Origin of the sequence: Dactylosporangium sp. CA-152071, assembly GCF_050936335.1 — a bacterium.
Taxonomy (GTDB): domain Bacteria; phylum Actinomycetota; class Actinomycetes; order Mycobacteriales; family Micromonosporaceae; genus Dactylosporangium; species Dactylosporangium maewongense.
This window is the reverse complement of the sequence record NZ_JBNJMZ010000002.1, coordinates 1,300,694-1,762,066: the sequence shown is the minus strand read 5'-3', so window position 1 is coordinate 1,762,066 and position 461,373 is coordinate 1,300,694. Positions and strand designations below refer to the sequence as shown.

At 72.3% G+C, this 461,373-nt stretch carries 350 protein-coding genes and 4 pseudogenes (2 of these 354 only partly in view); 217 read left to right on the top strand and 137 right to left on the bottom strand.

The window, feature by feature from the left end:
- Positions 1 to 61 carry the end of a LysR family transcriptional regulator gene (locus ACQEVZ_RS47745; RefSeq protein WP_344500353.1) on the top strand. The gene continues 848 nt to the left of window position 1, outside the view, so the window shows 61 of its 909 coding nt (coding positions 849-909); the start codon falls outside the window, past its left edge; it ends in the stop codon at positions 59 to 61.
- 154 nt (positions 62 to 215) lie between these two features.
- On the top strand, positions 216 to 2,564 hold the full coding sequence (locus ACQEVZ_RS47740) for an Hsp70 family protein (protein WP_433381048.1): 2,349 nt from the start codon (positions 216 to 218) through the stop codon (positions 2,562 to 2,564).
- Positions 2,565 to 2,964: 400 nt separating this feature from the next.
- Here ACQEVZ_RS47740 and ACQEVZ_RS47735 read toward each other — a convergent pair whose 3' ends face one another.
- On the bottom strand, positions 2,965 to 4,236 hold the full coding sequence (locus ACQEVZ_RS47735) for a glycosyltransferase 87 family protein (protein ID WP_433381045.1): 1,272 nt from the start codon (positions 4,234 to 4,236) through the stop codon (positions 2,965 to 2,967).
- Positions 4,237 to 4,302: 66 nt separating this feature from the next.
- Positions 4,303 to 5,766 (bottom strand): aldehyde dehydrogenase family protein, encoded by a 1,464-nt coding sequence (locus ACQEVZ_RS47730; protein ID WP_433381042.1) that lies wholly within the window; start codon positions 5,764 to 5,766, stop codon positions 4,303 to 4,305.
- Positions 5,767 to 5,984: 218 nt separating this feature from the next.
- Here ACQEVZ_RS47730 and ACQEVZ_RS47725 point away from each other — a divergent pair, with 218 nt between their 5' ends.
- The 18 genes from ACQEVZ_RS47725 (at position 5,985) to ACQEVZ_RS47640 (ending at position 25,677) form a co-directional block, all read left to right on the top strand.
- On the top strand, positions 5,985 to 7,559 hold the full coding sequence (locus tag ACQEVZ_RS47725) for an ABC transporter substrate-binding protein (RefSeq protein WP_344500362.1): 1,575 nt from the start codon (positions 5,985 to 5,987) through the stop codon (positions 7,557 to 7,559).
- A gap of 133 nt (positions 7,560 to 7,692) precedes the next feature.
- Positions 7,693 to 8,490: an ABC transporter ATP-binding protein gene (locus tag ACQEVZ_RS47720; protein ID WP_433381037.1), complete on the top strand. Its 798-nt coding sequence runs from the start codon at positions 7,693 to 7,695 to the stop codon at positions 8,488 to 8,490.
- A complete protein-coding gene (locus tag ACQEVZ_RS47715) occupies positions 8,487 to 9,497 on the top strand; it encodes an ABC transporter permease (RefSeq protein ID WP_433381034.1) in 1,011 nt (336 codons plus the stop codon). Before ACQEVZ_RS47720 ends, ACQEVZ_RS47715 begins: the two co-directional genes overlap by 4 nt.
- Positions 9,497 to 10,408 carry an ABC transporter permease gene (locus ACQEVZ_RS47710; RefSeq protein WP_344500368.1) on the top strand — a complete coding sequence of 304 codons (912 nt, stop codon included), beginning with the start codon at positions 9,497 to 9,499 and terminating at the stop codon, positions 10,406 to 10,408. The genes ACQEVZ_RS47715 and ACQEVZ_RS47710 overlap by 1 nt, the downstream gene beginning before the upstream one ends.
- Positions 10,405 to 11,268 (top strand): ABC transporter ATP-binding protein, encoded by an 864-nt coding sequence (locus tag ACQEVZ_RS47705; protein WP_433381030.1) that lies wholly within the window; start codon positions 10,405 to 10,407, stop codon positions 11,266 to 11,268. The genes ACQEVZ_RS47710 and ACQEVZ_RS47705 overlap by 4 nt, the downstream gene beginning before the upstream one ends.
- A 4-nt stretch (positions 11,269 to 11,272) precedes the next feature.
- Positions 11,273 to 12,844 (top strand): GMC family oxidoreductase, encoded by a 1,572-nt coding sequence (locus ACQEVZ_RS47700; RefSeq protein ID WP_433381027.1) that lies wholly within the window; start codon positions 11,273 to 11,275, stop codon positions 12,842 to 12,844.
- On the top strand, positions 12,841 to 12,999 hold the full coding sequence (locus ACQEVZ_RS47695) for a hypothetical protein (protein ID WP_433381024.1): 159 nt from the start codon (positions 12,841 to 12,843) through the stop codon (positions 12,997 to 12,999). The genes ACQEVZ_RS47700 and ACQEVZ_RS47695 overlap by 4 nt, the downstream gene beginning before the upstream one ends.
- 22 nt (positions 13,000 to 13,021) lie before the next feature.
- Entirely contained in the window at positions 13,022 to 14,179 is a 1,158-nt protein-coding gene (locus tag ACQEVZ_RS47690) for an acyl-CoA dehydrogenase family protein (RefSeq protein ID WP_344500376.1), read from the top strand.
- A 203-nt stretch (positions 14,180 to 14,382) separates the two neighbouring features.
- Positions 14,383 to 15,099, top strand: coding sequence for an isochorismatase family protein (locus ACQEVZ_RS47685; RefSeq protein ID WP_433381019.1), 717 nt, complete (start codon positions 14,383 to 14,385; stop codon positions 15,097 to 15,099).
- Positions 15,086 to 15,973, top strand: coding sequence for a polysaccharide deacetylase family protein (locus ACQEVZ_RS47680; RefSeq protein ID WP_433381016.1), 888 nt, complete (start codon positions 15,086 to 15,088; stop codon positions 15,971 to 15,973). The genes ACQEVZ_RS47685 and ACQEVZ_RS47680 overlap by 14 nt, the downstream gene beginning before the upstream one ends.
- An 85-nt stretch (positions 15,974 to 16,058) precedes the next feature.
- On the top strand, positions 16,059 to 17,801 hold the full coding sequence (locus ACQEVZ_RS47675) for a thiamine pyrophosphate-binding protein (RefSeq protein WP_433381013.1): 1,743 nt from the start codon (positions 16,059 to 16,061) through the stop codon (positions 17,799 to 17,801).
- Positions 17,802 to 17,808: 7 nt separating this feature from the next.
- Positions 17,809 to 19,890, top strand: coding sequence for an acetate--CoA ligase family protein (locus ACQEVZ_RS47670; protein ID WP_433381010.1), 2,082 nt, complete (start codon positions 17,809 to 17,811; stop codon positions 19,888 to 19,890).
- Complete coding sequence (locus ACQEVZ_RS47665; RefSeq protein WP_433381007.1) at positions 19,887 to 20,936, top strand: LLM class flavin-dependent oxidoreductase; 1,050 nt, start codon at positions 19,887 to 19,889, stop codon at positions 20,934 to 20,936. The genes ACQEVZ_RS47670 and ACQEVZ_RS47665 overlap by 4 nt, the downstream gene beginning before the upstream one ends.
- The gene (locus ACQEVZ_RS47660) at positions 20,923 to 21,726 is read left to right on the top strand and encodes an amidohydrolase family protein (RefSeq protein ID WP_433381004.1); all 804 of its coding nucleotides are present in this window, start codon (positions 20,923 to 20,925) and stop codon (positions 21,724 to 21,726) included. The genes ACQEVZ_RS47665 and ACQEVZ_RS47660 overlap by 14 nt, the downstream gene beginning before the upstream one ends.
- A gap of 17 nt (positions 21,727 to 21,743) precedes the next feature.
- Positions 21,744 to 22,895, top strand: a complete 1,152-nt coding sequence (locus ACQEVZ_RS47655) for an acyl-CoA dehydrogenase family protein (RefSeq protein WP_433381001.1) — start codon at positions 21,744 to 21,746, stop codon at positions 22,893 to 22,895.
- Positions 22,892 to 23,761 (top strand): acyl-CoA dehydrogenase family protein, encoded by an 870-nt coding sequence (locus ACQEVZ_RS47650; RefSeq protein ID WP_433380998.1) that lies wholly within the window; start codon positions 22,892 to 22,894, stop codon positions 23,759 to 23,761. The genes ACQEVZ_RS47655 and ACQEVZ_RS47650 overlap by 4 nt, the downstream gene beginning before the upstream one ends.
- 85 nt (positions 23,762 to 23,846) lie before the next feature.
- Complete coding sequence (locus ACQEVZ_RS47645) at positions 23,847 to 24,680, top strand: enoyl-CoA hydratase/isomerase family protein (RefSeq protein WP_344500395.1); 834 nt, start codon at positions 23,847 to 23,849, stop codon at positions 24,678 to 24,680.
- Between the two features lie 76 nt (positions 24,681 to 24,756).
- Positions 24,757 to 25,677 carry an SDR family NAD(P)-dependent oxidoreductase gene (locus ACQEVZ_RS47640; protein ID WP_433380994.1) on the top strand — a complete coding sequence of 307 codons (921 nt, stop codon included), beginning with the start codon at positions 24,757 to 24,759 and terminating at the stop codon, positions 25,675 to 25,677.
- A 4-nt stretch (positions 25,678 to 25,681) separates the two neighbouring features.
- On the opposite strand, the gene ACQEVZ_RS47635 is transcribed toward ACQEVZ_RS47640, so the two are convergent.
- Genes ACQEVZ_RS47635 through ACQEVZ_RS47625 form a run of 3 tightly spaced genes read right to left on the bottom strand, consistent with a single transcriptional unit; the run spans position 25,682 to position 28,921 of the window.
- Positions 25,682 to 26,485, bottom strand: coding sequence for an enoyl-CoA hydratase/isomerase family protein (locus ACQEVZ_RS47635; RefSeq protein ID WP_433380991.1), 804 nt, complete (start codon positions 26,483 to 26,485; stop codon positions 25,682 to 25,684).
- The gene (locus ACQEVZ_RS47630; protein WP_433380988.1) at positions 26,482 to 27,693 is read right to left on the bottom strand and encodes an acetyl-CoA C-acetyltransferase; all 1,212 of its coding nucleotides are present in this window, start codon (positions 27,691 to 27,693) and stop codon (positions 26,482 to 26,484) included. Before ACQEVZ_RS47630 ends, ACQEVZ_RS47635 begins: the two co-directional genes overlap by 4 nt.
- Positions 27,694 to 27,721: 28 nt before the next feature.
- Positions 27,722 to 28,921 carry a CoA transferase gene (locus ACQEVZ_RS47625; RefSeq protein WP_433380985.1) on the bottom strand — a complete coding sequence of 400 codons (1,200 nt, stop codon included), beginning with the start codon at positions 28,919 to 28,921 and terminating at the stop codon, positions 27,722 to 27,724.
- A gap of 97 nt (positions 28,922 to 29,018) precedes the next feature.
- On the opposite strand from ACQEVZ_RS47625, the gene ACQEVZ_RS47620 reads away from it, so the two are divergent.
- The 5 genes from ACQEVZ_RS47620 to ACQEVZ_RS47600 are packed head-to-tail and all read left to right on the top strand — an operon-like array spanning position 29,019 to position 34,375.
- Positions 29,019 to 29,579, top strand: a complete 561-nt coding sequence (locus ACQEVZ_RS47620) for a flavin reductase family protein (protein ID WP_433386109.1) — start codon at positions 29,019 to 29,021, stop codon at positions 29,577 to 29,579.
- Positions 29,576 to 31,087 (top strand): 4-hydroxyphenylacetate 3-hydroxylase family protein, encoded by a 1,512-nt coding sequence (locus tag ACQEVZ_RS47615; protein ID WP_433380982.1) that lies wholly within the window; start codon positions 29,576 to 29,578, stop codon positions 31,085 to 31,087. The genes ACQEVZ_RS47620 and ACQEVZ_RS47615 overlap by 4 nt, the downstream gene beginning before the upstream one ends.
- On the top strand, positions 31,084 to 32,454 hold the full coding sequence (locus ACQEVZ_RS47610) for a UbiD family decarboxylase (RefSeq protein WP_433380979.1): 1,371 nt from the start codon (positions 31,084 to 31,086) through the stop codon (positions 32,452 to 32,454). Before ACQEVZ_RS47615 ends, ACQEVZ_RS47610 begins: the two co-directional genes overlap by 4 nt.
- Positions 32,451 to 33,908: an aldehyde dehydrogenase family protein gene (locus tag ACQEVZ_RS47605; RefSeq protein ID WP_433380976.1), complete on the top strand. Its 1,458-nt coding sequence runs from the start codon at positions 32,451 to 32,453 to the stop codon at positions 33,906 to 33,908. The genes ACQEVZ_RS47610 and ACQEVZ_RS47605 overlap by 4 nt, the downstream gene beginning before the upstream one ends.
- Complete coding sequence (locus ACQEVZ_RS47600) at positions 33,905 to 34,375, top strand: hypothetical protein (RefSeq protein ID WP_344500411.1); 471 nt, start codon at positions 33,905 to 33,907, stop codon at positions 34,373 to 34,375. Before ACQEVZ_RS47605 ends, ACQEVZ_RS47600 begins: the two co-directional genes overlap by 4 nt.
- An 83-nt stretch (positions 34,376 to 34,458) precedes the next feature.
- Here ACQEVZ_RS47600 and ACQEVZ_RS47595 read toward each other — a convergent pair whose 3' ends face one another.
- Complete coding sequence (locus ACQEVZ_RS47595) at positions 34,459 to 35,202, bottom strand: maleate cis-trans isomerase family protein (protein WP_433380972.1); 744 nt, start codon at positions 35,200 to 35,202, stop codon at positions 34,459 to 34,461.
- Positions 35,203 to 35,282: 80 nt separating this feature from the next.
- On the opposite strand from ACQEVZ_RS47595, the gene ACQEVZ_RS47590 reads away from it, so the two are divergent.
- From ACQEVZ_RS47590 to ACQEVZ_RS47555, 8 genes are all read left to right on the top strand, one after another.
- Complete coding sequence (locus ACQEVZ_RS47590) at positions 35,283 to 35,873, top strand: MarR family winged helix-turn-helix transcriptional regulator (RefSeq protein WP_344500415.1); 591 nt, start codon at positions 35,283 to 35,285, stop codon at positions 35,871 to 35,873.
- A 101-nt stretch (positions 35,874 to 35,974) separates the two neighbouring features.
- Positions 35,975 to 38,062, top strand: a complete 2,088-nt coding sequence (locus tag ACQEVZ_RS47585) for an MmgE/PrpD family protein (protein ID WP_433380967.1) — start codon at positions 35,975 to 35,977, stop codon at positions 38,060 to 38,062.
- The gene (locus ACQEVZ_RS47580) at positions 38,059 to 38,706 is read left to right on the top strand and encodes a cysteine hydrolase family protein (RefSeq protein ID WP_344500419.1); all 648 of its coding nucleotides are present in this window, start codon (positions 38,059 to 38,061) and stop codon (positions 38,704 to 38,706) included. Before ACQEVZ_RS47585 ends, ACQEVZ_RS47580 begins: the two co-directional genes overlap by 4 nt.
- A complete protein-coding gene (locus ACQEVZ_RS47575; protein ID WP_433380963.1) occupies positions 38,706 to 39,485 on the top strand; it encodes an SDR family NAD(P)-dependent oxidoreductase in 780 nt (259 codons plus the stop codon). The genes ACQEVZ_RS47580 and ACQEVZ_RS47575 overlap by 1 nt, the downstream gene beginning before the upstream one ends.
- 13 nt (positions 39,486 to 39,498) lie before the next feature.
- The gene (locus tag ACQEVZ_RS47570) at positions 39,499 to 40,404 is read left to right on the top strand and encodes a hypothetical protein (RefSeq protein WP_433380960.1); all 906 of its coding nucleotides are present in this window, start codon (positions 39,499 to 39,501) and stop codon (positions 40,402 to 40,404) included.
- A complete protein-coding gene (locus ACQEVZ_RS47565; RefSeq protein WP_433380957.1) occupies positions 40,401 to 41,231 on the top strand; it encodes an HpcH/HpaI aldolase/citrate lyase family protein in 831 nt (276 codons plus the stop codon). The genes ACQEVZ_RS47570 and ACQEVZ_RS47565 overlap by 4 nt, the downstream gene beginning before the upstream one ends.
- Entirely contained in the window at positions 41,224 to 42,048 is an 825-nt protein-coding gene (locus ACQEVZ_RS47560) for a hypothetical protein (protein WP_433380954.1), read from the top strand. Before ACQEVZ_RS47565 ends, ACQEVZ_RS47560 begins: the two co-directional genes overlap by 8 nt.
- 151 nt (positions 42,049 to 42,199) lie before the next feature.
- Positions 42,200 to 43,453, top strand: a complete 1,254-nt coding sequence (locus ACQEVZ_RS47555) for a sugar efflux transporter (RefSeq protein WP_433380951.1) — start codon at positions 42,200 to 42,202, stop codon at positions 43,451 to 43,453.
- Here ACQEVZ_RS47555 and ACQEVZ_RS47550 read toward each other — a convergent pair.
- Together ACQEVZ_RS47550 and ACQEVZ_RS47545 are read right to left on the bottom strand one after the other, a co-directional pair.
- The gene (locus ACQEVZ_RS47550; protein ID WP_344500431.1) at positions 43,431 to 43,724 is read right to left on the bottom strand and encodes a winged helix-turn-helix domain-containing protein; all 294 of its coding nucleotides are present in this window, start codon (positions 43,722 to 43,724) and stop codon (positions 43,431 to 43,433) included. The two genes, ACQEVZ_RS47555 and ACQEVZ_RS47550, sit on opposite strands and share 23 nt — an antisense overlap.
- Complete coding sequence (locus ACQEVZ_RS47545) at positions 43,721 to 44,185, bottom strand: hypothetical protein (RefSeq protein WP_433380947.1); 465 nt, start codon at positions 44,183 to 44,185, stop codon at positions 43,721 to 43,723. Before ACQEVZ_RS47545 ends, ACQEVZ_RS47550 begins: the two co-directional genes overlap by 4 nt.
- Positions 44,186 to 44,319: 134 nt before the next feature.
- Between ACQEVZ_RS47545 and ACQEVZ_RS47540 the strand changes: the two genes are divergently transcribed.
- Both ACQEVZ_RS47540 and ACQEVZ_RS47535 read left to right on the top strand, forming a co-directional pair.
- The gene (locus ACQEVZ_RS47540) at positions 44,320 to 45,132 is read left to right on the top strand and encodes an SAM-dependent methyltransferase (RefSeq protein ID WP_433380944.1); all 813 of its coding nucleotides are present in this window, start codon (positions 44,320 to 44,322) and stop codon (positions 45,130 to 45,132) included.
- A gap of 243 nt (positions 45,133 to 45,375) precedes the next feature.
- Positions 45,376 to 47,160, top strand: a complete 1,785-nt coding sequence (locus tag ACQEVZ_RS47535) for an EAL domain-containing protein (protein ID WP_433380941.1) — start codon at positions 45,376 to 45,378, stop codon at positions 47,158 to 47,160.
- 247 nt (positions 47,161 to 47,407) lie between these two features.
- Here the strand turns inward: ACQEVZ_RS47535 and ACQEVZ_RS47530 are convergent, their stop codons facing one another.
- The 3 genes from ACQEVZ_RS47530 to ACQEVZ_RS47520 all read right to left on the bottom strand — a co-directional run bounded on the left by ACQEVZ_RS47530 (position 47,408) and on the right by ACQEVZ_RS47520 (position 50,555).
- Positions 47,408 to 48,154 (bottom strand): ABC transporter permease, encoded by a 747-nt coding sequence (locus tag ACQEVZ_RS47530; protein WP_433380938.1) that lies wholly within the window; start codon positions 48,152 to 48,154, stop codon positions 47,408 to 47,410.
- Positions 48,155 to 48,278: 124 nt separating this feature from the next.
- The gene (locus tag ACQEVZ_RS47525; protein WP_433380935.1) at positions 48,279 to 49,142 is read right to left on the bottom strand and encodes a tripartite tricarboxylate transporter substrate binding protein; all 864 of its coding nucleotides are present in this window, start codon (positions 49,140 to 49,142) and stop codon (positions 48,279 to 48,281) included.
- 450 nt (positions 49,143 to 49,592) lie between these two features.
- Complete coding sequence (locus tag ACQEVZ_RS47520; RefSeq protein ID WP_433380932.1) at positions 49,593 to 50,555, bottom strand: LysR substrate-binding domain-containing protein; 963 nt, start codon at positions 50,553 to 50,555, stop codon at positions 49,593 to 49,595.
- A 125-nt stretch (positions 50,556 to 50,680) separates the two neighbouring features.
- Here ACQEVZ_RS47520 and ACQEVZ_RS47515 point away from each other — a divergent pair, with 125 nt between their 5' ends.
- From ACQEVZ_RS47515 to ACQEVZ_RS47495, 5 genes are all read left to right on the top strand, one after another.
- Positions 50,681 to 51,682 (top strand): ABC transporter permease, encoded by a 1,002-nt coding sequence (locus ACQEVZ_RS47515; RefSeq protein WP_433380929.1) that lies wholly within the window; start codon positions 50,681 to 50,683, stop codon positions 51,680 to 51,682.
- Positions 51,683 to 51,815: 133 nt separating this feature from the next.
- Positions 51,816 to 53,570, top strand: a complete 1,755-nt coding sequence (locus ACQEVZ_RS47510) for an ABC transporter substrate-binding protein (protein ID WP_433380926.1) — start codon at positions 51,816 to 51,818, stop codon at positions 53,568 to 53,570.
- Between the two features lie 75 nt (positions 53,571 to 53,645).
- Positions 53,646 to 54,623, top strand: coding sequence for an ABC transporter permease (locus ACQEVZ_RS47505; RefSeq protein ID WP_354904013.1), 978 nt, complete (start codon positions 53,646 to 53,648; stop codon positions 54,621 to 54,623).
- Complete coding sequence (locus tag ACQEVZ_RS47500; protein ID WP_433380922.1) at positions 54,620 to 55,648, top strand: ABC transporter ATP-binding protein; 1,029 nt, start codon at positions 54,620 to 54,622, stop codon at positions 55,646 to 55,648. Before ACQEVZ_RS47505 ends, ACQEVZ_RS47500 begins: the two co-directional genes overlap by 4 nt.
- Before the next feature lie 104 nt (positions 55,649 to 55,752).
- Entirely contained in the window at positions 55,753 to 56,640 is an 888-nt protein-coding gene (locus tag ACQEVZ_RS47495; protein ID WP_433380919.1) for an ABC transporter ATP-binding protein, read from the top strand.
- Here ACQEVZ_RS47495 and ACQEVZ_RS47490 read toward each other — a convergent pair.
- Entirely contained in the window at positions 56,628 to 57,344 is a 717-nt protein-coding gene (locus ACQEVZ_RS47490; protein WP_433380916.1) for a response regulator transcription factor, read from the bottom strand. The genes ACQEVZ_RS47495 and ACQEVZ_RS47490 overlap by 13 nt on opposite strands.
- Before the next feature lie 292 nt (positions 57,345 to 57,636).
- Between ACQEVZ_RS47490 and ACQEVZ_RS47485 the strand changes: the two genes are divergently transcribed.
- A complete protein-coding gene (locus tag ACQEVZ_RS47485; RefSeq protein WP_433380913.1) occupies positions 57,637 to 60,198 on the top strand; it encodes a collagenase in 2,562 nt (853 codons plus the stop codon).
- Between the two features lie 65 nt (positions 60,199 to 60,263).
- On the opposite strand, the gene ACQEVZ_RS47480 is transcribed toward ACQEVZ_RS47485, so the two are convergent.
- Entirely contained in the window at positions 60,264 to 62,078 is a 1,815-nt protein-coding gene (locus tag ACQEVZ_RS47480; protein ID WP_433380910.1) for an ABC transporter substrate-binding protein, read from the bottom strand.
- Between the two features lie 365 nt (positions 62,079 to 62,443).
- Here ACQEVZ_RS47480 and ACQEVZ_RS47475 point away from each other — a divergent pair, with 365 nt between their 5' ends.
- The 3 genes from ACQEVZ_RS47475 (at position 62,444) to ACQEVZ_RS47465 (ending at position 66,330) form a co-directional block, all read left to right on the top strand.
- The gene (locus ACQEVZ_RS47475; protein WP_433380907.1) at positions 62,444 to 63,790 is read left to right on the top strand and encodes an aminopeptidase P family protein; all 1,347 of its coding nucleotides are present in this window, start codon (positions 62,444 to 62,446) and stop codon (positions 63,788 to 63,790) included.
- A gap of 177 nt (positions 63,791 to 63,967) precedes the next feature.
- Complete coding sequence (locus ACQEVZ_RS47470) at positions 63,968 to 64,969, top strand: proline racemase family protein (protein WP_433380904.1); 1,002 nt, start codon at positions 63,968 to 63,970, stop codon at positions 64,967 to 64,969.
- Between the two features lie 5 nt (positions 64,970 to 64,974).
- Positions 64,975 to 66,330, top strand: coding sequence for an aldehyde dehydrogenase family protein (locus ACQEVZ_RS47465; RefSeq protein ID WP_433380901.1), 1,356 nt, complete (start codon positions 64,975 to 64,977; stop codon positions 66,328 to 66,330).
- A gap of 19 nt (positions 66,331 to 66,349) precedes the next feature.
- On the opposite strand, the gene ACQEVZ_RS47460 is transcribed toward ACQEVZ_RS47465, so the two are convergent.
- The 4 genes from ACQEVZ_RS47460 to ACQEVZ_RS47445 all read right to left on the bottom strand — a co-directional run bounded on the left by ACQEVZ_RS47460 (position 66,350) and on the right by ACQEVZ_RS47445 (position 71,055).
- On the bottom strand, positions 66,350 to 67,285 hold the full coding sequence (locus tag ACQEVZ_RS47460) for a proline dehydrogenase family protein (protein WP_433380898.1): 936 nt from the start codon (positions 67,283 to 67,285) through the stop codon (positions 66,350 to 66,352).
- Positions 67,286 to 67,373: 88 nt separating this feature from the next.
- Positions 67,374 to 68,525 carry a PucR family transcriptional regulator gene (locus ACQEVZ_RS47455; RefSeq protein ID WP_433380895.1) on the bottom strand — a complete coding sequence of 384 codons (1,152 nt, stop codon included), beginning with the start codon at positions 68,523 to 68,525 and terminating at the stop codon, positions 67,374 to 67,376.
- Between the two features lie 142 nt (positions 68,526 to 68,667).
- Positions 68,668 to 70,185, bottom strand: coding sequence for a diguanylate cyclase domain-containing protein (locus ACQEVZ_RS47450; protein WP_433380892.1), 1,518 nt, complete (start codon positions 70,183 to 70,185; stop codon positions 68,668 to 68,670).
- A 198-nt stretch (positions 70,186 to 70,383) separates the two neighbouring features.
- Positions 70,384 to 71,055 (bottom strand): GntR family transcriptional regulator, encoded by a 672-nt coding sequence (locus ACQEVZ_RS47445; RefSeq protein ID WP_433380889.1) that lies wholly within the window; start codon positions 71,053 to 71,055, stop codon positions 70,384 to 70,386.
- 249 nt (positions 71,056 to 71,304) lie between these two features.
- On the opposite strand from ACQEVZ_RS47445, the gene ACQEVZ_RS47440 reads away from it, so the two are divergent.
- From ACQEVZ_RS47440 to ACQEVZ_RS47425, 4 genes are read left to right on the top strand one after another with little or no spacing between them, the layout of a single operon-like run.
- Complete coding sequence (locus ACQEVZ_RS47440) at positions 71,305 to 72,477, top strand: NAD(P)/FAD-dependent oxidoreductase (RefSeq protein ID WP_433380886.1); 1,173 nt, start codon at positions 71,305 to 71,307, stop codon at positions 72,475 to 72,477.
- Positions 72,474 to 72,770, top strand: a complete 297-nt coding sequence (locus ACQEVZ_RS47435; protein ID WP_433380884.1) for a (2Fe-2S)-binding protein — start codon at positions 72,474 to 72,476, stop codon at positions 72,768 to 72,770. The genes ACQEVZ_RS47440 and ACQEVZ_RS47435 overlap by 4 nt, the downstream gene beginning before the upstream one ends.
- On the top strand, positions 72,770 to 74,200 hold the full coding sequence (locus ACQEVZ_RS47430; protein WP_433380881.1) for an FAD-dependent oxidoreductase: 1,431 nt from the start codon (positions 72,770 to 72,772) through the stop codon (positions 74,198 to 74,200). The genes ACQEVZ_RS47435 and ACQEVZ_RS47430 overlap by 1 nt, the downstream gene beginning before the upstream one ends.
- A gap of 10 nt (positions 74,201 to 74,210) precedes the next feature.
- Positions 74,211 to 75,101 carry a dihydrodipicolinate synthase family protein gene (locus ACQEVZ_RS47425; RefSeq protein WP_344500483.1) on the top strand — a complete coding sequence of 297 codons (891 nt, stop codon included), beginning with the start codon at positions 74,211 to 74,213 and terminating at the stop codon, positions 75,099 to 75,101.
- Positions 75,102 to 75,122: 21 nt separating this feature from the next.
- Here ACQEVZ_RS47425 and ACQEVZ_RS47420 read toward each other — a convergent pair whose 3' ends face one another.
- Positions 75,123 to 76,409 (bottom strand): YibE/F family protein, encoded by a 1,287-nt coding sequence (locus ACQEVZ_RS47420; protein ID WP_433380878.1) that lies wholly within the window; start codon positions 76,407 to 76,409, stop codon positions 75,123 to 75,125.
- Positions 76,410 to 76,468: 59 nt separating this feature from the next.
- Positions 76,469 to 76,819, bottom strand: a complete 351-nt coding sequence (locus ACQEVZ_RS47415; RefSeq protein ID WP_344500487.1) for a hypothetical protein — start codon at positions 76,817 to 76,819, stop codon at positions 76,469 to 76,471.
- Positions 76,820 to 76,932: 113 nt separating this feature from the next.
- Between ACQEVZ_RS47415 and ACQEVZ_RS47410 the strand changes: the two genes are divergently transcribed.
- The 5 genes from ACQEVZ_RS47410 to ACQEVZ_RS47390 are packed head-to-tail and all read left to right on the top strand — an operon-like array spanning position 76,933 to position 83,514.
- Positions 76,933 to 79,536, top strand: coding sequence for an AMP-binding protein (locus ACQEVZ_RS47410; RefSeq protein WP_433380875.1), 2,604 nt, complete (start codon positions 76,933 to 76,935; stop codon positions 79,534 to 79,536).
- Positions 79,515 to 80,540, top strand: coding sequence for an iron ABC transporter substrate-binding protein (locus tag ACQEVZ_RS47405; protein WP_433380872.1), 1,026 nt, complete (start codon positions 79,515 to 79,517; stop codon positions 80,538 to 80,540). Before ACQEVZ_RS47410 ends, ACQEVZ_RS47405 begins: the two co-directional genes overlap by 22 nt.
- Positions 80,524 to 82,125: an ABC transporter permease gene (locus ACQEVZ_RS47400; protein ID WP_433380869.1), complete on the top strand. Its 1,602-nt coding sequence runs from the start codon at positions 80,524 to 80,526 to the stop codon at positions 82,123 to 82,125. Before ACQEVZ_RS47405 ends, ACQEVZ_RS47400 begins: the two co-directional genes overlap by 17 nt.
- Positions 82,122 to 83,156: an ABC transporter ATP-binding protein gene (locus ACQEVZ_RS47395; RefSeq protein ID WP_344500495.1), complete on the top strand. Its 1,035-nt coding sequence runs from the start codon at positions 82,122 to 82,124 to the stop codon at positions 83,154 to 83,156. The genes ACQEVZ_RS47400 and ACQEVZ_RS47395 overlap by 4 nt, the downstream gene beginning before the upstream one ends.
- A gap of 19 nt (positions 83,157 to 83,175) precedes the next feature.
- Positions 83,176 to 83,514, top strand: coding sequence for a hypothetical protein (locus ACQEVZ_RS47390; protein ID WP_433380865.1), 339 nt, complete (start codon positions 83,176 to 83,178; stop codon positions 83,512 to 83,514).
- Here ACQEVZ_RS47390 and ACQEVZ_RS47385 read toward each other — a convergent pair.
- A complete protein-coding gene (locus tag ACQEVZ_RS47385) occupies positions 83,511 to 84,704 on the bottom strand; it encodes an oxygenase MpaB family protein (RefSeq protein ID WP_344500499.1) in 1,194 nt (397 codons plus the stop codon). The two genes, ACQEVZ_RS47390 and ACQEVZ_RS47385, sit on opposite strands and share 4 nt — an antisense overlap.
- A 313-nt stretch (positions 84,705 to 85,017) precedes the next feature.
- Here ACQEVZ_RS47385 and ACQEVZ_RS47380 point away from each other — a divergent pair, with 313 nt between their 5' ends.
- Positions 85,018 to 86,184 carry a TetR/AcrR family transcriptional regulator gene (locus tag ACQEVZ_RS47380; protein WP_433380861.1) on the top strand — a complete coding sequence of 389 codons (1,167 nt, stop codon included), beginning with the start codon at positions 85,018 to 85,020 and terminating at the stop codon, positions 86,182 to 86,184.
- 68 nt (positions 86,185 to 86,252) lie between these two features.
- On the opposite strand, the gene ACQEVZ_RS47375 is transcribed toward ACQEVZ_RS47380, so the two are convergent.
- Positions 86,253 to 87,242, bottom strand: coding sequence for an LPXTG cell wall anchor domain-containing protein (locus tag ACQEVZ_RS47375; RefSeq protein ID WP_433380858.1), 990 nt, complete (start codon positions 87,240 to 87,242; stop codon positions 86,253 to 86,255).
- Between the two features lie 172 nt (positions 87,243 to 87,414).
- Here ACQEVZ_RS47375 and ACQEVZ_RS47370 point away from each other — a divergent pair, with 172 nt between their 5' ends.
- From ACQEVZ_RS47370 to fumC, 3 genes are all read left to right on the top strand, one after another.
- A complete protein-coding gene (locus ACQEVZ_RS47370; RefSeq protein WP_433380855.1) occupies positions 87,415 to 89,460 on the top strand; it encodes a hypothetical protein in 2,046 nt (681 codons plus the stop codon).
- An 86-nt stretch (positions 89,461 to 89,546) separates the two neighbouring features.
- Positions 89,547 to 91,262 (top strand): NAD-dependent malic enzyme, encoded by a 1,716-nt coding sequence (locus ACQEVZ_RS47365; RefSeq protein WP_433380852.1) that lies wholly within the window; start codon positions 89,547 to 89,549, stop codon positions 91,260 to 91,262.
- 4 nt (positions 91,263 to 91,266) lie between these two features.
- A complete protein-coding gene (gene fumC, locus ACQEVZ_RS47360; RefSeq protein WP_433380849.1) occupies positions 91,267 to 92,721 on the top strand; it encodes a class II fumarate hydratase in 1,455 nt (484 codons plus the stop codon).
- Positions 92,722 to 92,791: 70 nt separating this feature from the next.
- On the opposite strand, the gene ACQEVZ_RS47355 is transcribed toward fumC, so the two are convergent.
- Positions 92,792 to 94,981 carry an Hsp70 family protein gene (locus tag ACQEVZ_RS47355; protein ID WP_433380846.1) on the bottom strand — a complete coding sequence of 730 codons (2,190 nt, stop codon included), beginning with the start codon at positions 94,979 to 94,981 and terminating at the stop codon, positions 92,792 to 92,794.
- Positions 94,982 to 95,135: 154 nt separating this feature from the next.
- On the opposite strand from ACQEVZ_RS47355, the gene ACQEVZ_RS47350 reads away from it, so the two are divergent.
- The 4 genes from ACQEVZ_RS47350 (at position 95,136) to ACQEVZ_RS47335 (ending at position 102,678) form a co-directional block, all read left to right on the top strand.
- The gene (locus ACQEVZ_RS47350) at positions 95,136 to 96,686 is read left to right on the top strand and encodes a hypothetical protein (RefSeq protein WP_433380843.1); all 1,551 of its coding nucleotides are present in this window, start codon (positions 95,136 to 95,138) and stop codon (positions 96,684 to 96,686) included.
- 225 nt (positions 96,687 to 96,911) lie between these two features.
- The gene (locus ACQEVZ_RS47345) at positions 96,912 to 97,940 is read left to right on the top strand and encodes a tetratricopeptide repeat protein (RefSeq protein WP_433380840.1); all 1,029 of its coding nucleotides are present in this window, start codon (positions 96,912 to 96,914) and stop codon (positions 97,938 to 97,940) included.
- A gap of 212 nt (positions 97,941 to 98,152) precedes the next feature.
- Positions 98,153 to 98,473, top strand: coding sequence for a hypothetical protein (locus ACQEVZ_RS47340; protein ID WP_433380837.1), 321 nt, complete (start codon positions 98,153 to 98,155; stop codon positions 98,471 to 98,473).
- Positions 98,470 to 102,678: a hypothetical protein gene (locus ACQEVZ_RS47335; protein WP_433380834.1), complete on the top strand. Its 4,209-nt coding sequence runs from the start codon at positions 98,470 to 98,472 to the stop codon at positions 102,676 to 102,678. Before ACQEVZ_RS47340 ends, ACQEVZ_RS47335 begins: the two co-directional genes overlap by 4 nt.
- Before the next feature lie 16 nt (positions 102,679 to 102,694).
- Here the strand turns inward: ACQEVZ_RS47335 and ACQEVZ_RS47330 are convergent, their stop codons facing one another.
- Entirely contained in the window at positions 102,695 to 103,183 is a 489-nt protein-coding gene (locus ACQEVZ_RS47330; RefSeq protein WP_433380831.1) for a hypothetical protein, read from the bottom strand.
- 301 nt (positions 103,184 to 103,484) lie between these two features.
- Here ACQEVZ_RS47330 and ACQEVZ_RS47325 point away from each other — a divergent pair, with 301 nt between their 5' ends.
- Together ACQEVZ_RS47325 and ACQEVZ_RS47320 are read left to right on the top strand one after the other, a co-directional pair.
- Positions 103,485 to 103,742, top strand: a complete 258-nt coding sequence (locus tag ACQEVZ_RS47325; protein WP_433380828.1) for a hypothetical protein — start codon at positions 103,485 to 103,487, stop codon at positions 103,740 to 103,742.
- A gap of 135 nt (positions 103,743 to 103,877) precedes the next feature.
- Positions 103,878 to 104,993 (top strand): ABC transporter permease, encoded by a 1,116-nt coding sequence (locus ACQEVZ_RS47320; RefSeq protein ID WP_433380825.1) that lies wholly within the window; start codon positions 103,878 to 103,880, stop codon positions 104,991 to 104,993.
- Between the two features lie 20 nt (positions 104,994 to 105,013).
- Here ACQEVZ_RS47320 and ACQEVZ_RS47315 read toward each other — a convergent pair whose 3' ends face one another.
- Positions 105,014 to 105,976: a DUF4261 domain-containing protein gene (locus ACQEVZ_RS47315; RefSeq protein ID WP_433380822.1), complete on the bottom strand. Its 963-nt coding sequence runs from the start codon at positions 105,974 to 105,976 to the stop codon at positions 105,014 to 105,016.
- Between the two features lie 98 nt (positions 105,977 to 106,074).
- On the opposite strand from ACQEVZ_RS47315, the gene ACQEVZ_RS47310 reads away from it, so the two are divergent.
- The 3 genes from ACQEVZ_RS47310 to ACQEVZ_RS47300 all read left to right on the top strand — a co-directional run bounded on the left by ACQEVZ_RS47310 (position 106,075) and on the right by ACQEVZ_RS47300 (position 108,567).
- Entirely contained in the window at positions 106,075 to 106,914 is an 840-nt protein-coding gene (locus tag ACQEVZ_RS47310; protein WP_433380819.1) for a helix-turn-helix domain-containing protein, read from the top strand.
- 66 nt (positions 106,915 to 106,980) lie between these two features.
- Complete coding sequence (locus ACQEVZ_RS47305) at positions 106,981 to 107,562, top strand: dihydrofolate reductase family protein (RefSeq protein ID WP_433380816.1); 582 nt, start codon at positions 106,981 to 106,983, stop codon at positions 107,560 to 107,562.
- Between the two features lie 105 nt (positions 107,563 to 107,667).
- Entirely contained in the window at positions 107,668 to 108,567 is a 900-nt protein-coding gene (locus ACQEVZ_RS47300; protein ID WP_433380813.1) for an FAD-dependent monooxygenase, read from the top strand.
- Here the strand turns inward: ACQEVZ_RS47300 and ACQEVZ_RS47295 are convergent.
- Positions 108,501 to 108,698 carry a hypothetical protein gene (locus tag ACQEVZ_RS47295; RefSeq protein ID WP_354898168.1) on the bottom strand — a complete coding sequence of 66 codons (198 nt, stop codon included), beginning with the start codon at positions 108,696 to 108,698 and terminating at the stop codon, positions 108,501 to 108,503. The genes ACQEVZ_RS47300 and ACQEVZ_RS47295 overlap by 67 nt on opposite strands.
- Before the next feature lie 93 nt (positions 108,699 to 108,791).
- Between ACQEVZ_RS47295 and ACQEVZ_RS47290 the strand changes: the two genes are divergently transcribed.
- Complete coding sequence (locus ACQEVZ_RS47290) at positions 108,792 to 109,805, top strand: LacI family DNA-binding transcriptional regulator (protein ID WP_433380810.1); 1,014 nt, start codon at positions 108,792 to 108,794, stop codon at positions 109,803 to 109,805.
- A 7-nt stretch (positions 109,806 to 109,812) separates the two neighbouring features.
- Here the strand turns inward: ACQEVZ_RS47290 and bglS are convergent, their stop codons facing one another.
- On the bottom strand, positions 109,813 to 110,568 hold the full coding sequence (gene bglS / locus ACQEVZ_RS47285) for a beta-glucanase (RefSeq protein ID WP_433380807.1): 756 nt from the start codon (positions 110,566 to 110,568) through the stop codon (positions 109,813 to 109,815).
- Positions 110,569 to 110,859: 291 nt separating this feature from the next.
- Here bglS and ACQEVZ_RS47280 point away from each other — a divergent pair, with 291 nt between their 5' ends.
- Together ACQEVZ_RS47280 and ACQEVZ_RS47275 are read left to right on the top strand one after the other, a co-directional pair.
- On the top strand, positions 110,860 to 111,891 hold the full coding sequence (locus ACQEVZ_RS47280; RefSeq protein WP_433380804.1) for a glycoside hydrolase family 26 protein: 1,032 nt from the start codon (positions 110,860 to 110,862) through the stop codon (positions 111,889 to 111,891).
- A gap of 121 nt (positions 111,892 to 112,012) precedes the next feature.
- A complete protein-coding gene (locus ACQEVZ_RS47275) occupies positions 112,013 to 114,544 on the top strand; it encodes a glycoside hydrolase family 5 protein (protein WP_433380801.1) in 2,532 nt (843 codons plus the stop codon).
- A 78-nt stretch (positions 114,545 to 114,622) separates the two neighbouring features.
- On the opposite strand, the gene ACQEVZ_RS47270 is transcribed toward ACQEVZ_RS47275, so the two are convergent.
- A complete protein-coding gene (locus ACQEVZ_RS47270; RefSeq protein WP_433380798.1) occupies positions 114,623 to 116,461 on the bottom strand; it encodes a DUF4118 domain-containing protein in 1,839 nt (612 codons plus the stop codon).
- A 415-nt stretch (positions 116,462 to 116,876) separates the two neighbouring features.
- Between ACQEVZ_RS47270 and ACQEVZ_RS47265 the strand changes: the two genes are divergently transcribed.
- Positions 116,877 to 118,010 (top strand): hypothetical protein, encoded by a 1,134-nt coding sequence (locus ACQEVZ_RS47265; RefSeq protein WP_433380795.1) that lies wholly within the window; start codon positions 116,877 to 116,879, stop codon positions 118,008 to 118,010.
- 93 nt (positions 118,011 to 118,103) lie between these two features.
- Here ACQEVZ_RS47265 and ACQEVZ_RS47260 read toward each other — a convergent pair whose 3' ends face one another.
- The 3 genes from ACQEVZ_RS47260 to ACQEVZ_RS47250 all read right to left on the bottom strand — a co-directional run bounded on the left by ACQEVZ_RS47260 (position 118,104) and on the right by ACQEVZ_RS47250 (position 121,992).
- Positions 118,104 to 120,074 carry a DUF4118 domain-containing protein gene (locus tag ACQEVZ_RS47260; RefSeq protein ID WP_433380792.1) on the bottom strand — a complete coding sequence of 657 codons (1,971 nt, stop codon included), beginning with the start codon at positions 120,072 to 120,074 and terminating at the stop codon, positions 118,104 to 118,106.
- A 60-nt stretch (positions 120,075 to 120,134) separates the two neighbouring features.
- Entirely contained in the window at positions 120,135 to 120,653 is a 519-nt protein-coding gene (locus ACQEVZ_RS47255) for a GAF domain-containing protein (RefSeq protein ID WP_433380789.1), read from the bottom strand.
- A 178-nt stretch (positions 120,654 to 120,831) separates the two neighbouring features.
- Entirely contained in the window at positions 120,832 to 121,992 is a 1,161-nt protein-coding gene (locus ACQEVZ_RS47250) for an alkaline phosphatase PhoX (protein ID WP_433380786.1), read from the bottom strand.
- A 248-nt stretch (positions 121,993 to 122,240) separates the two neighbouring features.
- On the opposite strand from ACQEVZ_RS47250, the gene ACQEVZ_RS47245 reads away from it, so the two are divergent.
- The gene (locus tag ACQEVZ_RS47245; RefSeq protein WP_433380783.1) at positions 122,241 to 122,981 is read left to right on the top strand and encodes a methyltransferase domain-containing protein; all 741 of its coding nucleotides are present in this window, start codon (positions 122,241 to 122,243) and stop codon (positions 122,979 to 122,981) included.
- A 57-nt stretch (positions 122,982 to 123,038) separates the two neighbouring features.
- Positions 123,039 to 124,424, top strand: a complete 1,386-nt coding sequence (locus tag ACQEVZ_RS47240; protein WP_433380780.1) for a sensor histidine kinase — start codon at positions 123,039 to 123,041, stop codon at positions 124,422 to 124,424.
- A gap of 203 nt (positions 124,425 to 124,627) precedes the next feature.
- Here the strand turns inward: ACQEVZ_RS47240 and ACQEVZ_RS47235 are convergent, their stop codons facing one another.
- Genes ACQEVZ_RS47235 through ACQEVZ_RS47205 form a run of 7 tightly spaced genes read right to left on the bottom strand, consistent with a single transcriptional unit; the run spans position 124,628 to position 129,294 of the window.
- Positions 124,628 to 125,536 (bottom strand): M48 family metalloprotease, encoded by a 909-nt coding sequence (locus ACQEVZ_RS47235; protein ID WP_433380777.1) that lies wholly within the window; start codon positions 125,534 to 125,536, stop codon positions 124,628 to 124,630.
- Entirely contained in the window at positions 125,533 to 125,910 is a 378-nt protein-coding gene (locus ACQEVZ_RS47230) for a BlaI/MecI/CopY family transcriptional regulator (RefSeq protein WP_344500552.1), read from the bottom strand. The genes ACQEVZ_RS47235 and ACQEVZ_RS47230 overlap by 4 nt, the downstream gene beginning before the upstream one ends.
- Before the next feature lie 40 nt (positions 125,911 to 125,950).
- Positions 125,951 to 126,940 carry a UDP-glucose 4-epimerase GalE gene (gene galE, locus ACQEVZ_RS47225; protein ID WP_433380773.1) on the bottom strand — a complete coding sequence of 330 codons (990 nt, stop codon included), beginning with the start codon at positions 126,938 to 126,940 and terminating at the stop codon, positions 125,951 to 125,953.
- On the bottom strand, positions 126,937 to 127,278 hold the full coding sequence (locus ACQEVZ_RS47220; protein WP_433380770.1) for a hypothetical protein: 342 nt from the start codon (positions 127,276 to 127,278) through the stop codon (positions 126,937 to 126,939). Before ACQEVZ_RS47220 ends, galE begins: the two co-directional genes overlap by 4 nt.
- Positions 127,194 to 127,955 carry a phosphatase PAP2 family protein gene (locus ACQEVZ_RS47215; RefSeq protein ID WP_433380767.1) on the bottom strand — a complete coding sequence of 254 codons (762 nt, stop codon included), beginning with the start codon at positions 127,953 to 127,955 and terminating at the stop codon, positions 127,194 to 127,196. Before ACQEVZ_RS47215 ends, ACQEVZ_RS47220 begins: the two co-directional genes overlap by 85 nt.
- Positions 127,955 to 128,641, bottom strand: coding sequence for a response regulator transcription factor (locus tag ACQEVZ_RS47210; RefSeq protein ID WP_344500560.1), 687 nt, complete (start codon positions 128,639 to 128,641; stop codon positions 127,955 to 127,957). Before ACQEVZ_RS47210 ends, ACQEVZ_RS47215 begins: the two co-directional genes overlap by 1 nt.
- A gap of 8 nt (positions 128,642 to 128,649) precedes the next feature.
- On the bottom strand, positions 128,650 to 129,294 hold the full coding sequence (locus ACQEVZ_RS47205; RefSeq protein ID WP_433380763.1) for a hypothetical protein: 645 nt from the start codon (positions 129,292 to 129,294) through the stop codon (positions 128,650 to 128,652).
- Positions 129,295 to 129,620: 326 nt separating this feature from the next.
- Here ACQEVZ_RS47205 and ACQEVZ_RS47200 point away from each other — a divergent pair, with 326 nt between their 5' ends.
- The 3 genes from ACQEVZ_RS47200 (at position 129,621) to ACQEVZ_RS47190 (ending at position 131,403) form a co-directional block, all read left to right on the top strand.
- Positions 129,621 to 130,025, top strand: a complete 405-nt coding sequence (locus ACQEVZ_RS47200; protein ID WP_433380760.1) for a hypothetical protein — start codon at positions 129,621 to 129,623, stop codon at positions 130,023 to 130,025.
- A gap of 251 nt (positions 130,026 to 130,276) precedes the next feature.
- Complete coding sequence (locus ACQEVZ_RS47195; protein WP_433380757.1) at positions 130,277 to 130,801, top strand: phosphatase PAP2 family protein; 525 nt, start codon at positions 130,277 to 130,279, stop codon at positions 130,799 to 130,801.
- Positions 130,802 to 130,839: 38 nt separating this feature from the next.
- A complete protein-coding gene (locus ACQEVZ_RS47190) occupies positions 130,840 to 131,403 on the top strand; it encodes a DedA family protein (protein ID WP_433386107.1) in 564 nt (187 codons plus the stop codon).
- A gap of 46 nt (positions 131,404 to 131,449) precedes the next feature.
- Here the strand turns inward: ACQEVZ_RS47190 and ACQEVZ_RS47185 are convergent, their stop codons facing one another.
- The 4 genes from ACQEVZ_RS47185 to ACQEVZ_RS47170 form a co-directional block, all read right to left on the bottom strand.
- Positions 131,450 to 131,707, bottom strand: coding sequence for a hypothetical protein (locus tag ACQEVZ_RS47185; protein ID WP_433380754.1), 258 nt, complete (start codon positions 131,705 to 131,707; stop codon positions 131,450 to 131,452).
- 188 nt (positions 131,708 to 131,895) lie between these two features.
- Positions 131,896 to 132,471 (bottom strand): TerD family protein, encoded by a 576-nt coding sequence (locus ACQEVZ_RS47180; RefSeq protein ID WP_344500570.1) that lies wholly within the window; start codon positions 132,469 to 132,471, stop codon positions 131,896 to 131,898.
- A gap of 218 nt (positions 132,472 to 132,689) precedes the next feature.
- Positions 132,690 to 132,959: a hypothetical protein gene (locus ACQEVZ_RS47175; protein ID WP_433380750.1), complete on the bottom strand. Its 270-nt coding sequence runs from the start codon at positions 132,957 to 132,959 to the stop codon at positions 132,690 to 132,692.
- A gap of 25 nt (positions 132,960 to 132,984) precedes the next feature.
- A complete protein-coding gene (locus ACQEVZ_RS47170; protein ID WP_433380747.1) occupies positions 132,985 to 133,788 on the bottom strand; it encodes a helix-turn-helix transcriptional regulator in 804 nt (267 codons plus the stop codon).
- 142 nt (positions 133,789 to 133,930) lie between these two features.
- Between ACQEVZ_RS47170 and ACQEVZ_RS47165 the strand changes: the two genes are divergently transcribed.
- Complete coding sequence (locus ACQEVZ_RS47165) at positions 133,931 to 134,845, top strand: SDR family NAD(P)-dependent oxidoreductase (protein WP_433380744.1); 915 nt, start codon at positions 133,931 to 133,933, stop codon at positions 134,843 to 134,845.
- 24 nt (positions 134,846 to 134,869) lie between these two features.
- Here ACQEVZ_RS47165 and ACQEVZ_RS47160 read toward each other — a convergent pair whose 3' ends face one another.
- Positions 134,870 to 136,357 carry an arabinofuranosidase catalytic domain-containing protein gene (locus tag ACQEVZ_RS47160; RefSeq protein ID WP_433380742.1) on the bottom strand — a complete coding sequence of 496 codons (1,488 nt, stop codon included), beginning with the start codon at positions 136,355 to 136,357 and terminating at the stop codon, positions 134,870 to 134,872.
- 262 nt (positions 136,358 to 136,619) lie between these two features.
- On the opposite strand from ACQEVZ_RS47160, the gene ACQEVZ_RS47155 reads away from it, so the two are divergent.
- The 4 genes from ACQEVZ_RS47155 to ACQEVZ_RS47140 all read left to right on the top strand — a co-directional run bounded on the left by ACQEVZ_RS47155 (position 136,620) and on the right by ACQEVZ_RS47140 (position 139,411).
- Positions 136,620 to 137,039 carry a hypothetical protein gene (locus ACQEVZ_RS47155; RefSeq protein ID WP_433380739.1) on the top strand — a complete coding sequence of 140 codons (420 nt, stop codon included), beginning with the start codon at positions 136,620 to 136,622 and terminating at the stop codon, positions 137,037 to 137,039.
- A gap of 2 nt (positions 137,040 to 137,041) precedes the next feature.
- Positions 137,042 to 137,266, top strand: coding sequence for a helix-turn-helix transcriptional regulator (locus tag ACQEVZ_RS47150; protein WP_433380736.1), 225 nt, complete (start codon positions 137,042 to 137,044; stop codon positions 137,264 to 137,266).
- A gap of 97 nt (positions 137,267 to 137,363) precedes the next feature.
- Positions 137,364 to 138,071 (top strand): DUF4386 domain-containing protein, encoded by a 708-nt coding sequence (locus ACQEVZ_RS47145; RefSeq protein WP_433380733.1) that lies wholly within the window; start codon positions 137,364 to 137,366, stop codon positions 138,069 to 138,071.
- Positions 138,072 to 138,568: 497 nt separating this feature from the next.
- Positions 138,569 to 139,411 (top strand): SCO6745 family protein, encoded by an 843-nt coding sequence (locus ACQEVZ_RS47140; protein ID WP_433380730.1) that lies wholly within the window; start codon positions 138,569 to 138,571, stop codon positions 139,409 to 139,411.
- Positions 139,412 to 139,423: 12 nt separating this feature from the next.
- Here the strand turns inward: ACQEVZ_RS47140 and ACQEVZ_RS47135 are convergent, their stop codons facing one another.
- Entirely contained in the window at positions 139,424 to 139,963 is a 540-nt protein-coding gene (locus ACQEVZ_RS47135) for a TetR/AcrR family transcriptional regulator (protein WP_433380727.1), read from the bottom strand.
- On the opposite strand from ACQEVZ_RS47135, the gene ACQEVZ_RS47130 reads away from it, so the two are divergent.
- Positions 139,892 to 140,149, top strand: coding sequence for a nuclear transport factor 2 family protein (locus ACQEVZ_RS47130; RefSeq protein ID WP_433380724.1), 258 nt, complete (start codon positions 139,892 to 139,894; stop codon positions 140,147 to 140,149). The two genes, ACQEVZ_RS47135 and ACQEVZ_RS47130, sit on opposite strands and share 72 nt — an antisense overlap.
- Before the next feature lie 241 nt (positions 140,150 to 140,390).
- Here the strand turns inward: ACQEVZ_RS47130 and ACQEVZ_RS47125 are convergent, their stop codons facing one another.
- Together ACQEVZ_RS47125 and ACQEVZ_RS47120 are read right to left on the bottom strand one after the other, a co-directional pair.
- A complete protein-coding gene (locus ACQEVZ_RS47125) occupies positions 140,391 to 141,242 on the bottom strand; it encodes a hypothetical protein (RefSeq protein ID WP_433380721.1) in 852 nt (283 codons plus the stop codon).
- Positions 141,239 to 141,553, bottom strand: a complete 315-nt coding sequence (locus ACQEVZ_RS47120) for a PadR family transcriptional regulator (protein ID WP_433380718.1) — start codon at positions 141,551 to 141,553, stop codon at positions 141,239 to 141,241. Before ACQEVZ_RS47120 ends, ACQEVZ_RS47125 begins: the two co-directional genes overlap by 4 nt.
- Positions 141,554 to 141,678: 125 nt before the next feature.
- Between ACQEVZ_RS47120 and ACQEVZ_RS47115 the strand changes: the two genes are divergently transcribed.
- The 3 genes from ACQEVZ_RS47115 (at position 141,679) to ACQEVZ_RS47105 (ending at position 147,077) form a co-directional block, all read left to right on the top strand.
- The gene (locus ACQEVZ_RS47115; protein WP_433380715.1) at positions 141,679 to 143,241 is read left to right on the top strand and encodes a DUF2079 domain-containing protein; all 1,563 of its coding nucleotides are present in this window, start codon (positions 141,679 to 141,681) and stop codon (positions 143,239 to 143,241) included.
- The gene (locus ACQEVZ_RS47110) at positions 143,238 to 144,809 is read left to right on the top strand and encodes a hypothetical protein (RefSeq protein WP_433380712.1); all 1,572 of its coding nucleotides are present in this window, start codon (positions 143,238 to 143,240) and stop codon (positions 144,807 to 144,809) included. The genes ACQEVZ_RS47115 and ACQEVZ_RS47110 overlap by 4 nt, the downstream gene beginning before the upstream one ends.
- Before the next feature lie 114 nt (positions 144,810 to 144,923).
- Positions 144,924 to 147,077, top strand: coding sequence for a hypothetical protein (locus tag ACQEVZ_RS47105; RefSeq protein WP_433380710.1), 2,154 nt, complete (start codon positions 144,924 to 144,926; stop codon positions 147,075 to 147,077).
- 19 nt (positions 147,078 to 147,096) lie between these two features.
- On the opposite strand, the gene ACQEVZ_RS47100 is transcribed toward ACQEVZ_RS47105, so the two are convergent.
- Positions 147,097 to 148,095 (bottom strand): lysylphosphatidylglycerol synthase domain-containing protein, encoded by a 999-nt coding sequence (locus ACQEVZ_RS47100; RefSeq protein WP_433380707.1) that lies wholly within the window; start codon positions 148,093 to 148,095, stop codon positions 147,097 to 147,099.
- Positions 148,096 to 148,189: 94 nt separating this feature from the next.
- On the opposite strand from ACQEVZ_RS47100, the gene ACQEVZ_RS47095 reads away from it, so the two are divergent.
- The 11 genes from ACQEVZ_RS47095 to ACQEVZ_RS47045 all read left to right on the top strand — a co-directional run bounded on the left by ACQEVZ_RS47095 (position 148,190) and on the right by ACQEVZ_RS47045 (position 168,013).
- Positions 148,190 to 149,350, top strand: a complete 1,161-nt coding sequence (locus ACQEVZ_RS47095; protein ID WP_433380704.1) for a glycosyltransferase — start codon at positions 148,190 to 148,192, stop codon at positions 149,348 to 149,350.
- Entirely contained in the window at positions 149,347 to 150,147 is an 801-nt protein-coding gene (locus ACQEVZ_RS47090) for a methyltransferase (protein ID WP_433380701.1), read from the top strand. The genes ACQEVZ_RS47095 and ACQEVZ_RS47090 overlap by 4 nt, the downstream gene beginning before the upstream one ends.
- 191 nt (positions 150,148 to 150,338) lie before the next feature.
- A complete protein-coding gene (locus ACQEVZ_RS47085) occupies positions 150,339 to 151,289 on the top strand; it encodes a glycosyltransferase family 2 protein (protein ID WP_433380698.1) in 951 nt (316 codons plus the stop codon).
- A gap of 161 nt (positions 151,290 to 151,450) precedes the next feature.
- Positions 151,451 to 152,560 (top strand): SPFH domain-containing protein, encoded by a 1,110-nt coding sequence (locus ACQEVZ_RS47080; RefSeq protein WP_433380695.1) that lies wholly within the window; start codon positions 151,451 to 151,453, stop codon positions 152,558 to 152,560.
- A 3-nt stretch (positions 152,561 to 152,563) separates the two neighbouring features.
- Positions 152,564 to 153,631: a hypothetical protein gene (locus ACQEVZ_RS47075; RefSeq protein ID WP_433380692.1), complete on the top strand. Its 1,068-nt coding sequence runs from the start codon at positions 152,564 to 152,566 to the stop codon at positions 153,629 to 153,631.
- A 448-nt stretch (positions 153,632 to 154,079) separates the two neighbouring features.
- Entirely contained in the window at positions 154,080 to 160,991 is a 6,912-nt protein-coding gene (locus ACQEVZ_RS47070) for a polymorphic toxin-type HINT domain-containing protein (RefSeq protein ID WP_433380689.1), read from the top strand.
- 22 nt (positions 160,992 to 161,013) lie between these two features.
- Positions 161,014 to 162,042 carry a hypothetical protein gene (locus ACQEVZ_RS47065; RefSeq protein WP_433380686.1) on the top strand — a complete coding sequence of 343 codons (1,029 nt, stop codon included), beginning with the start codon at positions 161,014 to 161,016 and terminating at the stop codon, positions 162,040 to 162,042.
- Between the two features lie 334 nt (positions 162,043 to 162,376).
- Positions 162,377 to 162,643, top strand: a complete 267-nt coding sequence (locus ACQEVZ_RS47060; RefSeq protein WP_433380683.1) for a hypothetical protein — start codon at positions 162,377 to 162,379, stop codon at positions 162,641 to 162,643.
- Between the two features lie 122 nt (positions 162,644 to 162,765).
- Positions 162,766 to 163,860 (top strand): tetratricopeptide repeat protein, encoded by a 1,095-nt coding sequence (locus ACQEVZ_RS47055; protein WP_433380680.1) that lies wholly within the window; start codon positions 162,766 to 162,768, stop codon positions 163,858 to 163,860.
- A 2-nt stretch (positions 163,861 to 163,862) separates the two neighbouring features.
- Complete coding sequence (locus ACQEVZ_RS47050) at positions 163,863 to 166,505, top strand: cysteine peptidase family C39 domain-containing protein (protein ID WP_433380677.1); 2,643 nt, start codon at positions 163,863 to 163,865, stop codon at positions 166,503 to 166,505.
- The gene (locus ACQEVZ_RS47045) at positions 166,502 to 168,013 is read left to right on the top strand and encodes an ATP-binding cassette domain-containing protein (RefSeq protein ID WP_433380674.1); all 1,512 of its coding nucleotides are present in this window, start codon (positions 166,502 to 166,504) and stop codon (positions 168,011 to 168,013) included. Before ACQEVZ_RS47050 ends, ACQEVZ_RS47045 begins: the two co-directional genes overlap by 4 nt.
- A gap of 7 nt (positions 168,014 to 168,020) precedes the next feature.
- On the opposite strand, the gene ACQEVZ_RS47040 is transcribed toward ACQEVZ_RS47045, so the two are convergent.
- Positions 168,021 to 169,133 (bottom strand): hypothetical protein, encoded by a 1,113-nt coding sequence (locus ACQEVZ_RS47040; RefSeq protein WP_433380671.1) that lies wholly within the window; start codon positions 169,131 to 169,133, stop codon positions 168,021 to 168,023.
- A 75-nt stretch (positions 169,134 to 169,208) separates the two neighbouring features.
- Between ACQEVZ_RS47040 and ACQEVZ_RS47035 the strand changes: the two genes are divergently transcribed.
- Positions 169,209 to 169,910, top strand: a complete 702-nt coding sequence (locus ACQEVZ_RS47035) for a Clp protease N-terminal domain-containing protein (protein WP_433380668.1) — start codon at positions 169,209 to 169,211, stop codon at positions 169,908 to 169,910.
- A gap of 33 nt (positions 169,911 to 169,943) precedes the next feature.
- Here the strand turns inward: ACQEVZ_RS47035 and ACQEVZ_RS47030 are convergent, their stop codons facing one another.
- Complete coding sequence (locus ACQEVZ_RS47030; protein WP_433380665.1) at positions 169,944 to 170,366, bottom strand: hypothetical protein; 423 nt, start codon at positions 170,364 to 170,366, stop codon at positions 169,944 to 169,946.
- A gap of 85 nt (positions 170,367 to 170,451) precedes the next feature.
- Here ACQEVZ_RS47030 and ACQEVZ_RS47025 point away from each other — a divergent pair, with 85 nt between their 5' ends.
- The gene (locus ACQEVZ_RS47025; RefSeq protein WP_433380662.1) at positions 170,452 to 171,219 is read left to right on the top strand and encodes a helix-turn-helix domain-containing protein; all 768 of its coding nucleotides are present in this window, start codon (positions 170,452 to 170,454) and stop codon (positions 171,217 to 171,219) included.
- A gap of 8 nt (positions 171,220 to 171,227) precedes the next feature.
- Here the strand turns inward: ACQEVZ_RS47025 and ACQEVZ_RS47020 are convergent, their stop codons facing one another.
- From ACQEVZ_RS47020 to ACQEVZ_RS47010, 3 genes are read right to left on the bottom strand one after another with little or no spacing between them, the layout of a single operon-like run.
- Entirely contained in the window at positions 171,228 to 171,797 is a 570-nt protein-coding gene (locus ACQEVZ_RS47020; protein WP_433380659.1) for a hypothetical protein, read from the bottom strand.
- A gap of 47 nt (positions 171,798 to 171,844) precedes the next feature.
- Positions 171,845 to 172,495: a response regulator transcription factor gene (locus tag ACQEVZ_RS47015; RefSeq protein ID WP_360571103.1), complete on the bottom strand. Its 651-nt coding sequence runs from the start codon at positions 172,493 to 172,495 to the stop codon at positions 171,845 to 171,847.
- On the bottom strand, positions 172,447 to 173,730 hold the full coding sequence (locus ACQEVZ_RS47010) for a sensor histidine kinase (RefSeq protein WP_433380656.1): 1,284 nt from the start codon (positions 173,728 to 173,730) through the stop codon (positions 172,447 to 172,449). The genes ACQEVZ_RS47015 and ACQEVZ_RS47010 overlap by 49 nt, the downstream gene beginning before the upstream one ends.
- 134 nt (positions 173,731 to 173,864) lie before the next feature.
- Here ACQEVZ_RS47010 and ACQEVZ_RS47005 point away from each other — a divergent pair, with 134 nt between their 5' ends.
- From ACQEVZ_RS47005 to ACQEVZ_RS46990, 4 genes are all read left to right on the top strand, one after another.
- Complete coding sequence (locus tag ACQEVZ_RS47005; protein ID WP_433380653.1) at positions 173,865 to 175,973, top strand: MMPL family transporter; 2,109 nt, start codon at positions 173,865 to 173,867, stop codon at positions 175,971 to 175,973.
- Between the two features lie 98 nt (positions 175,974 to 176,071).
- The gene (locus ACQEVZ_RS47000) at positions 176,072 to 176,716 is read left to right on the top strand and encodes a hypothetical protein (RefSeq protein ID WP_433380650.1); all 645 of its coding nucleotides are present in this window, start codon (positions 176,072 to 176,074) and stop codon (positions 176,714 to 176,716) included.
- Between the two features lie 17 nt (positions 176,717 to 176,733).
- The gene (locus ACQEVZ_RS46995; protein WP_433380647.1) at positions 176,734 to 177,588 is read left to right on the top strand and encodes a DUF4253 domain-containing protein; all 855 of its coding nucleotides are present in this window, start codon (positions 176,734 to 176,736) and stop codon (positions 177,586 to 177,588) included.
- Positions 177,589 to 177,750: 162 nt separating this feature from the next.
- On the top strand, positions 177,751 to 179,010 hold the full coding sequence (locus ACQEVZ_RS46990) for an MFS transporter (RefSeq protein WP_433380644.1): 1,260 nt from the start codon (positions 177,751 to 177,753) through the stop codon (positions 179,008 to 179,010).
- 47 nt (positions 179,011 to 179,057) lie between these two features.
- On the opposite strand, the pseudogene ACQEVZ_RS46985 reads toward ACQEVZ_RS46990, so the two are convergent.
- A pseudogene (locus ACQEVZ_RS46985) lies at positions 179,058 to 179,375 on the bottom strand (N-acetyltransferase family protein); the annotation flags it as partial.
- A 367-nt stretch (positions 179,376 to 179,742) separates the two neighbouring features.
- On the opposite strand from ACQEVZ_RS46985, the gene ACQEVZ_RS46980 reads away from it, so the two are divergent.
- A complete protein-coding gene (locus ACQEVZ_RS46980; protein ID WP_433380641.1) occupies positions 179,743 to 180,369 on the top strand; it encodes a putative immunity protein in 627 nt (208 codons plus the stop codon).
- Here ACQEVZ_RS46980 and ACQEVZ_RS46975 read toward each other — a convergent pair.
- Positions 180,357 to 180,632 carry a hypothetical protein gene (locus ACQEVZ_RS46975; protein ID WP_433380638.1) on the bottom strand — a complete coding sequence of 92 codons (276 nt, stop codon included), beginning with the start codon at positions 180,630 to 180,632 and terminating at the stop codon, positions 180,357 to 180,359. The two genes, ACQEVZ_RS46980 and ACQEVZ_RS46975, sit on opposite strands and share 13 nt — an antisense overlap.
- A gap of 219 nt (positions 180,633 to 180,851) precedes the next feature.
- On the opposite strand from ACQEVZ_RS46975, the gene ACQEVZ_RS46970 reads away from it, so the two are divergent.
- On the top strand, positions 180,852 to 181,673 hold the full coding sequence (locus tag ACQEVZ_RS46970; protein WP_433380635.1) for a hypothetical protein: 822 nt from the start codon (positions 180,852 to 180,854) through the stop codon (positions 181,671 to 181,673).
- Positions 181,673 to 182,476, top strand: a complete 804-nt coding sequence (locus tag ACQEVZ_RS46965) for a hypothetical protein (RefSeq protein ID WP_433380632.1) — start codon at positions 181,673 to 181,675, stop codon at positions 182,474 to 182,476. The genes ACQEVZ_RS46970 and ACQEVZ_RS46965 overlap by 1 nt, the downstream gene beginning before the upstream one ends.
- A 69-nt stretch (positions 182,477 to 182,545) precedes the next feature.
- Here ACQEVZ_RS46965 and ACQEVZ_RS46960 read toward each other — a convergent pair whose 3' ends face one another.
- On the bottom strand, positions 182,546 to 182,899 hold the full coding sequence (locus ACQEVZ_RS46960; RefSeq protein ID WP_433380629.1) for a DUF7668 domain-containing protein: 354 nt from the start codon (positions 182,897 to 182,899) through the stop codon (positions 182,546 to 182,548).
- Between the two features lie 102 nt (positions 182,900 to 183,001).
- Here ACQEVZ_RS46960 and ACQEVZ_RS46955 point away from each other — a divergent pair, with 102 nt between their 5' ends.
- On the top strand, positions 183,002 to 183,901 hold the full coding sequence (locus ACQEVZ_RS46955; RefSeq protein WP_433380626.1) for a septum formation family protein: 900 nt from the start codon (positions 183,002 to 183,004) through the stop codon (positions 183,899 to 183,901).
- Positions 183,902 to 183,955: 54 nt separating this feature from the next.
- Positions 183,956 to 185,215 (top strand): hypothetical protein, encoded by a 1,260-nt coding sequence (locus tag ACQEVZ_RS46950; protein WP_433380623.1) that lies wholly within the window; start codon positions 183,956 to 183,958, stop codon positions 185,213 to 185,215.
- A 32-nt stretch (positions 185,216 to 185,247) separates the two neighbouring features.
- Here ACQEVZ_RS46950 and ACQEVZ_RS46945 read toward each other — a convergent pair whose 3' ends face one another.
- From ACQEVZ_RS46945 to ACQEVZ_RS46935, 3 genes are all read right to left on the bottom strand, one after another.
- Positions 185,248 to 185,919 carry a GOLPH3/VPS74 family protein gene (locus tag ACQEVZ_RS46945; protein WP_433380620.1) on the bottom strand — a complete coding sequence of 224 codons (672 nt, stop codon included), beginning with the start codon at positions 185,917 to 185,919 and terminating at the stop codon, positions 185,248 to 185,250.
- Positions 185,920 to 185,969: 50 nt separating this feature from the next.
- Positions 185,970 to 186,104 (bottom strand): hypothetical protein, encoded by a 135-nt coding sequence (locus ACQEVZ_RS46940; protein ID WP_433380617.1) that lies wholly within the window; start codon positions 186,102 to 186,104, stop codon positions 185,970 to 185,972.
- A 63-nt stretch (positions 186,105 to 186,167) separates the two neighbouring features.
- Positions 186,168 to 187,217, bottom strand: a complete 1,050-nt coding sequence (locus ACQEVZ_RS46935) for an aldo/keto reductase (protein WP_433380614.1) — start codon at positions 187,215 to 187,217, stop codon at positions 186,168 to 186,170.
- A 237-nt stretch (positions 187,218 to 187,454) separates the two neighbouring features.
- Here ACQEVZ_RS46935 and ACQEVZ_RS46930 point away from each other — a divergent pair, with 237 nt between their 5' ends.
- Both ACQEVZ_RS46930 and ACQEVZ_RS46925 read left to right on the top strand, forming a co-directional pair.
- Positions 187,455 to 191,504: a hypothetical protein gene (locus ACQEVZ_RS46930; protein ID WP_433380611.1), complete on the top strand. Its 4,050-nt coding sequence runs from the start codon at positions 187,455 to 187,457 to the stop codon at positions 191,502 to 191,504.
- A 6-nt stretch (positions 191,505 to 191,510) separates the two neighbouring features.
- Positions 191,511 to 192,110: a sugar O-acetyltransferase gene (locus tag ACQEVZ_RS46925; protein WP_433380608.1), complete on the top strand. Its 600-nt coding sequence runs from the start codon at positions 191,511 to 191,513 to the stop codon at positions 192,108 to 192,110.
- A gap of 25 nt (positions 192,111 to 192,135) precedes the next feature.
- On the opposite strand, the gene ACQEVZ_RS46920 is transcribed toward ACQEVZ_RS46925, so the two are convergent.
- Entirely contained in the window at positions 192,136 to 192,789 is a 654-nt protein-coding gene (locus tag ACQEVZ_RS46920; protein WP_433380605.1) for a TetR/AcrR family transcriptional regulator, read from the bottom strand.
- A 58-nt stretch (positions 192,790 to 192,847) separates the two neighbouring features.
- Between ACQEVZ_RS46920 and ACQEVZ_RS46915 the strand changes: the two genes are divergently transcribed.
- From ACQEVZ_RS46915 to ACQEVZ_RS46900, 4 genes are all read left to right on the top strand, one after another.
- On the top strand, positions 192,848 to 193,339 hold the full coding sequence (locus ACQEVZ_RS46915) for a quercetin 2,3-dioxygenase (RefSeq protein WP_433380602.1): 492 nt from the start codon (positions 192,848 to 192,850) through the stop codon (positions 193,337 to 193,339).
- Positions 193,340 to 193,421: 82 nt separating this feature from the next.
- Positions 193,422 to 195,674, top strand: coding sequence for a catalase (locus ACQEVZ_RS46910; protein ID WP_433380599.1), 2,253 nt, complete (start codon positions 193,422 to 193,424; stop codon positions 195,672 to 195,674).
- A gap of 47 nt (positions 195,675 to 195,721) precedes the next feature.
- Positions 195,722 to 195,934, top strand: coding sequence for a hypothetical protein (locus ACQEVZ_RS46905; RefSeq protein WP_433380596.1), 213 nt, complete (start codon positions 195,722 to 195,724; stop codon positions 195,932 to 195,934).
- A 55-nt stretch (positions 195,935 to 195,989) separates the two neighbouring features.
- Positions 195,990 to 196,958, top strand: coding sequence for a hypothetical protein (locus tag ACQEVZ_RS46900; protein ID WP_433380593.1), 969 nt, complete (start codon positions 195,990 to 195,992; stop codon positions 196,956 to 196,958).
- A gap of 3 nt (positions 196,959 to 196,961) precedes the next feature.
- On the opposite strand, the gene ACQEVZ_RS46895 is transcribed toward ACQEVZ_RS46900, so the two are convergent.
- Complete coding sequence (locus tag ACQEVZ_RS46895) at positions 196,962 to 197,543, bottom strand: dihydrofolate reductase family protein (protein ID WP_433380590.1); 582 nt, start codon at positions 197,541 to 197,543, stop codon at positions 196,962 to 196,964.
- Between the two features lie 188 nt (positions 197,544 to 197,731).
- On the opposite strand from ACQEVZ_RS46895, the gene ACQEVZ_RS46890 reads away from it, so the two are divergent.
- Entirely contained in the window at positions 197,732 to 198,472 is a 741-nt protein-coding gene (locus ACQEVZ_RS46890) for a hypothetical protein (RefSeq protein WP_344509807.1), read from the top strand.
- Here ACQEVZ_RS46890 and ACQEVZ_RS46885 read toward each other — a convergent pair.
- Positions 198,469 to 199,911, bottom strand: coding sequence for a hypothetical protein (locus ACQEVZ_RS46885; protein WP_433380587.1), 1,443 nt, complete (start codon positions 199,909 to 199,911; stop codon positions 198,469 to 198,471). The two genes, ACQEVZ_RS46890 and ACQEVZ_RS46885, sit on opposite strands and share 4 nt — an antisense overlap.
- A gap of 94 nt (positions 199,912 to 200,005) precedes the next feature.
- Here ACQEVZ_RS46885 and ACQEVZ_RS46880 point away from each other — a divergent pair, with 94 nt between their 5' ends.
- Positions 200,006 to 200,452, top strand: coding sequence for an N-acetyltransferase family protein (locus ACQEVZ_RS46880; protein ID WP_433380584.1), 447 nt, complete (start codon positions 200,006 to 200,008; stop codon positions 200,450 to 200,452).
- A 28-nt stretch (positions 200,453 to 200,480) separates the two neighbouring features.
- Here the strand turns inward: ACQEVZ_RS46880 and ACQEVZ_RS46875 are convergent, their stop codons facing one another.
- The 5 genes from ACQEVZ_RS46875 to ACQEVZ_RS46855 form a co-directional block, all read right to left on the bottom strand.
- Positions 200,481 to 200,645, bottom strand: a complete 165-nt coding sequence (locus tag ACQEVZ_RS46875) for an ADP-ribosylglycohydrolase family protein (RefSeq protein ID WP_433380581.1) — start codon at positions 200,643 to 200,645, stop codon at positions 200,481 to 200,483.
- 52 nt (positions 200,646 to 200,697) lie between these two features.
- Entirely contained in the window at positions 200,698 to 200,967 is a 270-nt protein-coding gene (locus ACQEVZ_RS46870; protein ID WP_433380578.1) for a DUF2283 domain-containing protein, read from the bottom strand.
- 240 nt (positions 200,968 to 201,207) lie between these two features.
- A complete protein-coding gene (locus ACQEVZ_RS46865) occupies positions 201,208 to 201,897 on the bottom strand; it encodes a hypothetical protein (protein ID WP_433380575.1) in 690 nt (229 codons plus the stop codon).
- A 50-nt stretch (positions 201,898 to 201,947) separates the two neighbouring features.
- Positions 201,948 to 202,598: a DUF1963 domain-containing protein gene (locus ACQEVZ_RS46860; protein ID WP_433380572.1), complete on the bottom strand. Its 651-nt coding sequence runs from the start codon at positions 202,596 to 202,598 to the stop codon at positions 201,948 to 201,950.
- A gap of 139 nt (positions 202,599 to 202,737) precedes the next feature.
- Positions 202,738 to 203,652, bottom strand: coding sequence for an AraC family transcriptional regulator (locus ACQEVZ_RS46855; protein ID WP_433380569.1), 915 nt, complete (start codon positions 203,650 to 203,652; stop codon positions 202,738 to 202,740).
- Between the two features lie 138 nt (positions 203,653 to 203,790).
- Between ACQEVZ_RS46855 and ACQEVZ_RS46850 the strand changes: the two genes are divergently transcribed.
- The 3 genes from ACQEVZ_RS46850 to ACQEVZ_RS46840 all read left to right on the top strand — a co-directional run bounded on the left by ACQEVZ_RS46850 (position 203,791) and on the right by ACQEVZ_RS46840 (position 206,215).
- Positions 203,791 to 204,201 carry an organic hydroperoxide resistance protein gene (locus ACQEVZ_RS46850; RefSeq protein ID WP_344509819.1) on the top strand — a complete coding sequence of 137 codons (411 nt, stop codon included), beginning with the start codon at positions 203,791 to 203,793 and terminating at the stop codon, positions 204,199 to 204,201.
- A gap of 119 nt (positions 204,202 to 204,320) precedes the next feature.
- Positions 204,321 to 205,052 carry a class I SAM-dependent methyltransferase gene (locus tag ACQEVZ_RS46845; protein WP_433380565.1) on the top strand — a complete coding sequence of 244 codons (732 nt, stop codon included), beginning with the start codon at positions 204,321 to 204,323 and terminating at the stop codon, positions 205,050 to 205,052.
- A gap of 296 nt (positions 205,053 to 205,348) precedes the next feature.
- Positions 205,349 to 206,215, top strand: a complete 867-nt coding sequence (locus ACQEVZ_RS46840) for a S41 family peptidase (protein WP_433380562.1) — start codon at positions 205,349 to 205,351, stop codon at positions 206,213 to 206,215.
- Positions 206,216 to 206,283: 68 nt separating this feature from the next.
- Here ACQEVZ_RS46840 and ACQEVZ_RS46835 read toward each other — a convergent pair whose 3' ends face one another.
- Positions 206,284 to 207,300 (bottom strand): endonuclease/exonuclease/phosphatase family protein, encoded by a 1,017-nt coding sequence (locus ACQEVZ_RS46835; protein ID WP_433380559.1) that lies wholly within the window; start codon positions 207,298 to 207,300, stop codon positions 206,284 to 206,286.
- Positions 207,301 to 207,556: 256 nt separating this feature from the next.
- Between ACQEVZ_RS46835 and ACQEVZ_RS46830 the strand changes: the two genes are divergently transcribed.
- Positions 207,557 to 208,315: an SMI1/KNR4 family protein gene (locus ACQEVZ_RS46830; protein WP_433380556.1), complete on the top strand. Its 759-nt coding sequence runs from the start codon at positions 207,557 to 207,559 to the stop codon at positions 208,313 to 208,315.
- Between the two features lie 81 nt (positions 208,316 to 208,396).
- On the opposite strand, the gene ACQEVZ_RS46825 is transcribed toward ACQEVZ_RS46830, so the two are convergent.
- The 6 genes from ACQEVZ_RS46825 to ACQEVZ_RS46800 form a co-directional block, all read right to left on the bottom strand.
- Positions 208,397 to 209,137 carry an SDR family NAD(P)-dependent oxidoreductase gene (locus ACQEVZ_RS46825; RefSeq protein ID WP_433380553.1) on the bottom strand — a complete coding sequence of 247 codons (741 nt, stop codon included), beginning with the start codon at positions 209,135 to 209,137 and terminating at the stop codon, positions 208,397 to 208,399.
- Complete coding sequence (locus ACQEVZ_RS46820) at positions 209,134 to 209,799, bottom strand: type 1 glutamine amidotransferase domain-containing protein (protein WP_344509833.1); 666 nt, start codon at positions 209,797 to 209,799, stop codon at positions 209,134 to 209,136. The genes ACQEVZ_RS46825 and ACQEVZ_RS46820 overlap by 4 nt, the downstream gene beginning before the upstream one ends.
- A gap of 11 nt (positions 209,800 to 209,810) precedes the next feature.
- The gene (locus ACQEVZ_RS46815) at positions 209,811 to 210,851 is read right to left on the bottom strand and encodes a phosphotriesterase family protein (RefSeq protein WP_344509835.1); all 1,041 of its coding nucleotides are present in this window, start codon (positions 210,849 to 210,851) and stop codon (positions 209,811 to 209,813) included.
- A gap of 33 nt (positions 210,852 to 210,884) precedes the next feature.
- On the bottom strand, positions 210,885 to 211,313 hold the full coding sequence (locus ACQEVZ_RS46810; protein ID WP_344509837.1) for a DJ-1/PfpI family protein: 429 nt from the start codon (positions 211,311 to 211,313) through the stop codon (positions 210,885 to 210,887).
- A gap of 106 nt (positions 211,314 to 211,419) precedes the next feature.
- A complete protein-coding gene (locus ACQEVZ_RS46805; protein ID WP_433380548.1) occupies positions 211,420 to 212,376 on the bottom strand; it encodes an ROK family protein in 957 nt (318 codons plus the stop codon).
- Entirely contained in the window at positions 212,369 to 213,217 is an 849-nt protein-coding gene (locus tag ACQEVZ_RS46800; RefSeq protein ID WP_360572164.1) for a cupin domain-containing protein, read from the bottom strand. The genes ACQEVZ_RS46805 and ACQEVZ_RS46800 overlap by 8 nt, the downstream gene beginning before the upstream one ends.
- A 114-nt stretch (positions 213,218 to 213,331) precedes the next feature.
- Between ACQEVZ_RS46800 and ACQEVZ_RS46795 the strand changes: the two genes are divergently transcribed.
- A complete protein-coding gene (locus tag ACQEVZ_RS46795; RefSeq protein WP_433380544.1) occupies positions 213,332 to 214,087 on the top strand; it encodes a GntR family transcriptional regulator in 756 nt (251 codons plus the stop codon).
- Here the strand turns inward: ACQEVZ_RS46795 and ACQEVZ_RS46790 are convergent.
- Genes ACQEVZ_RS46790 through ACQEVZ_RS46780 form a run of 3 tightly spaced genes read right to left on the bottom strand, consistent with a single transcriptional unit; the run spans position 214,084 to position 216,993 of the window.
- Complete coding sequence (locus ACQEVZ_RS46790; RefSeq protein WP_344509856.1) at positions 214,084 to 214,908, bottom strand: carbohydrate ABC transporter permease; 825 nt, start codon at positions 214,906 to 214,908, stop codon at positions 214,084 to 214,086. The two genes, ACQEVZ_RS46795 and ACQEVZ_RS46790, sit on opposite strands and share 4 nt — an antisense overlap.
- Positions 214,905 to 215,864 (bottom strand): carbohydrate ABC transporter permease, encoded by a 960-nt coding sequence (locus ACQEVZ_RS46785; RefSeq protein WP_433380540.1) that lies wholly within the window; start codon positions 215,862 to 215,864, stop codon positions 214,905 to 214,907. The genes ACQEVZ_RS46790 and ACQEVZ_RS46785 overlap by 4 nt, the downstream gene beginning before the upstream one ends.
- A 4-nt stretch (positions 215,865 to 215,868) precedes the next feature.
- A complete protein-coding gene (locus ACQEVZ_RS46780; RefSeq protein ID WP_433380537.1) occupies positions 215,869 to 216,993 on the bottom strand; it encodes an extracellular solute-binding protein in 1,125 nt (374 codons plus the stop codon).
- 517 nt (positions 216,994 to 217,510) lie between these two features.
- On the opposite strand from ACQEVZ_RS46780, the gene ACQEVZ_RS46775 reads away from it, so the two are divergent.
- The gene (locus ACQEVZ_RS46775; protein ID WP_433380534.1) at positions 217,511 to 219,115 is read left to right on the top strand and encodes an IS1634 family transposase; all 1,605 of its coding nucleotides are present in this window, start codon (positions 217,511 to 217,513) and stop codon (positions 219,113 to 219,115) included.
- Here the strand turns inward: ACQEVZ_RS46775 and ACQEVZ_RS46770 are convergent.
- Positions 219,066 to 220,010, bottom strand: coding sequence for an amidohydrolase family protein (locus ACQEVZ_RS46770; RefSeq protein WP_354898402.1), 945 nt, complete (start codon positions 220,008 to 220,010; stop codon positions 219,066 to 219,068). The two genes, ACQEVZ_RS46775 and ACQEVZ_RS46770, sit on opposite strands and share 50 nt — an antisense overlap.
- The gene (locus tag ACQEVZ_RS46765) at positions 220,007 to 220,969 is read right to left on the bottom strand and encodes an acetylxylan esterase (RefSeq protein ID WP_433380531.1); all 963 of its coding nucleotides are present in this window, start codon (positions 220,967 to 220,969) and stop codon (positions 220,007 to 220,009) included. Before ACQEVZ_RS46765 ends, ACQEVZ_RS46770 begins: the two co-directional genes overlap by 4 nt.
- 132 nt (positions 220,970 to 221,101) lie before the next feature.
- Here ACQEVZ_RS46765 and ACQEVZ_RS46760 point away from each other — a divergent pair, with 132 nt between their 5' ends.
- Both ACQEVZ_RS46760 and ACQEVZ_RS46755 read left to right on the top strand, forming a co-directional pair.
- A complete protein-coding gene (locus ACQEVZ_RS46760; protein WP_354898408.1) occupies positions 221,102 to 222,214 on the top strand; it encodes a C45 family peptidase in 1,113 nt (370 codons plus the stop codon).
- 43 nt (positions 222,215 to 222,257) lie between these two features.
- Positions 222,258 to 222,935: a FadR/GntR family transcriptional regulator gene (locus tag ACQEVZ_RS46755; RefSeq protein ID WP_344509870.1), complete on the top strand. Its 678-nt coding sequence runs from the start codon at positions 222,258 to 222,260 to the stop codon at positions 222,933 to 222,935.
- Positions 222,936 to 223,056: 121 nt separating this feature from the next.
- On the opposite strand, the gene ACQEVZ_RS46750 is transcribed toward ACQEVZ_RS46755, so the two are convergent.
- Positions 223,057 to 223,644: an SMI1/KNR4 family protein gene (locus tag ACQEVZ_RS46750; protein WP_433380526.1), complete on the bottom strand. Its 588-nt coding sequence runs from the start codon at positions 223,642 to 223,644 to the stop codon at positions 223,057 to 223,059.
- 132 nt (positions 223,645 to 223,776) lie between these two features.
- Here ACQEVZ_RS46750 and ACQEVZ_RS46745 point away from each other — a divergent pair, with 132 nt between their 5' ends.
- Together ACQEVZ_RS46745 and ACQEVZ_RS46740 are read left to right on the top strand one after the other, a co-directional pair.
- Positions 223,777 to 224,175: a hypothetical protein gene (locus ACQEVZ_RS46745; protein WP_433380523.1), complete on the top strand. Its 399-nt coding sequence runs from the start codon at positions 223,777 to 223,779 to the stop codon at positions 224,173 to 224,175.
- 312 nt (positions 224,176 to 224,487) lie between these two features.
- Complete coding sequence (locus ACQEVZ_RS46740) at positions 224,488 to 225,180, top strand: uridylate kinase (protein WP_433380520.1); 693 nt, start codon at positions 224,488 to 224,490, stop codon at positions 225,178 to 225,180.
- 9 nt (positions 225,181 to 225,189) lie between these two features.
- Here the strand turns inward: ACQEVZ_RS46740 and ACQEVZ_RS46735 are convergent, their stop codons facing one another.
- Positions 225,190 to 225,654, bottom strand: coding sequence for a DinB family protein (locus ACQEVZ_RS46735; RefSeq protein WP_344509876.1), 465 nt, complete (start codon positions 225,652 to 225,654; stop codon positions 225,190 to 225,192).
- Between the two features lie 28 nt (positions 225,655 to 225,682).
- Positions 225,683 to 226,345 carry a TetR/AcrR family transcriptional regulator C-terminal domain-containing protein gene (locus ACQEVZ_RS46730; protein WP_433380516.1) on the bottom strand — a complete coding sequence of 221 codons (663 nt, stop codon included), beginning with the start codon at positions 226,343 to 226,345 and terminating at the stop codon, positions 225,683 to 225,685.
- Positions 226,346 to 226,414: 69 nt separating this feature from the next.
- On the opposite strand from ACQEVZ_RS46730, the gene ACQEVZ_RS46725 reads away from it, so the two are divergent.
- From ACQEVZ_RS46725 to ACQEVZ_RS46705, 5 genes are all read left to right on the top strand, one after another.
- Complete coding sequence (locus ACQEVZ_RS46725) at positions 226,415 to 226,888, top strand: hypothetical protein (protein ID WP_433380513.1); 474 nt, start codon at positions 226,415 to 226,417, stop codon at positions 226,886 to 226,888.
- Between the two features lie 21 nt (positions 226,889 to 226,909).
- Positions 226,910 to 227,347 (top strand): hydroxyphenylacetyl-CoA thioesterase PaaI, encoded by a 438-nt coding sequence (gene paaI, locus ACQEVZ_RS46720; RefSeq protein ID WP_433380510.1) that lies wholly within the window; start codon positions 226,910 to 226,912, stop codon positions 227,345 to 227,347.
- Positions 227,344 to 228,651 carry a phenylacetate--CoA ligase PaaK gene (paaK, locus tag ACQEVZ_RS46715; RefSeq protein WP_433380507.1) on the top strand — a complete coding sequence of 436 codons (1,308 nt, stop codon included), beginning with the start codon at positions 227,344 to 227,346 and terminating at the stop codon, positions 228,649 to 228,651. Before paaI ends, paaK begins: the two co-directional genes overlap by 4 nt.
- A complete protein-coding gene (locus tag ACQEVZ_RS46710; RefSeq protein WP_433380504.1) occupies positions 228,648 to 229,313 on the top strand; it encodes an alpha/beta hydrolase in 666 nt (221 codons plus the stop codon). Before paaK ends, ACQEVZ_RS46710 begins: the two co-directional genes overlap by 4 nt.
- A 129-nt stretch (positions 229,314 to 229,442) precedes the next feature.
- A complete protein-coding gene (locus ACQEVZ_RS46705) occupies positions 229,443 to 231,656 on the top strand; it encodes an MMPL family transporter (protein ID WP_433380501.1) in 2,214 nt (737 codons plus the stop codon).
- On the opposite strand, the gene ACQEVZ_RS46700 is transcribed toward ACQEVZ_RS46705, so the two are convergent.
- The gene (locus ACQEVZ_RS46700; RefSeq protein WP_433380498.1) at positions 231,619 to 233,034 is read right to left on the bottom strand and encodes a beta-N-acetylhexosaminidase; all 1,416 of its coding nucleotides are present in this window, start codon (positions 233,032 to 233,034) and stop codon (positions 231,619 to 231,621) included. The genes ACQEVZ_RS46705 and ACQEVZ_RS46700 overlap by 38 nt on opposite strands.
- A gap of 21 nt (positions 233,035 to 233,055) precedes the next feature.
- Positions 233,056 to 234,465 (bottom strand): lectin, encoded by a 1,410-nt coding sequence (locus ACQEVZ_RS46695; protein ID WP_433380495.1) that lies wholly within the window; start codon positions 234,463 to 234,465, stop codon positions 233,056 to 233,058.
- An 85-nt stretch (positions 234,466 to 234,550) separates the two neighbouring features.
- Between ACQEVZ_RS46695 and ACQEVZ_RS46690 the strand changes: the two genes are divergently transcribed.
- Positions 234,551 to 235,372, top strand: a complete 822-nt coding sequence (locus ACQEVZ_RS46690; RefSeq protein ID WP_433380492.1) for a hypothetical protein — start codon at positions 234,551 to 234,553, stop codon at positions 235,370 to 235,372.
- Between the two features lie 31 nt (positions 235,373 to 235,403).
- Here ACQEVZ_RS46690 and ACQEVZ_RS46685 read toward each other — a convergent pair whose 3' ends face one another.
- A complete protein-coding gene (locus ACQEVZ_RS46685; RefSeq protein WP_433380489.1) occupies positions 235,404 to 236,036 on the bottom strand; it encodes an SGNH/GDSL hydrolase family protein in 633 nt (210 codons plus the stop codon).
- A gap of 66 nt (positions 236,037 to 236,102) precedes the next feature.
- Here ACQEVZ_RS46685 and ACQEVZ_RS46680 point away from each other — a divergent pair, with 66 nt between their 5' ends.
- The 11 genes from ACQEVZ_RS46680 to ACQEVZ_RS46630 all read left to right on the top strand — a co-directional run bounded on the left by ACQEVZ_RS46680 (position 236,103) and on the right by ACQEVZ_RS46630 (position 246,484).
- The gene (locus ACQEVZ_RS46680; RefSeq protein ID WP_433380486.1) at positions 236,103 to 236,495 is read left to right on the top strand and encodes a hypothetical protein; all 393 of its coding nucleotides are present in this window, start codon (positions 236,103 to 236,105) and stop codon (positions 236,493 to 236,495) included.
- Between the two features lie 81 nt (positions 236,496 to 236,576).
- The gene (locus ACQEVZ_RS46675; RefSeq protein WP_433380483.1) at positions 236,577 to 237,260 is read left to right on the top strand and encodes a DUF6766 family protein; all 684 of its coding nucleotides are present in this window, start codon (positions 236,577 to 236,579) and stop codon (positions 237,258 to 237,260) included.
- Positions 237,261 to 237,298: 38 nt separating this feature from the next.
- Positions 237,299 to 237,523, top strand: a complete 225-nt coding sequence (locus tag ACQEVZ_RS46670) for a hypothetical protein (protein WP_433380480.1) — start codon at positions 237,299 to 237,301, stop codon at positions 237,521 to 237,523.
- 318 nt (positions 237,524 to 237,841) lie between these two features.
- The gene (locus ACQEVZ_RS46665) at positions 237,842 to 238,690 is read left to right on the top strand and encodes an ABC transporter ATP-binding protein (RefSeq protein WP_433380477.1); all 849 of its coding nucleotides are present in this window, start codon (positions 237,842 to 237,844) and stop codon (positions 238,688 to 238,690) included.
- Positions 238,687 to 239,484, top strand: a complete 798-nt coding sequence (locus ACQEVZ_RS46660) for an ABC transporter permease (RefSeq protein ID WP_433380474.1) — start codon at positions 238,687 to 238,689, stop codon at positions 239,482 to 239,484. Before ACQEVZ_RS46665 ends, ACQEVZ_RS46660 begins: the two co-directional genes overlap by 4 nt.
- Positions 239,485 to 239,489: 5 nt before the next feature.
- Positions 239,490 to 240,695 (top strand): sensor histidine kinase, encoded by a 1,206-nt coding sequence (locus ACQEVZ_RS46655; RefSeq protein ID WP_433386104.1) that lies wholly within the window; start codon positions 239,490 to 239,492, stop codon positions 240,693 to 240,695.
- The gene (locus ACQEVZ_RS46650) at positions 240,692 to 241,324 is read left to right on the top strand and encodes a response regulator transcription factor (RefSeq protein WP_344509962.1); all 633 of its coding nucleotides are present in this window, start codon (positions 240,692 to 240,694) and stop codon (positions 241,322 to 241,324) included. Before ACQEVZ_RS46655 ends, ACQEVZ_RS46650 begins: the two co-directional genes overlap by 4 nt.
- Before the next feature lie 53 nt (positions 241,325 to 241,377).
- A complete protein-coding gene (locus ACQEVZ_RS46645; protein ID WP_433380471.1) occupies positions 241,378 to 241,713 on the top strand; it encodes a hypothetical protein in 336 nt (111 codons plus the stop codon).
- The gene (locus ACQEVZ_RS46640) at positions 241,710 to 242,852 is read left to right on the top strand and encodes an SMI1/KNR4 family protein (RefSeq protein ID WP_433380468.1); all 1,143 of its coding nucleotides are present in this window, start codon (positions 241,710 to 241,712) and stop codon (positions 242,850 to 242,852) included. Before ACQEVZ_RS46645 ends, ACQEVZ_RS46640 begins: the two co-directional genes overlap by 4 nt.
- 322 nt (positions 242,853 to 243,174) lie before the next feature.
- On the top strand, positions 243,175 to 244,479 hold the full coding sequence (locus ACQEVZ_RS46635) for a delta-60 repeat domain-containing protein (RefSeq protein ID WP_433380465.1): 1,305 nt from the start codon (positions 243,175 to 243,177) through the stop codon (positions 244,477 to 244,479).
- Positions 244,480 to 244,825: 346 nt separating this feature from the next.
- Positions 244,826 to 246,484: an APC family permease gene (locus ACQEVZ_RS46630; protein ID WP_433380462.1), complete on the top strand. Its 1,659-nt coding sequence runs from the start codon at positions 244,826 to 244,828 to the stop codon at positions 246,482 to 246,484.
- 20 nt (positions 246,485 to 246,504) lie between these two features.
- Here the strand turns inward: ACQEVZ_RS46630 and ACQEVZ_RS46625 are convergent, their stop codons facing one another.
- Positions 246,505 to 247,710, bottom strand: a complete 1,206-nt coding sequence (locus ACQEVZ_RS46625) for a rhomboid-like protein (protein ID WP_433380459.1) — start codon at positions 247,708 to 247,710, stop codon at positions 246,505 to 246,507.
- 196 nt (positions 247,711 to 247,906) lie between these two features.
- Between ACQEVZ_RS46625 and ACQEVZ_RS46620 the strand changes: the two genes are divergently transcribed.
- Positions 247,907 to 248,446, top strand: a complete 540-nt coding sequence (locus ACQEVZ_RS46620; protein ID WP_433380456.1) for an ATP/GTP-binding protein — start codon at positions 247,907 to 247,909, stop codon at positions 248,444 to 248,446.
- 105 nt (positions 248,447 to 248,551) lie between these two features.
- Positions 248,552 to 249,475, top strand: a complete 924-nt coding sequence (locus ACQEVZ_RS46615; protein WP_433380453.1) for a L,D-transpeptidase — start codon at positions 248,552 to 248,554, stop codon at positions 249,473 to 249,475.
- A 719-nt stretch (positions 249,476 to 250,194) separates the two neighbouring features.
- Here ACQEVZ_RS46615 and ACQEVZ_RS46610 read toward each other — a convergent pair.
- The gene (locus ACQEVZ_RS46610; RefSeq protein WP_433380451.1) at positions 250,195 to 251,211 is read right to left on the bottom strand and encodes a hypothetical protein; all 1,017 of its coding nucleotides are present in this window, start codon (positions 251,209 to 251,211) and stop codon (positions 250,195 to 250,197) included.
- A gap of 901 nt (positions 251,212 to 252,112) precedes the next feature.
- Between ACQEVZ_RS46610 and ACQEVZ_RS46605 the strand changes: the two genes are divergently transcribed.
- Positions 252,113 to 252,619: a hypothetical protein gene (locus tag ACQEVZ_RS46605; RefSeq protein WP_433380448.1), complete on the top strand. Its 507-nt coding sequence runs from the start codon at positions 252,113 to 252,115 to the stop codon at positions 252,617 to 252,619.
- 789 nt (positions 252,620 to 253,408) lie between these two features.
- Here the strand turns inward: ACQEVZ_RS46605 and ACQEVZ_RS46600 are convergent.
- Both ACQEVZ_RS46600 and ACQEVZ_RS46595 read right to left on the bottom strand, forming a co-directional pair.
- Positions 253,409 to 253,957, bottom strand: a complete 549-nt coding sequence (locus ACQEVZ_RS46600) for a hypothetical protein (protein WP_433380445.1) — start codon at positions 253,955 to 253,957, stop codon at positions 253,409 to 253,411.
- Between the two features lie 49 nt (positions 253,958 to 254,006).
- On the bottom strand, positions 254,007 to 254,810 hold the full coding sequence (locus ACQEVZ_RS46595; protein WP_433380442.1) for a maleylpyruvate isomerase family mycothiol-dependent enzyme: 804 nt from the start codon (positions 254,808 to 254,810) through the stop codon (positions 254,007 to 254,009).
- 255 nt (positions 254,811 to 255,065) lie between these two features.
- On the opposite strand from ACQEVZ_RS46595, the gene ACQEVZ_RS46590 reads away from it, so the two are divergent.
- Positions 255,066 to 256,553, top strand: coding sequence for an ATP-binding protein (locus tag ACQEVZ_RS46590; protein WP_433380439.1), 1,488 nt, complete (start codon positions 255,066 to 255,068; stop codon positions 256,551 to 256,553).
- 8 nt (positions 256,554 to 256,561) lie between these two features.
- Here ACQEVZ_RS46590 and ACQEVZ_RS46585 read toward each other — a convergent pair whose 3' ends face one another.
- Positions 256,562 to 256,834: a hypothetical protein gene (locus ACQEVZ_RS46585; protein ID WP_433380436.1), complete on the bottom strand. Its 273-nt coding sequence runs from the start codon at positions 256,832 to 256,834 to the stop codon at positions 256,562 to 256,564.
- Between the two features lie 357 nt (positions 256,835 to 257,191).
- On the opposite strand from ACQEVZ_RS46585, the gene ACQEVZ_RS46580 reads away from it, so the two are divergent.
- The 3 genes from ACQEVZ_RS46580 to ACQEVZ_RS46570 all read left to right on the top strand — a co-directional run bounded on the left by ACQEVZ_RS46580 (position 257,192) and on the right by ACQEVZ_RS46570 (position 258,492).
- Positions 257,192 to 257,611, top strand: a complete 420-nt coding sequence (locus tag ACQEVZ_RS46580) for a hypothetical protein (RefSeq protein WP_433380433.1) — start codon at positions 257,192 to 257,194, stop codon at positions 257,609 to 257,611.
- Positions 257,612 to 257,837: 226 nt separating this feature from the next.
- Positions 257,838 to 258,047: a hypothetical protein gene (locus ACQEVZ_RS46575; RefSeq protein WP_433380430.1), complete on the top strand. Its 210-nt coding sequence runs from the start codon at positions 257,838 to 257,840 to the stop codon at positions 258,045 to 258,047.
- 28 nt (positions 258,048 to 258,075) lie between these two features.
- Positions 258,076 to 258,492: a hypothetical protein gene (locus tag ACQEVZ_RS46570; RefSeq protein WP_433380427.1), complete on the top strand. Its 417-nt coding sequence runs from the start codon at positions 258,076 to 258,078 to the stop codon at positions 258,490 to 258,492.
- Here the strand turns inward: ACQEVZ_RS46570 and ACQEVZ_RS46565 are convergent.
- Positions 258,464 to 259,222: a class I SAM-dependent methyltransferase gene (locus ACQEVZ_RS46565; RefSeq protein ID WP_433380424.1), complete on the bottom strand. Its 759-nt coding sequence runs from the start codon at positions 259,220 to 259,222 to the stop codon at positions 258,464 to 258,466. The two genes, ACQEVZ_RS46570 and ACQEVZ_RS46565, sit on opposite strands and share 29 nt — an antisense overlap.
- A 40-nt stretch (positions 259,223 to 259,262) precedes the next feature.
- Between ACQEVZ_RS46565 and ACQEVZ_RS46560 the strand changes: the two genes are divergently transcribed.
- Positions 259,263 to 259,880: a hypothetical protein gene (locus ACQEVZ_RS46560; RefSeq protein WP_433380421.1), complete on the top strand. Its 618-nt coding sequence runs from the start codon at positions 259,263 to 259,265 to the stop codon at positions 259,878 to 259,880.
- 1 nt (position 259,881) lies between these two features.
- On the opposite strand, the gene ACQEVZ_RS46555 is transcribed toward ACQEVZ_RS46560, so the two are convergent.
- A complete protein-coding gene (locus ACQEVZ_RS46555) occupies positions 259,882 to 261,840 on the bottom strand; it encodes a GTP-binding protein (RefSeq protein ID WP_433380418.1) in 1,959 nt (652 codons plus the stop codon).
- 134 nt (positions 261,841 to 261,974) lie between these two features.
- Complete coding sequence (locus tag ACQEVZ_RS46550; RefSeq protein ID WP_433380415.1) at positions 261,975 to 262,649, bottom strand: DUF6891 domain-containing protein; 675 nt, start codon at positions 262,647 to 262,649, stop codon at positions 261,975 to 261,977.
- A gap of 110 nt (positions 262,650 to 262,759) precedes the next feature.
- On the opposite strand from ACQEVZ_RS46550, the gene ACQEVZ_RS46545 reads away from it, so the two are divergent.
- Positions 262,760 to 263,068, top strand: coding sequence for a hypothetical protein (locus ACQEVZ_RS46545; RefSeq protein ID WP_344509997.1), 309 nt, complete (start codon positions 262,760 to 262,762; stop codon positions 263,066 to 263,068).
- 1 nt (position 263,069) lies between these two features.
- On the opposite strand, the gene ACQEVZ_RS46540 is transcribed toward ACQEVZ_RS46545, so the two are convergent.
- Both ACQEVZ_RS46540 and ACQEVZ_RS46535 read right to left on the bottom strand, forming a co-directional pair.
- A complete protein-coding gene (locus ACQEVZ_RS46540) occupies positions 263,070 to 263,462 on the bottom strand; it encodes a PPOX class F420-dependent oxidoreductase (RefSeq protein WP_433380412.1) in 393 nt (130 codons plus the stop codon).
- Entirely contained in the window at positions 263,455 to 264,138 is a 684-nt protein-coding gene (locus ACQEVZ_RS46535) for a DUF899 domain-containing protein (RefSeq protein ID WP_433380409.1), read from the bottom strand. Before ACQEVZ_RS46535 ends, ACQEVZ_RS46540 begins: the two co-directional genes overlap by 8 nt.
- 74 nt (positions 264,139 to 264,212) lie before the next feature.
- On the opposite strand from ACQEVZ_RS46535, the gene ACQEVZ_RS46530 reads away from it, so the two are divergent.
- Positions 264,213 to 264,668 carry a winged helix-turn-helix transcriptional regulator gene (locus ACQEVZ_RS46530; protein ID WP_344510003.1) on the top strand — a complete coding sequence of 152 codons (456 nt, stop codon included), beginning with the start codon at positions 264,213 to 264,215 and terminating at the stop codon, positions 264,666 to 264,668.
- An 18-nt stretch (positions 264,669 to 264,686) separates the two neighbouring features.
- On the opposite strand, the gene ACQEVZ_RS46525 is transcribed toward ACQEVZ_RS46530, so the two are convergent.
- Positions 264,687 to 265,082 (bottom strand): hypothetical protein, encoded by a 396-nt coding sequence (locus tag ACQEVZ_RS46525; RefSeq protein ID WP_433380405.1) that lies wholly within the window; start codon positions 265,080 to 265,082, stop codon positions 264,687 to 264,689.
- 44 nt (positions 265,083 to 265,126) lie between these two features.
- Complete coding sequence (locus ACQEVZ_RS46520; protein WP_344510008.1) at positions 265,127 to 265,333, bottom strand: DUF7489 domain-containing protein; 207 nt, start codon at positions 265,331 to 265,333, stop codon at positions 265,127 to 265,129.
- Between the two features lie 170 nt (positions 265,334 to 265,503).
- Here ACQEVZ_RS46520 and ACQEVZ_RS46515 point away from each other — a divergent pair, with 170 nt between their 5' ends.
- From ACQEVZ_RS46515 to ACQEVZ_RS46495, 5 genes are all read left to right on the top strand, one after another.
- Positions 265,504 to 266,613, top strand: coding sequence for a sensor histidine kinase (locus ACQEVZ_RS46515; protein ID WP_433380402.1), 1,110 nt, complete (start codon positions 265,504 to 265,506; stop codon positions 266,611 to 266,613).
- 24 nt (positions 266,614 to 266,637) lie between these two features.
- Positions 266,638 to 267,303, top strand: a complete 666-nt coding sequence (locus tag ACQEVZ_RS46510) for a response regulator transcription factor (protein WP_354896972.1) — start codon at positions 266,638 to 266,640, stop codon at positions 267,301 to 267,303.
- Positions 267,304 to 267,370: 67 nt separating this feature from the next.
- Positions 267,371 to 268,774 carry a hypothetical protein gene (locus ACQEVZ_RS46505; protein ID WP_433380399.1) on the top strand — a complete coding sequence of 468 codons (1,404 nt, stop codon included), beginning with the start codon at positions 267,371 to 267,373 and terminating at the stop codon, positions 268,772 to 268,774.
- Positions 268,775 to 268,816: 42 nt separating this feature from the next.
- Entirely contained in the window at positions 268,817 to 269,182 is a 366-nt protein-coding gene (locus ACQEVZ_RS46500) for a DUF4288 domain-containing protein (protein ID WP_433380396.1), read from the top strand.
- Positions 269,183 to 269,220: 38 nt separating this feature from the next.
- Positions 269,221 to 270,171: a hypothetical protein gene (locus ACQEVZ_RS46495; protein ID WP_433380393.1), complete on the top strand. Its 951-nt coding sequence runs from the start codon at positions 269,221 to 269,223 to the stop codon at positions 270,169 to 270,171.
- Between the two features lie 81 nt (positions 270,172 to 270,252).
- Here ACQEVZ_RS46495 and ACQEVZ_RS46490 read toward each other — a convergent pair whose 3' ends face one another.
- Positions 270,253 to 270,624 (bottom strand): hypothetical protein, encoded by a 372-nt coding sequence (locus ACQEVZ_RS46490; RefSeq protein ID WP_344510020.1) that lies wholly within the window; start codon positions 270,622 to 270,624, stop codon positions 270,253 to 270,255.
- 146 nt (positions 270,625 to 270,770) lie between these two features.
- Here ACQEVZ_RS46490 and ACQEVZ_RS46485 point away from each other — a divergent pair, with 146 nt between their 5' ends.
- Together ACQEVZ_RS46485 and ACQEVZ_RS46480 are read left to right on the top strand one after the other, a co-directional pair.
- Positions 270,771 to 271,262: an NUDIX hydrolase gene (locus ACQEVZ_RS46485; RefSeq protein ID WP_433380390.1), complete on the top strand. Its 492-nt coding sequence runs from the start codon at positions 270,771 to 270,773 to the stop codon at positions 271,260 to 271,262.
- A gap of 101 nt (positions 271,263 to 271,363) precedes the next feature.
- A complete protein-coding gene (locus ACQEVZ_RS46480; RefSeq protein WP_433380387.1) occupies positions 271,364 to 271,807 on the top strand; it encodes a hypothetical protein in 444 nt (147 codons plus the stop codon).
- 112 nt (positions 271,808 to 271,919) lie between these two features.
- Here ACQEVZ_RS46480 and ACQEVZ_RS46475 read toward each other — a convergent pair.
- Together ACQEVZ_RS46475 and ACQEVZ_RS46470 are read right to left on the bottom strand one after the other, a co-directional pair.
- Positions 271,920 to 272,009 (bottom strand): annotated as a pseudogene (locus ACQEVZ_RS46475) (sigma factor-like helix-turn-helix DNA-binding protein); the annotation flags it as partial.
- A 37-nt stretch (positions 272,010 to 272,046) separates the two neighbouring features.
- Entirely contained in the window at positions 272,047 to 272,493 is a 447-nt protein-coding gene (locus ACQEVZ_RS46470) for a GNAT family N-acetyltransferase (protein WP_344510025.1), read from the bottom strand.
- Positions 272,494 to 272,678: 185 nt separating this feature from the next.
- On the opposite strand from ACQEVZ_RS46470, the gene ACQEVZ_RS46465 reads away from it, so the two are divergent.
- Together ACQEVZ_RS46465 and ACQEVZ_RS46460 are read left to right on the top strand one after the other, a co-directional pair.
- The gene (locus ACQEVZ_RS46465; protein ID WP_433380384.1) at positions 272,679 to 273,122 is read left to right on the top strand and encodes a CBS domain-containing protein; all 444 of its coding nucleotides are present in this window, start codon (positions 272,679 to 272,681) and stop codon (positions 273,120 to 273,122) included.
- Positions 273,123 to 273,171: 49 nt separating this feature from the next.
- Positions 273,172 to 276,891, top strand: coding sequence for an FHA domain-containing protein (locus tag ACQEVZ_RS46460; RefSeq protein WP_433380381.1), 3,720 nt, complete (start codon positions 273,172 to 273,174; stop codon positions 276,889 to 276,891).
- A gap of 103 nt (positions 276,892 to 276,994) precedes the next feature.
- On the opposite strand, the gene ACQEVZ_RS46455 is transcribed toward ACQEVZ_RS46460, so the two are convergent.
- The 8 genes from ACQEVZ_RS46455 to ACQEVZ_RS46420 all read right to left on the bottom strand — a co-directional run bounded on the left by ACQEVZ_RS46455 (position 276,995) and on the right by ACQEVZ_RS46420 (position 284,785).
- Positions 276,995 to 277,624, bottom strand: coding sequence for a hypothetical protein (locus ACQEVZ_RS46455; protein WP_433380378.1), 630 nt, complete (start codon positions 277,622 to 277,624; stop codon positions 276,995 to 276,997).
- Positions 277,621 to 278,190 carry an RNA polymerase sigma factor gene (locus tag ACQEVZ_RS46450; protein WP_344510030.1) on the bottom strand — a complete coding sequence of 190 codons (570 nt, stop codon included), beginning with the start codon at positions 278,188 to 278,190 and terminating at the stop codon, positions 277,621 to 277,623. Before ACQEVZ_RS46450 ends, ACQEVZ_RS46455 begins: the two co-directional genes overlap by 4 nt.
- A gap of 351 nt (positions 278,191 to 278,541) precedes the next feature.
- Entirely contained in the window at positions 278,542 to 279,258 is a 717-nt protein-coding gene (locus tag ACQEVZ_RS46445; protein ID WP_433380375.1) for a GntR family transcriptional regulator, read from the bottom strand.
- 60 nt (positions 279,259 to 279,318) lie between these two features.
- Positions 279,319 to 281,025 carry an IlvD/Edd family dehydratase gene (locus tag ACQEVZ_RS46440; protein WP_433380372.1) on the bottom strand — a complete coding sequence of 569 codons (1,707 nt, stop codon included), beginning with the start codon at positions 281,023 to 281,025 and terminating at the stop codon, positions 279,319 to 279,321.
- An 11-nt stretch (positions 281,026 to 281,036) separates the two neighbouring features.
- Positions 281,037 to 281,720: an RraA family protein gene (locus ACQEVZ_RS46435; protein WP_433380369.1), complete on the bottom strand. Its 684-nt coding sequence runs from the start codon at positions 281,718 to 281,720 to the stop codon at positions 281,037 to 281,039.
- A gap of 3 nt (positions 281,721 to 281,723) precedes the next feature.
- Positions 281,724 to 282,581 carry a carbohydrate ABC transporter permease gene (locus ACQEVZ_RS46430; protein ID WP_433380366.1) on the bottom strand — a complete coding sequence of 286 codons (858 nt, stop codon included), beginning with the start codon at positions 282,579 to 282,581 and terminating at the stop codon, positions 281,724 to 281,726.
- Entirely contained in the window at positions 282,578 to 283,486 is a 909-nt protein-coding gene (locus tag ACQEVZ_RS46425) for a carbohydrate ABC transporter permease (RefSeq protein ID WP_433380363.1), read from the bottom strand. The genes ACQEVZ_RS46430 and ACQEVZ_RS46425 overlap by 4 nt, the downstream gene beginning before the upstream one ends.
- Before the next feature lie 30 nt (positions 283,487 to 283,516).
- The gene (locus ACQEVZ_RS46420; protein WP_433380360.1) at positions 283,517 to 284,785 is read right to left on the bottom strand and encodes an ABC transporter substrate-binding protein; all 1,269 of its coding nucleotides are present in this window, start codon (positions 284,783 to 284,785) and stop codon (positions 283,517 to 283,519) included.
- Between the two features lie 113 nt (positions 284,786 to 284,898).
- Here ACQEVZ_RS46420 and ACQEVZ_RS46415 point away from each other — a divergent pair, with 113 nt between their 5' ends.
- From ACQEVZ_RS46415 to ACQEVZ_RS46400, 4 genes are all read left to right on the top strand, one after another.
- Positions 284,899 to 286,263, top strand: a complete 1,365-nt coding sequence (locus tag ACQEVZ_RS46415) for an alpha-amylase family glycosyl hydrolase (protein WP_433380357.1) — start codon at positions 284,899 to 284,901, stop codon at positions 286,261 to 286,263.
- Complete coding sequence (locus tag ACQEVZ_RS46410; RefSeq protein ID WP_433380354.1) at positions 286,260 to 287,330, top strand: Gfo/Idh/MocA family oxidoreductase; 1,071 nt, start codon at positions 286,260 to 286,262, stop codon at positions 287,328 to 287,330. Before ACQEVZ_RS46415 ends, ACQEVZ_RS46410 begins: the two co-directional genes overlap by 4 nt.
- 105 nt (positions 287,331 to 287,435) lie before the next feature.
- Positions 287,436 to 288,314: a hypothetical protein gene (locus tag ACQEVZ_RS46405; RefSeq protein ID WP_433380351.1), complete on the top strand. Its 879-nt coding sequence runs from the start codon at positions 287,436 to 287,438 to the stop codon at positions 288,312 to 288,314.
- Positions 288,315 to 288,472: 158 nt separating this feature from the next.
- A complete protein-coding gene (locus tag ACQEVZ_RS46400) occupies positions 288,473 to 292,084 on the top strand; it encodes a discoidin domain-containing protein (RefSeq protein ID WP_433380348.1) in 3,612 nt (1,203 codons plus the stop codon).
- Here ACQEVZ_RS46400 and ACQEVZ_RS46395 read toward each other — a convergent pair.
- Positions 292,053 to 293,108 (bottom strand): RNA repair domain-containing protein, encoded by a 1,056-nt coding sequence (locus ACQEVZ_RS46395; protein ID WP_433380345.1) that lies wholly within the window; start codon positions 293,106 to 293,108, stop codon positions 292,053 to 292,055. The genes ACQEVZ_RS46400 and ACQEVZ_RS46395 overlap by 32 nt on opposite strands.
- A 219-nt stretch (positions 293,109 to 293,327) precedes the next feature.
- Between ACQEVZ_RS46395 and ACQEVZ_RS46390 the strand changes: the two genes are divergently transcribed.
- Positions 293,328 to 294,383, top strand: coding sequence for a glycoside hydrolase family 43 protein (locus ACQEVZ_RS46390; RefSeq protein ID WP_433380342.1), 1,056 nt, complete (start codon positions 293,328 to 293,330; stop codon positions 294,381 to 294,383).
- 109 nt (positions 294,384 to 294,492) lie between these two features.
- Here ACQEVZ_RS46390 and ACQEVZ_RS46385 read toward each other — a convergent pair whose 3' ends face one another.
- Positions 294,493 to 294,672: a hypothetical protein gene (locus tag ACQEVZ_RS46385; RefSeq protein WP_433380339.1), complete on the bottom strand. Its 180-nt coding sequence runs from the start codon at positions 294,670 to 294,672 to the stop codon at positions 294,493 to 294,495.
- A gap of 307 nt (positions 294,673 to 294,979) precedes the next feature.
- Here ACQEVZ_RS46385 and ACQEVZ_RS46380 point away from each other — a divergent pair, with 307 nt between their 5' ends.
- The 24 genes and pseudogenes from ACQEVZ_RS46380 to ACQEVZ_RS46265 all read left to right on the top strand — a co-directional run bounded on the left by ACQEVZ_RS46380 (position 294,980) and on the right by ACQEVZ_RS46265 (position 379,853).
- A complete protein-coding gene (locus ACQEVZ_RS46380; RefSeq protein WP_433380336.1) occupies positions 294,980 to 295,261 on the top strand; it encodes a DUF5988 family protein in 282 nt (93 codons plus the stop codon).
- Between the two features lie 70 nt (positions 295,262 to 295,331).
- Positions 295,332 to 295,664, top strand: coding sequence for a VOC family protein (locus ACQEVZ_RS46375; RefSeq protein WP_433380333.1), 333 nt, complete (start codon positions 295,332 to 295,334; stop codon positions 295,662 to 295,664).
- 122 nt (positions 295,665 to 295,786) lie between these two features.
- Complete coding sequence (locus tag ACQEVZ_RS46370) at positions 295,787 to 296,614, top strand: shikimate dehydrogenase family protein (protein ID WP_433380330.1); 828 nt, start codon at positions 295,787 to 295,789, stop codon at positions 296,612 to 296,614.
- Positions 296,598 to 297,938, top strand: a complete 1,341-nt coding sequence (gene ccrA / locus ACQEVZ_RS46365) for a crotonyl-CoA carboxylase/reductase (RefSeq protein WP_433380327.1) — start codon at positions 296,598 to 296,600, stop codon at positions 297,936 to 297,938. The genes ACQEVZ_RS46370 and ccrA overlap by 17 nt, the downstream gene beginning before the upstream one ends.
- A gap of 5 nt (positions 297,939 to 297,943) precedes the next feature.
- Positions 297,944 to 298,957 (top strand): 3-oxoacyl-ACP synthase III family protein, encoded by a 1,014-nt coding sequence (locus ACQEVZ_RS46360; RefSeq protein ID WP_433380324.1) that lies wholly within the window; start codon positions 297,944 to 297,946, stop codon positions 298,955 to 298,957.
- Positions 298,954 to 299,817: a 3-hydroxybutyryl-CoA dehydrogenase gene (locus ACQEVZ_RS46355; protein ID WP_433380321.1), complete on the top strand. Its 864-nt coding sequence runs from the start codon at positions 298,954 to 298,956 to the stop codon at positions 299,815 to 299,817. The genes ACQEVZ_RS46360 and ACQEVZ_RS46355 overlap by 4 nt, the downstream gene beginning before the upstream one ends.
- Positions 299,818 to 299,857: 40 nt before the next feature.
- A complete protein-coding gene (locus ACQEVZ_RS46350) occupies positions 299,858 to 315,295 on the top strand; it encodes an SDR family NAD(P)-dependent oxidoreductase (protein WP_433380318.1) in 15,438 nt (5,145 codons plus the stop codon).
- A complete protein-coding gene (locus tag ACQEVZ_RS46345; protein ID WP_433380315.1) occupies positions 315,296 to 326,032 on the top strand; it encodes an SDR family NAD(P)-dependent oxidoreductase in 10,737 nt (3,578 codons plus the stop codon).
- A gap of 8 nt (positions 326,033 to 326,040) precedes the next feature.
- Positions 326,041 to 342,588, top strand: coding sequence for an SDR family NAD(P)-dependent oxidoreductase (locus ACQEVZ_RS46340; protein ID WP_433380312.1), 16,548 nt, complete (start codon positions 326,041 to 326,043; stop codon positions 342,586 to 342,588).
- Between the two features lie 24 nt (positions 342,589 to 342,612).
- Positions 342,613 to 342,690: pseudogene (locus ACQEVZ_RS46335) on the top strand (polyketide synthase docking domain-containing protein); the annotation flags it as partial.
- Entirely contained in the window at positions 342,682 to 352,668 is a 9,987-nt protein-coding gene (locus ACQEVZ_RS46330; protein ID WP_433386101.1) for a type I polyketide synthase, read from the top strand. The pseudogene ACQEVZ_RS46335 and the gene ACQEVZ_RS46330, both read left to right, overlap by 9 nt.
- 28 nt (positions 352,669 to 352,696) lie before the next feature.
- Complete coding sequence (locus tag ACQEVZ_RS46325; RefSeq protein WP_433380309.1) at positions 352,697 to 364,954, top strand: SDR family NAD(P)-dependent oxidoreductase; 12,258 nt, start codon at positions 352,697 to 352,699, stop codon at positions 364,952 to 364,954.
- Positions 364,951 to 366,168 (top strand): FAD-dependent monooxygenase, encoded by a 1,218-nt coding sequence (locus tag ACQEVZ_RS46320; protein ID WP_433380306.1) that lies wholly within the window; start codon positions 364,951 to 364,953, stop codon positions 366,166 to 366,168. Before ACQEVZ_RS46325 ends, ACQEVZ_RS46320 begins: the two co-directional genes overlap by 4 nt.
- Before the next feature lie 92 nt (positions 366,169 to 366,260).
- On the top strand, positions 366,261 to 367,307 hold the full coding sequence (locus ACQEVZ_RS46315) for a methyltransferase (protein WP_433380303.1): 1,047 nt from the start codon (positions 366,261 to 366,263) through the stop codon (positions 367,305 to 367,307).
- The gene (locus tag ACQEVZ_RS46310) at positions 367,304 to 368,203 is read left to right on the top strand and encodes an ROK family protein (RefSeq protein ID WP_433380300.1); all 900 of its coding nucleotides are present in this window, start codon (positions 367,304 to 367,306) and stop codon (positions 368,201 to 368,203) included. Before ACQEVZ_RS46315 ends, ACQEVZ_RS46310 begins: the two co-directional genes overlap by 4 nt.
- 223 nt (positions 368,204 to 368,426) lie before the next feature.
- Positions 368,427 to 369,599 carry a DegT/DnrJ/EryC1/StrS family aminotransferase gene (locus ACQEVZ_RS46305; protein WP_433380297.1) on the top strand — a complete coding sequence of 391 codons (1,173 nt, stop codon included), beginning with the start codon at positions 368,427 to 368,429 and terminating at the stop codon, positions 369,597 to 369,599.
- Between the two features lie 8 nt (positions 369,600 to 369,607).
- Positions 369,608 to 370,756 (top strand): Gfo/Idh/MocA family protein, encoded by a 1,149-nt coding sequence (locus tag ACQEVZ_RS46300; RefSeq protein ID WP_433380294.1) that lies wholly within the window; start codon positions 369,608 to 369,610, stop codon positions 370,754 to 370,756.
- 19 nt (positions 370,757 to 370,775) lie between these two features.
- A complete protein-coding gene (locus tag ACQEVZ_RS46295; protein ID WP_433386098.1) occupies positions 370,776 to 371,474 on the top strand; it encodes an HAD-IA family hydrolase in 699 nt (232 codons plus the stop codon).
- A 289-nt stretch (positions 371,475 to 371,763) separates the two neighbouring features.
- On the top strand, positions 371,764 to 374,556 hold the full coding sequence (locus tag ACQEVZ_RS46290) for a helix-turn-helix transcriptional regulator (protein WP_433380291.1): 2,793 nt from the start codon (positions 371,764 to 371,766) through the stop codon (positions 374,554 to 374,556).
- Complete coding sequence (locus tag ACQEVZ_RS46285; RefSeq protein ID WP_433380288.1) at positions 374,553 to 375,602, top strand: 3-dehydroquinate synthase family protein; 1,050 nt, start codon at positions 374,553 to 374,555, stop codon at positions 375,600 to 375,602. Before ACQEVZ_RS46290 ends, ACQEVZ_RS46285 begins: the two co-directional genes overlap by 4 nt.
- Before the next feature lie 64 nt (positions 375,603 to 375,666).
- Positions 375,667 to 376,590, top strand: a complete 924-nt coding sequence (locus tag ACQEVZ_RS46280) for a MerR family transcriptional regulator (RefSeq protein ID WP_433380285.1) — start codon at positions 375,667 to 375,669, stop codon at positions 376,588 to 376,590.
- 35 nt (positions 376,591 to 376,625) lie between these two features.
- Positions 376,626 to 377,264 (top strand): FMN-dependent NADH-azoreductase, encoded by a 639-nt coding sequence (locus tag ACQEVZ_RS46275; protein ID WP_433380282.1) that lies wholly within the window; start codon positions 376,626 to 376,628, stop codon positions 377,262 to 377,264.
- A gap of 104 nt (positions 377,265 to 377,368) precedes the next feature.
- Positions 377,369 to 378,595 carry a 3-deoxy-7-phosphoheptulonate synthase gene (locus tag ACQEVZ_RS46270; RefSeq protein ID WP_433386095.1) on the top strand — a complete coding sequence of 409 codons (1,227 nt, stop codon included), beginning with the start codon at positions 377,369 to 377,371 and terminating at the stop codon, positions 378,593 to 378,595.
- Positions 378,596 to 378,668: 73 nt separating this feature from the next.
- Positions 378,669 to 379,853 carry a cytochrome P450 gene (locus ACQEVZ_RS46265; protein ID WP_433380279.1) on the top strand — a complete coding sequence of 395 codons (1,185 nt, stop codon included), beginning with the start codon at positions 378,669 to 378,671 and terminating at the stop codon, positions 379,851 to 379,853.
- A gap of 57 nt (positions 379,854 to 379,910) precedes the next feature.
- Here the strand turns inward: ACQEVZ_RS46265 and ACQEVZ_RS46260 are convergent, their stop codons facing one another.
- Positions 379,911 to 381,431 carry an alpha/beta hydrolase gene (locus ACQEVZ_RS46260; RefSeq protein ID WP_433380276.1) on the bottom strand — a complete coding sequence of 507 codons (1,521 nt, stop codon included), beginning with the start codon at positions 381,429 to 381,431 and terminating at the stop codon, positions 379,911 to 379,913.
- A gap of 324 nt (positions 381,432 to 381,755) precedes the next feature.
- Between ACQEVZ_RS46260 and ACQEVZ_RS46255 the strand changes: the two genes are divergently transcribed.
- A complete protein-coding gene (locus ACQEVZ_RS46255; RefSeq protein WP_433380273.1) occupies positions 381,756 to 382,544 on the top strand; it encodes a thioesterase II family protein in 789 nt (262 codons plus the stop codon).
- Between the two features lie 57 nt (positions 382,545 to 382,601).
- Positions 382,602 to 383,021, top strand: a complete 420-nt coding sequence (locus ACQEVZ_RS46250) for a cold-shock protein (RefSeq protein WP_433386092.1) — start codon at positions 382,602 to 382,604, stop codon at positions 383,019 to 383,021.
- 224 nt (positions 383,022 to 383,245) lie between these two features.
- Here ACQEVZ_RS46250 and ACQEVZ_RS46245 read toward each other — a convergent pair whose 3' ends face one another.
- Positions 383,246 to 385,654 carry a family 20 glycosylhydrolase gene (locus ACQEVZ_RS46245; protein ID WP_433380270.1) on the bottom strand — a complete coding sequence of 803 codons (2,409 nt, stop codon included), beginning with the start codon at positions 385,652 to 385,654 and terminating at the stop codon, positions 383,246 to 383,248.
- A 331-nt stretch (positions 385,655 to 385,985) separates the two neighbouring features.
- Between ACQEVZ_RS46245 and ACQEVZ_RS46240 the strand changes: the two genes are divergently transcribed.
- Complete coding sequence (locus ACQEVZ_RS46240; protein ID WP_433380267.1) at positions 385,986 to 386,957, top strand: alpha/beta fold hydrolase; 972 nt, start codon at positions 385,986 to 385,988, stop codon at positions 386,955 to 386,957.
- Here the strand turns inward: ACQEVZ_RS46240 and ACQEVZ_RS46235 are convergent.
- The 3 genes from ACQEVZ_RS46235 to ACQEVZ_RS46225 all read right to left on the bottom strand — a co-directional run bounded on the left by ACQEVZ_RS46235 (position 386,938) and on the right by ACQEVZ_RS46225 (position 393,478).
- The gene (locus tag ACQEVZ_RS46235; RefSeq protein ID WP_433380264.1) at positions 386,938 to 389,766 is read right to left on the bottom strand and encodes a BTAD domain-containing putative transcriptional regulator; all 2,829 of its coding nucleotides are present in this window, start codon (positions 389,764 to 389,766) and stop codon (positions 386,938 to 386,940) included. The genes ACQEVZ_RS46240 and ACQEVZ_RS46235 overlap by 20 nt on opposite strands.
- A 95-nt stretch (positions 389,767 to 389,861) precedes the next feature.
- The gene (locus ACQEVZ_RS46230) at positions 389,862 to 390,617 is read right to left on the bottom strand and encodes an alpha/beta fold hydrolase (RefSeq protein ID WP_433380261.1); all 756 of its coding nucleotides are present in this window, start codon (positions 390,615 to 390,617) and stop codon (positions 389,862 to 389,864) included.
- Positions 390,618 to 390,733: 116 nt separating this feature from the next.
- Complete coding sequence (locus ACQEVZ_RS46225) at positions 390,734 to 393,478, bottom strand: ATP-binding protein (RefSeq protein ID WP_433380258.1); 2,745 nt, start codon at positions 393,476 to 393,478, stop codon at positions 390,734 to 390,736.
- Between the two features lie 156 nt (positions 393,479 to 393,634).
- Here ACQEVZ_RS46225 and ACQEVZ_RS46220 point away from each other — a divergent pair.
- Together ACQEVZ_RS46220 and ACQEVZ_RS46215 are read left to right on the top strand one after the other, a co-directional pair.
- Positions 393,635 to 393,880: pseudogene (locus tag ACQEVZ_RS46220) on the top strand (ATP-binding protein); the annotation flags it as partial.
- A 104-nt stretch (positions 393,881 to 393,984) separates the two neighbouring features.
- Positions 393,985 to 396,384 (top strand): LuxR C-terminal-related transcriptional regulator, encoded by a 2,400-nt coding sequence (locus ACQEVZ_RS46215; protein ID WP_433380255.1) that lies wholly within the window; start codon positions 393,985 to 393,987, stop codon positions 396,382 to 396,384.
- A 15-nt stretch (positions 396,385 to 396,399) separates the two neighbouring features.
- Here ACQEVZ_RS46215 and ACQEVZ_RS46210 read toward each other — a convergent pair whose 3' ends face one another.
- Together ACQEVZ_RS46210 and ACQEVZ_RS46205 are read right to left on the bottom strand one after the other, a co-directional pair.
- Complete coding sequence (locus tag ACQEVZ_RS46210; protein ID WP_433380252.1) at positions 396,400 to 397,191, bottom strand: oxidoreductase; 792 nt, start codon at positions 397,189 to 397,191, stop codon at positions 396,400 to 396,402.
- 77 nt (positions 397,192 to 397,268) lie between these two features.
- Positions 397,269 to 398,060, bottom strand: a complete 792-nt coding sequence (locus ACQEVZ_RS46205) for an alpha/beta hydrolase (protein WP_433380249.1) — start codon at positions 398,058 to 398,060, stop codon at positions 397,269 to 397,271.
- A 319-nt stretch (positions 398,061 to 398,379) separates the two neighbouring features.
- On the opposite strand from ACQEVZ_RS46205, the gene ACQEVZ_RS46200 reads away from it, so the two are divergent.
- From ACQEVZ_RS46200 to ACQEVZ_RS46190, 3 genes are all read left to right on the top strand, one after another.
- Positions 398,380 to 399,849, top strand: coding sequence for a DUF1996 domain-containing protein (locus ACQEVZ_RS46200; RefSeq protein ID WP_433380246.1), 1,470 nt, complete (start codon positions 398,380 to 398,382; stop codon positions 399,847 to 399,849).
- Between the two features lie 65 nt (positions 399,850 to 399,914).
- Positions 399,915 to 400,457, top strand: a complete 543-nt coding sequence (locus ACQEVZ_RS46195) for a ferric reductase-like transmembrane domain-containing protein (RefSeq protein ID WP_433380243.1) — start codon at positions 399,915 to 399,917, stop codon at positions 400,455 to 400,457.
- A complete protein-coding gene (locus ACQEVZ_RS46190; RefSeq protein ID WP_433380240.1) occupies positions 400,403 to 401,605 on the top strand; it encodes a diguanylate cyclase domain-containing protein in 1,203 nt (400 codons plus the stop codon). Before ACQEVZ_RS46195 ends, ACQEVZ_RS46190 begins: the two co-directional genes overlap by 55 nt.
- Positions 401,606 to 401,900: 295 nt before the next feature.
- On the opposite strand, the gene ACQEVZ_RS46185 is transcribed toward ACQEVZ_RS46190, so the two are convergent.
- The 7 genes from ACQEVZ_RS46185 to ACQEVZ_RS46155 all read right to left on the bottom strand — a co-directional run bounded on the left by ACQEVZ_RS46185 (position 401,901) and on the right by ACQEVZ_RS46155 (position 408,827).
- The gene (locus ACQEVZ_RS46185; RefSeq protein WP_433380237.1) at positions 401,901 to 403,214 is read right to left on the bottom strand and encodes a hypothetical protein; all 1,314 of its coding nucleotides are present in this window, start codon (positions 403,212 to 403,214) and stop codon (positions 401,901 to 401,903) included.
- The gene (locus ACQEVZ_RS46180) at positions 403,199 to 403,963 is read right to left on the bottom strand and encodes a hypothetical protein (RefSeq protein WP_433380234.1); all 765 of its coding nucleotides are present in this window, start codon (positions 403,961 to 403,963) and stop codon (positions 403,199 to 403,201) included. Before ACQEVZ_RS46180 ends, ACQEVZ_RS46185 begins: the two co-directional genes overlap by 16 nt.
- Positions 403,960 to 404,256, bottom strand: coding sequence for a hypothetical protein (locus ACQEVZ_RS46175; RefSeq protein WP_433380231.1), 297 nt, complete (start codon positions 404,254 to 404,256; stop codon positions 403,960 to 403,962). The genes ACQEVZ_RS46180 and ACQEVZ_RS46175 overlap by 4 nt, the downstream gene beginning before the upstream one ends.
- A gap of 1 nt (position 404,257) precedes the next feature.
- On the bottom strand, positions 404,258 to 405,004 hold the full coding sequence (locus tag ACQEVZ_RS46170; protein ID WP_433380228.1) for a hypothetical protein: 747 nt from the start codon (positions 405,002 to 405,004) through the stop codon (positions 404,258 to 404,260).
- A complete protein-coding gene (locus ACQEVZ_RS46165) occupies positions 405,001 to 405,999 on the bottom strand; it encodes a hypothetical protein (RefSeq protein WP_433380225.1) in 999 nt (332 codons plus the stop codon). The genes ACQEVZ_RS46170 and ACQEVZ_RS46165 overlap by 4 nt, the downstream gene beginning before the upstream one ends.
- On the bottom strand, positions 405,996 to 406,307 hold the full coding sequence (locus ACQEVZ_RS46160; RefSeq protein ID WP_344510103.1) for a hypothetical protein: 312 nt from the start codon (positions 406,305 to 406,307) through the stop codon (positions 405,996 to 405,998). The genes ACQEVZ_RS46165 and ACQEVZ_RS46160 overlap by 4 nt, the downstream gene beginning before the upstream one ends.
- 72 nt (positions 406,308 to 406,379) lie before the next feature.
- Complete coding sequence (locus ACQEVZ_RS46155; protein ID WP_433380222.1) at positions 406,380 to 408,827, bottom strand: PASTA domain-containing protein; 2,448 nt, start codon at positions 408,825 to 408,827, stop codon at positions 406,380 to 406,382.
- Between the two features lie 122 nt (positions 408,828 to 408,949).
- Between ACQEVZ_RS46155 and ACQEVZ_RS46150 the strand changes: the two genes are divergently transcribed.
- The 7 genes from ACQEVZ_RS46150 to ACQEVZ_RS46120 all read left to right on the top strand — a co-directional run bounded on the left by ACQEVZ_RS46150 (position 408,950) and on the right by ACQEVZ_RS46120 (position 420,120).
- Entirely contained in the window at positions 408,950 to 409,585 is a 636-nt protein-coding gene (locus tag ACQEVZ_RS46150) for an FHA domain-containing protein (RefSeq protein ID WP_433380219.1), read from the top strand.
- 104 nt (positions 409,586 to 409,689) lie between these two features.
- On the top strand, positions 409,690 to 409,953 hold the full coding sequence (locus ACQEVZ_RS46145; protein WP_344510109.1) for a WXG100 family type VII secretion target: 264 nt from the start codon (positions 409,690 to 409,692) through the stop codon (positions 409,951 to 409,953).
- 24 nt (positions 409,954 to 409,977) lie between these two features.
- Positions 409,978 to 414,297 carry an FtsK/SpoIIIE domain-containing protein gene (locus tag ACQEVZ_RS46140; RefSeq protein WP_433380215.1) on the top strand — a complete coding sequence of 1,440 codons (4,320 nt, stop codon included), beginning with the start codon at positions 409,978 to 409,980 and terminating at the stop codon, positions 414,295 to 414,297.
- Between the two features lie 80 nt (positions 414,298 to 414,377).
- Positions 414,378 to 415,865, top strand: a complete 1,488-nt coding sequence (locus tag ACQEVZ_RS46135; protein ID WP_433380212.1) for a serine/threonine-protein kinase — start codon at positions 414,378 to 414,380, stop codon at positions 415,863 to 415,865.
- 12 nt (positions 415,866 to 415,877) lie between these two features.
- Positions 415,878 to 416,855: an AAA family ATPase gene (locus ACQEVZ_RS46130; protein ID WP_433380209.1), complete on the top strand. Its 978-nt coding sequence runs from the start codon at positions 415,878 to 415,880 to the stop codon at positions 416,853 to 416,855.
- Positions 416,852 to 417,970: a DUF58 domain-containing protein gene (locus tag ACQEVZ_RS46125; RefSeq protein WP_433380206.1), complete on the top strand. Its 1,119-nt coding sequence runs from the start codon at positions 416,852 to 416,854 to the stop codon at positions 417,968 to 417,970. The genes ACQEVZ_RS46130 and ACQEVZ_RS46125 overlap by 4 nt, the downstream gene beginning before the upstream one ends.
- Entirely contained in the window at positions 417,967 to 420,120 is a 2,154-nt protein-coding gene (locus ACQEVZ_RS46120; protein WP_433380203.1) for a DUF3488 and transglutaminase-like domain-containing protein, read from the top strand. Before ACQEVZ_RS46125 ends, ACQEVZ_RS46120 begins: the two co-directional genes overlap by 4 nt.
- Here ACQEVZ_RS46120 and ACQEVZ_RS46115 read toward each other — a convergent pair.
- Positions 420,114 to 420,476 (bottom strand): DsrE family protein, encoded by a 363-nt coding sequence (locus ACQEVZ_RS46115; protein ID WP_433380200.1) that lies wholly within the window; start codon positions 420,474 to 420,476, stop codon positions 420,114 to 420,116. The two genes, ACQEVZ_RS46120 and ACQEVZ_RS46115, sit on opposite strands and share 7 nt — an antisense overlap.
- A 335-nt stretch (positions 420,477 to 420,811) precedes the next feature.
- On the opposite strand from ACQEVZ_RS46115, the gene ACQEVZ_RS46110 reads away from it, so the two are divergent.
- Together ACQEVZ_RS46110 and ACQEVZ_RS46105 are read left to right on the top strand one after the other, a co-directional pair.
- Positions 420,812 to 421,786 (top strand): helix-turn-helix domain-containing protein, encoded by a 975-nt coding sequence (locus tag ACQEVZ_RS46110; protein ID WP_433380197.1) that lies wholly within the window; start codon positions 420,812 to 420,814, stop codon positions 421,784 to 421,786.
- A 701-nt stretch (positions 421,787 to 422,487) separates the two neighbouring features.
- Entirely contained in the window at positions 422,488 to 428,661 is a 6,174-nt protein-coding gene (locus ACQEVZ_RS46105) for an RHS repeat-associated core domain-containing protein (RefSeq protein ID WP_433380194.1), read from the top strand.
- A 742-nt stretch (positions 428,662 to 429,403) separates the two neighbouring features.
- Here the strand turns inward: ACQEVZ_RS46105 and ACQEVZ_RS46100 are convergent.
- A complete protein-coding gene (locus ACQEVZ_RS46100; RefSeq protein WP_433380191.1) occupies positions 429,404 to 430,261 on the bottom strand; it encodes a methyl-accepting chemotaxis protein in 858 nt (285 codons plus the stop codon).
- Between the two features lie 511 nt (positions 430,262 to 430,772).
- Here ACQEVZ_RS46100 and ACQEVZ_RS46095 point away from each other — a divergent pair.
- The 3 genes from ACQEVZ_RS46095 (at position 430,773) to ACQEVZ_RS46085 (ending at position 434,927) form a co-directional block, all read left to right on the top strand.
- Positions 430,773 to 432,104, top strand: a complete 1,332-nt coding sequence (locus ACQEVZ_RS46095; RefSeq protein ID WP_433380188.1) for a lipase family protein — start codon at positions 430,773 to 430,775, stop codon at positions 432,102 to 432,104.
- 236 nt (positions 432,105 to 432,340) lie between these two features.
- Positions 432,341 to 433,660 carry a discoidin domain-containing protein gene (locus ACQEVZ_RS46090; protein WP_433380185.1) on the top strand — a complete coding sequence of 440 codons (1,320 nt, stop codon included), beginning with the start codon at positions 432,341 to 432,343 and terminating at the stop codon, positions 433,658 to 433,660.
- 49 nt (positions 433,661 to 433,709) lie between these two features.
- Complete coding sequence (locus tag ACQEVZ_RS46085; RefSeq protein WP_433380182.1) at positions 433,710 to 434,927, top strand: heparin lyase I family protein; 1,218 nt, start codon at positions 433,710 to 433,712, stop codon at positions 434,925 to 434,927.
- 22 nt (positions 434,928 to 434,949) lie between these two features.
- Here the strand turns inward: ACQEVZ_RS46085 and ACQEVZ_RS46080 are convergent, their stop codons facing one another.
- Positions 434,950 to 437,523 carry a LuxR C-terminal-related transcriptional regulator gene (locus tag ACQEVZ_RS46080; RefSeq protein WP_433380179.1) on the bottom strand — a complete coding sequence of 858 codons (2,574 nt, stop codon included), beginning with the start codon at positions 437,521 to 437,523 and terminating at the stop codon, positions 434,950 to 434,952.
- Positions 437,524 to 437,732: 209 nt separating this feature from the next.
- Here ACQEVZ_RS46080 and ACQEVZ_RS46075 point away from each other — a divergent pair, with 209 nt between their 5' ends.
- Entirely contained in the window at positions 437,733 to 439,001 is a 1,269-nt protein-coding gene (locus ACQEVZ_RS46075) for a discoidin domain-containing protein (protein WP_344510127.1), read from the top strand.
- 26 nt (positions 439,002 to 439,027) lie between these two features.
- Here the strand turns inward: ACQEVZ_RS46075 and ACQEVZ_RS46070 are convergent, their stop codons facing one another.
- The 5 genes from ACQEVZ_RS46070 to ACQEVZ_RS46050 all read right to left on the bottom strand — a co-directional run bounded on the left by ACQEVZ_RS46070 (position 439,028) and on the right by ACQEVZ_RS46050 (position 445,127).
- Entirely contained in the window at positions 439,028 to 441,640 is a 2,613-nt protein-coding gene (locus tag ACQEVZ_RS46070) for a LuxR C-terminal-related transcriptional regulator (protein ID WP_433380175.1), read from the bottom strand.
- A 330-nt stretch (positions 441,641 to 441,970) separates the two neighbouring features.
- The gene (locus ACQEVZ_RS46065; RefSeq protein ID WP_433380172.1) at positions 441,971 to 442,255 is read right to left on the bottom strand and encodes a hypothetical protein; all 285 of its coding nucleotides are present in this window, start codon (positions 442,253 to 442,255) and stop codon (positions 441,971 to 441,973) included.
- Positions 442,256 to 442,496: 241 nt separating this feature from the next.
- On the bottom strand, positions 442,497 to 442,703 hold the full coding sequence (locus ACQEVZ_RS46060; RefSeq protein ID WP_344510133.1) for a hypothetical protein: 207 nt from the start codon (positions 442,701 to 442,703) through the stop codon (positions 442,497 to 442,499).
- Between the two features lie 293 nt (positions 442,704 to 442,996).
- The gene (locus ACQEVZ_RS46055) at positions 442,997 to 444,331 is read right to left on the bottom strand and encodes a ricin-type beta-trefoil lectin domain protein (protein WP_433380169.1); all 1,335 of its coding nucleotides are present in this window, start codon (positions 444,329 to 444,331) and stop codon (positions 442,997 to 442,999) included.
- A gap of 178 nt (positions 444,332 to 444,509) precedes the next feature.
- On the bottom strand, positions 444,510 to 445,127 hold the full coding sequence (locus ACQEVZ_RS46050; RefSeq protein ID WP_433380166.1) for a 3-keto-disaccharide hydrolase: 618 nt from the start codon (positions 445,125 to 445,127) through the stop codon (positions 444,510 to 444,512).
- On the opposite strand from ACQEVZ_RS46050, the gene ACQEVZ_RS46045 reads away from it, so the two are divergent.
- Entirely contained in the window at positions 445,117 to 446,115 is a 999-nt protein-coding gene (locus tag ACQEVZ_RS46045; protein WP_433380163.1) for an Ig and FN3 domain-containing protein, read from the top strand. The genes ACQEVZ_RS46050 and ACQEVZ_RS46045 overlap by 11 nt on opposite strands.
- 112 nt (positions 446,116 to 446,227) lie before the next feature.
- On the opposite strand, the gene ACQEVZ_RS46040 is transcribed toward ACQEVZ_RS46045, so the two are convergent.
- From ACQEVZ_RS46040 to ACQEVZ_RS46030, 3 genes are read right to left on the bottom strand one after another with little or no spacing between them, the layout of a single operon-like run.
- Positions 446,228 to 446,605 (bottom strand): RidA family protein, encoded by a 378-nt coding sequence (locus tag ACQEVZ_RS46040; protein WP_433380160.1) that lies wholly within the window; start codon positions 446,603 to 446,605, stop codon positions 446,228 to 446,230.
- 12 nt (positions 446,606 to 446,617) lie between these two features.
- Positions 446,618 to 447,856: an amidohydrolase family protein gene (locus tag ACQEVZ_RS46035; protein WP_433380157.1), complete on the bottom strand. Its 1,239-nt coding sequence runs from the start codon at positions 447,854 to 447,856 to the stop codon at positions 446,618 to 446,620.
- Positions 447,846 to 449,156: a transcriptional regulator gene (locus tag ACQEVZ_RS46030; protein ID WP_354896807.1), complete on the bottom strand. Its 1,311-nt coding sequence runs from the start codon at positions 449,154 to 449,156 to the stop codon at positions 447,846 to 447,848. The genes ACQEVZ_RS46035 and ACQEVZ_RS46030 overlap by 11 nt, the downstream gene beginning before the upstream one ends.
- A 102-nt stretch (positions 449,157 to 449,258) precedes the next feature.
- Here ACQEVZ_RS46030 and ACQEVZ_RS46025 point away from each other — a divergent pair, with 102 nt between their 5' ends.
- From ACQEVZ_RS46025 to ACQEVZ_RS46005, 5 genes are all read left to right on the top strand, one after another.
- On the top strand, positions 449,259 to 450,425 hold the full coding sequence (locus ACQEVZ_RS46025; protein ID WP_433380154.1) for an alanine racemase: 1,167 nt from the start codon (positions 449,259 to 449,261) through the stop codon (positions 450,423 to 450,425).
- 106 nt (positions 450,426 to 450,531) lie between these two features.
- Entirely contained in the window at positions 450,532 to 451,815 is a 1,284-nt protein-coding gene (locus tag ACQEVZ_RS46020) for an extracellular solute-binding protein (protein ID WP_433380151.1), read from the top strand.
- A complete protein-coding gene (locus tag ACQEVZ_RS46015; RefSeq protein ID WP_344515550.1) occupies positions 451,812 to 452,798 on the top strand; it encodes a carbohydrate ABC transporter permease in 987 nt (328 codons plus the stop codon). The genes ACQEVZ_RS46020 and ACQEVZ_RS46015 overlap by 4 nt, the downstream gene beginning before the upstream one ends.
- The gene (locus ACQEVZ_RS46010; RefSeq protein WP_433380148.1) at positions 452,795 to 453,628 is read left to right on the top strand and encodes a carbohydrate ABC transporter permease; all 834 of its coding nucleotides are present in this window, start codon (positions 452,795 to 452,797) and stop codon (positions 453,626 to 453,628) included. The genes ACQEVZ_RS46015 and ACQEVZ_RS46010 overlap by 4 nt, the downstream gene beginning before the upstream one ends.
- The gene (locus ACQEVZ_RS46005; RefSeq protein WP_433380145.1) at positions 453,625 to 455,226 is read left to right on the top strand and encodes a beta-N-acetylhexosaminidase; all 1,602 of its coding nucleotides are present in this window, start codon (positions 453,625 to 453,627) and stop codon (positions 455,224 to 455,226) included. Before ACQEVZ_RS46010 ends, ACQEVZ_RS46005 begins: the two co-directional genes overlap by 4 nt.
- Positions 455,227 to 455,252: 26 nt before the next feature.
- Here ACQEVZ_RS46005 and ACQEVZ_RS46000 read toward each other — a convergent pair whose 3' ends face one another.
- A complete protein-coding gene (locus ACQEVZ_RS46000) occupies positions 455,253 to 456,176 on the bottom strand; it encodes a hypothetical protein (RefSeq protein ID WP_344515557.1) in 924 nt (307 codons plus the stop codon).
- A 694-nt stretch (positions 456,177 to 456,870) separates the two neighbouring features.
- Here ACQEVZ_RS46000 and ACQEVZ_RS45995 point away from each other — a divergent pair.
- Positions 456,871 to 458,523 carry a cellulose binding domain-containing protein gene (locus tag ACQEVZ_RS45995; RefSeq protein WP_433380141.1) on the top strand — a complete coding sequence of 551 codons (1,653 nt, stop codon included), beginning with the start codon at positions 456,871 to 456,873 and terminating at the stop codon, positions 458,521 to 458,523.
- 133 nt (positions 458,524 to 458,656) lie between these two features.
- Here ACQEVZ_RS45995 and ACQEVZ_RS45990 read toward each other — a convergent pair whose 3' ends face one another.
- The 3 genes from ACQEVZ_RS45990 to ACQEVZ_RS45980 all read right to left on the bottom strand — a co-directional run.
- Complete coding sequence (locus tag ACQEVZ_RS45990; RefSeq protein ID WP_433380138.1) at positions 458,657 to 459,439, bottom strand: ABC transporter ATP-binding protein; 783 nt, start codon at positions 459,437 to 459,439, stop codon at positions 458,657 to 458,659.
- A gap of 82 nt (positions 459,440 to 459,521) precedes the next feature.
- Positions 459,522 to 460,526: an ABC transporter substrate-binding protein gene (locus ACQEVZ_RS45985; protein WP_433380135.1), complete on the bottom strand. Its 1,005-nt coding sequence runs from the start codon at positions 460,524 to 460,526 to the stop codon at positions 459,522 to 459,524.
- A 26-nt stretch (positions 460,527 to 460,552) separates the two neighbouring features.
- Positions 460,553 to 461,373 carry the 3' portion of an ABC transporter permease gene (locus ACQEVZ_RS45980; protein ID WP_344515563.1) on the bottom strand. The gene runs 61 nt beyond the window's last position, so 821 of the gene's 882 nt are visible here — the last part of the coding sequence; the start codon falls outside the window, past its right edge — the gene reads right to left on this strand; it ends in the stop codon at positions 460,553 to 460,555.

Sequence of the window (461,373 nt, the reverse complement as noted above, 5' to 3'; positions counted from 1 at the left end):
GTGGCTCGGCCGCACCCCGACCGCCGTGGCGGCGGAACTGCTCGACATCGCGGCGCGGTGAACGCCGCGACGAGCGCCCAATTCGGCGCGCCGGAAGTACGCCCGGCCGTGACGTGCACTGACTGAAAACGATGGGTCGTTCGGCCGATGAAACCGTCCGGACGTCGTGATCTTCCGTCCCGAAATCGTCGTAGGGCTCCCTTAAGCTCTGCCCCGTGGCGTACCCGCAAGCACAGTCATGGCTGGCCATCGACTACGGCACCTCCAACACCGTGGCCATGTTGTCCTGGCCGGACGGCCGGGTGCGGCCGCTGCTGTTCGACAGCTCCCCGCTGCTGCCCTCCGCCGTCTGCGTCGACGACGACGGCAGGCTGCTGACGGGCCGGGCGGCGCAGCGCAAGGCGCGGCTGGTCCCGCAGGCCTATGAGCCGAATCCGAAGCGCCGCGTCGACGACCTGGAGCTGCTGCTCGGCGAGCAGTCGGTGCCGATCGTGACGCTCGTCGGCGCGACCCTCGGCCGGGTCTGGCAGGAGGCCGTGCGGGCCCTGTCGGAGCCACCGGCGAGGGTCGTCATCACCTGCCCGGTCGAGTGGGGCCCCGCCCGCCAGTCCGTGCTGCTCGACGCCGCCCGGCACGCCGGCCTGCCCGAGGTGACGCTGCTGCCGGAGCCGACGGCCGCGGCGACGTATTTCGCGACCGTGCTCGGCCGCGAGCTGCCCCAGGGTGGCTGCCTGGTGGTCTACGACCTGGGCGCGGGCACGTTCGACGTGTCGGTGGTGCGCCGCGGCCCGGAGACGTTCGAGCCGCTGTCGTTCCGCGGCCTCGACGACTTCGGCGGCCTGGACCTGGACGAGATCGTGCTGTCGATCGTCGGTGACATCGTCGGCCACACCGCCCCGGACGAGTGGCGGCGGCTGCGCAACCCGAGCACGACCGCGGAGAGCCGGGCGTTCCGGACGCTGTGGCAGGACGCGTCGGAGGTCAAGGAGGCGCTGTCCGCCCAGTCCTCGGCGGCGCTGCTCGTGCCGCTGGTCGACCAGGACGTCCTCGTCACCCGCGAGCAGTTCGAGGAACTGGCCCGGCCGCGGCTCGCCGACACCATCCGGATCACCACGCAGTGCATGCGGGAGGCGCGGGTCGCGCCGGAGCAGGTCGGCGCGGTGTTCCTGGTCGGCGGCGGGACGCGGATGCCGCTGATCGCCACCATGCTGCATCAGGCGACGGGGATCGCACCGACGGTGCTGGACCAGCCGGAGCTGGTGGTGGCCGAGGGGGCGCTGCGGTCGGTGGCGCACCTGCCGGCACCGGCGTTCGCCACGGCCGCCGGACCGGTCTCGCCGCCGTTCACCCAGCCCGCCGCGCCCGTCACCCCGGCCGCCGCGCCGGCGGCACCCGCCTCGCCCGCCGCCGCACCGGTCGCGCAGGGGTTCCCGCACGGAGCGCCGGTCGCGCCCGCCTCACCGGCGGCCGGGCCGGTGTCGCCCGCGGTCTCGGTGCCGGTCAGCGGGCCGTTTGCCGCGCCGGTCAGCGCGCCGTTCACGCCGCCCGGGTCGCCGGCGGTCGCGCCGGTCAGCGGGCCGAATGCGCCGGTGTCGGCGCCGGTCGGGATGGACTCGCCGGTGAGCGGAGCGTTCCAGCCGTCGGCGGAGTGGCCGGCCGGACCGTACCCGCCACAGCCGGGACTCGGCACGGGCTACCCAGGTGTGCCATCGGTGCCGTCGGTGCCGCCGCAGGGCGGCAGCCGCCCGGCCGAGTTCATCACGATGCCTGCCGGGACCGCGGTGCAGGCCGTGGTGCTGACCGTGATCGGTATCGCCGCCTACCTCCTGGGCATCACGCTCGCCGCCGACGAGGCACGCACCTACTACAGCTCGTACTCCTACACCACCTCGTTCTACGGTGAGGAGGAGGCGGCCAGCGCCCTGCTGTTCCTATGCCTGCCCGGGTGCCTGATGCTCGTGGCGGCGGCATCTGCGGTGGGCGGGCTGCTGCGGCGCCGCCAGCTGCACGTCGACGGCACCGGGCTGCGGCTGCTCGAGCAGGACCCCGGCCCGGATCTGCGGCTCAAGGCGTTCGGCTGGATCGTGCCGTCGCTCGCGCTGGCCATCGGGTCCATCTGCTTCGTCGAGTACTGGTTCGAGGACGGCGACCAGGGCTGGCTGCTCATCCTGCCGTTCCTGGCCGGGCTCGCCGGGCTGGCCCACGGCGTGCTCAAGCTCCGCCGGATCGAAGCCGGGCGCCACCGGTGGCTCGGACAGCTCCGGCAGGCGCCGCCGTCGGCCGCGGGTGCGCGGATGGCGATCGAGACGGATGCGTACCGCTGGGCGGACGTGCACTCCGTCACCGTGCAGCGGGTCGGAGCCAACCGGCACCGTTCGGTCGTGATCGTGCCGGCCGACCGCAGCGAGCTGCACAGTCCGGCGTCCGCGCACCGCCGCATCCTGTTCAGCGGGACAGCGTTCGTGTTCGCGGACCTCGACGCCGCCGGGATGCCGGCGCGGCGGGTGACCGCCGCGATCGAGCAGGTCAGCGGCGGCAAACTGGGCGGCGCCGTCGGTCGCTGAGCGCACGGCGGCCGCCGCCGGGGCCCGGGGCGCCCGGTCGCCGCTGGGCGCGGGGTGCCGCCGTCGGTCAAGGCCGCCATCGGGCCGGGGTGCCGCCGTTGGTCAAGGCCGCGGTTGGGTTCGCGGCGCCGCCGTCAGGGCGCCGTCGGGCTCGGATGCTTGGCCGCCGCTGGGTGCGGGGCGCGGTCGTCGGTCAGGGCTGCCGTTGGGCTCGCGGTGCCGCCGCCGTCAGGCCCTGCGTGCCGCCGTCGGTCAAGGCCGCGGTCGGGCTCGGATCGCCGCCACCGTCAAGGCCGCCGCTGGGCCTGGGTGCCGGCGTCGTTCAAGGCCGCTGTCGGTCGAGGCCGCTGTCTGGCTCGGGGCGCCGCCGTCGTCGTCGGGAGCTGGGTGCGGCTGTTGGTCAAGGCTGTCGTTGGGCTTGGGGCGCCGCCGCCGTCAAGGCCGCCGTCGGACCCTGGGTGCCGCCGCCGGTCTTGGCCGCCGCTGGCTCCGGGGCACCGTCGCCGGTCATGAACGCCGCTGGGTTCGGGGTGCTGCCGCCAGTCACGGCCGTCGGCGGGTGCGGGGCGCCGGTCTCGATCGCCGTGCGCAGCAGCGCTGCGAACAGTGCCAGGCTCGCCAGGACGTAGACGTTGCCGACGACCGCGGCCACGATCGCCCGGTCGCCCTCGGTGGTCCAGATGAGCCGGCTGCACAGCACCGCCCAGGCCCCGCCCGCGACGGCGACCGCGCCCGACTCGGCCAGCACCACCAGCGCGGGGATGAGCCACACCAGGTGGTGGCCCCAGCTGATCGGGCTGCAGAGGCAGCCGAGCGCCCCGGTGAGCGCGAGCCCGAGCCGCACGTCGCCGGTGCGGCGCACCGCCCAGCACCAGGCGGCGGCGAGGACCGCCGACAGCGCCACCCACGCCGGCACGGCGGCCGCATCCGGCAGCAGCCGCACCAGCGCGCCGTACAACGACTGGTTGAACACGAACCCGGGTTCGCCGACCCGGCCGAGCTCGAAGAGGGCGCCGAGCCAGAACCGCCGGGAGGCGTCCGGCGCGACGGCGGCGGTCAGGGCGCCGGCCGCACCGAACGTGGCCGCGGCCGTGGCGGCCGCCCGGTGTCGCCTGGTCGCCAGCAGGTACAGCACGAACACCAGCGGGACGAGTTTCACCGCGGCCGCCAGCCCGATGCCGATCCCGGCGAGGCGGTGCCGCCGCGCGACGAGCAGCCCGAGATCGGCGGCCACGAGCCCGAGCAGCACCAGGTTCACCTGGCCGAACGAGAACACCGCCCGGACGGGGTCGAGCATGGCGGCGCCGGCGGTCGCGCAGAGCAGCACCGCTCCGGGCGGCCAGCCGGTGCGGGCGGTGAGGGGGCCGACCAGCCAGGACAGCACCCCGGTCAGCGCGGCGGCGCTCACCACGAAGCTCGCGCCGACGGCGACCGGCCAGGGCGCGACGGCGAGCGGCGCCATGAGGATCGCGGCGGCCGGCGGGTAGGTGAACCCGTACGGGCTGCCGGGCAGCAGGTACGCGTACAGATCCCCGCCGGCCAGCCAGGAGCTGACGGCGCCGCGGTACACCCGCAGGTCGAACAGGCCGTTCCAGCTGGTCAGGGTGGCGCTGACGAGCACGGCGGCGAGGAGGCCGGCGCCGGTCGCGACGTACGCCACCCGCTGCCGCATGCGATCACGGTAGCCGCCGGCGGTCCGGCGGGCCTCAACCGTTCGACCATGGCGGGTCGGTGCGAATCAGCCCGCCGGCGCCAGGACCGCGTCGTCCGGGGCGCCGTAGATCGCCTTGTAGGCGAGGTAGGCGGTCAGTCCTTCCGGGCCGAGCTCGCGGCCCATGCCGCTGGCCTTCACCCCGCCGAACGGGGCGGCGTGCGAGGTGCCGTACATGTTGACACCGATCGAACCGGTCTCGATCTGCCGGGCGACCTGCAGGGCGTGCTCGACGTCCTGGCTGAAGACGCAGCCGGCGAGGCCGTAGTCGGAGTCGTTGGCGATGGCGATCGCCTCGGCCTCGCTGCCGTACGGGATGACCGCGACGACCGGGCCGAAGATCTCGTCCCGGGCGATCCGCATGCTGTTGTCGACCTGGTCGAAGACGGTCGGCTCGAGGTAGTAGCCGCGGTCCAGGCCGGTGGGCCGCCCGCCGCCGAGCACGACCCGGCCGCCCTGTTCCCGGCCGAGCGCGATGTACTGCTCGACGCGTTCGCGCTGGGTCTGTGAGATGAGCGGGCCCATGGTCGTGTCCTCCTTGCGCGGGTCGCCGGTGACGGTGGCGGCCAGCGCGGCGGTGACGGCCTGGACCGTCTCGTCGTACCGCGCGCGGGGCGCCAGCACGCGGGTGTGGGAGAAACAGACCTGGCCGGTCTCCGGCGCGCACAGCCGCGCGGCCTTGGCCGCGAAGAGCTCCATGTCGGCGTCCTCGAGCAGGATGGCGGCCGACTTGCCGCCGAGCTCGAGGGTCACCGGCTTGAAGTCCGCGGCGCAGGCCTGGGCGATCGCGCGGCCGGCCGCCGTGGAGCCGGTGAATGCGACCTTGCGGACGCCGGGGTGGGCGACGAGCGTGGCGCCTGTGGCGGCGCCGCCGGTGATGACGTTGAAGACGCCGGGCGGGAAGCCGGCCTCGGCGACGGCGTCGGCGAGCAGGAACGCGTCGAGGCTGGTCTGCGGTGCGGGCTTGAGCACCACGGTGCAACCGGCGGCCAGCGCCGGCGCGATCTTGAACGCGGCCAGGGGCTGGGGGCCGTTCCAGGGCGCGATCAGGCCGGCGACCCCGACCGGTTCCTTCCGCACGAGGGTGTTCGAGCCGCGGTAGGTGCGCAGTTCCTCGAACTCGTAGGTGCGGACGACGCCGGCGTAGTAGCGGTAGAGGTTGGCGGCGCCCATGACGTGCAGGCGCTGCATGGTGACGGGGAACCCGTTCTGCGGCAGGAGGACCTCGACGAACTCGTCCGCGCGCCGGTCCAGCACCGTGGCGAGGTTGTCGAGCAGGTCGGCGCGGGCCGCGGGGGTCAGGCTGCGCCAGGCGTCGGCGGTCAGGGCGGTGCGGGCGGCGCGCACCGCGACGTCGACGTCGGTGTCGTCGGCGTCAGCGATTGATCCGAATTCTTCCTCGGTGGCCGGGTTGGTGATGCCCAGCCGCGCACCACTGTGGGCGCTTTCGCGGCGACCTGCGACGTAGAGGTGATTCACGTAGGTTTCCACACACAACTCCTGGTGTCTTCCGCCGCTTCGGAAAAGGTCCTGACCGGCTCTTATTACGAGTCAGTTAACTCTGATAGTGTACTCCGGTACATGAGCGTAGTGTCTGTACTCAGCTTCCGCAGCGACGCCACGGGTGGGATCGGCCGCGTGCGCGAGGAGGCATTGCTCCGCGTCATAGCCCGGTCGCGACCATCTCTCGCTAACGTGAAGGAGACCCGGTGACCCGTTTGAGGACGGCTCTGACCTGCTCGATTCTGGCCCTGACCACCACCCTGGCCGCCTGCGGCGGATCCTCTACCAGCTCCGACCCGTCGGCCGCCTCGTCCGGCAAGCCCGACGAGGCCAAGAACGCCGCGGCCACGCTGCGCGTCGTCGTGCCCTCGATCTCGCAGTTCCTCGGACAGCCGTTCCAGGCGGCGTCGCCCCCTCGGGCCGAGTCCACCTCGGCGATCTTCGACGCGCTCACCCGGGTCGACAACACGGGCACGCCCGTGCCGTGGCTCGCCAAGTCCTGGAACCGTGTCAACGACACCACCTGGCAGTTCTCGTTACGCACCGACGTGAAGTTCTCCAACGGCGAGCCGGTCGACGCCGACGCCGTCGTGGCGACCGTGACCACCCTGCTCGGCGCCGCCGGCACCGGCAGCGTCGCCAAGCTGTACAACCCGACGGTGTCCGGGGCGACCAAGGTCGACGCCGCCACCGTCAACATCACCAGCTCCAAGCCCGACGGGGTGCTGCCGCAGGAGATCGCGGCGCTGTACATCGTGCCGCCGAAGTACCTCGCCGAGGTCGGGATGGACGGCTTCGCCAAGGCCCCGATCGGCACCGGCCCCTACACGGTCACGTCGATCAGCAGCACCGAGATCGCGATGAAGGCCAACCCGACGTCGTGGCGGAAGCCGATCATCGGCAACCTCCAGATCAAGCAGGTCGCGGACCAGACGGCGCGGACCAACGCGATCCTGTCCAACGCGGCCGACATCAACACCCTGCTGGACCTCGACCAGATCGACAACGTCAAGGCCAAGAACTTCACGGTCTTCCCGCTGAAGAACCAGGCCGTCTTCCTGCTGCAGTTCATCGCGTCCACGGGTGGCTCGAAGCCGCTGGACAACCCACTGGTCCGCCAGGCGATCAACTACGCCGTCGACAAGGACGCGGTCATCAAGTCGGTGTTCCAGGGCCTGACCACCGTGGCCAGCCAGGGCACCGCCCCCGGCACCACCGGTCACGACGACGGCCTGCAGCCCTACCCGTACGACCAGGCCAAGGCCAAGGACCTGCTCACCCAGGCCGGCTACCCGAACGGCTTCGAGCTCACCGGCGTCTACTCCCTCGGCGCCTTCGCCGGCGACAAGGACTTCCTGGCCCAGGCGCAGAGCGACCTCGCCAAGGTCGGGATCAAGCTGACCATGAAGCAGGAGACCACCGCGAACATGACCAGCTACCTGCTCAAGGGGCAGTGGCCGGCCGACATGTTCACCACGGCCTACCTCACGGCGCCGACCCAGGACGCGACGAAGGCCTACTCCTTCAACAGCTGCCTGCGCAAGCCCGGCTCGTGGTGCGACCAGACCCAGGCGGACCTGATCAGCAAGGCCCTGACTCAGACCGTGGGCACCCCGGAGCGGGCGGAAACACTCAAGGCGCTCGCCAAGGCGATCCACGACAACCCGCCGGCATTGTTCTTCAACAACGGGCTCAAAGTCATCGCCTACAGCAGCGGTGTGGCCGGTTACACAATCGACAGCTCGACGAACACTTCCTGGGAGACAGTGTATTTCAAGTAGCTGATCTTCCCGACTCGTTCAATGGTGCCGGCACCAGGCAAGACGGTGCCGGCACCTGATCAGAAGGACGATACGAATGGCCGATACCGGAATCAGTACGGGACTATCAGCCGCCGCCGTGCGGGCACTGAGTGTGACCTATCGTCGCGGCGCCCGGCTGGTGCACGCCGCCCGCGACGTCAGCATCGACATTCCGCGGGGCCGCATCGTCGGGCTCATCGGCGAGTCGGGCGCGGGCAAGTCGACGGTGTTGCGGGCCCTGCTGGGCCTGACCAAGCCGACCAGCGGCGTCGTCGAGATCGCCGGCACCGACCTGTCGACCGTGTCGGCCAAGGCGGCCCTCGCCCTGCGCAACCGCATCCAGGTCGTCATGCAGAACCCCTACGCCAGCCTCGACCCGCGCTGGTCGGTGGCGGACTCGATCGCCGAGCCGCTGCGGGCCCGGTCCCGGCAGCGCGGCAGCGAGCCGATGAGCAAGGACGACATCGCCCGCCGCGTCGGCGAGATGCTCGACCGGGTGCGGCTGCCCACCAGCAAGCTGCACTCGTTGCCCCGCGAGCTGTCCGGCGGCGAGCGCCAGCGTGTCGCCATCGCCCGGGCGCTGTCGGTGCGCCCGGCCATCCTCGTCGCCGACGAGCCGGTCACCGCCCTGGACAACGTGACCACCGCGGAGATCCTCGGCCTCCTCGAGGAGCTGCACGCCGAGGTCGGGCTGGCCATCCTGATCGTCTCGCACAGCATGTCGGTCATCGCCCAGCTCGCCGACGACGTCCACGTGATGCAGGACGGCCGGGTCGTCGAGTCCGGCTCGGCCGAGTCGGTGCTGGACGACCCGCAGCACCCGCACACCGCCATGCTCATCGCCGCGAGCCGGTACCTCGACGAATGGGACGGCTCGGGCCCCGAACTCACCACGGCGGCGGCGCGATGACCCAGCAGCTCTCCGCGCGGCCCGCAGCCGCCCCGCCGCAGGACGCCGAGGACCCCGTGGCCCGCCGTATCGCGCTGCGGCTCGGGGTGCGGGTGATCGAGCTGGTCGGGTTCCTGGTCCTGCTCGTCACCGTGCTGTTCTTCCTGGCGCGGGTCCAGGGCGACCCGGCCGTCATCCTGGCCGGCCCCGAGGCGACCCCCGAGGACGTGGCCCAGATCCGCGTGATCTACGGGCTCGACAGCCCGCTGATCATCCAGTACCTCAACTTCCTGCGGCAGTTCCTGCTGTTCGACTTCGGCAACTCGATCACCGAGCGGGTCCCCGCCCTGGACCTCGCCGCCGGCCGGCTCGGCACGACGCTCCTGCTGTGCGTGATCGCGACGGTCATCAACGTCGCGGTCGCCACGCCGATCGGCATCTACATCGGCGGCGGCACCGGATCCGCCGCCGGCCGCCGCCGCCCGCTGCGCAAGGTCGTCAGCGGCATCGTGCTGGCCACCCAGGGCATCCAGTACTACATCATCGCGCTGCTGCTGATCACCGTGTTCGCGATCAAGCTGCAGGTGCTCCCGGCGATCGGGTTCGACCGGGCCGACTCGTGGATCCTGCCGAGCATCAGCCTCGCCTGGCTGGCGGCGCCGCGCCTGGCCCGGGTCGTGCAGAGCGCCGCGCGGCAGGTCTGGTCCTCGGAGCTGGTGCACACCGCGACCGCGTACGGGTTGTCGCCCGCGACGATCCGCACCAAGTACGTGCTGCCCAACGTGCTGGTGCCGCTGATCGCGACCGCGGGCACGCAGTTCACGCTGCTGCTGTCCGGCGCGGTGATCGTCGAGCAGCTCTTCGGCATCAACGGCCTCGGCCAGCTGCTGGTCGTCAGCGTGCAGAACGCGGACTTCCCGTCGCTGGCCGCCGGCGTCACCCTCATCGGCCTGGTCGTCTTCGCCGTCACCGCGGTGTCGGACGTGCTGTACCGGATCGCCGATCCCCGGCTGAGGAGGAACGGCTGATGGCCACCAGCGGCACCCGGACCTGGCGGCTGCTGCCACGCGGCGTGAAGAGCTCGCTGTACTGGCTGATCAGCCTGCTCATCCTCGGCCTCACCGTGTGGAAGCACGGGGCCGGGCACGCCGAGCAGGACATCCGCAGCCGGCTGCAGGGCCCGAGCGCGCAGCACTGGCTGGGCACCGACGGCGCCGGCCGGGACAACCTCCAGGAGCTGCTGCACGGGCTGCCGTGGTCGGTCGAGGTCGCGCTGCTGGCCACGCTGATCGCCGCGGTCGTCGGCACGCTCGTCGGGGTGACGTCCGGCTGGTACGGGCGCTGGTGGGCGCGGGCGATCCTCCGGCTGGTCGACTTCGAGGTGGCGTTCCCGTTCGTCGTGATGGCGGTCGTCCTGATCGGCGTGCTGGGCCGGGGCACCCTGCAGATCGCGCTGGTGCTCGGCATCGCGCTGTGGCCGCTGGTCGCCCGGGTCGTGCACGGCGAGACGCTGCAGCTGCGCGAGCAGGAGTACGTCGTCTACAGCAACCTCGTGTGGGGCAACGGGCTGCGGGTCATCCGGGAGCACCTGGTGCCGGCGCTGCTCATCCGGGTCGCGGTCGTCAGCGCGTTCGTGTTCGGCGACGTGCTCGGCGCGGCGGCGGCACTGTCGCTGCTCGGCATCGGGCCGTCGCTGGAGACCTCGTCCTGGGGCAACATGCTGGCCGACGGGCAGCAGTACCTCAACCGCGACCCCTGGATCGCGCTGAGCTCGGCGCTGGCGCTGGTCGTGCTGCTGGTCTTCGTGAACATGCTGGCCGACCGGCTGGCCGCGGCGGCGTCCCGGTCGGGCACGGCGGCCACCATGACGGAGGTGCTCGCACCGGCCGAGGCCGCAGACCTGGACGCGACCGCACCGGCAGATCGGGGAGCGCGATGACCGAGACGACCAACACGACCAAGCCGACCGGTGCGGGCGGGCCGGCGGCGGCGACGCAGCTGGTGGTCGACGTGTCACAGCTGACCGTCGAGCTCGGCGACCCGGACCGCGGGCACGGGGTGCGGATCGGGCCGGTCGATCTGCAGATCGGGCGCGGCGAGTGCGTGTGCGTCGTGGGCACCTCGGGCGCCGGCAAGAGCACCATCGGCCAGGCGCTGCTCGGCATGCTCGGCCCCGGCGGCCGGGTCACCGGCGGTTCGGTGCGCGTCGCCGGTACGTCGCTGTTCGAGGCCGACGACAAGACGCTGCGTTCGCTGCGCGGCTCCACCGTGACGATGATCTTCCAGGACCCGACCTCCGCGCTGAACCCGGTGCGTCGCCTGGACAAGATCTTCGCCGACGTCCTCAAGGCGCACGGCACCACCGGCAGGGACGAGATCGCGGCGCGGACCCGGGAGGCCCTGACCGCGGCCGAGCTCGACCCGGACGCGGCGATGCGGCGCTACGCCCACGAGCTGTCCGGCGGCATGCGCCAGCGCGTGATGGTGGCCCTCGCCCTGGTCAACCGGCCCGCCGTGATCGTCGCCGACGAGCCGACGACCGCGCTGGACCCGACCACGCAGAAGGAGGTCATCGAGCTGTTCGGCGTCCTGAAGCGGACGAACACCCTCGTGGTGATCACCCACGACCTGCGCGTCGCGCGCCGGCTGGCCGACCGGATCGTCGTGATGAGCCTGGGCCGGATCGTGGAGACCGGCACCGTCGAGGAGATCATGACCGCGCCGCGGCATCCGGTGACGCAGGGGCTCGTCGCCAACCAGAAGCTGACCAAGGTCGTGAAGCGAAGGGACCGGTCCTGAGCCCATGCCGGAAGCCACTCCGGAAGACCTGTCCGACCTCACGTTCGACACCGTCGTCGCCGGCGGCGGCACCGCCGGCTGCGTGCTGGCCAACCGGCTGTCGGCCACCGGCGAGCAGGTCGCGCTCGTCGAGGCCGGCCCGGACTTCGGCCACAGCCGCGGCGGCGCCTGGCCGCCGGTGCTCAACGACGCGAGGTACGTGCCGACCCCGTACGACTGGGGGTACCACGTCGCGCCGTACGGCTACGACATCCCGTTCATCCGCGGCCGGGTCCTCGGCGGCTCCTCGGTCATCAACGCGGCCGGCATCAACTGGGGCCTGCGCGAGGACTACGCGCGGTGGGTGGAGCTCGGCGCCGAGGGCTGGGGGTTCGAGGACCTCCGGCCGTTCCTGCTGAAGGTCGAGCGGCTCCGCGGCGACGACGCCCCGGGCCGCGGCCGGGACGGCGCGTTGTTCGTCTCCCGCGACCGGGCGACGTCGCCGCTGCTGGACGACCTGCGCCGGGCCTACGCCGCGGCCGGCCTCCCCGGCCCGATCGACGCCTCCGGCCCCGACGCCGCCGAGGGCTGGGGGGACGGCACCCGCAACGCCGACGGCGACGAGCGGTATCACGCCGCACGGGCCTACCTGGACGACGTACGCGACCGGCCGAACCTCACGGTCATCGGCGACACGCTCATCGACCGGGTGCTGTGGGACGGCGACACGGTGACCGGCGTGGCCGTCGTCCGCGACGGCCGGCGGTCGCAGCTGCGCGCCCGCCGGGTCGTGCTGGCCGCCGGCGCGATCGGCACGCCCACGGTCCTGCAGCGCTCCGGCATCGGCGACGCGGCCGCCCTCGCGCCGATCCTCGGCGACGGGGTGCCGCTGCACCACCTGCCCGGCGTCGGCCGGAACCTGCATGACCACTACGGCAGCCGGCTGTTCATGCGCACGGCGCCCGGCTTCGCCGAGCGGCTGGCGGCGCGCGGGCACGTCCCGGGCACGCGCCAGTCCTTGTTCGCCCGGGTGAAGAGCGACCCGGCGCTGCCCGCGTACGACCTGAGCATCGGCGTCAACCACGGCGACACCGCACCGCCGGACGGCCTGCTGCCGATCACGGTGTTCCTGGTCCACCTGGCCGCCGAGGGCTCGGTGACGATCGCGGACGCGGACCCGCACTCGCATCCGGTCATCGACCTCGACATCGGCCGGGACGAGGACCTCGACGCGATCGCCCGCGGCCTGCGGTGGCTGCGCAGGCGGCTGGCCGACCCGGCGGTGCGCGACTGGTTCGCCGCCGAGGCCGCCCCTGAAGCCCCTGAGTCCGCCGCAGAGGATGCGGACCTGCGCGAGCACATCCGGCGCAACATCTTCCTGTTCCACCACGCCACCGGCACCGGCCGGCTCGGCCCGGCCGGCGACCCGCTGGCGGTGGCCGGCCTCGACGGGCGCGTCCACGGCTTCACCAACCTGTACATCGGCGACGCCAGCCTCATGCCGAGCATCCCGCGGGGCATGATGATCCTGACGGTGTACGCGATGGCGGAGAAGATCGCCGCCGGTCTGGTGGCGACGTCGCCGGTGCCCCGATGACGCCACCGCCCGGTCTGACCCGGTGGCGCCCCGTCGGCGCCGGCGTGCGCATGGACCCGGTTCCGGCGGTCGGCGAGCACACCGAACGGATCCTGGCCTTCCTCGGCCGCAGCGCCGAGCAGATCGCCGCCCTGCGCGATGCCGGCGTCATCTGAACCAGCAGAAGGAGGTGGCGGCGTGACGGACCTGAACGCTGAGGAACGCGCCGTGGTCGACCTGGTCCGCGACTTCGTCGACCGGGACGTGCGCCCGGTCGCCCGCGACCTGGAGCACGCGAACGAGTACCCGGAGCGGCTCATCGACACGATGAAGGAGCTCGGCGTCTTCGGGCTGGCGATCCCTGAGCAGTACGGCGGGGCGCGCGTGTCCATGTCCTGCTACGTGCAGGTCACCGAGGAGCTCGCCCGGGGCTGGATGAGCCTGGCCGGCGCGATGGGCGGGCACACGGTGGTGGCGAAGCTGCTGCTCGCGTTCGGCACCGAGGAGCAGCGGCAGCGGTACCTGCCGGGGATGGCGACCGGCGCGATCCGGGCCACGATGGCGCTCACCGAGCCGGGTGGCGGCTCCGACCTGCAGGCCATGACGACGACGGCCCGCCGCGACGGCGACGGGTACGTGATCAGCGGCGCCAAGACGTGGATCACCAACGCGCGGCGTTCGCAGCTCATCGCGCTGCTGTGCAAGACCGACCCCGACGCCGTGCCGAAGCACAAGGGCGTGAGCATCCTGCTGGTCGAGCACGGGCCGGGCCTGACCGTCTCGCGGGACCTGCCCAAGCTCGGCTACAAGGGCGTGGAGAGCTGCGAGCTGTCGTTCGACGGCTACCGGGCGCCGGCCGGAGCGCTGCTCGGCGGCGTCGAGGGGCGCGGGTTCGCCCAGATGATGACCGGGCTGGAGACGGGGCGGCTGCAGGTGGCGGCCCGGGCGCTCGGCGTGGGGCGGGCCGCGTTCGAGGACGCGCTGCGCTACTCGCAGGAGCGGCACTCGTTCGGCCGGCCGATCTGGCAGCACCAGTCGGTCGGCAACTACCTCGCCGACATGGCGACGAGGCTGACCGCCGCCCGGCAGCTGGTGCTGTACGCGGCGGAGCGCACCGAGGCCGGGCGGCGGTGCGACCTGGAGGCGGGGATGGCGAAGCTGTTCGCGTCCGAGACGGCCATGCAGATCGCGCTCGACGCGATGCGGGTGCACGGCGGCTACGGCTACTCCACGGAGTTCGACATCGAGCGGTACTTCCGCGACGCCCCGCTGATGATCGTGGGTGAGGGCACCAACGAGATCCAGCGCAACGTCATCGCCCGCCAGCTCGTGGAGCGCGGCGGGATCGACGCCTGACCGGCGGGGGCGGGCCCCGGCGCAGGGGTCCCGCCAATATGTTTATCTCTAGTATAGAACTTGAGTACATGATACCGTGCAAGCATTGCGGTACCCCAGTGCAGCGGAGGACGCATGAGCGGTTCGGAGCGCAGCGGAGAAGCCGCTCATCAGTGGCGCAGATTCAGCTCAGGCCGACGCCGGAGCGCAGCGGAGGTGGCGGCATGAGCGGGTGGGACAGGTTTCTGACCGAGCACGACCGGGAGATCGCCGCGCAGGCCGGCTACGGCGCCAGGATGGGGCTCGGCGGCAACGTCGCCGTCCTGCTCATCGACGCCACCTACCTGTTCTGCGGCGACCCCGGGCTCAGCGAGGCTGAGTCGCTGGCGCTGTACCGCAACTCCTGCGGCCCGGCGGCGTGGCGGGCCGTCGAGGCCATGGCCGGTCTCGCCGCCGCCGCCCGCGAGCGCGGCCTGCCGGTCGTCTACACCCGGCCGGTGCGCCCCCGCCCCGACGGGCTCAACCGCGGTCGCTGGCTGGACAAGAACCGCCGCGGCCGCGAGGACATGAAGCCGGCGCCGCGCGCCTTCGACATCGTCGACCCGATCACGCCGGCCCCCACAGACGTGGTGCTGGACAAGGAGAAGCCCAGCGCGTTCTTCGGCACCCCGCTGGCCGCATACCTCACCGACTGGGGCGTCGACTCGCTGCTCGTCGGCGGCGGCGTCACCAGCGGCTGCATCCGCTCCACGGTCCTGGACGCGTTCTCGCTCAACTACCGCGTCGGCGTCGTGCAGGAGCTGACGTTCGACCGGATCGAGGCGTCGCACTGGATCAACCTGTTCGACCTGGACCAGAAGTACGCCGACGTGATCGGCCTGGCCGAGGCCCACGACTACGTCGCGCGGGCCGGGGAGGGACCGTTCCATGCGGCTGCCTGACTCCGGGCGGTACGCCTACCGTCCCATCACCGACCGGCCCGCGTTCGCCTGGCCGCACGGCGGCGGCCTGGCCGCCTACGTCGCCGTCAACGTCGAGTGCTTCGCCTACGGCGGCGGCGGGGCGACGCTGACGCCCGGCATGGACCCGCCGAACAGCGAGCACCGCCGGTACGGCTGGCGCGACTACGGCATCCGGGTCGGCCTGTGGCGCATCCTCGACGAGCTCGCCGCCCGCGACCTGCCGGCCGCGTTCGTGCTCAACGCGTGGGTTCCCGAGCTGTACCCGCCGGTCGCCGAGGCGCTGCGCGCGTCCGGCGGCGAGATCGTCGGGCACGGCCGCACCAACTCCGAGCTGCAGGGCGGGATGGCCGAGGACGAGGAGCGGACCCTGATCGAGGAGTCCACGGCGCTGCTCACCGCCGCGTTCGGGACCCGCCCGGCCGGCTGGATGTCCCCGGGCGCCACGCAGAGCGCCAACACCCCGGACCTGCTGGCCGAGGCCGGCTACACGTACACCCTCGACTGGCCGATCGACGACCAGCCGGTGTGGCTGTCGACCCGCGGCGGGCCGCTGCTCAACGTGCCGTACCCGCTGGAGACCAACGACTACCCGCAGGTGCTGTCCCGCGGGCACACCGGCCGCGAGTTCGCCGACATCGCCCACGACCACCTGACCGAGATGCTGACCCAGGTGGGCCCGGCGCGGACGCCGCTGGTGTACGCGCTGAGCCTGCACCCGTTCACCGCCGGCCAGCCGCACCGGCTGCACGCCCTGCGCCGGGTGCTGGACCTGCTCGCCGAGCGCCGCGACGACATCTGGCTCACCACCCCCGGCGCCATCGCCGAGCACTATGCGGCGCAGGTGACGGCATGAGCGGGCCGGAGCGTAGCGGAGGGCCGCGAATCGGGATTACAGGGTGGAGCTCAGGCCGGCGCCGGAGCGCAGCGGAGGTGACGGCATGAGCGCGGACGACGCGGTGCGGTACGGCAGCGACGTCATGGTCGACGTGCTGGCCCGCCTCGGCATCGAGCACCTCGCCATCAACCCCGGCGCGACCCTGCGCGGCCTGCACGAGTCGCTGGTCCGCGCGGGCAAGCCCGAGCTGCTGCTGACCCTGCACGAGAACGTCGCCGTCGGCATGGCCCACGGCTACGCCAAGGCGACCGGCCGGCCGATGGGTGTCGCGCTGCACAACCTCGTCGGGCTGCAGACCGGCTCCATGGCGCTGTTCAACGCGTTCCTGGACCTGGTGCCCATGCTCGTCGTCGGCGGCAGCGGCCCGGCCGACGCCGCCCGCCGCCGGCCCTGGATCGACTGGATCCACGCCAGCCGCGACCAGGCCGCGCAGGTCCGCACCTACACCAAGTGGGACGACCAGCCGGCCGGCCTCGACGCCGCCGTGCACAGCCTCGCCCGCGCCCACAGCATCACCACCGCCTTCCCGCAGGCGCCCGTCTACGTCGCCCTCGACGCCGGGCTGCAGGAGGACGTGGTCAGCGGCGAGCCGCGCAACGCGCTGTGGTCGCCCGCGACCGCGCTGGCCCGGCAGAGCACGCCGACGGTCGCCGACGCCGACCTGCTCCCGGTCGCCGAGGCCCTCGCCGCCGCCGAGCGGCCGCTGCTGCTGGCCGACACCGCCGGGCGCAGCGAGGCCGCGTACCGGGCCCTCGTCGCGCTCGCCGAACGGCTCGGCGCGGGCGTCGTGGACCTCGGCGCCCGGCACAACTTCCCCAACACGCACTGGGCCGACCGCACCCAGCACCACCACACCGACGTCGCCGGGGCCGACGTGATCCTGGCCGTCGACGTGCGCGACCCGTACTTCGCCCTCGGCCGCACCGACGTCGCCAACCGCGACTTCGCCTGGCTGCCCCGCCCCGGCGCGCGGGTCTTCGTGCTGTCCGGCGCGGCGCTCATCGAGCGGGCCCCGCTGGACCGGGCCGCCGCGGCCTGGGACCGGGTCGAGGCGGTGCTGACCGGCGACGCCGCCGTGGCCCTGCCGCGCCTCGCCGAGATCGTCGCCGAGCTGCCGGTGCCGGGCGCCGCCGAGCGCACCGCGGCCCTGCGCGCCACGGCGAGCGGCCCGGCGGTGTTCCGCGAGCGGCTGTCCCGCGCGCCCGGCGCGTTCGGCCCGGCCCGGCTGGCCGCCGAGACGTTCGAGGCGGTCCGCGGCGGCGCGTGGCAGCTCGCGTTCGGCGCGCTGTACGGCAACTCGCGCCGCGCGTTCGACATGGACGAGTTCAACTGCTACCTCGGCATCTCCGGCGGCGGCGGGCTCGGCTACGGGGTCCCCGCGGCCCTGGGCGCCGCGCTCGCGCACCGCCACGACGACACCCTCGTCGTGGACATCCAGCCGGACGGCGACTTCCTCTACACCGCCCAGGCGCTGTGGACCGCCGCCCACGAGCGGCTGCCGCTGCTCGTGGTGATGGCCAACAACCGCACCTACAACCAGGACCGGATGCACCAGACCGAGATCGGCCACCAGCGCGGCCGCGACACCGACGTGGCCGCCGGCATCGACATCACCGGCCCCGACGTCGACTTCGCCACCCTGGCCCGCAGCCAGGGGGTGGAGGGCATCGGCCCCGTCACCGACGCGGCCGAGCTGCCCGCGACGCTCGCCCGCGCGGCGCGCATCGTGCGCGAGGAGCGCCGTCCGGTGCTGGTGGACGCCGTCATGAACCGCGATCGGAGCTGAACACCACATGACCGCACAGAGCACGCCCCGGCCGGGCGTCGCGCTCGTCGGGGCCCGCGACGGAAGCCTCTGGACCTACCTGCTGTTCCACAACCTGCGCACCTTCGGCGACGCCGAGATCTGGCCGGTGAGCCGCACCCGACCCGAGGTGCGTGGCGTGCCGACCGTCGCCGACCTCGGCCTCGTGCCGCGGACCCCCGACGTCGCCGTGCTCATCGTCAACTCCGCCGCCGCGAACTCGGTCGTGGCCAAGGCGGTCGAGATGAAGGTCCCGCACATCGTGCTCATCTCCGACGGGTACGCCGAGCGCGGCACCGAGGAGGGCATCCGGCTGCAGCGGGAGCTGGTCGGCATCGTCGAGGGCACCGGCAGCCGGCTCTACGGGCCCAACGGCGTCGGGTTCGCCGACTTCCGCGCCGGCATCGCCCCGCTCGGCGCGCCCATCCCGCCGGACCTGCGGGTCGGCGGCGTGTCCGTGGTGTCCCAGAGCGGCTCCCTGACCACCACCATCATGGGCGGCCTGGCCGAGGACGGCGCCGGCGTCGACCTGTGCGTGTCGATCGGCAACGGCGCCGCGTTCGACCCCGTCGACGCGATGGAGACGATGCTCGACCGGCCGACCACCACCGTCATCGCCGCCTACCTCGAGTCGTTCGGCGGCAACCGGGCCCGCCTGGAGCGGACCCTGACCCGCGCCCGCGAGCAGGGCGTCACGATCGTGCTGGCGAAGTCCGGCGGGTCGGAGATCGGCGCGGCCATCGCCCGATCGCACACCGCCGCCCTGGCCGGCCCCGACCGGCTCGTCGACGAGGTGCTCACCGCGCACGGCGTGATCCGGGTGCGCAGCATGGAGCAGCTGACCCGGGCCGCCGCGATCGCCGAATACCTCAGCCGGCACGGCGCCGGTGGCGCCGGTGGCGTCGGTGGCGGCGTCGCGGTCATCGAGACGTCCGGCGGCGCCGCCGCCCTCACCGCCGACCTGCTCACCCACGAGGGCGTCGGGCTGGCCACGTTCGGCGACGCGGCCACCTCGGCGCTGCGGGCGGTCGCGCCCGACGGGGCGTACGTGAGCAACCCGATCGACCTGACCGCCTCGCCGAAACCGTACGAGGAGGTGACCGCCGCGTTCCACGCCGTCTACACCGACCCGGCCGTGCGTGCCGTCGTCATCCCGTACGCGCTGACCTTCCCGGCCGCCGACGACGAGCGCGACGTGCACCGCCGCTCGCTGGACCGCTACGCCGACCTGGGCGCCGCCACCGGCTGCCCCACCATCGTGTCGACGCTCAGCGACTTCGCGTGGACCGACTGGGCCGTCGCGTTCCGGGAGCGGCACCCGGAGACGCTGCTGGTGCGGGGGATCGCCACCACCGCCCGGATGCTGGCGCGGCTCTACCCACGCACCCAGCCGGAGGCACCGCGGGCGACGGGGCTCGCCGACGTGATCGGCGACGCGCCCGACGGCCGCACCGCCCGGGACCTGCTCGACGCGCTCGACGTGCCGATGCCGAAGGCGGTCTTCGTGGCGGCCGAGGACGTCGACGGCGTCGCCGGGGCCGTGGCCGGCCTCGCGCACCCGCACGTCGTGAAGATCGTCGCCGACGGGCTGCTGCACAAGGTGAAGGTCGGCGGCGTCGTGCTCGGCTGCGCCACGGCGGAGCAGACCGAGGCGGCCGCCCGGCGGGTCCTCGCCTCCGCCGCCGCGGCCGGGCTGCCCGGCGTGCGCGGCGTGCTCGTCGAGGAGACCGGCACCGGCGTCGAGCTGTTCGTGTCGCTCAACCGCGACCCGTGGTACGGGCCGTATCTCATCGTCGGCTCCGGCGGCGGCGACGTCGAGGCCAAGACTGACTCGTCGCTGATCGCGCTGCCCGCCACGGACGGTGCCGTCGAGCGGGCCCTGGACCGCCTGCCGGTGCCGGACGGGCAGCGCGCCGCCACCGCCGCGCTCATCGCCCGGCTCGCCACCGAGTTCGTCGGCGGCCGGCTCGCCGGCTGGTCGATGCTGGAACTGAACCCGGTCATGGTCGACGCCACCACCGGACCGCAGATCCTCGACATCGTGTTGCTGCCCGAGGGCGAGCCGGTATGACCGTGCGCGTCTCGATGGCGCTGGCCACCAGCCACCTCGGCCCGCTGCTGGACATCACCCGGGCCGCCGAGGAGGCCGGCCTCGACCGGGTGTGGACCACCGAGGGCTTCGGCGGCGACGGGATCGTCCGCGCCGGCCACCTGGTGGCGCACACCAGCCGCATCGGCATCGGCACCGGCATCGCCTACTCGTTCACCCGGGCACCCCTCGCGGTGGCGATGGCCGCCGCCGACCTCGCCGAGCTCAGCGGCGGCCGGTTCGCCCTCGGGCTGGGCGCCGGCACCCGCGGCGTGCGGACCAGACGCTTCGACGCGGCCGGCTACGACCACCCGGCGCCGCGCACCGCCGAATACGCCGAGCTGGTCCGCGCCGCGCTGCGGTCCGAGGGCGGGCTGCGCTTCGAGGGCCGGTTCTACCAGTGCGACTTCCCGCAGCTGGACATGCCGCAGGACGCCGCGCTGCGCGCCGGGGTGCCGCTGTACGCCGCCGCGCTCAACCCGGCGATGCTGCGTGCCGCCGCCCGCTCCTGCGACGGGATCGCCCTGCACAGCCTCGCCACCGCGCCGGCCTACCTGCGCGACGTCGTCGCCCCCGCCGTCGCCGGTCCGGACCGGCCGAAGCTCGCGGCGTGGAAGATCTGCGTCGTCGACGACGACCCGGCGGCCGCCGCCGACGCGGTACGCCGGCAGCTGGCGTTCTACTTCTCCACCCCCAGCTACCACCCGGTCCTGGCCGGCACGCCGTGGACCGAGGTGGCCCAGCGCATCCGCGACCTCGCCACCGAGCTGCGGTTCCGCGACTGGGGGCCGGTGGCGGCGCTCGTGCCCGACGACATGGTGGCGGCCTACTCCGTCGCCGGCGACCGGGACTCCTGCGCTGAGCAGATCGCCGCCACCGCCGGGCGGTTCGCCGCCACCGGCGTCGACGAACTGGTCCTGCAGCTCACCTCCGGCAGCACACCCCAGCAGACCCGGGCCAACGGCCTCGCGCTCGTCGCCGCCGTCCAGCACGCCCGATCGGAAAGGACGGCCGATGCTCACCTGTGACAGCCAGATCCACCTCTTCCCCGAAGGCCACGAGGAGCGGGCCGCGAAGTTCGGGCAGCGGGTCATCCCCCTGGCCACGATCCTCGCCGACATGGACGCCGCCGGCATCGACCGGGCCGTGCTCGTCCCGCCGTTCCCGGCCGCGATGCAGATCAGCCTCGACGCGGTCGCGGCCCACCCCGACCGCTTCCGCACCACCGCCCACCTCGCCCTCGACAAGCCGGAGGCGCGCGAGCAGGTCAAGGCGTGGCCGGACGACGCGGTCGTGGCCGTGCGGGTCGCGTTCCCGCCGTGGCACAAGGTCTCCTGGCTCGACGACGGCACCGCCGACTGGTTCTGGCCGGTCGCCGCCGAGCAGGGCCTGCCCGTCATGGTGTGGGCGCCGGCGCAGCTGGCCAAGCTCGGCCCGGTCGCCGCCGCCCACCCCGGCCTGAACCTCATCGTCGACCACCTCGGGCTGTTCGTCGACGACAAGGACGACGCCCTCGACCCGATCCTCGACGAGCTCGTCGCGCTCGCCGCGCACGACAACGTGTCGGTGAAGGCGTCGGCGCTGCCGTGCGCCACCGACGAGCCCTACCCCTACCGCGGTCTCGCGCCCCGCATCGAGCGGGTCGTCGACGCCTTCGGTGCCGGGCGCGTGTTCTGGGGTACCGATGCGACCCGCCTGCCGTGCACCTACGCGCAGGCGGTCGCGATGTTCACCGAGGAGCTGCCGTTCCTCAAGGACGACGACCTCGACCTGGTCATGGGCGGCGCGCTGCTTCGCCGCCTGGGCTGGGACCGCTGAATCAGGAGGCTGCACGAGTGCCGGCAACATCATTCGCCGACCCCGCGGTGGACGAGTTCCGCCGCGAGGTGACGGCGTGGCTGACGACCGCGATCCCCGCCGAGTGGCGGGAGCGTCGCGACCACCTCACGATGGACGAGGAGATCGAGATCCGCCGGGCCTGGGACCGGCAGCTCTTCGACGCCGGCTACGCGGGGCTGTCGTGGCCCGAGCGCTTCGGCGGCCGCGGCCTCGGCGTCGTGGAGGACTTCACGTTCAACGACATCGCCGCGCGCATGGACGCCCCCGAGGGGCTCGGCCGGGTCGGGCGGCTGCTCGCCGGGCCGGCCATCATCCACCACGGCACGCCCGAGATGTGCGCCCGGTTCCTGCCGGCGATCCTCAAGGGCGAGGAGAACTGGTGCCAGGGCTTCTCCGAGCCCGGCGCCGGCTCCGACCTCGCCTCGCTGCACACCCGGGCGGTGCGTGACGGCGACGTGTACCGCATCCAGGGCCAGAAGGTGTGGACGACGTACGCGCAGTTCTCCGACTGGTGCCTGCTGCTGGCCCGCACCGGCGCGGCCGGCTCCCGCAGCCGCGGGCTGTCGCTGATGCTCGTGCCGATGCGCCAGCCCGGCGTCGAGGTCCGGCCGCTGATCAACATCACCGGCACCCACGAGTTCAACGAGGTGTTCTTCGACGGCGCCGAGACGAGCACCGACCTGCTCGTCGGCGCCGAGGACGAGGGCTGGCTGGTGTCGGGCACGATCCTGACCCACGAGCGCGGCGTCGGCTTCGGTGCGATCGCCCTCAACCAGCTGCACGGCTACCTGCGGCTGTTCACCGAGCACTGCGCCGCGCACGCCCCCGCGATCGCGGCCCGGCTGCCCGAGTTCGTCACCCGGGTCGAGCTGCTGCGCTGGCAGATGATGCGTTCGCTGGAGAAGATGGCCGGCGGCGACGCCTCGCCGCGCTCCAGCGCGGTGCTGAAGGTGACCTGGAGCGAGCTGGTGCAGGAGATCGTGCACCTGGCCGCGTTCGGTGGCTGTCCCGAGCACACCGACCTGTACCGCACCCGGCTGCTGTTCCACCGGGCCTCGACGATCGTGTCGGGCACGTCGGAGATCCAGCGCAACATCATCGGCGAGCGGGTCCTGGGCCTGCCCCGCGAAGGGAGCGCGAAGGCGTGAGCACGCGATACCTGCCCAGCCCGCTGGGCCTGGAGGTCACCGACGCGGTGCACCAGATGGCGGTCGAGGGCACGACCGGCGAGGACCGCTGGTCCCCGGCGAAGCTGTGGGGCGAGCTCGCCGCCGGCGGCTGGACCGAGCTCGCCGACGGCGACACCCCGGGCACCGACGCCGACGTGACGCTGCTGGACCTGTGCGTGATGGCCGAGGCGTGGGGCCGGGCCCTGGTCGGCCTGCCGCTGCTGAGCACCCTGGCCGCGCGCCGCTGGCTGGCCGAGCGGCCACCCGCCGGCACGCCGGTCACCCTCGTGGTGCCCGAGTGGAACCGGTTCCTGCTGCCATACCCGATGCAGGCGGCGCTGGTGCTGTCCGCCGACGGCACCGCGCCCGTCACGGGGGAGTTCACCGTCGACGACCACGCGCCGTCGCTGCCGCTGGGCCGCGCGGACACCGCGCCGGGACCGCTCGCCCCGGCCGGTGCGCTGCGCGACTATGCGCTGCTGGCCACGGCGGAGGCCGTCGGGGCCACCGACCGGGCGCTGCAGGACACCGTGGAGTACGCCAAGACCCGGGTCCAGTTCGGCCGGCCGATCGGCTCGTTCCAGGCGGTCAAGCACACCCTCGCCGACATGCACCGCGACGTGGAGCTGGCCCGTAGCGGCGTCACCTGGTTCAGCAACGACCCGGCGGCGATGACAAGCGGCGCGCCGTACGTGCTGCAGCTGTGCGCCTCCGTCGTCGAGCGGGCGATCCAGGTGTACGGCGGGATCGGCTACACCTGGGAGTGCGACCTGCACTGGTCGCTGCGCCACGTCACCCAGGCGCACCGGCTCGTCGTGGCGGCGCTGACGGCGAGCGCGGCATGACCGGCCCGCAGCGGAGCGAGGAGCTGGTCATCATGGGCGCAGTTGCAAGGTCAGGGCGGCGCCGGAGCGCAGCGGAGGTGACGTCATGACCGAGTTGTTGGAGGTCTTCACGAAAGACCGGGTCGGGTACCTGCGGTTCAACCGGCCCGACAAGCTCAACGCGCTCGCCCCGGAGATGCTCGAGGGCTTCACCGCCGGGCTCACCGCGCACGAGGCCGACCCGGACGTGCGGGTCGTCGTGGTCTGCTCGACCGGCCGCGCGTTCAGCACCGGCGGCGACATGTCCGGCCCGGGCCGGGCCGCGTCGGCGGGGCACCGTTCCTCGTACACCGACTGGCAGCGGCAGCGCGCGAGCCTGGAGCGCTGGCTGCGGATCTGGGACTCGCCGAAGCCGGTCGTCGCCGCCGTGCAGGGGTACTGCCTCGGCACCGCGACGGTCATGGCGGTGATGTGCGACCTGACCGTCGTCGCCGACGACGCCGTCATCGGCTGGCCGCAGCTGCCGGTCGGCGGCGGGCTGCTGTCGCCGGTGGCGAGCTGGTTCGTCGGGCCGAAGAAGGCCCGCGAGCTGGCGTACATCGCCGGCAGCCGGTTCAGCGCCCAGGAGGCCGTCGAGCTCGGCTGGGCCAACCACGTGTACCCGGCCGGCGAGCTGCACGAGCGGGCGCACGAGCTGGCGACGCGGATCGCGAACACGCCCAGCGACGTGCTGGCGGTCAAGAAGTACGCCCTGAACCGCACCATGAACCTGCAGGGCTTCCGCGACGCCGTGCTGTCCGGTGCGGAGTTCTCCGCGGTGAGCCACCAGGCGCCGGGCGCGGAGTTCATCGCGGCCCGCCGCGCGGAGCTGGGCATGAAGGAGACGATCGCGGCGGTCCAGCAGGGCCTGCTCGCCGGCGACTACCCGCAGGCGGAATGAGCGGCGGCAGGAGCGGCCCGCGGTACCGCGGAGGAGCCGCTCACCGGAATGACAGGAGCTCAGCGGAGGAGTGGGTATGAGCCTGGTGGACAAGGTCGTCGCGATCACGGGTGCCGGGCACGGCATCGGCCGCCGTGAGGCCCTCGAGGTGGCGGCGCTCGGCGGCAGCGTGGTGGTCGCGGAATTCGACGCCGACGCGGGCGCCGAGGCAGTGAAGGAGATCGAGGCCGGCGGCGGGCGGGCGGTGCTGGTCGCCGGTGACGTGGCGGACACCGCCGTCGCCGACGCGATCGTGGCCGCCGCCGTCGACACGTTCGGCCGGCTCGACGCGGTGGTGAACAACGCGGGGTTCCTGCGCGACCGCACGTTCGTGAAGATGGCGGCGGACGAGTGGGACGACGTGATCCGGGTGCACCTGCGCGGGCACTACGCGGTCGCGCACGCCGCGTGCGTGCACTGGCGCGACGCCGGCACCGGCGGCCGGCTCGTCGGCACCTCGTCGACGGCCGGGCTGCTGGGCAACTTCGGCCAGGCCAACTACGGCGCGGCGAAGGCCGGCGTCGTGGCGATGTCGTCGATCATCGCGCAGGAGATGGCCCGCTACGGTGTGGTCAGCAACGTCGTGTGCCCGGCCGCGCGGACCCGGATGACGTCCGGCGCCTACGGCGAGATCGGCGGCGGCGAGGGCTGGGACTTCTGGTCGCCGGACAACGTGGCACCGATGGTGGCGTTCCTGTGCAGCGACGCGGCCGGGACGATCTCCGGCAAGGTGTTCGGGGTGCAGGGTGACGTCGTGGAGCTGTACGAGCCGTTCACCAGCGTCGCGTTCATCCGCAACGGTGAGCGCCGCTGGACCCAGGACGAGCTGGCCGCCGGGGTGCCGGGCCTGTTCGCGCAGGCCGGGCGGGACCCCGAGGTGGAGAACATGATGGCCCGGCTGCGGTTCTCGATGACCGACCGCAGCAAGCGGGCGGCCGGCCCCGTGGCGCAGGGCTGAGCCCCTACCGACCGTGGAAGACGGGCGGCCGCCTGGCGAGGAACGCCGCGGCCGCCTCCGCGGCGTCGGCGGAGCGGGCGGTGGCGACCTGGCGGCGGGCCTCGGCGGCGAGGTGCTCGCCGAGCGGCACGCCGGCGGCGCCGGCGAGGTTCTCCTTGATGGCCGCGACGGCGAGCGGCGCGCGGGCAGCGCACCGTTCGGCGAACGCGTCGACGGTGCCGTTGAGCGCCGGGCCGGACACGACGCGGTGCAGCAGCCCGTACCGCAGCGCCGTCTGCGCGTCGAGCTTCTCCGACAGCAGCAGCAGCTCCCTCGCCCGCGCCTCGCCCAGCAGGGCCGGCAGCAGCCAGGTGATGCCGTAGTCGCCGCTGACCCCGGCGTCGAGGTAGGCGGTGCGCAGCACGGCGTGCTCGGCGGCGATCCGCAGGTCGCACGCGAGGGCCAGGGCGAGCCCGGCGCCGGCGCAGCCGCCGTTGACGGCGGCGATGGTGATCTGCGGCAGCGCGCGGATCGCCTCGGTGAGCCGCCCGCGCTCGATCTGCGCCCGCACGTCGTCGTCCACCGGCACGTCCTGGCGCGCGGCGGCGAACGCGTCACCGGCCAGGTCGCCGCCGACGCAGAACTGCCGGCCGGCGCCGGTGAGCACGACGACCCGCACGTCCCGGCGCGAGGCGACCTCGGCGACAAGGTCGTGCAGCCGCGCGGCGAGGGCGTAGGTGACGCCGTTGCCGCGCTCGGGCCGGTTGAGGGTGATCCGGGCGACGCCGTCCTTGACGTCCAGCAGCACGTCGGACTGCGGCCCGTTCATGCGCCGACCCGCTCGAACAGTGCTGCCAGGCCCTGCCCGCCGCCGATGCACATGGTCGCCAGGCCGAACCGGGCGTCGCGGCGGTGCAGCGCGTACGCCATGGTGGTGAGGATGCGGGCGCCGGTGGCGCCGACCGGGTGGCCGAGCGCGATGCCGGAGCCGTGCACGTTGAGCCGCGCGAAGTCGGCGGCGGTGAGGCCCCATTCCCGGGTCACGGCGAGGACCTGCGCGGCGAAGGCCTCGTTGAGCTCGATGAGGTCGATGTCGGCGAGTGTCAGGCCGGTGCGGGCCAGGAGGCGGCGGGTGGCGGGGACCGGCCCGAGGCCCATCACCTCGGGCGCGACGCCGGCGAGGGACCAGCCGGCGAGCCGCACCAGCGGGGTGAGGCCGAGCTCCGCGGCCCGCTGCGGGGTGGTGACGACGCAGATGGCGGCGCCGTCGTTCTGGCCGCTGGAGTTGCCGGCGGTGACGGTGGCGTCGGGGTCGTCGCGGCCGAGCACGGGACGCAGGCGGGCCAACGCTTCGAGGGTGCTGTCGCGGCGCGGGTGCTCGTCGGTGTCGACCGTCTGCGGTCCTTTCTTCGACGGTACTGTCACCGGCACGATCTCCGCGGCGAAGATGCCGGCGTCCTGGGCGGCGACGGCCCGCCGGTGCGACTCCAGCGACAGCTCGTCCTGCTCGGCGCGGGGGATGCCGTAGTGCCGCCGCAGGTTCTCGGCCGTCTCCACCATGCCGCCCGGCACGGGGTGGTCGCGGCCGCCGGCGGTGGCGCGGGCCCGGGCCAGCCGGTCGACCAGCGCGACGTGCTCGCCGGCGCCCCAGCGCAGCCCGGTGGCGTAGTGCTCGACCTGGCTCATGCTTTCCGCGCCGCCGGCGAGGACGAGGTCGCTGGCGCCGGTCTGCACCTGCATCGCGGCGTTGAGGACCGCCTGCAGCCCGGAGCCGCAGCGGCGGTCGACCTGGGCGCCGCCGACGGTCTCGGGCAGCCCGGCGTCGAGGGCGGCGACCCGGCCGATGGCCGGTGCCTCGCCGCTGGGGCTGCACTGGCCGAGGATGACGTCGTCGACGGCGGCCGGGTCCAGGCCGGTGCGTTCCATCACGGCGCGGATGACGGTCGCGGCCAGTTCGGCGGCGGGGACGTCGCGCAGGACGCCGCCGAAGCGGCCGATGGGGGTGCGCAGCGGGGCGCAGATGACGGCGTCGGGCATCCGTCGACCTCCTTGTGGTGTGGCTGTGTCAGGCGACGGTGCCTGAGTCGATGAGCTGGTCGATGTCGGCGGGGGAGCGGCCGAGCTCGGCGAGCACCTCGCGGGTGTGCTCGCCGAGCCCGGGCGCCGGGCGCGGGCCGCCGAGGGTGCGGCCGCCGCCGGTGATGGGGGATCCGGGGGCCAGGTGCGGCCCGACGCCGGGCTGGTCGAGCACGTCGAAGAGCGGCCCGGCCAGCAGTTCGTCGCGGCCGTCGGTGACGATCTCGCGGAATGTGCGGAACCGTGACCACAGCACGGACGTGGGGCGCAGCGCCGCCTCGGCCTCGGTGGTGCTCCGCGCGGCGAACCACGGCTGCAGCAGGGCGTCGAGGAGGCCCTGGTGGCGGAACCGCTCCTCCTCGCGGGTGAAGTCGGTGCCGAGCGCCACCTCGATCGCGTGGGCGGCGACGGTGAGGCCGGTCGCGGCGAGCAGGTCGTTCCAGTGCCGGGCGGTCAGCGCGACGATCATCATGTGGCCGTCGCGGGTGGCGAACGCGTGGCCGTACGTGCCGTAGACGGCGTTGCCGACGCGGGGGCGGCCGGCGCCGGTGAGCTCGGCCTCGGCGAGGTAGCCGAGGTTGCCGGCGGTGGCGAGGGCGACGTCGTCCAGGCCGATGACGAGGTGCGCGCCGCGGCCGGTCGCGGCGCGGTCGTGCTGGGCGGCGAGCAGCCCGACGGCGGCGTAGAGCCCGCAGGCGACGTCCCAGGCGGGCAGGACGTGCCCGGTCGGCTCAGACGTCTCGGGTGTGCCGGTGGCGAGCGGGAAGCCGGCCGCGGCGTCGGCGGTGTAGTCGACGGAGCCGCGGCCGCGCGCGCCGGCGACCTCGACGTAGATGAGGTCGTCGCGGGTCGCGCGCAGGTCCTCGTAGCGTTGCCCGGGGCGGTTGCCGGCGTTGGTGAGCACGGCGTCGGCGCCGGCGACGAGCTCGGCGAGCAGCCGCCGGCCCTGCTCGGCGCGCAGGTCGAGGGCGATGGAGCGTTTGCCGCGGTTGAGGCCGGTCCAGTACAGGCTGGCGCCGCTCGGGGCGAGGGGCCATCGGTGCCGGTCGGGGGTGCCGCCGAGCGGGTCGACGCGCAGCACGTCGGCGCCGAGCTGGGCCAGGGTGAGGCCGCAGAGCGGTGCGGCGATGTAGCTCGCCAGCTCGATCACGCGCAGGCCGCGTAGTGGCCCGTCGCCGGTGTGGTTCATCGGTTCCTCGCTCGCCACCGGAAATGAAAGGTCTTGGTTATTGTACCTAGGTAAGCTAGTCTTATACCAGACCTAGAATACGGGAGTCGCTGTGACGATGACACCGGCCGGCTTGACGCCGGACAGTTTCAAGGAAGCGATGTGCCGTTACGCGTCGGGGGTCACCCTCATCACGGTCCACGACGCCGACGGTGCGCCGGTCGGCATGACGGCCACCGCGTTCAGCTCGGTGTCCAGCGAGCCGCCCCTGGTGCTCATCTGCGTGCACGGCGCCACCCGGACCTACGAGCGGGTGCTGCGCTCGGGCTACTTCGGGGTCAACCTGCTCGGCGTCGACGCCGGGCCGATCGCGGAGCACTGCTCACGCCCCGGGGGGTCAAAGGTGCTCCCGCCGGACTGGCTCATCGATGCTCCACAATGGACGGCGCCGGCGGTGGCCGGCTCGCTCGCCTTCGTGGACTGCGAAACCTACCGGCACTTCCCGGCCGGCACCCACCACGTCATCGTGGGACGGGTGCGCGGCATCGGGCTGGGCCCGGCTCCCGATCCCGGCCCGCTGGTGCACTACCAGCGCGGATACCAGGCACTGCACCCGCTACAGGAGACGACGCGCATGCCATTCACCGCACCGCTCACCAGCAACGGGAGCGTCCGATGACCCGTAGCGGCGACCAGTACCTCGAGGGGCTGCGCGACGGCCGCCAGGTCTTCATCGACGGCGAGCTCGTCGGTGACATCACCCGGCACCCGGCGTTCAAGGGTGCCGTGCGCTCCGTCGCCGCGCTCTACGACACCGTCGACGACAAGGCCAACCGCGACCAGCTCACGTTCGCCTCGCCGGCCACCGGCGAGGCGGTCAGCCTCGCCCACCTCATCCCGCGCTCGCCGGCGGACCTGACCCGCCGCCGGATCGCGCTCAAGGCGATGGCGGAGCAGACCTTCGGGCTGATGGGCCGCGGCCCGGAGCACGTCGCCGGGTTCCTGGCGGGGTTCGCCGGTCACTCGCACGTCTTCGCCGCCGGCGGCGAGCACTTCGCCCGCAACGTCGAGGCGTTCCACGCCAAGGCCCGCGACGAGGACCTGTACATGACGTACACCATCCTCCCGCCGCAGATCGACCGCTCGAAGCCCGCGCACCAGCAGGCCGACCCGCACCTCTACGCGGGCGTGGTGGCCGAGCGCGACGGCGGCATCGTGGTGCGCGGCGCGCAGATGCTCGGCACCGGCACCGCCATCTCCGACTACGTCTACCTGAGCAACATCGCGCCGCTGCAGCCCGGCGACGAGGCGTACGCGCTCGCCGCGATGGTCCCGGTCGGCGCGCCCGGCGTGAAGATCTACGCCCGCCGTTCCTACGCCGCGGCCTCCTCCAGCCTGTTCGACTACCCGGTCAGCGCCCGCTTCGACGAGACCGACTCGCTGCTCGTCTACGACGACGTGTTCGTGCCGTGGGAGAACGTGTTCGCCTACCGCAACCTCGACGTCGTCAAGCGCCAGTGGTTCGCCACCGCCGGGCACCTGCTGGGCAACAACCAGGCCCAGATCCGGTTCTGGACCAAGCTGGAGTTCCTGATCGGTCTCGCCCACCGGGTCGCGGAGATGAACGGCTCGGTCAACCTGCCGCCGGTCAAGGGCGCGCTGGGTGAGATGGCCGCGCAGGTCGCCACCGTCACCGGGCTGGTTCTCGCCCAGGAGCAGCACGCGACCGTCGACGAGCACGGCGTGGCCTGGCCCGGCCGCGCCGAGTGCTTCGCCAACATGGCGCTGCAGCCCGACCTGTACGCCAAGCTGCTGGTGATGATCCGCGACCTGTGCGGCGGCGGGCTGATCCAGCTGCCGTCCTCGGCCAACGACTTCGCCAACCCGGCGATCGCCGCCGACGTGAACCGGTTCGTGCAATCCCCGGGATATCCCGCCACGGAGCGCGTCAAACTGCTCAAGCTGGTGTGGGACATGGTCGGCTCGGAGTTCGCCAGCCGCCACCACCAGTACGAGATGTTCTACGCGGGAGCTCCGTTCGTGGTGAAGATGCGCATGTACGACGCCTACGACTTCGGCGCGGGCCGCCGGCTCGTCGACACGATGCTGGACAGCTACGACCTGAGCGGGCTGCGCGACACCGCGCTCCCGCCGGCCGGCGACGCGCTCGACCCGGTGCGGGGGTGACCTTGGGGCAGGACCTGCGGGGCGCGTTCGAGACGCTGCGGCGGCACGGCAAGGCCGTCGTCGTCGCCGAGCCGGTCAGCTGGGAGTACGAGGCCGCGGCCGTGCTGTGGGAGCTGGCGCACGGCCCGGCGGTCCGCTTCGACGACGTGCCCGGCTACCGGGTCCCGCTGGTCGGCAACCTGCTCAACACCCGCGACAAGCTCGCCTGCGTGCTCGGCGTGGACGACGAGCGGCTCGGCGAGGTGCTCGCCGCCGCCCTCGACACGCCGGTCCCGCCGGCGGTCGTCGACGACGCGCCCTGCCAGGAGGTCGTCGTCACCGACGGCATCGACCTGACCGGGCTGCTGCCGATCCCGGCGATCAGCGAGCGCGACGGCGGCCGGTACCTCTCCGCCGGCGTGCTGCTGTGCGCCCCGCCCGGTGGCGGCCGGCAGAACCTCGCCATCGCCCGGCTCCAGGTGCAGGGCCCGGACCGGCTCGGCGTCAACTTCGCCCCCACCCACTCCTGGCAGTTCCTGCAGGAGTGGTGGGCGCGTGGCGAGCCGATGCCGGTGGCGGTCGCGCTCGGCTGCCACCCGGCCGTCGTCGCCGCCTCGCAGCTGCTGGTGCCGTTCGACGAGGCGCACGCCGCCGGGGCGCTGTTCGGCGAGCCGCTGCGGATGGTCCGCGGCCGCACCGTCGACGTCCTCGTCCCGGCCGAGGCCGAGATCGTGATCGAGGCGCTGCTGCACCCGGGTGACCGCGCCCCGGAAGGCCCGTTCGGCGAGTTCCCCGGCCTGTACGCGCCGATGCGCGACAACCCGGTGCTGCGGGTCACCGCGGTCACCCACCGGCGTGACCCGTGGCTGACGATGATCGTCGGCGGCAACCACCCCGAGCACCTCGTCACCGGTGCCGTCGCGCGGGAGGCGACGCTGCTGCGGGCGGTCCGCGCGGTCGTGCCGAGCACCCGCCGCGTGGTGCTCACCGAGGCCGGCAGCTGCCGCTTCCACGCGGTCATCGCGATCGAGCAGCGCAACCCGGGTGAGGCCCGCCTGGCGATGCTGGCCGCGTTCAGCACCCAGGACCTCATCAAGCACGTCACCGTCGTCGACGACGACATCGACCCGGCCGACCCCCGGCAGGTCGAGTGGGCGGTCGCCACCCGCATGCGGGCCCACGAGGACCTGCTGGTGGTGCCCGGCATGAAGTCCAACCCGGTCGACCCGATGTCCGTCGGCCGGACCATCTCCAAGCTCGGCATCGACGCGACCCGTCCGCTGGGTGCCGACCCGGAGCGCTCGGTCCTCGTCGACGTGCCGGCCGGCGTCCGCGACCAGGTCCGCGCCCGCTGGTCCGAGCTGTTTCCCGATGCAGGTGCCTCATGATCGATCCGCAGGACGTCCGGGACCGGATCGCCCCGCGCATCCTGGTCGCCGGGGAGGCGGTCGCCGGCCTGCGCCACGCGCCGACGGTCGACCCGTCGACCGGTGCGCCGCTGGCCGACGTGCCGGTCGCCGACGCGGCCACCGTCGACCGCGCCGTGCGGGCCGCCGCGGCCGCCCAGCCCGCCTGGCGCGACCTCGGCGTGCCGGGCCGCCGCCGGCTGCTGGAGGCGCTCGGCGCGGCCGTCCGCGAGCACCGGCACGAGCTGGCGATGCTCGACGCGCTGGATGGTGGCAACCCGTTCCCGGCGATGCTGTCCGACGTCGAGCGCTGCCTGCACCAGTTCGTCACCTGGCCCGCCGTGGCCGGGATGACCGGCGGCGCCACGATCCCGATCGACCCGCGGGACCTGCACTTCACCGAGTACGAGCCGTTCGGCGTGGTGGCCCGCATCGTTGCCTACAACCACCCGGCGTACTTCGCGATCAAGGCGATGCTGCCGCCGCTGGTGATGGGCAACTCCGTGGTGCTCAAGCCGGCCGAGCAGACCCCGCTGTCGGCGCTACGGCTGGCCGAGATCGCCCAGGAGGTGCTGCCGCCGGGCGTGTTCACCGTCGTCACCGGCGGTGCCGAGGCCGGCGCCGCGCTGGTCGGCCACCCGCTGATCCGGCGGATCGGCTTCACCGGCAGCGTCGCCACGGGGCTGGCGATCCAGCGGGCCGCGGCGGCGAGCGCGGTCAAGCACGTGTCGCTGGAGCTCGGCGGCAAGAACGCGATGATCGTGTTCCCGGACGCGCCGGTGGAGGCCGTCGCCGACGCGGTCGTGGCCGGCATGAACCTCGACAGCTGCGCCGGGCAGTCGTGCGGCTCCACGTCGCGGGTCTTCGTCCATGAGGACGTCCACGACGCCGTGGTCGCCGCCGTGGAGCAGCGCATCGCCCGGTTCGTGCCGGGTGTGGCCTATGTCGACGGTACCGCCATGGGGCCGCTCGTCTCCGCCGCCCACCGAGACCGGGTGGCCGGTTACGTCGCCGCCGGTCGCGGCGAGGGCGCCCGGATCGTCGCCACGGGCGCGGACCCCGGTCTGTCCGGCGGGTTCTTCCAGCCGCCGGTGCTGTTCGACCGGGTCGAGCCGCACATGCGCATCGCCCGTGAGGAGATCTTCGGCCCGGTCGTCTCCGTCCTGCGCTGGTCCGCGGTGGACACCGTGCTGGCCCAGGCCAACGCGGTCGACTACGGGCTCACCGGCGCGGTGTGGACCAACGACCTGCAGCAGGCGATGCGGGTGGTCCGCGGCCTGCACACCGGCTACGTCTGGGTCAACGACGTGAGCCGGCACTACTGGGGGCAGCCGTTCGGCGGTGTCAAGGACAGCGGCCTGGGCCGCGAGGAGACCCTGGACGAGCTGCGCACGTACGCCGAGGTGAAGGCGGTCAACATGAGGACACGCTGGTGATCACACTGCTGCGCGGCCCGGTCGGGACGCTGCCACTGGTCGAACGCTGGATCTCCGTCGACGACCCGGCCGACGGCCTGGCCCTGGTCCCGCACGACCCCGTCGACGGCGGCCCGCTGTGCGAGGTGCGCGCCGACTCCGGTCCGGCCTCCGCCCCCGGTGCCTTCCTGTTGATGGTGAGTTTCGCGGTACCGCCGTCGGGGCTGGCCCAGTTCGACGACTGGTACGACACGGAGCACACCCCGCTGCTGCTGGCCGCTCCGTCGTGGCTGCGCGTCCGCCGCCTGCTCGCGCCGGACGTCCCGGCGGGGGAGCGCAACTGTTTCGTGCTGCACGAGCTGGCCGACCTGCAGGTGCTCGACGGTCCTGAGCGTGCCGCTGCCGGCCGCGCCCCCAAGCGGGCGGAGGTGGCGGCGCTGCCCTGGTACGCCAGCTCCCGCCGCTGGACGTTCACCGCGCTGCGCTGACCAGACGCCAGAGAGCAGCGGCGGCACCGGGTGCGTCCCGGTGCCGCCGCCGCCGTTCGGGGTGGCCGGCGTTTGGGTGGCCGTCAGAAGTCGCGGAGGAGGAAGCCGGCGTCGGCGCGGCGGTCGGTGATGCCCGACTCGCGCAGCGCGTGCCAGACCGTGGCGGCGTTCATGGCGACCGTGGGCAGGCCCAGCCAGTGCTCGGCCTCGGCGGCCAGCTTCACCGCGCTCAGGTTGGTGCCGACCACGACCAGCGCGTCGGGGCGGTGCGCCGCCAGGGCGCGCAGTCCGGCGATGACCTGACCGGGGGTGGTCTCGGCGATGTCGGTGGCGGAGGTGCGGCGCAGACCCTCGACGTGGACGACGTCGAAGCCGCATTCCCGCATGTACTGGCTGGTCAGCCGGTCCGACTCGGGCTGGTACGGGGTCAGCACGGCGATGCGGGTCGCGCCGATGCGCTGCAGCGCGGCGATGACCGCGGCCGGGCCGGTGGTGACGGGCAGGCCGGCCTTCTGGGCGACGGCGTCGACGAACTCGGCGCCGCCCCGCACGCCGCGCCGCATCACCTCGGCCGACATGGCGATGACGATGCGGTCGGGGGTCAGGGTCAGCACGTCGCGCAGGGCCACGTCGAACGACGCGTCCATCTGGTCGAGCAGGGCCTTGGCGTCGGCGTCGGAAGCCATCGACGGTTTACTGATGTATGCGCGCCCGGCGTGGAAGGTCACGCCGGACGGGCAGAGCATGGCAAGGTCATGCTCGACCATGATGTTCGTCGACGGAATGATGACGCCCCATTTATTGCGGATGGCTGCCGGAGGTACCATGGCCATCAGCATAATGATCCTGGGTACTTATTCCTAGTGTGATACTTGAGGCTCAACCGGGCACGGTGAAGGGGACGCACGTGAACGAGACCGAGATCGCGCTGGCTGCCTGGGTGCAGAACGGCCAGGACAAGGTCACCGATCAGAAGACGTACGTGCAGGCCGTCGCCACCGCCCGCTACGTGATCCGCAAGGTGATCCGCATCGTCGACGACGCCGCCCGCGACCACGGGTTCGACCCGCTGGCGCATCAGGCGCTGATCCAGATCTTCGGCGTGATGGACGAGCCGCTGACGGTCAGCCAGCTGGCGGAGCGCCTCGACGTGGTCCCGGCGTTCGCCTCACGCCTGGTCCGCGACCTGGAGCGGCGCGGGCTGGTCGAGCGGCAGCGCACCGACCAGGACAAGCGGATGACCCGCGTGGTCGCCACCGCCGAGGTCGGCCCGGTGCTGGCCGAGATCAACGAGCAGGTCCAGGCGCACGCGGCGCTGTTCCACCGCCAGCTCACCGACGACCAGCGCCAGGCGGCACTGGTGGTGCTCGCGTTCTTCGTGGGGATCAAGGCCGGATCGCCCGTGGGGGAGAGTCTGCGGGCCAGCCTGCAGCTCGCGTCGGCCGACGAGGCCGCGGCGAAGCCCGGCCGCACCGCCAAGGCGGCGACGCCGGCCTGACGCGCCTGCCCGGGTGGCGCTGTGACCGACCCGTCCTGGACTTGCCGTCCCTAAGTAGTTAACCTCGCTTAAGCACTGTAGTTGAGTGTTAGGGGTGGGGCGTGCTCGCATCATCGTTCGCCGACCGCGTGTTGCGCACCTGCGCCGCGCCGGTCGACGCGTCCACACTGGCCGCCGCGAAGGCGGCCCTCGCAGCGGCCGGCGCACCGCCCGCGCCGGCGCTGCACCGCATCGCCGCACAGACGCCGTACGGCCCGGACACCACCGACCCGCTTACCACCGCCTTCCTGGCCGGGGCCCTGCCCGAGCACCGGCACCGCCAGGACGGGCCCGCGGGGCCGGCATGGGCGTGGCGCGTGTGCGCGGCCGCGGCCACCGCCGTCCCCGAACCCGCCGCCGGCCGTGACCCCGCCGTGGCCGTGCTCATCGGCGCCGAACTGGCCGTGCGGCTCGCCACCGCGCTCGGCCCCCGTCACGCGGCCGTCTGGGACCCGGCGGGCAGCGTCGGCGTGCTAGGGGCGGCCGTGACCGCCTGCCTCGCCGGCGGCGCCACGCAGGACCGGCTGACCACGGCCCTGTGCATCGCGGCCAGCCTCACCGGCGGCCACCGGGTGCACGACGGGACGCCGCTGGGCGACCTGACGCCGGGGTTCGCCGCCGCCGCGGGCGTGCTCGCCGCCGCACTGGCCGGCCACGGCGTCACGGCGTCACCGACCGCCCTCGAAGGGCCGCGCGGTCTGCTGTTCGCCTACGGCGACCGCACCGCCGCGGCCACCCTCCTGGAGGGCTTCGGCACGGTCTGGACCGTCCTGGAACCCCAGGAGCAGGCGACGCCGGTGCCCGCCCGACCGGTGCCCGCCGGACCGGATCTCGCGGCGCGGCTGGCCGCCTTCTCCAGCGGTCTCGATCTCGACGCCGTGCCCGAGAGCGCCCGCCACGCCGGACGCCGGGCCCTGGCCAACGTCGTCGGCCTCGCCGTCGACGCCGCCGCCCACCCCGCCGTGCTGGGAGTCGCCGAGACCCTCCGCGACCTCGGGCTGCGCGGCGACGTGCCCGTAGCCGGGCGCGGCGCGACCGTGTCCGGATACGCGGCGGCGCTGCTCATGGGGTACGCCATGCACGTCGAGGACTTCGACGACACGCACCTGCGCACCGTGCTGCACCCCGGCGCCCCGGTCGTCGGCGCCGCCCTCGCCGCCGCGGCCCTCGTCGGCGCCGACGGCCGCGACGTGCTCGCCGGCGTGGTGGCCGGGATCGAGGTCGGCAGCCGGGTCGGCATCGCGCTCGGGCCCGGGCACTTCGACCGCGGCTGGCACGTGACCGGGACCGCCGGGCACGTCGGCGCGGCCGCTGCCGCCGCCCGGGTGCTGCGGCTGGACGCCGAGCAGACCCGGCACGCCCTGGCGATCGCCGGCTCGCTCGCCGCCGGTGTCACCGAGCAGCTCGGCTCGATGACGAAGGCGTTGCATGTCGGCCGGTCAGCCGCGGACGGGCTGCAGGCGGCGCTGCTGGCCCGCGCCGGGCTGACCGGCGCCGCCGACCCGTTCGGCGCGCCCACCGGTCTCGCCGCCGCGCTCGCACCCGCCTACGACCCGGACGCCGCGCTGGAGCGCCTCGGGGACGGCTGGGAGGTCGAGGAGAACGCCTTCAAGCCGTACAGCTGCGGCATCGTCTCCCATCCGGTGATCGACGCGGCGATCGCGGCGCGGGACGCCGGGCTGCCGGCCGCGGACATCGAACGGGTCGTGGCGACGGTCCGGCCGGTCGTGCTGGAGGTGATGGGCGTGCGCGAGCCCGTGGACGGGCTGCAGAGCAAGTTCTCGGTGTACCACTGCTTCGCCGTCGGGATGCTCGACGGCGGGGCCGGACCGGCGCAGTACACCGACACGCGGGCGACGGACCCGCAGGTGGTCGGGCTGCGGCGCAAGGTCGAGGCGGTCACCGACCCGGCGATGCCGAAGGACGCGTGCCGGGTCCAGGTGTGGCTGCCGGGCGGCGTCACCCACACGTTCACCGTCCAGCACGCCACCGGCAGCGTCGCCGCACCGATGACCGACGCCCAGCTGGAGGCCAAGTTCCGGCTGCTGACGGTGCCGGTGCTCGGCGACGACGGCGCCGCGCGCCGCTGGCGGGCCGCGATGAACGTCGACGCCCCCGGCGGCGACCTGCGTGAGCTGGTCCGGGCATGACACCGCAGATCCTCGGCACCCTCGCGCAGAAGGTGCAGCCGGCGCACACCGCCCTCGTCCTCGTCGACATGTGCAACGACTTCCTCGACCCGCGCGGCAAGACCGCCACCCGCGGCGGCCGGTCCCTCGAGCACGGCCGGCGGGTGATCCCGGCGATGCGCCGGCTGCTGACCGCGGCGCGGGCGGCCGGGCTGCTCGTGGTGCACGCGCAGCACACCACGCTGCCCGAGCACGCCAGCGACTCCGGACCGTGGCTCGACGCGCGGTCCCGGGCCACGTTCTCCGTCACCGACCTGTGCGTGCAGGGCAGCTGGGGGCAGCGCATCATCGACGAGCTCACCCCCGAGGGCGACGACGTGGTCGTGCAGAAGTACCGCTACAGCGCCTTCGCCGGCACCAACCTGGACCTGCTGCTGCGCTCCGCCGGGACGCGCACCGTGATCTGCGCCGGCGTCTCCACCAACGTGTGCGTCGAGGCGACCGCCCGCGAGGCGTTCAGCGCCGACTACTACGTCGTGCTGCCCGAGGACGCCTGCGGCTCCTGGTCGGTGCCGCTGCACGAGGCCACGCTGGAAACGGCCCGGCACCGCTACGCCACCGTCTGCACCACCGATGACCTCACCGCGCTCTGGAGGGACGCCTGATGGACCTGCAGCTCGCCGGCCGTCTCGTCGCCGTCACCGGCGCGGGGGCCGGCATCGGCCGGGCCGCCGCCCTGCAGCTGGCCGCCGAGGGCGCCCGGCTCCTCCTGGCCTCCCGCGACCCCGGCCGCCTCGAGGCGCTGGCCGCGCAGGCCCGCGAGGCCGGCGCGCCCGAGGTCACCGTCGTCGCCGCCGACCTGACCACGACCGACGGCGTGGCCGCGCTGTCGGCCGCCGCGGCCCGGCACGCGCCGCTGTGGGGGCTGCTCGCCTGCGTCGGATCGACCCCGATCGGCACGTTCGACGAGATCGACGACACCGCCTGGCAGGCGGCGTTCACCACCAAGTTCCTGGGGTCGGTACGGGTGATGCGCGCGGCGGCGGCACTGATGCGCGACGGCGACGGCGGGCGCATCGTGCTCGTCGCCGGCAACGCGGCCCGCGACGCGCCGCCCGGCATGGTCACCTCGACCGCCGTCAACGCCGCCCTCGACGGCCTCGTCGCCAGCGCCGGCCGCTTCTTCGCGCCGCGCGGCATCGGCGTCGCCGGGCTGCACCCCGGCCCGACCCGCACCGGCCGGTACACGGCGCTGCTGGCCCACCGCGCGGCGACCGCCGGTGTCGACGAGGCCACCGCCGCGGCGACCCTCGACGCGCAGATCCCCGCCGGGCATCCGGCCGAGCCCGCCGACGTCGCCGCGGCCGCCGCCTACCTGCTGTCGCCGCGGGCGGCGCACATCGTGGCCACCAGCATCACCGTCGACGGCGGCCAGACCCGATAGGAGCACAGTCGCGATGACGTGGATACCGCACCAGCTGCCGGCCCAGCTGCCCCGGCTCACCGGCCCGGACGCCGCCGACCTGGTGCTCATGCCGATCCTCAACGTGGAGTCGTGGCCCTTCGACCGGCCGATGCCACGCAAGCTGCTCACCGCCCCGCACGGTCGCGACAACGTGCCCGATGTGCCGAACTACAGCTGGGTGGATTACGGCCTGCGCGCCGGCATCGAGCGGCTCGTGGACGGCTTCGCCGGCCGTGGCCTGCCGGTCGGGCTGAGCGTCAACGCGGCCATCCACACCGACTACCCGGCCGTGTTCGAGCTGCTGCTGGACACCGGCTGGGAGTTCGTCGCCCACGGCGTGCGCCAGGAGGCGGTGACCGGCGCCCCCGACGAACGCGCCGCGATCCGGGAGTCGCTGGACCTGCTCACCGCGAGCACCGGCCGGCGCCCGCGCGGCTGGATGGGCCCCGGCCTGGCCGAGACCGTCCACACCCCGCAGGTGCTGGCCGAGCTCGGCGTGGACTACGTGCTCGACTGGGCGGTCGCGGACCATCCACTGTGGATGAGCACCACGCCGCCGCTGCTGGCCCTGCCGTACAACCTGGAGCTCAACGACAGCGTGGTCGTCGCGGTCGAGCACCAGCCGATGCCGGAGTACGTGCGACGGGTCCGGGACACCGTCGCGGTCCTCAAGGCCGAGGCCCGGGCCGAGGGCAGCGCCCGGGTCCTGGCGCTGCCGATGCACCCGCACCTGCTGGGCGTGCCGCACCGCGTCGGCGGGTTCTTCGAGGTCGTCGAGGAGCTCGCCGCCGACCCGTCGGTGACCTTCGCCGACCCGGGCACCGTGGCCGACTGGTTCACCGCCCAGGTGCCGGCGGCGTCGCCGTCGCTGCCCGGGCGCCGGCCGGTGACCGCATGACCGGTGCCGCCATCGCCGACCGGATCGCCCGAGCCACGGGTGTGCTGTTCGTGCCCGGCGGCCGCCCTGAGCGCTTCGACCGCGCGGCCGGCACCGGCGCCCCCGTCGTCATCGACCTCGAGGACGCGGTCGCACCCCAGGACAAGGCCACGGCCCGGTCGGCGGCGCTCGCCTGGCTGGCCGCCGGCAACCCGGCCGCGGTGCGGATCAATGCCATCGGCACCGAGTGGCACGCGGACGACGTCGCCGCGCTGTCCACCGTGGACGCCGCCGTCATGCTGCCGAAGGCCGAGGACCCGTCGGCGATCGAGGCCCTGACCGGCCGGCTGGGCGGTACACCCGCCGTGATCGCGCTCGTGGAGACGGCGGCCGGGGTGCTCGACGCGGCCCGCATCGCCCGCGTCCCCGGCGTCGCCCGGCTGGCGTTCGGCCACCTCGACCTCGCCGCCCAGCTCGGCGTCGATCCCGCCGACCGGTCGGCGCTGGCCACCTGCCGGCACACGCTGGTCCTGGCGAGCGCGGCGGCGGGCCTGCCGGGCCCGATCGACGGCGTCACCACCGACCTGTCCGACGACGCGCTGCTCGCCGACGACGTCACCTACGCCCGCGGCCTCGGCTTCACCGGCAAACTGTGCATCCACCCGCGGCAGGTCCCCCTCGTCCGTGCCGCGTTCCGCCCGTCGGCGGACGAGACGGCCTGGGCGACCCGGATCGTCGCCGCGGCGGCCGCCGGAGGGGCGGTCGTGACCGTCGACGGCCGAATGGTCGACCGCCCGGTCGTGGAACGGGCCCGCCGCGTGCTGGAGCGAGGAGAAGCCGGTGACTGAGGTACTGCTGCAGGCCGGCCCGGTGCAGGCGCTGGCCGCGCTGTTCGACACCGGGCTGCCCGCGCCCGGCCCCGGCGACCCGCTGCCGCCGCTGTGGCACTGGGCCGCGCTGCCGACGTGGCCGCCGGCCGGGGAGACCGGACCCGACGGCCACCCGCGCCACGTGACGCCGCCGCACCCGCCCGGGTTCCCGCGCCGCATGTTCGCCGGCGGCACCGTGCGCCTGCTCGCCGAGCTCACCGTCGGCTCGACGGTCGACCGCACCGTCGAGGTCCTCTCCACCACCCCGAAGTCCGGCCGGCAGGGCGACTTCGTCCTGTCCACGGTGCAGACCCGCCTCACCCGTGCGGACGGAGTGCTGGCCGTGGTCGAGACCCAGGACATCGTGTACCGCCCGGCCTCACCCCCGGCCTCAGCGGCACCCGTACTGCCGGAGGCGTCCTCGGTCGACGCGCTGCTGTCACCGGCCGACCGACCGGGGGAGTGGGTGCTGCGCACGGACCCGGTCCGGCTCATGCGGTTCAGCGCCGCGACCGCCAACGGCCACCGCATCCACTACGACCTGGCCTACGCCATGGGCGTGGAAAGCTACCCGGGCCTCGTCGTGCACGGACCGCTGATGACCCTGGCCCTGCTGGAAACCGTCCGCCTGCGCGACGCCGCCCCGGTGACCGAGGTGACCCACCGCAACATGCGGCCCCTGTTCTGCGGCCAGGAGGCGCGCATCACCGGCACCGACGAACTGTCACTGTCCACGGTGGACGGCGTCCACGTGACCGCCCGCGTCGCCGGCGGATCCCCGGGCGTCAGCGCGTAAGTTTCGTCGCGAGGACACGCCTGGACTGCGGAGCGTGCGTCAGGGGTGACGGTGACGGTAGTGAGCCTGGTACGGTCCTCGGCGAGCCCGATACTGCATGGAGCATCATCGATGAAACTGTGGTGGGTGGTGCTGCCGTCGCGATCCAGGGATGTGGATGCAGATGGGCTTCGACGCGGGGCGTGTGCTCGGGACGAAGCTGCCGCACCTGCTGGTCTGCGTCCTGCTGCTGGGCATTGCCGACTCAATGATCGGGCCGTATCTGGTGTTGTTCGGTGCGGACCGGGCGCGCCTGTCTCCGCTGCAGGTTGGTGTATTCCTCTCCGTCATCGCCGTCAGCGGACTGCTCGTGACGTCCTGGCTCGGTCGCCGGTTCGACCGCGGTGCCGGCCGGTGGCCGGCGTTGGTCGCCGTGCTGGCGCCGGCCGTCGGGTACCTCGCGCTGAGCACGACCACCAGCTACGCCCTGCTGCTGGTCATCGGGGCGGGCCTGCTCGGCGCCGGCCTGGCGGGCTTCTCGCAGGTGTTCGCGCTGGCGCGTACCCACCTGGACCGGGCGTCCGGTGACGCGTCGGGACGCGGAACGCTGGCGCTGCGGTCGGTGTTCTCGTTGGCCTGGGCCATCGGCCCGATCCTCGGGTCAGCGGCGCTGGCGTGGCGGGGATACAGCGGCCTGCTGCTGCTGACATCCCTGGCGTTCGCGCTGATCGCGGCGCCGCTGCTGCTGCTGGGCCCGGCGCCGGTCACACCCCGGACCGCGCCGCAGTCGCGGGCGCCGTCCCGGTTGCGGCGGCCGGTGCTGCTGGTGGCGGCCAGTTTCATGCTGTTCAACACCGCGATGTGCGCCGGCTCGGTCGCGCTGCCGCTGTACGTCACGCGCACCCTGGCCCGGACCGACCAGGACGTGGGGTTGCTGGCCAGCACGGGCGCGCTGGCGGAGATACCGGCGGCGCTGAGCCTGATCCTGCTGCCGGCCCGGGTACGTCGGCAGCGGGTGATCCTGCTGGGCATGCTGCTGTTCGTCGTGTACTTCGTGCTCGTTTCGGCCGGCTCCAGCCTGCCGCTGCTGCTCGTCGCCCAGGTGGTCCGGGGCTTGGCCATCGCCGCGGTCAACGCGCTGGGTATCACGTACATGCAGGACCTGATGCCCGAGGCCACCGGCCGCGCGACCGCGCTGTTCGGCAACGCGTTCATCACCGCTTCGCTGGTCTCCGGCCTTGTCGCGGGTGCGACCGCGCAGGCTCTCGGCTACCGGGCGGCGCTGCTGCTGTGCGGGCTGATCAGCGCCGCGGGCTGCCTGCTGCTCATCAGCGCCCGGCAGCCGTCACGTGACGAACTCTTGGTCGTCCTGCACGATGTAGGGAGCGCCCCGGGGCTCGGGGTCAAGCCAGACCGGGATCGATGAGCGCCCGGAGTGCCGCGCAGTGTGCCGTGTAGGCCTTGCGGCCCGTGCGGGTCATCGAGAATGTCGTGCTCGCGCCGCGGCCGTGGCCGTCCTTGGCGGACTTGACGTACTCGGCGGCTTCCAGTGCCGACATCTGCTTGGACAGGTCGGAGTCGGTGAGTTGCAGCTGTTCCTTGAGGAACCGGAACGACACCGACGGTGCGTTGGCCAGGATCGCCATCGCCGCGAGCCGCTTGGGGACGTGGATGACCGGGTCGAGGTCGCCGATCACGCCAGCCGGTCCCGGACTCTGCCCGCGGCGACGGCGTACTTGCGCTCGTAGATGACGAGACCGGCGGTGACGAGCACGAAGGCGACCGCCGCGGCCGCCGGCACGCCGACGAACCACCAGGCCGGCGCGACCAGCGCCACGATGACCACGAGGCCGGCGAAGTAGCCGCGCCACACCGCGGCGATCTCCACGGGCGGCTTGCCGTGGCCGGGCATCGGGAGCGCCCCGTGCCGCCGGCGCATCCAGACCAGGAACAACACCTCGGCCGAGAGCAGGATCGCGAGCGAGGCGGCGAACAGTGCGCCGTTGTCCCGCCACCAGGTGAAGCATCCGATGAACGCGGCGGTCCACGCGCCGATGACCGGGGCATACCACCACGGGGTCGGCGGGTACTGGACGTAGGGCGCCGCCGCGGCGCGCTCCGCGAGGAGCAACTGGTTGCGTGCCTCAATACTTTCCATGTTGGAAACTATAGCCAGTACTTTCCAGTTTGGAAAGTTTGATGCCGGCTCCTCGAGTCGCCACGGCCGGGATACACCACTGAAGGTGACCTGTGTGTCACGCTGATGGATGGACGTGGTGGCTGCAGAGGGGGTTGGCGGTGTTGCCGGAGTGGGTGCCTGATGGTGTCGACATCACCACGCCGAACGCGGCGCGGGTCTACGACTATGCGCTCGGCGGGTTCCACAACTTCGAGGTCGACCGGCGGTTCGCCGAGGACGCCGAGCGCGCCTGGCCGGGCGTCATCCAACTGGCGCACGACAACCGCGCGTTTCTGGGCCGGGCGGTGCGGTGGCTGGCCGGCAACGGGATCCGGCAGTTCCTGGACATCGGCTCGGGCATCCCGACGCTGGGCAACGTTCACGAGGTGGCGCAGTACGCGGCCGCGGACGCGAGGATCGTGTATGTCGACATCGACCCGGTCGCTGTCGCGCACAGCCAGCGGCTCCTGGCCGGCAACCGGTACGCCACCGCCGTCCAGGGCGATGTACGGCGGCCGCAGGACATCCTCGGGCACCCCACGGTGACCGACCTGCTCGACCTCTCCAGGCCCATCGGCGTGCTGATGGTCGCGGTGCTGCACTTCATCGGCGGCCCGGACGACCCCGCGCGGATCCTGCGGGAGTTCGCCGACGCCACCGTGGCGGGCAGCTACGTCGCCATCTCGCATTCAGTACCGGCGGAAGACGCCGCCGGGCAGGAGAACGTGCGACGGCTCTACCAGCGCACGCCGACGTCACTGCACGTGCGTACCCCCGCCGAAGTGGTCGGCCTGCTCGCCGGGTGGCAGGTGCTGGACCCCGGCCTGGTCCCGATCAGCGACTGGCACCCGGACCCGGAGGACGCGGACGATCCCGCACAGCGGTCGGCGTTCGGCGGGGTGGCCCGCAAGCTCAGCACCGGTTAGGTCCAGAGGTCGTTCACCCGTTCGGGTGGACGGGGTGGTACGCGACCCCGGCCGCGGTTCACACTGTGCATCCAGAGGACTCCCGTCCGCCACGAATGGCAAGGGCAGGTGCATGCGGCAGCCGAGGGCGGTACCCGCGAAGACCAGGCCCTGCACGAGGCGTTGCCCATCGTCGGCGACGCGCGATGCCGGCGACCCTCGACCGAGGTTACGCCCGCGTTCGGGCGGGAGAAGTCGCGAGCTGTGACCGGCACTCAACCACGCCCTCAAGCCGACCCGCTGCGGGAGCCCGCCGGCGAGGTCACGCAGTTCGCGGCCGTCTGGGAGCGGAGCCTGCCCAGGACGAACTTCGTGCCCGGTGGGCGGGCCCGCCGCCTCCACGTGCTCCAGACCCTGACCCGTCAGATGCTCACCGCGGTGACCGGCCCCGCGGCCGACCCGCAGGCCGGGTTCCGGGTCGGCCGCGATCTCGTCGACAGCGGCATGTCCGACCCGCAGATCATGGCGGCGAGCGCGCGTGTCCTGCGGCTGCGGCTCCTGACCGACCTCCGGATCACCGGACAGGACGCTGCGGACCGGCTCACCGTGCTGATCGAACAGCTGACGCTCGGATTCGCCACCACGCTGCAGGACGTGGTCCGCCGCGCGGCGGAGGACGTCGGCCGCGACGAACGCGTGGCGTGGCGCACCCACCAGCAGCACCTGCAGCAGCAGGTCCGGCACGCGTTGCTGCACGACCCGCTGACCGGTCTGCCGAACCGGGCGGCGTTCACCGCCTACCTCGAGGTCGTCATCGCCGGGAAACCGACCGCGCGGATCGGTGTGTGCCTGCTCAACATCCAGCGGTTCGGCGCCATCAACGACACGTTCGGCACCACCACGGCGGACCAGCTGCTGCGGCTCACCGCGCACCGGCTGCACGGCCTGGCCACCGGGCGCGACTACTACCTCGCCCACCTCGGCGCCGACACCTTCGCCCTGGCGGTCGAGGACACCACCGGCCCGGACGACGCCATCAAGGCCGCGGACGCCGCACTGCCGCTGCTGCGGCACCCGTGCCGGATCGACGGGCACGACCTGTCCGTCACCGCCATGGCAGGCATCGTGGAGCGCCCCGCCGCCCAGAGCAGCCCCGGCGACCTGCTCCGCGCCGCGGCGATGGCGTTGACCTGGGCGAGGCACGACAACCCGGCGACGTCATGGACGCTGTTCGCGCCGGCCCGGGAAGCGCTCGACGTCCGGCGCCACCAGCTCACCCACGCACTGCCCGGCGCCGTGGGACGTGGCGAGCTCACCCTCGCCTACCAGCCGATCATCCGGCTGCGCGACAACACCATCGTCGGCATGCACGCCATACCACGCTGGACCCATCCCGTGTTCGGGCCGGTGGCCGCCGGCGAGTTCCTCGACCTCGCCGAACGCGTCGGAGTCCTGATCCCGCTCGCCGCCCGGCTGCTGCGCGACGCCTGCGCCCGGGCCGCGACCTGGCAGAGCACCCCGGAGCCGCCGATGCTCAGCGTCGACTGCACCATCACCCAGCTCCGTGACCCAACCATCCTCACCACCGTCACCGCGGCCCTGGACGCCAGCGGCCTGCCACCCGGCCGGCTCCAGCTCGCCATCGCCCAGGAGGCGCTGCACGACCTCAGCGACGAGATCGCCTTCACGCTCGACGGACTGGCCCGCACCGGCATCCACGTCGCCGTCAACAACACCGGCGGCCCCGCCCACCTCGCCGAGTCCCCGGTCAGCACCGTCATCCTCGACCCGCGTCTCCTCGATGGCATCGACGCCTACCTGCCGACGTACCTGTCGAGCACGACGACGCTCGCCTGGCTCATCGCGATGTTCCACGACCTCGACCGCACCGTCACCGCCATCGACGTCGACCACCGCGACCAGCTCGAGGCCCTCAACGACGTCGGTTGCGACACCGCCCGCGGCGGCTACCTCGCACACCCCATGACGGGTACAGCGGCCGACCAGCTCTTCAACCCGAGCAACCGGCCGCCGCCCACACCAAGGTGACGCCACGACACCCACCGACCCCGCCCGCCGCACCTCCGGATCCGCTGAGCGGTGCGGCGTGACGCCCCTTGTCGGCGCGTAGCGGTCGCGGTGCCCTTCATGACCGGCCGAGGTCGAACAGCTCCTCGTCGCCGGCCTGCTCAACCGCCCACAGTGGGGCATCGCCCACCACTACGGACTGATCGCCGAGATGTGGCTGGCCGCCGGGAGGCACGAGGAGGCCGCGGTGCCGAGCGTCCCGGGGCGCTCAGTGTGCCCCGCGGAGCCACCGCTCGATGCTAGTCAGGAGAACCTTGCCGGCGACCGCGATCACGGTGATCACGATCATCCCGGCGAGGACGCCGGTCGCGTCGAACGTCGCCTCCCCGTAGCGAACCAGCAGTCCCAGCCCCTGCCGGCCGCCGATGAACTCCGCCATGACCGCCCCGATCCAGGCGAGTTCGGCGGCCGAGCGCAGCCCGGCAACGATGCGTGTGGCGACGAGCGGCACGATCACCGTCGTGATCCGGGCGACGGCGCCCACCCCGAACAGCTCGGCTTCCTGGAGCATTCGCGCGTCGACGTCGCGGATGCCACTGAACGTGGCGAAGAACGTCGCGAAGAAGACCATGGCGATGACGGTCGCGACCTTCGAGGACGTGCCGAGCTCGAACCAGATGAACAGCAGGGTGACCAGGACGATGCTGGGAACGACGTTGGCGGCCCTGATCAACGGGCCGAAGAAGTCCGAGAGCGTGCGACTGGCGCCGACCAGGACGCCGCACGAGACCCCGGCGATCGCACCCACGCCGAAGCCGACGGCGGACTCCAATAGGGACGTCAAGATCTGCTTCCAGACGGAGCCGATCGGCGTGCCGACGGTGAACCACTCCACCAGGCGCTGCCAGACCGCAGCAGGTGTGCTGTAGAGGTAGGAGTCGAGCCAGTACATCCCGGCCAGCTGCCAGGCGGCGATCGCCATGGTCAAGGCGGCGAGTTGTGCTGATCGATTCACGACGCGACGACGTCGCGCCTGCCGGACAAGGTTTGCCCTGGCCGCCGCCACGCTTCCGGGCGCGATGGTCGGTCGTCGGCGCGCCGTCCGCATGCTGATGTTCATGAAGGCACTCCCTCAGCGCTCATCCGAGTCCCAGTTCTCGCAGCACCTTGGCGACACGGTCGTTCTCGCTCGCCACGAACGCGGCGAACTCGTCGCCGGCGATGAAGGCATCGGTCCAGCCCTTCGTGGCCAGCGCGACCTTCCACTCCGGCGAGTTGTGCATGTTCGTCACGAGGTCGACCAGCCGTTGCCGCTGCACGGCGGTCAGACCGGACGTGGCAACGAGTCCTCGCCAGTTCGCGAAGACCAGGTCCACGCCCAGTTCCTTGAGCGTCGGTGCATCAAGGCCCCCGGCCCGGTGCGCCCCGGTCACCGCGAGGATCTTCACCTCACCGACCTTGGCCTGCTCGGCAACCTCACCGATGCCGGTGGCCGCGAAGGCGACCTTGTTGCCGAGCACCGCGGCCAGGAGTTCAGCGCCGCCGCCGAAGCTGACGAACTTGACGCTCTTCGGCGCCACGCCGACCGCCTGCGCCAGCAGCATGGGCATCAAGTGGTCCGGCCCGCCCGACGCCGACGCGCCACCGACGGGAACCCCTGCGGGATCCGCCTTCCAGGCCGTCACGAGATCCTGCAGGGTGTCGTACGGCGAATCCTTCGGCACCACCACCGCTTCCATCTCTTCGATGAGTCGCGCAACAGGCAGGGTGTCCATCAGGGTCACCTGTGACCTGTTGGTGTGGATGGCGCCGACGACGCCGAGCCCCATCTGCATGAGCAGGTTCTCGTCGCTCCCGTCGTTGACGACGCGCCGCAGCCCTGTCGTGCCGCCGGCGCCGGCGACGTTGAAGACCGTGACGTCCCGTGCCAGACCGGCGTCCTGCATGACTTTCGCCGCCGTGCGTGCCGTGGTGTCGTAGCCGCTGCCCGGGCTGTTCGGCACCAGAATCCTCAACCCGTCGACCGGCCGGCGGACAGCGCCGGAGGTGCCGTCGCCGACGCTTGCGTCACACGCCGACGTGATCACAGGGACAAGTGCCAGGACCGTGGCTGTCGCGACCCGGAGCCATCTCCGCTCGCCCAACTGATTCCTTCCAGGTACAGCAATGGCGCAACGTGCGGTCGGGGTGGAGGCGGACTGCCGTGCGCGGGTCGCGCGCGGGGCGTTCCGACGCGCATCGGAGTCTCACCGTGGTCGCGGGTGTGAGGTCATCACCGGCGGCATAATGTTTGGCTATGGGTTGACGTGCTGCACCTGCGCACGATCAGACCCCCGACGTGGGGCGCCGGGTCGCCGAAGCCGTCACCGAGGTCGCCCAGTCGGTCGAATTGACCAGGACGGGCGTGGGCGAGGCGAGCCGAGCAACTCGCCGAGGGCTCAGATGGGTGCGTCCTACTGCTGCAGGATCGGGTGTGTCTGGGGGTTGGCCTTCCACCAGCGCTCGAAGGCCGGGTTGTTCGGCACGTGATCGAGGAACGCGTGGGTGACCGCGCGGTAGAGCTGTTCGCATTCGGTGTGGCTGAACGCGTCGCGGCGCCAGATGACGAGGAGACGGGCGATCTGCGGTTCGCCGCGCAGGGGTAGGACGGCGGTGCCGGGCGGCTGGGGCCAGGTGGGGTCGACCAGCCGGACGCCGTTGCCGGAGCGCACCAGGGGCTGGCCGGCGCCGCTGGGAGCGTCGTAGCGGATGTCGGGCTCGAACCCGGCCGCCCGGCACGCCCGCCGCAGCGACGTGAGCGAGCCGTCGTCCGGACCCGGCGGCCCGACCCACCGCTCGTCACGCAGATCGGCCAGATCGACGCTGTCCTGCCCGGCGAGACGGTGGGACGCGGACAACGCGATGAAGATCGGATACCGGGGGATCAGGGTCCGGTTGGCCAACATCCCACCGAGCGGAATGTCGAACCCCTCCATGATCCCGATCAGGGCGGCGTCGAGCTGCCCATGCGTGACAGCATCCACGAGCAGCCGCGACGACGGCTCGATCCGCAACGCGACCTCGGTGTCCGGAAACGCCTCCTTGACCCGGTCGACCAGGCTCGCGGCACACGCCAGATGCACCGTGCCGAACCGGACGAACCCCGGCGCCCGGAGCGGCTCACGGAAGTCGTCGACGAACGCGTCGACCTCGTTCAGCACCACCCGGGCCCGGCTCAGGACCCGCCGGCCGAGTTCGGTCGGCTCCACGCCCGCACGGCTCCGCACGAACAGCACCCCACCGAGCAACTCCTCGATCCGGTGCAACTGCGCGGTCAACGCCGGTTGGGACAGATTCAGCTGCGCCGCCGCGGCGGTCACACTACCCGCCTCGGCGATGACGCAGATCGCGCGCAGGTGTCGCACGTCAATGCCCATAGCGAAACATTATGCCGCCGACGATGACCCCGTACCGACAACCACTGTGAGACTCCGACACGCACCACACCGGACACCCCGGCACACAAACCCGCCTCCACCCTCGACCGTAAAGGGCGCCGCGAATGGACCCGATCGTCGTGGCCGCCGAAGGACCGCACCCCGGTCCACCAACCGACCGGCCCAGCACCGCCACCACCGCGGCGGCGGGCCGGTCACCCACCCGGATGGCACTCGGCCGGCTCCGTCGCGACCGTGTCGCGATGGTATGCGTCGGGATCGTCGTGCTGTTCGTGGCCGTCGCCGTCTTCGCGCCGGTGCTGGCGGCGTTGGAAGGCCAGAGTCCCACCGCGCTGCATCAGGACCTCATCGATGACTACGGCTTCCCGACCGTCGGGCCGAGCGCCGAGCACTGGTTCGGCGTCGAACCCCGTCTGGGCCGGGACCTGTTCGCCCGTTGGGTTTACGGCGCCCGGCCCTCGCTGCTGGTCGCCGGGGCGGCAACGCTCGTGGCCACGGTTGTCGGTCTGATCGCGGGCATGCTCGCCGGCTTCGTCGGCGGCTGGCTGGACCGGATCGTGTCCTGGCTCATCGATCTTGTGCTGAGCCTGCCGTACCTTCTCTTCGCCATCGCCACCCCGGCGGTGCTGCTGTCCGTGACCGGTGGCGCGGAGGCGCCGCCACAACAGGTGGCCAGGGTTCGCTTCATCTCCCTGATCGTCGTGTTGTCGTTCTTCGGCTGGGCCGGGCTTGCGCGGCTGGTGCGCGGGCAGGTGCTGTCGTTGCGCGAGCTCGACTTCGTCGCCGCCGCGGCGGTCCTCGGCCTGCCGACCCGCACTGTGCTGTTGCGGGAGCTGCTGCCCAATCTCGTGGCGCCGGTCGTGGTGTCGGCGTCGCTCTCGCTGCCCGGCTACATCGTCGCGGAGGCCGGTCTGACCTTTCTCGGGGTCGGGCTCACCGAGCCGACGCCGTCGTGGGGCGTCACCGTCGCGGCGGCCCAGAACTACTACCGCGCCGATCCGCTGTACCTCTGGCTGCCCGTGCTCGGCATCACCACGCTCGTGCTCACCCTGAGCCTGCTCGGCGACGCCGTCCGGGACGCCTTCGACCCGAAGACGCACCGCTGACCGCACGCAGAACCCCGAATGCGCACCGCTGACCGCACGCAGAACCGGCAGGCGCACCGCTGATCGCATACATCCCGCAGAACCCGCAGGCGCACCGCTGGCCGCACACATCCTGCAGAAATCGAGGCATTGCATGAAGCACGTCAGATCGGTCGTGGTGGTGGCCGCCGTGATGGCCGCCGCGGCCACCGGTTGCGGCAGCCCGTCGTCGAAGCGGACCTCCGCGGACGACGGCAGGTCGACCATCGCCACCGACAAGGTCATCATGGACCGCGACGCCAAGGGACCCGCGAAGGATGCCCCGGGGGCTCGCAAGGGCGGCACGATCACCGTGTACTCCCAGCCGACACCCAACACCTTCGACCCGACCGACACGTACTACGTCGACGCCAACGAGATCGACAAGCTGGTCTTCCGTACCCCCACCCAGTTCGACATCCGCCCGAACGGCGACGCGGTGCTCGTCTCCGATCTCACCGATCTCGGCACCGTGTCGGCCGACAAGCTCACCTGGACGTTCCGGTTCCAGCGCGGAATCAAGTACGCCGACGGCAGCGAGGTCAAGGTCGAGGACCTCGCGTACGCCATCAAGCGATCCTTCGCGCACGACGTGTACCCCAACGGGCCGACGTACCACATGACCTACTTCAAGGACGGCGACCCGGCGAAGCCCGGTGCGTACAAGGGCCCGTACACCAGCGGCGACACGTACGCCGGCGTCGAGACCCCCGACCCGGGCACGCTCGTCATCCATCTCGCGCAGCCGTTCCCGGACCTGCCGTTCTACATGAGCTACCCGCTGTTCACGCCGATTCCCAAGGCGAAGGACACCCGCCAGGACTACAAGAACAAGCCGATGGCGACCGGGCCGTACGAGTTCGACAGCTACACCCCCGGGGCGCAGCTCAAGCTCAAGCGCAACCCGAACTGGGACGCGAACACCGACCCGGCCCGGCACCAGTACGTCGACGGCTGGGACTTCAAGTTCGGCGAGCAGGACGTCAAGACGCAACAGCAGGTGCTCAACAGCAACGGCGCCGACGCCGACGCGCTGAACTATCAGAACATCGACGCCTCGCTGGTGCCTCAGCTGACCGGTGCAAAGGCCGGCCAGCTGCTGCGGGGCGCCAGCCCCTGCCACCAGATGACCCAGCTGGACTCGCGCAAGATCCCGCTCGAGGTCCGCAAGGCGATCGCCGTCGCCTACCCGTACGACCAACTGTGGAAGGCCTCCGGGTTCAACGACTACGGTCAGCAGGCATCCAGCACCATCATGCCGCCGAGCGTCCCCGGCTACCGTGCCTACCAACCGCTGCCGGGCCTGTCCGGCAAGGGCGCCGGCGACCCCGCCGCGGCGAAGAAGATGCTCACCGACGCCGGCAAGCTCAACTTCGAGGTGAGCTGGTACTACGACAACACCAAGCCGCTGACCCAGCAGACCACGCAGATCCTGTCCGACGCGCTGACCGCGGCTGGGTTCACCGCCAAGCCGATCGGTGTCTCCACCGCCGAGCTGCGCGGCAAGGTCGGCGACTACAACGCCCCGACGAACCTCGGCGCCTCGCCGTCCGGCTGGTGCTCCGACTGGCCCTCCGGCAGCAGCTGGTTCCCGGTGCTGTTCCAGACGCACAGCATCGCCGACGGCCAGAGCCTCGGCATGCTCACCGACAAGGACCTCGACGCCCGGATCAACGCGATCGCCGCGCTCCCGCCGGACGAAGCGGTCGGCAAGTGGGCAGACCTGGACCGGGAGATCATGAGCCGCTACGTCGTGCTCCCGCGGTACTACTTCAAGGTCGCCGTCGTGATCGGCACCAACATCGGCGGTGCGCTCGTCGACTCCACCATGGGCATGCCGAACTACAAGAGCATGTTCCTCAAGGGCTGACCGCCACCCGATCCCGGGCCCGGTCAGGCGTTCAACTCGTCGGGCCGGGCCTGGCAGCCACCCAGGCAGGACACCGTGCTGTTGTACATCCTCAAACGGCTCGTCAGCGCCGTCTGTGTCATCGTGGCCACCCTCGTGGTGAGCTTCGCCCTGTTCTTCGTCGCGCCAACCGACCCGGCCGCCGCGATCTGCGGAAACCGCTGCACGCCGCAGCGGGTCGCCGAGATCACGCACAGTCTCAGTCTCGACAGACCGGTCGCGGTGCAGTTCCGTGACTACGTCGCGGGCATCGCCGCCGGCCGGGATTTCATGATCGGCGGTACCGTCGTGCACTGCTCGGCGCCGTGTCTGGGCTATTCGTACACGCTCGGGCAGCCCGTGACGACCCTGCTCGCCCAGGCCGTGCCCGTGACGCTGTCGATCGTCGTCGGTGCGGCCGTCGTGTACCTGAGCGTCGGCGTGCTCGCCGGGACGTATGCCGCGCGCCGGCGCGGCACATTCATCGATCGCGCCACCGTCGGAGTCACCCTCACGGTGAGTTCGGTGCCCTACTTCGTGGTCGCGTTGATCGTCGCCCTGTACGCGACCGCACTGCCGCGCTCGGCCTACCACGCGCTGCTGGACGATCCGCTCGCCTGGGCCGGCGGGCTCAGCGCCGCGTGGCTCACGCTCGGGCTCGCCAACGCCGCCGCGTACACCCGCTACTCCCGCGCCGCGATGGTCGACATTCTCAGCGAGGACTACCTGCGTACCGCCCGGGCCAAGGGCGCCTCGCCGCGCCGGGTCGTCTACCGGCACGGCCTGCGAGCCGCGCTGACGCCGGTCGCCACGATCTTCGGCCTGGATCTGGCGCTGCAGCTGACCGGTGCGATCTTCACCGAGAGCATCTTCGGCCTGCCCGGGCTCGGCGTGCTCACGCTGCGCGCCTTCAATCAGTTCGACCTGCCCGTGCTCATGGGCGGTGTCCTGGTCGGCGCCGTGGTGCTGGTCGCCATGAACCTCCTGGTCGACCTGCTGTACACGGTGCTCGACCCGAGGGTGCGGCTGGCATGACTGATCCGTTCGTTCAAGTGCGGGACCTGACCGTGCGGTTCCCGGTCGCCGGCAGCATGGTCCGCGCCGTCCAAGGCCTCAGTTACGACGTGGAGCTCGGCCGCACACTGGCCATCGTGGGCGAGTCCGGCTCCGGCAAGAGCGCCTCCAGCCTGGCCCTGCTCGGGCTGCATGACCGGCGGCGCAGCGTCATCACCGGCTCAGTCAGGATCGGCGGTCGCGAGTTCATCGGCATGCCGGAAGAGCAGCTGCGCCACCATCGCGGCAACACCGCCGCGATGATCTTTCAGGATCCGCGAGCCAGCCTCCATCCGTACCTCACGGTCGGCTACCAGATCGCCGAGGCCTACCGGCTGCACCACCGCACGACCCGGCGGGCCGCCCGCGCGCACGCCGTCGACATGCTCGGCCGGGTCGGGATCGCCAACCCGGCCCGGCGCGCCGGCGACTTTCCTCACGAGTTCTCTGGTGGCATGTGCCAGCGGGTCATGATCGCGATGGCGCTGGTCAACGACCCGAAGCTCCTCATCGCCGATGAACCGACCACGGCGCTGGACGTCACCGTCCAGGCGCAGATCCTCGGGCTCATCGCGGGCCTGCGCGACGAGTTCGGTTCGGCGGTCATCCTCATCACCCACGACCTCGGTGTCGTCACCGATGTGTGTGACGACGTCCTGGTCATGTACGCGGGCCGCAGTGTCGAGCACGGACCTGTGCGCAGCGTCCTGGGCAGCCCGACCCATCCGTACACCTGGGGCCTGCTGGAAAGCCTGCCCTCGCTGTCCGGACCGGCGGGTGGCCGGCTGCACCCGATCCCGGGCGCGCCGCCTGACCCGCTGGAGCCGTTGCCGGGATGCCCGTTCCATGCGCGGTGCGAATACCACGCGCGGGTCGCCGGCGACCGTTGCCGCACGGTGCTGCCCGACCTCGCCGTTCGCGCCGGCGACGGCGCCCATCGTTCCCGATGCCATCTCGCCGCTCCCGCCGCGGTCTTCGCCGGCGAGATCGCGCCCCGTCTGATCTGAGCGCCCGAAAGGTTGACACCGTGCCCGACGTACCGTTGCTCGAGGTTCGAGACCTCGTCAAACAGTTCAGTGCGCGACCCGGCGGCCGGCGCACGGTCACAGCGGTGGACGGTGTCGCGTTCGACCTGCGTCCCGGCGAGACGCTCGGCCTGGTCGGCGAGTCGGGCAGCGGCAAGTCGACCATCGGCAAGCTCGTGACCCGGCTGCTCCGCCCGGATCGTGGCGAGATCCGGCTCGCCGGGCGCGACATCTCGACGCTGTCCGGGCGGGCCATGCGCCCGTTCCGGCGCGACGTCCAGCTGGTCTTCCAGGATCCGTACTCCTCGCTCAATCCGCGCCACACGGTCGGCGACATCCTCGGCACGGCGCTGCGGGTCCACGACACGGTGCCCAAATCGCAGGTCGCGCATCGGATCGGGGAGCTGCTCGGTCAGGTCGGCCTCGACCCGGCCCACGCCGGCCGCTACCCGCACGAGTTCTCCGGCGGGCAACGGCAGCGCATCGGCATCGCTCGCGCGCTCGCGGTCGGGCCGCGGCTCATCGTCGCCGACGAGCCGGTGTCGGCGCTCGACGTGTCGATCCAGGCGCAGGTGATGAACCTGCTGGAGGACCTGCGCGCCGAGCTCGGCCTGGCGTTCCTGTTCATCTCCCACGATCTCGCCGTGGTGCGGCACTTCTGCGACCGGGTCGCCGTGCTGTACATGGGCCGGATCGTGGAGATCGGCGCCCGCGAGCAGATCTACGCCGACCCGCGGCATCCGTACACGCAGACCCTCATGGCCGCGGTCCCGGACATCGCCTGGCTGCGCGGGGGGAGCCCGCGACGCATCCGTGTCCCGTCGGCGTCCCCGGTCGCCGCGGAGGCGGGCGCGCAGCGGTCGGGATGCCGTTTCCGGACGCGCTGCCCGGTGGCCGCACCGGTGTGCGCCGAGTCGGAACCGGCGCTCACACTTCGTGCCGCCGGGCACCGGGCGGCCTGTCACATCCGGTGATGCTGGACCCCGCGGTCGGCGGCGTGCAGTGACACGCCCTTGCCGCGGACCGTATGCAGGTAGCGCACCGGCGCCGCCGGCTCACCGAGCTTGGCGCGCAGCCGGTGCACCAGCACGTCGATGCCGTTGATCGACGTCGTCCCGCCGCGGCCGAGCCGGGTCCGCAGGACGGTGCGGGACACCACGCGTCCGGGATGCTCGGCGAGGCACGCCAGGAGGTCGAACTCGCTGCGGGTGACGGCGACCGGCACGCCGTGCAGTGACACCCGGCGCTCAGCGACGTCGACCCGCAGGGCGCCGACGACACAGGGCGCCGGTGGCGGCGCGGCCGGCACCCGGCGCAGCAACGCACCGACCTTCGCGTCCACCACCGCCGGCTGAGCCGGCTTGGGCAGGTAGCCGTCCGCGCCACCGCGCAGGGCCTGGAGCACCTGCTCCTCGGGACACTCCGCCGTGTGCAGCATGACCGGCCGGCGGGATCCGAGGCACATCAACCGCAGCAGCAGCAATCCGTCCACCGTCGGCAGGAACGGGTCGATGAGCACCACGTCGGGCCGTTGGTGGGTGTGGCAGGTGAGGTCGGCCAGCACCCGGCCGGCCGCGTGCAGCGACACGTCCGACACGACGTGTCCGTACTGGGCCAGCCCACTGGCCAGGGCCCGCCGGTATGCGGAGTCCTCGTCGATGAGCAGGAGGTTCGCCACGTTAGCCATCCGAGGTCGGGGTCCGAACGTCCGCAGAATTTCACGTCGAAGGCCTCGATCCCCATAGCCGGCACCATAGCGTCCACTGATCGCAGCGGCTCGCCACGCGGCTCGGCCGGCGCCGTAAAGGTTGCCGAAAGCTGGCGCCCCACCGAACCTGACTGTCCCATGTGGACCGGTTGTCGCCGATCTCCCGCGCTGGTTAGCGTCCAGCGCCGAGCAACACATCGAAGCATGTAATCACGTGACCTGTGGTCCGTGCTTCGGCTCGCCAAACCCCCAAGGAGATCGCATGACCACAAGCCAGCTCCGGCGAAGAATCGCCCGGCTGTCCGGCGCCGCACTGCTGCTCGCTCTCGCGGGCGGACTGACGGCGGTGCCGGCGGCCGCGGGCCCCGCCTCACCTTCCGGTGCGGCGGCCGCCTCGGCGAGCACGACCAAGGCACCGCCCGCCGCGGCCGACCTCGCCACCACCGACCGGCACCTCGACAGGCAGGCGCAGCCGGTGAACCGCCGGGCGCCGCAACCGGCCGCGAACACGGCCACCCGCACCGACTACGACCGGCCGGCCGCCACCGTCCGCCAGGCCCGCCCGTCGGACCGCGCTTCGCTCGCGGCGGCCGCCTGCAACACCTCCGACTTCACCAGCCGGACCGGATCCGCGCTGGTGAGCCAGATCAAGTCGTCGTCGGTGGACTGCATCAACAGCCTGTTCAGCCTCTCCGGCAGCGACGCGTACAACGCCTTCCGTGAGGCGCAGATGGCCAGCGTCGCGTACGCGGTGCGGGACGGCGCATCCAGCTACCCGGGCAACTCCAGCACGGGGATGCCACAGCTGGTGCTCTACCTGCGCGCCGGCTACTACGTGCAGTGGTACGACACCTCTGTCGGCACCTACGGCACATCACTGCAGACGGCGATCCGGTCCGGCCTGGACGCGTTCTTCGCCGGCTCGCGTGCCTGGGACGTCACCGACGCCAACGGCGAGACCCTCGCCGAGGCGGTCACGCTGATCGACAGCGCGCAGGAGAACGCACGGTACCTGTACGTCGTGAACCGGCTCCTGACCGGCTACAACTCGTCGTACAACGCGTCGTGGTACATGCTCAGCGCCGTCAACAACGTCTACACGGTGCTCTTCCGGGGCCACCAGGTGCCCGCGTTCGTCACCGCGGTGCAGTCCGACCGCACCGTGCTGAACAACCTGTACAACTTCGCGTCGGGCCACCTCGACCTGCTCGGCACCGACAACGCCTACCTCACCTCCAACGCGGGCCGGGAGCTCGGCCGGTTCCTGCAGGAGACCACGCTGCAGCCCACCGTCCGGCCGCTGGCCGGCGGGCTGCTGTCCAGCAGCAGCATGACCGGCCGCACCGCGCCGCTGTGGGTCGGCGTGGCCGAGATGACGCAGTACTACGACGCGGCGAACTGCAGCTACTACAACACCTGCAACCTCTCCGCCCGGCTGTCCAGCTCGGTGCTGCCGATCAACTACACCTGCAGCGCGTCGATCAGGATCGTCGCGCAGAGCATGACCTCGTCCGAGCTCAGCCAGTCGTGCAGCAGCCTGTTGTCGCAGGACGCGTACTTCCACGGCGTGGTCGCCGACAGCGGGCCCGTCGCCGGCGACGTGAACTCGGACATCGAGGTGGTGGTGTTCGACTCCAGCACCGACTACCAGACGTACGCCGGCGCGATCTACGGCATCGACACCAACAACGGCGGCATGTACCTGGAGGGCACCCCGTCCGACCCCAACAACCAGGCGCGGTTCATCGCCTACGAGGCCGAGTGGGTCCGGCCCGTGTTCCAGATCTGGAACCTCAACCACGAGTACACGCACTTCCTCGACGGTCGCTTCGACATGTACGGCGACTTCAACGCCAACGTCACCACGCCGACCATCTGGTGGATCGAGGGCTTCGCCGAGTACATCTCGTACTCGTACCGCAACGTGGCCTATACCTCCGCGCAGACGCAGGCCGGCTACCACACCTACACGTTGCGTACGCTGTTCGACACCACCTACAGCAATGACCAGACCCGCATCTACAACTGGGGTTACCTGGCCGTCCGGTACATGCTCCAGTCGCACCGCGCCGAGATGATGACCCTCCTCGGCTACTACCGGACCGGTGCGTACACCACCGCCCGCAGCTACCTGACCAGCACCATCGGCAGCCGGTACGACGCCGACTTCGACGCGTGGCTGACCCGCTGCGCCGCCGGCGACTGCGGCGGCAGCACCACTCCGCCCACCAACCAGCCGCCCACGGCCTCGTTCACCGTCGCCACCAGCGGACTCACCGCCACCTTCACCGACCGCTCCACCGACAGCGACGGCAGCATCGCGTCGCGCCAGTGGACCTTCGGTGACGGCACCACCTCCACCGCCGCCAACCCGAGCAAGACCTACACCGCGGCCGGCACCTACACGGTCACCCTGAAGGTCACCGACAACCAGGGCGCCACCGCCACGACGACCCAGTCGGTCTCCGTGTCCACCGGCGGCGGCACCACGCTGCCGGAGTGCACCGGATCCGACACGCGCGTCCTCGACCGCAACTGCCAGCGCTCGGCGCGGTCGGCGACCGCCGGCAACTACAACTACCTGTACATGTACCTGCCGTCCGGCGTCACGACCCTCACCATCGCCGCCGGCGGTGGAACCGGCAACTGCGACCTGTACTACAGCCCGACCAGCTGGGCGACGACCACCAACTACTCCCGATCCTCCACCGGCAGCACCAACGCCGAAACACTCACCATCACCAACCCGCCCGCCGGCTACAACTACATCAGCCTGTACGGCCGGACCGCCTGCTCCGGCGTCACGGTCAGCACCCGCTACTGACCGGCATCCGTTTCACGAGGCTCCCCGCGCCGCACCCGGCGCGGGGAGCCTCCCCGTGTGGCCGGTCAGGAAAGGTAGAGCGCGCACAGATCCGGCTGGCCGAACTGCGGGTGGATGAATCCGTTGCGGACGTTCGCGCCGGCCATCCGCAACGCCTTGATGTAGAACACCGGGATGGTGACGGCCCGGGCCTGGATCGCCTCGTCCAGGGCGCCCCACAACCGGTACTGCCGCTCCAGGTTCGACTCGGCCAGCGCTTCGTCGATCATGGCGTTGATCCGCGGGTCGTTGAAGTTGGCGTAGTCGGTGTTGCCGGCAGAGCCGTCCCTCGGCACGTTCCGGCCGTCGAACTGCGGCGGGATCACCGCCGAGCCGTTCGGCCAGTCCGGCACCCAGCCGGCCCACATCATGTCGTTGCCGTTGGCGGGGTCACCGATGCCGGTCGAGTAGTACGACTGGGACGGGTACGGCCGACGGACCACCTCGACACCGATGCGCTGATACGACTCCACCACCGTGCTGATCGCCCGCGCGACGTCGCTGGAGTTCGGATACGCCAGCCGGATGCGCGCCGGGCACGGCCGGCCGGTCGCCGCCGCCTGCTGGAGCAACCGCAGCGCACGCTCCGGGTCGCCGTCCGGATTCGCCGCTGAACCGTAGAGATCGAACGCCCGGTGCGACTTCAACTGCGGCGCCAGCATGGTCGTCGCGAACTCCCCGACGACGAAGCCGCCCAGCGAGGCCCGCAGCCGCCGCTTGTTCAACGCGTAGGTGAGCGCCTGCCGGCAGGCGAGGCCCGGCAAGGTGCGGGTGTTGAGCGCGAAGTACCGCACCCCGCCGGTGCTGCCGATGACCGCGCGGCCGGCCAGCAACGGATCGTTGATGATCTGCTGGACGAAGTTCGGTGCGGCGTCCCGGTCGATCGCGATCGTGTCCGCCCACGCGCCGTCGCTGTCGATGAGGTTCGCGGTCACCGCCGTGGTGTCGTTGCGCCAGGTGACCACCACGCGATCCGGGTGCGCGCCGCGAACGGTGTCGGTGCCGCGGTGCCAGAACGGATTGCGGGTCAGCACCAGCTCCTGCGCCGTCGCCGACTCGATCTTGTACGGTCCGTTGGAGTAGGGCCGCCGGTCGTAGGCCTCCCCGGTGTCCTTCGTGGCGGGCACCGGCGCGAACACCGACAGCGCGACGGCGTAGCCGAAGTCGCCGACGGGCTGCTTGAGGTGGAAGCGGATGCTCTGCGACGTCAGGCATTCGACGGAGCGCAGGCCCGCGCTGTCGCCGCCGGTCGTGAACGGGCCGGTGTACGGCTTCGGATTCGGTTGCAGGTACTGGCCGGGATACTTCGCCCCGTCGTCGAACTGCGGCGCGAAGCTGCGCTGGATGCCGTACTTCACGTCGGCGCACGTCACCGGGGCGCCGTCCTCCCATCGCACGTCGTCCTTGAGCGTGAAGTCCCAGACCTGATTGCGTTCGCTCGGCCGGCCCGCGTCCGTGGCCAGGTCGCCGACGACCTCGCTCGCGGCCGCACCCGGCACCGACCTGAACGTCGTCAGGGTCCGGGTGAGCAGCCGGCTCACGTTGGCCTCGGTGACGGCGTACACCCGTTGTGGGTCGAGATGCGCCAGCGCCCCACCGATCACCACGTGCAGGGTTCCGCCGTCGTGGGGCACGAGCTCCCGCCCGCCGCCGTCGTCCTGGCACGCGCCGAGCGCGAGCGCTGCGACGAGCACGAACCCGATCCCGGGTCGGGTCGTGCCGCCGGTCGGCGGCCGGCCGGCCGTGAACGGCGTGCCCGGCGGCGGGTCGGTTCGTGCTCGGACCGGTGCTGGTAGGACCGGCGGGACGGTTGCCGACGGTTTCGGGTGCGGCAGCTGCATGGCGACCCCTCGATTGGACCGGGCCGATACGGCCCGCGTGGGATTAGCCCCCGTGCAGCGTGCGATGTTATCTGTAACATATTACAGTGTCCATGCTTGGGCCCGGCTCGGTGACACGTGGACGCGGCCGGAGGTCGAACCGGTGCGACCGCGCGCTGCCATAGCGAACTTCTATGCCTCGGCTGATGAGCCGCCCGGCACCGGCGGTGCGACTCTGGCTGCACGCCTGCCGCGTCAGCCGCGAGTCGGACCAGCGGAGCGCAGGCCGTCCAGCGCCACCGACCCCGTAGAAGGACCTCGTGACACAGCCGCCGCTGCGTACCGGCAGCCATGACCTAGCCGTCAGCCGAACATTGGCCGAGTTCATGCGAACCGGCTGGGCGGACACCGAGCGGGCCGACCTACCGGCCGACCCGGTCGCGCCGTTCACCCGCGCACGTCGGGAGCGGCTCCACGCCCAGTTCGCCGGCCATCGCCTCCTCGTGCCCGCCGGCGGTGACCTGCGCCGCAGCAACGACACCGACTTCCGGTTCCGCCCGCACTCCAACTACACCTGGCTCACCGGCGATCAGACCTCCGACGGGGTCCTGGTCATCTCGCCGGACGGGTCCGCCACGCTGTTCCTGCGCCCGCGCAGCGACCGTAAGGACGACGAGTTCTACCGCGACCGTCGCTACGGCGAGCTGTGGAACGGCCGGCGTCCCACGCTGCTGGAAACCGCGCGGCGCTGCGACATTCCCACCCGGCACATCACCGAGCTGGAGCACGAGCTGCGGTCGTCCGCGCCGACGCTCGTCCTGCGCGACGTCGATCCGCGCGTCGACCGGCTCGTTCCGGCGGACGGCAGCGGCGCCGACGCCGAGTTCGCCGCGGCGCTGGACGAGCTGCGCCTGATCAAGGACGAGTGGGAGATCGCGCAGCTGGAGCACGCGGTCGCCGCGACCACCCGCGGGTTCGAGGACGTGGTCCGGGCCTTGCCGCAGGCACGTGACACGTCGGAGCGATACCTGGAAGGCGTCTTCTGGACGCGGGCGCGCGTGGAGGGCAACGACGTCGGATACCACTCGATCGTCGCGGCCGGCGCCCACGCGACGACGCTGCACTGGACCAGCAACGACGGCCCGGTTCGCGACGGCGACCTGCTGCTGCTCGACGCGGGCGTCGAGACCCGCACGCTGTACACCGCCGACATCACGCGGGTCCTGCCGATCTCGGGACGGTTCACCCCGCTGCAACGCGACCTGTACGAGCTGTGCCGGCGGGCCAACGATGTGGCCTTGTCCTGCCTGCGCCCCGGCGCACCGTTCCGCGCCTTCCACCGGGCGGGCATGGCGGTGCTGGCCCAGGGCCTGGAAGACCTCGGGGTCCTGCCGTGCACGGCCGCCGAGGCGCTCGAGGAGGAGTCCGGCGTCTACCGGCGGTGGACCCTGTGCGGATCCGGACACATGCTCGGCCTGGACGTCCACGACTGTGCGCTGGCACCCGCCGACCGGTACCTCGACGGGGTGCTCGAACCGGGGCACGTCCTGACCGTCGAACCGGGCCTGTACTTCCAGCCTGACGACGAGCTCATCCCGGTTGAACTGCGGGGCATGGGATTCCGTATCGAGGAGGACATCCTCATCACCTCCGACGGCCACCGGGTCCTGTCGGCCGACCTGCCGCGCACCGCGGCGGATGTCGAGTCGTGGATGCACCGCACAGCCGCCTGACGCACGGGCGTCCGCCGAGACCTTTCCGTGGGGTGGGGCCGTTGCCCCCTGTCCGGGATGCCTGGACAGGGGGCAACGGTTTGCGCTGACCGGCTTGCAGGCCCCACGGACGAACCGACCAGCCATCGACGACCCCAAACACCGTCACGACCGGACCAGCGCCGCGGAGGCCACCCGATGCGTTCCAGACACATGTTCCACGCCGTCGACTCGCACACCGAAGGCATGCCGACCCGGGTGATCACCGGGGGAGTCGGCCTGATTCCCGGCAACAGCATGGCCGAGCGCCGCCGGTACGTGATCGAACACCTCGACCACGTGCGGACGCTGCTGATGTTCGAGCCACGCGGCCACGCCGCGATGAGCGGTGCGATCCTGCAACCGCCGATCCGCCCGGACGCGGACTGGGGCGTGGTGTACATCGAGGTGTCCGGCTGCCTGCCGATGTGCGGGCACGGCACGATCGGCGTCGCGACCGTCCTGGTCGAGACCGGCATGGTGCCGGTGGTGGAACCGGTCACCACGATCCGCCTCGACACCCCCGCCGGCCTCGTCGTCGTCGACGTGCACGTCCAGGACGGCGCCGCCACCGCCGTCACCCTCACCAACGTGCCGGCGTATCTGGACGCGGCGGACCTGACCGTCACCGTCGGCGGGTTCGGCGACGTCCGCTACGACATGGCGTACGGCGGCAACTTCTACGCGATCCTGCCGCTGGAGCAGTTGGGACTGCCGTTCGAACGCGGCGCCGCCGGCAGCATCCTCGAGGCCGGACTGGCGGTCATGGCGGCGGTCAACGAGCAGCGCAAACCCGTCCACCCCGAGGATCCGGGCATCGCCGGCTGCCGGCACGTCTACCTCGCCGCGCCGGGTTCGGACGCCAAACGGTCGCGGCACGCGATGGTGATCCATCCAGGCTGGTTCGACCGGTCCCCGTGCGGCACCGGCACCAGCGCGCGCATGGCCCAGTTGCACGCCCGCGGCGAGCTGCCGCTGGACGCCGAGTTCCGCAACGAGTCGTTCATCGGCAGCGAGTTCACCGGACGGCTCGTCGCGGCGACGACCGTGGCCGGCCGGCCCGCGGTCGTCCCGGCGATCACCGGCCGCGCCTGGATCACCGCGACCGCGCAGTACCTGCTCGACCCGACCGATCCCTTCCCGAAGGGCTTCCTGCTGTGAGATCCGTGCAGAGCCGATCACCACAACAACCGGACGACATCGTCGTCACCGTTCCCGCCGCCGGAATGAGCGGCGTCGTCGCCGCCGTCGAGCGGGCCCGCCTGGCGCAGCGCGAATGGGGCGGATGCCGCGCCGGCGAACGCGCGGCCGCGCTCACCGAGGCGGCCGGACGGGCGTACGCGGCCCGTGACGAGCTCATCGCGCTCGCCGTCCGGGAGGTCGGCAAGCCGGTCACCGAGGCGACCGCCGAAGTGGACCGGACCGTGGCGATCCTGCGGTACTACGCGCAACAGGTCTACGACCCGGCGGGTGCCGTGCACGAGCCGACCGGGACGGGGCTGCTGTACACCCGCCGCCGCCCGCTCGGGGTCGCCGGTCTCATCACGCCGTGGAACTTCCCGTTCGCCATCCCCCTGTGGAAGGCCGCGCCCGCGCTCGCCGCGGGCAACGCGGTGGTGCTGAAACCCGCGCCGCAGGCGACCGCGTGCGCCATGCGGCTGTTCGAACTGCTGGCCGGCCCCCTGCCGGACGGGCTCGTCGAGGTGGTCCCCGGGCATGCGAGCGAGGGCCAGGTGCTGACCTCCACCACCGATGTGGTGTCGTTCACCGGCTCGGTGCAGGCCGGGACGGTGGTGGCGGCGCGCGCGGTCACCACCGGTGTCCCGGTGCAGGCGGAGATGGGCGGGCACAACCCGGCGATCGTCCTGCCGGACGCCGACCTCGACCGGGCGGCCCGGCACATCGTGGCCGCGGCCTACGGCTATGCGGGACAGAAGTGCACGGCCACGCGCCGGATCATCGGCGTCGGCGCGGCGAGCGAGCCACTGCGTGAGGCGCTGCTCATGGCGATCGACGAGCTGCCGTGCGGGGATCCCGGCGACCCCAAGACCATGTGCGGCCCGGTGATCGACGACGCGGCCCGCGGCCGCATGCTCGCCGCGGCCCGTGAGGCCCGCCAGTCGGGAGGCACCGTGCTGGCGGGAGGCACCGCATCGGACAACCTGGTCGCGCCGATCCTCGTCGGCGGCCTCTCCGAAGGCCATGCGTTGGCGCGGCACGAGACGTTCGGACCGTTCTGCCTGCTGCAGACCGCTGCGGATGTGCCGACCGCGGTGGCGATGGCCAACAGCGGTGCGTACGGGCTCGTGAGCGCGGTCTACACCGCCGACCTGGGACACGCGCTGCGATTCGTGGAGGAGCTGGGGACCGGGTTGGTGAAGGTGAACGCGCCGAGCACCGGCGTCGACTTCCATCTGCCGTTCGGAGGCGTCAAGGCCTCCGGCTACGGTCCGCCGGAACAGGGCAAGGCGGCGATGGACTTCTACACCACGGTGCGGACGGTGACGGTCCAGCCCGGCTGACCCGGTCCGCGTACGGATGTCATCGGTGCGCGCCGGGCAGCAGGGAACGCGTCAGGAGCAGGAGGTTGGCGGGCCGTTCCGCGAGGCGGCGCATGAAGTAGCCGTACCAGTCGTCGCCGTACGGCAGGTACACCCGCATCCGGTTGCCGGCCTGCGCGAGCCGCAGCTGCTCCTGTGAGCGGACGCCGTACAGCATCTGGAACTCGTACCCGTCCGACGGCACGGACAGCTCACCGGTCAGTGCCGAGGCGTGGGCGATCAGCGCCGGATCGTGCGTGGCGACCATCGGATAGGCACCGGCGCGCAGCAGCGTCTCCAGGCACGCGCGGTACGCCGCATCGACCTCGCGTGCGTTACGGACGAGCACCGAGGCGGGTTCGGCGTACGCGCCCTTCACCAGGCGCACCCGGCTGCCCGGATACGCGAGATCCTTGCAGTCGGCCGCGGTGCGCCGCAGGTAGGTCTGCACCGCCACGCCGACCCAGGGGAACTGCGGGCGCAGCCGGCCGACCAGCGACAGAGTGGTGTCCACGGTGGTGTGGTCCTCCATGTCGAAGGTGACCGTCGTGCCGGCGGCGGCCGCGGCGGCGCAGACATCATGGGCGTACTCGTCCGCGTACCGGCTACCGTCGCCGGGGACCGCGGCGCCGAGCGCCGACAGCTTCACCGACACCTCCGCCGCCGCGGCGAGACCGGCACCGTGCAGCGCTGCCAGCAGCGCTGTGTAGGCGTCGCGGGTCGCACGTGCCTGCTGCGCCGTGCGGGTGTCCTCCCCGAGGTGGTCGACCGTCACGGTGAGGCCGGCCCGGACCAGGCGGTCTGCCACCGGGACGACCTGCTGCTCGCCTTCGCCGGCGACGAACCGGTCGACCAGCCGCCGGGTGAGGCGGAAGCGCGACACCGCCATGCGGGTGCGCGGGCTGCGGGACGCGGCGAGCAACAGCTGGTTCGGCATGAGCTCACCGTAGGTTCGTCCTGGCACGCGGGCTATCGCCGGCTGTCGAACGGTGCCGGGCAGGCTTTCGACAATTGTCGAACGACGGTCAGGCCATGCCGGCGAGCCGCGCCATGTGCAGGCTCGTGTGGATGGTGAGCCGATCGTCGCCGTCGCGAAGGGACAGCTGCGACAACTGTTCGATCTTGCGAAGCCGGTAGTAGACGGTCCCGCGGTGCACGTGCAGAGCGGCGCAGGTGCGACGGATGTCGCCGGCCTCGACGAGGTAGGTGCGCAGCGTCTCGACGAGAGTGGCGTCGGCGAGGACCGGCAGCAGCCGCGGTTCGATCGCCTGCTGGAGCGCTTGGACGGGCAGCAGTGTGAGCACCCGCAGCGCCCCCAGCCGTGGCCAGTCGGCGATCGGGCGGTGTTCGGACATCGACCGGGCCACCCGCAGCGCGCAGCGCGCCTGCCGGTAGCTGTCCGCCGCACCGGCGAGCGTCGGATGCACGCCGCCGACCCCGGCGACCCAGCCGGCGACGCCGCCCGCGGCGAGGACATCCAGTGCGCGTCCGGCCGTGCGGCGCGGGTCCTCCGCGGCCGCCGCGGGGGAGAGCAGCACGACAGCGTCGTCGTGGACGGCCCGCAGCACCTTCCGGTCCAGCCCCCGCGGCGCGTCCAACGCCTCGGTGACCGCCGTCTGGTCCATCGGCTGCGCCGCCGGATCGACAGCCGCGGCCACCGTCACCGCCACGCGCCGAGCGGACCAGCCCTGGTCCTCGAAGAAGCGGATCGACTCCTGGCGGCTCGGTTCGTGCTCGCCGACGAGGTCGCGCAGGCGGTCTGCGACGAGCTGCTGCCGGTGCGCGTCACGGTTGAGGAGGCGGCCGAGCCGCTCGGCGGCCGCGACGATCCGATCGAGGACGGCCGGGTGCGCGGCGGTGCCGTCGTCGAGGAACCACAGGAAGCCCACCGTGCGCCCGTTGCTGCGGACCGGCACGACCAGCCGGGCCATCGTGTCGCGGGACGGGTCGGCCGGGATGTGCACCGGTCCCATGGCGGTGCGCACGTTGAAGGTGTCCAGATACCGGCGGATCTCGGCCGACGTGGTCCGGGTCAGCAGTGTCTCGCGCCGGATCCAGTCGACTTCGCCGCGGTGCGGGCCGAAGGTGAGGGAGTTGAAGTTGGTGTCGGTGAGCTGCACGGCGAGCCCGGCCGCCGCCGCCAGGTCGTCGACCAGTTCGTCGATCTCGTCGTGCACAGCGCCCCTCGATGTCATCGCGGAGACGCCGCGGCCGAGGCCCGACACCACGGACCTGACGCTGCTACGGGCCCGTGCGAGCGGACCGGCGTCCCCGGCGCCCACTGTATCGGCGACCCGGCGCGACGCCGCAGGACGGACGCTACAGCGCCGCGGTCTGTGACAGCTCGTGACCCGCGTCTGACGCGGCCGCCGCGGCGGCGCTGCGCCGGGAGCGCTTGCGGCTGTACATCCGCTCGTCGGCATGGTGCATCAACGCGGAGGTGGTGGTGCCGTCGTCCGGGGCGATCGCGATGCCGATGCTCGCGCCGACACGTGCCTGCCGCTCGGCGACGACGACCGGTTCGGCGACGCGCCGGCAGATGTCGTCGACGATGTCATCGATGGCCGCGGGGGAGACGACGTCGCGCAGCAGCACGCAGAACTCGTCGCCGCCGAGCCGGGCGATCGTGTTCGGGGTCTGGACGATCTCGGCAAGGCGGGTGGCGGTCTCCTGCAGCAGGACGTCGCCCACGTCGTGCCCCAGCGTGTCGTTGACCGCCTTGAACCCGTCCAGGTCCACGAAGAGGATCGCGACCGGCTCGCCCTCCCGCCGTTGGGTCAAGGCGTCGTCGGCGCGCTCCAGGAAGAGTGCCCGGTTGGGCAGCTGCGTCAGCGCGTCATGCATGGCCCGCCAGCGCATGGTGGCGATGAGATCGATGGCCCGCAGCGCCGCGGACGAGGTCGCGGCGAGGGCGGCCAGCGCCTGCTCGTCCTCGGCGCGGAACCGTTCGTTGGTGGTGCGTGGTTCGGCGAGCAGCCGCAGCGGTGTGTCGTCCGGCTGGTGGACGACCGCGCAGATCTCGCCCTTGGCGGCCGGCCTGTCGGTGTACACGGTGTGCCTGGAGCGCAGCATGCGTGCCGCGTAGTCGAGCGTGGCGTGCTGGATCGCGGCCGGGTCCGTGCACCGTTGCAGGTGCAGCACGGCGTCTGAGAGCACCGTGCTGCGGATGTTGGCCAGCTGTGAGCGGACCAGCGCGCGGGAGATCACCATCAGCATCCCGATCGGCACGATGAGCAGCGGCGTGGCGGCCGGTGCGTCGCGGAAGATCGCGACCGTCAGACACGCCAGCGCGCCCTGCGCGCACCCGACCAGGAACTCGACACCGACGCTCGCGGTGAACAGTGCCACCGCGTTGCGGCCGCGAGCGAAGTAGGCGGTCACGGCGACGACGGCGAGCGTGCCGGTCTCACCGAGCACGCCCAGCACCAGCGTGCTGGCAAGGAGCTGAGGAAAGCCGCTCAGCCACATCTCCACGAGCGGCTTGACCGCGATGACACCTGCCCACACCGCCGTCGCGGCGGTGAGGTGAGCCACCCTGACCATGGTGTTCATGGACAGCGTCCAGCACGCGACGATCATCCCGACGGCGACGCACTGCACGGCGACGCTGAACGGCACGATGTGCGCCACGACGACATACACGGTGGTGTCGAGCAGCATCGTCACCTCGGCGCGCAGGCCGGACATCACCAAGGGCGATCTGGCGAGCACCGCGATCGCGAGCGCGGTCAATGCGACAGCGGCCGCATCCATCTGCAGCACGTGCGGCCGGCCGACCTTCTCGGCCCATTGCGTCCCGGACAGCGCCAGGACAGCGACACCGATGACGGCTGACACTGCGGTGAAGGCTCGAAACGCTGTTCGTTGCTCCGGGGGCTGCACCGCGCTCATCGGATCACCTCATCCGCTTCGTGGCCTTCCTGCCGCACCGGGAGCTCAGGGCTACACGGCGATCAGCTCATCGGCGGGGTCCGGCCGCACATGAGCGCCCACCTGATCCGATCCCCGGCCGGCGTCGCGTGTCGTATGGCGACGTCAGCTCGGAGCACCGGCGGCCGGATGGGTGGTTTCGGGGCGATCCGCCCAGATTCCGCGGACATGCCGCAGGTGGCCGCGGATGTGTTTCACGATCGCACGTTCGTTCTTGCCGCGCAGCAGCTCCACCAGTTGCAGATGTTCGTTCGCCGAGTCGATCAGCGTGCCTTCGTTCAGCAGCGTGCCGAGACCGTAGAGCCGGCTGCGGTTGCGCAGGTCCGCGACCAGCGCGGTCAGCCGCGCGTTGCCGGCGAAGCCGAGCAACGTCAGGTGGAACGCGGTGTCGGCCTCGATGTATCCGACGACGTCTGACCTTTGCGCGGCCGCGACGATGCTGCTTGCCAGCGACTGCAGGTTTCCGAGCTGCTCGTCGGTGAGCCGGCCGGCCAGTCCCGCGACGGTCGGCACCTCGAGCAGTTCGCGGATCTGGGTGATCTCGTCCAGCTCCTCGTCGGAGATGGAGTTGACCCGGAAGCCCTTGTTCTTGGCGATGGAGATCAGGTCTTCCTTCGCCAGGTCGAGGATCGCCTCGCGCACCGGTGTGGGGGACACGCCGAACTCGCTCGCCAGCGTGGGTGCGGAGTACAGCACGTCCGGGCGCAGTCGCCCGGCGATGATGGCGGCCCGAAGCGCTTGCGCGATGTCCTCTCGGAGGCTGCGACGGTGACGCATGACCGGTAGGCCGAGGCCGGCGTGTCCGCCCGCCCCTGATGGATCTCCCGGACTCATCTGCTTGCCACCTTCCACCCTCGATGTGCTGGGCACGGGCGCCCGCTCGGTGTCCTGGCATTTTCGCCTACTCCCGGCACGGCGGACATGCGGGGTGCGGCAGGCGGTCCGGTCCGGGCCTCACGGGATGTTGTGGTCGTCAGTGGTGTGTGACATATTACTGCCGTGTCGGATGTGGCTCGTGGAGCCGATGTGGTGGTGATCGGTGCCGGGATCGTCGGCGCTGCCTGTGCCTTCGCCGCGGCACGTGCGGGCCTGCGGGTGGCGGTGCTCGATCGGGGCCCGGTCATCGGCGGCACGACGGGCGCGGGGGAGGGCAACATCCTCGTCTCGGACAAAGGCCCAGGAGCGGAGCTCGACCTCGCCGTGCTGTCCAGCACGCTGTGGCGGCAGTTCGGCGCCGAGCACGGCGACGCCATCGAGTACGAGCCGAAGGGCGGCCTGGTGGTCGCGGCCGGCGAGGCCGACATGCGGGCGTTGCGCCGGTTCGCCGCCGAGCAGCGAGCCGGCGGCGTGCAGACGCAGGTCGTCACGGCGGACGACCTGGCCGAACTCGAGCCGCACCTGGCCCCGGGACTCGCCGGCGGGGTCCGATACCCGCAGGACGCCCAGGTGCAGCCGATGCTTGCCGCTGCGTTGCTGCTGCGCCTCGCCCGTGAACGCGGAGCCACCATCCACCCCGACACTCCGGTGATCGCGATGCGTCGTGACGGGCACGGACGGGTGATCGGCGTCAGCACGCCGGGCGGCACGATCCCGGCGGGGTCCGTGGTCAACGCGGCTGGCGTCTGGGCAGGCCAGATGGCCGCGCTCGCCGGTGTACGGATGCCGGTGCTCCCGCGACGCGGATGCATCCTCGTCACGCAGCCGCTACCGACGATCGTCCGGCACAAGGTGTACGGCGCCGGCTACACGACCGACGTCATGAGCGACGCCACCGACCTGCAGGTGTCACCCGTCATCGAGGGCACCCGCGCCGGGACCGTCCTCATCGGTGCCAGCCGGGAGCGGGTGGGGTTCGACCGCGCCATGCCGATACCGGTGCTGGCACGGCTCGCCAGACACGCGACGGAGCTGTTCCCCGTGCTTGCCGACGTCTCGGTCATCAGGGCCTACCTGGGATTCCGGCCGTACATGCCGGACCACCTGCCGGCGCTGGGAGCAGACCCCCGGGTGCCGGGACTGCTGCACGCGTGCGGCCACGAGGGCGCCGGGATCGGACTCGCCCTTGCCTCCGGCCACCTCATCGGCCAGGTGCTCACCGGCGCCGAGCCGACCCTCGACCTGTATCCGTTCCGGCCCGACCGGTTCAGCGACCCGGCGGACGGCGCGCGCACCGGTGCGCCCACCGAGGAGGCGATGTGAATCCACCACCCGAGCCCTGGCGGCTCGTCCATGCCGATCCTGATCCGCCATTCGAGATCATCGTGGACGACCAGCCGGTGCGCGCCGTCCCAGGGCAGACGATCGGTGCCGCGCTGTGGGCGGCCGGGGTGCGCAGCACCCGGCACACGCGCGGCACCGGCCGCAGTCGAGGGTTGTTCTGCGGCATCGGGATCTGCTTCGACTGCCTGATGACCGTCAACGACAGTCCGGCGCTGCGCGTATGCCAGATCGAGGCCCGCCCCGGCGACGTCGTGCGCACCGGGACCATGTGATGACGACCTACGACGCGGTCGTCATCGGCGCCGGTCCGGCCGGCATGTCCGGAGCCCACACCATCGGGCAGGCAGGTCTCCAGGTTGCACTCGTCGATGCCGGACCGCGCCTGGGTGGGCAGTACCACCGTCACCCGCCGGCCGCGTTCCACGCCACCCGGCCGCAGGCGCTGCATCACGGCTGGCGGCACTTCTCCGCCTTACGCGATCGCCTCGCCGATCTCCCCGGAGTCACCCACCTGCCCGATCACCACGTCTGGTCGGTGGAACAGGCAGACGGCCTGATCACTGTGCGTGCCGTAACCGACCTGCGCCGGCCCGTGGGCGTCACGATCCGCGGGCGGGCGCTGCTGATCGCCACCGGTGGCTACGACCGGCAACTGCCGTTCCCCGGCTGGGATCTCCCCGGAGTGCTCACCGCCGGCGCAGCGCAGGCGCTGCTCAAGGGAAGTCTCGTGCTCGCGGGCCAGCGGGTGGTGGTCGCCGGGTCGGGACCGTTCCTGCTGCCGGTCGCCGCCGGGCTGGGCCGGGCCGGCGCCACCGTCGTCGGGGTCTACGAGGCCGCGCGTACCAGCCGGTTCCTGCGCCACGCGACGACCCTCGCGCAGAACGCCGGCAAGCTCGTCGAGGCCGCGAGACACCACGCGACACTGCTGCGCCATCGCATCCCGATGAACAGCGGCTGGGCGGTCGTCGCCGCGCACGGGGACACACATCTTGCCGCGGTGACGGTCGCGCGACTGGACCGTGCCGGCAGTCCTGTGCCGGGCACCCGGCGCCGCGTGCCGTGTGACACCCTGGCGATCGGCTACGGGTTCACGCCTCAGACCGAGCTGCTGGTGCAGCTCGGTTGCGCCACGCGGGTCGACGTCGACGGCAGCGTGGTCGCCGACGTCGACGCCGAGCAGCGCACGAATGTGCCGTCGGTCTACGCCGCCGGCGAGGTGACCGGCATCGGCGGCGCGGCACTGTCCGAGGTGGAAGGCGTCATCGCCGGCCTCGCGATCCGAGCCGGCGTCGGGAAACCTGGCAGGGTGCCCCGCCGGTTGCTGTCCCGCCGGACCGCACTGCGCCGCTTCGCCGCCGCCATGCATGACGTCTACCGGGTCCCTGCTGGTTGGGTCGACTGGCTCACGCCGGAGACGGTCGTCTGCCGCTGCGAGGAGGTCCCCGCCGAACGCGTGCGCGTGGCCGTCGAGCAGGACGGCGCCACCCGACCGCGGACCGGGAAACTGCTCACCCGAGCCGGCATGGGCTGGTGCCAGGGCCGGGTCTGTGCCCACGCGGTATCCACGCTCATCACCCACTTCGGAGGACGGCCGGCGTCGCCGGCCGATCTCGCGACCTGGGCCAACCGGCCCATCGCTCAGCCGGTGCCGCTGCGCCTGCTCGCAGACGCCGCACCAGATCTGTCCGCACCCCAACCCTAGGAGAACCACCATGGCAACCACACCCTGGCGCGGTGTCGTCGTAGCGACCGCCCTGCCGTTCCGGGATGACCTGTCCGTCGACCTGGACGGCTACGCAGAGCACGTGCGCTGGCTCGCGCAATCCGGCTGCGACGGTGTCGTTCCCAACGGTTCCCTGGGCGAGTACCAGGTGCTCGACGAACGCGAACGCGCCGACGTGGTGCGCGCCGCGGTCGCCGCTGCCCCGGACGGATTCTCCGTCGTGCCTGGCGTCGCCGCCTACGGCGCTCGCGACGCGCGGCGCTGGGCCGAGCAGGCGGCAGAGGCTGGAGCGCACGCGGTGCTGCTGCTACCTCCCAACGCCTATCGTGCTGACGAGCGTGCCGTGCTCGCGCATTACGCCGAGGTGGCCAAGGTGGGCCTGCCCGTCGTGGCGTACAACAACCCTTACGACACCCGCGTCGACCTCACTCCGGAGCTGGTGGCGCGACTGCATGCCGAGGGCTCCATCGTCGCCGTCAAGGAGTTCAGCGGTGACGCGCGTCGCGGCTATCAGCTCGCCGAGCTGGCCCCCGACCTGGACGTGCTGATCGGCACCGACGATCTCGTCGTCGAGATGGCCCTGGCCGGAGCGACCGGCTGGATCGCCGGCTTCCCCAACGCGCTGCCGGAAGCCTGTGTGCGATTGTTCCGAGCCGCCGTCAGCGGTGACCAGCACACGGCACTGCCGCTCTACCGGACGCTGCACCCGCTGCTGCGCTGGGACGCGAAGACCGAGTTCGTCCAGGCGATCAAGCTCACCATGGACCTCACAGGACGCCACGGAGGCGCCTGCCGTCCTCCCCGCATGCCGCTGCTGCCGCAGCACGACGGGGAGGTCCGGACAGCCGTCGAACACGCGCTCGCGGCAGGCATGCGATGACAGCCGCCGAACCGGTCGTGGCTACCCGGCGGGGCGTGCGGAGGTCCACAGGTCGTCCCCGTCGTCGTCGCGCCACGGGTCGTCGTCCGGTGGTGTGGCGGCCGCCGGTTGCTCCGGTTCGGGTGCCGTCTGCCGCTCCACCGAGATGAGCACGGCGAGCGCGGTGGTGATCGGCACTGCGGCGACGATGCCGATCGTGGCCACGACGCTGCGGACGACTTCCTGGGCGAGGAACTCGCTGGTGATCGTCTCCGCGAAGGGCTGGTTGCCGGCCGCGATGAGCAGCAGCACCGGCAGCGACGCGCCCGCGTAGGCGAGGACCAGCGTGTTCACCACGGCGGCGATGTGTGCCCGGCCGACGCGCGTCGCGGCGCGGTACACCTGCCGCCGGGTCATACCGGGGTTGGCGGCGGCCAGTTCGCTCACCGCCGCGGCCTGGGTGACGGTGACGTCGTCCAGCACGCCGAGCGAGCCGATGACGATGCCCGCGAGCAGGAGCCCGTGCAGGTCGACGGCCTGGAAGAACATGGCGAGGGTGGTCGCGTTCTCGCCGCCGTTGCCGGTGAGGTGGGTCAGGTCGACCGACCACACGCCCAGCACACCGGTGAGGACGAGGCTGGCGAGCGTGCCCAGGACCGCCACGGAGGTGCGCACCGAGATGCCGTGGGTGAGGTACAGCACGGCCAGCATGATGGCCGCCGAGCCGGCGACCGCGACGGCGAGCGGCGGTTGACCGGCGGCGATGGCGGGCACGACGAACAGCAGCAGCACGGCGAAGCTGACCCCGAGCCCGGCCAGCGCCGCGAGCCCGCGCCATCGGCCGAACACCACGATCACGAGGGCGCCGAGGAGGGCGAGCCAGATCAGGGGCTTGCCGCGCTGGTGGTCGATGATGGTGTACTGCTGGGCTTCCGGCCCCTCCGGCGTGTCGACGAGCAGCATGACGACCTCGTCGCCGACCGAGACGCGCGGCGCCTGCGGCCCGTCGGGCAGCGGGGTCCGGATGGTGCGGCGGGCGTCGGGTCCGTCCTCGACGCGGACCTCCACCGTGCCGCACCGGCTGGTGACGATGCCGGTCGGGGTCTGGACGATCTCGTCCGGGGTGCAGGCGCGCTGCTCGACCCGGGTGACGGTGCCGAGGTGGCGCCTGCCGGTGTCGCCGTCCACGCGGGCCGGCTCGGCGCGGGGCCAGAGCACGGCGATCGCCGCCAGGGTCGCGGCGATCACCAGCAGCATGACGGCGATGATGATGACGCGGATGCGCCGCGACGCCGCCGGTCCGGTGGCGTGGTCGTGCCCGGTTCCCATGCATGTTCTCCTGGGGCAGTTGCGTGATCTCGGTGCTGAGGCGTGTAGTGCCTCTCCGATCAGCGCAGCCACACCTGCAGCAGGGCGCGGTCGACCGCCGAGCGCGGCCCGGCCGATCCCGGCGGCCGTGTGCCGACGGCCGGTGGCGTGAGTTCGTGGCATCGCGCGGTGCCGGCATCGACGGCCGGCGGCGCCACCGTCCGGGCCGAGGAGTGGTCGGCGATCGGGCGTTCGGAGGCCTGCGCGGCACCCGACGGGTTCGACGATGCGCAGTCGCCGGCGGTGGCGACCAGTTCGGTCACGGCGTGCGCGCGCTCCGGCAGCAGCACGACGGGGTGGACCGTGTAGCCCACGACGCTCAAGGCGAGCAACAGCCACAACAGCGGCTGCCAGCTGCCCTGACGACGCATCGGATGCCTTCCTCGAGTACGGAGTGGCTGCCACCGTACCTGAAGGCCACGGGCGCGGTGATCGTTTGCCCACCGCTCGACACCTGCGGATAGTTAGGTTAGCCTCACCAACTATGCCTCTGTTGGATCCCCGGCAGGTGCGCGCCACCTTCCTGGTGTCCGACACTGCCGGCGCGCATCACCCTGCCCTGATCGATCCCGCCGGATGCCTCGGCTACGGGGAGCTCGCCGATCGGGTGGCCGCGCTCGCCGCCGCCCTGCCATCAGCACAGGCCGGCCGGCGGCTCGTGCACGTGCCGCTGGCCCCGGACCGCGACCTGGTGCTCGGATATCTGGCGGTGCTGTCGGCCGGGCACGTCGCCCTGATCACCCCGCCCGAGCACCGGTCGATCACCGCGGTCTACCAGCCCGACCTGTGGCTCCACCCGGACGGCACCTTCGAGGCCGCGACGCCGGCCAGCGACACCGACGCGCCGCGGCACCTCCTGCACCCGGACCTGGCGGTGCTGCTCAGCACGTCGGGCAGCACCGGCTCACCCAAGCTGGTCCGGCTCAGCCACGACAACGTGCTCAGCAACGCCGAGGCGATCGCGTCTGCGCTGTCGATCACGCCGGCCGACCGCGCGGTCACCTCGCTGCCGCTGCACTACTGCTTCGGGCTGTCGGTGCTGCACGCCCAACTCCGCGCCGGCGCCACCACGGTGCTGCGACCCGGGTCGGTCACCGACCCCGGCTTCGCCGACGACCTGCGCCGCGACCGGGTCACCCTGGTCGCCGCCACCCCGCACGTGGTGGACCTGCTCGACGTCCAAGGCGTGCTGGACCATCAGCCCTCGCTCCGGCTGCTCGCCCAGGCCGGCGGCGCGCTGCCGCCCGAGCGGGTGCGGGAGCTCGCCGCCCGGGGCCGCGCGGCCGGCTGGGGCATGGCGGTCATGTACGGCCAGACCGAGGCCACCGCACGCATGGCGGTGCTGCCACCCGAGCTGGCGGAGCGATACCCCGACGCGGTGGGATGGCCGATCGCCGGATCGGCGTTCCGGCTCGACCCGGCCGGTGTCGACGAGCCGGTGGCCGCACCAGCCGCACCCGACGGCCCGGTCGGCGAGCTCGTGTTCACCGGCCCGGGCGTCATGCTCGGATACGCCGAGCACCCCGACGACCTGGCCCTGGGGCGGGTCCACACCGAGCTGCGGACCGGCGACCTGGCGCGGATCGACGCCGACGGACTGGTCCGGATCGTCGGCCGCCGGTCCGACCTCGTGAAGATCATGGGCATCCGCATCGACCTCGGCCAGGTCGAGCGCTCCCTGCGCGGCCACGGGCTGCGGTCCTGCGTCACCGGCCGCGACGACCAGCTGCAGGTCACCTACCGGCGCGGCGAGCAGTCGCCGGACCAGGTCCGCGACCTGGCCGCGCAGGTGTCCGGTCTCAGCCGGTCGGTGATCTCGGCCCGCGCCGTCGACGAGCTCCCGCTGCTGCCCAACGGCAAACCCGACCGCCGGCGCAGCGCCGACCTGCACGTCACCGAGACCTCCGGCCAGCAGGCGGAGACGGCCGCCGCGGTGGTCGCGGTGCTGGAGCCGCTGGTGGGCAGCGAGGGCGTCGACCTCGACCGGTCGTTCGTCGAGCTCGGCGGCGACTCCTTCAGCCACGTCGTCGCGTCCGTCGGCCTGACGCGGCTGCTCGGCGACCTGCCGCCCGACTGGCACCACCGTCCGGTCCGCGACCTGGTCGCGCTCGCCGACCGGCGGCCACGGTCGCGCTGGTGGAGCCCGCTGGTGCAGCGGGTCGACACGACCGTCGTGCTGCGCGGCGTGGCCGTGGTGACGATCTGCGGCAGTCACGTCGGCCTGTTCCGGCTGGCCGGCGGGGCGCACATCCTGCTCGCGGTCGCCGGCTTCCTCTTCGCCCGCTACGTGCTCACCTCGCCGGCGACCGCGGAGCGCGTGCGGCGAAGCGCCCGGATCGCCGTCGGGGTCGCCGTCCCGGCGGTGACCGTCGCCGCGGTGATGCTGTTCGGGTTCGGGACGGTCCACTGGTCGAACGTCGCGCTGGTCCACTGGCTCGTCCGACCGCAGGCCTCCAACAACTTCTGGTTCGTCGAGGCCTACCTGGTGATCGTGGCCGTCACCGTCGCGGCGCTGGCGGTGCCGCGGCTGCGGGCCGCATACGCCGCCGACGCCTGGCGCACCACCATGGCCGCCTTCGTGGTGCTGCTGGTGCCCCGCTACGTGGTGATCGCGCTGTTCGACGGCCCGCTGCGTGGCCTGCCGGGCACGGTCGCGTGGCTGTTCGTGGCGGGTGTCGCGATGGCGGTGGCCGACAGCCGGAAGCGCCGGCTGGTCACGACCGCGGTCGCGGTGGCCGCCGCCGTCGGCTTCTTCCCCGGACAACCCGCACGCAACCTGGCGATCATGCTCGGGCTCACGCTGCTGTCGCTCGTGCCCGCCCTCCCGGTGCCGCGGCTGCTCGTCCGCCCGCTCGGCGCACTGGCGGCCGCCTCGCTGCACATCTACCTCGTGCAGTTCCAGGTGTTCGCGTTCTTCGGCGCGCCGATCCTCAAGTTCGCGGTCGCGATCGCCGCCGGCCTGGGGTTCTGCGCGGCCGGCAACCACGTCCTGCACCGGCGGCTGCCGCCGGTCGAGGTCATCCGCCGTCGCATGGCGGCGAGGCAACTCGTGAGAGAGGACATGACATGCGTCGACGCACGTTCCTGACCGGCCTGGGGGCAGTCGGGGCGGTGAGCCTGGTGGGGTGCGGTTCGAAGTCCGAGGACGGCTACGTCGCCGACCCCGGTTCGCTGCAGGTCTACTCCGCCCAGCACGAGAACCTCACCAAGGCGTGGGCCGAGGCGTTCACCGCGGCGACCGGCATCAAGGTGCAGGTCCGCAAGGGCTCCGACGCCTCGATGGGGCACCAGATCGTGGCCGAGGGCTCCGCGTCGCCCGCCGACGTGTTCCTCACCGAGAACAGCCCGGCGATGACGCTGGTCGAGCGCAACAAGCTGCTCGCCCCGCTCAACGAGGAGACCCGGCGGCAGGTGCCGGCCAACCTGACGCCGTCGTCGCAGGTGTGGACCTCGATCGCCGCCCGGTCCACGGTACTGGTCTACAACACCACCAAGCTCGACAAGGCCGACCTGCCGAAGTCGCTGATGGACCTCGCCGGGTCGCAGTGGAAGGACCGCTGGGCGTGCGCCCCCGGCGGCGCGGACTTCCAGGCCATCGTCGCGGGCATGCTCGCCGGCCAGGGCGAGCAGAAGACCACCGAATGGCTGGCCGGGCTGAAGTCCAACGCCCGAGCGCTGCAGAACAACATCGCCACGATGAAGTCGGTCAACGCCGGCGAGATCGAGTGCGGCGTGATCTACCACTACTACTGGTACCGGGACCAGGCCGGCACCAAGGAAGGCAGCGCCAACACGGCCCTGCACTACTTCCGCAACCAGGACCCCGGAGCGTTCGTGTCGCTGTCCGGCGGCGCCGTGCTCGCCGGGTCGAAGAAGCCGGCCGAGGCCCACAAGTTCCTGGCCTACATCACCAGCGAGGCCGGGCAGCGCGTGCTGGTCGACTCCAAGTCGATGGAGTACGCCGTGGGCAACGGCGTCGCCTCCGCGCCCGCGCTGCCGCCGCTGGACAGCCTGCAGGCGCCGCCGGTCGACCCCTTCACGCTCAACTCCGACAAGGTCAACAAGCTGATGACCGATGCCGGCATCCTCTGACCTGCGTGAGCCGCCCGCCGCGGCGCACGACGTGCCGGTGCCGTCCCGGCCGGCCGTCCGCGCCCGCCGGTCCACCCGGATGCCGTGGCTCGTCGTGGCGTCCGCGGTCCTGGTCGCGGCCGTGATGATCCTGCCGGTCCTGGTCGTGATCGGTCAGGCGGCCACCAGCGGCGACGAGGTGTCGCGGCTGCTGCTGCGGCCGAGGACGGCCGAGCTGCTCGGCAACACGATGCTGCTGGTCCTGCTGACCGTCCCGATCACCGTGCTGCTCGGGTGCGGTGCGGCCTGGCTGGTGGAGCGGACCACCCTGCCGGGCGCCGGCGCGTGGCGCACGCTGCTCCTCGCGCCGCTGGCGATCCCGGCGTTCGTCAGCAGCTACGCCTGGACGTCGGTGCTGCCGTCGGTGCAGGGACTGGGCGGCGCGGTGTTCATCACCGTCCTGGCCTACTACCCGTTCGTCTTCCTGCCGGCCGCGGCCCTGCTGCGGGCCCTCGACCAGGGACACCTGGACGCCGCACGCTCGCTCGGCGCGTCCGGTCCGGCGGCGGTACTGCGGGTGGCGCTGCCGCAGCTGCGTCCGGCCATCACCGGCGGCGCGCTGCTGGTCGCCCTGCACCTGCTCGCCGAGTTCGGCGTCCTGCAGATGATGCGGTTCCCCACCTTCACCACGGCGATCCTGCAGCAGTTCGCGGTCGGGTTCAGCAACGCCGCCGGCAGCATCCTCGCCGCCGCGCTGATCGTGCTCTGCGTCGGGCTGCTGGCCCTCGAGGTGCCGCTGCGCGGCCGCGCACGGATCGCCCGGGTGGGCTCCGGCACCCGGCAGCGTCCGGTCGCGTACCGCCTGGGCGCGTGGACCGTCCCCGCGTCCGCCGCCCTCGTCGGGCTGGTCGGGCTGGCCCTCGTCGTGCCGCTGGTGCTGGTGCTGCGCTGGCTGGTGCGGGCGATGACGTCCGGCGCGGTGGTCGCCGGTCCGCTGCTCGCGGCGACGGGATCGACCGTCGGCCTCGCGGCGCTGGCCGGCCTGGCGGCGGCGGTCATGGCGCTCCCCGCCGCGTGGCTGCTGCACCGGTACCCGTCCCGGCTGGCGACCGCGCTGGAGCGGGTCACGTACATCGCGAGCGCACTCCCCGGGGTGGTCATCGGGCTGGCGCTGGTGACGCTCGCGGTGCAGTGGGCCCGTCCCGTCTACCAGACCACCGCGCTCGCCGTGCTGGCCTACACGGTGCTCTTCCTGCCCCGCGCCATGGTCGCCTGGCGGTCCGGCCTGGCCGCGGCCCCGCCTGAGCTCCTCGAGGCGTCGCGGTCGCTCGGGGTGTCCGGTCTCGGGACCCTCATCCGGGTCGTCCTGCCGCTGGTGCTGCCGTCGGCGCTGACCGGATTCGTGCTGGTCTTCCTCGCGACGTCGACCGAGCTCACCGCGACCCTGCTCCTCGCCCCGACCGGCACCGAGACCCTCGCGACCGCGTTCTGGTCGGCGAGCGACGAGTTGGATTACGTCGCGAGCGCCCCGTACGCTGCGGCGATGATCGCCCTGTCCGCCCCCCTCACCATCCTGCTGCGCCGGCAGATCCTGGACCAGCGGTGAGCGGCGCGGGCATCTCCGTCACCGGGCTCACCGTCGGCTACGGAGGCCCGCCGGTGCTGGACCAGGTCGACCTGCGGGTGCGCGCGGGCGGCATCACCGCCGTGCTCGGCCCCTCCGGCAGCGGCAAGACCACGCTGCTGCGGGCGATCGCCGGGTTCATCCGGCCAGACCGGGGGCGGATCGAGGTACGCGGCGAAGTGCTCACCGACGGGCCGGCCCTGGTCGCTCCGGAGCGGCGCGGCATCGGCTACGTCCGCCAGGACGGCGCGCTCTTCCCGCACCTCGACGTCACCGGCAACATCACCTTCGGGCTGCCGCGGGCCGAGCGGCGCCGGGCGGCCCAGGTCGAGCCGCTGCTCGAGCTCGTCGGGCTGTCACCGGACCTGGCCCGCCGCCGGCCGGACGAGCTGTCCGGCGGGCAGCAGCAGCGCGTCGCGCTCGCCCGCGCACTGGCCCGGGAACCGTCGGTCGTGCTGCTCGACGAGCCGTTCTCCTCGCTCGACACCGCGCTGCGCGCCGCGACCCGCGAGGCCACCCGCGCCGCGCTCGCCGAACGGGGCGCGACCACCGTCCTCGTGACCCACGACCAGGGCGAGGCCCTGTCCTTCGCCGACCAGGTGGCCGTCATGTTCGACGGCCGGTTCGCCCAGGTCGACAGCCCGGCCGGCGTGTACGCCGCACCGGCCACGCCCGAGGTCGGCCGGTTCCTCGGCGACGCGATGCTGCTGCGCGGCCAGGCCGACGGCCGGGCTGTCCACTGCTGTCTGGGCCGGCTCGACCTGGCCGAACCGGCCACCGGCGACGTCCTGGTGATGGTGCGACCCGAGCAGCTCGTCCTGCGCGAGCCGTCCGGGACCACGGCGTCGGTCGCGTCGGTGACCTACCACGGCGCCGACGCGATGGTCCGCCTGGACCTGGCCGGCCAGAGCACACACCTGGTCGCGCGTGTCCCCGGCGACCGGACACCTCGCCCGGGCGACGAGGTGGGCATCACGGTGCCCGCACCCGTCCGCTCGTTCCCCCGCCGCTGACCCGTTCTAAGGTGGGCCGGTGCGCCTGAACCATCCCGACGACGACGAGCAGCGGGCGATCTTCGAGGAGCTGCTGACGTCGGTCTCCACCGGTGGCGGGATCTACTCCTGCAACGGGCTCGACATGGAGACCGAGGAAGCGCTCTGGGCCATCGCCCGCGCCTACCCGGCCGTCACCGACGACCTGGTCGCCGCAGCCCGGGCGGTGTTTGCCGGTCAGCTGGACGGCTCCAACGCGGCCGCCCGCCGGGCGGCGCTGGCGAGGAAGTTCGACGAGCTGGCCCGGCGCCGTGCTGAGGAGGCCCGCGGGAGCCGGGAAGGGAATCCTCCCGGCTCCCTTGCGTCAGGACCGAGCTAGGCCCGGTTCCCGGTGGGGATCGTGATGAGGGTGGTCGTGCCGGAGGCGCCCTTGTTGAGGAAGAGCATCGCCAGCGCCCGGATGAACTGGTCGAACATGTAGAAGCTGGCGGGCGCGATCGGGATCAGCCCCTCCCGGAACGCGATGTAGGTGGGCCAGGCGGTGCGGACGAGGGTCGCCGCCGCGTAGTCGCGCGGCAGGCGCAGCCAGTCGCCGATCTCGTTGCTGAGCACGTACCGGACGAACTCGTTGAGGAAGCCGCGGGTGACGCCCAGGTCGATCTGCGCGGTCAGCCCGAGCAGGTCCTCGGCCAGCTCCTTGCCCTCCTGCGTCGGGGCGAGGATCGGGGTGAGCGCCGACGCCGACTGCGCGTAGGCGGCGGCCCACGTCTGCGGGATGAACTCGTCGCGCACGCCGAGCAGGTGCATGGCGACCTGCCACTGGTGCAGGAAGGCGGTCTCCTCCGCGGCCGTCATCCGGACCTTCCACTCCTTCAGCTTCTTGTGCACGAAGGTGCCGAGGCTGTGGAAGGTGACCAGGATGTCGCCGTTGCTGATCGGGATCCCGCCCGGCTCGTTGGCGACCGCCCGCCACTGCGGCGACTGCGGCAGCAGATGCCGCACCGCCGCGTGCACCAGGCGCGTCTTGTTGGCGGTGACCACGAACTGGCCGTTGGGCTCGAACGCGGTCAGCTCGCTGAGGTCGTAGCCGAAGGTGAACGTCTTGGCCGCGCGGTCCTGCATGTTGGCGCCGCCCGCGGACCAGTACACCGACTTGGCCTCACGCGGGATCACCGTGCTCATGATGCCGCTGCCGAGCCCGTACAGCATGAACAGGTAGGTGTCCTTGCGCCGGTTGAAGTCGGCGGCGAGACGCAGCTTGCTGCGGTCGGCCCAGGAGGGCAGCGTGTTGACCTGCTGCAGGTAGGTGCGGAGGTTGGCGGGCAGGCCGCTGGGCAGCGCGTCGCTGTTGTTGACCCAGGACCGCATCGCGGTGTTGACCGCTGGGACCTGGCCGTTGTCGAGCAGCCCGGCGACCAGCTGGTCCACTTCGTCGTCCCAGGCCCACCACGGGTCGGTGCCCGCGGCGGCGGGCGCTGCCGCGGCCGGGACGGCGCCCACCGCGCTCACCAGGCCGAGCGCGACGCCGAGGGAGAGGACGCTCCGTCGGTTGAGGTTGAGATTGCTCATTTACTTACCCCGGTTCCGTGAAGGCATGGGCGCTGCTCATGCGGGGGCTAAGCAGTGGCGGACAGCGACAACCTTACGGAAGTCGATGTGTGATTCTCCGTTAACATACGAAACAATCCGCCGGTCGGCAAGGGCGTCCGCGCAGGGAATCTCCGCCGCGCCGGAGGGCGGCCGTCGCCGCCGGTACCGTGGCCGACGCCCGGTCATGTGTCAGGATCGGCGGCATGCCATGGGACATCGCCGTGCCGCTGCGGTGCGGACCCCTGACCGGCGCGTCCGGCGGGCTCCCGCACACGCCTGGTCGGTCGCCGCTGTGACCACCGAGTCGACCGCAGCCGTCCGGCCCCGCAACCGCAAGCAGCTCGTCATCGAAGCGGCCGGCCGGATGTTCAGCGAACGGGGCTACCACGCGGCGTCCATGGAGGAGATCGCCGCCAGCATGGGCATCACCGCGGCGGCCCTCTACCGGCACTTCCCGAACAAGTACGCGCTGTTCGCCGAGTGCGCGAACGTCATGGCCGACCGGCTCGTCGCCGCGCTCGACGACGTGCCCGCCGAAGCCTCCCTGGCCGACGTCCTCGCCGCCGCCGCCCGGGTCACCGTCGCCCATCGCGCGTCGGGCGGCGTGTACCGATGGGAGGCCAGGTACCTCGATCGCGGCGACCGGCAGGCGCTCAGGGCGAAGTTCGCGCACGTGGTCGCCCGGGTGGCGGACGCGGTACACCGCGAGCATCCGCTCCCGGACGAGCACCTGCGGGCCGTCGCGGCACTCGGCGCGATCGGGTCGATCACGATGCACCACACCGCGATCGCGCAGCGCCGCCTCGAAGAGGTGCTGGTCGGGTCCGCCCTGCGGGTGGCCGCGACCGACCCGGCGGCGGCCACCGGCATCGCGCGCCTCGTCGACCTGCCCGCCCAGCCCGTGGCACGCACCCGGCGCTCGGAGATCCTCGCGGCCGCCATCCCGCTGTTCGAGCGGGACGGCTTCGCCAACGTCACGAACGGCAGGATCGCGGAGGCCGTCGGGCTGGTCCCGTCCGCGATCTACCGGTACTTCCCCGGCAAGGCCGACATCCTCGCGGCGGCCTGCCTGCAGGCGGCGGGGCTGCTGGCCCAGGCGGTGGAGCAGAATCTCCGCGGGACGACCGACCCGCACGACGCGGTGGTCGCGCTGACCGCGACCTACGTGGCGTACAGCTTCAAGCACACGGCACTCACCAGCGTCGCCAACGCCGAGCTCGCCGGCCTGCCGGCCGACCTGCAACGGCCGCTGGTCGTCGCGCAGCGGGAGCACATCGCCGTGTGGGAGCAGCAGCTGCGGTCGGCGCGTCCGGAGCTCGACTCGCGCCAGGCCCGGGTGCTGATCCACGCCGGCTTCGGCGTGGTGGTCGAGGCCGGACGCAGGCTGCGCTGGCGGGACAGCCCGGAGCACCGGGACGCCGTCGCCGCGCTGCTCATGAGCGCCCTGGGCATCCGATGAGCCGCCGGTCGCGGCGGTGCCGGTGGTGCTCTTGTACCGGCACCGCCACCGCCGCGATCGCCCTACGCTCAGCCCGTACGGAAGCGGCGGCGGGCGCCGACGAGCACGAGGCCCGCACCGGCGGCCAGCAGCAGCCCGCCGGACGCGGCGAGCAGGCCGACGTTCGTCCCGGTCTTCGGCAGCGCCGGGACCGGTGAGACGCTCGCGGCCGGAGAGGTCGCGGCCGGGGAGGTCGGGGCCGGCGTCGTCGCGGACGTGGTGCCGACGGTGAGCTTCACCTTGGTGTCCTTGTTGGTGTACCGGTTGGTCGGCGTCAGGACGAGCTCGACCTCCGACCGCTTCGCCGGCACGGACAGGCGGATCGTGAACGTGTCCTGCGCGCCGGCCGCGAACGGGCCGGTGCGGTGGATCTCGCAGCCCTGCTCGGCGGGGATCCGGCCGCTGCCGGTGCAGGCGGGCGACACGGCGCGCACGCCGCCCGGGGTGTAGGCGACGAGGTAGTACTGGCCGAACGTGAAGCTGCCGGCGTTCGTGACGCGGACGGCGACGTCGACGTGCCCGTCCCTGACGGGGCCGCCCTGCGCGGACAGGCGCAGCGGCCCCTTGTCCGGCCACGCGACCACGATGTCGTTGCGCCTCCCGAGCGTGCCGTCCGGCGCCATGCCCTGCAGGTGGCCCAGCGTCGACACCTGGAAGACGGGCTCGCCGGTCGTTGAACGGATCTTGATTCCGACCGTCTTCGGGTTGCCCACGTTCGGGGCGACGGTGCCGGCCGAGCAGATCCAGGTGCCCGCCTTCGTGCCAGTGTCGCACTGGCCGGGCTCGACGGTGACCGATCCCGTCGGCAGCTCCAGGATGAACCGGCCCTCGAGCGCGGTCGCGCCGCTGTTGATGACGCCGATCTCGGCAACGGCCGACGGGGTGTACGGGTCGCCGGACAGGCCGACCTTGCCGGAGATGGCGTCGATCGGCCCTTCCGCCGGAGCGGCCGCGGCGGGCGAGACGAACAGGGCGGTGGCGGCGAGCGCGACAGCGGCGGTGCCGATGCGGAGCAGCACGGTGATCTCCTCATGACGATGTGTGGATGTCGGACACATCGATCACGCCCAGGCCCGAGGGGCCGGTTGTCGAACCGCGGGTCGAGCAACGGACACAACCAAAACGCCGGGTGGCTTCAACCGGACCGGCAGGACGCGCCGTGGCGTTGCGCCGGTTTGGCACACTGCCGCCATGATCAAGGACCTGGACGATTTGGACGGGGTCGACTGGGCAGCGCTCGGCCACGCCTGGGGCGCCGCCGACGACGTGCCGGACCTGCTCCGCCGGCTGGCCGGCCCGGAGCCGGAGGTGCGTGCGGACGCGCTGAACGGGCTGCGCGGGGCGGTGCACCTGCACGGTGACGTGTTCGACAGCACCGTCGCCGCGGTCCCGTTCCTGCTCGCCCTCGCCGGCAACCCCCGGGTGCCGGACCGGGCCGGCGTGCTGCGGCTGCTGGCCGGCATCGGCGGCGCGACCCGGCGCGAGGACCCGGAGCCGGACTTCGTCGCCGCCCGGGTGGCGGTCGTCGGCGCCGCGCCGCTGCTGCTGCGCCTGCTCGACGACGCCGACCCGGACGTGCGCCGCGCCGTGCCGGCCACGCTGCTCGTCCAGCGCGGCGACGCGGGCACGATCCTGGCGTCGCTGCACGTCCGGCTCGCGGCCGAGCCGGACCCCGACGTCCGCGGCGCGCTCGCCGCGGCGGTCGCGGGCCTGGGCCGGCTCGCCGCCGCGGGCCTGGTCTCCGGCGTCGACCCGGCCGCGGTCGGCACCTGGTTCACGAACTGGTTCACAGACTGGTCCGCCGCGGACGTGCGGTGCAGGCTCGCCGCGGCCGCCGACCTCGTCGACACGGCCCCGGAAGCGCTTGCCGACGACCTGATCCCGGTCGTGGTCGAACTGCTCCGGGCGGACCTACGTGCGGTGGCGCCGGAGACGCTGCCGGCCCTGGACGTGTCCCGCTGGGAGGACCTCTCCTCGGAGGTGACGCCCACGCACATCAGCGGCTTGCGGCCGGCCGGCAGCCGGGACGCGCTCGTGGAAGACCTCAGCCTGGCCCTCGACGGGCGGATCGAGGACCGCGTCGCGTTGCTCACCGGCCTGCTGTCGGCCGGCCCGCCGGCGGCGCGATCGGCCGCGCTGCGCCCGGCCCTGGGCCTCGTCGGGTACTGGCGCGGCGACTACACCGACCTCGTCACGCTCGTCGGCGCCCAGCTCGCCGACGGTCGCCTGGCCGGCCGGGCCGCGCTCGTCCTGCACCATCTCGACACGCTCGCCGCACCCGCCGCCGACGCGCTGGCCGCCGCCGTCGCATCCGCCGCGCCGGAGTCCCGGTACGGCGACGGGCCCCCGCCCTGGGTCGTCACCTGGCGGGGGTGGGAGCCGACCGTCGGCCCGACCGTGTGGGCGCTGGCCGCGCTCGACGACGACCGGGCGCTGCCCGCCGTCCGGGCGATCGTCGACCGCGACATCCCGCCGGGCAACTCCGCCCCGCTCGCGGCCCGGTATGCCACGACGGCGCCCGACCTCCTGCCCACCGTCCTGCGCCGCTGCGCCGGGTCGACCGGCGATGCCGCGGCCGGACACCGCAGGGTCCTGACCCGGGTCGCCGCGGCGCTCGGCCCGGCGGCCGCCGAGGCCGTGCCCGAGCTGCTCGCCGGACCGATCGACCTGATGACCGCCACCGCCCTCGGCAGCATCGGCCCGGCCGCGGCGGCGGCCGTCCCGGCACTGCGGGCCACGCTCGACCGCGACGGCGGGATCGTCGCGGCCGTCGCACTGTGGCAGGTCACGGGGGAGGCGACGCAGTCAGTCGAGCTGCTCGGCCGCCACCTCGACGACCCGTGGGACGCCTCGCACTTCGCCGCCGAAGCGGCCGGCCGGCTCGGTCCCGCCGGGGCCGCCCTCGAAGCATCCCTGCGCGCCCTCATCGACACCGACGACGACATCCACGTCGCCGCGGCCCAGGCCCTCTGGCGGGTCGCCGGCGACGCCGAGACCCCGCTGCCGGCCCTCACCCGGCTCTGGACCGCCAGGCCGGGACGCCGCTCGGAGATCGCTGCCCACCTCGCCACGATCGGGCCGGCGGCCCGGCCGATGCGCGATCTCGTCGCCGCTGAGCTGCGGGAGCGCTTCCGGCACAGCGCCGCGCTCAACGGCTGGTCCTCCATGCAGGTCGCCCTCGACCTCGCACTGCTCCGCGACAGCCACACCATCCTCGCCGCGACCAGCCCGCCGTGACGCCCCGGCCGGAGGTGTACCCGGCCGACAGCGGGTAGTGGGACCGGCGGTTGTGAACGTGACTGAGAAGACTCGGAGGCGTTTCGATGACCGTAGGCACGCGGGTGGCCGCGAAGCGGAAGTTCCGGTCGGAAAACGGCACATACGTCACCACGGCCCGTGGCGCGGAGGTGCTCGGCACACCCTTGCTGAACAAGGGCACGGCCTTCACCCGCGAGGAGCGCACCGCGCTGGGGCTGGAGGGGCTGCTACCGCCGGCGGTCCTGTCCCTGGACGACCAGGTGCGGCGGGTGTACGAGCAGTACCACCGCCAGCCTTCCGACCTGCACAAGAACGTCTTCCTGGCCATGTTGCAGGACAACGACGAGGTGCTGTTCTACCGGCTGCTGGCCGAGCACCTGCGCGAGATGCTGCCGGTCGTCTACGACCCGACCGTGGGTGAGGCGATCAAGCGGTACAGCCACGAGTACCGCCGCCCGCGCGGGGTGTACCTGTCGGTCGACGAACCCGACCGGGTGGAGAAGGCGCTGGCCGACACCGGGCTGGGTGCCGACGACGTGGACCTGATCGTCGCCTCCGACGCCGAGGAGATCCTGGGGATCGGCGACTGGGGTTCCGGCGGCATCGACATCGCGGTCGGCAAGCTGGCCGTCTACACCGCCGCGGCCGGCATCGACCCGGGCCGGGTGATTCCGGTCGCGCTCGACGTCGGTACCGACAACGGGGAACTGCTCAACGACCCGGACTACCTCGGCAACCGGCACGCCCGGGAACGCGGGCGACGCTACGACGAGTTCATCGACGCCTACGTGCGGGCGGCGACCAAGCTGTTCCCGAACGCGCTGCTGCACTGGGAGGACTTCGGCCCGAGCAACGGCCGGCGGATCCTGGAGCGCTACCGCGACCAGGTGTGCACGTTCAACGACGACATGCAGGGCACCGGCGCGATCGTGCTCGCCGCGGCCCTGAGCGCCGTGCGGGTGGCCGGCACCCGGATGCGGGACCAGCGGATCGTCATCTTCGGCTCCGGCACCGCCGGGGTCGGCATCGCCGACCAGCTCCGCGACGCGATGGTCCGCGACGGCGCGGACCGGGACACCGCGATCCGGCAGATCTGGTGCGTCGACAAGCAGGGGCTGCTGACCGGCGACATGACCGACCTGCGCGACTACCAGACCCCGTACGCCCGCCCGGCCGGCGAGGTCACCGCCTGGCGACGGGACGGCCGCATCGGGCTGCGGGAGACCGTCGCGAACGGCAGACCGACCATGCTGGTCGGCACCTCGACCGTGCACGGCGCGTTCACCGAAGCCATCGTCAAGGAGATGGCCGGGCACGTGGACCGGCCGATCATCTTCCCGCTGTCCAACCCGACGGAACGCATCGAGGCGATGCCCGACCAGCTCATCGCGTGGACCGGAGGCCGTGGCCTCGTCGCCACCGGCATCCCGGTCCCGCCGGTCACCTACCAGGGCGTCACCTACGGCATCGGGCAGGCGAACAACGCCCTGCTGTACCCCGGACTCGGCCTCGGCGCCATCGTCGCCAGGGCCAAGCGGATCAGCGACGGGATGTTCGCGGCCGCCGCCGAAGCCGTCGCCGGCCTGGTGGACGTGAGCACACCCGGCGCGTCGCTGCTGCCGCACGTGGAGAACCTGCGGGACGTGTCGGCCACCGTCGCGGCCGCCGTGGCGCAGCGGGCCGCCGACGAGGATCTGGCCCGTGCCGAGCTCACCGACCCGGCACGGCAGGTACGGGATGCGATGTGGCAACCGGAGTACCGTCCGGTCAAGGCAGGGTGACGAGATGGCCGAACCCAAGCCCGCCGGCCGTCGCGTGCCCGAGGTGCGCGACGTGCCCATCGGCATCGACGCCACCGGCACCCGCACCGAAACCGACTCGCTCGGCCCGGTCGCCGTCCCGGCCGACCACTACTGGGGCGCGCAGACCCAGCGCTCCCTGGTCCACTTCGACATCGGCGACGACCGCATGCCCAAGGCGGTCTACCACGCCTACGGCTACGTCAAGAAGGCCGCGGCGATCGTCAACGCCCGCGCCGGGCGGATGCCGCAGTGGAAGGCCGACCTGATCGCACGCGTGGCCGACGAGGTGATCGCCGGCGACCTCGACAGCGAGTTTCCGTTGTACGTCTGGCAGACCGGCTCCGGCACCCAGTCCAACATGAACGTCAACGAGGTGATCTCCAACCGCGCGATCCAGCTCGTCGGCGGGCAACTGGGCAGCAAGACGCCGGTACACCCGAACGACGACGTCAACATGGGCCAGTCCTCCAACGACACCTTCCCCACCGCCATGCACATCGCCGCGGTCGTCGCGATCGAGGAGCACCTGCTACCGGCGCTCGCCAGGCTGCACGACGCCACCGTGGTCAAGAGCCGCGAGTGGGCCGACGTCGTGAAGATCGGCCGGACACACCTGGAGGACGCCACCCCGCTCACCGTCGGCCAGGAGTGGTCCGGCTACGCCGCCCAGCTCGAGGACGCCGTCGAACACCTCGCCTCGACCAGGCGGGGCCTGTACCGGCTGGCGATGGGCGGCACCGCCGTCGGCACCGGCCTCAACGCCCCGACCGGCTTCGGCGAGGACACCGCCGCGGTGATCGCGGAGCTGACCGGCCGGCCGTTCGTCACCGCGCCCAACAAGTTCGCCGCCCAGGCTTCCCTGGACCCGCTCGTGCGCACATCGGCCGCGCTGCGCGGGATCGCCACGGCGCTGTTCAAGTTCGCCAACGACATCCGGTGGCTCGGCTCAGGACCGCGCACCGGCCTGCACGAGCTGCTCCTGCCCGCCAACGAGCCCGGCTCGTCGATCATGCCCGGCAAGGTGAACCCGACCCAGGCCGAAGCGATGCTCATGGTGTGCGTCCAGGTGCTCGGGTCGGACACCGCCGTGGCCATCGGCGGCAACGAGGGCAACTTCGAGCTCAACGCCTTCCGGCCCGTCGTCATCAGCAACGTCCTGCACTCGATCCGCATCCTCGCCGACGCCGCCGAGCACTTCCGCGAGTTCCTCGTCGAAGGCGTCAGGCTCGACCGCGACCAGCTGCGGCAGAACGTGGACCGCTCGGTCATGATGGTCACCGCGCTGTCGCCGGTCATCGGCTACGACAAGGCGTCCGAGATCGCGCACCTCGCCATCGACGACGGCCTGTCCCTCAAGGAGGCGGCGCTGCGGCGCGGCGTCAGCGACGAGATGTACGAGCGGATCGTCGTGCCCGAGGACCTCACCCACGCGGGTTGACTGTGCTTTGCTCCTGGCTCTTGCGCTTGGCTTTTGCTCTTGGTCGCGGCCTGACGAGCGCGTCGGTGGCTCAGATCGCGAGCGCGCCGACGAGCCGGTCGCCGGCGTGGTCGTGCAGGACGCTGATGACCGGCGCGACCGGGATGCCTGCGGACGTGAGATCGGCGGCGACGAAGCCGATGCCGTCGCGCATGGCCCGCCGGTGCACCGAGGGGCGGCGCAGCAGCTCGCCCCGGTCGACCGGCACGACGACGAGCGCCTGGCGCCGGGCGGCGCCGACCCGCCGCACGGCGACGCCCCGCAGCTGCGGCCACGGGTAGCTGTCGACCTCGATGACGGCGCGGGGGTCACCGGCCTGCGGCGACCGGCGGTGCAGCGTCAGCCAGGTGATCCGCCGCGCCTGCCCCCGGCTCAGCTGGACGACCGCGACGACGATCCCGACCAGGCCGATCCCCGACAGGACTGCCATCGTCCACTGGCCGTCGTCGCTGACGTCCCAGAACGGGAAGAAGTACAGGCAGACCGCGGACAACGCGACGGCGGGCACCGCCCAGCCGGCCGCCCGCCAGCGGCCCTCGGACTCCGGGTCGCCGGCCAGGACACGGATGCCGGCCTCGTCGATGTGCAGCCTGGTGCGGCGCGACAACCGGCCGACACCGGCGAACGCCTGCGTGACCAGCAGTGCGCCGGGGACCGTGATCAGCACCAGCATGGCGGCGGCGTAGTTGCCGTGGTGCCAGTGGTCACCGTGGTTCTCGCCCACCTTGTAGGCGATCCACGTGCCCAGGATCGACACCCCGATGCCCACGACGAAGGACAGGAAGATGCGCAGCAGAGGGCTCCCGGACGCGGTGGCGAACTCGGCCGGGCGGCGCGGCTGCGGCGCCGGCGCGGCGACGGTGGGGGAGACGGGTGCCGCGGCGGGCCACTCGTTGCTCGACGGGAACGGGTCGCTCGACACCGCGGGCGGGAACGGTCCGGGCGGCGCGGTGTACTCGGCGGTGCCCGGGTAGCCGACGACGGGCGAGGTCGGGACCGGCGGGACACTGACCGGCGCCGGGGCGGGCGGCACGCTCGTCACCGTCGGCGGTGCGCTGACCGGAGCCGGTCCCGCCTGCGCCGGCACCCGGCCACCCGAAGAGGCCGCCGCGAACGCCGGAGCCGTGGGCTCGCCGGTGGTCACCATCGCGCGCAGGGCGCCCTCGGCGACGACGAGCTCCGGCTGGTCCAGGACCGTCGGCGCGACGCCCAGCGCGGTGTGCAGCAGCGTCGACACCAACGGGATCCGGGTGCCGCCGCCGACCAGGAACACACCGCCGATCTGGTGCGGCTCGATGCGGGCCTCACGGATGCACTGCGTGGTGATCCGCACCGTGTCGGCCAGGCGCGGCCGGGCCAGCTCCTCGAACTGCTCGCGGCCCACGATGACCTCGCGGTCGACGAGCGGCACCAGCATGGCCGCCGACGACTGGGACGACAGCGCCTCCTTCACCTCGGTGGCGTCCTGCCACAGCGTCCGGAAGGCGCGGCTGTCCGCCGTGTTCTGCGGCGAGCGCAGCCGCTGCCACTCCTGCGGCGAGGCCGCCGCGACCGCGTCACCGGCGATCGACAGCACACTCTCGTCCAGGTCGAGCCCGCCGAAGTCGTCGAGTCCGCGGTACGACAGCGGTGCGAACCCGGTCGGCCCGCGCTGCACCACGCTGACGTCGAACGTGCCGGCGCCGAGGTCGTAGACGACGACACAGCCGCCGGGCTGCAGCTCCCGGCCGAGGACGGTGGCGAAGTACGTGGCGGCCGCGGTCGGCTCGGGGACGAGCACCACCTGCGGCAGCCCGGCCTGCCGGGCCGCGTCCACGAGCACCGACTGGCGCGCCGGGCCCCACTCCACGGGGTACGTGATGACGACCCGCGACGGCGACATCGACAGCGCCCGCGTGGCCTCCTGCCGCACCCTGCCGAGGGTCGCGGCGACCAGGTCCACGACGGGGACGCTCTGCTCACCGAGCAGCAGGTTACGGTCGTCGACGCGGCGCTTCGGGTTGGGCTCGCACGACTCCGGCACGAGCCGCGCCTGCCGCTGCGCCGCCCGACCGGTCAGGATCTGCCCGTTGGCGCCGACACAGACGGTCGACGGCAGTAGCGGCGACCCGTCGAACAGCATGGGCCGGACCCTGCCGTCGGGATACGAGAGCATCGCCACCGTGTTGGAGGTGCCGTAATCGATAGCCAGCCACGAATCCGCGAACGCGTTCCCCGCCACACGGCGAAGTGTAGGGCCCCCACGCTCCGACGAACGTGCGGAAACCACCGCCGTTCAGTGGAGGTCGTCAACATCCCGGCCGCCACGCCCGGTGGTCGGGCTGTCCGTCCGTCAGAATCAGACGGGGATGCGAGTGGCGGGAGGTGTGGCGTCGGTGAGTGCCTCGTCCGGCACGACTCCCTCGTCTGGGCCTGACCGGCGGCCCGCTGCCGGGCGATTCGACGTCGGAATCGAGTCGGTCCAGGGTGCGCAGATCGGTGACCATAATATCCAGACAAATCAATACCATGGACGCGTGACGACCGAGGTTCACCAGCATTTCCACGCTGCCGACCCGGTGTCGTTGGTTCGGGTGGTCAGGTCGGCGTATCGGGAGCAGGTGAGGCGGATCGCTCCGCCGGTGTTGCTGGGCCGGGACGCGGAGCTGGCGGAGCTCGCCGCGTTCTGTGTGGACGGTGAGCGTGGTCCGTATGTGTGGTGGCGGGCCGGGCCGTGGGCGGGGAAGTCGGCGCTGTTGTCGACGTTCGTCCTCCACGCCGGCGAAGGGCGTGCCGGGCGGATCTGGGTCGTGTCGTTCTTCATCACGGCCCGGCTGGCCGGGCAGGACACCCGGGAAGCGTTCACCACCGTCGTTCTCGAGCAACTGGCCGCCCTGATCGGGCAGGACCTGCCCGCGACGATGAACGAAGCCACTCGCGAAGCGCACCTGCACGACCTTCTGGCCCGAGCCGCCGCCGGCTGCCACTCCGCCGGCGGACGTCTGGTCCTGATCGTGGACGGTCTCGACGAAGACCGCGGTGTCACCCTCGGACCCGACGCCCACAGCATCGCCGCACTCCTACCTGCCAACCCACCGGCGGGCATGCGGATCATCGTCTCCGGCCGTCCCAACCCACCCGTCCCGGACGACGTCCCCGACTGGCACCCCCTGCGCGACCCCGGCATCATCCGGCTCCTCGACGACTCGCCGCACGCCCGCGACCTGCAACGTCTCGGGCAGGTCGAGATCAAACGCCTCCTCAAGGGCACGCAGGTCGAACAGGATCTGCTCGGCTTTCTCGCCGCTGCCCGCGGTGGCCTGTCCAGCGGCGACCTGTGTGAGCTGACCGGAGCCGGGCTGGTCCACATCGAAGACGTTCTCCACACCGTCGCCGGGCGAACCCTTACCCGCCGCCTGGCGCAATGGAACCCGACGACCGGGCGCGACGTCTACCTGCTCGGGCACGAAGAGCTCCAGGCGGCCGCGATCAGCTACATCGGGGTCCGCATCGTCGGCTACCAGCGGCGGCTGCACAGCTGGGCCGACGGCTACCGCACTCCACCCGGCGGCGAACGTTGGCCGCCCACGACACCTGAATATCTCCTCAACGGCTACCCCCGGCTGCTCGCCGAGCTCGGCGATCTTTCCCGGTTGGTCACCCTTGTCACCGACACCACGCGCCAGGATCGGCTCCTCGGCATCACCGGGGCTGACACCGCGGCGCTCACCGACATCGCCACCGCCTTCTCGGTGCTGATCGCACAGCCGCCACCTGACCTGCTGGCCGCGCTACGCCTCTCCTGGCAAGGCCGGGGCGCTGGCAACCGAGGCCGAACTGATTGTCCGCTCCCTCATCCGGTACTCGCGTGGGCGAGCGTTGTTCGAGCTCGCCACCGCGCTCGACGTGGCCGGCGACCACAACCGGGCCCAGGGCATGGCATCTGAAGCCGAACAGATCGCCCGCTCCGGAGCCGACTCACTCTTCGGGCCCGCCACGTTGACCAACTTGGCCACCTCGGCCACCGCAGCGGGTGACCACGACCGAGCCAGACGCCTTGCACTCCAGGCCGAACAGAACACGCTTTCCCCACTCGCGACCCTGACCAGCAGGCGCGGGCGCTGACCAGCCTGATCGCCGTATTCAGCGCGGCCGGCGACCGTGACAAGGCAATGGCGCTGGCATCCCGAGCCGAACAGCTGGCCGGCTCCATCATCGATGCGGACAAGCGGTCACGGGCGTTGCATGGGCTTGCCACCGCAGTCACCGCCGCCGGTGACCACGAGCGTGCCGCCGAGATCGCCCGCTCCCTGGCCGATCAGGAGGCGCAGGCACAGGCCCTGACTGATCTGGCAACCGCGATCGCCGCAGCCGGTGACCTCGACCGGGCCAAAGCGCTGGCAATCGAAGCCGAACAGAAGATCCGCTCCACCACCGGCGAAGAGGATCGCAAGGTGCATGTGTCGACCGAGGTGGCCACAGCGCTCGCCGTCATCGGCGATCACGACCGAGCCGAGGAGATCGCCCGGTCCCTCGCCGACTCGTACTGGCGATCACTGGCGTTGACCGGGCTGGCTACGGCGGCGGCCGCCGCCGGCCGTCACGCCGAGGCACAAGCCTCGGCAATCCGGAGCGGCAAGATGGCGCGATCCATCGTTGACCCTTACCGGCAACCACATGCGTTGATCGGCGTGGCTACTGCCTTCGCCGCTGCCGGCGACCACAAACGAGCCGAGGCCCTCATAGCGCAGGTCCGCATCGTCGCCAGCCCGGACGAGCATGCGCGCGCGTTGATCGGCCTGGTCGGGGCAGCCACGGCCGCCGGCGACCACCCGAAGGCCAAGGCACTGGCTGCCCGCGCGGAACAGGTCATCCAGGACATCGCTGAGCCGTACTGGCGGGCGAAGGCGCTGGTCGAGCTGGTTGCCGCTGTGACCGCCGCCGGCGACCATGAGCGCGCCACGGCCCTGGCAGCGCGAGCTGAACAGACCGCTCGGTCCGACTCCGATCCGTGGTCGCAGGCGGCGGCGTTGGCCAACCTTGCCGATGTCGTTGAACCCGACCGCGCCCGAAGGTTGATCGCGGAAGCGCTCGCCGTCGGGCGCTGGACAACCCCGCTCGAGCAGATCGCCCGAATCGACCCGGCAACAATCCGGACCTTCCTCGACCAGTTCGTGACGTCGTGGGTCCCGCCCTCGTGATCACCATCGTCAACGCGCCTGACGTCGCCGTCCGTCAGGTGGTATCGCGACCGCGGGATCTCGAATGGGTGACTGCATGATCACCTCAGGTTGATGGGTGCTTATACGCTGACCGTGCGTCGCTTGTGGGCCAGCGCGGCAGGGGGTGGATCGTGATGCCGGTTCGGAGTCGGCGGTGGGTGTGGGCGGGGCGGGCGGTCTTCGGTGCGCTCGTGGTCGGGGTGTCGGTGTACCTGGTCGTGGTTGGCCCCGGTGAGGCGGACGCGTTCATCAGTGTTGCGGGGCTTGTGGTGGCGCTGCTGGCGTTGGGCGCTCCGTATCTGTTGCCGGTGGCTGGAGGAGCATCGATGTCCGACCCTGATCATGTCGAGGACACCGGCGACGCTGAGGCGACGGGTGGCGGTCAGGCTGTGACCGGGGCCGATCTCACCGGGGACGGTGGACCGGTGCGGGTGGTCAGGTCCGGAGACGCCGTCGCCGAGGGCACCGGCTCATCCGCCATTTCCGGTGTCGTGCGTCGCTCGCGGTCGTGACCGACCTCGACGCGTCCGGCCAGGCCGTTTCGGCCGTGTCCGATGATGGTCGGATCAGTGTCAATGACTCCGGCAGTGCCACAGCCAGCAACGGCGGCTTCGCGAACACCGGAGTCGTCGAAGGCAACGTGACGATCGAGTATCACCAGGCCGCCAGTCCGCTGCCGCCGGTTCAGCCGGTCAGGTCGGCGTATCTGGAGCAGGTGGCCCGCATCGCCCCCGCCGAGCTACTGGAACGCGAGGCGGAGCTGGCCGCGTTGCGAGACTTCTGCACCGCGCCGGACGCAGACGTGTACCTGTGGCTGCGTGCCCCCGCATGGGTCGGCAAGTCGGCCCTCATCGCCTGGTTTGTGCTGCACCCTCCGCCGGACGTGCGGCTGGTGTCGTTCTTCGTCACCGCGCGACTGGCCCGTCAGGACGACAGCGTCGCCTTCGCTGACGTCGTGCTGGAACAGCTCCTGACCTTGCTCGGCCGCCCGGCTCCCGCGCTGCTGACGCCCGCCACTCGCGAGGCTCATCTGCTCGCCGTGCTGGAGGAGGCGGCAGCGGACTGCCAGGCCCGTGGTGAGCGCCTCGTCCTCGTCGTCGACGGCCTGGACGAGGACCACGGCACCGCAACCGGACCCGATGGCCACAGCATCGCCGCCCTGCTGCCCGCCCGGCCTACGGCCGGCCTGCGGGTCATCGTCACCGGCAGGCCGAACCCGCCGCTGCCGCCAGACGTGCCGCCGGGCCATCCGTTGCGCGACCCGGCGATCGTTCGCCCGCTGACCCCCTCCCCACATGCCGCCGTCATCCGGACCACAGCCCAACACGAGCTCAAGCGTCTGCTCGCCGCCGACAACCCCGACGGTGACCTGCTGGCGTTCGTCGCCGCGGCCGGAGGCGGCCTGAGCGCGGCCGACCTGGCCGAACTCACCGGCCGCCGCCCGTGGCAGGTCGAAGACCGGTTGGGCGCAGTCGCCGGCCGTACCTTCACCGTCCGCCGCGACCCTTGGGCCTCGGCCGATCCGCGTCAGGGCGATCAACCCGGCGGCACACACCAACGCGACCCGAATCGCGCCGAGACCTACGTGCTGGGTCACGAGGAGCTGCAGCGAGAGGCCCTTGCCCTGCTTGGCGACCGCGCGCTGGACGCGCGCCGCCAACAGTTGCACGACTGGGCCGACACGTACCGGCGGCGGCGTTGGCCGGTGGACACACCCGGATACCTCCTGCAGGGGTACCTCGGCCTGCTGCTGAACACCAAGGACCTCCCGAGGATCGTCGCGCTGGCCACCGACTCGACCCGGCACGCCCGTCTGCTCGACCGGTCGGGCGCGGACGGTGCCGCACTGACGGAGATCGTCGCAGCCCAGGATGCTCTGGCCGGCGAGCGTCGCCCGGACCTCGTCGCTCTGGCCCGTCTTGCCGTCCACCGTTCGGTGCTGACCCGCCGGAACCGCAACATTCCGGTGCCGCTGCCGGCCTTGTGGGCCAGGCTGGGCGAGTCGGCCCGCGCGGACGCCTTGGCCCGGTCGATCCCGGACCCGACCCAACGCGACGCCGCCCTGGCGGCCATCGCCGAGGCCGCGGCCACCCCCGCCGTGCCGAGCCCGCTACCTCCCGCCGAGCCGGCAGACCGCACGGAGAGTCCCGGGCTCACGGTTGAAGCGCTCGTCGATGAGGCCCGCACCGCGTCTCGTCGCGGTGACACCGACCGCGCCGGCCATCTGCTGCGCGCGGCCGAACGCAGCGCGTTCGCGAGCACCGATCCCGACGAACGCGCCGCACTGTGGAACTCCATCGTCTGGGCCCGGAGGCGACCAGACCTGCCCAGCGACGACGAGGACACGGCTGCGGCGCAGATGGCGGATGTGCGGATCCTCGATCCCTGGCGGGTCGAAGACGACCTGTTCGAGCGGGCGGCGGTCGCCGCGGCTGACGCCGGCGAGTTCGATCAGGCCGAGGCCGTCGCGGACGCGATCCGGAACCGCCGTCACGACGTCCTCGAAAAGATCGCACTGGCCGCCGTAGCCGCCGGCGACGTCGTCAGGGCCGAGCGTCTGTCGTTGTCCTTCGGGTCCTCGGCGCTGGCCGATCTGGCTCGGGCGATGTATGAGCGAGGCGACCAGACCCGGGCCCGCACCTGGATCGACACCGCTGCCGCCGAAGCCTTCACCGGTGGGCGCTGGTTCGACCACACAAAGTTGGTCAGCACCCTCGCCGCTGTCGGCGATGCGGAGCAAGCAGTGACGCGGGCCATGGCGGTGCCCGATCCGTTCGAGCGGATGAGCTCGCTCGCAGCGATCGCCACCGCTACGAGCGAGCACACCGAGGCGTGCCTGGCAGCGCTGGCCGAGGCACTGGTCCGGCCCGAGCCCGACGCTGACACGTCGCAGTGGGACGCCTGGCTCAGCGCGGTGCGCGCCATCGCGACCCTGGGCGACATCGCCGTCGCCGAGGTCGAAGGGCGCGACGCCGCCAAGACCGGCAGGGCGGACGGACTGGTGACCGTGGCGCTCATCCACCGCGAACGCGGCAACGTCGTCGAGGCCCGCACCGCGCTCGCCGACGCGGTCGTCGTCGCGGCCCGCCAGGAACCCGCAGGACGGAACGATCCGCTCTACGCCGCGGTCACGGCGATGGCCGAGCTCGGCGACGCCGACACCGCCGCGGCGGCCGCCGTAACCGCTGCCGAGCCGTACCGGCGACATGACGCCCTCTGTCGAATTGTCGAAGCAGCCGCCGACGCCGGGCACCTCGCCGCCGCCGAGCGGGCCGCCGAACTGATCCGCCATCCCAGCGGCAGCCACGACCGGCTGGATCAGAAGATCGCTCTGGCTCACGCGACCCGCCGTGACTACGCCGCCGCGACCGCCGCGACCAACCGGATCGGCGACCCCGAGGTCCGAGCACGCGCGGTCCCGCGGATCGCCTCGATCGCGATCGAGCACGGCGACCTCGGCCCGGCCGAGGAGATCGCCCGTGAGCACGGCGACCTGGAGTTGCTCATCCTCGTCGCAGACGGTGCCGTCACCGCTGGTGAGAACGACCGCGGCCGGGCGCTGCTGGACCTCGCCGCAGCCACTGCCCGCGCCGTGCCCGATCCGCAATGGCAGGCCGAGACCCTCGCCTCCGCGGCATGCACCCTCACCGCCGACCCCGCGCGATCGGCCCGGCTCACCGCCGCCGCGGAACACGCGGCCCGGCTCGTCACCGACCCGGCCCAACGGGCCCAGGCGTTCGTCGCGGTCGCGATGGCTATGCAACCGCCGGCCGCGGCCGCCCTGCTGGCCGAGGTGGGACCGCTGACCTGCGGACCGGTCGAGCGGCTTGCCGACCGCGTGCGGGTCGCGGCCCGCGACACCGACCACGCCACCACCGGCAAACTGCTGGCTGTCATGCGTCACCTGTCCGCCACCATCAGCAACCCGGACGAACGTTCCCGCGCCGAGCAGGCCCACGTCGCAGCAGCCATCGCAGCAGGCAATCTCGACGCCGCCACCGAGGTGGCCCGAGCGATCAACCACCCGGACCAGCGAGCCCTGGCCCTCGCCCACGTCGCAAGCGCAGGCTCACCAGCCCGAGCCATCGACCTGGCCACCGCAATCGACATCCCAGACCGCCGGACCGACACACTCATCGACGCTGCGGCCCGAGCCGCCGCCGCGGGCGACCTGACAACCGCCGAACAGGCGGCCGCCCAGGTACGCCTGCCAAGCGGCGCCGCGCACGCATGGTTCGCCATCGTGCTGCACGGCGCCCGCACCGCCGACCTCGACCGCCTGACCCGAGACGCGAACCGCATCGACGACCACCCACTGCGGCAATGGGCACACCGAATCCTCACCGACACGGCGGAGGCCCGCACCGCCGGCACCGCACAATCGGCGCCCACCAACGCGGAACCCCGTGCCTCGAGCGCAACGCCGGAGGACTTCATCACGGCGATCGAAGATGCCCGACGCGACGGTCGGTTCGACCTCGTCGATGACCTCATCGCGGCGGCATCCGCGGCGATCAGGGCGACCAGTCAACCGTCACGACGTCGGGAAACGCTGCTGCTGCTCGCTCAAACCGCACCCGAACACCCGGCATGCTCCGCGCTCATCGCCGAGACGTTACGGACCGAACCAATCACAGCAGCGCTCGACGCACTCGCGCGCATCCATCGCGTCGCCGCGACAGCCGCCGCCGACGAACTCCTCGCCCTCCTCACCTGACCGTCACCCGTCCAGATCACTCGTCGGCGGTCACGTATGCGGTGCGGGCGGCCGCCTGGACGGCCGGGTCGGAGTCGGCGAGCCCGTGCTCAACGAGCGCCTCGTCCTCGTCGCGCCAGCCGCCGGCGAGCCAGGAGTCGCCGCCGGCGGCGCGGAAGCGGCCGAGGCCGAGGTGCCCGGCGGCGCGCACGCGCGGGTCGTCGGCCGCCGCCCATTGCCGGACCGCGGCGTAGCCCTCGTCGGGCTGGGACGACAGCAGCTGCTCGATGACCTCGTCGAGCAGGTCACGGGCTTCCTCGTCGGGCTCGGCCGTTGCGGTCTCGAGCAGGGTCGGCAGCGTTCCCAGCGACAGGCAGCCCACCACGACATCGATGTCGTACTCGGCGCGCAGTGCAGTCACCACCGCCTGTGCCAGGTCCGGCCGAAACGTGGGTGCTTCGACGGTCAACCCGTCGGACGCCGTCAACCGCTCCATGACGTCGTCGTCGAACTCCCATTCCTCCACGCCGTGCGTCCTTCCATCCGTGTGCATCCGACCGCCGGTGGCGTACTACGCGGAGTTTGACGGGGCGCCGCAAGTCGGGCAGTGGGCCGGCAGCGGCCGGCCACCTGTCGAGCGCCGGCCTTGAGCGGCGAGGGCCAGGGTCAGCAGTACTGGTCCCACCACGGCGACCAGCATCGCGGCGGTGGCCATGGACGACCACACCGGGACTTGGGGCCGGCCGGGGCCGGCGTCATCGAGCATCGCACCGAGCGGGTTCAGGCGGGCTCATGCGAGTCCTCCGCTCAAGCGGGGCGCGGCCTTGATGGCGCGCAGCCGGGTGGTGGCCGCCGAGGCCGCCCGGCTGGCCGATCCCGTGGCCCTGGTCGACGCCCAGCGGCGCGAGGTGCTGCGCCGGCTCCGCGACGCGCAGCGGGCCGCGCTGGACCGGTCGATGGACCCGGTCGCCGGGCTGCTGCTGGAGGGTGTCGTGCTGCGGCTGCGGGCCGACCTGGAGTGGCTGGAGGCGTGCGAGCGCATCTGGACCGCGCGTGACCGGACCGGACGGAAGGCGGGGGAGTGACCGGATCGACGGTGCTGCGGGCGCGCGGGCTGACCAGGCGGTACCGCCACGCTGGCCCTCGGCCTCACCCTCAACGAGCTCGCCGAACGGCCGTTCCAGCAGACCCGGACCGCCACCGCCGGCCCGGACGTGATCGTGACACCCCGGGCCACCGGCCAGGCCGCGCTGGACGAGCTCGCACCGCTGACCACCGCGGCCGGCGTCACCGGTCACAGCGGCCCCTTCCCGATCGCGTACCTGACGATGACGGCCGGCGGCACGTCCGCGCACGCCGTCGTCCAGGGCCGCGACACCGCACCCGCACCGATCGACCGGCCCGCCGTGACCGGCGGCACCTGGGTACGCCCCGGCGGCGTGGTCGTCGAGCGCGCCTTCGCCGACGCCCTCGGCATCCGCACCGGCGACACGGTCGACATCGGCGGCCATCCGCGGCGCGTGACCGGGACCGCCGTCACGGCCGCCAGAGCGACGTACCCGTACGCCGGATGGCACTACCCCGGCAGCATCCTGGTCGAGCGCGGCGGCCTCGTCTGGGTCGACGGCAGCGACATCGCCACACTCGCCGGCGGCCGGCCGCTGTCGTACACCCTCAACCTCAAGCTCGCCGACCCGGCGGCCAGCACCACGTACGCCGTCGGCGACCAGCTCACCACGTGGCAGGAGATCGGCCACCTCAACGGCCGGCTGTACAGCGACGCGCAGATCACGCTGCTCGTCGGCAGCTGGCTGCTCAGCGGCCTCGCGCTGGCCGGGGTCGCCGGCATCGTCGCGGGCCGGATCATCACCCGACGCCGCCGGGTCGGGCTGCTCAAGGCCGCCGGCGCCGGACCGGCCATGATCGCCGCCGTCCACCTCGCCGAGTACCTCGTGATCGGGCTCGCCGCCGCCACGGGCCTGGCCGCGGGCTGGTTCGCCGCACCCGTGCTGATCCGCCCCAGCGCCGGACTCGTCGGTTCCGTCAACGCCCAGCCACCCGCGCTGCGCACGGCGGTCGCCGTCACGGCCCTCGCCCTCACGATCGCAGTGGCGGCGACGCTGGTGCCGGTGGTGCGCGCCGCCACCACCAGCACCGCCCACGCGCTGGCCGACGGCGCGGCGCCACCGCGGCGCCGGCGGTGGCGCATCCGGCTGTCGCGGCGGCTGCCCACCGCACTCGGCGTCCTGTTCGCCGTCGCCGCGCTCACCGCCGTCCCCGCGATTGCCGCCACCCGCCACCCGGTCGTGGAAACCCTCCGGTCCGCACCGACCTGACCGCCGGGATCGCTGCGGTGTCAGCCTTGCGATTCGCGGACGAGCTGCCACTGCCACCAGGCGAGGTCGGGCTCGAGGTCCGCGTAGCCGCGGCTGCGTTCGAGCTGCTGCGCGTCGGCGTGGGTCATCATCATGCAGGCGCCTTCGTTGGTGATGCGTTCCACCTCTTCGCGTTGCAGGTGCCGGCCGGCCTCCGCCTCGGCGGCGTGGAGGAGGGCCACCAGCGCGGGGATGAACACGGGCCGAAGCTCGCGCCGCGGATCCGCCTCGCCTCCCTCGGGGCCCAGACGCCAGGTGCCGAAGGGGTTGTTGCAGGGGTGGCCCGTCGGGTACCCGTCGTCGGGCCAGCGCTCGAGGCGGCGGCGAGGGGTGTCCAGGTCGGGCCGGAAGGTGTCGCCGCTGACCAGCACGGGGTCCTCGTCCAGCTGGTACACGTTGAGCTCGCCGAGGAGCCGGTTGGCCTCGGACGGTGCGGCCTCGACCTCCGCGTCCGGCAGCCCGAACGCGTGCATGCCGCAGGTTCGCGACACACCGCCGTCCTGCAGCACCACGACGGCGCACCGGTAGAGCAGCCACGGGTCGCAGCCCTCGAGGCTCTCCAGCCAGTGCGGGACGGACCAGCCCAGCTTCGACTGCTCGAGCCGCACGCCCAGCGCTCCGGCGTCGCCCAGCGCGGCGATCAGCGTCGCGACCTCGTCCGCCGCCGCACCGAGGTACACCGGCAGATCCAGGACCAGAGCGCTGCCGGCCGCGGCGACGGCGGACTGCTCCTGCGCCGACATCGTGCCGTAGCCGAACGCCTGGCCGAACGAGCCGTCGTTCTCCACCCAGTCCACCGGCGCGCGGAAGCCGAGGCGCTGCGATGTGAGCGACTTGCCGTCCAGGGTCAGCCCGGACCGTCCGAGCGAGTCCTGCCACTGCGCCATCGTCGCCGCGACCCCGGGGACGAAGAGCCGCACACCGTACACATGATCTTCAGACATGCCGCGGAGGGTAGTACCCCTGTGCGAGCCCGCTGGTGTGACGTTGCTGGACCATCCCCGGCGCGCGATGCCGGCGGGGCGTCGGGGATGCTGTGGGCGTGGAGTACGTGTCCAGAGTGCCGCGACCGCCGCTGGACGGGCTGATCGACGACCTGTACTACCTGGACGGTGCGCCGCCGTACGCCCGGCTGACGCTGCCGCCGATGCCGGCGGCGTTGCTCATCGTCAACCTCGGGGCGCCGTTCCGCATCCGCGCCGGCACCGACATCGAGACAGCCGACTACGCCGACGGCTGCGTGGTCACCACGCCCACCCGCGCGTTGGAGTTCAGCTACCCACTCCCGACCCGGTCCGTCGGCGTGCACGTCAAGCCGTGGGGGCTGGCGCCGTTCCTGCCGATGCCCGCGGCCGAGCTGTGTGACCGGCCGGTGACGGTGGAGCAGGTCTGGGGCCGGCCCGCCGTTGCTGAGCTGCGAGACCGGCTGGCCACCGCGGACGGACCGCACGCGATGCTGACGCTGCTCGAGGAGGAGCTGATGCGACGGCTGTGCGAGACCGCCGGCCTGGGCCTGGTCCGCCATACGAGCAGCGTCATCGCGGCGACCGGCGGGGCGGTGGCGATCGGCGACCTGAGCGTGGCAGCCGGTGTCAGCAGCACCCATCTGGCGCAGCGGTTCAAGGAGCTCATCGGCGTCACGCCGAAGCGGCTGGCCCGCACCCACCGCTTCGCCGCCACCGTGTTCGCGATCGACCCCGCCGGACCGATCGACTGGGGCGAACTCGCCGGTGACGCAGGTTATTTCGACCAGGCCCACTTCGGCCACGAGTTCCGGGCGTTCACCGGGCTCACGCCGACCCGGTACGTCGAAGTCCGGCGGCGGTTCCTGCGCGAACATCCCGGCCACGTGTTCGACGGCTGGCCGCTGCCGGCCGATTGATTTCTTACAAGAGCGACAGCTCTCGAAACGCTAATTTGGGGGCATCCCAAAGCAGAGGAGAGCCCCGTGGGCAAGGTGGTCATGTACAGCTCGGTGTCGGTGGACGGCTTCGTCGCGGACGAGAACGACCAGCCCGGACCGCTGTTCGACTGGTTGTCCAGCGGTGACGTCCCGTTGGACGAGAGCGGCGCGCTGAAGGTGTCGCAGACGTCCTACGACTACACCCGGCCGTACTGGGACCAGATCGGGGTGACAGTCGTCGGCCGCCACGTGTTCGACCTGACGGACGGCTGGGACGGGAAGCCTCCGGGCGGGATCGACCACGTGGTCGTGGTGTCGCACCGGCCGGCGCCCGAGGGCTGGGACCCCGAGGCGCCGTTTCACTTCGTCGACGGCGTCGAGGCAGCCGTGGCCAAGGCGCAGGAGCTTGCGGGTGACCGCGTGGTCGAGGTCGCCGCCGGCGACGTCGGTGGCCAGGTGCTTGCCGCGGGCCTGATCGACGAGGTGCGCATGGACGTCGTCCCCGTCGTGTTCGGGTCCGGCAAGCGCTACTTCGGGTCGGTCCACGCGCAGCACCTGCTGGAGGAACCTGACGTGGTGATTCAGGGCAACCGGGTGCTTCACCTGCGCTTTCAGGTGCACCGTTAACCCGAGATCACTGTTTGCCAGTTTCCGTCGTATCTTGGCCGACTCCCGATAGGTTTGTGCGGATCCGTGGTCGATACGGCTGGACACACCGACAGAAGTGGGCCTGTGCTCTACGACGACACCCGCGACGGCGTCGAGTACATCTTCGGCGACCGGATCGCCGAACTCACCCAGGACGCCGACGGAGTCGACGTGGCCTTCGCGGGCGGCGACCGGCGGCGCTTCGACCTGGTGGTCGGGGCCGACGGGCTGCACTCGGCGCTGCGGGCGATGGTCTTCGGGCCGCATGAGCGGTTCCTCCGCCACCTCGGGCACGTGCTGGCCTTCTACAGCGTGCCCAACGAGTTCGGGCTGGACCGCTGGCTGCTCGAGCACCAGGATCAGGAGTCCGGGCGCTCAGCCCTCCTGCGACCCATCCAGGACGCCACCCGGGCGATGGCGATGTTCTACTTCGCCTCGGCTGACTTCGACGTCGACCACCGTGACGTCGCGGCCCAGAAGGTGCTGCTGCGTGAACGGATGGCCGGCCTGGGCTGGTTGAGCCCGGACATCCTCGCGCACCTGGACGACACCCCGGACTTCTACCTCGACCAGGTCGCCCAGGTGGTGATGGACCGCTGGTCGAGCGGACGGGTGGGGCTGCTCGGGGACGCGGCGTTCAGCTCGTCGCCGATGTCCGGGCAGGGCACCGGGCTGGCCCTGGTCGGCGCCTACCTGCTGGCCGGAGAGCTGGCCGCCGCCGGGTGGGATCCCGACGCCGGGTTCGCCCGCTACGAGGCGCGGATGCGCTCGTTCGTCGAGGCCAACCAGGAGATCGGCCGGCTGAACGCCCGCACCCGCGACGTCCCCGGGCCAGACGCCGAGCCGGGCCCCGATTTCGCCGGCGAATGGTTCACCGAGCTGGTCGGGCGCGCGATCAACGGCATCGAGCTGCCCGACTACGCGGGGGTGCCGGACTCCGCAGCCCCGGCCGGATCGCCGATCACCTCGTCAGCCAATCCGTAGGTGTCACCGGGTTTGGAGCTGACGAGCAGGACGAGGACCAGCAGCGCCAACCCGGCCACGGTGCCGATGCCGGCCCGCTCGAGCAGGCCGAGGCACACGGTCAGCATGCCGACGACCGGGCCGAGCGGCATCGCCGGCCGCACCGCGAAGCCGCGGGTCGGGGAACTTTACAGGTCCGTGCGGGGCTACCTACCATGGCTGGACCGTGAGCGGAGGGACCACGCATGCCGTCACCGGTCCCGTCTCGACCGCCGACCCTCGATGAGGTCGCCGAGCGCGCCCGGGTGTCCCGCACCGTCGCCTCCCGGGTGATCAACAACGGGCCCAACGTGAGCCGCGCCAAGCGGGACGCCGTCGAGAAGGCGATCCGGGAGCTCGGGTTCACCCCCAACCGCAGCGCGCGGGCGCTGGCCACCCGCCAGACCGGCGTGGTGGTGCTGGCGGTGTCCGGCGACGGGCCGGAGGTGTTCGGTGACCCGTTCTTCGCGCAGGTCATCGTCGGCGCGTCCGCCGCGCTGGAGAAGACCGACCTGCACCTCATGCTCAGCCTGGCCACGAACGATCACGGCCAGCGGCGGCTGCGGAACTTCCTGCAGACCAGGGGGGCCGACGGCGTGATGCTGGTCGCGACGCGCGGCGCCGACCCCATGATCGACATCGCCACGAAGTCGGGCCTGCCGACGGTGTTCATCGGCCTGCCGGTACACGGGACGCCGCCGTACTACGTCGACGTCGACAACGCCGGCGGTTCGCGGGCCGCCACCGAGCATCTCCTGCGCGCCGGGCGCCGCCGCATCGCGATGATCACCGGTCCGGAGGACACCGCCGTGGGCCGGGAGCGCCTTCGCGGCTATGCGGAGGCGTTGCTCCTGGCCGGCCTCGAGCCGTACGCGACCGCTCCCGGCGACTTCCTGGAGGCGAGCGGCGCCGAGGCGATGCGCGCGCTGCTGCACGCGCATCCGGACCTCGACGCCGTGGTCGCCGCCAACGACAACATGGCGGCCGGGGCCTTGCGGGTGCTGCGCGACGCCGGCCGCGCGGTGCCCGGCGACGTCGCCGTGGTGGGCTTCGACGACATGCCCATCGCGCTGCACACCGACCCGACGCTCACCACCATGCACCAGCCGGTGCAGTCGCTGGGCCGCGAGGCCGCCCGGATGCTGGTCGAACTGCTGGACGGGGCCCAGCCGGCGTCGCTGATCCTGCCCGCGAAGCTCGTCGTGCGCGAGTCGGCCTGACCCCGGTTCAGTACCGGGTGTACTTCACCCAGTCGTAGGTGGCGGTCAGGGTCCTGCCCGGGTACCTGAACGGCTGCAGCCAGCCGTCGACGCCGACGCCGGGCCACAGGTTCATCATGATGCGCTGCGGGTGGGTGGGCAGCGCCCCGCGCGAGCCGTTCTCCTGGTGGACGAGCCTGCCGTCGACGAACCAGTTGATGGTGCCGCCGTTCCACCACTCGAAGGCGTAGTCGTGGTAACCGGCCGAGGCGTCGAACCCGAGGTTGATGACGGTCTCGTGCCCGCCGACGCCGCCGGTGAAGTAGTTGGTCTGCAGCTGGTTGGTGTTCTTGCCGAGGATCTCCACGTCGATCTCGTCCCACGGCTGCCCGTCGCTGGGTCCGGTGTAGGTGAAGAACGAGGTCACCGTGCCGGGGTTCTTGACGGCCTTCAGTCGGGCCTCGAATCGCCCGTACGTGAACAGGTCGTTGCTGCGGTATTCGCCGGAGGCGTAGGGCCTGCCGGAGCAGCCGCCCGGGCAGGACGCGGTGTCCAGGTTGATGCCCATGACGCCGCCGCTGAACCAGACGTGGTCGGCGCGCCAGCCGGCGTTGAACATGCCGCCATTGCTGTAGCCGTCGGCCTTGTGCCAGCGACCGGTGTCGAACGAGTTCAGGTTGTCCACGAAGCTGGGTCCGATGGCGGCCTCCGCGTGGGGCACGCTCAGCACGGCCGTGAGGCCGAGGGTGGCGAGGACCAACGCGGTCAATCGAGTCCGCAACATGTGAGGTCTCCAGTCCTACAAGCCGTGCGGAGCCGCTGCTCACGCACGACGAACGGGGGGATTTGGCGGGATCCCGGACGCGAGCCGGCCGGTTCGGCGGTGACCGGAAGCGCTTCCAGTCGATTCGGTCCAGCAACGTCGATGTCAGCGTGTGACTGCACGGTGCTGTTGTCAAGGGCCCCTTTACGTCGTGGCCGCCCGCCGCTAGCTTGAAACTGGAAGCGCTACCAATCGTCGGCGTCTATCAACGAGCCGACGGGAGAGCGCTCTCAACATCGACTGGGAGGCAACATGCGGATGCGAACACTGCTGTGCGCGGCGGCCGCCGCCGTCGCGTTGGTGGTGTCCGGCGCCGGCACCGCCGCGGCCGGCGCCGGCCGGGACACGGCGCCGACGCGGTACCTGGGCATGTTCCGGGAGGAGGACCCCACCACGATCGCCGCCAACGTCAGAAGCCTGTACGGCGTCACGCCCGCCAGCGTGATGTGGTTCGACAGCTGGGCGAGCGGCCGTCCCTTCCCGGTGGCGGAGGCCAGGACGCTCTGGCGCCACGGCATCATGCCGCACTACACCTGGGAACCCTGGGACACCGCCCTCGGCCCCAACGACCCCGCGCAGATCCACCTGCAGGACATCATCGACGGTTCGTGGGACGGCTACATCACGGCGCGCGCCAGGGAGTTCGCCGCCGTGCGCATGCCGATCCTGGTCCGCTGGGGCCACGAGTTCAACGGCAACTGGTATCCGTGGGGCATCGCCAACAACAACGCCGACCCGGCCCAATACGTGCGGGCGTACCGTCACGTGCACGACCTCGTCGTGGCCGCCGGCGCGCGCAACGTGCAATGGGTGTGGGCCTACAACAACGGCTCGTCACCGGATGCGCCCTACAACGACCCGGCGGCCGCCTACCCCGGCGACGCGTACGTCGACTGGGTCGGCATCGACGGCTACAACTGGGGATTCGGCCCGTCGTGGGACCCGGCCGGCGATCACTGGACCACGTTCGACGAGACGTTCGCCGCCGCGTACGCCAAGGCCCGCGCCGTCGCGCCGAACCGGCCCGTGACGATCGCCGAGTTCGCGTCGACCGAGGACGGCGGCGACAAGGCGCAGTGGCTGAGGAACATGAACGCGGCGCTGCGCACGGGCGCGTACTCCGATCTCAAACTGCTCACCTACTTCGACCTGACGAAGGAGGAGGCGTGGTCGCCGGGCTCGTCGCCGGCCGCGCTCGCCGCCTTCACGTCCTGGGTCGGGCAGCGGTACATGAAGGGGCGGGGAGCGGAGCTGGCCCGCATCGCCGCGCATTACAGAAGGTGAGCTGCTGTGGCGGCGGGTGCTGCACCCGCCGCCACACCGGCCGACGGGGTGGCTGGAAGGGGCTGACAAACCGCCGAACGCGAGTAAGAATCGCGTTCACCATGACTGCCAACTCGCCCTCATGACGCTCCGACGGATCTGGGCCGCGCCGCCGGCCCGCGCCGCCGCGACCGTTGTCGCCCTGCTCATCGCCGTCGTCGCGGTCGGCGCCGTGACGGATCCCTCGGGTCTGCTCGCACCGGTCGGCGGTCGAGGACTGCCCCTCGCCGGCACCGGCAGCACCTACCGCTGGGCACCCCTCGTCGTCGGGCTTCCGGTCCTGCTGGCCGGCGCGGCGCTCCCGGTCCTGCTCGCCGGCGGGCGGTTGGCGGCCCGGTGGGTGTTCGTCGCCGCCTGGGTCGCGACCGTCGGCGCGGGCGCCTGGGCGAGCGCCGCGAGTGGCTTCGTGTCGGCGATTCCCGTGCTGGGACGGCATCTGTCCGTCGGTTCGGCGCTTCGGTACGCGGTGAGCACGAGCGGCTTCGCGGCACTGAAGTACGTCGTCGTCGGCGCGCTGGTGGCGGGCTGCGCCGCGCTCGCCCATCGCGCCGGCCCGGCGGCCCGTTCCCGGGACGAGCCCGAGCCCCTGGCAGCGCAGCCGGTCCTCGCGCCCGTGCTCGTGGTGTTCGCCGTGGCCGCGCTCGCCGCGGTGGGACCGGCGGCGCAGTGGTGGCGCGTCGGCCCGGTCGGGTACGCGTTCGCGGGGTTCCTCATCGCTCCGACCGCCGCGAACGGCGTGCTCGGCTTCCTCCTCGGCATGGCCGTGTTCCTCACCGTCGTCGCGGCGGTCGTGCGGGCCTTCGGGCGCAGGTTGTCCGGCGGCGGCGTGACCGTGTGGCTGGCCTCGGTGGTCGGCGGTCTCGGTCTCGGGGTCGTCGGCGCGGCGACCGCGCCGCTGTCGGACCACCTCTCCGGCGCCGGGCCGGACAGCTGGTGGATCAGCACCGCGCTGATCAGCGTCGCGACGGGGCTCAGCTACGGCGCGGCCGTCGGCCTGGCCGCGGCGCTCGTCGTTGCCGGGATCGGCTCGCGGTGGCCGTCCGTGCTGCTGCTGCGTCCCGACACGCGACCGCGGCTGGTGGTCCTCGTGGCGGTCGGGGTGCTGCTCCTCGCGCTCGCGCCGGTCATCGGCGCACCGGTCCAGCCCGGACCGCCGTCCGTCGCCGCGGTCGCGGGGACCGGTGGCATGCAGCGGCTCCTGGTCCACCCGGCGCCCCGGCCCGACGGGTTGGCCACGATCGGCGACGTCACCGGCCGGCAGGTGATCCTGCGGGGCGTCAACGTGAACCAGTTGATCGACTACCACCTGCGCGATCCGGCGGTGCCGGCGACGCGGCCGCCGACCGATGACGACTTCGCCCAGATGGCGGCGATGGGCTTCAACGTGATCCGTCTCGGCATGTCGTGGTCGCGGCTGGAGCCCGAGCGGGGCAGGTTCGACCAGTCGTACCTCCGCGAGATCCAGGCGGCGGTCGCCGGCGCCAAGGCGCACGGGATCTACACCGTGCTGGACATGCACCAGGACGCGTGGGGCAACGCCCTCGCGCGGCCGTCCGAGCAATACGGCGGCGGCACCACCCCGACCACCGGCTGGGACGGCGCGCCGGCCTGGGCGACGATCACCGACGGCACGGCACACTGCCAGTTCCTGGCCCGGGACCTCGCGCCCGCGGTGGCGACGGCGTACGGAAACCTGTACGCCGACCGCGACGGCATCCAGACCGAGCTCGTCCGCGCCTGGGCGTTCGTCGCCCGCGCCTTCGCCGGCGAACCGGCCGTCGCCGGGTACGACCTGCTCAACGAGCCGGGCATCGGGCCCAACCCGCCGACCAGCTCGGGGCTGCTGCTCGGCCGGTTCTACGACGCCGCCATCACCGCGATCCGCGCGGCCGAGGGCGCCGCCGGCGGCTTCCCCCACGTCGTCTTCTTCCAGCCGAGCGTGCTGTGGTCCGGCCTCGGCTTCGACGTGACCCCGCCACCCGGGTTCACCGCGGACCGGCAACTGGTGTTCGCCCCGCACCCGTACAGCGAGTCCATCAGCATGGATCAGAGCCTGGGCCTGACGATCGCGTCGATCGAGCGGAACCTCACCGTGTCGGCCCGCGCGGCCGCCGCCTACGGCGCCGCGCTGTGGCCCGGCGAATGGGGCTGGTTCGGCGACCCCGCGGTGGACGGCGCCAAGGTGCGGCGGTTCGCCGCGGCCCAGGACCGGCTCGGTATCGGCGGCGCGTTCTGGGTCTGGCGGCAGGGCTGCGGCTCGCCGGAGACCGGCGCCGACGCGACCACGTCCGGCAACCTGGTCGCGGTCGACTGCCGTACGGGCGAATCGATCCCACCGCCGGCACCCTTCGCAGAACCGCTGTCGCGCGCCTACCCCCGGGCCTTCCCTGGCCGGCTGGCGTCGCTGTCGGCGGGCCCGCGCGGCACCGAGCTGCGGATCACCGCGACCGCTCCGCCCGACCTGGCGAACTGCCAGGTCGACGTCTGGTTCCCCGGCGCGGCTGAGCCGAGCCTGCGCACTACGAACGTCGGCAACGCGTCGGCCGAGCGGGTGCCGGGCGGCTGGCGCATCACCGGCTGCGCGAGCGGCGCCTACTCCATCACAGCCACCTGACCGAGGGCTGCCCGGGACCCAGCCGGGCGGCTGACCCGCCGCAGCGTCTCGACCGGCGGACCGCCGCGGCCCGCTGGCTCAGGAGGGATGCAGGGGGCTGGAATCGGTCGGGATGGTGGCCGACAGCCGGGTCCCGCCGTCGGCGGGGCTGGTGATGGTGAGGTGGCCGCCGAGTGCCTCGACCCGGTCCTGGAGGCCGGTGAGGCCGGTGCCGCGGTGCGGGTCGGCGCCCCCGATGCCGTCGTCGTAGATCGACAGGTGCAGCATGTCGTTCCGGGTCGCCTGCACGTGCACGACCGTGGCGTGCGCGTGTTTGACCGCGTTGGTCAGCGCTTCGGAAACGATGTAGTACGCGGCCGTCTCGACCACCGGAGGCATGCGCTGGTTGGTGTGGACGTCGAGGTCGACCGGCACCGGGGATCTGCGGGCGAGTGCCCTGAGCGCGGTCGGCAGACCGTCCGAGGCGAGCAGCGTCGGATGGATGCCCCGCGAGATCTCGCGCAGGTTGTCCATGGCACTGTTCAGACCGCGCCGGGCGTGCGCCAGTTCCGACCGGGCCTCCGTCAGTTCCGGCGGCAGGATGGCCTCCGTGGCACCGAGCTGCATCGCGACGGCGAGGAAGTGCTGCATCGCGCCGTCGTGCAGGTTGCGCTCGATGCGCTGGCGGGCCTGGTCCGCGGCGGCGACGAGCCGGGCCCGGGACGCGGCCAGCTCGGCCTTGCCGTCGGCGTTGGCGATGGCGATGGCGGCGAGGTCGGTGAACTCCGCGACGCGTGCCTCGGTGCCGAGCGGCAGCGGCTCGGACCGGACCCACGCCACGCCCGCCACGCCCCACAGCCGCCCGTCGACCACGATCGGCACCCCGACCACGGAATGGATACCCATGTCACGGGCGTACGCGGCGACCGTGCCGGCCGCGCCGTCGAAGCTGTCCACCCTGGCGGCGCACCCCGTGTCGCGCACCTTGACCAGGACGTTCTCGCCATCGATGGGCCAGCGCGCGTCGGTCGTGAGCTCGTCGGTGAGGTTGGTCGCGACCACGCTGGCCGTGCCGTCGGATTCGTAGCGGCACAGCCACGTGCTGTATTCACTCATCAGTCCGTGCAGCTCGGTGGTGATCGCGTCGAAGACCTCGGCCGGCGGGCTGCCGCCGGCCACGAGCTTCGCCACCCGCCCCAACGCGGCCTGTTCGGCGGCGAGCCGGCGCAGCTGCTCCCGGCTTGTTTCGAGGGAGCTCAGCACGGTCGCACGTTCCCGGCTGGCGTGCAGCAGCGGCGTCAACGACGGCACGATGCTGTCCCGCAGCCGTTGCATCGTCTGCTTGGGCGTCTCGGCGGGCACCATCAGGGTCGCGCGCTGGGCGGCGTCGATGTACAGGGGAATCGCCGAGTGGCGGTCATCGCCGGGGACGGTCGCGAGGTGGATCGCGGCGTCCGGCAGTTGGAGGGTTCGCGCGATGCGCTGTGCGACGGCGGGCAGCACCGCGGGGAGGTCGTCGGCGTACAGCAGCAGCCTGGCCATCTCGGCGCTGAGATCGGACTCCTCGGCCTGGACGGTGCGCACCCGGGACAGGTCCGCCACCGCGCTCGTGGCCACCGCGACGATGAGCAGGACTGCCAGGTCGACGACCTGCCGTATGTCCGAGGCGGCGAAACTCTCGAAGGGCCGGGCGTGGAAGTAGATGAACGCCAGGGTGCTCATCACGGCGGTGATCATCCCGAGCCACATGCCCCAGACCATCGAGGTGACCAGCACGCCGACGATGTAGATCATGCCCGGGAAGTACGGATCCATGGCCAGCCGGAGCGGATAGACCAGCAGGGTCTCGACCACGATCAGCGCGGCGGCGACCGCGATCCCCAGCCCGCGGGGCGGGGGTGTCGGTCGCACCAGCCGGGTCAGCGCACCGATCTGCACTGACATCAGTCTAGTCCGACTACGGCGCATCGGATGCTCGCCGTCGCGGCGCCGCCGACCGGGCGGAGTGATCTTTAACCGCCGGTTGGGGCACCTGCACATGCATCTGAACCGGTACGGTGCACGCGTGACAACGCCGCCCTCTCCCACCGGGCCGAACCCGGACTTCCCCGCGTGGGGCGCACCTGACGCCCCCGCACCGGGCATGCCGACCTCCGGCATCCCCACGTCCGGCATGCCTACCTCCGCGACACCCGCCTCCGGTATGCCGGCATTTGGTGCGCCCGCCCCCGGTATGCCCGCATATGGCGCACCCGCCCCCGGTATGCCCGCGTACGGTGCGCCGACCTCCGGCATGCCTGCGTATGGTCCACCCACTTCCGGTATGCCCGCGTATGGAGCTCCCACCTCGGGCATGCCCGCTTATGGAGCGCCGACCTCCGGCATGCCCGCGTACGGGATGCCGGACGCGTCCGGGATGCCGCCCGCCGGTGCTCCCGGCTGGAGTGGGCCGCCCACCGGTCCCGTCATCGGCGGCCCGGGCGCGGGGTGGCCCAATGGTGACCGGGGCACGCCCACGGGGTCGAGGAACAAGCTGATCATCGGCGTCGTCGCCGCCGTGCTCCTGCTCGTGTGCGGTGTCGGTGTGGCCGCGGCCTTCGTCGCCGGTGACCCCGAGCAGAAGCGGACCTCCTCGGGTGCCGCCGGCGGCGCATCGGCGAGCCCGACGCCGAGCAAGGCACCGGAGCCGTTGACCGCCACCGCGTACCAGACGCTCCTGACCGACGCCGACGCGGTGATGGGACCGGCGTGGCAGAAGGTCGCCGCGGCGAAGAACCAGGCGGCGACGGTCGAGGCAGCGCAGGCCCTGGCCGATGCGGTCAAGACGAGCGCGCCCCGGTTCGCGTCCGTCACCCCGCCGAACGAGGCGGCCGCCGGCCACGAGCAGCTCAAGCGGGCGTTCGACTCGTTGGGCAGCGACTTCGTGGCGCTGACCGGAGACGCGAAGAACGGCGAGATCTGCGCCGGTTCCGCGGCGGTCGCCCAGGTGACCGGCTTGCCGGCGGCGACCTACCTCCGGGACGCGGTCAAGGCCTTCGGGACCGCCTTCACGTTCGGCGCGTGGCTGCCGGCGCCGGTCGCCCAGCAGACCCGCACGCTGGCGAACGGCACCATGGTGAAGAAGGGAACCCTCAACGGGTCCGGCGAATTCACGATCAACAACAGCGGCAGCACGACCGACGTCGTCGTGAGCCTCGTCCCGAACGGCGGCAAGGTCGCGGCCTGGACGGTCTATGTCTCGGCCGGCAAGACGTACAAGGTCAAGAAGGTCAAGGACGGCAACTACCAGGTGTACATGGCCACCGGCGTCGACTGGGACCCGGGCGTCGCCGGGTTCACCCGCTCCTGCGAGTTCGAGAAGTTCGAGGACCTCTTCGAGTTCAAGACCACGAGCAGGCAGTACACCACCTGGGAGATCACCCTCAAGGCCAGCGTCGGCGGCAACGCCGACACCGACTCGGTCGACCCCGGCGACTTCCCGCAGTGATCAGGGTCCGCGGCGTCCGCTCACTGCCGAGCTGAGCGGGTGCCGCCGGTGACGGCGCCTACCGAGCGTCGTCACCGGCGGTGCCGTGAACGGCTATGACCCTTCGTCGATAGGGATCTTGACCAGGAGTGCCGTGCCGTGCCTGACCGGGCTCACGACCTCCATGTGGCCGCCGAGGGCCTCGACGCGGTCCTGCAGGCCGATCAGTCCGGACCCCTTGCCGAGGCTGGCTCCGCCGACGCCGTCATCCTGCACCGAGAGCCGGAACACCGCGTTCTCCGCCTCGGCGTTGACGTGCACCATGGTCGCCTTGGCATGCTTGACGGCGTTGGCGAGCGCCTCGGACACGATGTAATACACGGCCGCCTCGGTGTGGTCGGGCAGCCGCCGGTCGATGTTCAGGTTCAGGTCCACCGGAATCGCGCTCCGGCGGGCGAGCGACTTGATCGAGGCGCCGAGCCCGCCCGTGCACATGATCGCCGGATGGATGCCCCGCGAGACCTCCTGCAGGCTCTCGAACACGCCGTTCAGGCCCTGCGCGGTATGTGACAGTTGCGCCTTGTACTTGTTCAGCTCCGGCGGCATCGCCGCCTCGGTCATGCTGAGCTCGAGCCCGAGCGAGACGACACGCTGCAGCGCACCGTCGTGCAAGGCCCGTTCGAACTGCCGCCGGGTGTTGTCGGCGGCGGCGACGATGCGGGCACGGGATGCGGCGAGCTGCGCGCGATGCTCGGCGTTGGCGATCGTGCTCGCGATGAGGCTGCTGAAGTCGGCCAGGCGCCGGTCGGCCGCGGGCGGTATCGCCTCGGCCGTGAAGGACAAGACAGCGAGCATGCCCCAGATACGCCCGTTGACCATGACGGGCACGCCGACCGCCGCGCGGATGCCCAGCCCGCGTTCGGCCGTCGCGGCCGGACCGGGGGCACCGTCGTAGCTGTCGATCCGGGCCGGACGCCGCGTGCGCAGCACCGTCCCGACGATGCCGTCCTCTTCGAGCGGGATCGACGTCGGGCCGCCCAGCTCGCTCAGGCCGGCGAGGCGGGTGGCGGTGCGGTTCGGCTCGTAGCGCATCAGCGCCGTGCGGACGTCACCGAGGGATCGGCAGAGTTCCTCCGTCATCGCGTCGAACACGTCGGTGAGTGCGGATTCCCGTGCGACCAGCATGGCCACGCGCCGCCACGCGGCCTGCTCGTCCACGAGCAGGGCGACCTTGCGGCTCGCGTTCAGCGAGTCGACGATCGCGTCGTGGTCACGCGCCGCGTACAGCAGCCACTCCAGCGTCGGCACCACGTGTTGCCGCAGGCGCTCCAGCGTCCGCTCGGGGAGGTCGGCCGGGACCAGCAGGGTGCCCAGGCGGGTCGCACCGTCACACAGCGGGAGCGCGACCCGCTGCCCGTCCCCGGGAACCACGTCGAGCTCGATCACCGCGGACCGTAGCTCGAGCGCTTGCGCGAGCCGCTGCGACGCCGAGCCGAGCGCCGAACGCAGATCGGCCGCGCACAGCATGCGCTTGGCCAGGCCGGTGGCGAGCGTCGCTTCCTGGCGGCGTTCGGCCGCCTCGGCGGCGCGGGCGCGGGCCAGATCTGCCAGGTGGCCGACCGCCAGCCCGGCCAGGATGAACATCACCACGGTCAGCAGGTCCCGGCGCGTGGTGAAATTCAGCGTCCAGTACGGCTGGACGTGGACGTAGTTGAAGGCGAGGGCGCTGGCGACGGCCGTCAGGATGCTGAGCCACGGCTTCCACACCATCGAGACGACCAGGACGCCGCAGAGGTACACCACGCCGGTGGCGGCCGTCGGAGTGCCGTCCCGGAGGGGGAACATCACGAGGGTCTCCGCCGCGACGCACGCGAAGGCGACGACCAGCCCGAGCCAGGCGGGCGGCGGCTTCGTTCTCAGCAGTAACGGCACCAAGTATCCCGACACCGGCGATCGTTCTTTCGCCTCGCCGTCAACACGACGCCCGCCATCGCGGTCGTGCTGACATAGTTCCTGAACGAGAATTTTACCGCACGGCAGCGGTGTGATCGGGCTGGCGGCCCGCCGATCGTGGAACGGACGCACGCAGCCCGCCGTTCGTCCCGGCCCGCGGTGACGAGCCGGATCGCACGATGATGTGTCGCGCTAGGCAAGTGCGCCGGCTGCTTCTGCGCTCACCAGATCGGCCGTCTCCGGGGCCATGAGACGGGTCAACGCCGCGCCGGCGGCTCCGGCCAGTGCCTCGAGCCGGGCCAGTTCCTCGTCGGTGACCCGGTGCGGCTGGATCCAGTAGGCGCCGATCGCCCCCAGCGGATCCTCGACACGCATCGGGACGATGGCGAGGCTCTTCACGAATGTCGGCCGGTACGCCTCCTGCGGCACCCGTTCGTCGAACTGGATGTCCGGCACGATGGCCGGTTGACGGTTGAGCATCGACCACCCGCTGATGCACTGCCGCACGGGGAATCGTTGCCCTTTCCACAGCGGGCTCACCGCGTCCTCGTCGGCGTAGAAGCAGTACCCGTCTTCCAGAAGCACCACGGTGGAGCCGTGCGCGTTCGCCAGGCGCCTCGCGGCGCCCCGGATGATGTGTTGAGCCTGCTCGACGTCCTGCACCAGGGCCAGATCGGCCACCGCGATGTTCAGTAGCTCGGACGCATCCATGATCGATGGTCCTTCCGGTCACGACGTCGCACGCCCTGGAGGTGGTGTGGTCGACACCCTCAATTCCAGTATTCGACGCTCCGGCCGTGCCGGCAAACGTCGGGCGGGTGGTTCGGTGGCGGCAGCGCTGGGCGCGGCGGTGCGGGATGCCCCGCCCGGCGCTGCCGCGGTGGGTGGGTCAGGTGCGGAACGGGCCGGTGACGCAGTACGTGATGCCGCCCGACGAGGCGCCGGTCGTGCCGCGCTGGGAGGAGAAGTAGAGGCGGTTGCCGACGGGAGTGAACGCCGGTCCGGTGATCTCCGACGAGCTCTGCCCGGTGACGCGCAGGAAGACGGAGATCTTGTCGTCCGGCGTGATGAGGCAGATCTCCATGTTGCCGCCGTCCTCGGCGACGTACAGGTCCCCGGCGGTGGACCCGGTGACGTTGTCGACGCCGGTGAGCGGGGCGGTGCCGGGGCTGACCAGGTTGTCGTCGTAGGCCAGCTCGTACGTGCCGCCGGCGAGGTTGATCTGCCAGACGCGGTTGTCACCCTTGGTGGTGAACCAGACGGTGTTGTCGGCGTAGTGGCAGCCCTCGCCGCCGTTGAACGACTTCGCGCCGGAGACCTGGCTGCGGGTGGCGGTGGGGGAGCCGTCCGGGTCGGGGACGTTCGCCCAGGTGAACGAGCCGGACGTGGCGCTGCCGGCCACCAGCACCTGCAGCGTGCCCGACGACAGGTCGCCCCACGTGGTCGGCACGAAGCGGTAGAACTTGCCGTTGGTCTCGTCCTCGGTCAGGTAGATGACGCGGCGAACCGGGTCGGCCGCGGCGGCCTCGTGCTTGAACCGGCCCATCGCCGGACGGGCCACAGCGGTGCCGCCGAGCGGGTAGGTCTCCCAGACCCGGCCGAGGCTGATCTCCTCGCACGACAGCCACGTGTTCCACGGCGTCTTCCCGCCGGCACAGTTGTTGTTGGTGCCGGAGAGGATCCGCGACGCCCCGACCACGGCGCCACTGGCGTCGAAGACCAGCCGCGACGCGCCGCCGCCGGAGCCCGAGCTGGTCTCGGCGTTGGACACGTAGATCCACCCGGTGCCGTTGGGGATGACGGCGCCGCCGTCGGGCGCGTCGTGCCACACGTACGAGGTGCCGGGCACCGTCTGCCGGGACCGGGCGACGACCGAGCTCGTGAACCCGGCGGGCAGCTGGATCCCGTTGGCGTCGGCGGCCTGCAGCGCCCCGTACGGCCCGGCGGCGTTCTGCGCGGGCGCGGCGTACGCCGCCGACCACGCGGTGAAGGGCAGCGCCAGCCCGCCGGCCCCAGCGACGGTGGCGCGCAGCAACGTACGACGATCCATGAGCCCTCCCAGGTTGCGGAACCAAGGAGACCGACCCTTCCGGACCCGCCCGAGTCATCGATGAACGTGAGTCTATGGCCGTCTGAACATCACACGGCCACGAGCCGCGGCCCTGCCCGCGAGGTGTCTGCTCGGCGGCGGGTGTCCTCCGTCTGAGCCAACGGCCGTGTGAGGGGTGTCCCGGCTGACTCCTACTCGTTGTAGGTGACGTGGGCGGACAGGCGGGGGCCGCCCGGGAGGGCGGGCGCATGACCAACGGCTACACGAAGGTGTTCCAGAACGCCGACGCGGTCGACAAGTACGAGCACACCACGTACGCGCCGGGCACGTACGCGTCGCATGTCGGCAGCCGGCAACGTGCGTACCTGCGGGCGCTGGTGCGGCGGACGTTCCGGACCTGGCGGCCGACGCAGCACGACTTCGCCTGCGGGACCGGGCGGGCGATCCGTGCCCTGCACGGCCTTGTCCACGAGGCGCACGGCTACGACACCTCCGCCGACATGATGGCCAAGGCCGCCGAGCTCGGCGTCAACGCCGCGTTTCACCAGGTGGCGGCCGACGGGCCCGTGCCCGCGCCGGTGCCGACACACGGTCCGGCGATCGTGACCATGTTCCGGTTGATGCTCAACGTCGAGGACGATGTCCGGCACCGGGCCCTGTCGTTCGCCGCCGAGGCGCTGCCGAACGCCGAGGCGGGGCTGCTCGTCGTCGAGAACCACGGCAACGCCCGGTCGGTGCGTCACCTGCGGGCCCGCCGGCAGGCGGACAACCCGTGGTTCGCCGAGCTGTCCCACCGGCAGATGTACGGGTTGCTGCGGTCGCACGGGTTCGAGGTCGTACAGCGGCGCGGGTTCGCGATGCTGAGCAAAGGCTGGTACGAGCGGCCAGGGCTCAACCGTGCGGCGCGCGCCTTCGACGCCGTCGCGGGGAAGGTGCCCGGCGCGGACGAGTTCGCCGTCAACGTCGTCTACGTCGCGCGCCGCGGGTGACCACGTCCGCGGGCGTCTTCAGCGCCGCTTCAGGTCGCCACCGCTAGGTTCAGGAGTATGACCAGGTGGTGGGGGCGGTTGACGGGGCGGTTCGGGGTGCGGATGCGGTCCGCGCTCGCCGCGGCGGCCGTCGTCGCCGTCGCGGCGCTCGCCAGCGGGGCGACGCTCGTGGTCGCCGCCCGGTTCATCCTCACCGACAACATCGACCAGGCGATCGGCCAGCGCGCCACCCAGGTCGCCGCGGCGCTCGGCACCGCGGACGGGGCCGGTCTCGCCGCCACGCTGCGGCCGACCGCGCGGGACCGCACCGTCGTCCAGGTGGTCGACGGGGGTGGGCGGGTCGTCGCGGCGTCGGCCGCCGTCGCCGGGAGCGGCGCGATCTCCCCGCTGCGACCCCAGCCGGGGCAGACGCTGCGCGAGCAGCGCGGGCTCGAGCTCGCCCGCGACGATCACTTCCGGATCGTGGCGCTGGGGGTCAGCACCCCCGCCGGGCCGCGGACGGTCCTGGTCGCGCAGTCGCTCGACGAGGTCAACGACGGGACCGAGGCGGTCATCGGCGCGCTCGCCGTGGGGATGCCGTTGCTCACCCTCGTCGTCGGCGCGGCCACGTTCCTGTTCGTCGGCCGTACGCTGCGCCCGGTCGACGCGATGCGCCGCCAGGCCGACACGATCACCGCCCGCAACCTGCACGCCCGGCTGCCGGTGCCGGCCACCGCCGACGAGATCGCCGCGCTCGCCACGACGATGAACACGATGCTGGACCGGATCGAGTCGGCCTCCGACGCCCAGCGCCGGTTCGTCGCCGACGCCAGCCACGAGCTGCGCAGCCCGCTGTCGACCATCCACGCCGGCCTCGACCTGCTGGCCGCCGCCGACCTGCCGCCGGCCGCCGGCGTCCACGTCACCCGGATGCGGCACGAGAGCGCCCGGATGGCCCGGCTCATCGCCGACCTGCTGCTGCTCGCCCGCATCGACGAGTCGGGTCCGCAGCTGCGCCGGGAGGACGTCGACCTCGACGACATCGTCTACACCGAACGCGACCGGCTCAGCGCCGGCCACCCCGGCCTGCGGGTGGAGGCTCGGGTCAGCCCCGTCCGCGTCGACGGCGATCCGCACCACCTGCAGCGGGTCCTGCGCAACCTGCTCGACAACGCCGCCCGGCACGCCCGCGGCCGCGTCGAGATCGGCCTGAGCGCGGCCGGCGGCACGGCCGAGCTGACCGTCGCCGACGACGGGCCCGGCATCCCGGCGGCCGAGCGGGAGCGGGTCTTCGGCCGGTTCGTGCGACTCGACGACGACCGCTCCCGCCAGGCCGGCGGCACGGGCCTCGGGCTGCCGATCGCCCGCGACGTCGTCGCCGCGCACGGCGGCACGCTCACCGTCCACGAAGGGCCCGACGGCGGCGCGCTGCTGCGGATCCGGCTGCCCATGGCGCCCGGCTGACCGGACACCACCCCGCGCGGCCCGGCCGTCATGCGACCGCGGCCACTCCAGTCAGGCGCGGGCGACGGCGACGAGGTCGGCGCCCGCGGCGCTGCCCGCCCGGTGATCGGCCACCACGCGCGGTTTACAGCCAGGCGCGGGCGACGGCGACGAGGTCGGCGCCCGCGGCGCTGCCCGCCCGGTGATCGGCCACCACGCGCGGTTTACAGCCAGGCGCGGGCGACGGCGACGAAGTCGGCGGCCGCGGCGCTGCCCGCCGCCACACAGACGACCACGACCGCCGTGCTCGCGGCCATGGCGGCCCGGAAGCGGCCCGCGGCGCGGAAACGGTCGGCGGCCGGCCGGGTGAGCGCCTGGACGCGGCGCACGACGTCGGACCCGCCGGCCGCGAGGCCACCGGCGGGACGCCGCCCGCCGCCGGCCAGGGCGACCTTCGCGATGGCCCGGGCCACGACGTGCCGGTCCCCGACCGTGGCCGCGGCCGTCTCGTCCGCGCTGCGCTCCACCAGCAGCGCGACGACCCGGGAGACCGGGCGCAGCAGCGGGTTGGCGGCCGCGGCGGCGGTGGCGAACGCGACCGTCCGGTGATGGCGGTGGCGCAGGTGCGCGTGCTCGTGGGCGAGGACCGCGGCGCGTTCGGTGCGGTCCAGCAGCCGCAGCAGGCCCGCGGTCACCAGCACGTGCCCGGCCCGGCCGGCGCCCGCCGGCACCGCCACGGCGTGCGGCTCGGGAAGGTCGGCGACGAGCAGCCCGTCGTGCGGCACCCCGGCGGCGAGCAGGTCCCGGGTGACGGCCCGCGCCTGCCGCAGGTGCGCCACGCAGCGCCGGCCGACCCAGACCAGGGCGGCCGCCGCGGCCAGCGCCACCACGCCCGGGACCGGCTCGGGCAGCGGGTAGGCGGCCGCGTGCTCCCGGGCCTCCAGCGCGGGCAGGTCATCGAGCAGCGTCAGCGCCAGCAGCGCCAGGCTGCCGGTGCTGACCGTGGCCGCAAGTGCGGCAGCGGCGGCGAGGGCCCGGGCCGTCCACTCCGGCGCGGCCGCGGCGGCCAGCGAACGCGCGGCGACCGCGAGCAGGGCCGGCAGCAGCAGCGGCAGGTAGACGGCGACGGTCACGCCGGCGGCTCCTGCCGCAGCAGCGCGCGCAGCGTCGCCAGGTCGTCCTCGGCGAGGTCGTCGGTGAACCGGCGCAGCACCGCCTGCCGGTCCGTCGGCCCGTCCAGCACCGCCCGCATCTGCTGGGCCGCCGCCGTCGCCGCGTCCCGGGCCGGCCAGTACACGTGACCCCGCCCGCGCCCGGCGGGCCGGCGCTCCAGCAGACCCTTGTCGTGCAGCCGCACGAGGATCGTCTGCACGGTGTTGTACGCCAGGCCGGCGTCGAGCGCGGCCTGCAGCTGGGCCGGGGACAGCGGCTCGCCGGCGGCCCACAGCGCGGCCATCGCCTGAGCCTCCAGTGAGCCCGGGGCACGGCGCGCGTTGGAGTCAGCCACGATCACCACCATATCCGTGACCTGCCCGGCGGCCCGCGCGCTACCCGTGCTGTCCGCGCCCGCCGGCGGCGGTGAGCGTGGCGGTGCGGGCCTGCCAGGCCGAGGTGACGGCGTCCAGCAGCGTGTGCCGGGGCCGCCAGCGCAGGTCGGCACGGATGCGGTCGATCGCCGCGACGACCTCCGGCGGGTCACCCGGACGTGGCGGGCCGGACCGGACCGGGACCGGCGCGCCGGTGACCGCGGCGACGGCCCGCACGACGTCCAGCACCGAGTGCCCGCGGCCGGCGCCGGCGTTGTACACCGCGGCACGGTGACCGCGGGTGAGGTGGCGGGCGGCGAGCCGGTGCGCCTCGGCGAGGTCCGCCACGTGCACGTAGTCGCGCACGCCGGTGCCGTCCGCGGTCGGCAGCGCGGTGCCGGCGATGGTCAACGGCACCCCGGTCTCCTGCGCCGCGAATGTGAGCGGCAGCAGGTTCGTGGCGCCGCGGTCGCCGAGGTGCGGGGCGCCCGCGCCGACGGCGTTGAAGTAGCGCAACGCGATCCAGGACAGGTCGTGCGCCCGGCCCGCGGCGGCTACGAGGTCCTCCGCGACGAGTTTCGTCTGCCCGTACGGGTTGACCGGCCGGGCCGGCGCGTCCTCCGCGACGGTCGCGGTGCCGGGCACGCCGTACACGGCGGCCGACGACGAGAACACCAGCCGGCGCACACCGGTGTCGACCATCGCGGCGAGCAGCGCGGCGACGAGTCCGACGTTCTGCTGGTGGTACCAGATGGGACGGCGCACCGACTCCGGCACGGACTTGCTGCCCGCCAGGTGCATGACCCCGGTGACGCGGTGCCGCTCGAGCGTCGCCCGCAGCAGCACCGGGTCACCGGCGTCGGCGACGACGAGCGGCACCGCGGCGGGAAGGCGGGCGGGGTCGCCGGTGGACAGGTCGTCGAGGGCGACGACCGGCTCCCCGGCCGCCACGAGGGCCGCGACGACGTGCGCGCCGATGTATCCGGCGCCGCCGGTGACGAGCCACGTCATCGCGGCACCGCCTGATGCGCGGCGTCGGTGCCGACCGCGGCTTGCATCGCCGCGTCGGTGGCGGCGGTGAGCGCGGCGGCGCCGCCCGTGAGCCGCTGCGAGCCGGCGAGGGCGAGCAGCCAGCCCCAGGTGCGGGGGAGTGTGGTCAGCTGCCGCCGGTACAGGCCGCGCAGCAGCACCCCGGCCCGCCGTGGCACCAGGTCGACGAAGTCGCGCCGGTCGACCTGGTGCCCGCCGGCGCGCAGGCGGCGGGTCAGTTCGGCGGCGGCGCCGTCGTGTCCGGCGCCGAAGCTGGCCGAGACGACGACGATGCGCTGTCGTGCCGCTGGATGGTGCATTCCGGGCTCCCCTCCGGCCGGTGCGTCCGGCCGTCGTCACGCTGAGGGGATGGTGGCCGCGCGGTCCTGAAGGAACGCTGAACCCGCAGACCGCGGGCGAGGGCGACGGTGACGGCGGTGGCGAGGAGCCAGCCGCCGAGGACGTCGCTGGGCCAGTGCGCGAGCAGCGCGACCCGGCTGACGCCGACGAGCACGGCCCAGGTGCCGGCGACGGCGACGAGGACGCGGCGCGACCGGCGGCCGGTCAGGACGGCGCACCCGAGCACGATGAGGATGCCGGCGGTCACTGCCGAGGACGTGGTGTGCCCGGACGGGAACGCCCATCCGGCGGTCGGGGTGAGCCGGTCGACCGGGCGCGGCCGGTGCACCAGGGTCATGACGGTGAGCCGGACGGCGGTGGCGGCCGTGGCGGTGCCGAGCAGGAACCACAGGCCGGTCCGCCACCGCTTCCACAGCAGGACCACGGCGAGCAGCAGCCCGGCCGGCACCAGCACCAGGCTGTCGGCGCTGTGGGTGATCGCCGACATCACCGCGCGCCAGCCGTCGTGCCGCAGGGCGGCGTGGCGGGCCGCCTCGCTGACCGCGGAGTCGAGGCGGACCAGCGGGCCGAACCGGACGACGACGAGGACGGTGAGCAGGCCCAGCGCGGCCGCGCAGAGCACCGGGACGCGACGCATCAGCCGCCGTCCGGGTCCATGCGGTAGCCGGCGCCGCGGACGGTGCGGATCGCGGACCGTCCGTACGGGTGGTCGATCTTCTTGCGGATGTAGCCGACGTAGACCTCGATGATGTTCGGGTCGCCGTCGAACGCGGCGTCCCACACGTTCTCGATGATGGCGGTCTTGGTGACCACGTCACCGGCGTGCCGCATCATGAACTCCAGCAGCGCGAACTCCCGCGGCGTGACCGGGATCTCGTCGTCGCCGCGGGTCACCCGCCGCCGCGCCGGGTCCAGGCGCAGGTCGCCGGCGCTGAGCACGACCGGCCGTTGCGGCGCGCCGCGGCGGATCAGGGCCCGCAGCCGGGCGACGAGCACCACGAACGAGAACGGTTTGGTGAGGTAGTCGTCGGCGCCGAGGTCGAGCCCGTCGGCCTCGTCGTAGTCGCCGTCCTTCGCGGTCAGCATCAGCACCGGCGTCCACACGTCACGCTGCCGCAGCTGCCGGCACACCTCGTAGCCGCTCAGCCCCGGCAGCATGATGTCCAGCACGATCGCGTCGTAGGCGCCGTTGGGTGACTCGGTCGCCGCCCACAGCCCGTCCACACCGTTGAACATCACGTCGGTGGTGAAGCCCTCGATGCGCAGGCCGTCCCGGATCGTCTCGGCCAGCCCGACCTCGTCCTCGACCAGCAGCAGCCGCACTCCGCCTCCTAGGGGTAGGTCCGGGCGTTGATTGGGACCGGCTCGCCGGGCCCGCCGGCCCGTTCGTCGACGACGTCCACCCGGCTGCGGGTCAGGTGGACGACGAGCAGGACCGACGCGAGCAGGAACACCACGCTCGGTCCGACCGTACCCAGGCCCAGACCGCCGGCGTCACGGGACTGCGAAAGCCGGTCGCCGAGCGACGCGCCGAGCGGTCGGGTCAGCACGTACGCGGCCCAGAACGCCGGGACCGGACCCAGAGCGCGCAGCCGGTTCATGTTGAGCAGGTCGGCGGCGGTCTCGCCCACCGTGGCGGCCAGGACCTTGATGATCCAGAAGTAGACGGTGACTTCGGGCACCTTGTTCGCCGTACGGCGGGCGACCTTCATGACGGGAGCCTCACAGGTGGGACCTGAACGGTCGCTGAAAGCGCCCGCACCCGAACGGGTGGGCAGCAGGGCCGCGCACGCCACGACGTAGGCGAGCGTCAGCGGCGGCGTCCTGGCGTCGTGGACGCCGAGCACCCGCAGCGCCGACAGCTCGGTGTCGGCGATGGTGAAGCGCAGGGCGTTGCTGGTCCCCGGGTCGGCGAGGAAGAACGGCAGCCACGCCGCGGCGACCACTGTGGCCATGCCCGCCGCGCCGGTCAGCACCGCCCGCCGGTTGCCGAGCAGGAGCAGGACGCAGCCGAACGGCAGGGCCCACGGTTTGGCGTCGACGGCCAGGCCCAGCAGGACGCCGGTGACGACCGGCCCGCGGCCGGTCCCGGGCCGCCGACCATGTGGTGATCGTGGTGATCGAGAACAAGCGGTACGACGCCGTCATCGGCCACAGCAGGACCACTACTCGATCCTGCGCACCGTCCAGCAGTGCTACGGGCTGCCGCCGCTCGGCGAGTCCGCCGGACGCGCTCCGCTCCAGCTGCGCTGAGCACGCCGTTCATCGAATTCTCAGGTTCGCCGCCCTACCTTCGCCGGCCATGAGCGCTGAACACGAATCCGCAGCTCCGGACCTGCCCGAGATCGAGAACGGCCAACCTCTGTGGCCCGGCCCTGCGCCGGCCTCAGCGACGACGCGGTCCCGGTGGTCGGGGTTCGTCGCCACGCCCGGCCGTGCCGCAGTGATGGCCGTCGCGGCAACCTTGGTCCTGGCGGTGGTTCCCTGTGCCGCCCTGGGCGCGGTCGCCGGAGCCGCGATCGTCGGCCTGCACGGCGAGGGCGGCGACCGGCACGGGGAGCACGCCGACCACGGCGACCGCCGGGACCGCGGCGAACAGGCCGACCGGGACGAAGGCGGGGAACGCGACGACGACGGGCCGGTGGCCACCGCCTCCCCGTCCGTGCCCCCTGCCGGCGCGTCCCCGACCGCCGGCCCGACGCCCTGAGTGGCCGCCACGGTCGCTCCGCTTGCGTATTCCTACAACATGTAGGAGATTGGCGGCGTTAGGTAAGCCTACGCTCGGAGCGGCTCGTGGGAACGGTCTGCGTCCTGGAGGTCACCGCCTGGCTGCTGTTCGGGGGCGTCATGCTCGCCCTGTTCTTCCGGCCCGCGCCGCGCACCGCGGTCGTCGCGCGCCCGTGACGGCCGGCGGCGCCTTCATCGGATTCTCAGGTTCGGATCCCTACCTTGGCCAGGATGAACTACCGACTGTTCCAGCTGATCAACGACCACGCCGGCCGGGTCGACGGGGTCGACGACATCATGGAGTTCCTCGCCGGCCCGTTCATCTACGTCGTGTTCGCGGCGTTCGCCGCGGTCGTCGTGTGGGCGCTGCGGGGCGGCCGGCGCGGCCAGGTCGCCTACGTGTTCGCCGCGCTGCTGGTGGCGTTTCTCGGCGCGCAGCTGCTGAACCACCTGAACGGGCAGCTGCGCCCGTTCCAGACGCACCAGGTGCACCAGCTCGTCGCGCACGCCGGCGGGGTGTCACTGCCCAGCGACCACGCCACCGCCGCATTCGCGATCGCTCTGGCCGTCGGGGTGTTCCTGCACCGCGGCGCGGGCGTCGCCCTGCTGGTCGCGGCAGTCGCGGTCGGGGTGGCCCGGATCTGGGTAGGCGTGCACTACCCGGGCGACATCCTCGCCGCACTCGGCATCGCCACCGCGGCGGTCGCCCTCGTCGCATCAGCTCCGGCCGCAACCGTCGTAAGGAAGACCGCGTGAAGTTCCTGGACCCCGAATGGCTCATCTCCACCTTCGGGATGCTCGGCGTCTTGGCGATCGTCTTCGCCGAGTCCGGCCTGCTGATCGGGTTCTTCCTGCCCGGCGACTCACTGCTGTTCACCACCGGGCTGCTCGTCGCCGACGGCCGCTACCTGCACCAGCCGCTGTGGCTGGTGTGCCTGCTGGTGTCGGTCGCCGCGTTCGCCGGTGACCAGTTCGGCTACCTGTTCGGCCGGCGGGTCGGCTCCGCGCTGTTCCGGCGGCCGAACTCGAGGCTGTTCAAGCAGGAGCACCTCGCCAAGGCGCAGGAGTTCTTCGCCCGGTACGGTGCCCGGTCGATCGTCCTGGCCCGCTTCGTGCCGGTGGTGCGGACGTTCACCCCGATCGTCGCCGGCACCAGCGGCATGCACTACCGCACGTTCGTGTTGTACAACGCCGTCGGCGGCGCGCTGTGGGGCACCGGCGTCACGGTGCTGGGCTACTTCCTGGGGCAGATCGCGTTCGTGAAGTCCAACATCGAGCTGATCCTCATCGGCGTCGTCGTGCTGTCGGTGGTGCCGATCGGCGTCGAGCTCCTGCGGGCCCGTTCGCGCCGGCGGTGAGCGGTCCGGCACCACCGTCCTGAACGCACGTCCGCGCCCCGCCGGCTCAGCCGACGATCTTGCCGGCGCCGCCGGGACCCTTCTGCGCCTCGGCCAGGAAGGCCTTCATGTCGATGGTCTCCAGGCCGCTCCCGGCGACGACGACCTTCGTGCCGGCCACGAGCGACGGGTACAGCGACGACTGGTCGTCCGCGTACGCCACGGCGCGCTCCGGCGTCTTGAACTCGACGAAGATGACCTGCTGGATCCGGTTGGGCAGCAGCTCGTCGGCGGTCTTGTAGCAGTCGAACTGCTTGAAGAACACGCCGTCGGCCCTGAAGGCCTCGTCGAGGCCGGTGGAGTTGTCGTCCCACTTGCCGATCGGGCAGTTCGGGTCCTTCGTCAGCCGCTCACTGGCCAGCTTGGCGACGGCGTCGTAGCTCAGCCCAGCTCACGCACAGCGCGGCGGGCCCATCCAGGATCGGAGGGGCCCGCCGGTCTGGTGACGCCTGGTTACACGTTGACGCCGTAGTCCTTCGCGATGCCGGCCAGGCCGGACGCGTAGCCCTGCCCGACGGCGCGGAACTTCCACTCGCCGCCGTTGCGGTACAGCTCGCCGAAGACCAGCGCGGTCTCCGTCGAGTAGTCCTCGCTCAGGTCGTACCGGGCCAGCTCGTTGTTGTCGGCGGAGTTGACCACCCGGATGAACGCGTTGGTGACCTGCCCGAAGGACTGATTGCGGGCGTCGGCGTCGTGGATGGACACCGGGAAGACGATCTTGTCAACCTCGGGGGCGACCCCGGCGAGGTTCACCTTGATCATCTCGTCGTCACCCTCGCCCTCACCGGTCAGGTTGTCACCGGTGTGCTCGACTGTGCCGTCGGGCGACTTGAGGTTGTTGAAGAACACGAAGTGCTGGTCGGACAGGACCTTGCCGTCCGCGCCCACGAGCAGCGCGCTGGCGTCCAGGTCGAAGTCCGCGCCGGTGGTGGTGCGCACGTCCCAGCCCAGACCCACGTTGACCGCGGCCAGGCCGGGCGCGGCCTTGGTCAGACTGACATTGCCGCCCTTGCTGAGGCTGACTCCCATGAATCCTCCAGATCGATGCCGGCACGAGTGCGGTCCGCGCCGGCTGACGTTTGCAGACGGTGCTACAGGTGACGCCGAACTGTCCTGCGACGCCGGCCAGGCCGGGTGCAGCACAGACCCCCCAGCGAGGATGCAGTCACCGCTCGCCGGTCCATCATGCTCCGCGACCCTGGACGTTCGCTGTGAGTCACGACGAGACACGGCCAATTTTTGCATCGTCACCCTGGCGTCGCGCCGTCGACCTTACGAATCAGCAGCCACATGCCGGTGGACCGCAGGTGCTGGACGAGGTCGAGGCCGGGGCGCTGGTTGGTGCCGGGCAGCACGAAGACGAACTCGGCGCCCTCGCCGCGGCCGCCCGGCCAGCCGACGGTCACCACGGTCCGGGTGAACGTCATTCCGGCGGCCAGCAGCGCCTGCTCGACCACGTCGACGCCCTCGTTGACCGCCGTCAGGTGGAACGCCGACACACCCCGGTAAACCTGCATGGCGGCATTGTCCATCGAAGCGCCGTCACGCGGAACCGGTCAGGGTCTGCGTGCCGAGCACGACGGCGAGGGCGAGCCGGTCGGCGTCGTCGGTGCCCGGCTCGGCCGTGTAGACGGTGATGCGCAGGTCGTCGGCGGTGACGACGAGCGTGTCGCAGTCCAGGGTGATCCGGCCGACGGCCGGGTGCTCGACGGTCTTGTGCCGCGACGGCTCCGACGGGGGTGCGGGCGCCGCGCCCTCCCACAGCTCGGTGAAGCGCGGGCTCGAGGCCGCGAGGTCGTCGATCAGCCGGCGCAGCGAACGGTCCGCCGGATACCGCGACGCGGTCTGGCGCAGGTCCGCCACCAGCAGCGCCGTGTGACGGGCCTGCTCCTGCGCGGTGTGGACGACACGGGTCGGGAAGCCGGCGAGGTTGCGCCAGACGGCGTTGCGTTCCAGGCCGTGCCAGCCCGACGTCTCGCCCATGAGCGCGTCGTACGGGGCGTTCGCGACCACCAGCGTCCAGGTGGCGTCGTACACGACGACCGGGGTGTGCGCGAGCCGGTCGAGCAGCCGCTGCACGCTCGGCGGGATGTGCGACGGCACGACGTCGGCGCCGGGCGGGGCGTGGCCGGCGAGCCGGTAGAGCAGGTCCCGGTCGGGACCGGACAGGCGCAGCGCCCGCGCGAGGGCCTGCACCACCTGTGCCGACGGCGCCGTCGCCCGCCCCTGCTCCAGCCGGGTCAGGTAGTCCGCGGAGATCCCGGCGAGCCCGGCGAGCTCCTCGCGGCGCAGTCCCGCGGCGCGGCGGCGCCGGCCGACCGGCGGTCTCCGGCGCGACCCGGTCACGCCAGCGGCGCACCGCCCGGCCGAACTCCCACTGCTCCACCCGCCCAGTCTCCACCGAGGCCGGCGGGCGTGTCCTGGCCCTGGCAGTCCTACGACAACGCGACGACTGCCTGACGGCGTTGCGGGCGGTCACGCTCGGAGCATGACAACGCTCATCACCGGCCCGACCCGAGGTCTGGGCCGCGCCACCACCCTCGCCGTGGCCGACCGGCCGGGCGCCGAGCTCCTGCTGGTCGGCCGGGCCGGGCCCGCGCTGCGCGAGGTCGCCGACGAGGCGCGGGCGCGTGGCGCCACCGTCCATGAGATCGGCTGCGACCTGTCGCGGTTGGCCGATGTACGGGCAGCGGCTGCCACCGTCCGGCACCTCGTCGCCGCCGGGACGGTGCGCCCCATCGGCGCGCTGATCGCCAACGCGGGCCACATGTCGGCCGACACGCGGGCCGCGTCCGCCGACGGCTACGAGCTGACCTTCGCCGTGAACCACCTCGCGCACGCCCAGCTCATCGCGGACCTGCTCGGCTCGCCGGCGGAGCCGGCCCGGATCGTGCTGCTCGGCTCCAACACGTACAGCGTCAACTTCTGGCGCCGGGTGCTCGGGGTGCCGGAGGCGCGGTGGCGCGACCCCGTGGAGCTCGCCCGGCCGGCGCCCGCCGGCGCGAAGCCGGACATGACCGCGTCGGGAGTCGCCTACAGCACCGCCAAGCTGGCGATCCTGTACTACGCCCACGAGCTGCAACGGCACGCCCCGGGGGTGGCTGTGTCGGTGTTCGAGCCCGGCTGGATGCCCGGCACCGCCCTGAGCCGCGGGGCCCCGCGGGCGCTGCAGGCGATCGGTCGCGGGCTGGGCCGCCTGCCGTTCGTGTCCACCCCGCGCCGCTCCGGCCCGATGCTCGCCTCCGTGGCGCTGGACGAGCGGTGGGCGCGCCTGCGTGACGGCGCGTTCGTGGTGAAGGACCGGCTGACCGAGGTCCGCCCGGTCGCCCACGACCGCGAGCGGGAGCGCCGCCTGTGGATCGCCACCGCGGAGCTGCTCGCCGCGAGCGGCGCGGCCGTCTGACGACCGCGCCACCCACCGCGTGCGTTACGCCGCGATCTGCCAGAGCTGGCAGGTGTTGTTGAGCCACATCCACAGCTGCACCTTGGTGCCGTTGGCGGTGCCGCAGTTCTGGTCGTCGAGGACCATGCCGCTGTTCTCGACGACGAGCTCGTAGCGGCCGTTGCCGGCCGGGATGACCGCCCACTGCTGGCAGGTGTTGCCCAGCGACTGCCACAGGTTGGTGGCGGTGCCGAGCGCCAGGCCGCAGTTGACGGCGTCGAGGACCTTGTTGGCGTTGACGTTGGTGATCGTCCACTTGTTGGGGCCGACGCTGTTGAAGCGCCACTGCTGGCAGGTGTTGCCCAGTGCCTGCCACACGTCGATCTGCGTGCCGTTGGCGGTGCCGCAGTTGACCGCGTCGAGGACCTTGCCGCTGGCGAGGTTCGTCAGCCGGTACGTGGCGCCGTTGACGGGGAACGTGACGCTCTTGCTGTACCCGACGGCGACGATGTTGGACTGGACCGAGTTCTCCGTGGCGTCGCTCGGGTAGCCGCTGGTCATGACGCCCTCGAAGAACGAGCCGACGGAGCCGTTGCTGTTGTCGCCGCCGATGCCCAGGATGATGGCGCCCTGCTTGGTCATCGGGCGGTAACCGGACTGGGTCGGCAGGCCGCCGTCGTACCGTGTGGCGAGGCTGCCGGACTGCGCGTTGCCGTCCTTGATGGCGTACGTCGTGGTGCCGTTGTTCTTCAGCATCGCGGTCACGAACGCGCTGTTGCGGCCGGTGTTGGCCGTCCAGGACCCGTTGCCGCCGGCGAAGAGCCCGTTCTCCAGGTCCGCAGCGACCCGCGGCCCGGCCGAGCAGGGGGAGAACCAGCACAGGTTGCCGAAGTAGATGGCGTCCATGTCGCCGTTGCCGGTGTCGAGATTGTTCGTCTCGGCGTTGCCGTAGTCGAAGCAGCACCGGTCGTTGACGTGGGTGCCCTCGGTCACCATGTACATGCCCTCGGGCTGGCTGCCGGTGGCGACGCCGTTGGTGTTGTTGTTGCGGTACCCGTTGCCGGCCGAGATGTACACGCCGTACACCTTGTGCCCGCCGGCGGTGATGGGCAGCGCCGCCGCGTTCGCGCCCTGGTCGGCGGTCGGGTTGGCGCCGCCGCCGGGGGCGATCGTGAGGTCGTTGTGCCGCGACGTCTGGTCGTAGATGCGCACGATCGTGCAGTACGTGCCGTTGCAGAACGAGTCCTGCGCGGCGGCGTTGGCGTAGCCGCCGGCGCTGAGCACGCCGATGTTCGACGTCGCGCCGTCGGACCAGCGCCGCACCTGGTACAGCGAGCCGCTGTAGGAGCCGAACAGCGCTCGGGTGGTGCTGTGCGCGGCGACGCAGGGGGTGCCGCCGCCGGCGTAGATGTCGCAGGGGCCCGTGCCGGCCGCCTGCGCGACCGTGGTCGACAGTGCGACCAGCGCCGCGGCGACGATCGCCGTGGCAGCGGCGGCGGCGAGTGCCGTGCGCCGCAGAGACCTGAGATGCATGGTGCGCCTTTCCCGGGGTGTCGGCAGCTGTACTGGCGGACGCTGCCTTCATGTGAGCGATCACATTCGAATCCGACACAGGGGCCCCTGGCGTTTCGAGGGTGAGTGTTATCGCTCACATTGACGATGTCAAGTGGGGACGCCGTCGGCGCGGCCGCGCGGGGTCCGCCGGTCTGCGCCCGGTCGTGTCAAAGATTCTTGACATCATGTCAGGTCCGTTTTACTTTCGAGATGTCAAGTTTTCTTAACATGGGAGCGGGGCATGTCCTCCGAGGAGAAGCGCACCTGGATCTCCGCCGTGGTCGGTGTCGTCGTCCCGGTCGTCTACCTGGCGAGCGTCCTGTCCAAGGTTCCTGGCGCGGACGTGGCGGGGATCGCGTACGTGGGGCCGATGCTCACCGCGATCGGCGTCGGGATCGGGGCGGGCATCGTCCTGGCCATCGTGGCCGCCATGGTCTCGCCCAAGGATGCGGGCAGGACCGACGAGCGCGATCGGGAGATCAACCGGCGGGGTGAGTACGTCGGGTTCTACGTCATGAGCGTCGCCGCGATTGTGCCGCTGGTCCTGGCGATGGCGGAGGTCGAGCACTTCTGGATCGCCCATGCGCTCTATCTGGCGTTCGTCCTGGCGGCGCTGGCCTCGGCGGCGGTGAAGATCGTCGCGTACCGGCGGGGCTGGTAGCCGTGGGCAAGCCGACCAGGGTCACCAACTCGATCCGGGCGCTGCGCTTCGCGCACGGGGAGATGACCCAGGCGGAGCTGGCCGACCGCATCGGCGTGACCCGCCAGACCGTCATCGCCATCGAGCAGGGTCGCTACTCGCCGTCGTTGGAGGTGGCCTTCCAGATCGCGCGGGTGTTCCAGGTGCCGCTCGACGACGTCTTCGGATATTCCGACACCCAGGAATAGACCCCACAACGTGACACGGCGCGCGAGGTAACCATCTCGCGGCCCGGTTCCACGCACCCGAAACCAAGGGCCTCGCCCGGATCGAGAAGGAGCCACGATGCACGCGTTGACCCGTACCGCCCGCCTGACCGGACTGTTCTACCTCGGCAACGCCATCACCGGCATACTCGGGTTCCTCATCGTCCGCCCACAGCTCTTCGCCGCCGACGACCCCGGCGCGACGCTGGCCAACCTGGTCGCGCACGAGTCGCTCGCCCGCGCCGGCGTCGCCCTGGAGCTGGGCATGGTCGTCACCCAGACCCTCGCCGCCGTCTGGTTCGCCCGCCTGTTCCGCACCGCGGACCCCGTCGCCGCGAGCGGGATCGCCGCCTTCGGCCTGGTCAACGCGGTCGTGGGCCTCGCGAGCGCGGCGATGCTGGCCACGGCGGTCGGGGTGTCGTCCGACCCGGTCGGCGACGCGGCGGCCAACGTCCAGGTGCTGTACCTGGTCAGCGACAACCTGTGGGGCGTGGGAGCCCTGTTCTTCGGCCTGTGGCTCATCCCCATGGGCTGGTGCGTGCTGCGATCGGGCTGGATGCCCCGCGCCCTGGGCTGGGTCCTCGTCGGTGGCGGTGCCGGATACGTGCTCAGCGCGTTCATCAGGTACCTCGCCCCGGACGCACAGGTCGTCGCCGAGGCACTCGCGTATCCCGCGTCCATCGGCGAGTTCTGGATGGTCGGCTACCTGCTCATCCGCGGCGTCCGCCGGCAGGCCCTGGCCGAAGCGCCGCCAGCCGTCCCCACCCCGACCCCGGCGGCGACCTGAAGACCTGACCAGACGCGGTGGTGTACGGCCTCCGCCCGGCCGGTCTTCCCGATCGAGCTCGGCGGAGGCGCCCTGGTCGCGGTCGCCGATCGGCAACCCACGCCGACCGGGCGGGCCGCGGCGCTGCTGCTGCTCGCCTCGATCCTCGGCACCGCGACCACCGAGGCCACCGTACGGCTGACCGAAGCGCGACAGGTCGTCGGTGTGACCGGCCGGGTCGCGACGATCGCGGAGGGTCTCGTGTCGGCCTTCCCTGCCGAATGGGGCCGAACAACTGACGGGACCGTCGTCTGCCAGGACGAGGACAGCACCCGAAATCCCACCTGCCTGCGAGGAAGGCTATCCGCCAGCCTGCGGGGACGGCCTCTGCAGGGTGTGCCCGAAGGATTTTGCAGATTGTTCGGGAGGTGCTGTCGGATCGCGGTGGGGTCGTTCGTAGCAGAGGTGAGTGGCCCCGATCGCGGGGTCGCCGTTCTCGATCACAGGAGATGTTCCGGATGCAGTCCTTGGTTCCCGTGGCCGGCGACACCGCCCGCCGCCTGCACCGGCTCGTGGAGCCGATCCACCTGGTCACGTACTTCGCTGACGAGCCGGACGTCGCCCTCTTCGCGCTCGGGCTCCGCAACACCTGGGACGCCTACTTCGCCGGGCGGGCCGCGCCGCTGGGCCGGGTCCCGGCCGAGGTGGTCGACGCCGTCTTCTACAACTTCGCCGCCGGCGAGGTCGCCCGCCACATCCCGCACGTCTGGGACATCACGACTCCCGAGAAGGCGGCCGCCGCCCGCCGGCAGGGCAGCGCCGCGGCGCTACGGCGGATCCTCGGCGATCTCGCCGACTCCGACACGGTCGTGCGCGCCGCCGACCTGGCCACCAAGGCAGCGACCAGCGCCCCGACGGAAGGACGGGTCCTGTACGCCGCGCTGCGGACGCTGCCGGTGCCCGAGGAGCCCGTGGCCCGGCTCTGGCACGCGGCCACCCTGCTGCGCGAGCACCGCGGGGACGGTCACAACGCCGCCCTGGTCGCCGCCGGCATCGGCGGGACGGAGGCCCACGTGCTGCACGCGCTGTCCGAGGGCATCCCTGCGGAGAAGTACGGCAGGGTCCACCACCTGCCCGCGGACCAGCTGGCCGCGGTTGTGGACGGGATGCGCGTTCGTGGCCTCATCGACGACTCCGGCTCGCTCAGCGAGGCCGGCCGCGAGACGAAGCAGCAGATCGAGGCGGTCACCGACGACCTCGCCTCGGCGGCGTTGGCCATCCTGGAGCCGGGCGAGCGCGACCAGCTCATCGCCGACCTCGAGCCCATCGTCGCGGTGCTCGACGCCGCCGGCTCGCGATAGCCGGCGCAGCGCTCACCCGTCGTTGTCGTGCCGGGCGGTCAGACCGTCACGGAGCACCGCAACCAGGCGGCGTGCGTTCTGGGCGTCGGTGGTGAGTGCCGCGCCACTGGCGAGGGCCAGCACGTCGGTGGCGGTGATGTCCGGCCGGAGCGCCGGTTGAGCGCGCCGTACCAGGGCGGTGGCCGTGGTGGTGATGGCGGCGTGCCACTCCTCGAACATCGGTGTGCGGCGGCCGTCCGGGACATCGGTGGCCGCCAGGGCGAGCGGGCGCTTGGTCGCCACGTGGGCGACGAACGCGTCGAGCCAGGTGAAGAGCGCCTCGACCGGTGCGGGGGCGGCGAGGAGTTGGTTGCCGTGGTCACACAGCGCCGCGACCTCGTCGGTGTACAGGGCGGCGAGCAGCTCGGCGCGGGTGGGGAAGTGCCGGTACAGCGTCGCGTTGCCGACGCCGGCGCGCCGGGCGACGCCCTCGGCGGCGGCGTGCTCGCCGGGCTGGCCGGCGCGCGGGACGCCGCACTCGCGCTCGGCGAGGCGAACCCCTTGGCCCACCACGTCACGAACATCGTCCTCGACGAAGCGCCGGACGGGACGGTCCAGGCCCTGTCCAAGTACCTCGGCGTCATGACGGACGGGTCCGTCGCGAGCGGAACCTACGAGGACACCCTCAGACACGGCGACGACGGCTGGAGGATCACGCACCGGGTCGTCCGCCCCCGCCGCGTCCCCCTGAAACCATGACGATGCCCTCCGGGCGCTGCCGAGGTACGAAGCGCAGATGGAGCCGGTGCGGTCCAACTTCCGCGCTCGTGGCACGTATCGCAGCGCAGCCGGCTTCGGCGAGCCCGAGGAGGTCGTGGCGAGGCTGTTCGCCGTCATCGCATGATCAGCGCGATCCTCATCTATCGCTGATGCCGCGCGGCAGTGGACAGTCGCAACGAGTGACGGAGCCCTGGCGATCGGGGCGTCGGGGTGGTGTGGCTCAGGCGGCTTCCTGCGGTGTCGGAGCGGGCGTCGAGGTGTCGGGTCGGGTGGTGGTGGCCAGGCCGAGGGCGTAGGCGGTGCAGGCGGTGAGCAGCGCGGGCAGGATCGTCATCGCGTCGGCCATGCGGCCGGACGGGTCGCCCATCAGGGACGGGTCGATGCCGAGCGAGGTGACCGGGTAGGCGGCGACCGCCATGCCCATCGAGCCGAACACCGTCAGGCCGTACACGGCGACCGCCAGCTCGCAGGCCAGGAGGCCGCCGAACGCCATCGTGAGCACCGCGCGGCGGCGTTGTCCCCGGCGGGTCAGGACGGTGGCCACTGTGGACAGTGCGCAGGTCGTCAGGCCCCAGGTGCCGACGGCGGCGGTCACGGGCCAGCTGCCGAGGTGGGTGACGAGCAGCATCACCGGCAGGGCGCCGAGGGTCAGCCCGGCCGGTGCGAGCGCCGACGTGAACGGCAGCCGTGCGTGCCCGGCCAGCCAGACCGCACCGGCGGCGACCGGCAGGGCCGCTGCGGCCGGCACGAGGCGCGCGGAACCGGCGGTGAGCGATGCGCCGGCGACGGCGGCGACGGCCGCGAACAGCCACGCGCAGAGGGTGTAGAAGACGAGGAAGGCGCCGGCGAAGGCCACGGGGGCGGCGATCAGGCCGGTGGTCGCGTGCACGTAGGGGCGCAGCCGGGCGTACGTGAGTGCCCGCACGCGTTCGGCGAGCGCGCAGCGTGCCACGTCGGCCAGGTCGCGCAGCGGCCGCTGGGAGTGGCTGAGCAGGTCGGCGATCTCCGGGCCGTACCGGTCCCGGAAGTGGCGCGGGTACAGGGCGATGACCAGCCGGACCGCGCGGTTCACGACAGGGCCAACCGGCGCAGGCCGGTGCCGGCGACGGCCCGCATGCGCGACAGCTCCGCCTGCAGCGCGGCCCGGCCGTCGGCGGTGAGCTGGTAGGGCTTGCGGCGCTCGCGCTCCGGCAGGGCCTCGATCAGCGCCAGGTCCTCGAGGCGACGGATCGCCCCGTACAGCGTGCCGGGGCCGGGGCGGTCGCCGGTGATGGCGGCGATGTCGTCCTGCATCGCATACCCGTGTTTGGGACCTTCGGCGAGGCTGACGAGCACGAGCAACGCCGGTTCTGAGAACCGGCCGAACTCGGTGAGTCCGGACATGCCACCTCCACTACTACGTGGGACGTAGCATCGCAGGACGTAGTAGCGGCCGTCAACTCCACGCCGGCGGGCGGAAGCGCGGGCGCTACGCTGGCCGCCATGACGGTGGCCGGGCTGATGCGACCGTGACCAGCTCCGGGGCGGTCACGGCGGTCAGCGACGCCGTGGTCCCGGCACGGCGGGCAACCGGGTCGGCGCACCACGTCGCCGTCGCCGCGATCGTGGTCGCGGCGGCGCTGTGCTACTCGGTGCTCGCCCTCAACCGGTTCCGCACGTGGCGCTCGTCCACGTACGACCTGGTGATCTTCGACCAGGCGGTGCGCTCCTACGCCCAGGGGCATCTACCGGTGGCGATCGTCAAGGGCGTGCACAACGGGTTCGGGCCGCACTTCAGCGTGCTCGGTGACCACGTGTCGCCGCTGCTGGTGCTGCTCGCCCCCCTGTACCTGGTGTACGACGACCCTCGCACGCTGCTGGTGGCGCAGGCCGTGCTGCTGGCCGGCGCGGTCGTGCCGCTGTGGCGGTTCACGCACCGTGAGCTGGGTGTCACGGCCGCCTACGGGGTGGCGGTGGCGTATGCGCTGTCGTGGCCGGTGGCGGGTGCCGTCGGGTTCGACTTCCACGAGGTCGCGTTCGCCCCGCTGCTGTTCGCCGTGCTGTTCGACCAGCTGTCCGCCTACCGGCACGGCTGCGGGCGGCGCCGGCACGTGGCGCTGGCCTGCGCGGCGCTGCCGCTCGTGAAGGAGGACATGGGGCTGGCGCTGGCCGGGGTGGGGGTGTGCCTGCTGCTGCCCCCGCTGCTGCCTCAGCGCGGCCGGCCGCGGCGGCGCGGTGACGTGCTTCTCGGGCTCGGCTGCCTCCTCGGCGGGCCGGCGTACACGGTCCTGGCCACCCAGGTCGTCATCCCCGCGTTCGGCGGCCGGTCCGACTACTACTGGTCGTACGACCACTTCGGGCCGACCGTCCCGGCCGTGCTGTGGCACGTGGTCAGCCAGCCGGGCGATGCGCTGTACACCTTCTTCAACCCGGCGACGAAGACGCACACGATGCTGATGCTGCTGGCGGTCGCCGGACTGACGCCGCTGGTCTCACCGTATCTGGCGGTGACGCTGCCGCTGATCGCCGAGCGGATGCTGTCGGAGTCGCCGGGCTGGTGGGACACCGGGGCGCACTACAACGCGTTCGTGGTGGTCCCGCTGCTGTGCGCGGGTGTCGACGGGGCGGCCCGGATCGCGCGGCACCGGCGGATGCGCCGGTCCGGCACCGTCTGGACGGCCGTGGTGGTCGTCGCCGCGGTACTGGCGCTGCCTGGCTCGGCGTTCGGTCAGCTGGCCCGGCCGTCGCAGTGGCGGTGGACCGACGACATGCGGGCGATGGAGCACGCGGCCGCGCAGGTCCCGGATGGGGCGCTGGTGGAGACCGCCTCCAGCCTCGGCCCGCGCCTGAGCAGCCGCACCCAGGTGCTGCTGTGGGACCGGATCCCCCGCTGGGCCCCGTGGGTGGTCGCCGACGTCGCCCGCCCGCAGTTCCCGTTCTGCGGCCTCGACGACCAGCGCGCGCGGGTCGACCTGCTGCAGGGCAGCGGCTACCGGGTCGTCTTCCGGGAACGTGACTTCGTCGTGCTGCACAACCCGGACGCGGTGCCGCGGCTGACGGCCCCACCCGCACCACCATGCGGCGGATCGTGACCGACGCGGGAGCGGCGCGGCGCGCGGATGCCGTCGCCGTGGGTGCGCTGCTGGCGGCCGTGCCCGTGGTGCACCGGATCGGCCCGGCGCTGGACGCTCCCTACTGGCTGGACGAGTCGTGGGTGGCGCTGGCGGCCAAGGCGCCCCTGGCGGACCTGCCGTGGGTGACGGCGTCGACACCGCTCGGATGGACGCTGCTGGTCTGGTCGGTGCCGGGCGGCGGGCAGCTCCAGCGGCTGATCCCGCTGCTGTTCCTCGCCGGCTCGGTGCTGGCCGGCTACGCCTTCGGGCGCTTCCTCGGCTGGCCGGGCCGCGGCTGGGCCGTCGCCGCCGGGCTGTCCGCGGGCGCCGCGACGCTGCTGATCCCGGCGCAGGTGGTGCGCCACGACCTGAAGCAGTACACGGCCGAAGGTGCGGTCGCGTTGCTGCTGCTGGCGATGACCGCGTGGCTGGAATCGGCCTGGTCCCGGCGCCGCCTGGTCCTTGTCGGGGCGGGCGTGGTGGCCGGGATGCTGTTCAGCCATCCCGCGGCGCTCATCGGCGCGGCGGTGCTCGGCGCGCTCCTGCTCACGTCGGCCGTCGGCGAGCGTCGGGGCCGGCTGCGGGACACCGCCCTGGTCAGCGCCGGGACCGCGGTGGCGGCGTTGCTCGTGTACGTGGTGCTCGACCGGCCGAACCGCAATGACGCGCTGGCCGGCTACTGGTCGGGGTACTTCCCGACGGTCGGCGGGCTTCCGTCCTACCTGGGCAACCGGCTGGCGGAGCTGACGCCGGCGTCGGGCGCCCCGTGGCAGCTGGTGGCCGCCGCGGCGGCGGTGGGCGTGGTGGCGGTCGCGCGGCTGGGCCGGCCGGCGACAGCGCTGGCCCTGCTGCTGGTTCCGGTGATCGCCGTCGCGGCGGCGCTGGCCGGCGTGTACCCGCTGCTGGACCAGCGCACGTCGCACTTCCTGCTGGTCGTCGCGGCGGCCGTGGCCGGGACCGGCCTGGTGCGGACGGCGGCCGACCTGACCGGCCACCTGCCGGCACAGACAAGGGCACGGACACGGACATGGAGCGCGGTGGCGGCGGTCCTGGTCGTCACCGCAATGTCCGCGTACGCGATGGCGAACAGCCGCGTGCTGCTGCACCCGCCGGCCCCCGGCGACCCAGGCGAGGACGTCCGTGCCCAGGTGGCGTACGTCGCGTCGCACCGCCGGCCCGATGACGTGATCGCCGTGAACATGTCCGGTCAGTTCGGCTTCGCGTACTACTGGTCCGAAGACCCGCCGCTGCTGCGGCGTGGTGGCCCGATGGCCACCGGATGGCACGTCTCGTACGCCGACGGCAGCCGGATCCTCGTCGCGTCCGGACGTGACACGGCCGCGGTCGCCGACCTCGTCGCCACCGCTGAGCGGCTGGCCGGCGCGGGCGGGCGGATCTGGCTCGTGCGCAGCCACGTCAATGCCGACGAACGGGCCGCCTGGCAGGCGGCCCTGGCCGGCGGCGTCGTGGACGAGGTCGCGGTCGGGCCCGAGCCGCTGGCGACGCTGACCGTGCTCCAGGCGTCCGGTCACCAGACGGGGCGCTGACGTCCCGGTCGGTTCCCAGCTGGTCCGACTATGCTCTCCGCGGCGGATCGCCGGTCCCGGACATCGGGTGCCGCGGCGGTCCGTGCCGGTCGAGGATGTGGAGTCTGGTTCATCGTGTCGTTTACCGCGGCGACCGTGCCGGGGCAGCCCGCTGCCCCGCCTTCGCGTCGTGCCCCCGCAGTCCGTCGTCTGCTCGACGCCGCGTCGGCGGACAGCGCCCGGGCAGGTCGGCTGCTGCTGTTGCTGGCGGTGGTGCCCGCGGTGACGGTGACGGCATGGCTGCTGGTCGCGGTGCCGCTCGCGGCGACGGGACACTTCCGCCCGGGTGTCGTGGTGCCGGCCGCGGTGGTGCTGGCGATCCCGCTGGTGCGGTGCGCGACGCGGTTGCCGCGGCGCAGCGGCGCAGGGTCGTTCACCGCGCCGTGGTCGGCGGTCGTCGCGACGTCGGCGATCGCCGTCGGGTTCGCCGGGTTCGCCGCGGTGAGGTCCAGCCAGCAGGCGGTGCTGCACCGTGACGCCGGCACCTACGCCCAGGTCGGGCTCTGGCTGAGCGACCATCCGGGGCTGACCACCCCGGTGCCGGTCGACGCCTTCGGGGCCGCGGCGGCGCAACTGACGTTCGCGCACCCCGGCTTCTACGTGCAGGACGGCATGATCGTGCCGCAGTTCATGACCGGCTGGCCGACGATGCTCGCCGCCGCCCACTGGGTCGCCGGTTGGCAGGGGATGTTCGTGCTGCCGGCGCTGGTCGGTGGCGCGGCCCTGCTCGCCGTCGGCGGGCTGGCCGGGCGCCTGTTCGGGGCGCGGTGGGCGCCGGTGGCCGCGTTGCTGCTGGGCTCGGCGTGGCCGATGCTGCGGGTGAGCCAGACGACGTACTCCGAACCGCTGGCGTGTCTCATGCTCGCCGCCGGGCTGTGCCTGGCCGCCGGTGCCTGGAAAGCCGGCGCGTCGGCGAGGAGCGCCGAGGCCCGCCGGGACGTCGGCTGGTCGATGGCGCTGTCAGGCCTGCTGCTGTCCGCCGGTGAGCTGGTCCGCCTCGACATGGGGGTGGACTTCGCCCTCATGATCCCCGCGATCGGCTGGTGGTGGCTGCGCCGGCGGGGCGGGGTCTGGCCGTTCGCCGGCGGCGCCGTGATCGGCGGCGGCCTGGGGTTCATCGACTGCCGGTTCGTGACCTGGCCGTACGTGCTGGTGAACTGGTCGTCGGTCCGGCTCATGATCGTGGTCCTGGTGCTCTCGCCCGTCGTGACCGCCGCGCTGGCGCTGTTCCTGCGCCGCTGGCACCGTGACGTGCGGACCATGCGCTGGTGGCGCTGGGTGCCGCCGGTCGCGGCGGCCGGCACCCTCGTGCTGGGGCTGCTCCTTGCCGCGCGGCCGCTGCTGTACGTCGACCGCTCCATCACCGCGGCCAACACGATCGAGTACGTCGCGTCGCATCAGGAGCAGTTCGGGCTTCCGGTCGACGGCACCCGCAGCTACGCGGAGCAGACGGTGTCCTGGGTCTCGTGGTACACGGGCTGGCCGGTGCTGGTGCTGGCCTGGATCGGCGCCGCCGGGGTCGTGTACGCAGCCACCCGCGGCCGTGGCTGGCGCTTCCTGCCGATCCTGCTGGTGTACGGCGGATCCGGGGTGGCCTCCCTGCTGCGCCCCGCGATCACCCCCGACCATCCGTGGGCGGACCGCCGGCTGGTCGTCGAGGTGCTGCCCGCCGTGGCGCTGTTCGCCACCTGGACCCTTGCCGCGCTGACCCGCTCGGGCGAGACCGGCCGCATCCGGGCAGCCGCGACCGGCGGGTGGCGTGCGGCCGGCCGCCTGCTCGCGCCGCCGCCGACGGGTGCGCTCGCCCGGCTGCTCGTGCTGCTGGCGATCGCCGCACCGGCGTTGGTGGTCACCGCGCGGCTCGGGCCGAACCGCACCGAGCTGGGCGAGCCGGACGCCGCAGCCGCGGTGTGCCGGGCGCTGCGGCCGACGGATTCGGTCGTCATGATGGACACGCAGTGGTCACCCACGATCCGCAACCAGTGCGGCCTGCCCGTGGCGGCCCTGGAGGACCCGACGGTGGAGCGCATGCAGCAGGTCGTCGCCGGCATCCGCGCGGCCGGCCAGGTGCCGGTGCTGATGTCGTCGTCGACGCTGACGCTGCTGCCCTACGGGCTGCCGCTGGAGCGGATCGTCTACCTGGACACCCACGAGGACCAGCACGTGCTCACGTGGCGCCCGACCGGGACCGACCCGCGGCGGCTGGAGTGCTGGCTGGTCCGCCCCTGACGAGAGGTCGCCGCGTCGCTCACCGTGACCGGCCGGGGTCGCGCCCGGCCACGTAGGCGGCGACGGCCGTCACGCCGGCCAGGACGAGGTCACCGGCGGTCAGCAGGCCCCGGGACAGCACCGCGACGGCGGTCGCCTGGCCGGTGCTGAGCTGCGCGCCGAGGATCGCGACCAGCAGCACGTCGCGGACACCGGCCCCGGCGGGCGTGATCACCGCCAGGAACCCCAGGCACCAGGCCAGCGTGAAACCGCCGACCGCCAGCGCCGCGACCCCGCCCGGACCGCCGGTCAGCGGCCAGCTCAGCAGCCACGCGTGCGCGCCCAGCAGCAGCCACGACGCCACCGCCCAGGCCAGCGACACGACGATCGTCCGGCCGGACAGCGGCTGGGGCAGCGGCGGGCGGCGCAGCACGCGCAGCGCCATCCCGATGACGGCGTTGACGACCTTCGGGCGCAGCAGCAGACCGAGGACCGGCACGCCGAGCAGCGCCCACCAGTACCGCTCGGTCACCGCCCCGGCACCCGCCGCGAGCACGACCGCGGCGGTGACCAGGCCGGCACCGAGCGACACCGCCATCGTCAGGATGGCGGCGGTCGCGGTGCGGCTGCGTGGCACCTGGTGGGCGTGGGCGAGCTCCATCTGGGCGACCACCGGCCACATCGACCCGGGCAGATACTTGCCGAGCTGCCCGACGAAGAAGATCCGGGCCGCCGTGGTGACCGGCAACGGCGACCCGAGCCCGCCCAGCAGCGTCCGCCAGACCTGCATCGTGGCCAGGAGCCCGACGGCGACGAGCGCGGCCGCGGCGGCGGTCGCCCCGGCACCGATCTGCGTGACCGCGGCGCCGACGTCGGCGCGCTGCCGCGCCACGGCGACACCGCCGCCGACCACCGCGACACCGAGCAGCGACCACTTGGTCCAGCGGTTGGTCAGTGCTCGCCCGACGAGTGACGCGATGCGCCTCCGCGTGCCGGCCTTCGCGGGTGGCTGCCCGGCTTCGGCTCCGCGATCAGGCACCGGGCGAGCCTACCCTCCTGGCGACGGGCCGCCGCCGGAGTCCCCGCTGACGTGCGCCAAGGCCGCCGCGGGCGATGACCTAGGCTAGGGCGCCATGCGGGTCCTGTTCTTCGGCACGTACGACACGGCGATGCACCCACGCGTCGGTGTGCTCGCCGAAGGGCTCCGCGGTCACGGCGCCGACGTCGTGGAGTGCAACGCCCCGCTCGGTGTCGGCACCGCCGCACGGGTGGCGGCGGTGGCGCAGCCGTGGCGCCTGCCCGGCCTGGTCCTCACGGTGGCGCGGCGCTGGGTCTCGCTGGCGCGGGCGGCCCGCCGCGTCGGTGCCGTCGACGCCGTCGTCGTCGGGTATCTCGGGCTGCTGGACGTCCACCTGGCGCGGCTGCTGTTCCGGCGGGTGCCGATCGTGCTGGACCACATGACCGGCGCCGGGGACACCGCCGCGGACCGCCGCCTCGGGGGCCGGCTGCGCCGCCGCCTGCTCGCCGCCGTCGACCGGGCCGCGCTCCGCCGCGCCGACCTCATCGTCGTCGACACCGACGAACACCGTGACGCGCTCCCGGCCCGGCACCACGCCCGGAGTGTCGCGGTCGCCGTCGGCGCGCCGTCGGCCTGGTTCACGGCCGGCCGGGAGCAGGCCACGGACGTCGGCGCGCGGCAGACGCCGGCCGCACCCGCGCTGCGGGTGGTGTTCTTCGGCCTCTACACGCCGCTGCAGGGCGCCACGGTCATCGGCGAAGCGGTGCGCCTGCTGGCGGGGGAGGGCGTCACCTTCACCATGGTCGGGCAGGGGCAGGACGAGGCGGCGACCCGGCACGCCGCCGAGGGCGCCGACGTCGCCTGGCTGCCCTGGGTGCCGGCCGGCGACCTTCCTGCGCTCGTCGCCGGGCACGACGTGTGCCTCGGCATCTTCGGCACCAGCGACAAGGCGATGCGGGTGGTGCCCAACAAGGTGTTCCAGGGTGCGGCCGCCGGCTGCGCCGTGGTCACGTCCGACTCCCCGCCGCAGCGGCGCGCCCTCGGCGACGCGGCGCTGCTCGTCCCGGCCGGCGACCCGCACGCGCTGGCCACGACACTGCGGCGGCTCGCCACGGACCGGTCCGAGACGGCCCGGCTGCGGCAGGCCGCCCGCCGTCTCGCCGAGGCCCGGTTCACCCCCGAACACGTCGTGACGCCCCTGTGGGAGCGGCTCGGTGACGGCGGCGCCGGCGAGCCCGCCGGCGCCGGACGGCTCGCGTCCCGGGGGCGTCGATGAGCGATCCGAGTGTGCGGTCCGGGCCACCGCGGGCGCCGATGTCGGCCTGGCGGATGGACGCCGTCGCGCCGCTGTCGCCGAACGGCTGGCTCCGCCACGACGCCGTCATGCACCTGTTCCCGTCCTCCGGCGCGACGGACGTGCTGGAGATCGGGTGCGGGCAGGGTGGCTTCGGCGCCAGGCTCGCCCAGCGGCACCGGTACCTCGGCATCGAACCCGACCACGCGTCGTTCACGGTGGCGGAGCAGCGGCTGCGCCATGCCGGCGGGGGAGAGGTCCGCAACGCCCGCCTCGAGCTGCTGGAGCCCGGCCAGTTCGACGTCGTGTGCGCGTTCGAGGTGCTCGAGCACCTCGACGACGACACCGCGGCGCTGGCCGCCTGGGTCGAGCGGGTGCGGCCCGGCGGCCTGCTGCTGCTGTCCGTGCCCGCGTACCAGCGCCGGTACGCCGCCGCGGACGAGCTCGTCGGCCACTTCCGCCGGTACGACCCCGGACCACTGCACAACCTGCTGACCGCCGCCGGACTCGTCGACGTCCGGATCCGTCACTACGGGATGCCGCTGGGTTACGTGCTGGAAGGCGGCCGGAACCTGATCGCCCGCAGACGGCTCCGGGCGGCCGGCTCGACGTCACCGCAGCAGCGCAGCGCCGGATCCGGGCGGCTCCTGCAGCCCTCGTCCGGCCTGCGCGGCGCGTTGAACCGGTGCGGCTCCGCACCCTTCCGCCTGCTGCAACGGGCCTTCCCGAAGACCGGGCCGGGCCTGGTCGCCGCGGCCCGCCGGCCGGCGGGACCGTAGACCGTCACCGGCGTGCGGCCGCCCGGGCAAGGGCGGGGCGAGTGATACGCCTCACCGAGGCCGCCCTGGTTCGCGACCGGCACCGGAGCGGCCTACTGTGACGGTCACCCCCTGTGCCGTAGCCCCGGCGCGAGCACCCGAACGCAAAACGGCACGCTGTGCCGGCACCACCGTCCACGAGTGAGGCAGCAGTGACGTTGACAGAACAGGTCCCGATCACGGGCGGCGGGAGCGTGCCGGCCCGTTCCAGCAGCAGCCTCGACGTCACGGTCGTGCTGCCGTGCTACAACGAGCAGGCGCACGTGCGCCAGGAGATCGAACGGATCTGCGCCGCGCTCGACGAGTCCGGCTACACCTACGAGCTGCTGGCGATCGACGACGCGTCGACCGACGCCACCCTCGAGGTGCTCCGGGAGGCCGAACCGTCGTTCCCGCACCTCAAGGTCGTCGCGCTGCACCGCAACGGCGGATCCGGCACCGTCCGCCGGCTCGGGTCCCGGATGGCCGCGGGCGCCATCGTGGTCTGGACCGACGCGGACCTCACCTACCCCAACACCCGGATTCCCGAGCTCGTCCGCCTGCTGCACGACGACCCGAGCATCGACCAGGTCGTCGGCGCGCGCACGACCGAGGAGGGCAGCCACAAGCTGCTGCGGGTCCCGGCGAAGTGGGTCATCCGCAAGATCGCCGAGTGGCTCACCAGCCAGTCGATCCCTGACCTCAACTCCGGGATGCGGGCCTTCCGCCGCGAGGTCGCGCAGCCCTACCTGCGGCTGCTGCCCCCGGGGTTCTCCTGCGTCACCACCATCACGCTGGCGTTCCTGTCCAACCAGCATCACATCCTCTACGTGCCGATCGAATACGCGAAGCGCGCGGGCACGTCGAAGTTCCGGTTCATCGCCGACGCCTACCGGTACATCCTCCAGGTCCTGCGGATGGTGATGTACTTCGATCCGCTCAAGGCCCTCATGCCGCTCGCGCTGTGGCTCGTCACGATCGGCGTCGTCAAGAGCATCTTCGATCTCGCGGTCCACCCGATCAGGCTCGCGAACAACACCGTCATGATCTTCCTGACCGGTCTGATCATCGGGTCGCTCGCCCTGCTCGCCGACCTCATCGTGCGGTCCCGGCCCGAGCCGTAGGCGGACCGCCCGCCCGGCAGTGCCAGATGGCTGAGCGCCAGGTGCCCGCGGTGAGTGCCGACAAGCCGACACAGTGTCTATGGTGCTTGTCCGGGATCATGGGATTCTCTATGGTCTTGCCGCGGTGTGAACGGTGCATGCGGAGTTAAGGAGCACCCGTCATGGGTTTGGTGGAGAAGCTTCGAGGCGAGTTCATCGACATCATCGAGTGGCTCGATGACAGTCGTGACACGATCGTCTGGCGCTTTCCGAGGTACCAGAACGAGATCAAGATGGGCGCCAAGCTGATCGTGCGCGAGTCGCAGACGGCCGTGTTCGTCAACGAGGGCCAGGTCGCCGACGTCTTCACCCCCGGCACGTACACGCTGCAGACGCAGAACATGCCGATCCTGACCACGCTCAAGGGCTGGAAGTACGGGTTCGACTCGCCGTGGAAGGCCGAGGTCTACTTCGTCAACACGCGGCAGTTCACCGACTTCAAGTGGGGCACGCAGAACCCGGTGATGATGCGCGACGCCGAGTTCGGGATGGTCCGGCTGCGGGCGTTCGGCGCGTACTCGCTGCGGGTCGTCGACGCGGCGAAGCTGCTGCGGGAGCTGGTCGGCACCGACCCGCAGTTCCGCACCGAGGAGGTGCAGGAGTTCCTGCGCCAGCTCATCGTCGGCCACCTCGGCAGCGCCCTCGCGGCGGCGCAGGTGCCGGCGCTCGACCTGGCCGCGCAGCAGCTGGTCATCGGGCAGAAGCTCGCTGGGGTGCTGACCGAGGAGCTGACCGGCTACGGCGTGCAGATCCCGAAGTTCATCATCGAGAACATCTCCCTGCCGCCGGAGGTCGAGGAGGCCATCGACAAGCGCACCTCCATGGGCGTGGTCGGCAACCTGAACGCCTACACGACGTTCCAGGCCGCCAACGCCATGGAGGACGCCGCCAACAACCCGGGCGGCGGCGCCGGCGAGGGCTTCGGCCTGGGCCTGGGCATGGCCGCCGGGCAGCGGATGGCGAACGCGCTCAACCAGCCGGTGTCGTCCCCTCCACCGCCGGCCGGCCCCCCGCCACTGCCGCAGCAGGACCAGTGGTTCGCCGGCGTCAACGGCCAGCAGGCGGGGCCGTTCGACCTCGACGCGCTCGGCGCGCAGGTCCGGTCGGGCGCCGTCAGCCGCACCACGCTGGTCTGGAAGAACGGCATGGCGCAGTGGACCCCCGCCGGTCAGGTCGCCGAGCTCGGTGCGCTCTTCGCCGCCGTCCCGCCGCCGCTGCCGCCGCAGGGCTGAGCCGTGATCACACAGACGCAGTACCCGTGCGCCGGGTGCGGCGCCAACGTCGAGTTCGCGCCCGGCACCACCGCGCTGCGGTGCCCGTACTGCGGGCACGAGACCCAGATCGCCCCCGCCACCCGCCAGATCGCCGAGCACGACTGGAACCAGTTCGCCGGCCTGCCCCGCAAGCCGATCGCGCTGCTGGCCAAGCACGTCTTCAAGTGCCAGAACTGCGGCGCGGCGACCGAGTCCGACGCGATCTCCGACCGCTGCCGGTTCTGCGGCGCGGCCGTCGTCGCCGAGGTCAACCCCGGCGACCAGGTCGTGCCCGAGGCGGTCCTGCCGTTCACCCTCACCAAGCAGCAGCTGCGTGAGCAGCTGCGCACGTGGGCGGCGTCGCGCTGGTTCGCACCCAACGGGCTGAAGAAGGTCTCCGAGGCCGAGTCCGCGAAGAGCACCTACCTGCCGCACTGGACCTACGACACCCGGACCGTCTCGCACTACCAGGGCCAGCGCGGCGAGCACTACTGGGTGACGGAGACCTACACCGAGAACGGCGAGACGAAGACCCGCCAGGTGCGCAAGACCCGGTGGCACCACGCGAGCGGCACCGTCGGGCGCGCCTTCGACGACGTGCTCGTGACCGGCACGACCAAGGTCACCCAGGGGCACCTCGACGCCCTGGAGCCGTGGCCGCTGCCCGACGCCCAGCCCTTCCACGCCCAGTACCTGGCGGGCCACGAGACGCTCCGCTACGACGTCGAACCCGAAACCGGCCTGGAACAGGCGAAGCGCAAGATCGCCCCGGCCATCGAGCAGGACTGCCGCCACGACATCGGCGGCGACGAGCAGCGCGTCGACCACGTCGACACCGAGTACCACGACCTGACCTTCAAGCTGATGCTCCTGCCGGTCTGGCTGGCCTGCTACATCTACGCCGGCAAGACCTACAACATCCAGGTCAACGGCCGCACCGGCGAGGTAGCCGGCGAACGCCCCTACAGCACCGCAAAGATCGCCGCCGCCATCACCGCCGCGGTCCTGCTCATCGCCGCCATCGTCGCGTTCTTCGTCCTACGCCGATAGCGCGATCCCGCCGTCCCGAAAGCGTGAGGGTTTCCACAGGTCACAAGCCTGCGGAAGCCCTCATTTTCGTGCCTGAGCAGTACGACCTCGGTGGAGCCGTGGCGCGTACACAAGGCGAGACCTTGACTTCGGTGGATGTGAGCCCCTAGATTTCGCCCTGCCCGGGTATTGATCCCGGTGCGACTGCATGGGCCTGACGGGGAGGCTTCACATGTTCAGTGATGGGTGCGCGCTGCGCTCGAGACAGCGGCCGACATTGAGTCCGCGGATGCTCTGTATGCCGGCGTAGACCGGCCGGATTCCTCTTCTTCATCTGCCGTCGTTCGACTTTCGCCCAGCCGCCGTCACTTGTGGACGGTGGCCGCTCACCCATTGCTGCGGAGGAACCGTGTCCTTCAGCCCTGCCCTGCCAATGCTGCCACGCCGGTCTCGCCGGCTGTTCGGGCGCGTGACGCGTGTAGTCGCCGCGTCGGCGATCCTGTCGCTGGCCGCCACCAACCTTGTCGTGCCGCCGGTGCAGGCGGCGCCGCAGGTGACGAAGCCTGAGGCGGCGCAGCGCTACAAGGATGTGCCTGGTGGCACGGTGGCGGTGAAGGAGCCGCAGCCGGGCACCGCGTCGGCGGCGGCGCGTCGCGCGACGGTCGGCTCGGTGCAGTGGCCGGCGGCCGCGACCGCGGACGTGAACATCGCCGCGGCGCGGTCACAGCTGCGGGCGTCCGGTAGCGCGTCGCCGGCGGAGACGTCGGTGTCGGTGCCTGGTGCGCCGTTGCGGGTGGTGGCCGGCGCGAAGGGTCCGGAGCAGGTCCGGGTGCAGACGCTGTCGCAGGACGAGGTCCACGCGGCCGGTGTGCAGGGCGTGATGTTCCGGGTCGCGCGGACCGACAACGCCGCCGCCACGGGTGCAGTGAAGCTGGAGACGAGCTACGCGGCGTTCGAGTCGGCGTTCGGTGCGGACTGGGGGAGCCGGCTGCGGCTCCTCGTCGTCCCGGAGTGCCACCAGACCACCCCGGATGACGCGGCGTGCCGGCCGGTTCCGGTGAAGTCCGACAACAACGTGAAGACGAAGACGGTGTCCGGTGAGGTGACGCTGCCGGCGGCCGTCACGACCGTGGCAGCGTCGAAGCTGACGTCGGGCAGTGTCACGGTGGCGTTGGCGGCGGGGCCGTCGGGTGGTGCTGGTGACTTCGGTGCCACGACTCTTGCGCCGTCCTCGACGTGGTCGCACGGTGGTTCGGCGGGCGGGTTCTCCTGGTCGTATCCGATGCGGGTGCCGCCGGCCGTCGGTGGCCCGGCTCCCACGGTGGGCCTGTCGTATGCGTCGCAGTCGGTGGACGGCCGGCACGCGGCGTCGAACAACCAGCCGGGCTGGATCGGTGAGGGGTTCTCCTACGACACGGGCTTCATCGAGCGCCGGTACGTCGGCTGTGCGGATGACAAGGCTGACGACAAGGGCGGCAAGGCGAACAACACCGAGGACACCGGTGACCTGTGCTGGGCGACCGACAACGCGGTGATGTCGCTCAACGGCGGCGGTGGCGAGCTGCTGAAGGACGGCAGCGGTCTGTGGCATCCGGTGCAGGATGACGGGTCGCGGATCGAGAAGGTGACCGGCGCGTCGAACGGTGACGACAACGGCGAGTACTGGAAGGTCACCGGGGCGGACGGCACGAAGTACTGGTTCGGGCGGAACCGGCTGCCGGGTTGGACGGCGAACAAGCCGGAGACGAACTCGGTGCAGGCGGTGCCGGTCGCGGGCAACCACGCGACGGAGCCGTGCAAGGCCGCCACGTTCGCGGCGTCGTTCTGCACCCAGGCGTACCGGTGGAACCTCGACTACATCGAGGACATCTACGGCAACACCGCATCGCTGTGGTACGCGCGGGACACGAACTACTACGCGAAGAACAAGCAGGAGAATTCGCCGGTCGTCTATCACCGTGACGCGTACCCGGTGCGGATCGACTACGGCACCGACAACCGTACGGTCGTGAACGGTGTGCGGACCGATTCGGCGTACACGGGCGTCGCGGCGCCGGCGCAGGTGCATTTCGGTGTGTCGGACCGGTGTGTGACGGCGAACTGCGGGACGAAGGACAAGACGAACTGGCCGGACACGCCGTGGGATCAGAACTGCGCGTCGAGCGGGACGTGCTGGCAGTCCTCGCCGACGTTCTGGAGCAGCAAGCGGCTCACGAGCGTCACCACGAAGGTGCGGAAGGGTTCCGGATACCAGGACGTCGACCAGTGGATCCTGCGCCAGTCGTTCCCCGATCCCGGTGACACGACCCGGGCAGGCCTGTGGCTGGAAGGCATCACCCACAAGGGCCTGAATGGCACCGCGGTGACGTTGCCCGAGGTGACGTTTGAGGGTATCCAGCTGCCGAACCGTGTGGATGCGGTGTGGTCGGACTTCGCGCCGGCGATGAACTGGTGGCGGATCACGTCCATCCGTACCGAGGCGGGTGCCGAGATCGCGGTCGACTACAGCGACCCCGACTGTGTGAACCCGGGCCGGCTGCCGAACGTGAACGCGTTGGACAGCAACACGTTGCGGTGTTATCCGGTGAAGTGGGTGCCGCAGGGGTACACGCAGCCCAGGACGGACTACTTCCACACGTACGTGGTCGATTCGGTGCAGCAGATCGACCTGACCGCCGGTGGCAGTGCGACGAAGACGTTCTACGAGTACGAGAACCCGCAGAATCTTCCGTTGTGGCACTGGGACGGCGAGGACGGCCTGGTCCAGGCGAAGTACAAGTCGTGGGGTCAGTGGCGCGGCTACCCGTACGTGAAGACGAAGTTCGGTGAAGGCGCGAAGCAGCAGGTGATGAAGACCCTGTACTTCCGCGGCATGCACGGCGACAAGACGGCATCCGGCACCCGCACGGTGAATGTGGAAGGCCTCGAGGGCGGCCCGTTCCCGGACTACGAGCAGTTCGCCGGCTCGCCTCGTGAACAGCTCGTCTATCTGGACGGGGCGGTCAACGCCGGCACGGTGACGACCCCGTGGCGGTCGACGACCGCCGCCGCGAGCCGGACGATCAACAACGTCGTCACCGAGTCCCGGTACGCGGGCACCGAGAAGACCGCGACCCGGGCCTCGATCAGCAACAACCAGTGGCGCCGGTTCGGGACCGTGACCGAGAACGATCAGCGGGGTGTGCCGCTGAAGGTGAAGGACCTCGGCAACCCCGCCGACCCCACCGACGACAAGTGCACGCTGCAGGAGTACCTGCCGAACACCGACCCGAACGTGTGGCTTCTGCACTCGGTGAAGCGGGTGCGGTCCTGGGCCGGTGACTGCTCGGCGAGTGCGCCGTCCGCGGCGGATCAGGTCATCTCCGACATGCGGTTCACGTATGACGACCTGGCGTACGGCGCGACGCCGACCACGGGCCTGGTCACGAAGATCGAGCGGATGAGCGCCTGGAACGGCGGCAACGTCCAGTTCCAGACCGTCGGCACGTACAAGCACGACGTGCACGGCCGCACGACCGAGTCGACCGACATCGCCGGACGGCTGTCGAAGACCGACTACTCGCCGGCGACGGGTGGCCCTCTGGTCGGGATGACGACGAAGAACCCGAAGCTGTGGGAGACCACGGTCACCATCGACCCCGCCCACGGCGAGGTGCTCACCGAGTCCGACATCAACACCCGCATCACCTCGGCGCAGTACGACGGGCTCGGCCGTCGCACGAAGGTGTGGTACGCCGACCGGGCGCAGGCCAGCAACCTGAACACGCCCAGCGTCGAATACCGGTACACCATCAGCAAAACCTCGGTGAACGCCGTCGAGACCCGCGCCCAGGACGCGAACGGCAACTACCAGTCGCTGTTCGACCTGTACGACGGGCTGCTGCGGCCCCGGCAGAAGCAGACCCAGGCGGTCGGTGGGGGCAGGATCATCGCCGACACCAACTTCTACGACTCGTTCGGCCGGGTGTGGAAGACCAACCAGGCCTACGACACCACCGGCACGGCCGGCGCGACCCTGCACCAGCCGGCGGATCTCGACGTGCCGTCGCAGACCCGGGTCTCGTTCGACACGCTGGGCCGCACGACGGAGACCGCGCTGTACTCCGAGAACGTGCGCAAGTGGGGCACGCTCGTGAACTACTACGGCGACTACACGACGGTCACGCCGCCGCTGGGTGGGACCGCGGGTGCGACGTTCACCGACAACCGTGGGCAGACGACGAAGCTGCGTCAGTACCACGGTGGCACCCCGACGGGCACGTACGACGAGCTCAGCTACGGGTACGGCAAGACCGGCCAGCTGGAGAAGGTCACCGACGCGTCGGGCAACGTGTGGTCCTACGAGTACGACGACCTCGGCCGGCTGAAGAAGTCCGTGGATCCGGACAAGGGCGCGGTCGAGCTGACGTACAACGCCTGGGACGAGGTGGAGACGAGCAAGGACGCCGAGAACCGGATCCTGGCGTTCACCTACGACGACCTCGGCCGGCCGGAGACGACCCGCGACGGCAGCATCACCGGAGCGCTGCGGACGAAGACGGTCTACGACCTGCCCGCGAAGGGCCTGACGAAGTCGGTGTCCCGGTTCGTCGGCACCAACGAGTACAAGACCGAACTCATCACCGCGGACACGTTGTACCGGCCGACCCAGACCCGGGTGACCATCCCGACCTCCGAGGGTCTGCTGGGCACGTCGTACTCGGTGCGCATGACGTACAAGGTCGACGGCAGCCCGAACACGGTGGTGCTGCCGACGACGGGCAATCTCGCCGGTGAGACGCTGACGTACGAGTACGACAGCACCTCTGCTCTGCCGAAGGCGCTGAGCACGAACTACGGCGACGTGACCCACTACGTCACCGACGCCACCTACACCGAGTTCGGCGAGTCGAGCTCGGTGATCCGGTCCACGGCGCTGACCGGTGCGCCGTTCGTGCAGAGCAAGTCCGAGTACGACGACGTCACGCACCGGATCAAACGGCAGGCGGTCATCAAGTCGGTCGGTTCCGCGTACGTCGCGGACGCGGAGTACAAGTACGACCCCGCCGGCAACCTGATCAAGATCGACGACAACCCGCTCAACGGGCAGCGCGACACGCAGTGCTTCGAGTACGACCACGCCCGCCGGCTCAAGCAGGCGTGGACCCCGCAGAGCGGCGATTGCTCCACCGCGCCCGCGTCCACGACGATGGGCGGTCCGGCACCGTACTGGCAGGAGTGGGACTTCGGTGCCGCCACCGACCCCAAGGGGCGGACCGGTTCGCGGCTGAAGGAGACCGACCACCTCACCCCGACCGGGCTGCAGACCACCGACTACACGTACCCGAACCAGGGCGTCGCCGGGACGCAGCCGCACCTGTTGAAGGGTTCCACGCTCAAGAACTCCGCCGGGCAGGTCCTCAAGACCTCGACCTTCGAGTACGACAAGACGGGCAACACCGTCTCCCGGCCGGGGCCGAACGGGCAGCAGGACCTGCAGTGGGACGCCGAGGGGCACCTCACCTCGGTGACCGACCCGACCGGCACCACGTCCTACGTCTACGACGGGACCGGCAACCGGCTGCTGGCCAAGGACAGCACCGGCGCCACCCTGTACCTGGGCGGGATGGAGATCCGGCTCACCGGTGCCTCCCTGTCGGCCACCCGCTACTACATGTTCAACGGTCAGGTCGTGGGGCAGCGGACCGGCAGCGGCATCGCCTGGTTGTGCGGTGACCAGCAGGGCACCGGCACCGTCGCGATCAGCGCCGACGCCGCGCAGACCGTGACCCGCCGCCGCCAGACGCCGTACGGCGAAGCCCGTGGCGCCGCGGTGACGTGGCCGAACAAGAAGGGGTTCGTCGGCGGTGACACCGATCCGACCGGCCTGGTGCATCTCGGCGCCCGCGAGTACGACCCGAACACCGGGCGGTTCATCTCCGTCGACCCGATCGTCGACTTCAACGACCCGCAACAGCTGCACGGCTACTCGTACTCGAACAACAACCCGACCACGTGGTCGGACCCGAGCGGCCTGAAGTCCGACGCCGGCGACTTCCTCCGCGGCCTGCTCAAGGGCATGTGGAACGCCATCAACATCCTCGCCATGTACCGCGGCCTCAAGAAGATGTTCCAGGACCCCAAGGGCGCCTGGAAGGCCATGGAGGGCGACGCGAAGAAGTGGGAGGAGAAGACCGGCAACTGGCTCATGGGCTGGGCCTGCGCACTCAGTGGGATCTGCGACCAGATCGCGTCGTGCATCGGCGGTGACGCCAGCGCTTACGAGTGCGGCGTGACCATCGGCGAGCTCGTGGTCGAGATGGCGATGTCCGCCCTGACCGGCGGCGCGGGCGGCGTGTCCGCCAAGGCTGCCGGCCTCGCCAAACGGTTGGCCGAGAAGTTCCACGTCAAGATCCCCGGCATCGACACCGGACCCTCACACCACGACCATCACGACGGCAACGGCGGCAGCAACGGCTCGCCACCCGACAACGACTCCGGCGTTCCAGGGTCCGACAAGAACGCCGACAAGCCCAAGCGTGACGGGGACGGCACCGACGACTCGAAGGACCCGGAGAAGCCGGGCAAGACCGACGATGACTCGGGCGACTCGTGCAAGCACAGCTTCGACCCGGACACCGAGGTGCTCATGGCGGGCGGCACCGTCAAGGCCATCAAGGACGTCCAGATCGGCGACGAGGTCCTGGCGACCGACCCGGAGACCGGCGAAACCCGCGCTGAGGCCGTCGAGGTCACCCACCTCAACCTCGACAAGGAGTTCGCCACCCTCGATGTGGTGGACGGAGCGGGTGTCAAGGCCACCCTGGAGACGACCGCCAACCACCCGTTCTGGAACGAGTCGCTCGACCAGTGGCAGCGCGCGGGCGACCTGGCGTCGGGCGACCAGCTGGTCGCGCCGAACGGCTCCACGACCGTCGTCATCGGCTCCGTTGTGTGGACCGGCGCGAAGTACATGCACGACCTCACCGTCGCGCAGCTCCACACGTACTACGTGCTCGCCGGCAGCAAGCCGGTCCTCGTGCACAACTGCGGGGACGACGAGGATGAAGGCGCCGGCGACGGCGAGCCCGAGGAGTACCAGCCGCGGCACGCCTCGGACGACGAGGCCGAACCGAACGACCACGTCGGCAAGCACCGCAAGTGGGAGATCGACAACGGCGTCCGGAGCCACCGCCCGCTCAACTGGTTCGACCGCTCGCTGGCCCACCGCAACGGCGTGAACACCGGCTACCAGGCGCAGAGCAACTTCACTGACCGGTTCGGCGCGTCGATCGGCCTGATCAAGGAGCCCTTCAGCGGGTACGTCCTGTGGGGCGGCCGGGGAGTCATGTTCGCGTATGGTTACGTGAAGGGCTATCGAGCGATCCGGCACCCGAAATAGCTGGGTAGGAGAGATGTCGTCCGTGGGACAGCATGTGTTCGTCGCTCAGGGCCTGTACCGGATCCTGGTCGGTGCCTGCCAGGTCGCGAAGAGCCGGCAGCAGGCAACGATCGGCGCTGACGACATCCAGGAAAGCATGCGGCGCAGGATCCCGAACTTCGTCCCGGGCAGGCTCGCCGGCGCCGGTCCCCTCGCGGACCGGCCCGGCGGCTGGGCCGGGTTCGAGGCCGCCGCCACCCTCCGGCAGGCGCGCTGGGAGGCGTTCAGGTCGCCGGGCCGCCGGCGACCCGGCGACGCCATCCACTGGGGCGACGACGTGCCGGCCGCCATCCGTCGCGCGATCGACCTGGTCCCGCCCGCCCGGCCCGCCGTCGGCACCGGCGACCTCGCCGCGGTGCTGTTCACCGGCTACTCCGCCCTGCCCGGCACCGGCGGTATCGCCTGGCCGAAGGACGACGACCGGCCGTTGCGTCCCTTGACCGACTATCTGCTGCACTGGCGGTATGTCACGCCCGACCCGCAGCCGCAGCAGAAACCCCCGGCCCGATGGGTGTCGGCCTACACGTCGCTGACCGCCGGCGCCGACGTCATCCTGGCGAACCTGGAGCTCGAAGCGATCCGGCAGGCGGTGCGCCTCGGCCGCGACCGGGTGACGACCGCCGACCTGGTGCTCGCCGTCGCCGCCTTCGAGGACGAGCTGGCCGCCCGTCGGCTGCGACCCGTGCAGGCGCACCGCAGCCTCCTGACGGTCCGCGGCCTCACCTCGGCAGACGCCGTCCTGGCCGCGACCACCGCGACCGACACCGACGGCCCCGCCGTCGCCGGGCCGGCCCGGCGCAGAGCCTGGCGCACCAACCCGAACAACCCACCCTGGTCCACCGCCGCGGCCGCCGCGGCGGACCAGGCCCGCACCACCGCCGCCGCGGCCGGCGTCCCGGCCGGCAGCGCCCAGCTGCTCAGCGCCGCCCTGACCGTCCCCGACAACGCTGCCTGGACCCTGCTGCGCGCCCTGCACACCGACCCGTCCGAGGTCCTGCGCGACGCCGCCTGACAGCGCCGGACAGGTCGCTGCGCGAACGCGCTCGTGTTTGGCGGAAAGGTGACAGTGGGCCCGGCCGCTTGACACCAGGTGTCATCGATTCCTGCGGTGCCCGTGACCTCAGCATCAGTGCGAACAACGGTCCGGAGACGGTCACGTAGATCCGGGGCAGAAGCCTTCACCGGTGTGACCCCGGCCACTTTTCGGCGGTCTTCTTACCGACAATTCGCGCCGGAACAGCGCTTCTACCCTCGTGGCACCCGACCGGCGAGACGTGCTCCGACCCGGGGACCGGGACGCCACGCGCCGCCGGCGGCCCGTGTGATCCGAGCAGAAGGAAGTGAGCATGTCTGAGCAGACGTCGAAGAAGACCGGCGGCGAGACGGACCGGCGCCCGCCGGTGCAGCCGGAGGCCCTGACCACCAGGACCAGCATCACCGCCGGGATCCGTATCGCCAACCACACTGAGGCGCTGACCGTCCGCAGCGCCGTCAAGGCCGGCGGGATCCGGATCCTGAACCACAGCACCGCCATGACCGTCCGCACGGGGCTGCCGGCCGGCGGCTTCCACACCCAGCACAGCGAGGCGCTGACCGTCCGCAGCCAGGCGTAGGACCGAAGACCGCCGGCCGGGGCGGGCACCGTCCCGGCCGGCGCCGGGACGCCGGCCTGCACCCCCAGCCCGTACCCCCTGCCTGGATTCTGCCGGACCACAGCACGGAGACACGCCGGACCATGACGATCACGGACCCGCTCGACGAGGCGGTCGCACTGCACGACCGGGCACTGTCCGCGATGGCCCTGCACCGGTTCCCGGAGACGGTGCAGCTGTGCCGGGCCGCGCTCGCCGCGTTCGAGGCGCACTGCGGTCCCGGGCATCCCGACGTCGCCAACGTACTGACGCTGCTGGCGACCGCCGAGGACGAGCTGGGCCGGCACACCGCCGCCGAGGAACACCACCGCCGGGCCGTCGGGGTCATGGAGGCGCTGCCGCGCGGCGACGGCGACCTGCTGCGGCTGCTCGTCGCGGCCCGGGTCGGGCTGGCCGGCACGTTGCGGCGCCAGGCGCGGTACGTCGAGGCCGAGCCGCTGCTGCTCGGCGCGCTGCACGCGGCGCAGGCGTCGCAAGCCTACGACGACGTCGCGCTCGCCTCCATCCACAACGAACTCGGCGTGCTCTACAAGTTCGCCGGGTGCCTCGCGGACGCCGAGCGGCATTACCAGGAGGTGGAGGCGGCCCTCACGGCCCGGCACGGTGCGGACCATCCGGCGCTCGCCGGCCTGTGCCACAACCTGGCCGGGCTGGAACACAGCCGGGGGCGGCCCGCGGAGGCCGAGTCGCACGCGCGCCGCTCGCTGCGGCTGCACCGTCGCGCGTACCCGGCGGATCACCCCGCCGTGGTCGCCGACGCCGCGCACCTCGGCGTGATCCTGCACGCCGCGGGCAAACCGGCCGAGGCCGAGCCGCTGCTGCGGGACGCGGTCGGATACTTCACCGACCGGTACGGCCCCGAGCACTACGACGTCGTCGTCAACCAGCACAACCTCGCGGCCGTCCTCGCCGCGCAGGGGCGGGTCGACGAGGCCGGCACGCTCTACCGGCAGGCCCTCACCGGCAAACGCGCGACGCTGGGCCCGGACCATCCGGAGCTCGCGTTCACGCTCAACAACCTCGCGGTCCTCGTCGCCGACGCGGGGGACCTGCGGCACGCGACCGAACTGGCCACCGAGGCGCTGCGGATCCTCACCGCGGCGGTCGACGCCGAACATCCCGCCCGCCGCGCCGCCGAGACCAACCTCGCGTCGTTGCGACCTGCCGGGCAGGGCTGAGCATGCGAACGCGCAGGCTCCTGGCGCCCGAGGTGGTCCAGACCTCCACGATGGACTGCGGCCCGGCGACGCTGACCAGCCTGCTCGCCGGGTTCGGCATCCGGGCCGGCTATGCCCGCCTGCGCGACGCCTGCCAGACCGACGTCGACGGCACCTCGATCGACGCGCTGGAGGACGCGGCCGCGCAGCTCGGCCTGCAGGTCCAGCAGGTGATGCTGCCGGCCGACCATCTCGAGCTCGACGCCGCGGGCGCGCTGCCGGCGATCGTCGTCAGCCGCAACCCCGACGGTCTCACGCACTTCGTGGTCGTCTGGCGGCGGCACGGCGGGCTGCTGCAGATCATGGACCCGGCGGTCGGCCGCCGCTGGGTGCCCGCCGCGGCGTTCCGGCGCGACGAGCTGTACCTGCACGAGTTCGGCGTCCCGGCCGACGCGTTCGAGCGCTGGATCCGATCGGCCGCGTTCGGCGACCCGTTGCGGGCGCTGCTGTCGCGCGTACGCGTGCCCGGGACCGTCCTGGACGACTATGCGGCCCGGGACGGCTGGCAGCCGCTCGCCGCGCTGGACGCGGCCACCCGCCAGGCCGCGGCCACCGGGCTGCGCGGTGAGGCGGCGGTGCGGGCGCTCGCCGACGATCCGGCGTCGATCGCCGACGAGCACTGGTTCGCCCGCCCGGAGCCATCGCCGGAGCTGGAGCCGGACGCGGAGCCGGACGGGACGGGCACGGTCACGATCCGCGGCGCGGTCCTTGTCGCCGTGCGCGGCCGGGCCGGCGGCCCTCCAGACCCGGCCGCGCTTCCGCCGGACCTGCGTGCCGCGCTCGCCGGGCCGGACCCCGCGCCGTCGCGCTTCCTGTGGGAGCGGCTGCGCGGCCTCGGTCGTCTCCGGCTCGTCGCGGTCGCCGCCGGTGCCGTCCTCGCGGCGGCCGGCGTCCTCGCCGAGGTGGTGCTCGTGCGCGCGCTGCTCTCCGCGGACCCGGGCCGGGTCGTGCCGGCGCTCGTCGCGCTCGCGGTGGCGCTGCTCGCGCTGGACGGCGTCGTGGCCGGCCAGGTCGCCGCCGCCGGCCGTCGCCTCGAACAGGGCCTGCGGACCGCGCTCGCCGGCCGCCTGCCGCGCCTGCCCGACCGGTACATCCGCAGCCGCCCCCTGTCCGACCTGGCCGAGCGGGCACACCGGCTGCACCGCCTGCGGGAGCTGCCGGCGCTCGTCGTCGACGCCGCCCGCACGGGCACCCTGCTGCTCCTGCTCCCGGTCGTCATCGGGCTCGTCGACCCGCGCAGCGCCCTGCCGGCCGCGTGCGCGGCGGTGCTCGGCACGCTCGCCGGCTGGCTGTTCCTGCCCGTGCAGGCGGAGCGCGACCTGCGGATGCGCAGCCACGTCGGGGCGATCGCCCGCTGCTACCTCGACGCGCTCACCGGCCTGACCGCGATCCGCGCGCACCGGGCCGAAACGGTGGTGCAGGGCATGCACGAGCGGATGCTCGGCCCGTGGGCCGCGGCCGTCCGCGCCGTGCACCGCACCGCCGCCGCTGCGGACCTGGTCCAGGGCGCGATCGGGCTGGGCTGTGTCGCGTGGCTGCTGGCCGGGGCGAGCAGCCGGGTCACCGACCCCGCCGCGCTGCTGCTCCTGGTGTACTGGGCAGCGGCGATCCCGGCCCTGGGCCAGCAGCTGGCGGTGCTGGCCCGACGGTTTCCCGGACTGCGCAGCGTCACCCTGCGCCTCGTCGAGCCCTTCGCGACGCCGGCCATCACCGAGCCGCCGGCTACCATCGAGCCGCCGGCCGCCGCGGACCGTCCGCATCCCGGGGGTACACGGCTCCGGCTCCGCGATGTCGAGGTGGTCGCCGGCGGGCGGCCGATCCTGAGCGTGACGGACCTCGACGTGCCCGCGGGCGCGCAGGTCGCCGTCGTCGGCCGGTCCGGCTCGGGCAAGTCAACGCTCGCCGGGCTGCTGCTCGGCTGGCATACCGCCGCGGCCGGGGTCGTGGAGGTCGACGGCATCGCGCTCGACGCGGCCGCGCTGCGCCGGGTGACCGCATGGGTCGAGCCGGGCGTGACGCTGTGGAACGCCTCCCTCGCCGACAACCTCCGCTACGGCGGCGACCCGGTGGCGCCACTGTCCGGCGCAATCATCGACGCCGACCTCGGGCCGGTCGTCGACGCGCTCGACACAGGGCCCGGCACAGGACGTGGTCCGGAGCTCGCTCCGGGGCCCGGCTCGGGACTCTTCAGAGTGCTCGGCGAGCGCGGCGGGCTGCTGTCCGGCGGCGAGGCGCAGCGGGTCCGGCTCGGTCGCGCCCGCAACCAGCCGGACCGGCGGCTGGTCCTGCTCGACGAGCCGTTCCGCGGGCTGAGCCGGGACCGGCGCCGGCAGCTGCTGGCCCGGGCCCGCGGCTGGTGGCCGGGCGCGACCCTGCTGTTCATCACCCATGACGTCGCCGACACGCTGACCTTCCCGCGGGTCCTGGTGGTCGACGGTGGACGGATCGCCGAGGACGGCATCCCCTCGGCGCTCGCAGCCGATCCGGCGTCCCGGTTCCGCGCGTTGCTCGACGCGGAGAGCACCGTCGACGCGCGGTTCGCGGACCCGTCGTGGCGGCGCGTGCGGGTCGCCGGCGGCACCGTGGCGGTGGAGGTGGACGCGTGATCCGGGTGCTCGCGGTCGCGTTCGCGGGCTGCCACGCCGCGCAGTACGGACTGTTCCTCGGCTCCTGGCTGGTGCTCGGCGGCGCCGCGCTGGACGGCGACGTCACCGGCCGTAGCATCGCGCTCTGGGCCGCCGCGCTCGCCGGGAGCCTGCTCTGCCGGGCGGCGGCGGTCCGGCTGCAGGGCGAGCTGGCGACGGTGATCGGCCGCCGGCTGCGCGGCCGGCTGCTGCGAGGCGCGCTGGCGCTCGACGAGTCCCACGTACGGCGTGAGGGCACCGGCCACCTCCTCGGCCGGGTCCTGGAGGCGGAGAGCCTGGAGGACCTCGCGGTCGGCGGCGCGCTGGCCGGGCTGGCCGGCGGGCTGGAGCTGGTGCTCGCCGGTGTGCTGCTCACCGCCGCGCTCGGGCCGGTCGTGGGTCTGCTGCTGGCCGCCTGGCTGGTGGTCGCCGCGGTGCTGCTGCGCCGGTACGAGCAGCGCCGCCGCCGGTGGAGCGCGGTCCGGCTGGCGCTGGGCAACACGCTCGCCGAGCAGGTCGCCGGGCACCGGACGCGGGCTGTGCAGCAGCCCGACGACCCGCCCGGCGACGGCACCCACGACCTGCACGACACACTGGCCCGCCGGATGGACCGCAGCTGGACGGCGCTCACCGCGTTGGTGCCGCGCGGCTGGGCGCTGACCGGCGTCATGCTGCTCGCGGCGCAGGCCTCACAGGGCGCGGACCGGGTGAGCGTGGCCGCCGCGGCCGGCGGCGTGCTGTTCACCTTCGGCGCGCTGGGCCGGCTGGTGGGCGGCCTGGCCGGGGTCGCCGACGCCAGATGCGCCTGGGACGCGCTGCGTCCGCTGCTGCCCAGCGGCTCCACAGAGGACGGTCCACTGTGTCCGGACGGGACGGACGGTGTCCCGCTGCTGGAGGCCGAGGACGTCGGCTACACCTATCCCGGGCGTGAGCGGCCGGTCCTGCAACAGGTCACGCTGCGGGTCGACGCCGGCGATCGGATCCTGCTGGAAGGCGCGTCCGGCAGCGGCAAGTCGACCCTCGCCGGATTGCTCGGCGGGCAGCGCGCCCCGTCCAGCGGCATCCTGCGCCTGCACGGCGCGACGCCGGCAGAGGTCGGCGCCGCCGGGTGGCGCCGCCGGGTGCTGACCGTCCCGCAGCCGGACCACAACCACCTGATGCTCGGCCCGCTCGCGCTCAATCTGTTCATCGGGCGCGGCTGGCCGGCCACGCCCGGCGACCTCGCCGACGCCGACGCGGTCTGCCGCGCACTCGGCCTCGGCGACCTGCTCGACCGGATGCCGTCCGGGCTCGCGCAGATCGTCGGTGAGACCGGCTGGCAGCTGTCTCACGGCGAACGGTCGCTGGTGTTCCTGGCCCGGGCGCTCCTGCAGGAGCCGGAGGTGCTGGTGCTCGACGAGACGTTCGGCGCGCTCGACCCGCACACCTTGGAGCGGGCGCTCGCGGTCGCCCGGGAACGCGCGAGGACGCTGCTGGTCATCCGTCAGTGAGCGGTGGTCAGCAGTTGAGGTCGAGGTCGAGGACGGCGACGTCGGTGGGGCCGACGAAGATGACGGTGCCCAGGAAGTCGTCGTCCTCGGTGTCGTCGGGGCGGCCGGTGATCGGCAGGTAGCCGGTGTACAGGACGTCCGGCGGGGTGCCTTGGCCGGCGGTGCGGGTCAGGAGAAGGTCGAGCAGGTCGCGGTACAGGTGCCGGGTGAGGTGGTTCTGCGGGACGTGCGGCCACTCCTCGACGCCGTCCCAGTCGTCGTCGAACAGGTCGCGCAATGAGCTGCGCACGATCGTGTACACGCCGAGGTCGAGCTCCTCGACGGTGACCGGGTGCAGGTGCGGCGGCTCGTCGGGTGGCTCCTCGCGGGTGCGGGTCCACCAGGAGGTGGCGTCGGCGACGGGGTCGGCGGTGTCGCGCGGGCCGATCCACACCCGGAACGTCACGGGGTTGTTGTTGTTCACCCACAGTTCGGCGCTCAGCAGCGTCAGCAGGCACGCGAGCCGGGTGCGCAGCGGACCGTCGGCGCCGTCGGCGGCGAGCACCGGCGGCGGCTCGGTCGTGGCCGCGGGGGACACGGTCAGGCGCAGCGTCCGGCCGTGCGACGGGTCGCGGTGCAGCAGGTGCAGGTCGTCGTCGCCGGTCGAGACGCGCAGCAGGTCGGTGTACGGCCCGGTCAGCCGCCCGGCGAGGTACTCCAGCAGCACGGCGGCCCGGTGGTCGGTCGCGGGGATCCAGGCGGCCAGCAGCGCGGCGACGTCGGCGGCCACGTCGGCCTCGGGCCGGGCGGAGTCGAACGGGCGGCCGGGGGCCGGCTGGACCAGGCTGATCAGGACCTCGGCCGCGACGAGCCCGGTGGGGAAGCCGCCGATGGCCGCGATCGACTCCAGCGCCGGCGGCTGCGGCCACTGCTCGGCGTCCCGGCTGGGCGCGGTGCCGGTGACGCACTCGCCGCGCCAGCCCGGCGTCGCCTCGCCGGTCCACGCGGCCAGCAGCCACACGGCGGCGATCGCCGACCACTGCGCCGACGTCGGCCACGGAGCGCCGTCCAGCGGCGGGGGCAGCGGTTGCCGGTGCCAGCTGTCCGTGTAGCTCCCCGTCTGCCTGCCAGCTTCGGTCACACCGGCAGTCTAATGGCCACCAGGATCGTCAACGCCGAGTTGACGCAAACCGAATCGTCAACCTATGGTTGACGCATGACGACACCTGAACCCGCCACCAGCCAGATCCGGCTCGACGACCTGATCGAGGCCATCAAGAAGACGCACCCCGAGGCCCTCGACCAGCTCAGCAGCGCGGTGCTGGCCGCCGACCACCTCGGCGACGTGGCGGACCACCTGATCGGGCACTTCGTGGACCAGGCCCGCCGCTCCGGCGCCTCCTGGACGGACATCGGCCGCAGCATGGGCGTCACCAAGCAGGCGGCCCAGAAGCGGTTCGTCGCCAAGGGCGAGGCGCCCGACCTCGACGCCAGCCAGGGCTTCAGCCGCTTCACGGACCGGGCCCGGAAGGTCGTCGTCGCGTCGCAGGAGGAGGCCCGTGCCAGAGGCAACGACCACATCAGCGTGGGGCACCTGCTGCTCGGCCTGGTCGCCGACCCGACCGCGCTCGGCGCCCAGACGATCGTCGCCCAGGGCGTGTCGCTGGACGCCGTCCGGGAGACCGCCGTCGCGACCCTGCCGCCGGCCGCCGACGCCGTGCCGGCGCTCATCCCGTTCGACGCGCACGCCAAGAAGGGCCTGGAGCTGACCTTCCGGGAGGCCCTGCGGATGAACCACAACCACGTGGGCACCGAGCACATCCTGCTCGCGCTGCTCGAGCTCGAGGACGGCACGGGCGTCCTCGCCGGCCTCGGCGTCGACAAGGCCGCGGCGGAAGCGTCCATCGCGGCCGCGTAGGACCGTCGGTCCATCGCGGCCGCACGGGACGGGTCAGGCCTCGATGAACTGGTAGTCGGCGGCGATCCGGCCGTCGGGGGAGAGGACGAGGATCTCCAGGCCGACGCCGGCGGGGGCGCCCCCGCCGGCGGGCACCATCTCCCAGTGGAACTTGACCACGTCGTGGAGGCGGTCGGCGTCGCCCCGGGCGCGGAAGACGTAGCCACCGGGCGCGACGAACTCCTCGTACGCGCGAGACACCCGCGACTCGAGCGCGTCATGGCCGCGGGCTTCCAGCGCGAGCCGGCCGAAGCCGAGACCGGCGGCCGCCTGGCGCATCTCCAGCGGCGCCTGCAGGACGTGCACGGCGTCGCCGGTCCACAGGTCACGCACGGCGGCGCGGCGGCGGGCCGGGTCGGGCTCGCCCCACACGGCGACGTAACGGTCGATGAGCTGCTGCAGATCGTGATCGGACATGCGCCGAACTGTGCTGCGTCCACCGCCTACCGGCAATTCCCCGCAGGGAATCGTCAGGCGGCCGGCGAACCGGTAGACAGAAGGCATGATCGCCGAAGCGTTGCGGACGTGGCGGACCCGGCGGCGGGTCAGCCAGCTGGAGCTGGCGGCACGGGCCGGGACCACCCAGCGGCACGTCAGCTTCATCGAGAGCGGGCGGTCGGCACCCGGACGCTCGATGATCATCCGGCTGGCGGAGTCCCTGGAGGTGCCGATCCGGGAGCGCAACGAGCTGCTGCTCGCCGCGGGGTTCGCGCCCGCGTACCCGCACGGCGACCTCGACGGGCCCGAGCTCAGGACGGTCCGGGCGGCGCTCGAACGGGTGCTGCACGGGCACCTGCCGTACCCGGCGGTCGTCGTGGACCGGCACGGCGACCTCGTCGCCGCCAACGCCGGATTCGACGCGATCACCCGCGGCGTCACCCCGTCGCTGCGGGCGGCGCCGGTGTCAGTACCGCGGATCCTCCTGCACCCGGAAGGGCTCGCGCCGCGGATCGTGAACCTGGCCCAGTGGGCGTGGCACGTCATCGACCGGGTCCGGGCGGAGAGCGAACGCAACCCGAGCGACCGGCTCGCCCGCCTCGCCGGAGAGCTCGCCGGTTACGCGCCGCCACGGCAGGTGCCGCAGGACCACCTCGGGTTCGCGGTGCCGCTACGGCTGCGAGCAGCCGGTCACGAGCTGCGGCTCGTCACCACCCTCACCCACTTCGGCACCGCGACCGACGTGACCGTGGCGGAGCTGCGGCTGGAAGCGTTCCTGCCGGCCGACGACGCGACCGCCGCCGCACTCAACGACCTGGTGGACGCGAGATAGGGCAGCCGTCAGGGGCGCCAGCCCGGCAGCCGCCGCGCGGACTGGGCCGGCCCGTGATCCTCGGGACCGGTCACCCCGGCCGCCGCTCTGGCGGGGAGGGCGCGGACGAATGCGATCGTCATGACGAAGACGACCAGGCTGATGCCCAGCATGCTGGCGCCCCCGCCGAGCACGGTGGACATGTCGGGGCGCGGCCGGTCGGCCCGCTGCACGTTTGAGCACGGCTGCCAGCGCGAGTAGTGCACCTCGGTGGCATCGCCGACCTCGACCCGCCGGTCGTCCGGAAACAGCCGGGCGGTCGTCTCACAACGGGTGCCGTCGGGCAGCACGAAGACCGACGTGTACTGCCACTGCAGTTGATCGGTGGTCGACCATGCGGCGTCGTCGATCGCGGCGAACTCACTCGGGAGGGTCGGGTACCGGTCGACCCGCTGGACGGTCGCGATGGCCTCTCCGCCGTGAGTGTCCTCCCACGTCAGCCACAGGCCCAGCCCGATCAGGACGGTCGCGAACGTGATCCAGACACCGAAGAACCAGAGCACACCGCGCAACGACCGTGGACCGCGATAGAACCACATGCCGCCTCCCCCGCAGAGCATCACCCCAGATATATAGATTAGTTGCGTCAGGCGAGTTGGTCGAGGTAGGTGAGCACGGCCATGACGCGGCGGTTGTCGTCGCCGGACGGGGGGAGGCCGAGCTTGCTGAAGATGTTGTTGATGTGCTTGCTGACGGCCTTCTCCGTCACGAACAGCCGGCCGGCGATCGCCGCGTTGGAGCGGCCCTCCGCCATCAGGGCGAGGACCTCGCGTTCGCGGGCGGTGAGCGTGTCGGCGATCCGGTCGGCGGGGCGGCGGGCCAGCAGCAGCGCGATCACCTCCGGGTCCATGACGGTGCCGCCCTCCGCGACGCGGCGGACCCCGTCGATGAACTGGCCCACGTTGGAGACCCGGTCCTTCAGCAGGTAGCCGACGCCGCCGGCGCCCGAGGCGAGCAGCTCCCGCGCGTACAGCTGCTCGACGTGCTGGGAGAGCACGAGGATCGGCATCCCGGGGACCTCGGCGCGGGCCGCGATCGAGGCCTGCAGCCCTTCGTCGGTGAAGGTGGGCGGCAGCCGCACGTCGACGACCGCCACGTCGGGCCGGTGCTCCAGCAGCGCGGGCAGCAGCGACGGGCCGTTGTCGACGGCCGCGACGACCTCGAAGTCGAACGCCTGCAGGATGTGGATCAAGCCGTCCCGGAGGAGGGCGAGGTCCTCGGCGATGACAACGCGCACGGCAGCTCCATCGTCACGGTGGTGGGTCCGCCGGGCGGACTGGCCACGGACATGGTGCCATCAAACGCGGCGAGGCGTCGCTCGATCCCCCTCAGCCCGCTGCCGGCGGCAGGGTCGGCGCCACCCCGGCCGTCGTCGCTGACCTCGATGATGATGCGGTCGCGCCGGTACGACAGGCGGATCCGCGCGCCGGACGCGCCGCTGTGCTTCGCGATGTTCGTCAGGGCCTCGGCGACCGCGAAGTAAGCCGCCGACTCCACCGGCGGCGGTGGGCGGCCCGGCAGGTCGACGTCGGCGTCGACGGGCAGCGGCGCGCTGATCGCGAGCGCGCGGACGGCGCCGTCGAGGCCGCGCTCGGCGAGGACCGGCGGGTGGATGCCGCGGACCAGGTCGCGCAGCTCCGCCAGGGCGAGGCCACTGTGCTCGCGGGCCTGCGCCATGAGCCGCATCGCCGCCTCCGGGTCACGGGCCATCAGCTCCTCGGCGAGGCCGAGCTTCATGCTGACCGCGACGAGCCGCGCCTGCGCGCCGTCGTGCAGGTCCCGCTCGATCCGCCGCAGCTCGGTGGCCTGCGCGTCGACGGTGTCGGTGCGGGTCTGGGTGAGCCGGTCGACCCGCTGGGCGAGCGCGGCGGCCCGCGTCGGCGCCAGGAACCACTGGGTGAACTGCGCGTACCAGCGCAGCGTGTACGGGGTGAGCGTCAGCCCGGCGGCCAGGATACCGACCCCCTGCGGCCAGCTCGCCAGCGCCTTCGCGAGGTTGTCCATGGGCCAGAAGACGCCGTAGCCGTACCAGTCCATCACGAAGTACAGCAGCACCGGCACGCCGAGCACGCCCTCGACGCCGCTGGCGATCAGGGCCGGCGGGGTGATCAGCAGCAGCCCCACCACCTGCACGGACAACACCAGCCACAGCAGGTCCCGCCAGGTCGCGGGGTCCGTCATCACCCAGCGGTACAGGCGCCACAGGCCGGCGTCGGCGGGGCGCTGCCGGTACGGACGCGGAATCACGACACCGGTCCACTCCGTCAGCAGCCGGCGGTGCAGGTCGGTGACGGCGCGGACGCCGACCGCGACGAGCGGCACGAGGAAGATGCCGACGCCGGCGACCGTGAGCACGACCGACACGACGAAGAGCACGAGCAGGGCGATGTTCGTGGACAGCGTGCCGATCGCCAGCAGGATGCTGCGCAATCCCGCCAGCAGTCCGCGTTTGACGCGTTCGGATGCAGGCACGGTCCCATTCTCGCCCACGCGCCCGGCGGTGGCGGTGGTGCTATCACCACCACGGTTCGGGACGTGCCACTCCTGCCCGCGCGGCGCGCGGTGCGTTGGATCGAAGGCATCGCCACTCCAGGGAGGAACCCGCGATGTCCACGCTGTCCAGGCTGCCGTCCGGCCGCCGTACGAAACTGCTCATGCTGGCCCTCTGGGTCGTCATCGCGTCGGTGCTGGGCCCGCTCGCGCTGAAGCTCACCGACGTGCAGGACAACGACTCGCTCGGCTCGCTGCCCGCGTCCGCGGAGGCCAGCCGCGCCGCCGCCCTCGCCGAGGCCGCGTTCCCCGAGCCGGACACGCTGGTCGCCGTCGCCGTGTACGTCCGTGAGTCCGGGCTCACCGACGCCGACCGGGCGAAGGTCGCCGGGGACCGGGCCGCGTTCGCCGCGCACGCCGCCGGTGGGACGGTGCCGGAGCCGGTGCCCGCCGCGGACGGCAAGGCGCTGCTGCTGTCGTTCGCGCTCGCCGGCACCGACGAGGAGCAGACGGCCGCGGTCGGCCCGGTGAAGGAACGCCTCGCCGCGCAGCGCCCGGACGGGTTGCAGGTCGCGTTGACCGGATCCGCCGGCGCGGAGGACGACTTCGCCGACGCGTTCGAAGGGCTCGACATCACCCTGCTGCTCGCCACCGTCGGTGCGGTCGCGTTGCTGCTCCTGCTCACGTACCGCAGCCCGGTGCTGTGGCTGATCCCGCTGCTGACCGCGGCGGTCGCCAGCCAGGTCGCGGGCGGCGTCGTCTACCTGCTCGCCAAGCACGCCGGGCTCGCCGTCGACCTGCAGAGCCAGAACATCATGACGATCCTCGCCATCGGCGTCGGCGTCGACTACGCGCTGCTCATCATCGCCCGGTATCGCGAGGAACTCCGCCGGCACGAGAACCGGCACGAGGCGATGGCGATCGCGTTGCGCCGCTCCTTCCCGGCGATCTGCGCGTCGGCGGCGACGGTGGCGATCGGCCTGCTGTGCCTGCTCGCCGCCGACCAGCCCGCCACGCACGGCCTCGGACCGGTGGGTGCTGTCGCGGTTGTCGCGACCCTGTGCGCGATGACGACCCTGCTGCCGGCGGTGCTGGTGCTGTTCGGCCGGTGGGTGTTCTGGCCGTTCGTCCCGCGGTACACGCCGGGGATCGCGAACCAGGACGTCGCCGCCGACCATGGCGTCTGGGCGCGGATCGCCCGGGTCGTCGGCGCCCGCCCCCGCACGGTCTGGCTCGCGACCGCGGCGGTGCTGGCCGCGCTGACGTTCGGCGTCACGAACCTGAGCATCGGCCTGCCCGGCGCGGAGATCTTCACCAAGGAGGTCGGCTCGATCACCGGGCAGCGGCTCATCGAACGGCACTACCCCGGCGGCACCCTCGCACCCGCCGTCGTCCTCGCCACGGCCGCTTCCGAAGCGCCCGTGCTGGAGGCGGCCCGCGCCGTCGACGGCGTCGCGACCGTCGGCGCACCGACGCGCTCCGCCGACGGGCGCTGGGTGCGCATCGAGGCGACGTTCACCGCCGAACCGACCAGCGACGTTGCGTTGGCGTCCTTGGAACGGCTGCGGGCCGCCGTGCGGGGCGTGCCGTCGTCGGAGGCGATCGTCGGCGGCGACACCGCGTACGAGGCCGACGGCGACGCCGTCACCAGCCGCGACAACCTCGTCGTCATCCCGCTCGTCCTCGCCGTCATCCTGCTGGTCCTGATGTTCCTGCTCCGCGCCGTCGTGGCACCGCTGGTGCTGCTGGCGAGCGTCGTGCTGTCCTACGCGGCGGCGCTCGGCGCGGCGGGCTTCATCCTCGACGCGATGGGCCACCCGCGGCTGTGGAGCGCGGTGCCCCTGCAGACGTTCCTGTTCATCGTGGCCCTCGGCGTCGACTACACCATCTTCCTGATGACCCGGGCCCGCGAGGAGACCGCCCAGCTCGGCCACCGCGCGGGCGTCCTGCACGCCCTGACGGTCACCGGCGGCGTCATCACCAGCGCCGGCGTGGTCCTCGCCGCCACGTTCGCGGCCCTGACCATCCTGCCGATGGTGCCCTCGGCCCAGATCGGCGTCATCGTCACCGCCGGCGTCCTCATCGACACGCTGCTGGTGCGCAGCCTGCTCGTGCCCGCCCTGACCCTCCACATCGGACGCTCCGCCTGGTGGCCCGGCCGCCTGTCCCGCACCGGCTCCCACCCTCCGGCCCACGCCGACCAGCCGGCCGTGCCGGTGCACTGACCGCTCCTCGCCCCTCCCGCCCGGGCGGCCCCGCAGGCCGTCCGGGCGGTTACCCAGATCGGGTCACGAACGCGGCCGGCAGGAGCGACAATGGAGCGGTGCCTGCTTCGTGGACGGCGGCCCGGATCGCGAGCCAGCTGCACAAGACCGTCCTGGCGCCATCGGGCTTTGTCCGAGCCGGCCAGCGGTGTGAACGGTTGGACGGCGGCCTGCGCCGCACGCTCAGCGTCCACACCCAAACAACCGGTTCACACCCGCGGATTCAGCTGCTGGTCGCGGTGGCGTTGACAGGGCTGCCTGATCCGGTCACTGCCCATCGCCATGACAGCTTGAGCGGTACCGCCGAAACGACCGCCGGCAGAGACTGGTATCCACTTCCGGCAGGTGACCAGCCGCTTCCGCCGGACCTACTCACCGATGTGTCGGGTCCACTGTCGGAGTTCCTGCTGGCGGCGAAGGACGTCGACGAGTTCGTCCTCTGGGCCCAGGACATCCGCGCCGGACACGAACACCCTGGATGGTGGGGGCGGTTCCGGCCGGTGCTGCCACAAGGCACCGGACCGCTGGAGGCGGCGGCGTTCGCGGCGGCCGCCAAACGCGACACTCGGCTGGTGGAGTTCCTCACGGCACGCGTCGAGAACGAGCAAGCCGACGAACACCGCTTCGACGACTTCCTGGCGGAACTGAGGCAGCTTCATCCAGGCGTCCGGCCGCGATATCCGATCGTTCGACCAGCGGCTTGATCGGGGAGACTGTCACGGTGCTGAATGACCTCGACCAGATCGAAGCGGCGTGCGTCGGTACGGCGCTGGCCGGGCTACCGGTCGGGCACGGCCCGTCGGGCACCGTCATCGTCGCCGACATCGACCCGGACCGGCTGCACGAGGCGTGGCAGGCGGCCGAGGCGCTGGTGCCGGTCACCGGACGCCGGCCGGTCCTGGTCACTGACGACTTCGACGATTCGATGCGCATGCTGCCCGAAAGCGTGCCGGGCCCGTCGGAGCCGGAGCTGCGCGCGTTCGCCGAGGCGGCCCGGGCGTCCGAGCCCTGGCTGGCGTACCGCCACTACGGCGAGGACGACGAGGTCGTTGAGGGCGAGCTCGAGGACTACGCGCGATGCATCGCCGGCGCCGACCTGACGGGCCTGGTGTCGGACGTGGCGCTGCCGGTGCCGCGGCCGGCGCTGGAGCGGGCGCTGTACGACGGGGTGCTCGCCGACGCCGACCTGCACGCCCGGGTGCTGGACAGCGTGCGGTTCGTGACGCAGACCGGCTACTGGTACACGCCCGACAGCGTCCTGCTCATGCTGCTGCCCACCGGCGACGTCCGCAGCTCGGCGTACTGGGTCGACTTCTACGGGGCGGAGACCCGGGAGTACCAGTACAAGCTGGCCGAGGTCCTCGCGCAGTGGCAGGACCGGTGGGACGCCCGGCTGGTCGCGTCGTGGGGCACCATGCTGCAGTTCCAGGTGGGTCGCCGCCCGGCCGCGGGTGACGAGGCATGGACCGCGGCCGGTCAGCTCAAGGGGCTCGCCGGCAACCTCGACCTGAGCCGGTGGGAGGTCGCCGTCGCCCTGACCGCCGGCGACGCGTGGTTCGTGCACAACCGACCCTGACGCGTTCGCCGGCGGGGGAGTCACGATTCGCCGTCGGGTTGCATCCAGAAGATGTACCAGCTACCGCCGCACATGGTTGGCTGCAAAACCAGTCGACGTTCCAGGCCCGTCGTGTGACGCTGCCCAGATGATCGACGGTCTGACGCATCGGCCGCTCCGTCCATGAAGTCGTTTCCGGCGTCGGTACGGCCCGCGGGTGGGCTGCTGCGGACGCGGAACTTCGCCCTGCTGTGGACCGGGCAGTCGACCAGCGCGGTCGGCTCCGCGATGACGACGGTGGCGCTCCCGCTGGTGGCCGTCACGACCCTGCAGGCCGGTCCGGCCCTGGTCGCCCTGCTCACGGCCGCCACCTGGCTGCCATGGCTGCTGATCGGTCTGCCGGTCGGCGTCTGGGTCGACCGATGGCCGCGCCGGCGCACCCTGCTGATCGCCGACGTCGCCTCCGCGGCGGTGCTCGCAGCCGTCCCGATCGCGGCCTGGACCGATGTACTGACCATGCCCGTCCTGCTGGCGGCCGCGCTGCTCGCCGGGACCGCCGGGGTCTTCGCCAACGTGGCGTTCAACGCCTTCCTGCCCCATCTCGTCGGCGCGGACGACCTCATGGAGGGCAACGCCAAGCTGCAGACCAGCGCGTCGGTCGCCCTCGTCGCCGGACCTGGCCTCGGCGGCCTGCTGGCCCAGGCAGCCGGCCCGGTCAGCGGCATCCTCATCGACGCCGGCACCTTCCTGGTGTCGGCGGCCTGCCTGCTCGGCCTGCGCCCCGACCCGGAGCCGCGCCCCGCCGCGGGCGACCGCCCGGGCATGCTGCGCCAGATCGCCGACGGCATCGGCTTCATCATGCGGGGACGCCTCCTGCAGGCCATGCTGGTGGTCGCGGCGGTGACCAACTTCGCGATGCTGGGCATCACCGCGCTGCGCGTCGTCTTCCTGGTCCGCGCCGAAGGCACCCCACCGGGGACCGCGGGCCTCGTGATCGGCGTCGGCAGCCTCGGCGCCATCCTCGGCGCCGTCCTCGCCTCCCGCGCGTCCCGCCGCTTCGGCAGCGCCCGCACCTACCTGCTGGCGAACCTCGCAGCCGCCCCCTTCGTCCTGCTGCTGCCCCTCGGCGGCCACGGCTGGCGCCTGGCACTGTTCACGGCGGGCTCCTTCATCGCCCTCGCCGGAGCCACGATGTCGAACGTGATGACCATGACGTTCCGCGGCAGCTTCGTCCCCGCGCACCTGCTCGGCCGGGTCACCGCGGCCTCCCGCATCTTCGTCTTCGGCACCGTCCCCCTCGGCGCGGCGACCGCCGGCCTGCTGGCCTCGACGCTCGGCATCCGCCCCGCCATGTGGGCGCTCGCCGCCCTGTACGTCATCGCCCCGCTGCCCCTGCTCACCACCGAGACCCGCACCCTGCGCGACTTCCCGACCCAGAACTGAGGGTCCCGGTCCAGTACCGCAAACAGGTACCAGTGACGAACCTCGGGCATGCGGTGCGCCAGGGCTCCGAGCAGCGCGCTGCCGTGTCCCTGCCGTTGGCGTGCCGGCCGTACACACAACTCCTGCAACAGGAAGTGGTCCTCGGCTCCGGAGCGCTCCAGGTGTCCGATCGCGAACCCCAGCAGCTCGCCGTCCGCGGCTCGCAGACCGACGCCGTGCGCACGGGGAGTCGCGAGAAAGTCCCCGAGGCGCCGCGTGGCGTCCTCCACACGCCAGGACTCGTTCCACGGCGGCGCGTTGAACGTGGCGACGTACAGCGAGGCGCAGGAGCCGAGGTCCTGCTCTGTCAAGGCGCTGATGATCACCCAGAGAGGATGTCACGCCCACGACCGGCGACCTGGTCTGCCGGTGAATTCGGAGCCCAGGATTCACGTTGATCGTCCACTCGACGTGAAAGGACCCCGCCGAGACCGACGGATCTCCGCACCACCGCATCCTCGCCTGACCGAACGGAACCCGGCACACCACCGACACGCCATCCGGCGTGCGGACCGCGTCGCTCACCTCAACCAGCACAAGCTGATCTTGCCTGATCAGTGAACGGAAGACGCGCCAGAACCCAGCTCCTCACGGACGAAGGACCGCCACTTCCCAGGCCCGTTGAGGGTTTCCGGAGCAGGCAAGCGGAGAACTGGTCGCAGAGCCTCGACCGACTGTTCAAGGATACGATTCATGAGCATGGCACAGAGCCCGCACACCGTGTCCGGAGACTTCGAGCTGACGATGGATGAGCTGCGCGTCGTGGCTCGGTACGTGGTTGGGCACGCCGAGGACGTCCTGCCAATCTTCGAGCAGTCTGTTCCCGACGATCCTCGCCCCCGCGCGGCGATCGACGCGGCGTGGGTGTTCATCAACGGCGCCAACAGGACGAAGTCGCAGCGCGTCACCTCGCTCGACGCGCATCGAGCCGCCCGGTCCGCACCCTCCGAGGCCACGCGACTGGCCGCGCGATCCGCCGGTGACGCCGCCTCGGCCGCATACCTGCACCCCATCGCCCAGGCCAGCCAGGTCGGCCACATCCTGCGAGCCTCCGCGAGCGCCGCCCGCATCGGGGAGCTGATGGCGGGCGGTGACCCCGCGGTCGGGGACGCGCTGCTGGAACGGTCACGGCAGCGCGCGACACCGCCGCTCATCGACGTGCTCCGCCGCTACCCGCCGGCCCCGACCGGCAGCAACCGTGTCGCCCAGCTGATGAGCACACTGGATCACGCCCTGCGAACCGGGCGACCGTCGGCCGGACACCGACGATCTCCGAAACAGCACCGGCAGAACGGTAGCGGTGACGGTCAGGGGCCGTAATCGATGAAGCGGCCGGGGCCGACGATCAGGTCGATCGCCGTCAGGAGAAACGTTGCGGCGCCGACAACGGCGAAGAGGGAGCCGAGGATCCGGTCGAGGAGGATGAACGGTGCCGGGTCGGCTGGTTTGCGACGAAGGCGAGGACTCCACCCCTGCGCGGCCCGGACATGTTTCGTGGCGACGTCACGGTAGTTGGTCGCCAGCGCGGCTCCGACCAGCGTCACTATCGCCGTGAAGGCAAGGAGTATCCACGGGGCGGCCACGCCGTTCAGTCTCGCACGGCGGCGCTCCCGGGTGAGACTCGAAACCGCCCCTGAGCGGCTCTGAGCCGTTCGGCGGGTGCCTGCGCTCCGGCCGGGCGCCTACGCTCTGGCGATGTCGCTCGCCTGGAAGATCGCCGCCGCCGCCGTCGTTGCCGTGGCGGCGTTCACCGCGGCAGGCTCGCCGGTGTTGCCCGGTCTCCGGCCGTCCACCGTCCGGGCATGACGCTTGCCTGGCGGGTCACCGCCATCCTCGTCGCCGTCTCCGCGGCCGGCTACGTCGTGCTGGACAAGTTCGTGATCCAGCCGCTGACCTGGCGGATCGAACCCGGGATCCTCGGCCTGTACGCCGGGTTGATCGCCTTCGCGTCGACGGTCGCCGTGCCGGTCCTCACGTTCCTCTGGCTGACCCGGCGCCTGCGGCCCCGACCCGCCACGTTCACACTGTCCGCGGACCTGGATCGGCCGGCCTTCGTGGCAGCTGAGTCGCCGATGTACCGCGGCATCGCGACCATCGTGTTCATGATGATGGCCGCCAATCTGATACCGACGGAGCGAGTGCCAGACAGCTACCGGATGCGTCTGTCGACGCCGCTGGGCTTCGTCCCCGTTCTCGTGGTCGAGGCCGCCGTGCTGGCCGTCTTCGCGCTGGCTCTTGTGTGGCTGCCCAACTCGTCGGTACGGCTGACCCCGACCGGTCTCACGGTGCGGTATCTCCTGGGTTCCCGGAGCATCGACTGGCATGACCTGTTCCCGGGCGGCCCGCCGCCGACGGTCCGCAGGACCATGCCGCTGCGCTACCGCGGCCGCACCGGACGAGCCAGGCAACTGGACGTCCTGGTGTACACCTACCACGTCGACCGCGAGTTCCTCGCCACCGTCGTACGGCACTACGCCGAGCGCCCGGAGCACCGCCCCGACATCGGCACCCAGACCGAACTGGACCGCCTCCGGATCGGCTTCCAGCACCGGGTGCGGCGGCCTGCTGGCGCCGTGACTATCCTCGCCGAGGCGGCACGGAGCCGCCCAATGGGAGGAAACTGATGAAGTCCCGCAGGAATGTCCTGCTTGCTTTGGCGCTGTCCGGCGCACTCACCGTCACCGCGGCCTGCGGCGACAAGAACCAGAACGGCGACGTCGCGCCGGCGGCCAACGGATCGACCAGTGCCGCGGCGTCACCGACGGCCGACGCGCGCGCGGAGCTGACCAGCGCGTTCAGCAAACTGAGCGGCGTCACCGTGACGTACACGTCGACGACCGATTCAGGCGCGATGGCCAGCAGCAAGTTGACGGGCTCCAGCGACCCTGCCAAGAAGGCCAACAGCGGCACGATGACCATCACCGCGCAGGGGCAGCAGATCAACGGCGATGTCATCGTCGTCGGCACCGACCTGTACCTGAAGCTGAGCCTGCCGATCCCGGGCGTCGACCCGAAGAAGTGGATGTACATCGACGGCACCAAGACGTCGCTGAGCAAGCTGGGCCTCGGCAGCCCGGACGACCCGGCCAACGTCAAGGGCCTCGCTGACACGATCGTGTCGGTCGAGCGGACCGGCACGGGCACGTACAAGGGCACGCTCGACGCCACCAAGCGCAACATCCCGGCAGCCGCCGCCGCCCTGCTCCAGCAGATGGGCGACGTGGCGAAGTCGGTGCCGTTCGAGGCGACGGTCAGCGCCGAAGGCTACGTCACCTCGCTGACGGTGAAGATGCCCGGCGCCGGCCAGATCCCACCGTCGACGGTGACGTCGACGTTCGCGGACTTCGGCAAGCCGGTCTCGATCAGCAAGCCCGCCGCCACGGACGTGCAGCCCGCCCCGGCGGCGCTGCTCGCCCAGTTCGCCTGACCCACCGGCAGGGCCGCTACCGCGACGGTCGGTAGCGGCCCTGGCATCCTCGTCGGTTGGCGGGTGGGGTCAGAGCACGTGGAGGTCGGTGACGTCGACCTGGATGTCGCCGTCGTGCTCACGGATGAAGGTGCTGAGGGTCATGTCGCTCAGGCCCTCCTCGCGTGACCACAGGGACACGTCCACCGCCCAGCCGCTGCCGTCGTCGAGTTGTAGCGCGGTGGCGTGCTCCCAGGCGGCGGGCGGCAGCGGAACGAACGTCGCCGGGTACTCCCGCGCCCAGAGGCCGAGGTCGTGGTCCGGGTCGTCGCGGTAGGGGCTGTGGTCCCGTGCGACACCGGCGTAGTCGCCTGCGACGAGCCGGTCGACGATCGCGGTCAGCACTGGCCGGAAACGGTCCGGCACCGGAAGCTCGTCCAACACGCCCTCCACCCCACTGTCAGCTGTCGGCCGAGTCTACGAGTCGGCTCCGACAGCTCTGAGACCGCTGGGTCCGCCCGGTGGGCAGGTCGTTAGAGTCTGCCGATGGTGCAGCGGTGGCGGCAGGTTCTGGCACGGCGGTGGCGGCACGTGGTCATGTTCGGGCTGCCGCTCGCCGCGGTCCTGCTGTCGCTGGTCGTCAAGCCCGCCGCCGAGCCCGCACCGCCACGCGGCGGGCCGGATCCGGCGGTCGGTGCGTGCTGGCAGGGGCACGGGCTGCACGTCGTGCTCACCGCCGAGGCGACCCCGACCGAGAGTGTGGCCTGCGAGGTGCCGCACCAGCTGGAGACCGTCGCCGTCGGGCACGTCCCGAAGGCCCTCGCCCGCCGTGACGCGCCGCCGCAACGGGCCGAGCTCACGGGCGAGTTCGCCGGCTGCGGGCGGACGGCGGGGGAGTATCTCGGCGCGGACTGGCGGACGCTGGACGTGTCGCTGCTGCTGTTCGCCCCGCCGGCCGAGCAGTGGCAGGCGGGCGCCCGCTGGTACCGCTGCGACGTGGTGGCGCTCGGCGGGGACATCGACAGCGTCCGGGACCGCGAAGGCTCGGTGCACGGCGACCCGGCCGGTCACGGACCGTCCAACGACCTGACCCTGAACTGTGCCGTCAGGTTCGTCGCCGACGACGAGTGGGCCGGCACGAAACGGACCCCGTGCACGGAGCCGCACGACATGGAGTTCGCCGGCGTGGCCGAGTCGGCGGCGCCCGCGTTTCCGGAGACCGCGGCGGCCCGCGACGCGGCGTTCGGGGACCAGTGCCGGGACCGCGCCCTCGCGTACACCGCGATGCCCGGCGACCTGATGCGCAGCCGTGCCGTCACCGTCGGGTTCCTGCCGACCGGCGAACCGTCGACGTGGCCCGGCGGCGACCACTACGGCCGCTGCTGGGTGTTCCTGCCGCACCCGGTCACAGTTTCCATCCGCGGGGCCGGCGACCTGCCCGCCTGACCGCGGCGTCGTCCGGGGACGAAGCGTATGGACGGCGCCTCCTAAGATCAGCGGATGTCTTGGCTGCGGTGGGTACGCCGTACCGTCGCTGTGGTTGTCAGCGTGTGTGCGCTGGTGGGTGCGGTCCGGCTGGTCGCGCCAGCCACCGGCGGCACGGGCGGCGAGCCGAACGGGGTGCGGCGGCAGCTGGCGTTCCTGCGCGCCGCGCTCGACGACGGCGCCGGTGAGGACGCGCAGCAGCTGTACCCGGAGGGGTACTTCTTCCTTCATGCGCTGTACGGCCTGACCTGGGTCGAGCTCGGCATGCGCGGCCCCGCGGGCGAACGGGCGACGGCGCTGCGCGAGGCCCGGTGGGCGTGGCGGCACCTCGACGACCCCGCCGGCAAGGCACCGTTCAGCGAGAGCCTCACCCCGCCGTACGGCGTCTTCTACCAGGGCTGGAGCAACTGGCTGCTCGGCGGCGTGCTGAGCCTGCAACCCGCCGGGCAGCGCGACCCGGGGGAGCAGGCGCGGTTCGCGGCGGCGGCCGAGGCGCTCGGCACCGCGTTCGACGCGTCGGCGTCGCCGTTCCTGCAGGCGTATCCGGGCCAGGCGTGGCCGGTGGACTCGACCGTCGCCATCGCGTCGCTACGGCTGCACGATGCGCTGCTGCCGCCACGGTACGGCGCGACCGTCACCCGCTGGGTCGCCGGCGCCCGCGAGCGGCTCGACCCGAGGACCGGCCTGCTGCCGCACCGCGCGGACCCCGCCACCGGCGAGCCCCTCGAGGTGGCCCGCGCGACGTCGCAGAGCATCATCCACCGGTTCCTCGGCGACATCGATCCGGCGTTCGCCCGCGAGCAGTACCTGCGCTTCCGCGACCAGTACGTCGTGCGCCCGCTCGGCCTCGGCCCCGCCGTGCGCGAGTACCCGGCCGGTCTGGACGGCCCGGCGGACGTCGACTCGGGGCCGCTGCCGCTCGGCGTCAGCCTCTCCGCGACCGTGGTCACCATCGGCGCCGCCCAGGTGCAGCACGACGCCCCTCTCGCCGCGGCCCTGGCCAACTACGGCGAGCTGGCCGGCCTGCCGCTCGGCACGCCGTGGACCAAGCGGTACGCCCTCGGCCTCGTCCCGGTCGGCGACGCGTTCCTCGCCTGGTCGAAGACCGCCCGGCCGTGGGTCGCCCAGACACCGTCCGCGCCGCCGGAGACCATCCACTGGTGGTGGCGGCTGCCCCTGCTCACCCTGCTCGCGGTCCTCGGCACCGCCCCGTGGATCCCGGCCCTGGTCCGCCTCCGCAAACGCCGCCGATCCCGACCAGCCGGTGGCGCCTGACAGCGGGGGCGGCTGACCGCGGGGGCGCCTGATCAGCTGGTGGTGATGACCGTGGTGGCGACGGAGACGGCGGTCATCGAGGCGATGAGGGCCTGGATGCGGGCGACGGCCTGCTGGACGGCGTCGGCGGCCCAGTTGTCCTTGCCGATCGCGTCGATGCGCGCCTTCAGCTCCTTCTTGTCCCGGCCGGGGAACAGCTTCCGCGCGAGGTCGACCGCCTGCACGAGCCCGAGCAGCGCCGCCGTCCGCGCGGGCACGGGACCGTCACCGTCGAGGGCGGCGGCGAGGTCCCGCCGGACCGCGGTCTCGGCGGCGGGCTCGGTGCCGGTCGCCGACGCGTACCGGGTGCGGGGAAACACCCACAGGACCCGGTCCTGCTCGCGGCGCAGCACCCCGGCCTCGACCTGCCGGTCGAGCAGCCGCCCGCGCAGCCCGTCGGCCAGCGGCTGAATCCAGGCGTCGGGCTTGCGCGGCTTCTTCTCCAACACGACACGGTCCAGGGCCGCGTCCGCGACCGGGTCCCCGGTCGGCGTGGCGTCGGTGACCACGACCTGGTCGCCGGCGAGGTCGATCCGCCCGGCCAGCATCAGGTCGAGCAGCACCGCCCCGGCGAGCCCGTAGTCGAGCGCCGGGTCGCCGACCAGGTGGTTGCCCTCGTCGTCGAGAGCCAGCAGCAGGAAGTGATCCGCGAGACCGTCGCTCATGATCCCACCGTAAGCCGTCCGCGCATCCCGCGCAGCACGCGGCGGCGTCATTACGCGGGAGGAGCTCCGTTCGCCCGCACCAGGTCCGCGACACCGGCCGGGTCGAACGCGGGACGCGCGGCGGGATCGACGTCCCGCCACGCGAGTTGCCAGAACTGCGGGAGGGCTACTGGGTCAGTCGTCACGCTCGGCCTTCCGTACGGCAGCCGGCCAGCCTAACGGGTTCGCCCTCCCGCTCGCCGCCCCGTTTACGCCGCGGCGCGTTCGGCGACGGGGCGGCGGCGCAGGACCGGGTCCGTCAGCGACCGTGGGCGCCAGGCGCCGTCCGCCCGGTACAGGTCGGTGCCCGGCGGCACGATCTCGTCGATGCGGTCGAGGGCGGCGTCGTCGAGGGTCAGGCCGGCGCCCTTCAGCGAGGCGTCCAGCTGGGCCATCGTGCGCGGGCCGATGATGACGGACGTGACCGCGGGGTGCGCGATCGGGAACGCCTGTGCCAGCTCCGGCAGCGTGCAGCCGAGGTCCTCGGCGACGGCGACGAGCTGCTCGACCACGTCGAGCTTGCGGGCGTTCTCCGGCAGCGACGGGTCGAACCGGGCCGGGTTCAGGGCGGCCCGCCCGGCGGACAGGTCGATCGGGTCGCCCTTGCGGTAGCGGCCGGTCAGGAACCCGGACGCGAGCGGGCTCCAGGTGAGCACGCCCATCCCGTACCGGGCGGCGACCGGCAGGACGTCCTTCTCGACGCCGCGGGCCAGCAACGAGTACGGCGGCTGCTCGGTCCGGAACCGGTGCAGCGCCCGGCGTTCCGCGACGTGGTGCGCCTCGACGATCTCCTCGGCGGGGAACGTCGAGCAGCCGAACGCCCGGATCTTGCCCTGCCGCACGAGGTCCGTGAGCACCGACAGGGTCTCCTCGACGTCGGTGGTCGGGTCGGGCCGGTGCACCTGGTACAGGTCGATCCAGTCGGTCCGCAGCCGCCGCAGGCTGTCCTCGACCTCCCGCACGATCCAGCGCCGCGAGTTGCCGCCCCGGTTCGGCCCCTCACCCATCGGGAAGTGCACCTTCGTGGCGAGCACGACGTCGTCCCGCCGCCCCTGCAGTGCCTCGCCGACGATCTCCTCCGACTCGCCGGCGGAGTACATGTCGGCGGTGTCGACGAAGTTGATGCCCTGGTCGAGTGCGGCGTGGATGATCCGCACGCAGTCGTCGTGGTCGGGGTTGCCGACGGCGCCGAACATCATGGTGCCGAGACACTGGACGCTGACCTGCATGCCGGTCCGGCCGAGAGCGCGGTATCGCATGTCGCGCAGCGTAGGACCTGGAGTGGACTCCAGGTCAACCGCCAGACCATCGACGTCGTTCACGAGCGCCCGAGATGATGTTGGGTGGCCGGGGTCGCCGCGGTGCGACATGATGACGCCGTGTCCCCATCCCGTCCACGGCGAGTGCCGCGTCCGCGCTGGCGGTGGCTGGCCACCGTCGCTGTCGTCACAGGCTCGATCACCGTCGGTTGGGGCCTGCAGCCGTTCGGTCGCGCGGTGGACACGATCGGCCTGGTCGCGGGCCTCGGGCAGCTCGTGTTCGCGGCGATCGCCTGGCGTCAGTCCGTCACGGCGACCGGGCCGGGCACGCCCGACCATCAACGCCTGCTGGAGGCCGCGAGGTTCCTGCGCCGGCAGATCCTCCAGCAGTGGCACGAAGAGGTCGGGGACCGCCGGCTGCGCCACCCGCGGCCGTTGCAGCTGCGCTGGGAGAACGCCGTGCCCGGCCGGCCGGCGTCGCTGACCATCACGCCCGGCAACCTCGTCGACGAGACGACCGGACGGGAACCGGCCGCCGCGCTGGTGGACGCGTTCCGCCGGCTGCAGCACCGTCAGCTGGTCATCCTCGGCGAGCCGGGCGCCGGCAAGTCGACCGTGGCGATGCTGTTCGTGCTGGCCGCGGCCGGCCGGGACGACGACCCGGTGTCCGTGCAGCGGCCCGTGCCGGTCCTGCTGAGCCTCGCCGCCTGGCGCGCCGACCAGGAGACGCTGCACGAGTGGATCGCGCGGCGGCTGGTCGAGGACTACCCGGAGCTCGCCGACGCCGCACGGTACGGCCCGGACGCCGCCGCGCGTCTGGTGGCCGAGCGGCTGGTCCTGCCGGTACTGGACGGGCTGGACGAGATGCCCGCCGGGCTGCTGCCGGACGTGTTCGACGCGCTCAACGACGTTGCCGGGGTCGGCGGGCTGCAGACGGTGGTCACCTGCCGGCGGGCCGAGTTCAACGCCGCGCTCGCCGACGTCGCGCCGCTGCGCCTCGCCGCGCTGGCGGTCATCAGGCCCATCCGGGTCAGCGACTCGATCGCGTTCATCACCGGCGAGCAGGTCGACGCCGACCGCTGGCGTGAGGTGGTCGAGCGGATGCGGCAGGAGCCGGCGGGTCCGCTCGCCACCGCCCTGTCGACGCCGCTGATGACGGCGCTCGCCCGGGCCGTCTACGAGCGGCCGCACACCACGCCGGCGGAGCTGTGCGCGCTGCCCGATGTCCCCGCGATCCAGCAGCACCTGCTCGACCGGCTCCTGCCGACGGTGTACCCGGCCGCCCGCCTGCCGGTCGCCGAGCGGGCGCTGTCGTTCCTGGCGGCGCATCTGCAGGAGCGGCTCGCGACACCGAACCTCGCCTGGTGGCACCTGGCGCGGGCGGTGCCGACCGGGGTGGTGGTCTGGTCCGTCGCGGCCGTGATCGCGGCGGTGGGTGCCGCCGCTACGGCATACGTGCAGCCCTTCGGGTACGGCGCGGCGCCGGACGCCCTGTTCGGCGCCGGGATCGGGCTCGCGGCCGGCACGGTGGCCGGGCTCAACGCGGCCCGCGGCATGACCGCCACGAACACGCCCGCGACCGGCCGGCGGCGCTGGACGGGGCTCGTCGGCGCGGCGGCCCGCGACGGGCTCGCCGGCGCGCTCGTCGTCTGCGCGGCGACCGGCTGGTACTTCGCCGGCCGCGCCACCTCCGGCGGGATCGGCCTGCTCTACCAGCTCATCCAGCTGCTGGTCTTCGGTACCGGCCTCGGCATGGCGCTCAGCGTGGTCCTGCAGGGCCTGGCGCTGGGCCGCGGCTCCACGCCGAACCGGGCGGCGCCCCGCCCCGGCCTGCTGGTGCCGCGGCTGGTCTCCGGGCTCGGCATGGGCCTGGCGTTCGGGCTGCCCGCCGGGCTCACACTGGGCGTGGTCGCCGGGGTGTCCGAGCGCGACCTGCGCAGCGGCCTCATCGCCGGGCTGCTGACGGTGCTCGTCGTCGGCGCGACCGTCGGCCTGCCGGTCGGTGTCGGGCGGTGGTTCGCCACGCCGGTCGAGGCCGACACCCCGCTCACCCCGCGCACGGTGCTGCGCGGCGACCTGATCAGCCTGACCGTCACCGCGTTGAGCTGCGCGGTGACCGCGGGCCTCGGCGACGCGCTGCTCACGATGGTCACGTCCGGCATGAGCAGCGGGTCGCTGGTCCAGTTCGCCGGGATGTCGACCGACTCCCCGCTGGAGGCGGCGCCGTGGGCAGCGCTGGTCGCGTTCGGCGCGGTGCTGCTCGGCTCGGGCGCGCCGAGCGTGTCGTACATGATCGCGCACGGGTGGCTGGTCCTGTGGCGGCGGCTGCCGTGGCGGCTGTTCATGTTCCTCGAGGACGCGCACGAGCGGGCGATCCTGCGGCAGCTGGGTTCGGTGTACCAGTTCCGCCACGCCCGCCTGCTGGAGCGCCTCGCCGCCGGGCACCGCCCCGGCCGCTACGGGCGGCTGGTGGAGACGGGCGCGGAGGTCGGCGCGATCCTGCGCGGTGAGCGCCCGCCACCGCGACGGGCCGCTCGCCTCGGCGTCACGGCGGTGGCGATGCTCGTGCTGCCGGCGCTGCTGGTGACGGTGTCGTTCCCGGTTGCCCGCGACCGTCTCGAGGCGGCGATCGCGGCCGAGGACAGCGACGACGCGGCCGAGCTCATCGACAAGGCGGACACCCTGCAGGAGTCCGATCCGATGACGGCGCTGCGGCTGCGCGCCGCCGCGGCGAAGCTGGACTCCGACGACTCGTCCAAGCTGGATCTCGGCTCCGTCCTGGACCTGCTCGCGACGGGCGAGGTGCTGACCTGGCGGAAGGCGGCCAACGAGATCGTCGAAGGCGACCAGTGGCTCATGTTCAACGACGCTGACGGCCGTGGCACCGCGTGGGGACCTGCCGACACGTCGGCGGCCGGTCCGGTCCCGCTGGGTGACACCGGAGGGCTGTCGGACATGTTCAACGACGGTGCCTGGGCGGTGTCGGAGCGGTTGCCCCGCCTGGTGTGGCAACTGTCGAATCCACGGCTGGAGTCCGCCCACATCGATGAGGAGGCCGAGCTCAGCATCGGCCCAGGCGGCTGGCTGCTGTGTCTGTACCCGGACGGGCGGCTGACCGTCTTCGATGCCCGGTTGTGGCCGGCGCGCGAGGTACTCCTGGCGACCGACGTGACGGAGACGGCGAGCGACGCCACCCGGTGGGTGTACGCCGCCGGTCGGGACGGCACCCACGTCCGCGTCATCGATTTCGCGACCGAACCGCCCCGGGTGGCGACGCTCGCGGACCCCACCGCCAAGCTCGACGCCGACGCCAGTGGTGAGGTCCTGGTGACCACGTCGGCTGCCGGCGCCATCACGCTCTGGGATCCCGCCGACCCGGGTCGCCCGCGCTACGTGGGCGCTGCGGACACCGACGCCACTGTCTCCGTCTCCGGACCACGGCTCGTCTTCGTCGGCGACCGACTGGTCGATGTGGGGACGGCGCCCGCCCGCTCGATCGAGTACGACGACGCCGCGGCCGTGCCCGGTCACGACGACCGTGCCGTCGTCCTCAGCGGTGGTGTCGTCTCGGTTGTCGACTTCGGCGCGAACCCGCCGGCCTGGCGGACGGTGGCGACCGGTGTGGACACGATCGACTTCGACGATGGCGATTCGGTGCTGCTCGGATCCGATTCCAGCGACACCACGCGGCTACTGGACCTGACCCAGGATCCGCCGCGGGTCACCGCCACCGGCGAAAGGCTGATGAACGGCGACGTGTTGGCGGACGCCTCCGGGAACTGGTCGGTGCGGAGCCGGCACCTGCCACCGGTGTACGTCGGGCCCGGCGGCCAGTACAACTCGGTCGCGGTCGGCGACGAGGTCGCCGTGCTCGGGCAACGGGACGGCAGCCTCCGGATCGTGCGGCTCGCCACCGGCCAGCAGCGGATCGTCCCGCTCGGCGGTCCCTTGGCGTCGCCGGTCTACCTCACAGACGACGGCCGATGGGCATCCGTGGCCGTGGCGGGCAAGATACAGGCAGTGAACGTCTCGACCGGCGAACTCCAGCTGATGGGCAAGCGCGACGACTACCGCGAGGTCCGCGTCTACCGGACGAACGGGCGTATCGGTGACTGGATCGCCGTCTGGAAGAACCCCGCCCAGCCAGGCACGACACCGACCCTGCGGCACGTCGCCGGCGACCCGATGGTCGCCGCGTGCCGGCTCATCCAGAAGCCGTTGTCGCCGCACGAATGGAGGACGCTCGTGCCACAGCTGACCTACGTCAACCCGTGCCCGGGAGCCTGACCCCCCATGGCGAGCCTTTCCGAGCAGTTCGCGCACATCGCCACCGGCGCGATGTACGACGACCTCACCGCCGAGCTGATCGGCGCCCGGCAGCGGGCGGTGCTGGCGACCAACGCCTACAACGCCGCGTACGGGCGACCGCAGGCCGAACGGGAGGCCCTGCTCCGCGAGGTGCTGGGCACCGTCGGCGAGGGCGCGCAGTTCGAGCCGACGTTCCGGTGCGAGTTCGGCACGAACATCCACGTCGGCGCGAGGTTCTTCGCCAACTTCGACTGCGTCATGCTCGACGGCGCACCCATCACGATCGGCGACGATGTACTGATCGGCCCGAAGGTGGGCCTCTACACCGCCGACCACGCCCTGGACCTCGCCGAGCGCAAGGCCGGCGGCTGCCGGGCGAGGCCGATCACGATCGGCGACGGCGTGTGGATCGCCGGCGGCGTGACGATCCTGCCCGGTGTGACCGTCGGCCACGGCGCCGTCGTCGGCGCCGGCAGCGTCGTCACCCGGGACGTGCCCGCCGGCGCGCTCGCCGTGGGCAACCCCGCCCGGGTGCTGCGCCAGATCACCGACGCGGACCGCACCGGCTACGTCCCCACGCACTGAGCACCGCCGGACGGGCCGGAAGCGGTCAGCCGGGCAGGAGCGCGCGGCGCATGCTGGTGGCCAGCCAGCGGCGGAACGCGTCCTCGGGCCAGCCACGCTGTGACACCAGGGCCGCGTGGTGGCCCGGGTCGTTGTAGATCCACAGCACGTCCGTCGCGGTTTCCGTGTCGAGCGGCGGGGCGAGGTCGCCGAGCGTCTGGACGTGCCTGACGACCATGGCCGCGCCCGCCCGGCGGTTGCGCTGCAGGGTGTCCCACAGCTCGGCGACCTCCGGCGCGTCGTCGGCCGCCCTGCGGACGGTTTCGAACAGCAGCGCGGCGCGGCGGGCGATGACGACGCACGCGTCGGCGTAGGCGTCGAGGACCGCGCCGGGCGTGGTGGCGTCCCAGACGGGGCGGAACCACGGCCTGTCGGCGACGGCCACGGGCTCGTCGTCGCCGGCGAGCGCCTGGTCCAGCACCTGCTTGAGGAGGGCGGGCTTGGAGCCGAAGGCGGCGAAGACGGTCGGCCGGGCGACGCCGGCGGCGGCGCCGATCTCGGCCAGCGAGGTGACGACATACCCGCGCTCGACGAACAGTTCGCCGGCCGCGGCCACGATCGCCCGGCGGGTCCGCTGGGCGCCCTCCTCGCGGACGGACGACTGGTACCGCCGCCGCGGCTTGCCGTTGACATCACTCATGGTTCCGCCATACTAGCAACGTATTCATTAGACAGCGGTATGACGAATGGAGTGGGGCATGTCAGACACGGAACAGGTCCGTCCGTACGTGCGGCGCGACGGCGAGGGTGAGGCGCTGTGGTTCCTCGGCAGCCTGGTGACGGTCAAGGCGACCGGTGCGCAGACGCGGGGGCGTCTCACGGTCGTCGAGTTCGTCAATCCGCCCGGCTTCGCGCCACCGCTGCACCGGCACCTCGAGGAGGACGAGCTGTTCTACGTGCTGTCCGGCACGGCGCAGTTCCACTGCGACGGGCAGTTGCTGCCGGCAGGCCCGGGTGACTTCGTCCTGCTGCCGACGGGACTGCCGCACTCGTTCGTCGTCGGCGCCGACGAACCCCTGCGCACCCTGCAGATCACCACGCCGTCGGGTTTCGACCGGTTCGCCGCGGCGGTCGGCGAGCCGGCGCGGGCACCCCGGCTGCCCGAGCCCGGACCGATCGATCCCGTCGCTCTCGGCCACGCCGCGGCCCAGCACGCGATCGAGCTCCTCGGACCCCCACCCGGGCACTGAACGGGCCGTGGAGACGTTTGTCCGGACCTGCCCCGGGTAGCGCGGAAGGCCTGCATGAGTCCACTTCATGGAGGTACACGCCATGGTCACCAGCAAGCCCGCGAAGGCCGTCAAGCACGCCGTCGAAGCCGCCGCAGAGAAGGTGGCCGACCTGCTGACGCCCGACGTGCCCGGGTCACCGGGCAGCGGGACGCCGACGGTCGAGGAGCCGACGGCACCGGCGCCGCCGCTGCCGGCGAAGCAGGACCAGGGTGGCCCCGACACGCGCACGCCGACGGGGGAGAAGACCGGCGCGCCGGCCGCGGCGAACGGACAGCAGGGCGCATACCTGACCACGGCGCAGGGCGCGCGGCTGCGCGACACCGACCACTCGCTCAAGGCCGGGCCGCGCGGGCCGACCCTGCTGCAGGACCACCACCTCCGCGAGAAGATCACGCACTTCGACCACGAGCGGATCCCGGAGCGGGTGGTGCACGCGCGCGGCGCCGGCGCGCACGGCGTCTTCACCGGCTACGGCACCGCGGACACGTTGACCCGGGCCGGCTTCCTCAGGAAGGGCAAGGAGACCGACGTCTTCGTGCGGTTCTCCACGGTACTGGGGTCCCGCGGCTCCGCCGACACCGTGCGCGACACGAGGGGCTTCGCGACGAAGTTCTACACCGAGGAGGGCACGTTCGACCTGGTCGGCAACAACATGCCGGTCTTCTTCATCCAGGACGGCATCAAGTTCCCCGACATCATCCACGCCGGCAAGCCGCACCCGGACCGCGAGATCCCGCAGGCGCAGAGCGCGCACGACACGTTCTGGGACTTCGTGTCGCTGCACACCGAGGCGCAGCACCACGTCATGTGGAACATGTCCGACCGGGGCATCGCCCGCTCGTTCCGGATGATGGAAGGCTTCGGCATCCACACGTTCCGGCTGGTCAACGACGCCGGCGAGACGGTGCTGGCGAAGTTCCACTGGAAGCCGAAGCTCGGCGTGCATTCCCTGGTGTGGGAGGAGGCGCAGCTGCTCAGCGGCATGGACCCCGACTTCCACCGCCGCGACCTGTACGACGCGATCGAGTCCGGCGCCTACCCCGAGTGGGAGCTGTGCGTCCAGGTGTTCCCGGACACGCCGGAGGAGACGTTCGCCGGGATCGACCTGCTCGACCCGACGAAGATCGTGCCGGAGGAGCTCGCACCCGTGCAGGCGGTCGGGAAGATGGTCCTCAACCAGACGCCGCGGGACTTCTTCGCCGAGGTCGAGCAGGTCGCGTTCCACCCGGGCCACCTGCCGCCCGGCATCGACGTCACCAACGACCCGCTGCTGCAGGCGCGGCTGTTCTCCTACCTCGACACCCAGATCACCCGGCTCGCCGGCCCGAACTTCGCGCAGATCCCGATCAACCGGCCGCACGCGCCGGTCAACGACATGCTCCGCGACGGCTTCCACCAGCAGGCCGTGCACGCCGGGGTCGCACCGTACCGGCCGAACTCCCTCGACGGAGGCAACCCCTTCGTCGCCGGCGACGCCGAGCACGCCTTCTCCGACACCCCGGTGACCGTCGCGGAGGCGCCGAAGATCCGCGCCAACCCGGCGTCGTTCGACGACCACTTCAGCCAGGCCCGGCTGTTCTGGGCCAGCATGTCGCCGGTGGAGCAGGAGCACATCGTCCGCGCGTACACCTTCGAGCTCGGCAAGTGCTACGAGCAGGCGATCAAGGAACGGCAGCTGCAGGCCCTCGCCAACATCGACCCGGTGCTGTGCGCGCAGGTGGCCGCCGGGCTGGGCCTGCCCGCCCCGCAGCCGGCCGCGCCCGTGGCCGCGGTGACGCCGAGCCCCGCCCTGTCACAGGTGGGTCGCGTGTGGCCGCCGGACGGCCGCACCGTCGGCGTCGTCGTCGACCCTGAAGGCGACATGGCCGATGTACGAGCCCTCCGCGAGGCCGTGTTCGCCGCCGGCATGGTGCCGCTGCTGATCGCACCGCACGGCGGGATGGCCGGCGGCCTGCCGGTGCAGCGGACGTTCGCCACCGGCCGGTCGATCGAGTTCGACGCCCTGCTGCTCGCCGGCGCGCCCGTCCCCGCACCCGACGCGCCCCCGTCCCGCGACGCCAAGCCCGCCGACGCCGCTGTCGACCCGCGGGTCCTGCTGCTGGTCGAGGAGTGCTGGCGGCACGCCAAGGCGATCGGCGCCTGGGGCGCGGGCACCACGGTGCTGACCGCGACCGGCGTCACCGGCTCACCGGGCGTCGTCACCGGCGATGCCGCCGAGGAGGTCTTCGCGGACGTGCTGCGGCTGATGGGCGCGCACCGGGTCTGGGAGCGGTTCCCCGCCACGATCGTCTGACCGCCGCGCGGGCGGTGAGCGCCGGGGATCGGTGGCACGATGACCGGGTGTCGCATCGGCGGGCGGTGCTCGGGGTGGGTGCGTTCGTGCTGACCTTCGCCGCGCTCGCTGCCACGGCGCTGGTGATCGAGCGGATCGAACCGGCCGCTGCGCCGGTGCCGGAGTCGGTGCCGGCGTGCGTCGTCGGAGCGGTCACCGGTCTCCCCGAACGAATCGGCGGCCGGGTCGCGGGCACGCCGGCAACCGGCGGCTGCGACTGATGCCCGAGAACCACGGCACCGGCATAACGGCCGGATCGGCGGGTAGCGTGCCGCGGTGAACGCACGGACGAATGAGCCACGCGTCGGGATCACACCGAATCTGTTCGGCATCGCGTACGGGCTGACAGGCCTTGCCGGCTGCTGGGGCTACGCCGCGGTGCTGGGATTCGCGCCCGCCCTCGTGTCCGACATCCTGTGCATACTGGCGGCCGCGGTCTGGCTGACGCTGCTCATCGGCTACGTCACGCAGGTGTCGCGGCGGGCCGGCGGCTGGGGCGCCGAACTGACCAACCCGGTGCTGGGACCGTTCATCTCGCTGATCCCGATCGTCGGGATGCTGCTGTCCATCGGCCTGATGCGGCACGACCGCGGGGCGGGTCAGTGGCTGTTCGGGGTGTTCGCCATCATCACGGTCGTGCTGGCCGGGTGGATGACCGGCCAGTGGATCGCCGGCGGCCTCGACATGGACAAGCTGCACCCCGGGTACGTGCTGCCCACGGTCGCCGGAGGGCTCATCGCCACGATCGGCGCGGCGCTCGCCGGCTGGCCTGGCCTCGCCCGGGTGTTCTTCGGCCTCGGGCTCGTGTCGTGGCTCGTCATCGAGTCGATGATCCTGGCCCGGCTGTACTTCCGCGGGCCGCTTCCCCCGCAGCTGCAACCCACCCTGGCGATCCTGGCGGCGCCGCCCGCCCTCGCCGGCCTGGCGTACCTGGCCATCACCCACGGCAAGGTCGACGCCGTGGCCTTCGGGCTCGCCGGCTACACGCTCCTGGCGGCCCTCGTCCAGCTCCGGCTCATCGGCATGTACCGCCACCTGCGCTTCAGCTCCGGGTTCTGGGCGTACGCGTTCCCGTACGCGGCGGTCGCCACGTTCGGGCTGCACTGGATCGCCTACGGCCACCCACCGGGAGCCCGGATCTGGGCCTGGGTCGTCATCCTGGCGATCACCGCGCTCGTCGCCGCCCTCGCGGCCGAGACGACAGCGGCGCTCGCCCGGCACCGCTTCCTGCCGCAGCTGCGCTGAACCTCACCGCCGGCGGGTCGGCCGGTACACGAGCTCCTGGGTGCGCCCGTCGAGGGTCCGGCTCTCGAGCAGCTCGAGGTCGAAGTCGGCGGCGCCCTTGAGGATCGGGCTGGTGCCGGTCAGGCCGGAGATGACGGGGAAGATCGTCACCTGCAGGCGGTCGACCAGGCCGGCGGCCATCAGCGCCCAGTTCAGCGACAGGCTGGCCTGCGAGCGCAGCGGTACATCGGACTCCTCCTTGAGCCGCTTGACGATGTCCACCGCGTCGCCGCTGACGATGGTCGCGTCGGGCCAGCCGAGCGTGTCCCGCAACGTGGAGGAGATCACCGTCGCCGGCATCCGCATCGTCCGGACGTTCCACTCGTCGAGCGTGTGGGGGTCGATGCCGGAGGACATGATCTCGGCGTTCTCCCGGAAGGTGGTGGCGCCGAAGACCATGCGCTGCGGGGTGTCGAACAGCGCGGCGCGGTGCGCGAGCAGCTCGGGGCCCTGCTTGCTCCAGTAGCCGCCCCAGTCGCCGGGCTCGGCGTAGGAGCCGTAGCCGTCGAGCGTGGAGAAGACGTCCCAGGTGTAGACCGCGGTCATGTCGGTTCCCTTCGGTTCGTGCGGCGGGCCCTCTGTCGGCCGCCCTCACTCATGTCTACGAACGGCCGCCACCCGATCCGACACACCGCACCAGGATATTTCCGCGGGAGTGCGCGTGCCCGAAGCAATGGCGGAGAACTGGATGTTCGGCGGTGCCCTTGTCGCCGGCCGACGTGCACGATTCGGCCATGACGGCACGCGACGACGATGTGGACACCGATGCCCCCGAAGGTCCGGTTCCGGCGGCCGGACGTGGGCAACGGGTGCTCGACGTGCTGGACAAGGCGATCGGTGTCCACGGCTCGCTGGTGGCCAGGAACATCGCCCGGGCCCGCCAGCGGAACCCGGACGCGACACCGGCGCAGGTGATCCGCAACCTGGAGCGGATGTACGTCAGCGCCCTGGCCGGGACGGGTGCCGCGGTCGGCGGGGCCGCGGCCGCGCCCGGCGTCGGCACGGGGGTCGCGCTGGCGCTGTCGGCGGGCGAGGTGCTCTCATCGCTCGAGCTGACCGCCCTGTTCGCGCTCTCGGTCGCCGAGATCCACGGCGTCCCCATCGACGAGCTGGAGCGCCGCCGGACGATCGTGATGGGCATCATGCTCGGCGGGACCAGCTCCGCCACCATCAGCAAGGTCGCCGAGCGCACGGGGCAGCACTGGGGGCGTCAGGTCGTCGCCAAGGTGCCGACCGAGACGTTGCGGCAGATCAACAAGATCCTGGGCAGGAACTTCATCACCAAGTACGGGACCAGGCAGGGCATCATCGTGCTCGGCCGGGTGGCGCCGTTCGGCATCGGCGCGGTGATCGGCGGTGGCGCCAACGCCGCCGTCGCCAGTCTGGCCGTGCGGGCCGCTCGCCGCGCGTTCGGCCCGCCCCCGGAAGTGTGGACGTACGAAGGCGAGGTGGTGGATGTCGTCGACGTTCCCTAAGCGGCGTTACCGACCCGCTGGACGTCGCCGTCCCACCAGTCGCCGGTGATGCCGGAGGCGAGGGCGATGTCGCGGGCCGCGGTGTAGGCGGCGAGCGCGCCGTCGCGGTCGCGGAGTGCCTCGCGAGCCCGGCCGACCGAGCCGAACAGCGCGTTGGCGCGGAAGAACCGCTCCCGGTCCTTGCCGCCCTCCACGGTGGTGGGTGTCGTGTCCGCCGCCTCCGGCCCGGCCGTGCGCAACGCCTGCTCGCACAGGTCCTGGGCGCGGGCGCGCAGCGCGGCGGCCTCGGCGTCGCCGGGCGTGTAGGCTCGCTTCTTGAGCAGCCGCTCGATGCCTTTGCGTGCGGTATCGCGGCCGTACCGGCGGACCTGCTCGACGAGCCACAGATCCTCACCGGCGGCCCGCAGCGCGGTGGCCTCCGCGGCCCGGGCCAGGGCCACCGCGCGCCTGGCGGCGGGACCGCCCGAGAACCGGACGTCGTTCCAGTACGGCTCACCGGAGAACGCCTCGCTGCGGTTCCGCTTGGCGTCCGGCGCGTCGATGGTCCGCTCGACCAGGGCCCAGTCGTCCTCGGCGGCAGGGTCGCCGACCGCCAGCCGGCACTCGTGCCGGGCCGCGGCCAGCTCGGTCACGCGGACGTCGCCGTCGATGCAGGCGGTCAGCCACGGGATCGCCTCCGTGTACGCCCGCTGCCGGGCCAGCGCCAGCCCCATGTCCTCGGCCCCGCCGAGCGCCACCATGCCGGCGGCGTCCGGGTCGGTCGTCAACGCCAGCAGGAACCGGAGCGCCTCGTCGTGCTTGAGCCCTTCCGACCACATCCACTCACCGATCGCATGCGCGGAGAGGTGCGCGAGGGCCAGCCGGTCGAACGGGTCGCTCACCCCGACGCCGGCCTGCAGCGCCTTGACGGTACCGGTGGCGTTCCAGGACTTGCGGCCGGCGATCCGGTCCACGACCGGGCTGCGGCGCCGGACCTCCGCCAGCAACGACACCGGCACCTGGTGATGGCCGATGTAGTCCTTGTCGCTCGTCCACGGCGGGACACCCCAGTCGCCGTCGGTGGCCGCCAGGAGCCGATGGACGAGGGCCGCCTCGGTCCGCTCGCCCGCCGCTTCGAGGCAGGCCGCGGCCTCCCGCAGCGGTGCCCCGGCGTGCTCGTCGTCGAACTGTGCCCAGTCGCGTCCCTCGTTGCCCTCGCGGATCAGCGACGGGATGACCACCGGCGGCGGCAGGACCGCGGCCCAGAACCGGTGCGCCAGCACCGCGTAGGCGGACAGCCGCCCGACCACCCGCCGCTCGGCCCCGTCCACCTCGACCGTGAGCTCCAGGTCCGGCCCGTGCACCTCGACCCGGAACTCCGGCACCGGCCGCGACACCCCGAGCCAGTACTCGGCGTACCCGGCGAACACCGCCGACAGACTCCCGGCCAGCTTGGACATGCGCCGAACCCTACCGGCCCTGGTGGTCGTGGCGACCGGCAGTGTCCGTGCCGAACCCGGGCGTGTCGGCGCCTGATGCTGGCACGATGGATCGATGGTGACGATTCGAAGGTTCGACAATGCCGACGCCCACGCCGTGGCCGGCATCATCGAACGCTGCCTGCGCGAGGTCAACAGCCGCGACTACCCGAGCGAGATCATCGAGCGGATGTGCGTCCACTTCACGGCGCAACGCGTCCAGGAACTCGCCGCGCAACGGCAGATGTTCGTCGCCGAAACAGACGGGATCACCGGCACGATCTCCCGCGCCGGCAACAAGGTCCACAGCATGTTCGTCCACCCGACGTCCGCTGGCCGCGGCATCGGACGGCTCCTCCTGCGCCACATCGAGGCGCTGGCCGTGACCGACGGCTACGACCACATGGAGACCAGCGCGAGCATCACCGCGCACGACTTCTACCGCCGCCTCGGCTACGTCGACGTCCACTCCATCGAGACGGACTTCGGCCTGAACCACATCCTGCGCCGGGACCTGCCCTGACGGCCGTTCACCTCCTGCCGCGGTACCGTCACCGGCCGCACAGCGAGTCGGCGGCGGTGCCGAACTCGTCGGCGTACTGCGGCAACGCCAGCCACTCGGCGGGGATGGCGGAGGCGCCGTCCCGGACACCGAGCAGCCCGCCCGCGATGGCGGCGTTGGTGTCGGCGTGCACGCCCAGCAAACCCCCGGCCACCCGATCCCGACGATCCACTACCCGCCCTGTCGCGTCGACGCCCACCGCACCGCTACTCGCCGCTCTGATCTGGCTCGGTGACGTCCTCGGCCATCGCGAGCAGCTCCGGTGCAAGCTTCGTACGCGCGGCCAGCACCTCGATGCCGACGAGGCGGCCGGATCCGTCGAAGTCCAGATTGATCATTCCGTCGACCCCGATCGGGTCGCACGCGTACATGCGGGCCACTCTGGCGCCCTCGGCTCCGGGCTTGAGGTAGATGTAGGCCGCATTCACGGTCTCGTCGTAGGTGACCTTCAACTGAGCCATGCCCCAGCGTCCCACGACGGTCAATCTTGCCTGTTGCAGGTAGTACTGCCGATACCTCCACCAGGGCGCTGCGTGAACAGACCACCGGCCGATCAACCGCGCCGCCCCACCAGTCGCTCATCGTCCAAACCCCGCCACGACCGAAATGCTTCCAGAGCTTCAACGACGTTCACGCGTCGGCGTAGCCTGAAACGCCATGGCGGTCCGGACCGTGCCGTACGGCGGCTGAAGCCGGGCGCCACTCGCGCTGTTCCGTTACGACTCGAAGTGCCGCCAGGACGGACCGGCGTACGCCGGCGGGTCCTCGCGGCCCCCCTTGATGCTGTGCCACCGCGCGGGCCAGTCGGCGGTGGGTCCGGCGAGCATCGCCCGCACCGCGGCGGCGCTCTCGTCGGGCCGCTGCGGGTCCCACGGGACGTCCACCCAGATCTGGTACTCGTCCGGCTCCTCGAGCCACACCTCGAGTTCTCCGGTGCCGATCACGCCGACCCGCACGCCCTCGATCCCTGACGGCAGGGCAAGGCCGGCGAGGATGAGCCGCCCGGCCCGGTGCATCGCCGTCTCCCAGCTGCGGTCGGCCTCGATGCGGGCAACCTCGGCGTCGTACGCCGCGGCATCGAACAGGATCGTGCGCCGCTCGCCCACATGACGAACGCCGCGCCGGTCACCCACCTCCCAGCGCACCATGTCGCCCTCGCGGCGGACCCGCGCTTCGATCGCGCAGCAGTCCGGGCCGCAGCTCGGGCAGCAGGCAAGCGTCGCGGTCGTGAAGTCGCCGGTCGCCACGAAACGGTTCACCGGCACCAGCGCATCCCACGGGCCCGGGCCGTCGTCGCCGTTGGCGTGGCTGATGTCGACGCCGTCGATCCGCACGATCACCCGCACCTGCTCGGCGGACCGCGCATGCAGCGCTCTCTCGAGCGACAACGACAGCAACGACACCACGACCGCATCCTACGGCTGCGCGTGCAGCCGATGAGTTGAGACGTTCGGCCTCAGCCCTGTAGGAGAACCCAGACCCGGTCGAAGCGGCCGATGGCAAGATCCTCACTGCGGATCCAGAAGTACAGCTTGCCCATGTCGCCCCACATCCACTCGATCCCGAGGCCGTGCAAGTCGGTGTCCACCTGCCACAGCAGCTGCCAGCCTGCGGCGTCAGCCTGAAGATCCGGGACGCGTGGGTCGCGGTAGCCGGCCGCCGTGAGTTCTCTGCCGTTGGAGACGAGTTGGCAGTCGAGATGCATCGGGTTCTGCTGCGGTTCCGGCCATCCGAAGGCGCGGTGAACAGTGACCCGCCAGCCCCGGACGTCCTGCGGGGTAAGGCCCCAGCCGGCCTCTTCCTCCACGTCGAAGAAGAAGCAGAGCAGGCTGTCGGCCGGCAGGAGCTGCTCGCCGATCCACCGGTTCAGCTCGTCGCAACGCCACTGGCCGATCAGACTCAGCGGTCGGCCGTCGTCCTTCGTCGGCCACGCGAAGCCCATGCCAACGAGTGGAACACCCCCGAACCGGGTCACCGCAGCGTCCGCGTCACACGCTTCGGTTGGCTGGATACGCACCGACGGCAACTCAAAGCTGGCCACGGCCGCCGCGACATCTGCATCGAGCGTTGTGTACAGCGCCGCCAACTCAGCTTCGTCGACCTCCACTGCCCCACCCTTCAGCCCGCAAGCGCCGATCGTCGTCGGCCCGCCATCCGCCGTTCCGCGGTGGCCGAACGCTGTTCATCGCGCCCGAGCATAGATCAACTATGAGTGCACGATCTGCCGCAGGTAACGCGCGCCGGGATTACCTTCGCGAGTGCTGGCGGTACTGGCCAGGGGCCAGGCCTTGCTCCCGTTTGAATGCTTTGGCGAAGGCGAATTCGGAGGTGTATCCGGCGCTCTGCGCTATGGTCTGCACCGATGTGTTGCTGTCGCGCAACAGTCGCGCTGCCAAGGTCATCCGCCACCAGGTCAGGTAGCCGAGGGGTGGTTTGCCGACCAGTGAGGTGAACCGGCGAGAGAAGGCCGCCCGCGACAGCCCGGCCTTCGCGCCCAGCGCTTCGACCGTCCACTGCCGGGCGGGTTCCTGGTGGATGTGGCGCAGCGCCGCGGTGATCGCGGGGTCGGCCAGCGTCGCGGCCCAACCGGTGGCCGGGCCGCCCTCGGTCTGGTCGGCGAGCCAGGCCCGCAGGATGTAGAGCAGCATCATGTCCAGCAGCGCCGAAACGACGGCTTCGGTTCCGTGGCCGGGGTTGGCGATCTCGTCGCCGAGCAGGTTGACGGCAGCGTGCAGCGGCGAGCGGTGGCCGAGGCGAGCCGGCAGGTGAATCACCTCGGGCAGTTCCTGGAACAGTGGATGCGGCCGGGTCTGGTCGAGCGTGTAGGCGCCGCACAACAGGATCGTGGCGGCGCCTTCGCCGTCGTCGGCACTCGGCACCACCTCCGGCAGGGCGGCCGAGGGTGCGCCCGCCAGCGGCCTGGACAGGCTGTCGGCCAGCGCGTGCCCGCAACCGTGCGGCAGGCACACCACATCGCCCGGACCCAGCGCGATCGCCGCGCCCTCCGGCGGGATCAGCCAGCACGTCCCTTCCAGCACCACGTGAAAGCCGGCCCCGGAGAACGGCTCGGCCCGCACTCCCCACGGGACACGTTTGCGGATCTCGGCGGAATGTGGCCGCCCCGTGCGCATGACGCGGATGGCGTCACTGAGTACGTCCATCTCCAGATCGTATCGCCCGACGGCACCGATCGAGACGATCAGACATGGATCGAAGACCTAGAACCATGGAGAGCAGTCTTTGATCTCCATACGGTGAATGCAGTCAACCGATCGGTCCGTCTACCAGAGGAGCAGGACATGAGCCACTACACCGCCGTCGCGACCGCCACCGGCCGCGACGGCCGCGCCTTCAGCTCGGACGGCAAGCTGGACGTCACGCTCGCCCTCCAGAAGGAGTTGGGCGGCACCGGCGACGGCACCAACCCCGAGCAGTTGTTCGCGGCCGGCTACGCCGCCTGCTTCGCCACCTCGATGCAGCTGGTGGCGCAGAAGAAGAAGATCGACGTCTCCGGCATGTCGGTCACCGCTGAGGTCGGCCTGGTCCCGAACGGGCAAGGCGGCTTCCGTCTCGAAGTCACCCTGCGGACGAAGCTGCCGGAAAGCCTGCCCCGGGAAGCCGGTCGCGAACTCATCGAGGCCACTCACCAGGTATGCCCGTACTCCCACGCCACACGCGGCAACATCCCAGTCGAACTGCTCGCCGGGTAACCGCCGGACGCCGCCTGGACCGCGACCACCGGAGTCCGCGACGCAGGAACCCGCCGCATGACACAGCTCGGTGAGCCCACCAGACTCATCAGCATGACAAGGACCAGAGGGAGCACATCGTGACCGAGTGGACCAACGACATGGCCATCCGACGCTGGGGAACGATGCCCCGCACCTTGTTGGAGCAGATGGCGCACGACGGCGACTTCGCCAAGCGCCACCTGATCAACCCCATCCTGTTGCGCATGCTCGGCGACGTGGCCGGGCGGCGGGTGCTCGATGCGGGCTGCGGCAACGGCTACCTCAGCCGGATGCTGGCCGGGCGCGGCGCCCGGACCGTCGGCGTCGAGCCCGGCCAGTCCCTGTTCGACTTCGCGGTGGAGCAGGAAACCGTTGCGCCGCAAGGCATCCGGTACATTCAGGCCGACCTGTGCGCCCTGCCGGACCTCGGCGCACCGTTCGACGCCGTGGTCGCCAGCATGGTCCTGCCCGCGATCCCGGACTGGACCGGCGCCATGCAGGCGTGCGTGCACGCGCTCAAACCCGGCGGACTGTTCGTGTTCACTGTCAACCACCCCTGCTTCGAACAGCTGTGGACCGCCTGGCGCGACCACGGTGAGTACCGCACGCACCGCTACCTCGCCGAGTACGAGATCCCCGGGCCCAGCGGTGTCGACTTCCACCGCACCCTCTCGACCTACCTCAACCAGCTCACCAGCCTCGGCTGCCACCTGACCGAGATCGCCGAGCCCGGACTCGCCCCCGACGTCGCCTCCGACGGCCCCGACGGCATCGACGCCTACGTCCACTTGCCGAACTTCCTCATCGTCGCCGCACGACGCGCAACCTGACCATCGCGGCCCGACCCGCCGCGCCACCGCGGCGGGCGGCACCGGTAGTCCCCAGCGCCACGAGCGTCCGCATTCCGCAAGCAACGGCGCAGCCGCGGAGCTTCCACACCACGAACGAGCACACGCGCGGCAGACACCCACTGATACCGCTGGCAGAGAGGGCCGCACACATCTGCCGCCGTCCGGGCGTTCAGGGGGAAGGCGCGGGGGATGCGGGTGCAGGGCGCGAAGCCGGTTCGCTGCGGGCGTAGCGGTCGAGGCTGCTGGACGCGGACCCGCTGCTCTACCGTTCGGTCATGTCCGACGTCCTGCTGGTGCATGACCTCGTCGAGCGGCTCACCGGCTGGCTGCCGCGGCTGATGCCATCCGGCGCGCGACGCGACGCGCTCATCGCCGTGCTCACCGAACGGTTTGGGGCCGTGGACACCCCGGTCACCGGCGCCGACTGCGTGGCGATCGAACAGTGTGCGTGGACGGTCTCCCGCCATCTCGCGCTCACCTTCGAGCCCGGCGGCACCGGCCGGCCCGACACCGTGTCGCCGGGGTGGCCGGATCCCGACCCGGACGTGGTCCGGGCTCGGGCCGCGTGCGTTTCGCAGGTGCGGCGGCTGGCGGACGGCACCTGCCTCATCAGCGTCGATGACCTCGACGCCGTCAGCCTCGCCCAGCCGTATCTCGACGCCGCGTTCGCCCTCGCTCACGGCTCGGCCCGGATCCTGCTCGACCTACGCGCCAACGGGGGCGGCGACCCGGCAACGGTGGCGCACATCGCCGGCCGGCTGCTCGGCGATACGCCGACGCAGCTGTCCGAGGTCGTCTACCCGGACCGGCGGCGCCAGTGGTGGACACCCGCCCTGCCGTCCGGCACGAGTCTGCGGCAGCCGGTCGCCGTCCTCGTCGGCCCGGGCACGTTCTCGTCCGGCGAAGCGCTCGCGTATCACCTGCAGGCACGGGGCAGGGTGGCCGTCGTGGGTGAAACCACGCCCGGCGCCGCCGATCACATCACGCCGATCCGGCTGGCGCCGACGGTCCTGGCGTACCTGCCCGAGGCCTACGTCGTCGACAGCATCACCGGCACCAACTGGGAGGGCGCCGGCGTCGTGCCCGACGTCGTCAGCCCGCCCGACACGGTGATCGAGACCGCGGTGGAGGCGCTGCGCTGACGGCTGCTGGGTGAGCCGGGCCAGGATCAGGGCAGTTCGCAGGGCCGTCAGGAATCTTTCCGCGCGGGTCAGCCGCTGGCCTTCGGGAGCACGAGTTCGGCGAACACGGCCCGGTGGTCGCTCCCCGCGATGCGATGGATCACGACCTTCCGCACTCCGACGCGCTTGTCGGCGAGGATGTGGTCGAGCGTCACGCTCGGGAAGTACCACCGGTTGTCGTAGGGCCACGACGTGGACAGCCCGGCACCGGCGGTGTCGGCGGCGTCGTGGTACCCCTTCGCCACCACCCCGCGGAACGCCTCGTGGTCGAGGGTCGAGTTGAAGTCGCCCATGAGCACGCTGACCGGCCCGTTCGGGGTCGCCGCCGGCTGCGCCGCGAGATCGGCGTGCCAACAGGCGTCCGTCACGCGGCCCATCGGGGCGCACGGGTGCGCCGACTCGACGTACACCTCCGGGGCGCCCGGCACCTGTACTCTGCCGTGCGCCTGCATGAAGCCGCCGGCGAGCTGTCGGTACCCCTTGTCGGCGAGCGGGAAGCGGCTGTAGACGGCCGAGCCGCCCGCGTCGGCCCGCGGGTAGGTGACCGCGTCCGGCAGTGTCTCCTCCAGCCCGGCCGCATGCAGTGCGGCACGCGCTTCGGCGGTGTACTCCTGGACGGCGAGCAGGTCGACGGCGCCGTCGCGGACGAGGCGCACGATCTGGCCGGGGTCGGCCTGGCCGTAGAGCATGTTGACGGTCATCACCCGCAGCGTCGGCCCTGTCTGAGCCCCGGCGTCGGTGTCGGCGATCCAGCGCGGCAGGACGCACGCCGCGAATGCGACCACCACCCCCGCAGCCACGACCGCCGGCCAGATCCGTTTCGTCAGCACCGCGAGCGCCAGCGGCACGAACGAGACCACCGCGACGTACGGGGTGAAGGCGAGGAGCTGGATGGTCGGGTAGCCGCTCTCCAGGCCGAACACCCGCACCGCCGCCCATACCGCGAACGGCGCGATGATCAGCCACAGCAGCACTGTCAACCACCGCCGCCGCTGTAGGGTCGCAGCAGGCGACGTGCCCGGCAGAGTCTCCTCGGTGCTGATCATCCGGCTAAGGGTAGGGGACCAGGCGAGTCGTCACGTGGCGGGTCGTTGGACGAGCGCTCGGTCCCCTGGGGTGAGGCAGGACCTCCGGCACCCTCGCCGGGCGGTCACGTCAGCGGGAGTTGTTTCGGCCCGGCCTGCCCTTGAACCGCCTCTGTACGATGCACCGCGCGTTTCAAGATCGCATCGCGTCAACGTACACAAGGCATTCAGGAGCGTTCCACATATGCTGTCCCAGCTGCAGTATCATGCGCGTTCGTTGGCCCTGGCCGGGCGAACCGCGGAGATTTCACCCGACGCCGTCGTGGCCATCGACCGGTTCGCCGCTGCGCGCGGTTTCCCGCTGCCCGCATCGGTGCGGGAGTGGTATTCACTCGCCGCCGGCCAGGAGACGCTGCGCGCGTTCAGCAACGAGGACCGCGTGTACGCGGCCCACGAGCTGGGCCGGATGGAGCAGTACTGGCCCGGCGACGAGTCCGACCAGGAACGCGAGTGGGATCTGGTCGCCGAGCGTCAGCTGCTGCCGTTCATGATCGAGAATCAGGGAGTCTGCTTCTGGGCGGTCATGCTCGACGGCAGCGACGACCCGCCCGTGATGATCTCGTTCGACGACCTGGAGCCCACCGACGAGTGGACGATGCTCACGGCTTCGTTCTCGGATCTGGTGTACACCCGGATCTGGGACCACCAGGCGATGTGCGGCGAACGGACGCTCCGGGCACCGGTAACGAGCTTCGACCCGGCCGCCTGGGCGGGGCTCGGCACACGGTTGGAGGAGCGGCCCACGGACAGCAACGGCCAGCGGCACCGGTTCGCCGGAAGCGCCGACGACCAGCGGGTCCTGCTGGAGAAGGACGCGTGGGGCCAGACCGGCCAGTGTTACCTGTGGGCGGCCAGCGATGACCTGCTCGTCGACCTCGTCACCACCGTGCGGGCAGCCAGCGGCCTGGCGACGCAGCTCAGCACGTACTGGGGCGCGGAGGCCCTCGACCGCATCGGCCATCGCCTGGAAGCCTGAACCATCTCGCCGACGCGCGCGGCACGGCCCGGGGGCTCGTGGTGTCGAACCACCGTCCCCGGCCGGCCGCCCTGTCGTAGTTCAGGCGGAGAGCAGGCCGCCATCGATGATCACGGACTGTCCCGTCAGGTAGGCCGAGCCCGGACCGAGCAGGTACACGATGAGGGTGGCCACCTCCTCCGGATCGCCCTGCCGGCCCAGCGGCACCCGCGCGACGATGCCGTTCAGGGCAGCGTCGGTGTCGGCCTGGGCGTTCCAGTACGGATCGTTGAACGGGGTGTCGATCCACCCCGGGCACACGCTGTTGACGCGAACTCCGCGGCCCGCGAGCTCGACCGCCAGCGATCGAGTCAGGCTGATGAGTGCACCCTTGGACGCGGCGTAGGCGAACGTGCCGGGGCTGCCGCGGTGGGCCGCGGTCGAGCCCGTGAACACGATGCTTCCGCGGCTGTCCGCCAGCGCCGCCGCGGCCGCCTGGGCCAGCAGGTAGGGCGCCCGAACGTTCACCGCCATGGTCGCTTCCCACGCCTCGAACGCGAAGGTCTCCAGGGGAGCGACGACGTGCAGGCCGGCGGTCACGACAACGTGGTCGAGCCGCTCGAATGCCTCCAGGGCGGCGTCCACGGCGGCCTTCGGCGCGTGCCTGTCGGCCAGGTCGTGGTGCCCCACGACGATCCGCCCCGGGGCCTCCTGCGCCGCCACCTCCCGGGCCGTCGAGTCATTGACGTCGGCCAGGTAGACGTCGGTGCCGGCGGCGCGCAGGGCCCGCACGGTTGCCCGTCCGATGCCGGTGGCGCCGCCGGCGACCAGCGCGACGGTCACTCGCCCGCCACCGCGTACGCCCGGTAGTTGGCCGATCCCGGGCCGGCCGCACGGTTCTTCACCACGGCGGCCGCGCGGTAGACCGCCGAGCTCGGCGTGGCATCACGGACGACGGCCGGGACGTCACCGCCCTTCGCGTCGCTGCCGGCCAGGGCGTCGAGGATCCGTGCGAGGAACTGGGGCAGGTCGTTGGGCAGCTGCGAGGTGATGAGGTTGCCGTCGACCACGACGGCCTCGTTGCGCCAGTCGCCACCGGCGTGAATCACGTCGTCCTTGATGACGGGGACCGACGTGACGGCCCGCCCCTTCACGATGTCCGCCGTCGCCAGCAGCCATCCCGCGTGGCAGATCGCCGCGACCGGGGCGGCCCGGTCGTTGAGGGCGCGGACGAACTCGACGAAGCGCGGTTCCCGGCGCAGGTACTCGGGCGAGAACCCGCCGGGCACGATCACCGCGTCGAAGTCGTCGGGCGACACGTCCGCGATGCCGACCTCGGCGACCGCCGGGTAGCCCAGCTTGCTGGCGTACACCTCGCCCGCGCGGGAGCCCACGATCGTGACCCGTACACCGGCCTCCCGCAGCCGCAGGACCGGATACCACAGCTCCAGCTCCTGGTACAGGTTCTCGGCCAGGACGGCGACTCGAGCCTTCTGCAGTTCCATTCAGTCCTCCGTCAGACCGCGATCGACAGGATGCGTCGGGGGTTGTGAATCATGATCTGGTCGAGCTGTTCGTCGGTGACGCCCTTGGCCTTCAGGCGCGGCACCCAGCTGGTGAACATGTAGTTGAGGTTGACCTTCTCGTTCTCCAGCTGCGGGTCGGTCTCGGTGACCGTCGCCCGGGGGTTGAAGAACCACCGGTCGAACGACAGGACGATGCGGTTCAGGTAGCCGTCCTCGATGAGCTCGATGAGGGCGTTGGCCATCGCCTCGTCCAGCTCTTCCGCGCTGCCGACGCGCCAGGGAATGCCGATGTGGTCCAACTGGACGTTCGCGCCCATCTTGAGGACCTCGCGCATCATGTTGACCTGCGGCGGCACGAAGGCGTGGCCGATGATCACCTTGGAGAGGTCCATGCCGACCTCGTCGAGGATCTCGAGCTGCTCGCGTCCCGGGTTCGTGACCTCGAAGTCCATCGGGTCGATGTGGGTGTTGATGCCGCAGCCGGTCGCCATGGCCGCCTTGCCGGCCGCCCGGATCAGGCGGTCCTCCACCTCGTGGACGTGGCGGCCGTACGCGCCCACCGGGCTCGGCTTGGGAAAGACGCTCTCCTGACCAGTGGCGATCTTGATGGCGCCGGCCTTGTACGGCGTCTGCTGCCAGGCGAACACCATGCCCTCGGTGAGGTCACGCACGAAGAAGTCGGTGAGCTCCTCGACGGTCTGCCGGCGCCAGTAGTACGGCACGCCCATGCGTTCCGGGAAGAACCCGGTGATCGCCACGACGTTGATGCCGGTGCGCTTGGCGACGTCCACCATGAACTGCGGGTGGCGGCCGACCTCGGCCGGGGTCATGTCGATGAGGGTGTTGTAGCCGTTGGGGATCATGCCGGTGACGATTTGATCGCTGACCCGCTCGACGGCGGCGGGGTGGTCGAACACGGTCCGGTGGTCCAGCTCGGCCCCGGGGTAGCCGTAGAGCAGGTGCTCGTGGGTGAGGATGCGGCCCGACTCCTCGGCCGGGACGTCACCGAGCACGGTACGGAAGATCTGCATGACGAATGCTCCTTCGACGTCGGCGAGCGGGGCTCAGCCGGCCAGCTCGGTCCGCAGCCGGGTGAACAGGGAGGGAAGGGCGTCGGCGTCCACCGCGACGCGGTCGGGATCGACGTCGAGGACGAGCTCCCGGACCAGGTGGGCGCCGGAGCCGCTGGCGAAAATGGGCACCTCCGCGGCGCGCAACCGGCGCAGGAGCGCCACCTGCTCGTCGCTGGCCGCCGGGCGGCCGGTCACCGTCCCCGGCACGACCAGTGCGTCCACGTCCTCGGACACGACCTCGTCCGGGACCGTGTCCCCGAGGATCGGGTAGCCCAGGTGGCTCTCACACGGGCCGTCCCCCGGACCGACGACCTTGACCTCCGCCCCCTCCTCCCGGGCGCGCAGGACCGGGTACCAGAACTCGAGCTCCTGGTAGCCGTCGAAGGCGAAGACGACGATCGAACGGTTGGACAACGTCATGGGGATTGACCTGGCCTCTCAAGAGAACTGGTCTAGTACATGAACCAGTTGCAGTTTGCCACACGATGGATCGGCTGGGAAGTTCGTCAGGAGCCGGGCTGAGCCGCTACAAAGCCGCGGTGAACCTGTCGAGTGCGTGCGACGCCGCCCCGAGCAGTGCCGCGTCCTCGTCGTCGCGCACGTGGTGCAGCTCCGTGCGGGCCCAGCGCGGCCGGGTGCGGTCCCAGTGGGTTCGCACCGCGCGGCCGAACCACGTGTCCGGGGCCAGGGGTGCCCCGGCAAGGACGATGCGCTGCGGATCGTGCGTCGCGACGATCGTGCGCAGGCCGGCGGACAGGGCGAACGCGGACCGGTCGAGCACGCCGACCGCCTGGCCGTCGCCGTTCTCGGCGGCGTCCTGCAGGTCTCCGGCGTGCAGGGCGCGCCCGCTGTGTGCGCGGGCGGCGAGCAGGGGGCTCAACCCGTCCTTCGCGAGCGCGCCCGCGGCTTCGGCCAGGACCCGTCCGGAGACCAGCGCCTCGAGGCAGCCGGTGCCGCCGCAGGGGCAGCGGGGACCGTACACGTCGACCACCACATGGCCGAAGTCGCCGGCGCCGCCGAGCCCGGGGTCCAGCGAGCCGTCCCTGATCACCGCTCCGCCGATGCCGGTGCCCATGGTCAGGACGACGGTCGTGCCGTGCGGCCAGCGAGCCGCCACGCCCAGCGCGGTGGCCTGCGCGTCGTTGAGCAGATAGGTGGGCAGCGGCAGGTGCGGGTGCAGCGCCGCCGCAACGTCGGTCCCGTCGGTGAAACCGAGGTTGACGGCGGTGCCGACGATGCCTTCCTGCACCACGCCCGCGAGTCCCACGCCCACCGCCGCCGGAGGCCGGGCCAGGTCCGCGGTCGTGTGCAGGACCATCTCGGCGACGGTGACGTACTGCTCGGCCAGGCTCGCCGGCTTGGCGCGGCGGTCCTTGCGCACGATCCGGCCGCCGGACACGGCGGCCGCCCGGATCCAGGTCCCACCCCAGTCGACGGCGGCCACGATGGTGTCGTGACCGCCGCCGACCGCGATGTCAGGCAACGCAGCCCGGCCGGTACTCGCCGGCCACCGAGAAGAGGCACGTGGCGGGCTCGTGGCTCATGTTGTAGAACGAGTGCGGCGTGCCGGCCGGGATCCGCACACCGTCCCAGGCGTCCAGCTCGACCCACTTCTTCGTGCCGGTCAGCTCGACGTGCAGGTTGCCCGACTCCACGAAGATCACCTTGTCGGCGCCGTGGCTGTACACGTCGCTGCGCTGGCCGCCCAGGAACGACATCTTCCCGCCGGTGAGGTGCTCGGTGCTGGCCAGGATGCCCACGAGGATCTCGCGGCCCCGCGTGGTGCCCTCCATCCGCCAGAGGATGTCGGCCTCCCGGATCATCCAGGTGGTCCGCTCGCGCGGGAGGTCGCGGGCCATCGGCCAGTTGCCGAGCAGCTCGTCCTGGCCCTGCTTCGGCGGGCCGTCGAGCGGGGGCTGGGCACGCGCGTAGGCGCCGCCCGTTCCGGCCTTGGGGGCGGGCTGGAAGAACTCGAGCATCCGCAGCTGCGTGTTGCTGTGGTTCCACTGGTAGTGCCAGGTGTCCTTGCGGAAGAAGATGGCCTCGCCGGGGTTGACCACGAAGACCTCGCCGGTGACCGGGTTGCTCTGGACCATGCGCCCTTCGAGCACGTAGAAGAGCTCGTCGGCGCCGAACACCGTGGGGTGCTCCGGCGAGGAGATCGCGGAACCGTTCGGCGGCATGCCGACGATGTTGAGGTTCATCGTTGCGTCGTCGGCGTAGAACCAGTCGCACAGCCGTCCGGTGGTCTCGTCGCCCCACGTGCGCCGCTCGAGGTCCCGGTATCGAAGGACCTGCGGCTCGCGGATGCTCTCGTCTGTCATGTCGCCCTCTCGTAGCCAACTGGTCTGTATAGTAGACCAGTCTGGAAGGGCGGGGTCGTGCGTGTCAAGGGCGTTAGGATGCAGCGCACACCAACGAACCGAGGAGTGGCAGCCGTGGCGAAGGCACTCGACCTCAAGGTCTCCCCAGCTCGGGTGGAGGGCCGCAACAACGCGGTCGAGGCTTACCGCGCCCTCCAGGAAGCGCTGACCGTGGGGCAGTTCCCGGCCGGCAGCCGGCTGCCCGGCGAGCGCACCCTGGCCGCCGAGCTCGGGGTCAGCCGGGCCACGCTGCGGCAGGTGCTCAGCGCCCTGGCCGATGCCGGGCGGATCCTGCCGTCGCCGCAGCGCGGCTGGTTCGTCGGCGAGAACCGGCTCGTGCACGAGCCCAACCGGCTGCGCGGGCTCAGCGAGGTCGCGCGCGAGCGCGGCATGGAGGCGACGTCCCGGGTCGTGCGGGCCGCGGTCCGCCCGGCCACCCTGGCCGAGGCGGAGGTCCTGGGCATCGACGCCGCCCAGCCGGTGGTCGACCTGCGCCGGGTCAGGTTCCTGGACGGCTCGCCGCTCAGTGTCGACCACTCGTGCCTCGATGCCGCCCGGGTGCCCGGCATCGAGGACGTCGACTTCACCGGCCAGTCGCTCTACGACGTGCTGCGCGACCGGTATGACATCGCGGCCAGCCGGTGCGACTACGAGCTCGCGGCGGAGGCGGTCAAGGCGCGGGAGGCCAAGGTGCTCGGCCTCGAGCCCGGCGATCCGGTGCTGGTCGGCTACCAGAAGACCTTCGACCAGCACGATCAGTGCTTCGACGTGGGCCGCCAGCTGTACCGCGGCGACTCCTACCGGTTCCAGGCGTCGCTGTTCCGCTTCTAACCCTTCATCGCGCCCGATGCCATTCCCTGCATCAGCCGCTTCTGCACGACGAGGAAGAAGATCACCACGGGGATCGTGAAGATCACGCTCGCCGCCATCACTCCGCCCCAGTCGGTGTAGTAGCTGGAGAAGTACTGCTGCAGGGCGACAGGGAGCGTTTCGATCTCGGGCCGCTGCATGTACGTCGCCGAGAACATGAGCTCGTTCCACGACGTGATGAACGCGTAGACGGAGCTCGCCGCCAGCCCCGGCCAGGCCAGCGGGAACACGATCGACCAGACGGCGCGTAGCCGGCTCGCCCCGTCGACCAGGGCGGCCTCTTCCAGCTCGTATGGGATCTCCACGACGAACGAGCGCAGCATGAACGTGCACAGGCCCACGGTCAGAGCCAGGTGGCTCAGGGTCAGCCCCTGGAATGTGTTGAGCAGGCCGGCGTTGCGGAACAGCGTGAACAACGGGATGACGAGGATGGTCTGCGGCAGCAACTGCGTGACGAGGATGACAACCGTGAGGATGTGCCGGGTCCGCAGCCGGTAGCGGGCCAGGGCGTAGCCCGCCAGCAGGGCGATCAGGCCGGTCAGCACCGTCGTCGCCACGGCGACGATGAGGGAGTTGCGGAACTGGGTGGGGATGTTGCCGTCGAGCAGGTGCGTGTACCGCTCCACGGTCGGCGACGTGACGATGAACCGGGGGGTGCGGGTGAACAGCTCGCTGTCGGGCTTGACCGACGTGACCAGCATCCAGAAGAACGGGAACAGGCTGCTCACCACGATCACGGCAACGAGCAGGAACAGCGCACCACGGCGCAACAGCGACGTCATCGAACGTCCTCTCGGTTCAGCCGGACGTACAGCACGCTCACCGCGGCCAGCATGAGGAACAGGACCACGGCCATGGCCGCGGCGGAGCCCTGGTCGAGCTGGGCGAACGCCTCGAGCCAGGTCAGCAGGGACAACACCTCGGTCGAGTGGTCCGGGCCGCCGGGCGGTGTGGTCATCACCAGGAAGTGGTCGAAGGACTGATACGCCCAGATGGTCGAGATCGTGGTCATCACGACCAGCAGGGGACGGATCATCGGCAGCCGGATCCGTCGCAGGATCTGCCAGGCGCTGGCGCCGTCGACCCGGGCCGCCTCCACCACTTCACCGTGGGTGCCGCGCAGCCCGGCGAACAGGGAGACCGCCACGAAGGGGACCGAGTGCCAGACGACAGCGATCGTGATGGCCACCATGGCCGGTGTACCCGTGCTGAACCAGGAGTAGCCCTTGAAGGAGTCGAGGCCGAACCAGTTGACCAGCAGCCAGTTGACCACGCCGTACTGGTCGTCGAACAGCCACTTCCAGACGATGCCCGACGCGACCCGCGGCATGGCCCACGGGAGCAGCACGATGACGCTGAGCACCCTGGCCGCGCGGGGTGCGGAGTCAAGGACCAGGGCGATGGCCAGGCTCAGCAGAATCGTGGTGACGACCACCGCGGCCGCGAACAGGGTCGTGCGCAGCAGCGCGGCGGTGTAGTTCGGGTCGGCGAAGATGTCGCGGTAGTTCTGCAGCCCGACGAACGGTCCACTCTGCAGGTACTCACCGTCGAAGAACGACAGCCAGATCGTGCGCGCCACGGGGTATCCGACCACGCCGACGATCACCGCGAGCAGAGGCGCCAGGAAGGCCCACGGCAGGAATCGTTTCTCGAAGCTCTGCTGCCGGTGCGGCAAGCGCGGCGCGCGCAGCGCCCTCGGGATGGCCGAGGACGCCGCGCGACGGATCGTGGTCCTCACATTCTCAACCAATTGCCTGGTTCACCTGGTCCGCGAGTTCCTTCATGGCGACGTCGGCCGTCTTCTTGCCGCTCATGATCGATTGCATGGCGTTCACGATGGAGTTGGCCCCTTCGACCTTGCCCCAAGTGGCCACCGGCGGAATGGAACGGGTGTGGTCGGCCTGTTCGGCGTACGCCTTGAACAGCGGGGCGGAGAACGACCCGGTGGCCTTCTCCTGGGCCAGTGCGTCGTTCGTCGCCGGGAGCAGGCCCAGGTTCGAGGTGACCGGCACGAGGTTCTCCTTGGTCATCATGAACTTCACGAAGTCGTTCGCCACCGCCTTGTTGTTGCACTCGCGGAACACGGCGAGGTTGCTGCCGCCGGCGAACGTGTCGTTGTTCCCACCCGGGCCCTTGGGCAGGACGGCCGTGGCCAGCTTGCCCTCCAGGTCGGGGCTCTGCTTGAGAATGGTCCGCAGATCCCACGATCCGCCGACCATCATCGCCGTCTGGCCCAGGCCCATGGACTTGTCGACGTCGGCCGCGGTCCAGGCCGAGGCGCCGGCGGGCGACAGGCGATCCTTGGTCAGCAGGTCGGAGTAGAACTGGAACGCCTGGACGGACTGCGTCGAGCCGGCCTCGGAGACCCACTTGTCGCCGCTCTGCTTGGCGATCTCCCCGCCCCAGTTCCAGATCAGCGGCAGGTAGTACCAGTGCGCGCCGCCGATGATGCCGAACCCGTTGACGCCCTGGTTCTTCGCCTGAATGGCGAGGGCGTCCTCGCGCAGCTCCTGCCAGGTGGCGGGGGCCGCCGTCTTGCCGATCGCCTCGAGCATGTCCTTGCGGTAGATGAGGGCGCGGACACCGGTGTCATAGGGAACGGCGTACGACTTGCCCTTGAAGATGGTCGACTCGATCATGCCGGGCACGTAGGTGCCCTGCAGCGTCTTGGGGTCGTTGGCGTAGACCTCGAGGGCGTTGAGTGCCGCGAATTCGGGGGTCCAGGTGTTGCCGATGAGCGCGACACAGGGGACGCTGCCGCCGGCGATCGAGGTCAGGTACGTCTGGTGTGCGTCTTTACCGAGGAACCGGAGGTTCACCTTGGTCCCCGGGTGTGCGGCGGCGTAGTCGTCCGCCAGCTTCTGCATGATTGGCTGCTGGGCGTCCCCGATGGGGTCGCCCATCCAGAAGTCGATGCTTCCCTTGATCTCGCCCGAGCTGTTTGCGCCCGAGTCGCTTGCTCCGCCACAGGCCGCGAGGGCCAGAGCCCCCGCCAGCCCGATGGCCACGGCGACACGGCCGCGCCATAAGTTCCTTGCACGCATCGCTGCTCTCCTCTGCTCGGGACCGAAGACCTGCTAAGCGCGGGGTACGCGGTGCCTCCGGACCTGTCAACCTGCCCGGCTGTCTGACAGCCGGATAAGTTGTCCCTCAGGGTGCACCGTGGTGAGGTGGATCGCAAGGGCCTCCGCTCGGTTCGTTACGAAGTTTCCTTGCGCCCGGGGCCCACGGTTTGGTACACACGCGGGAGTGATCAGTTTAGGATCACCGCTGGTCAGAGCGGTGTCGGACGGCCGCAAGGCGGCTCGGAAGGATGAACATGTAGTAACACGACTCAGTATCTTGACCTTGTGCTAGCAGGTCAAGAATGGTTTGGTCGTAGGCATGTTCCTGCGGTTCACCTCGCGGACCAACGCCGACGGCGCGGTGGTGCGCTACGTCGCCCTGGCCCACAACCGGCGGGTGGACGGGCAGATCAAGCCGGACGTACTGATGAATCTGGGCCGGGAGGACCAGGTTGACGTGGCCGGGCTGCAGCGGCTGGCCGCGTCGATCGGCAGGCACTTCGGCGGCGGCGATCCGGCCGGTGCCGCGCCGGCGGGTGCGGCCGCCAGGGCCGCGTCGCTGGAGGTCGTCGATGTCCGGACCATCGGAGCCACCTGGCTGCTCGACGCGCTGTGGCACCGCCTCGACGTGGGCGCGGCGGTGCGTGCGGCCACCGGCGCGCGGCGGTTCACCGCCAACCTGGAACGGGTGTTGTTCGCGCTGGTCGCCCACCGGGCGGTGGCCCCGACGAGCGGGCTGCCGGCCGCGGAATGGGTGCGCGAGGAGGCCGCCGTGCCGGGACTATCCACAATGGACGATGAACACGTCCGCCGGGCGATGGATCTGCTCGTGGACGCGGACACGCAGGCGCGGGTGCAGGAGTCGCTGTTCCTCGCCGTGACCGACCGGCTCGACCCGTTGTTCTTCGACACCATCGAGTTCGCCTGCGGCGACGGGGAGCGGGTCGTCGTCGGCCTGGCCACGACCAAGGAAGGCATCCCGGTCCGCTGCTGGTGCTGGCCGGGCGGCGCCGGTGCCGGCTACGTCCCGGCCGAGGTCCGCGACGACCTGCTGGACCGGCATCCGGGCCGGGTCATCACGTTGGTCGAGCGCGGCTTCTCCGGCGCGGACGACCTGGCCGGCCTGGGTCGCGCCGGCGATCACTACATGGCCGGGATGCGTATGTGCGACGGCAACCGCCTCGTCGAGGCGGTGTTGTCCCGCTCGGGCCGCTACCGGTACGTCCGCGACGATCTGCGCGTCCGGGAGGTCCGCATCGACGGTCAGGACGCCCGGTTCGTCGTCTGCCACGACCCGGATCAGGCGCAGCGCGACCGCCGGCAGCGCGACGAGGCGATCGTCCACATCCAAGCCGAACTGGCCCGGATCGCCGACCAGTGCGCCGGAGACGAAGCCGGCCGCGTGCTGGCCGAGTGCGCGCTACGCGACCACCCCACCCTCGGCCGCTGGCTGATCCGGCGGCCCGACGGACGCCTGAAGGTGGACCTGGCGAAGGTCAAGGCCGAGGCCAGGCTCGACGGCAAGTACCTCATCGCCACCTCCGACCCGCACGTCAGCGCCGAAGACGTCGCCTTGGGCTACAAGAACCTCCTGGAAGCCCGCGGCCTCAAGGCGTGGCTGCTGCCCGGAGCGGCCGCCCACAGCTCGGGACACCGCATCCGCGCGCACGTGCTGATCTGGTGGCTGGCCCTGCTGCTGACCCGCATCGCCGAGCAGTCCTGCGGCCAGACCTGGCGGACCATCAACCGGCAGCTCGGGCGGGTGGCCCAGGTGACCCTCACCGGTTCGGCCGGCACCGTCACCCAGACCACGCCGCTGAGCCCCGAGCAGGCGGCCATCTACCGGGCGCTGACCATCCAGCCGCCGGCCCGGGTCACCGCGTCCGCCCCCGGTCGCCGACGAGCTCGCGGGCATTCTCGCTGAGCACGGCCGAGCGATGCGTGTCGCCGAGATACTCGCGCAAGAGGTTGAAGCGCTCGGCCACCTCGTCGAGCGACGAGAACGGGAAGTCCGTTCCCAGCACGACCCGCGAGTCGTCGACGAAGGACAGGAGCGCGCCGAGGTCGGCGGCGGTGTGGGACAGGGCGGTGTCATAGCGAAACGCCGCCAGCGCGCGCAGGACGCCCTGCGCGGCGACGGCCGCGAGCTCCGGCATGCCTTCGGCCAGCACCATGCGCGGAGCGACGACCGGCATCGCGCCGCCGCAGTGCGAGAAGACCCACCGGATCCGCGGAAATCGGCGCGGCACATCGGTGAGGAGCAGGTTCGTGATGAGGCGCGTCGAGTCGAAGAGATACTCCAGGACCGACGGCCGGAGGGGGATCTCGCCCTCGGGCCACCACGCGGGCAGCACCGGGTGCACGTGGATGAAGGCACCGCGGTCGTTCAGGGTCTCCAGCAGGCCGTCGAACTTGGGATGGCCGACGTACGACCCGGCGTAGCTGGTGAGCAGGCCGACGCCGACGAACTCCGGCCGGTCGAACACCCGCTCGATCTCGGTGAGCGCGGCATCGACCGAGGGCAGCGGCAGGCAGGCGACCGCCGCGAACCGCCCGTCGCCGTCGCGGACCACCTCGGTGAGCTCGTCGTTGGTGTCCTGGCACAGGGCCGTGGTGAAGGTCTGATCGCCGAAGTAGAACCCGGGTGAGGCGACGGACAGCACGGCCAGGTCGATGCCCAGCCGATCCATCATCCGGACCGAGTCCGCCGGCTCCCACACCGGAAACGGTGCGCCCGGCTGAGCCTGGATGCCCAGCGCCGTCAACCGGCTGACATAGGACGCCAACGGCGCGTGGTGGTGAAAGTCGACGATGGTCATGACACCAGCTCTCGGACGGCACGGATGGTTCGCAAGAGGTCTTCGGGCCCGCCCGCCTCGTGGCCGTTGAACTGCCACACGGTCATCTCCTTGGGCCCGGCAAAGGCATTGTATGCAGCGAAAACGGTGGAAGGCGGGCTCACGACGTCATGCAGGGCGACGCAGAACCGGCCGGGACAGGTGGCTCGCCGCGCGAAGGACACGGCGTCGAAATAGGCGAGGGTCTCGAAGGCGCGCTCCACCGAACCGCGGTGGGCGGCCAGCCATTTGACGATCTCCCCATGGGGACTGTGGTCCGTCACCTCGACCGCGCGCCGGAAGGCGGACAGGAACGGCACATGCGGCATCGCCAGGCGGACATCGTCCCGCAGGCCGGCCGCCACGAGCGCCATGGCACCCCCCTGGCTGCGTCCCGTCACCGCGATCCGGTCGCGCGCCACGGCCTCGTGGGTCGTCACGGCATCGACGAACCGGTACGCGTCGGTGAACAGGCGGCGGTAGTAGTACCGCTCGGGATCGAGGATGTCCCTGGTCATGAACCCCGGCGCGGACGGGCCCGCCCCATGCGGGTCCGCGGTGTGGCCGGCCCGCAGGGCGCTGCCCTGGCCGCGGGAGTCCATGACGGCGTGCGCGAAGCCGGCACTGGCGTAGGCGAGCGACTCGACCGGGTGCCCGCGTCCGCTGCCGTAGCCCAGGTACTCCACCACGAGCGGCAGGGGGCCGGTTCGCTCGTGCGGCAGCAGCAGCCACCCCCGTACGTCGTCCCCGGCGTATCCGCCGAAGGTGACGTCGTACACGTCAACGGTCCGGACCAGGGCGTCCACCGGCTCAAACCGCGGATTGAGGGGATGAGCGCCCTGTTCGTGCAGGGTCCGGCTCCAGAAGGCGTCGAAGTCCCCGGGCTCGGGGTGCGGGTACTCGTACTGCACCAGTTGGTCGAGGGGGAGGTCTACCCGCATTGCACGACTCCTGTCCGACTGTCCGACAGGAGTCTAAGCAATGACGACCGCGGCGGGGAAGGGACAACCTGTCATGCAACCTGATAGCCTGCCAGGCGAGTGAAGCCAGGAGCTACAGGTGGAGGAACGGGCATGGCGCGGACAGTCGCCTCCGGGTACGACGTCATTGCCGTCTCGGGTGACCCGGAAGAGCGGGGATACCAGTACGGCCTCGCTGCGAAGACCCGGATCGAGCAAGCGTTGCGGACCTATGCCGACGTGTTCCGGCACTACGCATCGTGGGACTGGGACGCCGTGCGGCGACACGGACTCCGGTTCGCCGGTCCTATCGAGGACTTCTCGCCGGCGTCCGCGCGGGAGATCCGGGCGATCGCCCGCGGGGCCGGCGTCGAGGTGGCCGACATCCTGGCCCTGAACACCCGCAGCGAGATCATGTTCGCCGCTCCCGGGCGAGCCCGGGCGGTGGCATCCACCGAGTGCACGTCATTCGCGCTGACCCCCGAGCGCACGACCTCCGGTGCCGCGCTGATGGGGCAGAACTGGGACTGGATCGAGGGGGCCCGGGAAACCGCGATCGTGCTGCAGGTGCACCGGGACGACGGCCCGGACTTCGTCACGGTGGTCGAGGCCGGGATGCTGGCGAAGGTCGGGATCAACTCCAGCGGGGTCGGCCTGTGCACCAACACCCTCATCTCGGACGGCGACGAGGGCCGGTTCGGCGTTCCCTACCACGTGCTGCTGCGATCGGTGCTCGACAGCGACAGCGGTGCGGAGGCCGCCCAGCGGATTCAATCCACATCGCGGGCAAATTCCGCAAATTATCTCATCGCGGACGCGGGCGGGTTCTGCGCGGACATAGAGACCGGACCGGGCGACGGCCCGTGCGGCGTGATCACTCCCGTCGACGGTGTGGTCACGCACGCCAACCACTTCCTGGTCGACGGTCTCACGGGGGTGGACCGCTATCTCGAGCGCAAGGCACACACGCGCAACCGGCTGCACCACCTGACCGCGCGCGTGCAGCAACACGACACGCACACGATCGAGAGCCTGCAGGAGGCGCTGGCCGACCACGCGGACGCACCGCACAGCGTGTGCCAGCACCCGGACGCGGCACAGCCCGTGGCCGAGCGCACCTGCACCATCGCGGGGATCGTGATGGACCTGTCGGCTCGCTCGCTGGTGTACGCCGCCGGCAGCCCGTGCGAGTCGACCTGGTCAGTGCCGGTGCGCTTCGATGCCTAAGTCTGACCGGCCGGCTGCCCGACAGGCTGTTAACCTGGCAGCCGTGAAGGTGATCCCTGTCGCGCAGCGCACCGCGGCGGAACACGTGCGATCGCAACTCGTCGAACTCATCGAGTCGGGTGAGTTCGCGGTGGGTCAGCGGCTGCCCTCCGAGGCCGAGCTGTCCAAGTCGTTCGCGGTCAGCCGTTCGGTGATCCGTGAGGCTCTGCACAGCGTGAACGCGCTCGGTCTCACCCGTTCGTACGCCGGCAAGGGCACGTTCGTCGACGCGCAGTTCGCGCCGTCCCAACTGCTGACCGGCAAGTATCTCCCCCGCGACCTGCACGAGGTCCGTCGGACGCTGGAGGTGCCCTTGGCCGCCCTCGCGGCCGAGCGCCGTTCACGGACCGACCTCAAGGCGATGACCGAGCTGCTCGTGCGGTTCCGTGAGGAGCAGGACCCCTCCATCCGAGTCGGCATCGACGCCGACTTCCACGTGGCCATCGCCACCGCGACCGCCAACCCGCTGTTCCCCAGGCTGGTCTCGGAACTCCGCTCGGTCCTGCAGGAGCAGGCCATAGCCGCGGCCGCCGTACCGGGCCGGGCGACCCAGGCGGCCGACGAGCACGACGCCATCCTCGCCGCCATCTCGAAGCGCGACGCCGACGCGGCGGCCAATGCGATGAAGCTGCACCTGGCCGCCGTGGAGGACACCGTGACCAAGCCCGGACGCCGGAAGTAGCAGCGCACTCGGGGACGTCCTGACCGCCCGTCAGGACTACTGCTGGTGACCGGGACTCCTCTCTCCGGGGCGTCCTGTCGTGCGAGGTCACCGCACTCGATCGTGCTGCTGGCGCGTGCCCTTACCAGAGGGGCACCTGATCGGGATGCAGGATGATTCGGTGCCGCTCGGTGGCCTCGGCCTGTTCGCGGTCCCAGGACTCGGGCCCCAGCCTGAGCCCCGGCCTGGCCCAGACGTCATGGGAGTCACCCGCCAACCAGGCACCGAACCATTCAGGCAGGGTGAGATGCAGCTTGCACGACTCGTACTCATCCGACCACCACATCTGCCCCTGCGGGTGCCGGCAGTCCAGCAACGCCCACATCGCACAGCCGAGATCGCAGAAGAACACGACACCGCGCGGCGGCGGCGGGTGTTCGCCTGGCTCGGCCTCAGCGCTGACAAGCTCCAGGTACCCATCGACCATGGGAATGTTGGACCAGCTGTTCGCCAAGCCCTGGATGCCGCCGTGAGGTCCGATACCACCATCGCCGAGCTCACGGTAGATGCGGCGCAACAACGGCGGCAGGCGATATCCGATCACCGCCTCGGCATCCCTGATGACCTGCTCGGAGACCGGCGGAGGCAACAACGACGCGGGCGGCGAATCCGTCGGGCGACCTGCCTCCACCCGCGCCCGAATCGCATCGAAGATCTCGTCCTCAGTCATGCTGCCGGTCCCCTCAGCGTGAGCGTGTCCACCACGATGGTGGCCGAACCGGCGCGTCATCGGGGTACGCCACGACGCAACGAGCAACGATGCGCGTGTCCACCGCAGTGCCACCGAGACTACGGTGTACTCGTGGCGATCATGGACGTGCACAACGACTCCGCCGGGTTGCTGGTGCTCTGGTTGGAGCCGTGGGGAGAGGACCGCTGGCTGAAACCGGGCGAAACGTTCCACGTCCGCTCCGACTACGACGGCGCCGATGCACCCTTCACTGTCGACCGCTTCGAGGACGACGACGACCGGGCGGCCGGCATCGCGAACATCGCCGTCTGCGTGAACGAAGGAAGCGCCGAAGTCACCGACAGCACCGGCACCCGTCTCGAGAGCGGCCATCAGCGCCCAGAGGAAATCACCAGGAAGTGGAGCGCGCTGCGGCAGCAGATGAGCGGCGACACGGCCTCGAACCCGATGCCGGAGGGAGGCCCGAAACGGAGCTTCTACGTTGACCGAGGGCACTCTGTGACCGATTGATCGCCAAACCGGAGGCCGTAGACCGGCCAGCGCCCAGCGCTTGCGGCTTGATCGACCCGGCTCAGATCTCACCGGCTGCGCGCTCATGCCGCCAGTGAACTCGCTGCGCACGCCGTGCATCGGCCTTGTGACACCACGGACAGCTGGCGCAGCGCTCCAGGAGGTTGCGGGAAACGGCCCTCGCCACCGGGCCGATGACCAGGTGTTGCCGTGCGATCCGTTACCGTGGGCTGGTGTGCGTGGAAGTTGAGGACGTCTTGCGAGCGGCCGCGGATGCCGCAAACTGCCGAACCGACCGTTTCGCGTACCAGCTTGCGTAGCGCTGCACGGCGGCAGGTGGTCGACGGGTTGGCGGACCGGATCCTCGCGCTGCGGCTGGAGCACCCGACGCGGGTCGGGATCGACGGTCACTCCGCTGCCGGCAAGACGACGCTGGCCGACGAGGTGGCCACCGCCCTGCGAGGGAAGACGGCGCGGCCCGTGCTCCGAGTCGCGGTCGACCACTTCAAACAGCATGTCGACCTGCGCACGCGGTATCCGTCCGGCTCGCCGGAGAGCTACTACTTCGAGATGTACGACGTCGACGCGATCCGCAATGAGCTGTTGGTGCCGCTCGGTCCCGGCGGCGACCGCCGCTACCGCACCCAGATCATGGACATCAGCGGTCGCACGCCCGTCGACTCCGGCGTCCAGGTGGCCTCGGACGACGCGATCCTGATCGCGGATGGCGGCTTCCTGCAGAAGCCGGCCCTGGTGCGGCACTGGGACCTGCGGGTCTACCTCCACATCGACGTGGCGGACGTGCTGTCCCGCGGCACGGCCCGTGACCAGGCGTGGATGGACTCGGCGGAGGCCGCCGCCGAGCGGTACCGCACATACTACATCCCCGGCGAGGAGCTCTACCTGGCCGAGATCCGCCCCGCCGAACAGGCCGACATCGTCATCGACAACCGGAACTTCGACGACCCCCGCATCATGCCGAGGAGCAGGACCGAACAGCGGTGAACTGAACCGTCAGCGGCCGGTGGTGCCGTCGAGGTGTTCGCGGAGGATGTCGGCGTGGCCGGCGTGGCGGGCGGTCTCCTCGATGAGGTGGACCAGGATCCAGCGCAGGGACGGGCCGCCGGCGCGTAGCGGCCTGGTGAGGTCGGGGCAGGACTCGACGAGTTCGTTGGCGCGGGTGATGGTCTGCCGGTAGTCGGTGAGGATGCTCTCGACGGTGTCCTTGGTGGTGGGCCGCATGGTGCGGCGGAGGCTGGTGATGCGGTCGCCGAAGAAGTAGTACCGCTCCACGTGCGCCAGGTGTTTGGCGAGGCCGAGCAGGTTGGTGCCGGAGGGGACGCCCGCGGTGCGGGCCTGCGGCTCGGGGGCGCCGGAGACCTTGGCGGTGATCGCGTCGCGCAGGTAGTTGAGGAAGCCCAGCAGGACCGACTTCTCGTCGGGGGCGGTCGACGGTGGTCCGGAGTCTCGGTGCGCCATGTCGCCAAGCATCGCCGCCGGGGTTGCGTCACGGCGAAGGAACGTGCGGATCCGCAACAGGCGGCAGCGCCGCGTAGCCGGCGAGGAGGATGTCGACGGCCTCGGTGAAGCGGTGGTCGAAGTCCAGGCCGGCGCGGGTGGTGATGACCTCCAGGAGGTTGGGGAACTCGGCCGGGTCGAGGTCGCCGGCGTGCTCGTCGAGGTTGGGGTCGGAGTCCTCGTGGCCGGGGGTGCGGCCGGCCTCGGCGAGGGTGTGCCCGATCGTGAACGTGGCCACGACGTTCACGACGTCCATGGCGCGGCCGAGGGGCAGGCCGGCGGCGCGCATCGCGGCCAGCCAGCGCTCCGACATGCGCAGCGCGTCGGGGGAGTTCACGGGGCGGGTCGCGGCGAGGGGGAGCACGCCGGGGTGGGCGAGCAGCGCGACCCGCAGCGAGTGCGCGAAGGACCGCATCCACGGCACCCAGTCGTCGAAGTCCACGGACAGTCCGGCGAAGGCGTGCTCCATCACCCGGTCGACCAGGCCGTCGAGCAGCGCGTCCTTGTTCGGTACGTGCCGGTAGAGCGACATCGCCTCCACGCCGAGGTGCGCGCCCAGCTTGCGCATCGACAGCGCCGGCAGGCCGTGGGTGTCGACGTAGTCCAGCGCGGCGTCGAGGACCCGCTCCCGGCTCAGTCCGGCCTTCGGCACACGCGCTCCCTTGACGATGTTTACGGCGTAAGCAAAGCTACCAGACAGCGGGATGCTTACACCGTAAACATGGAGGCTGACGTGCTCGCCCTCGCCCTGATCCTGATCCTTGCCGTGGTTGCCTACTTCCTGGTGACGACGCTGGTCGACCTGTACCCGTTCAACAACGTGCGCGACGCGAAGCGCGAGGAGCAGCGCACCGAGGTCGCGATCAACGCGCCGGTCATGGCGCTGCCCGCGGTGCTGCTCGGGCTCGGGAAGGTGCTGCACCTGCCGGTCCTCGGCTACGCCGCCGGCACCCTCGCCGCGCTCTCCGTGGCCGGCGGGCTGATCCTGTGGTGGATGCCGTACCTCGCCGGCCGCACCGCACCGTGGGCGACCGCCGGCACCGGCGTGACCTGGGCTGAGCTGCACGCCCGTACCTACGCCCGCACCGTCACCGTCCTGCCCCGCATCGGCGACCGCCCCCGGCCCAACCTGGAGCACATGATCCTGCACACCCTGATGCTCGCCGCGGCCGTCTGTACCTTTGCGGCGGTGTGAAAACCCGGGTATGCAAGGTGCATGGACCCCGATGAAGTGGCCCGCCGCTGCGCGCGGACCGTGTGGGACGGCGACGAGGCAAGCCGCGCGCTCGGCATGCGGCTCGGCGACGTCTCGCCCGGCCGGGCGACGATCGAGATGCGCGTCCGCGACGACATGGCCAACGGGCACGGCATCTGTCACGGCGGGCTCATCGCGAGCCTCGCCGACAGCGCGTTCGCGATCGCCTGCAACACCTACGACGAGGTGACCGTGGCCGCCGGCTTCGACGTCACGTTCGTCGCGCCCGCGAAGCCCGGCGACGACCTGACCGCCGTCGCGCAGGAGCGGGTCCGGCAGGGGCGCAGCGGCCTGTACGACGTCACCGTGCGCACCGCTGACGGGTCGGTCATCGCCGAGTTCCGCGGCCGCAGCAGAGCACTCGGCCGCCGCATCCTGGAAGGGCAGGAACGAGCGTGAGAGACCTGAGCCCGCACCCCGGCGACCTGGAGCCGATCGAGACCGCGTCCGTCGACGAGCTGCGCGCCCTGCAGCTCAAGCGGCTCCGGTGGACGCTGCGGCACGCGTACGACAACGTGCCCCTCTACAAGCGCAAGTTCGACGAGGCCGGAGTGCACCCGGACGACTGCCGCTCGCTCGAGGACCTGGCGCGTTACCCGTACACGACGAAACAGGACCTCAGGGAGAGCTATCCCTTCGGGATGTTCGCGGTCCCCAGGGAGCGCATCGCCCGCATCCACGCATCCAGTGGCACCACCGGGCAGCCCACCGTCGTCGGCTACACGAAGGCCGACGTGGACATGTGGTCCGACGTGATGGCCCGCTCGATCCGCGCGGCGGGCGGGCGCCCCGGCCACCGGGTCCACGTCGCCTACGGATACGGCCTGTTCACCGGCGGGCTCGGCGCGCACTACGGCGCGGAGCGGCTCGGCTGCGCCGTCATCCCGGTGTCCGGCGGCATGACCGAGCGGCAGGTGCGGCTCATCGTCGACTTCGAGCCCGACATCATCATGGTCACCCCGTCCTACATGCTGACGATCCTCGACGAGCTCGACCGGCAGGGCGTGGACCCGAAGCGGCTGAGCCTGCAGGTCGGCATCTTCGGCGCGGAGCCGTGGACCGAGGACATGCGCCGCGAGGTCGAGGAGCGGCTCGACATGCACGCCGTGGACATCTACGGGCTGTCGGAGGTGATCGGGCCCGGGGTCGCGCAGGAGTGCGTGGAGACGAAGGACGGCCTGCACGTCTGGGAGGACCACTTCTACCCCGAGATCGTCGACCCGGTCTTCGACCATGTGCTGCCCGACGGTGAGCGCGGCGAGCTGGTCTTCACGTCACTGACGAAGGAGGCGCTGCCGATCATCCGGTACCGCACCCGCGACCTGAGTCGCCTGCTGCCCGGCACCGCCCGCACGATGCGCCGGATGGAGAAGGTCACCGGCCGCTCCGACGACATGATGATCCTGCGCGGCGTCAACGTGTTCCCGACCCAGATCGAGGAGCTGATCCTGCGGGTGCCGGGCCTCGCCCCGCACTACGTCTGCGTCATCGACCGGCCCGGCCGCCTCGACGAGTTGACCGTCCGCGTGGAGGCCCGCACCGAGCCCGTCGACGACACGCTCGCCGCGCAGCTCGCCGCGCAGCTCGTCGCGCTGGTGAAGCACAACGTCGGCGTCACGGTACGGGTGCAGGTGCTGCCGCCCGGCGGGCTGGAGCGCTCGGTCGGCAAGGCGAAGCGCATCCTCGACAACCGCCCGCGGTGAACTACGTCCTGGTGCACAGCCCGCTGCTGGGGCCCGCGTCGTGGGCGCCGGTGGCGGCGCTGCTCGATGCGGCGGTGCCGGCGTTGCACGAGATGCCCCCGTCCGGTCAGGCGATCGTGGAGCGGGTCGTCGCCTCGGCCGGGGAAGGCCCGGTGATCCTCGTGGCGCACAGCAACGCCGGCTACTTCATGCCGGCCGTGGTCGGCGCGATGCCGCGGCGGGTCGCGGCATGCGTGTTCGTGGACGCGTCGCTGCCCGCCCGCACCGGCCCGACCACGGGCATCGTCGCGCCCGGCGTGCTGGACCGGCTGCGGGACAGGGTCGTCGACGGCCTGCTCCCACCGTGGACGACTTGGTGGCCCGGCGCCGACTTCGCCGAGCTCGTCCCGGACCCGCTGATCAGGCGCGCGGTCGAGGCCGAGCAGCCGCGGATTCCGCTCTGGTACTACGAGCAGCGGCTTCCCGTCCCGGCCGGTTGGGACGCGGTGCCGTGCGGGTATCTCCGGTTCTCCGCGCACTACGCGCCGGCCGCGGCGCAGGCCGAGGACCGCGGCTGGCTCGTCGAGCACCTCCCGGGCCAACACCTGCACCAGCTCGTCGACCCGCGAGCGGTCGCCGACCGCCTCATCGCCATGGGCACCGCGCTGAGCGGCAGGAGCTGACCGCCCGCCCGGTTGCGCATTCGCCGTTCCGGTCCTGCCCGGCGGGGCACGCCCATAGGATCAAGGCGCGAACACCCACAGCCGTGAACGGCCGGGTCCGCGCGGCCGCCAGTTCTAGGGAGCGGGCGTATGGCGACGATGCTGTACCGTCTCGGCGTCGTCGTGGCGCGCCGTCGCTGGGTCGTGCTGGGCGGCTGGGCCGCGGTCCTGGTCGCCATCGCGGTGTCGGCGGCGGTGCTGGCCAAGCCGACGACGTCCGCGATCAGCATCCCCGGCACCGAGTCGCAGCGGGCGATCGAGCTGCTGTCGAAGAAGTTCCCCGGCACCGGCGGCGCCAGCGCGCGGATCGTGGTGGCCGCCCCGCCGGGGCACACGCTCGACGAGGCCGAGTACACCGCCCGCGCGGCCGACGCGCTCGTGGCGCTGGCGAAGGCGCCGCAGGTCATCGCGGTGACCGGGTTCAACGAGGCGACGCTGAGCGCGGACAAGCGGATCGCGTTCGCCGACGTCCAGTACGCCGTGCCCGTCTCGGAGGTCACGCAGGAGGCGAAGGACGCCTTGGAGCGGCTGGCGGGCCCGGCCCGGGCCGCCGGGCTGCGGGTGGAGTTCTCCGGCGGTGTCGTGTCCACCACCGAGGCCCACGGCGCCAGCAGCGAACTGTACGGGGTGATCATCGCGTACCTGGTGCTGGCGCTGACCCTCGGCGGGCTGGTCATCGCCGGGATGCCGCTGCTCAACGCCGGTGTCGGCGTCGGCATCGGGATGCTCGGCATCCAGGTCGTGACCGGGTTCGTGGAGCTGAACTCGACCGCGCCCGCCCTCGCCACGATGCTGGGCCTGGCGGTCGGCATCGACTACGCGCTGTTCATCGTGGCCCGGCACCGCCAGCAGCTGCGCGACGGCATGCAGGTCGAGGAGTCGATCGCCACCGCGACCGCCACCGCCGGCAGCGCCGTGATCTTCGCCGGTGTCACGGTCATCATCGCGCTGTGCGGCCTCGCCGTGGCCGGCATCCCGTTCCTGACCGTCATGGGCCTGTGTGCCGCGGCCACCGTCGCCGTCACCGTCGTCCTCGCCGTCACGCTCACGCCCGCCATCCTCGCTGTCGCCGGCCACCGGATCACCGCCAGCCGCATCAGGACGCTCAACCGGCGCGCCGAGCCGAAGGCCCACCCGTTCGGCGCGCGGTGGGCGCGGATCGCGACCGCCCGGCCGTGGCTGACCGTCGTCGCCTGCCTCGCCGTCGTCGGCGGCATGGCGCTGCCCGTGCTCGACATGCGTCTCGGCCTGCCGTCCGACGGCACCAAGTCCACCGGCACCACCGAACGCCGCGCCTACGACCTGCTCACCAAGGGCTTCGGGCCGGGGTTCAACGCGCCGCTCACCCTCGTGCTGCACGGGCCGGGCCGCACCGACATGAAGGCCATCGGCGAGCAGGCCGCGCCGCTGCTGCGCGCCGACCCCGACGTCGCCGTCGCCGTCCCGGCCGCCACCAACCAGGCCGGGGACGTGGTGATCCTGTCGGTCATCCCGAAGTCCGGGCCCGACTCGCAGCAGACCAAGGACCTCGTCCGGCGCATCCGCGCCGCCGGCGAGCAGGCCAGGCAGCAGGCCGGGATCACCGCGTACGTCACCGGCACCACCGCCGTCAACAACGACGTCTCCGACAAGCTCAGCGCCGCCCTGGCCCCGTTCCTGGTGCTCATCGTCGTGCTCGCGCTGCTGCTGTTGCTGCTGGTGTTCCGGTCGATCCTCGTGCCGGTGAAGGCGGTCGCCGGGTTCCTGCTGTCCCTCGGCGCGTCGCTGGGCGCGGTCACCTGGGTGTTCCAGCAGGGGCACGCCGGCGGCGTGTTCGGCGTGCAGGCGCCCGCCCCGATCCTGAGCTTCCTGCCCGTCCTCGTCATCGGCATCCTGTTCGGGCTGGCGATGGACTACGAGGTGTTCCTCGTCTCCCGCATCAAGGAGGCCTTCACCCACCACGGCGACGCCCGCCGCGCCATCGGCGACGGCATGCGCGACAGCGCTCGCGTCGTCACCGCCGCCGGCCTCATCATGGCCGCCGTCTTCACCGCGTTCATCTTCGGCGGCGACGTCATCATCAAGGCCATCGGCTTCTCCCTCGCCGTCGGCGTCGCCGTCGACGCGTTCATCGTCCGCATGACCCTCGTCCCGGCGGTGCTGCACATCCTCGGCCGCGGCGCCTGGTGGCTGCCGAGGCCGCTGCAACGGCTGCTGCCGAACGTCGACGTCGAAGGCGCGACCCTGGTGCGACCGGTGGTCGTGATCAAGAAGGCGCCGGAGCCGGTCAGCGCCAGCGGATCTGCGCGGAACGGTGGTAGTTGACGCCGTCGGCGTCCCAGCGCGGCCCATACGCGGCGAGCCGGCGGGCGAAGGAATCCCAGTCGTGCGCCGACCGCGGCGACCAGCCCAGCTCGGCGACCGCCGCCAGGCGCGGGAACGCCATGGCCTCGACGTCGGCGTAGGAGCGGAGCGTCTCCGACCACAGCGGCGCCTCGATCCCGAGCACCGCCGCCTCCGGCACACCCTCCATGTAGGTGCCGGGATCCCAGCCGTACACGTCGGCGACGTCGACGCAGCCCGCCCAGTCGTAACCGATCTCCATGCCGGGCTCGTACTTCATGTCCAGGTACACGCGGTGCGCCGGCGACAGCAGGACCCGCTGCCCGCGCGCCACCGCGGACGCCATCGCCGGATCGCTCGACGCGCGCCCCCAGTACTGCGGCACCGTCGACACCGGAGGGTCCGGCGAGCGCAGGATCTCATGCCACCCCATCACGGACTTGCCGAGGTCCGCGACCATCGGCAGCACCCGGTCCAGGAACCGCAGCCGTTCGTCCTCCGGCGTCGCGTGGGTTTCGTCGGTACCGAGGTGCAGGTACTCGCCCGGCGTCAGCGCGGCCACCTCCCGCAGCACGTCACCCATGAACCGGTACGTGACCTCCTTGCCGGTGGCCAGCGAGCTGAACCCGGTCGCGTCGCCCCGCCCGGTGAACACCGCCGGCGCCACCCCGTCGGCGTTGAGCTCCGGGTAGGACGCGAGCGCCGCGGTCGTGTGCCCCGGCACGTCGATCTCCGGCACGACGGTGATGTGCCGCGCCGCCGCGTACGCGACCAGGTCCCGGTAGTCGTCCTGCGTGTAGTACCCGCCGCCCCCGCCGCCGACCTGCGTGCCGCCGCCGACCGTCGCCAGCCGCGGCCAGCTACGGATCTCGATGCGCCAGCCCTGGTCGTCGGTGAGGTGCAGGTGCAGGACGTTGAGCTTGAACCGCGCCAGCTGGTCGACGAACCGCTTGACCTCCGCCACCGTGTAGAAGTGCCGCGACATGTCGAGCATCGCCCCGCGGTGCGCGAACCGCGGCTCGTCCCGCACCTCTCCACCGGCGATGACCCGGTCCGAGTGCAGCTGCAGCAGGGTCTGCACCCCGGCGAACAGCCCGGCCGGCGTCCCCGCCGCCAGCGTCACCCGCTCCTTGCCGACGCACAGGCGGTAGCCCTCCGGGTGCGTCACGGCGGCCTCGTCGAGCGTCAGCGCGATCGCCCCGCCGGTCCCTTCGACGACCGAGATGTCCAGCTGCGCCGCGAGGTGCTCCGCGACCGGCACACCGGCACCGGTCGCGGACACCACGGTCGCGGAGGTCAGTGTGAAGCTCTCCGCCGGCACCGGCTTGACGTACACCGGCGCGGGAATGATCGCATCCATCGATGCACGGTAACGCCCCTCTTACGGCAGGGTCCAGTTCTGGTTGGTCTGGCCGTTGCAGGTCCAGATCTGGATCTGGGCGCCGTCGGCGGTGGACTGGCCGGCGACGTCGAGGCACCTGCCGGTGTCGGGGTTGACGAGGCGCCGCCCGTCCCGGGTCCAGCGCTGGTGGCCGTTGCCGTTGCAGTCCCACAGCTGGACCTTCGTGCCGTCCGCTGCGGTGCCGCCGGTCACGTCCAGGCACTTGCCGAGCGCCCGCAGCGTGCCGTCGGTGCCGACCGTCCAGCGCTGGGCGTTGGTGCCGTTGCAGCTGTACAGCTGGATCTTTGTGCCGTTCGCGGTGCCGGCGGCGGCGACGTCGAGGCACTTGCCGGCCAGGCCGGTGATTGGTCCCGTGCCGGGCGCGGGGTCGGTGCCGCCGCCGATGTGGATCTCGCCGCGGTTGAGCACGCGCGGGTCGTAGTAGGTGCGCTTGACGGCGTCGTTGGTGTTCCAGGCCGGGTCGGTGAGCCAGCTGATCCAGACGCTGAAGAACGTCCAGCGCGGCTGGGCGGTGATGGTCTCCGGCGTGGGTACGGTGCCGACCTCCGACAGGCCGATCGGCTTGCCGCCGGCGATGCCCAGCATGGCGTTGTACCAGGCCTGCGTCGGCTGCTTGTTGACCCACGCGTCGAGCGTCGCGAGGTCCACATAGGACGCTCCGGGCCAGTAGTCGGCGACGTGGCTCTCGCCGCCCGCGATGTCCTTGAGGTTCCAGACCCAGACGAGGTTGTTCAGGCCCTTGGTGCCGGACAGGTAGTCGTGGGTGATCTGGAACAGCTTGCGGCTGCCGTTCGCGCCGGGGCGACCGCCCCACCACGACCAGCCCTCGTTCATCTCGTGCTGCGGGCGGAACAGCACCGGGATCCCACTGTTCTTGAGGTCCTGCAGGTAGGGCACGGCCTCGTCGAGGCGGCGCTTGAAGGCGGTGTTGAGGGCGGTGCCGTTGGTGACGAGCTCGTTCCACTGCGCGTCGCTGAGCCTGCTCATGATGGCGCCGGTGCCGTAGTCCCAGTGGCAGGACTGCGCGACCGTCGGCGGGCACATGTGCCACACCAGGGCGGGGATGGAGCCGGCCGCCCACACCGCCTTCGCCTGGGCGATGACGGCCGGCCGGGCGTTGATGTCGTTCTGCTCGAAGGCGAAGTCGCCGGCCCACGACCCCGGGTATTCGCCGGTGATGTCGTGCACCTTCTGCTGCCAGGTGTTCGGTGCCGAGCTGGGCCCGTCCTGCTGGCCGGACAGGATGTTGCGGCCGGTGATGCTCTGCAGGTAGGTGACGACGTCGGCGACGGTGGCGGTGCCACTGGGCGTCGGCGTCGCCGCGGCGGGTACGGCCGAGGCCGCCGCCCAGACGACGACGGCCGACACCGCGAACGCGGCAAGTCGCATGAGGGGTTCCTTCCGCTGGCGGTCGGTGCGAACTGAACCGAGTAAGTCAGCTAAAACGGGTTAAGTCAACCGGCTACAGTTGCGCGTGATCGAGCGACGGATCTTCGGGCTGACCCGCACGCTGCGGGCCGCCGTGCCGGGTGACGTCCAGCGGATTTTGATGTCGGCCGAGCCCGCGGACGATCCCTCGTACACCTGGCGCGACGATGACCGCAGGGTGGCGGTTGTGGTGTCGGTCATCGATGCCAACCACTGTCAGGTCGCGCTGCTGGACGGCGGGCGCTGGCACGACCTGGTCGACTCCGACGAGCCGGGGCTGGCGTGGGTGTCGTTGACGGGCATTCCTGGGGTTGTGCCGAGCGCGTCGGTCCTGCCGTGCCGGTTCGCGGTCGACGCCCTGGAGACGGTTACCATCGGCGCCGGGTTCGACCACCTGCGGGCCAGCCGGCGGTGGCGGGTCGCGCCGGCGTGGGTGGACGACCGGCGCGGGTACCTGCTGCGGGATCTCGTCGAGGTGCTGTGGGACGCGGCTGGCGCGCTGCCTGTTGATGAACCGGCGGCCGCTGCCGGACCGGTCGGGTTGCGGCATCTGGCGCGGGTGCAGCGGCTGCACAACCGCGCCATGGGTGGTGGTTTGGGTGCTGTACTGGCCGAGTTCCCGCCGGACCGGTTCGACGCCGCCGTGCGGGGCTTCGCCTACCTCGGCATGACCGACCTGCGGGAGGTGCTGCGCGACGCCGACGACGACGCCTACGAGCGGCTCGCCTCGCCGGACGGGGAGGACGCCGGAGCGATCCGGGCGGCGGTGCAGCGCAAGCTCGACACCGCGCCCTGGGAGTTCGGGGTGACCGACGTGCCGCGGCTCGCCGGCACCGACTTCCTCCGCCCGGCCGGCCGCACCCGGTAGCGGGTCGGCCGGTTCCGCCGGTTCGGCCGCTTCAGTCGGTTCGGCCAGTGATCACGCGCAGGAAGGCGTCGGCGATGACGGCGTGGCCGGGCAGGCCCGGGTGGACGCGGTCGTCGGCCCACAGGTCCGGCGGCGACACCTCGAGGACGGCGTCGAACGCGCGCTGCGTCGCCACGTGCGGCGCCCCGAACTCCTCCGCGAGCCTCGCCACCACCGCGGCGTAGCGGTCGCTCTCGGCGCGCTGCGGCTCCGTGCGGTCGGGTTCGATGAGGTACGGGTCGGCGAGCAGCAACCGGCAGCCGGTCGCGTCGACCGCGCTCCGCAGCAGGGTGCGCAGGGTCGCCTCGTACTCGTCCAACGGCACCGCCTCGTGCGGCCGCCCGGCGAACGCCCGCCACACGTCGTTGATGCCGATCATCACGACCAGCCAGTCGGGTCGCTGGCCGATCGCGTCGCGGTCCCAGCGTGCGGCCAGATCCCGGACCGTGTTGCCGCTGACCCCACGGTTGACCCAGGTCAGCGGGGTACCGGGGAAGCGGGCCGTGACGAGTGCCCGCACCAGGCTCATGTACCCGTCACCGTAGGGCGCCCGCACGTCCCGCCGCCCGCAGTCGGTGATGCTGTCGCCGATGAACACGATGCGCTGCCCAGCCTCGAACCTCATCGCGCCATGATCTCATCCGCCCCGCACGATGTGTGCGACCTCCCAGATCGGGGCACTACGGACAGCGTGCGGATCGCTGTGGTGCTGGTCCTCGTGGGTCTCCTGGCCGCGGGCTGCGGCGACGGCGGCCGGCGTGACGCCGCCTCGGCCACGGCGACGCGGCTGCTGACGGCGGTCCGCGACGGCGACGGCGCCACCGCCTGCCGGCTGCTCGCGCCCGGGACCGTCAGCGCCCTGGAGCGGTCCGCCGACGCCCCGTGCGCCGCCGCGATCCTCGACGAGGACCTGCCCGCCCCCGACGCGGTGCGCCATGTCGACGTGTACGGGCAATGGGCCCGCGTCGTGCACGCCGGCGACACCGAGTTCCTGGCGGTGTTCCCGGGCGGCTGGCGGGTCGTGGCGGCGGGCTGCCAGCCCCGCGGCGAACGCCCGTACCAGTGCGCCGTGGAAGGAGACTGAGATGCGGCTGATGTTCGTGCTGTGCCTGACGGTCGTCGGCGCCGGTCTCGCCTACGTCATCACGATCGGGCTGCTGCACCGGTGAGCGGGGCACGGCGGGTCCTGCGTGAGCACGCGCTCGGCGTGGTGTTCGGTGTCCTGTTCCTCCTCGCCCTGGTCGGCCAGGGCCTCGCCGGGCACGCCGACTTCAACCAGCAGCAGGTCACCGACGGTCTCCTGCCGGTCTCCCTCGGCCGGTACCTGACGTCGGCGGACTTCGCCGTGGACGTCGCGGAGAACTGGCAGTCGGAGTATCTGCAGTTCTCCCTGTACATCCTGGCGACGGTCTGGCTGCTGCAGAAGGGATCCCCGGAGTCCAAGCCGCTCGACCGGCCCGGCACCGAGTCCGACAAGGACCAGCTCGTCGGCGCCTTCGCCCGCGCCGACTCACCCGCCTGGGCCCGCACGACCGGCTGGCGCCTGCACCTGCTGTCCAACTCCCTCGGCCTCGTCATGGGCGGCATCTTCGCGCTGTCGTGGCTCGGCCAGTCGATCGCCGGCGTGGCCGCCTTCAACGAACGCCAGCTCAGCCACCGCCAGCCCCCCGTCTCCTGGGCCGCCTACCTGACCGAACCCGACTTCTGGAACCGCACCCTGCAGAACTGGCAGTCCGAGCTCCTCGCCGTCTTCTCGATGGTGATCCTCTCCGTGTACCTGCGCCAACGAGGCTCCCCAGAGTCCAAACCCGTCGGCGCCTCCCACACCTCCACCGGCATCGAAGGCTGAGGCGGACAACGCGGCCGGCGTCGGTCTACCGTGGCCTGGTGATCGACCTTCCGCTCTTCGGTGCTCGCCTCGCCCGGCTGCTGGAGCATCGGGACGTGCCTGCGGCCGGCCTCGCCGAAGCCGCGGGGGTGCCCATCACTCAGGTCGACGCGGTCCTCGCCGGGGCGGAGCCGGACGACGAGCAGCTACGTGCAGCGCTGCACTACCGAGACGGCTTGCAGGCCGCTGGCGGCGTTCCCGACATGGTCGGCCACTGGCACTGACCCGCACGCTCATTGGCCGGAACCGGTCGTTCGTCGCTGGGAGGTGCCGCGCGGATCAAGCAGATGGGGATGCCCAACGTCGCCAGTCATGGTGAGCGGGTTCAGCCGTTCGCGGTGGGGAGCCGTCGACGAGATCGGCCGGGCAGCGGTCGCTGCCGCCTCCGCCTCGCGGCTGATCCGAGTCATGCCTGCCCTTGCCCGGGCGTCGAATGGGCAGTTGCTGTCCCTCGAGCCCTCGGCTGCGACGCACGGGCGGGGGCGGGCGCGTCCATCGACCGGTTGACCCGCGGTCGTCGCGGACCGGTCACGATGGAGATCGTGACCGATGCATTTGCCATCGAGGCCAAGGGCCTGCGCAAGACCTACGGCGCCCACCTGGCGGTCGACGGGCTTGACCTCACCGTCGAACGGGGCGAGGTGTTCGCCCTGCTCGGGCCGAACGGTGCCGGCAAGACCACGACCGTCGAGATGCTGGAGGGCTTCCGCAAGCGCAGTGGCGGCGAGGTGCGTGTCCTCGGCGTCGATCCGCAGCGCCGCCCGCTGGACTGGCGACGCCGGATCGGCATCGTGCTGCAGTCCACCGGCGAGTTCGAGGAGCTCTCGGTGCAGGAGGTCGTGCAGCACTTCGCGAAGTACTACCCGAACGCTGACCGGCCGGACGACGTGATCGAACGGGTCGGGCTGCAGGAGAAGCGCAAGGACCGGGCCAAGGTGCTTTCCGGGGGGCAGCGCCGCCGGCTCGACGTGGCGCTGGGCATCATCGGCCGGCCGGAGCTGCTGTTCCTCGACGAGCCGACGACCGGCTTCGATCCGCAGGCCCGCCGCGAGTTCTGGGACCTGATCCGGGACCTCGCCGCGGGCGGGACCACGATCCTGCTCACCACGCACTACCTGGACGAGGCGGAGACGCTGGCCGACCGGGTCGGCGTGATCGCCCGCGGACGGCTGATGGCGGTCGCCACGCCGGCGACGCTCGGCGGCCGGGGCAGCGCGGCGGCGAAGGTCCGCTGGACCGCCCCGGACGGCCCGCAGGAGCACGACACCGACACCCCGGCGAAGTTCGTGGCCGACCTGGTCGCCCGGTTCGGCGGCGAGGTGCCGGAGCTGACGGTCACCCGGCCGTCGCTGGAAGACACGTACCTCTCGATGATCCAGGAGACGGCATGACTCTCACGCTGCGTCTCGGGCTGCTGCGCAGCGGCCTGGAACTGCGCCAGTTCTTCCGCGGCCGCGAGTCGGTCATCTTCTCCTTCGCGCTGCCGATCCTGCTGCTGGTCGTGTTCGGCTCGGTCTTCGGCGGCGTCGACGTCGCGCCCGGGGTGACACTGACGCAGTACTTCGTGGCCGGCATGATCGCCGCCGCGCAGCTTACCAACGGCTTCCAGACCCTCGCGATCCAGATTCCGATGGAGCGCGACCGGGGCGTGCTGAAGCGGCTGTACGGTGCGCCGATGCCGGCCGGCTCGTACTTCATCGGCAAGATCGCGATGGTGTATCTCGTCGGCGTGGGCGGCTGCGCCATCATGCTGGCGATCGCGACCGCGTTCTTCCACGTGACGCTGCCGTCGACGGGCAGGCAGTGGTTCACGCTGCTGTGGGTCTCGCTGCTGGGCATCGCCGCCTGCACGCTGTGCGGGATCGCGTTCTCGTCGATTCCGCGGGAGGCCAAGCGGGCGCCGGCCGTGGTCACCCCGGTGGCGCTGGTGCTGCAGTTCATCTCGGGCGTCTTCTTCGTGTTCACCGACCTGCCGGCGTGGATGCAGCAGGTCGCGGCGGTGTTCCCGCTCAAGTGGATGGCGCAGGGCATGCGGTCGGTGTTCCTGCCGGCCGCGTTCGCCGCGAACGAGCCCGCCGGGTCTTGGGAACTGGGCCGGGTTGCCCTCATGCTGGGGGCGTGGGTGATCGTCGGGCTGGCGCTGTGTCTGCTGACGTTCCGCTGGACCGGCCAGGAGGACAGTTGAACGAAGTGCCGCCGGGCGGGCACGCGTGGGACCGGTTCCATGCCGTCTGGCATGTGGTGGCCGTGGTGGCGCCGGTAATCACCGGCGCGCTGGTCTGGGCCGATGACGCACTGGCCACGCGCTCCCGCCTGCTGGCGTCCCTGCTGCTGTGCCTGTTTCTGGTGTGGTACTGGCGGGTCGGCGCCCGCGCCGTCCGGAGCCCCGGCGAACGGCGCGGGATCGTGCAGCTCGCCGGGGCCCTCGTGCTCTTCGCCGGGCTCATCCTGGTGACGATGACCGCGGCGGTGCTGCTGTCCGTGCTGTTCCTGCACCTGTTCCTGTTCCTGGAGCGGTGGCGCGACCGGCTGATCGTCCTGGGCGTCGTCGCCGCGCTGCTCGTAGTCGGAATGTTCGACCACTTCGGGCTGTCCGCATCGACCGCGGTCGCACTCCTGCCGACGGTGGTCGTCCCCGTGCTGTCGGCCGGTTTCCTCGGCGCGTACATCTCCGCGGTCATCGCACAGAGCCGCGCCCGCAGCGAGCTCATCGCCGAGCTGACCGAGACCCGCGCCGCGCTGGCCCGCGAGCGGCACGCGGCCGGCATGACGGCCGAGCGCGAGCGGCTGTCGGTCGAGATCCACGACACGCTGGCGCAGGGCTTCACCAGCATCCTCATGCTGACCCAGTCGGCACGGCTGACCCTGGAGCGCGGCGCCGCCCCGGTCCCCGACCAGCTCGACCTCATCGAGCGCACCGCCCGGGAGAACCTGGCCGAGGCGCGCTCCCTGGTGGCCGCCCTGTGCCCGCCCGACCTCAGCGCGCGCAGCCTGACCGAGGCCCTGGCCCGACTGGCCGAGCGGCACACCCGCGACACCGGCGTCCCCGTGGACGTCGAGAGCGACGATCCGCCGGGCGGCGGGATGCCCGAGCGCGACGCCGTGTTCCTCCGGGCCGCTCAAGAGGCCCTCGCCAACATCCGGCGGCACGCCAAGGCCTCGTCGGTGCGCATCGTGCTCTCGCCCGCCGCGCTCACGGTCAGCGACGACGGGCAGGGTTTCGAGCCGGGGCGCGGGCACGGCGGCTACGGCCTGCCCGGGCTGCGCAGCCGGGTCATCGGACTCGGCGGCACCTGCACGGTCGTCTCGGCGCCGGGCGCGGGCACGACGGTCCGCCTCGAGCTGCCGATGCCTTTGCCAGAGGAAGTTTTGACCGTACCGCCGGACTCACGGTGACGGTCCGTGTCCTGCTTGTCGACGACCACCCGGTAGTCCGGGTCGGGCTTCGCGGCATGCTGGAGATGACCGAGGACCTCCACGTGGTCGGCGAGGCGGCGTCAGGCGACGAGGCATGGACCCTCACCGCCACGCTGCGGCCCGATGTGGTCCTGATGGATCTGCGGATGCCCGACGTCAACGGCACCGAGGCGACCGCGCGCATCACCGCGCGCTTCCCCGATGTCCGGGTCCTGGTGCTCACCACGTACGACACCGGCGAGGACGTCCTGCGCGCCATCGAGGCGGGTGCGGTCGGCTACCTGCTCAAGGACACCCCGCTCGCGCAGCTGGTCGACGCGATCCACGCCGCGGCCCGGGGCGAGTCGGTACTGGCGCCCCTGGCCGCCGCGCGGCTGGCCGATCGGCGCCGGGCACCGGTCGCCGAGCAGCTCACGCCGCGGGAGGCCGAGGTGCTCGGCCTGGTCGCCCGCGGCCTGTCCAACCCGGAGATCGGCCGCGTGCTGTTCATCAGCGAGGCGACGGTCAAGACGCACCTGGTACGCGCGTTCGTGAAGCTCGGCGTAAGTGACCGGACGGCCGCCGTGACCGCCGCGCTGTCCCGCGGGATCCTGAGCCCACCGCCGTAGTGCCGTGCGTCCGGGTTTCCTCAATCACGAAGACCGGGCCTGGCCAGCGGCAGATGCGTGGCGAGATCAAGCCTGCCGTCGGCAGGCCGGACAACCGTGCTGCCCGCATCAAGCGGCTCAAGAAGACCTTGGGGGAGATCGACGGACGCGCCGTCGAGGTCGGGTGGTGGTCGCTCGTCCTGGAGCAGGTCGACGACGGGGTTCTTTTGACGAGCCACCGCTTTCGCGCGGTCCGGTCCCAGTTCGCGCCGCGGGTCACACGGTGCGCTACGACGTGGGCGTGGGTGACGGTCGTGCGGCATGATCTGGCGCTGTGGATTGGTCGTCGGTGTTCGAGTACCGGGATCCTCGGCCGGGAGCTACGCAGCGGCAGCTTGCCGACTTCGTGACCGAGGTGCGTCGGGCGCCCACCGAGCAGGAGATCGCCGACGTCGCCGCGCAGCAGCACAACCTGTTGCCGCCCGGCGGCCCGGCGCCCGCCTCACACCGGCCGATCGACGCGAGCCGGTGGCAGCTGCCCGAACGGCCGCTGCCACCCAGGTACCTCGCCCTGCTGGCGTGGTCGGGCGGCGGTGACCTCGGCAACGGTGAGCGGTGGCTGCAGCTGTTCCCGGTCGATGGCCCAAGCGGAGTACGGGCGATGACGCTGGCCTACCACCTTCCTGAGTACATGCCTGGGGCACTGCCGTTCGCGTTCAACGGCGGCGGCGTGTTCTACCTGTTCGACATGCGCGAGCCCGCCAACGCCGACGGCGAGTACCCAGTGGTCGCCGCGCACGCAGGCAACCTCGGCTGGGCCACCCACGAGGAGTGCTACCCGCCGGAGTGCTGGCCCGTGGCCGACGACCTGGCGCAGGCCTGCCGAGGGCGAACCAACATCGAGGAACTCGCCGACTGCGTCTGCCACGCTCCGCCGACCGGGTTCACCCCTGACCTGCCCGAGACCGCCGACATCTACGTCGACCAGGTGCCGCCCGACTCCGTCGCGACCCTGCTCCAGCTCAGGAAGCTGCTCGCCGTCACTTGGCGGATCGGCGCCCTTCGCGACCTGCTGGCCGGCCAGCCGATCCTTGCCGTACAGGGCGGCCGTCCGTACGCACTCCACCGCGTGCTCGAGCAATCCGCGGAGCTCCGGCCCTACCTGTTCTACGACGCGGACGGGAGGCTCGAACCGGTATGGCCCACGGCGACGCATGCATCGCTGCACCGCGGGCTATGGCACTCTCGGACCGTGAGCGACGACAGCGCGCCCCCTTCGCCGGGCCACCCAGGCCCGAGGGCTGATCACGCTGACACATCGAGCCTTCCGCTCCGCGCCCCGGGCATGACCGACGACGAGATCATCGCCGCCGCGCGGACGGCCGCCGCCGCGCGGGGGCGGGACTCACTCGCCGATGCGCGGATCACACGTAGCCAGGCGGAGGCCGAGGTACTGCTCTCCGACCCGGCCTACGCCCGCGGCGGCGGCCTTCTCGTGGTCATCGACCCGGTGACCGGCACGGTGCTGCGCGTCGTGCCTCAGCTGTAGCCCCAGCCGCGGGCGCCCGTGCGCACGGCAGTGAGCAGTCGGCGGCAGATGCACGCGCAGGTGGTGATCGGCGGTGCGGAGTGTCGCTCGGCGGCCCGGACCAACCCCCGCTCTTCTCGATGATCAGGTGCACTACTTTCCTGCTACCGCAAACTCGTCAAACACCCATTGAGACACGGTCCAAGCGCCCGCCCGTCGGCGGCTGCGCCGTGACGTTCGGGGGCAGTCCGGGTTCGGATCTCCTTGTAGGGTGTGCGCCATGATTCACGCGGGGACATTCAGGAGAGCCGCTTGGCTCACGGCCGGTGTTCTGTCGGTCAGCTTGCTCGTCGTTCCGGTTTCGCCGGCGTGGGCGACGTCGGTCAGCGGGACGCTTGACCCGACGTTCGGTGGCGACGGCACGGTGCTCGCCGACGGCAGCGGCAGCGGCAAGTCCGACGAAGCCGCCGACGTCGTCGTCGCACCCGACGGGAAGATCGTGGCGGTTGGGTATTCGCTTGTCCGCCCGTTGGGCGAGGAGGAGGGAGACCAGCCCGATTACGACTTCGTGGTGGCCCGGTACAACCCCGACGGCAGCCTGGACAGCACATTCGGTGCCGGCGGCGTGGTGCAGACCACCTTCGGCGGCACCCAGAGCCGGGATGAGGCCAAGGCCGTGGCCCTGCAGCCCGACGGCAAGATCGTCGTGGCGGGGAGCACGGACCGGGACCTTGAAGACGGGAGTCACTTCGCGCTCGCCCGGTACAACCCCGACGGCAGCCTGGACACCACGTTCGGCGACGGCGGCCTGGTTGTCGCCCAACCCAGCACTTTCACCATCGACACCGCCGAGGGGATGGCCATTCAGGAGAACGGCCGGATCGTGGTCGTCGGCAGTTCGGACGCGCTGGCCGGCGGCTCGGACTTCGACTTCGCGGTGATGCGGTTCATGCCCGGCGGCGCGCTGGACACCAGCTTCGGTGCCGGCGGCAAGGTCCTGACCTCGTTCAACACCGGCCGGAGCCTGGACACCGCGAAAGCGGTCGCCATCCAGTCCAACGGCCGCATCGTCGTCGCGGGAATCTCCAACGCGGGGGGCAGCGACGACTTCGCGGTGACCCGGTACAACCGCGATGGAACCCTGGACGCCACGTTCGGCACGGGAGGCAAGGTCCTGACCGACCTGGGTGGCCTGCATGGCGTCGACCGGGCCAGCGCAGTCGCCCTCCAGGCCAACGGGAAGATCGTGGTGGCGGGCTCGGGAGGCGGCTTCAGCCTGGTCCGCTACCTCCGCGACGGCACCCTGGACCCCACTTTCGGCACCGGCGGGTTCGTCAACACCCCGCTTGACGGGCGGCCGCTGGCGGTGGCTGTCCAGCTCGACGGCCGGATCGTGGCCGCCGGGGTGTCGTGGCCGGCACCCTTCAGCACCGACTACAACTTCACCCTGATCCGCTACAACCGCAACGGCACGCTGAACACCTCGTTCGGCGACGGCGGCAAGGTGACGACGGACTTCAGCGGCAGCGGAAGCCACGACCAGCTCAACGCCCTGGCGATCCAGCCGGACGGCGGGATCGTCGCCGCGGGGTCGTCCTACTCGCCGGGCCACCAGAACGACTTCGCCCTGGCGCGGTACCTGCCGTAGGCGTCAACGACGCGGGTGAGGTCGATGCCTTCGGCCTCACCCGCGGCCGTGCCCGCACTGATCCGCCACTTCGGTCTCGCCTGGCGCGATCCTCAGGGCGACCCACCGCCGGCTCTTCGACGTCCAGCACCTGGTCGCGGTGCTCGTCACGTTCGGCGCCCGTGCCCTTCTGCCGGTATGGCGCCGGGCGCGGTCCGGACGTGCGGTCGTGGCCGCCCACCGTAGAAGTTCCCGCCGGGCCTGGGTTTCGGGTGGGCGGAACCGCGGTATCTGGCCCGGAACGGGCCGGCTGACCCCGCCCGCCGGCGCGGTGTCATGGCCCGCCGCCGACCTGGTGAGGTGTGCCGTGCAGGATGCGGGCGGCACGGCCGGCCGGATGCCCGCAGGCTCCGGCTTCCTGCGGCGCGAAGTGGGGCTGTGGGGCCTGACCTTCGTGTCGCTGGGCTCGATCATCGGCTCAGGCTGGCTGCTCGGCGCGCTGACCGCGGCGCAGGCCGCCGGGCCCGCGTCGCTGATCTCCTGGCTGCTTGCCGGTGGGATGCTCGCGCTGCTCGCCCTGGTCCACGCGGAGCTCGGCACCTCCTACCCGGTCGCCGGCGGCACCGCGAGGTTCCCCGGGTTCGCGTTCGGCGCGCTCGCCGGACTCACCGCGGGCTGGGCCGCCTGGCTGCAGGCCGTGACGATCGCGCCGATCGAGGTGGAGGCAAGCCTGCAGTACCTCAACAACATCGCATGGGTACGCAGCCACCTCGGCCTCCTGCACGCCGACGGCACGCTGTCACCGGCCGGGCTGGGCTTCGCCACCCTGCTCATGTTGCTGTTCACCGTGATCAACGTGCTGGGGGTGCGGCGGCTCACCAGGAGCAACGCCGCCGTCGTGCTCTGGAAGCTCGCGGTTCCGGTGCTCACCGTCATCGTCATTGCCGCGCTGACCTTCCATCCGTCCAACTTCACCGCAGGCGGAGGGTTCAGCCCGTACGGTGCCCACGGCATCTTCGCCGCGCTGCCCGCCGGTGTCGTCTTCTCCCTACAGGGCTTCGAACAGGCGATCCAGTTGGGCGGCGAGGCGCGCGATCCGCAGCGGGACCTGTCCCGCGCCGTGATCCTGGCCATGCTGATCGGAACAGTGCTGTACATCCTGCTGCAGATCGTCTTCATCGGCGGTCTGGACCCGCGCAACCTCGCCGACGGGTGGACGCATCCGGTGGGCGCCGGGGACTTCGGCCCGTATGCGACCATCGCCGCCGCGGCGGGTGCCGGCTGGCTGGCCGCGCTGCTGTACGCCGACGCGTTCGTCTCACCCGCGGGCACGGGACTGGTCTACCTCGGCGCCTCGGCTCGGCTCTCCTACGCGCTGGCCCGGCAGGGCACCCTGCCGCCGGCGCTGAGCTACGTCAGCCGCCGCGGCGTGCCGGTGTACTCGATCGTGCTGGCGTTCGTCGCAGGAGAGCTGGCCTTCCTGCCGTACCCCAGCTGGCAGTCGCTCGTCGGTCTCGTCACGTCGGCGACCGCGATCATGTACGCGTTCGCGCCGGTGTCGCTGACCGCGCTGCGCCGACGTGATCCCCAGCACCACCGCCCCTACCGGGTGCCCGCCGCCGGGGTCACCGCACCCGCGGCCTTCGTCTCGGCGAACCTGGTGATCTACTGGGGCGGCTTCGAGGCGACCTGGAAGCTCCTGCTGGCGATCGGCGCAGGGCTGGCACTCTTCGCGATCACCGTGGCGCACACCCCCGACCGGGCACGGCCCGCCATCGACTGGCGTGCGTCGTCGTGGATCTGGCCCTGGCTCATCGGGCTCACCGTCATCGGCTTCCTCGGCCGGTACGGGCGCGGCGCACGCCTGTGGCTGCCCGGCTGGATCGACCTGCTCGTGGTGATCGCCTTCAGCCTCGTGATCTTCGCCTACGCCGTCAGCGTGGCGGTGGACAGCGAACGGGTACGTGCCGCGGTCGACCGGGAACGGCCCGAACTCGCCGCCCCGCTGGAGCGGGACACACCGTGACGATCGGGTCCCGTCGCTGGTCAGGACCGTTGCCCGTCCTGGGCGACGTCGGGCACCGGGGTGCCACCGGTCCGGGTGAGCGCGCGGGTCAGTGCCGGCTGGCCGGCCGGTTCGGCCAGAAGCAGCAGTGCGCTCCGCCCCTTTGGCAGGGCCTGCATCGTCCGCTCGACAGTGGTGTCGCTGAGGCCGGCGTCGTGCCGGCGCGCCACCATCGCGACCGCACCCGCGCCGATGACCAGACCGGTTAGCGGGAGGCCGACGAACGTGCCCAGCACCACCCCCCAGGCACCGCCGGCGAGGGTGCCGTCGATCGCGTCCATGTCCCGGGTCTCCTGCACGTGTATCCGGTCCGTCTGGTCGGACCAGGCGACCACGGCGTCGTCGAGGCGCACCGGACGGTGCTGGCGCAGCGCGGTGATCAGTGCTGCGCGAGCCCCCGCTACGTCGTCGAACGAGTAGGCGATGGTCCGGTCCGCGCGCAGCAGGGCCGGCCGGCGCAGGCGCCCGGCCAGCGGACGCCGCCGCATCTGCCAACCGGCCAGGAAGCCCAGGAGGACGGCCAGCAGGTGCCCGACATCGGTGAAGGTGCCGCCGTTCAGTAGCGGCACGACCACGACCGCGATCGCCAACGGCACCAGGTACCGCCGTGCACGCACGGGCAGGGTGAGCGCGAGCGCGCCGCCGACGGCGTGCGAGCCGTAGCTCGTGCCCACATCACTGGCCACGGTGATCGCGCCGCCCAACCAGCCGCCGCGGACGCCCGCCAGCAACAGCCCGTACACGAGGCAGCTCGTCACCGCGTTGGACCCGAAGAACACCACGAGCAGCCGCCGCCACCCCCACAGCACCTCGGCCACCGACAGGAGCAGCAGCAGCGGGATCATCGCAACCACGCCAGCCCGTTCGTCGAGCACGAAGGCACTGGTGACCAACGTCCAGATCCGGTGGGCCTGCAGGTTGGCCACGTTGGTGGAGTTGGCGAGGACGATCTGGGTCCGGACCTCCGCACTGACGGCGTGGTTCAGGATGACGTCGACGCCGATGACGATCAGCACGTACAGCGGGGCCAGCCGCACCCGCGCGAGGAACGACAGGCAGATCTTCGCCTTGGCCGACCGGCCCTCCGCGCCGAGAAGAGCGTCGGCGAGCTCGCCGCCAGGCAGGTAGGAGGCCGCTACAAGGCCAGGAGGATCCCGGTACAACCGGCACCGGCTCCGCACGCCCATGAGATGCGACCCATCAAAGATGATCTCCCCGTCGAGTGTACTGCTGCCGGATGAGGCCTGCTCACCGAGTCCGAGAACTTCGTCCTGCGGGCACAAGCCGAGCGACGGGTTCCCGCCGCTCCTCGTCGGGTTCGACGAGCGCCTCGCACAACGCCACTTATGATCGTTGGGGTCGTCCGGATGGGCAGGGGTGCGGATGCGGGTCGGGATCTCCGGGACACACGGGACTGGGAAGACGACGCTTGTCGAGGCGCTGTGCGCGCACCTACCGGGCCACGTCGGGGTGGATGAGCCGTATTACCTGCTCGAAGAGGAGGGCTACGAGTTCCAGTTTCCGCCGTCGCAGGAGGACTACCGGGCGTTGCTGGCCCGCTCGGTGCGGAGCCTGTGCTCGTCGCCGTCGCCGTCCGGGACGATCTTCGACCGGACGCCGTTGGATTACCTCGCATATCTGGCCGCGACCGGCGCGGACCCCTCGGAGGAAGCCGATGGCGCACGGCTACGTCAGGCGTTCTCGAGCCTCGATCTGCTGGTCATCACGGTGATCACACCCGAGACGGAGCAGATTCTGCCGGCGGTGGAGTTGCCTGGCCTTCGCGCGCGCATGAATGACGCGCTGGTGGAGTTGGTCTACGACGACCCGCTGAACGCCTGGGAGGACACGCCGGTGTTGGAGCTGAGCGGACCGCTCGACGGCCGGCTGGACACGGTCCTCGCCGCCCTGAAACAGACCTGACGGAAGTGCTCCCGCCGATTGTGATGTGGTCGAGCCGGACAGCGGTGGCGGCGGGCGCGCATAAGGGGCATCGTCGTGGTTATGCGATCTTCTCACCGTGTGCGGGTGGCGGCGCTGCTGGTCGGCCTTGGTTTCGGGTTGACGGCGTGCGGCGGGAGCTCCGCGCCGAAGGCCTCGTGGTCGGGGGCGCCGTCGGGTCAGCAGCCGGCCGGAGGTGCGTCGCCTTCGGTGTCGCCGGCGCCGAGCGGTAAGCCGGTGCACGTGCGGCTGTACGAGAAGGACGGGGCGACGTACGGCGTGGGCATGCCGATCATCGCGTACCTGTCGGCGTCGATCACCAGCGCGAAGGACTTCGACGCGGCGACCCAGGTCACGGTCAACGGGGCGCCGGTCGAGGGCGCGTGGTACTTCCAGAAGTCCACGATCTACGCCGGCTACCCGATCGAGGCACACTACCGCCCGGCCGAGTTCTGGCCGGCGCACGCCGAGGTCGCCATGAACCTCGACACGAAGGGCAAGTCGGGCGGGGCCGGGCTGGTGTACGACAACAGCCTGACCCTCGACATGAAGACCGGGGCGGCGAACGTCGGCAAGGTCGACGGCAAGACCCTGCGGATGGTCGTGACGTCCGACGGCAAGCAGGTCTTCGACTTCCCGGTGTCGCTGGGCAAGGCGAGTACCCCCACGTTCAACGGCACCAAGGTCGTCATGGAGAAGAAGGCGGTCGAACACATGGTCGGCGACGGCTATGACGAGCAGGTGCCGTGGTCGGTACGGGTCACCAACTCCGGCGAGTACGTCCACTCGGCCAGCTGGAACGGCGGCAACATCGGCCAGCGCAGCACCTCCCACGGCTGCACCAACCTGACCGAGGCAAACGCCAAGGCGTACTTCAACTTCGCCCAGGTCGGCGACCCGATCACCTACACCGACACCGGCGGCCCGACGATGCCGACCTGGGACGGGTACGGCGACTGGAACGTGCCCTGGAACACCTGGCAGGCAGGCGGCGCGGTGCCGGCCAACTGACACACCTCCGGCCGGACGCCGACATCGCAGCCCGCAGCCGGCCGCGACGCCCTTCCCGCATGCGGGTCGCGCCAGACCCGGATGCCCGCTGATAGAAGCGGGCGGGCCCGTCCGACAGTTGGGCGCGATCGGCTCGTGAGCTCAGCGGCGGCGGATGGGCGATCCGCCATCGCGGACCTGCGCAACGAAACTCCACCTGCCTGTGACCCCAGTTCGTGAGCCTGTTTGACGCACCCGGTCATGGAAGACTCGAACGTCGCAACCGCAGGGCTGGGGAGGTCGCATGGCGATCGGCAGTGATCAGCGTCGTCGGGAACGGCGCCCTCGGATCATGCGCCAATTCGATCCGCGGGAGGTCGCTCCTTCGCAAACCTCGCCACGCAGCTCGGGCAGCAGATTGGGCTCCTGTGGTGGCGGGTGTCGGACCACAACTGGGACGCCGGCGAGCGCAGCGCCCGGTGCGTGCTCGTCGTCGAGCAGCCGATTGCGAAGTCCCTCAAGGCCTGATCGGCGAGCCGAGAGCCGCCCGGTGTCGTCCACATGCGACATCGACGGGCCACGCCCCACCTGCGTCCGATGGAATTGCAGTTCCGCCTGTGAGCGGACCGATCGGCAGGCGGGACGCGGCAGAAACGTGCTCGTCCGACGCGCCGATCCAGCGTCGCTCCTGCTCGATCGATCGGGGATCAGCCAGGTCCGGTAGCACCGCGAGCTCCTGTTCAAGCATCCCCAATCGGATCGGCTGTCGGTGTCTCCTCGGTCGTCGTCGGCGGCGTGGCCGGCCGCAGGATCTCGTTCGGTGGGCGGATTCGGATCCGGTCGGTTGCCAGCCGCTCCGCGGCAGGCCAAGAAATCGTCCCCTCCGCTACTGCACGGAGTATCGCGACGTCTGCTTTGGCATAGGCAGCGCCGCCCAAGTACAGCAGCCCGGCCGGGACGACAGCGCCGAGGAGCCACCACGGGTTGTCCCGGTAGGCAAGTACGGTGACCAGCCACATCACTGGCAGCACGAGTCCGAGCCGGAACTCCGCCTCTGCTCTTCCGCGGTCGCGCTCCTCGCTGACGACTGGCGTCGCGGCCGCGCTGCCGCCAATGAACTGGTACTCCCAGTCCAGTCTCTCGGCGTGCCAGCCGTCGTCGACAAGCCAACCCAGCAGTCGGACCCGTACGCCGCCGCGTTCGACCGCAGCCGCGATCAGCTCCGCCGCCGTCGCGCTCGCCAAGAACGGCGGTAGCTGTCTCCCGTGCCGCTGCGCATCCCGCTGCAGCGCCGACAGGTGCTCGGTCATCTCGGATCGGAAAGTCTCGTCCGCGGCGAAGCGAAGGGACAGCTGCCGTAGGACAACCGCCCTGAGTCGGCCGATTCGCGTGCGTTGCGAGGCACCGCCAGGGCTCAGGACCAGGAGCCGCTCCGCCGACTGGTCCGCGGCGGGACGCAATCGGTAGGGCGTTAGCTCGTACACCACGCTCACGAAATCGCGCAGCACTTGCAAGGCCAGTTGCGTGACCTCGATCAGGACGATGCCGGTCACATATGCCACGAATGTCACTGCCGCGAGCGTGGGGCCGGCACCGGCCTTCTCGGCCAAGGCGTAGAGGTCCGCGAGGACGCCGGTGGTGTTGGCTTTCGTGCGGAGGTGGTCAGCGACGGCGAGCCATGACGCGAACAGCGTCACGTAGCCAGCGGCGAGGGGCGCCCTGAGCGTACGCAGACCGGGGAGGAGACTCGCCAACATGCGACCACCGTATAGGTGTCTGTCACGGTGGCATCGAACCGATGGTGACCGCTGCGGTCGTCGAGACGCGTGGCGTGTCTGCGCTGGCCGGTCGAGACAATTCGAGTTCGGCAAAGGACCAATTCGGACTCGACCATTCCTAGGTCCGACTCTACATCGCGCTTGCCCGTCACCTGATACTGGCCTTGGTCGCCCACGCGGTCTACGCGGTCACCGTAGTGGTCGATACAGGATGCTTGGCAGGCGGCCAAGAGACGCTATTAGCCGCCTGCCAGCTCTTTCTCAGCCAAACCCGCTAACGTTCAACCCTAGCGATGACCGATCAGAACGTAGGCAACAACTACGACGATGACGATCACGCAGAGGCGGACGGTCCGGCTATTGCTTCCTAGGGCGTACCGGACCGTTCGCCACATCTCGCGAGAGACTGGCATGACTTCCCTCCCTTCACAGTCCATGTGGAGCGCGATTGCGCCGTGCACATCCGCGCGCTTGAAACGAAACCAGCAATGGCTGTGCACAGCGGACTGACAAAGCTGGGAACTTCCTGATAGTGCGCTACATTGGCTTACGCTCCGTGCGTGCTGACCATAGTCGGCCAGGTCAGTGGCGTTGCGGGTACCCGGTTCGGGTGCTCGGCGATCGCGTGTACCACCCCGCCCTACCGGAAACCGCGACGAGGCTCGGCGGCGGCGATCTCGGCGCGCTGCCCCGCACGGCGCCCCTCCCTGATCCAAAGCGCCAGGTCCGGGCTGAGAGCGCCGGCAACGCTCATCGGCATCGAGCGCGCACAGCCGCACGGTTCGATGCGCCGCCAGTCACCACGAAACGTGACGGTCTTCGAGCCGGTTGCCGCGCGAGAACTGCGGCATGCGCGGACGTCCGATGGGACACTGCCGGGGTGAGTTGGTCGCTGTTCGTTGTGCCGGCGGACGAGCTGACCCGTGACGGCATGGCTGACTGGATCGCCTCGGCCGAGTCCATCAGAGGTCTACCGGAGCGAACGCCCCCAGTCCTGCCGAGACCGTCGGTCGCCGAGGTTCTGGACGCGCTCCGGGCCGCCGGCTGCCACGGCACGAACTGGTTCGAGGTCGTTGATGAACCTGCCGGTTCGCGGTTGCCGGAGTGCCCGGGGACTGCTGCCTGTACCGGTGACGGAACGCTGGATTTGGGCGAGGCCAGCGTGTACACGGCCGGCCAGACCAGCAGTCTGCCGGCTGTGGCGGCGGATGCGGCGGTGGAGACGGTGACTTTCCGGAAGCCGAACCCCGCTGCCGTACTGAGGGCGGCGTGTGCCCTGGCGGCGCTGGCGGGCCCGCAGCTGGTGTTCGACGAGTCCGCTACGGCGGCGTTCGTCATCTGGCCCGGCGAAGAGCCCGCGGACCTGGAAGGCGACTGGCCTTGGTGAGCGCCAACGGCGACGGGTTCAGCACGCCTGGCATTACGCCTGCTCATCGGCGCGAGCGGTCGATCGGGCGACCGGCGGCGAGCGCTTCGTGGTTTCTCGGAACGGCGCCGGCGGCATCCGCAGTAGGGTTGGCGAGCGCGCCGGGCAAAGGCGGATGGGAAAGTCCGTTACCAGCACCTACTGCTGACTACCGCAAGGTATGAGCCGGTTCGAGTCCGGTAGCCCGGCGCGCGCGATCGGTGTCATGTGCGGAAACGTGATCAAGCCCCGTGTCGCGCGCGGCGACAGATGCGCGCACCCTGAGCAACGACCTGACAGGCAAGTCAAGCTTTGGGCGGTGGACTTGCAGCAGGAGGGTCAATGCGATGATCACCCTGATGTCGGAGCGGTTCGCGCCGGTCACGTCGACGTTCGGGTTGCTGCGGCTGCCGCTGGGTGAGGTCGCCGGGGAACTGGTCGTCTGGCGGGAGCGGCTCCATCCGTCACGGGTCACGGCACGGTCCGTGACGGGGGCTCTGGACCGGCTGCTCGGCGGCCTCGCTCCGTTGACGACTACGTTCCGCCCCCGCGAACTGCTGATCGCCACGAAGGATCCGTCCTGGACGGCGTATTTCGACTGCGGCGGCAACGGTGGCGACCCCATGAGCGTCCTCGGCGTCCTCGGCAGGGCGACCGGCTGCGAGGGCGTCGTGGTGTCGGCGATCCCGCACGAACCCGGTGCCGGCCATCAGGACCCCGGCCGCCTGGGCGCGGTGCGGTTCGAGCTGTACGGCACTGGACAAGGGGGTTTCAACAACATGGTCCGGTCGGTGATGGTGTCGCACAACGGGAGCCGATGGGAGTTCGACGCGCCGTGGTTATCTCCCGCGCGGCCCGGCTGTGTGGTGGCAGTAGCCGCATCACGATCCAGTACGCGGGGCCGTCGCCGCGCTCTGCCGCCTGCCTCAGCAGTGTGAACGCCGCGGCGTCGTCGCCCTCCTGGTGCAGCAGGCCGGCCAGGTTCACGGGCGCGTCCGGATCGCCGTCCGCGACGGCGGCTCGCAGGGAGTCCTCGGCTTCGTCCAGCGCGCCGTCGTCCCAGAGCGTGACGCCGAGCATGTTCCGGGAGCCGGGCACGTCGGCTGCAACCGCCTCGTTCAGCAGCCGTAGTGCCTTCGCGTGGGACGCGAGGTCGGCTTCCGAGTACTGGTGGAGCAGGAACGTGGCCAGCCGGACGAGGGCCGGTCCGTGGCCTGCCGCGACGGCCGCACTCAGCAGCGCCAGCGCTTCAGCCTCGGCCGGGCCGCCCTCGTCGGCAAGCTCACCGCCTCGCCGGAACCACTGCTCCGCGTCGTCCACCCGGACATGAAGCACGGGGCGTACAACGGCTGCGGTGTGAACCAGTTGGTCAGTCGGCGGCGTGGGCGGTGTTGTCGAGCCAGTGCTGGGCGAGGGTGGTGTCGCCGTTGATGGTGATGCCGGTGGCTTCGTGGTCGGTGAGGGGGAGTCGTCGGGTCAAGGTCAGGAGCAGTGATCCCGCCGGGCCAGTCATTGTCACGTCGGCCTGGTGGGTTCCTGGCTGCCATGTCGCGCCGTCGGGGCGTCGTTCGACGAGCCAGGCGCCTGTGTCGGCCGGGGTGTCGGTGGCCAGCCACTGCAGAGTCTGGCCGGTGCCGCGGAGGGCTTGGGCGGACTCGGAGCGCTGCATCGCCCACGTGGGGGAGGTGAGCATGGCGAGGTGGTTGCTGATGAGCGCGGCTGCGATGTCGGCGTCGATGTCGGTCGGCCGGTTCGCCGCGTTGGCTGCGTCGAAGCCGTGGACGACGGTCTCGTTGAGCATGCTGGACATCCAGAACTGCGTCCCGGACCGCTCGTCGCCCGCGGCGTTGAACACCGGTGCGTCGAGTGCGTCGTCGGAGCAGGCGGTCGCGACCCGTTGCGCGGACTCCGTCAGCCAAGCCTGCCACTCGCTGGGGTCGGCGGGGAGTACGGCCATCTCCGTGGGCAGTTGGGTGGGGTCGGTGATGCGCCGCTCGATGATCTCCGCGACCCAGTGCTGGGTCTGGCCCACGTGCTCGACCAGGTCGGTGACGGTCCACTCCGGGGCCGTCGGCACGGCGGCGTCGGGTCCGGCCGCGGCGGCCGATTCCGCCAGGCGTCGGGTGTACTCGACGATCGCCTGCCGGGCACGTTCCGGGTTCAGCTCGTTCATTGGAGAGTCCTTCCGTGGGTCGGCGCGGACGAGTGCGACCAGGTGCGGTGCGTTGACCGTTCGCCGGCGGGCCCGGGCGATCATCGCGCCGCCGATCAAACGACGCAAGCGACATCGACTGTGGACCTGGCAATTTTCGCACTGCTAAAATGCTTCGCGGTTTGTTAGCTGCAAGCCGCACACCTGCGAGTGCTGTCGCAGCCCTCGGCGTCGCCGCTCGTGGCGCGTACGGACGGTGGGGGTGACGGCGCGTCGGTGCGAACGGCAGCTGGGCTGGTCGGCCGGGCCGAGGAACTCGCCTTGCTGCGGCAATCCGTCGAGATGGCATTCACCGGCCGCCCAGCGCTCCGCATCGTCGAAGGCGAGCCGGGCGTGGGCAAGACCCGCCTGTTGCGAGAGATCGCCACCGAAGCGAGCCGGCGTGGCGTGCTGGTCGTGTGGGGTTCATGTCTGGAGGGCGACGGAACACCGTCGATGTGGCCCTGGGAACAGACGCTCCGCCCGATTCTCGACAGCCTGCCCGCGGCGTTGCGGGAGAAGTGGCTCGCCAGTGAGGTCGGCGGCCTCCTCGAATCGCGAGACGACGACTATGCGGCCGCGCCGGCGATTCTCGACAGCGGTGCGCAGTTCCGACTGTTCGAGCAGGTCGTCACCGTCGTCGGGCAGGCCTCGGCGCCACGGCCCATGCTGCTGATCGTTGATGACCTGCAGTGGGCCGACGCCGCCTCGCTCCAGCTGTTCGGCCACCTGGCGGCCCGCTTACCCGCCGGCACGGTGATCATCGGTGCGCTGCGCGATCGCGCACCCACGCCCGGCTCCAGCCTGTCGCGGGTGCTGGCTGAGGCCAGCCGGCTGCCCGGTCACCGCAGGATCCGGCTCGGCCCGCTCGGCTTGACCGACGTGACGGAGCTCATCCGCCGCGAAACCGGCCACGATCCCGGTGCCGAGGTCGCCCGCGACATCCATGTCCGCACCGCCGGCAATCCGTTCTTCGTCCAGGAGCTGTCCCGGCTGCTCAGCGACGGCGGCTGGCTCGGCGACGGCGGCGCATCAACACGGGCCGGGGTGCCGGGCACCGTGCGAGACGTCGTCCGCGATCGGATGACCGGTCTCGACGACAGCGCTCACGGCCTGCTGCGCATCGCCGCGGTCATCGGCCGCGACCTGGACCTCGACCTGCTCGCCCGCGCGATCGGCGTCGACATCGCGGACTGCCTCGAACGTCTCGAACCGCTGCAAGCACTCGGTCTCCTGGAGACCAAGCCGGAGGACCCGTTCTCGTGGCGCTTCGCGCACGACCTGGTCCGCGAGTCGGTCACCGAGACCACTGCGCTGCAGCAGGCCCTCCAGCTGCATCTACGCGTCGCCGACGCCCTCGAACACATCCATGCGGACGACGAATCCGTCGCCGAACGCCTCGCCTACCACCTGCGGGGCGCCGGCCCCCTGGTCGACCCGGGTCGCACCGCGAAGGCACTGGAGCGCGCCGGTCGCCGCGCGGCAACCAAGCTCGCGTTCGCAGCCGCCTATCGGAACCTGGAATCGGCCAGCGCTATGCCGAAGGACTTCTCCTGTTGCTGCGCGCGCCTGCTGCACGCCCGCGGCGAACCCGTCGACGTCGTACGAGCCGCCGCCGACGAAGCCCGGGTCCGATCCGGCGAACGGGGGGCCCACCTCTTCGCCCGCCGCGCCGAGAGGTTCCTGGCCGATCTCGAGACGCAGACCAGCGTGGCAACCGGATGAAGGGCCGGCTACGCGTCTCGGAGCAGGCCCAGGCCGGCCAGCCTGGCCGCGGTGTCCAGGATCGTCTCCTCGATCGGCCGGGGCCGCCAGCCCAGGACCTCGCGTGCCTTCGCGCTCGACGCCCGGCGGGCCAGGCCCAGGTCCGGAACGACCGTCGCGAAGCGAGGGCTCACCCGCGCGCCGAGGCGGATCGCCCAGTCCGATGCCGTTCGGGTCGGCACCTTGCGGGCCGCCGGGCCGAGCCGCACCCGCAGCAGATTCGCGATCTCAGGTGGCGACATCACCCCGGCGGCGGCCCGGAACCGCTCGCCCGCCCGCCCAGACCCGGTCCTTGTGCTGCTGCCGGCCCTGAGCATCGCGGTGTAGCCGTTGGGCTGTGGGCAGCCGCAATTCGAGCTACCCCACCGGTCACCTCGACCAAGCCTGGCCGGGTTGCGGTCGTAGGTCCGGTGAACAGGTAGCCGCCGATCGGGCGCTGCGGCTCGCGAGTCATCGTCACGGTCTGTACGCGGCCCTGACAGACCGGGACCTGCCGATCGTGCGCACGACCATGCCGATGTGCGCGCACCCGGACGCGCCTGATATTGGTGATCTCATTTCGGGGCGATGCTGATAAGTACCGGATGCGAGGAGGGCATGTGGAGCGCGGCGAACTTTGGTGGGCTCAGATCGACGAAAAGCGGCCCGTCGTGCTGCTCTCGGGGGGCACGGGGCCGGAATTCCTGGCCATGCAGATCGTCGAACCCGCCACTCCGTCGCAGAAGCTCGGTTTCGTCCTGATGTCTGGCGAGCAGGCGGTCGATGTCGACGAGCGACGCCGGATCGTAGAGGAGGCCGGGCCGGACGCACGCGCCATCGGGATCGAGGTCGTTTTCGGAGTCGAGGAGGGCCTGGGGGAGAGCGGCGTGGTTCGCGTGGCGCTGCCCAAGGACGGCAAAATCTTCTGCACCTGGGAGACGACTGTCAGCGTGGAGTTCCTGATCGAGAAGATTGGCGTCCTATCCCCGGCCAAGCAGCACGAGCTGGACATCGCCCTGTCGCTCGCCGGCCGGGAGTGATGACGCCTCAGCCTGGGGCCGCGCAGCCGTCCTCGATCGCCCGACGGCCCACGCCGGTGGTGCGAATTCCGCACCGCTCTTCCGGGAGGTTGACGCCGCAAGCCCATGGTCACGTGCGCGGATCTGCCGCTGGGCGCTCGTGCGCAGGTGCCCGCGTCCAGCGGACCGAGCTGCCATGGACGGCCGGTTAGGTGCGCCAGGGCAGTGGGCCCGCCGGGTCGGTCAGGTGGGGATCGATGGACTGCACGAACGCTGCGTGGAATGGCCATCCTCGTTCACCTGTCTCGCGGGCGAGCAGGAAGCGAAGAAAGTCGAGCGTATCCGTGGGCGCGAACTGCTACGGCTGGACTTTCCGGAGGGCTCGCCGGCCTCGACACTGTGGGTGCGCATGAAGCCTGATGTGGCGGTGCTCTGGTCGTACGACGGCACTGGCTGACGTGTCCTTGCGTTGTCATGATGAGGGCATGGACGGGGTGGGCCACGGACTGCAGCAGGAGTGGGATGAGCAGCTGGCCCGGGCGCGGTTCAATGACGCGAGGGCAGTGCTCGAGGGACGGCCGCCGCTGCGGGGCGCGCTCGCCCTGGCTGCCCGCGGTAGTGCGCTCGGCGCGTTCCATCCGTTCAAGAGCCATGACGGGCTGTGGTTCTGTGCGGCGCCTCTTCCCGGGGCCGCTGAGGACATCCTGCCGGTCGGGATCGGGATCATGACGGACCCCGACGAGTACGTGGTCTGGTGGGAGCACCCGTTCCGTGCCGAGTCGGGGAGCCGCCAAGTGATCCAGTTGCTCACCGTGCTGCTGGCCCGTGCCTGGGACGGGGGAGTGTCCTTGACGCCTCCACCGGGGGCGGGGGTTACCGGCGGCGGGCGAGGTGGGCGATGACGTCGGCGATGATCTCGACCGTGGGGGGCAGGGCGCGGAGGATCCGGTCGTACACCTGCTGCCGGGGCTGCTCGGGGAGTTCCAGGTACGCCGAGACGGTGGACAGGTAGCCGACGTAGTCGGTGGCGGTCATCGTGAGGCGGCGGGGGAGCAGCGACTGGCGCACGTCGTGGAACCATTCCGAGCGTTGCAGCTCGGTGCCGGGCCACTGCATGGCCTGCTCCGGGGGCGTGCCGTCCGGGGACGGGATCTCGTCGGTGTCGAGGAACGGGGCGCGGGCCGCCTGCACCGCGGCCTCCACGGCGGGGTCGGCGAGCTGGACGGGGCCGCCGAAGTTTGCGAAGACGCCGCCCGGCTCCACCAGATCGGCCATCCGCGACCAGCGGCCCTCCGGCGCCGTCCAGTGCAGGGCGGCGCCGGCGAAGACGAGGTCGTGCCGCGAGTCCAGCGAAAGGTCCTCGAACGCGGCCTGTACGGTGCGGACGTCCGCCGGCACGTGCTTGCGCAGCTCGGCGAGCATGGCGGGGTCGGGGTCGGTCGCCGTGACCGTCACGCCCGGGCGGGCGAAGCAGCGGGTGGCCTTGCCCGTCCCGGCGCCGATCTCCAGGACGGTGCGGACGGGTCTGCCGGCGTACGTGAGGATCAGGTCGGCCAGCTCTGACGGGTACTCCGGCCGGAACCGCTCGTAGGTCTCCGCCACCGACCCGAACCGCAACGCTCGCACCACCATGCCCGCCATCCTCACACAGTGCGGCCCTATGATCGCGGGCATGGGACTCGCGGTGACTGTCGGCAACCCGTGCATCGGCTACGACGAGGAGGGGGAGGAGCACTACCGGCGGCAGTTCGCGGGGCTCGCCGTCGCGCTCGCCGCGGAGGGGCATGCGTGGACGCCGCCGGACGGGGCGCCGCCGACCGGGCTGGCCCGGCCGTATGTGGGCAGCTTCCCGTACTCGTGCCTGCACTACCTGCGGCGGGCGTATGCGCTGCACGTCGAGGGGCAGCCGGTGACGCCGGTCGTCGACGGCGATCTCAAGGACGCGGACGGGTTCGTCGACGACGCGGCGTCGATGCTCGACTCGCACCTGCTGTGCCACTCGGACTGTGAAGGCTTCTACGTCCCGGTGCCGATCGCGGATCCCGTCTTCCTCGATGAGGGCCCGGGCGGCGGCATGGTCGGCTCCAGCCACGGCCTGCTCGACGAGCTGCGCCGGGTCGCCCCGCGGATCGGCGTCCGGCTCGACGGGGACGGTTCGCTGAGCGACGCGGAGGCCGACCGGCTCGGCGCCGAGGGCGATCCGTTCGAGACCGAACAGATGGTGTGGCTGACGCTGCACGAGGCGTGCCGGGTCAGCATCGCGTCCGGCCACCCGATCGTGTTCCACTGACTCACGCCGGGACCCGGCGCACGACCCGCAGCAGGTACGTGGCGCGGTCGAGCGGGTTGTGGTCGGTCCGGGCGCGGGCCGGCGGCGGGCCCGGCACGGGTTCGTAGCGGTCGAACGCGGACTCCAGCACGCCTTCGCCGCGGGTCAGGCCGGGCAGCCGGACCTGCAGCTCGTGCACCGCGGCCGCCGGGATGCCGCCCTCCAGGACGCAGGTCGCGCCCTGCGTGACGGTGCTCGACGGCACCGCGTGCAGGCGGGACAGGACGGGCAGCAGCGCGCCGAGCTGGTCGGCCGGGGCCTCGAGGTGGAAGCGGTGCACCGGCTCGTGCACCACGGTGCCGGCGCTCCGCAGCGCGGCCATGAGGACCAGCGGGGTGAGGCTGCGGAAGTCGTGCCCGGTGCTCGACATGCTCTTGTCGAACTGCTGATGGGCGTGGCTCTGCCGGGGCCAGTACCCGGAGCGGGTCATCGTGACCGTGCAGTCGGCGACCTGCCAGCCGTGCAGACCCTGCTGGAGCGTGGCGGTGACGGTCTCCTGCACCGCGGTGAAGAACGCCGCCGGCATCGCGCCCGCCTCGACCTCCAGCCGGAACGTGACGCCGGCACCCGGGGGCGCCGGTTCGACGCGCAGGCCGATCGTGGCGAGGAACGGGTTGCCGTCCTTCTGCCCGATCTCCAGCGCCTCGCCGGAGCCGGCGGGCCGCTCCACGCAGATCGTCGTGGTGTCCCGGAAGGTGACGTCGATGCCGTACTCCTCGGCGAGGGTCGCCTGGATGACCTCCTTCTGGACTTCGCCGTACAGCGACACCGACGTCTCGCCGCGCACGTCGTCGTGCCGGACGTCGATGAGGGGGTCCTGCTCGGCGAGCTGGGTGAGCGCCGCGTACAGCGCGCCGCGGTCACCGGCACGCACCGGCGCGACGACCGATTCCAGGCTCGGCGGCGCGAAGTGGTGTGCCGCCGTCCCGTGCGGCTCGCCGATGCGGTCGCCGATGCGCGCGGCGCCGAGGCCCCACACCTTGCCGATCCGTCCGGCCGTGAGGGCCCCTGACTCGGCCGCGCCGCCGTCGTCGAACACGGCGATGCCGGTGATCTTCTGTTCTCCGTTCGGCAGGTGTACGCGTTCCCGGGAGCGGATGGTGCCCGCGAACATCCGCACGTATGCGATCTTCTCCCCGGCTGGGCCGCGTTCCACCTTGAAGACGCTGGCGGACGCCGCCGCGTCGAGGTCGCCCTCGGCCGCGGGCAGGTGCGTCACGATGCCGGCGGTGAGCGCGTCGAGGCCGGCGCCGGTGACCGCCGAGCCGAAGTAGACGGGGTGGACCTCGGACCGGCGGGTCTGCGTGGTCAGCGCGTGCAGGACGCGTTCGCGCGGCACCGCCGTACCGTCGACGAATGCCGACAACAGGTCGTCGTCGTGCTCCGCGAGGACGTCGAGCGGTGGCGGCGCCGGCACGAAGTCCGCCGCCGTGGTGCCCAGCCCGGCCGGGGCGCCCATCGGCACGATCGCCGGGGTGAGCCGCCGGGCGAGCTCGCGCAGGACGGCGTCGCCGCGCGCGCCGCCACGGTCGATCTTGTTGACGAAGACGATCGTGGGGATCCGAAGCCGGCGCAGGGTCCGCATGAGGATGCGGGTCTGCGCCTGGACGCCCTCGACCGCGGACACGACAAGCACCGCGCCGTCGAGGACGTGCAGGACGCGCTCGACCTCGGCGATGAAGTCCGGGTGGCCGGGCGTGTCGATGAGGTTGACGGTGACGTCGCCGACGGTGAACGACACCACCGCCGACTTGATGGTGATGCCGCGCCGGCGCTCCAGCGCGAGCGTGTCGGTCTGCGTGTTGCCGTCGTCGACGGAGCCGGGCTCGTCGATGACGCCGGCGGCGTGCAGGAGCCGCTCGGTGAGGCTGGTCTTACCGGCGTCGACGTGCGCCAGGATGCCGAGATTCAGGATGCGCAAGGGGCGTCAGGTCCTCGAGATAGGCGGTGATGGCCATCTGGGTGAACACAGACGCAGCTCGCATTCCTGACTCCTTCGCTCTCGGATCTACCTCCACCCTCGCCCGGTCACGGTGTCGCCGCAACCGGTTTAGCTCAATCCAGCGGGGCGTACCACTGGGCGCCGGTGAGCAGGATGCGGGTGGACTGCTTGCGGTTCCACTCGACGTGCATGCCGTGCTTGCGCAGCACCGGGAAGACCAGGTCGTCCAGGAAGCGCTCCAGGTCCGCCTTGTACGAGGCCTCCTGCTCGGCCTTCGGCAGGGCCTCGTAGGCGTCCTCGTCGAAGTCCTCGGGCGGGTAGGCGCCGTAGCCGAGGTAGACCGCGCCGGTGGCGCTGGCGGCGAGGGACTCGGCGTCCTGCTGGTGGTACCAGAGGAAGCCGTGCCAGTGCCGGGAGTCGTCCCGCTCGTCGTCGATCTCGCCGGACGCGCAGGTGCCGCAGCAGCTGAAGTTCTCCCGCGCGACGACGCCGAGCTGGTTGAGCTCGGTGAACGCGGCGGTCAGGTTGCTGCGCACGGGCCCCCACTGCCGCTGCTGGTCCAACCGCGCGTAGACGGCCTGCTCGTAGGCGGCCGCGAGCTGGTCGTCGGTGAGGCCCGCGCGCCGCTCGTCGTCGTCGAAGTAGTCGACGAACCCGGCGGCGTCGTCGCGGCCCTGCACGATCCAGGACCAGATCTCGTCCTCGATCTCGCTGCGCTCGGGTTCGGCAACCTCGTCGGGCAGGAACCGGACGCCGGAGGGGCGGTCGTTGTAGGCCCATTCGCTCATGCGGACGATCATGACACGCCGCCGCACATTGACATGGATGAGTCTAGACGGCGCGTGACGGAGGCGTTACAGTCCGACCGTTAACATTCCTAACAGTAGATGAGGTGGGTATGGGCACCAAGGCACGGCTCGCGACCGCGGTCACCCTCAGCGCACTGCTCACGGCGGGCGCGCTGGCCGCCACCGCCGGAGCGGCGAGCGCCGCCCCGACCGACTGCACCGTCACGTACGGGTCCAACTGGGCGCAGAGCCTGTGCACCGGCGGTACCGGCGAACACCGCGTCTCGATGCTGCAGCAGCACTTCATGCCCGGCGCCGGCGGCATCATCTGCCAGGGCAACTGGGCGCCGGTGGGTGCCGTGTCCTACACCAGCTGCGCGAGCCACACCATCGTGCGCGTCTGGGTCGACACCCGCTGACCTACCCGAACGACGGTGCCTGGGCGCGGTCGGGCTCGATGAGCAGCACCACCCGGTCGCTGCGCAGCGGGTAGGGCGCGCCCGTGTACTTGACGGCGATGCGGTCGATCACCCGCCACGCGTCGTCGCCGTTGAGGACCTCCGTGACGCGGCCGCGGATCAGCGCGGTCGCGTACGGCTGGGCGTGGTCGATGATGGAGATGGCGACCCGCGGGTCCCGGGCGACGTTGCGGGCCTTGCGTGACCCCGGCCCGGTGAGGACGGCGAGCCGGTCGCCCTCCCGGTCTATCCAGACCGGGACCGAGTGCGGCGAGCCGTCGGGCAGCAGCGTGGCGATGTGGGCGTAGTTGACGTCCTCGACCAGGCGAGCGACGTCGGCGTCGAGCTCAGGCATGGTGGTCTCCGTCTTCGTCGTCGTATTCGTCGTGTGGGCGCAGCCAGCCCATGGTCTCGGTCTGCGGCCAGCCGGGCGGCGAGTCCTCCCAGGCCTCCTGCCGCCCGAACGGCGTGAGGTCGAGCAGGTTGAAGTCCAGACGCAGCCGATCGACGCCGCGGCCGGTGGTCGCATAGGTACGGAACACCTCGTCCCCGTCGCGGAGCAGGACACTGAGGGCGAAACCCTCGATGCCCAGGTCGGCGTGGAAGTCGTTGCCGTGGCTGGAGTACCACGGGACCGTCCACTCCATCCTGCGCCGGACCGGCTCGATCTCCGACTGTGGCGCGCGGGCCATGAGGATGAACCTGGTGTCGCGGGCGGCGAGGTGTGCCTGCGCGTGCGGGGCGAGGTTGTCGGTGAACGTGCTGCAGCCGGTGCACAGCCAGTCCTGGCCGGGCGCCAGCATGAAGTGGTAGACGACGAGCTGCCGCCGGCCGGCGAACAGGTCGGTCAGGCCCACCTCGGTGCCGTCCGGCGCGGCGAACCGGTACTGCGTGCCGAGGCGCACCATCGGCAGCCGCCGGCGCTCGGCGGCGAGCCGGTCGAGGGCGCGGGTGAGCTCCTTCTCCTTGACCAGCAGCGCGTCGCGCGCTGATTGCCACTCCGCCGGAGTGACGACCGCGGGCAGGAGCATGACGACCTCCCTCAGTAGGTTCCCTGAGGAAACTCTATCGCACAGAGTCTCCTGAGGGAACCTATAGTGGTGGAATGCAGCGCACCCAGTTCGCCGGCATGGCGTGCTCCATCGCCCGCACCCTCGACGTGATCGGCGAGCCGTGGTCGCCGCTGATCCTGCGCGACGTGTACGTCGGCATCAACCGCTTCGACCAGCTGCACGACGACCTCGGCATCTCCCGCAAGGTCCTCACGCAGCGCCTCGCCTGGTTGGTCGAGCAGGACGTGCTGGCCCGCCGGCAGTACTCCGACCGCCCGCCCCGGCACGAGTACGTGCTGACCACGAAGGGCCAGGAGCTGTGCGACCTGCTGCTCGTCATGGTCGGCTGGGGCGACCGCTGGACCGCCGGCGACGCCGGCCCCCCGGTCCTGTACCGGCACCACGCCTGCGGCGAGATCGCCCACGCCGAACTGCACTGCTCCCACTGCGGCACCCCGATGCGGGCCACCGACGTCGACGTCCTCCCAGGCCCGGGCGCAGCCCGGTGACCCGCCCCGCGCGTCCGGTCAGCCGATCCAGAGGCCGGTCAGGCCGTCGGCGCGCGGCGCGGTGACCTGGACATCCTCGCCCGCGAAGAGCTCCAGCTCGACGACCAGCCCGCTGCCGACGTGCAGCACGACGCTGACGTCGCCCCCGCAGGACGCCGACACGGCGAAGTAGTCGTCGCGCCCGTTGGCGCTCAACCGGGCGACCGCAGCCGCGGGAACCGGCGGTCCGTCGCTGCGCAGCCCTACCGACCCGCAGCCACACCGGCAGGTGGAGACCACGCGCACTGTCGCGACCTGCTCGCCGAGCTCAGCGACGCCGGCGAACTCCACCAGTCGAGCCACCAGGGCGCGCTCCGCCTCGGTGAGCGCCCTCGGCTGCGGCAGCTCGACAAGCTCCGGGACCGGCTCCATCACCACAGCACGGTAACGCCGGCCCGGTCATGTGCGCCGTGGACCGGTCAGCCGCGGCGTGGCTGCCCGCCTTCGGGTTTCACGACCCGGTCGCCGACCTCGAGCTGGCTCCACAGGTCCCGGTCGACCTTGACGTCCACGTGTGTCCCGTCGTCGAGCCGGACCTTCAAGCGCCGGTAGAGGTTGGAGCCGTCGAGCAGCCCGCGCGACTTCTTCGCGACGGTCCCGCTCCACGCGTTCTCGTTCGTCCTCATCGAAATCCCCCCTCGTGAACGACCACTTCGCAGCGGTCGTGCATCAACCGTACGAATTCGCGGGACCGGGCACACCCGTCTCGAGACGGGTCTTGCGTCTACGACTTCAGGATGAGAGCCGACAGCGGGACCAGCCCGCGCGGGCGCGGCCGCGGGTAACGTACGGCGGCATGGGGGACGGTTACACGGCGCGCTTCTCGCGGCGCTGGCGGGTCGCCGCCGCCGTGGGCGCCGTCGTCGTGTCGGCGCCGCTGCTCACGCCCGCACCGCTGGTCGTGACCGGGGCCGCCGGGCGGACCGTGACGGTGCTGCTCGTGCTCGCCCAGGCCGCCGGGTTCTGGTGGCTCGGGGTCCGGCACCGGCTCGGGACCGCCGTCGTGCTCGCGGCCGCCGCCGGGCTGCAGGTGCTGTACCCCGGCGCGGGGCCGGGCCTCGCGTTCGTCGCGGTGTGCACGTATGCGTGGCTGCGACCCGCCACCGAGACGCTCTGGGGGCTGGGCCTCGCGGTGCTCGCCGCCTGCGGCCCGGCCGTCGCGCGCGGGCGCTGGACGATGGCCGGGCTGTGGCTCGGCGGCGTCGTGCTCGCCTGGAGCTGGGGCGCGCTGGTGCGGGCCCGCGGCGCGCGGCGGCTCGCCGAGCGGCGGCAGGCCGTGCTCGAGGAACGGGCCCGGATCGCGCGTGAGCTGCACGACGTGCTCTCCCACACCGTGTCGGTCATGGTCGTGCAGGCGGCCGCGGCCGACGACGTGTTCGACGTCGACCCGGCGCGGGCCCGCGAGGCGCTGCGGCGCACCGAACAGGCCGGCCGGGAGGCCCTCGCCGAGCTGCGCTGGTTCCTGCGCTCCGTCCGGGCCGACGACGAGGGCGACGCCGGGGCGCAGGCGGCGCCGCAGCCGGGCCTCGGCGACGTCGAGCGGCTCGCCGCGACGGTGAGCGCCGCTGGTCTGCCGGTGACGGTACACAGGGAGGACGCCGACGCCGTGGACGTGCCGCTGGCCGTGCAGCTGTCGGCGTACCGGATCATCCAGGAGGCGCTCACCAACGCGCTCCGGCACGCCGGCGCGGGCAAGGCCGAGGTGGTGATCCGCAGCGGACCTTCCGAGGTGTCCGTCGAGGTCCGCGACGACGGCCGCGGCGGCTCCGGTGCCGGCACCGGGCAGGGCATCCCCGGCATGCGGGAGCGCGCCGCGCTGCTCGGCGGCACGCTGCGGGCCGGGCCTGCGCCCGGCGGCGGGTTCGAGGTGGCAGCGCGGCTGCCCACGAAGGAGCAGAACCGATGAGCGCGGCGCAGCGGAGGTGACGACATGACTATCAGGGTGCTGATCGCCGACGACCAGGCGCTCGTGCGCTCCGGCTTCCGGATGATCCTCGAGGCCCGCGACGACCTCGAGGTGGTCGGCGAGGCCTCCGACGGCGAGCACGCGATCCGGCTGGTCGAGCAGACCCGGCCCGACGTGGTCCTCATGGACGTGCGGATGCCGGGCCTCGACGGCGTCGCGGCCACCGAGCGGCTGACCGGCCGGCCCGGCGCCCCACGGGTCATCATCCTCACCACGTACGACCTGGACGAGGCGCTGTACGCGGCGCTGCGGGCCGGCGCCAGCGGGTTCCTGCTCAAGGACGTCCGCCCGGCCGACCTGGTCGAGGCGATCCGGGTCGTGGCCCGCGGCGACGCTCTGCTGGCGCCGAGCGCGACCAGGCGGCTGCTGGACCGGTTCGCGGCCACCGACGTGACGCCACCCGCCGCGCACGGGGCGTTGGAGCAGCTCACCGACCGGGAGCGGGAGGTGCTGATGCTGCTGGCCCGCGGCGCCACCAACGCCGAGATCGCCGAGCGGCTGGTCGTGACCGAGGCGACGGTCAAGACCCATGTGTCGTCGATCCTGCGCAAGCTCGGCGTCCGCGACCGGGTCCAGGCCGTCGTGCTCGCCTACGACCTCGGACTGGTCCGGCCCCGGCCCTCCGCCTGAAGTCGTAGGCGCGGGACCAGTCGCCGGATGGAGGTGCGCCCGCCGCCGCGTTCCTAGCGTCGGTGCCATGATGACACCGCAGCAACGCCGGGCCGTTCGCGTCGTCGTCGCCCTGCTCGTCGCCGGTCTCGCGCTCGGTCTGGCCTTTGCGGCGCTGACCCTGCTCTTCCGCGGCGACGTCCTGGCGTACCAGGAGAGCCGGCATCCGCACGCGGACCGGGCCGAGCTCGTCCGCACCCTGTGGACGCGGCCGATCCCGATCCTCGTCGTCGCCGGGCTGTACGTGTGGGTGGCCCGTCAGCTGCTGGCCGGCGCGCGCCGCGCCTACCGCCGGGTCCGCATCGTGTCGGTCCTGGGTTTCGTCGCAGTCGGCTGGCTGCTCGTGTCGGCCGAGTACCCGGCGTGGCTGCGCGTCGTGCAGGGCGTCCAGCTCGCCGTCCTCGCCGCGCTCATCGCCGCCGTCAACCGGCCGGTGGTCCGCGCCGCGTTCCCGCCGGTGCCCGACCCGCGCCCCCGCAACCGCCGCGCCGCGCTGCTGCTGGCCGTCCTCGCACCGGTCGCCGCCGAGGTCACGCTGGGCACGGTGCCACTGCGGCTGGCCTGGGCCTGGCTGGTCTTCGCCCCCGTCTACAGCGCCGGCGCCCTGTTCGTGCGCGAGGTGGTCCGCCGTACGGGTGGCGGCTACCCGCACCTGCTGCTCATGGGCGTCGCGTACGGCCTGTTGGAGGAGGGCCTGGCCCTGCAGAGCCTGACCAGCCCGCACCTGTACCACGCCGCCGACTGGGCGCCGCAGCTGTTCGGCGTCAACACCGCGTACGCGGAGCTGAACCTCGTCTACCACGCGGTCTTCAGCATCGTGGTCCCGGTCGCGCTCACCGAGCTGTGCTTCGCCCGCCACGGCACGGCGCCCTACCTGCGCCGCGGCGGCGTCATCGCGGCCGGGGTCGTCACCCTCCTCGGCGCCGCGCTGCTGCGGGTCGCGGTGCCGCCGAGCGAGGATCCGGGGTACACCATGCCGCTGCCCGCAGTCGTGGGCGTCGCCGCCGCGATCGCCGTCCTGACGTTGCTCGCCCTGCGGGTGCGGGTCCGCCCGGCGCGCCCCGCCACGCCACCGCGGCCCGCCGTCCTGGGCGCCCTCACGGCGGTGACGACCCTGGTCTTCCTCGGCGCGATCTGGCCGTTCGCGGGAGCGAGGCAGCCGCTGTTCACCCACGGCGCCTGGGCGCTGCTGCCGATGGCCGGCGCGGCCGCGGTGGCCGCCGCCATGTTCGTCGCGCTGCGCCGCTGGTCCGCGGCCGGCGGCTGGACCTCCCACCACACCGTGGCGGCGTGCACCGGGGCACTCGCCGGGCACACCGTCTTCGGCCTGCTCGGCCACGCGGACACCCTGCCGGACCGCGCGTACCTCACCGTGGTCACGGCGCTCACCGTCATCGCCGGCGTCGTGGCCGCGAAGCGGCGGTGTGCGTGAAACGGCTGGTGTTCATTGCCGCCGGTGTGGATGATCGCCGGCATGGACGAACGCGGTGCCGGCTCGCTGCCGGTGTGGTTCAGCGCGACGGCGCGGTTCGCCCTGTACACGGAAGACGCCGGCTACTACCTGCCGAGCGTGTCGGTCTACACGTTCAAGGCCACTGATCACGCGGGCGCGCTTGTCCGAGCGCTGGAGCTCGGGCGCGCCGCGGAACAGGCCTACGTCAACGCGCACGGTGTCCGCGTCCGTGTCGCGCTGGTCGAGGTCGAGTCGGTCAACATGATCGGCGACGACCTCGACGGCGCCGAGGTGTTCTGGTGGCCCGGCGAAGAGCGAGACGCATCTCCCTACGCATGGGACCACACCTTCACGCCCGAACGTTCGACGCCGCACACCGCCCTGTAAGCAATCGATCCGGGTCTGAGCCCGAAAGGACTCCATCAATGAACAGCCAGCGCAAGCCACCGACGGTAGTGAAGGCGCTGTTGTGCGGGCGGGCGCCGCTGAGTGACGAACGGTTCGTCGGGACCCTGCGAGGATGGTTCGAGACCACCCTCGCAGGCCCGGCGGGCTCGTTGTGGCAACGGCTGATCGCCCGGCCGGTCCAGCCGGGCGACGCCACCAGCTGGGGCGGTTCCCCGCCGAGCGACGTCACCGGCCCGCCGGAGCGGTACGTCGGCGAGCCGGGCGAGACCTGGGCGGAGCACGGCTTCATCCCGGAAGGGCATGAGGAAACCGTCGGCGTGCAGCCGTTCACCTTGGCGGGCTGGGCCGACTGCCTCGACAATGTCGGCGTCGCCACCGGCACCGCGGAGCTGAGCGTCTTCAAGCTGCGCCGCCTGGCACACTTCGTCGCGCCAGGTTCTCCCGGGGTGTTCGTCTCCGCCTCGGTCCGTACCGGCGGAGACGGCGCATTGTGGTACAGGCTGACGCAAAGAGCCCCAGCAGACCGGGCCGAGACCCTTCTGCCGGTGATCCGGGCGGCGGCGCAGCGCGGCAACCCGACGTACGGCGAGATCTCCTATGCGGCCAGGCTGCGGCAGTCGGCCCGCGAGGTCGCGCTCAACCAGGACGGCGACGCAGGGCTGCTGTCCTCGGAGCGCTTCGCCCGCGGGTACTCATGGCTGACGGTGATCGCCCAACACCTCAGTGAACGTCTGGGTGGCGTCGAAGCGCTGCGTGACAGCGGGGCCTTCACCGAGGTCCAGGCGCTGCCCGCCGGCGGGTTCTGGTTGCTCGCCACCGACCGGATAGCCGACTACGGACCGGATCAGGCAAGCCGCGTCTTCAGGGCGCTCCGACCGGTCCTCGATCTCACGAAGCGTCCTGAGGCCGAGCGGTATTACGAGGAGCCGCGGTTGTTGGCGTCGGAGGATGTGGGCCGTCCGTCGTAGGCTCAGACGGTAGGCGACCGCTACTCGACCCGCGATGGTCGGCTGGCGGTGCGCCCCGCCATGGGCTCCCTCGGACAGCGACTACTGACTCTCGATGTGACTGAAGGCCATTTGGACGGCGAGATGGCCGGCTGTTCGGAATGACCTTTCGCTGGAGTCGACCTTGTGCGCCACCAGGATTCGTAGCACGACGGTCACCGCCACCTCGGCTCCGGTCACCCGGTCTGCCAAGGCGTCGGACAGGCCCTCGGCCAGCGCTGCGCGGTACCCGGACAGCGCTTCCGGGTTGTTGTAGCCCGGGTAGCGGACATCCTCGGCGACGGTGAACGCGAACCCGGGCGGGCCCGGCTCGAAATCCACGGTGACGTCGGCGAACACGCAGGTGCCGCCGGTCTGAGGGGAGTGCCGCACCCGGACACCACGGACCGGATGGGGCGGGAACCTCCGATCCATCACACAACGGTACTTCAGGACGGCTGAAGCACTCCGCGTCCACCACCCACGAGGCCAGCCACCAGACCGAGCCCGATATCGATGGCCGAACGCAGCATCGGCAACCTCGCCGGCCACTAACCCCACCGATAACTACACTCGCGCAGGTGCCGCTCGATCCCGCCCCCATCTTGCGCCCGAGCGTGCGGGTACTGCTCATCGACAACGCCGACCAGTTGCTGCTGTTCTCGGCAGGTGAGCGTGCCGACGGAACCCTTCGCTGGTTCACGGCCGGCGGCGGCGTGCACCCCGGCGAGAGCCATGAGCAGGCGGCACTGCGGGAGATTCGCGAGGAGACCGGTCTCACCGACGTAACGCTGGGCCGGGAGGTGTGGCGCGGACGACCGTGGACCACGGTCCGAAACGGCGTCACCTACGAAATCGAGCAGCGCTACTACCTCGCCCGCGTCACAGCCTTCGAGATCGACACATCCGGCTTCGAGGACTTCGAGAGGGCTACCATCACCGGCCACCGGTGGTGGACCGTCTCAGAGTTGGCCGCGACGAACGACCCATTGCGGCCCACCGGGCTCCCTCAGCTGTTTGCGCACCTGCTCAGCGACGGACCACCGGACGAACCGATTATCGTATCCGGCTGATCCAGCTACATGCCGCTGCCACACCAATCGGTTCAGCGGTACTTTCGACACGGGCGCGACCCGCCCGACCTGGAGCGGCCCCGGCCGTTACAGTGACCGGCATGAGGTTCCTCATGGCCATCATGGTCGCGACGGTCGTCCTGTTGTCGGGTTCGGCCTGCGGCGGTGACCCAGGTACCCCCGCGTCCAGCGCCGCCGCCCGGACCGGCGGCTCCCCGGGCCCGGAGTGCCGCGGCCTCAAGGACACCACCGAGCTGTACGTGCCGGCCTTCATCGAGGCCGACGGCAAGGCCCTCGCCGCCATCAAGCGGGGCGACAACGCCGCCGCCGCGGCGGCGGCCGCGGAGCAGGACGGCTTGGCGAAGGAGTGGGCGAAGCAGCTGCGCCCGCAGACCGCCATCGTTTCCGACCCTGGCCTCAAGGAGGCCCTGAACCGGCTCGTCGCCGCCCTGGAGCAGTTCTCCGCCGCGCGCGGCACGCCCAAGACCGGGGTGGTCGACGCCGCCGACGCCGCGAAGGCCGCCCTGGACAAGGTCTGCGCCTGACCGGAAATTGGGCGTGGGCGGGATCGCGGCGTGCTTGACGCGTGAAGCGACGCGAGCGCGCGAACGAGCAAATGCAGCGCGCGCCGGGCCGACGCTGCGGTTGTCGGTGTGATCAGTGTGGTCCGCGGCCGGCGAGGTGGCCCTTGACCGTGCCGACGGAGATGTGCAGTTCGGCGGCGATCTCGGCGTTGGAGCGGCCGGTCGCGACGAGTCTCCGCCGACCGGTTCGTCGGCACGGGTCAGGGCAGGCTACGGCGCAGGATGAAGTTGAGCCCGAAGTCCGTGTCGGTGGAGCGGACGTCGACGTAGCCGAGCCGGCGGTAGAAGTCGTGCGCTGAGATGCTCGCGCCGGTCTCCATGTGGTCGTGGCCGTCGGCCGCGGCCAGCGCCTCGATGTGGCGCATGAGCTGCCGTCCTATGCCGCGACCGGCGACGCTCGGGTGCACGAACATGGTGTAGACCTTGTTGCCGTCGCGGGAGACCGTCCCGACGATCCCGTCCGCCTCAGCGACGTACATCTCCCGCTGCGTGGCGAGCTCCCTGACGCGGTGCTCGGTGAAGTGCCCGCACATCCGCTCGATGATCTCGATCGGATAGTCGCGACTGTTGACCTCACGGAGGCAGCGCTCGATGATCCCCGCTACAGCGGGCGCATCGACGTCCTGGAGCCGCCTGATCGTCGCCATCGATCCATCATGCCTCCTCGCCGGCCCGCCCCGCGGAAGACCGCCGTCGCTGTGCGGCTGATGCGTGCGCCACCACGTAACTCAACCGCCTCAGCGGCGGGCATTGAAAGCCGTTCGTCCAATCATCGGAGGGCGGGGAGCGGGGCTACATTCACTGGCAGGAGACAGATCACGCGGGAGGCGGCGTGCTGGTCAGCGACGTGATGTCAGCGTTTCCGGCGTACATCCGGCTCGGGGCCACCATCCGGCGGGCGGCGGAGCTGGTCAGCGTGTCGGAGGTCGGCCAGCTCATGGTGCTCGACCACGACGGCCGGTTCGTCGGGTCGGTCGGTGAGGAGGAGCTCGTCCGCGCCATGCTGCCGAGCTTCGACGAGGTCGCCGGGGGAGGGGGCAGCCTCGACGACGCGTTCCGGCTGTTCCTGGAGAAGGGGCGGGCGCTGGCCGAGCGGATCGTCGACCCGCTCGTCGCGCGCGACACCGCCACCGTACGGCCCGGCGACGAGCTGGCCCGGGCGGCCGTGGTCATGGTCGACCGCGAGATCCGCCGCCTGCCCGTCGTCGACGGCGGGAAACTCGTCGGCACGCTGTCACGGGCCGACCTCTGCCGTGCGGTGATCTACCATTCCTGACGTCCGGCTGGTCCTCGTCGACCGGCACACCGGGGAACGCGCCGAACGGGTGTGCGCGCTGCCGGCCACGCTCGGCCGCGACGGCAAGGTGGCCTCCGTGGTGCTCGACGACCGGGACGTGTCGCGGCGCCACGCCAGGCTGGAGGCGGCCGGCGACACGCTGCAGGTGACCGACCTGGGCAGCACCAACGGGACGTTCGCCGGTGAGGAGCGGGTGACCCACCGGGCGTTGGCCGCCGGTGAGGTGCTGCGCATCGGGCGGTTCCAGATCCACTGGCTCTTCATCGATCCTGAGGCGACGGCGTTCATCGACCCGGGCGAGCGGACGTCGCTCCGGCTGGTCGGCCCGCCCACGGTCCCCGCCCGGGCGGTCGTCGACAACGCTGAGGCGCACAACCGGCGGGTGGGGCACGAGCTGGACGGGTTCCTGTCCCTCGCGCACGGTTTCCTGCCGGTCGAGCCGCCGCTCACCGCGTTCCCCGAGTCGCACCGGGCCTGGGACGACATGACGGGCCGGCTGCCGGAGCTGTTCCGCCGGCTGGCGCTGCGCCGGGCGTTCGACGCGCTGCCGGTGCTCGACGCGCGGCCCGAGGCGCTGCCGGACAGGTATCTGCTGCGCGCCTCGACAATGCTCGGGGTGTTCGCGCACGCCTACCAGTACATGGCGGTCGACCCACCCAAGGCCCTGCCGGAGTCGTTGCTGCGGCCGTGGACGACGGTGTCGCGGCGGCTGGGCAAGGCGATGCCGGCCGTGTCGTACATCGACCTCTTCTTCTACAACTGGCGGCTGAAGGACCCGTCGGGCCCGCGGGCCCTGGACAACCTCGACCTGCTCGTCCCGACCTGGGACAACGCCGCCGAGCGGGTCTTCTACCTGGTCACCACCGAGTTCGCGATGGGCCTGACCCCGGTGCTGGGGGCGATGCTCGACGCGCAGGAGGCCGTGGTCGCCGACGACCCGGCCCGGCTGGAGCGCGCGCTGCTGGGCATGCTCGGCGGGCTGCGCCACGTCACCGAGGCCGTCTATCCGCAGATCGACCCGAACCCGCGCGGGCGGCACCCGCTCGACCAGGTGCTGTGGGCCAAGACGGTCGGCACCGCGGGCGTGCCGATCTTCGACGGCGCCCCGAGCCCCAGCGGCACCGCGCAGCCGCACTTCCACGCCATCGACGCGTTCCTGGAGCGGCGCGCCTACGGCTCGCTGGTCGGCCAGCAGAGCGTCTACCTGGCCGGGTTCTTCCCGCGGCACTGGCGCGAGCTGGTGGCGGCGCTGCGTGAGGTGTCCGTGCGGCAGTACGTCGAGCAGACCCGCAACCAGGCGCTGCGCGGCGTCTACAACGCGGTCCTCGACGCGTACGCCGGCGACCGGGGCTGGATGGGGCTGCACCGCATCAAGGCCTACGGCTTCCTCGAGGTGGCGTTCAAGGTCGGCCGACAGGTCACGACCGGGGCCCGGTTCACAGGCCTGTTCAAGGACCGCACCTGGGACCGGGTCGACGCCGAGCTGGCCGTGGTCCGCGACGAGCGGCGCCCGCCGGTCGGGCCGCCGGTGGTGTTCGGCACCGCCCGCCGCGGCCGGGTCGTCACCGCCGAGCACGGCGCGTGGACCTGCTACCTGGAGCTCGACGTGACCGGCCAGGGCGTGCAGCACCAGCCCGGCGACCGGGTCGGCATCCTCGCCGAGCACGACGACGACCTCGTGACCCGCACCGTCGCCGCGCTGCAGGCCGGCGGCGACGAGCTGGTCCGGCTGACCCCGGCCTGGCAGGCGGCGGTGTCCGCCCGGGCCGGCTACGACGGCGACGTCGACGTGCTGCCGCTGCGCACGCTGCTGCGCTTCGCCCAGCTGCGCCCGATCGGCCGCAGCGTGGCCAAGCGGCTCGCCCGGCTGAGCGCCGTCGGCTCCTGGGGGCGGATCGTGGACGCCCGCATGGAGGACCAGTGGGAGCTCTGGGACGTGCTCAACCTGCTGCACGCCGGCGGCTGGGACGTCACCCGGCTCTGGAAGGCGGACCCGGGCGAGCCCGACGCGTTCTGCGCGGTGATCCCGCCGGAGCCGTTGCGGCTGTACTCCATCGCCTCCGCTCCGCCGCCCGGCGGCCCCGTCACCGCGCTGCACCTGGTCGTCGGCGGACTGGAGTACGCCTCGGCCCGCACCCCGTGGTCGTACCCGCGGAACCGGCGCGGCGCCGCCTCCCACTTCCTGCGCCGGGCGAGCCTGGAAGGCCGGGCGAAGGTGTCGCTGCGCATCGTGCCCACGCCCCGGTTCCGGCTGCCGGCAGACCCGGCACGGCCGGTGCTCATGTTCGCGGCCGGCTCCGGCATCGCCCCGTTCCTCGCGTTCGTCGCCGCCCGCACCGGCGCCGTGCCCGACCGGCTCTACTGGGGCCTGCGGACCCCTTCGGAGTTCGTCGAGCACGACGGGCTCGACGCGGCGGCCTCGGCCGGCCGGCTGAGGCTGCACGTCGCGTTCTCCCGCGCCGACGCCGCCGTCACCTTCGACGGACAGCGCCACGTCGCCGGGGACGGTGAGCGGCACCGGGTCGACGACGCCGTGCGGGCCGACGCCGAAGCACTCCAGGACCTCCTGCGCCCGGTGGACGAGGGCGGCGGCGGAGCGCACGTCTACATCTGCGGCAGCGCGGACTTCGCGGCCGCCGTCGTGCGGGCGCTGACCGGCATCATGCCCGGCGACGGGCGCGAGTTCCTGCGCCGCCTCGTCGCCGAAGGGCGGCTCGGGGAGGACGTCTTCACCACGTACCTCGGCCACGCCCAGCAGGGCCCCCGCTTCGACGTGTCGGACCTCGCCCGGCGCAACACCCCGGAGGCCGGCTACTGGATGGCGATCGGCGGCGCCGTGTTCGACGTCGGCGAGTTCCTGCACCTGCACGTCGGCGGAGCGCACATCATCCGCAACCACGCCGGCCTCGACGCCACCGCCGCCTACCGCAAGGTGCTGCACCACACCCACGCCGAGATCGACGCGCAGCTCGCGATGTACCACATCGGTCACCTGCGCCGGCTGCGCTTCGGCTCCCGCTGGGGTGTCGTGCTGACCGAGGAAGGGCTGCGCTCGCTGCCCCTGGAGGAGCTCTTCCGGTCCTGGGTGCGTCTCGTGTACCTCGTCGTCGGCATGGAGAACGCGCTCAGCGCCGACTACGGCTTCACCACCGCGACCGCGACGGCCGGCGAGGACCCGGCCGAACTGACCCCGTTCAAGGCCCAGTACGTGCTCGAGGCGCACCGGCGGTTCCTCGTCAGCTACCTCGACGGGCTGCTGCAGGAGGACCTGCGGACCCTGTGGCGGCAGACGGTCGGCTTCTGCGACCCGGCCCAGGACGTCGGCGCGTACGACGACGCCCTGGCCGCCCTGTCCGGCACCACCCACGCCGCGCTGGTCCGTCACAGCGGCCCCGCGGTACGCGAGCTGCTGCTGACCGGCGAGGACCACCGGCGGGTCACGGCCCTGTGCCACACCTACGCCCACGCCGACGTCCAGCTGCTGCGCGACGTGAAGACCGCCCTGCTCACCGGCGTGCGGGCCTTCGAGACACACGAGGCCGACGTCGTCGAGCACGCCGCCGCCGACCTGCTGGGGGCCGCCCGCGCGCCGCTGGACGTGATCGCGGCCTACTACCGGCGCCTGGCCGGCCAGACCCGCGGCCACGGCATCACCGCCGCCGCACCGGTCGAGGAGACGATCCCACCCGACCGCGGCCTACCCGGCCACGGCGGCCCACCCCTCACCGTCGCCCCGGAAGCCCTGTGACCGCCTCGGGGCGAGGTCGCTGACGCAGGACGCGGCCCGCTTCGTCATCTGTCACGTGAGCAGCGGCGTCGGGTACCACGATCGGTACCCGACGCCGCTCGTGTCACCGCCGGGGGCGGTTCGGGATGGCCATGCAGGATGGCAAGGTGCGGACGACCGCGGGGACCGCGATTGTGGTGCGGCCGTCGCGGTCGTTGCGGATGGCGTAGCCGAAGGCCAGGGTGTCGGCGGCCGGGATCTTGTCAGGCCGGATGGTGATGACCACGCCTGTGTCCTGGAACTGGTAGGAGACCGGATAGCGGTTCAGTTGCTCAGGAGTCGCAGTGGTGAGGAACGGGAACATCGGATCCATGTCGAGCGGTGTCGTGCACTGATCGGCCGGGACCATGCGCATGACGACGGTGCGCGCACCGGCCCGCGCGAGTTCGGCGTTGAGCTTGTCCGCGTCCTTCAGGCGGTCGGCACGGAACGAGACGGCGATCGACCCGTCGGCGTGTTTGTCCACTGTGTACGCCGCAGCGGGTTCGGCGATGAAGAACGCGGTGGCGGCGGCAGCCGCCGTCGCACCGGCCACCGCGGCGACGAGCCGGCGACGCCCGCGCCGCCCAGGTGACACGTGTGGCACGGCGAGGACCCGCTCGAGCAGGGCCTGAGCCTGCGAGTCGCGCGGATCGGGTTCGGGCATGGTGAGCGCGGGGTCGGCCGCGCGCAGGCGGCCCAGAGTGTCGTTCATGGACTGGTACTCCCTTGGGGAACGATGGATGGCCGGGTGCGCCGGGCCGTCGAGGTGTCCTGCTCGTCCGTCGCCAACAAACGCTGGGCGAACCGTCGCCGCGCCCGGTGCAGCCGCACCTTGAGCGCTGTGCGCGTACATCGCAGGACGAGTGCCGCTTCGGCCACGTCCAGCCCTTCCCATTCGATGAGCCGTAGGACCTCCTGGTCGGCCGGGGACAGTTCAGCGAGCACCGCACGGACGCGCATCTGCTCGTCGACCCGGGCCGAGTGGTCCGCCGCGTGGACGTCGCCACCGGCAGCCGCCTTGTCGGTCAGCCGTTGCAGGCGCGTCCGCCCCCGCAGCTCGTTGGCGATGACCTGTCGGGCGGTGGAGTAGAGCCAGGCTCGGGCGTGGTCGGGCGGCAGCTCGCCGAGCCGGCGCCAGGCGATGAGGAACGTGCCGGCGACGATGTCGCCTGCCGCGTCGGCGCCTACCCGACGTGTAGCGAAACGCGTCAACTCCGCGTAGTGGGCCTCGAACAGTTCCTCGAAGCGCCTTCGAGCGGCCGCGTCGTCTGGTTCCATATCTGGGAATGTCCGCCTGGAGGCCTCTGGTTACCGGTCTCGAACTGTAGGTTCACGCGATCATGGTTTCGCTGAGCCCGGCTGGGGCGTTCCTGTGCGACAGACCTCGGCGAGCCCGTGTAGCCACGATCCATTACTACGTGGCGGCAAACGATCACTATGGACCGATCGACTTCCCATCCAGCAGAGTCGTGTTCGCGCCGGTTGAAGCCGCGTTCGACCTGGTTGCGTGACCGGGAGCGGCCGACCGACCAGGAGCGGCCCGGCCCCGCGGAGCAGCACCTTCATGCCGCCCGGGTTGCGGGCAGCCCTGCCAGGTGAAGGCCCGGCAGGCAGCAGCGCTTCGGACGCTCAGCGGTGCTGCCCGGCGCGCCGGCCGCTGTCCGCGGTGCCGGGTACCTCACCTCCCTCGCCGTCGACGCGCTGCCAGACGATCCGCACGTGCTCCTGGGCCAGCTCGGCCGCCCGGTCGGCGTCCCGCTCGCGGAACACCTCGAGGAGGGGCAGGTGCGACTTGGCGACCTCGTCGTGGTGGAAGTACACCTTGTTGGAGATCGCGGTGAAGCCGCGCAGCACCGGCTCGACGAGCGCCCACATGCGGGGCAGCAGCGGGTTGCCGGACAGCTCGAAGACCGCGCGGTGGAAGGCGACGTCGGCATCGATGACGGCGTTGAGGTCGCCGGCCCGGGAGGCGTCGAACATCCGGTCCACACAGACCTTGAGCGCGTCGGTGGCGTCGTCGGGGGCGTGTGCGCAAAACTCGCGCGCGGCAACCGCCTCAAGGGCCTCACGGACCAGGTAGGACCGGCGTGCCTGGTCGTCGCTGATCTCGGCGACGTAGGTCCCGCGCCGTGGCAGTTGCAGCACGAGCCCTTCGTGCGCCAGGCGGCGCAGTGCGTCGCGGACCGGCGCCTGGGAGACGCCGAAGGACCGGGCGAGCTCGGCCTCGACCAGCCGCTCGCCCGGTGTCAGCGCACCGACGGTGATGTCGGCGCGGATCGCGTCGTAGATCTGCTCACTGAGCAGGCCCGTGACGAGCGGTGCGCGGCCAGATGTCTTGTCTGTCAACCTTGTTCCCCCGGTGCGGTCCGTCGAAGAGCTCAGCGATAGTCGATTTTATCTGGAACATCAATGCGAGTGGCGGGGCACGTCAGGGCCGCTGCCGCCGACAAGGAAGTCCAGGTCGGCCCCGGTGCTGGCGGGTTGGACGTGACGGACGTACAGCGATGTCCAGCCACGGGTGGTGCCGGCGTCGGGTGGCGTCCACGCCGCCCGACGCCGGGCCAGCTCCTCCGGGTCGACGAGCAGGTCGAGCCGGCGGTCGGGGACGTCGAGGCGGATCAGGTCACCGGTGCGGACGAGGGCGAGCGGTCCGCCGGCGGCCGCCTCGGGCGTGGTGTGCAGGACGCAGGTGCCGAAGCCGGTGCCGCTCATGCGGGCGTCCGAGATCCGGACCATGTCGGACACGCCGCGGTCGAGCAGGCTGCGGGGGATGGGCATGTTGCCGACCTCCGGGAACCCCGGGTAGCCCTTCGGGCCGGCGTGGCGGACGACGAGCACGGTGTCGGGGGTCACCGGCAGGTCCGGGTCCTCGCACACCGCGGCGTAGTCCTCGATCCGGTCGTAGACCAGGGCCGGGCCGGTGTGACGCAGCAGGTGCGGGGACGCGGCGGAGACCTTGAGGACCGCGCCGTCCGGGGCGAGGCTGCCGCGAAGCACGGCGGTGCCCGCCCCGGGCCGCTGGAACGGCCGGTCGCGTGGCGTGATGACCTCCGGGTTGTGGCAGACGGCGCCCTCCAGGTTGGCGCCGACGGTGCCGCCGCCGACGGTGGGCGCCGACAGGTGCAGCAGGTCGCGCATCTCGGCCATCAGGGCGAGCAGACCGCCGGCGTAGTAGAAATCCTCCATCAGGAAGCGCCCGGACGGCATCAGGTCCGCCAGCACCGGTACGTCACGGGTGAGGACGTCGAAGTCGTCGAGGGTCAGGTCGACGCCGACGCGGCCGGCGATCGCGAGCAGGTGCACGACAGCGTTGGTCGAGCCGCCGAGCGCGGCGTTGACCCGGACGGCGTTCTCGAAGGCTGCCCGGGTCATGATCTGCGAGGGGCGCAGCCCCTCGCGGGCCAGGGCGACGGCGCGCCGGCCGGCGAGATGGGCCGTGACCATGCGGCGCGAGTCGACGGCGGGAACGGCCGCGGACCCGGGTAGCTGCATGCCGAGCGCCTCCGCCAGGCATGCCATGGTGGATGCCGTTCCCATGGTCATGCAGTGCCCAGGGCTGCGTGACATACATGCCTCGGCGGCGCTGAAGTCCGCTGTGGTCATCGTGCCGGCCCGCATGTCCTCACTGAACCGCCAGAGGTCGGTGCCGGAGCCGATGTCGCGGCCGCGGAACTTGCCGTTCAGCATCGGCCCACCGGTCACCATGATCGCGGGGACATCGACGCTGGCGGCACCCATGAGCATCGCCGGGGTGGTCTTGTCGCAGCCGGCGAGCAGCACCACGGCGTCGACGGGGTTGCCGCGGATGCTCTCCTCGACCTCCATCGCGAGCAGGTTGCGGTACAGCATGGTGGTCGGGCGCATCAACGCCTCCCCGAGCGACATCGTGGGGAACTCGAGCGGGAACCCGCCCGCCTCCCACACGCCGCGTTTCACGCCCTCGGCGACCGAGCGCAGGTGGGCGTTGCACGGGGTGAGCTCGGACCACGTGTTGGCGATACCGATGACGGGACGCCCGTCGAAGACCTCGGTGGGAAAACCCTGGTTCCGCATCCATGAGCGGTGGATGAAGCCGTTGCGGCCCTCGGCGGCGAACCATTCGGTGCTGCGCATCGGTTCCATCGTCACAGCACCCCGAACGTGGCGAGGGCCTCGGTGCTCGACATGCCGCCCTCGATCGCGGCACGAACCGTGTTCTCACTGGTCGCCTTCGCCAGGGCGAGCTCGAGGACTTCGTCCTCGAGCTCGGCGGGGACGATGACGACGCCGTCGACGTCGGCCACGACGAGGTCGCCCGGGCGCACCGCCACGGCGCCGAACTCGACCGGGACGCGGTAGTCGACCACCTGCGCCCGGACCGCCGCGTCCTGGGCGTAGGCGCCGCGGCTGAACACCGGCCACTGCTGGGCAAGCACGCGGGGGGTGTCGCGATGGTACCCGTCGATCACGGCACCCGCCGCGCCGCGGACCCGTGCGGTGGCCGTCAGCAGCTCGCCCCAGGCGGCGCACTCCAGACGTCCCGTGCGGGCGAGGTAGACGTCGTGCGGCCGCAACTGGTCCAGTGCCTCGGTCAGGCGCCCGAACGGTCTGGCCTGCGGGCCGAAGGCATCGGCGACCAGCACCGGCATGGCCCGTCCCACCAGGCGCATGTCGGCCCGCAGCGGACGGATCCGCGGTGGCAGGATCTGGTGTCGACGGCCGATCTGGTCGAGCACGTCGCCGATCACCGGCGTGTACAGCATGTCCCGGACCAGTTCGATCCGGGCCACTTCCTCGGTGGGGACGGCGGGAGAGTTCTCGTGGGTCATGGGTCAGCCCTTCACGGCGCCGGCGGTGAGCCCGGCGATGATGCGGCGTTGGAAGACGAGGACGACGAGGACGAGCGGGACACAGACCACGACGCCGGCGGCCATCTGCTGGCCGAAGGGTTGCTGGAACTGTGAGGAGCCGGCCAGCCGCGCGATCGCGACGGTGACCGGGCTCGCGTCGGAGGTCAGGCTCATCGAGCTGGCCACGAGGAACTCGTTCCAGACGGTGATGAACACCAGGATGGTCGTGGTGAAGATGGCCGGCGCGGCGAGCGGCAGGATGACCCGCCGGAACGCCTGGGGACGGCTGCACCCGTCGATCTGCGCGGCCTCCTCCAGCCCCCACGGCAGGTCGAGGAAGAAGCTGGTGAGCACCCACACGGCCAACGGCAGCGCGAAACTCAGGTTCGGCACGATGAGCGACGGGTACGTGTCGATCAGGCCCCAGTCGCTGAACAGCTTGAACATCGGCGTCACCAGTGACACGCCGGGGAACATGGCGGCCGCGAGCACCGCGCCGAGCACGACGGGCTTGCCGCGGAACCGCAGACGGGCCAGTGCGTAGGCCGCCGTCACCGACAGCAGCAGCGCGACCAGCGTCGTCACCGAGGCGATGACGAGGCTGTTGCGCAACGCGAGCAGGAACCTCGCGTTGCCGCCGAAGACGTCGGCGTAGTTGGCGAGGGTCGGCGCGGCCGGCAGTGGCGCGTTGCTGAGGATGTCGTTCTCGCCGCGCAGGCTGGAGACGACCATCCAGTAGAACGGTGCGAGGCTGTAGACCGTCAGCAGGACGAGCCCGAGCCCGGTGCCGGCGCGCCGCCAGGGCGACCGCGTCCGCCGGGTCGATGCCGCTGTGCTCACGTGCCCTCCTTGTCGACGATGCGTGCGCCGGTCGCTTTGATGAAGGCCAACGCCACGAGGAAGATCAGCAGGAACGTCAGGGTGGACAGCGCCGAGCCGTAGCCGACCCGCACCTGACCGATCGCGAGCTGCTGGGTGAGCAGCGACAGCGTGGTGGTGCCGTTGGCGCCGTTGGTCAGGATGGCGGGCACGTCGTACATCCGCAGGGCGTCGAGGACGCGGAAGAGCACGGCCACGGTCACCGCCGGTGCCAGCATCGGCAGCGTGATGCGGGTGAAGCGCCGCCACGCGCCGGCACCGTCGACCTTGGCCGCCTCGTACACCTCACCGGGGATGAGTTGCAGGCCGGCGAGGAGCAACAGTGCGACGAAGGGCGCGGTCTTCCACACGTCGATGACGACCACCGCGGTCCGTGCGGGGCCCTCGGCACCGGTCCACAGGATCTCCTGGCCGGTGAGGGCGTTGATCACGCCGTCGGTGCTGAACATCCACTGCCACAGCACCGTGGCGACCGCGGTCGGCACGGCCCAGGGCACCAGCACGCACACCCGGGCGAATGCCCTGCCGCGTTTGAGCTGCTGCATGAACAGCGCCAGCGCCATGCCGACGGTGAGCTCGAGCGTGACCACCACCAGGGTGAACCCGCCCGTGGTGGCCGCCGCGGACCAGAAGCGGCCCGCGTCGGCGCCCCACAGTGCCCGGGTGTAGTTGTCCGGGCCGACGAACCGCGGCACGCCCGCGATCGGGTCGGAGAACAGCGACAGGTTGACCGCTAGCGCCAAGGGGTAGCCGATCACCAGCCCGAGCACGATCAGCGTCGGCAGCAGCAGCCCGAACGCGGAGCGGGTCTGCGCCCGCCTTGGCGCCCTGCGCGCCGGCGGCTGTGCCACCGCGACGTCAGGCATCGTCGCTCCTGCCTCTCACGGGCGTGTCCGTCACTGCCTGGCCAGCGCTTCCGCGGCGGCCGCCTGGAGTTTTGTCACGGCGTCCCAGGCGGTGCCGTCGCCCTGCAGGACGGGGTAGGCCGCCTCCTGCACGGCCAGGGACAGCCCGACCCAGTTGGGGGTCTGCGGCAGCGGGACGGCGGTGCTCAGCGCCTGCGCGAGTCCCTCCAGGTACGGGTACTGCTTAAGCAGCTCGGCGTCCTTGTAGAGCTCGCCGAGTACCGGTGACAGCCCGAGCTTCGTGAGCAGCAGGCGCTGCTGCTTGGCGGCGACGAGGAACTCCACGAAGTCGGCGGCGGTGCCCTGGTGCGTGCTGTAGCTGCTGATCGCGAGGTTCCACCCGCCGAGCGCGGGCCTGCCGGGACCGGTCTTGCCGGGGATGGAGGCCATGCCCACCTTGCCGGCCACCTTGTTGCCCTCGCCCGGCTTGCTGGCCAGGTTGTACACGTACGGCCAGTTGCGCAGGAACAGCAGCTCGCCGTTCATGAATGCCTTGCGACTGTCCTCCTCCTGATAGGTGATGGCCGCCTTCGGGATGGTCCCGTTGCGGAAGCTCTCCACCAGGAAAGTGACGCCGTCGAGCGCCTCGGGCGTGTTCAGCGTGGCCTTGGTACCGGTTGTGTCGACGACGGCGCCGCCGGACGAGGCGACGGCCTCGCTGACGTTCACGGTCAGTCCGTCGTACTTGGCGAACTGCCCCGCGTAGCACCCGATGTTGTTGGCCTTGGCGATCGCGCACGCCTGCTTGAGGTCCGCCCACGTCTTCGGCGGGGCGGAGACGAGGTCCGTGCGGTAGTAAAGCAGGCCGGCGTCGGTGAACCAGGGGATCGCGTAGGTCCTGCCGTTGAAGCGGCCCGCGGCGAGGGGTGCAGGCAGGATGCCGCCGGTGTCCATGACGCCGGAGGGGATCTCGGCGATCCAGCCACGTGCGGCGAACTCCGCGGTCCAGACGCTGTTGACGCGGGCGACGTCGATCCGGTCGCTGCGTGCCTGGAAGTTCTGCGCGAGCGCGGTGTGCGCCTGGTCGGACGTCGACGACTGCTCGAGCAGTGTCACCTTCTCGTCCGGGTGCGCGGCGTTCCACGCCTGCACCAGTTCGTCGGTGCCTCCGCTGGGGTCCGCCGCCGTCATGAACGTGATGGGGCCGCGGCCGCTCAGTCCGGAGGACTGGGGTGGGGTGTTCGCGCTGGGCGTGCACCCGGCCGCGGCCGCCAGGCAGGCGGTCGCGGTCACGGCGCAGGCCAGTGTCCTCAATCTCATGATCGCTCATTTCTGCACAGCGACCCGGAATCGGGGGTGTCGGATCGCTAATCGATTGACGATAAACGAGACCGTAGGTTAGCGTGATCATGTTGTCAACGACGAGGAGGTTCGTGTTGGTCGTACCGGCAGCGCCACCCTGGGTCGGCGACCTGGTCCTCTACGAGCTCAACCCGCGGACCTTCACCTCGCCCGCCGGCGCCGGGGACGGCAGTGGCAGCGGCACGTTCGCCAGCGTCGCCGAGCGCCTGCCCTACCTGGCCGACCTCGGCGTCAACGCCATCTGGATGGCGGGTCACGCCCGCTCCACCGACCACTTCTACGGCATCTGGTCCGCCTACGCCGCGGACCGCCCCGACCTCCTCGATCCTGCCCTCGGCACGCCCGACGACCTGCGCGCCCTCGTCGCCGCCGCCCACGGGCACGGCATCCGGGTGCTGCTCGACGTCATCGCCCACGGCGTGGTCAACGACAGCACGCTCGTCCGCGAGCATCCCGACTGGTTCGCCGGCGGAAGCTGGGGCATGGCCGACTTCGACTACGGCAACCCGGACTTCCGGCGGTGGTGGGTCGACCTGTGGATCTCCTACGTCCGCGACTTCGACGTCGACGGATATCGGGTCGACGTCTCCCTCGTCGACCCGACCGTCTGGGACGAGATCACCGCCCGGTGCGCGGACCTCGGCAAGCCGATCGTCGTCATCCCCGAGAACGACCGCTACCACCTGGGCCAGCAGGAGTGCCACGGACCGGCCCTGGACCCGGTGCTCGACTGGGCGATCGCCCGCGAGTTCCGCGGCAACCGGCTCACGCTGCGCCAGTTGAGCAGCCACGACCGCGGCTGGGAGGCGCTGCCGGGCAACCACTACGTCGCCCGCGGCAGCCGGGCGAAGCTGGGATACGGCCTGCTGCTCAACCCGCAGGTGCCGCTGTTCTTCGCCGGTGAGGAGTTCGACGCCGACCCGGTCCCCCTCCCTCGCCTCCGACAGGGTCTGTTCGGGACCGGAGGGCCGGGCGGTTGGCTCTACGGCAGCCGGCTCGACTGGTCGCAACTCGAGGACCCGGCGAAGCGCGCCGTGCACGACGACGCGCGGCGCTGCCTGGCCGCCCGCAGGGGTTACCGGCACCTGCTCAACGCCGACCCGGCCGCCTGCGAGATGGTCCGGGCGGCGGGCAACGGCGCCTCGGCCCTCGTGCCGTACCTGCGCTACCGCCCCGGCGAGGACGCCGTCCTCGTCGTCGGCAATGACCTGCCCCGCGACGTGACGTTCGTGCTGAGCCTGCCGCTGGCGCAGCTCGGCCTGGACGGCGCCGACACCGTCCGCGTCACGGACATCCTCGGGGCCGGCCCGCCGCGCCGCCTCACACCGGCGCAACTGACCAGGTTCGACGTCGCCGTCGGGGCCGACTACACCCCCGGGGGCGGCGTCCGCGCCTTCCACCTTTGCCGTTCCGACCGTTCAGGAGAAGCATCATGAGCGTGGCCCTGGCCGTGATCGGCACCGGTGTGATCGGCACCGACCACGTCCGGCGCCTGCACCGGCAGGTCCCCGGCGCCGACGTCGCCGTCGTCACCGACATCGACCTCGACCTGGCCCGGGCCGTGGCCGCGACCTACGGCGTGCCCGAGGCGCACACCGACGGCTTCGCCGCGATCCGGTCCGCCCAGGTCGACGCCGTGGTCGTCGCCTCCTCCGCCGCCTCGCACGCCGAACTGGTGCTCGCCGCCGTCGAGGCGGGCAAGCCGGTGTTCTGCGAGAAGCCGCTGGCGACCACCGCCGAAGCGTGCCTGCGGATCGTGACGGCCGAGGCCGCCGCCGGCCGGCGGCTGGTCCAGGTCGGCTTCATGCGCCGCTACGACGAGGCATACCGCGGCCTCAAACGCACCCTCGACAGCGGCGATCTCGGCGCCGCCCTGCTCGCCCACTGCGTCCACCGCAACCCGGCGGTCCCGGGCTCCTTCACCAACGAGATGATGATCAACGAGGCGGCCATCCACGAGATCGACCTGGTGCGGTGGCTGCTCGGCGAGGAGATCACCGACGTCAGCGTGGTGTGGCCGCGCCGCAACGGCCACGCCGCCGCGACGCTGCAGGACCCGATGCTCGTCTGGCTCCGCACCACCGGCGGCGTCGTCGTCGACGTCGAGGTCAACGTCAACGTCGGGTATGGCTACGACATCCGGACCGAGCTCGTCGGCGAGCGCGGCGGCGCATGGCTGAGCGTCGGCAACGCCGGTGTCTCCTCGGTCGGCACCGCCGCCTGGGTCCCCGCCACCTGGCTGGAGCGCTTCCGGGCCGCCTACGACGCGGAGCTCACCGAGTGGGTCCGTGCCGTGGTCACGGGCACCGACCCGCAGGGCCCGACAGCCTACGACGGCTACGCCGCGGCCGTCGTCGCGGACGCCTGCGTCGCGGCGTTCGGTCGGGACGGATGGCACCCCGTGCCCCCGCTGCACCCGCAGGAGGGCCGATCCGGTCGGCATGGCCGCCCATCCTTCATACCGCAGGGTGGGGTTCATGAGCCGGGGCCGGCTCCTTACTGAACTCATACAATTCCTTGACGCTGCGCTGTCGTTGAGTGCGTGTCTCCACGTGTGCGGCCCGCCGATCCCGGTGGGCCGAGGTCACACGAGAGATGGAGACGGAACATGAACACCGACATCGCGAGGTGGGGTCGGCGACTCGGTACCGCCGCGGCACTGTCCCTCATGGCCGCTGCGGCGACCGCCGTGCTGGCCGGGCCGGCGTCGGCTTCGGGCATCTCGGGGCTCGACATCGTCGAGGACAGCAGCGGCGTCAACAGCGGCCCGGACAATGAGGCGTACGCCGAGTGCCCGGCCGGCACCAAGGTCGTCGGGGCCGGGGTCACCAACACCGGCCTCGGCCAGGTCGTCGTCGACATCCTGCGGCCGGAGACGCGGGCCGTGTACGCGCACGCGTACGAGGACGGCGGCGGGTTCTCCGGCAGGTGGAGCCTGACCGTCCGCGCGATCTGCGCACCCGACGTGGAGCTGATCAACTACGAGATCGTCGGCGTGACCAGTACCCCGGACTCGAGGTCGCCGAAGGACATCACGTCGACCTGCCCGGGTGGCAAGGCTCTGATCGGGATGGGTTGGGCGCTCGCCGGCGCGGGCGGCGACGTGGGCGTCACCGATGTGATCCCGTCGTCGGATCACGTCTACGTCCGGGCGTACGAGGAGAACAACTCCGCGACGACCGCTGCCTGGAGCGTGACCGCCTACCGGATCTGCGCCTCCTCGCTCACCGGCCTGGTCATCCGCACCAGCTCGACGACCCCCGGGTCGGGCAGCCAGGGCAAGAGCCAGCCCTGCCCGGTCGGCAAGGTCGCCCTCGGTGGCGGCGCGAACATCGTCGGCGGCACCGGCAACGTCGTGCTGCACAACCTGTGGCCCGGCAGCTTCTACGCGAACCAGTGGCTCATGAGCGCCAACGCCAGCGAGGACGACGACGGCGCGCCCGCGGCGTGGCACCTGACGCTGAACCAGATCTGCGTCGACGACTGAACGGGCGCGGCGCGGAGGTGGCGGCGTACGCGTGATAATTCGTATTAGTGTCTTGACGCCGGCCGATCGGAACCGCGAAACTCACTGATCGGCCGGCGTCCGATGGGACTTCCTGCGCCAAGAGTTCGGCTTCGGGTCAGCCAATTGAAAGGCAACACATGCGCCGTCTGCTCTCTGCCCTTGCGGCATCCGCCGCGACCGTGGCGCTCGTCGCGACCGCGCTCGTCGGCCCCGCGGCGGTCGCTGACGACGCCCCCGCCTTCGGTGCCCCTGACGCCATCGCCGCGGACTACTACGGGGCACTGCTGCGGCACACCCGGTGGGTCGAGACAGTGTGGGACCCGGCTGCCGGCGCCTATCAGCTGACGGACTTCAACTTCGCGGTCGTCCTGGGCAACGCCGTCCTGCTCACGCACGGCGACTACGACGCCGACCTCGCGGGCGTGAGCAAGGACGTGCTGCGTGCGCACACGTTGGCCACGATCAGGAAGTTCGCCGCGGACAACCGGCTCGTACGGGCGAACGGCACATGGGGCAAGAGGCTCTTCTGGGACTCGACATTCGAGTCGTACTTCCTCGACGCGGGCCGGCTGCTGTGGGCCGAGCTGGACCCGGCCACGCAGGCGAACCTCAAGACCATCGCCACAGGCCAGGCGAAGTACGCCGCCGACCTGAACTTCGCGCAGGACCCGCTGTCGGGCAGCTGGGACGCGCGGTGGCCCGACGGCGCCTACCAGGGAGACACGGCGCTGGAGGAGTCCGGCGTGTACACGCAGGCGCTGGCCCCGGGCGTCGCATGGGCGCCCGACGACCCCGACGCGGGACGCTGGACCGACCAGCTGAACACCTGGGCCCGGAACGCGGCCGGTCAGCCGACTGCGGACCGCAACAACCCGGCGCAGGTCGGCGGAGCGCCGATCTCGAGCAACACGATGCACAACATCCGCGACACCTACCTCGTGGAGAACCATGGGGCGTACGCACCGCACTACCAGTCGGACATCTGGCGTTCGGGCGGCCGCAACTCCATCCAGTTCATCCTCAACGGCCGGCCCGTGCCCGAGGTCCTGCTGCACCAGCCGAACTCGGCCGAGCTGTGGAACTCGCTCCAACTCGGCATGTCGGCGCAAGGCGAGCCCTTCATGCCGATGGTCGCCGACCGCGAGTTCCTCTACGGCCGCGACGTGATCCCGCTGGCGTTCGTCGGCCAGGTACTTCGCCGCCCCGAGGCGGTGACCGCCGAGAAGCACCTGGCCGCCGGCCTGGCCGCCTATCAGGCGTATGCGCCGACGAACCGGCTGACGAAGTTCTCCGGCGAGGCGAAGTACGAGCCCGAGGCGCGCGCGGAGATCGCGATCTCCTACCTGCTGCACGACCACGCAGCCAGATCGGCTGCCGGACCCGTACAGCCCCTGACCGACGCGCAGGCCGTCGCCGCCGCCGCGGGCCTGCGCGACTACGGTGCCAGCGCTGGGATCGTCATGCAACAGACCACGACGGCGTGGGCGGCCGCCCTCAGCAAGCCCGGGTACGTCAAGTTCCCGTGGGTGCCCGGCCACGACTCGTGGCTGTTCCAGGTCTCGGGCGCGACGCCGTTCCTGTACCCGTCGACGAGCGCGAAGATCGCGTCCCGCGACGTCACGACGTACACACGGCCGCGCGACGGATTCGACGGCACGGCGTCGGTCTTCCAGGTCGGGTCCGGCTACGCGGGGCAGGCGACGCTGCCGACCGGCGCGGCGGTCTACGCCTCCACGGGCGCCGGAGCCGACGACGGCATCGTCTCGGTTCGCAACCTCGACATGGGCGGCGCGTTCGGGCTCGACGGCTCGCGGACCTACACGACAGCCGAGGGCACCACCACGGTCGCCCCGCAGCCCAAGATTCCCGCCGACCCGGCCGACGCGAAAGCCGCCCGCGTGGACGACCTCACGTTCGACGCGCCCACCACCGCCCGGTACGTGCGCATGCTCGGCCAGCAGGGCAACGCCAAGTACGGCTACTCCATGTACTCGCTGCACGCGTACGGTCCGACGACGCCCACCGATGTCGCGGCCGGTCGCCCGGCGACGGCGTCCAGTGAGGACGTCGCGAGCGGGTACACGGCTGCCCGTGTCACTGACGGCAACCCGTCGACCCGCTGGGCCGTCTCGGTCGCCGAGCGCACCCGGCCGGACTCCTGGCTCCAGGTCGACCTGGGTGCCCCGACCGTGCTGGGTTCGGTCCGCGTCGCGTGGGAGTCGGCGGCCGGCGCCCGGTATCTGGTCCAGGTCTCCGACGACGGGCGGACCTGGCGCACGGCCGCGGCCTACGGCAACGCCCCGGCGGACGTCAACGTCGCGCGCCTCGACACCGTGGACCTGACCCCGCCCGGGCAGACGACACCGGCGCCGGTTACGACGCGCTACGTGCGGATGCAGGGGGTGCGGGGCAATGCCCAGTACGGCTACTCGCTGTACCACTTCCGGGCGTTCGAGCCGACCGGCACCGACGTCGCGGCCAACCGCCCGGTGACGGCGTCGAGCGCCGACAGCGGCTTCCCCGCGAGCGCCGTCACCGACGGCAGCCCGACCACGCGCTGGGCCGTGTCGAAGGCAGACCGCCTCCGGAGCGACTCGTGGATCCAGGTCGACCTCGGCGGACCCACCGCGCTGTCGCAGGTGCAGCTCGGCTGGGAGGCCGCCGCGGGAGAGGAATACCGGGTTCAGACCTCGACGGACGGCGTCACCTGGCAGGACGTCGCGCGGCACCGGGAGACCGGCAACCGCGTGCTCGAGTCGGACGGCGGGTGGATCTCCGTCGAGAACAAGGGCGGGTTCGTCGTCCGCGGCTCCGACGCCCCGATCACCGTCTCCCGCGCGAGCGACACCCAGCAGGTGATCCGCCTCGCCGACGGCGGCAAGGGGCCGCGCCTGATCGAGATGGTGCCGGGCGCAGCCGCCGCGACGGCCGCGCAGTCTGCGCGTCCTGAGCCGACGACGTCGAACCCCGCCACGCAGACCGCGCTGGTCGACGGCTTCCTCGTCGTCTTCAACCTCTCCGGTACCGAGGCCACCACGGCGGTCACGATCCCGCACGGCGGCGGTGCTGTTCCGCTGTATGCCGGCACTCAGCGCGTCGGGGCGACGTCCTCCGTGCTGGACGTGACGCTCCGCCCGGGCTCGGCCGTCGTGCTCACCCCGCGGGTCACCGCGGTGACGCCGGGCAAGGGGACGGCCCCGGCCGGACTGACCGCCGTGGTCGACGACGCGCGCACCATCCGCGTCTCCTCCAACGGCACCGTCCGTTCGGTGCAGCTCCGCAACCTCGAGACCGGCGAGGTGCTGGGCGCGGGCCTGCCGCCGACGGGCATGGTCAAGACGGTGTCCTTCTCCTCCGCCCGCCCGTACCCGGTCGCGGATCTCGCGCTCGGCACAGAGACCTTCCCCGCGTCCGTGCTTCCGCAGGGCATGACGTCGCCGTCCCTCGCTGTCGACGGCGACCGGGGCACGGCCTGGGTCCCAGGACCGGACGGGCGCATGGTCGTCGATCTGGGGCGGTCCGCCGCGATCGGCACGGTCGGGCTGACCTGGGACGGGGCGCAGGCGCCTGCGGCGACAGTGTCGGTCAGCGACGACGGCCTGACGTTCACCGACGTCGGCTCGGTCGCGGCGGGCACGCAGCTGGGCTCGGTCAAGCTGGGCGCCACAGCACGGTACGTCGCCGTGACCACCACGTGGCACCAGGGCGACGCCAGGCTCAGCACACTGGAGGTACGCCCGGGCGCGTAGCGCTAGGACCGGCCGTGAGCAGCGCGGTCAGGCCGAAGTGGTCGGAGATGTACCGTGGGCGGTCGTCGACGGCGAACGGTCGGTCGCCGAAGCGCTGGATCTCGACCGGGACCAGGTGCTCGCCGCGCAGCAGGATCCGGTCGAGGCGGCCAGGGCGGCCGTTGGGGTCGCCGATCGCCGCCAGGGGATTCGCGGCGGGGTCGAAGGTGTAGCCGGCGTCGTAGGGGTACAGCGCCGGCCACACGTCGACGGTGCCGGGCATGGGGATCGGGGTGTCGTCGCCGAAGTTGACGTCGGCGAGGATCACGGCGGCGTCGACGTCGGGGCGGGACAGCCGCTCGTCGAGGAGTCGCAGCTCGTGGGCGCGGCGTCGCGGCGCGTCCGGCGCGCGGTTGCTCGTCAGGTGGGCGGCGGCGAAGGCGACCCGGGCCCCACCGACGGGCGCGATGCCGACCACCTGCCGCCGGTGGGACTCGATGCGCAGCGGCCGGCGGCTCAGCAGGACGGTGCCGTAGGCGGCGTCGGCCGCCGGGCCGTCGGACACGTGGTAGCCGGACCGCACCCAGTCGGCGACGAGCAGCGCCGACCACAGCTCGTGCGTCACCTCGTGCAGGGCGATGACGTCGGCGCCGAGGCCGCCGAGCAGCTCGACGCACGCCGGGACGCGCCGGTGCGGGTAGGTGCGGTGGCGGTCGTGGGCGTCGGAGAGCACGTTGTACACCGCGACCTGCACCGGCTCCCCGGCGGACGGCGCCGCTCGGACCGGGGTTCCGGGCGCGGACGGACGCGGTGCTGCGAGGTCCGCGCCGACCAGGTCGATCCGCGCCTGCCGGTCCCACACGACAGTGTCGCCGGCCCGCACGTACCGGACGCGATGCCACGGCACGTCGGACCCGGCGACGAACGCGGGCAGCGGCGACTCGCGGATGCCGGAGCCGCGCTCCTCGTAGCCGATGACGAACCGGCGTGCGTCGAGCGCAGGGTCGTACCGGATCCGCGACACGACCTCCTGGATCGGGCGCATGCCGGTCAGCTCGGCCGGTCCGGGACCGTGCCGGCCGCCACCGGCGGCAACGCGGGCATCATCGGCGAACCGTACCCGGATGAGGGCTCCGCCGTCCGCGTCCAGGCAACAATGAACTTTAAATAAGGCTTACGATTTCGTCCAAGCCATTGATTGCCGCGCATCTATAGGGAGACTCGGTATGGAGTGATCCGATGCGGGTGACCGGGAGGACGGACCATGGCGAACCTTCGGCATGCCCTGATCGGAGGTGTGGCCCTTCTCGGCGTGCTCGTGCTCGCCCCGACCAGGGCTGCCGACGCGGGCGCGACCACGCTCGGTGGCGCCGACCCCAGCGTCATCAAGGTCGGAGGCCTGTACGTCGCGGCGAAGTCCGTCGACGGCGGCATCGCGATCCGCACCGCCACCACGCTCGCCGGCATCGCGGCCGCGCCGAAGAAGCAGGTGTGGAGCGACACCGGCAACCTCGGTGAGGTGTGGGCGCCGGAGATCGTCCACCAGGACGGCAGGTACCACGTCTACTTCTCCGCCGGTCGCAGCGCCGCCCACCGCATGTACCACATCAGCTCCGCGACCGCCGACTCCGGCTACTCGGCTGCCACGAAGGTCGCGCTCCCCGGCGACAAGTGGGCCATCGACGGAGTGCCGTTCACGTATCAGGGACAACGCTGGTTCGTGTGGTCCGGCTGGGCCGGGGACACGAACGTCGAGCAGAACCTCTACATCGCCCGCATGACCGGCCCGGCCACGACGACCGGTGCCCGGTACGTCATCTCCCAGCCACGGGAGGCGTGGGAGCGGACCGTCGGCAACCCGTACATCAACGAGGCGCCGGAGCCGATCCTCGACCCGAACGGCCGCCTGCACATCGTGTACTCCGCCAACGGCAGCTGGAGCAGCAAGTACTGCCTCGCGGAGCTACGGCTACGGGCCGGCGGTGACCCGACCTACGTGTGGGACTGGTACAAGAGCAACGGCTGCCTCTTCGGCTCCTACGCGCCGAACATGATGACCGGGTGGGATGCCACGCTGTACGTCGACGGGCCGGGGCACCACACGTTCGTCCTCGAACGCGGCGACATCGCGACGAGCCCGCCGTCCGGGAACCGGTTCCCGACGATGTACCACGCAGTCGCCAAGGGCACCCCGTACTCGTGGTCGAACCGGTACTGGTACACCGGCACCGCGGTCTGGTGGGGCAACGTCACCTACCGGCGCGCCAACGTCCCCGGCCCCACCACAGACCTCGGCTACGGCCTGAAGTTCTTCGAATAGGCGGCGACGGGGCGGTGTCGCGGACCAGGTCATCGCGGCATGGCGGTTCGACTCCTGTCTGGAACCCGGTGATGCGACCCGCCGTCGCGCGGTAGCCGCTGCACCACGCTCACCGCAGGCCGACGGAAGCCGAGGTCGGCGGCGCACCGGGGGCCGGCCCGGCCGGCAGGTGGCGGCGCTGGCGGTCGCGGTACGTCATCAACACTTCGGTGGGCACGACCGCTCCGGTGAAGAAGCCGGCCGTTCCGAGGTGCATTGCAATGTGTCTGATCAGGCCATTGGCGAACATGCGGAAACCCATCCGGACGGTCGGTTTCGGGCGGGCCGACATGGCCCGCCAGTGCCCGCACGCTAACGCGGCGCCCGGCTCCGGCCACACCCCGAACTACGCTGTGTAAACCCCTACCCGGTCGGAGGGAATCCCCGGGGCGGCTCGGCCGTGCCGCGCCTCGCATCCAGCGGGCACAGACCGTCATCTGTCTACTGTGGACATTGTGGATAGGGGTTCGGGTAAGGGTTTACGAGCATCCGAAGCCGTCGATAGCGTCCGTGTCGCAAGCTGTCCCGATGCGTCAGCGCAGTGTTGGAGGTGCGTGGTGAGCGACAAGTCAGCTCCACCGACGCCGGTGTCCGCTCATGCCGTCGAGGGCGAGGCGGGGGCACTGGATGTCCTGAGCCAACCCGACGCGCCGGTGGAGGTCCGGCTGGAGGGTGGCCCCGCCAGCTTCCCGGCCGAGCTGCGCAGGCAGCTCGCCCGGCCCGACGACGAGAAGATCAAGGTGCAGTACAAGGGCGGGCACGAGCACTTCGAACGACGCCAGGACGAGGCGGGCTCGCCGGTCTACGTCTGGACCGGCCGGACGTTCTTCGCGGAGTAAAGCGGGGCCAGTGATGTTTCCGAGCTGTGCCGTGGACCGCTCCCGGACGCCCGACGGTGTCCTGGCGTCAGTGCAGATCGTCGTGGACGACACCGCCTCCGCGGTCGAGTTCTACACCGCTGCGTTCGGCGCCACCGAACGGTACCGGGAGTGCCTGCTGGACGGCCGGATCATGCGCGCGGAGCTGATGCTCGGCCCCTACCGGCTGACCGTCGGTGAACCGGACTTCGCCGAGGTGCCGCCGCCGGCTCCGGCCTCCGCCGTGCTGGTACTGATGTGCGACGACACGGAGCAGGCGCTGGTTCGCGCCCTGGCAGCCGGTGCGCGGCCGGAGCCGTCCGCGGCCGGGGCTTCGGTGCGCGACCTCGCCGGTCTGATCTGGACGTTCGTCGCTCGCGACTGACCGGCACCGCCGGGGTACCGATCGATAACCGACACGCATTTACATCAGTCTGAGGTGTCGTCTTGGCCCAGCCAACAGCGCCGTGTTTCCCGGCGACTCCCGCCATCAATGGAAGCACCAGGGTGTACGTCGTCGTCGGAGACCCCGTCGACCAGGTCCGGGCGCCGAGGCTGCTCAACGCGGAGTTCAGCCGGCGTGGGGTGGACGCGGTACTCGTCCCGCTCCACGTGCCGGCGGCGCGGTTCCTCGAGGTGGCCGGTGCGCTGCGGATGGCGCCCAACGTCGACGGCATGCTGGTGACGGTTCCGCACAAGCTGGCGGTGTGCCGGCTCGCCGACGAGGTGAGCGCGGCCGTCGCACTGACCGGCAGCGCGAACATCCTGCGGCGGGGCGCCGACGGCCGGTGGCAGGCCGACAACTTCGACGGTGCCGGGTTCGTCGACGGTCTTGCCGCGGCCGGTCACAGCGTGCGCGGCCGGCGGCTGCTGCTCGTCGGCTGCGGCGGCGCGGGCGTCGCCATGGCGGTCGCGCTGCTGGAGTCCGGCGTGGACCACCTGTTCGTCCGCGAGCGCGACGAGTCCCGGCTCGAGGCGGTGCTGAGCCGGCTGGCGGCGCACTGGCCGGCGCGGATCACCGCGCACCGGTCGGCGGCGCTGCCGGACGTGGACTTCGCGGTGAACGCCACGCCCCTCGGGTTGCGCCCGGACGACCCGTTGCCGTTCGAGCCCGCGGCGCTGCCCGCCCACACGGTCGTGGCGGACATCGTCATGAAGCCGTTGCGGACGCCGCTGCTCGCCACGGCCGAGGCACTCGGGCACCCGGTGCATCACGGCGCGCACATGCTGGACCGCCAGATCGCGCGGTACCTGGACTTCTTCCTCGACCGACCGGACAGCACGACGGGCACGCGGAGCGACGAACCGGAGGAACTTGATGAACGTTTTCGTTGAAGCGGCCTCGGACCCGGGCACTGCCGCCGCCCTGGCCGGTGCGTCGCTGCCCGACCGGTACCTGGCCGCCCACCTGCGCGCCGAGGATGTCGACATGTTCCGCGGGGCCGGCGACAAGGACGTCCGCAGGTCGCTGCACGTCGGGCAGGTGCCGATGCCGGAGCTGGCACCCGACGAGGTGCTCGTGGCGGTGATGGCGAGCTCCATCAACTACAACACCGTGTGGTCGGCGATGTTCGAGCCGATCCCGACGTTCCGCTTCCTGCGCCAGTTCGCCGCCGAGGGCGCCTGGGCGGCCCGGCACGACCAGCCGTACCAGGTGGTGGGCTCGGACGGCGCCGGTGTCATCGTCCGCGTCGGCTCCGGGGTGCGGCGTTGGCAGGTGGGCGACCGGGTGGTCATGAGCCCGGCCTACGTCGACGACCAGGAGCCGGCGACCCATGCCGACGGCATGCTCGGCGTCGAGCAGCGCGCCTGGGGCTTCGAGACCAACTTCGGTGGCCTGGCCCACTTCGCGGTCGTCCGGGCGAGCCAGCTCATCCCGAAGCCTGCGCACCTGACCTGGGAGGAGGCCGCCTGCAACCCGCTGTGCGCCGGCACCGCCTACCGGATGCTGGTCGGGGACCGGGGCGCCCGGCTCAAGCAGGGCGACGTGGTGCTCATCTGGGGTGCGACCGGCGGCCTCGGTGCCTACGCGGTGCAGTTCGCCCGCAACGGCGGCGCGGTGAGCATCGGCGTGGTCGGCTCCGAGCACAAGGCCGCGGCGCTGCGGGCGCTCGGCTGCGACGTGGTGATCAACCGGAACGACATCGGGCTGCACGACGACGTCGCCGACGACCCGTCGCGGGTGATCGAGGTCGGCAAGCGGCTCGGCGCCATCATCCGCAAGTCGGTGGGCGCCGATCCCAACATCGTGTTCGAGCACGTCGGCCGGGCCACGTTCGGCATCTCGATCTTTGTCCTGCGCCGCGGCGGTGTCGTGGTCACGTGCGGTTCGAGCACCGGCTACGACCACCGGTACGACAACCGGTATCTGTGGATGAAGCTGAAACGGGTCCTCGGTAGTCATGTGGCGAACCTGCAGGAGCAGTGGGACTGCCACCAGCTCATCGCGTCCGGCCGGATCGCCCCGACGCTGTCGGCGGTGTACCCGCTGAGCGAGGTCGGCGAGGCGACCCGGATCGTGCAGACCAACCGGCACCTGGGCAAGGTCGGCGTGCTGTGCCTGGCGCCGCGGCCCGGCCTCGGGGTGACCGACCCGCAGCTGCGGGCGGCCATCGGCGAGGACCGGGTGCAGCCCCTCAAGCCGTTCGGGATCGGGTGATCGCGATGACCACCACCGCTGTGGGCCTGCTCGGCACCGGCTCGTACGTGCCCGAGCGCAAGGTCAGCAACGACGAGATCGCGGAGCTCGTGCCGACCGCGACCGCCGAGTGGATCGAGCGCAAGACGCTGATCCGCAACCGCCGGTACGCGGCACCCGACGAGGCGACGTCCGACCTCGCCGCGCAGGCGGCGATGGCGGCGCTCGACCAGGCCGGCCTCACCCCCGACCAGCTCGACTACATCATCGTGTCGACCTCGACGGGTGACTCGCCGCAGCCGCCGACCGCGTGCCTGGTGCAGCAGGCGCTCGGCGCCCACCGCGCGGCGTGCTTCGACATCAACGTCGTCTGCGCCGGATTCGTGTACGGCCTCGGCATCGCCCGCGGGCTCGTCCTCGCCGCACCCGAGACCAAGGTCCTCGTCGTGGGCTCCGACGTGTACTCACGAATCCTCGACTACAGCGACCGCAGCACCGCGGTGCTGCTCGGCGACGCGGCCGGCGCCGCGGTCGTCGGCGCGGTGCCGCCCGGGTTCGGCATCACCGGCATCGGCCTGTCCAGCCGCGGCGACGCCCACGACCTGATCCGGGTCGAGGCGGGCGGCAGCCGCCGGCCCACCTCCCCGGCCACCCTCGCCGAGGGCGGGCAGTTCTTCAAGATGAACGGCCGGGGAGTGCGGGACTTCGTCATGCAGGAGGTGCCGCCGGCGATCGCCGCCCTCCTGGCCGGCGCGGGAACGAGCGTCGAGCAGGTCGACCACTTCATCCCGCACCAGGCCAACGGGGTGCTGCTCGGCGAGCTGGTGCAGTCCTGCGGGCTGTCCGGCGCACAGACCCGCCGGACGCTGGAGGAGTACGGCAACGTCGGCAGCGCCTCCGTGCCTGTCGCGCTCGACGACGCGGCCAGCTCCGGCGTCCTGCGCACCGGGGACCTGGTGCTGCTGGCCGGCTTCGGCGGGGGCATGTCCGTGGGCGTGTGCCTGCTGCGCTGGTGGAGCCGGGCGGAGCCCGCGCGATGAGCGGCATCGCGAAGGTCGGGGTCGTCGGCTGCGGGACCATGGGAGCCGGCTTCGCCGAGAGCTGCGTTCTGGCCGGGGTCGACGTGGTCGTCGCGGTGTCGCGGCCCGAGTCGGTGACCGCCGGCCGCGAACGGATCCTCGCGTCGATGGACCGCGCCGCGCGCAAGGGCCGCCTCACTGCCGGACAGGTCGCGGCGGCCGGCGAGCGCCTGACCGTCACGGCCGATCTCGACGAGCTGGGCGACCGGGACCTCGTCCTGGAAGCGGTACCGGAACGGGAATCGCTCAAGGCCGAGGTGTTCGCGGCGCTCGACAAGATCACCGACGGGCGGGACACCATCCTCGCGTCCATCACCTCGTCGATCCCGATCGTGCGGCTGGCCCGGGCGACGAGCCGGCCGGGCCGGGTGATCGGCCTGCACTTCTTCAACCCCGTCCCGGCCCTGCCGCTGGTCGAGCTGGTCGGCTCGCTGCTCACCGACGAGCAGGTCTGCGCCCGCAGCGAGACGTTCGTCAGCGAGGTGCTCGGCAAGCAGGTGATCCGGTCCAAGGACCGGGCCGGGTTCGTGGTCAACGCGCTGCTCATCCCGTATCTGCTCGCCGCCGTGCGGATGGTGGAGTCCGGCTTCTCCACGGCCGCCGACATCGACCGGGGCATGACGCTGGGCTGCGCGCACCCGATGGGACCGCTGGCCCTGATCGACCTGATCGGCGTGGACACCGTCGTCGCCGTCGGCCACGCCCTCTACGACGAGTTCAAAGAGCCCCTCTTCGCACCGCCGGCGTCGCTGGTGCGGATGGCGGAGGCCGGACTGCTCGGCAAGAAGACCGGCACCGGTTTCTACGAGTACCCCCGTTAGTGCCGGACCTCGTCAGGTCCACACGGAAGGAGCCGCCGCGGTGCTGCGCGCCGAGTTGGTGAGACCCCTGCCCGTGCTGCTCCGGCAGCACGCCGAGCGGCGCGGCGACGCCGTCGCGTTCCTGGATGACGACCGCAGCGTGACCTACGGCGATCTGGAGCGCCGTACCGCCCGTCTCGGCGGTCACCTGGTCACCCTGGGCCTGGCCCGGGGCGATCGCGCGGTCATCATGCTCGACAACCGCGTCGAGGTGGTGGAGAGCTACCTGGCGGTCGTGCGGGCCGCCGGGATCGTCGTGCCGGTCAATCCGCGCCTCACCGCCCCGGAGCTGCAGCACGTCCTGCGCGACAGCGACGCGAGGGTCCTCATCACCGACGCCGCCCACCTGCGGCAGCTGGGCCCGGCGCTGTCCGGGCCGGACGCTCCGGCCGTGCTGCTCGTCGACCCGGCCGGCCCGGATCCCGCGCTGGACGTGGTGTCGTTCGACGAGCTCGTCGCGCACGAACCGCCGCAGCCGCCGCCGGACGACCTCGCACTCGACGAGCCGGCGTTCATGCTGTACACCTCGGGCACCACCGGCCTGCCCAAGGCGGTGCGCTCCACCCAGCGCGCGGCATTGTGGTCGGTCGCCGCGGGCTACGTGCCCGCGCTCGGCCTGAGCGAGCGGGACCGGCTCCTGTGGCCGGTGCCGATGTTCCACAGCCTGGCCCACGTGCTGTGCATCGTCGGCGTGACGGCGGTCGGCGCCTCGGCCCGGCTGCTGCCCGGGTTCTCCGCCGAGGACGTCGTGGCCGAGCTGCGCGGCGGAGCGCACACCGTCCTGGTCGGCGTGCCGGCGATGTACCGGCAGCTCGTCCGCGCGGCCGCCGGGGCACTGGACGCGCCGGCGCTGCGGTTGTGCCTTTCCGGGGGGACCGTGCTGCCCGCCGAACTGCTGCGGGCGGTCGAGGACAGCTTCGGCGTGCCGGTCGTCGACAACTACGGCTCGACGGAGACCTCCGGCGCCATGGCCACGACCTGGCACACCGGCAGCCGTCCGCCCGGCTCGTGCGGGCTGCCGGTGCCGGGCCTGTCGATGCGCCTGGTCGACCCGGACACCGGGGCCGACGTGCCGCCCGGCGCGGAGGGAGAAGTCTGGGTCAGCGGGCCGTCGGTCATGCTGGGGTACCACGGGCAGCCGGCCGCCACCACGGAGGTCCTGGTCGACGGCTGGTACCGCACCGGCGACCTGGCCAGCCGCGACGAGCTCGGGTTCCTCACCATCCGTGGCCGGATCCGCGAGCTGATCATCCGCGGCGGCGAGAACATGCACCCCGGCGAGATCGAGCACGTGGTGCGCGCCGTCGACGGCGTCGCGGATGCGGCCGTCGTCGGGGAGCCGGACGACGAGCTCGGCGAGGTACCGGTCGCCTACCTGGTCCCGGCGGCCCCGGGAGCGTTCGACCCGGCCGGCGTGCTCGCTGCCTGCCGGCGTGCACTGGCCGGGTTCAAGGTGCCCGTCCGGCTGTACGAGGTGCCCGACATCCCCAGAACCGGATCCGGCAAGATCATCAGACATCGGCTGCGCCCGGAGACGGCCACGCTGCTGGTCGCGCCGCAGGCGGCCGCGGCACCTGAACCCGCGCCCGCGCCCATGCCCACGGCCACGTCGAACCTGCACCAGTCCGTGGCCGCCCGGCCCGACACCGAAGCCCGCGCGACGCTGCTCGACCTGGTCACCGCCGAGGTGGCCGGGGTGCTGGGCGACACCGGTGCGCCGGTTCCGCCGGACACGTCGCTGACCGAGCTGGGCGTCGACTCGCGGATGGCGGTGCAGTTGCGGGACCGTCTCGGCCGGGCGACCGGCACCCGCCTGCCGGTCGGCGTGGCCTTCAGCCACCCGACGCCGCGGGCGCTGGCCGACCATCTGCTCGACGGCCTGCGGGGCCGGACAGCCCGGCGGGCCACAGCGCGGACCGGCCCGGCCGACGAGCCCATCGCGATCGTCGGCATGAGCTGCCATCTCCCCGGCGGCGTCCGCTCGCCCGACGAGCTGTGGCGGCTGCTCGCCGCCGGCGGCGAGGCCATCGGCGCGTTCCCCGCCGACCGCGGCTGGGACGTCGAAGGCATCTACGACCCCGACCCGGCCCGCGCCGGCCGGACGTACGTGCGCCGGGGCGGCTTCCTCGACGGGGCGGCGTACTTCGACGCGGACTTCTTCGGTATCTCGCCCCGCGAGGCGCTCGCGATCGACCCGCAGCAGCGGCTGCTGCTGGAGGCGGCGTGGGAGGCGCTGGAACGCGCCGGGATCGAACCGCGGTCGCTGCGGGGCAGCCCGACCGGCGTCTTCGCCGGAGTGATGTTCCACGACTACACCGCCCGCCCCGGCGCCACGTCGGCGGAAGCCGAGGGGTACCTCACCATCAGCGGCGCCGCGAGCGTGGTCTCCGGCCGGATCGCCTACACGCTCGGCCTCACCGGGCCGGCCGTGACCGTCGACACGGCTTGCTCGTCGTCGCTGGTCGCCCTGCACCTCGCCGTACAGGCCCTGCGCCAGGGCGAGTGCTCGCTCGCAGTGGCCGGCGGGGTCAGCGTCATGGCCACCCCGGACGTGTTCATCGGGGCGAGCCGACAACGCGCGCTGGCCGCCGACGGCCGGTGCAAGGCGTTCAGCGCGGACGCCGACGGCACGGTCTTCGCCGAAGGCGTCGGTGTGCTGGTCGTGGAACGTCTCTCCGACGCCCGGCGCAACGGGCACGAGGTGCTGGCGGTGGTCCGCGGCTCGGCCGTGAACCAGGACGGCGCCAGCAACGGTCTCACCGCCCCGAACGGGGACGCCCAGCAGGAGGTGATCCGGCAGGCGCTGACCAAAGCCCGGCTGTCCGTCGCGGACGTCGACGTGGTGGAGGCGCACGGCACCGGCACCCGGCTCGGCGACGCCATCGAGGCGGAGGCGCTGATGGCGACGTACGGGTCGCACCGCTCGCCCGGCGCGCCGCTGTACCTGGGCTCGGTCAAGTCCAACATCGGCCACACCCAGGCCGCGGCCGGCGTGGTCGGCGTCATCAAGATGGTCCTGGCGCTGCGCCACGGCGTGCTGCCCCGGACCCTGCACGCCGACCGGCCATTGACCGACGTCGACTGGTCGGCCGGGACGATGGAGCTGCTCGCCACGCCGGTCGCGTGGCCCGCCGCCGATCGGCCGCGCCGGGCGGCGGTGTCCTCATTCGGGGTCAGCGGCACCAACGCACACGTGATCGTCGAGGAAGCGGCCCGGCATCCGGCGGAGCGGCCCGCAACGCCCGGCCCCGGCGGCCCCGGGGCGCTGCTGCCGCTGCTGCTGTCCGGCCGGACCGAATCGGCGCTGCGGGACCAGGCCCGGCGTCTCGCCGAACGCCTCGCCGCGCCCGACGCGCCGGGCGTCGCCGGGGTGGCGTCGGCGCTGGCCGGGCGCACCACGTTCGAGCACCGGGCCGCGGCCCTCGGCGCGGACCGCCCGGCGCTGCTGGCCGGGCTCGACGCGCTCGCCGGGGGCGCACCCCACGCCGGGGTGGTCCAGGGCCGGGCCGGCGCCGACGCGACCCGGGTGGTGTTCGTGTTCCCCGGGCAGGGTTCGCAGTGGGCCGGCATGGGGGTCGAACTGTTGGACAGCTCGCCCGTGTTCGCCGAGAAGGTCGCGGCGTGCGCCGCCGCCCTCGCGCCGCACATCGACTGGTCCGTCGAGGACGTGCTGCGCCAGGCCGCCGGCGCGCCGCCGATGTCGCGGCTGGACGTCGTGCAGCCGGTGCTGTTCACGATGATGGTGGCGCTGGCCGAGCTGTGGCGCTCGCACGGGATCGAACCGGCGGCCGTGGTCGGCCACTCGCAGGGCGAGATCGCCGCGGCCCACGTGGCCGGTGGGCTCACCCTCGACGACGCCGCCCGCGTGGTGGCCCTGCGCAGCCGGGCGTGGATGCGCCTGCAGGGCCGCGGGTCGATGCTGTCGGTGCTGGCGACGGCCGGCGACGTGACGCGGCGGATGGCCGCCTGGGGCGACCGGGTCTCGCTGGCGGCATTGAACGGCCCGGCGTCCGTGGCCGTCTCCGGCGACGTCGAGGCGCTCACCGAGCTGCTGGCCGCCCTGTCCGACGCCGGGATCCGGGCCCGCTGGGTGCCCGGCGCGGACGGCGCCGGGCACTCCGCGCAGGTCGACGTGCTGCGCGCGGAGATCCTCGAGAACCTCGCGAGCCTCGCGCCGCACCCGTCGGAGGTTCCGTTCTTCTCCAGCGTCACCGGCGACCGGCTGGACACCGCGGCGCTGGACGGCGAGTACTGGTTCCGCAACATGCGCGAGATGGTGCGGTTCGAGCCGGTCGTACGGCGCCTGGACGCCCTGCGGCACGGCACCTTCATCGAGGTGAGCCCGCACCCCGTGCTGGTCACCGCGGTGCAGGAGACCCTGGAGGCGACGGCCGGCGCCTCCAGGCCGGCGGTGCTCGGCACGCTGCGCCGCGACGACGGCAGTCCCGCGCGGATGCTCACCTCACTGGCCGAGGCGCACACCAACGGCGTGCCCGTGGCCTGGCAACGGATCCTCGGCGACGCCCCGGCGGGCGCGGCCGACCTGCCGACCTACCCGTTTCAGCGGCAGCGGTTCTGGCTCCCGAGCCGCCCCGGCGGTTCCGCGGCCGGTCCGGCCGCCGGCCACCCGCTGCTCGACGCGGTGGTGGACCTCGCCGGCGACGGCGGGCTGGTGTTCACCGGCCGGCTCTCGGCAGCGGAGCGGCCGTGGCTCGCCGAGCATGTCGTGATGGGTGTGCCGCTGCTGCCGGGCGCCGCGCTCGTGGACCTCGCCCTGCACGCCGGCGACCGGCTCGGCTGCCCCCGCCTGGAGGAGCTCGTCTTCGAGGTACCCCTGGTGCTCCCGGAGCAGGGTGCCCTGCAGCTGCAGATCGCGTGCGGCGGTGCCGACGACGCCGGGCACCGCGCGGTGACGGTGCACACCAGACCCGACGGCGACACCGCCGCCTGGGTCCGGCACGCCACCGGCACGCTCGCCCCGGCCCGGGACCTCCCCGCCGCCGAACCGGGGCGCTGGCCGCCGGCAGGCGCAGTCGGCCTGCCGGTCGACGGCTGCTACGAGCGGCTGGCCGCCGCCGGCATCGAATACGGGCCGGCCTTCCAGGGGCTGCGCGCCGCCTGGCGGCTGGGCACGGAGACCTATGCGGAGGTCGCGCTGCCGGCGGAAGCGGCGGACGCCACGGGATACGGGCTGCACCCGGCTCTGCTTGACGCGGCGCTGCAGGCGACGCAGCTCGAGGCGGCCGGCGCCGGCGGCCGGCTGGCCTTCTCCTGGAGCGGCGTGACGCTGCACGCCACCGGGGCCACGACCCTGCGCGTGCGACTGTCGGCCCGGGACCGCGACACGGTGACGCTCACGGCGACCGACGAGCGCGGGCGGCCCGTAGTGACGGCGGACGCGCTGACTCTCCGGCCGGCATCGGCCGAGCAGCTGCGTACCGCGGGCGTCGACGGCGGACTGTTCGACGTCGACTGGCAGCCGGCGGATCCGGTCGGGCCGGCGCCGGCGGACTGGGTCGTGATCGGCGGCGAAAGCGGACGCCACCCGGACCTGACCGCGCTGGGCGCGGCACTCGAGGACGGCTCACCGATGCCGGGCCTGGTGCTCGTACCCCTCACCGGCGGCCCATGGGACGGCGAACCGGCAACGGTGCGCGCCACCGTGGATGCCACGGCCCGGTTGTTGCGGCAATGGCTGCGGACCGAAGCGTTCGGATCGGCCCGCCTGGCCGTCGTCACCCGCGCCGCGGTCGCCGTCGGCGCGGCCGAGCCGGTCGACCCCGTCGGCGCGGCCGTGTGGGGACTGGTCCGGTGCGCGCAGGTGGAGCACCCCGACCGGTTCGTGCTGGTGGACGTCGACACGTTCGACGCCGTCGCCGCCGCCCGCGCCGCCGCCGGTGCCGAGCCCCAGCGCGCGTTGCGCGGCAGCACCGTCTTCGACGCCCGGCTCGTGCCGGTGCGGCCGGACGATCGCACCGGGCCCGTCTGGGACCCGGCCGGCACGGTGCTGGTGACCGGCGGGACCGGCGGACTGGGGCGCCATGTCGCCCGTCACCTGGTGGCCGGGCACGGGATCCGTCATCTGCTGCTCGTGAGCCGGCGCGGCCCGGCCGCGCCCGGAGCGGACGAGCTCGTCGCCGAGCTCGCCGGGCTCGGCGCGGAGGTGAGCATCGTTGCGTGCGACGTGGCCGACGCCGGCTCGCTGGCCGAGGTGCTGGCGGCGCTGCCCGCGGACCGGCCCCTGCGTGGCATCGTGCACGCCGCCGGCGTGGTGGCCGACGCGGTCGTGGAGAACCTGACCGCCGAGCGGGTGGACGAAGTGTGCGCGCCCAAGGTCGATGCGGCGACGCACCTGTACGAGCAGACCCGCCACGCCGACCTGACCGCCGTCGTGTTGTTCTCCTCGGCGGCGGCGGTCCTCGGCGCCGGCGGCCAGGGCGGGTACGCCGCCGCCAACGCCTTCCTGGACGCGCTGGCGCACCGGTGGCGCGGCGAGGGCACCGCCGTGGTCGCCCTCGGCTGGGGAATGTGGGCCGAGGACGCCGGCATGGGCGGTCAGGTGAGCTCCAACGACGTGCGACGGCTGGAACGGGCAGGTACGGCCGCGATCTCGCCCCCGGCGGCGCTCGCACTGCTCGACAGCGCTGCGCACACCGGCCGGGCGGCGCTGCTGCCGCTGCGACTGGCCCGGGCCGCGCTGGCCGAACAGGCCCGGGCCGGCACGCTGCCGCCACTGCTGCGCGGTCTGGTCCGCACCGCGGTCCGGGGCTCGCGGCCGGGCTCCGAAGCCGCGGGCAGCACGCTCGCCGGACGCCTGGCCGGGCTGCCGGACGCCGTGCGCCGGCACCACCTGGTCGACCTGGTGCGCCGGCACGCCGCCGCGGTGCTCGGCCACCCGACGCCGGACACCATCGTCCCGGACCGCCCGTTCAAAGAGCTCGGCATCGACTCGCTCACCGCGGTCGAACTGCGCAACCAGCTGCGGTCCGCGACCGGGCTCCCGCTCGGTCCGACGACGGTGTTCGACCACCCCACGGTGGCGTCACTGGCCACCCGGCTGGAGCACCTGCTCGGACTCGCGGACGGAACCGCGGACGTGGCCGAGCCCGGCACCACCGCGGCGCCTGACGAGCCGATCGCGATCGTCGGCATGGCGTGCCGTCTTCCCGGCGGGGTCGACTCGCCCGAGGAGCTGTGGCGGATGCTGGTCGAGGGGCGTGACGCCGTCACCGGGCTGCCGACCGACCGCGGCTGGGACCTGGAGGCGTTGTTCGACGAGGATCCGGATGCGCCCGGGAAGTCGTACGTGCGGCACGGCGGCTTCATCGACGGCGTGGCGGGCTTCGATGCGGAGTTCTTCGGGATCTCGCCGCGTGAGGCGTTGGCGATGGATCCGCAGCAGCGGTTGTTGCTGGAGGCGTCGTGGGAGGCGCTGGAGCGGGCCGGGATCGACCCGTTGTCGTTGCGGGGCAGCCAGACGGGCGTGTTCGTCGGCACCAGCGGCCAGGACTACACCCCGCGCGCGGACCAGGCCCCCGAACAGGTCGAGGGGTACCTGGCCACGAGCGGCCTCAGCAGTGTCCTGTCCGGCCGCGTGTCGTACGTGCTGGGCCTGGAGGGCCCGGCGGTGACGGTGGACACCGCGTGTTCGTCGTCGCTGGTGGCGCTGCATCTCGCGGTGCAGTCGCTGCGGCGGGGCGAGTGCGACGTGGCGCTCGTCGCCGGAGCGTCGGTCATGTCCTCGCCGGCCGCACTGGTGACCTTCAGCCGCCAGCGCGGCCTCGCCCCCGACGGGCGGTGCAAACCATTCGCTGCCGCCGCCGACGGCTTCGGCGTTGCTGAGGGCGTGGGTGTGCTGGTGCTGCAGCGGTCGTCCGTGGCCCGTCGCGCTCTGGCGGTGGTGCGGGGTTCGGCGGTGAACCAGGACGGCGCGTCGAACGGGTTGACGGCGCCGTCGGGTCCGGCGCAGGAGCGGGTGTTGCGACTGGCGCTGGGCTCGGCGGGTCTGGGGCCGGGGGATGTCGACGTGGTGGAAGGTCACGGGACGGGGACGCGGTTGGGTGACCCCATTGAGGTCGGTGCGTTGCTGGAGGTGTTCGGTGGCCGGGCCGGGGCGCCGGTGTTGCTGGGGTCGGTGAAGTCGAACATCGGTCACACGCAGGCGGCGGCTGGTGTGGTCGGCGTGATGAAGATGGTGTTGGCGTTGCGGGCCGGTGTGGTGCCGGCGTCGTTGCATGTGGATGAGCCGTCGCCGGTGGTGGATTGGTCGGCGGGTGGGGTCGAGGTGGTGCGGGAACTGGTCGACTGGCCCGAGGTGGCCCGTCCCCGGCGGGCGGGGGTGTCGTCGTTCGGGATCAGCGGGACCAACGCCCACGTGATCCTGGAACAGGGGCCGGTGCGACCGGAGCCGGAGACACAACCGGCGGCCGGGCCGGTGGCCTGGCCGTTGGCCGCGCGGACCGAGGACGCGCTGCGGGACCTGGCGGCGCGTCTCGCCGAGTTCCTGGCCGGGCGGGAGCTGCGCCCGCAGGACGTCGGGCGCGCGCTCGCGACCACCCGGCCGGCGCTGCGGCATCGCGCCGTCGTCGTCGCCTCGGACCCCGGCCAGCTGCGCGCCGGACTCGCCGCCGTCGCCGACGGGCAGAGCGCGAAGCACGTCGTCCGCGGTGCGGCCGGGACCGCCGCCGCCAAGGTGGTGTTCGTCTTCCCCGGTCAGGGTTCGCAGTGGCAGGGCATGGGCCGGCATCTGATGGACACCGCGCCGGTGTTCGCCGGCACCGTCCGCCGATGCGCCGAGGCCATGGCCGAGTTCGTCGACTGGGACCTGGAGCGGGTCCTGCGCGGCGAAGACCCCTTGGCCCTGCAACGGGTCGACGTGGTCCAGCCGGCCACCTTCGCGGTCGTGGTGTCGCTGGCCGCGCTGTGGCGCTCCTGCGGGGTCGAACCGGCCGCGGTGATCGGTCACTCGCAGGGCGAGATCGCGGCGGCCACGGTCGCCGGCGTCCTCTCGCTGCGCGACGCCTGCCGGATCGTCACCCTGCGAAGCCAGGCATTGCGGGCGATCGCCGGGTCCGGCGGCATGGTGTCGGTCGCCCTCCCCGAGCCGGACGTGCGGGCGTTGGTGTCCGCGTGGGGCGACCGGATCGGTGTCGCCGCGGTCAACGGGCCCACGTCAGCGGTCGTCTCCGGCGACGCCGCCGCACTCGACGAACTGCTCGTCGAGTGCGAACGGCGGGGGATCCGGGCCAGGCGCATCGCCGTGGACTACGCCTCGCACTCACCGGCCGTCGAGCAGATCCGCGACGAGGTGCTGGCGCTCAGCGCGCCGGTGACGGCCCACCGGGCGCGGGCGCCGATGATGTCGACGGTCGACGTCGGCTGGGTCGGCGGCGCCGAGCTCGACGCCGGCTACTGGTACCGCAACCTGCGCGAGGTCGTGCGCTTCGACGCCGCGGTCGACGCCCTGCTCTCCACCGGCCACGACGTCTTCGTCGAGGTCAGCGCGCACCCGACGATGACCATCGGGATCGAGGACCGCAGCACGGCGGCCGGGGTGCCGGCGGCCGTGCTCGGCACGCTGCGCCGGGACGAGGGCGACCGATTCCCCGCGGCCGTGGCGGAGGCGTGGGCCGCCGGCGTGCCGGTCGACTGGACGGCGGTGCTCCCGGCCGGTGACGTCGTCGAACTGCCGACGTACCCGTTCCAGCGGGACCGGTACTGGCTGGAGACCCCGGCGCAGGCCGGCGACGCCGGCGGCCTCGGGCTGGACGATGCCGGCCACCCGCTGCTCGGTGCGGTCGTGCGGCCGGCCGGCACCCGTCAGGCGGTGTTCACCGGCCAGCTGTCCCGGCGCACCGACCCGTGGCTGGCCGAGCACGTGATCGGCGGCGCGGCGATCCTGCCCGGCGCCGCCCTCGTCGAGCTGGCCCTGCACGCGGGCCAGGCCGCCGGCTGCACGCACCTCGACGAGCTGGTCCTCCTCGCACCGGTCCCGCTGACCGGTGCCGCGGCCGTGCACGTCCAGCTGGCGGTCGCGGAGCCCGACGACGCCGGCCGCTGCGCGGTGACCGTCCACACCAGACCGGCCGGCGCCGGTGAGGACGAGCCGTGGACGCACCACGCCAGCGGCACCCTCAGCCGGCGGCTCGGCGGCGCGCCCCCCGATCCGGTGCAGTGGCCGCCCGCCGCGGCCTCGAGTTTGTCCACCGCGGACTTCTACGCCGACCTGGCCTGCGCCGGCACCGAATACGGCGAGTCCTTCCAGGGTCTGCACGCGGCCTGGCGGCACGAGGAGACCGTGTTCGCCGACGTCCGCCTGCCCGAGGCACTGCATCGACAAGCGGACCGGTACGGCGTGCATCCCGTCCTGCTCGACGCGGCGCTGCACGCGGTCACGCTGCTCCACCCCGTCGCCGGGCAACGGCTCGCCTTCACCTGGTCCGGCGTGACCCTGCACCGCTCGGGCGCCACCGCGCTCACCGTCCGGCTGACCCGCACGGGCACCGACGCGGTCGCGGTCTCCGCGGTCGACCCGGCCGGACACCTGGTGCTCACGGTGGACTCGCTGGTGACCCGCCCGGCGACCACCGAACAGGGGCCGCGGGGCCTGCCACGCGACGCGCTCTTCCGGATCGACTGGATGGCCATGCAGGTCGACGGGGCACTCGACGAGCTGCCGGTCGAGCTGCCGGCCGGCGGCGTCGGCGCCCTCGCCGCGGAGCTGGACGCCGGTCGGCCCGCCCCGAGCACCGTGTTCACACAGGTCGCGTCCGCGCACGGCGAGTCCCTCGCCGACCAGGTCCGGACCACGACGCGCGCCGCGCTCGGGCTGATCCAGGCGTGGCTCGCGGAGCAGCGGCTGGCCGGCACCCGGCTGGTGTTCGTGACCGGCGGCGCCGTGGCGCTCCAGCCCGGCGCGCCGATCGGCGACCTTGCCGCCGCGGCGCTGCACGGCCTGGTGCGCAGTGCGCAGTCCGAACATCCGGGCCGTTTCGTCCTGCTCGACACCGACGAGCCGACAGCCGCCGCCGTCGCCGCGGCTGTGCACTCCGGTGAGCCCCAGGTGGCGGTGCGCGGCGGCACGTACCACGCGGCTCGGCTGGTCCGGACCGATCCACCGGCCACCATGGACGCGACCTTCGACGCCTCCGACATCGTGCTGATCACGGGCGCGACCGGTGGACTGGGCCGGCTGGCCGCCCGGCACCTGGTGCGCGCGCACGGCGTGGGCCGGGTGGTGCTCGCCAGCCGGCGCGGACCGGACGCAGACGGTGCGGCCGAGCTGGCCGCCGAGCTGACCGCGTCCGGCGCCGCCGTCACGCTGGTCGCGTGCGACATCGCCGACCGTGACGCGCTGGCGGGCCTGCTGGCCGAGCATCCGATCACCGCGGTGGTGCACACCGCAGGGGTCGTCGACGACGCCGTCGTCGAGAACCTGACTCCGGAACAGCTCGACCGGGTCTTCGCGCCGAAGGTCGACGCCGCGACCAACCTGGACGAACTCACCGCCGGGCTGCCGCTCAAGGCGTTCGTGCTGTACTCCGCGGCCGCGGCGACGTTCGGTAACGCCGGCCAGGCCGCCTACGCGGCGGCGAACTCGTTCCTGGACGCGCTGGCCCAGCACCGCGCCGCGCTCGGCCGGCCGGCGATCTCGCTGGCGTGGGGGCTGTGGGCCGAGGAGCACGGCATGGGTTCGAGACTCGGCGCGCTCGACGTGCGCCGCGCGCTCGACAAGGGCACGGCGCCGCTCTCGGTCGAGGACGGCCTCGCCCTGCTCGACGCCGCGCTCACCCTGCGCCTGCCAGCCCTGGCACCGGTAAGGCTGGACCTCGGCCGGTTGCGCCGCACGGCGGCCGCCGCGCCGGTGCCGCACCTGCTGCGGCAGCTGGTCCGGGTCCCGGCCGGGCCGGCCGCCTCCGGGCCCGCCGGCGCCAGCACGCTCGCGCAGCGCCTCGCCGGGCTGGCGGCGGACGAGCGCGACCGGACCCTGCGCGACCTCGTGCGACGCAGCGCCGCCGAGGTCCTCGGCCACGACTCGGCCGACCGGATCCGGCCGGACCGGCCGCTCAGGGAGCTCGGCTTCGACTCCCTCACCGCGGTCGAGCTGCGCAACCGGCTCGGCGCAGCGACCGGACTCGCGCTGCCGACGACCCTGGTCTTCGACTGCCCGACGGTCACCGCGATCGCCGACGAACTGTGGCGGCGGATGAGCCCCGCCTCCGGCACCGCACCCGCCGCCACGCCGACCCGGCCCCACTCCGAGGACGAGCCGATCGCCATCGTCGGTATGGCGTGCCGGCTCCCGGGCGGCGTCACCAGTCCCGAGCAGCTGTGGCAGCTGCTGATCGATGAGGTCGACGCGATCACGCCGGTGCCCGCCGGGCGAGGCTGGCACGTCGACGACGACCTGGTCCGCCACGGCGGCTTCATCGACGACGTCGCCGGCTTCGACGCGGGCCTCTTCGGGATCTCGCCGCGGGAGGCGCTGGCGATGGACCCACAGCAGCGGCTGCTGCTGGAGACCTCGTGGGAGGCGTTCGAGCGGGCCGGCATCGCGCCGCTGTCGTTGCAGGGCAGCCAGACCGGGGTGTTCATCGGATCGGTGTACCAGGACTACGCCGACCGGGCCGCAGGCGTGCCGGAGGACGTGGAGCTGTACGTCGGCAACGGTAGCGCTGCGAGCATCGCCTCCGGCCGGATCGCGTACACGCTGGGTCTGGAGGGGCCGGCGGTGACGGTGGACACGGCGTGTTCGTCGTCGCTGGTGGCGCTGCACCTGGCCGTGCAGGCGCTGCGCCGGGGCGAGTGCGACCTCGCGCTGGCCGGTGGTGCCACCGTCATGTCCACACCGGCCGCGCTGGCCGAGATGGGACGGCAGGGCGGCCTGTCGGCGGACGGCCGGTGCAAGGCGTTCGGCGAGGGGGCGGACGGGGCCGGGTTGGCCGAGGGCGTCGGGATGCTGGTGCTGCAGCGGTTGTCGGCGGCGCGTCGTCCGTTGGCGGTGGTGCGGGGTTCGGCGGTGAACCAGGACGGTGCGTCGAATGGTTTGACGGCGCCGTCGGGCCGGGCGCAGGAGCGGGTGTTGCGACTGGCCTTGGGCTCGGCCGGCCTGGGCGTGAGCGATGTCGACGTGGTGGAAGGTCACGGGACGGGGACGCGGTTGGGTGACCCGATTGAGGTCGGTGCGTTGCTGGAGGTGTTCGGTGGCCGGGCCGGGGCGCCGGTGTTGCTGGGTTCGGTGAAGTCGAACATTGGTCACACGCAGGCGGCGGCTGGTGTGGTCGGCGTGATGAAGATGGTGCTGGCGTTGCGGGCCGGTGTGGTGCCGGCGTCGCTGCACGCGCGTGAGTTGTCGCCGGTGGTGGATTGGTCGGCCGGCGGGGTCGAAGTGGTTCGGGAGCGGGTCGACTGGCCCGAGGTCGGCCGGGCCCGGCGGGCGGGTGTCTCGTCGTTCGGGATCAGCGGGACGAACGCCCACGTGATCCTCGAGCAGGCCCCCGAGATCCCGGCCGTGCCGATCTCCGCGGCGCCGCCCGGCGGACCGGCGCTGCTGCCGCTGTCGGCACCGACCCCGGCCGCGCTGCGGGACCAGGCGGCCCGGCTGCACGCGTACCTCACGCACACCGGCGAGCCGGCGCTGCACGACGTCGGCTGGTCCCTGGCGACGACCCGCGGCGCCTTCGAGCATCGCGCCGCCGTGGCCGGTGCCGACCGGGCCGCCGTGCTCGCCGATCTCGACGCGATCGCCACCGGCGCGACGGCCGGCACCACCGCGCTCACCGACCCGCGTGCGGTGTTCGTGTTTCCGGGTCAGGGGTCGCAGTGGGTGGGGATGGCGGTGGAGTTGTTGGAGTCGTCGGTGGTGTTTGCGGAGTGGATGGGTTTGTGTGGGGTGGGGTTGGGTGGGTTGGTGGATTGGGATTTGTTGGAGGTGGTGCGGGGTGGGGTTGGGTTGGATCGGGTGGATGTGGTGCAGCCGGTGTCGTTTGCGGTGATGGTGTCGTTGGCGGCGGTGTGGCGGTCGTTTGGGGTTGAGCCGGTGGCGGTGGTTGGGCATTCGCAGGGGGAGATTGCGGCGGCGGTGGTGGCGGGGGTGTTGTCGTTGGTGGATGGGTGTCGGGTGGTGGTGTTGCGGAGTCGGGCGTTGGTGGGGTTGGCGGGTTCGGGTGGGATGGTGTCGGTGGGGTTGCCGGTGGGTGAGGTTGAGGAGCTGGTGGCGGGCTTCGACGGCCGGCTGTCGACCGCCGCCGTCAACGGGCCCGCGTCGGTCGTGCTGTCCGGTGGGAGCCGCGCCGTCGAAGAACTGCTCGCCCAGCACGGCACCGAGGGCGGCCGGGTTCGGCGGATCGCGGTCGACTACGCGTCGCACTCGCCCGCCGTCGAGCAGATCCGCGACGAGGTGCTCACCGCCCTTGCCCCGGTGCGGCCGCAGTCCCCGACGGTCCCGATGTACTCCACAGTGGACAATCGCTGGGTCGAGGCGGGCGAGCTGACGGCGGAGTACTGGTACCGCAACCTCCGCGAGCAGGTCAGGTTCGCCGACGCGACCACAAGCCTGATCGCCTCCGGCCACAACCTCTTCATCGAGGTCAGCTCCCATCCGGTGCTGACGACCGCCGTCGCCGACACGGCGGAGGCGGGCGGCGCCACGGTGCACACGCTCGGCACCCTGCGCCGGCAGCGCGGCGACCTCGACCAGTTCCTGGTCGCGCTCGGGCAGGCGTGGAGCGCCGGCGCGCCGGTCGACTGGCCGCGCGTCCATCCCGGCGCGACCCGGGTCGACCTGCCCACGTACGCGTTCCAGCACCGGCGGTACTGGCTGGACATCGACCCGGCGACCCAGTTCGCTGGTGACCGCTTCTGGTCCGCCGTCGCGCGGGCCGACGCGGGTGCGCTCGGCGCGATGCTGGGCGTCGCCCCGGAGCCGCTGCGGCACGCGCTGCCGGCACTGTCCGCTCTGCTGCACCATCGCACGGTCCCCGCGCCCGCCCCGGAACCGGACGAGGAGCGGGCGGAGGAGCCGGCCGACACCCTCCTGGCGCGCCTGGCCGGCGCGAGCGAGCAGGAGCAGCGGCGCCTCCTTGTCGAGCTGGTCCGCGACCACGCCGCCGCGGTGCTGCGGCACGAGCGCCCGGACGACGTCGCGACGTCCCGCCGGTTCCTGGACATCGGGTTCGACTCGGTGACGGCCGTCGAGCTGCGCAACCGGCTCGCGTCCGCCACCGGCCTCGCCCTGCCGTCCACCCTGCTGTTCGACCACCCCACGGCGACCGCCCTGGCCACCCATCTGCGCCGGCGCCTGGCCGGGTCGCCGCCGCGGTCCGAGGCCCCGCCCGCCACCGCCGAGCGTGGCGAGCCGCTGGTGGAAGACGAGCAAGAGATCGACGCGATGGCCGTCGACGACCTGTTGAAGCTGGTCCACGAGAGCCGGGAGCGCTGAATGTCGAGCGGGAACGGGCAGCTGTCCGAGCAGACGTCCACACAGGACATCGTCGCGGCGTTGCGCGACTCGGTGAAGGAGGTGCACCGGCTGCGCCGCGAGCGCCGGCAGCTCGAGGACGCGGCCCGCGAGCCGGTCGCTGTCATCGGCGTCGCGTGCCGCCTCCCCGGCGGGGTCACCACCCCGGCGGCGCTGTGGGAGCTGGTGATGCAGGAGCGCGACGCGATCGGCCCGTTCCCCGCCGACCGTGGCTGGGACCTCGCGGCGCTGTACCACCCCGACCCGGACCACGCCGGCACCACCTACGCCCAGGGTGGCGGCTTCCTCGATCGGGCCGGTGACTTCGATGCCGACCTGTTCGGCATCTCGCCGCGCGAGGCGCTGGCGATGGACCCCCACCAGCGGCAGCTGCTGGAGGTGGCCTGGGAGGCCCTGGAACGGGCCCGGATCGACCCGCTGTCGCTGCACGGCACCCGGACCGGGGTGTTCGCCGGGCTCGGCGCCAGTGGGTACGGCTCGCGGCTGGAGGCCGTGCCCGACGACGTCGTCGGCTACCTCGGAAACGGCACCTCGACGAGCGTCGCCTCCGGCCGCATCGCTTACGTGCTGGGCCTGGAAGGCCCCGCCGTGACCGTCGACACCGCGTGCTCGTCGTCGCTGGTCGCACTGCACCTCGCGGCCCAGTCGCTGCGCCGGGGCGAGTGTGCGCTGGCGCTGGCCGGCGGGGTCAGCGTCATGGTCAATCCGGGTCCGCTGATCGACTTCAGCCGGCAGCGCGGCCTGGCCGCCGACGGCCGGTGCAAGGCGTTCTCCAGCACCGCGGACGGCACCGGATGGTCCGAGGGCGTCGGTGTCCTGGTGCTGGAGCGTCTGTCGCAGGCGCTCGCCAACGGCCGCCGGATCCTCGCCGTCGTGCGCGGCTCGGCGATCAACCAGGACGGCGCCAGCAGCGGGCTAACCGCGCCGAGCGGCCCCGCGCAGGAGCGGGTCATCCGCGAGGCGCTGGCCGCGGCCGGGCTGGCACCGTCCGATGTGGACGTCGTCGAGGCGCACGGCACCGGCACCCGGCTCGGAGACCCGATCGAGGCGCAGGCGCTGCTCGCCACCTACGGCCAGCAGCGCCCGGCGGACCGGCCGGTGCTCCTCGGGTCACTCAAGTCCAACATCGGCCACGCACAGACGGCTTCGGGTGTCGCCGGCGTCATCAAGTCCGTGCTCGCCCTTCAGCACGGCGTGGTGCCGAGGACGCTGCACGTCGAGGCGCCGACGCACGAGGTGGACTGGTCGGCCGGGGCGGTGGAACTGCTCACCGCCGCCCGGGCGTGGCCGGCGGTCGACCGGCCCCGCCGGGCCGCCGTGTCGTCGTTCGGCGCGAGCGGCACCAACGCCCACGTCGTCCTGGAGGAGGCACCGCCGGTCCCGGTCACCGACCGGCCCGCCGCCACCGCCGGGGCGACGCTCTGGCCGCTGTCGGCCCGATCCCCGGAAGGTCTGCTCGCCCAGGCCCGGCGGTTGCGCGAGCACCTGGCGGCCGATCCGGCGGCCCGGCCGGACGACGTCGGCTGGTCGCTCGCGACGACCCGGGCCGCGCTCGACCACCGCGCCGTCGTCGTCGGCGAAGACCACGACGAGCTGCTCGCCGGGCTCGAGAACCCGCCGATCCGCGGCATCGCCGGTCCGAGCGGCCGGATGGCGTTCATGTTCACCGGCCAGGGCGCCCAGCGGCCGGGCATGGGTCTGAGCCTCGTCGAGCGTTTCCCGGTGTACGCCTCGGCGTTCGACACCGTCTGCACGGAGCTGGACCGCCACCTCGACCGGCCGATCCGCGACGTGATCGCCGACCCGGCGGCGGTGCATCTGACGGTGTACACCCAGCCGGCGACGTTCGCGGTGCAGGTCGCCCTGTTCCGCCTGCTGGAGTCGCTCGGCCACCACCCCGACCTGCTCGTCGGACACTCCGTCGGGGAGATCGCCGCCGCCCACGTCGCCGGAGTGCTCGACCTGGCCGGTGCGTGCCGGCTCGTCGCGTCCCGGGGACGGCTCATGCAGGCGTTGCCTTCCGGCGGCGCCATGACGGCGGTCGAGGCGAGCGAGGAGGAGGTCCTGGCGTACCTGACCGGCTCGGCCCTCGACCCGGGCACCGTCGGCCTGGCCGCCGTCAACGGGCCCCGCGCCGTGGTCGTCTCCGGACTCGGCGCGGCCGTCGACGAGGTCCAGGCGCATTTCGCCGCCCAGGGCCGGCGGACCCGGCGGCTGCGGACGTCGCACGCCTTCCACTCGCCCCTCATGGAGCCGATGATCGAGCGGTTCCGCGCCGAGGTGGAGCAGCTCACCTTCCACCGGCCCCGGATCCCGGTCATCTCGGCCGCCATCGGCGTGCTCGCGGAGCCGGACTACTGGGTCGAGCACGTCCGCCGCCCGGTCCGCTTCGCCGACGCGGTGACCCGGCTCGCGGAGTCCGGCGTCGAAACGTTCGTCGAGCTCGGACCCGACGGGGTGCTGTCGGCGCTGGTGCCGGAGTGCACCGACACCGACGTCCGGGTGGTGCCCTTGCTGCGGGCCGACCGCCCGGAGGTCACCCAGGTGCTCACCGCGGTCGGTGCACTGCACGTGGCCGGGCACGACCCGGACTGGGCCGCGCTGTGGGGAGGCCGTGAACCGGCAACGGTCGACCTGCCCACCTATCCGTTCCAGGGCCGCCGGTACTGGCTGCACCAGCCGGCCCGGTCCGGTGTCGCCGCCGCCGGGCTGCACGACGTCGGCCATCCACTGCTCGGCGCCGCCGCCGACCTCGCCGACGGCTCGACGCTGTACACCTCGCGGCTCGGCGTGGACACGCACCCCTGGATCGCCGAGCACGTGGTGCTCGGTGCCGTCCTCGTGCCCGGCAGTGCCTTCGTCGAGATGGCGCTGCGCATCGGCGACGAGACGGGGCACGACCGGGTCGACGAGGTCACGCTCGGCTCGCCGCTCGTGCTGCCCGGCGACCGGCCGGTGGACGTCCAGGTCCGGGTCGGCCCGGGCGACGGGTCCGGCCACCGCGCGTTCACCGTGCACAGCCGCGCCGCGGACGCGGCTGCCGAGACGCCGTGGACCGAGCACGTCGCAGGCGCCCTGTCGCGGGCCGGCACCGGGTCGCACCCGGCCGCCGGCACCGGATCCTGGCCACCGGCCGGGGCGACCCCGGTGGCGGTCGACGAGCTCTACCAGCGCTTCGCATCGCTCGGATTCGCCTACGGGCCGGTGTTCACCGGCCTGCACGCCGCGTGGCGCCGCGGCGACGAGGTCTTCGCCGAGGTGTCCCTGCCCGATCGGACGGGCGCCGCGGCCTTCGGCATCCATCCGGCGCTGCTCGACGCCGCGCTGCCCCAGGCGCTCGCGCTGGGCCCCTGGGCCGACGATCGGGACGGCGGGAAGCTGCCGTTCGCCTGGACCGGGGTGCGCCTGCACGCGGCCGGCGCCACGGATCTGCGGGTCAGACTGGCGCCGGCCGGACCGGGCGGGGTGTCGCTCACCGCCGCCGACCCCGACGGCAACCCCGTCGTCACGGTCGAGTCGCTGGTGGTCCGGCCCGTCTCGGCGGTCCGGCTCGCGCCGCAGGACGGCCCGCTGCTGGCCCTCGACTGGGTTCCGCTCGGCGACGCCGACGCCCCGGACACGTCCGGCGTGGCGCTCGGGCCGAACCCGTTCGGGCTGCCGCTCGCGGCCAGCGTACCGGACCTGGACACCCTCGGCGACCTCGTCGGGGCCGGCCAGGTCGGCCCGGACACGGTCTGGGTCTCGGTCTCTTCGGAGGAAGGTCACGCCGCACCGGACGCGGCGCGGCGCGTCCTGCGGGACCTGGTCGACCTGGTGCAGCGGTTCGTCGCCGACGACAGGCTCGCCGCGCTGCGCCTGGTGGTCGTGACCCGGGCCGCGGCCGGGTTCGGTGACGAGGAGCCGGACCTCGTCACGGCTCCGGTGTGGGGGCTCATCCGCTCGGCCCGCGCCGAGTACCCGGACCGGTTTCTCCTGGTCGACCTCGACCCGGCCGGCGGGCTGCCCGGCGGCGGGGTCCAGGCCCTGCTGCGCGACGGCGAGGACGAGGTCGCGGTGCGGCACGGCCGCTGCTACGGGCCACGCCTGGCGCCGGTCACCGCGGGCACCGCCCTGGAGCCGCCCGCCGGTCGGCACTGGCGGCTGGACGTCACCACCCCCGGCTCGGTCGAGCATCTCGCGTTCCTGGAGCACCCGGCGGCGGCCCGCCCGCTCGGGCCCGACGAGGTCCGCGTCGGCGTTCGGGCGGCCGGCCTGAATTTCCGCGACGTCCTGATCGCCGTCGGGATGTTCCCCGGAGCCGCCGAGATGGGCGGCGAGGGCGCCGGGGTGGTGCTCGAGACACACCCGGACGATCCCCGCCTGGCGCCCGGCGACCGCGTCATGGGGCTGCTCGCGGCCGGCTTCGGCCCGGTGGCGGTGACCGACCGGCGCACGCTGGTCCGCATCCCCGACGGATGGTCGTTCGAGCAGGCCGCCGCGGTGCCGATCATCTTCCTGACGGCCTGGCACGGCCTGCGCAGCCTGGCCGGGCTGAGCGCCGGTGAGTCGGTGCTGATCCACGCGGGCGCCGGCGGGGTCGGGATGGCCGCGATCCAGTTCGCCCGGCATCTCGGCGCCGAGGTGTACGCCACGGCAGGCCCCGCCAAGTGGGACGCGCTGCGCCGGCTGGGCCTGGACGACGCCCACCTGGCCTCGTCCCGCGACACCGGCTTCGAGGACAAGTTCCGCCAGACCTCGGGCGGTCGCGGCGTGGACGTGGTCCTCAACTCCCTGATCGGGGAGTTCGTCGACGCGTCGCTGCGCCTGCTGGCGCCCGGCGGCCGCTTCGTCGAGCTGGGCAAGGCCGACATCCGCGGTTCGGACCAGGTGGCGCAGGTCCGGGCCGACGTGACCTATCAGGCGTTCGACCTGATCGACGCGGGCCCCGACCGGCTCGGGGCGCTGCTGGCCGACGTCGTCGACCTGTTCGAGCAGGGTGCCCTGCGGCCGGTGCCGGTGGCCGGCTGGGACGTACGGCGGGCGCGCGACGCCTTCCGGCACGTGAGCCAGGCCCGGCACGTGGGCAAGGTCGTGCTCACCATGCCGCGCTCGTTCGGGCCGGGCGGGACCGTGCTGGTGACCGGTGCCACCGGTGGCCTCGGCCGCCTGGTGTCCCGGCACCTCGTCACCGAGCACGGGGTGCGCGACCTGCTGCTCGTCAGCCGCTCCGGGCCGGCCGCCGACGGGGCCGGGGACCTGGCGGCCGAGCTGCGCGGACTCGGCGCGGACGTGGCCGTGCGCGCGTGCGACGTGGCCGACCGCGCCGCCGTCGCCGCCCTGCTCGACGGCGTCGACCTGACCGGCGTGGTCCACCTCGCGGCCGTCGTCGACGACGGCGTGGTGTCGTCGCTGACGCCCGAGCGGATCGACCGGGTGTTCGCCGCGAAGGCCGAGGCGGCGTGGCACCTGCACGAGCTGACGAGCCATCTGGACCTGGACGCCTTCGTGGTGTTCTCCTCGGCGGCCGGGCTGTTCGGCGGCGCCGGGCAGGGTAACTACGCCGCGGCCAACGTCTTCGTCGACGCCCTGGCGCGACGGCGCCGGGCCCGGGGTCTGGTCGCGTGCTCCCAGGCGTGGGGCCTGTGGGACGTGCGGACCGCCATCACGGCCGGCCTGACCGACGTCGACCGCTCGCGCGCGGCGCGTGGCGGGGCCGACGCGTTCTCCGCCGCCGACGGGCTGGCCATGTTCGACGCGGCGCTGCGCACCGATCGGGCCGCCGTGGTGCCGGTGCGGCTCGACCTGACCAGGATCCGCCGCGGCGGGGCGGTGCCGCCGCTGCTGCGGTCGCTCGTGACCGGGCCGCCGCGGCCGGCCGCCCGCAGCGCCGGCGGCCACGACCGCGCCGAGACCACGCTGCGCAGCCGGCTGGCCGGTCGGCCGGGCGAGGAACGCGAGGCGACGCTGCTGGCGATCGTCGTCGAGCACGCGGCGACTGTGCTCGGCCACGTCTCCGCCGACGCGATGATGCCCGCGCGCCCGTTCAAGGATCTCGGCTTCGACTCGCTCACCGCGATCGAGCTGCGCAACCAGATCGGCGCCACGACCGGCCTGCGGCTGCCGGCGACGGTCGTCTTCGACTATCCGACCCCGGCCGCCCTGGCCCGGCACCTGGCGCAGCAGCTCACCGACGAGCCCGCCGCGGCGGCCCGCCCCGCCGCTGCGTCCCGGCCGGGCACCGCCGAGGAGCCGATCGCCATCGTCGCCATGAGCTGCCGCTTCCCGGGCGACGTGCAGACCCCCGAGGACCTGTGGGCGCTGCTGGTGGCCGGCGGCGACGCCGTGTCGGAGTTCCCTGCGGACCGTGGCTGGGACGTCGGCCGCCTCTACGCCGCGGACCCCGACACCCCCGGGACGACCTACGTCCGGCACGGCGGGTTCCTCACCGGGGCCGCCGAGTTCGACGCCGGCCTGTTCGGTGTCGGCCCGCGCGAGGCGAAGGCGATGGACCCGCAGCAGCGGCTGCTGCTGGAGACGGCCTGGGAGGCGATCGAGCGGGCCGGTGCCGATCCCATGTCCCTGCGGGGCAGCCGTACCGGCGTCTTCGTCGGCACCAGCGGCCAGGACTACGCGGGCCTGCTGGACAGCACCGACCACGGCGCCGACGGCTTCGTCGTGACCGGCAACGCGGCCAGCGTGCTGTCCGGCCGGATCGCCTACAGCTTCGGCCTGGAAGGCCCGGCGATCACGGTGGACACGGCCTGCTCGTCGTCGCTGGTCGCCCTGCACCTCGCGGTGCAGGCACTGCGCCGGGGCGAGTGCGACCTGGCGATCGCGGGCGGCGCGACGGTGATGTCCAGCCCTCTCGCGTTCGTCGACTTCAGCCGGCAACGGGGTCTCGCGCCGGACGGCCGGAGCAAGGCGTTCGCCGCCGGCGCTGACGGCACGAGCTGGGGCGAGGGGGCCGGTCTGCTCCTGGTCGAGCGCCTCGCCGACGCCCGCCGCAACGGGCACCCGGTCCTGGCGCTGGTGTGTGCCTCGGCGGTCAACCAGGACGGCGCGTCCAACGGGTTGACCGCACCGAACGGCCCGTCGCAGCAGCGGGTGATCCGGCAGGCCCTGGAGTCGGCGGGCCTGCAACCGTGGGATGTGGACGCCGTCGAGGCGCACGGCACCGGCACCCGGCTCGGTGATCCGATCGAGGCGCAGGCGCTGCTGGCGACCTACGGCGCGCAGCGTCCGGCGGACCGGCCGCTGCTGCTCGGTTCGCTCAAGTCCAACATCGGGCACACGCAGGCCGCCGCCGGTGTGGCCGGAGTGATCAAGATGGTGCTCGCGATGTCGCACGGGGTGCTGCCCAGGACGCTGCACATCGACGAGCCGACGCCGGAGGTGGACTGGTCCGCCGGCACGCTGCGGCTGCTGACCGAGCAGCGCGCCTGGCCGCAAGTGGACCGCGTCCGCCGGGCCGCGGTGTCGTCGTTCGGCATCAGCGGCACCAACGCCCACGTGATCATCGAACAGGCGCCGGTCGACGAGCAGCCGGCCCCGGCCGCGTGGTCCGGGCCGGTCGTGTGGCCGCTGTCGGCGCACTCGCCGGACGCGCTGCGGGCGCAGGCGCGGCGGATCGTGGCCGGCGTGGACCCCGGCCACCGTCCGCTCGACGTCGGCTGGTCGCTGGCGTCGATGAAGTCGTCCCTGCCGTACCGGACGGCGGTCGTCGGCGCGACGCGGGAGGAACTGCTGTCGAAGCTGGCCGCCGCGGCCTCACCCGGACGGATCGAGCCCGGCCGCACCGCGTTCGTGTTCACCGGGCAGGGCGCACAGCGGCCCGGTATGGGCCGGGAGCTCTACGAGCGCTTCCCGGTCTTCGCGGCCGCCTTCGACTCGCTCTGCACGAGCTTCGACGCCTTGCTGGCGTATCCGCTGCGTGCCCTCGTCCTCGATCCGGACGCCGACGCCGCGCTGCTCGACCGTACCGGTCAGGCCCAGCCCGCGCTCTTCGCGCTCGAGGTCGCGCTGTTCCGCCTGCTGGAGTCGGTCGGCCTGCGGCCCGACGCCCTGGCCGGGCACTCGCTCGGCGAACTCGCCGCCGCCCACGTGGCCGGCATCCTGAGCCTCGACGACGCGTGCCGGCTCGTCGCGGCCCGCGGCCGCCTCATGGACGCGCTGCCGGCCGGCGGGGCGATGCTCGCGGTGGACGCGGCACCGGCCGACCTGGACGCGCTGCTCGCCGGCCGGGACGACACCGTCGCGCTCGCCGCCGTCAACGGTCCCGCCGCGGTCGTGTTGTCGGGGTACGAACCGGCGGTCGACGAGCTCGAGAGTCTGCTGCGGGGCCGTGGCCGCCGGACCCGCCGGCTCCGGGTGTCGCACGCGTTCCACTCACCGCTGATGGCGCCGATGCTGGAGGAGTTCCGAGCCGTCGCGGAGACCTGTCACTTCGCCGAGCCCCGGATACCGGTCGTCACCGGAACGCCGTCGGACCGGCTGGACACCCCGGACTACTGGGTGCGGCAGATCCGGCAGCCGGTGCGGTTCGCCGACGCGGTGGCCGGACTCGTCGCGCAGCGGGTGCAGACCTTCGTCGAGGTCGGGCCGGACGCGGTGCTGTCCGCGATGGTCGAGGACTGCCTGCCGGACCGGCCGGACGTGGCCGCGGTGTCCCTGCTGCACCGCGATCGGCCGGACGGCCAGCAGTTCCTGGCGGCGCTCGCGGAGCTGTACACGCGCGGCTACGACCCGCGCTGGCCCGAGCTGTATGCGGGCACCGGCGCGCGCCCGGTCGCGCTGCCGACCTACGCGTTCCAGCGGGACCGGTTCTGGCCGCGGGGGACGAGCGGCGCGGCAGCCCCGGCGGCGCCGGGGTACCGGTACGACTGGACACCGGTACCGGTGGCGGAGGGCGCGGCACTGCGCGGCGACTGGATCGTCGCGGTGGCGGCCGGCGCCGGGCCGCGGCCACTGGCCGACGCCGTCCTCACGTCGCTGTCGGCCGCGGGTGCCCGCCCGGTCCTGGTCGAGCTCGACGCGGGGGACCCGGGCCGCGACGCGTACTGCGCCCGGCTGCGCTCCGCATCGACCGCACCGGTTGCCGTGGTCGCGCTGCCCGGGCTCGGCGCCGCCCCGATGGTGGCCCTGGTGCAGGCGATCGGCGACGCCGGCGTGGACGCCCCGATCTGGTGCGTGTCCACCGACGAGACCGACCCGGAGCAGGCCGCCACGCGGGGGATCGGGCGAGTGGCACGCCTGGAGTATCCGGAGCGGTGGGCCGGCACGGTCACCCTGGGCGATCCCGCCGACCCGCGGGAGCTGCGACGCTGCGGCGACGTGTTCGCCGACTCCGGGGGCGAGGAGGATCTGCTGCTGCGTGGCGACACTGTCCTGGCTCGCCGGCTGGTGCCCGCGCCGGTCGCGGCGACGACCCGGCCCGGCCCGTGGCGGCCGTCCGGCACCGTCCTGGTCAGCGGCGGCACCGGCGCGCTCGGCGCGCACGTCGCCCTGGCGCTGGCCCGCGACGGAGCCGATCACCTGGTGCTGACCAGCCGCCGCGGCGCCGCCGCCCCCGGCGCCGACGACCTGGTGCGGGAGCTGACCGGTCAGGGTGCCCGGGTGACGGTCGTGGCCTGCGACGTCGGCGATCGGGACGCGGTGCGACGCCTGATCGCCGCACTGGCGGACGAGCCGGTGACCGCCGTGGTGCATGCCGCCGGGGTACTGGACGACTGCGTGATCGACGCGCTGACCCCGGCCCGGCTGCACGACGTGCTGCGACCGAAGGCGCTCGGTGCCCGGCACCTCGACGAGCTCACCCGCCACCTCGACCTCGACGCGTTCGTGCTGTTCTCGTCGCTGGCCGGCGTGCTGGGCAGCGCCGGCCAGGCCAACTACGTGGCCGCGAACGGCTACCTGGACGCGCTCGCCGCGCGGCGCCGCGCGGCGGGGCTGGTCGCGACCAGCGTGGCGTGGGGGCCGTGGGCCGAGGGTGGCATGGCCAGCGACCACAACGTCCGCCGGAGTTCGAGCGAGAGCGGTGTCGCACCGATCAGGCCCGGGGCCGCCGTGGCCGCGCTGTGGCAGGCGATCCGGCAGGACGACACGTTTGTGGCCGTCGCCGACGTCGACTGGCGCCGGCTGCACCTTCGGCATCCGGACCCGCTGCTGACGGAGCTGGCCGGGGCGGACACCGAACCGCCGTCCGCCGCGGATGCCGCGGACGGCTGGCGGCAGCGGTACCTGGGCAGCCCGAACGCCCGTCGCAGCGTCATGCTGATCGAGACGGTGCGGGCCGAGGCCGCGGAGGTCCTCGGCCACGCCGACGCCTCGGCGGTCGACGCCGGCCGCCGGTTCCTGGACATGGGGTTCGACTCCCTCGGCGCGGTCAAGCTGCGCAACCGGCTCAACCGCCTCACCGGGCTACGGCTGCACACCACCGTGCTGTACGACCACCCGACACCGGTCGCGCTCGCCGGCTACCTCGGCGCCGAACTGACGCCCGACCCGGCAGCCGTGGTGCGGGACGAGTGCGACCGCCTGGAGGCCCTGCTGGCCGGCGTCGACCCCGGCGACGGGCTCGGTCCCGTGGTCGCCGGGCGGCTGGCCGGCCTGCTGGCCGCGTGGCAGGCCCGGTCGGTCCGCGGCGGCGGCGACGACCTCGGACTGGAATCAGCCTCGCTCGCCGAGGTGATGGACGTCATCGAGAACGAACTCGGCTTGTGAGGAACCCGATGCAGAGCGACGAGCAGGTACTCGACTACCTCAAGCGCGTGACGGCCGACCTGCGCCGCACCCGGCAGCGGGTCCGGGAACTGGAGGCCGACACCGCCGAGCCGATCGCGATCGTCGGCATGGCCGGCCGGTTCCCGGGCGGCGTCAACACCCCGGAGCAGCTGTGGCAGCTGCTCGTCGACGGGCGTGACGCCATGACGTCGTTCCCGGACGACCGCGGCTGGAACCTCGGCGGCGGCGAGTCCGGCTACGCCACCGCCGGCGGTTTCATCGATGGTGTCGCGGACTTCGATGCGGGGTTCTTCGGGATTTCGCCGCGTGAGGCGTTGGCGATGGATCCGCAGCAGCGGTTGTTGCTGGAGGCGTCGTGGGAGGCGCTGGAGCGGGCCGGGATCGACCCGTCGTCGTTGCAGGGCAGCCAGACCGGCGTGTTCGTCGGCACCAGCGGCCAGGACTACCTGGCCCTGCTGGCGAGGGCGCCGCAGAGCTCCGGCGGCTACCTCGCCACCGGTGTGGGCGCGAGCGTGCTCTCCGGCCGGGTGTCCTACGTGCTGGGTCTGGAGGGTCCGGCGGTGACGGTGGACACGGCGTGTTCGTCGTCGCTTGTGGCGCTGCACCTGGCTGTGCAGGCGCTGCGCCGGGGCGAGTGCGATCTGGCGCTGGCCGGCGGCGTGACCGTCATGTCGACGCCCACCGCCTTCGCGGAGTTCAGCCGGCAGGGCGGCCTGGCACCGGACGGAAGGTGCAAGGCGTACGCGGCCGGAGCCGACGGAACGGGTTGGTCCGAAGGTGTGGGCGTGCTGGTGCTGCAGCGGTTGTCGGCGGCGCGTCGTCCGTTGGCGGTGGTGCGGGGTTCGGCGGTGAATCAGGACGGTGCGTCGAATGGTTTGACGGCGCCGTCGGGTCCGGCGCAGGAGCGGGTGTTGCGACTGGCGCTGGGCTCGGCGGGTCTGGGGCCGGGGGATGTCGACGTGGTGGAAGGTCACGGGACGGGGACGCGGTTGGGTGACCCGATTGAGGTCGGTGCGTTGCTGGAGGTGTTCGGTGGCCGGGCCGGGGCGCCGGTGTTGCTGGGGTCGGTGAAGTCGAACATCGGTCACACGCAGGCGGCGGCTGGTGTGGTCGGCGTGATGAAGATGGTGTTGGCGTTGCGGGCCGGTGTGGTGCCGGCGTCGTTGCATGTGGATGAGCCGTCGCCGGTGGTGGATTGGTCGGCGGGTGGGGTCGAGGTGGTGCGGGAACTGGTCGACTGGCCCGAGGTGGCCCGTCCCCGGCGGGCGGGGGTGTCGTCGTTCGGGATCAGCGGGACCAACGCGCACGTGATCCTGGAACAGGTCCCCGAACCGGAAGCTGAGCCGGACGCCGAGCCGGACCGGCCGGTTGTCTGGGCGCTGTCCGGGCGGACTGAAGCGGCGCTGCGTGCGCAGGCCGCACAACTCGCCGGCGCGGTCGGTGCCGCCGCCGGCACTCCGGCATCGATCGGCGCCACGCTCGCCCTGGGTCGCGCCGCGCTTGCGCACCGCGCCGCGGTCGTCGGCCACGACCCCGACGCCCTGGCCGCGGCCCTCAGCGCCTTGGCCGCCGGGCGCTCGCTGCCCGGGGTGGCCACGGGCACCAGCACCGAGCCGGACCCGCGTGCGGTGTTCGTGTTTCCGGGTCAGGGGTCGCAGTGGGTGGGGATGGCGGTGGAGTTGTTGGAGTCGTCGGTGGTGTTTGCGGAGTGGATGGGTTTGTGTGGGGTGGGGTTGGGTGGGTTGGTGGATTGGGATTTGTTGGAGGTGGTGCGGGGTGGGGTTGGGTTGGATCGGGTGGATGTGGTGCAGCCGGTGTCGTTTGCGGTGATGGTGTCGTTGGCGGCGGTGTGGCGGTCGTTTGGGGTTGAGCCGGTGGCGGTGGTTGGGCATTCGCAGGGGGAGATTGCGGCGGCGGTGGTGGCGGGGGTGTTGTCGTTGGTGGATGGGTGTCGGGTGGTGGTGTTGCGGAGTCGGGCGTTGGTGGGGTTGGCGGGTTCGGGTGGGATGGTGTCGGTGGGGTTGCCGGTGGGTGAGGTCGAGGGGCTGGTGGCGGGCTTCGACGGCCGGCTGTCGGTCGCCGCCGTCAACGGCCCCGGGTCGACGGTGGTCAGCGGCGACCCGGAAGCGCTGGAAGAACTGCTCGCGGCGGCCGCCGCCCGGGACGCCCGGGCCCGCGCCGTCCCGGTCGACTACGCCTCGCACTCGCCCGCGGTCGAGCGCATCCGCGACGAGGTGCACACCGCGCTGGCTCCGGTCGCCCCGCGGGCCGCAGAGACCGCCATGTACTCCACAGTGGACGGACGATGGATCGACGGCCCGGAGATGACGGCCGGCTACTGGTACCGCAACCTGCGCCAGCCGGTGCAGTTCCACCAGGCCATCGGCGCCCTCATGGCCGAAGGACACCGGACCTTCATCGAGGTGTCGGCCCATCCCGTCCTCACCGCGGCCATCCAGGAGACGGCCGACCAGCTCGGCCTCGAGGCGCACGCCGTCGGCACGCTGCGCCGCGACGAAGGGGACCTGCACCGCCTGTACCGGTCCCTGGCCGAGGCGTGGACGGCCGGCGTGCCGGCCGACTGGAGCGCCCTCTTCGCCGGGACCCCGCGGGCCGACCTGCCCACCTACGCCTTCCAGCGCCAGCGGTACTGGATCGAGGCGTCCCAGCTCGAAGCGGGCGACCTCGGCACGGCCGGGCTGCGCCCCGCGGAGCATCCGCTGCTCGGCGCCGCGATCCACACAGCCCACGAGGACGGCCTGCTGCTCACCGGCCGGCTCTCGGTGCAGACCCACCCGTGGCTGGCCGACCACGCCGTCCGTGGCACCGTGCTGCTGCCCGGCGCGGTCCTCACCGAACTTGCCGTCCACGCCGGCGACCAGCTCGCCTGCGGCGAGGTCGAGGAACTCACGATGGCGGTACCCCTGGTTCTGCCCGACCAGGGTGGTGTGCAGCTGCAGGTGATGGTCGAGGAGGCCGATGAGTCCGGGCGCCGGCACGTGGTCATCTCCTCGCGGCCCGAGAGCACCGCCGACGACCGGGCCTGGACCCGGCACGCCGAGGGCATCCTGTCCACCGCCCCCGCACCGGCGCCGGCCGGCCTCGAGCAGTGGCCGCCGGCCGATGCCGAGCCGGTGGACGTGACCCGCTGCTACGACGAGCTGCTCGCCGCCGGCTACGAGTACGGGCCGGCGTTCCAGGGCCTGCGGGCCGCCTGGCGCCGCGACGGCGAGGTCTTCGCCGAGGTGGCGCTGCCCGAGGACCACGGTGCCGACGCGGACCGGTTCACGGTGCACCCGGCGCTGCTCGACGCGGCGCTGCAGGCCGCCGCGCTGCTGCCGGCGGGCCGCTCCGGCGAGGGCCCGGACGGCCTCGCGTTCGCCTGGACCGGCCTGCGGTGCTTCGCCGCCGGGGCCACGCTGCTGCGCGTGCGGCTGGCCCGCAGCGGCCCGGGCGCGGTCACCGTGCTGCTCGCGGCGGCCGACGGCCAGCCGGTCGCGACCATCGACCGGCTGGTGTTCCGGCCGGCGTCGGAGACGGCGGCGCGGCCGAGCCGGCTGTTCCGCACCGTCTGGGAGCCGCTGGCCGCCTCGGCGGCCCAGCCGCCCGCCACGGCCTGGACCGCGACCGGCGCGGACCTCGAGCCGCTCGTCGGCCCGGACGGTGCCGTCCCCGACGTCGTGCTGGCCCGGGTCGACGGCGACCAGGACGCCCGTTCGGCCACCGGCGCGGTGCTGCGGCTCGTGCAGCGGTGGCTGGCCGACGAGCGGTTCACCGGCTCCCGGCTCGCGCTCGTGACGAGCGGAGCCGTGGCGGTCATGGACGAAGAACGCGTCGCCGCCCCGGCGCACGCCGCCGTGTGGGGGCTGATCCGTTCGGCGCAGTCGGAGCATCCCGGCCGCCTCGTCCTGCTCGACCTCGACACCGCTGCCGCGACCGGCCCCGAGCCGGCGATCCTCGCGCTGCCACTGCTGGACGAGCCACAGCTGGCCGTCCGGGACGGCCGTGGTCTCGTGCCCCGCCTCGCCGCCGCTGCACCGTCCACCGTGGACACGCCGCCGTTCGGCCCGCAGAGCACAGTCCTGGTCGTCGGTGCGTTCGGCGGGCTCGGCCCGGCCGTGGTGCGGCACCTCGTCACGCAGTACGGCGTCCGCGACCTGGTGCTCACCAGCCGCCGGGCACCAGGCACGGACGACCTGCCGGCACTGGTCGAGGAGCTGGCGGCGATCGGTGCCACCGCCGTCCACGTCACCTGCGACGTCAGCGACCGGGACGCAGTGCGGCAGCTCTTGCAGACCCACGCCTGCACGGCGGTCGTGCACCTGGCCGGCGTCGTCGACGACGCCGTCGTCTCGGCCCTGACCGAAGAGCAGCTGGCCGCCGCGTTCGGCCCGAAGGTTGACGGTGCCACCCACCTGCACGAGCTCACCCGGCACCTGCCGCTCTCCGCGTTCGTGCTGTTCTCCTCCGCCGCCGCCACGTTCGGGGGTCCCGGCCAGGGCAGTTACGCGGCAGCGAACGCATACCTGGACGCGCTCGCGCAGCAGCGGCGCCACGACGGGCTCCCGGCAGTGTCGCTCGGCTGGGGCGCCTGGTCGGAGCAGCGCGGCATGTTCGGCCGCCTTGCCGCCACCGACGTGGACCGGATGGCGCGCAACGGCGTCACGCCGCTGCCCACGCAGGAGGCACTGGAACTGCTCGACAGCGCACTGCGCGCCACCGACGCCGTCGTCCTGCCGATCCGGCTCGACACCGCCGCACTGCGCCGGCAGGCCGAGTCCGGACCGGTGCCGGCCCTGCTGCGCCGCCTGGTCCCCGGCCGGATCCGCAAGGCGGCTCGAGCCACGACCGGCGACCTGCCGCTGCGCACGCGGCTGGCCGGACTCAGCGCGCAGGACCGGGCCAAGGCCCTGCTGGACCTGGTCCGGGGTGAGGTGGCCGCCGTCCTGGGGCACCCGTCGGTGGAGGCGATCGATCCGGCGCGAGCCGCCAAGGATCTGGGCTTCGACTCCCTCACCGCGGTGGACCTGCGCAACCGCCTCGCCGCGGCCACCGGACTGCGGCTGCCCACGACGATCGTGTTCGACTACCCGACGGTGATCGCGTTGGCCGAGCGGGTCGCCGCTGAACTCTTGGGCGAGGGCGGGACCGACGTCCCGGCGGTGACGACGGCCGCGACCGGCGAGCCCGTCGCGGTCGTCGGCATGGCGTGCCGCCTCCCGGGCGGCGTGAACACCCCGGAGGAGTTCTGGCAGCTGCTGGTCTCCGGCGCGGACGCCATCGCGAAGGCGCCGACCGACCGCGGCTGGGACCTTCCCGAGGACTGCCCGGCCGTCGGCGGGTTCATCGACGGGGCGGCGGATTTCGATGCGGGGTTCTTCGGGATTTCGCCGCGTGAGGCGTTGGCGATGGATCCGCAGCAGCGGTTGTTGCTGGAGGCGTCGTGGGAGGCGCTGGAGCGGGCGGGGATCGATCCGTTGTCGTTGCGGGGCAGCCAGACGGGCGTGTTCGTCGGCACGAGCGGGCAGGACTACGCAGCCCTGCTCGCCAACGCCGGCGAGGATTCCGACGCGTACCTGGTGACCGGAGTCGGCGCCAGTGTGATGTCCGGCCGTATCGCCTACGAGTTCGGCCTGGAGGGTCCGGCGGTGACGGTGGACACGGCGTGTTCGTCGTCGCTGGTGGCGCTGCACCTGGCCGCGCAGGCCCTGCGCCGCGGCGAGTGCGATCTGGCCCTGGTCTGCGGCGCCACGGTCATGTCGACGCCCGGCGTGATCGTCGGCTTCACCGAGCAGCAGGGCCTCTCGGCCGATGGCCGCTGCAAGGCGTTCGCCGAGGGGGCGGACGGGACTGGTTTGTCCGAGGGCGTTGGGGTGTTGGTGTTGCAGCGGTTGTCTGTGGCGCGTCGTCCGTTGGCGGTGGTGCGGGGTTCGGCGGTGAATCAGGACGGTGCGTCGAATGGTTTGACGGCGCCGTCGGGTCGTGCGCAGGAGCGGGTTCTCAGGTCGGCGTTGGGTTCGGCTGGCTTGGGGCCGGGCGACGTGGATGTGGTGGAGGGCCACGGGACCGGGACGCGGTTGGGTGATCCGATCGAAGTCGGGGCGCTGTTGGGCGTCTTCGGCAACCGGGTCGGGGCGCCGCTGCTGCTGGGTTCGGTGAAGTCGAATGTGGGCCACACGCAGGCGGCCGCCGGTGTGGCCGGCGTGATGAAGATGGTGCTGGCGTTGCAGACCGGTGTGGTGCCGGCGTCGTTGCACGCGCGTGAGCTGTCGCCGGTGGTGGATTGGTCGGTTGGTGGCGTCGAGGTGGTGCGGGAGCTGGCGGATTGGCCGGTCGTTGACCGGGTTCGGCGGGCGGGTGTGTCGTCGTTCGGGATCAGTGGGACGAATGCCCACGTGATTCTGGAGCAGGCGCCGGAAGTTCCTCTGCTGGAGCGGGAGGCGGTTGGAGGTCCGGTGGCGTGGGTGTTGTCGGCGCGGTCGGGGGAGGCGTTGCGGGATCAGGCGGTGCGGTTGCGTGAGTTTGTGGCTGGTGGCGGTGTGCGGGTGGGTGATGTGGCGGTGTCGTTGGCTGGTCGGTCGGTGTTTGGGGAGCGGGCGGTGGTGGTGGGTTCGGACGTCGAGGAGTTGGTGGCCGGGCTTGATGCGGTGGTGCCGGGTCCGGCGGTTCGGTCGCCGGGTGGGGTGGGTCTGGTGTTTTCGGGTCAGGGTGCGCAGTGGGTGGGGATGGGTGCTGGGTTGTATGCGCGTTTCCCAGCGTTCGCTTCGGTGCTGGATGAGGTGTGTGGGTTGTTGGATGGGTGGTTGGGTGGTGCTGGTTTTGGGGTGTCGGTGCGGGATGTGGTGCTGGATGTGGATGGTGCGGGGCGGTTGGTGGACGAGACGGTGTTTGCGCAGGCGGGTTTGTTCGCGGTGGAGGTGGCGTTGGTGCGGTTGTTGGAGTCGTGGGGTGTGGTGGGGGATGTGTTGGTTGGGCATTCGTTGGGGGAGTTGGTGGCGGCGTGTGTGGCTGGGGTGTGGTCGTTGGCGGATGGGTGTCGGGTGGTGGCGGCGCGGGGTCGGTTGATGCAGGGGTTGGGGGAGGGGTTGATGGTGGCGGTGGCGGCTGGTGTGGATGTGGTGGTGCCGTTGTTGGTGGATGGGGTTGAGGTCGCGGCGGTGAATTCGTCGTCGTCGGTGGTGGTGTCGGGGTCGGTGGGTGCGGTGGGTGTGGTGGAGGAGCGGTTGGTGGCGGCGGGTTGTCGGGTGCGGCGGTTGCGTGGTGGCCGGGGTCTGCATTCGGGGTTGGTGGAGCCGATGTTGGCGGAGTTTGCGGCGGTGTTGGCTGAGGTGACGTTCCGGGTGCCGAGGGTGGCGTTGGTGTCGACGGTGTCGGGTCGGGTTGATGAGGAGGGGTGGGCGGATCCGGGGTATTGGGTGCGGCAGGTGCGGGAGCCGGTGCGGTTCGCGGATGCGGTGGCGGCGTTGGTGGGGTTGGGTGTGTCGACGGTGGTGGAGGTCGGCCCGGACGGAGTGCTGACACCGTTGATCGCCGAGCAGTTGGGCGGGCCGGAGGTGGTGGCCGTTGCGGCGCAGCGGCGGCAGGAGCCGGCGGATCGGGCGCTGCTCAGTGCGTTGGCGCAGCTGTACGTGCGTGGGCATGATGTCGCGTGGGGGCGGGTGCTGGCGGGTGCTGGGCGGGGTGTTGATCTGCCGACGTACGCCTTCCAGCGGCAGCGCTACTGGCTCGACAACGTGTCGGCGCGGAATCTCGAGTCCGTCGGGCTGGCTACGGTCGGGCATCCCCTGCTGGGGGCGGCCGTCGAGTCGCCCGATGGCGGCACGACGTTCACCACCCGGCTGTCGGTGCGCACCCATCCATGGCTCGCCGATCATCAGGTCCACGGGGCGGTGATCCTGCCCGGCACCGCGTTCGTCGAGGCCGCGATCCGGGCCGGGGACGAGTTCGGCTGTCCGCTGCTCGAGGAGCTGGTCATCGACGAGCCCCTGGTGCTGGGCGGCGGCGTCGACGTGCGGGTCCACGTCGGCGCGGCGGCCGCGGACGGGCGCCGGAGCGTCACCGTCCACTCCCGGCCCGCCGGTCAGGAGCCGGGCACGGCGTGGACCCGGCACGCGACCGGATCGCTCGGTCTCGAACGGGCCGCGGCACCGGACGTCCCGGTCCACGAACCCTGGCCGCCGGCGGATGTGCAGCCGGTCGACCTCGACGGCTTCTACGAGCGCTGCGCGGCCGCCGGGTTCGAATACGGGCCGGCGTTCCAGGGTCTCACCGCGGCCTGGCGCCAGGGGAGCGTCGTCTACGCCGACGTGACGCTGCCGGACCGCGCCGCTGCCGACGCGTCCCGCTTCGGCCTGCACCCGGCGCTGCTCGACGCCGCGATGCACGCCCTCGGGCACGGCGTCTTCGACGACGACACCACCAGTGGGTGGCTGCCGTTCTCCTGGAACGGAGTCCGGCTGCGCGCCGTCAACGCGACCCGGGCCCGGGTTCGCATCGAGCGGGCCGGGCCAGCCGCCGTCCGGCTCACCCTCGCCGATCAGGACGGCATCGCCGTGGCCGAGGTCGAGGCCGTTGCGCTGCGACCGGCGCCCGCCCGCCAGCTCGCCGGCGCCCGTGCCGACTCGCTCTACGCGGTGGACTGGCAGCCGGCCGTCGCGGAGGGCACGCCGGCAGCCGGCATCCTGATCGGTCCGGACCTGTTCGGCCTGCGCCCGGCCGGCGTCGTCGCCGACGAGGCGTACGACGACTTCGCCGCGGTGCCGCCGACGGCGACGCCGATCTGGGTGTGCCTCGCACCGGCGGATCCCGCGACAGACCGGGCCACGGCGGCGCGCGCCGCGACCCACCACGCGCTGGGCCTGGTCCGGCGATACCTCGTCCAGGAGCACCTCGCGGACTCCCGGCTCGTCGTGGTGACACGCCAGGCCGTTGCGGTCGCCGGCGAGGCGCCCGACGTCGCCGCCGCGGCCGCGTGGGGACTGCTGCGCGCGGCGCGGTCGGAGCACCCGGGCCGGTTCCTGCTCGTCGACGTCGACGCGACGGGGGACAACGACGTCGCCGCGACGGTCCGGCCGGAAGAGCCTGAGATCGCGCTGCGCAACGGTGCCGTGCTCGTGCCGCGGCTGGTCAGGGTCCCGCCGGCTGAGAGCGAGCCGGACACCCGGCTGGGGCCAGATGACGTCGTCCTCGTCACCGGCGGCACCGGCGGCCTGGGCGCGCTGATCGCGCGGCACCTGGTGGCCGGGCACGGGGTACGCCGCCTGGTGCTCGTCAGCCGGCACGGCCCGTCCTCCCCGGCTGTCGGCGAGCTGCGAGCGAGCCTCGAGGCGTCGGGTGCCGAGGTGACGATCGAGGCATGCGACGTCACCGACCGCGCGGCGCTGGGCCGGCTGCTGGCCGGGCACCCGGTCACCGCGGTCGTGCACGCGGCCGGCGTGGTCGACGACGGAATGCTCGGATCGCTGACCGGCTCCCAGATCGACGCGGTGCTGGCGCCGAAGATCGACGGCGCGTGGCATCTGCACGAGCTCACCAGGCACATCCGCCTGTCGGCCTTCGTGACGTACTCGTCGTCGGCCGCCCTCTTCGGCGCTGCCGGGCAGTCGAACTACGCCGCCGCCAACGCGTTCATGGACGCGCTGGCGGCCCGCCGCCGCGCCGAAGGGCTGCCCGCGCACTCGCTGGCGTGGGGGCTGTGGGCCGAGCCGGACGGCATGGGCGGTCGCCTCGGCGCCGCCGACGTCGAGCGGATCACCCGGCGGGGCCTGGCCGCGATGCCGGCCGAGCTCGGGTTCGCGCTCTTCGACGAGGCGATCCGCCACGACCGCGCGGTGCTGGCGCCGATGCGACTCGACCTCGCCGCCCTCCGGCGGTCGAGCAGGACCACGCCGCTGCCGTCGCTGCTGTCCGTGCTGGTTCCGGCCGCACCGGCCCGCTCCCGGGCCGGTGCCGGCACCGGTGGCCGGACGCTCGCCGAGCGGCTGGCCGGGCAGCCCGACCGGGCGCGGGAGCAGCTGGTGCTGAGCCTGGTCCGGCGGCACGTGGCGGCGGTGCTGGGTCACCCGGCAGACAGCGCGATCGAGGCGGAGCGCCCCTTCGACGAGCTGGGGTTCACCTCCCTGACCGCCGTCGAGCTGCGCAACGCGCTGGCCGAGGCGACCGGCGTGCGACTGCCGGCGACCGTCGTCTTCGACCACCCGACGCCCCGGTCGCTCGCCCGGCACCTCCTGGAGGGGCTCGTCGGCGTGGAGGAACCGGCGGCGCCCACGGTCCGGACCGGGCCGGTCGACGATGATCCCATCGCCATCGTCGGCATGGGGTGCCGGCTTCCCGGTGGTGTGAGCAGCCCCGAGGCGTTCTGGCGGCTGGTGGCCGGCGGCGTCGACGCGATCTCCGAGTTTCCGCGGGACCGGGGCTGGGACCTGGACGCGTTGTTCGACGAGGATCCGGATGCGCCGGGGAAGTCGTACGTGCGGCACGGCGGTTTCATCGATGGTGTCGCGGGCTTCGATGCGGGGTTCTTCGGGATTTCGCCGCGTGAGGCGTTGGCGATGGATCCGCAGCAGCGGTTGTTGCTGGAGGCGTCGTGGGAGGCGCTGGAGCGGGCCGGGATCGATCCGCTGTCGCTGCGGGGCAGCCAGACCGGGGTGTACGTCGGCCTGATGTACCAGGACTACGCCGGTCTCGCCGCCTCCATCGACGACGCCGAGGGCTTCCTGGCCACCGGTAATGCCGGCAGTGTCCTGTCGGGGCGGGTCGCGTACACGCTGGGGCTGGAGGGTCCGGCGGTGACGGTGGACACGGCGTGTTCGTCGTCGCTGGTGGCGCTGCACCTGGCCGCCCAGGCCCTGCGCCGCGGCGAGTGCGACCTGGCCATCGTGGGCGGCGCGACGGTCATGTCGACCCCGAAGACCTTCACCGGATTCAGCCGGCAGCGGGGCTTGGCGCCGGACGGCCGGTGCAAGTCGTTCGGGGCCGGCGCCGATGGCACGGGTTGGTCCGAGGGTGTGGGCGTGCTGGTGTTGCAACGGTTGTCTGTGGCGCGTCGTCCGTTGGCGGTGGTGCGGGGTTCCGCGGTCAACCAGGACGGTGCGTCGAATGGTTTGACGGCGCCGTCGGGCCGGGCCCAGGAGCGGGTTCTCAGGTCGGCGTTGGGTTCGGCCGGCTTGGGTGTGAGCGATGTCGATGTGGTGGAGGGTCACGGTACGGGGACGCGGTTGGGTGACCCGATCGAAGTCGGGGCGTTGTTGGAGGTCTTCGGCGGCAGGACCGGGGCGCCGCTGCTGCTCGGTTCGGCGAAGTCGAATGTGGGCCACACACAGGCGGCCGCCGGTGCGGTCGGCGTGATGAAGATGGTGCTGGCGCTGGAGGCCGGAGTCGTGCCGGCGTCGTTGCACGCGCGTGAGTTGTCGCCGGTGGTGGACTGGTCGGCCGGTGGCGTCGAGGTGGTCCGGGAGCTGGTCGACTGGCCCGAGGTCGGCCGGCCGCGACGGGCTGGTGTGTCGTCGTTCGGGGTGAGCGGGACGAATGCCCACGTGATTCTCGAGCAGGCGCCGGAGCCTGTCGTGGACGTCGAGCCGGAGGCTGGGCCAGGTCCCGTGGCGTGGGTGCTTTCGGCGCGGTCGAAGGAGGCGTTGCGGGATCAGATCGCCCGGCTGCGTGAGTTCGTGTCGGGCGGTGGTGTGCGGGTTGGTGATGTGGCGGTGTCGTTGGCTGGTCGGTCGGTGTTTGGGGAGCGGGCGGTGGTGGTGGGTTCGGAGGTTGAGGAGTTGGTGGCTGGGCTCGATGCGGTGGTGCCGGGTCCGGCGGTTCGGTCGCCGGGTGGGGTGGGTCTGGTGTTTTCGGGTCAGGGTGCGCAGTGGGTGGGGATGGGTGCTGGGTTGTATGCGCGTTTCCCAGCGTTCGCTTCGGTGCTGGATGAGGTGTGTGGGTTGTTGGATGGGTGGTTGGGTGGTGCTGGTTTTGGGGTGTCGGTGCGGGATGTGGTGCTGGATGTGGATGGTGCGGGGCGGTTGGTGGACGAGACGGTGTTTGCGCAGGCGGGTTTGTTCGCGGTGGAGGTGGCGTTGGTGCGGTTGTTGGAGTCGTGGGGTGTGGTGGGGGATGTGTTGGTTGGGCATTCGTTGGGGGAGTTGGTGGCGGCGTGTGTGGCTGGGGTGTGGTCGTTGGCGGATGGGTGTCGGGTGGTGGCGGCGCGGGGTCGGTTGATGCAGGGGTTGGGGGAGGGGTTGATGGTGGCGGTGGCGGCTGGTGTGGATGTGGTGGTGCCGTTGTTGGTGGATGGGGTTGAGGTCGCGGCGGTGAATTCGTCGTCGTCGGTGGTGGTGTCGGGGCCGGTGGGTGCGGTGGCGGTGGTGGAGGAACGGTTGGTGGCGGCTGGGTGCCGGGTGCGGCGGCTGCGTGGTGGTCGGGGGTTGCATTCGGGGTTGGTGGAGCCGATGTTGGCGCAGTATGCGGCGGAGCTGGCCGAGGTGACGTTCCAGGCGCCGAAGGTGGCGTTGGTGTCGACGGTGACCGGCCGGGTCGAGGACGAGCGGTGGACGGATCCGGGGTATTGGGTGCGGCAGGTGCGGGAGCCGGTGCGGTTCGCGGATGCGGTGGCGGCGTTGGTGGGGCTGGGTGTGTCGACGGTGGTGGAGGTCGGCCCGGACGGAGTGCTGACACCGTTGATCGCCGAGCAGTTGGGCGGGCCGGAGGTGGTGGCCGTTGCGGCGCAGTCGCGGCGCGAGCCACAGGAGCAGGCGCTGCTGACCGCCATGGCCCAGGTGCACACCCGGGGACATGATGTTGCCTGGGACCGGGTACTGGCCGGCGCCGGACGGCGGATCGGTCTGCCGACGTACGCCTTCCAGCACCACCGGTACTGGATCGACCCGGCGCCGGACGGCGGGCGCAGCTCTCTCGGGCATCCGATCCTGCACTCCGTGGTGCGCCTGGCCGGCTCGGCCGAAACCGTCCTGACCGGTCGGCTGCCGGTGCCGGACGGCTCCTGGCTCGGCGACCACCGGGTCTCCGGTTCGGTCCTGGCGCCCGGCACCGCCCTGCTGGAGCTCGCGCTGCGCGCCGGCCGGGAGGTCGGCTGCGACGTCGTCGAGGAGCTCGTCATCGAGACCCCGCTGGCGCTCGCTCCGAGCACGGCGACCAGCGTCCAGATCCGCATCGATGAGCGCGGCCGACGGATGCGCCTCTACTCGTGCACCGGGGACCCTGGCGGCGGCGACCCGTGGACGCTGCACGCCACGGGCCGGCTCGGCTCCGCTGCGGGTGCACCGCCGGAGCCGGTCGAGTGGCCTCCGCCCGGCGCTGTGGAGCAGGACATCGAGGGCCACTACGAGCAGGCCGTCGCGGCCGGGTTCGACTACGGGCCGTACTTCCGTGGCCTGGCGGCGGTCCGGCTGGACGACGACGCCGCGTACGTCGAAGCGGCGCTGCCGGACGAGGTGTCGCACGAGGCCGGCTTCGAGCTGCATCCGGCCCTGCTCGACGCCGTGCTGCACGGCGCCGGTCACCTGCGCGGCCTGGACGAGTCGGCCACCGGCTGGATGCCGTTCAGCTGGACCGGCGTGCGGCAGTGGAACGCCGCCGGGTCGGCGGTGCAGGCGTGCCTGCGCGCGACCGGACCGCACACCGTCGCCGTGACCGTCGTCGACGCATCGGGCGCGCCTGTGCTGTCGGTGGACGCCCTCGGGCTGCGTCCGGCCACCGGCGCCCGGCCGCGCGCCCGGTTCCACGACGCCAGACACGAGGTCGTCTGGACGCCTCGGGAGACGTCGTCGCAGTCGCCCGCGGTGCGCTGGACGACGATCCGGTCGGCCGGCGAACTGGAGCGGGTCGCCGGCGCCACGTTGCCGGACGCTGTCGTCCTCGACTGCCGCGACCGGGGCGAGCCGGCACCGGCCGCCGCCCATCAGTTGGCCGCCGGCGTGCTGTCGGTGCTGCAGTCCTGGCTGGCCCGGCCGCAGGACCGGTCCGGCCGGCTGGTCGTGGTCACCAGCCGGGCGGTCGATGTCGGACCCGGCCACACCGCGCTGGACCTGGTCGCGGCGCCGGTCTGGGGGCTGGTGCGCTCCGCCCAGTCAGAGCAGCCTGGGCGGTTCGTCCTGCTGGACCTGGAGTCGGCCGGCACGCCGCTGTCCGACGAGGTGCTGGCCGGTGCGCTCGCCATGGGCGAGCCCCAGGTGGCCTACCGCGACGGGACGTTCAGCACCCCGCGGCTGGCCCGCAGCGCTGTCGCGGCCGAGCTGGAGCCACCCGGTGACGGATCTTGGCGGCTGGAGGTGACCGAGCGCGGCACGTTCGACGCCGTCGCGCTGGCACCGCTGCCGCCGGACGAACCAGGCCCGAACGAGGTCCGGGTCGAGGTCCGCGCCGCCGGCCTGAACTTCCGCGACGTGCTCAACGTCCTCGGTCAGTACCCGGGCGACCCCGGGCGGCTGGGGCTGGAGGGTGCCGGTGTGGTGAGCGCCGTCGGATCCGATGTGGACAGTCTGCGCCCGGGCGATCGCGTGATGGGCCTGATGCCGGGTGCGTTCGCCCGGCACGTGCTGACCGACCACCGGCTGCTGGTGCCCATCCCGCCGGGATGGTCGTTCGCCGCCGCCGCGTCCGTGCCGCTGGTGTTCCTGACCGCCTGGTACGGCCTGCGGGAGCTCGGCGCGCTGGAGCCCGCCTCGTCGGTGCTGGTGCACGCCGGCGCGAGCGGGGTCGGCATGGCGGCGGTGCAGATCGCGGCCGCGCTCGGCGCCGAAGTGTACGCGACGGCGAGCCCCGGCAAGTGGGAGACGCTCCGGGCGCTCGGCTTGGACGACGACCACATCGCCTCATCCCGGGACACCGGATTCGAAGAACAGTTCCGGCGGATCAGCGGCGGACACGGCGTCGACGTGGTGCTCAACGCGCTCACCGGACCGTTCGTCGACGCCTCCGCGCGGCTGCTAGCCCGGGGCGGCCGGTTCGTCGAGATGGGCAAGGCCGACATCCGCGAGCCGGAATTCCTGGCGGCACTGGCACCTGGCGCGTCCTACCGGGCGTTCGACCTCGCCGAGGCGGCGCCCGAACAGCTGGGGCGCATGCTGGCCGAGGTCGTCGAGCAGATCGAGCGCGGCTCGCTGCGGACGCTGCCGCTGCGCACGTGGGACGTCCGCCAGGCGGTCGATGCGCTGCGGTTCATGGGCCAGGGGCGGCACGTCGGCAAGATCGTGCTGACCGTGCCGGCGCCGCCGGACCGCGACGGGACGGTGCTGGTCACCGGCGGTACCGGCGCTCTCGGCGCCATCGCTGCCCGGCACCTCGCCGGCGAGGGCGTGCGCCACCTGATCCTGGCCAGCCGGCGCGGTCCGGACGCCCCGGAGGCGGCGGCGCTGCGGGACGAGCTGACCGCGCTGGGCGTCGACGTCCGGCTGGCGGCGTGCGACGTGTCCGACCGGGCGGCGGTCGCCGGGCTGCTCGCCGGCATTCCCGCCGAGCACCCGCTGACCGCGGTGATCCACACCGCCGGCGTGGTCGACGACGGGCTGGTCGGGTCGCTGGACGACGCGCGGCTGCGCGCGGTGCTCGGGCCGAAGCTCGGCGCCGCGTGGCACCTGCACGAGCTGACCAGCGGCCTGGACCTGTCGGCGTTCGTCCTGTACTCGTCGGTGGCCGGCGTGCTCGGCGCACCGGCTCAGGCGAACTACGCGGCGGCCAACGCGTTCCTCGACGCCCTGGCCGCGCATCGGCGGGCCCAGGGCCTCCCGGCCGTCTCCCTCGCCTGGGGACTGTGGGACGAGGCCAGCGGCATGACCGGCACGCTCGGACAGGACGACCGGCACCGCATCGCCCGGGCCGGGGTGCGGCCGCTGTCCACAGTGGATGCGCTCGGACTGCTCGACGACGCCCGGCACCACGCGCGGGCGCTGGCCGTGCCCGTACGGCTCGACCCCAGGGCGTTCGGTGACGATCCACCGGCGATGCTGCGCGATCTCGTCCAGGCCGAGCCACGGCGCCTCGCCGCATCCGCGCCCCAGAACGGGGCAACCTTGCGCCGCCGGTTGGCCGCTCAGGACGAGCACGCCCGGCACCGCACCGTGCTGGAGCTGGCCCGGACACAGGTGGCGACGGTCCTCGGGCGGCGCGACGCCGGATCGATCGAACGCGACCGCGGGTTCACCGAGCTCGGGTTCGACTCGCTGCTCGCCGTCGAGCTGCGCAATCGCCTCAACCAGGCGACTGGGCTGCAGCTGGCGACGACCGTCGTGTTCGACCACCCGACGCTCGACGCGCTCACCGCCCACCTGCTCGCCGAGCTCGTCCCGGCCGGCCCGGGCGCGCAGCCGGCCGTCCTGGCGGACCTCGACGCCCTGGCCGCCAACCTGTCCAACGCCGTCCTGGACGACCGCGGCCGCGCTGAGGTGGGCCGGCGGCTCAGGACGATCTGGTCCGCCTGGTCGGGCACGGACGGCACGACCACGCCGGACAGCCCGGCAGATCTCGACACGGCGACCGACGACGACCTGTTCCGGCTCGTCGACGGGGCGGCCGGCCCGTTGCATCCGTGACCCCCTCACGAGGAGCGAGAATCCATGGCCGACGAGCAGCAGCTCCGGGAGTACCTCAAGCGGGCCATCGTGGACGCGCGCCAGGCCCGGCAGCTGCTCCACGAGACCGAGGAACGCGGGCGCGAACCCGTCGCGATCGTCGGCATGGCATGCCGGTTCCCCGGCGGGGTTTCGTCTCCGGACGACCTGTGGGACCTGGTGCGGGACGGGCGCGACGGCACCTCGGAGTTCCCTGACGACCGCGGGTGGGACCTGGCGAACCTGTTCGACGACGACCCCGACGCGGCCGGGAAGAGCTACGCCCGGCGGGGCGGCTTCGTCGACGGCATCGCCGAGTTCGACGCCGGCTTCTTCGGTATCTCGCCGCGCGAGGCGGTGGCGATGGACCCGCAGCAGCGGCTGCTGCTGGAGACGTCCTGGGAGGCGATCGAACGGGCCGGCGTCGATCCGCTGTCCCTGCGCGGTACCCGTACCGGTGTCTACATCGGCGCCGGCGACCAGGGCTACGCCGCCGATCCGGGTGACGTCCCCGAAGGCGCGGAGGGCTACCTGCTGACCGGCAACGCCAACAGTGTCGTCTCCGGCCGCGTGTCGTACGTGCTGGGGCTCGAGGGGCCCGCGATGACGGTGGACACCGCGTGCTCCTCGTCGCTCGTCGCGTTGCACCTCGCGGTGCAGGCCGTCCGCCAGGACGAGTGCGAGTTCGCGTTGACCGGCGGGGTCAGCCTGCTGTCCAGTCCCGGGCTGTTCATCGGCTTCAGCCGGCAGCGCGGTCTGGCCCCGGACGGGCGGTGCAAGTCCTTCGCCGAGGCGGCCGACGGCACCGGCTGGGCCGAGGGCGTCGGCGTCCTGATGATCGAGCGGCTCTCCACCGCGCTGGCCGCCGGGCGCCGGGTGCTCGCGGTGATCCGTGGCTCGGCGACCAACCAGGACGGTGCGAGCAGCGGCCTGTCCACACCGAACGGCCCGTCGCAGCAGCGGGTCATCCAGCAGGCGCTGGCCAACGCCCGGCTGTCATCGCAGGACGTCGACCTCGTGGAGGCGCACGGCACCGGTACCGTCCTCGGCGACCCGATCGAGGCCCAGGCGCTGCAGGCGACCTACGGCGCGCAGCGGCCACCGGACCGCCCGCTCCTGCTCGGATCGGTGAAGTCGAACATCGGCCACACCCAGGCAGCCTCCGGCGTGGCCGGGGTCATCAAGGCCGTCATGGCACTGCAGCACGCGACCGTGCCCAGGACGCTGCACGTCGACGCGCCGACCGCGAAGGTGGACTGGAGCGCCGGCACGCTGCAGCTGGTCACCGGGACCATGCCGTGGCCGTCCGCCGACCGGCCGCGCCGGGCCGCGGTGTCGTCGTTCGGGATCAGCGGCACGAACGCACACGTCATCGTCGAACAGGCGCCCGTGGCGCAGGAGGCGCCCGTCGCCGGCGGTGCGGGCCCGATGGCGTGGGTGCTCTCCGGCCGGACCGACCTCGAACTGCGGGCCCAGGCCGCCCGCCTGGCGGCCGTCGTGGACCGGGAGGACCGGCTCCGGCCGCAGGACGTCGCCTACACCCTGGCCGCTGGGCGGCCGGCGTTCCGGCACCGGGCGGCGGTGGTCGGCGAGCAGCGTGACGACCTGCGCCGCGGGCTGGCCGCGATCGCCGCCGGGGAGACCCCGGCCGGTGTGGTCGAAGGCATCGCGTTCGACGACGCGAGCCAGGTCGTCTTCGTCTTCCCGGGACAGGGTTCCCAGTGGGACGGCATGGCCCTGGAACTGCTGGACCAGTCGCCGGTGTTCCGGGCGCGGATGGACGAGTGCGCGGCGGCGCTGGCCGGGCTGGTGGACTGGTCCGTGGTCGACGTGCTGCGCGGCACCGCCGGAGCGCCGTCGCTGGACCGTGTCGACGTGCTCCAGCCGGCGCTGTTCGCGGTGATGGTCTCGCTGGCCTCGACGTGGACGGCGCTCGGCGTGCGGCCGGCCGCGGTCGTCGGCCACTCCCAGGGCGAGGTGGCCGCGGCCTGCGTCGCCGGCGCGCTGACCCTGCCCGACGCGGCCCGGATCACGGTACTGCGCAGCCGGATGATCGCGAGCACGCTGTCGGGGCACGGCGGCATGATGTCGGTGCCGCTGCCCGCGGCCGACGTCACCGCCCGGCTCGAAGCCTTCGGCGGCCACCTGTCGATCGCGGCGGTCAACGGACCCGCCTCGGTCGTCGTGTCCGGAGACCCCCATGCGCTCACCGAGTTCATGCGCACGCTGGAGGCCCAGGGCCGCAGTCCCCGGACGATCCCGGTCGACTACGCGTCGCACTCCGCGCACGTCGAGGCGATCCGCGAGCCGCTGCTCGAGGCGCTGCGGCCCGCCGCCCCCGGCCCGCTGCGGCTGCCGCTGTTCTCCACAGTGGACACCGACTGGGCCGACGGCCCGGCGCTCGACTCCGGCTACTGGTACCGCAACCTCCGCCGGCCGGTGCAGTTCGGCCCCGCCGTCACGGCCCTGCTGGACGCCGGATACGGGACGTTCGTCGAGGTGAGCCCTCACCCGGTCCTGACCGGCGCGATCCAGGACACGATCGAGCAGTTCGGTCGCCGGGCCGTCGCGCTGGGCACGCTGCGCCGCAACGAGGGCGGGATGCCGCGCCTGCTGTCGGCGCTCGCGACGGCGCACGTCAACGGGGCCACCCCGGACTGGCCCGCCGTCCTCGCCGGCACCGATCCGCGCCCGGCCGACCTGCCCACGTACCCGTTCCAGCGCCGCCGCTTCTGGCTCGCCAGCGGCAGGTCCCTGCCCGACCCGGCCCGGCTCGGCTTCGACCCGGTCGGCCACCCGCTGCTCGGCGCCGCGATCCGCCCCGCCGGAACGGACGGGCTGCTGTTCACCGGGCGCGTGTCGCTGCGGACGCACCCCTGGCTGGCCGACCACTCGGTGCTGGGCAGCCCGCTCGTCCCCGGCGCGCTGTTCGTCGAGCTGGTGATGCGGGCCGGCGACGAGGTGGGGTGCGACCGGATCGACGAGCTCACCGTCGAGACTCCGCTCGTCCTGCCCGACGACAGGGAGGTGTCACTGCAGGTCCGGCTGGCCGAGCCCGCCGCCGACGGCACCCGCGAGGCCGGCGTCTACTCCCGCTCGCCCGACGGCGACACCGGCCCGTCCTGGATCCGGCACGCCTCCGCGACACTCAGCACAGCGCCGGCCGCCGCCGCCCGATCGGCGCCATACGACGGCCCGCCCGCCGGCGCGGTCCAGATCGACCCGCAGGCGCTCTACGCAGGCTACGCGGCCGCGGGCATCCACTACGGGCCGGTGTTCCGTGGCCTGCGCTCGGCCTGGAGGCTCGGCGAGGAAGTGGTCGCCGAGGTCGCCCTCGCATCGCAGGAGCGGGAGCGGGCCGGCGAGTTCGGCCTGCATCCGGCGCTGCTGGACGCGGCGGCGCAGGCGGCGGCGCTGCTGGCACCGTCCGGCGACGCCGGCACCGCCACCCGGCTCGCCTTCGCCTGGAACGGCGTGCGGCTGCACACGTCGGGCGCCGCCGCGGCCGTCGTCCGGCTGTCGCCCGCCGGACCGGACCGGTTCCGGCTCACCCTGTCCGAGCGCTCCGGCCAGCCGGTCGTCACGGTGGAGTCCCTCGTGCTGCGCACCGTCGAGGGCGAGAGCCTCATCCGGTCCGCGGCGCACCCGCCGGAGCTGTTCGACCTGGCGTGGGTCGACGCCGCGGCCGGCCCGGACGAGCCGGACGGGACGCGCCGGGCGGTGCTCGGTCCCGACCCGCTCGGCCTGTTCGGCGAGCTCGGCCTGCCCGGCCACGCCGACGTGGCGGCGGTCGCGGCCGAGGGGGCTGACCTGGTGCTGGCCGCCTGTCCCGCCGACGGGGTCGACGGCGCCGCCGCGCTGGCCGCCGCGACGCACGCCCTTCGGCTGGTGCAGGACTGGCTGGCCGAGGAGCGCCTGTCGAGCACCCGGCTCGTCGTCGTGACCCACCGTGCCGTGGCCACCGGCCCGGCCGAGGCACCGGACCCGGCGTCGGCGGCGGTATGGGGACTCGTCCGGTCGGCCCAGGCCGAGAACCCGGACCGGCTGCTCCTCCTGGACGTCGAACGACCGCTCACCGCGCTGCCGCCGGTGCCGGAGGCCCAGGCGGCAATCAGAGACGGCAAGGTCCTGGTGCCGAGGATCGTCCGCGCCGAGCCCGGCCCGGCCGACCCGGCGTGGGACCCGGACGGGACGGTACTGCTCACCGGCGCCACCGGTGGCCTCGGCCCCCTCGTCGCCCGGCACCTGGTCACCCGGCACGGCGTCCGGCATCTGATCCTGCTGAGCCGGCAGGGCCCGGCCGCCGCCGGCGTGACCGAGCTGGCCGCCGAGCTGACCGACCTGGGTGCCGTCGTCACCGTCGTGGCCGGCGACGTCGGCGACCGCTCGGCGCTGCAGGCAGTGATACAAGGGGTGGGCACCGCCCACCCGCTGCGCGCCGTGGTCCACGCCGCCGCCGTGGTCGACGACGCGATCGTCGCCTCGCTGTCACCGCAGCAGCTCGAGGCGGTGTTCCGGTCCAAGGTGGACGGCGCCGCCCACCTGCACGAGCTGACCACGGATCACGAACTCACCGCGTTCGTGCTGTTCTCCTCGGCCGCCGGCACATTCGGCGGCCCCGGCCAGGGCAGTTACGCGGCGGCGAACGCCTACCTCGACGCGCTCGCCCAGCGCCGGCGCGCGGCGGGCCTCGCCGGCACGTCCCTGGCCTGGGGGCCATGGGAGGAGACCGGCGGCCTGCACGGCCGGCTGGCGGCAAGCGACACGCGGCGGATGGCCCGCGGCGGCATCGGCGTGCTCGCGACCGGCGAGGCGCTCGCGTTGCTCGATGCCGCGACCGGCCGGCCCGCGGCGCTGGCACTGCCGATCCGGCTCGACCTCGACGCGTGCCGGGCTCAGGCGCGCGCCGGCACCATGTCCCCGCTGTTGCGCGCCGTTGTGCCGCTGCCCGTACGCCGCCAGGCGGCGGGCGACCCGGGGGACGGCGGCACGGACGAGCGGGGCCGGGCGGCCGTCGAGCGCCACCTCGCCGGCCTCTCCCCGACACAGCGGCACGAGGTCATGCTCGGCCTGGTGCGGGAGCACGCCGCAGCGGTCCTGGGTCACGAGTCCTCCGCGGCCGTCGAGCCCGGCCGCCGGTTCAAGGACCTGGGGTTCGACTCCCTGACCGCCGTGGAACTACGCAACCGGCTCAAGGCGGCCACCGGCCTACAACTTCCGGCGACGCTGGTCTTCGACTACCCCACCGCGGAGGAGCTCGCGGGCCGCGTCCTGGCCGGTCTCGGGCACGGCGACACCACCGTCCACGCCCGGACGGCGCCGGTCGCGGCCGACGAGCCGATCGCGATCGTCGGCATGGGCTGCCGCCTGCCCGGCGGCATCAGCTCGCCGGAGGAGCTGTGGCAGCTCCTGGTGGACGGCGGCGACGCCATCTCGGAACTGCCGGCCGACCGGGGCTGGGACCTCGCCGGGATGTTCGACGAGGACCCGGACGCGCCGGGGAAGTCGTACGCGCGGTTCGGCGGTTTCATCGACGGGGTGGCGGACTTCGATGCGGGGTTCTTCGGGATCTCGCCGCGTGAGGCGTTGGCGATGGATCCGCAGCAGCGGTTGCTGCTGGAGGCGTCGTGGGAGGCGCTGGAGCGGGCGGGGATCGATCCGCTGTCGTTGAAGGGCAGCCAGACCGGGGTCTTCGTCGGTACCAGTGGCCAGGACTACGCCGTGTGGTCGACGGGAGCGACCGAGTCGCTGGAGACGTATCTCGCGACCAGCAACAGCGCGAGCGTGCTGTCCGGTCGGATCGCCTACACGCTGGGTCTGGAGGGTCCGGCGGTGACCGTGGACACGGCGTGTTCGTCGTCGCTGGTGGCGCTGCACCTGGCCGCGCAGGCCCTGCGCCGCGGTGAGTGTGACCTGGCCGTCGTCGGCGGCGCGACGGTGATGGCCGGACCGGGCGTCCTCATCGGCGTCAGCCGCCAGCAGGGGCTGTCGGTGGATGGCCGGTGCAAGGCGTTCGCCGAGGGCGCGGACGGGACCGGCTTGTCCGAGGGTGTCGGCGTGTTGGTGCTGCAGCGGGCGTCCGTGGCGCGTCGTCCGTTGGCGGTGGTCCGGGGTTCGGCGGTGAACCAGGACGGCGCGTCGAACGGGTTGACGGCGCCTTCGGGCAAGGCGCAGGAGCGGGTCCTCAGGTCGGCGTTGGGTTCGGCAGGTTTCGGGCCGGAGGACGTCGACGTGGTGGAGGGCCACGGGACAGGCACGCGGTTGGGTGACCCCATCGAAGTCGGCGCGTTGCTGGAGGTGTTCGGCGGCCGCGGCGGGGCGCCGCTGCTACTGGGTTCGGTGAAGTCGAACGTCGGCCACACGCAGGCGGCGGCGGGTGTGGTCGGTGTCATGAAGATGGTGCTGGCGTTGGAGGCCGGGGTGGTGCCGGCGTCGCTGCACGTCGGTGAGTTGTCGTCGGTGGTGGACTGGTCGGTCGGCGGGGTCGAGGTGGTGCGCGAGCTGGCCGATTGGCCCGTGGTGGATCGGGTGCGGCGGGCGGGGGTGTCGTCGTTCGGGGTGAGCGGGACGAACGCCCACGTGATTCTGGAGCAGGCGCCGGAGCTTCCTGAGCCGGAGCGGGATGCGGTGGTGGGTCCGGTGGCGTGGGTGCTCTCGGGCCGGTCGAGAGAGGCGTTGCGGGACCAGATCGTCCGGTTGCGGGAGTTCGTGTCGCCGGGTGACGGGGTTGAGGTGGGTGACGTGGCGGTGTCGCTGGCCGAGCGGTCCGTGTTCGCGGAGCGGGCGGTGGTGGTGGGTTCGGAGGCCGGGGAGTTCGTCGCCGGGCTGGACGCGGTGGCGGCCGCGGTGCCGAGCCCCGACGCCGTCGCCGGCACGGCCCGGCCGGCACGCGGTCGCACCGTCTTCGTGTTCCCCGGACAGGGCGGCCAGTGGGCGGGCATGGGGCGGGACCTGATGGTCGCCGAACCCGTGTTCCGGGACACCGTCGAGGCGTGTGCCGCCGTCCTGGCCGACCTGGTCGACTGGTCGCTGCTCGACGTCCTGCGTGACGACGGCACCGGCCCGTCGCTGGAGCGTGCCGACGTGGTCCAGCCGGTGTCGTTCGCCGTCATGGTGGGGCTGGCTGCCGTGTGGCAGTCCTACGGGGTGCGCCCCGACGTCGTCATCGGCCACTCCCAGGGCGAGATCGCGGCCGCGTTCGTCGCCGGGGCGCTGTCGCTGGCCGACGCGATGCGGGTCGTCGTCCTGCGCAGCCGGCTCGCGGCGCAGTCACTGTCCGGTCTGGGCCTCATGGCGGCGGTGGCGCTGCCGCCCGACGACGCCGCGGCGCTGCTGGGCCGCTGGGACGCCCGGCTGTCCCTGGCCGCCGTCAACGGCCCCAGCTCGGTGATCGTGTCCGGTGAACCCGAGGCGGTCGAGGAACTGCTCGCCGTCTGCGCCGCCGAGGACATCCGGCACCGGCGCCTGGCCGCCGACTACGCCTCGCACTGCGCGCAGGTCGAAGTCGTCCGGGACCAGCTGCTCGAGGGACTGGCGACCCTGGCCCCGCTGACCCCGCAGATCCCCTTCTTCTCCACCACCGACCGGCAGTGGCTGGACAGCGTGCCGGTCGACGCGAACTACTGGTACCGCAACCTCCGCCAGACGGTCCACTTCAGCTCGTCGATCGCACCGGCGCTGGACGGCGGCCCCGGGATCTTCATCGAGGTGAGCCCGCACCCGGTGCTCGTCGGCAGCATCGAGGAGACCATCGAGCAGGACCGGCACGACGCGGTGGCGATCGGCACGCTGCGTCGCGACCAGGGCGGACCCGACCGGATCCTGCTCTCGCTGGGTGAGGCGTTCGTCCACGGAACGGCGGTCGACTGGCCGCACCCCACCGGCGGCGCGCGCCGCCTCGCGCTGCCCACCTACGCGTTCCAGCACCGCCGGTACTGGCTGGAGGGCCGGCCGGGACCGGCATCGGCCACAGCGGACGCCGATGGTCCGGAACAGCGGTTCTGGTCCGCGGTCGAGCAGGAGGACCTGACCGCGCTGACCGACGCGTTGCAGATCGACGCGGACGGGGACGGGGCACCGCTGGCGGCGGCACTGCCGGTCCTGTCGTCGTGGCGCCGCCGGCAGCGCAAGCGCTCCGCGGCCGACTCGTGGCTGTACCGCACGGTGTGGAAGCAGATACCCGACCGCCGCGCGGCGGACCTCACCGGCTCCTGGCTGCTGGTGATCCCGGACGGACAGCTCGACGATCCGTGGATCGTCGAGGCCGCCCGGGGCATGGCCGGACGCGGTGCGCGGATCACCCGGTTGACCCTGCCCGGCGGCGCCCCTGACCGAGCGGGTATCGCCGCCCGGCTGGCCGAGACGCCGGCGGTGGACCACGTACTGACGTTCCTGGCGTTCGCGGATCAGCCCCATCCCGAGCATCCGGTCGTACCCCTGGGATTGGCCGGCAATCTGGCTCTGGTGCAGGCACTCGAGGACGCCGGGGTCGACGCGCCGGTGTGGTTCGCGACGCGGTCGGCGATGCCGGCCCGGCCCGCCGACCGGCTGACCGGCTGCGTCCAGGCCCAGATCTGGGGCTTCGGCCAGGTGCTGGGGCTGGAGCAGCCCGAACGCCTCGGCGGGCTCGTCGATCTGCCGGACCGTCCCGATCCGTCCACTGTCGACCGACTCGTGGCGATCCTGGCGGGAGCCCAGCGACCCGAGGACCAGCTTGCGGTCAGAACCGGAGGTACCTACGCGCGCCGGCTGCAGCGGGCGGCCCGGAACAGCGACCCTGGCACCGAATGGCGGCCGAGCGGGACGGTGCTGGTGACCGGCGGGACGGGCGCACTCGGCGCCCACGTCGCGCGGTGGCTGGCCGACCGGGGCGCGGACCACGTCGTGCTGGCCAGCCGGACCGGCGAGGCGCCGCAGCTGCAGGCCGAGCTCGTCGGCCGCGGCGTCCGGGTCACGGTCGCACGCTGCGACGTCGCGCACCGGCCGGACCTGGAGCGGCTGCTCGCCGAGCACCCGCCGGCGGCGATCGTCCACGCGGCCGGTGTGGTCGACGACGCGACGATCGACTCGCTGACGGTGCAGCGTCTCGCCGGCGTCGCCGGGCCCAAGGTCGCTGCGCTGACCCATCTCGACGAACTGACCCGCCGGCTGCCGCTCACGGCGTTCATCGTGTTCTCGTCGGCCGCCTCGACACTCGGCAGCCCGGGCCAGGCCAACTACGCCGCGGCGAACAGCTTCATGGACGCCGTCGTCGAGCGCCGCCGGGCCGAGGGCCTGTGCGCGACGTCGATCGCGTGGGGTGCCTGGGGCGGCGACAACCGGGCCACGCAGGGTGACGCGGCCGACCGGGTGCGCCGGACCGGACTGGTGCCGATGGCGCCGGAGATCGCCGTCGACCTCCTCGGCGCGCCGGCGACGATCGGCACCGCCGTGCTCACCGTCGCCGACATCCGCTGGTCGGCGATCGTGTCCGGGTTCAGTGCGGTCCGCCCCCGGCCACTGTTCGACGACCTGCCCGAGGTCCGCGCCGTCCTGGACGCGCAGGAGTCCGGCGAGGAACGGTTCGTCCAGCGGCTCGCGGCCATGGCCGAGGCGGAGCAGTCCCGGGCGGTGCTCGACCTGGTGATGACGCACACCGCGGCCATGCTCGGCTACGACGGGCCCGAGGCGATCCAGCCCGACCGGGCCTTCCGGGAGCTGGGCTTCGACTCGCTGACCGCCGTGGAACTACGCAACCACCTGGGCGGCGCGACCGAGCTGCGGCTGCCCGCGACGCTGGTGTTCGACCACCCGACCCCGTCTGCGCTCGCCGGCGAGCTGCGCCGCCGGCTCCTCGGCGAGCCGGACGCCGCCGGGCCGGACAACATCACAGACATCGACATCCGCCGGCTCATCGAGTCGATCCCGCCGCAGCGGCTGCGCGAGTCCGGCCTCATCACCGAGCTGCTGCGGCTGCGCGGGCCCGCCGAGGCGGCGCCACCCAAGACCACAGCGGCCGAGCACATCGACGCCATGGAGGTCGGCGACCTCCTGCAGATGGCCCGCGAGACGCTCGGCCCCTGACCTCGATCCACTCGCACCGGAGGACCCTGTGGACACGTCCAACGCCGAACTCATCGAGGCACTACGTGGATCGCTGAAGGAGGTGCAGCGCCTGCGGGAACGCAACCAGCAACTGCTCGACGCGGCGAACGAGCCGATCGCGATCGTCGGCATGGCGTGCCGCCTGCCCGGCGGCGTGAACACCCCCGAGGCCCTGTGGCAGCAGCTGGTCGACGGCGTGGACACGATCACCGAGTTCCCGCGCGACCGGGGCTGGGACCTGGATGCGTTGTACGACGAGGATCCGGACGCCCCGGGCAAGTCGTACGTGCGGCACGGCGGCTTCATCGAAGGCATTGCCGACTTCGACGCCGGGTTCTTCGGGATCTCGCCGCGTGAGGCGTTGGCGATGGATCCGCGCCAGCGGTTGTTGCTGGAGGCGTCGTGGGAGGCGCTGGAGCGGGCGGGGATCGATCCGCTGTCGTTGAAGGGCAGCCAGACCGGCGTGTTCGCCGGTACCAGCGGCCAGGACTACGCCACCCGGCCGGACCAGTCCCTCGACGCGCTCGGCGGCTACCTCCTCACCGGGAACGCGGCCAGCGTGGTGTCGGGGCGGGTCGCGTACACGCTGGGTCTGGAGGGTCCGGCGGTGACGGTGGACACGGCGTGCTCGTCGTCGCTGGTGGCGTTGCACCTGGCGGTCCAGTCGCTGCGGCGCGGCGAGTGCGACCTGGCCCTGGTCGGCGGCATCGGCCTGCTCACGACACCGGGCGTTTTCATGGAGTTCAGCCGGCAGCGGGGCTTGGCGCCGGACGGCCGGTGCAAGGCGTTCGGCGCCGGTGCCGATGGCACGGGTTGGTCCGAGGGCGTTGGCGTGCTGGTCTTGCAGCGGTTGTCTGTGGCGCGTCGTCCGTTGGCGGTGGTGCGGGGTTCGGCGGTGAATCAGGACGGCGCGTCGAATGGTTTGACGGCGCCGTCGGGTCGTGCGCAGGAGCGGGTTCTCAGGTCGGCGTTGGGTTCGGCCGGTCTGGGTGTGGGCGATGTCGATGTGGTGGAGGGTCACGGGACGGGGACGCGGTTGGGTGATCCGATTGAGGTCGGGGCGTTGTTGGGGGTGTTCGGTGGTCGGGTTGGGGCGCCGGTGTTGTTGGGTTCGGTGAAGTCGAATGTGGGTCATACGCAGGCGGCGGCTGGGTTGGTCGGCGTGATGAAGATGGTGTTGGCGTTGCGGGCCGGTGTGGTGCCGGCGTCGCTGCACGCGGGCGAGTTGTCGTCGGAGGTGGACTGGTCGGTTGGTGGGGTTGACGTGGTGCGGGAGCCGGTCGAGTGGCCGGTGGTGGGCCGGCCGCGGCGGGCTGGTGTGTCGTCGTTCGGGGTGAGCGGGACGAATGCCCACGTGATCCTGGAGCAGGCGCCGGAACGGCCGGAGCCACAACTGGAACCGGAACTGGAACCGGGCGCGGTGGCGTGGGTGCTTTCAGCGCGGTCGGGGGTGGCGTTGCGGGATCAGGCGGTGCGGTTGCGTGAGTTTGTGGCTGGTGGCGGTGTTCGGGTGGGTGATGTGGCGGTGTCGTTGGCGGCGCGGTCGGTGTTTGGGGAGCGGGCGGTGGTGGTGGGTTCGGACGTCGAGGAGTTGATGGCCGGGCTCGATGCGGTGGTGCCTGGTTCGGTTCGGTCGCCGGGTGGGGTGGGTCTGGTGTTTTCGGGTCAGGGTGCGCAGTGGGTGGGGATGGGTGCCGGGTTGTATGCGCGGTTCGGGGCGTTCGCGGATGTGTTCGATGAGGTGTGTGGGTTGCTGGATGGGTGGCTGGGGGGTGCCGGCTTCGGGGTGTCGGTGCGGGATGTGGTGCTGGATGTGGACGGTGCGGGGCGGTTGGTGAACGAGACCGTGTTTGCGCAGGCGGGGTTGTTCGCGGTGGAGGTGGCTTTGGCGCGGTTGCTGGAGTCGTGGGGTGTGGTGGCTGATGTGGTGGCCGGACATTCGGTTGGTGAGGTGGCGGCGGCGTGTGTGGCGGGGGTGTTGACGTTGGAGGACGCGTGCCGGTTGGTGTCGGCGCGGGGTTCGGTGATGCAGCGGTTGGTGGCTGGTGGCGGGATGGTGGCGGTGCGGGCCGGTGAACGGGAGGTACGGGGGTGGCTGCCGGACGGGTTGGAGATCGCGGCGGTGAACTCGCCGACGTCGGTGGTGGTGTCGGGGCCGGCTGGGTTGGTTGAGGAGTTCGCTGGGGTGATGCGGGGTCGCGAGGTGCGGTGTTCGGTGCTGGGTGTTGGTTATGGCTTTCATTCGGCGCTGGTTGATCCGGTGTTGGGTGAGTTCGGTGCTGCGGTGGAGGGGATCACGGCGGGAGCGGGTCGGGCGGTGGTGGTGTCCGGCTTGACGGGTGCGGTGGTGGAGCCTGGGGTGTTGGGCGAGGCGGGGTACTGGGTCCGGCAGGTGCGGGAGCCGGTGCGGTTCGCGGATGCGGTGGCGGCGATGGTGGGGCTGGGTGTGGGGGTGGTGATTGAGGTCGGGCCGGATGCGGTGCTGGCGCCGATGGTGGCTGAGTGTGTGGATGGCGGGTCGGATCGGGTTGGGGTGGTGGCGGCGCAGCGGCGGCAGGAGCCGGCGGATCGGGCGCTGCTCAGTGCGTTGGCGCAGTTGTACGTGCGTGGGCATGATGTCGCGTGGGGGCGGGTGCTGGCGGGTGCTGGGCGGGGTGTCGATCTGCCGACGTACGCCTTCCAGCGGCAGCGCTACTGGATCGACGCCACGGGATCGGTGCCCGGCGATGTGTCGAAGGCCGGCCTGCAAGCGGCGGACCACCCGCTGGTCGGCGCGGCGATCACCGTCGCCGAGGCCGGCGGCATGGTGTACACGAGCCGGATCTCCGTCCAGTCGCACCCGTGGATCGCCGATCACAAGGTGGGCGGCGTCGTGCTTTTCCCGGGCACGGCGTTCGTCGAGCTGGCGATCTGGGCGGGCGACCAGGTGGGCTGCCCGGTCGTCGACGAGCTGACGCTGCTGGCCCCGCTCGTCCTGCCTGAGCATGAGGCGGTTCAGCTCCAGATCCAGGTGACCGCCCCGGACGACACGGGCCGCCGGTCGCTGACGTTCCATTCCCGGCCCGGTGACGGTGCGGGCGACGACCCGTGGACGCGCCTCGCGGCCGGCTTCCTGACCCGCGGCGCGGCCGGGACCGCGGACTGGGCCGGCGCCTGGCCGCCCGCGGCGGCCGGACCCGTCGACGTCGACCGGCTGTATGAGCAGTCGGCGGCGGCCGGATTCGAGTACGGGCCGACCTTTCAGGGGCTGCGGTCGGCCTGGCAGGGGGATGGCGAGTTCTTCGTGGAGGCGGCGCTACCGGAGCCGGTGTCCGGCGACTCGGCCCGGTTCGGGGTTCACCCCGCCCTCCTCGATGCGGCGCTGCAGGCCGTCGGCTACGCCGGGCTGGTGGACGCGTCGGCCGCCGGCTGGATGCCGTTCACCTGGTCGGGAGTCCGGCTGTGGGCATCCGGCGCCGCCGCCGTCCGGGCCAGGTTGACCAAGGTGGCCGCCGGCGGCGTCGCCGTGGAGATGGTCGACGTCGCGGGCGCACCGGTCGTGACGGTCGAGTCGCTGACGTTCCGTCCGATGGCCACCTTGACCGGCGCCGGCGACGCGCTCGACCGGTCGCTGTTCGGCGTCGACTGGGTGGCCGTCGGGCCCGCCGGCCGGGCGCCGGGCGCGGTGCTCGTCGGCCTGGACGGTGGCGACCCGCTCGCCGCGGCGTACGCGGAAGGTGCGACCACCGGCACCGTATTCCTGTCCGTCGCGCCGTCCGGCGACGCCGACGTCGTCGGGCGGGCGCACGCCATCACCAAGCAGGTCCTCACCACCGTGCAGCGGTTCCTGACCGACGAGCGGCTCCGCGCGGTGCGGCTCGTCGTGGTGACCCGGGGCGCGGTCCCGGTCGGCGCCGAGTCGCCTGACCTCGGGTCGGTGCCGGTGTGGGGCCTGCTGCGCACTGCCCAGTCGGAGCACCCCGGCCGCCTGCTGCTGCTCGACCTCGACCCGGCCGGTGACGACGACCAGACGCTGCCCGACCTGGCCGGGGCGCCGGACGAGGCCCAGCTCGCCCTGCGCAGTGGCACGCTGTATGCCCCGCGGCTCGTGCGGGCGGCACCCGAGCGGGACCGGCCCCAGCCGTGGACCGACGCCGGCACCGTCCTGCTGACCGGGGCGACCGGCACGCTCGGCGCCGCGCTCGCCCGCCACCTCGTGGCCCGGCACGGCGTGCGCCATCTGCTGCTGGTGAGCCGCCGGGGAGCCGGCGCGCCGAACGCGGCGGAGCTGGAGGCCGACCTCGTCGACGCCGGGGCCACGGTGACGATGGCCGCGTGCGACCTGGCGGACCGGTCGGCGGTGGCCGCGCTGCTCGCAAGCGTTCCGGTGGACCGTCCGCTGACCGCGGTCGTGCACACCGCGGGTGTGACCCAGGACGGCGTGCTCGACACGATGGAGCACCGGCACGTCGAGACGGTCTTCCGGCCGAAGGTCGACGCCGCCTGGCACCTGCACGAGCTCACCCGCGACCTCGACCTGTCGGCGTTCGTGCTGTTCTCCTCGACGTCGGGCGTGTTCGGTGGGGCCGGACAGGCCAACTACGCGGCGGCGAACGTCTTCCTCGACGGGCTGGCGGCGCACCGCCGGGCGCAAGGGCTGCCCGCGCACTCGCTGGCGTGGGGCTGGTGGGCCGAGACCAGCGCCATGACCGCGAAGCTCGCCGACACCCACTTCCGGCGAATCGGCCAGGGCGGGCTCGTGGCCATGCCGACCGAGGAAGGGCTGGCGCTGTTCGACCGGGCGATCGCGGTCGAGCGGCCCCTGGTGGCACCGATGCGACTGGACCTGAGCGCGTTCGCCGCGGGGCGCGGCCAGCCGCCGTCGCTGCTGCGCGAGCTGGTCCGGACTCCGGTACGCCAGGCCGCCGCGGCCGCCGGACCGGCCGCGGCGGAAGCCCCGTTCGCGCAGCGCGTCCTCGACCGGCCGCCGGCCGAGCGGCGGCAGCTGGTGCTCGATGCGGTGCGGGCCGAGACGACGGCGGTGCTCGGCCACGTCTCGCCCGATGCGGTCGACGTCGACCGGGCCTTCATCGAGCAGGGCTTCGACTCCCTGACGGCGATCGACCTGCGCAACCGGCTCGCGACGCTGACCGGCCTGCGGCTGGCGGCGACGCTGGTCTTCGACCACCCGAGCGTCACCACGCTCGCCGACCACCTCTACTCGGAGCTGGTCGGAGACGCCCCGGCGGTGACGGCGCCGGCGACCGCGGCCCGTTCCGACGACGAGCCCATCGCCATCGTCGGCATGGGATGCCGGTTCCCCGGCGGGGCGAACTCGCCAGAGGAGCTGTGGGACATGCTCGTCCGCGGCGTCGACGGCATCGCGGAATTCCCGCGCGACCGGGGCTGGGACCTGGACGCGTTGTTCGACGAGGATCCGGATGCGCCGGGGAAGTCGTACGTGCGGCACGGCGGTTTCATCGATGGTGTCGCGGGCTTCGATGCGGAGTTCTTCGGGATCTCGCCGCGTGAGGCGTTGGCGATGGATCCGCAGCAGCGGTTGTTGCTGGAGACGTCGTGGGAGGCGCTGGAGCGGGCCGGGATCGATCCGCTGTCGTTGAAGGGCAGCCAGACCGGCGTGTACGTCGGCACGAGCAACCAGGACTACGCCATCCGTCTGCATCGGACACAGCCGGAGGTCGAGGGCTACCTGCTCACCGGCAACGCCGGCAGCATCCTGTCGGGGCGGGTCGCGTACACGCTGGGACTGGAGGGTCCGGCGGTGACGGTGGACACGGCGTGCTCGTCGTCGCTGGTGGCGCTGCACCTGGCGGTCCAGGCCCTGCGCTGCGGCGAATGCGACCTGGCCCTGGTCGGCGGTGCGACCACCATGGCCACGCCCATGATCTTCGCGAACTTCAGCCGGCAGCGAGGTCTGGCGCCCGATGGTCGGTGCAAGGCGTTCGGCGCCGATGCCGACGGCACGGGTTGGTCCGAGGGCGTTGGGGTGTTGGTGTTGCAGCGGTTGTCTGTGGCGCGTCGTCCGTTGGCGGTGGTGCGGGGTTCCGCGGTGAATCAGGACGGTGCGTCGAATGGTTTGACGGCGCCGTCGGGCCGGGCCCAGGAGCGGGTGCTGAGGTCGGCGTTGGGTTCAGCCGGGTTGGGGCCGGGCGACGTGGATGTGGTGGAGGGCCACGGTACTGGGACGCGGTTGGGTGACCCGATCGAAGTCGGGGCGTTGTTGGGCGTGTTCGGTGGCCGGGTCGGGGCGCCGCTGCTGCTGGGTTCGGTGAAGTCGAACGTGGGCCACACGCAGGCGGCCGCCGGTGTGGCCGGCGTGATGAAGATGGTGCTGGCGTTGCAGACCGGAGTCGTGCCGGCGTCGTTGCACGCGCGTGAGTTGTCGCCGGTGGTGGACTGGTCGGCCGGTGGCGTCGAGGTGGTGCGGGAGCTGGCGGATTGGCCGGTCGTTGACCGGGTTCGGCGGGCGGGTGTGTCGTCGTTCGGGATCAGTGGGACGAATGCCCACGTGATTTTGGAGCAGGTGCCGGAGTCTCCTCTGTTGGAGCGGGAGGCGGTTGGAGGTCCGGTGGCGTGGGTGTTGTCGGCGCGGTCGGGGGTGGCGTTGCGGGATCAGGCGGTGCGGTTGCGTGAGTTCGTGTCGGGCGGTGGTGTGCGGGTTGGTGATGTGGCGGTGTCGTTGGCGGCGCGGTCGGTGTTCGGGGAGCGGGCGGTGGTGGTGGGTTCGGACGTCGAGGAGTTGATGGCCGGGCTTGATGCGGTGGTGCCGGGTCCGGCGGTTCGGTCGCGGGGTGGGGTCGGCCTGGTGTTTTCGGGCCAGGGGGCGCAATGGGCCGGAATGGGCGCTGCACTGTATGCGCGGTTCGGGGTGTTCGCGGATGTGCTCGACGAGGTGTGTGGGTTGCTGGATGGGTGGTTGGGTGGTGCTGGTTTCGGGGTGTCGGTGCGGGATGTGGTGCTGGACGTGGACGGTGCGGGGCGGCTGGTGGACGAAACCGTGTTTGCGCAGGCGGGCTTGTTCGCGGTGGAGGTGGCGTTGGTGCGGTTGTTGGAGTCGTGGGGTGTGGTGGGGGATGTGTTGGTTGGGCATTCGTTGGGGGAGTTGGTGGCGGCGTGTGTGGCTGGGGTGTGGTCGTTGGCGGATGGGTGTCGGGTGGTGGCGGCGCGGGGTCGGTTGATGCAGGGGTTGGGGGAGGGGTTGATGGTGGCGGTGGCGGCTGGTGTGGATGTGGTGGTGCCGTTGTTGGTGGATGGGGTTGAGGTCGCGGCGGTGAATTCGCCGTCGTCGGTGGTGGTGTCGGGGCCGGTGGGTGCGGTGGGTGTGGTGGAGGAGCGGTTGGTGGCGGCGGGTTGTCGGGTGCGGCGGTTGCGTGGTGGTCGGGGGTTGCATTCGGGGTTGGTGGAGCCGATGTTGGCGGAGTTTGCGGCGGTGTTGGCTGAGGTGACGTTCCGGGTGCCGAGGGTGGCGTTGGTGTCGACGGTGTCGGGTCGGGTTGATGAGGAGGGGTGGGCGGATCCGGGGTATTGGGTGCGGCAGGTGCGGGAGCCGGTGCGGTTCGCGGATGCGGTGGCGGCGTTGGTGGGGCTGGGTGTGTCGACGGTGGTGGAGGTCGGGCCGGATGCGGTGCTGACACCGATGGTGGCTGAGGGTGTTGATGGTCGGGTGGGGGTGGTCGCGGCGCAGCGGCGGACGGTGGACGGGGTCCGGCAGGTGCTGACGGCGGCGGGTGAGTTGTTCGTGCGGGGGCATCGGATCGACTGGGGGGCCGTGCACGCGGGTGTCCCGGCCCAGCCGGTGCAGCTGCCGACGTACGCCTTCCAGCGGCAGCGCTACTGGCTCGACAGCGCGCCGGCGGACCATGCACCCGGCGGCCTCGACCATCCGCTGCTGAACACCGCCGTCGAGCTTGCCGAGAGCGGCGAGACGGTGCTGACCGGTCGTCTCTCCGCCAGCGTCCACCCATGGCTGGGCGAGCACGTCGTGGGCGGCCGGCGGCTGCTGCCCGGGACCGCGTTCGTCGAGCTCGCGCTCCGCGCCGGCCGGGAGGCCGGGTGCGATCGGCTGGAGGAGCTCACGCTCAGCAACCCGCTGGTCCTGCCGGACGACCGCGCGACGCTCGTCCAGCTCCGCCTCGCGGCCCCGGACAGCAGCGACCGCCGGGCACTGACCGTGTACTCCCGCGAGGATGGGGCCGACCCGGCCGAGCCGTGGTCCGTCCACGCGCAGGGTGTCCTCGTGCCGCAACCGGCGTCGCCCGGCGCGCCTGCGGCACCGGCGTGGCCGCCCACCGACGCGGAGCCGCTCGACGTCGACGACCTCTACGAGCAGTGCGAGCGCGCCGGCTTCGACTACGGACCGGTGTTCCAAGGGGTCCAAGCCGCCTGGCGGCATGCCGGCACGGTGTACGTCGAGGTGCGGCTGCCGGACACCGAGGCGGCCGAGGCCGCGCGGTTCGGGGTGCATCCGGCGCTGCTGGACGCGGTGCTGCACGTCGCCGGGTACGGCCCGTTCCTCGGCGACTCGAGCACCGGCGCCGTGCCGTTCATGTGGTCGGGTGTGACCCTGGCCGCCGGTGGGGCGACGGTGCTGCGCGCCCGGCTCACTCCGGGCGATGCCGGGGCCCTGGGCCTCACCGCGTTCGACACCGAGGGCAATCCGGTCCTCGCGGTCGACGAGCTTGCGCTGCGCCCGCTCGGCCCGGCCCCGGCCGTCGGCAACGCCATGTTCCGCCTGGACTGGGCGGCGTTGCCCGCGGCCACCGAAGGGAGGACCGCCGAACGGTACGGCTGGCTGGGCCAGGACACGTTCGGCCTCGGCGGGCCGGCCTGGGCCGACCTGGAAGCGTTCCCCGGGGACAGCGGGACCCTTCTGGTCCCGGTCGCCGGCTCGCCGACGCCGGCCGCCGAAGGTGGCGACGCCGGGCCGGACGTCCCGGACGCCGCCGCCGTCCACGCGACCACGCTCCGGACGCTCGAGCTCGCCCAGGCGTGGCTCGCCGACGAGCGGTGCGCGGCGAGCGGCCTGATCGTCGTCACCCGTGGTGCCGTGCCGGTGCTCGGCGGCGACGTGGCAGACCTCGCCGCGGCGCCGGTCTGGGGGCTGCTCCGGTCGGTGCAGTCCGAGCACCCGGGCCGGCTCGTCCTGGTGGACCTGGACCCCTGGGCGGCGCCGCCACCGGTCGCCGAGTTCGTGTCCGCGGTGCAGGCGGCCGGTGAGCCGCAGCTGGCGTTGCGGGACGGCGGGTGGCACGTCCTGCGGCTGGCCCGGGCGACCCGGGACCGGTTCGACTTCCCGGCCCTTGAGCCGTGGCGGCTGGACGTCGGTACCGCCGGAACGATCGACGGCCTCGCCGTGGTGCCGGCACCGGAGGTGGCCGCCCCGCTGACGGCCGGTCAGGTCCGGGTGTCGGTCCGGGCGGCCGGGCTCAACTTCCGCGACGTCCTCAACGTCCTCGGGCAGTACCCGGGCGATGCCGGCCGGATGGGTCTGGAGGGCGCCGGCGTCGTCGTCGAGGTCGGCCCCGAGGTGGCCGGCCTGGCGGTCGGGGACCGGGTGCTCGGCCTGCTCCCCGGCGCGTTCGGGCCGACCGCCGTCACCGACCACCGGCTGCTCGCGCCGGTCCCGCCCGGCTGGACCTTCAGCACGGCCGCCGCGGTGCCCGTCGCATTCCTGACCGCCTACTACGGGCTGCACGACCTCGCCGAGGTGCGCCCCGGGGAACAGGTGCTGGTGCACGCGGCCGCCGGCGGGGTCGGCATGGCCGCGGTGCAGATCGCCCGGCTGCTCGGCGCGGAGGTCTTCGCGACCGCGAGCCCGGCCAAGTGGGCGGTCCTGCGGCGGCTGGGCCTCGACGACTCGCACATCGCCTCGTCGCGGGACACCGAGTTCGAGGCGAAGTTCCGCGCCGGGACCGGCGGGCGAGGCGTCGACGTCGTCCTGGACTCCCTGTCCGGGCGGTTCGTGGACGCGTCGCTGCGCCTGCTGGCGCCGGCTGGCCGGTTCGTCGAGATGGGCAAGGCCGACGTCCGTGACCCGGCGGCCGTCGCCGCCGAGTTCCCCGGTCGGTCGTACCGCAGCTTCGAGCTCGTCGACGCGGGCCCGGACCGGCTGGGCGAGATCCTCGCCACCGTGCTGTCCGGGTGCTCCGCGGCGACGCTGGAACCGCTGCCGGTCCGCGCCTGGAGCATGCACCGGGCCGTCGAGGCGTTCCGCTGCATGAGCCAGGCCCGGCACGTCGGGAAGATCGTGCTCACCCTGCCGCCGCCTCGGCGGCTGTCCGGCACGGTCCTCGTCACCGGCGGCACCGGCACCCTCGGCCAGGCGGTGGCCCGTCATCTGGTCACCGCCCACGGCGCGACGAGACTCGTGCTGACGAGCCGGCGCGGACCCGACGCCGAGGGCGCCCGGCAGTTCGCGGAAGAGCTGACCGCGCTCGGCGCGGAGGTGGTCGTCGCCGCCTGCGACGCCGCGGACCGGCCGGCCCTCGCCGCACTGCTGGCCGACGTCACCCGGCAGGGGCCGCTCACGGCCGTGGTCCACGTCGCCGGCGTCGTCGATGACACGGTGGCGCTGTCGCTCACGCCGCAGCGGCTGGCCGAGGTGCTGCGGCCGAAGGCGGACGCGGCGCTCAACCTGCACCAGCTGACCAGCACCATGGACCTGTCGGCGTTCGTACTGTTCTCCTCGGCCGCCGGGGTGCTCGGCGGGCCGGGACAGGCCAACTATGCGGCGGCGAACGTCTTCCTCGACGCGCTGGCGGCCCGGCGCCGGGCCGCGGGGCTGCCGGGCCAGTCGCTGGCATGGGGACTGTGGGAGCAGACCAGCGGCATCACCGGGCGGCTGAGCACGGCCGACCGGGACCGGATCGCCCGTTCCGGGTTCGAGCCGCTGCCCACCGGCGAGGCGCTGGCGCTGTTCGACGCGGCGGGGGAGACGGCCGATCCGGTCGTGCTGCCGATGCGGCTGCACGTCGCCACGCTCGCCCGGTCCGACGGCGGTGCGGTGCCGCTGCTACGCGATCTTGTCCGGCCCGGGAGCCGGCGGCGGACCGCGGCCGCGGCGCCGCGGGACGGCGTCGATGGCTGGCCGGCCCGGTTCGCCGCCGCGCCGGCCGGCGAGCGCGACCGGCTGCTGGTCGAGCTGATCGTGGGGTGCCTGGCCGGCGTACTGGGGCACTCCTCCACCGCTCAGGTGGGGTCCAGCCGGCCGTTCCTCGAACTCGGCCTGGACTCCCTGACCGCTGTCGAGCTGCGCAACAAGCTCGGCGCCGCGATCGGCCTGCGGTTGCCGGCGGGCATCGTGTTCGACCACCCGACGGCCGACGCGCTCGCGGCCGCGCTGCACGCGCGGCTGGCGGCCCGGCCCGCGCCGGACGACCCGCAGCAGCGGGCCGACCCGGACGACGCCGGCGAACTGGGGCCGGTCGCCTCGCTGTACTGGCGGGCCTGCGAACAGGGCAAGTACGACGAGGGCTCGATGCTCCTGCGGCTCGCCGCCCAGCTGCACCCCATGTTCGACGCGGCGGCGGCCCGCGACGTCGCGCCCGGCGCGGTGCGGCTGACCGGCGGCAGCCGTGCGCCGATGGTGCTGTGCCTGCCGTCGACCACGCCGGTCGCGGGGCCGCACGAGTACGCCAAGTTCGCCGCGTACTTCCGCGATCGGCGGGGCGTGGCGGTGCTGCCGCAGCCCGGGTTCCTCGACGGCGAGCCGCTGCCGGCCGACATGGACGCGCTGGCGGCCGCGCAGGCCGACGCGGCGCTGCGGTGTGCCGGTGAGGGGGCGTTCGTCCTGGTCGGCCGCTCGGCCGGCGGCTGGATCGCGCACGCCGCGGCGACCCGGCTGGAGCAGGCCGGCCGGGCACCCGCCGCGGTCGTCCTCATCGACAGCTACTCGCCGACGCTCGGGTACAGCTGGCTCAATACGTCGATCACCAGACACATGATCGACCGGGAGAGCCGGTTCATGCTGTTCAACGACAGCCGACTGACCGCCATGGGCGCCTATCACCGGCTCATGGCCGACTGGCGGCCGGCGCGGACCGGCGTGCCGACGCTCTTCCTGAGGGCGGCCGAGCCGTGGTCGCCGGAGGTCGTGGATCTCGCGGGCGGCGGCGACGGCTGGCAGGCGCGGTGGGACCTGCCGCACACCGCGCTGGAGGTACCGGGCAACCACTTCACGCTGCTCGAGGAGCACGCCGAGGCGGCGGCCGCGGCCGTCGACGCCTGGCTGTGCCGCAACTTCGACGATGAGGAGTTCGGATCATGAGAATTGGCATCGCCGGCGCGGGGCTCGGCGGGCTGGCCTGCGCATACGCGTTGACGAAGGCCGGCGGGCACCAGGTGACGGTGTTCGAGAAGGCCGGCCGGCTGCCGACCAGCGGCTACGGGCTGCTGCTGTGGCCCAGCGGCACCGGGATCCTGCGCGACCTGGGCTTCCCGGCCGGCGAGATGGGCCACCGGCTGGAGCGGCTGGCGATCCACACCGCTGACGGAGCAGCGCTGATCCGGCTGGATCTCAACCGGATCGCCCGCCGCTACGGTGCCCCCAACGTCGTGTTCCTGCGCGCCGAGCTGCTCGGCCGGCTGGCCGCCGAGCTGCCGGCCGGCTGCCTGCAACTGGGTAAACAACTCGCCGCCGTGCACGAGGACCGCCCGGACGGCGCGGTCACCCTCGCCTTCGCCGACGGCACCACGTCCGAGGTCGACGTCCTGATCGGGGCGGACGGGCTCGGCTCGCGGGTCCGCCGGCACCTCTTCGGCGAGCACGACCGCGCCGCCTACACGGGCTGGGCGACCTGGCACGGCGTGAGCCGGGTGGACACCGAGCTGACCGGGACCCGGCGGGTCAAGACCCTCACCGCCAAGGAAGCCATGTGCGTGATGCACTCGCTGGGTGGCGACCTCATCTACTGGGCGTTCGAGACGCCGTGGACGGTGGGGTCCGCGACGCCGCCGGGAACGCTGGCGGACGGGATCGCCGCGCGGGCGCTCGACGAGCAGAGCGTCTCACCGGCCGCGAGTCTCAAGGCCCGCTTCGCCGGGTTCACCGATCCGATGCCGCAGCTGCTGGACGTGATCACCGACGACGACATCACGATCTTCCCGCACGTGCTGCACCAGGTACCCAAGACGTGGAGCCGCGGCAGGATCACGCTCATCGGTGATGCGCTGCACGCCGTGCCGCCGCGGGCCGGCATGGGGGCCAACCAGGCGCTGGAGGACGCCTGGGTGCTCAGCCGCAGCCTGCTGCGGGCCGCCGCGCCGGAGGAGGCGCTGCGCGAGTACGAGCGCAAGCGGCGCCGCCGGATCCGCCGGCTGTACCGGTACGCGTCGATGGGCATCCGGGAGAACGGCGCGCCGTCGCCGCTGCTGCGGATGTCGCGCCGCGGTGTGCCGATCACCGGCGCGCAGAGTTTCATCATCCGGGCGCTCAGCAATTATCTGGCGGATCGCGATGGTCGATCAGCGGCGGCCGAATAGGGGCGGTGCAGGTTAGGGGTTGTGTGGCCGGAGACTTCTGGAAAGAGTGATGGAAACATCAATGGCGGCCGCTCGAACAAGGGGATCAATCGATGTCCGACGAACACATCGAACAGCCCGATTTCGCCGAGATCTTTCCGCTATTCTTCGGCCATTCTTATTCGCAGGTGGTGACCACTGCGGTACGCCTGGGAATACCCGACGTGCTGGCCGGCTCGACGATGTCGGTGGACGAGATCGCGGCGGCCACGCAGACGCACGCCTCGTCCCTGCACCGCCTGCTACGGGCCCTCGTCGCGCTGGACGTCGCCACCGAGTCCGCCGACGGCGGGTTCGCCCTGACCCCGATCGGGGTGCTGTTCTGCAAGAGCACCCCGACGCCGGTCCACGGGGCGGCGTTGATGTGCGGCGACCCGACACTGTGGCAGGCGTGGGGCGCCCTCGAACTGGCCGTGCGTCACGGCAACACCGGCTTCTACCACGCCTTCGGTCAGGTGATCTGGGACCACCTGGCCGACAACCCGGTGCTGGCGGAGCGGATCTACGGCACGATGAAGGCCACGACGTCGCTGCTGGCCCCGGCGGTGGTCGCGCACTACGACTTCTCGCCGTTCACCCGGATCGTCGACATCGGCGGTGGTGACGGCTCGCTGCTGTCCACCGTCCTCGTCGCCACCGAGGGTGCCTCGGGCGTGGTGTACGACATCGAGCCGGCCCTGCGCGAAACGCCGGGCGTGCTCGAGGCGGCCGGGGTGTCCGGGCGCTGCGAGGTCCAGCGCGGCGACTTCTTCCGCTCGGTCCCGCCGGGCGCTGACGCGTACCTGCTCAAGCACATCCTGCACGACTGGGACGACGACGCGTCGGCGCGGATCCTGCGCAACTGCCGCGACGCGGTGGCGGCCGACGGCAAGATCCTCGTGCTCACCTCGGTCGTCCCGGCCCAGGACGAGGTGACCGATCCGATGGCCCGCAGGGTGCTGGCCATGAGCGACATGGAGATGATGGCCTTCCACTCCGGTCGCGAACGCACGCTGGAGGAGTTCGAGGCCCTGTTCGGCAAGTCCGGCCTGCGACTCGGCGCGGTGGTGACGGTGCCCGAGCACCCGAACTTCCACGTGCTGGAAGCGCTGCCGGTGTGACCCTGCTCGGGATCGACCTGGGCGGCACGAAGGTCGCCCTGCGGGCCGTCGGTGACCGGGGTGTGCACGAGGACGTGTTCACCTGGCCGGTCGCCGGCGGCCTCGCCGCGGATCTGGAGGCGTTGACCGGCGCGGTTCGTGCGCTGCTCGCGCGCGCCGGCGGGGCGGTCCGGTCGGCGGGCGTGGCGCTGCCCGCGACGGTGGACGGGCACGGCCGGATCTCGGCCTGGCCGAACCGGCCGAGCTGGATCGGCCTCGACGTGCCGCGGACCTTGGCGGCGCTCGTGCCCGGCGCCGCGGTCCAGTGGGGCGACGACGGCGACGTGGCCGCCGTGGCCGAGTCCAGGCACACCGGCTGCGGTGACCTGCTCTACGTGGGCGTGGGCACCGGGATCGGTGGCGGGCTGGTGCTCGGCGGCCGCATGGTGCCCGGTCCGGCGCTGGGCTCCTTCGAACTGGGCCACCTGCCGGTGCGCCCGGCGGGACCGCGCTGCCGCTGCGGCCGGCAAGGCTGCCTGCAGGCGGTGGCGTCCGGCCCGGCCACCCTGGCCCGCGCGGCCGCCCTGCGCCGGCGGGCCGTGCCGGCCGAGGAGTTCGTCGGGGCATTCGCGGCCGCCGAACCCTGGGCGGTCACGGCGCTGCGGGACGGCACCGACGCCGTGGCGCTGGCCGTCGTCGGCGTCAGTGAGCTGCTGCACCCTGCGCTGGTCGCCGTCGGCGGCGGATTCGCCGGCGCGGTGCCCGGCTACGCCGGGCTGGTCGCCGAGCAGGTCGCGCGGTTGGCGCGCACCGGCCAGCCGCCGGCGGCCGTGGTGGCGGCGGCGGTGCCGAACCCGTCGCTGCGCGGGGCGCTGCTGCTGGCCGAGGACGCCGCGGCATTGTCGCCAATGATTTGACCGGCCGGTAAAAAATTATCGTCGCCGATAGGGGTTGTGGCCGCCGCACGGCCTTGGTGGCGGTGAACGGGCATAGGGGTTGAGGCGCCCGACGGGCGAGGATACCGTTTGGTCAGCATCTGTCGATATCTGTACGTCATGGGCGGTCGACGACAATCGCGCGCCGCGTCGAGGCGACGCATTTCTCTTTCGTGTGCCGTTCCCCGTTGGAAGGCGAATCCGCATGAATGAGCATGGTGCTCCGATGGAATTTCCGAACTGGCCGCAGTTCGGGGACGAGGAGCGGGCCGGGCTGCTACGCGCGCTCGGCCAACCCGGGTGGTGGCGCATGGCCGGCGGCGAGGTGGACGAGTTCGAGCGTGAGTTCGCCGCGTATCACGGTGCCGCGCACGCGCTCGCCGTGACGAACGGTACCCATGCCCTGGAGCTCGGTCTCGAGGTCCTCGGCGTCGGCCCCGGCACGGAGGTCATCGTGCCGGCCTTCACGTTCTTCTCCTCGGCGCTGGCCGTTCAGCGCCTCGGCGCGGTCGCGGTGCCGGTGGACGTCGACCCGGACACGTACTGCCTGGACAGGGCGGCCACCGAGGCGGCGATCACCGGGCGCACCCGGGCGGTGATGCCGGTCCACATGGCCGGCCAGGTGGCCGACATGGACGCCCTGGGCAAGCTGGCCGCCGCCGCGGGGATCGCGATCATCCAGGATGCCGCGCACGCGCACGGTGCCCGGTGGCACGGCCGGCGCGTCGGCGAGCTGGGCTCGGTCGCGGCGTTCAGCTTCCAGAACGGCAAGCTGATGACGGCCGGCGAGGGCGGCGCGCTGGTGTTCGCCGACGACGACCTCTACGAGGCGGCGTTCCTGCGGCACAGCTGCGGCCGGCCCCGCGACGACCGGCACTACCGGCACCGCACCGGCGGGTCCAACTTCCGGCTCAACGAGTTCTCCGCCGGCGTGCTGCGGGCGCAGCTCGGCCGGCTGGACGAGCAGACCGCCGTGCGCGAACAGCGGTGGGCGCTGCTGCGCACGCTGCTGGCCGAGATTCCCGCGGTGGTGCCGCAGGGAAGCGACCCGCGGTGCGACCGCAACCCGCACTACATGGCGATGTTCCGCCTGCCCGGCATCGGCGAACAGCGGCGCAACGCCGTCGTCGACGAGCTGGTGGCGCGGGGTGTGCCGGCCTTTGCCGCCTTCCGCGCGATCCACCGCATCGCGGGCTTCTGGGAGCGCGGCGCGCCGGACGAGACGCCGGACGAGATCGCCGAGCGGTGCCCGGTATCGGAGGCCATCAGCGCGGACTGCGTCTGGCTGCACCATCGGGTCCTGCTGGGCACGCAGGAGCAGATGCACGCGGTCGCCGGGGTGCTGGCCGAGGTGCTCGACTCGTCGCCGCGGCGATGAGCGGGGCCGTGGTTGCCGGGCGCGGTGCCGGCCCGGTCCCGTGCCGCATAGCCCTGGTCGGGATGGGCTGGGCGGCCCGGTCGATCTGGCTCCCCCGGCTCGCCGGCCGCGCCGGGCTGCGGCTCGTGGCGGTCGTGGACCGGGACCCGTCGGCCTGGGCAGGTGTCGACCTGGACGACTCCGTGGCCCGGCACCGTGACCTGGCCGGCCTCGACCCGGGTGACGTGGACCTCGCCGTCGTGGCCGTGCCGAACCACCTGCACTGCGAGGTCGCCTGCCGGCTGCTCGACCGGGGGATCTCGGTCTTCCTCGAGAAGCCGGTGTGCCTGACGTCGGCCGAGGTGACCCGGCTGGCCGAGGCCGAGCGCAGTGCCGGCGCGACGCTGCTGGCCGGCAGCGCCGCTCTCTACCGGTCGGACCTGGAGGCGCTGCGCCGGGTCCGGCCGTCGATCGGCCGGCTCCGCCACGTCGAGCTGGCCTGGGTCCGCGCCCGCGGGGTGCCGTCGGCGGGTGAGTGGTTCACCCGGCGTCACCTGTCCGGGGGCGGCGCGCTGATCGACCTCGGCTCGCACCTGCTCGACGTCGGTGGCGCCCTGCTCGGGTACAGCGAGGTCAGCCGCGTGGTGGGGACCACCTCGTCACTGTTGATCAACAACCAGTCCTGGCGGGCGGCCTGGCGCGACGAGCAGCCGCCGCCGGCGCAGGAGCATCGATCCGACGTCGAGGACACCGCGTACGGGTTCCTGGTCACGGCCGGGGGCACCGGGGTCTCGCTGCGCGCCAGCTGGGCGTCGCACGAGGTCCACGACGCGACGACGGTGGTCCTGGAGGGGATCGCCGGCACGGCGACGTTGCGCACCACGTTCGGCTTCAGCCCCAACCGGCTGCCGCGTCCGGTGCTGACCGTCGCCCGGGGCGGCCGGGTCGCCTCGGTCCCGCTGCCGGAGGAGCGGATCGGCGTCGAGTACGACCGGCAGCTCGACGACCTGCCGGCGCTGCTCGGCGATCCGGCCGCGCGTGGCCGGGCGATCCGCCGGGCCGGCTGGTCGATCGACGTGCTCGAACGCATCTACAGCTGCGCGGCGGCGCTAGGACCGCCGTCCGATGCGCTGACCGGACCCGTGCCTGCGGCGATCGGCCGCGCATCGATGGACTGAGGGGGAGCTGGCGTTGACGATCGTTGAGCCCGAGGACGGACCGCTGCTGCTACGCCCCGTCGTCCTGGCCGGGCCGGCCGCCGTGGTGTTCGACCTCGACGGCGTGCTGGTCGACAGCTTCGACGTGATGCGCGAGGCGTTCGCCGTCGCCTACGCCGAGGTGGTCGGGGCGGGGCCGCCGCCATTCGAGGAGTACAGCCGGCACATGGGTCGCTACTTCCCGGACATCATGGCGATGATGGGGCTGCCCGGCGCGATGGAGGAGCCGTTTGTGCGGGAAAGCTACCGTCTCGCGCACCGTGTACGGGTGTACGACGGTGTGCCGGAGATGCTCGGCGAGCTGAGGGCGAATCGTATTCGGCTCGCGGTCGCGACTGGAAAGAGCGGGAGCCGCGCCCGTTCACTCATATGCATTCTGCAACTGCACGACTACTTCGACGCGGTGGTCGGCTCGGATGAGGTACCCCGGCCCAAGCCGGCACCCGACATCGTGCTGGAGGCGCTGCGTCGCATCGACGTGGCGCCGGAGGCGGCGATGATGGTCGGCGACGCGCCGACGGATCTGGCCAGTGCCCAGGCAGCGGGTGTGGTCGCGGTGGCCGCGACGTGGGGTGAAGGGGACGACCCGGTGTTGCGTGCGGCATCACCCGACGCGCTCGTCCGCAATCCGGCGCAATTGCTCGAGCTGTGCCGGATGGTGCCGAAGAATACGTCCTGAGAATGCTGCGGAACGGTTTCCGCTCGAATGGTTCGGCGAGGCTTTGCGGAGCATTTTTGCGAGCGATGCGGCCGACCCTTGATGCGTTTTCAAGCGCACCCAGTAATGCTGTTCTGCCGGGATGTCGGCGCGCTTCTGGGGTGGTTCGAGCGGGTAAGTCCGCTGGTGGGATCGCTTCCATTAAGACGTTGGCCGAAGCTGGTGCGATCATAATCGTCAATAAATGTCACACATCGAGTGACCTGTATGGTTGATCGCGGAGGCCAGCGGGTGCCATGATGCACGTGGCATGATGGCCCCCCGAGTGAGGGCTGTCAGCGTAGACTCTGGACGGCATGACGGGGGATTCATGAGTCTGGTTGACCGTGACATCGAGATGTCTCAACTACGACAGTGGCTTGCGGAATCAATTCAGGGCAATGGTCGTGTAGTTTTGATCAAAGGCCCGGTCGCGAGCGGGAAGAGTGAACTGCTGCGCGCTCTGGCGGAGCAGTCGGCGGCCGACGGGATGCTGATCCTCGGCGCGTGGGCGCGGTCCAGCGAACGGCATGTGCCCCTGAGCGTGCTGCGCCAGCTCCTGCGTCACCTGCCGGACGGCGGCCAGATGTGGCCGGCCGCCAGGCCGGACGGGGCACCGGCGACGTCCGGGGAGCACCTCGCGACCGGCCCGGCGTGGCTGTTCGACACGGTTCCAGATGCCTGCAGTTTGCTCGTCGAGCATGCGGCCGAGCGGCCGATACTCGTCCTGGTCGACGACGTCCAGCACGCGGACCCGGCCTCGCTGGACCACCTGTTGCGCCTGATCCGGCAGATCCGGCAGGCCCGACTCATGATCGTCTTTACCGAGGCCGAACACTCACCGTGGGAGCTGGGCGCCTTACACACCGAGCTGCTGCGCCAGCCGTACTGCCGCGGCCTCCGCCTGCGCGTGCTGTCGCCGGACGGGGTGGGCCGCGTGCTCGCCGCGCACTCGATCGCCGCGACGGACGAGCTGGTCGAGTCCTTCCACAACGCCAGCGGCGGCAATCCGCTGCTGTTGCGGGCGCTCGCGCAGGACTTCGCGCGACCGGCGCCGGCAGCGGGCCGCAACCCGGTGGGTGCGGTCATCGGCCACGCGTTCGGCCGGGCCTTCCTGACCTGCCTGCACGACAGCGGTCCGAGCGCCGTGCGCGTGGCGCGCGGCCTCGCGGTGCTCGACGCCGCGGCCTCGCCGGCGCTGCTCAGCGAGCTGATCGAGCTCGATCCGGCCGAGGTCCGGCGGGTGTGCGACGAGCTGGAGACCGCCGGCCTGCTGGCCGCAGGCGCCTTCCGCCACGCCGAGGCCCAGGCCGTGGTGCTCGACGAGATGAGCGAGCCGGAGCGGCAGGAGCTGCGCCGGCGCGCCGCCGAACTGCTGCACGCCAAGGGCGCCTCCGTCTCGGTCGTGGCCCGGCTGCTGATCGCCTCCTACCACGCCGGCAGCCCGTGGGCGCTGTCGGTGCTGCACGAGGCGGCGGAGCACGCGTTGAACCAGGACGAGCCGGCGCTGGCGGTCAGGTGCCTGCAACTGGCCCGGGACAGCTGCACCAACGAGAAGCAGCGGGTGGCGATCACCGCCATGCTGGCGCAGGCTGAGTGGCGGACGAACCCGTTCGCGGTGGTCCAGTATCTCGGTGAGCTGAGCGCCGCGCTGCGAGCCGGCCACCTCGGCCCCAGGGCGGCGGTGTCCCTTGCCCGCTACCAGCTGTGGCACGGCCGGCTCGACGACGCCGCCGAGGCGCTGCGGTCCGTCGAGGCGACCGCGGTGACGCTGGACAAGGCCACGTCGGGCATGTTCCGCGCGGCGCTGGACGTGCTGCGCTGCTGGGTTCCGCCGGCCGCGGAGGCCGCCACGGCCGGCGCCGGCCGTGGCGGCGGAACCGGCCCGCGGGCCCGGCCGGGCGGCGTGCTCGGCGCGGTGCTGACCTACGGGGCGGAGCACACCGGGCCGGAGGCCGAGCGGTTCCTGCGCAGCGTGCGGCTGGACGACGAGTCCGTCGACCTCGTGCAGGCCGCGCTGCTGGCCCTGGTCTACGCCGGGGCGCTGGACCAGGCGGCCCGCTGGTGCTCGGCCCTGCTGCGGGAGGCGGCGCGCCGGGACGCGCCGACGTGGATGGGCCTGCTCGCCGCGGTCAGCGCCGAGATCTCGCTGCGCAAGGGCAACCTGCCCTCCGCGCGGCAGGACGCGGACTTCGCGCTGCGGCAGTTTCCGATGCGCAGCTGGGGCACCGGCATCGGCATCCCGCTGGCCGGCTCCGTGCTCGCCACCTCGACGATGGGCCGATACGCGGAGGCCGACGGGCTGCTCGCCCAGCCCGTGAACGGTGCGGCGCTGGCCAGCCACGCCGGCATGCACTACCTGCACGCCCGCGGCCGGCACCTGCTGGCCACCGACCGTCTCGGTGCGGCGCTGGACGACTTCATGGCCTGCGGGGAGTTCATGCGCAAACAGGACCTGAACAACCCTGGCCTGGTGCCGTGGCAGTCCAGTGCCGCCGAGGTGTTCCTGCGCTGGGGCGACCTGACCCGGTCCCGGAAGCTGATCGAGGAGCAGCTCGCCCAGCCCGGCGGCAACGTCGGGCGCCCCCGGGGCCTGGCCCTGCGCCAGCTCGCCGCCGTGCACGTGCTGCCCAAACGATCGGCGCTGCTGCGCAAGTCCATCGAGGCGCTGCACTCGTGCGGCGACCGGGTGGAGCTGGCCAGAGCGCTCAGCGACCTGGGCCAGGCGCACCACGACCTCGGCGAGTTCGACCAGGCCCGGGCCGTGCGCGCGCAGGCCCTGGAGTATGCGACGGAGTGCTGCGTCGAGCCGCTGCGGGACGCGCTCGTCGGCGCCGACCCGCGCCCCGGCGGCGACGGAGCCATCGCGCTGCTCAGCGAGGCGGAGCGGCGGGTCGTCGCGCTGGCCTCCGAGGGGGACAAGAACCGTGAGATCGCCCGGAAGCTGTACATCACCGTCAGCACCGTCGAGCAGCATCTCACCAGCGCCTACCGCAAGCTCAACGTGCGACGGCGCACGGAGCTTCCGCGCAACGTCTGCCTCGACTGCGCCAGCTCGGCATGAGCGGCGCGACGCCCCGCGAGCCGGCCGGGCACCGGGAGGTGCGCGTCGACCTCGGCGAGCGGTCCTACCCGGTGCGGATCGGCTCGGGCGTCCGCCACGACCTGCCCGGTGTCGTGGCCTCGACCGGTGCGCGCCGGGCGGTGGTGATCAACGCCCGGCTCCGCGAGTCGGTGCCCGACCCCGGCGTGCCGACCCGGTGGATCGAGGTGCGCGACGGCGAGCACGCCAAGACGCTGGCCACCGTCGAGCGGCTGTGCCAGCAGTACGCCGAGGCCGGTCTCACCCGGCAGGACGTGGTCGTGTCGTGCGGCGGCGGCACGACGACCGACCTGGTCGGCCTCAGCGCCGCGCTCTACCACCGGGGTGTGGCGGTCGTGCACCTGCCCACCTCGCTGCTGGCCCAGGTCGACGCCAGCGTGGGCGGCAAGACCGCGGTCAACCTCCCGGCGGGCAAGAACCTGGTCGGCGCCTACTGGCAGCCGGCCGCGGTGTTGTGCGACACGGACTTCCTGCGCACCCTGCCAGTGCGTGAGGTCCTCAACGGATACGGCGAGATCGCCCGGGCCCACTTCATCGGCTCCGGCGACCTGCGAGGCCGCCCGGTGCCGGAGCAGATCGCCCGCTGCGTGGAGCTCAAGGCACGCATCGTGGCCCGCGACGAGCGCGACCACGGCGCCCGCCACCTGCTCAACTACGGCCACACGCTCGGTCACGCGCTGGAGCGGGCGACGGACTACCGGATGCGGCACGGGGAGGCGGTCGCGGTCGGCACCGTGTTCGCCGGGCGGCTCGCCGGCCTGCTCGGCCGGATCGACCACGATCGGGTGGTTGAGCACCACGAGGTGGTCGCCGGATACGGGCTCGGCACCCGGCTCCCGCCGGCCGTCGAGGACGACGACCTGCTCGCCCTGATGAGCCGGGACAAGAAGGCGCTGGGCGGGTTCACCTTCGTGCTCGACGGTCCCGATGGTGCAGAGTTGGTCCGGGGTGTGGCGGAGCCGGTCCTGCGCGACGCGCTCCGGGCGCTGCGCAGCGGCGCCGCCTGACCCGGACAGATTTCTGCGCACAGCGCTTGAGGTTCCACCGGGTGGAAGGTGCAGGTTGAGATCCATGGACGACGCGACGGGCCTTTACACGATCGGGCAGCTCGCCAGCCGCACCGGTCTGCAGGCCCGGACCATCCGGTTCTGGTCGGACAACGGCGTGGTTCCGCCGTCCGTCCGGTCCACCGGCGGATACCGGCTCTACGACGCGGAGGCGGTCGCGCGGCTCGACCTGGTCCGGACACTGCGTGACCTGGGGCTCGGCCTCGAGGCCATCCAGCGGCTGCTGGCCCGCCAGACGACGCTGAAAGAGCTCGCGGAGACGCACGTCAAGGCCCTCGACGCCGAGATCCGCACGCTCCGCCTGCGCCGCGCCGTCCTCCGCACCGTCGCACTACGAGACAGCACCACCGAGGAGATGGCCCTGATGAACAAGTTGGCCCGGTTGTCGGCGCAGGAACGCCAGCAGATCATCGACGATTTCGTCAACGACGCCTTCGCCGGAGTCGACGACGAGGAAGCCTCGGTCGTCGCCGGTTGGATGCGCCAGCTCCCGCTCGAGCTGGCCGACAACCCGACGTCCGAGCAGGTCGACGCCTGGATCGAGCTGGCCGAGCTGGTGTCCGACGAGTCCTTCCGGCGCAAGGTCCGCGCCATGGTGCTCAGCGGCGGTGACGACAACCGCCTGGAGTTCGGCCTGAACATCAGGCCGCTGGTCATCGAGCACGCGGGCGGCGCCGTCGAGCGCGGCGTGGCCCCCGACTCGCCCCGCGGGCGGGCCGTGCTGGACCGGATCGTCCCGGCCGACCTGCCGGACGACGAGGCCGCCTCGTTGATCGACTGGCTGGAGATGGTCGCCGACCGGCGGGTCGAGCGCTACTGGCAGCTGCTGAGCGTGCTCAACGGCGTCCCCGCCGCGCCGGCCGCCGTGCCCGCCTTCGAATGGCTGCTCGCCGCCCTCCAGGCGCACCGCCCGGCGCCGTCGCCCTGACCCCCCACACGTTTCCTGTGCCGAGGAGATCTGACATGCCGAATCTGCTGCACATCGACTGCAGCGTCCGCCGGGACGAGTCGGTGACGCGGTCGATCACCGCCGTTTTCGCCGAGGAGTGGCGGGCCGCCCACGCCGACGGTGGTTACGTCTACCGGGACATCGGCGCCGCGCCGGTCCCGCACATCGACGAGGCCGCCGTGGTCGCCGGCCTGCTGCCGCCGGAGGCGTGGGCCGACGAGCACCGGGTGGGCTGGTCGGTGTCCGAGCCGCTGATCGAGGAGCTCCGCGCCGCCGACACGCTCCTGCTCGGTGTGCCGATGTACAACTTCTCGATCCCGTCGGTCCTCAAGGCGTGGTTCGACCGGGTGACGGTGAAGGAGCACATGATCACCGTGCCCGGCACCGAGGGGCTGCTCACCGACAAGCGCACCATCGTCGTCACGGCCCGCGGCGGGTCCTACGCGCCGGGGACACCCCGCGAGAGCTTCGACTTCCAGGCGCCCTATCTGCGGGCGCTGCTCGAGCAGATCGGGCTGGACCGGCATCTGGAGTTCGTGCACGCCGAGATGACGCTCGCCCACTCCGTGCCGGCGCTGGAGCAGTTCAAGCCGATCGCGGACACCTCGCGGGAGGAAGCGCTGGAGACCGTGCGCCGCCTGGCGGCCGCCTGAGGGTTCGAACCGCGGACCGGCGAAGGAGAGCGATGCAGGACCACGACGCCGGCCGCCGGCCGGGCGCCGGCTGGTTGCCGGCGCCCGACCCCGTCGGACGGGTGATGGACGAGGTGCGGCGGCTGCCGGCCGTGCAGCAGCCGGCCTGGCCGGACCCGGCCCGCGCGGCCCGGATTCACCAGGAGATACGGCGCCGGCGGCCGATCGTCAGCCCGCTCGACGTCGACCGGCTGCGGGCCAAGCTGGCCGCGGTGGCCCGCGGGCAGGCGTTCCTGGTGCAGGGCGGAGACTGCGCGGAGACCTTCGCCGGCAACACCGAGGAGCACGTCCGGGCCAACCTGCGGGTGCTGTCGACGATGGAGGACGTGCTGCTGGCCAATGGGGTGCCGGTGGTGCTCGTGGCGCGGCTGGCCGGCCAGTTCGCCAAACCCCGCTCGCTCGACGTCGACGCGGCGGGGTTGCCCGCCTACCGCGGCGACATGATCAACTCGATGGCGGCGGACCCGCGGGCCCGCCGGCCCGATCCGGCCCGCATGAGCGAGGCGTACCTGCAGGCCACCGCCGCCATGCGGTACACGCGCACCGCCGCGCGGCAGCACAGCGCCGCCGGGCGGCCGGCGGAGGTCCACGTCAGCCACGAGGCGCTGGTGCTCGACTACGAGCTGGCGATGCTGCGGCACTTCGGCGGCCCGGGCGCGCCCCGCGTGTACGACCTGTCGGCCCACTTCCTGTGGATCGGCGAGCGGACGCGGCAGCTCGATCATGCGCACGTCGCGCTCGCCGCCCGCATCGCCAACCCGATCGGCGTCAAGCTCGGCCCGACGACGTCGCCCCGGGACGCCGTGGAGTACGTCGAGCGCCTCGATCCCCACGGCGTGCCCGGCCGGCTGACGTTCATCAGTCGGATGGGGCATGACCGGGTCCGCGACGTGCTGCCCGCCGTGGTCGAGGCGGTCACGGCGACCGGGCACGAGGTCGTGTGGCAGTGCGACCCGATGCACGGCAACGGCCGCGTCGCGCGGACCGGACACAAGACCCGGCTCTTCGACGACATCGTCGCGGAGGTGTCGGGGTTCTTCGAGGTACATCGGGCGCTCGGCACCTATCCGGGCGGCATCCACATCGAGCTCGCCGGTGAGGACGTCACCGAGTGCCTGGGCGGCCCGCAGGGACCGGACGAGGTCGATCTCGCCCGCCGGTACCAGACCGCCTGCGATCCACGGCTCAACCCGCGGCAGGCGGAGGCATTGGCCCAGGTGGTCGCGCAGCTCGTCGACGCCGACGCGAGCGTAGGGGCGGTGATGTCGATGTTAGGGGTTGTCGCCCCGTAGTGCCGTTCAGAAGATGAGCGCGTTCCGCCGGGCGCGGGGGCATCTCGACCCGGATGAATACTGAGGAGGGTGCATGGCGGAAAACGTACTCACCAGCAGCCCGCCCACGCGGGAGGACGGTGGGCACAACCTGTTGGCGTGGTACCGGGAGGTTCGCGCCAGCGGGACCGTGTGGCACGAACCGGCGATCGGGATGTGGCACGTCCTGGACTACCCCAACGTGCAGCGGGTGCTGTCGGACTGGAACGTGTTCTCCTCGGACCTGTCGGTGATCCTGTCGTCGCAGACGTTCCGTGAGGGCAACTACCAGCTGATGGACCCGCCGCTGCACAACAAGTTCCGGGGACTGGTCAACCAGGCGTTCACGCCCAGGGCCGTGCGGCGGCTCGAGCCACGCATCGCCGAGCTGTTCCGCGAGCGTCTCGCCGAGGTCGACGGGCTCGAGCGGTTCGACCTGGTCGAGCGGATCGCGCATCCGGTCCCGGTGTCGGTGCTGGCGGCGCTGCTCGGCGTGCCGGACGCCGACCACGGGCTCCTGCGCGGCTGGGCGGACGACGTCTTCAAGATGAACTTCGACGACCGGCTGGACCCGAGCAAGGCGAAGAGCGTCGACGAGGCGACGATGCCGATGCACGACTACTTCCTCGACCTGGTGCGGGAGCGCCGCAAGGATCCGCGGGACGACCTCCTCAGTGAGGTGATCCAGGCGCAGGGCGAGGGCGGCTCCATGCAGGACGAGGAGGCGGTGACCGCCGCGGCGGGCCTGCTGCTCGCCGGGCACCTGACCTCGACGCTGCTGCTGGGCAGCGCCGTACGGTGCCTGCACGAGCACCCGGAGGCCGCTGCGGCGCTGCGCGAGGACCCGAGCGAGATCCCGGGCTTCCTCGAGGAGGTCATGCGGTTCTACCCGCCGTTCTCCATGGTGCTGCGGTTCACCAAGACCGAGGTGGAGCTCGACGGCCAGACGATTCCGGCGAACAGCGTGGTGGTGCCGTCGCTGCTGGCGGCCAACCGCGATCCTGACCACTTCAGCGAGCCGGACCGCTTCGACCACCGCCGCAACGCGCCGAACGTCGCGTTCGGCTACGGGGTGCACTACTGCATCGGGGCGTCGCTGGCACGGCTGGAGGGCCGGATCTCCGTCGGCATGCTCCTGGAGCGCTACTCGCAGATCAGCCTGGACGAGGCGGCTCCGCCGGAGTACTTCGCCGCGCCCGGCCTTTTCGGCCCGAAGCGGCTCCCGGTCGTGGTGTCCTGACCACAGGCCCGAGACGGACGGCGGCCCGGGGAGCTTCCCCGGGCCGCCGCACGTGTGTCAGGCGGTCGCGGGCCCGGTCGGACCGGGCAGCGGCAGCCCCTGGCAGGTGGTGTCGGTCCGCGGTGCGACGCCCTCGACGAGGAACCGCAGCCCGATGTCGTCGACGCACCGGTTGCCCACGCCGAACTGGCCGTGGTCGCCGTTGCCGGTCACCGTGACCATGCGCGAGCGCTTCAGTAGCCGATGGGCGTCCAACGCGCCGGGATACGGCGTGGACGGATCGTGCGCCGAGTTGACCATGAGGATAGTGGCCGGGATGCCGCCGTCGACCGGGCGGGTCGCGTTCGGCGGGAACGGCCAGTACGCACAGGGCTGCAGCAACCAGCCGTACCCCATGAACGGGTAGCGGGCGCCGAGCCGGTCGGACAGTTCGACGTAGTGCTGTCCACCCCGGGGCCAGGGCGTGTCGTTGCACATCAACGAGTAGAACGCGGCGAGCGGCCCCGGGGAGAAGTACGGTGAGGGGCCGAACACCCGCTCGATGACCGCCTTGTCGGCGTCGGTCGCCGTGTCGAGGCGCTCGATCGCGGCGAGCGCGCGGCCGAGGTCCGGGAACTGCGCCGAGACGTACAGCGAGCCGATGGTGCCGTTGTCGAGGTTGCCGGCGGTCAGCGTGAAGGTGTCCGAGATGCGCAGCGGGTGCGACACCAGGTCGGCTCGCCTCGCCTCCCACCGGGACCGGGCGGCGCCGGCCGTCGCGCCGTAGCCGAAGTGCCCGTCGTGGGTCGCCAGCCAGCCGAGGAAGTCGACGAACCGCTCCTCGAAGGCGCCCGGGGCCAGGTTGAACGCGTGGTACCAGGTGGTGGCGAAGTCCACGCTGCCGTCGAACAGGAACCGGTCGACCCGCTGCGGGAACCGGGTCGCGTAGTGCGCACCCAGCCACGGGCCGGCGGACACGCCCAGATAGCTGATCTTCTGCTCGCGCAGCAGCTGCCGGACCAGGTCCATGTCGTTGACGACCTGCTCGGTGTTGATGTACCGGATCTGGTCGCCGCTGCGGCGCAGGCAAGCCTCGGCGATGCCCCGCGAGTAGTCGAGCATCGCCTGGATGTTCTGCTTCGAGCGGTCGAGCACGTCGATGCGCAGCGACGCCTCGTACTCGGCCCGGTTCTGGCAGTCCAGCGGCGTGCGCGGGTCGTGGCGCATGTCGAAGCCGATGAGGTCGTACGTGGCGGCGAGCGGGCCGAGCGCGCTGTACTGCGTCGGCAGGAAGGTGCCGCCACCGCCGCCGGAGGTGAGCAGCAGCACGCCCCGGCGCCCGGCCGGGTCGCCGGCCCGCAGGCGCGAGATCTCCATCTGCATGTCGGCACCGAATCCCGGCCGCCGCCAGTCACGCGGCAACGTGACCGCCGCGCATTGCAGGCCGGGCGTCGGGGCGCCGACGCACTCGCCCCAGTTCAGGCGCTGGCCGCGGTAGCGGTCGAACCCGGCGGTTCCGGCGTGTGCGGCCGGGCCGACCAGCGTGGAGCACAGGGTCGTCAGGACGACGACGAGCAGGCTGAACGTTCTTCGATGCACGAACCCTCCTGAGCCGATGGGATGGGGTGGGTCGGCTCCGGCTCGGAACGTGGTCGTGCTGCGAGACAAGGCCGCTCCGCCTGGTCCGAGCGGCTCGGCCCGACCCGTGCGTCCGGTGTTCCGGGGGCAAGTCTGGCGCGCGGCGCCCCGGGGCGACCGTGACACGCTGCCAATGATCCGGACCCTCGCTGACCCGGGTAACCCGTACCGCACCCCTAATCTCCGCCGGAAGCGGCCTCCAGGGGATCGACAACCTTGCCTGGGTCGGCCCGGCGTGGCGAAGCTGAGCGGCAGCAGTCCTTCCGCCGTACCGAAGGGGAAGCGATGACCGTCGATCACGACAGCAGCCTGTGGACGCGCAGGTACCATTCCGCGCCGCCCGGCCGGCCGCGGTTGGTGTGCCTTCCCCATGCCGGCGGCTCGGCGACGTTCTTCTTCGGGCCGTCCCGCGCGCTGTCCCCGGCGGTCGAGGTGCTGGCGGTGCAGTATCCAGGTCGGCAGGACCGCCGCCACGAGCCGTTCATCACCGACCTGCACGAGCTGGCGGACCGGGTGCACGAGGTCCTGCCCGGCGGCGGCACGGAACCGCTGGCGCTGTTCGGGCACAGCATGGGCGCGACCCTCGCGTACGAGATCGCCCGCCGGCTCGAAGCGGACGGCCGGACCCCGGTGCACCTGTTCGTTTCCGGGCGGCCGGCCCCGTCACGCCACCGTGACGACCGGCTCCACCAGGCTGACGACGAGCGACTGCTCGCCGAGGTGAACCGCCTGAACGGCACCGATGCCACGCTGCTCGACGACAGCGAGCTGCGCCAGATGGTGCTCGGGCCGATCCGCGCCGACTACATCGCTGCCGAGACCTACCGGCCGACCGGCGGTGCGCCGCTGCGCTGTCCCGTCACCGCCTTCTGCGGTGACGCGGACCCGAAAGCGGGCGTCGAGGAGATGCTGGCCTGGCAGACGCACACCACCGGACCGTTCGATCTTCATGTGTTCCCAGGTGGACACTTCTTCATCGGCCAGCACGAGCACGCCGTGCTCGACCTCATCACCGCCGCGCTAGGGGCCGCGTCCGGGGCGGTTAGGGGTTTCGTGTCCCGTGTCCTGCCGTAGCGTCGGGTGGCGGACGGCGCTGGTGCCGTCCATTCGGAGTTTGGTGAGGTGGTTGCAGTGGTGGCGGTGGGTAGAGTGCTGCGGTTCGACGAGACCCGAGGCTACGGGTTCATCGCACCGGCGGCGGGTGGTGACGACGTGTTCGTGCATGCGAACGACTTCGGCGAGGCGAAGTTCCGTGTACGTCCCGGCCTGCGCGTGGAGTATGAGTGCACCGAGGGCGACAGGGGGCTGAAGGTGGCGTCGGTCCGTATCCTCGACGAGTCGGCCGCCGCCGAGCGGCCGCTGCGCGCGGTCGAATCCGGCCCCGACGGCGTGGACGACGGCATGTGCGATGTCTTGGCGAGATCCGAGTTCACCGCCGAGATCACGGAGATGCTGCTCCGGCACGCCCCATCGCTCAGCGGTGCGCAGATCTGCGAGATCAGGGACCGCCTCGCCGTGATCGCCCGCGACCACGGCTGGATCGAAGCCTGAGGCGGCTGCTCGCCGACGCGATGCCGGCGCCGGCTCGTCGGCGGGCCGGTGTCCCGGCCCGCCGACGAGTGACGATGGCCTGGTGCTCACGGTCGTTGCCGTGCCTGCGGAAGCTCGGGCTCCGTGGTCGCGAGGTGCGCCGCGGGTGGCCGCATTGCTCCCTGCGGCGCGCTGGGCGTCGCAGGGATCGTTCGTGACCGCGTGGATCGGTCCCGTCCAGCGCGCTACCGGTTGAACTGGAACCAGTTGAGGTTGACGAAGTCGGCGCCCGCCGTGCCGGTGAACGTGACGAACACGGTGTGGACGCCGGTGGCCGTGCCGGTCAGGTTGGTGGTGGTGCTGGTCCAGGCCTGCCAGCCGCCGGTGGAGGTGACCGGGACGCTGGCGATGACCGGGCCGGTGGCGGAGTCCAGGCGGTACTGGATGGTGCCGCTGCCCGCGCCCGAGGCCAGCCGCGTGGTCACCGACGCCGCGGTCGGGGTGCCGAAGTCCACGCCTGCGTAGCCGAGCCAGTCGCCGGGGGTGACGTAGCCGACGTTCTGGCCGCCGCCGGTGTCGGTGGTGGTCTCGGTCTGGGTGCCGGACTGGCTGCTGAAGCCCTCCGCCTGCCGGACGCTGTAGGCGTTGGGGAGGCCGGCGCCGGCGGTGAACTGCAGCCAGTTGAGGTTGACGAAGTCGGTGCCCGCGGTGCCGGTGAAGGTGAGGTACAGCCGGTGCACGCCGGTGGCCGTGCCGGTCAGGTTGGTGGTGGTGCTGGTCCAGGCCTGCCAGCCGCCGGTGGAGGTGACCGGGACGCTGGCGATGACCGGGCCGGTGGCGGAGTCCAGGCGGTACTGGATGGTGCCGCTGCCCGCGCCGGAGGCCAGCCGGGTCGTGACCGAGGCCGGCGACGCCGCGCCGAAGTCGAGGTCGTAGGCGAGCGTGTCGCCGGGGGTGACGTAGCCGACGTTCTGGCCGCCGCCGGTGTCGGTGGTGGTCTCGGTCTGTGTACCGGACTGCGCGTTGTAGCTCTCGGCCTGGATCTGGGTGTACGCGCTGCGTGTCGTCGGCTGCGTGCCCCACGGCACCTGCGGCGAGCTGTAGAAGTTGATCCCCTGAACCGTCCACCGTGGACCCTGGGCGCCGAGCCGTACCTTGAAGGTGTCCCAGTTGCGTGCCGACTGCGGTGACCACGCCAGCTCGGCGAGTGCGGGCAGCCGCGGGAACGCCATGAACTCGATGCCGGCCAGGTTGGTGATCGTCTCGGTCCACATCGGAGCTTCGACGCCGAGGATCGCGCTGGCCGGAACGCCTGCGAGGTAGGCGCCCGGGTCCCAGTTGTAGGCGGTCTGCACCTCGATCAGGCCGGCCCAGGTCTGGCCGAGCGGGGTCGAGTTGGTGTACTTCATGTCGAGGTACGCCTTGTTCGCCGGCGACAGCAGGATCTTGTCGCCCTTGCTCACCGCGGCGCTCAGGTCAGCGTCCGATGTGGAGGTTCCCCAGTACTGCGCGACCCGGTTCGTCGTGTGGGTGGCCTGCCCGATCTGGTGCCAGCCCATGACGGTCTTGCCGGCGGTGCCGACGAAGGGCTGGATGCGGTTCATGAAGGTGGTGTAGTCGGCCGGCGGTGTGCTCGACGCCTCGTCGCCGCCGATGTGCAGGTACGGCCCGGGGGTGAGGGCGGCGAGTTCGTTGAGCACCTGCTGCACGAACGTGTAGGTGACCTCCTTGCTGACGCACAGCGAGCTGAAGCCGACGGCCGTGCCGGTGTAGAGCGGCGGGGCCGTGTTGTTGCAGTTGAGCTGCGCGTAGGAGGCGAGCGCGGCATTGGTGTGCCCCGGCATGTCGATCTCGGGCACGACGGTGATCTGCCGCGACGCCGCGTAGGAGACCAGGTCGGAGTACTGCGCCTTGGTGTAGTAGCCGCCCGCGCCGCCGCCGACCTGGGTGCTGCCGCCGACGGTCGCCAGCTGCGGCCAGGCGTCGATCACGATGCGCCAGCCCTGGTCGTCGGAGAGATGCAGGTGCAACGTATTGATCTTGTACTGCGCGATCTCGTCGATGTACCGCTTCACCACGTCGGGGGCGAAGAAGTGCCGGGACACGTCGAGCATCGCGCCGCGGTACCCGTACCGCGGGAAGTCGACGATCCGGCCGCCGGTGACCGTCCACGGTCCACTCTGGACGGTCCGCGCCTCGACGGTCGCCGGCAGCAGCTGCCGCAGCGTCTGGACTCCGTGAAACAGCCCTGCCGTGGTCTGGGCGCGGAGCGTGACTGCGGCGGCGGTCACGTCGAGCTGATAGCCCTCGGTGCCCACGCTGGGATCGGCGCCGGACAGCAGCAGCGCGATGCCGCTCGCCGGCGTGCCGGTCGTGGTGGAGACCGGCAGCGCGTAACCGGTCGACGGGCGGAGGATGCCGGCGAGGTAGTCGCCGACGTCGGTGGCGCCGGCCGCGGTCTGAATCGCGGCGTTGGACGGCAGCGTGTAGGTCACGCCGGCCGCGGGCTGCGCCGAAACCGGCGCGGGCACGACGTCGGAGAGACTCACCGCGGCGCTGGCCGGGGAGCCTGCCAGCACCCAGGCGGCGCCGGCGGCGACGGTCACGACGGCCGTGGCGGAGGCCAGCAGCAGGCTGCGCGGGGAACGAGGCACGGCATCCTCCGGCAATTGTTAAGTTTCCTGCTAATTTGACGGCAGGCTATGTCCTGGGCGGGGACGTGTCAAGGGCTTCCGCACGCCAGACCTGTGACGCGCCGGGCCGCCTGTCATGCAGCGCTGGGCGCGGGCCGTCAACTTCTTGCGCACAGTTTGCCCACCGGGCCGGTCGTACGGTCACCACGCTGCACCGTACCGAAGGAGAACCCGATGACCGTGCGGCGCACCTGTCGATGGTGTCCAGGCCGGACGTGGTGACCACGGTCATCGAGTCGGCGGCCCGAGCCACCACCTGACGCCGCAACCACCTCCACAGGAACGGACAATCATGCGTCTGAACTTCCGGTCGCGGGTCGCCGCGGCCGTCGCCATCGGCCTCGTCCTCATCCTCACCCCACTGCGGTCGGTGGCCGCACCGGGCGGGCATCCGCACGACGAACCGCGGCTCCCGGCCGGGTTCACCGAACAGCAGGTGCAGGCCGGCCCGGTCCGGATCAACTACGTGCGTGGCGGGCACGGCCCGACGCTGGTGCTGCTGCACGGGTTCCCGGAGACCTGGTTCACGTGGCGCAAGGTCATGCCCGAGCTCGCGAAGCACTACACGGTCATCGCCCCGGACCTGCCCGGCGCGGGCCGCAGCGACGCCCCCGTCGGCGGCTACGACAAGAAGAGCATGGCCGCGGTGGTGCACGCCCTGCTCGGCCGGCTCGGCCTCGACCGCGACATCCGGCTCGTCGGCCACGACATCGGCACCATGGTCGCCTACGCCTACGCCGCCGCGCACCCGGCCGACGTGCGCAAGCTCGTGCTCAGCGAGGCACCGCTCCCGGACCAGTCGATCTACGACTTCGCGGCGCTGACCAAGGACGGCCCCGGCGCGTGGAACTTCGGCTTCTTCAGCCTCACCAACGGCCTTCCGGAGCAGCTCGTCGACGGCCGGGAGGCGCTGTGGGTGCAGCTGTTCACCGACTCGCTGGAGGTCCGCAAGGACGGCGTCGGGCCGGTGGAGGTCCGGGAGTTCGCCTCGTACCTGCGCGACGACGCGCACCTGCGGGCCAGCTTCGAGTGGTTCCGGGCGTTCCCGCAGGACATCGCCGACAACGAGGTGTACGGGCGGACGAAGCTGACGATGCCGGTCCTCGCCATCGGCGCCCGGGGCAGCCTGCGTGAGCTGGTGGCCGAGCAGGTCGAGCGGTACGCCACCGATGTCACCGGCACCGTGGTGGAGGGCTCCGGCCACTGGCTCTACGAGGAGCGGCCCGCCGAGATGACGAGGCTGCTCATCGACTTCCTGCGCTGAGTCCGCCGGCCAGCTGGTCCAGCCTCGGCTGGACCAGCTCCGGCTGCGGGGACTGCAGACCTTGCAGGATGCGCAGCGCCACCCGCCAGACGAGCCCCGCGGCGTCGGCGTCACCGGCGTCGTGGTGCACGTCGCCCAGCCTGATCAGCGACGCGGCCTCCTGACACGAGTCGCCCTCCCTGGCGTACAGCTCGACCGCCCGCCGGTAGTGACGGACCGCCTGCGGGTGGTCGTGCAGGCCGTGGTGGATGGCGCCGAGACTGTCCAGGCATGCCGCCTCGCCGTGCCGGTCGCCCAGCTCGCGGAACAGCGCCAGCGCCTGCTCGCAGCGCGGCTCGCCGAGGCGGGGCTGACCGAGCCTGGTGTATGCGAACCCGATCTCGTTGAGCGCCTTGGCCAGCCCGAGCCGGTGCCCGGCGGCCCGGTACAGCTTCTCGGCCCGCTGGCAGTGCAGCAGCAGCCGGTCGTACCGGCCGCCGACCTGGTACGAGTAGCCGATGCCACGCTCGACGTGGGCCTGGCAGGCGAGGTCACCGAGGGCGACGTAGCCGTCCAGGGCGGCGGCGAAATGGGTGCGCGCCTCCTCCGGACACCCCGCCCCGGTCAGCGCGTGACCGAGGTCGCGGTGCGCGTCGGCGAGGACCGCCGGGTCGGCCAGGCGCCGTGCCGCGGCGAGCGCGGTCCTGCGGTTGGCGACCAGATCGTGCACATGCCCCTGGCGGCGCTGGAACGTGTCCAGCGTCCACGCCAGCTGCCACGTGAGCTCGTCCGCCCCGGCGGCGGCGAGGCGGGCGACGAACGCCTGCAGCGCCCGGTATTCCGCGGTGAGCCAGGACAGAGCGCGGTCCTGGTCGGCGAGCGGCTCGACGGTCGTGCCCGGCCCGGGTGCGGTGAGGACGATCGGTTCCCGCCCCGGCGCCAGCAGCAGCGCGGCCCGGTGCGCGGTGTGGAGGTAGTGCTCCACCAGCCGGGCACCGGCGGCACCGCGTTCCGCGTCGGGCTCGACGGTGTGGACGAGGTCCGCGGCGTACGCCCGGACCAGGTCGTGAAAGGCGAACCGGGCCGGGGTGTGCTCGGTGACGAGGCCGGTGCGGACCAGCTCGCCGAGCTGCGGCCTGACCCGTCCCGGCGCGAGACCGGCGAGGCTCGCCGCGGCGAGGACCGGCACGTCCGCGCCGGGGTGCAGGCCGAGCAGCCGGAACAGTCGTGCCGCGTCGGCGTTGAGCGCACGGTACGACCAGGAGAACACCGTCCGGACGTCGCTGTCCGGGTCGCCGGTGGTGAGCGTGTCCAGCCGGCCGCTCTCGTCGCGCAGCTCCGCGGCCAGGACCCCCATCGGCAGGTGCGGGTCCGTGGCGGCGCGGGCGGCGACGATGGCCAGGGCGAGCGGCAGCCCGGCGCACCGGCCCACGATCTCGTCGACGGCCCGCGGGTCGGCGGCGACCCGTGCGGCGCCGAGCCGGTGCACCAGCAGCTGGCGGCCTTCGTCGGGCGGGAACAGGCCGAGCGGGATCGGGGTGGCGCCGTCGGAGGCGATGAGCCCGGCGAGCCGGTCGCGGCTCGTCACCAGCACGAGGCAGCCGGCCGTGCCGGGCAGCAACGGGCGGACCTGGGCGGTGTCGCGGGCATTGTCGAGCAGCACCAGCATGCGCCGGCCGGCCAGTTCGCTGCGGTACAGGGCGGCGCGGGCGTCGAGGCTCGCCGGGATCCGGTGCGGCTGGACGCCGAGTGCCTCCAGGAATCGGGCCAGGGCCTCGGACGGGTCCATCACCTGCCCGGTGGGGGAGAAGCCGTGCAGGTCGACGTACAGCTGGCCGTCGGGGTAGCGGCCGGCGACCCGGTGCGCCCAGTGCACCGCAAGGGTGGTCTTGCCGATGCCGGCCATGCCACTGATCGAGCCGATCACGACCGAGGCCGGGGACGCGTCGCCGGGCAGCAGGGCCAGGGCGGCGGCCAGTTCGGCGCGGCGGCCGGTGAATGTGGCCGGGTCCAGCGGCAGCTGGGCGACCCGCGGGGTCACCGGCACGGTCGGCGCCGGCACGGCTGACGGGTCCGGCGCGGTCGGGCGCAGGACGCGGTCGCGTGCGGCGGCCACCTCGGCACCGGGGTCGAGGCCGAGGTCGTCGCGCAGACGGGCCCGGACGGTGTCGTAGCGGCGCAGCGCCGCCGCCTGCTGGCCGGTCGCGGCGAGCAGCAGCATGAGTCGTGCCTGCAACGCCTCGTCCAGTGGGGCCCGGTCGGCGGCGGCCTCCACGGCCCGCAGCACCACCGCCGGTGCCCCCGCGGCGAGCGCGGCGTCGGCCGCCTCACGGGCCGTGGCCTCGTACTCCCGGTCCAGTGCGGCGAAGACCGGCAGCCCGCGGATCTCCGCGGCGACGGTGCCGGCCACGGGCCCCTGCCACAGGTCCAGCGCCTGCCCGAACAGCGCGGCCCGGGACCTCGCGTCGCCGTCGGCTCTGGCCTGCGTCAGCAACCGCCGGAACCGCAGCAGGTCGACCGTGTCGGCGTCGCCGTCGAGCCGGTACCCGCCGCCGGCGCGGGTCAGCCAGCGGCCCGCGCTGCGGGTCGCCAGGTCCGGCTCCAGGGCCCGGCGGAGCATCCCGACGCTGCGGTGCACCGCGTTGACGGCCGAAGCCGGCGGGTCCTCGCCCCACAGGACGTCGACGATCTCCGTCAGCCCGACCGGCTGCCCGGCCCGGGCCAGCAGCACCGCGAGCACGGACCGCTGCTGGGGGGCGCCGAGGTCGACCTCTGCATCGGACCGCCAGACCCGGACCGGCCCCAGGACGGTGAACCACATGTTGGCCATGACCGGACGGTAGAGCCCCGGCGGCGGGCGTCGCTTGTGTCAGATGACGGTACGTGGCATGACGGCGAAGTTCGGTTCGTTGACGTTCGACATCGTCAGCTCCTCTCCGTGTGCGGCGATGACAGGGATCGGTTCCGCAGCCACCTCAGGGCGGCGTCGGCGACCGCCCGCCAGCGGCTGTCGATGGTCAGGCAGTGGCCGCGGTCGGGGAACACGACGACGTCGGTCGCCCGGGTCGCCAGGGCATGGTGCTGCCCGCCACCGGTGATCAGCAGCAACGGGCCACGCGGCGCCTGGGCCGGGTCCCCGTCCGCGGAGCGGTGCGGGTCGAAGCCGGCGGCGGTGGCCTCGAACAGCGGCCTGCAGGGAGCCGGGATGCTCCAGCGGTCGTACAGCTCGGCCGACTCCTGCGCACTGACGGCGCTGCCGAAGACGGACCGGAACTGTTCCGCGGTCAGCGACACCGCCTTGCGCCGGTTGGCCGGGTTCCTGAACAGCGGCAGTGCCGGCAGCAGGCCGGTGATCCGGTCGGCGTCGATGGCGACGGCGGCGGCCGCGAGGCCCTGCCCGAGCAGCCGCTGGGCGATGATCCCGCCGAAGGAGTGCCCGACCAGGACGGGTCGGTCCGGCAGCGCGGCGATCAGGGCGGTGTAGTGCTCCACGATGTCGTCGATGCCGTGGTCGGCGATGCTCTCGGGGTTGTCGCGGGCGTCCTGCACGGTGTCGGGATGCCCTGGCCAGCCCGGCGCGGACGCCCGATGGCCCGCCGCGCCGAACAGCTCGATCCACGGGCCCCACGAGCTGGCGTGCAGCCAGGGACCGTGGATGAACAGCACAGGCGGTCCGGTCATGACGTCCTTCCGCGATGGCGAAACGGTGGTGACGTCACGAAACCACCGGGGCGTGACCGCTCGCATCGGGGTCACACCCCAGTCGTCGACACCCCAGCGGGTGGCGCCCGCTGGGGTCAGGCGTCGGTGCGCAGCGCGGCGCCGAGCTGCCGGCGGGAGGTGACACCGAGCTTCCGGAACACCTTGTTGAGGTGGTACTCCACGGTCGAGGCGGTGATGTACAGCCGGGTGGCGATCTCGGCGTTGGTGACACCGTCGGCGGCCAGACCTGCCACCTGCCGCTCCTGCGGGGTGAGGTCGTGCTCGGTCCGCGGGTCGCGCCGGCGGGCCTGCTCGCCGGTGGCGAGCAGCTCCACCCTGGTCCGTTCCGCGAAACCGGCCGCGCCCATGGCGGTGAACATGTCGTAGGCGGTGCGCAGCTGCACCCGGGCGTCGGCGCGGCGCTTGCGACGGCGCAGCCACTCGCCGTAGAGCAGGTGGGCGCGGGCGAGCTCGGTGACGATCAGTGTCTCGTTCAGCCGGGCGATCGCCTGTTGGTACAACGGTTCGGCGTGCTCGTCTCCGGCCAGCAGCGCGCCAGCGCGGGCGAGCAGCCCGAGCGCCCACGGTGTCGCGGTGGCCTCGGCCTGATCCGCCAGGCGGGCGTACGCGGCCTCGGCCGAGGCACGGTCCCCGGCGCGTACCCCGGCCTCGACGACGTCGGGCAGCATCCGGTTGCCTTCGCCCGGCAGGTCGCCGCGGCAGGCGCGCAGGATGCTGGCGAGCGCCTCGGGGTAGTTGCCGAGGCTCAGCTCCAGCAGGCAGAGCGTGTAGTGCGCGTGGTTGGCCATGGTCGCCACGCCGAAGCCGCCGCCCCAGTCGTTGATCGCCACCGCCGCCGCGGCGCGGGTCTCCTCCACGCGACCCTGCCACGCCAGCAGCTCCACCCGGTGTGCCGGCCCTTCCGGGATACCCATCGCACGGTCGATCTCCTGCGCCTCACCGAAGTACGCCTCGGCCAGGTCGAACCGCCCGGCGTACAGCTCGCAGCTCGCCAAGGCCTTGAGCGTGTCGTTGACGGCGTGCAGCCCGCCACGCTCGCGGCTCAGCATCAGGATCCGCTCGGCCACCGCCCGGAACCCCCGGTCGTCCCAGCACTCCTCGGCCGCGAAGCACCCCACGAACGAGATCGGCATTCCCGCCTGCACGAGGTCGTCGGTGCACAGCGCCGCGACGGCCGCGCGCATCAGCGGAAGCGCCCGCACATGCCCTTCGGTGATCCGGACCGTGCAGGCCTCGACCAGCCGATCGGTGACAGGAGAGCGGTCCGACACCTGCCACGGCATCGCGCGGATAGCCCGGCAGAACTCCTCCAGGGTGGTCCCGGCGGTGTGCTCGCGGGTGATCAGCGCCGCGGTGAGCGCGTCGAACGCCATGTCCCGGGCCAGCCGCTCATCGTGCGGGGCGGCCTCCCCGATCGCCGTCAACAGCATCGACGCCGCGACCTTCACCTGGCCGAACATCGACGCGATCGACGCCCGCAGCCGCTGGACCGAGGCCCGTCCTACCGGCGTGTCCGGGTCGGATGTGAGCTGCGTGAGGACGGTCTGCGCCTTGACCGCGTCGCCGATGAGGAAGTGGGCCTGGGCGGCGGCGACGAGCCGGCGGGTCCGCTCCTGCCGGTCGGGCGTCATCGCCGCCGAGCGGGACAGATACATCGCCTGGGCGGCGTAACCGCCACGGCTCCCGGCGCGCTCCGACGCGCGTTCCAGCTGCGCCGCGACGTCCTCGTCGAGGCCGGGGGCAGCCTCGGCGAGGTGCCAGATCCGCTGGTCCGAGCCGGGGCCGGCGGCGTCGGCGAGCGCCAGGTGGACGCGCCGCCGGTCCGCTGTCACGGCGCCGCCGTAGACGGCGGAGCGGATCAGCGGGTGCCGGAACGCCAGCCGGTCCCGCTGGGTCAGGATGCCGGCGGCCACCGCGGCTTCCGCGGCGTCGAGCCCCACGCCGAGGTCGGTGGCGGCCTGCCACAGCTCGCCGGGATCACCGGTCGAGGCGGCCGAGATGAGCAGCAGCAGCGTCTGCGTGTCCGCCGGCAGCGTCCGGACCCGGCGCAGGAAGTGCGCCTCCATCCTCGGCCCGACCGGCAGCGGCGCCGGCGAGAGCGGACCGGTGATCTGTTCACCGCCGAGCTCCAGCAATGCCAGCGGGTTGCCGCCGGTCTCCTCGATGACCCGCTCGACGGCGCCGGGGGCCACGGTGCCGCCCGTCTCCAGCAGCAACCGCCGCGCGTCCGGCGCGGCGAGACCGTGCAGCGCGAGCACCGGCAGCCCGGCGAGGACCTGCCCGACCGGCTGTTCGTCGCGGGTGCCCAGCACCATGCCGATGCCGTCGGCCTGCAACCGGCGCCCGATGAACGCCAGCACCTCCACCGTCTCGCGGTCCAGCCAGTGCACGTCGTCGACGAGGCACAGCAGCGGCCGCTCGACGGCGACGTCCGACAGCAGGGTGAGGGCGGCCAGCCCGACCAGGAACCGGTCCGGCGGCGGGCCGGCGACCAGCCCGAACGCGGCGCCGAGCGCGGCACGCTGCGGCGGGGGCAGCGCCGGCGTCCGGTCGAGGAACGGCAGGAGCAGCCGGTGCAGCCCGGCGAACCCGAGCTGCGTCTCCGCCTCCATGCCGACCACCCTGGCCACCAGGACGTCCGACGCCTGTGCCGCCGCGAAGTCCAGCAGCCGGGTCTTGCCGATGCCGGGCTCCCCGACCAGCACCAGCGCGCCGCTCAGGCCGTCGCGCACCGTGCCCAGCAGGGCGTCGAGGGCCGCGCACTCCTCCTGCCGGCCGAGCAGCGGCGGAACTGGACGTCCTTCGCCGGTCGGAGGCACCCTTCCTCCGTTCCGGGCCGGAACCAGCCCAGTTGATCTTTCTGCCCTCGCCGGAGCATTTTCGCACACGTGGGAGCGCTCCTCGAACCGACCGTGCCGGCATGTGTACCCTCAGGACCGACACGGGCCGGCCGACCTGGATGGGTGACCTTCGGTATGCCAGGCGAGCACCTGTACGGCCGCGACGCCGAACTGCGGCAGCTGACCACGCTGCTGCACGGTGTCCGCGAGCGCGGCGGCGCGCTGGTGCTGCGCGGCGAGGCCGGCATCGGCAAGACCCGGCTGCTGACGGAGGCCCGCCGGGTCGCCGCCACCGGCGGGATGCTGGTCCTCACCACCGCCGGCGTCGAGGCGGAGGCCAGCGTGCCCTTCGCGGGCCTGCACAAGTTGCTGCGCCCCGTCCTGGCCCGCGCGGAGGCGCTGCCCGGCCCGCAGCGCGACGCGGTGCATGGCGCGTTCGGCATGGCCGACGTGGCCACCCCGACCTGTTCCTCGTCGCGCTCGCCGTGCTCAACATCCTCGCCGACGCCGCCACAGGACCCACCGCCCTGCTCGTCGTGGAGGACGCGCACTGGCTGGACCCGGCCACCGCGGAGATCCTCGGGTTCGTCGCACGGCGCCTCGACGCGGACCCGGTGCTGCTGCTGGCCGCCGTTCGCGACGGCTTCCCCACCTCCTTCGGCGCCGACCTGCCGCAGCTGCGCCTGGACCGGCTCGACGAGACCGCCGCCGCTGCCGTCCTCGACGCGCACGCCGCCGACCTGCCGGCCGGCGTGCGACGGCAGCTGCTGCTGGATGCCGCCGGCAACCCCCTCGCCCTGGTCGAGCTGTCCACGATCACCGCCGGGCACACCGCGGCGTCCGGACCGCCCGGTCCGGCGGCCGCGGCCCTGCGCCCGCTCACCGACCGGCTGCAGGAGGCGTTCGCGGCCAGGGCGGTCCAGCTTCCCGCGGCGACCCGGACCCTGCTGCTCGTCGCCGCGACCAACGACGGCGACGCCCTGTCGGAGACCCTCGCCGCGGCGACGCTCGTCGCCGGCACCGCCGTCACCGTCGGCGACCTGCCGCCGGCCGTCGCGGCGTCGCTGGTCGACGTCGACGGTGACCGCATCCGGTTCCGGCACCCGCTGATGCGTTCAGCGATCCACCAGCACGCCGACCTCCAGCAACGGCACGCCGCGCACGCCGCACTGGCCCAGGTCCTCGCAGGCCAGCACGACCGCAGCGGCTGGCACCGGGCCTCGTCCAGCCACGGACCGGACGAGGACGTCGCGGCCGACCTCGAGCAGATCGCCGCCGCGGCCCGCCGTCGCGGCGCGGCCGTCGCGGCGCTGACCGCCCTCGAACGCTCCGCGCAGCTCACCGACGACCCGGTCCGGCGGGCCGCCCGGTTGCTGCGCGCCGCCGAGGCCGCCGTCGAGCTCGGCCGGCAGGACGTGGTCCACCGGCTGCTGCGCGACGCCGCAACCGTCGAGCTGTCCTCATGGCAACGGGCCCAGCTGCTGTGGATCGAGGCCAGCTTCGGCGACGGGCTCCGCGACGAGCACCGCCAACCGGCACGGGTCGCCGACGTCGCTGAACGGGTCGCCGCCGACGGGCACGTCGACGTCGCACTCCGGCTGCTCAACGGCGCGGCGCTGCGATCATTCTGGACCGAGGCGGACCTGCCGAGCAGGCACCGGCTCGTCGGCGTCGCCGAAGCACTGCCGATCCCCGCCGACGACCCGGACCTGTTGGCGATCCTCGCGTTCGCGGCACCGATCGAACGCGGCGCCGCGGTGATCGACAGCCTTCGCCGCGGCGCGGAGCGGGCCGCCGGCAACGCCGAGGCGCTCCGCCTGGTCGGCAGCGCCGCGGTCCTGGTCGGTGCGTTCGACCTCGCCGAGGCCTGCTGCACCGCGGCGCTGCCGGCATTGCGGGCGCAGGGCCGCCTCGGGCTCGTCGCGCGGGCGTCGGGGGCGCAGGCGTGGAGTGCCGCCCACCTCGCCGACCTCAACGTCGGCATCCCCGCCGCCGAGGAGTGCACCCGCCTGGCCCGGGAGACGTCGCAGCCGCTGTTCGTCGGCATCGGCCAGGCGACCGGTGCCGTTCTCGCCGCCCTGCGCGGCGACGAGCCGGGCGTGCAGGCCCTTGCCGGCGCCGCCGAGCAGGGCGCCATGTCCGGCCGGGTCCGACCGGTCCTCGCCACCGCGCGGCTCGCCCGGGGGCTCGCCGCGCTCGGCGCCGGCCGCTACGCCGACGCGTTCGAACAGTTCCGCCGGATGCACGACCCGGTCGACCCCTCGTTCCACCCGGCGCTGCGCTGCTTCGCCCTGGCCGAGCTCGCCGACGCCGCCGTGCACAGCGGTCAGGCCGGCGCCGTCGCCGGGATCGTCGCCGAGCTCGAGACGTTCGCGCTGCAGACACCGTCACCGGCCCTGCACGGTGGGCTGCGGCACGCCCGTGCGGTCCTCGCCGGCGACACCGACGCCGAGGCGCTGTTCCAGGCCGCGTTGCAGGTCGACGTCGGACGCTGGCCGTTCGCCCGGGCCCGGCTGCAGCTCGCCTACGGACGCTGGCTGCGCCGCCAGCGCCGGGTCGCCGAGTCCCGCGCCCTGCTGCGCACGGCGATGGACACGTTTCACACCCTGGGCACCGTCCCGTGGGGGGAGCAGGCGCGGCAGGAGCTGCGCGCCGCCGGTGAGACCAGCCGCAGGCGCGGCGTCGACGCCCGTGACCGGCTCACCGCGCAGGAGCTGCAGATCGCGCAGCTCGCCGCGGAAGGCATGACGAACCGCGAGATCGGCGAACGGCTGTACCTGTCGCACCGCACCGTCAGCTCACACCTGCACCGCATCTTCCCGAAGCTGGAGATCACCTCGCGAGCCCAGCTGGCCGGCCTCGTCCACGTCCAGGCCGGCCGCTGACCTGCAACGTGCTGACTACAACGTGCTGACGAGGCCGCCGTCGACGGCGAAGTCGGCGCCGGTGACGTTCGCGGTGCGGTCACTGGCCAGCAGCAGCACCAGATCCGCGACCTCCTGCGGGCGGGTGAACCGGCCGGTGACGGACTCACCGGCGGCCCGGTCGGCGACCGCGCCGGGGTCACCGCCGCCCAGCGAGCGGGCGACGGTTGCCGCGACCCCGTCGTCGCCGAGCCACAACCCGGTGCTCACCGGCCCGGGGCTGACCGTGTTGACCCGCACCCCACGCCCTCCGAACTCCTTCGACAGCGACTTGGAGAAGCTGGCCAGGGCGGCCTTCGCGGCGCTGTAGTCGATGACGAGCGGGTCGGGCAGCGTGGCGTTGACCGACCCGACCGTGACGATGCTGCCCGCGCCACCGGCCAGCAGGTGCGGCAGCGCCGCCCGGGTCGTGCGGACCGCGGCGAGGAGGTTCAGCGTCAGCGTCGCCGTCCACTCCTCGTCGGTGACGGCCAGGAATCCGGCTGTGCGTGGCCGCACCGCTCCGACGTTGTTGACCAGGATGTCGAGCCCGCCGAACGCGGTCACGGCGGTGTCGACGAGCCTTGCCGGTCCGTCCGCGGTGCTCAGGTCGACCTCGACGACCCGCACGTCGGCGCTACCGCTCAGCTGCGTGAGGTCGGGTCCGGCGGTCCTGGCCCCCGCCACGACCCGGACCCCCTCAGCGGCCAGGGCCTGGGTGACGGCCAGGCCGATGCCTTTGCTGGCGCCGGTGACCACCGCGGTCTTGCCCGAAAGATGCAGATCCATGGCGTGTTCCTCTCTGGTACGCGCGGCGGCCGTCGCACGGGACGGCGGCCGCGCCGGCCGGTCAGTCCCGCGTCACCTCAGAGCCCGTTGCGCCGCAGCCACGCCAGGCTCTCGTCGGCGACCGCCCGCCAACCGCTGTCGATCGTCAGCGAGTGGGCGCGGTCGGGGAAGTCGAGGATGTCGGTGACCGCGTGGGAGTGCCGGTACTGCTTGAGAGTCGCCCGGGTCACCGACTCCGGCACCGTGTGGTCCCGCCCGCCCGTGATGAGCAGCAGCGGACCCCGCAGCTCGTTGGCCGTGTCCACCTTGGCGGGGGAGTGCGGGTCGAAGTTCGCCGCCGCCGCCTCGAACAGCGGCTTGCCCGGCGCCGGGACCGCCCACCGGTCGAACAGCTCCTGCGACTCCTGCTCGGTGACGGCGTTGCCGAACGCGAACCGGAACTGCTGCGCCGTCAACGACACCGCCCGATGCTTGTTCGCCGGGTTCCGGAACACCGGCAGCGTCGCGCGCAACGCCGACAGCGGCAGCGGCAGCACACCTTTGATCTGTGCCGCGTCGACGGCCACCGCCGCGGCGGCGAGATCCTGGCCGAGGAGCTTCTGCGCGATCATGCCACCGAACGAGTGCCCGATCAGGATCGGCTTCGCCGGCAGGCCCGCGATCACCTTCGCGTAGTGCTCGACGACGTCGTCGATGCCGTGGTCGGCGACCGCCTCCGGATGCTCCCGCGCCCCGGCGACGGTTCCCGGCTCACCCGGCCAGCCCGGGGCGACCGGCTCGTAGCCTTCCGCCCGGAACAGCTCGACCCACGGCTGCCAGGACGATGCGTGCAACCACAGTCCGTGGATGAAGACGACAGGCGTGCTCATCGCTGCGCTCCTTCGTTGTCCGTCAAGACCGTCGACGCCGGTCTCCCCGCACGTTAGGCCTGCCTTGTGCGCGATCAGTGGGCAAAAACTTGTCGCCCACCACCGCGCCACCTGCGGAAGGTCACCGTCTGATTCCCGTACGTCTTTAAGCCAAACTTAAGCCGGAAAAGCGTAATCGAGTGGGGTCCGCGACCGGGCCAGCAACGCTGGGAAAGCGTATTTCTAAGAGTTCCTTTGCGACTTGAAGTAAGCCTCTGAGCTGGTAACTTCCTGACCGCACGGATTCCACGACGTCAGCCCAGGACGGCGGAGACAACGTATGCGCAACTATTCCCAGAACCCGCGCGGAAGACGCCGGGCCCGCAACATCCTCATCGCCGCGACGGTCGTGTCGGCGGTCGGTGTGAGCGGGGCCTACCTGGCGACCGCGAACGCCGACGAGACAGCGCCCGGCAGGATCGAGGCGGAGACCTGGTCGGCCCAGAACGGGGCACGGACCGAGAACACCGCCGACAGCGGCGGCGGCAAGAACGTCGGGTGGCTCGCCGCCGGCGACTGGCTGCAGTACGACAACGTGACCGTCGGCGCCCAGCTGAGCGCCCGGATCGCGGCGAACAACCGGGCCGGCGGCTCGATCGAGCTGCACCTCGGCTCGCCGGCGGGCGAGCTCGTCGCGACGTTCCCGGTCGCGTACACCGGCGGCTGGCAGAAGTGGACGACCGTCAACGCCACCGCGGCGCGCGTCCCCTCCGGCCCGCAGACCCTGGTCGCCGTGATGAAGAGCGACCAGCAGAGCGACTTCGTCAACGTCAACTGGTTCGCGCTCGGCTCCGGCACGCGCCCGCCGGCGACCGCCACGGTCGCGCCGCCCCCGCCGAGCAGCGCCGCCCCGACCGGCGGCACCTCGCCCACCACCTCACCGACCGGCTCCGCCCCGGCCGGCGGCTGGGTCGACGTCGACCAGGCCAAGTGGCAGGCGGAGCTGGCGGCGTTCAACCAGCTCAAGCAGCTGCCGGTGCCGGCGGGCACCACCCGGGTCGCGGAGTTCCACACGGACTGTGCGGTGTCGAACGAGGCCAAGGACGACCCGATCGTGCTGCCCGGCCTGCCCGGCGCGTCGCACATGCACACGTTCTTCGGCCCGACCGTCGACGCCACCACCAAGCCGGCCGACCTCTTCGCCCGCAAGACCAACTGCAACGCCCCGGGCGACAACAGCGCCTACTGGGTGCCCCAACTGCTCAAGAACGGGCAGCCGGTCAAGATGAAGAGCTTCCGGGTGTACTACGGCTCGCGGCTGCCCGACCCGTCGGCGACGGTCCCGTTCCCGCCCGGCCTGGTCATGGTCCACGGCGACGCCAAGCGTCAGGTCGCCACGCAGAAGGGCGCCCCGGGCCAGTTCTGGTGCGCCGGCAGCGCCGAGGTCGGCCGCAGCGCCGACGGCAACTGGCCGGTCTGCGCCCCCGGCGGCAACCTCATCTTCCAGCTGACCTTCCAGGACTGCTGGGACGGCAAGCACATCGACTCGCCCGATCACAAGTCGCACATGGGCGGCGCGAAGAACGGCAAGTGCCAGGGCGACTACCCGGTCGCCATCCCGAACCTGTCGTTCATGGTGAACTACGAGTCCCTCGGCGGCGAGGGTCTCGCGCTGTCGTCGGGGATGGCCTCGTCGATGCACGGCGACTTCATGAACGCCTGGAAGCCGGAGAACCTCGGCCCCCTCGTGAAGGTCTGCCTCAACGCGAAGGCGAAGTGCGGCACCACCCCGTCCTTCACCGGCGGCTGACCTCGTCCCTCCGAACGGCCCCGCCCCGGTGGCGGGGCCGTTCCTCATACCCAGTGGGGTGTGTTGTGCGAACCGCGGCGAAGCTCTTCGCGGCGTCCAGCCTGGCCGTCGCGACCGTGCTGTGGGCGGTCGGCCTGCCCACGTCCGCCCCCGGCCTGGCCGCCGCCTGCCGCCTCGCCGCGCTGTGGTCCACCGACCTGCTGCTGTTGCAGGTGCTCGGCATGGCCCGGATCCCGTGGCTGGAACGCGCCTTCGGCCAGGACTCCCTCGGCCGCTGGCACCGCTGGACGGGCATCGCGCCCCTCGCGCTGCTGCTCGCCCACGTGGTCCTGGCGCTCGTGTCGCACGTCGAACGCGCCGGGCAGCTGTGGGCGCTCCTCACCGGGTACCGCGGCATGGTCCCCGCGACCGTGGGCCTGCTCGCCCTCGTGCTGGTGGCGGCGACGTCCCTGCGTCCGGTCTGCACGAACTGGAGTGGCTGGCCCGGGAGCGCGGCGTCCGCCTGGTCCCGCTCGTCGGCCCGCGCGCGGCTCCCGGCTCGTGGCTGCCGGTGGTGTACGCCGACTACGACGACATCGTGCAGTCGTTGTGCGTCGTGTGCGCGATGACGCTGATGGCGGTGGTGATGCTGCGTCACCCGCTCGGCGACGGCGGCCGGCAGCGGATGCGGCTGTGGCTCGACGCGGGCGCCGTGCTGATCGGTGTCGCCGTCTTCCTCTGGTACTTCTCGATCGGCGCCGAACTGGACAGCCCACGCCTGGGGGACCGGCTGGCCGCCGCGGCCGGCGCCGTGGTCATGCTGGTGATCGTGCTGGGCGTGCTCAAGCTGATCCTCAGCGGCACCGCCCCCTTCACCCGGCAGGCCGGGATCGCCGGCTGTGTCGGGGTCGGCGGCACGGCCGTGGGCACCTCCGTCGCCGCGATCCTGACCGGCACCACCGATGCGCGGATCGAGGCGGTCGCGTCGCTGCTGCCGTGCATCCTCACCGTGGCGAGCCTGCGCGTGCAGGGGATCCAGCAGCGCCGTCCGGCCGGTCACGCCGAGGCGCGGCAGCGCCGGTTCAGTGTCATGCCGTACGTCGCCGTCGTCGCCACCGAACTGCTCGGGATCGTCGCCCTGCACGTCGCCGGGGCCGACGCACGCACGTGGGGCGTCGCGGTCGGCATCGTGGTGATCACCGCCGTGGTCCTCACCCGCCAGCTGATCGCCTTCCACGACAACGACCGGCTGCTCACCGACCTCGACCGCAGCATGCTCGAACTGCAGCGCCTGCACGACGCGCTGCGCCACCAGGCGACCCACGACGCCCTGACCGGCCTCGCCAACCGTGCCCTGCTGACCGAGCGACTCGCGGCGATCGACACGGCCGCCAAGCTGAGCGTCCTGGTCATCGACCTCGACGGCTTCAAACAGGTCAACGACGTCCACGGCCACCACGCCGGCGACGCGCTGCTCGTCGAGGTCGCCCGCCGCCTCGAGGCGGCCGCCGGCCCGGACACGCTGGTCGCCCGCCTCGGCGGCGACGAGTTCGCCCTGCTCCTGCCGGGCGCCGACACCGACGCCGCGCACCACCGCGCCGCCACGGTCAGCGCCGCCATCACCCGCCCGTACCACCTGCCCGGCACCGTCGCGCACGTCGGCGCCAGCGTCGGGGTCGCCACCGGTACCCCGGCCGACGCCGACGCGCTGCTGCGCCGTGCCGACGCCGAGATGTACCGCCGCAAGCGGCAGGTCCGGCTGGCTGTGCCGACCTGACGGTGGGCAGGCCGTCGCCGACTGCTGCGGCGCCATTCGCGAGTTCGGACAGCCGTCGCCGCGTCACGGAAGCAGTTTCCTGCCATAGATAGCTGCACGTCGACCGCCAGCGGCTGCGGCCTCGCGGTGGCGAACAGCGACGCGGTGATCTCGGTGACGGTCACGTACACGCAGAACGGGCAGAGCGCCACCAAGACGTCCAACGCGTTCATCATCCAGTACTGCGGCAACGTGTACTGCTGAGACGCGGTCCGGGCCGCACCGACGATGCGACCCGGACGGCCGTCGTTTCTGCTCACAGGCGGTGGATGCCCACGTGGACGTGGTCGGCGTGATCGATGCGGGCGCCCCACAGGATCTGCACGCGGAACTGTGTCCCATCGACCTTGACCACGAAAGAGTCGTAGCTGTTCGGCTGCCAGGACTGGCTTCCCATCGCGCGGGCCAGGGCGCGGGCCTCGTCCTCGCCGGAGGAGGTCGGGTAGTCGATCGCGTAGGAGGATCTGCTGCCGACGAAGTGGTCCGAGGTGGCGGGGCCGGGGACGGAGTCGGTCGGTCGCTTCTGTGACCCGGCGGTGAGTCCCTCCTTGCCCAGGAACGGCGTGACGAACTGGTCGAAGATCGACTTGCTGCCGCCCCAGGCGTGTCCGAGCTTGACGTTCGACAACCCGTGCCGCCGGGGCGCGGACGGTGACGACGCCGGAGATGTCGGGAGGTGCCGGCGGGTGTGGGCGCTGTCCCGCCGGTACAGGTCGCGGAGCAGGTGGGCGACGTTCCTGCGGGTACCGGCGCCGTGCCGGGCGGCCAGCGAGGCGATCAGGCGCTCGACCCCGCGCCGTTCGTGCCGGTTGTCGCTGTCGGCGCGCAGTGCCCGGTCGCGGGCCTCCAGGAGGTATCCGACGTCGCGGCTCAGGTAGCCGGGGACGAGCCTGAGTCCGTGCTGGCCGTCGAGGACGTCGTCGAGGGCGGCGTGCAGGCGCCGGCCGGTCGCCGGGTCGGCGAACCGCATCCGGTGGACGTCGGCGGTGGCGCGCTTCGTGCGGTGGTACACCGAGTCGACGGTCGCCAGGTTGTCGGTGAGCTGCCGGGCGAGCCGGGACAGCAGCGGCGGGTCGATGACGATGCGGCCGTGCTTGCCGGCGATGTTGCGCGGCACCTGCCAGGGTCGCATCGGAAGGACCGCGCCACCGCCGCCACTGCCACCGCCGCCACGCTTGCCGCCGGCCGGCGGCAGGCCGGCCCGGTGCAGCACCCGCTGCACGTACGCCGACGTCGGCAGATACCCGTCGCTGAGCCGGTTGAGGTAGGACGGGTCGTGCGCGACCCGGCGGGCGGTGCCCTCGCCCGCGTGCCAGGCCACCGCCACCAGGTCCCAGCGGCCGAACTCCCGGTGGTAGGACGACATGAGCTGCGCCGCCTTCTGGTCCTGGACGGCCGGCGGGGCGCTCCTCGCGGTCGGGTAGCCCTTGAAGTTGTTCCAGGTCGAGTCGATGAACTGGTACGCGCCGCTCGCGCGGCCGTACGGGGTCGGCGGGCCGGCGATGTGGTAGTCGCCGCCGGACTCGACCGAGCGGATCGCGGCCATGAACCGGCTCAGGGCACTCGGCATGAGGCACTCCAGGACAGCAGGTGGTCGAGGGCTTCGCGGACGTCGCCGGGGTCGGCCGGGGCGACCCGATGGCGTCCACTGTGGATGGTGGTGACCTGCCAGCCGGTCCCGTCGCCGGCGACGAGCCACCGCAGTTCGTCGGCGACGAACCGGCCCGTTGCCGCGTCGTGGTGGGCGACCCGGACCGCGGCGGCGAACCGCCGGCCGGTGATCGCGCGCAGCCACCTCGTCGCCGGCCCCGCCGGCACTCCGGCGCGGCGCAGGACGTCCAGCGCGGCGCCGTCCGCGCCGGCGGCCACCAGCTCGTCGGCTTCCGCCAAGGCGTCGGCGTCGACGTCGAAGCCGGTCGTGTCGACGCGGGCGTCGGGCAACAGCAGCAGCCGCGGCACGGCCGCCGCCGGCGACCCGTCGAGGAGCTCCACGTCCACGAGCCCGTCGTGGCGGCCGGCCAGGACGGTGGTGGACGTGTCACCGGCGGCCGCGTACCAGCGCCGGGTTCCGGCCTCGTCGGCGTCGATCTCCACGGCGGTGCGAGGCCCGGTCAGCGGTTCGAGGGCACCGGCGAGCGGCTCCTCGCCGGGCAGGAGTCCACGCGCGGCGAGGCCTCGTACCGCCGCCACGTCGATGCGCATGTCCGCGTCGTCGTCGTCGGTGACGTCGGCGGGCAGCCAGTAGCCGGCGAGCCGGGTGAGGGCGCGCAGCTCGTCGAGGGTGAGGGTCAGCCGGGCCGGCGCGGTGTGGACCGTCATGGTGCCGGGGTCCCGCCGGTCTGGGCGGTGGCGAGCCGGTCGCGTTGCTCGTCGGCGGCCAGCCGGGCGAGCCGTGCGGTGTCGCGGAGCCGGTCGGCGGCGTGCGCGAGGTGCTGCTGCCGGTGCCGGCCGTCGAGGTGGGCCCGGAAGCGGTCGGCGACGAGCCCCTCCCAGCCGCCGCGGGTGTCGTGGACGGCATGCCGGAGCTCGTCGCGGACCCGGTCCAGCTCGCCGGCGTGCCGGTCGAGCGCGGTGGCGAGGTCGTCGAGTTCGTGGGGTGGGGTCAGCGCCATGTCAGCCTCGGTTCGAGCGGGCGGGGACAGATTCGAGGAGGAGTTGCCGGAGCCAGGCGGTGATGTCGTCGACGGGTTCGGCGATCACCAGGTCGTCGTCGTGAACCTCGACAGTCCACAGTGGACCGGTCTCGGCGGCGAGCAGCACGGCCGAGGCGGCGTGGTATGTGCCGTCGCCGGCGCCGCCGAACGGTGTGACCCGGGCGGCGTACCGGCAGCCGGCGACGGCGTGCGTGAACGGCGTCGCGGGGCCTTGGTCGATGCGCCGGCGCAGTCCGGTCCGGGTCAGCCGTTCCGCGCCGGTGCCGCAGGGTGGCCGGGTCGGGGCGGCGAGCAGGTGCCGCACGGCGGTGGGCAGGTCGGTGGGGGAGTGCCGCAGCCGGTGGTCGCCGTCGGTGGTGGCCTCGTGCAGGACGACCGTGCCGCGGCCACGGGACACCAGCGTCATCGTCGACGCGCCCGGTGTGCGCACCCGGACACCGACGACCAGGTCGGGGTCGAGGACGGCGTCCAGGAGCCGCCGGTAGGCGGGGGCGACCTGCCAGCCGCCGGCGCACGACTGGACGATCCCACGCATCCGCAGCGCACCGGTGAGCCGGCGGGCGACCGCCGCCCGGTGCTCCGGCGGGGCGGCGGCGACCAGTGTCGGCCCGGCCCCGGGGAACCCGGCACCGGCGAGGCCGTAGGCGAGGGCGTCCAGCTCATCGGCGGTGGCGAGCAGCGCCGGCGGCGTGACGGGGCCGTTCACAGGATGCCGCCCACGAAGTCCTTGACCTCGCCGGCCGCGTCGCCGACGGCGTGCACCACGTCGTCGCCGTGTTCGAAGCCGACGAAGTCGACGGCGTCCAGGGCCATCACCGACGCGTCGAACGTGAAGAAGACGGCGGCGTCGACGCCCTTGTCGGCGACGGTACCGGCGACCGGGACGACGTTGAGCACGTCGCTTGCCAGATGCAACCCGGAGCCGACGGTCGCGGTGGTGTCCCGCAGCACCTCGAGGCCTCCTCGCGCGCCGGTGTGTTTCTGGTTGAACAGCTGACGGCCGTCCTCGAGCAGCAGCGCCGCCGAGCCGCCGGGGATCGCCCAGTTCCCGACGCGTCTGAGGCGGCGCAGGCCGTGGCCGTCGCCCGCGAGCCGCCGGATCCAGTCGGGTCGCTTCGCGGCCGGCACCCCGGCGCGCCGGGCGGCATGACGCAGCGCGTCGGCGGCGGCCGTTGCGTGCCAGGCGAGCGGGTAGCGCAGCTGCCACAGCGCCCGGTCGACCGCCTTGAAGTGCTTGAGCCCCTGGTAGTAGCGCATCGCCTGCTGCGGCAGCTTCGAACCGGTCACGTCCTCGCCGAACAGGTCGACGCCGGTGCGGGTGATGTTGCCCAGCCGCCGGGTGGCGCCGGCGTCGCGTCCGTACCGTCGGCGCAGCGCGCGGTCGCCCTGGAACGCGCTGGTGACCTTGCCGAGACCGGCCCCGGCCCAGAAGGTGGCGTCGAGCGCGGCGAGCTTGCCGACCGTCGCGGCGAGCCAGCCGGCGTCGGCGCGCAGCCCGCGGGCCGCGGCCTCGAACCGGACCGCGATGCCGCCGGCCACCGCGGCGGTGTCGCCGCCGATCCCGGGCAGGTCGGCGACGGCCGCCTGCGCCGCCCGCACCGACCCGGCGGCGTCGTCGAGCGCGTGGGCCGCGCCGCGCAGGGTGCCGGCGAGGCCGTGCAGGTCGTCAAGGTTGAAGACGTACCGGACGACCGGGTTCATGGTTGGACCGCCTTCCACGCTAGGTATAGGTCGCCGTAGTGCTTCGACATCCGGTCGAGGTCCTCGGCGAGCTCGGTGAGCCGGTCGGCGGCGGCACGGAGGTCGTCGGTCATGTCGCCGGTGCGTTGCTTGAACCGGCTCGCCGACGGGCTTTCGAACGCGGCGCCGGCGGTGCCGCGTCCGACGGCGCGGACGGCCGCCTCGGCGCGGATCGCCGCGGATCGCAGGACCGCCGCCTGGGTGGTGGCCGTCTGCGCGTATTCGGCGTAGCGGGCACCGTCGATGAGAACAGGGTCGCGCGGGAGCATGCCCCAAGCGTTGCCGGTGGCGGGGAACCCTTCAATGGGAAGGGTTCCCCGCGACGTCGCGGCGCGTGACGGCTACGGGCGCGGCCAGACGTGGCAGAGGGTGAAGTCGTACTGCGAGCCGAACCCGGCGGCCACGAAGGCGTTGTACTCGCCGCTGCCGGGCTCCGCCCAGGCCCACGCGGCGGCGCCCGGGTGGAACAGCGCCCGGATCGGCACGGTGCCGGGGATCTGGTCGAAGAAGCAGGCGAACGCCGGCCCGTCCATGACCCAGTTGGCTTGCGTGTTCGGGTTGGCGGAGTAGTAGTAGCCGCCCGCCTCGCCGCAGCCCCGTTCGCAGTGCGACTGGTAGATGACCATGAGGCCGGGTACGCCGCCGGCGGCCGAGACCGGATACAGCCGCCCGATCGTGCTCTGCTGCGACCAGCCGGCGGGCCCGCCGCCGCCCGGCGACAGGAAGTTGCCGCGTCTGGCGCCCGGTGCCTTGAACCGGTTCATCGGCACCGGGGTCCTCGACTGGTAGGCGATCGTGACGGCGGTGCCGACCGGGAGCGCGGTGCCCGGCGGCTGGTCCTGCGCGACGACGACACCGATCGGCGACAGGATCTGGGCGGTGTCGCTGCGGTTGCAGCCCAGCTGCTGCTGCGCGAGGTTCGCGCACGCCTCGTCGGGGCTCATCCCGACCAGGTTCCCCACGCCGCCGTGCGCGTAGTGGTCGAGGGTCACCGTCGCGCCCGGCGCCAGGCCCGTGCCGGCGGCCGGCTGCTGGGCGATCACCACGTACGCCGGGGTGCCCGGGCCGAGGCTGTGCGGTGCGCAGGTCAGACCGGTGGGGCAGGCCACGTTGGACGGCTGCCCGACGAGGTTCGGCACCGCGATCATGTCCGGGTAGGTGACGGTGACCGGCGTGCCGGTCGCCGCGGCCGTCCCCGGCGCGGGGCTCTGCGCGGTGACGACCCGGACCTGGCTGCCGTCGGTGGCCAGCCCGCCGACCTGTTCCCGGCAGGTCAGGCTCGCCGCGACCAACGCCCGGCAGGCCTGGCTGGCGGGCAGCTTCGTGACGTCGGGCACCTGCGCGGGCCCACGGTAGAAGACGGTCACCGTGCTGCGCGGGTTGATCCGCGACCCGGCCGGCGGGTCGGTGCCGGTCACCTTGTCGGTGTCGGCCGGGCCGTCCGGCTGGGCCACGAGCCTGCACCGCAGTTGGCGGCTGAGCTGCGCCAGCCGCGCGCACGCGGCGGTGCGGTCGACGCCGGCCAGGTTCGGCAGGGTGACCGGCTGCTGCGGCGTCGCGCTCGCCGAGGCCGACGGCTGGGAGCCGCTGGGGCTCGCCGACGGCTTCCCCGAGGACTTCGGCGACGCCTTCGGTGACGGGCTCGGCCTGGTCGCGTCGGTGAGGTCCGTGGTGGTGGGCCGGCCCTCGGCGTCGAAGGTGATCACCACGGCGTTGTCGTGCGGGTCGTTGACCCAGACGTGATCGTCGCGGGTGAAGACCTGGAACGAGTCGGAGCGGCCGGGGACCGGTTGTTCGGTCTCCACCTTGCCGCTCGCGGTGTGCACGACGATCACGTGCCGGGCGGTGAAGTCCGGGAGATACACGCGGTCCTTGTGGATGACCGGCGGGCCGAACCGGTGACCGGCGCGGCCGGGCAGCGCGATCCGGCGCACGTCCCGTTCGTCGCTGAACTCGCCGAGGACGAGCTCACCCGTGCGGGCGACGGCGACGGCGACGGTCGCGGCCGCGCCGGGGGCGGCCAGCACCCCGAACGTCGCGTCGAGGTCGAGCACGCGCTTCGGACCGTCCGGGCCGTACATGCCGGCCTGCCCGGTGTGCGGTACGTAGATCACCGGTGCGCCGCCGACGAGGGTCAGCTCGGCGCGTTCGCCGGCGCTGAGCACGCGCTGTCGTGACTTCACCTTGTCCTTGACGATCTCCACGAGCTCGCCGGAGGCGGGTGCGTATCCCCAGGCGGTCCCGGCTCCGTCGACCACCGCCCGGCCGACCGGCGGCAGGTCGGTCACCTGGGTCTGCTGCCCGGCGGTGCCGTCGAGCCGGCTGACCGTGCCGCGTTGCGAGTCGAGGAGGTACGCGTCGCCGCCGCCGCTGACCACGGTGAGCTTGCCCTGGGAGTCGGGTCGCTTGTCGACGGTCTTCGGATCGAGGGTGTCGGTCGGCAGCAGGGTGACCGTGCCGGTGTCGTTGTTGACGACGTACACGACGCCGGGCCGGACCTGCACGACCTCGAGCATCTGCTTGCCGGTCGCCAGCTGTTTGGCGACCACGGCGTCGGCGTCGCGGTTGTCGGCATTGACGTGCACGATCCTGGTGTCCTTCTGCAGGAACGCCCCACCGTCGCCGTACGCGGCGCGTGAGGACCGGTAGCCGACGCCGAGCCCGACCGCGATCACGGCACCGCACAGCACGACGGCCAGGGCGGCGCGGTTGACCCGTTCGCCGGTCAATGACGAGCGGCCCGGCAGGCGCAGCGGCATGGACCTGAGCCGGGCGGTGAAGCCGGACATGGCACTCCCTCGGTTTGTCGGCGTGGCCGAGAATAGCGACGATGCCGGTCAATCGGAGCGGCGGTCGGACGGGAAGGGTTTCCCAACGGATGCGTGTTGAGCGCGGTGGACAGGTGCTGACCTTGGTCGATGAAGATCGGCTGACGTTCGGGCGGGCGAAGGAGTGCACGATCTGCCTGGACCCGGGTGACGCGGCGATCTCGCGGATCGCCGGGACGATCACCAGGGAGGGGGACGTCTGGTGGTTGACGAACGCGTCGTCCACCCGGCCGTTCGCGGTCGCCGACGAGTACGGCTTCCGCAGTGTCCTGCCGCCGGGCCGGCGGGTCGCGGTCGAGCGGCCGGTCACGGTGCTCGTCGACGGCAGCCTCGCCCAGCACGATCTGCGGCTGACACCGCCGTCCGCACCGCAGCCGGCCGGCGAGCCCGTGGCGGAGCCACTCACACCTGCCGTGCCGACCGAGGTCGGTGCCGCCGTGGTGATCAGCGCGGCGGACCGCCTGGCGATGGTGGCCCTGTTCGCGGGGTACCTGCGGGAGCCGCCGCAGTACGACCCGCACCCTCGCACGTACGCGGCCGCGGCCGCGCGCCTGGACTGGCCGCGCACGACCCTCGTGAAGCGGATCGAATACCTGCGGGCCCGGCTCGACGAGGCCGGTGTGCCCGGCATGACCGGCCACAACGCACTCGTCGGCCTGGCCGAGTACGCGCTGAGCCGGGAGCTGATCACCCGCGACGACCTGCGGCTGCTGCGCTGAGCACCCGCCGGGGGCACCGGGATTGGGGAGCCTTTCCGATGTCGCCGGTGCCGGCGCGGTCCCTACGTTGAGTGGCGAACAGTCCACCAGCGAAGGAGAGTCCCATGTCGGTGATCGGCGGCGAGATCGGGCAGTTGCACACGCTGAACGGCAACTTCGCCCGGCAGAGCAGCACGGTCGACAGCCTGCTGCGTGATTTGCGCACCGCACTGGCCAACACGTACTGGCAGGGCGGCGCGTCGGAACGGTTCCGCTCGTCGTGGAGCAGTGAGTACGAGCCGGCGCTGACCCGGCTGTCGGTGGCGTTGCAGGACGCGGCGGACGAGGTGCGGCGGCGTGCCGACGCCCTCGAGCAGGCCGGCGGCTGAACCGGCGACATGCGGATCACGGGCATGGAGCGTGAGGTGCGGGTCGCCACGGACGGCCGGGAGTTCGCGACGAGGGTCCGGGCCGGGGCACGGGCGACCGTCGAGGATCTCGCGCGGGCACTGGACTGCGCCGGCCGGCAGCTGTGGCTGGCCGGCCGGCCGCTGCCCGGCACCGCGCGGCTGGTGGACCTGACAGTGCCGATCGGCGCGCTGCTGCGCACCGACGCCGAACCAGGCGGTCCGGAACATGACCGGGACGGGGTCGAGCTGGTCGCGGTCGGCGGGGCGGGCGGCGCGGCGCGGGCCGCGCTCCCCGCCGGCAGCACGGTCAGCGTCGGCCGGGCACCCAGCAACGACCTGGTGATCGCCGACCCCGAGGTCAGCCGGGTCCACGCGACGGCGCGGCCCACCGCGACCGGGTTCGAGATCGCCGACGCGGGCTCCCGCAACGGCGTCGCGCACCGCGGGGTGCGGCTCGTCGGCACTGCCGAGGTCGCGCCCGGCGAGGTGTTCTCCGCAGGCGAGACCGTCTTCACCGTCCGGCCCGTCGATCCGGCCGACGGGCCGGTCGGGCCGGTCGCGGAGGACGGGACGGTCCCGTACAACCGGCCGCCGCGCATCGGCGCACCCGCGGCGGTGGCGCGGCTGAGCGTGCCGCGGCGGCCGGAGCGGCCGCGAGCGGTGCGCTTTCCGCTGCTGGTGATCCTGCTGCCGCTGGTCATCGCCGGGGGCGTGTACAAGCTGCTCCCCGGCGCCGGCTACTTCCTGATCTTCCTGGCGCTGTCGCCGGTGCTGATGCTGGCGACGGTGCTGTCCGACCGGCGCAGCGGCCGCAACGAGCACCGCGCGGCGGTGAAGGAGTACGAACGGGCGCGGGCCGCCCTGGTCACCGATCTCGAGCGGCTCGCCGACGAACAGGGCCGGGCCGGCCGTGACGCCTGGCCCGACCCGGCCCGCCTGCTGGGGATCGCGAGCGGTCCCGGCCGGCGGCTGTACGAGCGCCGGCCGGCCGACCAGGACTTCCTGCACGTCCGGCTCGGACTGGGCACCGCGCCGGCACGGGTCGACCTCGACGGTGAGTTCGACATCCCCGCCGTCGAACACCTGCCGTCCACCGTCGACCTGGCGGCGGCCGGTGTGCTCGGGCTGGCCGGTCCCAGGGAAGCGGTCCTCGCCACGACCCGTGCCGTGATCGCGCACCTCGGCACCCTGCACGCCCCGCACGACCTGGGGATCGTGGTGCTGACCGGCACGGACGAGGCACCGGAGTGGGAGTGGGCGAGCTGGCTGCCGCACACCGTCCCGCACACCGCCGACCTGGCGTGCCAGCGGATGATCGCCACCGACGCGGAGCAGGCCCGGGCGCGGCTGACCGAGCTACGCCGGATCGTGGCGGCGCGCCGGGCCGAGCGGCAGGCGGCGCTGCGCGCGTCGGTGCCGGCCGGCCGCCGGATGATCGTGGTCGCGGACGGGGCCCGGCGCCTGCGTGGGCTGCCGGAGCTGGCCGAACTGCTCACCGACGGTCCGGATGCGGGGGTGTACGCGATCTGCGTGGACGTCGAGGAGACAGACCTGCCGGCTGAGTGCCGGGCCACTGCCGTGATCAGCTCCCCGTCGGGGACGCGGGCCCGGCTGCGGCACCCCGACGGGCGGGTCCTGGACAACATGCTGCTGGACCGGCTCAGTGCGGCCGACGCCGCCGCGCTGGCGCACGCCCTCGCTCCGTTGCGGGTCCTCGGCGGCCGCTCCGACGACGACGGGGGACTGCCGGACACCGTGCGCCTGCTCGACCTCGCCGGGCTCGGGCACACACCCACCGCGGAGGCGGTCGCCCGCAGGTGGGCCGCCAGTCCCGGCGGGCGGTCCGCGACCGTGCCGCTGGGGGTCGGCGCCGGCGGACCGTTCAGCATCGACCTGAGCCGGGACGGGCCGCACCTGCTCATCGCCGGCACCAGCGGCGCCGGCAAGTCCGAACTGCTGCAGACGCTCGTCGCGGGCCTGGCCCTGGTCAACCCGCCGGACGCGCTCGCCGTCGTGCTCGTGGACTACAAGGGCGGCAGCGCGTTCGCCGAATGCCGGAACCTGCCGCACTGCGCCGGCATGGTCACCGACCTCGACGGGCATCTGGTCGCGCGGGCGCTCGCCTCGCTCAGCGCCGAGCTGCGCCGCCGGGAGGCGCTGCTCGCCGAGGTCGAGGCCAAGGACATCGCCGAGTACTGGGCCACGACCGGCGGCCGGCTGCCCCGCCTGGTGATCGTGATCGACGAGTTCGCGTCGCTGGTCGAGGAGGTGCCGGAGTTCGTCACCGGCGTCGCCGGGATCGGCATGCGCGGGCGCAGCCTCGGCGTCCACGTCGTCCTCGCCACCCAACGACCGGCCGGCGTGGTCACCGCCGAGCTGCGCGCCAACCTGAACCTCCGGATCTGCCTGCGGGTCACCAGCGCGAGCGAGAGCAGCGACGTCGTGGACGTCCCCGACGCCGTGCGACTGTCCCGGCACCTGCCGGGCCGGGCCTACCTGCGCGCCGGCCACGGTGACCTGGCGCTGCTGCAGGCGGCGCGGATCGGTGGTCCGCGCTCCGCCGTGGTGGACTCCGACGAGTCGGAGGTCCTCGTCCGGGCCCGGACGGTCGGCTCGCTCGGCCACCAGCCGCCGCCGCCCGCCGCGCTCGACGACGGGGCCGAGACCGACCTGGCGGTCCTCGTCGACGCGATCCGGGGCGCCGCGGAGCACGCGGGACTCGCCGCGCCGGCCAGCCCGTGGCTGCCGCCGCTGCCGCCGGTCGTGGTCGCCGCCGATCTCGCCGGGCCCGCGGTGGACGGCCTGGTCCGCGTCGCGGTCGGCCTCGCCGACCTGCCGTCGCAGCAGGCGCAGCGACCGTACGTGCTGGATCTCGCGTCGACCGGCCCGGTCCTGGTCGCGGGCATGGCCCGCAGCGGACGGTCCACGGCGCTGCGGACGATCGCGGCCGGGCTGGCGAGCGCCGCCGGGCCCGCCGACGTCCACCTGTACATCCTCGACCAGGGCAACCACGCCCTGGCCGGGCTCGCCGGGCTGCCGCACTGCGGCGCGTACGTGGACGGCGACGACACCGACCGCACGGCGCGTGTGCTGCGGCTCCTGGACGCCGAGATCGGCCGGCGTCAGCGGCTCCTCGCCGCCGGCGGGCACGCGTCGCTGGCCGAGCAGCGGGCCGGCTCCAGGGACCCGCTGCCGTACCTGGTGCTGATCATCGACCGGTACGAGACGTTCCACGCCCGGTTCGCCGAGCTCGACGGTGGCAGGCTCGTCGACGCCGTCGACGCGCTGCTGCGGCGGGGCCCCGCGGCCGGCGTGCTGACCGTCCTGTCCACGGACCGGTCCGGGTTCACCCACCGGCTCGCCGGTGCGGTCGCGACGCGCCTGGTGCTCGCCCACGCCGACCGTGACGACCTCGCCGCGTACGGGATCAACCCGCGGGAGGCGCCGGGCGAGATGCCGCCCGGCCGGGCGATCGCCTGCCCCGGCGGGCAGAGCGTGCAGGTCGCGCTGCTCGACCCGGAACCCGACGGCGCCGCGCAGGCCGCCGCGCTGGACCGGCTCTGCGCGGCGACCCGCCACCGCTGGGACGGCGTGCCCGCCGACGCGCTGCCCCAACGGGTCGACCCGCTCCCGTCGATGATCACGAGCACCGATGCCGAGGCGCTGCGCAGCGCGCCGCGGGCCGTCGGCGCGGTCACCGTCGGCGTCGGCGGTGACCAGCTCGGCCCGGTCGACGTCGACCTGGCGGAACTGGGCAACGCGTTCCTGATCTCCGGGCCACAGCGCTCCGGCCGCAGTGGCGCGCTGCTGCAGGTCGCCCGGTCGCTGGTGGCGCGGCCGGCGCCCGTCGTGGCCCTCTGCCCGCGCCGGTCGCCGCTGACCGACCTCGACGGGCTCGCCGCCGCCCTCGTCGGCACCGAGGACGCCGCCGACCTCGCGCTCGTGCTGCAGGAGGTGGGTACGCCGGTAGCGGTGCTGGTCGACGACGCGGAGCTGCTCGCCGAGGGCCCGGCGGCGCTGACCCTGGAGTCGCTGGTACGAACGGCCCGCGACGCCGGCAGCGTGATCGTCGCGGCCGGCACCACCGACGACCTGCAGCAGCACCGTTACCGGGGCTGGCTGGCGATGCTCCGGCGGGCGCGGACCGGTCTGCTGCTCAACCCACTGTCGCATGTGGACGGCGAACTGTTCGACATCCGGCTGCCGCGCTCGACCGCCGGCGGCTGGCCGGCCGGCCGCGGTCTGCTCGTCACCCGTGGACAGTACTCGGCGGTACAGGTTCCGGCGTCGTCGAGCACCGAACCCCGTGAGTCGGTGCGATGAGCGGGAGTCGCTATGGTGTGGACACCGCGGTGCTGTCGCACCGCCCATCCGCTGCGGACCACACCCCCACTGTGGAGATCATGACCGACGATCCGGCGGCTCAGCCGACGCTGCCACCGACGACGCCCTACACCCCGGCCGGGTCGCCGCTGGGCAGCGGATACCTCCGTGACAGCGTGATCGGCCAGGGCACCAACGGCCGGGTCTGGCGCGGGATCCGCCGCGCGGACAGCCAGCCGGTGGCGATCAAGGTGCTCCGGGAGGAGTACGCGGCGGACCCCGAGGCGGTCGCCCGGTTCCTGCGGGAACGCAACGCGCTGCGGGCCGTCGTCCACCCGAACCTTGTCCGGGTGCTGGACCTCGTCGTCGAAGGCGACACCCTCGCGATCGTGATGGAGCTCGTCGACGGGCTCGACCTGCGCGGCGCGACGAAGCGCGGTTTCACGACCGACCGGGCGGTGACCGTGCTCGCCCAGGTCGCCGCGGCACTGGCCACGGTCCACGCCGCCGGCATCGTGCACCGCGACGTGAAGCCGGAGAACGTACTGATCACCTGGCGCGGCGGCGAGCCGTGGGCCCGGCTCACCGACTTCGGCATCGCGAAGGTCGCCGGCGGCGAGGACCTGACCCAGCAGTCCATGGTCGTCGGCACCCCCGCGTACCTGGCGCCCGAGCTGGCGATGGGTCGGCCCGCGAGCCCGGCCGTCGACGTGTACGCCCTCGGCGTCACCGCGTACGAGCTGCTGGCCGGCCACCGGCCGTTCGCCGGCGACCACCCGATGGCGCTGCTGCGGGCGCACCTGGAGGAGGAACCGGCCCGGCCCGACGGGCTCGCCGACCCGGTGTGGTCGGTGATCCAGGCCTGCCTGGCCAAGCGGCCCGCCGACCGGCCCGACGCGGCCGCCCTCGCCGAGCGGTTCGCCGCACTGCAAGGACACACCGGGACGTTGCCGCCGGACGCGCCGCCGCCGACCCCGGCCCGGCCGGCCGACGTCGCCTTCCGCGCCGCCGCGCCGAGGTCCGACGCCGCGCCGGAAGCCCCCACGCCGACCGGCCCGCGGCCCCCGTCAGCCGACCACGACGATCCGCAACCCACCGCCGGGGCGACCCTGCCGGTGCCGGCCGCGCCCGCGCCCGAACCGGCCCGGCGGCGCCTGTTGGCGCCGATCCTCGGCCTGCTGACGCTGCTGGTCGCGGCGACCGCCGTCGGCCTCTGGACCGGCCGGCCCGACAGCACCGGCACCCCCGCGACGGCCGGGACCAGCAGCGCCGCCGGTCCGAAGAGCCAGCTCTACCCGGTGCCGGTGACCGCCACGTCACCCCAGGCGGGCGTCGTCCGGCTGGACTTCCGCGACGCCTCCACCATCCCCGGCTTCGTCTCGTACGTGATCTTCCGGGACCGCGAGAAGATCGGCGACGCGCCGAAGGACCAGCCGCCGCCGTACCTGGTGCGCGGGCTCGACCCCCGGACCGAGTACTGCTACCAGATCTGGGCGCTCGTCATGACCGACGTGCCGCCGCCGCCCGGACCACCAGCCCCGTGCCTGGCCGCCACCGGCGGTAAGTGAAGGAGTGCCCCGATGTCCCAGGCAAGCGACCCGGCCGGCTACTTCGCCGAGCAGTACACCGCCGTCCATGGCAACGTCTCAGGCGCGCTCACCGGCAAACCCGACGCCATCCGTCTCGCGCTGACCTGCTTCTTCGCCGGCGGGCATCTCCTCGTCGAGGACGTGCCGGGCGTCGGCAAGACGACCCTCGCCAAGTCGATCGCCGCGTCGATCGACGCCGACTGGCACCGCATCCAGTTCACCCCCGACCTGCTGCCCTCCGACATCACCGGCAGCACCGTCTACGACCAGCACAGCGGCGAGTTCTCCTTCCGGCCCGGCCCGACCTTCGCCCATCTGGTCCTCGCCGACGAGATCAACCGCGCGTCGCCGAAGACGCAGTCGGCGCTGCTGGAGGTGATGGAGGAGCGGCAGGTCACCGTCGATGGGCGCAGCTACCCGGTGCCCGTGCCGTTCCTGGTCGTCGCCACCCAGAACCCGGTCGACCTCGAAGGCACCTACCGGCTCCCGGAGGCGCAGCTCGACCGGTTCCTGCTGCGGATCAGCATCGGCTACCCGGACGTCGACGACGAGCGGGACCTGCTGCTCGGCCGCTCCCGCACCGGGACCGCCGCGCGGCTCACCCCCGTCACCACCGTCGAGCAGATCCGCTGGATGATCGAGTACGTCCAGCAGGTGCACGTCGCCGAGCAGGTCGCCGACTACGTGGCCCGCATCGCCGCCGCGACCCGCGCCGACCCGCGGCTGCAGCTCGGCGTCAGTCCCCGCGGCAGCCTCGCGCTGCTGCGCGCCGCGCAGTCCTGGGCCGCGACCGACGGACGCGGCTACGTCGTCCCCGACGACGTCCGGGCCGTCGCGGTCGCCGCGCTCGCCCATCGGCTCCTGGTCCGCCCGCAGGCCGAGATCGAGGGCGTCCACCCCGCCGACATCCTCCGCGACGTCCTCGAAACGGTGCCGGTGCCGGTGCCGGAGGTGGCCGGACGCCGATGAGACCCACCGGCACGGGCCTGGTCGTCGGGCTCGGCGGCGGCGTGCTGGCCGCGGCGGGCCTGACCGCCGGCCTGCCGGCGCTCGTCGGGATCGGCGTCGCCGGGCTGACCCTGCTGCTCGGCGCGGTCGCCCTGGTACTCCTACCGGCCTGCCTCGACGTGACCCGTGCCGCCACCCGGACCCGGCTGACCGTCGGCGACGCGGTTCGCGCCGACGTCACGGTCGTCAACGCCGGCCGGCTGCCCACCGGCGTCTTCGAGGTCCTCGACTCCTTCGACGGCGAACCGCAGCGGATCGCGGTCCCGCCGCTGGCGCCCGGCGCGCGGTTCGACGACTCGTACGAGATCAGCACCCGCCGCCGCGGCGTCATCGCGCTCGGACCGGTCCGGCTGGAACGCCGCGACCCGCTCGGGCTGGTCCGCCGCGGCGAGCCGCTCGCCCCCGCACTGTGGATCTGGGTGCACCCGAAGATCCACCCGCTCAAGGCACTGCCGATCGGCGTCGCCGTCGACTTCGAGGGTGAGATGATCGACCGCGCGCAGCACGGCTCGACCGCGTTCGCGTCGCTGCGGGAGTACCGCGCCGGCGACGACTTCCGGCAGATCCACTGGAGGACCACGGCCCGCGTCGGTGACCTCGTCGTGCAGGACCGCGTCGACACCACCGAACCGTCCACCACGGTCCTGCTGGACACCCGCGCGGCGGTGCTGTCACCGGAGCGGTTCGAGGAGGCGGTTGCCTTCGCCGCGTCGGTGGTGTCGGCCGCCGGCCGCGGCGGCCACCCGGTCACGCTGCTGTGCAGCACGCCGACGGACCCGCCGCCGGTCACCGCGCTCGACCGGCTCGCCGCGGCCGTCCAGGACGGCGGCGACGAAACCGGACTGCTCGCGATGGTCCGCGGCACGCCCGGCGGCGGGACGATCGTCGTCGTCAGTGGTGAACCGGGCGGGCTCGTCCCGCTCCTGGGTGCGCAGCGGCGACGGTACGCCCGCATCGTGCTCGTGCAGATCGGCGACTCGACCGGGACGTCGCTGCGCTCCGGGGTCTCGATCATCTCCGCGCCGACCGCCGAGGTGGCCGCGCAGGCGTACACCCGGCTCGGCGGTGGACGGTGACCGAAACGGCGACCCGACCGGCCGTGACAGGCCCCGCCGCGAGGAAGCCCGGCGCGGCGCTGCCGCGCGCCGGACTGGCCGGACTGCTCGCGTTCGCCCCGGTCGTCGCACTGGCGCCCGCATACGGGCGGACCGGCGTCGAGGCGCTGACCGAACCGGCGTACGCGCTGCCGATGCTCGGCGCCGTCGCGCTCGCGCCGCTGACGTGTCTGCTCGTGACGGCCGCGTCCGGCGAGGCCCGGCGCGTCCCGCCGGTCACCAGGCTGACGATCGCGCTCGCCGCGCTCGCCGGGTACGTGCTGCTGATCTTCGGGCGGTCTCCGGCGGAGCTCGCCGCCGGCCCGTTCCGGCTGCTGACCAGCATCCCGCCGCTGGACCCCGACGGCGCCGAGCTCGCGGCCTGCACGCTGTTCGCCGGGCTCGTCGCGATCGGCACGGTCGAACCGGCGCTGCGCCGCACCGCCGCCGGGTGGTCGCTGATCGCCCCGGTCCTGGGCACCGGCATCGCCGTCCTGCTCGCCGTCCCGGGCCGTCCGGCCACCTGGCTCGCGCCGGCGTTCGTCACCGTCACCGTCGGGCTGCTCGCGATGACCGCCCGCGAACGCCGACCGGTCTCGGCGGCCTCCGCCGGATTCCGGCTGCTGCCACCGGTCGCCCTGCTGGCCCTCGCCGCCATCGGCGCCATCGGCGGACTGCTCGCCACGCCGCTGCTGACCCTCGCCGGTGACCCGGAACCGGTCGACCTGCGGCTCCTCGCCGACCAGACCGTCCAGCCACGGGAGGGGACCAGCCCGCTCGCCCAGTACCCCGCCCTCAGGTCCGGCAAGCTGACGTTGCGGCTCACCGTCCGGTCGGCGCAGCCCTCGACGCGACTGCGGTTCGCGACGCTGGACCGGTTCGACGGGACGTACTGGACGAGCGCCGCCACGTACCGCCGTGCCGGGACCCGCCTGCCGGCCCCCGACCGGGACGGCGTCACCGTCGAGGACGAGGTGCACGTCGAGGACCCCGGCACGTTCGGCTGGCTCGTCGCGACCGGCCGACCGGTCCAGGTTTCCGAAACCGGGCTCGGCGTCGACACGCAGACCGGTGACGTCGTCATGCCGGCCGGCCGCCCGGTTCCGCGGCAGTACACGGTCCGCAGCCTGGTGACCGAGCCCGACCCGGCCGCGCTCGCCGGTGACATACCCGCCGCGTACACCGGAGAACGGCCGCCCGCGACACTCGTCGGTCACGCGACCCGGCTGGCCGGCGCGAACGGTGGATACCCGGCGCTGCGCCGGCTCGCCGACCAGCTCGCGTTCGACGGCGGCTTCTCCGTGAGCTCGTCCAACCGGCCACCGACCGGCCACGGCCTGTTCCAGATCGACCGGCTGCTGACCAGCCACTCAGGCACCGCCGAACAGTACGCGTCGGCGTACGCGCTGATGGCCCGGGCCCTCGGCTACGACGCCCGGGTCGTCGTCGGCTTCCGCCCGTCGACACCCGGCAAGATCACCGAACGGGACGTCGACGCCTGGGCCGAGGTCCGTTTCGCCGGCGCCGGATGGGTCGGGTTCTACCCGACGCCGGGCTCGCGGCAGCGTGCGCCGGAGCCGCAGCCGGCCGAGCAGGACGAACCCGTCGAGCCCGCACCCACCACGACCCCGGCACCCCTGACCGCACCCTCCGGCGACTCCACAGTGGACTCCTCGGCAACCGGCGGACCAGCGGCCGGCAACGGTCCACAGTGGATCATTGCCGGACTGGCTGCCGGCGTCGCCGTCATGCTGCTCGCCGCCCGCCCCGTTTCGCGGGGCCTCGTCAGACGGCGCAGGCGGACCGCGCCCGACCCGCGCCGGCGCATCTACGGCGCCTGGCTGGACGCCCTCGACCGGTACGCCGACGCCGGCCTCGCCTGGCCACCGTCCACGACATCCGGGCAGGTCGCCGCCGCGGCGGCGGAGCGCTTCCCCGCCGTCGGCGAGCCGACCCGCAGACTGGCCCGGCTCGCCGACGCCGCCGGGTACGCGGCCGCGCAACCGACCGCCGGCGACGCTGATCACGCGTGGACGCTCAACGGGGTGGTGCGCGGCGAACTGGCGAAGGCGACCCCCTGGTGGCTTCAGCTGCTACCGAGGCTCACCAAGGGCCCCGAGAGGCGTCAGTAGCTGAAGGTCACGGCAGGGTCGTCACCGATCCACTGCCACATCTGCACGGTGCCGCCGGGTTCCGCGTTGCCCCGGAACCCAGCCGGGTCGACCTTGCGGGCCTGCACGCAGATCGGGCACGCCAGGAACGTGCCGCCGGCCTTGGCGTACCGGTCGAGGAGATCCGCCAGGGCCGGGCAACCGTCGCAGGCGACGGCCTGGGCGAATCCGTCGGTGGCCAGCCGGACCGCCTCCTTGGTCAGGAACATCAGCGTCGGTCGTCCCTGCTCGGCTGCCCCCACGGCGACGAGGAACGCGACGGTGACCGTCTCGGCATCCTCCAGACCCGTGTTGAGACTGATCACAGCCTTGTTCATGGTGTTGCCCCTCGGCTCGGTGCGATGGTTTCGGCGTCGGTGATCAGGGTGCTCCGAGCCGCGCCGCCGGGCATCCGTGCGTGGCACGGAAATCTGCACGGACGCCACGTCAGTAGAGGAACAGGTGCTCCTGGGCGCGACCTGGACCAGGTCACCGGAAGGTTGAGCGCATCCACTGTTCGGTTGATCCGGAGGCTCACCGACTGAGGTGTCGCGCGGTCGATCCGCGGCGGAGCGCCGTCGCGCAGGCTGGAGGGCGTGGACATCATCACGGTCACCGATCTGCGGAAGCGGCACGGGGAGCGAGACGTGGAGTACGCGGGGGATGATCGAAGATGCTGGCGACGCGCACCGTGGACCTGTCCTCGCTCCCGCCGGCCGAGCGATTCGACTACTGGGCGGACCTCGTGGCCAAGGAGGTCGCGCCCAACCAGATCAGCAGCACGCGCGCCCACGACTTCGATGCCCGGATGCGGATGAGCAGTCTGGGGGCGCTCACCCTCACGACGCTGCGGTTTCCATCGCTGACCACCCGGCGGACGGCAAAACTGATCCGCCGCTCCGACCCTCAGCAGTACCATCTGGCGCTGCTCACATCGGGTTCCGGCACGGTCGAGCAGGACCGGTGCGAGTCGGCCATCCAGCCGGGCCACTTCACGCTGCTCACCTCCTCCCGACCCTACGTGGCGTCCCACGGCGTCCGGACCGTTGCGGCGGAGCCCGCGGGTTCCGTCGTCGTGGTCATTCCGCACGTACGGCTGCCCATCCCGCACGACAAGGTCAGCCGACTGTTCGGCATGCCTCTGCCGTCAACCGGAGGGATCGGCATCCTGCTGGCGCAGCACCTGCGGCAGATCAGCGCCCACCCTGAGCAGTACGACACGTCGGACGCCACGCTCCTCGCGGGCAACACGCTCAACCTGATCACCGCGCTGCTCGCACAACACCTCGACGTCGCGGAATCGTTGTCAAGGAACGTCCAGCAGGCAGTCCTGCGCACCCGCATCGACGCGTTCATCGACGCCAACCTCGGCAGACCGGACCTCGGTCCGCAGATGATCGCCGCGGCGCACAACGTCTCGATGACCACGCTGAAGCGTCTCTTCCGGACCGTTGAAACCCCGGTGGCCGAGATGATCCGCACCCGGCGGCTGCAGCGCTGCCGGAAGGATCTGGCCGATCCAGGACTGCGTGACCGGCCCGTGCACGCCATCGCAAGCCGCTGGGGATTCGGTTCCACCGCCCATTTCAGTCGGATTTTTCGAGAGGAGTACGGGATGTCTCCGAGTGAGTACCGGGCGAGGAACTGACGCGGCGACAAGACGCCGGGCACAACGGCGCCATCGCGACGAACGGCACCGCGTCGTCCGGGTTCAACGGGTCGTGGACCGGCAGCAAATCTGCTCCCGGCGTCGTTCACGCTCAACGGCACGGCCTGCACCGGAAGCGTCACGTCGGCCTCACCGAGCAGCAGTACCAGCGCCAGCACCTCACCGAGCCCGAGCGCGAGCACGCCGCCGCAGCCGGGCGACGCCATGGCCGCGGTCGCCGCCATGCAGCCGGGCTGGAACCTCGGCAACAGCTTGGACGCGACCGGCGCCGACGAGACCTCATGGGGCAACCCGCGGGTCCGGGCTCCATGAGCGAATCCGGACCGCATCGACAACAACGTGGTCCGGATAGGCAACGTCCGTTGCCGTGCTTGCCCACAGACTGACATCGATCGCCTTGATCGCTGGTGGCGGCAGCAAGGCGAACGGGGGGTGCGATGAAGCGGCAGAACGTGCTGGCCCATCGCTCCGCGTCGCGGACGGCCGCTGGGTCGCCGCACGCCATCGCCGGCGGCCGCTCGGCCCAAATCCTCGCCCCCGGGCAAGCATTCGCGCTGGGGGCGAGGAACGCCGGCGGCCTGCACATTCATGTTCGTATGTAGCTGACGGGAGTTACGTTGCCGACACGTTGGCGTTCGTATGTCTTCAGTGCGCTGAGCTGGTTCCGGGCGTTCCGTCCGGTGACCCTCGCCCTGACTGCGCTGCTGGTGCTGGGCGGGCTGGACAGCATCGACCACGAGGCCGCCGAGGCGGCACCCGCCAATCCGTCGGGGGTGGTGAATCCTCAAGCGCGGTCGGTCGCGGTGTCTGGCGTGTCGGGCCGCGCCCGGCCGGGGGTTGAGTCCGACAAGGCGGCGCTGGGGAAGGTGCCGGCGCCCGTGTGGCCGGTTGCTGGGTCGGCGGTGGTGCCGGTGAGCGGGACGGCCCAGGCACAGGCGAAGCAGCAGGGGACCGTGGTGGCGCCGGGTGGGTTGCCGGTGATGGTCCGGGCCGGTGGTCCGGTGTCCGAGCCGCGTACCGCGGGGGAGCAGGCCGCGCAGAGCGGCGCTGCGGCGGTGTCGCAGGTGCGGGTGTCGGTGCTTGGCCAGGACGTGGCCGCGGCGTTGGGTGTCAAGGGCGTGGTGCTGACGGTGAACCGGGCGGACGGTGCCGCGAGGTCCGGGTCGGTGGGGCTGGACCTGGACTATGCCGCGTTTGCGACGGGATATGGCGGTGACTACGGCGGTCGGCTGCGGCTGGTGTCGCTGCCCGCGTGCGCGACGAGCACGCCGGCATCGCCGCAGTGTCAGGTGCAGTCGCCGTTGAAGTCGGTGAACAACCCGGTGTCGAAGCGGGTGTCGTTCGACTCGGTGTCGCTGCCGGGTGACCCGGCAGCGGTGGCGGGCGGGTCGAAGTCGGCCGGCTCGGGGTCTGCGGGCGCGGTGCTGGCGTTGACGTCGGGCTCGGCGTCGCAGGCGGGTGACTGGTCGAAGACCTCGTTGTCGCCGTCGGCGTCGTGGTCGCAGGGCGGTTCGTCGGGTGACTTCACGTACAGCGTGCCGTTGCAGGTGCCGCCGTCGTTGGGTGGTCCCACCCCGAATCTGCAGCTGCAGTACAGCTCGGGCGGCGTGGACGGCAAGACGGTGGCGACGAACGCGCAGGCGTCGTGGGTCGGTGAGGGCTGGGACCTCGATCTCGGCTACATCGAGCGGTCCTACCGGGGTTGCGCCGATGACGGCAACGCCACCGGTGACCTGTGCTGGACGTCGGCGAACGGTGACAACGAGCCGATCTCGATCGTGATGGACGGCGTGTCGGGGCAGTTGGTGCGGGACAGCGCCACCGGTGAGTACAAGTCGGCGGTCCACACTGGGTGGAGTTTCCGGAAGTACACCGGTGCGGTCAACTACGACAACGACGGCGAGTTCTGGCAGGTGATGTCGCCGGACGGGACGCAGTACTTCTTCGGTCACGGCGGGGCCTACAGCGCGACGGCGGCGCAGACGTACTCCACGGGGATCGTGCCGGTGTACGGCAACAACAGTGGGGAGCCGTGCTACAAGACGGCGGCACAGGGTGGGTATGCGGCGTCGTCGTGTCCGCAGGCGTACCGGTGGAACCTGGACTACATCGTGGACCCGCGCGGGAACAGCGAGACGATCTTCTATCAGAAGACCACGGCGAAGTACGGCCACAACAACAACAACGGTGTCGCGGATTACGACGTCAACGTGTACCCGGTGCGGATCGAGTACGGCACCCGGCAGGGTTCGGAGGGTGCGCCGGGCAAGCCGGCGCCGATGCGGGTCGACTTCGGCATCGAGGCGCGGTGCAACGATGTCGGCACCTGCTCGATCGACGTGCCGTGGGACAAGTACTGTGTGGCGTCGTCGTGTCCGAACCTGACCAGCCCCTCGTATTTCATGCAGTGGGCGCTGGCGTCGGTGACCACGAAGGTGTTGACGGATCCGGCCACCGCCACGTATCAGACCGTCGATCAGTGGACCCTCGATCACGACTTCCTCAACCCGGGCGATGCCAGTCCGGCGGCGCTGTGGTTGGAGGGGTTGCAGCACACCGGGTTCAAGGGCGGCACGTCGCTGTCGGAGCCGCCGATGGCGTTCGGTGGCGGGGCGTTGGACAACCGGGTCGACTACAACCTCGCCGCCGGTGTGCTCAAGCTGCGCCGGTTCCGGCTCAGCAGCATCGAGAACGGCACCGGTGGTTTGCTGACGGTGTACTACGCGGGAACGGACTGCAGCCCGACGAGCATCCCCGAAGGCAGCGCGAACAACAACATCTACCGATGTTTCCCGCAGTACTGGTCGCCGGAGGGCGGTACGGCCGGGTTCGGGTGGTTCCACAAGTACGTGGTCACCGCGGTGCAGCAGTCGGACCTGGCGGACGCGACCGCGCCACCGGTGCTGACCAGCTACAGCTACAGCCTCACGCACTCCTCGACGAACGTGCTGTGGGGGCACGACCCGTCCGAGACGTCGCCACTGTCGCGGCGGTCGTGGTCGGACTGGCGCGGCTACACCGACGTCACCACCACGACGGGACCGGTCGGCGGCACGCAGACGGTGTCCTCGGCGCTGTACTACCGCGGGTTGCACGGTGACCGGGCCAGCGCCACCGGCGGCGCCCGGACAGTCACCGTCACCGACTCGCAAGGCACCACGACCGACGTCAACGTGCTGCGCGGGAAGCTGCGGGAGGACACGTCGTTCCGGCCGGGTGGGCTGGCGTACTCCTCGACGCTGCACTCATACGGTTACGGCACGGTCGCGATGCGAGACCTGGCGTACGGGATGGGAAATCTGGTCGCGAACAACTTCGCCGAGGTCGAGACCCGCACCCGCACCCACATCACCAGCCCGGCCGGGGTCGAGGGGTGGCGGTGGACGAAGACCACCACCACCACGGACAGCTACACGCTGCCCACCCTGATCCGTGACTGGGGCGACGAGGCCGACCCGAACGACGACCGCTGCACCGAGATCACCTATGCCGACCGCAGCGTCGACCCGGCCAACGGCCGCTACCATGTCAACTACCAGCGCACAAACATCCAGACCACCTGCACGATCGTCGATGGCAACGACTTCCTCGCCGGGACGTTCTCCTACTACGACGGCAACACCACCGGCACCGGCCCGGTCGGCCAAGGCCTCGTCACCAGGGTCGACGCGTTCAACGGGGCGACGGGGACGTCTCCGCAGTGGCAGAACACCACGAACACCGGCTACGACGCCTACGGCCGGGTCGTCTGGACCCGTGACCCGATGAACGACAACGCGCACAAGACCACCACGCAGTACACCCCGGCTGCGGACGCCCCCGTGACAACGACGGCGACCACGAACCCGCTCGGCCACGTCACGACCGTGACGTCGGACGGTGCTCGCGGCGTCCCGGTCACGGTGAAAGACGCCAACAACAAGATCACCACCGCGGTGTACGACCCCCTGGGCCGGCTCACCGACGTGTGGCTGAACCGCGCCGCCACCGGTGCTGCGGACCTTCACTACGCCTACACGCTCTACTCGGGCGCAGGGACGACCAGCTCGATCACCACGACCAAGCTGGGCCCGAACGGCAACGGGATCACCAGCTACGACCTGTACGACGGCAACCTGCGGCAACGGCAGCAGCAGCGACCCGCCCCGCAGGCCAACGGCGGACGGATCGTCACCGACACCCAGTACGACGGGCGCGGCCTCAGCGCCAAGAGCACCATCTTCTGGAACGCCAGCCCTCCGGCCGCGACCCTCGTCGGGTTCGCCGACACCGACTCCGGTGTCAAGAACCAGCACCGCTACACCTACGACAGCCTGCAGCGGCAGACCATCGACGCGCTGTACTCCGTCAACACCCTGAAGTGGCAGACCACCACCTCCTACGACGGGAACTTCACCACCGTCACACCTCCCGCCGGGGGCACCCCCACGACGACGTACGTCAACGGCCGGGGCAAAACCACCGAACTGCGCCAGTACCTCGGCGGTGCACCCACCGGCAGCTACCACGCCACCGCATATGCCTACGATCGCCTCGACCGGCTGCGGACCAGTACCGACCAGTCCGGCAACACCTGGACCATCAGCTACAACCGACTCGGCCAGGTCGACTCCACCACGGACCCGGACAAGGGCACGACAAGCATCAGCTACGACCTGAGCGGCCGGCCGACGACAGTCACCGACGCTCGTCCCGGGTCCAGCACTACCAACAAGTACGACGAGCTCGGCCGCAAGACCGGCCTGTACGACGGGGTGGGTACGACCGGTTTCAAGCGGGCGTCGTGGACGTATGACACGCTCGCCAAGGGGCAGTTGACCTCGTCCACCCGAAACGTCGGCTCCGATGCGTTCACCAGCACCGTCACCGGCTACGACGACGGCTATCGCTCGTTGGGTATCACCACGGTGATCCCGTCGAGTCTGAGCATGCCGTGGCTGCCGAACGGCTCGTACACCACGTCGATGACGTACAACGTCGACGGGTCGGCCGCCACGGTGACGTACCCGGCGGCAGGCAACCTGCCCGCGGAGACACTGACCACCACCTACGACAACGCTGGTAACGCGCTGACGCTCAACGGTCTGGAGACGTACGTCGCCGCGACGACCTACCAGGCGTTCGGCCCGATGTACCAGCAGATCCTCGGCTCCGGTTCGAAACGGGTCCGGCAGACGACCGCCATCGACGAGGCAACTGGCAGGCTCACCAGCGTTAAGACCGAGACCGAGAACTCCGCAAACCCCAACACATGGACCGAGCGGCTCGCCGAAGGCTACGGCTACGACCCCGCCGGCAACGTCAAGAACATCACCGAGACCCTCGCCGGGTCGGTCGTGTCCAACCAGTGCTTCGGCTACGACGCACTGCGCGAACTCACCGAAGCCTGGACCACGACCGCAGCGACCTGCCAGGCCAACCCATCCACCGCCGTGACCGGCGGACCCGACCCGTACTGGACCAGCTACCAGTACGCCACCGGCACCAGCAACTACAACAGCGGCAACCGCACCCAGGAGACCCGCCACGCCATCGGCGGCGGCACCGACACCACCCGCACCTACACCTACCCGGCCACCGGCAAGCGGCACACCCTCACCAACGTGACCGCCACCGGCGGCAGCGCCGGCACCGACAGCTACACCTACGACAACGCCGGCAACACCCTCACCCGCAACATCACCGGCAAACCCGGCCAGACCCTCACGTGGGACAACGAGGGTCACCTCGCCACTGCCACCGACAGCGCAGGAACCAGCAGCTACATCTACGACGCCGACGGCACCCGCCTCGTCGCCAAGGACCCCGCCGGGGCCACGGTGTACCTGCCCGGCTACGAACTGCGCAAGGTCGCCGGCACCGTCACCTGCACCCGCTACTACGGCGTCGCCAGCCGCACCCCGGCCGGCCTGACCTGGATCGCCGCAGACCACCACGGCAGCGGACAACTCGCCATCGACGCGGTGAGCCAGACCGCCACCCGGCGCAAAACCGACCCGTTCGGCAACCCCCGCGGCACCGACCCGACCTGGCCCAACACCCAAGGGTTCATCGGCGGCACCCGCGACAACACCGGCCTCACACACATCGGCGCCCGCGAGTACGAACCACTGACCGGCAGATTCATCTCCGACGACCCGATCACCGACCACAACGACCCGCTACAGATCAACGGCTACGTGTACGCCGCCGCAAACCCCGTCACCAACAGCGACCCGACCGGCCTGCGCACCTGTTCCGGCCCGGAGGACTGCGGCCAGGGCCTCGGAGGCACCAAGGAGGACTACTCGCACGGCAACCCGTTCTGGGGCAACGGCGTGGACAAGAAGCACTCAGCCAAGAACAAGAAGATCTGCGGCGGCGACGGCAGCTGCTACCGCGGCAAGCCGCTCAAGTCGAAGCCGGGCCTGTCGGTCCAGCAACAGCTCTGCGCCGGCATGACCGCCCGCGCCTGCGAGGCGTACAACGAGAAGCAAGTCATGTATCAGAAGCAGCAGCAAACCACCATGAAAACGGCATCAGGTACCGTTTCGGGCAATTCGGGCTTTGTTTGTGGCTTTGTTGGCTGTAGCGAGTTCGAGTATGGCCCAAGCCAGATCAAGAGCCCTCCGAGCATGGACGATTTCGAATATGTCGTTACCATGATCGCCACCTTCGGCACCGCTGGCGCAGTGATCGGGGGCGGCATCGGCTGCCTCGCCACGATCCTGGCCGGCTGTGTTGCAGGTGGGACAGTCGGAGTGATCATCGGTGGAGCGTTCGGTGCCGCAGCAGGTGCAGGTTACGCTCTCGGTCGGTTGTGGAGAAAGAATGGGTGGTGGCCCGCTTGCAAGGGTTCGTCGTGGATGTGCTGATCTGGTCTATGTCGCATTTGCGCGATGGTCGCGCTGACCTGATCTAGGAGGCGGCGGATGAGGAAACCCCGATTGACCGGAGCGACACCTGCAAAGATTCGCGCCGTTGTCGGTGCGACCCTCGTAGTGGAGTTCGTCCTCGGCTGCGCTCTCGGCATCGTCGGTGTGTCGCCCGCGGGTGCATTGCTGATTTGCGCTGTGCCGCTAGTGGCCGTCATCGCCTGGTCGGTCCGACAGTTCTCCTATTGACGGTGGGCCGGCGAACGACGTTGAGACTCGCATTGCGGCGTCGCCTCAATGCGAAGGGTCTCCGCGGTTTGAGTGGATGACAGTGAGCATCGGTGCCCACCACATTTTGGTGGGCACCGATGCTGCAATGAGCTCAGCGCCACCCGGTGATCTCGGTGACGGTCACAGACCCGCAGAACGGCAGAGCGCCACCAAGACGTCCAACGCGTTCATCATCCAGCACTTCGGCAGGGTGTACTGCTGAGACGCGGTCCGCTGCACGTAGAGCCCGCCGGTTGGTGAGGTCCCGGCTCTGGCAGCGCTACGCCGTCGCCCCGATCGTGCTGTCCACGGTGGCCTCACCCGCTTCTTCGGCCTCCGCAGGGGCTCACTCACCGCATGAACCGCCTGCTCAACACCTCGTCGATCGAGTACGCAATCGCCATGGTGCTGGAGGCGTTCGCTGCATCGCTGCAGAGCGCCCGCCCACCAATCGAGCCCGGCGAGCTGCGGGCTAACGGAACTGCGGTGCTGTCACGTTCTGCTCCTGGACGAGGGAGTCCACCGCCTCCCGGGTGGAGCGCAGCGCCTGCATGGTGGCGTTGATCTCTTGGATGCTCTTGACCGCCTCGCTGGTCTGGAAGCGGATCTCCTTGATCTGCACCTCGATCTGCTCAGTTGCTTGACCCGTCTCGGTCGACAGCTCCTTGACCTCGCCCGCGACGACGGCGAAGCCCTTGCCCGCACTGCCGGCTCTGGCCGCCTCGATGGTGGCGTTGAGGGCGAGCAGGTTGGTCTGGCCGGCGATACTGGTGATCAGCTTGCCGACGTTGCCGATCTCGACGCTGCTGGCGTCCAGCTTGGCGATCGTCGCCGCGGCCTCGTCTGCACGTGCCGCGGCCGCCGTCACGGCCTCGCCGAGGTCGTGGCTGACCTGGCCGAGTTTCGCTGCTGACGCGGTCAGCTGGCCGAGCTGGTGCTCGGCGGTGGCCATCAAGGTCTTCTCGTTGTCGATGTCGAACAGCGCCCCGGCGACGCGCAACGGCACACCGTTGCGGTCCCGTTTCGTCGCCCCCGTGGCGCGGAACCACCGGTAGCTGCCGTCCTTCAGCGCCAGCCGGTACTCGATGTCATAGGGGATCCGCCCGGTCCGGTCATTGAGGTGGTTCAAGAACGCGGCCACCACTCGGTCGACGTCTTCGGCATGCAGCCGCGACGCCCAGCTGGACAGGATGTTCGGAAAGTCGCGTTCGTCGGTGAAGCCGAGCATGTGACGGAAGTCCTGCGACCAGTTGAACGTATTGTCTGGGTTTACCGGGTCGTCCGCCACCACGTCCATGTCCCACAGGCCGATCCCGGCCGCGTCGGTCATCAGCTCGAACCGCTCGATGGCGGCCGACTGTCCGCTGCGCAGCGACTCGACCTCTGCTCGCAACGCGTCGCACTCCGCCAAGGCCGCAGCCAGTCGCGGGTCGTCCGTCGCTGCGGCACCGGTCACGGCCGTGTCCTGTGCTCCGCGCCACCAACCCATCCGCTTAACTCCGTTCCGCGTCCTCTTTGCCTCCCTATCGACTGCCCGGCGCGGACCTGAGTGTTTTGGCTGGTCCTGGTGTGGCTCCGCAAACCGCCTCTGCTCGCATACGCCTTGTCGGCCAGGACCTCGATCCGGGCGTGTCCGCGGCCGGCCCAGACCAAGCACCCGGCGTTTCAGGACCGGCACGAACGGCGGGCTGCCGCCACGATGCCTGACTGGCACCTGGCGCCTCGGGTGCTAATCGAGAGATCGTCCCTCTGGGAAGTCTCGATTCTCCTAGTTACTGTCCGGTAACCGGCGCGGTGTCATGCACCGGATGGGAAAGCCGCTGAACTGAGAGGCCGGACGTATGTCCCTGCGCACCCGCATCTCCGCAGCCCTGCTGGCCGCGATGATCGTCACCCCGGGCCTGGCGGCCGTGCCGGCGGAAGCCGCCGACGCCGTCAGCTCGCGTGGCGTCCCGATTCCCGCTTTCTACACGCCACCGGCGACCCTGCCCGCGGCCAACGGCGCACTGGTCCGCAGCGAGCCGTTCCAGCTCGCACTGAACCTGCCAGGCATCAACTCCGCCCTGCCCGGCAACGCGCGACGGATCATGTACAAGTCCACCGATTCCGCCGGTAACCCCGTCGCCGTGACCGGCGCCTACCTGGAGCCGGCAGCGCCCTGGTTGGGGCTGGGACCGCGTCCGCTGGTGGTCCTCGCGCCCGGCACGATGGGGCAGGGTGACCAGTGCTCGACCTCTCTCGCACTGCAAAAAGGCCTGATCCTGGGCATCGGCCAGGAGCAGAGCACGGTGTCGGTCGGCTACGAGATCCTCGCCATGTACCGGCTGCTCGCGAAGGGCATCGCCGTCGTGCAGACCGACTACGTGGGACTCGGGACCACCGACCGGTTGCACACCTACGTCAACCGCGTCGATGGGGGACATGCCGTGCTCGACGCGGCGCGAGCCGCCAAGGCGCTACCGAACACCTCGATCAGCGCGAGATCCGCGGTGGGCTTCTACGGGTACAGCCAGGGTGGCGGTGCGGCGGCCTCGGCAGCGGAGCTCCAGCCGTCCTACGCGCCAGACGTCGCGTTGAAAGCCACGTATGCAGGGGCACCGCCGGCCAACCTCGCCGACGTTACCGCGGCGATCGACGGCAGCGAGCTGCTGGGCGCGCTGGGCTGGTCGGTGAACGGGTTCCTCCAGGCGGAGCCCGCCCTGGCGCCGCTGGTCGACGGGTACCTCAACGACGCCGGACGCGCCACCCTCAAGGACCTGTCCACGATGTGCGTCGGCGACGCGATCCTCACGTACGCCGGCAAACGCAGCTCGACGTGGACGACCAACGGTGCATCCGTGGCCGACATCATCGGCGCCGAACCCAGCCTGCGCGCGTTCATCGACAGCCAGCTCATCGGCGCTCGTAAACCGGCCGGTGTGGTGCGGGTCGCGACCGGCGTGAACGACAACCTCGTGCCACACGCGCAGGCGCGCGCGATGGCCGTGGCCTGGTGCCGCCTCGGCGGCAACGTCGTCTACGCCCCGATCGACCTCCCGGGGGTCGGCAGCGCGCTGCTCAACCACTTCGGACCGCTGCTCGCGGACCAGGGAACGGCCGTGGACTGGCTCGCGTACCGCCTGGCCGGCATCCCGGCCATCTCCAACTGCGTGACCCTGCCGCTGCAGCCGTAGCCCGGTTCGACGCCGAGGCAGCCAGGCACAGGCGCAGTGACCGGAACCCGGCACTGCGCCTGTCCTCAAGGTGCATTGGTCAAGATGCCAGCGTGGGTCGGACGGCGAGGCGACAGCCGCGTTTGAGTGTCATCTACTCATGCGTCCGGATCGGAGCACCTCGATTCTGGTCCTGTCGGTGACCGCTCGCCCGCGAGGTGTCGCGGGGTGGTCGAATCCGCCGCGCAGGAGGGACCATGCTCCGTCGACCCCTGTTCGTCCTGTTCACGATCGTCGTGGTGCTCGCGGCCGCGGCCCCCGTACACGCCCGGCCACCGGCCGACCCGCTCGCCGCATCCGCCGTGACCGGCTGTGGCACACGGCAGACGCCGTCGGTGGTCAGCGCCAGCACGTACGAGGATGTCAACCCACCCGCTCAGGCCGTCGACGGGAATCTGGACACCCGCTGGTCCGGCTACGGCTTCGGCGCCTACCTCCAGCTCGAACTGCCCGCCCGGGCCACCCTGTGCGCGGTGCAGGTGGCGTGGTTCCGCGGTGACGAGCGCTGGAACGACTACACCGTCTACACGTCCGCGGACGGCACGACGTACCGCAACGTCAACGCGGGCCGCAGCACCGGCACCACGCGGGCGATGGAGACCTACGCGTTCACCCCGCACGAGGCGCGCTTCGTCCGGATCGCCTTCTGGCAGAACGCCTCGCAGCACCTGTGGGCCAGCATCAGCGAGGCCGCGGTCCTCGGTGTCGACGCCACGGGCGGCACGCAGACCGTCGTGGCGGTCGGTGACATCTCGCAGACGTGCGTGACCGCCGACTGCCCGACCGCCCGTACGGCGGCGCTGACCGGGCAGATCAACCCGGCGCGCATCCTCGGGCTGGGCGACCAGCAGAACGGCAACGACACCTACGAGGACTTCCTGCGGTACTTCGACAAGACGTGGGGTCCGTTGAAGGGACGGTTCCACCCCACGCCCGGCAACCACGAATACGAGGTGACCGGCGCCGACGGCTACTTCCGCTACTTCGGCCCGGCGGCGAAGCCCCAGGGAGCCAGCTGGTACAGCTTCGACCTCGGCAACTGGCACATCGTGTCGCTCAACTCGGAGTACGACCGCAACGAGGGCGGCGCCCAGCTAGCCTGGCTGCGGGCCGACCTGGCCGCGACCACCAAGCCCTGCATCGCCGCCTACTGGCACCGGCCGAAGTTCAGCTCCGGCAGCGGCCACGGCAACTTCCCCAACGTGAAGCCGTTCTGGGACGCGCTGTACGCCGCCGGCGCCGACCTGGTCCTCAACGGCCACGACCACGACTACGAGCGGTTCGCGCCGCAGCGCCCCGACGGCGTCGCGTCCCCGGCCGGCATCCGCGAGTTCGTCGTCGGCACCGGCGGTGCGGGCCTGCGCCCGTTCGGCACCACCGTCGCCAACAGCGAGCGGCGCATCGCCGGCACCCACGGCGTCCTGCGCCTCGACCTCGGCACGAACGAATACATGTGGCGGTTCGTCGACATCGACGGCGCCACGCGCGATCAGGGTGGCCCGGTCGCCTGCCACTGAGCCGCCCGACACCTTCGACAGCGAACACTCACAGAGGAGGTACCCCCCGATGACATCACGATGGCGGCCGCTGCGGGCGCTGCTGGCGTGCGGTCTGGCCGCGGCCGGACTGGCGCTGGTGTCGCCCGCGGCCCCGGCCCAGGCCGACCCGGTCGGCGTGTTCGAGACGCTCAACTTCGAGGATCCGGCCGACCGTACTGTGCCCCCGCCCGGCTGGATCAAGCAGGCCGCCCGCACCGATTCGATCCAGATCGTCAGCGACGTGAAGCGCGACGGCGGATACGCCGCCAAGTTCGACCTCAAGAAGGACGACGCGATCGTCTCCAACGGCAAGCGCTCCGAGCTCAACCAGTACGACAACCAGCCGGCCAACGTCGAGCGGTGGTACGGGTTCAGCATCTACCTGCCCACCTCGTGGGTGTACGACCGGTCGCCGGAGATCGTCAGCCAGTGGCACCAGTGCGACGCGGGCCGGTGCAGCGGCGGCTCCCCGCCGCTGGCGCTGATGACCGAGAAGGGCCGGTGGATGCTCGACATGCCGCTGCGCTCGCAGAAAGTGGACCTCGACGCCTACAGCACGGGCACCTGGACCGACTGGGTGTTCCACGTCGTCTGGCGCACCGACGGAGGCGGGCTGCTGGAGGTGTGGCGCGACGGCGTGTACAAGTTTGGCTTCCAGGGCCGCACGCACGCCGACTCGCAGGGCTCGCCGTACTTCAAGTTCGGCATCTACAAGTGGGACTGGAAACCCGGCAGCACGAACCCGTCGGACACCACGCAGCGGACCATGTACTACGACGCACTGCGCATCGGCGACCAGCGCGCCACGTTCCCCGACGTCGACCCGGCCCGCTCGGGCGGCGGCCCCTGCAACCGCGCGCAGCCGGTGGCGGGGGTGTCGGCCAGCACCTATGAGGCCATCAACCCGCCGCAGAACGCGGTCGACGGCAACCTGACGACGCGCTGGTCGGGTTCCGGTTTCGGGGCGTTCCTGACGGTCGATCTGGGTGCTCAGCGGAGCATCTGTGGTGCCGGGGTGGCGTGGCATCGTGGTGACGTGCGGTGGAACGACTACACGATCTACACATCGGTCGACAACGTGACCTACGTGAAGGCGTGGGAGGGCCGCAGCAGCGGCAAGACGTTGCAGCCCGAGGTCACCACGTTCCCGGCCCGGCAGGCCCGCTACGTGAAGTACGCGTGGTGGAACAACGCCGAGGGCAACGGCTGGGCCAGCATCACCGAGGCGACCGCGCTCAGCCAGTGACGCGGCGGGCCGGCGGCGGGCCTCACCCGCCGCCGGCTGCCAGCGGGGCGAGCGCGAGCCGCTCGGCGAGGTGCCGGCGACTGCCGATCGCCAGCTTCGTGTAGGACAGCTGCAGCAGGTTGCCCACGGTACGCACCGAGATGCCGAGCCGCTGCGCGATCTCGCCGTTGCGCAGCCCCGCGGCGGCGAGCTCGCACACCTCCCGCTCCCGGGCGGTCAGCCGGGCGGAGGCGGTGGGGGACGGCAACCACGGCGGCGCGTGGCCGGCGCAGCGCTCGGCCGCCCGCTGCCGCGCCCGATTCGCCGCCGCCGGCGCGGCCGGGCCGTGGGCGGCCGCGGCGGCGGCCTCGAGGGCGAAGCCGTGATACCCGAGCGCGTCGAACCGGTCCGCCACCCGCAGCAGCGGCGCCGCCCGGCCGCGCAGCAACGCCTCGGCGTGCTCGGCGAACAGGTCGAACAGCGGACTGTCGCAGCGGGCAGCGGCGTCCCGCAGCCGCCGGACGGCCGCCGCGGACCGGGCGGGTGCCAGCCGGACGTGCAGGTACGCGCACTCGACGCCGGTCGTGAGCCGGCCCGCGGCGAGGTACCGCTCGGCCAGCCGGTCGGCGCGGTCGGCGGCGTGGGCATGCCGGCCGCCGTAGGCGAGGACGAGCACCCGGTCCAGCTCAACCCGGTCGCACAGCGTGCTGCCCGGGGCCACCCGGTCGTCGATCGCGGCGAGGATCCGCACGGCCCGGTCCGCCTCGCCGAGCGCGGCCAGGCACACCGCGTACTGCCCGGCGATGAACACCCGTACCGGGAACGGCGTCCGCTCGTCCGCCAGCGCGTACGCCTCGCGCAGCGCCGGCAGTGCCCGCGCCGGCCGGCCAGACCACCACTCGGCGACGCCGACGGCGTGCGCGGCTACCGCGGCCTCCTCGACGCAGGACCGCCGCAGCGCCCCCGCGTAGTGCCGCCGGGCCAGCGCGAGCCCCTCGCGGAGCCGGCCGGTCAGGACCAGCGCATACGCCTGGCAGGCCCGGGTCGACATGCGTACCGCCGTCCAGACCGCCGGCGCCGGTTCCGGGTCGCGCTCGGCACACACCTGTCCCGGTTGCCCGCGGAAGGTCAACAGGTAGGTCCCCAGCGCCTCGGCGACGTCCCGGATCAGCGGCCCGCCGCCCCGCGCGTCGACCGGCGCCCCGGCCCCGCCGGTGAAGAGCGCGACGGCCTGTGCGGCGATCGTGAGCTCCACCGAGCCGTCGGGACGTGGCACATGCTGCCGGGCCCGCTCGACCTCGGCCGCCGCCTCGTCGGTGCGCGACAGTCCCCAGAAGAGGTTCAGCACGCGGGTGGCCGCGGCCCGCGGATCGTCGGGCCGGTCGAGGCACAGCTGGCACAGGATCCGCTCGGCCTCACCGGCCCGGCCCAGCGCCACCAGCGCCTCGGCGTGCAGCAGGGCGCCGTCGCGGCCGGGCACGTGCCGAGCCAGCCGGGCAGCGAGCGCCGGACGCCCGGTGCCGAGCGCGTCCCCGGCCGCGGCCAGCAGTGTGGCCGGCGGGACGGGCTCGGCCGCCTCCAGCCGCCACCACGCCTGCAGCGGTCCTCTCGGCCGATCGCCGTCCGCCGGGTCGGCGGCCCGCACCAGGTCGCGGAAGAGCCGGCGGCGGCGCAGCGACCCGACGGACGGCAGGACGCCCTCCACCTGCAGCGGGTGCGCCGGGCGCAGTACCGTGCCCGCGGCGCCGGTCGTCCGCACGACCCGCCCGGCGCTGACGAGAGCGTCGAGGGCGGGACCGGCGACCACCGCGCGCAGGACCGCCTCGGGCAGCGGCCCCGCCACCGCCAGGTACTCCAGCACCTCAGAGCCGCCGTCCGGCAACGGCTCCGCGTCCACCGCCGTCAGGTCGAGCCAGCGACGGGGATCGCCGACCGCACCGCGCCAGGACCACACGTCCCGGACGGCGACGAGCCGGCCGCAGGTGAGCCCGACACCGACCAGCCGGCGCAGCACGAGCGGGTTGCCCCGCGCCGCCCGCCACAGGCCACGGACCGTCATCCCGTCGACCGGGCCGCCCAGCGCGCCGGTGAGCAGGGCCGCCGTGGCCCGCGGCGGCAGCGGCCGCAGCGGCAGCTCCACGACCGGTCGCCGCTGCCACCAGGGCGGGCTGGTACCGGCGTCGGGGCGCGCCGTGAGCAGCAGGCCCGCGCCGGTCCGCTCCGCCAGTTCGTGCACGAGCGCGGCGTCCGCCGGGGTCAGGCGGTCCGCGTCGTCGACGCTGAGCACCGTCGGGCGGCCCCCGGCGAGCGCACGCAGCGCCCGCGCCGCGGCGGCGACCGACGGTGCCTCGTCGGCGCCCGCGTCCGTGAGCAGTGCCGCAACGGCCGGCGGGGCGACCGGGGAGGCGGTGGCGGCGGTACGGGCGACAAGCGCGCCGCCCGTACCGCAACGGTCGAGGACCACCCGGGCCAGCCGCGACTTGCCCAGCCCCGCCTCGCCGGTGACCACCACGGCGGAGGACCGCCGCAGCAGTTCGACGGCGCGCCGGGCGATGTCCGCGCGGCCGACGAGCGGCCAGCGCTCCACGGCCGCGGACACCCCGGGCCCCGTGGTCATCGGAGTGTCCCCGGCAGTGCGGCACGGCGATTGAGTACGGATCGCTCATGACCGGCACCCGCCGCCGGGACGACGGTGAAGGCACGGTGCGCAGGTGTCGCGTCGTGTAGCCCACCGGAACGGAGGCCGTACCCATGCCCACAACCGCACCCCGATCCAGACCCGGACCCGACCGCGCACCCGCACCCGGGCGCCGGGCGCTGCTCGGGATGACCGTCCTGGCGCTGGCCGCCACGACCGTGCTCACCGCGGCGGCGGCCGGGCCCGCGGCAGCCGCGGCCGCGACTCCGATCGGCAACGACGTCGACGGCGTCGCCATGATGTACCCGACGAAGGCCGGCGGGCAGGAGTGGCGACTCGACGACAACCCGGCCGCCGACGATCAGCTCGACGGGCCGGCGCTCAAGCGCAACCCGGACGGCACCTTCAAGGTGACCGAGGCGGACACCAGACTGGGCGTGTTGAGCGCCACCTACGACCACGACGACGAGGACGACCTGGTGTGGTCGCAGCCGACGCTGCGCAGGGTGGGGTACCAGCACGACGCGTCCGACTGGCGCGACGTGGAGCTCACCGGCTACGTCCGGCTCAACAAGACCTCCAACACCGACGAGGAGTTCACCTGGTACGCCCGCGGCGCCCGGCACACCGGAAACGGCGACACCCCGGAGACCTGCTGGGGTACGGCGTACAAGGCGAACCTGCGTTACCGCGACGGCGCCACGCGGTGGCAGAAGGAGCTGTTCCACGACGGCGGTGACGGCTACGCGAGCGGCTCCTGGCAGCATTCCGGAGCATCGGTGCAGGGCAAGCTCGTCGGCTTCAAGGCCGTCATGTTCAACACCCCCACCGGGGTGCGGATGGAGACGTACCTGGACCGTTCCAACACCAACACCTGGACCGCGGTCGCATCCTACGACGACCAGGGCGGCTGGGCGATCGACGAGGACAACCGCTGCGGTGGCACCCGCGACGAGGTGGTGCGCTGGGGCGGGCCGATCGCGACGCTCCGGTGGGATCTCGCCTCCGACGTCGACGTGACCCGCCTCAGCGTCCGGGAGATCGACCCTCGGGCCACGTGCAACCGTGCGCAGCCGGTGGCCGGAGTGTCGGCCAACACCTACGAGGCCGTCAACCCACCGCAGTACGCCGTCGACGGCAACCTGACCACCCGCTGGTCCGGCTACGGCTTCGGCGCCTACCTCACCGTCGACCTCGGCACCCAACGCACCATCTGCGGCGCCGGCGTCGCGTGGCACCGCGGGAACCTGCGCTGGAACGACTACACCATCTACACATCGGTCGACAACGTGACCTACGTGAAGGCCTGGGAAGGCCGCAGCAGCGGCACCACACTCCAACCCGAAGTCACCGGGTTCCCCGCCCGCCAAGCCCGCTACGTGAAGTACGCCTGGTGGAACAACGCCGAAGGCAACGGCTGGGCAAGCATCACCGAAGTCACCGCACTCAGCGCGTAAGGACCGTGCCCCGTCCCGGCCGGTGGTCATCCGATGGCCGTCCGGGACGCGGGCGCGGCCAGCACCCGGGCGAGGCTGTCACGGCCGGTTACGCCGAGCTTGCGGTACACGCGGTAGAGGTGGTTGCCGACGGTCCGCACCGACAGCCGCAGCTGCTGGGCGATGGCCTCGTTGGGCAGGCCGGTGGCGGCCAGGTCGGCGATCTGGCGTTCCCGGCCCGTCAGCGCGGCCGGCCGGGCGACACCCTCCGCCCACTGCGGCACGAACCCCTCGCACCGCTCCCCCAGTGTCGCGAGCAACGGCCGGAACCTGCTGTCGCGCACCGTCCCCTCCAGCCGGACGCCGGATGCCGCGGCCTCCAGCGCGACCGCCGCGTAGCCCAGCCCGGCCAGGCCTTCGCAGGCGGCGGCGAGCCGGTCCGCGTCGCTTTGCACCAGCGCCTCGACGTGGTCGGCGAAGAGCACGAACAGCGGGCTGTCGGCGCGGTCCGCGGCCAGCCGCAACGCCGCGGCCACCGAGGCACACGGCCGCAACCGACCGGCCAGGTACAGGCTGTCGGCGGCGCTGGTGAGCCGGTTCAGGGCGAGGTACCGCTCGCCGAGCGCCGCGGCGAGCCGGGCGCCGCCGGTGGCGTCACCGGCGTGGGCCCGGCTCCGCGCCTCCGCCATGTCGAGGTGCCCGGTGAGCACCGAACCGGACGGTAATCGCGCGCGCATGTACCGCACCGCCGAGGCGGCCGCCGCGCCGCGGCCGAGCGCGGCCTGGCAGGCGGCGTACTCGCTGAACACGTACGTCTGGATGGGGAACGGGGTGTGCTCGTCGACGAGGGCCCGGGCCTCCCGCAGGTACGGCAGCGCACGCGCCGGCCGTCCGGCCCACACCTCGCAGACCCCCAGCTCCAACGACAGCATCGCCACCTCCGACGCGGCGCCGCGGGTCAGCGCCGCCCGGTGGTACGCGCGCCCGGTGGACAGTGCGGCGGACAGCTCGCCGGCCATGGCGAGCGCGTGGACGTGACAGGCGGCGGCCGCGCCGCGCATCGACGCCCACGCTCGGGGCGCCGCCAGGTCGCCGTCCCGGAACCCGGCGACGACCCGGGCCGGGGCGCCGGCGAAGACCGCGGCGTACGCGCGGATCGCCGACGCAGCGCCGCCGACGACGCTGCCGGTGACGCCGTCGAGCAGGGTCCCGTCGCCGTGGCCGGCACCGAACACGGACAGCGCCAGGGCGGCCACGCCGAGCCGCGGGTCGTCGCGCTGCTCCGCGGGCAGGGTCCGGCGGGCCCGGGCGACGACCGCCGCGGCCAGCTCCGGCCGGCGCAGGCCCCAGAACAGGTTGAGGGCGCGCAGCGCCGCCACGCCGGCGCGATCGGCCGCCGGCAGGTGCTCGTGCTCCGCGTCGAGCAGAGCCTCGGCCGCGACCGCCTTGTCCTGAGCGACGAGCGCACCGGCCAGCACCTCCACCCCGGCCGCTCCAGCGCTGCGCGCGAGGGACTCGGCCCGGACCGCGTCGCCGCGGTCCAGGGCGTCACGGGCGGCGCGCAGGATGTGCGGCACGGGCACCCGCTCCTTGGCCGCCAGGCGCCACAGCACGGACCGCAGGTGCGCGCCGGGGCCGGGCATGCCGGCCCCGTCGACCGCGTCGGCCAGCCGCCGGTAGACCTCCCGGCGCTCCCGGGCTGTGGCGGTGGCCCGCATCAGCTCGCCGTACAGCGGGTGGCCGCAGCGCACCAGCAGCCCGTGGGCGGAGCGGTCGACCCGGATCAGCTGCCGCCGCTCCAGCGCTTCCAGGACCGGCAGCGGTGCCAGCGTCTCCAGCGCGTCGGCGCACATCGGCTCGCCGTGCGCCACGTACCGCAGCGCGGCGCGCTCCTGCGTGTCGAGGCGGCGCAGGACGTCGGCGACGAGGTCGCGCAGGCCCTGGTGGGAGCAGATCGTGCCGTGCCAGCGCCACAGCCCGTCGACCGGGCGCAGCTGCCCCGCGGCGAGCCCGGCGTCGACGAGATGGCGCAGGAACAGCGGGTTTCCGCCGGTGATGCCGGCGAGGCGGCCGAGGGTGAGCCGGTCGACCGGGCCGCCGAGCGCGGCGCGGATCAGCGCGTCGACGGCCGCCGGTCGCAGCGGGCCGATCGAGACCCGCTGCAGCGTCGGCCGATCCCGTAGCGCACGCAGCGCCGGGGCGTCCATCGCCTCGGGCCGGGCCGTCACGAGCAGCTTGGCGGGCACGGCGCCGGCCAGGTGCTGCACGAGGGCGGTCGACGCGGCGTCGAGGTGCTGGGCGTCGTCGATGTGCAGCAGCACCGGCCGGTCCGCGGCCCGCTGCCGCAGCGCCCGGGTGGCCGCGGCGTACGCGCGGGCCAGCCCGTCGCCGCCCGCGGCGGGCAGCAGCGGGGCGGCCGCGGCGAGCGGCAACCCGTCGGCCGCCTCCCAGCCGGACAGGGTCGACACCAGCATGCCACCGTCCGTACACCGCTGCGCAACCTCCTGCGCCAGCCGGGACTTGCCGACGCCGGCCTCACCGATGAGCAGGACGCCCGCCTCGTCGGTGGCGCCGAGCAGCGCGGACAGGTGCTGTACCTCGGTCGATCGGCCCACGAGCGGCCAGTGCACCGCCGTGGTGGCAAGCGTCGTCGCAGTCACGGTGGCTCCCACGCATGTCGGCGGCGACGCGCGGTGTGCGACACCAGCGGTGCGGTGCCAGAATGTCGCCGCGCACCCATGCTCGCGGCCGGAACCGGCCCGCGCAACCTCAGGGACGGATTCGCGCTGAGCAATGGATACTCATGCGGGACCGAGACGCACGTAGTAGGCGACCTTGCTCGGATTGGCGATGCTGCGCCGCGCCAGCAGCCGATGTCCGCAGTCGGGGTCGGCGCAGCGGCCGGATCGGTGCCACCGCCCAGTCGTAGAACCGCTCCCCGTGGGCGCCGGCACCACAACACAGTGTCGATGCGTTTGCCGACGCAGAGGTCAGCCGGACGTGGCGGGCCGGGCCGGCGCGTCGGCGTCGTAGTAGTGCACGCCCGAGCGAGGATTGTGGGTGAGCCAGGCGAGCATGTCGTTGACCTGGAGCGAGTACCACTCGGTGTACCCGCACGCCGCGCAGATCCACACCTCGAAGCGCCCGGTCTCGATGCGCTTGTCCGTGCTCCCGCCGTCCGCCGATCCGGAAGCCCACCGGGTGACGGCCGGCAGGACGTCGACGACGTTGCGGTTGTCGGGTTCGGGAAGCATGACCGGGTCGATGTGCCACACGCGCGCACACTGACACTTGACACAGCGACGACTCGTACGCATGAGCGCACTGTAGAGGCCCGTCCCACCCGGCTCTGGCGCGTCCACGACAGGTACACCGTCGGATGAGCGTCCGGCTGGTAGTGCTGGGCCACGGTGTCCAGGATTCCCTCGATACGTTCGTCGGCGAGCATCGGCTTGCAGGCGTCCAGGTCATCGATCGGCCACCGGGAATGCTTGTAGCCGCCGTGGGGAATTGCCCTCAGTCGCAGTCGTGTCCGCTTTTCGACTTCGATCCGCTCTTCGACTTGCTCTTGCTGCTGCCCCCGCTCTTCCCGCCTGGTTTGCCGGCGATGCTCATGGTGATCGTGTCGCAGGTGCCGCCCGAGACGAGGTTGCAGGCGGTGAGGGCGGGCGTGAGCAGCAGGGCCGCGAAGGCGGCGATGATGGCTTTGCGGGTGCGAGTCATGGCGGTTTCCATCCGTGGTCGGCGCTGTCCTCGGAATGATGCACGGCGTTGTCAATTCCGTAGATCAGGTCCCCGACACACGGATGCGGCGTTGCTCACTCATCCACCCAGCAGGGCGCGGACGACGCCGTCGACCATGCGGCGCCCGGCGCACTCGACGGCGACAGCGGGATCGTGATGCCGCGCCCACGGTGACGCTGTGCACGGCAGCCCGCTGGCCGTCGCGCGCGGAAGGGGCGCGGGAGCCTGTCCGCTCCCGCGCCCTGACCGTCAGCGTGCCGCTCGGCCGGCCGTCACGCGGCCTTCACGAAGTACTGTGCGGCCGATCCGTTGCAGTCCCAGATCTGCAGTCGCGCGCCGTCCGCTGTCGAGCCTGACGGGGAGTCCAGGCACCTGTTGGAGTTCGGGTTGCGCAGCCGGTTGCCTTCCTGGACCCAGTTCTGTGCGCCGCTGCCGTTGCAGTCCCAGAGCTGCACCTGCGTGCCGTTGGCCGTGCCCGCGCCGGTGACGTCGAGGCATCGGCCCAACGTCCGCAGGGTCTGGCCGTTCCAGCTCCACTGCTGGTCCTTCGAAACAGCGGACCCCTGGCACGTCCACAGCTGCACGGCCGCGCCGTTGCCGCCGGTGTCGTTTCCGGCCACGTCCACGCACTTGCCGCCCGGCCCGTTGATCTGCGTCGCGGGTCCGCCCGGCGTCGTGCCGCCGTCCTGGTAGTAGCGCACGTAGTCGATCGATGCGGTGAGCGGGAACTGGCCCTGCACGGGGTTCTGTCCGGGGTACGTGCCGCCCAGCGCCAGGTTGAAGATGACGTGGAACGGCTTGCGGAACTCTTCCAGGGTCGCCGGTGTCGTGTCGATGATGTGCGTCTGCGTACCGTCGACGTACCAGCGGATCTGTGCGGCCGTCCACTCGATCGCATAGACGTGGAAGGCCGCGGCGTTGTTGACGGCGGGGTTGGCGACGTAGTTGGCGTTCTGGCCCGCTGTCCACGGGAACACGCCGGTGCGCAGATCCCAGAAGATGTTGTTCGTGACGGTCGCGTTCGCGTTCGCGTGTTCCATGATGTCGACCTCGCCGCAGCTGGCCCAGTTGGTGGGCAGGCGGTCGTAGTAGGTCTGCGCGGGGTTGTAGGCGCTCGTGGACGTCTCGTCGCACGCGTCACCGAGCATCCAGAATGCCGGCCACGAGCCGGTGGCGGTCGGGAGCGCCATGCGGGCCTCGATGCGGCCGTACTGGAAGGACCGCTTCGTGTCCGTCGTCATGCGGCACGACGTCTGGTACCAGTTGCGGCCGTTGACCACCATGGGCGTCGTGAGCCAGTTGGCGCGCATCACGAGGTTGCCGCCGGACTGCGTGCAGTTCTCGGGGCGGTACCACTCCCACTCGCCGTTGCCCCAGCCGTCGAACGTGTTGAGCCCGGGGTTGAGGCCGTTGCCGACGTTGTAGTTCCAGTTGGCGCTGCTGGGCGCGCCGGACCCGTTGAACTCGTCGGACCACACGAGGTTCCACGCGGCGTGTGCGGGCTGCTGCAGGACGACCACGCTGCCGACGAGCGCAGTGACGGCCGCGGTGAGGAGGATCATGAGGCGGCGGGGGATGCGGGGTGTGCGTTCCTGTTCGGTCTCCACGGCGATTGTGCCCTTCTCGAGCAGGGGCCTCACGTGGCGGCGTGAGAGCGCTCTCAGCATCGTGATTGACTGGAAACCTTGTTGTCAACAACCTGTCATGCTCCAGTAACGGAATTTGTGCAAGACGCGACAAACTGGTGTCGCCGCACGGAAGCCGGCGGCGACACCAGCGTGCCTGTCAGCTCAGCGGTTCGATCCAGATGTTGCGGAAGCGGGGGTTCGCGCCCGGGTCGCCGTGGTCCTGCAGGGCGATCGAGCCGGGCGTTGACCCTTCAGGCTGCCCGTTTCCGGTGGGGCTGTTGATGGCGACGTTGTTGTGCACGACGACGCCGTTCCACACCACGGTGACTCTGGCGTCTTCGAGTTTCGTGCCCGTCGGGCTGAACCGCGCCGCACGGAACGTGATGTCGTACGTCTGCCACGTGTTGGGCGCGGTGGCCATGTTCCGGTCGGGGGCACGCTTGAGATAGATGGCTCCGGCCTCGTTGTTGGCCGGTGTGGTGTCGCCGTAGGAGTCCAGTACCTGAATCTCGTATCGCTCCTGGAGGTAGAACCCGCTGTTGCCGCGAGCCTGTCCGGTGACCTCCGGCGGGTAGGTGGGTTCCAGCCACTCGCCGTGCAGCTTGAAGTCGCCGAATTTCGCTCTGGTACGGATGTTCCCGCCGAGCGATTCCATCGATCCGCCCGCTACCGGCCAGGTCGCAGGGTTGCCATCAGTGGTCTCCCATGCCGCCAGGCCGGCGCCGTCGAACAATGCGATGCGCGGTACCGCAGCGACGGCGACGTTGACGGTCAATACGACCCCAGCGGTCGAGGGTCATCCGCAGTCGCAGACAGCGCGCGCCGGCACCTCGGTGACGTTCACCGCGACGGCGTCCGGGCGACCGACGCCGGCGGTGCAGTGGCAGTCCGTCGACAGCGGCGGCACGTGGACCGACCTTCCCGGCAAGACCGGCATGTCGGTGTCGCTCACAGCGGCGATGAACCTCACCGGTTTGCAGTACCGGGCCGTGTTCACCAACAGCGTCGGATCGGTGACCAGCAGCGCGGCGACGCTGACGGTCCTCGCCCAGGCCCTGCCGCCGGACGCCCCGTCGGAGGTGAAGATCGTCGCCGGTACCTCTTCGATCACGGTCACCTGGCAGGCGTCGAAGGCCAACGGATCGCCGGTGACCGGCTACACCGCCACCGCCAGCCCGGGCCCTGCGACCTGCAGCACCAAGAGCGAGCTCACCTGCGTCCTCGGCGCCGCAGCCGGCACCACATACACGGTGACCGTCGTGGCGAACTCCGCCGCCGGCAACTCCGCACCGAGCGACGCCTCGCAGGAGGCGACGCCGCAAGCACCGCAGCCGCCGGCCACGCCGCCGCAGACCGACCTGCGACTCACGACTGACCAGGGCGACATCAGCCGCGCGGCCCCTGGCGAGCAGATCACGTTCATCGGCACCGGGTTCGCGCCGCACTCCACCGCGATCATCACGATGTACTCCGATCCGATCGTTCTGGGCACCGCGCTGACCGACGAGAAGGGCGACTTCACCAAACTGGTCACCATCCCGCCCGGCCTGCCCGCCGGTGGCCACACCGCGGTCGCCCAGGGCGTCGCCCCGGACGGCTCGCCCCGCGCGATGGCGCTCGCCATCACCGTGGCACCGACCGTCGACGGCAGCCTGCCGATCACCGGCCCGGCGATCGCGCTGATGTTGGCGACCGGCCTCGCTGCCACCGCCGGCGGCACCGTCCTCCTCGCCGTGGGAAGCCGGCGCCGCCGCTGGTCATGACAGCCTTCTCGGGACGTCGGCCCGACCGACGTTCTGCAGCGGGAGCTGCTCGCAGCCTTCCGCGGGCGCTGCCGGCCGCCCGTGGCCCGGGCGGCGTCGATGAGAGGCGCGCTCAGCCCGTGTACAGGACCGCGTCGACCTCGATGTCGAACCCGACGAGCGGCACCGGGATCGTCGTGCGGACCGGTAGGTTGTCTGGGCCGAAGAACTCGGCGTAGATCGCGTTCATCGCCGGGAAGTCGGTGAAGTCCCGCAGGTACACGCCGACCCGCACGGCCTGGTCGAGTGACGCCCCGCAGGCGGCGGCGACGGCGGCCAGGTTCCGGAAGGCGGCCCGGGCCTGCTCCTCGAACGGGCCGGTCACCCGCGTCCCGTCCGGCAGCGCCGGGATGGCCCCGGCGAGGTAGATGGTGTCACCGGCGGCGACGGCGTGCGAATACGGCCCGCCGGGTGGTGCGGCCTGGTCGGTCATGACGGTCCGCTTGGGCATGGTGGCAACCTTTCAGTGGTGGCGTGGGAACTGTTCGGCGAGGTCGTCAGGGCCGACGAGTGGGGTGTTCAGCAGCGCGCGCAGCCCGTCGGTGCGCGCCGACAGCGCCGAGCGCTGGGCGGCTGTCAGCGGCACCCAGGGCGGCGGGTCGGCGGGCAGCCGGGCGGGCAGCAGCCGGCCCGCGACGTAGGTGGCCTCGTTGACGAGCCGGACGGGGGACGTGCGCCGCTGCTGGTGGGCGTCGACGACGGTGAACGGCTCGTCGCGGACGTCCCAAATGGCGAGGTCCGCGGGCGCGCCGACGGTGAGGGTCCCGCCGGGCAGGCCGAGGGCGGCGGCGGGCCGGCTCGTCGCCGCGGCCACCACCTCGGCGAGGGGAAGGCCGGCGGCCAGGAGTTTCGCCATCGTCGTCGGCAGGTCGAACACCGGGCCGTACAGCGACCGTGCGTGCAGGTCGGAGGAGACGCTGAACGGTACGAGCCCCGCGGCGAGCTGCGCCTCGAGGACGTCGAACGCGAACCCGCCCGAGCCGTGCCCGACGTCGAACCGCACACCACGTCGATAGGCGTCCACAAGGGACGGACGTACCACAGCATCCCCTGCAGCGATGGCACTGGCGCAGTGGGTGACGAGGTCGCCGGGGCGCAGCAGGTCGAGGACGTCGTCGACGGAGGGCGGGCCGGCGCCGATGTGCGCCATCAGCGGCACCCCGCACGCGTCGGCGACCCGCAGGCCACGGCGGAGCGGCTCGATGCCGTTGCGGCCGACGGTCTCCCGGTCGATGCGCACCTTGATGCCGGCGACGAGGTCGCGGTTGGCGGTGACGGTCTCGATGGCGAGGTCGACGTCGCATGAGTTGATGTCCTTGCTCTCGCCGGTGCGGCCGGTGAGGCCGACGGCGGCGATGTTGAGCAGCACGGGCACCCGCACGGTCATCCCGCGCACCGCCTGTCGCAGCCCGTCCAAGGTGTACGCGCCGGCCGAGCCTGCGTCGACCCATGTGGTCACCCCGGAGTACCAGGCGACGGGGTCGGGGTCGATGCCCCAGTAGGTGGCGCCGGGGTGGACGTGGGTGTGCAGGTCGATCAGGCCGGGGGTGACGAGCTGGCCGCGGGCGTCGACGACCGTGCGGGCGCCGTCGCGCGGCAGGTCCGGCCCGATCGCGGCGATCCGTCCACCGTGGACGGCGACGTCGAAGGTGCCGGAGGGTTCGAGCAGAGTGCCGCCGGTCAGCAGGAGGTCACTCTCCATCGGTGGCCATCGCCTCGTTGATCGTCAGCCGGTAGAGCGTGGTGGGGCGGCCCTTCGGGGTGGCCTGGGCGCTGCCTTCGGCGGTGACGAGGTTGTGCTCGCCGAGCTTGCGGATGAGCCGCCGGCCGCTGGGGTCGGTGATGCCCAGCGAGCTGGCCAGGTCGCTGGGGGATATCGGCCGGCCGTTGAGGGTGCGGTCGAGCGCGGCGAGCCGCGACAGTGTCGCCGGGCTCAGGCCGATGCCGCGGGCGAGGCTCTCGAGGCCGTCGCTGTGGCCGCGGTACGTGAACGTGAGCGGCGTTCCGGCGCTGCCCATCGGCCCGATGACGACGCCGCTGTCCTCGACGAGGTACGCGACCGGCGAACCGTCCTGCTCGGCGCGGGCGGCGGCCCGTTCGGCGAGGGCGACGCATGTGCGGGCGCTGGCGCCGACCCCGAACCCGGCGACGACCCGCACGCCGAGGGTCTCCTGGGCGCGGGCGAGGACCGGCAGGCTCACCCAGTTGCCGGTGAGGGTCTCGAACAGCGCCCGGTGCGCGAAGACGACGACGCCGCGCCGGTCGCGGTTCTCGATCCAGCCGTCAGCGAGCTCGGGGGTGTTGAGCAGCAGGTTCATCAGGCCGATGCGGGCCCGGTCGAGGTTGGGGGAGTGGTTGGCGATGAGGAACACCCCGGCGGCGAACCGCAGCTCGCTGGCCCGTTTCGACTGGATGCGCAGCGCCAGCTCGTGCAGCTCGGCGCGGAGTGTGGCGAGGCCGGTGATGCCGCTGAGGACGGGCAGCTCGCCGTCGAGGGCAGCCATCACGCCGGTGCGGACGCTGATCGTGTACGCGCTGCCGGACCTGGCCCGGAACGCGCGGTGGAACTCGACGATCTCCTCGACGGACTGTTCGGGTTCGAACGGCAGGCACGCGACGTCGGCGCGGTTGAGGCCGAGGGCGTGGGCGACGTCGTCGACGGTCTCCTGGGTGAACGTGTCGATGCTGACCGGTGTCGCCGGCAGTCCGCGGATGAGCGCCCTGCACCAGGCGAGCGCCAGGTCGAGTCCGGCGGAGCGGGTGATGGCGACGGTCAGCCCGTCGGGGAGCACGTCGCGGCATCTGGCATAGGGCACCGGGCCGAGCAGCAGGCCGTCGACGGTGCGGCGCTCCAGCAGCGCGCGGACGCCGGCCCGGATCTGGCCCTCGTGCTCGTAGACCACCCATTCGAGGGCGACGCCCGTCAGCGTGCGGGCCGCGTCCTCGAACAGGCCGCGGTGGCTCGCGTGCACGACGAGCCCGATCACCATCGGCACCGGCACTGGCGGGGTCCTTCCGTTATGCTCCGGCGCTATACGAGCCGGTTCGTAAGTAGCTCGTTGAAGCTTGCGGGTTCCGGGCCGAAGAATCAAGCGGGAGATCTCATGAGCGGCGAACTGCTGGACTGGCGCACCAAGGGATTCTGGCAGCCGGACCCGGTGCCGACCGGCGACTTCCTGGCGGCCCGCCCGGGGTTGTTCGACGGCGCGTTCACCTGGCCGCTGCTGGTGGCCCGGAAGTCGGCCATGGAGCACAACGTGCGCGCCATGGCCGACTTCTGCGCCGCGCACGGCCTCGCCTTCGCCCCGCACGCCAAGACCCACATGGCCCCCTCGCTGCTGCGGGCGCAGCTCGCCGCCGGGGCGTGGGCACTGACGGCGGCCACCGCCAGCCAGGTCCTCGCGCTGCGCAACCTCGGCGCGACCCGGGTCGTCGTGGCCGGTCAGCTGCTCGACCGCCGCGTTCTGGAGTGGCTGGCGCGGGAGCGCGAGGCCGGCTTCGAGGTGATCTTCCAGGTCGACTCCGTGGTTGGTGTACGAGCCGCCGCCGGACTGCCGCTGCCGGTCCTCGTGGAGCTCGGGCACCCCGGCGGCCGTACCGGCTGCCGCAGCCAGGACGAGCTCCTGGCGGTCGCGGCCGCCGTCGAGGCCGACCCGGCGCTGCGCCTCGCCGGGGTGGCCGGCTACGAGGGCACCCAGCCTGACGCCGAGGGTGTGTCCGGCTTCCTCGACGACCTGCGGGCGGCCGTCCACGCGCTGTCCAGGGCCGGACTGCTCGGCCCGGAGGTGCTGGTCGCGACCGGTGGCAGCGCCTGGTTCGACCTGGTCGCGGCCCGCCTCGGCGCCGGCGCGCGGTGGCCCGTGGGCCACCGGGTCACCACGGTGCTGCGCAGCGGCGCGTACCTGTCCCACGACGAGGGCTTCTACCGCGAACGGACCCCGTTCAACCGGGTTGCCGGCGAGCTGCGCCCGGCGCTGACGCTGTGGGCGCAGGTCCTTTCCGCACCCGAGCCGGGGCTGGCGATCCTGGGCGCCGGCAAGCGTGACGTCTCCTTCGACGAGGGGCTGCCGATCCCGCGCGACGGCCGGCTGACGGTCACGAAGGTCAACGACCACCACCTGTTCCTCGCCGACCCGGGCGGTCTGCTGCGCCCCGGTGACCTGGTGGAGCTGGGCATCTCGCACCCGTGCACCGCCTTCGACAAGTGGCGGGCGATCCCGGTCGTCGACGATGACGGCACGGTAACGGATGTCCTGCGGACGCATTTCTGAGCGCCGACCTATTGACGCGGAGGTGACCGGCGTCTCAGGCTAGGGGCCAGTTCAACGAACCATATACGAACCAGGTCCGTAAGCGCCACCCCTCAAGGGAGCCCACATGAGATATCGCGCAACGGCGCTCGCCGGTCTCCTCGCGGCCGGTCTGGTCGCCGGGCTGACCGGTTGCGCGCCGTCGACCACCCCCGCGCAGAACGACGGCGCCGACAAGCAGACCGGCGCCCTGCGGGTGTGGCTGTTCGACGAGCCCAACCGCGCGCCCAAGGAGAAGGTCGTCAACGACGCCGTCGCCGAGTTCAAGGCCGCGCACAAGGACGTGACGGTCGAGGTCACCTACATCGCGGTCAACACCCGCAGCGAACGGTTCAAGGGCGCCTTCAACGACCCGGCCAGCGCGCCGGACATGGTGGAGTTCGGCAACACCGACCTGCCCGAATACGTCGCCGCCGGCGGCCTCGCCGAGGTCGGCAAGGACGCCGAAGGGCTGGACCTCGGCGCCGACCTGAAGAACAGCGCCACCATCGACGGCAAGCTCTACGGCGTGCCGTGGTACGTCGGGGTGCGCGCCCTCTACTACCGCACCGACGTGTTCACCGAGCTCAGCCTCACCCCGCCGACCTCACAGGCGGAGCTCGTCGCCGCCGCCAAGCAGATCCGGGCCAAGAAGCCGGAGCTGTTCGGCCTCGCGGTCGGCGGCAAGTACACCTTCGGCGCGCTGCCGTTCGTGTGGGACGCGGGCGGCGACCTCGCCACGAAGTCCGGCACCGGCTACACCGCCACCATCAACTCGCCCCAGTCGCGGGCCGGGGTGAAGGCCTACACCGACCTCATCAAGGCCGACAACTGCCCGCCGCAGCAGTGCGCCGACCTCACCGGCGGCAAGACGGTGGAGCTGTTCGCCAGCGGCAAGGCCGGCATGGCGATCCTCGGCAACTTCAACCGGGCCGCCGTGGAGGCCGGTGCGGCGAAGGGCAAGTACGCGGTCGTGCCGCTGCCCGGCACCAAGCCCGGGTCGGTCGCGCCCGCGTTCGCCGGCGGCAACAATCTCGGCGTCATGAAGAGCACCCAGCGGCGCACCCTCGCGGCCGAGTTCATGAAGCTGCTCGCGAGCAAGAAGTACCAGGAGCAGATGTACACCGCGATGGGCAACCTGCCGACGCTCACCTCGGCCCGCACCGAACTGGCCGGCAAGGAACCGTTCCTCAAGCCGTTCATGGACACCATCGCGGCCGGCACGAAGTTCGTCCCGCTGCACCCGGGCTGGGGCAAGATCGACGCGCAGGCGGTCGTACCGACGATGCTGGAGAAGATCGTGACCGGCAAGGCGACGGTCGAGCAGGCGACCGACGAGGCGGCGACCGCGATGAACGCGGCCTTCAAGTGACAGTGATCCCGCTGGACGAGACGGGCCGGTCCAAGCCGGCCCGCCGCTCGTCCGCACCCGGCGGGTCGGTGGACGGTCGCGGCGGGCGCCCGGCCACCGGCCCGTCCGGCCGCGCGCGGCGCACCCCGTGGTGGATGCTGGTCCCGGCCGCCGCGGTGCTGATCCCGCTGTTCGCCTACCCGATCTACCAGCTCGGCCTGCTGTCGGTGCTGGACTTCCGGCAGGCGCAGGTGAGCGGCGGGCAGCCGACCCGCTTCGTCGGCGCCGGCAACTACGCGGAACTGTTCGGCGCCGAACGGTTCTGGTCGGTGCTGCTCGCCACCATCGGCTTCGCGGCCGCCTGCGTCGTGGCGACCCTCGCCGTCGGCGCCGCGCTCGCGGTGCTGCTGACCCGGGTCGGGCGGTGGCCGCGGACGCTGCTGTCGGTCGCGGCGCTCTCGGCGTGGGCCGCGCCCGCGGTCACCGGGTCCACCGTGTGGATGTTCCTCTTCGACGCCAACCTCGGCCTCGTCAACCAGGTCCTCGGACTCGACGGTCACAACTGGATGTACGACCGCTACAGCGCCTTCGGCCTCATCGGCGCCGTCGTCGTGTGGCACTCGTTCCCGTTCGTCATGGTCACCCTGTACGCCGGGATCAAGGCCATCCCCGACGCGACCCTCGAGGCGGCCCAGCTCGACGGCGCCGGCGCCTGGCAGCAGTTCTGGCGGATCATCGTGCCGATCCTGCGGCCGCTGCTCACCATCGTCGTCATCCAGTCGATCATCTGGGACTTCAAGGTGTTCACCCAGATCTACGTGATGACCGGCGGTGGCGGGATCGCCGGGCAGAACCTCACCCTCAACGTCTACGCCTACCAGCAGGCGTTCGCCGCGTCCGAATACGGCCTCGGCTCGGCCATCGGCGTGGTCATGATGGTCATCCTGCTCGCGGTGACGCTCGCGTACCTGCGGGCGCTGCGCAGGAGCGGAGAACCGCTGTGAGAAAGCACCTCCTCAACGGGATCGCGGTCCTCGTCGCCCTTGTCACGATCTTCCCGATCTACTGGATGCTGCTGTCGGCGGTCAAACCGCCCGGCGAGATCCAGTCGCTGCACCAGCGGCCGTGGACGCTCGCGCCGTCGCTGGACAGTTTCCGCCGCGTCCTCGGCGTCGAGAGCTTCGGCCGGTACTTCCTCAACAGCCTCGTCGTCGCCCTCGTCGTGGTCGCCCTGTCGGCGCTCGTCGCGTTCCTCGCCGCAGTGGTGCTCACCAAGTACCACTTCAAGTTCCGCACGACGATCCTGGTCATGTTCCTCATCGCGCAGATGGTGCCGATCGAGGCGCTGACCATCCCGCTGTTCTTCCTCGTCCGTGACGTCGGCACCGTCGTGCCGGGGGTCGGGCTCAACACGCTCGGCTCGCTGGTGCTGGTGCACACCGCGTTCACGCTGCCGTTCGCGATCTGGATGCTGCGCGGGTTCGTCGCCGCCGTCCCCGACGAGCTCGAGGAGGCCGCCGTCATCGACGGCGCCAGCCGCTTCACCGTCCTGTGGCGGATCCTGTTCCCGCTGGTCGCGCCGGGTCTCGCGGCGACGAGCGTGTTCTCGTTCATCACCGCGTGGAACGACTTCCTGTTCGCCCGGACCTTCATCATCAGCGCCACCGAGAACCAGACGCTGCCGATGGCGCTGCTGGTGTTCTTCAAACCCGACGAGAACGACTGGGGCGGCATCATGGCCGCGTCCGTGCTGATGACCGTGCCGGTGCTGCTGTTCTTCCTGCTGGTCCGGCGCCGTCTCGTGGCCGGTCTCGGCGGGGCGGTGAAAGGATGATCCCCCGTCCGTCCACAGTGGAACCCGACCGCGGCGGGTTTCGCCTCACCCCCGCGACGACCCTGTCCGCCGCCCCCGGGCTCGAGCGGGCCGCGGCCTGGCTGCGCGCCACGCTCGGCCCGGCCACCGGCTGCTTCCTGCCGCCCGGCGACGACATCCGGTTGTCCGTCGACCGTTCGCTGCCCGACGAGGGCTATCGCCTACGCATCACCGCGGACGGCGTCGACCTCACCGGCGGCACGCCCGCGGGGGTCTTCCATGGTCTGCAGAGCCTTCTGCAGGTCCTGCCGCCCGAGGTGTACCGCCGGGCGCCGGTCACCGGGGTCGACTGGCTGCTGCCCGCCGTGACCGTCGACGATGCGCCGCGGTGGCCGTGGCGCGGGTGCATGCTCGACGTCGCCCGGCACTTCATGCCGAAAGCCGACGTGCTGCGGTTCGTCGACCTGCTGTCGGTACACAAGCTGAACGTGCTGCATCTGCATCTCACCGACGACCAGGGGTGGCGCCTGCCAATTCCCGGTTACCCGCGCCTCGTCGAGATCGCGACGTGGCGGCATGGCACGATGTGCGGGTCGCGGCAGCACGGCGTCGTCGACGACCGCCCGCATGGCGGCTACTACACCGCCGACGACCTGCGCGAGATCGTCGCCTACGCCGCCGACCGGCACATCACGGTCGTGCCGGAGGTCGACCTGCCGGGCCACATGCAGGCGGCCGTGGCCGCATACCCGCAGCTCGGCAACGGCCTCGCCGACGTGGACGTGCGGACCGGCTGGGGCATCTCACCGCACGTGCTCAACGTGTCCGACGCCGCCCTCGACTTCTGCCGTGCCGTGATCGACGAGCTGTGCGCGATCTTCCCCGGGCGGTACATCGGCATCGGCGGCGACGAGTGCCCCAAGGACGAGTGGAAGGCGAGCCCCGCAGCCCAGGACCGGATGCGGGAGCTCGGGCTGCCCGACGAAACGGCGCTGCAGGCGTGGTTCGTCGGCCAGGTCGCCGGCCACATCGCCGGCCACGGCCGGACGGTGCACGGGTGGGACGAGATCCTCGAAGGTGGCGCCCCCGGCGGTGCACTGATCGCTGCGTGGCGCGGCCCGGAAGCGGCTGTCCGCGCGGTCCGCGCAGGCCACCACGTCGTCTCCTGCCCAGACATGTGGACCTACCTCGACTACCGCCAGTCCGACGCGCCCGACGAACCGATCCCCGTCGGCACGCGGCTGTCCGTCGCCGACGTATACACCTTCGACCCGGTCCCGCCGGGCCTCACCCTGGCCGAGGCGGGGCTGGTGCTCGGCGCCCAGTGCAACGTGTGGACCGAGCACCTCCCGTCCGCCCGCGCGGTTGACTACGCGACGTTCCCGCGGCTGGCCGCCTTCGCCGAGGTGATGTGGTCCGGCCCGGCCGAGGGCTTCACCTCCAGGCTGGCGCGGCACCTCGACCGGCTCGACGCGCTCGGCGTCGAGTACCGCCCGCCGGGCGGCCCGCACCCGTGGCAGCGCCGCCCCGACGCGCAGGGCTTCCCGAAGACCCGTGGCCAGCGGGAGGAGGAGATCCGCGCGATGCTGGGTGCCCCGTTCAACCGGCGACGAGGGTGATCTGCGCGCACACCCGCTCGCTGCCGTCAGTGCGACGGTGCCATCGGGCTCGGAGTGCGCCGTCCGTTCGCCCTCCACCATGCCGCGTACGTGCCGTCCCAAGGGAGGGGGTCCCGCCGCACGCCGTCGGAGCGGTACGTGCGCCGGGTGGGGAAGACCGTGACCTCCATCTCCGCCTCGGCCTCCCGGGAGGCGAGCCGCACCTCGTCGAAGGTGTCGTCCACCGGGACGATCGGCCGGCCGCTCATGACGACGTGGATGTGGTCGAAGACGCCGTGCTCGAACGAGTCGAACACGGTGATCGTCAAGAAGCAGGCGCCGAGCGGGTTGGGCGGATCGGGTTTCTCGCGGGCGACCGCCCACTCCGCGATCGTGTGACCCGCCCCCCATTCGAACGGGGCTACCTCTCCCGGTCGCAGGAGGCGCTCCCTCCTCGCGGCGGTCGCCCCCACGAACTGGGCCTCGTCGTCGAGTCGCACCCGTGCCGTGGTCGTGCCCTCGTTGATCAGTACACCCCTGGTCTGGAACCACATGAGCTGTGTCCGCGCTCCATCTCGTGCGAAGAGACGCGCCGGCGAGGCTGTCTCGGCCCGCCCCACAGAACGTTGGTCGAGCAGTCGCGGTTCGTCCCCGTACGGCATCCGGTCACGCGTCGCGTCGATCAACGGGGGCCATTGCGGCGCCTCGAACAGTGCGACGACGAGGGGAGCCCGCTCGTCCGTCCTGGCGCGTGCCGCTTCCCGGACCGCCGCCGTCGCGGCCTTGAGGACCTCCTGGGCGAGGGTGACCTGCTCGTCGGCGGTTTTCGACTGAGCCGCACTGATCTCGATCTGCTTCTGCAACTCCGGCAACTGCCTTGCGGCGGTCCGGGCCGCCGCGCGCCCCGCGCGAGCGGCCGAGGCGCCGGCGATCGCCGCGGCGACCGCACCGATGCTCGAGATGATCTGCATCCACCCGGCCAGCGTCAGACGATCGACGCCGGCCGCCAGCGCATCCCAAAAAGCCCGCACGTCAAGGCCTACTTTCCACGGAAGCTCACCCTTTGTGGCCGGGTCCGTGCCGGGCTCGGCCGCTCACCGGTCGACGTGCGACCTGCCCCGCCAGGGAAGGTATAAGCACGTGATGCCGAGGTGACGGCCGCGGCCCGGCGCGCTGGTCGTGGTCGGTGCCGTGGCTGCCGGGTGAAGAGGATGAGCCGTGGGGTGGTCGTGGCGTGCGGTCCGTCGCTGTTCACGATTGCCGACGACTGGTGCGAGGTGAGTGGTCACAATTCAGTGCTGGTCCGGCCTCGCAGTTCAATCTGGCGTCAACTCGGATCGCTTTCCCGAGCTGGGTCACCGCAGTGGTCGTCGTCCCACTTCGGAAGCTGTTTGATGAGCTGTGCTGAGAAATTGTTATGTTCCTGGGCCCTCTTGAGTCGCAATTAATGGTGCGGAAAGTTACATGCTTCCCTCGCCCGGTGGCAGCGGCGGATATGGATGCCCACTTGAATGGCCGGCGTATTTCTGACAGTGTCGGCGCCTCGCAGTTGGCGCTAACAACGACAACTTCAGGAGCGATCGACGCGGAACGGCATCGACGACCAGAACAGAAAGGCAGGGCATGACACAGGATCAGAAGGAACCGGTGCACTCGGAGCGACGGTTGCTGAGCCGGAGAACCGTGCTGACCACCATGGGGGCCGTGCCGGTCCTCACGGTCGCGGCGTCGGTGCTGCGGGCGACGGAGGCCGCGGCGGCAACGGCGAACATCAATCCGTCCTCGCCGCGGCAGACGATCCGGGGCTTCGGCGGCATGGCGCACGCGGCATGGATCGGCGACCTCACCGCGGCCCAGCGGACCACGGCGTTCGGTGGCGGCGACGGCCAGCTGGGGTTCTCCGTGCTGCGGATCCCCGTCGGGGAGAACCAGGCGGACTGGAGCCGCGACCTGGCGACGGCGAAACGCGCCGTCGAGCTCGGCGCGACCGTCATCGCCTCGCCCTGGAACCCGCCCGCGAGCATGATCGAAACCTTCACCCGCGGCAGCCAGACCAACGCGAAGCGCCTGCGGTACAGCTCCTACGGCGCCTACGCCCAGCACCTGAATGACTTCACCACCTACATGCGCAACAACGGAGTCAACCTGTACGGCATCTCGGTGCAGAACGAGCCTGATTACGCGACCGACTGGACGTGGTGGACCTCCGCCGAAATCGTCCGGTTCCTGCGGGAGAACGCCGGCTCGATCGGCACCCGGGTCATCGCCCCCGAGTCGTTCCAGTACGTGAAGTCGATGTCGGACCCGATCCTCAACGACGCCACGGCGCTGGCCAATGTGGACATCATCGGGGCCCACCTCTACGGCACGTCGTATGCGAACTTCCCGTACCCGCTGTTCAAGCAGAAGGGCGCGGGCAAGGAACTGTGGATGACCGAGGTCTACTACCCGAACAGCTCCGACTCGGGTGACCTCTGGCCGCAGGCCCTCGACGTGGGGGAGCACATCCACCACGCCATGGTCGACGCTGAGTTCCAGGCGTACATCTGGTGGACGATCCGCCGCAGTTACGGGCCGATGCGGGAGGACGGCCAGATCAGCAAGCGCGGCGCGATGATGGCGCAGTTCGCCAGGTTCGTGCGTCCGGGCTATGTACGGGTCGACGCGACGGCGAACCCGGCGACGAACGTGTACGTCTCGGCGTACCGGGGCGGCGACACCGTGGTGATCGTCGCGGTCAACAAGAACACCTCGTCGGTGAGCCAGCAGTTCACCCTGGCGGGCACCACCGCGTCCGGCAGCGTCGCCAGCTGGCTGACCGACGCGAGCCGCAATGTCGCGCCGCAGAGCGCGCAGACGATGGCGAACGGCTCGGTCACCGTCACGCTTCCCGCCCGCAGCGTGACGACGTTCGTGACCAGCGTGAGCGGCACCCCGCCGACCAGCCCGTCGCCGAGCATCACGCTCTCTCCCGCGCCCAGCCAGTCTCCCACCGGTGGCTCGGGTCCCCGGGTCGCGTACACGATGAACACCTGGAGCTCCGGGTTCACGGCCAGCATCAGCATCACCAACACCGGCTCCGCGACGATCAACGGCTGGACGCTCCGCTTCACCCTGCCTTCAGGGCAGGCCGTCACCTCGGGCTGGAACGCCACCTTCGCACCGTCCAGCGGCCAGGTGAGCGCCACCAACGTCAGCTACAACGGGACCCTCGCGCCCGGGGCCACCGTCGACATCGGCTTCCAGGCCACCCACACCGGGAACACTGCCGAACCGGCCGCCTTCACCCTCAACGGCATCCCCTGCATCGTGGTCTGACCGGTAGACGAAGCACCGCACGGAAGCCCGGCGGTGTGCGTGCCGCGGCGGCCAGGATCAGCGACAGGCGAGGGGGAGACATCCCGGACGACGCACCGCGTCGATACGTCGCCGGGATGCCCCGAAGCACCCGTCAGTGGTTGGCGGTGGAGCCGAGCAGGCCGCGGATCCGGGTGGCGAGCCGGTCGAAGCGCGGGTCGGACATGACGGCGGCGTACTCGCGCTCCGCCGGCAGGTCCACCTCGAACTCCTCCTCGATGCGCCCCGGCCGGGGGCTCATCACCACGACCCGGGTACCGAGGAACACCGCCTCGGCGATCGAGTGCGTCACCAGCAGCACGGTCGTCGACGTCTCCCGCCAGATGCGGTTTACCTCGGCGTTGAGCTGCTCGCGGGTGAGCGCGTCGAGGGCGCCGAACGGCTCGTCCATGAGCAGTACCGGCGGCTGGTGCAGCAGCGCCCGACACAGCGCGACGCGTTGCTGCATGCCGCCGGACAGCTCGTGCGGCAGCGCGTGCTCGAAGCCCTGCAGGCCGGTGAGCCGGATCAGCTCGTCGGCGCGGCGGGCGGCCTCGGCGCGGGGCATGCCGCGCATCTCCGCCTGCAGCAGGATGTTCTTGCGCGCGCCGCGCCACTCAAGCAGCGCCGCGCGCTGGAACGCGAAGCCGATGTCGCGCTGCGGCCCGGTGACCGGCCGGCCCTGCAGCGAGACCGTGCCGGTGGTCGGGCGGACGAGGCCGGCGACCAGCTTGAGCAGTGTCGACTTGCCGCACCCGGACGGGCCGACGATGGTGACGAACTCGCCGGGGCGGACCCGCAGCGAGACGTCCTCCAGCGCGGTCGTGCGGGCCTGCTTCGTGGTGAAGCGGACGGTGACGCCGTCGAGCTCGGCGGCGGTGGCAAGCGTGGCGGTCATGCCGCCACCTCCGCTGCGCTCCGGCGTCGGCCTGCCCCGAACCTGCCACATGATGACCGGCCCGAGCCGCTTCGCTGGCCGGTCATGCCGCCGCCGTGAACGACTTGTCCCAGTACTTCGCCGGTGTACCGGGATCCTTGAGGTCGGCGTTCTTCGCCATGATGTCCAGGGTCTCGGTCCACTTGCTCTCGGCGTTGACACCGGGCTGGCCGCTGCCGGCCTCGATCAGGGTCAGGCCGAGGTTGAGCTGCTTGGTGAGCACCTCCTTGGCGGGCTCGTTGTCGGCGAGCTCCGCCATCGCGTCCACCGCGCCGGGGACGTCCTTGGCCGCCTCCGCCCACGACTTCTGGGTGGCCCGCACAAACCGCTTGATCAGGTCGGCCTTGCTCTTGAGCGTGTCGTCGTGCACGACGATGCCGGTGCCGATCAGGTTCATGCCGAAGTCCGCGAACAGCAGCCGGTCCATCTTCTTGCCGGTCTTGGCCTCGATGGTGGGGGACTGGTCGTGGAAGAAGCCCTGGATCGCGTCGACCTTGCCCTCGGCCAGCGCCGCGATCTTGCCCGCGGCGTCGACGTTGACGACCTTGACGTCCTTGGGATCGACGCCGTTGGCCTTGAGCCAGGCGGGGAAGGTCGCGTAGATCGCGTCGCCGGGGGTACCGCCGACGGTCTTGCCCTTCAGGTCCGCGGGCGACTTGATGTTCTTGTCGGCGAGGAACTGGATCGACGTGGGGCCCTTCTGCAGGAACACCCCGACGCTCTTGACCTTCATCCCGCCGGCGACGCTGCGGATGAGCACCGGCGTGTCGGCCCAGCCGATGTCGGTCTGCTTCTGGTCGACCGCCTTGATCACGTTGCCGGAGCCGTTGCCGGGCTTGATCTGCAGGTCGATGCCCTCGGCCTTGTAGTAGCCCTGCTTCAGGCCGTAGTAGAACGGCGCGTGCTCGCCGTACGGGACCCAGTTGAGGGTCAGCGTGAGCTTCTCGGCGGCGCCGGGTTTGGCGGGTTCGGCGGCCTTGTCGGTACCGCAGGCGGCCACTCCGAGGAGGAGGACGGCGGCGGCGGTACGGGCGATGAATGACCTCATGGAAGTGTTCCTCTTCGGCGAGGGGATCAGGAGGTGGTGAGGGAGACCGGCCGGCGCCGGCTGGCGTGCCACGGGATGAGCAGCGCCTCGGCGATCTCGACGACGACGAACAGCACGATGCCGATCGCGGACATCAGCAGCAGATCGGCGAAGAGCATGGCCGCGTTGAGGTTGCCGTTGGCGACCTGCAGCACGTAGCCGAGGCCCTCGCTGGCGCCGACGAACTCGCCGACGACCGCGCCGGTGACGGCGAGCGTCACGGCGACCTTGAGCCCGGACATCAGGTGCGGCAGCGCGTTCGGGAACCGGATCTTCCGGAACGTCTTCCACGGGCCGGCGCCCATCGTCGAGGACAGGTCCAGCAGTTCCGGGTCGGTGGAGCGCAGGCCGGCCACGCCGGAGATGACCACCGGGAAGAACGCGATGAGCACCGCCAGGACGATCTTCGGGGTGAGCCCGAACCCGAACCAGACGATGAGCAGCGGCGCGACCGCGATCTTCGGGATGACCTGGGCGAACAGCACCAGCGGGTAGACGGCCTTGTCCAGCGTCCGGGAGTAGACGATGAGCACGGCGGTGACCAGCCCGAGCGCGGCGGCCAGGACGAAGCCCAGCACCGTCTCGTAGAACGTCACCCAGGTCTGGCGCATGAGGAAGCCGAACTCGTCGCGGAAGATCGTCCAGACCTCCGACGGTGGCGGGATCAGGTACCGGGCGACCAGCTCCCGCCAGGTGATGAACCACCAGGCGGCGAACAGGCCGGCCAGGACCAGGGCCGGGCGCCACAGCGACCCCGTGAACCGCCGCAGGCGCACGCCGATGCGCCGCTCGGTCCGGGTGCTGGTCT

Bases quoted from the DNA above. Each gene is read 5' to 3' on its own strand.
- ACQEVZ_RS47735 (WP_433381045.1), bottom strand. From the start codon at position 4,236: ATGCGGCAGCGGGTGGCGTACGTCGCGACCGGCGCCGGCCTCCTCGCC.
- ACQEVZ_RS47715 (WP_433381034.1), top strand. From the start codon at position 8,487: ATGACCCAGCAGCTCTCCGCGCGGCCCGCAGCCGCCCCGCCGCAGGAC.
- ACQEVZ_RS47710 (WP_344500368.1), top strand. From the start codon at position 9,497: ATGGCCACCAGCGGCACCCGGACCTGGCGGCTGCTGCCACGCGGCGTG.
- ACQEVZ_RS47705 (WP_433381030.1), top strand. From the start codon at position 10,405: ATGACCGAGACGACCAACACGACCAAGCCGACCGGTGCGGGCGGGCCG.
- ACQEVZ_RS47700 (WP_433381027.1), top strand. From the start codon at position 11,273: ATGCCGGAAGCCACTCCGGAAGACCTGTCCGACCTCACGTTCGACACC.
- ACQEVZ_RS47695 (WP_433381024.1), top strand. From the start codon at position 12,841: ATGACGCCACCGCCCGGTCTGACCCGGTGGCGCCCCGTCGGCGCCGGC.
- ACQEVZ_RS47685 (WP_433381019.1), top strand. From the start codon at position 14,383: ATGAGCGGGTGGGACAGGTTTCTGACCGAGCACGACCGGGAGATCGCC.
- ACQEVZ_RS47680 (WP_433381016.1), top strand. From the start codon at position 15,086: ATGCGGCTGCCTGACTCCGGGCGGTACGCCTACCGTCCCATCACCGAC.
- ACQEVZ_RS47675 (WP_433381013.1), top strand. From the start codon at position 16,059: ATGAGCGCGGACGACGCGGTGCGGTACGGCAGCGACGTCATGGTCGAC.
- ACQEVZ_RS47670 (WP_433381010.1), top strand. From the start codon at position 17,809: ATGACCGCACAGAGCACGCCCCGGCCGGGCGTCGCGCTCGTCGGGGCC.
- ACQEVZ_RS47665 (WP_433381007.1), top strand. From the start codon at position 19,887: ATGACCGTGCGCGTCTCGATGGCGCTGGCCACCAGCCACCTCGGCCCG.
- ACQEVZ_RS47660 (WP_433381004.1), top strand. From the start codon at position 20,923: ATGCTCACCTGTGACAGCCAGATCCACCTCTTCCCCGAAGGCCACGAG.
- ACQEVZ_RS47645 (WP_344500395.1), top strand. From the start codon at position 23,847: ATGACCGAGTTGTTGGAGGTCTTCACGAAAGACCGGGTCGGGTACCTG.
- ACQEVZ_RS47640 (WP_433380994.1), top strand. From the start codon at position 24,757: ATGAGCCTGGTGGACAAGGTCGTCGCGATCACGGGTGCCGGGCACGGC.
- ACQEVZ_RS47635 (WP_433380991.1), bottom strand. From the start codon at position 26,485: ATGAACGGGCCGCAGTCCGACGTGCTGCTGGACGTCAAGGACGGCGTC.
- ACQEVZ_RS47630 (WP_433380988.1), bottom strand. From the start codon at position 27,693: ATGCCCGACGCCGTCATCTGCGCCCCGCTGCGCACCCCCATCGGCCGC.
- ACQEVZ_RS47625 (WP_433380985.1), bottom strand. From the start codon at position 28,921: ATGAACCACACCGGCGACGGGCCACTACGCGGCCTGCGCGTGATCGAG.
- ACQEVZ_RS47620 (WP_433386109.1), top strand. From the start codon at position 29,019: ATGACACCGGCCGGCTTGACGCCGGACAGTTTCAAGGAAGCGATGTGC.
- ACQEVZ_RS47615 (WP_433380982.1), top strand. From the start codon at position 29,576: ATGACCCGTAGCGGCGACCAGTACCTCGAGGGGCTGCGCGACGGCCGC.
- ACQEVZ_RS47605 (WP_433380976.1), top strand. From the start codon at position 32,451: ATGATCGATCCGCAGGACGTCCGGGACCGGATCGCCCCGCGCATCCTG.
- ACQEVZ_RS47595 (WP_433380972.1), bottom strand. From the start codon at position 35,202: ATGGTACCTCCGGCAGCCATCCGCAATAAATGGGGCGTCATCATTCCG.
- ACQEVZ_RS47580 (WP_344500419.1), top strand. From the start codon at position 38,059: ATGACACCGCAGATCCTCGGCACCCTCGCGCAGAAGGTGCAGCCGGCG.
- ACQEVZ_RS47575 (WP_433380963.1), top strand. From the start codon at position 38,706: ATGGACCTGCAGCTCGCCGGCCGTCTCGTCGCCGTCACCGGCGCGGGG.
- ACQEVZ_RS47570 (WP_433380960.1), top strand. From the start codon at position 39,499: ATGACGTGGATACCGCACCAGCTGCCGGCCCAGCTGCCCCGGCTCACC.
- ACQEVZ_RS47565 (WP_433380957.1), top strand. From the start codon at position 40,401: ATGACCGGTGCCGCCATCGCCGACCGGATCGCCCGAGCCACGGGTGTG.
- ACQEVZ_RS47555 (WP_433380951.1), top strand. From the start codon at position 42,200: ATGTGGATGCAGATGGGCTTCGACGCGGGGCGTGTGCTCGGGACGAAG.
- ACQEVZ_RS47545 (WP_433380947.1), bottom strand. From the start codon at position 44,185: ATGGAAAGTATTGAGGCACGCAACCAGTTGCTCCTCGCGGAGCGCGCC.
- ACQEVZ_RS47520 (WP_433380932.1), bottom strand. From the start codon at position 50,555: ATGGGCATTGACGTGCGACACCTGCGCGCGATCTGCGTCATCGCCGAG.
- ACQEVZ_RS47515 (WP_433380929.1), top strand. From the start codon at position 50,681: ATGGACCCGATCGTCGTGGCCGCCGAAGGACCGCACCCCGGTCCACCA.
- ACQEVZ_RS47510 (WP_433380926.1), top strand. From the start codon at position 51,816: ATGAAGCACGTCAGATCGGTCGTGGTGGTGGCCGCCGTGATGGCCGCC.
- ACQEVZ_RS47500 (WP_433380922.1), top strand. From the start codon at position 54,620: ATGACTGATCCGTTCGTTCAAGTGCGGGACCTGACCGTGCGGTTCCCG.
- ACQEVZ_RS47485 (WP_433380913.1), top strand. From the start codon at position 57,637: ATGACCACAAGCCAGCTCCGGCGAAGAATCGCCCGGCTGTCCGGCGCC.
- ACQEVZ_RS47480 (WP_433380910.1), bottom strand. From the start codon at position 62,078: ATGCAGCTGCCGCACCCGAAACCGTCGGCAACCGTCCCGCCGGTCCTA.
- ACQEVZ_RS47475 (WP_433380907.1), top strand. From the start codon at position 62,444: ATGCGAACCGGCTGGGCGGACACCGAGCGGGCCGACCTACCGGCCGAC.
- ACQEVZ_RS47470 (WP_433380904.1), top strand. From the start codon at position 63,968: ATGCGTTCCAGACACATGTTCCACGCCGTCGACTCGCACACCGAAGGC.
- ACQEVZ_RS47460 (WP_433380898.1), bottom strand. From the start codon at position 67,285: ATGCCGAACCAGCTGTTGCTCGCCGCGTCCCGCAGCCCGCGCACCCGC.
- ACQEVZ_RS47445 (WP_433380889.1), bottom strand. From the start codon at position 71,055: ATGCGTCACCGTCGCAGCCTCCGAGAGGACATCGCGCAAGCGCTTCGG.
- ACQEVZ_RS47430 (WP_433380881.1), top strand. From the start codon at position 72,770: ATGACGACCTACGACGCGGTCGTCATCGGCGCCGGTCCGGCCGGCATG.
- ACQEVZ_RS47425 (WP_344500483.1), top strand. From the start codon at position 74,211: ATGGCAACCACACCCTGGCGCGGTGTCGTCGTAGCGACCGCCCTGCCG.
- ACQEVZ_RS47420 (WP_433380878.1), bottom strand. From the start codon at position 76,409: ATGGGAACCGGGCACGACCACGCCACCGGACCGGCGGCGTCGCGGCGC.
- ACQEVZ_RS47415 (WP_344500487.1), bottom strand. From the start codon at position 76,819: ATGCGTCGTCAGGGCAGCTGGCAGCCGCTGTTGTGGCTGTTGCTCGCC.
- ACQEVZ_RS47410 (WP_433380875.1), top strand. From the start codon at position 76,933: ATGCCTCTGTTGGATCCCCGGCAGGTGCGCGCCACCTTCCTGGTGTCC.
- ACQEVZ_RS47405 (WP_433380872.1), top strand. From the start codon at position 79,515: ATGCGTCGACGCACGTTCCTGACCGGCCTGGGGGCAGTCGGGGCGGTG.
- ACQEVZ_RS47400 (WP_433380869.1), top strand. From the start codon at position 80,524: ATGCCGGCATCCTCTGACCTGCGTGAGCCGCCCGCCGCGGCGCACGAC.
- ACQEVZ_RS47385 (WP_344500499.1), bottom strand. From the start codon at position 84,704: ATGAGCAATCTCAACCTCAACCGACGGAGCGTCCTCTCCCTCGGCGTC.
- ACQEVZ_RS47370 (WP_433380855.1), top strand. From the start codon at position 87,415: ATGATCAAGGACCTGGACGATTTGGACGGGGTCGACTGGGCAGCGCTC.
- ACQEVZ_RS47365 (WP_433380852.1), top strand. From the start codon at position 89,547: ATGACCGTAGGCACGCGGGTGGCCGCGAAGCGGAAGTTCCGGTCGGAA.
- fumC (WP_433380849.1), top strand. From the start codon at position 91,267: ATGGCCGAACCCAAGCCCGCCGGCCGTCGCGTGCCCGAGGTGCGCGAC.
- ACQEVZ_RS47345 (WP_433380840.1), top strand. From the start codon at position 96,912: ATGGCGCTGGCATCCCGAGCCGAACAGCTGGCCGGCTCCATCATCGAT.
- ACQEVZ_RS47325 (WP_433380828.1), top strand. From the start codon at position 103,485: ATGGCGCGCAGCCGGGTGGTGGCCGCCGAGGCCGCCCGGCTGGCCGAT.
- ACQEVZ_RS47315 (WP_433380822.1), bottom strand. From the start codon at position 105,976: ATGTCTGAAGATCATGTGTACGGTGTGCGGCTCTTCGTCCCCGGGGTC.
- ACQEVZ_RS47295 (WP_354898168.1), bottom strand. From the start codon at position 108,698: ATGCCGCTCGGCCCGGTCGTCGGCATGCTGACCGTGTGCCTCGGCCTG.
- ACQEVZ_RS47290 (WP_433380810.1), top strand. From the start codon at position 108,792: ATGCCGTCACCGGTCCCGTCTCGACCGCCGACCCTCGATGAGGTCGCC.
- bglS (WP_433380807.1), bottom strand. From the start codon at position 110,568: ATGTTGCGGACTCGATTGACCGCGTTGGTCCTCGCCACCCTCGGCCTC.
- ACQEVZ_RS47280 (WP_433380804.1), top strand. From the start codon at position 110,860: ATGCGGATGCGAACACTGCTGTGCGCGGCGGCCGCCGCCGTCGCGTTG.
- ACQEVZ_RS47275 (WP_433380801.1), top strand. From the start codon at position 112,013: ATGACGCTCCGACGGATCTGGGCCGCGCCGCCGGCCCGCGCCGCCGCG.
- ACQEVZ_RS47265 (WP_433380795.1), top strand. From the start codon at position 116,877: ATGCCCGCTTATGGAGCGCCGACCTCCGGCATGCCCGCGTACGGGATG.
- ACQEVZ_RS47255 (WP_433380789.1), bottom strand. From the start codon at position 120,653: ATGGATGCGTCCGAGCTACTGAACATCGCGGTGGCCGATCTGGCCCTG.
- ACQEVZ_RS47250 (WP_433380786.1), bottom strand. From the start codon at position 121,992: ATGGATCGTCGTACGTTGCTGCGCGCCACCGTCGCTGGGGCCGGCGGG.
- ACQEVZ_RS47245 (WP_433380783.1), top strand. From the start codon at position 122,241: ATGACCAACGGCTACACGAAGGTGTTCCAGAACGCCGACGCGGTCGAC.
- ACQEVZ_RS47240 (WP_433380780.1), top strand. From the start codon at position 123,039: ATGACCAGGTGGTGGGGGCGGTTGACGGGGCGGTTCGGGGTGCGGATG.
- galE (WP_433380773.1), bottom strand. From the start codon at position 126,940: ATGACGTGGCTCGTCACCGGCGGCGCCGGATACATCGGCGCGCACGTC.
- ACQEVZ_RS47220 (WP_433380770.1), bottom strand. From the start codon at position 127,278: ATGCACCATCCAGCGGCACGACAGCGCATCGTCGTCGTCTCGGCCAGC.
- ACQEVZ_RS47215 (WP_433380767.1), bottom strand. From the start codon at position 127,955: ATGCGTCGCGTCCCGGTGCTCTGCGCGGCCGCGCTGGGCCTGCTCACC.
- ACQEVZ_RS47200 (WP_433380760.1), top strand. From the start codon at position 129,621: ATGAGCGCTGAACACGAATCCGCAGCTCCGGACCTGCCCGAGATCGAG.
- ACQEVZ_RS47195 (WP_433380757.1), top strand. From the start codon at position 130,277: ATGAACTACCGACTGTTCCAGCTGATCAACGACCACGCCGGCCGGGTC.
- ACQEVZ_RS47190 (WP_433386107.1), top strand. From the start codon at position 130,840: ATGCTCGGCGTCTTGGCGATCGTCTTCGCCGAGTCCGGCCTGCTGATC.
- ACQEVZ_RS47180 (WP_344500570.1), bottom strand. From the start codon at position 132,471: ATGGGAGTCAGCCTCAGCAAGGGCGGCAATGTCAGTCTGACCAAGGCC.
- ACQEVZ_RS47175 (WP_433380750.1), bottom strand. From the start codon at position 132,959: ATGCAGGTTTACCGGGGTGTGTCGGCGTTCCACCTGACGGCGGTCAAC.
- ACQEVZ_RS47165 (WP_433380744.1), top strand. From the start codon at position 133,931: ATGACAACGCTCATCACCGGCCCGACCCGAGGTCTGGGCCGCGCCACC.
- ACQEVZ_RS47160 (WP_433380742.1), bottom strand. From the start codon at position 136,357: ATGCATCTCAGGTCTCTGCGGCGCACGGCACTCGCCGCCGCCGCTGCC.
- ACQEVZ_RS47155 (WP_433380739.1), top strand. From the start codon at position 136,620: ATGTCCTCCGAGGAGAAGCGCACCTGGATCTCCGCCGTGGTCGGTGTC.
- ACQEVZ_RS47145 (WP_433380733.1), top strand. From the start codon at position 137,364: ATGCACGCGTTGACCCGTACCGCCCGCCTGACCGGACTGTTCTACCTC.
- ACQEVZ_RS47140 (WP_433380730.1), top strand. From the start codon at position 138,569: ATGCAGTCCTTGGTTCCCGTGGCCGGCGACACCGCCCGCCGCCTGCAC.
- ACQEVZ_RS47120 (WP_433380718.1), bottom strand. From the start codon at position 141,553: ATGTCCGGACTCACCGAGTTCGGCCGGTTCTCAGAACCGGCGTTGCTC.
- ACQEVZ_RS47095 (WP_433380704.1), top strand. From the start codon at position 148,190: ATGCGGGTCCTGTTCTTCGGCACGTACGACACGGCGATGCACCCACGC.
- ACQEVZ_RS47090 (WP_433380701.1), top strand. From the start codon at position 149,347: ATGAGCGATCCGAGTGTGCGGTCCGGGCCACCGCGGGCGCCGATGTCG.
- ACQEVZ_RS47080 (WP_433380695.1), top strand. From the start codon at position 151,451: ATGGGTTTGGTGGAGAAGCTTCGAGGCGAGTTCATCGACATCATCGAG.
- ACQEVZ_RS47060 (WP_433380683.1), top strand. From the start codon at position 162,377: ATGTCTGAGCAGACGTCGAAGAAGACCGGCGGCGAGACGGACCGGCGC.
- ACQEVZ_RS47055 (WP_433380680.1), top strand. From the start codon at position 162,766: ATGACGATCACGGACCCGCTCGACGAGGCGGTCGCACTGCACGACCGG.
- ACQEVZ_RS47050 (WP_433380677.1), top strand. From the start codon at position 163,863: ATGCGAACGCGCAGGCTCCTGGCGCCCGAGGTGGTCCAGACCTCCACG.
- ACQEVZ_RS47035 (WP_433380668.1), top strand. From the start codon at position 169,209: ATGACGACACCTGAACCCGCCACCAGCCAGATCCGGCTCGACGACCTG.
- ACQEVZ_RS47030 (WP_433380665.1), bottom strand. From the start codon at position 170,366: ATGTCCGATCACGATCTGCAGCAGCTCATCGACCGTTACGTCGCCGTG.
- ACQEVZ_RS47025 (WP_433380662.1), top strand. From the start codon at position 170,452: ATGATCGCCGAAGCGTTGCGGACGTGGCGGACCCGGCGGCGGGTCAGC.
- ACQEVZ_RS47020 (WP_433380659.1), bottom strand. From the start codon at position 171,797: ATGTGGTTCTATCGCGGTCCACGGTCGTTGCGCGGTGTGCTCTGGTTC.
- ACQEVZ_RS47005 (WP_433380653.1), top strand. From the start codon at position 173,865: ATGTCCACGCTGTCCAGGCTGCCGTCCGGCCGCCGTACGAAACTGCTC.
- ACQEVZ_RS46990 (WP_433380644.1), top strand. From the start codon at position 177,751: ATGAAGTCGTTTCCGGCGTCGGTACGGCCCGCGGGTGGGCTGCTGCGG.
- ACQEVZ_RS46980 (WP_433380641.1), top strand. From the start codon at position 179,743: ATGAGCATGGCACAGAGCCCGCACACCGTGTCCGGAGACTTCGAGCTG.
- ACQEVZ_RS46970 (WP_433380635.1), top strand. From the start codon at position 180,852: ATGACGCTTGCCTGGCGGGTCACCGCCATCCTCGTCGCCGTCTCCGCG.
- ACQEVZ_RS46965 (WP_433380632.1), top strand. From the start codon at position 181,673: ATGAAGTCCCGCAGGAATGTCCTGCTTGCTTTGGCGCTGTCCGGCGCA.
- ACQEVZ_RS46955 (WP_433380626.1), top strand. From the start codon at position 183,002: ATGGTGCAGCGGTGGCGGCAGGTTCTGGCACGGCGGTGGCGGCACGTG.
- ACQEVZ_RS46950 (WP_433380623.1), top strand. From the start codon at position 183,956: ATGTCTTGGCTGCGGTGGGTACGCCGTACCGTCGCTGTGGTTGTCAGC.
- ACQEVZ_RS46945 (WP_433380620.1), bottom strand. From the start codon at position 185,919: ATGAGCGACGGTCTCGCGGATCACTTCCTGCTGCTGGCTCTCGACGAC.
- ACQEVZ_RS46935 (WP_433380614.1), bottom strand. From the start codon at position 187,217: ATGCGATACCGCGCTCTCGGCCGGACCGGCATGCAGGTCAGCGTCCAG.
- ACQEVZ_RS46925 (WP_433380608.1), top strand. From the start codon at position 191,511: ATGGCGAGCCTTTCCGAGCAGTTCGCGCACATCGCCACCGGCGCGATG.
- ACQEVZ_RS46920 (WP_433380605.1), bottom strand. From the start codon at position 192,789: ATGAGTGATGTCAACGGCAAGCCGCGGCGGCGGTACCAGTCGTCCGTC.
- ACQEVZ_RS46915 (WP_433380602.1), top strand. From the start codon at position 192,848: ATGTCAGACACGGAACAGGTCCGTCCGTACGTGCGGCGCGACGGCGAG.
- ACQEVZ_RS46910 (WP_433380599.1), top strand. From the start codon at position 193,422: ATGGTCACCAGCAAGCCCGCGAAGGCCGTCAAGCACGCCGTCGAAGCC.
- ACQEVZ_RS46895 (WP_433380590.1), bottom strand. From the start codon at position 197,543: ATGACCGCGGTCTACACCTGGGACGTCTTCTCCACGCTCGACGGCTAC.
- ACQEVZ_RS46890 (WP_344509807.1), top strand. From the start codon at position 197,732: ATGACGGCACGCGACGACGATGTGGACACCGATGCCCCCGAAGGTCCG.
- ACQEVZ_RS46885 (WP_433380587.1), bottom strand. From the start codon at position 199,911: ATGTCCAAGCTGGCCGGGAGTCTGTCGGCGGTGTTCGCCGGGTACGCC.
- ACQEVZ_RS46880 (WP_433380584.1), top strand. From the start codon at position 200,006: ATGGTGACGATTCGAAGGTTCGACAATGCCGACGCCCACGCCGTGGCC.
- ACQEVZ_RS46855 (WP_433380569.1), bottom strand. From the start codon at position 203,652: ATGGACGTACTCAGTGACGCCATCCGCGTCATGCGCACGGGGCGGCCA.
- ACQEVZ_RS46850 (WP_344509819.1), top strand. From the start codon at position 203,791: ATGAGCCACTACACCGCCGTCGCGACCGCCACCGGCCGCGACGGCCGC.
- ACQEVZ_RS46840 (WP_433380562.1), top strand. From the start codon at position 205,349: ATGTCCGACGTCCTGCTGGTGCATGACCTCGTCGAGCGGCTCACCGGC.
- ACQEVZ_RS46835 (WP_433380559.1), bottom strand. From the start codon at position 207,300: ATGATCAGCACCGAGGAGACTCTGCCGGGCACGTCGCCTGCTGCGACC.
- ACQEVZ_RS46820 (WP_344509833.1), bottom strand. From the start codon at position 209,799: ATGGAACTGCAGAAGGCTCGAGTCGCCGTCCTGGCCGAGAACCTGTAC.
- ACQEVZ_RS46815 (WP_344509835.1), bottom strand. From the start codon at position 210,851: ATGCAGATCTTCCGTACCGTGCTCGGTGACGTCCCGGCCGAGGAGTCG.
- ACQEVZ_RS46810 (WP_344509837.1), bottom strand. From the start codon at position 211,313: ATGACGTTGTCCAACCGTTCGATCGTCGTCTTCGCCTTCGACGGCTAC.
- ACQEVZ_RS46800 (WP_360572164.1), bottom strand. From the start codon at position 213,217: ATGACAGACGAGAGCATCCGCGAGCCGCAGGTCCTTCGATACCGGGAC.
- ACQEVZ_RS46790 (WP_344509856.1), bottom strand. From the start codon at position 214,908: ATGACGTCGCTGTTGCGCCGTGGTGCGCTGTTCCTGCTCGTTGCCGTG.
- ACQEVZ_RS46780 (WP_433380537.1), bottom strand. From the start codon at position 216,993: ATGCAGAAGCTGGCGGACGACTACGCCGCCGCACACCCGGGGACCAAG.
- ACQEVZ_RS46775 (WP_433380534.1), top strand. From the start codon at position 217,511: ATGTTCCTGCGGTTCACCTCGCGGACCAACGCCGACGGCGCGGTGGTG.
- ACQEVZ_RS46770 (WP_354898402.1), bottom strand. From the start codon at position 220,010: ATGACCATCGTCGACTTTCACCACCACGCGCCGTTGGCGTCCTATGTC.
- ACQEVZ_RS46765 (WP_433380531.1), bottom strand. From the start codon at position 220,969: ATGCGGGTAGACCTCCCCCTCGACCAACTGGTGCAGTACGAGTACCCG.
- ACQEVZ_RS46760 (WP_354898408.1), top strand. From the start codon at position 221,102: ATGGCGCGGACAGTCGCCTCCGGGTACGACGTCATTGCCGTCTCGGGT.
- ACQEVZ_RS46750 (WP_433380526.1), bottom strand. From the start codon at position 223,644: ATGACTGAGGACGAGATCTTCGATGCGATTCGGGCGCGGGTGGAGGCA.
- ACQEVZ_RS46735 (WP_344509876.1), bottom strand. From the start codon at position 225,654: ATGGCGCACCGAGACTCCGGACCACCGTCGACCGCCCCCGACGAGAAG.
- ACQEVZ_RS46725 (WP_433380513.1), top strand. From the start codon at position 226,415: ATGGAGGCTGACGTGCTCGCCCTCGCCCTGATCCTGATCCTTGCCGTG.
- paaI (WP_433380510.1), top strand. From the start codon at position 226,910: ATGGACCCCGATGAAGTGGCCCGCCGCTGCGCGCGGACCGTGTGGGAC.
- ACQEVZ_RS46705 (WP_433380501.1), top strand. From the start codon at position 229,443: ATGGCGACGATGCTGTACCGTCTCGGCGTCGTCGTGGCGCGCCGTCGC.
- ACQEVZ_RS46700 (WP_433380498.1), bottom strand. From the start codon at position 233,034: ATGGATGCGATCATTCCCGCGCCGGTGTACGTCAAGCCGGTGCCGGCG.
- ACQEVZ_RS46695 (WP_433380495.1), bottom strand. From the start codon at position 234,465: ATGCGACTTGCCGCGTTCGCGGTGTCGGCCGTCGTCGTCTGGGCGGCG.
- ACQEVZ_RS46685 (WP_433380489.1), bottom strand. From the start codon at position 236,036: ATGAGGTTCGAGGCTGGGCAGCGCATCGTGTTCATCGGCGACAGCATC.
- ACQEVZ_RS46660 (WP_433380474.1), top strand. From the start codon at position 238,687: ATGACTCTCACGCTGCGTCTCGGGCTGCTGCGCAGCGGCCTGGAACTG.
- ACQEVZ_RS46645 (WP_433380471.1), top strand. From the start codon at position 241,378: ATGCGTGGCGAGATCAAGCCTGCCGTCGGCAGGCCGGACAACCGTGCT.
- ACQEVZ_RS46625 (WP_433380459.1), bottom strand. From the start codon at position 247,710: ATGGGCGTGCGGAGCCGGTGCCGGTTGTACCGGGATCCTCCTGGCCTT.
- ACQEVZ_RS46620 (WP_433380456.1), top strand. From the start codon at position 247,907: ATGCGGGTCGGGATCTCCGGGACACACGGGACTGGGAAGACGACGCTT.
- ACQEVZ_RS46610 (WP_433380451.1), bottom strand. From the start codon at position 251,211: ATGTTGGCGAGTCTCCTCCCCGGTCTGCGTACGCTCAGGGCGCCCCTC.
- ACQEVZ_RS46595 (WP_433380442.1), bottom strand. From the start codon at position 254,810: ATGAACGAGCTGAACCCGGAACGTGCCCGGCAGGCGATCGTCGAGTAC.
- ACQEVZ_RS46585 (WP_433380436.1), bottom strand. From the start codon at position 256,834: ATGTCGCCACCTGAGATCGCGAATCTGCTGCGGGTGCGGCTCGGCCCG.
- ACQEVZ_RS46570 (WP_433380427.1), top strand. From the start codon at position 258,076: ATGGACGGGGTGGGCCACGGACTGCAGCAGGAGTGGGATGAGCAGCTG.
- ACQEVZ_RS46565 (WP_433380424.1), bottom strand. From the start codon at position 259,222: ATGGTGGTGCGAGCGTTGCGGTTCGGGTCGGTGGCGGAGACCTACGAG.
- ACQEVZ_RS46560 (WP_433380421.1), top strand. From the start codon at position 259,263: ATGGGACTCGCGGTGACTGTCGGCAACCCGTGCATCGGCTACGACGAG.
- ACQEVZ_RS46550 (WP_433380415.1), bottom strand. From the start codon at position 262,649: ATGAGCGAATGGGCCTACAACGACCGCCCCTCCGGCGTCCGGTTCCTG.
- ACQEVZ_RS46545 (WP_344509997.1), top strand. From the start codon at position 262,760: ATGGGCACCAAGGCACGGCTCGCGACCGCGGTCACCCTCAGCGCACTG.
- ACQEVZ_RS46540 (WP_433380412.1), bottom strand. From the start codon at position 263,462: ATGCCTGAGCTCGACGCCGACGTCGCTCGCCTGGTCGAGGACGTCAAC.
- ACQEVZ_RS46535 (WP_433380409.1), bottom strand. From the start codon at position 264,138: ATGCTCCTGCCCGCGGTCGTCACTCCGGCGGAGTGGCAATCAGCGCGC.
- ACQEVZ_RS46530 (WP_344510003.1), top strand. From the start codon at position 264,213: ATGCAGCGCACCCAGTTCGCCGGCATGGCGTGCTCCATCGCCCGCACC.
- ACQEVZ_RS46520 (WP_344510008.1), bottom strand. From the start codon at position 265,333: ATGAGGACGAACGAGAACGCGTGGAGCGGGACCGTCGCGAAGAAGTCG.
- ACQEVZ_RS46515 (WP_433380402.1), top strand. From the start codon at position 265,504: ATGGGGGACGGTTACACGGCGCGCTTCTCGCGGCGCTGGCGGGTCGCC.
- ACQEVZ_RS46510 (WP_354896972.1), top strand. From the start codon at position 266,638: ATGACTATCAGGGTGCTGATCGCCGACGACCAGGCGCTCGTGCGCTCC.
- ACQEVZ_RS46505 (WP_433380399.1), top strand. From the start codon at position 267,371: ATGATGACACCGCAGCAACGCCGGGCCGTTCGCGTCGTCGTCGCCCTG.
- ACQEVZ_RS46500 (WP_433380396.1), top strand. From the start codon at position 268,817: ATGGACGAACGCGGTGCCGGCTCGCTGCCGGTGTGGTTCAGCGCGACG.
- ACQEVZ_RS46495 (WP_433380393.1), top strand. From the start codon at position 269,221: ATGAACAGCCAGCGCAAGCCACCGACGGTAGTGAAGGCGCTGTTGTGC.
- ACQEVZ_RS46490 (WP_344510020.1), bottom strand. From the start codon at position 270,624: ATGGATCGGAGGTTCCCGCCCCATCCGGTCCGTGGTGTCCGGGTGCGG.
- ACQEVZ_RS46480 (WP_433380387.1), top strand. From the start codon at position 271,364: ATGAGGTTCCTCATGGCCATCATGGTCGCGACGGTCGTCCTGTTGTCG.
- ACQEVZ_RS46470 (WP_344510025.1), bottom strand. From the start codon at position 272,493: ATGGCGACGATCAGGCGGCTCCAGGACGTCGATGCGCCCGCTGTAGCG.
- ACQEVZ_RS46455 (WP_433380378.1), bottom strand. From the start codon at position 277,624: ATGAACGACACTCTGGGCCGCCTGCGCGCGGCCGACCCCGCGCTCACC.
- ACQEVZ_RS46450 (WP_344510030.1), bottom strand. From the start codon at position 278,190: ATGGAACCAGACGACGCGGCCGCTCGAAGGCGCTTCGAGGAACTGTTC.
- ACQEVZ_RS46440 (WP_433380372.1), bottom strand. From the start codon at position 281,025: ATGCGCAGCACCGAATGGTTCGCCGCCGAGGGCCGCAACGGCTTCATC.
- ACQEVZ_RS46435 (WP_433380369.1), bottom strand. From the start codon at position 281,720: ATGACCCACGAGAACTCTCCCGCCGTCCCCACCGAGGAAGTGGCCCGG.
- ACQEVZ_RS46425 (WP_433380363.1), bottom strand. From the start codon at position 283,486: ATGCCTGACGTCGCGGTGGCACAGCCGCCGGCGCGCAGGGCGCCAAGG.
- ACQEVZ_RS46420 (WP_433380360.1), bottom strand. From the start codon at position 284,785: ATGAGATTGAGGACACTGGCCTGCGCCGTGACCGCGACCGCCTGCCTG.
- ACQEVZ_RS46410 (WP_433380354.1), top strand. From the start codon at position 286,260: ATGAGCGTGGCCCTGGCCGTGATCGGCACCGGTGTGATCGGCACCGAC.
- ACQEVZ_RS46405 (WP_433380351.1), top strand. From the start codon at position 287,436: ATGAACACCGACATCGCGAGGTGGGGTCGGCGACTCGGTACCGCCGCG.
- ACQEVZ_RS46400 (WP_433380348.1), top strand. From the start codon at position 288,473: ATGCGCCGTCTGCTCTCTGCCCTTGCGGCATCCGCCGCGACCGTGGCG.
- ACQEVZ_RS46395 (WP_433380345.1), bottom strand. From the start codon at position 293,108: ATGCGCCCGATCCAGGAGGTCGTGTCGCGGATCCGGTACGACCCTGCG.
- ACQEVZ_RS46390 (WP_433380342.1), top strand. From the start codon at position 293,328: ATGGCGAACCTTCGGCATGCCCTGATCGGAGGTGTGGCCCTTCTCGGC.
- ACQEVZ_RS46385 (WP_433380339.1), bottom strand. From the start codon at position 294,672: ATGTTCGCCAATGGCCTGATCAGACACATTGCAATGCACCTCGGAACG.
- ccrA (WP_433380327.1), top strand. From the start codon at position 296,598: ATGAACGTTTTCGTTGAAGCGGCCTCGGACCCGGGCACTGCCGCCGCC.
- ACQEVZ_RS46360 (WP_433380324.1), top strand. From the start codon at position 297,944: ATGACCACCACCGCTGTGGGCCTGCTCGGCACCGGCTCGTACGTGCCC.
- ACQEVZ_RS46355 (WP_433380321.1), top strand. From the start codon at position 298,954: ATGAGCGGCATCGCGAAGGTCGGGGTCGTCGGCTGCGGGACCATGGGA.
- ACQEVZ_RS46345 (WP_433380315.1), top strand. From the start codon at position 315,296: ATGTCGAGCGGGAACGGGCAGCTGTCCGAGCAGACGTCCACACAGGAC.
- ACQEVZ_RS46340 (WP_433380312.1), top strand. From the start codon at position 326,041: ATGCAGAGCGACGAGCAGGTACTCGACTACCTCAAGCGCGTGACGGCC.
- ACQEVZ_RS46320 (WP_433380306.1), top strand. From the start codon at position 364,951: ATGAGAATTGGCATCGCCGGCGCGGGGCTCGGCGGGCTGGCCTGCGCA.
- ACQEVZ_RS46315 (WP_433380303.1), top strand. From the start codon at position 366,261: ATGTCCGACGAACACATCGAACAGCCCGATTTCGCCGAGATCTTTCCG.
- ACQEVZ_RS46305 (WP_433380297.1), top strand. From the start codon at position 368,427: ATGAATGAGCATGGTGCTCCGATGGAATTTCCGAACTGGCCGCAGTTC.
- ACQEVZ_RS46290 (WP_433380291.1), top strand. From the start codon at position 371,764: ATGATGGCCCCCCGAGTGAGGGCTGTCAGCGTAGACTCTGGACGGCAT.
- ACQEVZ_RS46285 (WP_433380288.1), top strand. From the start codon at position 374,553: ATGAGCGGCGCGACGCCCCGCGAGCCGGCCGGGCACCGGGAGGTGCGC.
- ACQEVZ_RS46280 (WP_433380285.1), top strand. From the start codon at position 375,667: ATGGACGACGCGACGGGCCTTTACACGATCGGGCAGCTCGCCAGCCGC.
- ACQEVZ_RS46275 (WP_433380282.1), top strand. From the start codon at position 376,626: ATGCCGAATCTGCTGCACATCGACTGCAGCGTCCGCCGGGACGAGTCG.
- ACQEVZ_RS46270 (WP_433386095.1), top strand. From the start codon at position 377,369: ATGGACGAGGTGCGGCGGCTGCCGGCCGTGCAGCAGCCGGCCTGGCCG.
- ACQEVZ_RS46265 (WP_433380279.1), top strand. From the start codon at position 378,669: ATGGCGGAAAACGTACTCACCAGCAGCCCGCCCACGCGGGAGGACGGT.
- ACQEVZ_RS46255 (WP_433380273.1), top strand. From the start codon at position 381,756: ATGACCGTCGATCACGACAGCAGCCTGTGGACGCGCAGGTACCATTCC.
- ACQEVZ_RS46240 (WP_433380267.1), top strand. From the start codon at position 385,986: ATGCGTCTGAACTTCCGGTCGCGGGTCGCCGCGGCCGTCGCCATCGGC.
- ACQEVZ_RS46235 (WP_433380264.1), bottom strand. From the start codon at position 389,766: ATGGCCAACATGTGGTTCACCGTCCTGGGGCCGGTCCGGGTCTGGCGG.
- ACQEVZ_RS46230 (WP_433380261.1), bottom strand. From the start codon at position 390,617: ATGACCGGACCGCCTGTGCTGTTCATCCACGGTCCCTGGCTGCACGCC.
- ACQEVZ_RS46210 (WP_433380252.1), bottom strand. From the start codon at position 397,191: ATGGATCTGCATCTTTCGGGCAAGACCGCGGTGGTCACCGGCGCCAGC.
- ACQEVZ_RS46205 (WP_433380249.1), bottom strand. From the start codon at position 398,060: ATGAGCACGCCTGTCGTCTTCATCCACGGACTGTGGTTGCACGCATCG.
- ACQEVZ_RS46200 (WP_433380246.1), top strand. From the start codon at position 398,380: ATGCGCAACTATTCCCAGAACCCGCGCGGAAGACGCCGGGCCCGCAAC.
- ACQEVZ_RS46185 (WP_433380237.1), bottom strand. From the start codon at position 403,214: ATGCCGAGTGCCCTGAGCCGGTTCATGGCCGCGATCCGCTCGGTCGAG.
- ACQEVZ_RS46180 (WP_433380234.1), bottom strand. From the start codon at position 403,963: ATGACGGTCCACACCGCGCCGGCCCGGCTGACCCTCACCCTCGACGAG.
- ACQEVZ_RS46175 (WP_433380231.1), bottom strand. From the start codon at position 404,256: ATGGCGCTGACCCCACCCCACGAACTCGACGACCTCGCCACCGCGCTC.
- ACQEVZ_RS46165 (WP_433380225.1), bottom strand. From the start codon at position 405,999: ATGAACCCGGTCGTCCGGTACGTCTTCAACCTTGACGACCTGCACGGC.
- ACQEVZ_RS46160 (WP_344510103.1), bottom strand. From the start codon at position 406,307: ATGCTCCCGCGCGACCCTGTTCTCATCGACGGTGCCCGCTACGCCGAA.
- ACQEVZ_RS46155 (WP_433380222.1), bottom strand. From the start codon at position 408,827: ATGTCCGGCTTCACCGCCCGGCTCAGGTCCATGCCGCTGCGCCTGCCG.
- ACQEVZ_RS46145 (WP_344510109.1), top strand. From the start codon at position 409,690: ATGTCGGTGATCGGCGGCGAGATCGGGCAGTTGCACACGCTGAACGGC.
- ACQEVZ_RS46140 (WP_433380215.1), top strand. From the start codon at position 409,978: ATGGAGCGTGAGGTGCGGGTCGCCACGGACGGCCGGGAGTTCGCGACG.
- ACQEVZ_RS46135 (WP_433380212.1), top strand. From the start codon at position 414,378: ATGACCGACGATCCGGCGGCTCAGCCGACGCTGCCACCGACGACGCCC.
- ACQEVZ_RS46130 (WP_433380209.1), top strand. From the start codon at position 415,878: ATGTCCCAGGCAAGCGACCCGGCCGGCTACTTCGCCGAGCAGTACACC.
- ACQEVZ_RS46125 (WP_433380206.1), top strand. From the start codon at position 416,852: ATGAGACCCACCGGCACGGGCCTGGTCGTCGGGCTCGGCGGCGGCGTG.
- ACQEVZ_RS46115 (WP_433380200.1), bottom strand. From the start codon at position 420,476: ATGAACAAGGCTGTGATCAGTCTCAACACGGGTCTGGAGGATGCCGAG.
- ACQEVZ_RS46110 (WP_433380197.1), top strand. From the start codon at position 420,812: ATGCTGGCGACGCGCACCGTGGACCTGTCCTCGCTCCCGCCGGCCGAG.
- ACQEVZ_RS46100 (WP_433380191.1), bottom strand. From the start codon at position 430,261: ATGACCGACGCGGCCGGGATCGGCCTGTGGGACATGGACGTGGTGGCG.
- ACQEVZ_RS46095 (WP_433380188.1), top strand. From the start codon at position 430,773: ATGTCCCTGCGCACCCGCATCTCCGCAGCCCTGCTGGCCGCGATGATC.
- ACQEVZ_RS46090 (WP_433380185.1), top strand. From the start codon at position 432,341: ATGCTCCGTCGACCCCTGTTCGTCCTGTTCACGATCGTCGTGGTGCTC.
- ACQEVZ_RS46085 (WP_433380182.1), top strand. From the start codon at position 433,710: ATGACATCACGATGGCGGCCGCTGCGGGCGCTGCTGGCGTGCGGTCTG.
- ACQEVZ_RS46080 (WP_433380179.1), bottom strand. From the start codon at position 437,523: ATGACCACGGGGCCCGGGGTGTCCGCGGCCGTGGAGCGCTGGCCGCTC.
- ACQEVZ_RS46075 (WP_344510127.1), top strand. From the start codon at position 437,733: ATGACCGTCCTGGCGCTGGCCGCCACGACCGTGCTCACCGCGGCGGCG.
- ACQEVZ_RS46060 (WP_344510133.1), bottom strand. From the start codon at position 442,703: ATGACTCGCACCCGCAAAGCCATCATCGCCGCCTTCGCGGCCCTGCTG.
- ACQEVZ_RS46040 (WP_433380160.1), bottom strand. From the start codon at position 446,605: ATGCCCAAGCGGACCGTCATGACCGACCAGGCCGCACCACCCGGCGGG.
- ACQEVZ_RS46035 (WP_433380157.1), bottom strand. From the start codon at position 447,856: ATGGAGAGTGACCTCCTGCTGACCGGCGGCACTCTGCTCGAACCCTCC.
- ACQEVZ_RS46025 (WP_433380154.1), top strand. From the start codon at position 449,259: ATGAGCGGCGAACTGCTGGACTGGCGCACCAAGGGATTCTGGCAGCCG.
- ACQEVZ_RS46020 (WP_433380151.1), top strand. From the start codon at position 450,532: ATGAGATATCGCGCAACGGCGCTCGCCGGTCTCCTCGCGGCCGGTCTG.
- ACQEVZ_RS46005 (WP_433380145.1), top strand. From the start codon at position 453,625: ATGATCCCCCGTCCGTCCACAGTGGAACCCGACCGCGGCGGGTTTCGC.
- ACQEVZ_RS46000 (WP_344515557.1), bottom strand. From the start codon at position 456,176: ATGCAGATCATCTCGAGCATCGGTGCGGTCGCCGCGGCGATCGCCGGC.
- ACQEVZ_RS45990 (WP_433380138.1), bottom strand. From the start codon at position 459,439: ATGACCGCCACGCTTGCCACCGCCGCCGAGCTCGACGGCGTCACCGTC.
- ACQEVZ_RS45985 (WP_433380135.1), bottom strand. From the start codon at position 460,526: ATGAGGTCATTCATCGCCCGTACCGCCGCCGCCGTCCTCCTCCTCGGA.